This is a genomic window from Paenibacillus sp. FSL H3-0469, from assembly GCF_038051945.1.
Lineage (GTDB): Bacteria > Bacillota > Bacilli > Paenibacillales > Paenibacillaceae > Paenibacillus_AQ.
Window position 1 is genome coordinate 1,382,941 of record NZ_CP150302.1, and the last position, 461,373, is coordinate 1,844,313.

At 52.3% G+C, this 461,373-nt stretch carries 429 protein-coding genes, 1 pseudogene, 3 riboswitches and 1 other annotated feature (1 of these 434 only partly in view); of the genes and pseudogenes, 85 read left to right on the plus strand and 345 right to left on the minus strand.

Annotation, left to right across the window (positions count from 1 at the left end):
* From NSS83_RS06055 to NSS83_RS06070, 4 genes are all read right to left on the minus strand, one after another.
* Positions 1-272, minus strand: the beginning of a protein-coding gene (locus tag NSS83_RS06055; protein ID WP_341347851.1) for a reverse transcriptase family protein. It extends 757 nt beyond the left edge of the window; the window shows 272 of its 1,029 coding nt (coding positions 1-272); the start codon lies at positions 270-272; its stop codon lies beyond the left edge, outside the window.
* A gap of 218 nt (positions 273-490) precedes the next feature.
* On the minus strand, positions 491-2,467 hold the full coding sequence (locus NSS83_RS06060; RefSeq protein WP_341347852.1) for a retron Eco8 family effector endonuclease: 1,977 nt from the start codon (positions 2,465-2,467) through the stop codon (positions 491-493).
* Between the two features lie 455 nt (positions 2,468-2,922).
* Entirely contained in the window at positions 2,923-3,843 is a 921-nt protein-coding gene (locus NSS83_RS06065; protein WP_341347853.1) for a hypothetical protein, read from the minus strand.
* A 545-nt stretch (positions 3,844-4,388) separates the two neighbouring features.
* The gene (locus NSS83_RS06070; RefSeq protein WP_341347854.1) at positions 4,389-4,655 is read right to left on the minus strand and encodes a DUF6809 family protein; all 267 of its coding nucleotides are present in this window, start codon (positions 4,653-4,655) and stop codon (positions 4,389-4,391) included.
* 106 nt (positions 4,656-4,761) lie between these two features.
* Here NSS83_RS06070 and NSS83_RS06075 point away from each other — a divergent pair, with 106 nt between their 5' ends.
* Positions 4,762-4,980, plus strand: a complete 219-nt coding sequence (locus NSS83_RS06075; protein ID WP_341347855.1) for a helix-turn-helix transcriptional regulator — start codon at positions 4,762-4,764, stop codon at positions 4,978-4,980.
* A 71-nt stretch (positions 4,981-5,051) separates the two neighbouring features.
* On the plus strand, positions 5,052-5,372 hold the full coding sequence (locus NSS83_RS06080) for a hypothetical protein (protein ID WP_341347856.1): 321 nt from the start codon (positions 5,052-5,054) through the stop codon (positions 5,370-5,372).
* On the opposite strand, the gene NSS83_RS06085 is transcribed toward NSS83_RS06080, so the two are convergent.
* From NSS83_RS06085 to NSS83_RS06110, 6 genes are all read right to left on the minus strand, one after another.
* Positions 5,369-6,319: a prolyl oligopeptidase family serine peptidase gene (locus NSS83_RS06085; RefSeq protein ID WP_341347857.1), complete on the minus strand. Its 951-nt coding sequence runs from the start codon at positions 6,317-6,319 to the stop codon at positions 5,369-5,371. The genes NSS83_RS06080 and NSS83_RS06085 overlap by 4 nt on opposite strands.
* On the minus strand, positions 6,316-7,692 hold the full coding sequence (locus NSS83_RS06090; RefSeq protein ID WP_341347858.1) for an ADP-ribosylglycohydrolase family protein: 1,377 nt from the start codon (positions 7,690-7,692) through the stop codon (positions 6,316-6,318). Before NSS83_RS06090 ends, NSS83_RS06085 begins: the two co-directional genes overlap by 4 nt.
* Positions 7,677-8,273 carry a hypothetical protein gene (locus NSS83_RS06095; protein WP_341347859.1) on the minus strand — a complete coding sequence of 199 codons (597 nt, stop codon included), beginning with the start codon at positions 8,271-8,273 and terminating at the stop codon, positions 7,677-7,679. Before NSS83_RS06095 ends, NSS83_RS06090 begins: the two co-directional genes overlap by 16 nt.
* A 291-nt stretch (positions 8,274-8,564) precedes the next feature.
* Positions 8,565-8,978, minus strand: coding sequence for a hypothetical protein (locus tag NSS83_RS06100; RefSeq protein WP_341347860.1), 414 nt, complete (start codon positions 8,976-8,978; stop codon positions 8,565-8,567).
* A gap of 15 nt (positions 8,979-8,993) precedes the next feature.
* On the minus strand, positions 8,994-9,335 hold the full coding sequence (locus NSS83_RS06105; RefSeq protein ID WP_341347861.1) for a hypothetical protein: 342 nt from the start codon (positions 9,333-9,335) through the stop codon (positions 8,994-8,996).
* The gene (locus tag NSS83_RS06110) at positions 9,328-10,281 is read right to left on the minus strand and encodes a YafY family protein (protein ID WP_341347862.1); all 954 of its coding nucleotides are present in this window, start codon (positions 10,279-10,281) and stop codon (positions 9,328-9,330) included. The genes NSS83_RS06105 and NSS83_RS06110 overlap by 8 nt, the downstream gene beginning before the upstream one ends.
* 99 nt (positions 10,282-10,380) lie before the next feature.
* Between NSS83_RS06110 and NSS83_RS06115 the strand changes: the two genes are divergently transcribed.
* Positions 10,381-10,872 (plus strand): GyrI-like domain-containing protein, encoded by a 492-nt coding sequence (locus tag NSS83_RS06115; RefSeq protein ID WP_341347863.1) that lies wholly within the window; start codon positions 10,381-10,383, stop codon positions 10,870-10,872.
* A gap of 129 nt (positions 10,873-11,001) precedes the next feature.
* On the opposite strand, the gene NSS83_RS06120 is transcribed toward NSS83_RS06115, so the two are convergent.
* The 5 genes from NSS83_RS06120 to NSS83_RS06140 form a co-directional block, all read right to left on the minus strand.
* The gene (locus NSS83_RS06120; RefSeq protein WP_341347864.1) at positions 11,002-11,856 is read right to left on the minus strand and encodes a DUF1648 domain-containing protein; all 855 of its coding nucleotides are present in this window, start codon (positions 11,854-11,856) and stop codon (positions 11,002-11,004) included.
* 26 nt (positions 11,857-11,882) lie between these two features.
* On the minus strand, positions 11,883-12,626 hold the full coding sequence (locus NSS83_RS06125) for a hypothetical protein (RefSeq protein ID WP_341347865.1): 744 nt from the start codon (positions 12,624-12,626) through the stop codon (positions 11,883-11,885).
* Positions 12,627-12,710: 84 nt separating this feature from the next.
* Positions 12,711-13,637 carry a hypothetical protein gene (locus NSS83_RS06130; protein WP_341347866.1) on the minus strand — a complete coding sequence of 309 codons (927 nt, stop codon included), beginning with the start codon at positions 13,635-13,637 and terminating at the stop codon, positions 12,711-12,713.
* Between the two features lie 171 nt (positions 13,638-13,808).
* Complete coding sequence (locus NSS83_RS06135) at positions 13,809-14,501, minus strand: methyltransferase domain-containing protein (protein ID WP_341347867.1); 693 nt, start codon at positions 14,499-14,501, stop codon at positions 13,809-13,811.
* Positions 14,502-14,629: 128 nt separating this feature from the next.
* Positions 14,630-15,073, minus strand: a complete 444-nt coding sequence (locus NSS83_RS06140; protein ID WP_341347868.1) for a DUF4275 family protein — start codon at positions 15,071-15,073, stop codon at positions 14,630-14,632.
* A gap of 283 nt (positions 15,074-15,356) precedes the next feature.
* Between NSS83_RS06140 and NSS83_RS06145 the strand changes: the two genes are divergently transcribed.
* Both NSS83_RS06145 and NSS83_RS06150 read left to right on the plus strand, forming a co-directional pair.
* Positions 15,357-15,707, plus strand: a complete 351-nt coding sequence (locus NSS83_RS06145) for a hypothetical protein (RefSeq protein ID WP_341347869.1) — start codon at positions 15,357-15,359, stop codon at positions 15,705-15,707.
* Positions 15,708-15,739: 32 nt separating this feature from the next.
* The gene (locus NSS83_RS06150) at positions 15,740-16,300 is read left to right on the plus strand and encodes a helix-turn-helix domain-containing protein (RefSeq protein ID WP_341347870.1); all 561 of its coding nucleotides are present in this window, start codon (positions 15,740-15,742) and stop codon (positions 16,298-16,300) included.
* 5 nt (positions 16,301-16,305) lie between these two features.
* Here the strand turns inward: NSS83_RS06150 and NSS83_RS06155 are convergent, their stop codons facing one another.
* Both NSS83_RS06155 and NSS83_RS06160 read right to left on the minus strand, forming a co-directional pair.
* The gene (locus NSS83_RS06155) at positions 16,306-16,998 is read right to left on the minus strand and encodes a metallophosphoesterase family protein (protein WP_341185316.1); all 693 of its coding nucleotides are present in this window, start codon (positions 16,996-16,998) and stop codon (positions 16,306-16,308) included.
* Between the two features lie 170 nt (positions 16,999-17,168).
* On the minus strand, positions 17,169-18,647 hold the full coding sequence (locus NSS83_RS06160; protein ID WP_341347871.1) for a serine hydrolase domain-containing protein: 1,479 nt from the start codon (positions 18,645-18,647) through the stop codon (positions 17,169-17,171).
* Positions 18,648-18,891: 244 nt separating this feature from the next.
* Between NSS83_RS06160 and NSS83_RS06165 the strand changes: the two genes are divergently transcribed.
* Positions 18,892-20,742 carry a PA domain-containing protein gene (locus NSS83_RS06165; protein ID WP_341347872.1) on the plus strand — a complete coding sequence of 617 codons (1,851 nt, stop codon included), beginning with the start codon at positions 18,892-18,894 and terminating at the stop codon, positions 20,740-20,742.
* Positions 20,743-20,853: 111 nt separating this feature from the next.
* On the opposite strand, the gene NSS83_RS06170 is transcribed toward NSS83_RS06165, so the two are convergent.
* The 6 genes from NSS83_RS06170 to NSS83_RS06195 form a co-directional block, all read right to left on the minus strand.
* Positions 20,854-21,492: an ABC transporter ATP-binding protein gene (locus tag NSS83_RS06170; RefSeq protein WP_341185313.1), complete on the minus strand. Its 639-nt coding sequence runs from the start codon at positions 21,490-21,492 to the stop codon at positions 20,854-20,856.
* A gap of 1 nt (position 21,493) precedes the next feature.
* Positions 21,494-22,372 carry a hypothetical protein gene (locus NSS83_RS06175; protein WP_341347873.1) on the minus strand — a complete coding sequence of 293 codons (879 nt, stop codon included), beginning with the start codon at positions 22,370-22,372 and terminating at the stop codon, positions 21,494-21,496.
* Positions 22,365-23,129 carry a hypothetical protein gene (locus tag NSS83_RS06180; RefSeq protein ID WP_341347874.1) on the minus strand — a complete coding sequence of 255 codons (765 nt, stop codon included), beginning with the start codon at positions 23,127-23,129 and terminating at the stop codon, positions 22,365-22,367. The genes NSS83_RS06175 and NSS83_RS06180 overlap by 8 nt, the downstream gene beginning before the upstream one ends.
* A gap of 9 nt (positions 23,130-23,138) precedes the next feature.
* Complete coding sequence (locus tag NSS83_RS06185; RefSeq protein WP_341185310.1) at positions 23,139-24,335, minus strand: hypothetical protein; 1,197 nt, start codon at positions 24,333-24,335, stop codon at positions 23,139-23,141.
* Positions 24,336-24,431: 96 nt separating this feature from the next.
* Positions 24,432-24,818, minus strand: a complete 387-nt coding sequence (locus NSS83_RS06190) for a hypothetical protein (protein WP_341185309.1) — start codon at positions 24,816-24,818, stop codon at positions 24,432-24,434.
* 227 nt (positions 24,819-25,045) lie between these two features.
* Positions 25,046-25,609, minus strand: coding sequence for a sigma-70 family RNA polymerase sigma factor (locus NSS83_RS06195; RefSeq protein WP_341185308.1), 564 nt, complete (start codon positions 25,607-25,609; stop codon positions 25,046-25,048).
* Positions 25,610-25,884: 275 nt separating this feature from the next.
* On the opposite strand from NSS83_RS06195, the gene NSS83_RS06200 reads away from it, so the two are divergent.
* Entirely contained in the window at positions 25,885-26,226 is a 342-nt protein-coding gene (locus tag NSS83_RS06200) for a VOC family protein (protein WP_341347875.1), read from the plus strand.
* 14 nt (positions 26,227-26,240) lie between these two features.
* On the opposite strand, the gene NSS83_RS06205 is transcribed toward NSS83_RS06200, so the two are convergent.
* The 3 genes from NSS83_RS06205 to NSS83_RS06215 form a co-directional block, all read right to left on the minus strand.
* The gene (locus NSS83_RS06205; protein WP_341347876.1) at positions 26,241-26,405 is read right to left on the minus strand and encodes a hypothetical protein; all 165 of its coding nucleotides are present in this window, start codon (positions 26,403-26,405) and stop codon (positions 26,241-26,243) included.
* Between the two features lie 757 nt (positions 26,406-27,162).
* Positions 27,163-27,873, minus strand: a complete 711-nt coding sequence (locus NSS83_RS06210; protein ID WP_341347877.1) for a hypothetical protein — start codon at positions 27,871-27,873, stop codon at positions 27,163-27,165.
* Between the two features lie 382 nt (positions 27,874-28,255).
* Positions 28,256-28,528 (minus strand): DUF6809 family protein, encoded by a 273-nt coding sequence (locus tag NSS83_RS06215; RefSeq protein ID WP_341347878.1) that lies wholly within the window; start codon positions 28,526-28,528, stop codon positions 28,256-28,258.
* Positions 28,529-28,640: 112 nt separating this feature from the next.
* On the opposite strand from NSS83_RS06215, the gene NSS83_RS06220 reads away from it, so the two are divergent.
* On the plus strand, positions 28,641-28,865 hold the full coding sequence (locus NSS83_RS06220) for a helix-turn-helix transcriptional regulator (RefSeq protein WP_341347879.1): 225 nt from the start codon (positions 28,641-28,643) through the stop codon (positions 28,863-28,865).
* 151 nt (positions 28,866-29,016) lie between these two features.
* The gene (locus tag NSS83_RS06225) at positions 29,017-29,238 is read left to right on the plus strand and encodes a helix-turn-helix transcriptional regulator (protein ID WP_341347880.1); all 222 of its coding nucleotides are present in this window, start codon (positions 29,017-29,019) and stop codon (positions 29,236-29,238) included.
* 278 nt (positions 29,239-29,516) lie between these two features.
* Here NSS83_RS06225 and NSS83_RS06230 read toward each other — a convergent pair whose 3' ends face one another.
* Positions 29,517-30,803: an amidohydrolase gene (locus NSS83_RS06230; protein ID WP_341347881.1), complete on the minus strand. Its 1,287-nt coding sequence runs from the start codon at positions 30,801-30,803 to the stop codon at positions 29,517-29,519.
* Between the two features lie 78 nt (positions 30,804-30,881).
* Here NSS83_RS06230 and NSS83_RS06235 point away from each other — a divergent pair, with 78 nt between their 5' ends.
* Positions 30,882-31,877 (plus strand): MerR family transcriptional regulator, encoded by a 996-nt coding sequence (locus NSS83_RS06235; protein ID WP_341347882.1) that lies wholly within the window; start codon positions 30,882-30,884, stop codon positions 31,875-31,877.
* 24 nt (positions 31,878-31,901) lie between these two features.
* On the opposite strand, the gene NSS83_RS06240 is transcribed toward NSS83_RS06235, so the two are convergent.
* The gene (locus tag NSS83_RS06240; RefSeq protein WP_341347883.1) at positions 31,902-32,099 is read right to left on the minus strand and encodes a serine hydrolase domain-containing protein; all 198 of its coding nucleotides are present in this window, start codon (positions 32,097-32,099) and stop codon (positions 31,902-31,904) included.
* Here NSS83_RS06240 and NSS83_RS06245 point away from each other — a divergent pair.
* The 3 genes from NSS83_RS06245 to NSS83_RS06255 all read left to right on the plus strand — a co-directional run bounded on the left by NSS83_RS06245 (position 32,085) and on the right by NSS83_RS06255 (position 33,944).
* Positions 32,085-32,633, plus strand: coding sequence for a hypothetical protein (locus NSS83_RS06245; RefSeq protein WP_341347884.1), 549 nt, complete (start codon positions 32,085-32,087; stop codon positions 32,631-32,633). The two genes, NSS83_RS06240 and NSS83_RS06245, sit on opposite strands and share 15 nt — an antisense overlap.
* A gap of 35 nt (positions 32,634-32,668) precedes the next feature.
* Complete coding sequence (locus tag NSS83_RS06250) at positions 32,669-33,481, plus strand: inositol monophosphatase family protein (RefSeq protein WP_341347885.1); 813 nt, start codon at positions 32,669-32,671, stop codon at positions 33,479-33,481.
* Positions 33,482-33,590: 109 nt separating this feature from the next.
* On the plus strand, positions 33,591-33,944 hold the full coding sequence (locus NSS83_RS06255) for a hypothetical protein (RefSeq protein WP_341347886.1): 354 nt from the start codon (positions 33,591-33,593) through the stop codon (positions 33,942-33,944).
* Positions 33,945-34,015: 71 nt separating this feature from the next.
* Here the strand turns inward: NSS83_RS06255 and NSS83_RS06260 are convergent, their stop codons facing one another.
* From NSS83_RS06260 to NSS83_RS06270, 3 genes are all read right to left on the minus strand, one after another.
* Positions 34,016-35,338, minus strand: a complete 1,323-nt coding sequence (locus NSS83_RS06260) for a HAMP domain-containing sensor histidine kinase (protein WP_341347887.1) — start codon at positions 35,336-35,338, stop codon at positions 34,016-34,018.
* Positions 35,339-35,340: 2 nt separating this feature from the next.
* Positions 35,341-36,054, minus strand: a complete 714-nt coding sequence (locus NSS83_RS06265; RefSeq protein ID WP_341347888.1) for a response regulator transcription factor — start codon at positions 36,052-36,054, stop codon at positions 35,341-35,343.
* 139 nt (positions 36,055-36,193) lie between these two features.
* The gene (locus NSS83_RS06270; RefSeq protein ID WP_341347889.1) at positions 36,194-36,577 is read right to left on the minus strand and encodes a hypothetical protein; all 384 of its coding nucleotides are present in this window, start codon (positions 36,575-36,577) and stop codon (positions 36,194-36,196) included.
* A gap of 265 nt (positions 36,578-36,842) precedes the next feature.
* On the opposite strand from NSS83_RS06270, the gene NSS83_RS06275 reads away from it, so the two are divergent.
* The 3 genes from NSS83_RS06275 (at position 36,843) to NSS83_RS06285 (ending at position 39,961) form a co-directional block, all read left to right on the plus strand.
* The gene (locus NSS83_RS06275) at positions 36,843-37,904 is read left to right on the plus strand and encodes a trifunctional transcriptional activator/DNA repair protein Ada/methylated-DNA--[protein]-cysteine S-methyltransferase (protein ID WP_341347890.1); all 1,062 of its coding nucleotides are present in this window, start codon (positions 36,843-36,845) and stop codon (positions 37,902-37,904) included.
* Entirely contained in the window at positions 37,897-38,676 is a 780-nt protein-coding gene (locus tag NSS83_RS06280) for an isocitrate lyase/phosphoenolpyruvate mutase family protein (protein ID WP_341347891.1), read from the plus strand. The genes NSS83_RS06275 and NSS83_RS06280 overlap by 8 nt, the downstream gene beginning before the upstream one ends.
* Positions 38,677-39,055: 379 nt before the next feature.
* A complete protein-coding gene (locus tag NSS83_RS06285; RefSeq protein ID WP_341347892.1) occupies positions 39,056-39,961 on the plus strand; it encodes a serine protease in 906 nt (301 codons plus the stop codon).
* A gap of 89 nt (positions 39,962-40,050) precedes the next feature.
* Here NSS83_RS06285 and NSS83_RS06290 read toward each other — a convergent pair whose 3' ends face one another.
* From NSS83_RS06290 to NSS83_RS06300, 3 genes are all read right to left on the minus strand, one after another.
* Positions 40,051-40,446, minus strand: coding sequence for a hypothetical protein (locus NSS83_RS06290; RefSeq protein WP_341347893.1), 396 nt, complete (start codon positions 40,444-40,446; stop codon positions 40,051-40,053).
* A 259-nt stretch (positions 40,447-40,705) separates the two neighbouring features.
* Entirely contained in the window at positions 40,706-41,314 is a 609-nt protein-coding gene (locus tag NSS83_RS06295) for an ankyrin repeat domain-containing protein (RefSeq protein ID WP_341347894.1), read from the minus strand.
* 8 nt (positions 41,315-41,322) lie between these two features.
* Positions 41,323-41,907: a TetR/AcrR family transcriptional regulator gene (locus tag NSS83_RS06300; protein ID WP_341347895.1), complete on the minus strand. Its 585-nt coding sequence runs from the start codon at positions 41,905-41,907 to the stop codon at positions 41,323-41,325.
* Between the two features lie 169 nt (positions 41,908-42,076).
* On the opposite strand from NSS83_RS06300, the gene NSS83_RS06305 reads away from it, so the two are divergent.
* The gene (locus NSS83_RS06305) at positions 42,077-43,063 is read left to right on the plus strand and encodes an NADP-dependent oxidoreductase (RefSeq protein WP_341185294.1); all 987 of its coding nucleotides are present in this window, start codon (positions 42,077-42,079) and stop codon (positions 43,061-43,063) included.
* 151 nt (positions 43,064-43,214) lie between these two features.
* Here the strand turns inward: NSS83_RS06305 and NSS83_RS06310 are convergent, their stop codons facing one another.
* Genes NSS83_RS06310 through NSS83_RS06320 form a run of 3 tightly spaced genes read right to left on the minus strand, consistent with a single transcriptional unit; the run spans position 43,215 to position 45,103 of the window.
* Positions 43,215-43,691, minus strand: coding sequence for a DUF6756 family protein (locus tag NSS83_RS06310; RefSeq protein ID WP_341185293.1), 477 nt, complete (start codon positions 43,689-43,691; stop codon positions 43,215-43,217).
* Between the two features lie 56 nt (positions 43,692-43,747).
* On the minus strand, positions 43,748-44,365 hold the full coding sequence (locus NSS83_RS06315; protein ID WP_341185292.1) for a CPBP family intramembrane glutamic endopeptidase: 618 nt from the start codon (positions 44,363-44,365) through the stop codon (positions 43,748-43,750).
* Positions 44,366-44,368: 3 nt separating this feature from the next.
* Positions 44,369-45,103, minus strand: a complete 735-nt coding sequence (locus tag NSS83_RS06320; RefSeq protein WP_341185291.1) for a MerR family DNA-binding transcriptional regulator — start codon at positions 45,101-45,103, stop codon at positions 44,369-44,371.
* Between the two features lie 150 nt (positions 45,104-45,253).
* Here NSS83_RS06320 and NSS83_RS06325 point away from each other — a divergent pair, with 150 nt between their 5' ends.
* Positions 45,254-46,138: an alpha/beta hydrolase gene (locus NSS83_RS06325; protein WP_341347896.1), complete on the plus strand. Its 885-nt coding sequence runs from the start codon at positions 45,254-45,256 to the stop codon at positions 46,136-46,138.
* 115 nt (positions 46,139-46,253) lie between these two features.
* Here the strand turns inward: NSS83_RS06325 and NSS83_RS06330 are convergent, their stop codons facing one another.
* The 5 genes from NSS83_RS06330 to NSS83_RS06350 all read right to left on the minus strand — a co-directional run bounded on the left by NSS83_RS06330 (position 46,254) and on the right by NSS83_RS06350 (position 54,263).
* Positions 46,254-47,480, minus strand: coding sequence for a glycoside hydrolase family 5 protein (locus NSS83_RS06330; protein ID WP_341347897.1), 1,227 nt, complete (start codon positions 47,478-47,480; stop codon positions 46,254-46,256).
* Between the two features lie 577 nt (positions 47,481-48,057).
* Positions 48,058-50,358, minus strand: a complete 2,301-nt coding sequence (locus NSS83_RS06335; RefSeq protein WP_341347898.1) for a glycosyl hydrolase — start codon at positions 50,356-50,358, stop codon at positions 48,058-48,060.
* 419 nt (positions 50,359-50,777) lie between these two features.
* Positions 50,778-52,061, minus strand: a complete 1,284-nt coding sequence (locus tag NSS83_RS06340; protein WP_341186521.1) for an IS4 family transposase — start codon at positions 52,059-52,061, stop codon at positions 50,778-50,780.
* Between the two features lie 299 nt (positions 52,062-52,360).
* On the minus strand, positions 52,361-52,954 hold the full coding sequence (locus tag NSS83_RS06345) for a hypothetical protein (RefSeq protein WP_341185287.1): 594 nt from the start codon (positions 52,952-52,954) through the stop codon (positions 52,361-52,363).
* A 127-nt stretch (positions 52,955-53,081) separates the two neighbouring features.
* Positions 53,082-54,263, minus strand: coding sequence for an MFS transporter (locus NSS83_RS06350; protein ID WP_341347899.1), 1,182 nt, complete (start codon positions 54,261-54,263; stop codon positions 53,082-53,084).
* A gap of 115 nt (positions 54,264-54,378) precedes the next feature.
* On the opposite strand from NSS83_RS06350, the gene NSS83_RS06355 reads away from it, so the two are divergent.
* Positions 54,379-55,293: a LysR family transcriptional regulator gene (locus NSS83_RS06355; protein WP_341347900.1), complete on the plus strand. Its 915-nt coding sequence runs from the start codon at positions 54,379-54,381 to the stop codon at positions 55,291-55,293.
* Here the strand turns inward: NSS83_RS06355 and NSS83_RS06360 are convergent.
* On the minus strand, positions 55,263-55,757 hold the full coding sequence (locus tag NSS83_RS06360) for a copper amine oxidase N-terminal domain-containing protein (protein WP_341347901.1): 495 nt from the start codon (positions 55,755-55,757) through the stop codon (positions 55,263-55,265). The genes NSS83_RS06355 and NSS83_RS06360 overlap by 31 nt on opposite strands.
* A 200-nt stretch (positions 55,758-55,957) precedes the next feature.
* Here NSS83_RS06360 and NSS83_RS06365 point away from each other — a divergent pair, with 200 nt between their 5' ends.
* On the plus strand, positions 55,958-56,929 hold the full coding sequence (locus NSS83_RS06365) for a YafY family protein (protein ID WP_341347902.1): 972 nt from the start codon (positions 55,958-55,960) through the stop codon (positions 56,927-56,929).
* Positions 56,930-57,103: 174 nt separating this feature from the next.
* Here NSS83_RS06365 and NSS83_RS06370 read toward each other — a convergent pair whose 3' ends face one another.
* The 34 genes from NSS83_RS06370 to NSS83_RS06535 all read right to left on the minus strand — a co-directional run bounded on the left by NSS83_RS06370 (position 57,104) and on the right by NSS83_RS06535 (position 103,198).
* Entirely contained in the window at positions 57,104-62,884 is a 5,781-nt protein-coding gene (locus NSS83_RS06370) for a tail fiber domain-containing protein (RefSeq protein WP_341347903.1), read from the minus strand.
* Between the two features lie 38 nt (positions 62,885-62,922).
* Complete coding sequence (locus tag NSS83_RS06375; protein WP_036701070.1) at positions 62,923-63,105, minus strand: hypothetical protein; 183 nt, start codon at positions 63,103-63,105, stop codon at positions 62,923-62,925.
* A gap of 19 nt (positions 63,106-63,124) precedes the next feature.
* Positions 63,125-65,965 carry a tail fiber domain-containing protein gene (locus NSS83_RS06380; protein ID WP_341347904.1) on the minus strand — a complete coding sequence of 947 codons (2,841 nt, stop codon included), beginning with the start codon at positions 65,963-65,965 and terminating at the stop codon, positions 63,125-63,127.
* Positions 65,966-65,993: 28 nt separating this feature from the next.
* Positions 65,994-66,743 carry a phage tail protein gene (locus NSS83_RS06385; protein ID WP_341347905.1) on the minus strand — a complete coding sequence of 250 codons (750 nt, stop codon included), beginning with the start codon at positions 66,741-66,743 and terminating at the stop codon, positions 65,994-65,996.
* Complete coding sequence (locus NSS83_RS06390; protein WP_341347906.1) at positions 66,740-67,612, minus strand: hypothetical protein; 873 nt, start codon at positions 67,610-67,612, stop codon at positions 66,740-66,742. Before NSS83_RS06390 ends, NSS83_RS06385 begins: the two co-directional genes overlap by 4 nt.
* 22 nt (positions 67,613-67,634) lie before the next feature.
* Positions 67,635-71,288: a putative baseplate assembly protein gene (locus tag NSS83_RS06395; protein ID WP_341347907.1), complete on the minus strand. Its 3,654-nt coding sequence runs from the start codon at positions 71,286-71,288 to the stop codon at positions 67,635-67,637.
* A complete protein-coding gene (locus NSS83_RS06400) occupies positions 71,288-71,683 on the minus strand; it encodes a GPW/gp25 family protein (RefSeq protein ID WP_036701060.1) in 396 nt (131 codons plus the stop codon). The genes NSS83_RS06395 and NSS83_RS06400 overlap by 1 nt, the downstream gene beginning before the upstream one ends.
* A gap of 3 nt (positions 71,684-71,686) precedes the next feature.
* Entirely contained in the window at positions 71,687-72,082 is a 396-nt protein-coding gene (locus NSS83_RS06405) for a PAAR domain-containing protein (RefSeq protein WP_341185277.1), read from the minus strand.
* Positions 72,083-72,098: 16 nt separating this feature from the next.
* Positions 72,099-72,818, minus strand: coding sequence for a phage baseplate assembly protein V (locus tag NSS83_RS06410; RefSeq protein WP_341185276.1), 720 nt, complete (start codon positions 72,816-72,818; stop codon positions 72,099-72,101).
* On the minus strand, positions 72,815-73,858 hold the full coding sequence (locus tag NSS83_RS06415) for a hypothetical protein (protein ID WP_341185275.1): 1,044 nt from the start codon (positions 73,856-73,858) through the stop codon (positions 72,815-72,817). The genes NSS83_RS06410 and NSS83_RS06415 overlap by 4 nt, the downstream gene beginning before the upstream one ends.
* A 12-nt stretch (positions 73,859-73,870) precedes the next feature.
* Complete coding sequence (locus NSS83_RS06420; RefSeq protein ID WP_036701053.1) at positions 73,871-74,482, minus strand: LysM peptidoglycan-binding domain-containing protein; 612 nt, start codon at positions 74,480-74,482, stop codon at positions 73,871-73,873.
* Positions 74,482-76,035, minus strand: a complete 1,554-nt coding sequence (locus NSS83_RS06425) for a hypothetical protein (RefSeq protein ID WP_341347908.1) — start codon at positions 76,033-76,035, stop codon at positions 74,482-74,484. The genes NSS83_RS06420 and NSS83_RS06425 overlap by 1 nt, the downstream gene beginning before the upstream one ends.
* Positions 76,035-76,511, minus strand: a complete 477-nt coding sequence (locus NSS83_RS06430) for a phage tail protein (protein WP_341185273.1) — start codon at positions 76,509-76,511, stop codon at positions 76,035-76,037. Before NSS83_RS06430 ends, NSS83_RS06425 begins: the two co-directional genes overlap by 1 nt.
* Positions 76,512-76,522: 11 nt before the next feature.
* Complete coding sequence (locus tag NSS83_RS06435; RefSeq protein WP_076083189.1) at positions 76,523-76,708, minus strand: DUF6760 family protein; 186 nt, start codon at positions 76,706-76,708, stop codon at positions 76,523-76,525.
* Positions 76,705-77,073 carry a hypothetical protein gene (locus NSS83_RS06440; RefSeq protein ID WP_340753075.1) on the minus strand — a complete coding sequence of 123 codons (369 nt, stop codon included), beginning with the start codon at positions 77,071-77,073 and terminating at the stop codon, positions 76,705-76,707. Before NSS83_RS06440 ends, NSS83_RS06435 begins: the two co-directional genes overlap by 4 nt.
* Before the next feature lie 147 nt (positions 77,074-77,220).
* Positions 77,221-77,664 carry a phage tail protein gene (locus tag NSS83_RS06445; RefSeq protein WP_019910188.1) on the minus strand — a complete coding sequence of 148 codons (444 nt, stop codon included), beginning with the start codon at positions 77,662-77,664 and terminating at the stop codon, positions 77,221-77,223.
* 23 nt (positions 77,665-77,687) lie between these two features.
* Positions 77,688-79,226, minus strand: a complete 1,539-nt coding sequence (locus tag NSS83_RS06450; RefSeq protein WP_341185272.1) for a phage tail sheath C-terminal domain-containing protein — start codon at positions 79,224-79,226, stop codon at positions 77,688-77,690.
* Positions 79,227-79,440: 214 nt separating this feature from the next.
* Complete coding sequence (locus NSS83_RS06455; protein WP_341185271.1) at positions 79,441-80,013, minus strand: DUF4255 domain-containing protein; 573 nt, start codon at positions 80,011-80,013, stop codon at positions 79,441-79,443.
* A gap of 2 nt (positions 80,014-80,015) precedes the next feature.
* On the minus strand, positions 80,016-82,466 hold the full coding sequence (locus NSS83_RS06460; protein ID WP_341347909.1) for an ATP-binding protein: 2,451 nt from the start codon (positions 82,464-82,466) through the stop codon (positions 80,016-80,018).
* A gap of 353 nt (positions 82,467-82,819) precedes the next feature.
* On the minus strand, positions 82,820-83,509 hold the full coding sequence (locus tag NSS83_RS06465; RefSeq protein WP_341185269.1) for an SMI1/KNR4 family protein: 690 nt from the start codon (positions 83,507-83,509) through the stop codon (positions 82,820-82,822).
* Between the two features lie 69 nt (positions 83,510-83,578).
* Positions 83,579-83,893 carry an HNH endonuclease gene (locus NSS83_RS06470; RefSeq protein WP_341185268.1) on the minus strand — a complete coding sequence of 105 codons (315 nt, stop codon included), beginning with the start codon at positions 83,891-83,893 and terminating at the stop codon, positions 83,579-83,581.
* Entirely contained in the window at positions 83,890-84,789 is a 900-nt protein-coding gene (locus NSS83_RS06475; protein ID WP_341347910.1) for a hypothetical protein, read from the minus strand. Before NSS83_RS06475 ends, NSS83_RS06470 begins: the two co-directional genes overlap by 4 nt.
* A 173-nt stretch (positions 84,790-84,962) precedes the next feature.
* Entirely contained in the window at positions 84,963-85,430 is a 468-nt protein-coding gene (locus tag NSS83_RS06480) for a DUF2004 domain-containing protein (protein WP_341188205.1), read from the minus strand.
* 15 nt (positions 85,431-85,445) lie between these two features.
* Positions 85,446-86,372, minus strand: coding sequence for an HNH endonuclease (locus NSS83_RS06485; protein WP_341347911.1), 927 nt, complete (start codon positions 86,370-86,372; stop codon positions 85,446-85,448).
* Positions 86,359-86,604 carry a hypothetical protein gene (locus NSS83_RS06490; RefSeq protein ID WP_341347912.1) on the minus strand — a complete coding sequence of 82 codons (246 nt, stop codon included), beginning with the start codon at positions 86,602-86,604 and terminating at the stop codon, positions 86,359-86,361. Before NSS83_RS06490 ends, NSS83_RS06485 begins: the two co-directional genes overlap by 14 nt.
* Positions 86,605-87,076: 472 nt before the next feature.
* The gene (locus NSS83_RS06495) at positions 87,077-88,111 is read right to left on the minus strand and encodes a transposase (protein WP_341347913.1); all 1,035 of its coding nucleotides are present in this window, start codon (positions 88,109-88,111) and stop codon (positions 87,077-87,079) included.
* 386 nt (positions 88,112-88,497) lie between these two features.
* Positions 88,498-88,965, minus strand: coding sequence for a hypothetical protein (locus NSS83_RS06500; protein ID WP_341188206.1), 468 nt, complete (start codon positions 88,963-88,965; stop codon positions 88,498-88,500).
* Positions 88,966-88,986: 21 nt separating this feature from the next.
* Positions 88,987-89,964 carry a hypothetical protein gene (locus NSS83_RS06505; RefSeq protein WP_341188207.1) on the minus strand — a complete coding sequence of 326 codons (978 nt, stop codon included), beginning with the start codon at positions 89,962-89,964 and terminating at the stop codon, positions 88,987-88,989.
* 11 nt (positions 89,965-89,975) lie between these two features.
* Entirely contained in the window at positions 89,976-91,883 is a 1,908-nt protein-coding gene (locus NSS83_RS06510; RefSeq protein WP_341347914.1) for a hypothetical protein, read from the minus strand.
* Complete coding sequence (locus NSS83_RS06515) at positions 91,883-94,078, minus strand: hypothetical protein (RefSeq protein ID WP_341347915.1); 2,196 nt, start codon at positions 94,076-94,078, stop codon at positions 91,883-91,885. Before NSS83_RS06515 ends, NSS83_RS06510 begins: the two co-directional genes overlap by 1 nt.
* 158 nt (positions 94,079-94,236) lie before the next feature.
* Positions 94,237-95,034, minus strand: coding sequence for a DUF1906 domain-containing protein (locus NSS83_RS06520; RefSeq protein ID WP_341188211.1), 798 nt, complete (start codon positions 95,032-95,034; stop codon positions 94,237-94,239).
* Between the two features lie 25 nt (positions 95,035-95,059).
* Positions 95,060-95,326: a hypothetical protein gene (locus tag NSS83_RS06525; protein ID WP_341188212.1), complete on the minus strand. Its 267-nt coding sequence runs from the start codon at positions 95,324-95,326 to the stop codon at positions 95,060-95,062.
* A gap of 110 nt (positions 95,327-95,436) precedes the next feature.
* Positions 95,437-102,672: an HYR domain-containing protein gene (locus NSS83_RS06530; protein ID WP_341347916.1), complete on the minus strand. Its 7,236-nt coding sequence runs from the start codon at positions 102,670-102,672 to the stop codon at positions 95,437-95,439.
* A 121-nt stretch (positions 102,673-102,793) separates the two neighbouring features.
* Complete coding sequence (locus NSS83_RS06535; protein ID WP_341185143.1) at positions 102,794-103,198, minus strand: hypothetical protein; 405 nt, start codon at positions 103,196-103,198, stop codon at positions 102,794-102,796.
* A 258-nt stretch (positions 103,199-103,456) separates the two neighbouring features.
* On the opposite strand from NSS83_RS06535, the gene NSS83_RS06540 reads away from it, so the two are divergent.
* From NSS83_RS06540 to cysC, 4 genes are all read left to right on the plus strand, one after another.
* Positions 103,457-103,816, plus strand: coding sequence for a sigma-70 family RNA polymerase sigma factor (locus NSS83_RS06540; protein WP_341022931.1), 360 nt, complete (start codon positions 103,457-103,459; stop codon positions 103,814-103,816).
* Positions 103,817-103,845: 29 nt separating this feature from the next.
* Complete coding sequence (locus NSS83_RS06545; protein WP_341348714.1) at positions 103,846-103,974, plus strand: hypothetical protein; 129 nt, start codon at positions 103,846-103,848, stop codon at positions 103,972-103,974.
* A gap of 141 nt (positions 103,975-104,115) precedes the next feature.
* Complete coding sequence (locus NSS83_RS06550; RefSeq protein WP_341185141.1) at positions 104,116-104,880, plus strand: hypothetical protein; 765 nt, start codon at positions 104,116-104,118, stop codon at positions 104,878-104,880.
* On the plus strand, positions 104,858-105,442 hold the full coding sequence (gene cysC / locus NSS83_RS06555; protein ID WP_341185140.1) for an adenylyl-sulfate kinase: 585 nt from the start codon (positions 104,858-104,860) through the stop codon (positions 105,440-105,442). The genes NSS83_RS06550 and cysC overlap by 23 nt, the downstream gene beginning before the upstream one ends.
* Before the next feature lie 71 nt (positions 105,443-105,513).
* On the opposite strand, the gene NSS83_RS06560 is transcribed toward cysC, so the two are convergent.
* Positions 105,514-105,873, minus strand: a complete 360-nt coding sequence (locus tag NSS83_RS06560; protein ID WP_341185139.1) for a hypothetical protein — start codon at positions 105,871-105,873, stop codon at positions 105,514-105,516.
* A 215-nt stretch (positions 105,874-106,088) separates the two neighbouring features.
* On the minus strand, positions 106,089-107,003 hold the full coding sequence (locus NSS83_RS06565) for a hypothetical protein (RefSeq protein WP_341185138.1): 915 nt from the start codon (positions 107,001-107,003) through the stop codon (positions 106,089-106,091).
* A gap of 137 nt (positions 107,004-107,140) precedes the next feature.
* Between NSS83_RS06565 and NSS83_RS06570 the strand changes: the two genes are divergently transcribed.
* The gene (locus NSS83_RS06570) at positions 107,141-107,671 is read left to right on the plus strand and encodes a GNAT family N-acetyltransferase (protein WP_341347917.1); all 531 of its coding nucleotides are present in this window, start codon (positions 107,141-107,143) and stop codon (positions 107,669-107,671) included.
* 44 nt (positions 107,672-107,715) lie between these two features.
* Here NSS83_RS06570 and NSS83_RS06575 read toward each other — a convergent pair whose 3' ends face one another.
* The gene (locus NSS83_RS06575) at positions 107,716-109,302 is read right to left on the minus strand and encodes a helix-turn-helix domain-containing protein (protein WP_341347918.1); all 1,587 of its coding nucleotides are present in this window, start codon (positions 109,300-109,302) and stop codon (positions 107,716-107,718) included.
* A gap of 132 nt (positions 109,303-109,434) precedes the next feature.
* Here NSS83_RS06575 and NSS83_RS06580 point away from each other — a divergent pair, with 132 nt between their 5' ends.
* Positions 109,435-110,220: an acetoacetate decarboxylase family protein gene (locus tag NSS83_RS06580; protein WP_341185135.1), complete on the plus strand. Its 786-nt coding sequence runs from the start codon at positions 109,435-109,437 to the stop codon at positions 110,218-110,220.
* A 13-nt stretch (positions 110,221-110,233) separates the two neighbouring features.
* Positions 110,234-110,998, plus strand: coding sequence for a 3-oxoacyl-ACP reductase family protein (locus NSS83_RS06585; RefSeq protein ID WP_341185134.1), 765 nt, complete (start codon positions 110,234-110,236; stop codon positions 110,996-110,998).
* Positions 110,999-111,464: 466 nt separating this feature from the next.
* Here the strand turns inward: NSS83_RS06585 and NSS83_RS06590 are convergent, their stop codons facing one another.
* The 6 genes from NSS83_RS06590 to NSS83_RS06615 form a co-directional block, all read right to left on the minus strand.
* A complete protein-coding gene (locus tag NSS83_RS06590; protein ID WP_341185133.1) occupies positions 111,465-111,845 on the minus strand; it encodes a hypothetical protein in 381 nt (126 codons plus the stop codon).
* Between the two features lie 64 nt (positions 111,846-111,909).
* Complete coding sequence (locus tag NSS83_RS06595) at positions 111,910-112,524, minus strand: class I SAM-dependent methyltransferase (RefSeq protein ID WP_341185132.1); 615 nt, start codon at positions 112,522-112,524, stop codon at positions 111,910-111,912.
* 21 nt (positions 112,525-112,545) lie between these two features.
* A complete protein-coding gene (locus NSS83_RS06600) occupies positions 112,546-113,178 on the minus strand; it encodes a pyridoxamine 5'-phosphate oxidase family protein (RefSeq protein ID WP_341185131.1) in 633 nt (210 codons plus the stop codon).
* Between the two features lie 43 nt (positions 113,179-113,221).
* Positions 113,222-113,614, minus strand: a complete 393-nt coding sequence (locus tag NSS83_RS06605) for a VOC family protein (RefSeq protein ID WP_341185130.1) — start codon at positions 113,612-113,614, stop codon at positions 113,222-113,224.
* A 37-nt stretch (positions 113,615-113,651) separates the two neighbouring features.
* On the minus strand, positions 113,652-114,116 hold the full coding sequence (locus tag NSS83_RS06610) for a hypothetical protein (RefSeq protein WP_341185129.1): 465 nt from the start codon (positions 114,114-114,116) through the stop codon (positions 113,652-113,654).
* Positions 114,117-114,258: 142 nt separating this feature from the next.
* Complete coding sequence (locus tag NSS83_RS06615) at positions 114,259-114,816, minus strand: Rpn family recombination-promoting nuclease/putative transposase (protein ID WP_341348715.1); 558 nt, start codon at positions 114,814-114,816, stop codon at positions 114,259-114,261.
* Positions 114,817-114,886: 70 nt separating this feature from the next.
* On the opposite strand from NSS83_RS06615, the gene NSS83_RS06620 reads away from it, so the two are divergent.
* Positions 114,887-115,258, plus strand: coding sequence for an iron chaperone (locus tag NSS83_RS06620; protein WP_341347919.1), 372 nt, complete (start codon positions 114,887-114,889; stop codon positions 115,256-115,258).
* 68 nt (positions 115,259-115,326) lie between these two features.
* On the opposite strand, the gene NSS83_RS06625 is transcribed toward NSS83_RS06620, so the two are convergent.
* The 5 genes from NSS83_RS06625 to NSS83_RS06645 all read right to left on the minus strand — a co-directional run bounded on the left by NSS83_RS06625 (position 115,327) and on the right by NSS83_RS06645 (position 119,981).
* Positions 115,327-115,824 (minus strand): YcxB family protein, encoded by a 498-nt coding sequence (locus tag NSS83_RS06625; protein ID WP_341347920.1) that lies wholly within the window; start codon positions 115,822-115,824, stop codon positions 115,327-115,329.
* Positions 115,825-115,856: 32 nt separating this feature from the next.
* The gene (locus NSS83_RS06630; protein WP_341185126.1) at positions 115,857-116,780 is read right to left on the minus strand and encodes a hypothetical protein; all 924 of its coding nucleotides are present in this window, start codon (positions 116,778-116,780) and stop codon (positions 115,857-115,859) included.
* Between the two features lie 18 nt (positions 116,781-116,798).
* Positions 116,799-117,977 (minus strand): PTS transporter subunit EIIC, encoded by a 1,179-nt coding sequence (locus NSS83_RS06635; protein ID WP_341185264.1) that lies wholly within the window; start codon positions 117,975-117,977, stop codon positions 116,799-116,801.
* A gap of 63 nt (positions 117,978-118,040) precedes the next feature.
* Positions 118,041-119,597 carry an ABC-F family ATP-binding cassette domain-containing protein gene (locus tag NSS83_RS06640; protein WP_036733209.1) on the minus strand — a complete coding sequence of 519 codons (1,557 nt, stop codon included), beginning with the start codon at positions 119,595-119,597 and terminating at the stop codon, positions 118,041-118,043.
* Between the two features lie 195 nt (positions 119,598-119,792).
* Positions 119,793-119,981 carry a hypothetical protein gene (locus NSS83_RS06645; protein ID WP_341347921.1) on the minus strand — a complete coding sequence of 63 codons (189 nt, stop codon included), beginning with the start codon at positions 119,979-119,981 and terminating at the stop codon, positions 119,793-119,795.
* 274 nt (positions 119,982-120,255) lie between these two features.
* On the opposite strand from NSS83_RS06645, the gene NSS83_RS06650 reads away from it, so the two are divergent.
* Positions 120,256-120,639, plus strand: a complete 384-nt coding sequence (locus NSS83_RS06650; protein WP_341347922.1) for a hypothetical protein — start codon at positions 120,256-120,258, stop codon at positions 120,637-120,639.
* A gap of 79 nt (positions 120,640-120,718) precedes the next feature.
* Positions 120,719-121,249, plus strand: a complete 531-nt coding sequence (locus NSS83_RS06655) for a GNAT family protein (protein WP_341347923.1) — start codon at positions 120,719-120,721, stop codon at positions 121,247-121,249.
* Positions 121,250-121,525: 276 nt separating this feature from the next.
* On the opposite strand, the gene NSS83_RS06660 is transcribed toward NSS83_RS06655, so the two are convergent.
* From NSS83_RS06660 to NSS83_RS06715, 12 genes are all read right to left on the minus strand, one after another.
* On the minus strand, positions 121,526-122,338 hold the full coding sequence (locus NSS83_RS06660) for an ABC transporter permease (RefSeq protein ID WP_036700910.1): 813 nt from the start codon (positions 122,336-122,338) through the stop codon (positions 121,526-121,528).
* A complete protein-coding gene (locus NSS83_RS06665) occupies positions 122,335-123,354 on the minus strand; it encodes an ATP-binding cassette domain-containing protein (RefSeq protein ID WP_341347924.1) in 1,020 nt (339 codons plus the stop codon). The genes NSS83_RS06660 and NSS83_RS06665 overlap by 4 nt, the downstream gene beginning before the upstream one ends.
* Positions 123,355-123,536: 182 nt before the next feature.
* Entirely contained in the window at positions 123,537-124,073 is a 537-nt protein-coding gene (locus NSS83_RS06670) for a hypothetical protein (protein ID WP_341347925.1), read from the minus strand.
* Between the two features lie 16 nt (positions 124,074-124,089).
* A complete protein-coding gene (locus tag NSS83_RS06675; RefSeq protein ID WP_341347926.1) occupies positions 124,090-125,004 on the minus strand; it encodes a phosphotransferase in 915 nt (304 codons plus the stop codon).
* A 22-nt stretch (positions 125,005-125,026) separates the two neighbouring features.
* A complete protein-coding gene (locus tag NSS83_RS06680) occupies positions 125,027-125,869 on the minus strand; it encodes a GNAT family N-acetyltransferase (protein ID WP_341347927.1) in 843 nt (280 codons plus the stop codon).
* A gap of 113 nt (positions 125,870-125,982) precedes the next feature.
* A complete protein-coding gene (locus NSS83_RS06685; protein ID WP_341347928.1) occupies positions 125,983-126,603 on the minus strand; it encodes a DUF2185 domain-containing protein in 621 nt (206 codons plus the stop codon).
* A gap of 107 nt (positions 126,604-126,710) precedes the next feature.
* Positions 126,711-127,592 carry an AraC family transcriptional regulator gene (locus NSS83_RS06690; RefSeq protein ID WP_341347929.1) on the minus strand — a complete coding sequence of 294 codons (882 nt, stop codon included), beginning with the start codon at positions 127,590-127,592 and terminating at the stop codon, positions 126,711-126,713.
* 149 nt (positions 127,593-127,741) lie between these two features.
* The gene (locus tag NSS83_RS06695) at positions 127,742-128,044 is read right to left on the minus strand and encodes an N-acetylmuramoyl-L-alanine amidase (protein ID WP_341347930.1); all 303 of its coding nucleotides are present in this window, start codon (positions 128,042-128,044) and stop codon (positions 127,742-127,744) included.
* Positions 128,041-128,409 (minus strand): multidrug efflux SMR transporter, encoded by a 369-nt coding sequence (locus NSS83_RS06700; RefSeq protein ID WP_341185114.1) that lies wholly within the window; start codon positions 128,407-128,409, stop codon positions 128,041-128,043. Before NSS83_RS06700 ends, NSS83_RS06695 begins: the two co-directional genes overlap by 4 nt.
* Positions 128,410-128,411: 2 nt before the next feature.
* The gene (locus NSS83_RS06705; RefSeq protein WP_341185113.1) at positions 128,412-128,735 is read right to left on the minus strand and encodes a multidrug efflux SMR transporter; all 324 of its coding nucleotides are present in this window, start codon (positions 128,733-128,735) and stop codon (positions 128,412-128,414) included.
* 16 nt (positions 128,736-128,751) lie between these two features.
* Complete coding sequence (locus NSS83_RS06710) at positions 128,752-129,888, minus strand: SGNH/GDSL hydrolase family protein (protein ID WP_341185112.1); 1,137 nt, start codon at positions 129,886-129,888, stop codon at positions 128,752-128,754.
* Positions 129,885-130,142, minus strand: coding sequence for a hypothetical protein (locus NSS83_RS06715; protein ID WP_341347931.1), 258 nt, complete (start codon positions 130,140-130,142; stop codon positions 129,885-129,887). Before NSS83_RS06715 ends, NSS83_RS06710 begins: the two co-directional genes overlap by 4 nt.
* A gap of 178 nt (positions 130,143-130,320) precedes the next feature.
* Between NSS83_RS06715 and NSS83_RS06720 the strand changes: the two genes are divergently transcribed.
* Complete coding sequence (locus tag NSS83_RS06720) at positions 130,321-132,201, plus strand: LTA synthase family protein (protein WP_341347932.1); 1,881 nt, start codon at positions 130,321-130,323, stop codon at positions 132,199-132,201.
* Positions 132,202-132,263: 62 nt separating this feature from the next.
* Here the strand turns inward: NSS83_RS06720 and NSS83_RS06725 are convergent, their stop codons facing one another.
* Both NSS83_RS06725 and NSS83_RS06730 read right to left on the minus strand, forming a co-directional pair.
* Entirely contained in the window at positions 132,264-133,139 is an 876-nt protein-coding gene (locus NSS83_RS06725) for an alpha/beta fold hydrolase (RefSeq protein ID WP_341347933.1), read from the minus strand.
* A 100-nt stretch (positions 133,140-133,239) separates the two neighbouring features.
* Positions 133,240-133,614 (minus strand): MerR family transcriptional regulator, encoded by a 375-nt coding sequence (locus NSS83_RS06730; RefSeq protein WP_341185108.1) that lies wholly within the window; start codon positions 133,612-133,614, stop codon positions 133,240-133,242.
* Positions 133,615-133,750: 136 nt separating this feature from the next.
* Here NSS83_RS06730 and NSS83_RS06735 point away from each other — a divergent pair, with 136 nt between their 5' ends.
* Complete coding sequence (locus NSS83_RS06735) at positions 133,751-134,692, plus strand: SDR family oxidoreductase (RefSeq protein ID WP_341185107.1); 942 nt, start codon at positions 133,751-133,753, stop codon at positions 134,690-134,692.
* Positions 134,693-134,828: 136 nt separating this feature from the next.
* Positions 134,829-135,626 carry a lipase family protein gene (locus NSS83_RS06740; protein WP_341185106.1) on the plus strand — a complete coding sequence of 266 codons (798 nt, stop codon included), beginning with the start codon at positions 134,829-134,831 and terminating at the stop codon, positions 135,624-135,626.
* Here NSS83_RS06740 and NSS83_RS06745 read toward each other — a convergent pair.
* From NSS83_RS06745 to NSS83_RS06825, 17 genes are all read right to left on the minus strand, one after another.
* On the minus strand, positions 135,623-136,945 hold the full coding sequence (locus NSS83_RS06745; protein ID WP_341347934.1) for an ABC transporter substrate-binding protein: 1,323 nt from the start codon (positions 136,943-136,945) through the stop codon (positions 135,623-135,625). The genes NSS83_RS06740 and NSS83_RS06745 overlap by 4 nt on opposite strands.
* A gap of 556 nt (positions 136,946-137,501) precedes the next feature.
* Complete coding sequence (locus NSS83_RS06750; protein ID WP_341185104.1) at positions 137,502-139,553, minus strand: iron ABC transporter permease; 2,052 nt, start codon at positions 139,551-139,553, stop codon at positions 137,502-137,504.
* Entirely contained in the window at positions 139,550-140,551 is a 1,002-nt protein-coding gene (locus NSS83_RS06755; RefSeq protein WP_341185103.1) for an iron-siderophore ABC transporter substrate-binding protein, read from the minus strand. The genes NSS83_RS06750 and NSS83_RS06755 overlap by 4 nt, the downstream gene beginning before the upstream one ends.
* Before the next feature lie 203 nt (positions 140,552-140,754).
* Entirely contained in the window at positions 140,755-142,458 is a 1,704-nt protein-coding gene (locus NSS83_RS06760; protein ID WP_341347935.1) for a response regulator, read from the minus strand.
* A gap of 1 nt (position 142,459) precedes the next feature.
* Positions 142,460-144,259: a sensor histidine kinase gene (locus tag NSS83_RS06765; protein WP_341185101.1), complete on the minus strand. Its 1,800-nt coding sequence runs from the start codon at positions 144,257-144,259 to the stop codon at positions 142,460-142,462.
* 106 nt (positions 144,260-144,365) lie between these two features.
* A complete protein-coding gene (locus tag NSS83_RS06770) occupies positions 144,366-145,178 on the minus strand; it encodes a carbohydrate ABC transporter permease (protein WP_341185100.1) in 813 nt (270 codons plus the stop codon).
* Positions 145,179-145,193: 15 nt separating this feature from the next.
* A complete protein-coding gene (locus NSS83_RS06775; protein ID WP_341185099.1) occupies positions 145,194-146,117 on the minus strand; it encodes a sugar ABC transporter permease in 924 nt (307 codons plus the stop codon).
* Positions 146,118-146,211: 94 nt separating this feature from the next.
* Entirely contained in the window at positions 146,212-147,522 is a 1,311-nt protein-coding gene (locus NSS83_RS06780; protein ID WP_341185098.1) for an ABC transporter substrate-binding protein, read from the minus strand.
* 266 nt (positions 147,523-147,788) lie between these two features.
* The gene (locus NSS83_RS06785; RefSeq protein ID WP_341185097.1) at positions 147,789-149,432 is read right to left on the minus strand and encodes a family 16 glycoside hydrolase; all 1,644 of its coding nucleotides are present in this window, start codon (positions 149,430-149,432) and stop codon (positions 147,789-147,791) included.
* Positions 149,433-149,574: 142 nt separating this feature from the next.
* Complete coding sequence (locus NSS83_RS06790) at positions 149,575-151,344, minus strand: sugar-binding domain-containing protein (protein WP_341347936.1); 1,770 nt, start codon at positions 151,342-151,344, stop codon at positions 149,575-149,577.
* Positions 151,345-151,546: 202 nt separating this feature from the next.
* Positions 151,547-152,494 (minus strand): helix-turn-helix domain-containing protein, encoded by a 948-nt coding sequence (locus tag NSS83_RS06795; protein ID WP_341347937.1) that lies wholly within the window; start codon positions 152,492-152,494, stop codon positions 151,547-151,549.
* 277 nt (positions 152,495-152,771) lie between these two features.
* Positions 152,772-153,497, minus strand: a complete 726-nt coding sequence (locus tag NSS83_RS06800; protein ID WP_341185094.1) for an MOSC domain-containing protein — start codon at positions 153,495-153,497, stop codon at positions 152,772-152,774.
* Positions 153,498-153,540: 43 nt separating this feature from the next.
* On the minus strand, positions 153,541-153,849 hold the full coding sequence (locus NSS83_RS06805) for a hypothetical protein (RefSeq protein WP_341347938.1): 309 nt from the start codon (positions 153,847-153,849) through the stop codon (positions 153,541-153,543).
* Between the two features lie 184 nt (positions 153,850-154,033).
* Positions 154,034-155,977 (minus strand): ABC transporter permease, encoded by a 1,944-nt coding sequence (locus NSS83_RS06810; protein WP_341347939.1) that lies wholly within the window; start codon positions 155,975-155,977, stop codon positions 154,034-154,036.
* On the minus strand, positions 155,974-156,729 hold the full coding sequence (locus NSS83_RS06815) for an ABC transporter ATP-binding protein (protein ID WP_341185090.1): 756 nt from the start codon (positions 156,727-156,729) through the stop codon (positions 155,974-155,976). Before NSS83_RS06815 ends, NSS83_RS06810 begins: the two co-directional genes overlap by 4 nt.
* Positions 156,730-156,827: 98 nt before the next feature.
* Positions 156,828-157,832: a sensor histidine kinase gene (locus NSS83_RS06820; protein ID WP_341347940.1), complete on the minus strand. Its 1,005-nt coding sequence runs from the start codon at positions 157,830-157,832 to the stop codon at positions 156,828-156,830.
* Positions 157,829-158,518 (minus strand): response regulator transcription factor, encoded by a 690-nt coding sequence (locus tag NSS83_RS06825; protein WP_341185088.1) that lies wholly within the window; start codon positions 158,516-158,518, stop codon positions 157,829-157,831. The genes NSS83_RS06820 and NSS83_RS06825 overlap by 4 nt, the downstream gene beginning before the upstream one ends.
* Positions 158,519-158,592: 74 nt before the next feature.
* Here NSS83_RS06825 and NSS83_RS06830 point away from each other — a divergent pair, with 74 nt between their 5' ends.
* From NSS83_RS06830 to NSS83_RS06855, 6 genes are all read left to right on the plus strand, one after another.
* Positions 158,593-158,898, plus strand: a complete 306-nt coding sequence (locus NSS83_RS06830; RefSeq protein WP_341347941.1) for a DUF6199 family natural product biosynthesis protein — start codon at positions 158,593-158,595, stop codon at positions 158,896-158,898.
* Positions 158,899-158,981: 83 nt separating this feature from the next.
* Positions 158,982-159,563 carry a LysE family transporter gene (locus tag NSS83_RS06835; RefSeq protein WP_341185086.1) on the plus strand — a complete coding sequence of 194 codons (582 nt, stop codon included), beginning with the start codon at positions 158,982-158,984 and terminating at the stop codon, positions 159,561-159,563.
* Positions 159,564-159,579: 16 nt separating this feature from the next.
* The gene (locus NSS83_RS06840; protein ID WP_341347942.1) at positions 159,580-160,353 is read left to right on the plus strand and encodes an AraC family transcriptional regulator; all 774 of its coding nucleotides are present in this window, start codon (positions 159,580-159,582) and stop codon (positions 160,351-160,353) included.
* A gap of 255 nt (positions 160,354-160,608) precedes the next feature.
* Positions 160,609-161,715: an ArsR family transcriptional regulator gene (locus NSS83_RS06845; protein ID WP_341347943.1), complete on the plus strand. Its 1,107-nt coding sequence runs from the start codon at positions 160,609-160,611 to the stop codon at positions 161,713-161,715.
* A gap of 29 nt (positions 161,716-161,744) precedes the next feature.
* The gene (locus tag NSS83_RS06850; RefSeq protein WP_341185083.1) at positions 161,745-163,592 is read left to right on the plus strand and encodes an ABC transporter ATP-binding protein; all 1,848 of its coding nucleotides are present in this window, start codon (positions 161,745-161,747) and stop codon (positions 163,590-163,592) included.
* Entirely contained in the window at positions 163,582-165,417 is a 1,836-nt protein-coding gene (locus tag NSS83_RS06855; RefSeq protein ID WP_341185082.1) for an ABC transporter ATP-binding protein, read from the plus strand. The genes NSS83_RS06850 and NSS83_RS06855 overlap by 11 nt, the downstream gene beginning before the upstream one ends.
* 41 nt (positions 165,418-165,458) lie before the next feature.
* On the opposite strand, the gene NSS83_RS06860 is transcribed toward NSS83_RS06855, so the two are convergent.
* The 3 genes from NSS83_RS06860 to NSS83_RS06870 form a co-directional block, all read right to left on the minus strand.
* Positions 165,459-166,139 (minus strand): hypothetical protein, encoded by a 681-nt coding sequence (locus tag NSS83_RS06860; RefSeq protein ID WP_341347944.1) that lies wholly within the window; start codon positions 166,137-166,139, stop codon positions 165,459-165,461.
* Between the two features lie 300 nt (positions 166,140-166,439).
* Entirely contained in the window at positions 166,440-166,994 is a 555-nt protein-coding gene (locus NSS83_RS06865) for a hypothetical protein (protein ID WP_341185080.1), read from the minus strand.
* A 107-nt stretch (positions 166,995-167,101) separates the two neighbouring features.
* Positions 167,102-167,644, minus strand: a complete 543-nt coding sequence (locus NSS83_RS06870; RefSeq protein WP_341185079.1) for a GNAT family protein — start codon at positions 167,642-167,644, stop codon at positions 167,102-167,104.
* A gap of 502 nt (positions 167,645-168,146) precedes the next feature.
* Here NSS83_RS06870 and NSS83_RS06875 point away from each other — a divergent pair.
* Positions 168,147-169,094, plus strand: coding sequence for a serine hydrolase (locus NSS83_RS06875; protein WP_341185078.1), 948 nt, complete (start codon positions 168,147-168,149; stop codon positions 169,092-169,094).
* Here the strand turns inward: NSS83_RS06875 and NSS83_RS06880 are convergent.
* From NSS83_RS06880 to NSS83_RS06900, 5 genes are all read right to left on the minus strand, one after another.
* A complete protein-coding gene (locus NSS83_RS06880) occupies positions 169,087-170,160 on the minus strand; it encodes an endospore germination permease (protein WP_341185077.1) in 1,074 nt (357 codons plus the stop codon). The genes NSS83_RS06875 and NSS83_RS06880 overlap by 8 nt on opposite strands.
* 35 nt (positions 170,161-170,195) lie before the next feature.
* Positions 170,196-170,420 (minus strand): hypothetical protein, encoded by a 225-nt coding sequence (locus NSS83_RS06885; protein ID WP_341185076.1) that lies wholly within the window; start codon positions 170,418-170,420, stop codon positions 170,196-170,198.
* Complete coding sequence (locus tag NSS83_RS06890) at positions 170,417-171,619, minus strand: Ger(x)C family spore germination protein (protein WP_341185075.1); 1,203 nt, start codon at positions 171,617-171,619, stop codon at positions 170,417-170,419. Before NSS83_RS06890 ends, NSS83_RS06885 begins: the two co-directional genes overlap by 4 nt.
* A 2-nt stretch (positions 171,620-171,621) precedes the next feature.
* A complete protein-coding gene (locus NSS83_RS06895) occupies positions 171,622-173,121 on the minus strand; it encodes a spore germination protein (RefSeq protein WP_341185074.1) in 1,500 nt (499 codons plus the stop codon).
* A gap of 963 nt (positions 173,122-174,084) precedes the next feature.
* A complete protein-coding gene (locus NSS83_RS06900; protein ID WP_341185072.1) occupies positions 174,085-174,843 on the minus strand; it encodes a CPBP family intramembrane glutamic endopeptidase in 759 nt (252 codons plus the stop codon).
* A gap of 167 nt (positions 174,844-175,010) precedes the next feature.
* Between NSS83_RS06900 and NSS83_RS06905 the strand changes: the two genes are divergently transcribed.
* On the plus strand, positions 175,011-175,379 hold the full coding sequence (locus NSS83_RS06905; RefSeq protein WP_341347945.1) for a hypothetical protein: 369 nt from the start codon (positions 175,011-175,013) through the stop codon (positions 175,377-175,379).
* A gap of 81 nt (positions 175,380-175,460) precedes the next feature.
* Here NSS83_RS06905 and NSS83_RS06910 read toward each other — a convergent pair whose 3' ends face one another.
* Genes NSS83_RS06910 through NSS83_RS06925 form a run of 4 tightly spaced genes read right to left on the minus strand, consistent with a single transcriptional unit; the run spans position 175,461 to position 179,765 of the window.
* The gene (locus NSS83_RS06910) at positions 175,461-175,685 is read right to left on the minus strand and encodes a hypothetical protein (RefSeq protein WP_341347946.1); all 225 of its coding nucleotides are present in this window, start codon (positions 175,683-175,685) and stop codon (positions 175,461-175,463) included.
* Between the two features lie 31 nt (positions 175,686-175,716).
* Positions 175,717-177,711, minus strand: coding sequence for a chemotaxis protein CheA (locus NSS83_RS06915; protein WP_341185069.1), 1,995 nt, complete (start codon positions 177,709-177,711; stop codon positions 175,717-175,719).
* Between the two features lie 15 nt (positions 177,712-177,726).
* Positions 177,727-178,152, minus strand: coding sequence for a chemotaxis protein CheW (locus NSS83_RS06920; protein WP_341185068.1), 426 nt, complete (start codon positions 178,150-178,152; stop codon positions 177,727-177,729).
* 23 nt (positions 178,153-178,175) lie between these two features.
* On the minus strand, positions 178,176-179,765 hold the full coding sequence (locus NSS83_RS06925; protein ID WP_341347947.1) for a methyl-accepting chemotaxis protein: 1,590 nt from the start codon (positions 179,763-179,765) through the stop codon (positions 178,176-178,178).
* Between the two features lie 309 nt (positions 179,766-180,074).
* Here NSS83_RS06925 and NSS83_RS06930 point away from each other — a divergent pair, with 309 nt between their 5' ends.
* Positions 180,075-181,412 carry a glycoside-pentoside-hexuronide (GPH):cation symporter gene (locus NSS83_RS06930; protein ID WP_341347948.1) on the plus strand — a complete coding sequence of 446 codons (1,338 nt, stop codon included), beginning with the start codon at positions 180,075-180,077 and terminating at the stop codon, positions 181,410-181,412.
* A 364-nt stretch (positions 181,413-181,776) separates the two neighbouring features.
* Positions 181,777-182,532, plus strand: a complete 756-nt coding sequence (locus NSS83_RS06935; protein WP_341185065.1) for a PIG-L deacetylase family protein — start codon at positions 181,777-181,779, stop codon at positions 182,530-182,532.
* 571 nt (positions 182,533-183,103) lie between these two features.
* Here the strand turns inward: NSS83_RS06935 and NSS83_RS06940 are convergent.
* Together NSS83_RS06940 and NSS83_RS06945 are read right to left on the minus strand one after the other, a co-directional pair.
* Entirely contained in the window at positions 183,104-183,934 is an 831-nt protein-coding gene (locus NSS83_RS06940; protein WP_341347949.1) for a GNAT family N-acetyltransferase, read from the minus strand.
* An 18-nt stretch (positions 183,935-183,952) separates the two neighbouring features.
* Positions 183,953-184,876, minus strand: a complete 924-nt coding sequence (locus NSS83_RS06945; protein WP_341347950.1) for an MBL fold metallo-hydrolase — start codon at positions 184,874-184,876, stop codon at positions 183,953-183,955.
* A 131-nt stretch (positions 184,877-185,007) separates the two neighbouring features.
* On the opposite strand from NSS83_RS06945, the gene NSS83_RS06950 reads away from it, so the two are divergent.
* Positions 185,008-186,045 (plus strand): asparaginase, encoded by a 1,038-nt coding sequence (locus NSS83_RS06950; protein ID WP_341185063.1) that lies wholly within the window; start codon positions 185,008-185,010, stop codon positions 186,043-186,045.
* Here NSS83_RS06950 and NSS83_RS06955 read toward each other — a convergent pair.
* Both NSS83_RS06955 and NSS83_RS06960 read right to left on the minus strand, forming a co-directional pair.
* On the minus strand, positions 186,042-187,445 hold the full coding sequence (locus NSS83_RS06955; protein WP_341347951.1) for a HAMP domain-containing sensor histidine kinase: 1,404 nt from the start codon (positions 187,443-187,445) through the stop codon (positions 186,042-186,044). The genes NSS83_RS06950 and NSS83_RS06955 overlap by 4 nt on opposite strands.
* A 5-nt stretch (positions 187,446-187,450) precedes the next feature.
* Positions 187,451-188,158, minus strand: a complete 708-nt coding sequence (locus tag NSS83_RS06960; protein ID WP_341185061.1) for a response regulator transcription factor — start codon at positions 188,156-188,158, stop codon at positions 187,451-187,453.
* 157 nt (positions 188,159-188,315) lie between these two features.
* On the opposite strand from NSS83_RS06960, the gene NSS83_RS06965 reads away from it, so the two are divergent.
* Positions 188,316-188,987: a hypothetical protein gene (locus NSS83_RS06965; RefSeq protein ID WP_341185060.1), complete on the plus strand. Its 672-nt coding sequence runs from the start codon at positions 188,316-188,318 to the stop codon at positions 188,985-188,987.
* Positions 188,988-189,084: 97 nt separating this feature from the next.
* Here NSS83_RS06965 and NSS83_RS06970 read toward each other — a convergent pair whose 3' ends face one another.
* From NSS83_RS06970 to NSS83_RS06985, 4 genes are all read right to left on the minus strand, one after another.
* On the minus strand, positions 189,085-189,726 hold the full coding sequence (locus NSS83_RS06970) for a cupin domain-containing protein (RefSeq protein ID WP_341185059.1): 642 nt from the start codon (positions 189,724-189,726) through the stop codon (positions 189,085-189,087).
* A 105-nt stretch (positions 189,727-189,831) separates the two neighbouring features.
* The gene (locus NSS83_RS06975; RefSeq protein ID WP_341185058.1) at positions 189,832-190,698 is read right to left on the minus strand and encodes a methyl-accepting chemotaxis protein; all 867 of its coding nucleotides are present in this window, start codon (positions 190,696-190,698) and stop codon (positions 189,832-189,834) included.
* 56 nt (positions 190,699-190,754) lie between these two features.
* The gene (locus NSS83_RS06980) at positions 190,755-196,178 is read right to left on the minus strand and encodes a diguanylate cyclase (RefSeq protein ID WP_341347952.1); all 5,424 of its coding nucleotides are present in this window, start codon (positions 196,176-196,178) and stop codon (positions 190,755-190,757) included.
* A 12-nt stretch (positions 196,179-196,190) separates the two neighbouring features.
* Positions 196,191-197,357, minus strand: coding sequence for a small-conductance mechanosensitive channel (locus tag NSS83_RS06985; RefSeq protein ID WP_341347953.1), 1,167 nt, complete (start codon positions 197,355-197,357; stop codon positions 196,191-196,193).
* A 516-nt stretch (positions 197,358-197,873) separates the two neighbouring features.
* Here NSS83_RS06985 and NSS83_RS06990 point away from each other — a divergent pair.
* From NSS83_RS06990 to NSS83_RS07005, 4 genes are all read left to right on the plus strand, one after another.
* A complete protein-coding gene (locus NSS83_RS06990; RefSeq protein ID WP_341347954.1) occupies positions 197,874-199,325 on the plus strand; it encodes a collagen-like protein in 1,452 nt (483 codons plus the stop codon).
* A 308-nt stretch (positions 199,326-199,633) separates the two neighbouring features.
* Entirely contained in the window at positions 199,634-201,112 is a 1,479-nt protein-coding gene (locus tag NSS83_RS06995) for a hypothetical protein (protein WP_341347955.1), read from the plus strand.
* Positions 201,113-201,432: 320 nt separating this feature from the next.
* Positions 201,433-201,858, plus strand: coding sequence for a VOC family protein (locus NSS83_RS07000; protein WP_341185052.1), 426 nt, complete (start codon positions 201,433-201,435; stop codon positions 201,856-201,858).
* A 215-nt stretch (positions 201,859-202,073) separates the two neighbouring features.
* A complete protein-coding gene (locus tag NSS83_RS07005; RefSeq protein ID WP_036700824.1) occupies positions 202,074-202,478 on the plus strand; it encodes a CBS domain-containing protein in 405 nt (134 codons plus the stop codon).
* A gap of 90 nt (positions 202,479-202,568) precedes the next feature.
* Here the strand turns inward: NSS83_RS07005 and map are convergent, their stop codons facing one another.
* The 8 genes from map to NSS83_RS07045 form a co-directional block, all read right to left on the minus strand.
* Complete coding sequence (gene map, locus NSS83_RS07010; RefSeq protein WP_036733023.1) at positions 202,569-203,315, minus strand: type I methionyl aminopeptidase; 747 nt, start codon at positions 203,313-203,315, stop codon at positions 202,569-202,571.
* 238 nt (positions 203,316-203,553) lie between these two features.
* Positions 203,554-205,269: an assimilatory sulfite reductase (NADPH) hemoprotein subunit gene (gene cysI / locus NSS83_RS07015; protein WP_341347956.1), complete on the minus strand. Its 1,716-nt coding sequence runs from the start codon at positions 205,267-205,269 to the stop codon at positions 203,554-203,556.
* Between the two features lie 33 nt (positions 205,270-205,302).
* The gene (locus NSS83_RS07020) at positions 205,303-207,153 is read right to left on the minus strand and encodes an assimilatory sulfite reductase (NADPH) flavoprotein subunit (protein WP_341185263.1); all 1,851 of its coding nucleotides are present in this window, start codon (positions 207,151-207,153) and stop codon (positions 205,303-205,305) included.
* Positions 207,154-207,403: 250 nt separating this feature from the next.
* Complete coding sequence (gene lspA / locus NSS83_RS07025) at positions 207,404-207,868, minus strand: signal peptidase II (protein WP_341185050.1); 465 nt, start codon at positions 207,866-207,868, stop codon at positions 207,404-207,406.
* Between the two features lie 210 nt (positions 207,869-208,078).
* On the minus strand, positions 208,079-209,053 hold the full coding sequence (locus NSS83_RS07030) for an aldo/keto reductase (RefSeq protein ID WP_341347957.1): 975 nt from the start codon (positions 209,051-209,053) through the stop codon (positions 208,079-208,081).
* A gap of 603 nt (positions 209,054-209,656) precedes the next feature.
* Complete coding sequence (locus tag NSS83_RS07035; RefSeq protein ID WP_341347958.1) at positions 209,657-212,944, minus strand: ATP-binding protein; 3,288 nt, start codon at positions 212,942-212,944, stop codon at positions 209,657-209,659.
* Positions 212,931-213,302: a response regulator gene (locus tag NSS83_RS07040; protein ID WP_341185262.1), complete on the minus strand. Its 372-nt coding sequence runs from the start codon at positions 213,300-213,302 to the stop codon at positions 212,931-212,933. Before NSS83_RS07040 ends, NSS83_RS07035 begins: the two co-directional genes overlap by 14 nt.
* Before the next feature lie 49 nt (positions 213,303-213,351).
* A complete protein-coding gene (locus NSS83_RS07045) occupies positions 213,352-214,986 on the minus strand; it encodes a diguanylate cyclase (RefSeq protein ID WP_341185045.1) in 1,635 nt (544 codons plus the stop codon).
* A 233-nt stretch (positions 214,987-215,219) separates the two neighbouring features.
* On the opposite strand from NSS83_RS07045, the gene NSS83_RS07050 reads away from it, so the two are divergent.
* Together NSS83_RS07050 and NSS83_RS07055 are read left to right on the plus strand one after the other, a co-directional pair.
* Entirely contained in the window at positions 215,220-215,489 is a 270-nt protein-coding gene (locus tag NSS83_RS07050) for an ACT domain-containing protein (RefSeq protein WP_341185044.1), read from the plus strand.
* Positions 215,490-215,517: 28 nt separating this feature from the next.
* Positions 215,518-216,873, plus strand: a complete 1,356-nt coding sequence (locus NSS83_RS07055; RefSeq protein WP_235218574.1) for a PFL family protein — start codon at positions 215,518-215,520, stop codon at positions 216,871-216,873.
* 196 nt (positions 216,874-217,069) lie between these two features.
* On the opposite strand, the gene NSS83_RS07060 is transcribed toward NSS83_RS07055, so the two are convergent.
* From NSS83_RS07060 to NSS83_RS07070, 3 genes are all read right to left on the minus strand, one after another.
* Complete coding sequence (locus tag NSS83_RS07060; protein WP_341185261.1) at positions 217,070-217,969, minus strand: sigma-70 family RNA polymerase sigma factor; 900 nt, start codon at positions 217,967-217,969, stop codon at positions 217,070-217,072.
* A 96-nt stretch (positions 217,970-218,065) separates the two neighbouring features.
* Positions 218,066-218,512 carry a carboxymuconolactone decarboxylase family protein gene (locus tag NSS83_RS07065; protein WP_341185043.1) on the minus strand — a complete coding sequence of 149 codons (447 nt, stop codon included), beginning with the start codon at positions 218,510-218,512 and terminating at the stop codon, positions 218,066-218,068.
* A 197-nt stretch (positions 218,513-218,709) separates the two neighbouring features.
* Complete coding sequence (locus tag NSS83_RS07070; RefSeq protein WP_341185042.1) at positions 218,710-220,164, minus strand: MFS transporter; 1,455 nt, start codon at positions 220,162-220,164, stop codon at positions 218,710-218,712.
* 168 nt (positions 220,165-220,332) lie between these two features.
* On the opposite strand from NSS83_RS07070, the gene NSS83_RS07075 reads away from it, so the two are divergent.
* Positions 220,333-220,776, plus strand: a complete 444-nt coding sequence (locus NSS83_RS07075; protein WP_341347959.1) for a MarR family transcriptional regulator — start codon at positions 220,333-220,335, stop codon at positions 220,774-220,776.
* A gap of 60 nt (positions 220,777-220,836) precedes the next feature.
* On the opposite strand, the gene NSS83_RS07080 is transcribed toward NSS83_RS07075, so the two are convergent.
* Positions 220,837-222,300 (minus strand): response regulator, encoded by a 1,464-nt coding sequence (locus NSS83_RS07080; protein WP_341185040.1) that lies wholly within the window; start codon positions 222,298-222,300, stop codon positions 220,837-220,839.
* A 700-nt stretch (positions 222,301-223,000) separates the two neighbouring features.
* Here NSS83_RS07080 and NSS83_RS07085 point away from each other — a divergent pair.
* Positions 223,001-223,627 (plus strand): GyrI-like domain-containing protein, encoded by a 627-nt coding sequence (locus tag NSS83_RS07085; RefSeq protein ID WP_341185039.1) that lies wholly within the window; start codon positions 223,001-223,003, stop codon positions 223,625-223,627.
* 2 nt (positions 223,628-223,629) lie between these two features.
* Here the strand turns inward: NSS83_RS07085 and NSS83_RS07090 are convergent, their stop codons facing one another.
* From NSS83_RS07090 to NSS83_RS07110, 5 genes are all read right to left on the minus strand, one after another.
* Positions 223,630-224,295 carry a hypothetical protein gene (locus NSS83_RS07090; protein WP_341185038.1) on the minus strand — a complete coding sequence of 222 codons (666 nt, stop codon included), beginning with the start codon at positions 224,293-224,295 and terminating at the stop codon, positions 223,630-223,632.
* The gene (locus NSS83_RS07095) at positions 224,288-224,974 is read right to left on the minus strand and encodes a hypothetical protein (RefSeq protein WP_341185037.1); all 687 of its coding nucleotides are present in this window, start codon (positions 224,972-224,974) and stop codon (positions 224,288-224,290) included. Before NSS83_RS07095 ends, NSS83_RS07090 begins: the two co-directional genes overlap by 8 nt.
* Positions 224,975-225,002: 28 nt before the next feature.
* Positions 225,003-225,650 carry a DUF4004 family protein gene (locus NSS83_RS07100; protein ID WP_341185036.1) on the minus strand — a complete coding sequence of 216 codons (648 nt, stop codon included), beginning with the start codon at positions 225,648-225,650 and terminating at the stop codon, positions 225,003-225,005.
* 270 nt (positions 225,651-225,920) lie between these two features.
* Positions 225,921-227,252 carry a VWA domain-containing protein gene (locus NSS83_RS07105; RefSeq protein WP_341185035.1) on the minus strand — a complete coding sequence of 444 codons (1,332 nt, stop codon included), beginning with the start codon at positions 227,250-227,252 and terminating at the stop codon, positions 225,921-225,923.
* A gap of 201 nt (positions 227,253-227,453) precedes the next feature.
* On the minus strand, positions 227,454-228,065 hold the full coding sequence (locus NSS83_RS07110) for a 50S ribosomal protein L25 (RefSeq protein WP_341185034.1): 612 nt from the start codon (positions 228,063-228,065) through the stop codon (positions 227,454-227,456).
* A gap of 359 nt (positions 228,066-228,424) precedes the next feature.
* Between NSS83_RS07110 and NSS83_RS07115 the strand changes: the two genes are divergently transcribed.
* Together NSS83_RS07115 and NSS83_RS07120 are read left to right on the plus strand one after the other, a co-directional pair.
* On the plus strand, positions 228,425-228,700 hold the full coding sequence (locus tag NSS83_RS07115) for a GNAT family N-acetyltransferase (RefSeq protein ID WP_341347960.1): 276 nt from the start codon (positions 228,425-228,427) through the stop codon (positions 228,698-228,700).
* Positions 228,701-228,712: 12 nt separating this feature from the next.
* Positions 228,713-229,570, plus strand: a complete 858-nt coding sequence (locus NSS83_RS07120) for a GNAT family N-acetyltransferase (protein WP_341185032.1) — start codon at positions 228,713-228,715, stop codon at positions 229,568-229,570.
* Positions 229,571-229,893: 323 nt separating this feature from the next.
* On the opposite strand, the gene NSS83_RS07125 is transcribed toward NSS83_RS07120, so the two are convergent.
* From NSS83_RS07125 to NSS83_RS07140, 4 genes are all read right to left on the minus strand, one after another.
* The gene (locus NSS83_RS07125) at positions 229,894-230,727 is read right to left on the minus strand and encodes a hypothetical protein (protein ID WP_341185031.1); all 834 of its coding nucleotides are present in this window, start codon (positions 230,725-230,727) and stop codon (positions 229,894-229,896) included.
* Positions 230,676-231,128 (minus strand): flavodoxin, encoded by a 453-nt coding sequence (locus tag NSS83_RS07130; protein WP_341185030.1) that lies wholly within the window; start codon positions 231,126-231,128, stop codon positions 230,676-230,678. The genes NSS83_RS07125 and NSS83_RS07130 overlap by 52 nt, the downstream gene beginning before the upstream one ends.
* 236 nt (positions 231,129-231,364) lie before the next feature.
* Positions 231,365-231,730 carry a VOC family protein gene (locus tag NSS83_RS07135; protein WP_341185029.1) on the minus strand — a complete coding sequence of 122 codons (366 nt, stop codon included), beginning with the start codon at positions 231,728-231,730 and terminating at the stop codon, positions 231,365-231,367.
* 105 nt (positions 231,731-231,835) lie between these two features.
* Positions 231,836-232,654 carry a helix-turn-helix domain-containing protein gene (locus NSS83_RS07140; protein WP_341185028.1) on the minus strand — a complete coding sequence of 273 codons (819 nt, stop codon included), beginning with the start codon at positions 232,652-232,654 and terminating at the stop codon, positions 231,836-231,838.
* A gap of 280 nt (positions 232,655-232,934) precedes the next feature.
* Here NSS83_RS07140 and NSS83_RS07145 point away from each other — a divergent pair, with 280 nt between their 5' ends.
* Together NSS83_RS07145 and NSS83_RS07150 are read left to right on the plus strand one after the other, a co-directional pair.
* Positions 232,935-233,798: a class I SAM-dependent methyltransferase gene (locus NSS83_RS07145; RefSeq protein WP_209869861.1), complete on the plus strand. Its 864-nt coding sequence runs from the start codon at positions 232,935-232,937 to the stop codon at positions 233,796-233,798.
* Positions 233,799-233,801: 3 nt separating this feature from the next.
* Positions 233,802-234,548 carry an RluA family pseudouridine synthase gene (locus tag NSS83_RS07150; protein WP_341185027.1) on the plus strand — a complete coding sequence of 249 codons (747 nt, stop codon included), beginning with the start codon at positions 233,802-233,804 and terminating at the stop codon, positions 234,546-234,548.
* A gap of 49 nt (positions 234,549-234,597) precedes the next feature.
* Here the strand turns inward: NSS83_RS07150 and NSS83_RS07155 are convergent, their stop codons facing one another.
* The 7 genes from NSS83_RS07155 to NSS83_RS07185 all read right to left on the minus strand — a co-directional run bounded on the left by NSS83_RS07155 (position 234,598) and on the right by NSS83_RS07185 (position 244,036).
* Positions 234,598-235,041, minus strand: coding sequence for a MarR family transcriptional regulator (locus tag NSS83_RS07155; RefSeq protein ID WP_036732955.1), 444 nt, complete (start codon positions 235,039-235,041; stop codon positions 234,598-234,600).
* 374 nt (positions 235,042-235,415) lie between these two features.
* Positions 235,416-235,568: a hypothetical protein gene (locus NSS83_RS07160; protein WP_341185026.1), complete on the minus strand. Its 153-nt coding sequence runs from the start codon at positions 235,566-235,568 to the stop codon at positions 235,416-235,418.
* A gap of 641 nt (positions 235,569-236,209) precedes the next feature.
* Entirely contained in the window at positions 236,210-238,651 is a 2,442-nt protein-coding gene (gene gyrA / locus NSS83_RS07165) for a DNA gyrase subunit A (protein ID WP_341185025.1), read from the minus strand.
* A gap of 383 nt (positions 238,652-239,034) precedes the next feature.
* Entirely contained in the window at positions 239,035-241,017 is a 1,983-nt protein-coding gene (gene parE, locus NSS83_RS07170; protein WP_341185024.1) for a DNA topoisomerase IV subunit B, read from the minus strand.
* A gap of 84 nt (positions 241,018-241,101) precedes the next feature.
* Positions 241,102-242,091 carry an ABC transporter permease gene (locus NSS83_RS07175; RefSeq protein ID WP_341185260.1) on the minus strand — a complete coding sequence of 330 codons (990 nt, stop codon included), beginning with the start codon at positions 242,089-242,091 and terminating at the stop codon, positions 241,102-241,104.
* Entirely contained in the window at positions 242,084-243,067 is a 984-nt protein-coding gene (locus tag NSS83_RS07180; RefSeq protein ID WP_341185023.1) for an ABC transporter ATP-binding protein, read from the minus strand. The genes NSS83_RS07175 and NSS83_RS07180 overlap by 8 nt, the downstream gene beginning before the upstream one ends.
* 48 nt (positions 243,068-243,115) lie before the next feature.
* Positions 243,116-244,036, minus strand: coding sequence for a GDSL-type esterase/lipase family protein (locus NSS83_RS07185; protein ID WP_341185022.1), 921 nt, complete (start codon positions 244,034-244,036; stop codon positions 243,116-243,118).
* 683 nt (positions 244,037-244,719) lie between these two features.
* Here NSS83_RS07185 and NSS83_RS07190 point away from each other — a divergent pair.
* Positions 244,720-246,126: a transposase gene (locus NSS83_RS07190; protein WP_341182742.1), complete on the plus strand. Its 1,407-nt coding sequence runs from the start codon at positions 244,720-244,722 to the stop codon at positions 246,124-246,126.
* Between the two features lie 70 nt (positions 246,127-246,196).
* Here NSS83_RS07190 and NSS83_RS07195 read toward each other — a convergent pair whose 3' ends face one another.
* Together NSS83_RS07195 and NSS83_RS07200 are read right to left on the minus strand one after the other, a co-directional pair.
* Positions 246,197-246,970: a CAP domain-containing protein gene (locus tag NSS83_RS07195; protein WP_341347961.1), complete on the minus strand. Its 774-nt coding sequence runs from the start codon at positions 246,968-246,970 to the stop codon at positions 246,197-246,199.
* Between the two features lie 250 nt (positions 246,971-247,220).
* Complete coding sequence (locus NSS83_RS07200) at positions 247,221-249,182, minus strand: WG repeat-containing protein (RefSeq protein ID WP_341185020.1); 1,962 nt, start codon at positions 249,180-249,182, stop codon at positions 247,221-247,223.
* 790 nt (positions 249,183-249,972) lie between these two features.
* Here NSS83_RS07200 and NSS83_RS07205 point away from each other — a divergent pair.
* On the plus strand, positions 249,973-251,256 hold the full coding sequence (locus NSS83_RS07205; RefSeq protein WP_341186521.1) for an IS4 family transposase: 1,284 nt from the start codon (positions 249,973-249,975) through the stop codon (positions 251,254-251,256).
* Between the two features lie 654 nt (positions 251,257-251,910).
* On the opposite strand, the gene mglC is transcribed toward NSS83_RS07205, so the two are convergent.
* From mglC to leuC, 17 genes are all read right to left on the minus strand, one after another.
* The gene (mglC, locus tag NSS83_RS07210; RefSeq protein WP_341347962.1) at positions 251,911-252,918 is read right to left on the minus strand and encodes a galactose/methyl galactoside ABC transporter permease MglC; all 1,008 of its coding nucleotides are present in this window, start codon (positions 252,916-252,918) and stop codon (positions 251,911-251,913) included.
* Between the two features lie 110 nt (positions 252,919-253,028).
* Complete coding sequence (locus NSS83_RS07215) at positions 253,029-254,540, minus strand: sugar ABC transporter ATP-binding protein (protein WP_341185018.1); 1,512 nt, start codon at positions 254,538-254,540, stop codon at positions 253,029-253,031.
* Positions 254,541-254,695: 155 nt separating this feature from the next.
* Positions 254,696-255,766 carry a galactose ABC transporter substrate-binding protein gene (locus NSS83_RS07220; protein WP_036732933.1) on the minus strand — a complete coding sequence of 357 codons (1,071 nt, stop codon included), beginning with the start codon at positions 255,764-255,766 and terminating at the stop codon, positions 254,696-254,698.
* 128 nt (positions 255,767-255,894) lie between these two features.
* On the minus strand, positions 255,895-256,917 hold the full coding sequence (locus NSS83_RS07225) for a substrate-binding domain-containing protein (protein WP_341185017.1): 1,023 nt from the start codon (positions 256,915-256,917) through the stop codon (positions 255,895-255,897).
* Entirely contained in the window at positions 256,914-258,740 is a 1,827-nt protein-coding gene (locus tag NSS83_RS07230; RefSeq protein ID WP_341185016.1) for a sensor histidine kinase, read from the minus strand. Before NSS83_RS07230 ends, NSS83_RS07225 begins: the two co-directional genes overlap by 4 nt.
* A 2-nt stretch (positions 258,741-258,742) precedes the next feature.
* A complete protein-coding gene (locus NSS83_RS07235; protein ID WP_341347963.1) occupies positions 258,743-260,392 on the minus strand; it encodes a response regulator in 1,650 nt (549 codons plus the stop codon).
* Positions 260,393-260,878: 486 nt separating this feature from the next.
* Positions 260,879-261,343, minus strand: a complete 465-nt coding sequence (locus NSS83_RS07240; protein WP_209993071.1) for a GNAT family N-acetyltransferase — start codon at positions 261,341-261,343, stop codon at positions 260,879-260,881.
* The gene (gene purT / locus NSS83_RS07245; RefSeq protein WP_341185014.1) at positions 261,333-262,523 is read right to left on the minus strand and encodes a formate-dependent phosphoribosylglycinamide formyltransferase; all 1,191 of its coding nucleotides are present in this window, start codon (positions 262,521-262,523) and stop codon (positions 261,333-261,335) included. The genes NSS83_RS07240 and purT overlap by 11 nt, the downstream gene beginning before the upstream one ends.
* A 209-nt stretch (positions 262,524-262,732) precedes the next feature.
* On the minus strand, positions 262,733-266,395 hold the full coding sequence (locus NSS83_RS07250; protein ID WP_341347964.1) for a dynamin family protein: 3,663 nt from the start codon (positions 266,393-266,395) through the stop codon (positions 262,733-262,735).
* A gap of 629 nt (positions 266,396-267,024) precedes the next feature.
* Positions 267,025-267,291: a hypothetical protein gene (locus NSS83_RS07255; RefSeq protein WP_036697991.1), complete on the minus strand. Its 267-nt coding sequence runs from the start codon at positions 267,289-267,291 to the stop codon at positions 267,025-267,027.
* Positions 267,292-267,293: 2 nt separating this feature from the next.
* Positions 267,294-268,001 (minus strand): endonuclease III, encoded by a 708-nt coding sequence (gene nth, locus NSS83_RS07260; protein WP_341347965.1) that lies wholly within the window; start codon positions 267,999-268,001, stop codon positions 267,294-267,296.
* A 213-nt stretch (positions 268,002-268,214) separates the two neighbouring features.
* Positions 268,215-271,031, minus strand: coding sequence for an S-layer homology domain-containing protein (locus tag NSS83_RS07265; RefSeq protein WP_341347966.1), 2,817 nt, complete (start codon positions 271,029-271,031; stop codon positions 268,215-268,217).
* 22 nt (positions 271,032-271,053) lie between these two features.
* Positions 271,054-271,713 carry a GerMN domain-containing protein gene (locus tag NSS83_RS07270; RefSeq protein WP_341185010.1) on the minus strand — a complete coding sequence of 220 codons (660 nt, stop codon included), beginning with the start codon at positions 271,711-271,713 and terminating at the stop codon, positions 271,054-271,056.
* 105 nt (positions 271,714-271,818) lie between these two features.
* Positions 271,819-273,258, minus strand: coding sequence for an N-acetylmuramoyl-L-alanine amidase family protein (locus tag NSS83_RS07275; protein ID WP_341185009.1), 1,440 nt, complete (start codon positions 273,256-273,258; stop codon positions 271,819-271,821).
* Positions 273,259-273,457: 199 nt separating this feature from the next.
* Positions 273,458-275,035, minus strand: coding sequence for an N-acetylmuramoyl-L-alanine amidase (locus NSS83_RS07280; RefSeq protein WP_341185008.1), 1,578 nt, complete (start codon positions 275,033-275,035; stop codon positions 273,458-273,460).
* 191 nt (positions 275,036-275,226) lie between these two features.
* Positions 275,227-275,829, minus strand: coding sequence for a 3-isopropylmalate dehydratase small subunit (gene leuD / locus NSS83_RS07285; RefSeq protein ID WP_076079215.1), 603 nt, complete (start codon positions 275,827-275,829; stop codon positions 275,227-275,229).
* Positions 275,830-275,858: 29 nt separating this feature from the next.
* Positions 275,859-277,283, minus strand: coding sequence for a 3-isopropylmalate dehydratase large subunit (leuC, locus tag NSS83_RS07290; RefSeq protein ID WP_036727197.1), 1,425 nt, complete (start codon positions 277,281-277,283; stop codon positions 275,859-275,861).
* A 168-nt stretch (positions 277,284-277,451) separates the two neighbouring features.
* Here leuC and NSS83_RS07295 point away from each other — a divergent pair, with 168 nt between their 5' ends.
* The 4 genes from NSS83_RS07295 to proC all read left to right on the plus strand — a co-directional run bounded on the left by NSS83_RS07295 (position 277,452) and on the right by proC (position 282,110).
* Positions 277,452-278,363: a LysR family transcriptional regulator gene (locus NSS83_RS07295; RefSeq protein ID WP_341185007.1), complete on the plus strand. Its 912-nt coding sequence runs from the start codon at positions 277,452-277,454 to the stop codon at positions 278,361-278,363.
* 440 nt (positions 278,364-278,803) lie between these two features.
* On the plus strand, positions 278,804-279,907 hold the full coding sequence (gene proB, locus NSS83_RS07300) for a glutamate 5-kinase (protein ID WP_341185006.1): 1,104 nt from the start codon (positions 278,804-278,806) through the stop codon (positions 279,905-279,907).
* A gap of 58 nt (positions 279,908-279,965) precedes the next feature.
* Entirely contained in the window at positions 279,966-281,213 is a 1,248-nt protein-coding gene (locus NSS83_RS07305; RefSeq protein WP_341185005.1) for a glutamate-5-semialdehyde dehydrogenase, read from the plus strand.
* A 30-nt stretch (positions 281,214-281,243) separates the two neighbouring features.
* The gene (gene proC / locus NSS83_RS07310) at positions 281,244-282,110 is read left to right on the plus strand and encodes a pyrroline-5-carboxylate reductase (RefSeq protein ID WP_341347967.1); all 867 of its coding nucleotides are present in this window, start codon (positions 281,244-281,246) and stop codon (positions 282,108-282,110) included.
* Between the two features lie 362 nt (positions 282,111-282,472).
* Here the strand turns inward: proC and NSS83_RS07315 are convergent, their stop codons facing one another.
* The 24 genes from NSS83_RS07315 to NSS83_RS07430 all read right to left on the minus strand — a co-directional run bounded on the left by NSS83_RS07315 (position 282,473) and on the right by NSS83_RS07430 (position 307,287).
* Positions 282,473-283,666, minus strand: a complete 1,194-nt coding sequence (locus NSS83_RS07315) for an IS256 family transposase (protein WP_341347968.1) — start codon at positions 283,664-283,666, stop codon at positions 282,473-282,475.
* 338 nt (positions 283,667-284,004) lie between these two features.
* Positions 284,005-284,772: a DnaD domain-containing protein gene (locus NSS83_RS07320; RefSeq protein ID WP_341185003.1), complete on the minus strand. Its 768-nt coding sequence runs from the start codon at positions 284,770-284,772 to the stop codon at positions 284,005-284,007.
* A gap of 24 nt (positions 284,773-284,796) precedes the next feature.
* Positions 284,797-286,092 carry an asparagine--tRNA ligase gene (asnS, locus tag NSS83_RS07325; RefSeq protein WP_341185002.1) on the minus strand — a complete coding sequence of 432 codons (1,296 nt, stop codon included), beginning with the start codon at positions 286,090-286,092 and terminating at the stop codon, positions 284,797-284,799.
* A 21-nt stretch (positions 286,093-286,113) separates the two neighbouring features.
* Positions 286,114-287,322: an acetate kinase gene (locus NSS83_RS07330; RefSeq protein WP_341185001.1), complete on the minus strand. Its 1,209-nt coding sequence runs from the start codon at positions 287,320-287,322 to the stop codon at positions 286,114-286,116.
* Complete coding sequence (locus tag NSS83_RS07335) at positions 287,319-288,191, minus strand: 3-hydroxyacyl-CoA dehydrogenase NAD-binding domain-containing protein (protein WP_036698052.1); 873 nt, start codon at positions 288,189-288,191, stop codon at positions 287,319-287,321. The genes NSS83_RS07330 and NSS83_RS07335 overlap by 4 nt, the downstream gene beginning before the upstream one ends.
* A gap of 132 nt (positions 288,192-288,323) precedes the next feature.
* Complete coding sequence (locus NSS83_RS07340; RefSeq protein WP_341185000.1) at positions 288,324-289,826, minus strand: AAA family ATPase; 1,503 nt, start codon at positions 289,824-289,826, stop codon at positions 288,324-288,326.
* Positions 289,819-290,361 (minus strand): hypothetical protein, encoded by a 543-nt coding sequence (locus NSS83_RS07345; RefSeq protein ID WP_341018397.1) that lies wholly within the window; start codon positions 290,359-290,361, stop codon positions 289,819-289,821. The genes NSS83_RS07340 and NSS83_RS07345 overlap by 8 nt, the downstream gene beginning before the upstream one ends.
* Before the next feature lie 268 nt (positions 290,362-290,629).
* Positions 290,630-291,391, minus strand: coding sequence for an aminoglycoside adenylyltransferase domain-containing protein (locus NSS83_RS07350; RefSeq protein ID WP_341347969.1), 762 nt, complete (start codon positions 291,389-291,391; stop codon positions 290,630-290,632).
* A 246-nt stretch (positions 291,392-291,637) separates the two neighbouring features.
* Entirely contained in the window at positions 291,638-292,159 is a 522-nt protein-coding gene (locus NSS83_RS07355; RefSeq protein ID WP_341184998.1) for a DUF5590 domain-containing protein, read from the minus strand.
* A gap of 29 nt (positions 292,160-292,188) precedes the next feature.
* The gene (locus NSS83_RS07360; protein ID WP_341184997.1) at positions 292,189-293,490 is read right to left on the minus strand and encodes an amidohydrolase; all 1,302 of its coding nucleotides are present in this window, start codon (positions 293,488-293,490) and stop codon (positions 292,189-292,191) included.
* On the minus strand, positions 293,480-294,130 hold the full coding sequence (locus NSS83_RS07365; RefSeq protein WP_341184996.1) for a redox-sensing transcriptional repressor Rex: 651 nt from the start codon (positions 294,128-294,130) through the stop codon (positions 293,480-293,482). The genes NSS83_RS07360 and NSS83_RS07365 overlap by 11 nt, the downstream gene beginning before the upstream one ends.
* Before the next feature lie 138 nt (positions 294,131-294,268).
* Positions 294,269-297,130: an ATP-dependent DNA helicase DinG gene (gene dinG / locus NSS83_RS07370; protein ID WP_341184995.1), complete on the minus strand. Its 2,862-nt coding sequence runs from the start codon at positions 297,128-297,130 to the stop codon at positions 294,269-294,271.
* Positions 297,131-297,246: 116 nt separating this feature from the next.
* Entirely contained in the window at positions 297,247-297,885 is a 639-nt protein-coding gene (locus NSS83_RS07375; RefSeq protein WP_341184994.1) for a hypothetical protein, read from the minus strand.
* Between the two features lie 114 nt (positions 297,886-297,999).
* Positions 298,000-298,383 (minus strand): aspartate 1-decarboxylase, encoded by a 384-nt coding sequence (gene panD / locus NSS83_RS07380; RefSeq protein WP_036727238.1) that lies wholly within the window; start codon positions 298,381-298,383, stop codon positions 298,000-298,002.
* Positions 298,376-299,266: a pantoate--beta-alanine ligase gene (gene panC / locus NSS83_RS07385; protein ID WP_341184993.1), complete on the minus strand. Its 891-nt coding sequence runs from the start codon at positions 299,264-299,266 to the stop codon at positions 298,376-298,378. Before panC ends, panD begins: the two co-directional genes overlap by 8 nt.
* 1 nt (position 299,267) lies before the next feature.
* Positions 299,268-300,134 (minus strand): 3-methyl-2-oxobutanoate hydroxymethyltransferase, encoded by an 867-nt coding sequence (gene panB / locus NSS83_RS07390; protein ID WP_341347970.1) that lies wholly within the window; start codon positions 300,132-300,134, stop codon positions 299,268-299,270.
* Positions 300,135-300,907: 773 nt separating this feature from the next.
* Complete coding sequence (locus NSS83_RS07395; protein WP_341347971.1) at positions 300,908-301,708, minus strand: biotin--[acetyl-CoA-carboxylase] ligase; 801 nt, start codon at positions 301,706-301,708, stop codon at positions 300,908-300,910.
* Entirely contained in the window at positions 301,701-303,137 is a 1,437-nt protein-coding gene (locus NSS83_RS07400) for a CCA tRNA nucleotidyltransferase (protein ID WP_341347972.1), read from the minus strand. Before NSS83_RS07400 ends, NSS83_RS07395 begins: the two co-directional genes overlap by 8 nt.
* Positions 303,138-303,147: 10 nt before the next feature.
* A complete protein-coding gene (gene bshA, locus NSS83_RS07405; protein ID WP_341184989.1) occupies positions 303,148-304,305 on the minus strand; it encodes an N-acetyl-alpha-D-glucosaminyl L-malate synthase BshA in 1,158 nt (385 codons plus the stop codon).
* Positions 304,306-304,396: 91 nt separating this feature from the next.
* A complete protein-coding gene (gene bshB1, locus NSS83_RS07410; RefSeq protein ID WP_341184988.1) occupies positions 304,397-305,101 on the minus strand; it encodes a bacillithiol biosynthesis deacetylase BshB1 in 705 nt (234 codons plus the stop codon).
* On the minus strand, positions 305,098-305,523 hold the full coding sequence (gene mgsA / locus NSS83_RS07415) for a methylglyoxal synthase (protein WP_076079195.1): 426 nt from the start codon (positions 305,521-305,523) through the stop codon (positions 305,098-305,100). Before mgsA ends, bshB1 begins: the two co-directional genes overlap by 4 nt.
* A gap of 17 nt (positions 305,524-305,540) precedes the next feature.
* Complete coding sequence (gene dapB / locus NSS83_RS07420; RefSeq protein WP_341184987.1) at positions 305,541-306,344, minus strand: 4-hydroxy-tetrahydrodipicolinate reductase; 804 nt, start codon at positions 306,342-306,344, stop codon at positions 305,541-305,543.
* A 32-nt stretch (positions 306,345-306,376) separates the two neighbouring features.
* Entirely contained in the window at positions 306,377-306,898 is a 522-nt protein-coding gene (locus tag NSS83_RS07425) for a tetratricopeptide repeat protein (protein ID WP_341184986.1), read from the minus strand.
* 59 nt (positions 306,899-306,957) lie between these two features.
* Positions 306,958-307,287 (minus strand): nucleotide pyrophosphohydrolase, encoded by a 330-nt coding sequence (locus NSS83_RS07430; RefSeq protein ID WP_036698080.1) that lies wholly within the window; start codon positions 307,285-307,287, stop codon positions 306,958-306,960.
* 167 nt (positions 307,288-307,454) lie between these two features.
* Here NSS83_RS07430 and NSS83_RS07435 point away from each other — a divergent pair, with 167 nt between their 5' ends.
* Positions 307,455-308,327 carry a YitT family protein gene (locus NSS83_RS07435; RefSeq protein WP_341184985.1) on the plus strand — a complete coding sequence of 291 codons (873 nt, stop codon included), beginning with the start codon at positions 307,455-307,457 and terminating at the stop codon, positions 308,325-308,327.
* 84 nt (positions 308,328-308,411) lie between these two features.
* Here the strand turns inward: NSS83_RS07435 and NSS83_RS07440 are convergent, their stop codons facing one another.
* The 53 genes from NSS83_RS07440 to NSS83_RS07700 all read right to left on the minus strand — a co-directional run bounded on the left by NSS83_RS07440 (position 308,412) and on the right by NSS83_RS07700 (position 352,621).
* Positions 308,412-309,311, minus strand: a complete 900-nt coding sequence (locus NSS83_RS07440) for a sporulation protein YpjB (RefSeq protein WP_341184984.1) — start codon at positions 309,309-309,311, stop codon at positions 308,412-308,414.
* A 55-nt stretch (positions 309,312-309,366) separates the two neighbouring features.
* On the minus strand, positions 309,367-310,014 hold the full coding sequence (locus tag NSS83_RS07445; protein ID WP_341184983.1) for a DUF1405 domain-containing protein: 648 nt from the start codon (positions 310,012-310,014) through the stop codon (positions 309,367-309,369).
* A gap of 104 nt (positions 310,015-310,118) precedes the next feature.
* A complete protein-coding gene (locus tag NSS83_RS07450) occupies positions 310,119-310,994 on the minus strand; it encodes a c-type cytochrome (protein ID WP_341347973.1) in 876 nt (291 codons plus the stop codon).
* A gap of 23 nt (positions 310,995-311,017) precedes the next feature.
* Positions 311,018-311,689, minus strand: coding sequence for a cytochrome b6 (locus tag NSS83_RS07455; protein ID WP_036727267.1), 672 nt, complete (start codon positions 311,687-311,689; stop codon positions 311,018-311,020).
* A 5-nt stretch (positions 311,690-311,694) separates the two neighbouring features.
* A complete protein-coding gene (locus NSS83_RS07460) occupies positions 311,695-312,249 on the minus strand; it encodes a ubiquinol-cytochrome c reductase iron-sulfur subunit (RefSeq protein WP_340752899.1) in 555 nt (184 codons plus the stop codon).
* A gap of 220 nt (positions 312,250-312,469) precedes the next feature.
* Positions 312,470-312,895 carry a DUF2487 family protein gene (locus NSS83_RS07465; protein WP_341184981.1) on the minus strand — a complete coding sequence of 142 codons (426 nt, stop codon included), beginning with the start codon at positions 312,893-312,895 and terminating at the stop codon, positions 312,470-312,472.
* Positions 312,896-313,016: 121 nt separating this feature from the next.
* Entirely contained in the window at positions 313,017-313,196 is a 180-nt protein-coding gene (locus tag NSS83_RS07470) for an IDEAL domain-containing protein (protein ID WP_341018363.1), read from the minus strand.
* Between the two features lie 18 nt (positions 313,197-313,214).
* A complete protein-coding gene (locus tag NSS83_RS07475) occupies positions 313,215-313,721 on the minus strand; it encodes a gamma carbonic anhydrase family protein (protein ID WP_341184980.1) in 507 nt (168 codons plus the stop codon).
* Between the two features lie 11 nt (positions 313,722-313,732).
* On the minus strand, positions 313,733-314,821 hold the full coding sequence (locus tag NSS83_RS07480; RefSeq protein WP_341184979.1) for a hypothetical protein: 1,089 nt from the start codon (positions 314,819-314,821) through the stop codon (positions 313,733-313,735).
* Between the two features lie 90 nt (positions 314,822-314,911).
* A complete protein-coding gene (locus NSS83_RS07485) occupies positions 314,912-315,499 on the minus strand; it encodes a histidine phosphatase family protein (RefSeq protein ID WP_341184978.1) in 588 nt (195 codons plus the stop codon).
* Positions 315,500-315,646: 147 nt separating this feature from the next.
* Entirely contained in the window at positions 315,647-316,090 is a 444-nt protein-coding gene (locus NSS83_RS07490) for a hypothetical protein (RefSeq protein WP_051478164.1), read from the minus strand.
* A 151-nt stretch (positions 316,091-316,241) separates the two neighbouring features.
* Complete coding sequence (locus NSS83_RS07495) at positions 316,242-316,829, minus strand: sigma-70 family RNA polymerase sigma factor (protein WP_341184977.1); 588 nt, start codon at positions 316,827-316,829, stop codon at positions 316,242-316,244.
* Between the two features lie 665 nt (positions 316,830-317,494).
* On the minus strand, positions 317,495-318,589 hold the full coding sequence (locus NSS83_RS07500; protein ID WP_341347974.1) for a prephenate dehydrogenase: 1,095 nt from the start codon (positions 318,587-318,589) through the stop codon (positions 317,495-317,497).
* 59 nt (positions 318,590-318,648) lie between these two features.
* Positions 318,649-319,746 (minus strand): histidinol-phosphate transaminase, encoded by a 1,098-nt coding sequence (hisC, locus tag NSS83_RS07505; RefSeq protein ID WP_341347975.1) that lies wholly within the window; start codon positions 319,744-319,746, stop codon positions 318,649-318,651.
* Positions 319,747-319,769: 23 nt separating this feature from the next.
* Positions 319,770-320,594 carry a tryptophan synthase subunit alpha gene (trpA, locus tag NSS83_RS07510; protein WP_341184974.1) on the minus strand — a complete coding sequence of 275 codons (825 nt, stop codon included), beginning with the start codon at positions 320,592-320,594 and terminating at the stop codon, positions 319,770-319,772.
* Positions 320,591-321,790 carry a tryptophan synthase subunit beta gene (gene trpB / locus NSS83_RS07515; RefSeq protein ID WP_341184973.1) on the minus strand — a complete coding sequence of 400 codons (1,200 nt, stop codon included), beginning with the start codon at positions 321,788-321,790 and terminating at the stop codon, positions 320,591-320,593. The genes trpA and trpB overlap by 4 nt, the downstream gene beginning before the upstream one ends.
* Positions 321,787-322,467 carry a phosphoribosylanthranilate isomerase gene (locus NSS83_RS07520; protein ID WP_341347976.1) on the minus strand — a complete coding sequence of 227 codons (681 nt, stop codon included), beginning with the start codon at positions 322,465-322,467 and terminating at the stop codon, positions 321,787-321,789. The genes trpB and NSS83_RS07520 overlap by 4 nt, the downstream gene beginning before the upstream one ends.
* Positions 322,460-323,290 carry an indole-3-glycerol phosphate synthase TrpC gene (gene trpC, locus NSS83_RS07525; protein ID WP_341347977.1) on the minus strand — a complete coding sequence of 277 codons (831 nt, stop codon included), beginning with the start codon at positions 323,288-323,290 and terminating at the stop codon, positions 322,460-322,462. Before trpC ends, NSS83_RS07520 begins: the two co-directional genes overlap by 8 nt.
* Positions 323,280-324,320 (minus strand): anthranilate phosphoribosyltransferase, encoded by a 1,041-nt coding sequence (trpD, locus tag NSS83_RS07530; protein WP_341184970.1) that lies wholly within the window; start codon positions 324,318-324,320, stop codon positions 323,280-323,282. The genes trpC and trpD overlap by 11 nt, the downstream gene beginning before the upstream one ends.
* A gap of 78 nt (positions 324,321-324,398) precedes the next feature.
* Positions 324,399-325,952, minus strand: coding sequence for an anthranilate synthase component I (trpE, locus tag NSS83_RS07535; protein ID WP_341018336.1), 1,554 nt, complete (start codon positions 325,950-325,952; stop codon positions 324,399-324,401).
* Positions 325,953-326,305: 353 nt separating this feature from the next.
* Entirely contained in the window at positions 326,306-326,677 is a 372-nt protein-coding gene (gene aroH / locus NSS83_RS07540; protein ID WP_036698124.1) for a chorismate mutase, read from the minus strand.
* Positions 326,671-327,774: a 3-dehydroquinate synthase gene (aroB, locus tag NSS83_RS07545; RefSeq protein WP_341184969.1), complete on the minus strand. Its 1,104-nt coding sequence runs from the start codon at positions 327,772-327,774 to the stop codon at positions 326,671-326,673. Before aroB ends, aroH begins: the two co-directional genes overlap by 7 nt.
* A gap of 1 nt (position 327,775) precedes the next feature.
* Positions 327,776-328,945 carry a chorismate synthase gene (gene aroC, locus NSS83_RS07550; protein ID WP_340752883.1) on the minus strand — a complete coding sequence of 390 codons (1,170 nt, stop codon included), beginning with the start codon at positions 328,943-328,945 and terminating at the stop codon, positions 327,776-327,778.
* A gap of 182 nt (positions 328,946-329,127) precedes the next feature.
* Entirely contained in the window at positions 329,128-329,304 is a 177-nt protein-coding gene (locus tag NSS83_RS07555) for a hypothetical protein (RefSeq protein WP_341150924.1), read from the minus strand.
* 108 nt (positions 329,305-329,412) lie between these two features.
* Entirely contained in the window at positions 329,413-330,216 is an 804-nt protein-coding gene (locus NSS83_RS07560; RefSeq protein WP_341347978.1) for a protein-glutamate O-methyltransferase CheR, read from the minus strand.
* Between the two features lie 28 nt (positions 330,217-330,244).
* Complete coding sequence (gene ndk / locus NSS83_RS07565; protein WP_036727303.1) at positions 330,245-330,688, minus strand: nucleoside-diphosphate kinase; 444 nt, start codon at positions 330,686-330,688, stop codon at positions 330,245-330,247.
* Positions 330,689-330,799: 111 nt separating this feature from the next.
* Positions 330,800-331,768, minus strand: a complete 969-nt coding sequence (locus NSS83_RS07570) for a polyprenyl synthetase family protein (protein WP_341347979.1) — start codon at positions 331,766-331,768, stop codon at positions 330,800-330,802.
* Positions 331,765-332,625: a menaquinone biosynthesis protein gene (locus NSS83_RS07575; RefSeq protein WP_341347980.1), complete on the minus strand. Its 861-nt coding sequence runs from the start codon at positions 332,623-332,625 to the stop codon at positions 331,765-331,767. The genes NSS83_RS07570 and NSS83_RS07575 overlap by 4 nt, the downstream gene beginning before the upstream one ends.
* Positions 332,622-333,230 (minus strand): flavin prenyltransferase UbiX, encoded by a 609-nt coding sequence (locus NSS83_RS07580; RefSeq protein WP_341347981.1) that lies wholly within the window; start codon positions 333,228-333,230, stop codon positions 332,622-332,624. Before NSS83_RS07580 ends, NSS83_RS07575 begins: the two co-directional genes overlap by 4 nt.
* A complete protein-coding gene (locus NSS83_RS07585; protein ID WP_341184965.1) occupies positions 333,227-334,102 on the minus strand; it encodes a UbiA-like polyprenyltransferase in 876 nt (291 codons plus the stop codon). Before NSS83_RS07585 ends, NSS83_RS07580 begins: the two co-directional genes overlap by 4 nt.
* Positions 334,095-334,847, minus strand: a complete 753-nt coding sequence (locus NSS83_RS07590; RefSeq protein ID WP_341347982.1) for a demethylmenaquinone methyltransferase — start codon at positions 334,845-334,847, stop codon at positions 334,095-334,097. The genes NSS83_RS07585 and NSS83_RS07590 overlap by 8 nt, the downstream gene beginning before the upstream one ends.
* Before the next feature lie 3 nt (positions 334,848-334,850).
* A complete protein-coding gene (locus NSS83_RS07595; protein WP_341184963.1) occupies positions 334,851-335,720 on the minus strand; it encodes a heptaprenyl diphosphate synthase component 1 in 870 nt (289 codons plus the stop codon).
* Positions 335,721-335,835: 115 nt separating this feature from the next.
* Positions 335,836-336,375, minus strand: coding sequence for a hypothetical protein (locus NSS83_RS07600; RefSeq protein WP_341347983.1), 540 nt, complete (start codon positions 336,373-336,375; stop codon positions 335,836-335,838).
* A 107-nt stretch (positions 336,376-336,482) separates the two neighbouring features.
* Entirely contained in the window at positions 336,483-336,731 is a 249-nt protein-coding gene (gene mtrB, locus NSS83_RS07605) for a trp RNA-binding attenuation protein MtrB (protein WP_051478165.1), read from the minus strand.
* A gap of 102 nt (positions 336,732-336,833) precedes the next feature.
* Positions 336,834-337,106 (minus strand): HU family DNA-binding protein, encoded by a 273-nt coding sequence (locus NSS83_RS07610; RefSeq protein WP_019909963.1) that lies wholly within the window; start codon positions 337,104-337,106, stop codon positions 336,834-336,836.
* Positions 337,107-337,460: 354 nt separating this feature from the next.
* Positions 337,461-338,939, minus strand: coding sequence for a stage IV sporulation protein A (gene spoIVA, locus NSS83_RS07615; protein WP_036727319.1), 1,479 nt, complete (start codon positions 338,937-338,939; stop codon positions 337,461-337,463).
* Positions 338,940-339,377: 438 nt separating this feature from the next.
* Positions 339,378-340,136, minus strand: coding sequence for a DUF3939 domain-containing protein (locus NSS83_RS07620; protein ID WP_341347984.1), 759 nt, complete (start codon positions 340,134-340,136; stop codon positions 339,378-339,380).
* A gap of 53 nt (positions 340,137-340,189) precedes the next feature.
* Positions 340,190-340,558 (minus strand): 2Fe-2S iron-sulfur cluster-binding protein, encoded by a 369-nt coding sequence (locus NSS83_RS07625; RefSeq protein WP_341347985.1) that lies wholly within the window; start codon positions 340,556-340,558, stop codon positions 340,190-340,192.
* Between the two features lie 27 nt (positions 340,559-340,585).
* Positions 340,586-341,206, minus strand: a complete 621-nt coding sequence (locus tag NSS83_RS07630) for a hypothetical protein (RefSeq protein ID WP_341347986.1) — start codon at positions 341,204-341,206, stop codon at positions 340,586-340,588.
* Between the two features lie 80 nt (positions 341,207-341,286).
* Positions 341,287-341,466, minus strand: a complete 180-nt coding sequence (locus tag NSS83_RS07635; protein ID WP_036698144.1) for a DUF2768 family protein — start codon at positions 341,464-341,466, stop codon at positions 341,287-341,289.
* A gap of 201 nt (positions 341,467-341,667) precedes the next feature.
* Positions 341,668-341,943 carry a stage VI sporulation protein F gene (locus NSS83_RS07640; protein ID WP_036698146.1) on the minus strand — a complete coding sequence of 92 codons (276 nt, stop codon included), beginning with the start codon at positions 341,941-341,943 and terminating at the stop codon, positions 341,668-341,670.
* 67 nt (positions 341,944-342,010) lie between these two features.
* Positions 342,011-343,051 (minus strand): NAD(P)H-dependent glycerol-3-phosphate dehydrogenase, encoded by a 1,041-nt coding sequence (locus NSS83_RS07645; protein ID WP_341347987.1) that lies wholly within the window; start codon positions 343,049-343,051, stop codon positions 342,011-342,013.
* The gene (gene plsY, locus NSS83_RS07650) at positions 343,044-343,661 is read right to left on the minus strand and encodes a glycerol-3-phosphate 1-O-acyltransferase PlsY (RefSeq protein WP_341347988.1); all 618 of its coding nucleotides are present in this window, start codon (positions 343,659-343,661) and stop codon (positions 343,044-343,046) included. The genes NSS83_RS07645 and plsY overlap by 8 nt, the downstream gene beginning before the upstream one ends.
* Positions 343,662-343,673: 12 nt before the next feature.
* Positions 343,674-344,999: a ribosome biogenesis GTPase Der gene (gene der / locus NSS83_RS07655; RefSeq protein WP_340752867.1), complete on the minus strand. Its 1,326-nt coding sequence runs from the start codon at positions 344,997-344,999 to the stop codon at positions 343,674-343,676.
* Positions 345,000-345,139: 140 nt separating this feature from the next.
* Positions 345,140-346,468: a 30S ribosomal protein S1 gene (rpsA, locus tag NSS83_RS07660; protein ID WP_341184956.1), complete on the minus strand. Its 1,329-nt coding sequence runs from the start codon at positions 346,466-346,468 to the stop codon at positions 345,140-345,142.
* A gap of 175 nt (positions 346,469-346,643) precedes the next feature.
* Complete coding sequence (locus NSS83_RS07665) at positions 346,644-347,231, minus strand: lysophospholipid acyltransferase family protein (protein WP_341184955.1); 588 nt, start codon at positions 347,229-347,231, stop codon at positions 346,644-346,646.
* Positions 347,228-347,938, minus strand: a complete 711-nt coding sequence (gene cmk / locus NSS83_RS07670) for a (d)CMP kinase (RefSeq protein WP_341184954.1) — start codon at positions 347,936-347,938, stop codon at positions 347,228-347,230. Before cmk ends, NSS83_RS07665 begins: the two co-directional genes overlap by 4 nt.
* A gap of 210 nt (positions 347,939-348,148) precedes the next feature.
* Positions 348,149-348,802 carry a flagellar brake domain-containing protein gene (locus NSS83_RS07675; RefSeq protein ID WP_341184953.1) on the minus strand — a complete coding sequence of 218 codons (654 nt, stop codon included), beginning with the start codon at positions 348,800-348,802 and terminating at the stop codon, positions 348,149-348,151.
* 161 nt (positions 348,803-348,963) lie between these two features.
* Positions 348,964-350,322: a germination protein YpeB gene (ypeB, locus tag NSS83_RS07680; RefSeq protein WP_341184952.1), complete on the minus strand. Its 1,359-nt coding sequence runs from the start codon at positions 350,320-350,322 to the stop codon at positions 348,964-348,966.
* An 87-nt stretch (positions 350,323-350,409) separates the two neighbouring features.
* A complete protein-coding gene (locus NSS83_RS07685) occupies positions 350,410-350,556 on the minus strand; it encodes a hypothetical protein (RefSeq protein ID WP_179090427.1) in 147 nt (48 codons plus the stop codon).
* 78 nt (positions 350,557-350,634) lie between these two features.
* On the minus strand, positions 350,635-351,330 hold the full coding sequence (gene prsW, locus NSS83_RS07690; protein WP_340752861.1) for a glutamic-type intramembrane protease PrsW: 696 nt from the start codon (positions 351,328-351,330) through the stop codon (positions 350,635-350,637).
* Positions 351,331-351,406: 76 nt separating this feature from the next.
* Positions 351,407-352,021 (minus strand): genetic competence negative regulator, encoded by a 615-nt coding sequence (locus NSS83_RS07695; protein WP_036698160.1) that lies wholly within the window; start codon positions 352,019-352,021, stop codon positions 351,407-351,409.
* Between the two features lie 231 nt (positions 352,022-352,252).
* Positions 352,253-352,621: a hypothetical protein gene (locus NSS83_RS07700; protein WP_341347989.1), complete on the minus strand. Its 369-nt coding sequence runs from the start codon at positions 352,619-352,621 to the stop codon at positions 352,253-352,255.
* 85 nt (positions 352,622-352,706) lie between these two features.
* Here NSS83_RS07700 and NSS83_RS07705 point away from each other — a divergent pair, with 85 nt between their 5' ends.
* Positions 352,707-353,588, plus strand: coding sequence for a polysaccharide deacetylase family protein (locus NSS83_RS07705; RefSeq protein WP_341184950.1), 882 nt, complete (start codon positions 352,707-352,709; stop codon positions 353,586-353,588).
* Positions 353,589-353,751: 163 nt separating this feature from the next.
* Here NSS83_RS07705 and NSS83_RS07710 read toward each other — a convergent pair whose 3' ends face one another.
* From NSS83_RS07710 to NSS83_RS07720, 3 genes are read right to left on the minus strand one after another with little or no spacing between them, the layout of a single operon-like run.
* The gene (locus NSS83_RS07710; RefSeq protein WP_341347990.1) at positions 353,752-354,561 is read right to left on the minus strand and encodes a metallophosphoesterase family protein; all 810 of its coding nucleotides are present in this window, start codon (positions 354,559-354,561) and stop codon (positions 353,752-353,754) included.
* A gap of 50 nt (positions 354,562-354,611) precedes the next feature.
* The gene (locus tag NSS83_RS07715; RefSeq protein ID WP_341184948.1) at positions 354,612-354,989 is read right to left on the minus strand and encodes a hypothetical protein; all 378 of its coding nucleotides are present in this window, start codon (positions 354,987-354,989) and stop codon (positions 354,612-354,614) included.
* Positions 354,986-355,579, minus strand: coding sequence for a type II CAAX endopeptidase family protein (locus NSS83_RS07720; RefSeq protein WP_036698166.1), 594 nt, complete (start codon positions 355,577-355,579; stop codon positions 354,986-354,988). The genes NSS83_RS07715 and NSS83_RS07720 overlap by 4 nt, the downstream gene beginning before the upstream one ends.
* Positions 355,580-355,646: 67 nt before the next feature.
* Between NSS83_RS07720 and NSS83_RS07725 the strand changes: the two genes are divergently transcribed.
* On the plus strand, positions 355,647-356,552 hold the full coding sequence (locus NSS83_RS07725) for a hypothetical protein (protein ID WP_341184947.1): 906 nt from the start codon (positions 355,647-355,649) through the stop codon (positions 356,550-356,552).
* A 113-nt stretch (positions 356,553-356,665) separates the two neighbouring features.
* Positions 356,666-356,893 (plus strand) — a binding site (T-box leader).
* Positions 356,894-357,102: 209 nt separating this feature from the next.
* Entirely contained in the window at positions 357,103-358,695 is a 1,593-nt protein-coding gene (gene serA / locus NSS83_RS07730; protein ID WP_341184946.1) for a phosphoglycerate dehydrogenase, read from the plus strand.
* Between the two features lie 82 nt (positions 358,696-358,777).
* On the opposite strand, the gene NSS83_RS07735 is transcribed toward serA, so the two are convergent.
* A complete protein-coding gene (locus NSS83_RS07735; RefSeq protein WP_341184945.1) occupies positions 358,778-359,617 on the minus strand; it encodes an SDR family NAD(P)-dependent oxidoreductase in 840 nt (279 codons plus the stop codon).
* Between the two features lie 134 nt (positions 359,618-359,751).
* Here NSS83_RS07735 and NSS83_RS07740 point away from each other — a divergent pair, with 134 nt between their 5' ends.
* The 6 genes from NSS83_RS07740 to NSS83_RS07765 all read left to right on the plus strand — a co-directional run bounded on the left by NSS83_RS07740 (position 359,752) and on the right by NSS83_RS07765 (position 366,454).
* The gene (locus NSS83_RS07740; RefSeq protein WP_341184944.1) at positions 359,752-360,705 is read left to right on the plus strand and encodes a YafY family protein; all 954 of its coding nucleotides are present in this window, start codon (positions 359,752-359,754) and stop codon (positions 360,703-360,705) included.
* 73 nt (positions 360,706-360,778) lie between these two features.
* Positions 360,779-362,029: a methyl-accepting chemotaxis protein gene (locus NSS83_RS07745; RefSeq protein WP_341184943.1), complete on the plus strand. Its 1,251-nt coding sequence runs from the start codon at positions 360,779-360,781 to the stop codon at positions 362,027-362,029.
* 502 nt (positions 362,030-362,531) lie between these two features.
* Positions 362,532-362,628: riboswitch (cyclic di-GMP riboswitch) on the plus strand.
* Between the two features lie 116 nt (positions 362,629-362,744).
* Entirely contained in the window at positions 362,745-364,388 is a 1,644-nt protein-coding gene (locus NSS83_RS07750; protein WP_341184942.1) for a thiamine pyrophosphate-binding protein, read from the plus strand.
* Between the two features lie 51 nt (positions 364,389-364,439).
* Positions 364,440-364,820: a carboxymuconolactone decarboxylase family protein gene (locus NSS83_RS07755; protein ID WP_341184941.1), complete on the plus strand. Its 381-nt coding sequence runs from the start codon at positions 364,440-364,442 to the stop codon at positions 364,818-364,820.
* A gap of 151 nt (positions 364,821-364,971) precedes the next feature.
* Positions 364,972-365,322, plus strand: a complete 351-nt coding sequence (locus NSS83_RS07760) for a hypothetical protein (RefSeq protein ID WP_036727352.1) — start codon at positions 364,972-364,974, stop codon at positions 365,320-365,322.
* A gap of 139 nt (positions 365,323-365,461) precedes the next feature.
* A complete protein-coding gene (locus tag NSS83_RS07765; RefSeq protein WP_341184940.1) occupies positions 365,462-366,454 on the plus strand; it encodes a 3-oxoacyl-[acyl-carrier-protein] synthase III C-terminal domain-containing protein in 993 nt (330 codons plus the stop codon).
* A gap of 81 nt (positions 366,455-366,535) precedes the next feature.
* Here NSS83_RS07765 and glpK read toward each other — a convergent pair whose 3' ends face one another.
* The 8 genes from glpK to NSS83_RS07805 form a co-directional block, all read right to left on the minus strand.
* The gene (glpK, locus tag NSS83_RS07770; protein WP_341347991.1) at positions 366,536-368,041 is read right to left on the minus strand and encodes a glycerol kinase GlpK; all 1,506 of its coding nucleotides are present in this window, start codon (positions 368,039-368,041) and stop codon (positions 366,536-366,538) included.
* A gap of 121 nt (positions 368,042-368,162) precedes the next feature.
* Positions 368,163-369,602: an ATP-binding protein gene (locus tag NSS83_RS07775; protein WP_341347992.1), complete on the minus strand. Its 1,440-nt coding sequence runs from the start codon at positions 369,600-369,602 to the stop codon at positions 368,163-368,165.
* Positions 369,603-370,319 (minus strand): response regulator transcription factor, encoded by a 717-nt coding sequence (locus NSS83_RS07780; RefSeq protein WP_036727360.1) that lies wholly within the window; start codon positions 370,317-370,319, stop codon positions 369,603-369,605. It abuts the gene before it with no gap.
* A 78-nt stretch (positions 370,320-370,397) separates the two neighbouring features.
* On the minus strand, positions 370,398-371,660 hold the full coding sequence (gene ccsA, locus NSS83_RS07785; protein ID WP_341184937.1) for a cytochrome c biogenesis protein CcsA: 1,263 nt from the start codon (positions 371,658-371,660) through the stop codon (positions 370,398-370,400).
* Positions 371,657-373,345 (minus strand): cytochrome c biogenesis protein ResB, encoded by a 1,689-nt coding sequence (locus tag NSS83_RS07790; RefSeq protein ID WP_341347993.1) that lies wholly within the window; start codon positions 373,343-373,345, stop codon positions 371,657-371,659. The genes ccsA and NSS83_RS07790 overlap by 4 nt, the downstream gene beginning before the upstream one ends.
* Positions 373,342-373,866: a thiol-disulfide oxidoreductase ResA gene (gene resA / locus NSS83_RS07795; RefSeq protein WP_341184935.1), complete on the minus strand. Its 525-nt coding sequence runs from the start codon at positions 373,864-373,866 to the stop codon at positions 373,342-373,344. The genes NSS83_RS07790 and resA overlap by 4 nt, the downstream gene beginning before the upstream one ends.
* 112 nt (positions 373,867-373,978) lie before the next feature.
* Complete coding sequence (locus NSS83_RS07800; protein WP_036727368.1) at positions 373,979-374,737, minus strand: pseudouridine synthase; 759 nt, start codon at positions 374,735-374,737, stop codon at positions 373,979-373,981.
* A gap of 20 nt (positions 374,738-374,757) precedes the next feature.
* Complete coding sequence (locus tag NSS83_RS07805) at positions 374,758-375,102, minus strand: N-acetylmuramoyl-L-alanine amidase (RefSeq protein WP_341184934.1); 345 nt, start codon at positions 375,100-375,102, stop codon at positions 374,758-374,760.
* An 825-nt stretch (positions 375,103-375,927) separates the two neighbouring features.
* On the opposite strand from NSS83_RS07805, the gene NSS83_RS07810 reads away from it, so the two are divergent.
* Positions 375,928-376,224 (plus strand): transposase, encoded by a 297-nt coding sequence (locus NSS83_RS07810; RefSeq protein ID WP_341346726.1) that lies wholly within the window; start codon positions 375,928-375,930, stop codon positions 376,222-376,224.
* An 11-nt stretch (positions 376,225-376,235) separates the two neighbouring features.
* A complete protein-coding gene (locus tag NSS83_RS07815) occupies positions 376,236-377,093 on the plus strand; it encodes an IS3 family transposase (RefSeq protein WP_341348716.1) in 858 nt (285 codons plus the stop codon).
* Between the two features lie 154 nt (positions 377,094-377,247).
* Here NSS83_RS07815 and NSS83_RS07820 read toward each other — a convergent pair whose 3' ends face one another.
* From NSS83_RS07820 to NSS83_RS07880, 13 genes are all read right to left on the minus strand, one after another.
* Positions 377,248-377,781, minus strand: coding sequence for a spore maturation protein (locus tag NSS83_RS07820; protein WP_341184933.1), 534 nt, complete (start codon positions 377,779-377,781; stop codon positions 377,248-377,250).
* A 6-nt stretch (positions 377,782-377,787) separates the two neighbouring features.
* On the minus strand, positions 377,788-378,459 hold the full coding sequence (locus NSS83_RS07825; protein WP_076162260.1) for a nucleoside recognition domain-containing protein: 672 nt from the start codon (positions 378,457-378,459) through the stop codon (positions 377,788-377,790).
* 54 nt (positions 378,460-378,513) lie between these two features.
* A complete protein-coding gene (locus NSS83_RS07830) occupies positions 378,514-379,797 on the minus strand; it encodes a D-alanyl-D-alanine carboxypeptidase family protein (protein WP_341347994.1) in 1,284 nt (427 codons plus the stop codon).
* 175 nt (positions 379,798-379,972) lie between these two features.
* A complete protein-coding gene (gene ytfJ, locus NSS83_RS07835) occupies positions 379,973-380,467 on the minus strand; it encodes a GerW family sporulation protein (RefSeq protein ID WP_076079149.1) in 495 nt (164 codons plus the stop codon).
* Positions 380,468-380,547: 80 nt separating this feature from the next.
* Complete coding sequence (locus tag NSS83_RS07840) at positions 380,548-381,246, minus strand: DUF2953 domain-containing protein (protein ID WP_341184931.1); 699 nt, start codon at positions 381,244-381,246, stop codon at positions 380,548-380,550.
* 176 nt (positions 381,247-381,422) lie between these two features.
* On the minus strand, positions 381,423-382,019 hold the full coding sequence (gene scpB, locus NSS83_RS07845; RefSeq protein WP_036698207.1) for an SMC-Scp complex subunit ScpB: 597 nt from the start codon (positions 382,017-382,019) through the stop codon (positions 381,423-381,425).
* Positions 381,988-382,779 (minus strand): segregation/condensation protein A, encoded by a 792-nt coding sequence (locus tag NSS83_RS07850; protein WP_341347995.1) that lies wholly within the window; start codon positions 382,777-382,779, stop codon positions 381,988-381,990. Before NSS83_RS07850 ends, scpB begins: the two co-directional genes overlap by 32 nt.
* Before the next feature lie 133 nt (positions 382,780-382,912).
* Positions 382,913-383,380 carry a 6,7-dimethyl-8-ribityllumazine synthase gene (gene ribE, locus NSS83_RS07855; RefSeq protein ID WP_036727378.1) on the minus strand — a complete coding sequence of 156 codons (468 nt, stop codon included), beginning with the start codon at positions 383,378-383,380 and terminating at the stop codon, positions 382,913-382,915.
* 42 nt (positions 383,381-383,422) lie between these two features.
* A complete protein-coding gene (locus NSS83_RS07860; protein ID WP_341184929.1) occupies positions 383,423-384,676 on the minus strand; it encodes a bifunctional 3,4-dihydroxy-2-butanone-4-phosphate synthase/GTP cyclohydrolase II in 1,254 nt (417 codons plus the stop codon).
* Between the two features lie 62 nt (positions 384,677-384,738).
* Entirely contained in the window at positions 384,739-385,407 is a 669-nt protein-coding gene (ribE, locus tag NSS83_RS07865; protein ID WP_340939598.1) for a riboflavin synthase, read from the minus strand.
* 26 nt (positions 385,408-385,433) lie between these two features.
* Positions 385,434-386,540 (minus strand): bifunctional diaminohydroxyphosphoribosylaminopyrimidine deaminase/5-amino-6-(5-phosphoribosylamino)uracil reductase RibD, encoded by a 1,107-nt coding sequence (gene ribD / locus NSS83_RS07870; RefSeq protein ID WP_341184928.1) that lies wholly within the window; start codon positions 386,538-386,540, stop codon positions 385,434-385,436.
* A gap of 223 nt (positions 386,541-386,763) precedes the next feature.
* Positions 386,764-386,937, minus strand: a riboswitch (FMN riboswitch).
* 117 nt (positions 386,938-387,054) lie between these two features.
* Positions 387,055-387,456: a large conductance mechanosensitive channel protein MscL gene (gene mscL, locus NSS83_RS07875; protein WP_341184927.1), complete on the minus strand. Its 402-nt coding sequence runs from the start codon at positions 387,454-387,456 to the stop codon at positions 387,055-387,057.
* Between the two features lie 706 nt (positions 387,457-388,162).
* Positions 388,163-391,690 (minus strand): collagen binding domain-containing protein, encoded by a 3,528-nt coding sequence (locus NSS83_RS07880; RefSeq protein ID WP_341347996.1) that lies wholly within the window; start codon positions 391,688-391,690, stop codon positions 388,163-388,165.
* A gap of 281 nt (positions 391,691-391,971) precedes the next feature.
* Here NSS83_RS07880 and NSS83_RS07885 point away from each other — a divergent pair, with 281 nt between their 5' ends.
* A complete protein-coding gene (locus NSS83_RS07885; protein ID WP_341184925.1) occupies positions 391,972-392,733 on the plus strand; it encodes a TIGR02206 family membrane protein in 762 nt (253 codons plus the stop codon).
* Between the two features lie 301 nt (positions 392,734-393,034).
* Here NSS83_RS07885 and NSS83_RS07890 read toward each other — a convergent pair whose 3' ends face one another.
* From NSS83_RS07890 to NSS83_RS07910, 5 genes and pseudogenes are all read right to left on the minus strand, one after another.
* Positions 393,035-393,466, minus strand: coding sequence for a peptidylprolyl isomerase (locus NSS83_RS07890; RefSeq protein ID WP_036727386.1), 432 nt, complete (start codon positions 393,464-393,466; stop codon positions 393,035-393,037).
* A gap of 125 nt (positions 393,467-393,591) precedes the next feature.
* Positions 393,592-394,926 (minus strand): diaminopimelate decarboxylase, encoded by a 1,335-nt coding sequence (gene lysA / locus NSS83_RS07895; protein ID WP_341184924.1) that lies wholly within the window; start codon positions 394,924-394,926, stop codon positions 393,592-393,594.
* A gap of 192 nt (positions 394,927-395,118) precedes the next feature.
* Positions 395,119-396,663: pseudogene (locus NSS83_RS07900) on the minus strand (spore germination protein); the annotation flags it as partial.
* Positions 396,664-397,864: 1,201 nt separating this feature from the next.
* On the minus strand, positions 397,865-398,290 hold the full coding sequence (locus tag NSS83_RS07905; RefSeq protein WP_339249408.1) for a stage V sporulation protein AB: 426 nt from the start codon (positions 398,288-398,290) through the stop codon (positions 397,865-397,867).
* Positions 398,287-398,952: a stage V sporulation protein AA gene (locus tag NSS83_RS07910; RefSeq protein WP_341184923.1), complete on the minus strand. Its 666-nt coding sequence runs from the start codon at positions 398,950-398,952 to the stop codon at positions 398,287-398,289. The genes NSS83_RS07905 and NSS83_RS07910 overlap by 4 nt, the downstream gene beginning before the upstream one ends.
* Positions 398,953-399,140: 188 nt before the next feature.
* On the opposite strand from NSS83_RS07910, the gene NSS83_RS07915 reads away from it, so the two are divergent.
* A complete protein-coding gene (locus tag NSS83_RS07915) occupies positions 399,141-400,298 on the plus strand; it encodes a hypothetical protein (RefSeq protein ID WP_341184922.1) in 1,158 nt (385 codons plus the stop codon).
* A 147-nt stretch (positions 400,299-400,445) separates the two neighbouring features.
* Here NSS83_RS07915 and NSS83_RS07920 read toward each other — a convergent pair whose 3' ends face one another.
* Positions 400,446-401,408: a DMT family transporter gene (locus NSS83_RS07920; protein WP_341184921.1), complete on the minus strand. Its 963-nt coding sequence runs from the start codon at positions 401,406-401,408 to the stop codon at positions 400,446-400,448.
* A 127-nt stretch (positions 401,409-401,535) separates the two neighbouring features.
* A riboswitch (FMN riboswitch) is annotated at positions 401,536-401,684 on the minus strand.
* A 236-nt stretch (positions 401,685-401,920) separates the two neighbouring features.
* Here NSS83_RS07920 and NSS83_RS07925 point away from each other — a divergent pair.
* Positions 401,921-403,099: a substrate-binding domain-containing protein gene (locus NSS83_RS07925; RefSeq protein WP_341347997.1), complete on the plus strand. Its 1,179-nt coding sequence runs from the start codon at positions 401,921-401,923 to the stop codon at positions 403,097-403,099.
* 892 nt (positions 403,100-403,991) lie between these two features.
* Here NSS83_RS07925 and NSS83_RS07930 read toward each other — a convergent pair.
* The 4 genes from NSS83_RS07930 to NSS83_RS07945 all read right to left on the minus strand — a co-directional run bounded on the left by NSS83_RS07930 (position 403,992) and on the right by NSS83_RS07945 (position 408,049).
* Positions 403,992-405,473 (minus strand): carboxylesterase/lipase family protein, encoded by a 1,482-nt coding sequence (locus NSS83_RS07930; protein WP_341347998.1) that lies wholly within the window; start codon positions 405,471-405,473, stop codon positions 403,992-403,994.
* Between the two features lie 20 nt (positions 405,474-405,493).
* Positions 405,494-406,651 (minus strand): AI-2E family transporter, encoded by a 1,158-nt coding sequence (locus NSS83_RS07935; RefSeq protein ID WP_341184919.1) that lies wholly within the window; start codon positions 406,649-406,651, stop codon positions 405,494-405,496.
* Between the two features lie 118 nt (positions 406,652-406,769).
* On the minus strand, positions 406,770-407,579 hold the full coding sequence (locus NSS83_RS07940) for a GNAT family N-acetyltransferase (RefSeq protein ID WP_341347999.1): 810 nt from the start codon (positions 407,577-407,579) through the stop codon (positions 406,770-406,772).
* Positions 407,580-407,689: 110 nt separating this feature from the next.
* Entirely contained in the window at positions 407,690-408,049 is a 360-nt protein-coding gene (locus tag NSS83_RS07945; protein WP_341184916.1) for a (2Fe-2S) ferredoxin domain-containing protein, read from the minus strand.
* Between the two features lie 145 nt (positions 408,050-408,194).
* On the opposite strand from NSS83_RS07945, the gene NSS83_RS07950 reads away from it, so the two are divergent.
* The 4 genes from NSS83_RS07950 to NSS83_RS07965 all read left to right on the plus strand — a co-directional run bounded on the left by NSS83_RS07950 (position 408,195) and on the right by NSS83_RS07965 (position 411,291).
* A complete protein-coding gene (locus NSS83_RS07950) occupies positions 408,195-408,572 on the plus strand; it encodes a hypothetical protein (protein ID WP_341348000.1) in 378 nt (125 codons plus the stop codon).
* A gap of 37 nt (positions 408,573-408,609) precedes the next feature.
* On the plus strand, positions 408,610-409,785 hold the full coding sequence (locus tag NSS83_RS07955; protein ID WP_341348001.1) for an AraC family transcriptional regulator: 1,176 nt from the start codon (positions 408,610-408,612) through the stop codon (positions 409,783-409,785).
* A 103-nt stretch (positions 409,786-409,888) separates the two neighbouring features.
* Positions 409,889-410,914 (plus strand): ABC transporter substrate-binding protein, encoded by a 1,026-nt coding sequence (locus NSS83_RS07960; protein ID WP_341184914.1) that lies wholly within the window; start codon positions 409,889-409,891, stop codon positions 410,912-410,914.
* 143 nt (positions 410,915-411,057) lie between these two features.
* The gene (locus tag NSS83_RS07965; RefSeq protein ID WP_341184913.1) at positions 411,058-411,291 is read left to right on the plus strand and encodes a hypothetical protein; all 234 of its coding nucleotides are present in this window, start codon (positions 411,058-411,060) and stop codon (positions 411,289-411,291) included.
* A gap of 5 nt (positions 411,292-411,296) precedes the next feature.
* Here NSS83_RS07965 and NSS83_RS07970 read toward each other — a convergent pair whose 3' ends face one another.
* The 29 genes from NSS83_RS07970 to NSS83_RS08110 form a co-directional block, all read right to left on the minus strand.
* Positions 411,297-412,394 carry a GerAB/ArcD/ProY family transporter gene (locus NSS83_RS07970; RefSeq protein WP_341184912.1) on the minus strand — a complete coding sequence of 366 codons (1,098 nt, stop codon included), beginning with the start codon at positions 412,392-412,394 and terminating at the stop codon, positions 411,297-411,299.
* 34 nt (positions 412,395-412,428) lie between these two features.
* Positions 412,429-413,634, minus strand: coding sequence for a Ger(x)C family spore germination protein (locus tag NSS83_RS07975; protein WP_341184911.1), 1,206 nt, complete (start codon positions 413,632-413,634; stop codon positions 412,429-412,431).
* Positions 413,624-415,156: a spore germination protein gene (locus NSS83_RS07980; protein ID WP_341348002.1), complete on the minus strand. Its 1,533-nt coding sequence runs from the start codon at positions 415,154-415,156 to the stop codon at positions 413,624-413,626. The genes NSS83_RS07975 and NSS83_RS07980 overlap by 11 nt, the downstream gene beginning before the upstream one ends.
* A 278-nt stretch (positions 415,157-415,434) precedes the next feature.
* Positions 415,435-416,475 (minus strand): NAD(P)/FAD-dependent oxidoreductase, encoded by a 1,041-nt coding sequence (locus NSS83_RS07985; protein WP_341184909.1) that lies wholly within the window; start codon positions 416,473-416,475, stop codon positions 415,435-415,437.
* A gap of 27 nt (positions 416,476-416,502) precedes the next feature.
* On the minus strand, positions 416,503-417,537 hold the full coding sequence (locus tag NSS83_RS07990; RefSeq protein WP_341184908.1) for an iron ABC transporter permease: 1,035 nt from the start codon (positions 417,535-417,537) through the stop codon (positions 416,503-416,505).
* 2 nt (positions 417,538-417,539) lie between these two features.
* Positions 417,540-418,598: an iron ABC transporter permease gene (locus NSS83_RS07995; protein WP_341184907.1), complete on the minus strand. Its 1,059-nt coding sequence runs from the start codon at positions 418,596-418,598 to the stop codon at positions 417,540-417,542.
* A gap of 174 nt (positions 418,599-418,772) precedes the next feature.
* Positions 418,773-419,084 (minus strand): hypothetical protein, encoded by a 312-nt coding sequence (locus NSS83_RS08000; RefSeq protein ID WP_341018224.1) that lies wholly within the window; start codon positions 419,082-419,084, stop codon positions 418,773-418,775.
* A gap of 95 nt (positions 419,085-419,179) precedes the next feature.
* Positions 419,180-419,401: a hypothetical protein gene (locus NSS83_RS08005; RefSeq protein WP_341184905.1), complete on the minus strand. Its 222-nt coding sequence runs from the start codon at positions 419,399-419,401 to the stop codon at positions 419,180-419,182.
* A gap of 70 nt (positions 419,402-419,471) precedes the next feature.
* The gene (locus NSS83_RS08010) at positions 419,472-421,166 is read right to left on the minus strand and encodes an oleate hydratase (RefSeq protein ID WP_341184904.1); all 1,695 of its coding nucleotides are present in this window, start codon (positions 421,164-421,166) and stop codon (positions 419,472-419,474) included.
* Positions 421,167-421,299: 133 nt separating this feature from the next.
* Entirely contained in the window at positions 421,300-421,905 is a 606-nt protein-coding gene (locus NSS83_RS08015) for a TetR/AcrR family transcriptional regulator C-terminal domain-containing protein (RefSeq protein ID WP_341184903.1), read from the minus strand.
* An 85-nt stretch (positions 421,906-421,990) separates the two neighbouring features.
* Positions 421,991-422,752: a metallophosphoesterase family protein gene (locus NSS83_RS08020; RefSeq protein WP_341348717.1), complete on the minus strand. Its 762-nt coding sequence runs from the start codon at positions 422,750-422,752 to the stop codon at positions 421,991-421,993.
* 141 nt (positions 422,753-422,893) lie between these two features.
* A complete protein-coding gene (locus NSS83_RS08025) occupies positions 422,894-424,489 on the minus strand; it encodes a sigma-70 family RNA polymerase sigma factor (protein WP_341184901.1) in 1,596 nt (531 codons plus the stop codon).
* 167 nt (positions 424,490-424,656) lie between these two features.
* Positions 424,657-425,190: an RNA 2'-phosphotransferase gene (locus NSS83_RS08030; RefSeq protein WP_341348003.1), complete on the minus strand. Its 534-nt coding sequence runs from the start codon at positions 425,188-425,190 to the stop codon at positions 424,657-424,659.
* A gap of 812 nt (positions 425,191-426,002) precedes the next feature.
* Complete coding sequence (sigF, locus tag NSS83_RS08035) at positions 426,003-426,758, minus strand: RNA polymerase sporulation sigma factor SigF (RefSeq protein WP_209984211.1); 756 nt, start codon at positions 426,756-426,758, stop codon at positions 426,003-426,005.
* Positions 426,759-426,769: 11 nt separating this feature from the next.
* Entirely contained in the window at positions 426,770-427,225 is a 456-nt protein-coding gene (spoIIAB, locus tag NSS83_RS08040) for an anti-sigma F factor (protein ID WP_036698265.1), read from the minus strand.
* On the minus strand, positions 427,222-427,575 hold the full coding sequence (gene spoIIAA, locus NSS83_RS08045; RefSeq protein WP_042138682.1) for an anti-sigma F factor antagonist: 354 nt from the start codon (positions 427,573-427,575) through the stop codon (positions 427,222-427,224). Before spoIIAA ends, spoIIAB begins: the two co-directional genes overlap by 4 nt.
* 193 nt (positions 427,576-427,768) lie before the next feature.
* Positions 427,769-428,977 (minus strand): D-alanyl-D-alanine carboxypeptidase family protein, encoded by a 1,209-nt coding sequence (locus NSS83_RS08050; RefSeq protein WP_341184899.1) that lies wholly within the window; start codon positions 428,975-428,977, stop codon positions 427,769-427,771.
* A gap of 165 nt (positions 428,978-429,142) precedes the next feature.
* A complete protein-coding gene (locus NSS83_RS08055; RefSeq protein ID WP_341184898.1) occupies positions 429,143-430,147 on the minus strand; it encodes an acyltransferase family protein in 1,005 nt (334 codons plus the stop codon).
* An 833-nt stretch (positions 430,148-430,980) separates the two neighbouring features.
* Positions 430,981-431,943 carry a dipeptide ABC transporter ATP-binding protein gene (locus tag NSS83_RS08060; RefSeq protein WP_341184897.1) on the minus strand — a complete coding sequence of 321 codons (963 nt, stop codon included), beginning with the start codon at positions 431,941-431,943 and terminating at the stop codon, positions 430,981-430,983.
* Positions 431,940-432,917, minus strand: coding sequence for an ABC transporter ATP-binding protein (locus tag NSS83_RS08065; protein WP_341184896.1), 978 nt, complete (start codon positions 432,915-432,917; stop codon positions 431,940-431,942). The genes NSS83_RS08060 and NSS83_RS08065 overlap by 4 nt, the downstream gene beginning before the upstream one ends.
* A 161-nt stretch (positions 432,918-433,078) precedes the next feature.
* Entirely contained in the window at positions 433,079-434,359 is a 1,281-nt protein-coding gene (locus NSS83_RS08070) for an ArgE/DapE family deacylase (RefSeq protein ID WP_341184895.1), read from the minus strand.
* Between the two features lie 119 nt (positions 434,360-434,478).
* The gene (locus tag NSS83_RS08075) at positions 434,479-436,080 is read right to left on the minus strand and encodes an ABC transporter substrate-binding protein (protein WP_341184894.1); all 1,602 of its coding nucleotides are present in this window, start codon (positions 436,078-436,080) and stop codon (positions 434,479-434,481) included.
* 146 nt (positions 436,081-436,226) lie between these two features.
* Entirely contained in the window at positions 436,227-437,048 is an 822-nt protein-coding gene (locus NSS83_RS08080; RefSeq protein ID WP_341185258.1) for an ABC transporter permease, read from the minus strand.
* 105 nt (positions 437,049-437,153) lie between these two features.
* Positions 437,154-438,164, minus strand: coding sequence for an ABC transporter permease (locus tag NSS83_RS08085; protein WP_341184893.1), 1,011 nt, complete (start codon positions 438,162-438,164; stop codon positions 437,154-437,156).
* A gap of 241 nt (positions 438,165-438,405) precedes the next feature.
* A complete protein-coding gene (locus NSS83_RS08090; RefSeq protein ID WP_341348004.1) occupies positions 438,406-439,932 on the minus strand; it encodes a PucR family transcriptional regulator ligand-binding domain-containing protein in 1,527 nt (508 codons plus the stop codon).
* 1,033 nt (positions 439,933-440,965) lie between these two features.
* Positions 440,966-441,637 (minus strand): aspartate/glutamate racemase family protein, encoded by a 672-nt coding sequence (locus NSS83_RS08095; protein WP_341348005.1) that lies wholly within the window; start codon positions 441,635-441,637, stop codon positions 440,966-440,968.
* Between the two features lie 180 nt (positions 441,638-441,817).
* Entirely contained in the window at positions 441,818-442,762 is a 945-nt protein-coding gene (locus NSS83_RS08100) for an aminopeptidase (protein WP_341348006.1), read from the minus strand.
* 17 nt (positions 442,763-442,779) lie between these two features.
* Positions 442,780-443,448, minus strand: a complete 669-nt coding sequence (locus tag NSS83_RS08105) for an AroM family protein (RefSeq protein ID WP_341348007.1) — start codon at positions 443,446-443,448, stop codon at positions 442,780-442,782.
* 102 nt (positions 443,449-443,550) lie between these two features.
* Positions 443,551-444,501: a DUF1177 domain-containing protein gene (locus NSS83_RS08110; RefSeq protein ID WP_341348008.1), complete on the minus strand. Its 951-nt coding sequence runs from the start codon at positions 444,499-444,501 to the stop codon at positions 443,551-443,553.
* Positions 444,502-444,747: 246 nt separating this feature from the next.
* On the opposite strand from NSS83_RS08110, the gene NSS83_RS08115 reads away from it, so the two are divergent.
* Positions 444,748-445,797: a serine hydrolase domain-containing protein gene (locus NSS83_RS08115; RefSeq protein ID WP_341348009.1), complete on the plus strand. Its 1,050-nt coding sequence runs from the start codon at positions 444,748-444,750 to the stop codon at positions 445,795-445,797.
* 118 nt (positions 445,798-445,915) lie between these two features.
* Here the strand turns inward: NSS83_RS08115 and NSS83_RS08120 are convergent, their stop codons facing one another.
* The 13 genes from NSS83_RS08120 to NSS83_RS08180 all read right to left on the minus strand — a co-directional run bounded on the left by NSS83_RS08120 (position 445,916) and on the right by NSS83_RS08180 (position 458,750).
* Positions 445,916-448,375, minus strand: coding sequence for a hypothetical protein (locus NSS83_RS08120; protein ID WP_341348010.1), 2,460 nt, complete (start codon positions 448,373-448,375; stop codon positions 445,916-445,918).
* A 165-nt stretch (positions 448,376-448,540) separates the two neighbouring features.
* Positions 448,541-448,927, minus strand: coding sequence for a hypothetical protein (locus tag NSS83_RS08125; RefSeq protein ID WP_341348011.1), 387 nt, complete (start codon positions 448,925-448,927; stop codon positions 448,541-448,543).
* Positions 448,928-449,090: 163 nt separating this feature from the next.
* The gene (locus tag NSS83_RS08130; protein ID WP_341348012.1) at positions 449,091-450,422 is read right to left on the minus strand and encodes a pyrimidine-nucleoside phosphorylase; all 1,332 of its coding nucleotides are present in this window, start codon (positions 450,420-450,422) and stop codon (positions 449,091-449,093) included.
* Positions 450,422-451,285 carry a purine-nucleoside phosphorylase gene (locus NSS83_RS08135; RefSeq protein WP_341348013.1) on the minus strand — a complete coding sequence of 288 codons (864 nt, stop codon included), beginning with the start codon at positions 451,283-451,285 and terminating at the stop codon, positions 450,422-450,424. Before NSS83_RS08135 ends, NSS83_RS08130 begins: the two co-directional genes overlap by 1 nt.
* A 61-nt stretch (positions 451,286-451,346) precedes the next feature.
* Positions 451,347-452,171: a purine-nucleoside phosphorylase gene (locus tag NSS83_RS08140; protein WP_341184884.1), complete on the minus strand. Its 825-nt coding sequence runs from the start codon at positions 452,169-452,171 to the stop codon at positions 451,347-451,349.
* 19 nt (positions 452,172-452,190) lie between these two features.
* The gene (gene deoB, locus NSS83_RS08145) at positions 452,191-453,369 is read right to left on the minus strand and encodes a phosphopentomutase (RefSeq protein ID WP_341348014.1); all 1,179 of its coding nucleotides are present in this window, start codon (positions 453,367-453,369) and stop codon (positions 452,191-452,193) included.
* A 199-nt stretch (positions 453,370-453,568) separates the two neighbouring features.
* A complete protein-coding gene (gene xerD, locus NSS83_RS08150; protein WP_341348015.1) occupies positions 453,569-454,462 on the minus strand; it encodes a site-specific tyrosine recombinase XerD in 894 nt (297 codons plus the stop codon).
* Between the two features lie 140 nt (positions 454,463-454,602).
* Positions 454,603-454,836 (minus strand): DUF4227 family protein, encoded by a 234-nt coding sequence (locus tag NSS83_RS08155; RefSeq protein WP_341348016.1) that lies wholly within the window; start codon positions 454,834-454,836, stop codon positions 454,603-454,605.
* A gap of 452 nt (positions 454,837-455,288) precedes the next feature.
* Entirely contained in the window at positions 455,289-455,414 is a 126-nt protein-coding gene (locus NSS83_RS08160; protein WP_341348017.1) for a hypothetical protein, read from the minus strand.
* A gap of 204 nt (positions 455,415-455,618) precedes the next feature.
* A complete protein-coding gene (locus NSS83_RS08165) occupies positions 455,619-456,086 on the minus strand; it encodes a Fur family transcriptional regulator (protein WP_036698309.1) in 468 nt (155 codons plus the stop codon).
* A gap of 204 nt (positions 456,087-456,290) precedes the next feature.
* On the minus strand, positions 456,291-456,926 hold the full coding sequence (gene spoIIM / locus NSS83_RS08170; RefSeq protein ID WP_341184881.1) for a stage II sporulation protein M: 636 nt from the start codon (positions 456,924-456,926) through the stop codon (positions 456,291-456,293).
* 67 nt (positions 456,927-456,993) lie between these two features.
* The gene (locus tag NSS83_RS08175) at positions 456,994-458,187 is read right to left on the minus strand and encodes an endonuclease Q family protein (RefSeq protein WP_341348018.1); all 1,194 of its coding nucleotides are present in this window, start codon (positions 458,185-458,187) and stop codon (positions 456,994-456,996) included.
* Entirely contained in the window at positions 458,178-458,750 is a 573-nt protein-coding gene (locus NSS83_RS08180; RefSeq protein WP_051493868.1) for an NUDIX hydrolase, read from the minus strand. Before NSS83_RS08180 ends, NSS83_RS08175 begins: the two co-directional genes overlap by 10 nt.
* Positions 458,751-458,827: 77 nt before the next feature.
* Between NSS83_RS08180 and NSS83_RS08185 the strand changes: the two genes are divergently transcribed.
* Positions 458,828-459,001 carry a hypothetical protein gene (locus tag NSS83_RS08185; protein WP_156949694.1) on the plus strand — a complete coding sequence of 58 codons (174 nt, stop codon included), beginning with the start codon at positions 458,828-458,830 and terminating at the stop codon, positions 458,999-459,001.
* Between the two features lie 265 nt (positions 459,002-459,266).
* Here the strand turns inward: NSS83_RS08185 and NSS83_RS08190 are convergent, their stop codons facing one another.
* Positions 459,267-460,394, minus strand: a complete 1,128-nt coding sequence (locus tag NSS83_RS08190; RefSeq protein ID WP_341184879.1) for a M20/M25/M40 family metallo-hydrolase — start codon at positions 460,392-460,394, stop codon at positions 459,267-459,269.
* Between the two features lie 99 nt (positions 460,395-460,493).
* Between NSS83_RS08190 and prli42 the strand changes: the two genes are divergently transcribed.
* Positions 460,494-460,595 (plus strand): stressosome-associated protein Prli42, encoded by a 102-nt coding sequence (prli42, locus tag NSS83_RS08195; protein WP_143803916.1) that lies wholly within the window; start codon positions 460,494-460,496, stop codon positions 460,593-460,595.
* Here the strand turns inward: prli42 and lipB are convergent.
* Complete coding sequence (lipB, locus tag NSS83_RS08200; protein ID WP_341348019.1) at positions 460,592-461,323, minus strand: lipoyl(octanoyl) transferase LipB; 732 nt, start codon at positions 461,321-461,323, stop codon at positions 460,592-460,594. The genes prli42 and lipB overlap by 4 nt on opposite strands.
* Between the last annotated feature and the right edge of the window lie 50 nt (positions 461,324-461,373).

A 461,373-nucleotide genomic window follows, 5' to 3' on the forward strand; every position in this document is an offset into this window, starting at 1 on the left:
AAATCCCTATATGAGGCTCCCTTTACAAATCCATAAATCCCATCAGGTATTGGAATGTTTTGAAAAAAATATTTTGATAGTCTTGATTGAAGTCTATATAATTCACTTTCTTTAGCAAGACAATTTAAAATTCTTATTCCACTCTTTTTAGGAATAGAGCGTTGAGTATAAAATTTTGATTTTTCTTCTATGATTTCAGCTAATAGATCTTTTTCTGCATGAAGAATTACATCATAAAAAAAAGATTCTTTATAAATGTTAATAACAGTCACCTCGTAAAATGATGTGGAGTGAGTACTATCCCAAAACTTCGCCTTGGCGTTATAACAGAGCGAGGGAGACAACTATATGCCGAGACAACAGCGCGCAAATTGTAGCACTATTTCCTTGGTTTTTGAGATTTCTATGTAACTTTTTCAAGGCTACTTAGCTCAATATCAACAAGGAGGCAGTTTTGTATACAAAACTGACCATTTCTACTCACTCCACATTATTTTTGAAACATTTTCTGTACAAATTTTATTATATCGTATAATTCAGGAAAATGGGACTTGAATTTGTTGATTTTTTCATCTTCCGACATGTCATTGATATAAATATAATTATTGAAATAATATTCTAGAAATTCTGATACCCAACCATCGGTTTTTTTGGTTTTATTTTCGGCAATTGTATTATATATTTTTTGAACTGAGACATCTTTAATTTCATTCACTTTACTTTCTTCCGGGACATTTAGTGTGTCATATTTGCCACTATGAAGAAGTCTCAAAGTTGTGGTTCTATAATTATCGTCCACTTTAAATTTATATATCTCTTTGATTTTCTTATTTCCTTTGACATCAACTAACCATTTATATACTAAAGAATAATTTTTAGAATTAATCAATGTACCTTCAATGGTTGTTTGGACAGGATATACATTATTGTAGCAGCAATAGGATTTAATTAAGCTCTTTAACAATGAGAAATAGTCATCTGAAATGAAACTCCAATGCGCATCTGGATTGAAAGTAGTGTTTTTTGTAAGGCCCTTAATTCTGGATCGCAAATTCTTCGTTGCCATTCTTTTATGTCCGTAATAAAATTGTTCTTTTCTTTCTAATTCCTCATTTTTCAAAGGATTATAACTATCACCTTTGAGTGAGAACTTTTGAGTTTTTTCATCATATCTTATTATCTTATCGAGATCTAATAAGAGCAAATAAGGAATACTTGTGTTTTTTTCAATAGGATTAGTCAATTTTAACTTTACATTATCAGAATCATATGAATAAGTATCAATTTCAGTTAGCACTGGGAATAGGCTTCTAAGGTGTTTATTAGTAAAAAGTTCAAGTTCTGTTGGCCCTTCGACAAATAATATACCTCTTGAAAAATAAAAACTCGCTTCCTTCTCAGACATAATATTATTTTCTCTTAGATTAGTAAATCCTTTCATTTTTTTCACAAGTGTATACTTTTGTTTTAATGAAAAATGATATAAAGAGGCATCCGAAGAACTCATTACCCCTTTTATCATTCTTGGCGAGTGTGTTGCAATAAGCACCTTAACCGCTTTCGAATGTCTAATAAAACTATGTACTAATTCGTCTGTATACTTAGGATGCAATCCAATTTCTGGCTCATCTACTATTATCAATGGCTCCTTAAGTTTAGCTTGCGTCATCTTTCCTACTATGTTAACCAAAAGTTTCAGATAATTGTATGCATTCATTCCATCTGAAAAATAGTCAAGATGCTCTTCTCTATGTTTAAACTGTTTCCCTCCCAACTGCATTTGATAAATTTGAGTAAATTTTTGATTAGGATTAAACGGAATTAATTCCACCTCGGATTTTATAAATTCAGTCTGAATATACCCTAAATCTTTTAAAAATTTGTCTCCATACGTTTTCTTAAGTAAACCTTTTATTTCTTCTTCAAAATGAACATCATCAATAGCCTTAAATTTACTCATATCTCCTATTATATCCCACAAATTTTCCCAATCATTCAACTTGATTTGGCGTGAATCTATTAAATAAATCGGAAAGTTGTTTTTCAAGAAGTTTCTCACTTCGTATGGAACATTCCACTGCACTATATTATTTCTGTATTGTCTTAGTTCAACTCTTAAATGATTATCATTAGAAACATAATGAAAAATCAGATCTAATACCCTTCTAAAAAATGGATGAATTTCCTCAAGTAATTGTCTGTCTACATTATTTTGAGTTATCTTTATTAGCCTATTTAAATTATAAGTAACTTTAATTTCTATAAAATCGTTAAAAGGATTGTTTTTATCAAATAAACTGAAATTGAGATTATTTTCTGTTAAGTTATTATAAAAATAAGCCAATGCCTTTAGAACATTAGATTTTCCAGAACCATTTTCACCTATTAAACAATTAAAATCAGTTAGTGATAAATCTATATTTTTTAAAGATTTTAAATTTCTAAATTGGATTTTAGAAATAGACATCGTATTACCTCTATTCTTCAATATTTACCGCTTCTAAAATAGAAAACCAGTTTTCCAGCCTTTCTATATCTTCAGAAGCATAAGTTTTGTAAAATAATACGTTCTGGTTTGTTACAGCAGGATCTGAAGCTTTATTCTGCGAATACTCCAATTCTCAAATATGAAAAGAGTTGTTTTACCTGAGTAGTAACAAATATTCACCTTCAGACAGAAATCAACGTCCCTTCTGGTACTTCTGTAGCATACACTTAACTGGCTACTTTGACACAGGATATGTTCTATTATATCTCGTGTTCCTCATATCTCTTTAGAATTTGATTCATATATCTTAGCTGAGAAAATTTAAGTCATGTGAAGATAAAGCAAAAAACAAAGTGAAGAAAGCGGATGAAGCTACGAACGGCAAGGAGTTAGTGCATTACCATAGGCTCTAAAATGGTTCGTATAATATAATGTTATGAGATGTCAGATGACATCCTTGAATACTCGCTAAGTAAAAATTCTTCTAGAGCATGTTCTAATTGTGTGTTTTTAGTTATTCCTGTTATTTTTATAATTTCAATTGTTTCTTTTCCGTTTGTATTGTTCAAATCCTGTAATATTTTACTTCTATTTATTTTTTGAATATCAGTCGTGGCACCTAAATTACTCAAATTTTGTTTACGCTTCAGTATTGATAACAACGAATTAATTTTGTTAGTATTGAGACGCTCACCTTTATGGATTAACACTGGAGAATCATCGTTAATATCTGTAATATTCTGCTTCATTTCGTTTAGCTTTTCCCACAATCCATCATTCAAAGAAATCCACTTGTAGGCCAATCTATCTTTTCGTAGGTTATTGATTCTTTTTTTATCCAAATCAACGTCTGACCAGTTGAGCTTTATTAAGTGATCTTGTTCAAATATCAAATGGTAGGACATCATTAAAATTAGGTGAAGGATGGTCTTGTCTTCTTCAGAGTCCTTGTCACCATAATGTATCTTGTCACTTAATAGAAAAGATAATTCTTCATTAGAGAAAAACTTCATCTGTTTCTCTACTATTGTCAGTTTTAGAGATCTAAGATAATCATTCAGCTCAATATACTTTAAAGTACTAAGATGTCCATACTCTTTAAGAAAGTTCATAAAATTAACTACTGTAGCTCGGGCTGTAGAACTTCTTCTATAACTAAGAAATGATGCTATATCTCTTGGTACGAAAAACTTATCCAATCCATCAATGATATTTGAATTGTTTATGTAGTTTTCTATATAATAATTAATGTCACTCAAGTATCTTTGTTTAGTACGTAAAGAAATTTGATTTTCCTTTCGATTTAGATACTTAAGAAAATCAAGTTGTACAACGTTTTCTACTGAAGGTATCATTTTGTTATTCCTTTCATCTGATTTCTGGTAAACGTCATATCCACGAAATTTGTCAATCTAAAGAATATAATTAAATAAACAACTGCCGAGACTCAAATTTCACCTATAGACTATACTTATTATACAATGAAATGGAAAAATATTACGAACGGTAATCTTACGATTTCAAATCAAAAAGCTTCCTCCAATACTATCAGTCCAAACCCTAACAAAATAAAAAGAGGCCAATGCATACCGTTAGACGCATTGGCCTCTTTTACCACAACCTATTTCGAATAAATTCCCGCTCCGCTTTTTTCAATTGCTTCAATGAATTCTCAAAAGAATACGGAAACCTACCTCTAAGCTCAATCAGCTTTTCTACCTCTACCAAGGCAATAGCTTCCTTAATAGCAGGAATCCACTTTTCTTGAACAGTGCCCCAACTTTCTGCCTGAAGAAGCTCGTCGATCAGCATAGGCAATTTAGAATTAGAAGTCTCATAACTCTCTCCTATCCAACTTTATTTGTTCAAAGACCAACTTCTCCTTGGTGTGTATAGGTTTTTATTTATGTTCCAACACTTCTATGAGCATCGCAGCTCCCGTTCTGAATCCAAGAGTATAGGCAGAAGCGGATGAGATAGAGATCAGTAAGCTGTTCAGATCCATTATTTCTTCCAGCATGGTGAAGTCTTCTTGAGACAGTTTGGTTTGCAGGATGTGTAAACACTCCGAGATTAGCTTAGAGTTATGTACATACTCGGGATCATTCAAACAGATTTGTTCATTTGGGCAGATTTTTCCGTAATATAGATCCTCTAAAAGACTCACTTATAACCCCTCCCAAATCATCTTCTTGATTATCTTAGCGAATTTTTCGCTAAAAATCAATAGCGAATAATTCGCTAAGATATGCTTGCGTTGGAGGTGTTCAAATATGTATCAACGTATCCGGGATTTACGCGAAGATAAGGATTTGACGCAAACTCAAATGGCGGAGTATTTGCAATGCAGCCAGCGAATCTATAGTAATTATGAACGCGGTGATGTCGATATCCCCACGGCGATTCTTATCAAGCTGGCAGACTTTCATATGACGAGTACTGACTATTTGCTTAATCGAACGAACCAAAAGAAACCTTACTCCAACAGTTAAACTAAGCTTTGTAAGCGCCATAAACTAAGCTTATAGTGGCGCTTACGAAAAACTCCGGAGGACTTAATTAAATGAAAAAACTTCTGTTTATTATATCTGTTTTCTTTCTTTTAATAGGATGTTCCAATAGCAAAGTCACAGGCAGCAATAATAATATGTCTAATAGCGATCCGGTAACTTGGCTCACAATTGACGGAAGTAAATACTACTATACAACTACTTATGACAGTATGGATGAGACCACTCTAATAGATACAGGAGACGTAACTGATAGTGAAGATGGAATTCAACTTGGCCTTAAAATCTATAAAAGCAATGTCTTCGAAGACCGTTATTTCATAAAAAGCCAAGACTATGAAAACGTATGGCGGGAATATAAATTACGCGATTAACAATGTTCCCCATTTGAGTTAAGCCAGCCAATAATATAGTTGAATCTTTCTTCGGTCAACCCATGACTGCCTTGAAATCTCATATGTTGCAGGTTATGTAGAGCTTTCTGTTCTAGATAGGCTGGACTGGCTTTTTCAACAATATATGCAGCATCTCTTGAATATTTATCATCATCCGCAGATACAATAAGCAGTCGTCTTGGTGCAATACAAGATACTAAATCATATATATCGTATTTACTGTGGAAGTTCGGAATTACACTCGCCATCTCGATTCCAACATTGTTACTGATTCGATTTGCATACGTACACGCACTGCCGCTTGCACAGCTAAAAGCTATTCGTTCATCTAACGCAGATAGAAATAGAACAGTATTACCACCATATGAATGTCCAAGTGTACCAATACACTCATTGTCAACAAACGAGAGATTAGAAAGCAATGTTATACCATTCATAGCGTCATCTATCACTTTTTTCATCAAACAATCACCTTGTATTATACGGTAGCACATTTCATTATAATGTTGCCAAAAGTCACTGTCGCCTGGGAGAGGTTCAATTCCGTGTGCATTTTTACGTCTGTCCTCAAAGCATATGGAGTCAGGAGCTAACACAACAAATCCCTTTTTGACCAATTCCAGTCCGAAAGCTTGCAACGGATTTCCTGCTAATCCACACACTTCGCTCTTTCCAAAATGATGCTCCCTATTATGCTGGTGATGGATGAGAATCGCTGGGTTTTTATCAAGTACTTCCGGAAGCAAAAGATAGGCAATAACTCTGTCCCCGTAAGAATCATATTCAATTAATTGCCTTGTATATCCATCTTCCTCCGTTGAATCCAGTATTCTATACTCAATATTAGTTATGGGATTAGCAGATGTTATTCCAATGGCTTCTGTTATTTCATTTCTTAAATTCGCTATGTTACTCACCTCTTTCATACATACAGCTCGCTAGGTTGAATCCGGTGCTGACCAGTATGCAACAGCTCTGGCAAACGTCCTACGCGCTCAGCCAAGCGGGAGAGTTGTTGCTCATGAAAATAAGATAAGCCCGTATGAATCCGGTCCTGGAAAGGTTCCAGCCATCTCGCATCCAAGCTATCCGGGCCGAAATACACCCCGAGCAGCGAGCCGACTGTTGCTCCGAAGCTGTCCGTATCGTTGCCTTGCATAACCTGCTTGCATATTCCGTCTCCGGCATTCTCAGCAAATCGAAAGGTATTGATCAAGGTGCCGATTTCCTGATACACCTGACAGTGGGAATGATTCGCGTACTTCTGATGAATACCCTGATAAGCATCCAACCAGTTATCTGCATTCGCTACGATCTGCAGGCAATCCGCGGTAATCTCATAGAATCGGCTCCTTCTAGGGATGAATTGCAGTGCAGTCCTTATTATTTCAAGCGGATCGCGCAGCACATGTGCGGCAGCAATGGCAGCAGCAATGAACATCGTGGCATAGATTCCCGTCCGCCGATGTGTAAAACTGGCATCACGCCAAGCCAGCTCAGCCGCAAGAGCAGGTTGACCAGGGCTGGCATAGCCGTAAGCATCTGCACGAATCGCCGCGCCGCATAATTCTGTATCTTGCACAAGGAAGTCGGACCAAGCTTCTATTTCTGAATGATTGAATAGTTCCCTATCATGCTCGAGATAGCTAATCCCCGATCGAACCAGGATGGCCCTCTCCGGCCCCCATGTTGTACTGATCGGAAGATGATTGATCCATAAGTCTCTTAGATTTCTTTTCGTAAAACCCTTACCGAATTGCTCTAACGCCATCATTCCCATTAAGGTGTAGTTGATATCATCGTCAGGTGCCACATAGCGAATCCGCCCCCGCGCCGTCTCGAACCAGGACCAATGGCGACGACCCAACGCATGGAGAGCTTTTTCAGAAATATAATCATTCAACGGCCATTCCCCTACAACGGTTAACGCTTGACGTAACACCGACAAAGTGGGATTGACCTCAATCGGTTTGCCCAGCATTGAACCACAGACTGAAGCGAGGAAGCCTGCCTCTACACGCTTGGCACTGTCCTTCAGATTCAAGACTCCTATCTGGCCTAGAGGTCTATCCGGGTCACATTCCCGCCATATCTCCTGCAAATCGTCCGGCTCATAGTAAGGCCAATTGTCCCGCATTGGAAGATCAGCCAAGCTATGGGCGAATTCCAGATAAGCATCATAGCTTGCGGGAAGCTGTTTCAATCGGGCTAAATAACCGGAGGTTTGGTGCCCCTGTGCAAATTTATTACGCAGAATCCCCTCTAATTGATGTCTCAGGAACGTTAGTGATGGCAGCATGTTGTATCTCCTTTATTCTGATTATCACAAAACCCCAACAACTTAGAAAAATAAACAGATTTCAATAGTCCACTGTTTATCGCTTGAATCTCCTTAATAAATTCCATAATTTTGGTTTTTATCTCATTTATAAATTCACTTTTGCGTACTCTAATATTCGAGAATGACCCATATGGGACATCTATTAATAGGAACTTATCTGTTTGAATTAAATATCTATAGGGTATTTCACGACTTAACTCGCTTAAGATTAGAACCTCATCGTCAACTTGTATTTCTAACCAGGTCCAGCAATTTTCAACATACTTCAAGGCTAAGTATTTATGCGAATTTAAGTAGTTGCAGGCATCAACAAGCAGATCTAAATTGGTTAGAATGAGTTCAGAATAAATGTGCTTAGCGGATAAAGGCATATTGGGAGTAGGGTAAGGGATGAACTCATGTCCGTCAACAACCAGAGTAAATGCCCCATAGATCTGATGCCACTCTTTATCAAATGTCACTGTATCCACCGTTCTCAGTTCCTCTACCTGATCTTCAAACAACTCATACTTAATCTCAAATGTTGGACGCTTAGACACTATTTCTTTCCCCCTTCTCTAGGAATTCTCCCAATACTCTATCGTCACATGTGAATATTCATCTTCGATTAGAACAAATGTTTTAATACGCTCATACACTTTTCTGCGGACTTCCTCAGACCGTTGATGATAAACGAAGTCCTTTTCTGCAAGTTCGATGTCATGACACTTTTTCAAGTCACGCACAAGTTGCACCTTCGCTTGCTTTATCTTATTGTCTTTAAGCAACTGTTCTAGTCTTCTTCTATCATCAGTGATGCTGTCCCCTCTCCTTTCTTCGAAACTCAAACATCATAACATCAGCTCATTGTTATATTTCAATTTGATAGGATCAGGCAACTGATTATAAATATGCATTGGTAATCCGCAATCTTTTTTCAACACTTTTTCCTCACCCGCCAGATACTCACTAAGGAACTCCCAGTACGCAATAAATAGACCATCCTCGTCTATAAACTCCATCCACCCATCAGCAACTAATTCATCAATAGCATCAAAAACCATGATATTAGAGAAGTTTTCTACTGCACCATCTAAGTACTTGGTTCGATGTCCTTCTATACAACAATCAGACCAATCAAATCTATACTCATCCTGGATGAGTCCATACCACTTCAAATCCTCAATTAACTGCCTCTCTACTTCCGCTTTTAATTGAATACCCATACAGTCAGCAAAGCTGAAGTGGGAATGCTCTGATGCCATCTGAGTTCCTCCCAACTATAAAATCTGATCTACACGCCCCTCTTCACACCTGCTAAATATCATTTCAAAGTCACCGCTACTTACAAAATGTGCAATTACCTCTTCAATCTGCTTACGACTACACTCGTCCACAAGCACCATGTCACTTCCCCGAAAATACTTGCCGTGCAAGCACTCTCCTGTTTGTTTATTCTTGTCAGCCAGTGTCTGAATGTTCTGGTATGTAAAAAATGAAGCCACCCACCTTGAGCCATCTTCAAAGGTCACTATAGCATCCGTGTTACCATCAACTATGTTCCATTCCCCTTCAGCCCATTCTTCAGCTTCAATCCAAATAGAATACTTCACTTCATTCATCGGCTCCCTCCCTCCCTCGCGAATCCCCCTCATACTTCCTCATAATCCCCCGCACATATTCCTTGAACCCGCGCCGGATCTCGGGCGGTCCCAGCACTTCACATTTATCGCCAAAAGCAAGCAGCCGGTCGTAGCCATAGTCATTTGCAATAATGGGATACTTGGCCCAGCAGTGGTGTTCATCCACCCGCAGGATATGGTCGGCACCGAACCGTTCGATCACCCGATCCATGACAGCGCGTTCCAGCCGGATTGTAACGTCCACCCAGCCCTGGTTCAGCCAATCGCCGCCATCCATCGGGAGAGGGGTGAATGCTTTTGGAGCAAACTGCTCCTTCGTTACCTGGAGACCGTTCATTCTGGCCAGCTTGAATATCCGGTAGTCCTGCTTATCCATACAATAACCTTGCAAGTACCAACTGCTCTCCTTGTAAACCACCTGATACGGCTCCACCCGCCGCTCACTAATCTGCCCCCGCGCATCCGTATACGCAAAAGCCAACACAGCGTGCTCATTCATCGCCGTCTCGATCAGCCCAAACAGGCTGCGCAGCGATTCGTTCCCCTTATTTAAAGACAGATCCATCACGAACGGCGCAACCGGTCTGCCCTCTGCATTGTCAGGATAGAGCGCCTGCAGCTTCTCCGCCGCGTAGACCGTCTCCCGCCGCCCGAACAGTTGCTTGTAGCTGAGCAGTCCATTCTGCAGGTTCTGGATTTCTTGCGGAGTGAACAGGGTTTTGCCCACTTTGTAGGATTTCATCAGACCGACACCGCCTGAAGCGCCAAAAAGGGTATAGATCGGCAGCCCGGCCCGGTTCAGCGTATCAATATCCCGGTAAATCGTTCTCCGGCTGACTTCGAGCCGCTCCGCTAACTCGCGTGCACTAATCTGATCCTGCTCCAGCAGGATCATAATAAGCGCAATCAAGCGATCCATTTTCATCCAAATCACCTCCATTCAAGTATGCCATACAGGTGTCACAGTTGGTAGGTTATGCTTGCCATGAATACACCAAAACCACAATTCAGGAGGTACATTGTCATGATTTCAACCAGAATTGAAATGAAAGCAGCATTCCGCATCATCGGGTACAAGACGGCTATAAGCGAAGGCGGGGCGGTGCACGATCCGGCGTATTCTCCGCTCAAAACGGCTTTTTTCAAAAGCATGCTGGAGAACGGCTCCATGGCCTCCCTGCGTCCGCTGTCCGAGAGCCCCTACGGCTTCGCCGCCATTGCTCAGGAGGATGGAAAGATTCTGTATATTGCAGGTGTTCAGTCGTCGGGGTCTCAGCCAGAGACTGCGGTTGAAGTGATTTTTCCGGGAGGAGAGTATCTGGTGTTGTCAGGTCAGGGCGGGTTATCGCGTCTTGCGTTTGACCAGCTGGAGGATGAGGCGTTCGGGGCGATTCTGAAGGATGACTACGAGTACGTATACACTGGAGATCCAATCGTAGAGGTACTAACAAATGGCAACCCAATGGATGCCGAAGTCGAAGTATGGGTGCCGGTGAAAAAGCGGAAGGCAGAATGAGGACTCCACTAAGAGGAAATAACGTTACGCTATAGGTAGAAGCAGCTTCGTTGCGTTGTAGCGCGTTGGATCAGCGGCACTCCAAATTTGAGGCGTGGCTGATCCAGCGCGTAGGCTATCTGCTCATGTCTAGCGGCTTTCGCGCTGACCCGCCCAGTACGTTAAAGTGCAGGCGTATAGGATGATAAAAGCAATTATGCTTAGGACAACGGGGATAACAAAATTAATGTTAAGCAGAGAGATCATACTTAGCTGCACGACGGATAACAGGATAACGAACAAGAAGCTTGCTGTAATCATAAAATTCGACCAGGCACGCCGGTAAGATACGTCTTCTCTAACCTGCTTCTTCCCTCTGCGGATACTCCAATACTCAAATATGAACAGAAGAGTTCCTAACACCTGCATGATCGTAGGTATAAACACGATACTATAAGATTTATCTACATAGCGGTCTACGGTCCAACTGCTGTCGAAATGGATTGGAAGCTGGTCAGGAATCAGATCGTAGTTGCGCAGCACTGTTACAATACTAACCACAATAATAACAGCATGAATGAGGAACCAATGACTGGGCAGGCCAACATTTCCTTTCCGGGGTCCTGGTTCCATGACCGATGATTCGGGAGCAGCAGGCAGCAAAGGCAGTACGCTTTTCATTTTCAAGTGATACTTAAAGTTAATAACCAGGGAGGTTACGAGCATGGCGAGTGAATAGGAAATAATGCTCCAACTGATTTGCCTCGAATGTTCATCACTGTAGATTAGGCATAGGATGCCAACACTGAATAACATGGTATGTAAAATAGCACTAATCCTGGCATATGATCTCCGCATCTGGCGCAGCGGCTCACTGTGGAATTGTTCAGTGCTGGCGGTGACTCCGAAACTAATCGTCTCTTTTGTTAAATAAGGCATACTCACTATGATTATAATGGTAGGTACAAACACTAAGATAAATACGATAACAGGCAGCATCGTCATATCACTCACCTCATTCTACATGAATATTATTTAACATAATCCTCGAAAACGATCTTATACTCAGCATATTTTTCAGGATTACTTTTTTCAAATATTCTCAAAGTAGCGGGTTCCCGAAAATCTATATCATTTACTGAAAAGTTCACACTCTTCATCTTTCCATCCTCATTATTATCAGTCTTATAAGGTTCTATTATTCTACCCTCCTGTTCCAGTTCAATGGCTAACATCTTAGCCCATCCACGCATCACATAAGCAGAAAATGATATATGATCATAGCTGATAAATCTCCACACTTCTTCTATAGATGACGTCCTATCATATTTCGCGTATTGATTACTTGAATGTATTGCCACATATCTGTAAGGTGTATTAATAAATATGTCCATGTATTCAAATGTACTGTCATTGCTGGTCGATGATAATAAGGGTAATTTGAAATCTTCACCAAAATAAGCACCATCTTGTTTTCCTTCATTGATCGCCTTCATGATTTGATCATCAGTTAAGCTATAGATATATCCATAACCAGATTTTACTTTTGCTTCTATTATATCTTTATCTATTATTGTCAATGAATCTTCTGTCCTACTTGTTTTAGGGATACTTGTATTAGGGATATCAATAGAAGTTGAAACAGAAGCTGACTTAGTGGTACTAGAGATTGTACTTCCTTTCTCAACCAAATCAAACTTCGATAATCCATAAAATATCACTACATTTACTGTTAATGAAACTGTCAATAAAATAAATAAAATCTTAACCTTCATTATGTATGCCACCCTCAATTTCCGCGTAGTGCAATAACCCTACCATATTATGGGGTACGTGTCACTTCCCCGCACCCCGCATCATCAGAGCAATTCACTAACCGAAACCTGATACAACATATCATCTGCACAGAACAGCACGCGGTCTTCCCGAAAATCTTGCGTCACGGGTACAAGAGGCTCGGATTTTTCATTCAGGAACTTTACCTTATGCCCTTTGGTCAAGCTTGATTGTTCATGTTTCTTGATAACATATTCTCCGTGTTTACCGTAACCGCCGTCGAACAAGAAGTGGCAACCATCCGTGCAGAACCCGGACGAACCGGAAATCTCAGGATTCATAAACGTAACCTTGGGCTGACCGGGTCCTCCTGAGATGCAGCCGAGCAGAAAGTCTGTATAATAATAAAACCAGACCTCCTCTTCACGGACCACATTCAAAGCGTAACAATCAGCAATATCCGACACATGATCTTCGTACAATTTGTTTCCATGCTCATCCCAGGCCACAAGGCCGTGTTCACCGACAGGCTGATCCCACCCGTTGTTCCCGAACACGCCTTCGTCAAAATAACTGGTCCAGATGGTTCCTTTCTCCGTCACTTGAACATTCTGAATCCCGTCTCCAAGCAGGAACTCACGAACGGTACGTCCTGTATAATCACATACTTTGGCGTTCAGATCATATTTGCCTGCACCGTAATACGAGCAGCGTGCTCCAACCAGCAGCAGATGTCTGCGGAGCGGCTGAACATAATGATAATTGAAATGCTGATCCGGAAATGTAATTTCATCGATATAATGTTGACTTTCTACCATCAGAACTTTGTAGGTATGCGGTTGCTCCAAAGCCGGCTGGACAAACATTCCACGTTTCCGTTCCGGGATCTGGTTAATCAGCAGGACATATACGCAGCCATCTCCACCTAATTGAGCTGAGACGATCTTGAACCCTTCAGTATACATTGAAATATCTGCAAAAGGCTGCAGCGTCACTGTTTTATGAAACATGCCAATTCCTCCTTAAGAGCTGATGTAAACCATCCTGTGTTCTATTACCGTATTATGGCAGAGTAGCTGGAACCGGAACATGGCGGAAGTATGGCGAAGCTTAGGGAAATACGAAAAGACACTAACATGGAGTTAGCGCCTTTATCGAGTCAACTCTGTTTAAACCGTAATCTACAGCGTAATCTTCAACATGCTGTTGGCTCCCTTTTGAAACTCGTATCCGACTATTATTTCTTCAGTTGAACAGCCCTGTTGATGTAAAAAGGTGCGCAGCACATCCAAATGACGATATCTCTCTCCTGAAAGGCTGACTAAAGGGAAGATCCGGATCTCCTGTTTGGTTACCCGAAGTAGCTCTTGGATCGCTTGCCTATGGAAATCAAAGTCCAGCCGGTCTGAATACATAAACAAAAAGTGTGCAGACAGTGTCAGATCAAATTGCTTATCCTTGAATGGGAGCGAAGGCAGTGCCGATGCAATATAACGCCCGGGATGGTTTCTCATATCCTCTGCACAATCAGTTAATGCGCGGTAGCGATGTTGTTTTAGTTCTTCAACGGATTTGAAGTATTCCCATACGTAGTTTGTTTGGGCACTTTCCATTTTGGTCATGGCGTGTTCCAAGTCTTTCAGGCCTTTTGCGTGAAGATCCTCATAGTCATGGTAATAAGCGATATCCGTTGCCGTTACATCGGCACCCCGTTTATTCGCATGCGCTGTGAACGAACATGCTCCAGCGGGGCAATCCAGAATGGACCGTCCCTTCAATTCCGTCTCTGTTAAATTAAACATGGACATATATTCTTCAAAGGTACGTCCAATAAACACGATACGGCTTAAATCCAATTTAACCTCTCTGCTCATCTCAGCTCACCTTTCCTCTACTCGTCTAGTCTCAGCTCAATCTTAAGCATAGCTACAAATCGTTTTTTAGTAAAGCTGTTGTAGTAGTCTTATAATGAAATCATGATGAACGGAAGCTGATCCAGTGCTTAGCCGTTGGTTATGTGAAGATTCTTGTTTTTATAATAAAAATAAGGTCCGCACTCGGATTCATGTGTGTTCACATACGTCCACTCAAATTCCGTGTCTACGATATAAATATCATCTTCATAATTAAAATCTTCAGCCACAATGTTCTTCGCATTCTCTATAGTTAATGCATAATCAGAATGTTGGTAAAACACATATACACGATTCTTCGATTCATTGTTAAATGCATTTTTGGCATGTTCCTTCTCGAATACCTCTACTTTTTTGTAGCTGAATAGATGCCATAAAAAGCCATGCAAATATATTTTCCTTTTCTCATCGATGCTAATGGCCTCGGCAAACTCCTTCTCCCACACGCCTCTAAGGTACTTCCCCCATTTACCAACCTCAGTATATTGAATACTTCGTTTTTGGACTATTTCTGTAAGCTTTGTTTTCTTCATTCGTTCTCATCCCCTTTCGTTATATTCCCATACTCCTTTAAATCAACGTTTTCCAGCAAGAAATTAAGTTTATAATATTTTAGCCTAGATGGAACTATTTCTTTTACTTCCCCGTCCTTTTATCATAAAAGGAGATGAAATAAAGATGAACAGAACCGGACTCACAAAATTAACATTGTAATTTTTGTTTGCATTTTTGATTAGTTCATGTACATCCTCAACCAAACCTAGTACTGAAAACAATCTCAATAGCGGGGATTGGCCTTCGTACACTTTTGAGGAATTGGTCGCTAATTCAGACTTGGTTGTATATGGGGAAATCAATGGTACTAAAAATCTTGACGGTGACCCTCCTTCACAAGAATCAAATCTAAATGTCTTGAAAGTGTTACAAGGTGACGAAACGAATAAAACAATATCTATAAAACTAACAGACCCTTCTTATTATGTTAGTTCAAATTCTAAGTATGTTATGTTCTTAGATTACACAGGCTCTTACTATACACAAAAAACGTATAACTCCCTTTTAATCGAAAATAATGGAGTTATTTCATCTAGACTCCAAGGATTAAGCGGCGACTTTACAATAGATGAGGTTCAAAATCATATTTCTAGTGTTATGGCAAAAAAATGATTCTTCCCCTCACGAATAGGAGCAGTGTATGTATGAACGAAATCAATCTTAATGATGAAACCATCCTGACATTATCTGAAGCAGCACATAAATGGGATTTAAGCGCCTCTAGAGTACGGCAAAAAATCAAGGACTTCCCAGCGGGTACCGCCCGAAAGTTTGGAACGCACTGGGTCGTCCTTGAGGTTGGGATGTTGCAGGTATTTGGTCCCATTATGATTGAAGAGGAAACAGATAAGAATAAATTAAGAACTGTTTACAGGACAGTTAAGAGTATGGCTGATGAAGCAGGGCTTTCAGTGGAGCGCACCTTTTCTTCCCACGCGGTTTTGGTAGGCGGGCTATTGCTTGTCTGGCTGGATAATATGCACTGGAAAGAGCTTAAGTTAGGCGCTTCTGATTACAAAAGCCGTGACTACGGCGGCAAAGAATCATTACGAGCTAAAATGCTAGATTTAAAAAGAGAGATTGATGAGCACCACGAAAACGTTAAATGCGGGCGGCCTGTAATGGATAAATTTAATGTTAGCGATAAAATTATTAATTATATGATCGATAATAGTATCAAAGTCAGAAAGTCACCAGCCACATAGAAACGTCATACAATCCTCACCCTGTCCTCATATAGCAGCACCTGCTCATCCGGCAGCTCCGCATTATGATGAAAATGCCCAAAGAACCATTTTCCATATTCCAGTCTAAACTTAATTTGGTTGAAATACGTATGCATAAGATCAACTTCCACATTCGTATTATAGCGCTCTTTGATCCACTGAAGCGCATCATAGGAGCACGTGTGGGTCAATACATAGTCAACCTTCCACTGGTTCATCTCCAGATTGCGGATGCCTTCCTGGTACTCTTCAGGGCTTGGCATTTCGCGTTCCCACCAGGAGACGCCAGCCTTCCTGTACTCCTTGTCATGAGAAGCCGCTCCGCCAAAGGTGAAAAAGCTCTTCCCTTCGATCTCAAAAACTTGCCCGCGCATTAGATGAATGATACTGGGAGTAATGTGATGTACCTGACCCCCATTCCATTCGGAGACTGGATAGGACTCCAGCAAATCAAAGTTCTCATGGTTCCCGTCAATGAACAGGGTGGTCCATGGTTTCTCTGTAAGCCATTTTAGCCAAAAACGATCCTCTTTGTCATCTGCCCACAGCAAGCCGAAATCGCCAACGATAATGACGTAATCCTGCTTCGTCAGCGTCCTGCCCTCAGGAAAGTTCCTGGAGTTAAAGCGGCTGGCCACACTGATGGAACCGTGAATGTCGCCTGTTATGTAGATCATGGGATCTCCTCCTATCAGAGGGCGTTTGATTGGACCGCAAAAGCATATTTCTTCTCCTGCTTCTCCCAGGTTGCATTTATGATAAACCTTCTAAATTCTTTTTTATCTTGTTCATAGTGAGAGCTTAAGTAAGAAGCGATGTGCGTTTCTAAATTGAAGCTATACACACCTTAACGCCAATGTCTGCCTGCCAGGACCATAGACAACACGCAGCTAAGCGAAGCCAGCCCCATCCACAGCAAGACCGAATAGGACATCCATACACTAATCATAGTGTAATTGTAATTTACCAATAAAGGCCAGCCCAGCACAACTAGCAGCAACAGTGCTCTTATAATCAGCGTAACACGCGCCTTGATTTTTTGACGGCTGATTCCCTTCTCCGTGGCAAAATCGCTTCTCCCTGCCGCCAGCCGGATGAGCTTAAACGTAATCCCGATCACAGTTAACACAACTAACAACGAAGCTATCCCGTCCATTAGGATATAGGTATCATCATACTTAAAGGTCTTCATCGGCTGCCCTTGCATCCGGTCATAGATATTCTGGGCAATGAGCGTGGGTGCGGTAGAGTTCAGGTTAGCCAGTACGAACACCCCCTCCTTCCGCTGCGGATCGATGATTACCTGGGAGGAATAATTCGGGTTGCTGCCGCTATGACGGATTACATGCGTCTCCGAGTTTTGGCTCCAGCCGAAGGCATAGCGCAGGTCTTCACTTTCATGCCTCGCTGTACGGAGGTCAAGCTCATGAGATTGCTGAATGGCCTTGTTCAGTTCATCTGGAATATCGCTGCTTCCCAGCTGGGCATTGACCCAGTGCTGCAAATCGTTCAGATTGGTGACCAGATACCCTGCGGCTATATTTCCGTAGTATCTGGGAGCATCGTAAGCCATGCTTTTGCCAAAAAACACCCGGTACCCCTGAGCAAGCTGCTCCGGCTTCCGTTCCCGCCCTGTAGAGAAATAGCTGTCGTTCATCCCCAGCGGCTTCAGAATGTACTCCGTCACATATTCCTGATAACTCATCCCTGTAACTTGTTCAATAATCCCTGCCAGAATATCGTAGTTCACTGTTGCGTACTGATACGCACTGCCCGGCTGGGTATCCAGCGCTAGGCTGGACATCTTATGTATGGTCGCTGTAAGCTGCTCCCTCCCTGAACCTTCAGGGATCAGGCGAATGCTCCACGATGGTATTCCGCTAGTATGTGCAAGTAGCTGGTTAATTGAGATCTTGGCCTTCTCCCCTTTATAGGTTGGAGCAAACTCTGGCAGATATTGCGAGACATCATCGGTAAAAGCCAATTCCCCTTGATCCTGTTGCATAATCACAGCCAGCGCTGTAAAGGCCTTGGTCGTTGAGCCTAGTTCAAAAAGCGACTCCGCTGTAACTGGCCTTCGCTTCTCCTTATCGGCATAGCCGTAGGTTTGGAAATCGGTCTTACCACCTCTGGCGGACAAGATCGCTACACCTGGGGTCGCTGTCTTGTCCATGATGCTCTGCACCATGCCGGACTCACTGTCAATCTTCCCTGCGGCCAAAAGAGTTCCAATCTCATGCCAGCATGCAGCCGTAGCAATGACTACAATCAGCAGCATCGCAATGCCTTTTAGCAGTATTTCTGTTCTACGCGTTGATCTCTTCATGGTTATGCTCCTTCAAGTAGGGTCATCTGGATCAATTTACACTTATCTAGTATGACGGCTTGCAGCAGCCTTTCCCTGCACTATACGTGATTAGTACTTTACCCCGACAAAAAGAAGTCCATTTACGGAGTATAAAGAAAAGTTTTTTTAGTTTGACCTTGCAGTATAGTTCAACCCTTATAGTGAAATATAGTTAAGGATGCTTTTAAACTAAATTTATAAAAGATTGTGAGAGAGGTATATTATGAGAAGTAAATGTAATGGAGAATTGTCGGGGATTGTATTCCTGCTTCTGGCACTTGGTGCCTCTGTATTTATCGGGAAAGAAATGTTGTTCGCTGTACTAGCAATAATCGTTCTATTGGCACAATTAGGGATATATACTTTCCAACGCAATAAAAGAGGTAATAGGTTCTGGGTCTATGCAGTTGCCCTGCTAACCGAGATTTTATTCTTAGTCACTAATGAACCTTGGATGTTTATACTCGCTATTTTACTGCTTATCGTCGCAGGGGTATGGAATGTGTTTTTTGCGGGTGAAGTGCGTAAGAGCGGGAAGGTTTTGCTAGTAGTTCGGAGAGTATTGTACGGTATTGTGGCTGTGATTGCCAGTGTTTTTTGGATCGTTAATATCTATGCTCAGCCGATTACCCGGTCCGTTACTCTGCCAGCTGATTTAAATGTTGAAGTCAACAATGACAAGCTTGATTCTCCAACCACCATGTTGAAAAATATAGAAATTATGAATTCCTTCGGCAGCCGTACAACGGGCTCAGAAGGTCACAATCAGTTCATTGCCTGGTTACAGCAGCAGGTGACGGATATGGGCCTTACGGTATACCGTGACGAGTACACTTTTGACCGCTGGGAAGAGAAGACAAGCTCTGTGATCATAGATAACCAGGAAATCCATGTATCCTCTGCGTTTCCATACTCCGGGGAGACCGATAGCAATGGAGTAACTGGAGAACTTGTCTACACCAAACCTGGTGAGTATGAGGATGCCAAGGGTAAAATAGCTGTCGTTGAAATCAAGAACCTAAAGAATTTCCCCATCGCACTGGTTATGAACCTACGTAATACCTTTAAAGCGCCGGACAGTATTCCTTCAGATGAAGGCGATCTAGTCCTTACCACAGGTTTGAAGCACGCTAAGTTGGATGAAGCAAAGGAACAGGGCGTGAAAGCAGTCATCATCGTCTGGGATGGCGTTTCAGATGAAAAGGCTGAAAAGCAATACCTCCCCTTCACCGAGCATTATTTCGGAATCCCGGCAGTTTGGGTCAATAAAACAGAAGGGAAAAAAGTGGTCAATGCAGCTAAGGAACATAAGGCGGGCACAGTGATTTTAGAGGCAGAGAAACAGGAACATGCGCCGACTGAATCTTTTTATGTGAAAATTGAAGGAAAGAACAAAAAGGAATCGATCATCGTTAATACGCATACTGACGGTGTAAATGTGGTAGAAGAAGACGGTGCGATTGGAATGCTCTCCATGATTCGTTACCTGCAGCAGCAGGAGCAACCCGAACGGACTATGATCTTCACCTTCGTAACAGGACATTTCCGATTGCCTGAATTCAAAGGTACCTCGCAGGCAACCTCAACCTGGATGCAGGCACATCCTGAGCTGTGGGATGGTACAGATGGGCACCTGAAAGCCGTGGCAGGACTCACTGTAGAACATCTAGGCAGCTTGGAATGGAAGGACAATGCTTACGGACAATATGGACCCACTGGAGAAATAAGCACTGAATTTGCCTATGCAGGAAATGAAATCATGGAAGCCATTTGGAAGAAAGCCGTTGAAGATAGAAGTAACACCAGGACCGTTATCCTGCGCGGACATAATAAGTTTCAATTCGGTGAGAGTCAGCCCCTGTTCAATGCCGGGATTCCAATGATTGGACTCATCCCCATGCCAGATTATCTGCTGGTAGATAGTGCAGACAGAGAAATGGATAAATTCGATGTGAACCTGATGCACGAACAAGTCGGGTCTCTATTGAAAGCATTACAGCTTATGGATCGTACAGAGACTACGGAGTTGGGGACGGCGGACCGGTATTCGTTTTTCTTGGGGCGGACGAAGTAGTTGCATGATAAATTTTGCTCTGAACCTGCCGCATTACCCCATTCATTGGCTTTTGCCCTTGATGGCGCAATGCTGGCAGGTGCCGTATATAGTGGCGGCAGGTAGACCTCACTATCTTATGGGCGTTAAGATACCCCCGTCCATTTCAGAAACAGTATCGCATAACACTTCAATATCCTCAGCATAATGCGAAGATAAAATGATGGTAGTCCCTTCTTTGTTCAGTTCTTTGAACACCTCGCGTATTTGCAAAACGCCCTGCTTGTCCAATCCATTCATTGGCTCATCCAGAATGAGCAACGGTGGCTTTTCCATAATGGCTTGAGCAATCCCTAGACGGTGGCGCATACCTAACGAGTATTTTCTCACATGTTTTTTACTGTCCGGGTCGAGTCCCACACGCCTCAAAGTATCATGAATTTCTTCTTCTGTTATCAGCCCACGAATCGAGGCAAGCAACTTTAAGTTTTTAAAACCGCTGAGAGAACCGATGAACCCAGGGTCTTCTATAATTAGACCAATGTTCTGCGCCACAGCAGGCTTGACCGGCTGTCCGTCAATATGTATACTTCCAGAGCTAAGTTGCATGAAACCACAGATACATTTGAACAGAACTGTCTTCCCCGAGCCATTCCGTCCAATAATTCCATGAATCCGGCCGGTCTCGAATTTGACTGTCACCTGATTTAGCGCTGTTGTCTCCTTGAATTGCTTGCTGGCCTCCAATACTTCAACCTTATATGGATTCACATCAACTTCTCCCTTCCTGTATATTCATATCGCGTCTGCAAAAAACAATAACTGAGACAACACTCATGAACAGAATCGCGATTACAAGAACGCTCACTGCATAGACCGGAGAGGGTAACTGGCCCGTACCGCCCCAATCCAGATAAAACATACTGCTCCAGTTAAGTGGTGATACATAATAGATGATACGACCATAAGCCATCTTCCCTACATAAACAGAAAAGTAGGAAATGAAAGTGAATATGCCTGCGGCGATTAATCCACTTAGTCTGCCTATAACAACCTGAAAACAGAAGATGAGGACACCGATGAATATGGATACGAGCCAAAACATCCCAAAACTAATCAGCATAGCCGAACTCGCAGAAAAAAGGGTAATCACAGGGGCGCCAATTTCCACAAATGGTGTAATTCCATATTTATTCAGGCTATTGCGATTGAATGCAATTGTCTTTAAAACCGCTCCCCAATCGGAACTAAATTGAACGTGGGGAATAAGCACGAGCATAGACATTACCATAAAAAAAGCAGTATAAACAAATGCGGCTAACACGATATAAAGAAGTTGTCCAATCGCCCAATCTCTTTTGCTCATGCGGATCATCAGGTAAGGTGTATGACTATCCATAAACGGAGCATCGCAAAATAGCAATGTAGTCAGACAGCCAAAAATGGGGAATAAGACAGGGACACTCATTAAATAGGGAAATACCCAGGGAGATACGGACGTATTCACAGCAGCAGCATAATCCGAAATCCAGGAAAACATCCACAAGGAGAAGGAGAAAACTACAATGGCAAGTGAATAGATTCGTGGGGTGACTATCCATTTTTTGAAGTTGAGCTGCGCACAGAGCCATATAGTTTTGACCTCAATCATGCTGCACTCTCCTCCCGATTTGTCCGATGGTTCCATACCCCATCAACCAAATTAAACACATGACCATTCCGAACTTAAAAAGTAATGAAGCCATCGGAGACCCCGCATGGTAAGTGCCTTCCACCAGCATCCCTGGGTTCAAGAAAGGCGGAATATCCCAATATCTTGTTAGCCTTAGCCAAACAAAATAGAGAACAACTGGGGCTGTTAAAGCCGTCCATTTATTCGGGATATATGCCGAAATCCATAGGGCTATCACCGCAAACAATGCAGAGGACAAGGACAAATGAGCTGCTGCACTTAGCAAGTAGGTCCATGGCTTCCCGGCATCTAACAAAACAGCGTAGGCATCACCGGTCTGAAAGGTTGTATACAAAGGTAACTGAATCCGCAATAGCAACACATGCAGCAAAATCCCAGTAAAAGTAGTCAAAAAACCTGACGCTGCACTCACCATTAGTTTACTAATGGCGTATGCCCTTACACCCGAGCGTATAATCCAGAAGCTAACCGCACGCTCCTCCCATTCCGAAGCAAAGGTAATGGCAAAAGGAAGTAAAGGTAAGATCCCGACAATTAAAGGGATGTTTCCACTACCGCTTATGATTGCAACGGATAGCACATCCGATTGGGGATTGATCATTCCTATCGAGGTCATCAGTAGTACAACTGTCACCATACTGACGCTGAGCAGAAAATTCCAAGAAAAAAGCGCTCGGCTAAATCCGACCCTTAATAAAGAAGAAATTGGTTTCATTAGGAAGAGTCACCTCATCCCTGAAATTTTGTCACCAGTTATCGCATTGACTACAAATTTGCTATAGTCCTCGAAAGGTAACGTTGTTTGGTTATTGGGATCAGACCATACAACGGGCTTGGCAATCTGGAAAACCCACGCTGGTATTAGCTGATAAGTCTGGTCGTCTGGCATAGACACGTAATTAAGCTCAGCAGACACTATCTTCGTCCCTTCATCTAGCAGCAGCTCCTTGTAGTCACTGAACAGCACCTCCAGAGCAGCGGCAGCACCAATAAGCGGCTTCTCTTCGGCTTCCTTTGTACCTTCAATGTCAAATAAATTCTGAGCAATTAAACTTATTATTCCGTTTTTGGTGAAGGTTACGCTGATTATAGAATTCTTCATTATATTTCCGTCAGGGCCATTTGCTGTTCCCTTCTTCCATTCCCAAGGTACAGGAACGAAAGGAATGTCATCTATCTGTTGTAAAAAGTGAAATTCGTACGCCTCGTCCTCTTTCGAAAAGCTCACTTGTTCCAGATTGTCCTGATTCTTATTCTCCTCTAAATAAAGTGCGTAATGCTTGCGCATCGTGTCTAAATCAAGCGAATAGGTTTCAGCCAGTATAAGCGGCGGGAAACCGATTGATTCCAGTTTCTTTTTGACTGTTGTTAACGCATCCGTATAACTCATGAAGGACAAATCGGCCGTGGAAGCGTAATCACTCCGTAATTTGCTTTTTAATAGCTGTTCGCTCATGTCTGGAGGACCCACTGTTTTGGCGATCACATAGGGATACTTCTCTTTTTGATTGTTGAGCTGTACTGTATAGGATAGTCCCCCGTTGACATCCACTTTTTTACCGAATGCTTTTCCTCCGTCATATACGGTAAGGTATTCTGCAAAAGAGTTGTCTCCGGTTTGGACCCACTGTCCGACTGCCTGTAACTCCGATGCGACGACTTCTTTGAGTAAAAGACCTCTTTTAACCATGTCAGGATCTAATTCCAACATACCGGTTTTAAATGTTTTAGCACTGGACCTATCTTTAACGCTTGCCACATCAAATGCAATCGTAAGATTGTTGGGTAAGGTTGCAGTTTGCAAAAAGGTGCTCAGGTCTACTCCTTCCGATAGCTTATTAGAGTCAGAGGAATCTTTACAAGCAGTAATAGAAAGTAAAAGAATTATACTTATTATAAGTGATGAAAGCTGTTTTCTCATCGTAAGGAAGACCCTCCTTAGACAAAGATTATGTTAGAAATGCAGGTAGCGAGTACACCTGCATTTAGAACGCCAAAACATTCGTATTTGTGCTACTTACGGGGACCACGTACCGGCAACTAAGTAGTCGATGAAATCAAAATTAGAAGGATATGCTGACAAAGCATAATAGGTGCCTTGTCCACCATAACCGGAGTTGTAAGATAGTCCTCTATATCCAGCCGTAGATACATTCGTCACTATGTTGGTTGCATTAATAGAACTATAAGGCTGTGGCGATAAAAAATAATTAGTCGGTGTTGCTGAATAACTTGGATTCACATAAGCTGAATTCGTTGTATCCACTCTGTGTAAGTCAGTAGAAACCAAACTGCCGACAAAAGGAGGCTGTAAATAGAAGGCGTAAGAAAGGGCAAATGCAGAAGTAGGTACACCAACACCAAGAAGCAAAGCAAGAACGGAACTGACAATGCGCTTTTTCATGAGTACATTCCCTCCGTACTATAGTATTTGTCATATAATAAATTAACTTGTACTTAACTCGCATTCATCCAAGTTAACTATGACCACCTTAATTGGAACTATTCTCCTTAAATATATAGACAATCCTAATCTGTTTCTGCAACACTTTTCGCTAAAAAAAACATATATTGGACGATATTCTCATCTGTTTATTCTCATGTAAATCTCTTTAGGTGTTATTCGGTATATTATAGCCCCTCATTTTTCAGTATATTTAAAGCTCTCCGCCGGGCACGGGTTAAATATCCTCTAATATTATTTACCGGGATGTCCATAACTTGAGAGATCTCTTTATCACTCATTTCTAGGTTGTATTTATGATAGAGTAGGTATCTGTCACGTTCGGATAACTGCTCCAATAATTTAGCAATTTCTTCGTTTGTTTCTTTAGCAGTACTAATCTCTTCTACTGTAGCATTGACATCGGAAATAGATTCTATCATTTCATCTGACAACCCCAGAAACATATATTTATGTTTTTTAGCTCGCCTCTTAATATAATTAATAGAAATGTTTCTTATGGTGTAGGCAATGTATGTAGTCCTTTTGGAACCCTCAAGTAGCGATAAAGTTTCAATTCTTTCAATCAATTTTATAAAAGCATCATTAATCAGATCATCGACCACATTGTAATCGTATGTAACCTCATAGGCCTTTTTCTTCATTAAAGGGTAATATTGTAGATATAATTCGCTTATGAATTTTTTATCCTCTTCTGTCTCTAAAGTTGAGATGACATGTAAAGGAAGCATTTTTTCCTCCTTATGCAAATGAATTTTAAAATTAAATATTATTATACCTCTTAATCTTTAAATAATCTTCCTTTAATGGAATAAAAATACCAATCACTAATAAATATGATACACTGCCTCCCCCGTTCGCCTAGGATCGACAAAGAACCGAAGCAATTTGCGCCCCGGTTATTCGCTGTAAGTATGTTATTAGCATGAGTAACTTGTGATCCTAAACAAGATTTGTGATAATGAGCGTAACCTGTATCCCCCAAAATAAGGAAGAAGGTATACGTATGAAGCTTTGTGGAGTCTGTATCCTCACTGACAATGCGCCGCGTCTGGCTGAATTTTATGAAATCGTGCTTAAGGAGTCTCCGGTTGTGGAAGGAACGCATTACGGATTTGACTGCGCCCAGCTTGCGGTCTACAATCCGGGCCAAGTGAACGTGGTCAATGACAAAAATATGTCTCTAATGTTCTATGTCCATGATGTCTTGGCTGAATATAACCGTCTAATGCAAGCCATCCCCGGCATCGGGATCACCTCTCCACCTGAGCGCAGACCGTGGGGCGCCTACTCGTTCTGGTTCCTTGATCCCGACGGGAATACCGTAAGCTTCATTGAGCAGAGGTAGCTTGAAGGCTAGATCTATACAGCGATATACCAGTACACACCGAACTTATCGACGACTTCTGCACAGCAGGAGCTCCATGGAAGGGCGCCTAACGGAAATAGAACCGTGCCGCCCTTCGCCAGCATTTCGTATGCCCCTTTCACTTCTGCTTCACTCTCAAAGTTGATCCCATAACTCATCGTTGGGCGTGATTCCTCTAGTGATGATGCGAGCAATTTAAGCATCAGCAAGGAATAACAAATTCAATGATTTTTTTATTTCTGGAATGCTTAAATAGTTAGGAAGGTCGAAAGTGGAGTTGAACGGCATTGATACAGTGGTGGAGTGAACTGTAATAGTCTACCAATATCCACTGTCGTAATTCAGTTTTGCTTGATGCATTTGCATTAAAATGTAAAAATCCCGTCTTCCTCGTAAGGAAAAAATTCAGGCAATATAACCTGCACTCCGCCAGGCAGCAGGTTTAAATCTTCGATAATTTTTATTTCTGGTGGTTCCTTTTGACGTTCCCCTTTTAATTTCGATAAGTTCATAAGAAATTTGAGATGGGGTTTAAAAGCTCAATCTACAGTAGATGAAAACGAATTATTACTTTCATCGCAGATTAATGAACCTGTTTTATTTTTGCCTGTCCAACTTGAGTTGAAAATATGCTCTTTTCCTTTGCTGGGTAATTTCTCACCACATTGGTAACATTTCATGTTACCAATGTTCCCTCTGATCCCCTCCAAATAATCCATACCTCTATTGTTTAATAATTGCACAGATATTAGCTGACCAACGCCATAGAATCCAAAGACCTGTCTACAACTTTTTCTTACTTTAAAATGGGTAATACTGGGCTTGTCCATCGTATAGCAATCATTTTATGTTCAGCTTCTTTAGCTATACTCTCTTTGTGTTAATAGCTCAATCTATAATTCTAAATACCTTAAATTAATCTTCCAGCAATTCTGCTAGAATTTGATAATCATTGGCAGTTTTTAAAAACACACGATCAATGTTAAAACGATTATAGACCGTAAAGAGTACAATAATTATTGATAGCAAGCTATAAACAAAGGTTGCACTTATAATACCGATAAGAGTTGTTTCGAGGCCAATTGCGCCTTGTAGAAATGCACCCCAAAGAGCAAATAAAAAAAGTCCTGTAACAGCAATCGTGAAAGTTACTTTCTTTTTCGACCTTTCCGAATATCTCAGAAAGTCTTCCGACAATTTCTTTCTCTCTTGAACTGTCATGGTTAGCAAAGTCGGATTTAGTTCTTTAGCCAGATAAGCAACTAAAATCGGATGCCTATCTATTTCAAAGTATAATCTTAGCGGATTATCAGGTAGTAATTTATTAAAGGAAGGATCTTTTGCAACATTATGATATATCAAGAAGGTCGCATATCTCTGCAGAAAAAGACCAAGTAACAACAAAACAGAAACAACCACAGCCCATGTAATTGAATCCCATTGAGAAGCCATTGCCCATACTTCCAGAGCGACACCACTGATGATACTTCCCCACACCACCCATTCTATTATTGTTGTTTTCTTAGTTTTATATCTATGCCTTAGATTTCTTGCTGCCTTCCGATATTCACTTACGACCTTATTTACTCGTTGTAGCGCCAAATATTTCCTTGTGAACGGATCCATTAGCATTCTCCCATTAATACAGTTTTATATTTTTTATACGCATGTTAACTGATTTGGGTTTCATGTAATTCCTTCTCCGGTTCTTTCGGATTCTCGAATAAATAGTTGGCCAGCTGTTCATTATTCGGATAGCATAAAGGTTACACCTTAAATTAGAAAGTCTTCGTTTTAAATATGGTTTGATCGATGAAATTATCTTCAACCCACTGCTTCATAAAATAAATACAGTATTGCCTACCTCGTAAGGGCATGGTTTCACATTCATCCTCGATTTAATCGAAGTTATCCACTTTTTTTCATTGTATAATTCCATAACAACAAAAAAACCGAAGCGCATTGCACTCCGGTCCCTTTCCACCTTATTTCTGCCTTCTTTTAATAACTACTTCTCCCCCCTAAACACCTCAATCATCATTAACGCACCTATTTTATATCCTTGAATAAAAGACAAAGCCGACTGTAAAGAATTTGCGTCACTCTGCAAATCATACAGCTGCTCCACTTGGTTGAAATCTTCTTCGGGTAGTCTTTCTTTGAGCACCTGCAATAAATCAATGATATTTTGATCAATCTTCTGTACCTCAGGATTGCATGTATTGTTGAGTTCATTCGGACGCATTTTGCCGTAATAAAAATCCTCCAAAATAATGATCATCAGACCTCCTTCTGTGGACTTTCCCCCTAACATGAATTAATTTTATGCGAAAACCGCATAAATTACAATATGCAATTTTCGCATAAAGTACACTTGGCTTGGGTGAAGAGCATTGTATACAAAAATCCGCGACTTACGCGAAGATAAAGATCTAACACAGCAACAAATGGCTGATCTATTACATATTACACAAACTACCTATTCTCGCTATGAAAATGGGATTTTAGATCTTCCTAGTGCCGTTCTGATTAAGCTAGCTAATTTCCATAACGTTAGTGTTGATTATATTCTGGGGCAGACTACTATTCCTAAGCGTTATCCTCCTACAAATGATTAATCTGGATCAGAAATGAACTTCATGTGAGCAATCACTCCAAAACAGCACTTTCGTATACTAAAACTCAGTCAGGCATAATTTTTATGCGAAAACCGCATAAATAACAATATGCATTTTACGTATACCGTAAACTTGGCTTGGGTGATGAGCAATGTATACAAGAATCCGCGACTTACGCGAAGATAAGGATCTGACACAGCAACAAATGGCTGAGCTTTTAAACATTACGCAAGCCACCTATTCCCGCTACGAGAATGGAAATTTAGATGTTCCAAGTGCCGTTCTAATTACGTTGGCTACTTTTCATAATGTTAGTATCGATTATATCTTGGGGCAGACTGATAGCCCTAAGCGTTATCCTTCAAGAAAATAATAATCCGCAACCTAAACAAGTTCATGCTAAGAAGCACATGAACTTGTTTTTTATTTTTGCATTACCCCTTCCATTTAAAAGGAAATAGACTTTCATGAAAAGAAGCTATTACCTATATAAATTGAACTTGAAAAAACAGACAGGGAACAGTGGCGAAGGGGAATTTCGGAACTGTAGGAGCGGTAGCGTCCTCCTCACCTGATTTCTCTACCGCTACAAGCGGTTTAATCACAGTCCATCCCGAAATATAAAAATCATTAGTTCAATCTATAAAGGAATTAGATGCCTTCAACGATACGCTTAGAGCGCAGCGACACTTGCTCCAATAACTCGTCTTCATCAATGGTGAGCAGTTGACGGCCTTGCATTAACACTTTTCCGTTAACGATGGTGGTGTCCACATCCGCTCCGTTAGCGCTGTATGCGAGCAGTGAATGGATGTTGTGTATAGGCTGCAAGTGCGGTTTTCTCATATCAATCAAGATGATATCTGCCTTCTTCCCGATTTCCAATGTGCCCACCTCATGGGCAATGCGGAGCAATTCCGCACTTCCAGCCGTCGCCATGCGAAGAGTATCCATAGCGGGAAGCTTCGTGGGGTCCCCGTAATCCAACTTTTGCAGCCATGTTGCAGCCCGGATTTCCTCGAACATATCTAACGTGGTGGCGCTGCCCGCCCCATCCGTGCCTAAACCAATGGTAATCCCTTGGTCAGCCATATCCTTGATCGGCGCTATGCCGCAGCCAAGCTTGAGATTGCTTACTGGATTATGGGACACGCCACCCCGCATACTTTTCAAATACACAATATCACGGCGATTTAGATGCACGCTATGTGCGAGGAGCACATGTGCCCGTTCAAACAGACCGAGGTGATACAAATATTCGGTTGGGGTCTGATTATACTTTTCCCGTATCTGAATGACTTCTTCTTTCGTTTCGGCCAAATGAGTATGTATCGGAATGTTCTCCTGCTCCGCCCAGTCGATAATCTCTCTAAAGGGCTGCGGAGGAACTGTGTAAGGGGAATGCGGCCCCAGCATGGTCGTGATTCTGCCTTCTGCTGCACCGCTCCAGTGACGAACAAGATCGAGCGCCTCCGACATTCGCCGCCCTCCGTCATTTTCGAGGAAGGTGAGCCCCCGCGTTAAAGAAGCCCGCATACCGACCTCTTCTACTGCTGCCGCGATTTCATTCATATGGATGTACATGTCGGCGAAGGCAGTCGTACCCGATTTAATCATTTCCGCCATCGCGAGCTTCGCTCCCCAATAGATATCCTCTGGAGTCATTCGCGCTTCAGCAGGGAGCATTTTCTGGTTCAACCAATCCATAAGCTTCAAATCGTCGGAAAATCCCCGCAACAAGCTCATAGGTGTGTGTTGGTGAGCGTTGATTAGCCCAGGCATTGCTGCCATACCCTCGCCATGAATGACCACATCTGCCCCGGTGGAGATGATGGACTGAATGTCCGCTATGCGGTCCCCGTCGATGAGAATATCCCCGATATATGGTTCCTCGTTTCCCATGGTTAAGATGGTCGCGCCTTTGATTAACGTCTTCATCGTGACAGCCTCCTTTTCTAGGGTTTATACTAAACCTTGACGTTGAGTGAGGGTCAAGAACATAAAGGGGTCTGTCTCATGAAAATAAAAGAAGTCGCTGATATGCTGAAAATATCGCAGCGCGCGATTCGGTTTTACGAAGAAAAAGGTCTTATTGCTCCTTCCAAACAAGATGACAATCAGTATCGGAGGTTTGACGAAGAAGACATTTGGCGCTTGCAGACGATCATTGCACTCAGGGAATCAGGAATGCCGGTTAGTGAGATTCGGACAGCACTACTGGATATCGAAGACCAAGGAAACAGTCAATTACGATATTTATTGGAACTCCAGCGATCCGTCATGTTCACCAAGTGGGTCGAAATGCAGCAGATTATCGAGACAACAGACCAAATGATTGAAACCCTTAAGAAAGATCATACCCTTCCGCTTGACGACATTTACATTCTGGCGGAGGGTTCGAGAAGACTGAGAGAACAACGGACATGGAAGGATAAGTGGGGGTATGACCGTTTGGCCGGCGTTCACGATCAGTTGGTTCAAGAGGACACACGGAAATATGGGGACTATGATGAGGCGCTGCGCCTCGTCGTGAAATGGGTTTCGCCCATCCATGGAGAACGGGGCTTGGATATTGGAACGGGTACGGGAAATTTAGCCGGCCGACTGATCCATGAAGGCGTGGTGATGGCTGGGGTGGATCAGTCCAACGAAATGCTAAAGGAGTGCCAGCGTAAATTTCCAGAGATGGAGACCAAGCTTGGCAATTTCCTGGCATTGCCGTACCTTGACGGGAAATTTGATTTTATTGTTTCGAGCTTTGCCCTGCATCATCTGACGAGCGAACAAATGCTGCTCTCTATTCAGGAGATGCGCAGGGTCTTAAAACCTCACGGACGGATCTGCATCGCCGATTTGATGATTGACGGGGAAGGAAGCACAACGCATGAAGGTGATGAGGATTCTATTCTACTCCCCAAGCTCATTGATTTATTAGAGGATAGCGGATGCATCACGAAACACCTTAAAGTAAATCGATTGTTGCATGTTGTTTTAGCAGTACCAATCCGGTAAAAAACCTTACCCCTGCGTCAATGTTCACCATACTGCTAGGTCCGAGGTTGAAGCAAACCCTGGTAGATATTTCAGGACATCATCGGTATAAGCCAAAGTTCCCTGGTTCTGTAGCAAAAACTCTGCCAGAGCCGTAACGGCCTTGGTCGTTGAACCGAGTTCAAAGAGCGACTCTGCAGTGACAGGCCTAAAATGGAGGGTAGCAAAATGAATAAACCCCATGGAATAATTGTATTCGGGGCAAATGGAAGCGGAAAGACTACACTTGGATGTGAACTGGCGCACCTATTGAACTTTAAGCATATGGATCACGAGGATTACCACTTTAAAAAATCAGAAATTCCATATACCGCAGTACGTCCTTATGAGAACTGTTTGAGTTTAATGCTTTCCGATATTGAGAAATATCGTTCGTTTATCCTCACTGCTGTCACGGGTGATTTTGGCGACACAATTCCTAAGTTTTATGACCTCGCCGTATTTATCTCAGCACCAATTGAAATACGTATGAAACGTATAGAGCAACGTGCGTTTATCCAACATGGAGAACGCATACGCAAAGGTGGTGATATGTACGAGCAGCATTTGAAATTTATCGATTTCGTGGCTTCGCGTTCGCTGTCAAAAATTGAACGATGGGCGGAAACCCTAACGTGTCCTGTAATACATGTTGACGGTACCATTGATTGCCAGACGAATGCAACGAATATTGCGAAACGTTTTTATGAGATCGAATGGAATATGATCTATGTCTGAAAAAATTACGCACCATAAGGAGGAATGGGAACGAAATGAAGTTCGACCTTCGAGAATTAGCGTTGTTTGCAGAACAGACCGTAACCAAAGCAGGTGACAGAATTTCCGATTTGCGTAACCGTGAAAAAATTGAAGTGAATTACAAGGATGCAGGGGAACTCGTAACATCAGCTGATTTGCTGTCGGAAAGAATCATTCAAGAGGCCATAAAGGGGACATTTCAAGGTCATCGAATTCTTTCGGAAGAAGATGGAGTACATAACTGGGATAAGTTCAATTTTGACGGTCCGGTTTGGGTGGTTGACCCTTTAGATGGAACAGTTAATTTTGCCCGGAACCTGCCGCATTACGGCATATCATTGGCTTTTGCCCTTGATGGCGTAGTACTGGCAGGAGCCGTGTATGCACCCGATTTGAATAGTACCTATATAGGAATTAAAGGAGAAGGCTCCTATTACAATGGTGAGCTTTTAAGAATTCGTGAATGCACTTCACTACTAGATGCTGTCATTGGTACAGGTTTCCCGCATGATCCAGCTCAAGTTCAGCCAGCAATTGAAAGAGTGAACCGGCTCAGAAAAAACTGTCGTGACATTAGGCGTTTCGCCGCACCAACAGTAGACATTTGTTATGTGGCTTCCGGAAAGTTAGATGCTCATACAGAAAGTCTATCACCGTGGGACGTAGCCGCTGCTGGTTTGATTGCACGGGAGGCGGGAGCATTGACTTGCCATGTACAAGCGGTGCCAGATAACATCCCTGTAGAACTTTATGGTGAAGAGGTTGTATTCACGACACCTGGAATCTGCGAGGATCTCTTGACGTTATTGCGAATGGAATCTACTTGATAGAGTGGGCTATTAATGCAATGAGAATTTACTTGTATTGGATTAATATGGCATAATAAAGAGGATATAAGTTCTTGAGTGATTATTTTTTATAATGGAGGAATACAGCATGGGGATTTCTATTTATTACACATGTACGAGAAATCATAACCTTACGGGCAGTGAGAAGCAAGAGATTACGGCCATTATTGATAAATACAATGTGGATTTTGAGATGAAGGATATTGGAGAAACATTTCATGTGTATGACTATGACCAGGATGAACCAACAGTAATCTTTGCAGGTGCAACAAAGCTGCCCCTATCAGACAATTTTGAAGATACATTGCATGCGCTGTTTTATTGGTTGACCTGTTTGACGGATATTAGAAGAAGAATTTCTAACGGGGATTGGCATGTGCATCTAGATGATACGGATGTTATTTGGGATGAGGGCACGGGTTGGCACATGCCCGGCGATTAGTACTTGTTACAGGATACTATTCAAAATCTTGAAGATAATTGGTATGAAGAGTGCCGGTGAAAATAATGCTGTTACCCAATCTTCTTCCTAAAACTAAACCGCGCCCCGCCCAGCTCTGAGCGGGAATAGGTCAGCTCCCCGTTCAGCCGTGCCGCAATCTGGCGGCAGATGGCTAGCCCGAGGCCAGTTACTCCATTAGCTCCGGTATAGAAACGCCCGAAAACGGCTTCCCGCTCCTCCTCGGCCAGACCCGGGCCGTTATCTTCAATATGGATCGCCCACGCAGCTCCCGGAACCTCCGGCTCTACCCGGATAACCACCCGATCCTTTGTATGCCTAACCGCATTCTGCAATAGATTGACCAGGATACGGAACAGTTGTTCACCGGGAATCGTAACCTGCAGGCTCTCCCCTTCCACGGTGAGCTTCAGGTCCCGCTGGCTGGCCTCCGGCATGAGCAGCATAGCGGCTTCTTCGGCCATAGTCCGCAGGTCAACGGCGGTTGCAGGCCAATGCTCGTCTACGGCTTCCAGCCGGGAGAGCTGGAGCAGCTTGTCTACCATATCAATCAAGCGCTGCGACTGGGTGGTGATTACCTCCAGGCCTTCCTCCTGCGTGACCACCTGATCCTGAATGGCGAACACGAAGCCGTGGATGGACATCAGGGGGGTTTTGAGCTCATGTGAGATATTCTGCAGGAATTCAAGCTGGTTCCGCTGATGCTGCTGGATACGCCCCGACATGGATTGGAAGGTGGTCATCAGCTCCCCGATCTCGGTCCGGTCCCCCTGCGGAAAAGGATTGCCCTGCGCATAGGAAGGCTCATATCGTCCAACGGCTTCCTTCAGCCGGTTTAGCGGCCGCACCACCCGCGAGACGGCGAATAACCCGATGGCAAGAATCACCACAAAGCTGGCTCCGATAGACAGCAAGGTGGTCCGCATTAGAGAGCCGTACAGGGCTCGAAGCGAGGACAGCGGCGAATAGATGAAGATTTCATCGGACAACCCCCTCAGCTTTTCCTGCGCATATAGGACCTTTCTGCCGTGCAGGAGAGCGATTCCCTTTTTCCCTGTAGGCGTGTAGTGCAGTTGCTTGCCTTCCTCCTTCTCATTGCTAGCGTCAATAATCTTCTGATCTGCATCCAGTATCATATAGTCCGCGTTCATCATCAGTCCCTTGACGACATACTTGAACTGCGTGCTGCTCAGATTGTTGAGGTCACCGTCGCTGAGCAGCTTCTGCGCCTTCCCCACCTGTCCGTGCAGTTCAGCCTTCACCTGATTCATCAGGATGTCGTCGATTAGACGCACGAACAGCATCACCGTAATTGCTACAGTGACGAGCATGGCAATGCAGACCGAGAACAGCATTTTACCTCGAATGGTCCGCATGGCTACACCTTCCGCACGGCTGCACGGTATCCGAAGCCCCACACTGTATCAATTAGAAGCGTGGAGTGGTGCTCGGCGAGCTTTTTACGGATTCTTTTGACCACATCATCTACAACCCGGACATCCCCGAAAAAATCATATTCCCACACCTGCTGGATCAGATGCTCACGCCCAAAGGGCCTTTCCAGATGGGAGGCCAGAAAGAGCAGCAGATCAAACTCCCGTGAGGTCAAGCTCACTTCCTCTGCATTCACCTTCACTTTCCGGTAATCCGCATCAATCTCCACATTCCCGGACTTGCAGACTTGCTTCGCAGTCACCAACTGGGAGGTCTCCTCGGCAGTAGTATTACTCGCTCTAGCCAGACGCAGCATCGACTTCACCCGGCCCACCAGCTCACGCGGATTGAACGGCTTACTCAGAAAATCACTACATCCCAGCTCCAGCCCTTGAATCCGGTCATTCTCTTCCCCCCGCGCAGAGATCATAATAATAGGCAACTCGGTAAAAGTCCGCAGTTCGGTAAGCAGAGACAGCCCGTCGATGCCGGGCATCATAATATCAAGGATCAGGCAATCCGGATGCTCGGAACGGACATGGTTCACCAGTGTGCGGCCATTCGAGAACGAAGTTACCTCGTACTCTTCCTTACGCAAATATTCCGAGAGCAGCTGTAAAATGAAAAGATCGTCGTCTACGACTACTATTTTCGCCATCGTGTGTACCCCTTTACCGTCCTAATTCTAGCTTATATCCTACAGGGTAACATATATAGTGAAAAGACGGGACTGTTAATTAGCCCCGCCTTTCAAGGTGTTTATTCTGTTATTCCCTTAAAAATGTAATGAGGTTTTCTTATTTCTTTTTTGGTGCCACAGTAGTCTTGTTCACGACTTTAGCTGCGGCATGGTGTTTAACATGGGATACTTTTTTGGCTACAGCTTTGTGTTTGGCAGTTGTTGTTGCTTTTTTAGCTACGGTTTTGTGTTTGGCAGTTGTTGCTGTTTTAACTGCTACTTTGCTAGGCGTCTTAACGGTTGCTGTGCTCTTTTCTGATGTTTTCGCTGGAGTCGAAGTCGCTGTTTGGGCTGGTATTGCAGCCTTCACGGCTGGCGTTGTCACCTTAATTTCTTTAACTGATTTCACTACGGGTGCCGATGCTGCGAAGGCGCTCGTAGAGCCACCCACCACACTTACTACCGCCAACACTGACAATGCTTTCTTTGTCCAATTCATCATCTCAGGTCACCTCTTCCTTGAAAGTATCTTCATCTTAGCAGGCGATTGTGGGAATTTTGTGGAACAAATATGTGGAAAGTATATGAATACATCGGAACGTACTTGGGAGGTAGCTTATGATACGGTTCACCGCGCTGACTGAAACGCAAGTTTTCACTGAATGAATAAAGACGGTTAGAATGTGCAAAATAGATGCCTGATTTTCGGCTACGCGGGCTGTTAGCAAAGGTTATACTAAACTCATCCCAAAAATGTAGGTGTGATCATGATCCATAATGAAGAACGCAAAGCCGAATATTATAAAGCCCTTATCGAGAAAAGGTCCGACTACGAAGGTGTCTTCTATGTGGGCGTCACCTCCACCGGCGTATTTTGCCGTCCGACTTGTCCAGCCAGGAAACCAAAGTACGATAACTGCGAGTTCTACGAGACCGCGCAGCAGGCGCTTCTGGCTTCCTTCCGCCCATGTCAGCGCTGCCGGCCCTTGTCCCATCCGAATCAAGTCTCCGATATCGTCAGGCTACTTGTCGAGGCCGTTGAGCAAAACCCGGAAAAGCGCTGGAAGGGACAAGATTTCAGGGAGCTGTCCATTGATGAATCGACTGCCCGCCGTCAATTTAAAAAGCGCTTTGGCATGACATTCGTCGAATACGCAAGATCCCGTCGAATGGGATTGGCATTGAAGAGTATCCGATCAGGGGGCAAGATTATCGATACACAACTAGCTTCTGGCTACGATTCAAGCAGCGGTTTCCGGGACGCCTTCTCCCGCATTATGGGCGCGGCGCCTACGCGGTTAGAGGATAGCCGTATTCTTAAAGCATCGTGGCTGGACACGCAACTTGGCCCCATGATGGCCATAGCGGACGATAATGAGTTGTATCTTCTGGAATTCGTAGATCGCCGGGGTTTGGAACGCGAGGTTGAACGGTTACGGAGAAAATTGAAGGCGGCGATTATACCAGGACAAACACCCCCCATTCAGTCTATTGAGAGTGAACTGCGCCGATTTTTTGAGGGAACGTTAACTGAATTTTTGACGCCTCTCCACCTAATGGGATCACCTTTTCAGACAAGCGTGTGGGAACAGTTGAGGAAGATTCCTCCGGGCAAAACTTGTTCTTACGCCGATATCGCACTAGCACTCGGCAAACCCGCTGCATACCGTGCGGTAGCACAAGCGAATGGTGCCAATCAACTGGCGATCATCATTCCTTGTCATCGCGTTATTAACAGCAGTGGCGAACTCGGAGGGTATGGCGGAGGAGTCGCCCGCAAAGAATGGCTACTAAATCACGAGAAAAACGGAGGTCAACTAAATGAATAATCAACTTGAACAGGCACGGAAGTTACACGAATTGCACAGAGGCGGCAGCCCGCTGGTCCTCGTCAACGCCTGGGATGCCGGAAGCGCGCAAATGATACAAGAAGCGGGGGGCCAAGCTATTGCTACAGGCAGTTGGTCTGTAGCTGCTGCGCATGGATACGAAGATGGAGAGAAGCTTCCTTTCGACCTTGTTCTAGCCAATCTTCAGCGGATTAGCAATAGCGTAGACCTGCCCGTTACGATTGATATAGAAGGCGGTTATGGAGCATCTCCCGGGGATATCAAGAACCATGTGTTACAGATCATCGAGTGCGGAGCCGCAGGAATCAATCTTGAAGATCAGAAGATCCATGAACCGGGATTATACGCCGTAGATGAGCAAGCTTTGCGTATCACAGCCGTACGGGAAGCTGCTGAGCATACGTCGATTCCCCTTTTTATTAATGCGCGAACCGATATCTTCTTAGAGACCGCAGCACATGACCACGAAGAAACTCACTTGGAGGCTGCCCTGCAAAGGGCACACGCCTATGCCGAAGCTGGTGCTCACGGAATTTTCGTGCCGGGTTTGTGTAACGAGATACTAATCGAGAAATTATGCCAGCAGTCTTCAATACCTGTTAATGTTATGATTTCCCCAGATTCACCTTCGCTCCAAAAACTGGCATCCTTAGGCGTCGCCCGCATCAGCTACGGTCCTCATCCCTATTTATTATTGATGGATGTATTAAGACAAGCTACTATGAGAGCCCTAGCCTTACAGAAATTGTGAACAAAGCTTAGAACGTTACTTTGAAGCATTTAACTATACTTTGACATTACCTAAATATCTCATGCGGGGGGATCATTATGGGCCATATCATAATCGAACCAACGTCAATAAAGCCATATGTGTAATCCAATTGAGGGTCGTTAACTCTACTCTGGATCGCCCCCTCGCTTGTTGAGGCCCCACCGAATAGCTGCTCGCCGACATCCTGATGAATCAGGTGAAGGCTGAGCTGCACGGAATCAGGCAATCGGACATGCTCCACCAGTGTGCGGCCATTCGAGAACGAAGTTACCTCGTACCCTTCCTCTTACATATCCGCAGACTGACCGTCACAACATGTCTCACTCCTCAATAGTATAGAACTAAAGGGGGAGTGAATATGACTCGCAGGGTTAGCCGATTCCTCTCATGCCTACTGGCTGTTGCGGTTCTAACATTGGGCATCCATACCGCCGCAGCTTCTACTGTCAGCAAAGTATCCATTACATCCACGACGGTCACCAAATCTGGTATCAAAGTCCGGCCTTACACCAGCAACCCCGCATTATCCAAAGAAAAGCAAGCCGAAGCCTATCGTGATTATAAGAATCTGACACGTATCGTTATGATAGAGAAGTATGTACTATCTGGTCAAGGGACCAAGACAAAGATTGGCATTGGCGCAGGCTTCATGTTACCCGGCGGATACATTGTCACTAATAACCACGTGGCCCCCGCCAGCTATAATGGAAAGAAATTGCGATTCCAAATCACCTTTTATGCGCAAAAATCGGACGGGTACCTGCTTGGCACATTAGTGGCAACAGATCTTAAGGAAGACCTCTCACTGCTGAAGATTGATGTTAACAAAATCCCTAAAGCCTATCAGGACAGCTATTTCAAGGAGTTTAATCTTAAGCCCTTGGCCAACGAAAAGGTGACGGTCATCGGACATCCTACCAAGCCCATAGATAATTCAGATACTGGGAATACCAAGAGGTACGCCTGGACACCGCTCTACGGAACATTCACCGCCGATGATGTGGCCGTTATCCGCAAATCGAAAAATGCGTCAGCACCTGATGTGTACACCCACTCCATGGAATTCAATGTGCAGACCTGGCCCGGAAATAGCGGCAGTGCTGTCATAGATTCGAGCGATAAAATAGTCGGCGTAATCTCCTCCACGATCCTTGGTGAACCCCGGTCCTTTGCCACCAGTTCGAAGCTTATCTTACAGTTCATAGAGAACAATCATTTGTCAGAAGCTATTTTCGGACACGCCGCTGGCGGAGGTCAGAGTTAGTGAGGTGAACAGATCAAAAGCGGGACTCTTCACGAGCCCCGCCTTCTGTGGTTAAAAGTATGCTGCTGCGGAAGACTGCAATGACTGCATTATTTCTTCTTTGGTGTCACGATGATCTTGCTTGCCGATTTGGAAGGTGTTACAGCTTTGGATGCTGTTTTGTGTTTGGCGGCTCTGACTGTTTTTGCAGCAACTTTGTGCTTAACGGTTACGGCTGTCTTTACGGCCGCTTTGTGCTTGGCTGGAGTTGTTGCCTTGACCGGACTCTTAGTAGCTGCTGTACTCTTCACAGAGGTTACTGCTTTAGCAGGAGTGGAAGTTTTCACTGGAGTTACCTTGACTGGGGTGGAAGATTTCACCGCTGGTGCAGTTACCTTCACCTCTTTCACGGATTTCACAACAGGCGCCGTTGCTGCGAATGCGCTCGTGGAGCCGCCCACTACACTTACTACTGTGCTAATACTGCGATTACTCTTCTTGTCCATTTGATCATTTCAATCACCTCTTCTTTGAAAGTATCTTCATCTTAGCAGGCGATTGCGGGAATTCTGTGGAACAAGTATGAGTAAAGTATATGAAAATAGCGTTATAGAATGTGAACGGTGGCAACGTCCTTGCCTGCCCACAGATTGAAGCTGTAGCCCGGTACCCACAAATGCCACGGTGCGGCATCCACAATAAAAGCCACATCCGCATACGTATCCCAGGTTATTAGAGCTTTAGAATGTCTTATATACGAAGCATTCAACCGCTCTTCCCTGCTCTTGTCGTCAACATTTCCAGGATTTCCAGATAACCGCTTCTTCGGGCATGCTCAATCGGACTAGCGCCTTCGGAATCGGCCAGGTTCACATCTGCCCCATGATCCATCAGCAGTTGTACGATAGCCTGATGCGCCTCTCCCCCATCACCCAGCAGAACCGCTTCCAGCAGTGCCGTCCAGCCAAGATTGTTGATATGATTCACATTGACGTCAGAAGTGGTCAGCAGCTCTTCCACAACGTCCACATGACCGCGTTCAGCAGCCGGAATCAGTGCCGTTCCCCCAAACCGGTTCAGGATGGATGTATCCGCACCTGCGGCAATAGCCACCTTAACGAAATCAAGCATCCCTTCTGCGCCCGCATACAGAAGCGGATTGTCTAAGCGGTTATCGCGAATATCGATGTCCGCCCCTTGTTCAACCAACAATTTGAAAGCTTCCAATTGATTCGTGTGTACAGCGATCATTGCAGGTGTTCTGCCTGAGGAATCTGTAGCGTCAATATCAGCCCCCTCTGCCAGTAAACGGGTCACACGATCCCTATCGCCTTGCTGAACCGCAGCCCATAGCTGTTGATTTAACTGATCCATTTCCTGGTTCACCTCCTGAGTATTTCCCTGCCCAGACCGTTCATTACATAGGGACGAGCAATGTCTGTAAGCGCACGGGTCCCGCTCTTCTCCCCGGCATTTAACCAATAATGCGCAGCGCCATAAATGGCTGAACCTGTCATGGCCGCCATGATTTTTATACGATGAATGTCTATCCCATGGAGGGTATCCCCCTTCACAAATATGCTTTCTATGGTTTGCTGCAGCAGTTTCTTGATTTTGTCATCGACCAGCTTAGCCATCGGATTGGAATCTATTCTACAGATCCGGTAAAAATCCGTGATGTATTGGTGCGTCATTATGATCAACTGGTCACATATATCATCTGTGAACTCCTGTGCATCCGCCACTTGCTCAGGAATTCTCTCATGAAAAGCCTGTTCTGTGACTTCGTCCAGCAAAGCATATTTATCTTCAAAATGGGCATAAAAGGTGGCGCGGTTAATGGTTGCTTCCTGAGCGATATCTTTGATGGTGATTGCATCAAATCCTTTTCTCTGCAGCAAGTCTCTGAACGCGGTTCTAATTAACTGTCGTGTGCGCAATACCCTCGGATCTTCCTGATTTACCATCCCTATATCTCCTTGTTAAACATCAATATTCACAATGTGTTGCCTATGCAACTTTCCGCTAACTCTGCCGGTTGAACTCTCAAGTCCAGAATATTATTATCATATCAAACAGGTGTTGCTTAAACAATCTGTGAATCATTATTATGTTTAATTTAAGAGGAGGATTATCATGAAAGCTATTGCTTTGACAAGCTTTGGAATTCCCGAAGCGCTAGAAGAACTGGAAGTACCCATTCCCGAAATCACCGATACACAGGCTCTCGTCGAAATGCACGCCTCATCCATCAATCCCGCAGATGCTCTATTTCGCAGCGGCGCAATTCTTGAGGGTTCGTTGGCCGATAAATTTGCGGATCAAATCCAATTGCCGCTTGTTCTTGGTAATGAAGTAGCTGGTATTGTTAAAGAGGTTGGTAGAAAAGTCCGGCATTTCAAGCCGGGGGATCGTGTCATGGGTATGATTCCGCGAGGTTCCTACATGGACTATGTTGCCGTGGAGGAAGATCTCCTGGCCGTTATTCCTGAGAGTCTCTCCTTCGAAGAGGCCGGCGCCGCGCCTGCCGTTGCCCTGCCAGCCTGGCAAGCGCTGTTTGAGCATGGCCATCTTCAACCGGGACAACGCATCCTTATTCAAGCTGGCGCTGGAGGAGTCGGACACGCTGCAGTACAGTTAGCCAAACAGCATGGAGCATACGTTATCGCAACCGCCAGGGACTATAATCACGATTTCGTCAAAGGACTAGGTGCTGACGAGGTGATCGATTATACGAAAACCGACTTCGCCACCCAAATCACAGAGCCTGTTGACTTCGTGTTGGATACCGCTATGGACCCCGCCACTTTCGGTACCGGGTTACCGGGAGACATCGGAAGGAAGAACTACTCGGTCATCAAGGATGGCGGGACCTATATTTCAGTGGTGGCATTCGCGCTCAATGAATACCCCAAGGTCCGCGGCATTAACGCCTATTTCTTCCAGGCAAGAGCTAACCGTGCCGATTTTGAATCCATTGTCCGCCAGATGCAAGAGAATAAATTGAATATCCATATCCATGAGGCCTATCCCTTCACTGCCCAAGGCTTGCTTCAGGCGTATCGCAAAAGTGAAGAGTCCACCAAACGGGGGAAAATAATAATAACGAAAAATCTTGGATAAATGCCATGCCTGCCGGGATGGGAATTAGTAATCAGCACAAGTGGAAACGATACCGTCCTTTTTAAGGACGGTATCGTTTCAGCGAGAAATATAAGGATAAGTTATCGTGTGCAACATATAAATTCTTATATTTTGAAGAAAGCTCTATCCTCTAAGGGTTAGAGCTTTCTTCACGCATCCATCGTTCAATGATCGGCTGGCCGCTCAGATGGAGCATATCATGGTGATCTTCGCAGAGGAGCCATTGGACCTTTTTGGAGATCAGGTAGTATTCATTGAGGCGGCAACACTCAGGGATCACCTGGAGAATCGTCGCCGTCTTCCCCTCATACAGCCACAGCTTATCATAACAGTCCTCAGCAATGAACCAGATGGATTCATCTTGGATGATGTCTCTTAGTTTGGCATAGTCCTTGTCTGCAAAGCTTACACTATAATGGGGTTCTTTCAGCCGGTTCCAGCCCCAGTGTAGTCCGTGCGTATGGTGGGCCTTCTCCAGAAACCGTTCCTCGATTTCACTCAAAATGCGCCTCCACTGGTCTTTGCGGACTTCAAATAGCCTGCTCCGGTCCAGCTTCAGCGACTTGATTAGTTCTTCAATCTCTGTTCGGACAGATAGGGGATCCACAGCTTCACCTCATTTTCGGTTACATGGATTGACTTAGGCAGTCATATTGGCTTCTATTATCGTTTCTCCCCTCTCATCTGAATTACTTTATACTTGAACAACAGCGTAATCCCCAGATTCATGAAAAAATGGACCAGGATCGGAACCAGTAAATTATCCGTCTGCACATACACCCACCCGAAGACCAGACTTGGGATGGTAATATTCAGCAGCATCAGCGGCTTGCTATAGTACTGGACATGCATTCCCGCGAACAGCACCGTGGTGATTGCGATAGCGATCCAGGGGCTGGGCAGGTAAAGGGTGAGCACATTTTGTATAATTCCCCGGAACAGCAGCTCCTCGAATAAAGCTCCGGCGAACGTGAAGGATAGAATCGCTGCGGGCGAGTAATTCTGATAGCTCTTGTTCGTCTCGTCAATGTGACTGGCGGGCGTAAGCAGGGTCAGGATGATTCCGAACAACAGCAGGCTGATGGATGGAAGAACAACGTACATTGCCAGTTGCAGCGGATTTTCAAAGGATAACAGGTCCTGCAGCGTCAGGACCTCGTAAATAACAAGGGCAAAGAGAACGGTTGCGCTGATCAGGGCAAAAGCGGAGAAAACCAGCACGGCGTCTCTGGGATTGAATTTTTTTTTGGCTAGTTGCGGGGTCTCGGTTGGACGATTCATAACTTAGCTTCTCTCCTTGTCTTCCGGGTTCTCCTTCTCTAAGGACAACAGATTCATATATTTCACCACTTCTGCAATGCCCTTGCATTGAAGCATTAGCCGGGTGTTCAGCTTCTCCAGCGCAACCTGGAAGGAGCGTTCGATCTCCTGATGATCCCGGGTATCCAGAGTACTTAACAGATTCCTCATATTGTCTATGTAATAGACCGTCTTCCGTAAGCTGCTGATCACGAGGATCTTGCGCAGTTCAGCGAGGGAGAACATCCGGAAGCCATTCTCCGGGTTGCGCTCGGAACGGATCAGTCCTTCGGCCTCCCAGTGGCGGATCGCTGAAGTCTTCACGCCTGCTATAGCAGCGGCTTCTCCTATATTCATGGGCGTTTTCCATTCCGCATTCAGGGTACTTGGGATATCCGTATGTCTAATCATGGCCAGAATGTCCTGGACCCGCTTTTTCTCTAGGTGGATCTGGTATTGCTGCTCATTAATCATCCATAACGCCTGTTCCGCCTGCCCTTGCTTCATCCTTCTCATTACCTCATAGGCGACAGGAATATCATAACCTTGTAATAGAACCCGGATCGTCGTAAAAGCCTGAACATGCACCTCTTTATAATAACGGTGATTGCTTGGCGTTCTGGGCACAGTGGGAATCAGATCCTGATCCTCGTATCTTCTCAGGGTTGTGGTGCTCACCTGGAGCATACCGGCAATCTGGTTAGGGGTATATCTCTTCATATGATGAGCCCCTCCTTCAAGTCTAACCTTCAAGTGCTACGATAACATATCTTAGCTGCATTTCATATTCCATATAGGTCAGTAACACTCAAACCGAAAGATTGCATGAATGTTATATGCTTACTATATAAACATTCAAGGAGTGAACATATGGATAAAATGATTAGACTGCTAGACGGATCACAGCTTAAAGCTGGCCTGACCGGTCCTTCCGGCGCTCCAGTGCTGATGCTTCCGGTAGCCAAAGAATCTGTATACGGCCAGGAAGCGGATCACCTGCGGCAATGGGGTGTTGATCCTGAGCTGGGAGAACATTTCATCGCTGGTCTGCGAGACAAATTCCAGGTGCTCTATTTCGATTATGAGGGCCACCGGCTGCGCCAGCCTAATCCGCTTGATCTGACCGCTTCAAGTATCGCACAAGACCTGCTGACCATTGCGGGTGAAATGAATGTTAGCAAGTTCAGCTACTATGGCTATTCCTGGCTGGCGCTGGCCGGACTGCAATTGGCGATCCGCACGGATCGGCTGGAGAGCTTGCTGATGGGCGGTTTCCCGCCATTGGACGGCCCCTATGCAGAGATGCTGATCGTCACCAACCATACGTACATGATGGCTCTAAGCCAACCTGCTCCCGCTGATCCCGCAGAGACAGAGCAGAAGACCGCTGCTCCCGAGGCGACCGATTGGGACAATATCCAGATTCAAATGGACCCGGAGCAAACCAGGCAGTTCGTTACGCTGTACGATAGTCTGGCCGATTTCAGGGATCGTGACATTCAGCATTTACTGCGGATGCCAAGGCTGGCTTTTGCCGGGGAGCAGGACAAAATTGTATACGGGGACAACTTCGGGGGTGTAACGGTGGATATTGCCGGTAAGCTTGTCGAGCATCTGCCTCTTCTGGAACAGTTGGGCTGGGATGTAGCCATACTGAAGGGCAGCGGCATGGACCACACGAAAGCGATGCAGCCCGAGACCGTTCTGCCGGTGCTGAGGCCTTGGCTGATCCGAAATGTATTACGAGAGAGCTAAGCCATCCGCGTGAACATACTTTGGCGCAAAAAAGCTCCTGTGATCGCCAATCGCCACAGGAGCTTTCCTTCTTTTTTTGCAGCAGAATGTGATCCTCCGCTTCATGCTTAATAGATCATTGCATACCCTGCATGATGGCATTGATAATGCCTTGCTGGGTGACGGTGTTGTTGTAGCGGTTGAACAGGGCGAAGCCATGCTGGCCGTTATAGCCATTGTCCCAATAGACCGGCACGGCCTTGTACTTCTTAGCGGTTGCGGTTACGGCTTTGGCGTAGGCGGCGCGGTAGATATTATTGCTTGAATCGTAGGATGATTTGTCAATCGAACCGAATTCTCCGATCACCACCGGGTAACCTTGAGTCGTGAATTTATTGTACATGGATTGGAGCTGCGAGTTCAGGTAATCCTCCTGTCCCCAGGTGGATTTCTTGGCAGGGTTCGTCGCTGACGCTCCCCACTGTGTGATATTCCCCGACTCCTCGCCGGCAAAATCCCAGGGGGAATAGTAGTGGGCGGAGATCATGATTCTTTTTTCCGAGCCAGGTATGGTGGATGATCTGTAATTGTCGGTTGGAAGTACGAACCCGTAATTGCCGGCCGTGTAGTCGATATTCGTGTTCCAGCCCGGAATCAGCAGCCATCTGGCACTATTGTTGCCGCCCGTCTGTCTGACCGTGTCTACGAAGATCTGATTGTAAGCGTTCAGATTGGCGTAGTACGCCGGATTCGGATTGTTGTAGCTGCCGTCAAACACCTCGTTCATCGACTCCAAAATCAGCCGCTCGCCATAATTAGCGAACTTATTCGCGATCTGCTGCCACACCTTCTGGTACTTCTGCTTAATGGCCGTCTGGTTGCCGCTGTTGACCAGGAGCCAGCTGCCCTGAACGGAATTGAAGCCGTCCCCGTGAATATTAATGACCACATACAGGCCTTCATTGTAGGCATAATCCACAACTGCTTTCACACGGTCCAGCCATGCCGAGTTAATCGTATAATTGGGAGCGCTGCCGATATAATTCAGATAAGAGACTGGGATGCGGATCGTTTTGAAGCCTGCTGCTTTGACCTTTTGGATCAACTGCGGCGTAATGGCGGGGTTGTTCCACGCGGTCTCGCTGGGAATCCCGTTCACCGAAGCTTCGAGCGAGTTGCCCAGATTCCATCCGGCTCCCATCTCGCTGACGATCTGTGAAGCCTGCAACGATCTGAAGTCTGAAGTCAGCGCAGCTGACGCTTCTTCCGCAGATGCGCGGGAACCCGAGCTGCCAAGCACAACCGAGGCCAGTAATACTAAGGCTAGACTATAGACTCCATATTTTTTGAATTTGGCTAACATATTAGAACCTCCGTCCCTTCGATTGAATTCTAACTATCAGACAAGACACAAGCATCGCTATGGAAATTCCGAACATCAAAATGTAACCATTATAAAATAGAGTATTTGTGTACTGGTTAATCCAGCCGAAACGAAAGACTACGGAATCTTTATCATTTGTGAAGCCGTTTAAGTTCTGTTCTAACGCACTAATTGTGTGTAGTTCACCAAATATCATGAGCACTAAAGTGACAAGTGATAGAGCTGGAATGACTATTGATGTGATTGTGGGGGGCAGCTTTCTTAGAGATTCAATCGATTTCAACACCAAGTGTATGAGGAAAATCGTAAGCAATATCAGACTAAGGATCAACACTACTATTCCGGGATTCCCGTTACCTGATGTCCCTTTTCCAAGTTTATACTTAATAGTACTAATATCGACCGCAAAAATACAAAGTACATTTAGCGCCAGCAGGATTATTGTTGACCTATACCTTCTTTTCAAAATAACACCTCCGGTATAATGAAATCCCCCGCCCATCATATCATTTTATTATTTAGCGGAGAATGGGTCAACAACTACGGTTAAGGGCGGTTAAGGCTCAATCCCCCACACCAGTTGCCCGTTTACATATCCCGTAACCTGCTCGTGATCGGCGAACTGGGTGCTGACAGCATTAAAGGAATAGTCGTTCGCCTGATTGTAGCCCGACCAGTCTTGTTTGGAGAAGCGGGTCTGAATCTCGGCGCTCTGGCCGGGGTTCAGGGTTCCGGCAGCACTGGTGAAGCCAATCACCAGCGCATAATCGGCACCGGCGGCCGGGGTATCCAGCTTCACGAAGGTCCCGGTGACGTTGGCATTTCCGATGCTGGCCCAATCGGTCCAGAAGCTCTGCTGCTGCTCGCCGTCAATCGTGTAGTAATACCGGAGCTTCACATCGCTGAGCTGGACGGGTGCATTCCCGGTGTTGATTACTTTGAATTTGGGTGCGATTCCATTGGTCGAAGCACCGGTGCTGCCGTTGTAGGCCTGAATGGTCAAGTCGCCTGAAGGCAGCGGAACGCTGCTATCCTCTACGTTCACAGTAAGCACAACCTCTGGTCCGCCGCTGAAATGAAAGGAGATCGTATTCTGGCCGAGCGGCAGCGTGGAGAGGTATGCTTTTCTCAGAACAACCGCAGTGTTAGTCGCCGTATAATCCTGATTCTCGGTCAACACGGTGGTACCCGAACGAAGGGCCGTTAACGTGTTGCCGTTCAGATTCATAGTGACGGTCTGGTCAGTCTGATGCGCCGGAGCTTTGTCAAATTCGACCATGGATGGTGTAATAGTGGCGCCCGGATGAGGGTTATTCCCCTTCAGATCAGGCAGCTCGTCGAGCGTAATGACATAATCACTCTGGTACAGAGTGGTCAGCGTAGCCGGATAATTGAACGCCGTGCTCATCAGATGCTCACCGTACCATGGCAGGAAGTAGAGCCAACCCGCCTTTTCATCGGTCAGATTCTGCACACTGGGAACGGTGTCGTTCTCGGTCATGGCGACCATCTTCTTGCCCCCGGTCAGATCCACCAGCTGATAAAAGGTCGAGCTAATCGCGTCCTCATTCGGCACGCCGGACAAGCCGTCATAACGGTTGTAGATGGTGTTGTATTTATCGTAGCCGACAATATCCACCTGATTATCCCCTGGATACCAGGCTGGAGAAGTGCTGTACACATAGCTGTTATAGGTCCAGATCAGGTTGTGCAGGCCGTAAGTCTCTGTAAGCTCGGTATAGAGCTGATCCCAGAGCTGCTTGTACACCTCTGCCCCTGCTGAAGCCCACCAGAACCACGCCCCTTCCCCATTCAGCCCGCCGTTGCCTTCTGCCTCATGGTAAGGACGGAAGATCACGGGCACGTTATTGTCCTGCAGAATCTGTAATTGTTCCGCCAGATCCTGGATAGCGAGCTGCAGATACTGGTACTCTTTGGTCCCTGGAATCACAGCATTCGCGGTATTGAAATTGGTCTCGGTTGGTTTATAGGTCGCCTGCTTCCAATCCACAAATTCCCCTAGCTGATAGGCGGTGAAGTCACGGGGAACGGTAAGGTGCCAGCTATTCGTCGCAATCCCGCCCTTATTATTCACCCAGTCGATCATGCGGGCAGTAGTGCCATCCTCCCAGCCATACAGCGGATTGTAATTCATGAGGTCGAACCCGCGGACTGCCGGATATTTCCCGGTCAGATTGTGAATCCAGTCGAATTCCAGCTCGGAGTTGCCGTCATTCCCTCCGCCGTAAATCTCCTGCTGGCCCGAGAGCATGTGCTTCCCGTACACCTCCGTCAAATAATTCATCAGGAGCTGGGTTTCGGGAGTAGCCTGGGCGTCAGAGAGAACGGGCTGCACAATCAGCGGGTCCAGGTTCGCATGATCCACCGTGAAGGTGTCGAAATAAGCGAAGCCCCAACCTGCTTTTACCTGAATAGTATTGCTGCCTTGATTCAGCTTGTGATAGCCGAAGTTGAAATCCTTCCATGTAGTGGTGTAGGGCAGCATATACGAACCCTTCGCAGCACCGTTAACGATTAACGCCTGCTGTCTGCCGTCCGGGCTCAGCTCCTGCATATAACGGGTCGAGATCGTATACATGCCGGTTGCCGGGACAGTTACAGTGTAGGTTAGCGTACCGGAGTTCTGCATCCAGACAAAAGCGCTTCCCGAATAGCCGGGCTTCGGCGTTCCGTAAATCTGGGTCGTCACTTGCAAATCCGGGGTGAGCTGGGCATCCTCGCTTTCGATGGTAATCAGTGCAGGGTCAGCGCGGGCCGCAGGCGGTGCAGTAAACCCTCCAAGCAGCAGCGTACACGCCAGCAGCATTGTTCCTGTTCTTTTGAGCCATTTCTTCATTTTCTTCCTTCCTCCCCATGAACAAAATGGTAAAACCTTGGTTAACCTATCAGATCATGGTTGCGCTTTCATAGCAAAGATAGCATGTATTCCATAATTTGTAAATACAATTTAGCAAGTATGCCCAGTGGTATGAAATGCAGGAGAGAGAGAAGGTGAAGTTCATCTTGCGGGGAGGGAAGCTAGTGGAAAAAGTACAACTATTCGAGCGCTAACGGGGTAGTTGCGCAGTAATTTTGCAAAAAACATAACACGGTATATCAACAGGGGGCTGGTTACCTAAAAAGGATATCTTTCCACCTTCGTCTGAGGGAGATTTTGCTGGGGGAGCGCTCAAAAGACAAAAAAAGCCTTCTTCCAATTTAACGTTAACAACACCCGTTTTTTTGGATTGGTCTAGCTTCAGTTGTTTGTCTTTGTTAGTAAAAGAGAATGCGCTCTTTTGTCAGCCGTTTGGGATGGATCCTTGGCCTGCCACCCTTTTTCCTTCGCCCCTTGCTGGTTCGCGTCTTGACCCAGTTAAGATGGTTTAGAAAATCCGTGTATTCTCCAGTCAAATACAACCGGAATACTGCTAATACTCGCCCGATTCGCTGGTGGGGGGCATGGCGCAAACGAAGGTGCTCACATAGCACATAAGCAATCAGATTTAAATAAATCTGGTTCCATACCGCGGCCGGTGTACAACTGCTGTACAGTTTTTTGAGGTGGAGGCTCGACTTCATGAACTTAAAAAAGAGTTCCACCTTCCAACGATACCGGTACAACTCCGCCACCTCTGCCGCCGTCACATCCCAGCGATTCGTCAGGACACGAGCCGGGTGAGATTTTCCTTTCTTGTCCACATAGGTGTACTCCACGAGTCGAAACCTACCTGTTTCCCCGGTTTCCGGCGAAGTGATTTCCACCGTGGCATCCTGTTTCAGAAAAGGCTTCGTGACTTTCCGCGTCCGGAGAACCTTCGCCTTGCTATTGTTCTTCAGACGGGCAACAAACTTGATTCCACTGCGCTCCCAGGCTATAAATTGCGCATAATGGATGTAGCCCCGGTCCAGCAAATAAGTGAATGCTTTCTGGAGCACCAGGTGCTTCAGGACTTCCGAATCCAAGTCCGCCACCGTTCCAGTGGACAGCACCGAAGCAGTAGGAATGGCGCTAGATTCGCCGGTTAACTGCACGCAGGTGTGCAGTTTCACCGCATTCGTCCCGGCTTGCTGAAACGCCCACTCCCCGCGAAGCTTTCCCACGGTTATGGTGGAGGAATCGACGGCTGCTAAAGGACCGAGTTTCTGTAAGTGCTTGGGCAGAGGAGGTCCTTCTCTTTCCAGTAACTGCTGGAGGCGGGAGTGATAGAGGTCTCGCAGCTGTTCAGGTGGTAATTGGCTGAGCCTCCGGTTCAGAGACGATTGGTGGATGGAGGTCACCCCGGTCCACTCTTGATAGCACGGCGTCCGCACCAGAGTGTCTACTATATTTTGTACTCCGGGACGACGACTCAATAGGGCTTCTAAAAAAAGAAAGACAGTACTGCCCCAGTTCAGTTTTTTGGCGTATCGGTCACCGAACAACAAGCGACTCTTCGTTTCTAACCATGAAGTGACTTGACACAACAACCCTTTTTCCGCTAACTTATAAAGCAAGAGATCTCCTTTCGTGGGTGTCGTAACAACTTCTACGATAAAGGAATCTCTTTTTTTGTGCAATTTTTTGGACTTCCATTACATGGTAGGTTGTTTGCAAAATTACTGGTAGTTGCGGGTAGCAGTTGGATAAATAACACTTATTTTGTGCAAATCCAGCCGATTTCATAGAATCGGCTGAAAGAAGTGCCTTTTTTCCAACTGCTGCTTGAAAGGGGTATGATTTGGCGGGAACAAGTGCTCTTTATCCAACTGCTATGTTCTCTAGTGGGTAGGCTGCAGGAGGGTAGACCCCACTGTCCAGCAGCACACCGCGATTCTAGCGGAAACTTGTCTCTCTATCAGAGTCAGCCCTACCCTTCTCAGGGTGCAAACACCTCCGGGTTGTCGCTCGTCCAAGCGCCGACGCAGCCGATTAGGCAGGCGATATAGGTTCGTAGCACTCTACCTTCCCTGCCATACTCGTATTCTAATGCGATGTTTATGCCCTCGCCCCGCCAGGCGATAATGCGGCCGGAAAATCCGGGCCATTCACATTCTTCATCGAGCTGCGGAGGGCCATAGGCCGCGATCGCTTCCTCAGGCGAAGAGTTCATCGTAATGTCCTCAGGTAAAATAACGGGATAAGGCACTTCGATCTTGCCGCCCGAACCAGGGGGAAGGAAGTGGATAGCGCCGATGATCCAATCATTGGGATCCGTATACTGTAGTCCGGTCAGCTCATTGATTTTGGGGATACGGTAGAGATCCATCCTCAGAGAGGCTTTTGCGCACGGGATCATGGTGTCGTTAAAATAGCTCTTTGCCGCAGGCATGCGCTTAACGCCATAGGGCTTAAGCACGGCTTGGACCCTCTTGGGATCATACGGCTGGCCCAGCATGCCGATAAGCTGAACGGCCGGCTCTTCCACCCTATCCACATTCATATCCATATTCATATTCATATTCATATCCATATTCATGTCCTCCTCTTCACCTGGCTTGTACTCTGGTAACCCGTTCCCATTATAACAAATAACGCACTCCCCTACATATCTCAGGGAGCGCGTTAAGGTGTACCTGTATCGAAACTCAGGTCCGAAATTATGGACGTACCATAGACACTGTACCTTCACGGGAGCTTCTGCCTATCATCAGCTGCACCGCGATCATGAGCACAGTGACTACAGCTAAGCCGGTTAAGGCAAGCTGGAATGAGCCCGAAGCATCCAGGATGCGGCCCACTGCGAGGGGACCCAAGGCTCCGAGAATATAGCCGCCGCCCTGGCTCAGTGAGGACCAGGCGCTGGCCTCTTCCGCCCGCTGAGTCATGAGCAGCGGCAGCATGAGCGCCAGCGGGAACAAGCCTCCGGCTCCGATCCCAAGCAGGACTGCGCTCAGGAACGGTGAACCTGAGCCGAGCAGGAGCAGCAGCCCGCTTAGCTCGAACAGGCTGCACAGCACCAGCCATAAGGTTCGCCGCTGGAACCTGGCGACCAGGACAGGCACCAGAATACTCACCGGAATCTGAATCAAAGTGAAGAGTGTGAGCAGGTTGCCCGCATCATGGCGGCTATAGCCCATAGACATGGCTATCGGGGCCAGCCAAGCTGTCAGCGAATAGAAAACACTGGCCATTAGGCCGAAGAATACGGTCAGCAGCCAGGCCCGCTTGTTCGCCACGGGCAGCTTGGCGTGCACACTCTGAGCCTCCGGCTGCAGCGACTTTGCTGTAATTCTCCACCAAGCCGGAAGAGCTGCCAGGGAGAGTACCGCCCATACGGCCAACGACAGCTGCCAGGAACTGTCCAACCAGGTGAACAAGGGAACAGACAGCCCTGCTGCCAGGGAAGCACCCAGCACTAAGGAGGCAGAATACACACTTACCATAGCCGAACGCCCTGGGAAATAACGCTTAATGAAGCCTGACAACAGCGGACCGGCGATTCCGATTCCCACACCTGCTGCGAGTGCGGTCAGAATGAGCCCAGAGGCCGAGGATAACACGCCCCGCGCGGCAGTTGCCGCCCCGATGAGCACCATGGATGCAAAGATTGTACGTTCCATTCCGAAACGGCGGCTGATGCTCACTGCAACCGGTGCGAACAGGCCCATACACAGAACAGGCAGCGTAGTCAGCAGACTCGCTTGCAGGCTGCTCATAGCCAGGTCCCCCTGAATATTGCTAAGCAGCGGAGAGACGGACGTAATAACCGGACGCATATTTAATGAGGCAGCCAGTAGGGCGATGAATAATAACAGGAAAGGCAACGATATCAACTCCAAGCCATAATTTGTGTGTTTCTTGTCTAGCTCGAGTATATATGCGCGCCTTTCATTGTTCAATACTATTATTTCTATTATTATAATAGTATGTAACTATGATTATTCTCTGAACGGAGTGATTCATTTGGAAACCCGCCATTTGCATTATTTTCTGGCTGTGTGTCAAGAACTGCATTTCACACGGGCTGCCGAGAAGCTGGGAATCAGCCAGCCCACGTTAAGCCAGCAGATCAAGGTGCTGGAAGGTGAGCTGGGGCTCCCCCTCTTCGACCGGATCGGCAAAAGAATTGCTCTTACCGAGGCCGGAGTACTGTTGAAGGAGTATGCAGTCCAGATGGTGCAGAATGAACACAGCGCCAAGGCGGCCATGGACGAGCTGCGCCTGGACAACCGCGGCACCATCCGGCTCGGGCTGCTGCCTTCCGACCTCGATTACCAGTTAACACCGCTGCTGGTTAAATTCCACGAGGATTATCCAAATATACGGCTTCAGGTGTTCGCCTCGACGGTCATTCAGCAGGAGGTGCTGGATAACAAGCTGGACATCGGGATCTGTCTCCAGGGGCCACGCGATGAACTGCTAACCAAGGTGGATCTAGGCTGGGAGCCGTATCATCTGATTGTCCGGGAGGATCATCCTTACGCTGCCAAGAGCCATATCGAGCTGTCCGAGCTTCAGCACATCCAGCTTGTGATGTACCCGCGGACTTTTATCGGCAGAGAGCTGGTGGAGAACAGCTGCCGGGAAGCCGGCTTCGCGCTGGAACCGATCATGGAGACCGGATCGGCCACCTCGCTGATCCAATTGGTCCAGGCCGGAATCGGCGGTACCGTACAGCCGGGAAGCATCATGGACGCCATGAAGAACAGCGGACTGTGCTCCATTCCCATCCTGAATTCGCCGCCGATCCGCAGGCTCAACTTAATCTACCGGGCAGACCGTTACATTAGCAGGGCAACCCATACTTTTATCAGCTACCTGAAGGAGTTCTGGATGGATCATTTGGACAACCCGGCGGGTTCAGGATAGCTGATGAACGCTTCACGATGAACAGCATCCCACTCCAGTGAGCCGCCAATCGCATCATTCACGAAGCGCAGAGGGATATAGAGCTGCTTGTTCACCTGCTGGAAGGCAGCGGAATAAGTGATCTGCTTCCCGTTCACAGAGGCGTTAGTGCTGCCGATCTTCATGCTGCCCTGTGTGAGCAGATTCTGAATGGTGAGCATTCTGGAATGCTCGTCGTATGTAATGGCCGCCCCTCGCACATACAGCTTATCCAGCGAGAGCATGACTGTATTGTTGATGAGCGTAGCGCCCCCTGCGGTTGAAGTAATCCGCTCATTGTTCAGATAGACCTGAATCGCGGATGCCCCGGCTGTGGCGGACCGGGTTGTAGCGGAGGCAGCAACAGCCGGGGCAGGAGAATGAGTCACGCTCGTGACAAGAACACTAAGTCCGATGATCTGCATGAGTTTTTTGAATGTAATCATAACGTACCCCCTCTATTTCTCAGAAAATACCATATTTCCTATCATAGCATATTACAGATGGAACAGCCGAATACTAAATGGTAGACTAAGCAGAAACGGCTTTGCTGTCCTTTTAGGGACGGCACCGTTTCAGCGGGAAATATAAGGAAAATACACTACTCAACCGTTAACGAATTGAGAACTTAGGAGAGAATAACCCGATGGCCAAATGGGATAATATGCTCGCAATGCTGTGGATGCTGAGGTCCGGTAAGAAGCTTACTGCCGCACAAATCGCAGACCAGCTGGAGATCAGCGTCCGCACGGTATACCGGTATATCGATGCCTTATGTGCCAGCGGGGTACCGGTGGTCGCCGAATCAGGACATGACGGCGGGGTACATATTCTGGAGAGCTTCAGTGAGACGCCCCTGTTCTTCAGCTCCATGGAGCTGAGAGCGCTGCTCGATGCCTATAAATTCGCGCAAAGCGCTGGCTATCCCTACGCCCTGGAGCTGGAAAACGCACTCAAAAAGGTAGAGAACGGGCTGCATGATGAACAGCGCCAAGACCTGTCGCTGCACACAGGCAGTCTCGATGTGATCGCTCCGTCCCGTCCCCCGTCTGTGGTCCCTTTGCTGCGGGAGCTGGAGCAGGCTGTGAAGGCAGGCCAGACGGTCCACCTCACCTACCGGAAAGTGAATGCCGTACAGGACGAGGAGCGCGAAGTCGATCCGTATGGTCTGGCTTACGACCGTTCCGAATGGTATATGGTTGGGTTCTGTCACCGTTCACAGGCCATGCGGACCTATCGCGTGGACCGCATTGTCAAGCTTGCGTTAACGGAAGCCAGCTTCCCTAGGCCGGAGCCCTTCTCGGTATCTGACTATTTCCGCAGCCAGCTGGAGCCGGAGCCCGAAGAAAATGCCCCTCTGCTCGTGATCCGTATCGAAGGAGAGCCGGATGCGCTGAACAAGCTATGCGGCAACTGGCATCTGCGGCACTACCTTACAGAGCGGACCGACCGGGAGGCGAGGTTCCTGCTGGATGCCCCCTCTATGAATAAATACCTTCCCAAATATCTGCTCAGCTTCGGCACTTCCATACGTATTCATGAGCCTCTGGAGCTGAAGGAGCAGATTCAGGAATTGGCCTGTGCGATTAGCAGACATTACAGGAACGATGGTGAATGAACTTCACTTACAGCCTCTTCCAGATTTCCCCGCGAACTGCAGAATCGAAGGACATTCCGGTGGATGGAATGCAACAAGAAATGACTAGGGTATTCTGCCAAAAGAAGCAGCTCCTGCGGCATAATTGCGGCAGGAGCTGCTTCGTTCACCTTATGTGCTGAGGGGTTGTTGCCATTAAGCGCCGGCCAAGGCCGTAACCTGAACCTTGAGCTCATTTACCTGCTTGCGCATGTCTTGAGCTTCCTTCTGCTGCTTCTGAACTACCGTGGTCAGTACGCCGATAATGTCCATCAGTACTACAGACTTGTGATCTGCAGTGGAGAAAATCTGTGGCACATCCTCGGCGATGAAGCCGATATTCTGCTGCTTGCCGTTCTCCGTCTTGTAGTTGAAGGTCACCGGCTTCAGCTTGTTCAGCAGCTCCAGCGCCTTCTTCACCGGCAGACTGGCAATGTTCTCCTTGTAGGTCCGGGAGGAGGTCTGTGCGAAGTTCGTTGCCCGCAGGTTGCCGTTCACATCCAGCTTATAGTTATCTGCGGGCGCTTTGCCAATCCCGACATTGCTGCTGGAATCTAGCGTTAATGCTCCCGCCACCTGGACCAGTTCATCATAGACGGCATCCTGGCAGACCAGCTTCTGCATACTTCCCTCAATGCCCGCCTGCCATGCATTTGCCGTAGTATCCCAGAGAATCTGTGCCTTCTTATCCTTGCCCCGGTCAAGCTCGATCCCCCGGCTAACCGTCAGGCTGCCGCTGATCTTGGCATCCTTCACGTTCAATGTATCACTGAGGGTTAGTTCCTTCGCTGACAATGTACCTGTGAAGGCGGCGTCCTTCGCGTTGAACGTTCCTGTAAATTCGGCATCCGCTGCCTTTAGTAACGTGTTGATCACTGCGTTCTTCACGGTTAAGGCCCCGTTCACAACAGCGTCAGTGACGGTTAATTTCCCGGATACCGCCGCATTACCGTTCACATCCAGCTTGGCGGCTGGTGCGGCGGTGCCAATCCCGATGTTGCCTGAAGCCACCTTCAGCACAGCACTCAGATCCGTAAGCTCCTCATGCGAATGATCGCTGTACGAGAGCTGCTTCAAGCTGCCCGCAAGTCCCAGCTGCCATTCAGCCATCGCTTCGTTCCATACAATCTGTGCATTGGCACCTGTGCCTCTGCCCACATCAATCCCCCGGCTAAGCTTGAGGCTGCCGGTAACTTCAGCATCCTTCGCGCGGAGCATTCCGCTACATTCGGCATCCGCAGCCGTTAGCTTGCCGCTGACTGCCGCGTCTGTAACGGTCATACGTCCGGATACCACCGCATTGCCGTTCACCTCAAGCTTGGCGGTTGGTGCTGCGGTGCCTATTCCAAGATTCCCGGAAGCAATCTTCAGCACTCCCGTCAGTTCTGACAGCTCTTGGTGCGTATGGCCATTGTAGGATAGCTGCTTCATGCTTCCAGCCGTACCAGCCGTCCAGGCATCCAGTGATTCATCCCAGAGCAGCTGTGCCTTCTGCTCCGTTCCTCTGTCCACTGCAATTCCCTTATTGACCGTAAGATCGCCGGTGATGGCGGCATCCTGAGCTGTGAAACCTCCGCTGACGGTGACCTCCTTCAGTGCAGCCAAGCCGCTGATCTTTACACTTGCTGCTGCCAAGCCGCCGCTTAGCGAAGCCTCTGTAACCGTCAATGATCCGCTGACAACGGCATTCCCCTTCACCTCCAGATTAGCGGCCCGGGCATCCGTACCAATCCCGATATTGCCTTCGTCAACAGTGATCGCTCCTGACAGAGAAGCATACTCGGGGTGGGTATGTCCCTTGAACTCTATGGCCTTCAGGTTATCTGAGACTCCGGCCAGCCACACATCGGCAGTCTCATCCCACAGCAGCTGGGCTGGAAGCGCAGTGCCGCCGCGGAATACCTCCAGACCGGCATTTTGAACAAGCGGAGTCTTCTGAGGGGTATACTTGTTGACTCTTATGATGTTGTCTTCAACCTCAAGTGTAGCCGCATTGATCGTCACAATGTCGCCATTCACCGTCAGATTCCCGTTCACGGTCAGATCCTTGGATATGGCGGCGCTGACTGCGTTAAGTTCCCCATTGATTGCCGCATTGCCTTGTACATCGAGCTTGAATTTAGGGTTGAAGGTCCCTATACCGACCTCTCCGCTGCTGGTAACGCTGAAAGCACTGCTTCCTCCCGGTACCTGCACATCCAGCAGGGCCAGCGGATTCGTTGTTCCGATGCCGACATACCCCTTCGCATCCGAGAACAGGGCAACCGTATTGCCGAGTGAATTGAACAGCTTGTTCTGGCCGCCCTTCCCGGTGCCGAATTCAGAGAAGGTGACCCCATCGCCATAGAACCAGGCATTCTGCTCATTGTTCCAATAGATCCGGGCATTCGGCTGAAGAATTCCGTCTTTGTTCAAGCCGCGCGGAGCTTCAAACCCTCCGGCAGTAACATTCCCGGAGATAACCGCATGCTTGCTAATCACAGCGCTAGCTGCATCAATCCCTTTGTTAAAAGAAGCTGTCCCTTCAAATACAGCATCACTATGAGCCGTCAGCTTGCCTGAGAAGGAAGCCGCTCCAGAGACCTCTGTCTCTGTCCGGAAGACCGCCTTGCCTGCCACATCCAGCACTTCAGTGGGATTATCTGTGCCCACCCCCATCTTGCCGCTGCGGGTCAGGCTGAGAACCGTTCTGCCGGCAGTACCCAGCTTCCAGCGGTCCTTAGCCCACTTGATCTGCGCATTAGTCTCGGTGCCTTGCAGCACCTCAATGCCGTCTCCGACCGTCACTGTTCCTGCAATTGCCGCGCTGGCAGCAGTGACTGCTCCTGTAATCGCAACACCTGCAGCCTTCACTGCACCGGACGCCTGAACATTGCCTGATGAATCCACTGCCAGCGCAGCACTATCCGTAGGTGTAGCAAGCAGCCACTGGGCCTTGACCTCATCCCAAGTAAGCTTGGCGGCAGGCTGATCCGGGCCGCGATAGATCTCAAGTCCGCCGCCCGCAAGCGACTTGGCTGTTCCAGCATCCTTATTAAGGGTAATCCAGGGGCTGCCGATATCCAGCTCATCTGTGGCAATTTTGGCCGAGGTCCCCCGGATCTCCAGCTCTCCGGCTACCGTCAGATTACTGCCCACAGTCAAATCATGGTGAATATCCACATTCCCTTCGGCGCTGGCGCTGAGAGCCAGGATGTCACTCTTCGGATTGTACAGCTGGCTGTGAAGATGCAGAGCATCCGCACTCGCCATCTGTGTGAGCTTGTCCCAGGAGCTGCCGCTGGCAACATTCTCCAGTGAATTTCCGATACCCACCTTCCACTTCCGCTCGCTTTCGTTCCAGAACATCCGGGCAGGCGGCTGCGATTCCCCCCGGAACACTTCGATGCCGCTCTCGGCGGCTGGCGGGGTATCCCCTGCGAATTTGTTGATCTCAATGATGTTATTGGTGACAACCAGATCTTCACGGTTCAGCGTGGTCGTGGTGCCTTTGACGATCAGGTTGCCGTCTACCTTAACCAGGCCCTGAACCGCCAGACCTCCGCTGACCTCCGCCCCGTTATTGACGGTCAGGGAGCCCTGCACCTCAGCATCATTAATCATTTCAAAATCACCGTCTGCTGTAATCTGGACAGCCGTGTTGCCCGTGCTATCGCTCAGGGAATTGTGCCGGTGCAGGCCATCTGCATCCGAGCTGACCCCTCCGGTCAACGCGTCCCAATTACTCCCGTAGGCAATATTGGACAGTTCATCGCCGAGTCCCAGCTTCCATCTGCCATCCGTCTCGTCCCAGAGCAGCTTGGCGCTCGGGTTCAGCTTGCCCCGGTAGACCTCAATGCTGCTCTGCTTCAGGGAGGAACTGTTCCCCTCGAATTTATTGAGCTCAATCCGGTTGCTGACCACCACCAGATCTTCCTTTTTGACGAAGGTAGTGGTGCCCTTGACCGTCAGATTGCCTTCAATCGTAGCCGATCCTCCGACACTCAGGTCGGACTTCAGCGTGGTACTGCCCTTGGCCAGCAGCGTACCGCCGAGCTCCATATTCCCGGATGCGGACAGCCGTCCCTGGGCGTCTGCCGACAGAATCGTTCCGCCGGACGGCGTACTCAGTGTGCTGTGCTTGTGGGAAGCATCCGCCACAGACCCGCTGGTCAGTGTGTCCCATTTGTTCCCGTAAGGAATGTCGGACATGCTGCCTTCAAGCCCGATTCTCCACTTGCGGTCTGCTTCATTCCACTCCATGCGTGCTGCCGGAAGCTGGCTGCCCCGGTAGACATCCAGCCCTCCCTTGTTACCCAGAGCTGTGTGGTCTTCCGCCTTATTGACCGTAAGGAAGCTATCTGCCACCTCCTGCTCAACCTTCCGGATGACCACCTCTTCTTCCCGGACAATCAGCTTATTCACGGTCAGGGTCTCGCCGACCATCAGCTCATGGGGGATATTCACATTACCGTCCGCACCGATCTCCAGCGCAAGCAGGCTCTTGTCTTCGTTATGGAACTGCCTGTGGGTATGCAGAGCATCTGCATTCCGGTTGCCGCCGGTCAGCTCCTCCCACTGCTTCCCGTCAGGAATATTGGTCATATCCCCGCTCACGGTGCCGGTCTGCCAGGATTTCGCAGCTTCATTCCAGGCTATCTTGGCATTGGGCAGCGTGGCTCCCCGGAAGACCTCCAGGCCATCCTTCTGGGATACCAGTGTACCGGATACGCTCATTCCCCGGTCAACCAGGACCGTCCCCTCGTTGTCCGTGCGAAGTGACGGCTTGCCATCCGCAGCCATCAGCTGGCTATGGCTATGCAGACTATCCGCATTCGCACCGTGATGCAGCTGCTCCCAGTCTGCTCCATAAGCCACCTCGAACAATCCGCTGGCCTCGTCACCCGCCTGCACTTCGGTTCCAATCATCCAGCTCTTATTCTTCTCATCCCATTGCAGCTTGGCGCTGGAATGATCCTTGCGCAGGATCTCGATCCCCATCCGGTCATCTTCAGCCGCATTCTGATTCAGGGTGACCTTGCTTCCGCCGATGATAACCTGGGGAACATCCAGCATCGCCATCCCCCCGCTGACTTCAATCCCTTGCTTCGCGGAGAAAGGCCCCTCCATGGTTGACGCGCCGGAGACCTCCAGATCGCCGGACTCATTCACCTTGAACACCGCTGCGCTGCCCGAGGTTACAGATAACGTGCCGTCTATATCCACTGATCCATAAGTGCTGATAGCTCCTGCCTTGATGTCGCCAGTGAACTCTGTCAGCACAGCGTGAACGTTAAGCCGGCTCCCTTCCTCGCCATCAAGGTCCTCCGAGTTGCTGAGGAAGGGCGTTTCAGGCTTCTTCTCTTTGCCGATAATGATCTGATCCGCCTTAAGCACCGTCCCGCCTGCGGCCCTCGTCACCAGCTGAGACCCGTCCACATCCGTCTCGTAGATCCCGCCGATCGTTAAAGTGCCATCCTGGGAATGCTTCAGATTCACCCGGGCCAGCAGGATATTCTGGTGTACATCTGCGGGCTTCCGGGAGCTTACTTCTATTTTGGCCTGCTCCAGCACATGGATGGGATTATCTCCTCCCTTGAGCACTTCGGCGTCAGTTAGCTTCTCCTGATAGCTGATGGAAATATAGATCTGATCCGAAGTGCTGTACCCCGAGAGGTTAATCACCCGATCCGGCTGAGTATCACTGACCATAATTTCCTGGCTGATCTCCTCATTGTGCTCCGGGTCGGTGACACGGTTGAGAGCAAAGCCCGGAGCGATCTCAACGGTTATCCCGTCCCGCATGGTGACCTTAAGCCCATCCACGACTCCCCAATCATGGAAATGACGGTTATGCAGCTGCCGCACACGCTTATGGTAATTCTGATCCAGCGTCAGATCCTCTTCCTTCAGCAGCAGCCCGTTGAAATAATTCATGCGTTTCATATCCTTTGGCACAATCCCACTCCTCCCGGCTCTTCATAGTTACAGCTTGATTAGGCCTGAACGGACTCCTCTTCTGCGGCAGCCAGCTCCTCCAGCACCTGAATAGCCCCGCTGATGCGTGTCAGGGTATATCCCAGATTGGTACGCTTCTCGTCCAGCTCCTGGATCATTTGCCGCCCGGATTCCAGCTCTGCCTTCAGTTCGTTCATACGTGCTTCCAATTGTTCTTTCATAAGTTCATCCTCCTAAGGTTTAGGCACCCTGCAGGGTGTCGATTTGTTTTTGCATTCTTGTAATTGCCTTCTGCTGATCCTTCATCACGCTGGTCAGAACGGCAATGATATCCATCCCGCTGATCGCCCGCTGCTCCGGATCGGCCAGAACAGCCGGTACTTCCTCCGCAATGAAGCCGAGGGTCTTTGGCTTGGTGCCTCCTTTGTATTTAAAAGAGACCGGATTTAGCCCATCCAGCAGCAGCTTCGCTTCCTTGACCGGAATATCCGCAATATTGTCCTTCAGCTCGCGCGAGGACCACCAGTACATGCTGCCGTTGGCATAGACCCCGCCGCTGGCATGAAGATAGATGCGGTCGCCGGCATCATTAGAGACTCCGATGTCCAGCACGCAGTTCTCCCCGCTGGTTGGATAGTACTTAATCCAGGCCGAGTCGCCGCTGCCGCCGCCGGGATCGGACGGGAAGATAATCCCGTTGTTGCCGCTGCCCGCGCTCGGGATCAGGGCATTTCTCACTTCCAGGCTGCTGTGGACAGAAGCGTAGGACCAGTCGTTGCCGTAATTGAGCACCAGATGGCTGCCATTGTCGACTAGCGCCCGGCCGGGAGCCCCGCGGCGTCCGGGATAACCGATGTAGAAATCAGCGCAGCGTACAGTGGCGGCGAATTCCTCAGCCACATCCAGCTTTTTGAATTTGCCGGCGAAGTTGAATACCTCAGTCTTGATGCTGCCTTTGATCTCAAGATCACCGCCAATATAGGCGCCCCCCTTCACCTGCAGGGAGCCATTAACATCGAGATTATCCCAGATGGAGACTCTGCGGACTCCCGACATCCCGTTACCCGCGATCATCAAAGAATTGTAGTTCGTGGTATCGTTACTGATCTCGGCATTCTTGGGGGATTGACCCGTGAAGCCTGTCCATCCAGCGGTGAAGCGGACCGGATTCTGCCCGCTCAGGATACGCATTTCCCCTGCCACGTCCAGCTTGTCCGCAGGCTCCAGTGTGCCGATGCCCACGTTGCCGGAAGCTATCAAAGAGATATGGTCACTCCTGTCATTGGAGGTACCAATCTCCAGCGTGCAATCCTCGCCTGTACGGGGATAGTACTTGATCCAAGCCTGATCATACCCGCCTCCGCCCGGATTGGCCGGGAATATAATGCCGCTGTGCTCCCCGTTACCCGCGCTAGGAATAATCTCCTGGGAGGCCTGCATTGTCCCGTTCACATACAGAAATCCGTTCACATCCAGCCGGTCCCAGATGGCGACCTTTCTCTTCTGCCCGGCAGAGTTATTGCCGACTATCATCAGGGCCTTGTAGTCTGTAGTATCGTTACAGATCTCCGCACCGTTCGTCTGTTTGTCGGGAAAGCCCGTCCAAGCGGAGGTGAAGCGAAGCGGGTTCCGGCCGCTGAGCAGGCGTACGCTGCCCTCGACATCCAGCGAATCCTCCAGCAGCTTCTGCGAACCGATACCGACATAGCCGTTCTTGTTCCAGGAGAGCGCCTGCTTATCTGTGCGGGAGCCGTCGGCGTTAACCGTCCGGGTACCCAGTGCCCCGCCGCTGCCGCCGAATAACACCGGACCCTCTACCTCTGCCGCAGCGAAGGGCTTCCCGGCTCCGAACCAGCCCAGGCCATGCGAATGGTCAACCGTGTCCGGGTTCGTCCCCTTCAGCAGCAGGATTCTGTCATCCTGAAGGGCAAGATCGGCATCACTGTACAGCTTACCCGCCCCGGTGAAGCCGAAGCTTAGGCCTGATGGCGAAGACAGCTTACTGTGCCGGTGCAGCAGATCAGCGAATTCAGACTTGATCAGGCTGTCCCACTCGTTGCCGTAGGCAATGGTCTTAAGATCGTTGCCGAGCCCGGCCTTGAAGCATTTATCCTCCTCCACCCAGACAATCCGCGCATCATGCTTGCCCCCGTCGCCCCGGTATACCTCCAGTCCGCCATCACGCGCACCGGGAAATACATAGTTCGGATCATCCGTGTTGGGGCTGTTCACCTCAACGAAGCTGTTCATAATCCGCATCTCGCTTTGGGCCTTGTCCTTGCTCTTCAGAATCAGCTCGCCCTCAATCGTTAACGCTCCGGCTACGCTCATAGCCCCGGTGAAGCGGGTCTCGGGAGCTCTGATCTCCAGCACTTTGCCAGCCTGCAGTGTAGACATGGACGGCATCGCTGCCAGAACGGCTTCACTCAGCCCCGCACTGTCCATGCTGTCTTCACTCTGAACCGGGATCACCAGCTTCTCCGTGACCAGCTTCTTGCCGGCGGCACCGGCATAGGTTCTTAAGGGCGTCCGGGCCGCATCGCTGTCGTAATCGTATATACATGTACTGTCGATGGTCACTCCCGCCCCATCGGTACGGGGAACCACCCGGGCCAGAAGGATCGTGTCCGTGCCCTCAGGCTTTGTGGTCCCATAACTGATTTTCCCGCGCTCCCAGATATGGATCTGTTCCCCTTGTCCACGCTCGATGCTGTAGTCGGCCTTCACCTCTTCATAGCTGACCCAGATGTAGATATTCTCATTGGCGTTATACTCGGAGAGGTTGACCGGATTATCCGGATGCCCCTCATAGATCAGGATTTCCTGGCTGATGCTCTCATACTTGTCACCATTCTTGACCAGCACCAGATTCAGGGCCAGCCCCTCCGCAATGCTCACCTTCATGGATTCCCCCGGCTTCGCAGAGGGCAGTACCTTGAGCCCGCAGACAATCCCCCAGGTATGCAGATAGCGGTTATGCAGCCGCTGCAGGCGCAGGTGAAACTCCTGATCGAGCATGTAATCCTCAGCGTTCAGGAAGAGCCCGTCAAAGTAGCGCATTCTTCTTAATTCTTTTCCCATGATTCGCTTGCCTCCCGGTCTATAATCTCTATTGCTCTGTCATACCCCCGACTAAGGTCTCCATTCCCACACGCCCATAGACCCCCAGACGCATAGACGGGACTTCAATATTCAAGCTGGAATTGGTGTAAAAGGGCCGCTCCTTCCGGATCACCTCCTGCAGATTGCGCACCTTCTGCTCCAGCAGGCTCCGGCTGTACGCCGGGAGGATGATATGGACGGAGAAGTAGCTCGGCTCGGCCGCCCCGACCATCGTATTAATGCCTATACGCCGGGCATTACCGAGACGGACAGGCTCCTCGTAGCTATAGATATGGATGGCCGCCTCTTCACCGGCGTGAACCTGCAAATATTCGGCCAGACCGCCCAGAGTTCCGCGTTTCTTATAGAGCTGGACGATGCTGCTGATCAGCTTGCGGTTAACGGTGCTGCGGGTGTCCGCAAGCGGAAGAATCTGCGTAGGGGCAAGTGTGCGCTTCTGATTATCCTCCTCACCGTCATACTCCACGCCTTCGGCCAACTGCAGGCCTACCCAGCCTGCAAGCCAGGGCAGAAACTGTGAGGGAGCAGTCTGCGGATCGAAGTATTGATGCAATCCGTCCAGCAAAGCCTCCATGCCCACAGATTCCGCGCCTGCTGTCCCCGTATTGCCCGAGAGCATGGCTTCGAAGGCCTTCAGGAACCGTCCCAGAAAAAACTGTTCATCCGTCTCCCCCGCTTTCTGCTGGAACACCCGGGGGAGATACTCCACATAACTGTACCCGTCTGTCTTGCTCATGCTTCCACCTCAATCTTCAGGTCCTTCAGCTTAAATAACTGGAACGGCAGCAGGTCAGGCGAGTCCAGGTTCACGCTGGTTACATGATCAATACCCGCGATTCCCTCTACCAGATGATACAAATCCGAGGCGTACAGCTTCCTCCCCGGAAGCCAGCCCTGTCCGTGCTCCCCCCCGTTAACCGGGTCCAGGAACTGTACAATGCTGTCATGAACGATGCTCCCGATGCTCTGATTCCTGGCGGCAACCGTCATCTCAATCACAACATCCCGATAATCCGGCTCAACAACATGGACTCGGGTCGTCAGCAGCTTGCTCTGCTCCAGGATGGCTTTAACCTGCTGCTTGATCTCCGCCATGTCTCTGCGCAGATCCTGCTGATTCGCGGTCTGGAGCACCAGAATTACGGACACATGCCCGAAAGCTTCTTTATCCCGCCCGGTGCCGTTCTCCATATCCGTATTAATCAGACAGAGCGTACGGACCGCAAGATCAGGATACGTGGTCCGAAGCCCCGGGATATCCAGCAGGCTCTGCCTCGCCAGCAGCTGGTAATCTTCTGCCGTCACAGCCCTGTAGCATTCGGAGAACTGCTTCGCCCCGCGGGATATTCCGCTGGCCAGCTCCTCCCCGTCCTCCAGGGTGATACCCAGCAGCTTGAGGAACTGCTGCCTGCTCTCATCGGTCACCTGGTCAAGTCTGTAGAGAACCATCTCCGTGAAATAGGCGAACAGCTCCACCAGGGTAATGCCGGGATCGGAGGGATTATAGTTCGTCCAATCCGGATCGTAAAGCGGAATCAGCGCAGTGGCATCGGCCACAAGCTGGTCAAAGCTAAGATCATCCAGCTTCAATACTGGAAGCGGCATAGGTTCTTCCTCCTTTCTGTATTTACGGCTCCAAAGTATTACAATGCGGACACCGCACCACTGTGTCCGGAATACCGGACAGCCCCTTCAGATACCTCCGCTCTTCCCTGCGGATTGTCTCCAGCCCGCACGCTGCCGTGGTTGCGGTCAAATCATGCAGCAGGCCCGCCCGCTTATCCATAAGATACGGAAAGGGATGTTCCTCCGGCTTGTTCACCAGATGCAGCCCGCCGCAGATCAGCTCATCCTCTTCCAGATGAATATTGCCGCTGGCGAGGGTACGGATCTTGAGCGGTGTGGTGTTGATGTATTCATCCGTCCGGCTCAGGAAGACAATATCCTTCTCCTCGAATACAGCGGTCTTCACAACAAAGGTTACCGCCCCCGAATCCAGCCTACTCAGGATATACGTCCGGACCGTCAGATCATCCGTCAGATCAAATTCCAGATCGCTGCCCTCGGGATAGCTCTCTGCAAGCGGTTCTTCGTCAAGGGTCTGGCATTCGAGCATGTCACCGTCGATGGTGAGGACAATCAGCTCTACCGGCTTACGGGATCTGTAGCGGAGCCTGATGATTCCGTTCTCCTTGAACCCTCTGAGCACAAGCGATTTCACTTCATCCCCGGCATCCACCGGCTCGGCAAGAGCAAATTGAAGCGCGTTGTCCTCAGAACGGACCAGACTGTATTTCGGATAAGCGGCCTGTGGTTTATACGGTCCGTTCTCAAGCGGCTCCAGCTTCAGCGTGAAGCATTGCACTGAAGCTTTGACGATCACATCCGATACATAGTCAACACCCGGCGTATTCTTAATCACGGCATAGACCTCGGAGACATACAGGTTCTGTCCCAGCTCCCAGCCCTTGTTCCCGTCTGCGCCCTTCAGCGGATGAAAAAACTGCTTCAGGTTGTCGATGATCCGTCCCTCAGCTACCTTCCGCTGGTCCAGAGAGGTAAAGACTACGGTTGCCTCCACAGCCGTGCGGACATAATCCGGGCCAATAACTTCAATCCCCGGCTCTGCGGTGTTCAAAGGGGCCGATATGCGTTCACACAGATAGGCTTCAATCTCACTGCGCAATTCCTGGCTCGGGAACGGCCTCGGATCATCCGTCTCCGGCACCACGATCAGGGTAGCTCTACCCGGGGTGAACTCCAGCTCCCGGTTCATAGCACTTAGACATTTCACCTTGGCGATCTGAGGCATCGCCTCACGCACCAGCCATTCCATGTCCTCAGCGGTTACGCCCCTGTTCCAGCTCTTCAGCGTATGCGGTCCGCGAAGCTCAGCCTGCTCTGCTTCCTCCTGATCGAAGCCGCCGTCCGCCGCCACCGGATTCGTTACGGAATCCAGCCAGCTGTAGCTGTCCCATATCCGGGATACCGAGCCTGCGGCAACATTCCCGGACGCTCCGCCGCCATGCTTGTAGTCACACACGATGTTGTCTATGCCCATAGGCGGAATCATGCCGCTGCGCCCATCCCCGAACATGATCATTCCGGTGCTTCTGTCCAGCATATAGTGCCTTGAATCTGAACCGGATACGGAGAACGTATTGACTTCCTCCCACGGTATCCATATCCCCTGACCGGTGGCTTCCCAGACCTTGAGAAGCTGGCCTGGCAGCACGGGTATTTTGGACAACTGAACGGTCTGATTCTCCTCACCATTGCTGGAGCCCAGAAGCTCTGCCGAAACCGTATTGGAATTGCGGGCCCAGACCGCGTTAGCAAGAATGGCATTCACCTGCGGGACTATCTCGAACCGGCCTTCATCCAGCCGGGCACGTATCCAGTACTGCTCCGTGCCGAACAACGGCCGTCTCGCAATATCTCCCGGCACGGCAAACTGCAGAATCTCCCTGCGGGTGAAGCCTCTGATCTCATCATTCACGCTGAGCGTCAGCCATCTTCTGCCGTCCCAATACTCCCACGCCACTACCGGACGTCCCAGCTGTTCACCCGTTAGCGGAAAGAAGAGCGACACGGGCAGATCGCTAATATCACGGTCAAAGCCCAGGTAGAAGGTCGGCTCCGTCTCGGTGCACGGATAGAAGGGCTTGAAATATTCACCTTCGTTGCGGCAGGCCGCCGACTTATCAGCGAAGCTGAAGTTATTCTCTTTAAGCACGGTCTGCGGGTGCGCCTCCAGTGTGTAGCTGTAGGCTAAACTGAGTTTACGGATGGAAGGCGGCGCGTATGTCGCCTGGGTCACCTTGAGCTTGGCTACATTGATGCTTCCTTCTCCCAGCTTGACCTCTTCATCCTGATATTCGTATTTCGCATCCTCGCCGTAATTCCCGCCGGTGATGCGGGCCCGGACCCAGTACTGCTCTTCACCGCCCAGCGTCAGCTTCTGGATACCCGGACAGACGAAGCTCAGCGTTCCGCTGGCAGTAAGGCTGCTCACCGCACGGAGGGCAGCACCGCCATAAGCTGCACCGCCTTCGTCCGTTCTCTCCTCAAGACCGGTGATCGCAAGCCATTCCTGCCCGTTCCAATATTCCCAGCCGAGTCTCACATACGGTGTGTCCGGCAGCTTGCTGATCTCCGGCTCTGACAGCTCCACCCTGAGCGTAATCCGGGCACCTGGCTTCGAGAAGGCCTCTTTGCAGGCGATGTAGAACGTATCATTGATTCTGGGCTTGTCCCCAAGCGGATAATAATCCTTGCCCATATCCAGCAGGTTCCCGTTATTCACCGTCACATCCGGCGGGAGCGGCTGCGGACTCACCACGTTAAGCTCCAGGCGGATATCTTCAATATCCGGCATTCGCGTACCGGCGGTTATAGGCTTCTTCAACTCGGCGAAAATCCACTTACCAGGCCATTCCCGCAGCGCCCCGGACGGCTCGTACCCGGCCAGCGTCTTCGTATGCACGCCAGTCAGCCGGTCGAACCGGACCACTGCCCTCCACAGAGCATCTTCGTCCTCTCCCGCTTCGGCTATCGAAGAAGGATACAGCTGCATAGAATTCCCTTCTTCATCGAAACAAAACCAGTCGATATGGTTCAGCAGATCCCCGGTTCTGTCCTGCTCCGGCGCGGCCTTGCTCAGCGCGGCTGCATCCGGCTTGTTGAAATAGACGGATAAGCTGCTGCCCGCTTCCTGGAATCCGAGCAGCTCTGTGTGTCCCAGATACAATCTGTGGACAACTGTCGAATCCCCTCTGAACAGCCTGGCAGGTCTGCCGGCAGCTCCCCCAGCTAGCAGATGATCCTGATTGCTCCACTGGTCCTCCTGCGGATCGAGACTTACCGCCCGGACAGGCTGCGCCATAATGACGGTCAAATCCTTGTCCGTCTCAAAAACCACCTCCGCCCCCTGCTCCGGCTGGGCGGATACCCGGGTTCCGGCCGGAACCGTGTTATAGCTGCCCGAATCCGGCTTCAGCCGGAAGAGCAGCGGAACTTTGGCAGCACGGGGCGGAGTAGGATGAATGCCGATCAGATTCAGGAAGGAGGTGAAATTCTTCGCAGGCGCCTGATTCAGCCGGCTGATCACTTTGCCCATCATCCCGGTGAAGATATGGACCAGGGCATCTGCCTTCTTGTCTGCCTCAAGCTCCGGCACATCCGTCCATTCCCGGCTGCAATATTGGTAGATTAAGCGTCGTAGCTCGGGAACCAGCTGTTCCTGTTCCCGTTTATCAATAATAGGCATTTGGTTTGGCATTATTTCCCCACGCTTTCAAGGAAGAATGGATAGACCAGATTATATTTGCTGTTGCTGGCCCTGATCGAATAGTCAATGGACACCTCAAGCTCAGAGCGGTCTGAGCGCGGGGTGACCGTAATGTCGTCCACTTCAATGCGCGGCTCCCAGTTCTGCAAGGCTTCTTCAATGAAGCTTCGCAGCAAGGTTGCAGTGCTCATGGTATTGGGTGAGAACACCAGCTCGTTCAGTCTGCAGCCGAAATCCGGCCGCATGACCCGCTCGCCGCGGGCCGTTGACAGAATCAGAATAATGGATTCCCGGATGGAGTCTTCTCCACCGGAGGATCGGACGCTGCCCCGCTGGACAGCAAGCGGATACGTCCAGCCCCGTCCCAAAAAATCTACAACTTCCATCTCTCAGCCTCCTAGTAAGACCGTCCCCGCAGCAGACACTTTCCCTGCCGGAAGGTCGGCCGGATCATTGCATGTCACCGCCGGATCCCCGTTTCTGGCAGCCTTTTTCCCGTTGATGAATACCGTTGCGCTTCCGGCGCTGATGGTCCCCTTATTGGTCGGCGGCTTCTGAAACGGGCCTCCCTGCGGAACATGGGCCGGCGTATTCGTAGCCGTAGAATCCATAGTGGCGGCTGGCTGCCCCATAATCTTGACATTCGCGCTTAGCGCACCGTCCAGAATCCCCGTGAAGGGATGAGGCAGCGGGGTGGGAACCAGTCCCCCTCCGGCCGGAAGCATGACGATATGTGTATCGGTATTCAGAATCCGGTCCCCTTGCTTTGCTGCTGGCTGGCCCATAGAGGGCACCCCCTCTCTAATTAATGTTGACCACAGATCCTTTGATCGTCATACTGGCGGCGGCTTTGACCTCCATCCCGGCCGAAGCTTCGATAGTGGTGCCCGCCGATGATTTCATTGCAATGGATTTGGCGGACAGGGACAGCTTGCCTCCCGCCGAGATTTCAATATCTGCACCAGCGGATACCGATACCTTATTTGCCTTGCTGTCCAGAATGATCCGGTTCTTGCCTGATTTGTCGCTAATATGGATCTGCTCCGCGCCGCCCTTGTCATCCAGCTTGATTACGTGACCCTTGGCGGAGGTAAGCGTAATGCTTTCTTCCCCCTTGGTATCGGCGAACTGCAGAACATGCCCGCTGCGGGATTTGAACAGGCGGATATTATTCTTGCCGTCCTTGTTGGTCTCCGGCGGTATGTCTTTGCCATTCCACAAGGAGCCAATGATATACGGGCGGTTGACATCCCCGTTCTCAAAAGCTACCAGCACCTCATCCTCCACCTCCGGCAGGCAAAAAGCTCCCCGCTCCTTCCCGGCCATCCAGGACGCCATACGCGCCCAGTTGGATTCCGGCATTCCCATCAGCGGGATCTTCACCTTCACCCGTCCGGGGCCGGGCTTGTCCGCATGGTTCGCAGAGTCATTATTGATGACAATCCCCACCATTACGCCGAAGATCCGTCCCTCATTCATGATGCTGTCCATAAAATTGCTAATTCCGGGTCCTTCACTCATAGGCCAGTCCTCTTAACCTTGAACGTCGTGGTATAGCCCTTGCTGTCGATCTTGTGAACCGTGGCTACAATGTAATAAATTCCGCTGAAGCGCTCGCCCAGCCCCATCAGCTTCACCGTCTGTCCTGCCCGGAGCTTCGGGTTCCCCCAGCACATGCCTTCCCCGGCAATGAACTCGCGCAGGCGGCTGTTGTAAGCGGCGGCGGCCAGCACCTTGGCTTCGTTCATATCCAGCAGATTCTCGGCCATAATGACAATCGGTGATTCCCCGACCGCTGCTGTGCTGATGGTGAAGCCGCCTTCCTTCCCGCCCATTTTGGTCGTCTCTTCCCCGCTCTTAGCGATAGCCTCAAGCTCCTTCTTCTCCTTCACATCCCAGCCCTTAAGCGTCACCTTACTCCCCCGGGTAAGGGCCCTCAGCTCCAGGTTCAGCCGTTCGAAATCCTTCTTGAAGCTCATCTCCGGCAGCACCGGGGCCTTCACGGACCGCGACTTGACGAAATGCAGCTTCTTATCTGCCGCGAACAGCTCATAATCAAGCAGGGCTGCCCGCTCCAGCAGAAATTCATAGTTGCTCTGATTATTCTGGAAGAGGTAGGGATACACCGTTCCGGTATCCTCCACCACAGGGGTCAAACCATGCTCCTTGGCGATTTCCCCCGCAATATCACTATCCTTCTTCTTCAGAAAAGCTTTGCTCCTCGTCCCCATACGCAGCCTGTGCAGCAGATCATATCCGCGGATATCCAGCACCGAGTGCTCCGCAAAGTTCAGATCCAGCGAGGTAATCTCCCCGCTGATCATCGGCTCCGGCTGATCGAGTCCAAGGGAGAGCTTCAGCTGGTCGCCCGGCTTCAGGCTCGTCAGATCTGTTCCCCGCCACATCCCGCTTCCGGCATTCACCATATTCATCTGGATGGAAAACACCGCCGGCAGATTAAGCTCATCCTCCAGCGTGACGCCTTCCACCGCCGCTGTCAGTTCAGCGGACAGCTTGCTGCCGTTTAGCTCAATTTTGTAATTTGCTACACTGGTGCCCATGCAATCCCCGCCTTAATCCGGGATAACCAGAGTTCTCCCGATGTCATTTTTGCCAGGAAAGCCAACCGGATTGGCGATCCTGTTCAGCTCGGCAATTCTGCGCCAGGCCAGCGGCTCCTTCAGCGCCTCATTCGCAATGAGGTCGAGCCGGTCCCCGCTTTTGACCACCCACAGCTTCCGGCAGGCATTCAAGCCCTGGCTGTCCTCCACCGACTTATCCGGCTCATCTGTAATGAAGGTCACATCCAGCAGCGAGCGGACAGGCGTGCCGTTATCCATGAACATCGTGAACTTCTGCTCGATCTTGCTCAGCAAGCCGCGGTAGGTGAAGCCGCCCCAGACGAACATGCACACCGGCGGTTTTTTCGTGCTTTTGCCGCTGACCTTGGGATCAAGCAGCGACGTCAGCTGCCGGGTCTTCTTGCGGACATCCTTGCGCTGTTCATAGGTATCGTAGAACAAGGAGACCTTGAACTCCGGTGTCTCTGTGATCTGGAATTGCTTGTTGTTCTTCTCCCCGGTATATTTGCCTTCAAAAGAAACGGTGTACTCATTGGGGTTGAACATCACCTCAATGGCTCCGACGGGCATATCCAGAGGAATGATCTTCGCTTTTTCCGCCATTATCTTAGCCCCCTCCGATCCTTGCGTATAGCCATTCTCTTCTCCAGCACCTGATAGACGCGCTCAGCCAGCTGATCCAGCTCTGCTGCATTCATGACCGGCGGCGGAGCGGCCTTGGTGAAGGTCTGCGCCGGAGGCTGGGCCGCTTGTTTCTGCAGCACCCGCTCCAGCTGCTGCTGCATCGGCTCCGGCAGAGTCGCGCGCGGCGCTTCAGGCTTCCGCAGCACCAGGCGGCTATGACTGGCGGAAGGCTGGAGATCCGGTTCATAAGTCGGGCTATCCGCCCTAAGCGGACTGCCCGGCCTTCTTCGCTGCGAAGCGGACGGAAGCTCTGTCCGGTCCGCAGCGTAGATCAGGCTGGCCTCCACCGGCGCCGCAGGCCCCGGCCCTCTTGGAGTAGCCCGTCCTGCGGCTGCGGCCATTTGAGCGGAAGCCGCCTGCCCGGCCAGGGCTGGTGCACCTGACGCAACCCCAAGCGGTTGAAGGATATGCGGCAGCGTAAGCTGTAATGACTTCATCGCCTGCCTCTGATGAACCGTACCAACGGCAGCGGGCAGCGGGCTCAGAAGCTCCTGCCTGCTCTCCAGCTGCTCAAGCGTTGCCGTAAGCTGCTCACCTAAGCCGAGCTGAAGACTGGAACTTACGCTTGTATGCGGAATCAGCAGACTACCGGGCTTGAAGCTTAGGTTAGGAGTCTTAAGCTGTGCTTCCACAGCGGTCCCGGCTGAGCCTGGGACGGTCTCCCGTTCATGCTTCAATGCCTGCGCGCGTACCGGATGCCCTAGCTGCTGCCTCAAGCGCTGCTCTTCCGCTCCGGTATCCCATTCTTGCTTAACGCCATAGGTCCGCAGCAGCTGCATCACCTGCACCAGCTGCTGCTGGTGATGGACTGCATGTGCTTGTCTGCCAGTCATCCTGTCTCGCTGCCCTGGAAGGACAGAAGCAGCCGGCAGATCGCCTCTGTTCTGCCTGTCTCCCTGGCTTCTTTCACCTGTAGCGCCTGAAGGCAGCGGCTTCAGAACAGACAACCCGGACGGTGCAGAGACTTGCGCCGGTCTTGATCCGACAGGCTGAACAGCTACAGGTTCAGCCGGATGAAGTGCTGTATTTTGTATGCGATACTCCGTTGTTACCTGATGTTTATTGCTTCTATGCTGCCAGACTCTCTCTTGCAGCACCTGTACCGAATTCAGTCGTCCGGCTGCTGAATGAAGCCCGCTCCGCAGATCCTCAGCTTGACCGGGAGAAGCAGATGGAGCGCTTAGTCCAGGCCTGATGCCGCTTTGAGTCACCAGCAGGATGCGGCTTGCCGGTCCCGGCTGTACCTTCTCTGGTACTGCCAGTCCATAGAATGACTGGTGGATATGATTGACCACCAGGTCCGTACGCTGCAATGTCTCCGGCTGCGCACCATATAACGGATTGTGCCGCAGGATCAGACTCTTCGGCTTGCTCCGCCAGCGGGTCAAGCCGTATTTTGCCAGAATCGATTGAATGAACCCGGTCTGCTTCTGATTCGCAGGAGCCGCCGTGCTCCGGATCCCCCGGCTCATTACCGGTACCTGTACAGCCCGTTATGCGTCAGAACCAGGCTCTCGACGGCTACCGCGCTGCTGCTGGCGTTGAACGCAGGCCCTTCCCATTTGATGGGACAGGCTTCGATGAAGTTCCACCACACCTTGGGGGTGCCGGAATGATCCAATAGACAGATGGATCCGCTGCGCCGTCTGACGACCCCGTTCACCACATTCTGATACCAATTCCACAGATACTCATCATTCGTGACCCCGTTTTTCAGCGTCAGATCCGAGTACTTGGTCGGTCCCAGGAACACAAATTCCTTATGATTCTCACCACCGAAGGTTTTGCGCTCCACCTGTGTCTCCACGCTAAGACCTGAGACCTCAGAGAATCCGGCGACGGAGATCCCGTCAATTTCCACGATAAAGTTATAAGCAAGAAAGGGATCTTCCCGGTACCCGGGGACCCAGCTTCTTTTGGCGCCGATATTTAGCATATTTGCCTTCATGTTATCCTCTCCTAAGCCTCAAAGAAGTTCTTCTTCTCTTCCCCGCCACTCAGCTTCTGGTTGATCCGGCTGACTTCACTGCACCAGCGATCCCGTTCAGCATGCTCCAGGTTCAGCACTGCCGTATAGTCCCAGTGCAGATAGTAGGTCAGAAAGGCTACCTCCTCGTAGAGGCGGTCAAGGGGGTAGCCGACTATTCCCCCGGCGGTTCCAGTTCAAGCTCGAAGCGCTGCTCGCACTTGGGACACTGCGCATGAACCGCATTGCTGCCGTTCTGGTTAATCCGGTTGTACAGATCCTGCAGATAGGCAAAATCCGAGGTATACAATTCTTCGATGACTCTCGGCGTAATCATGCCCAGTCCACCTAGTGCGGTGACTACTCTGGAGAGCAGAATGACTGTCAGATACGCAGGGTTCTGCTGAACCCGGGAATCCCGGAGCGGTGTAATCTCATCGGCTGCGGTAGCCAGACGCATGGTGCCTTGTTTATGCAGCGTGCCCGCTTCATCCACGTACCCCTTGGGCAAGGTGAAGCTGAATTCAGTTTGTAATAGTTCCATATTCTCCCTCACTTCCTCATCAAAACCATCCTAATACCTTCGCTTCCTTCCGGCGTCCCCGGCCGTGAATATGATGTCCATACCGTCCAGCTTATGTTTTGGCGTATTGCATCACATCCACAGTGACGATGACGATAAGCGGGAAGGCTATTTCACTCTGCGAACCCCTTCATGCACCAGCTCCATCGACTCGACAGAGACCTCGTTGCCTTTAGCGCTAAGGGCGCTGACATCATACTTGATTGGCCAGGCTTCCAGGATATCCCACTGCGCCTTGTCATTGCCTTCTTCATCCACCAGGATGATGGACAAGCTCTTGCGGTTTTTCAGCGCGCCTTTGTCCTCAATCGACTTGCGCCAGTTGTAGAGCTCCAGGGAGTCGGTCAGTCCCTTTTTCAAGGTAATGTTCCCGAATTTGGTCAAGCCCGACAGCTTGCGCGCATGCGGGGCGTCGATACCCTCCCGGTAATCAACAGCCTCTGTGGATGTATCCGGAATCGTTGCGTCCGCAAAGGCTGCGGTCTGAATGCCGTCAATTACAACGCGGAAACGGTAATTGCGGTAGGGGTCCAATCTTTTGCCGGTTGCCATAGCATAAATCTCCTCTCAGTCTCTTATTTGGATAAGGTCTTCTGGCTGACCCGGATGACTACAAATTCAGCAGGTTTGACCGGGGCTACGCCCACTTCGATAATCAGCTGGCCGGCATCCCGCACAGCAGGCGGATTGTTCTCCTCGTCCACTTTGACGAAAAAGGCCTCTTCCTGCGTGGTTCCGTAGAGTGCACCGTCTCTCCATACGCGGGTCAGGAAGGCGGTGAGATTGCGCTTGACCTTACCCCACAGGCTCGGATCATTCGGTTCAAACACGACCCACTGGCTGCCCTCATCCAGCGACTCTTCAATATACATCATCAGCCGCCGGACGTTGACGTAACTCCATTCCGAATCGGCGGACAGCGTTCTGGCTCCCCAGACACAGATGCCTTCCGGCAAAGAGCGGATCACGTTGATACCGCCGGGATTCAGCAGCTCCTGCTCCGCCTTCGTGATGATCTTCTCAATCCCGACTACGGAATCCAGATAGCCGTCGGTGGTGCCTGCCGGTGCTTTGTGGACACCGCGAACGGCATCGACATAAGCATACGTACCAGCAATTGCCCCGGACGGTGGCACAAGCTTCTGCTTCCCGGTCAGCGGATCATTAATGTAGACCCAAGGATAGTACAAGGCGCCATAGGACGTATTGAATGAATTGCCCGAATAATCGCCCGCCCCCTCCTTGAAATCCTTGACCTCCATCGGACTTAAGCCATGCGGAGGATCTACGATGAAGATGCAGTCTTTTCTCAGCTTGCAGTAATTCAGCATATCCAGGATGGTGCCCCGGCTGTACGCCATATCAGCAAGGTCTGGAGCTGCTACAATGTTGATGCCGTCAATCGTATCGAATGCGTGGATACCGGCCCGCTTGACCGCATCCCCCAGGAAGTCAATCGGGGACATCCCGTTCACACCGCCGCTGAGGGACAGGGCTGCTTCATTGAACGCCGGCGTTTTCTCCATATTCTCCAGAATGGTCAGGTCGACCAGCGGCTTCACACTGACAAAGGCAGATACCTGATTCACCTTTTCTTCAAAATTGATCAGCAGCATGTTGTCGAAGATTTCGACGATCTTACCCTCTTCATCTTCTCCGCTGTATTCATCATTGAAATCACTGTCCAGCAAATACTGCACAATCATCTTGAAGCCGAATTGCTGCTTGTTGGAGGACGGACCGATCTTGACCGAAATGCGGTTGCCCCACTCCCCTTCCGAACGTGCAACTACCTTGAACAAATCCAGATTATCGGTATCGCGAACCGCAAGCGAAGCCGGCCGGATATCGGTGGATGCGGCTCTCACTACATAGCAGGAGGTGCCTCCTTCCGCAAAAAAGTTATACACGGCATAAGCGAGATAGCCATTGGGGATAAACTGGCCGAACTCATTGACGAACTGGCTCCAGTTGGTGACCAGTACCGCTTTGCCGATAACCCCTTTCTCTGCGATTCCGACGAAGGCCCCGACTGAGGTGCCCACACCGGCAATCGGCTTGACCCCGCTTGAGACTTCCTCAACATACACACCTGGCGATAAATAATTTGCCATCTCTTACCCTCCTAAAAAAGTTAAATTAGCTGCTGCTTCTGAAAGAAACCTTCGGCACATCTGGCTAAGGAAGCATAAACTTAGGTTGATCAGCTTACACAATCCGCTTAGGCGCAGCTGCCATTGTCTGCGGAATATCCGCTGGTACGGGTGCCTTGCATGTCATTCCTCCATGAATCACTCCCTTCACAGAAGCCCTCTCTGCCAGCTGTGTCTACAGAGGATGAACGCCCAGCTCTTTCACCTCAACCCGCGGGATCTGGATCGTCTTATCCGCAGGCAGCCGCACCGGCGAAACCAGATAGGACAGGCTCACCTTAGCTGGCTTCCCGGGGAACACCTCCCACAGCTGCTTGATATCCTGAATCGTCAGGTTGTTATAGGAGATCCGGATCTTCTCATTGCCGCATTCGGCCAGGTTGCCCCGCAGATCGCTGCCGCTAAGCACCGGATGCTCATGGAACAGCTGAAAAATCCGGCCCAGAATCAGCTGCTCGGTCTCCCTGTCCTTGGCATACGGTGTAAGCAGATAGTACAAATCCAGATAAGCCGGCGGATACATGAACTCATTCTTGCCGCCGGTCGCTTCCTTCTCACTGTTGCGCATACTCGGGCTATGGCTCAAATAGTACAAACACATGGACAGCTTCATCGTTGAGCTGTCAATGTCACTTGGAGAGCCGAAGCTGATGAAGCTGTCATCGTTCAGTTCAGGCACATGTGCTTTCAATAACGCCTTCAGGCTGGTGCTGACATCTCTTATTACCGTACCTGTATCCACAGCCATGCTTATTTCACCTCGATCAGTGTGTGATAGGGCGCATAATCCGATTGCAAAAAGGTTCTGCCCAGCTTCAGATACTCCCGCTTGGCTGCCAGCATGATCTGCTTCATCCCGATGGAACAGCCCTCATGCGCCGCATAAAAGGCTGCATTCAAGGCAATGTTCTTGATATTGCCTCCGGCCAGAATGAACTTCTCCGCCATGAAGCCGTAATCCAGGCCAGGATCAAGCGGCGCTCCCGCCGGGAACATTCCCCGCCAGATCCGGCCGCGCTGCTGCTGCTCCGGGAACGGGAATTCCAGCTTGAAGTGCAGCCTGCGGGCAAAGGCATCGTCCAGGTTCTGATTCAGGTTGGTCGCCAGAATCACTATTCCCGTATACTCCTCCATCTTCTGCAGCAGGTAGCTGATCTCCACATTCGCATACCGGTCATGCGCATCCTTGACCTCAGAGCGCTTACCGAACAAGGCATCCGCTTCGTCGAAGAAGAGAATGGCGTTCGAGGTCTCCGCCTCATCAAAAATCCGCGACAGATTCTTCTCGGTCTCCCCGATGTACTTGCTCACAATCTGCGAGACATCGATCTTGTAGAGTTCCAAACTCAGCTCAGTTGCAATCACCTCAGCGGCCATCGTCTTCCCGGAGCCAGGCGGCCCCGAGAACAGGATGTTCAGCCCTCTGCCGAGCGACAGCCGTCCTGCAAAGCCCCACTCTCCATAGACGAGTGCGCGGTATTTCACCTGACGGCAGATTTCCTCCAGCTGATTCAGCTGCTCTTCGGGAAGCACCAGCATGTCCCAGGTATACATGGCCTGGACCTTCGAGGCCAGTGCCTGGATTCTGCGGCTGGACTGGAAGTAACAGGCTTCGTAGAGATCCTTCGTGCTGATCCCGTTCTCCCTGAAGCCGTTCCAGACGGCGATGTTCTCACCGCCGTTCAGCGCGGCCCGAATCTGGCTTGCCGTGAAGCGGAAGCTGCCGCTGACTTCATCCAGTTCCATCTGCGGAGACAGCTTATACTCCTCACCCAAGGCAGTCCACACAGCCTTACGGGCCGCCGCATCCGGAAAGGGCAAGTCGATCTGCATGAAGTTCAGCGGAATTCCGGTGAAGCTGATTCCCCACTGCGCTTCTCCAAGGATGAACGTCAGGGGTGCATAGTCTGCCAGCATCTCCATGAGGAGCCGGATCTGCAGACTGTAGCGGTCATCCTCTGTCACCAGGCTGTCGAAGCCAGTGAAGCAGAGGGCCGCCTTCATCAGCAGCGCATGCCGTCCAAGCAGTCTCAGCATTTCGCTGAAGTCAGCCTCAGGGCGCAGCAGCTTCTCCAGATCGGCAACCAGGACAGAGAGTCCCAGGGTGCCGCAGACCTCGCGGATACCGCCCAGCTTCAGAGCCTCATCCGGGCCGCTGATGTATAGCAGGCTGCTGGAGCTACGGGGGCTGCCGGCTCCGCAGCAGCTGTAATGCTTCACGAACCGCAGCAGCTTCTGCTCCAGCTCAGCCGGAAAATGGATCTGCTGCGGAAGAGGCACCGTGCTAAGCTTCGCCGCCTTCGTCAGACGCTCATCCAGCACCTCATAGCCGAGCAGCAGGTTCACCGCCCAATCCTCCAGCTTCAGCGGCCGGGCGATTAACGGAATGCGGCTGTCGCCGTACTCCCCTCTTCGTTCCAGCAGCAGCTTCATCAGCGGCGCACGGACATCGAACAGCAGGCGGGCCGCCTGCCGCTCCTCCTCTGCCCCGGCGAATACCTCCAGGATCCACCCCACCGAAGGGCGCTTGTCCGACATATCATTCTGCAGGTAGGCATAGATTCGCCCGTACTTGCCGTCCAGCTCAGGCGCCAGACAAGCGACCAGGATGCTTACCTCCAGCCCTGACAGGTTAAGTGCAGAAGCCACCTCCGGGAGCATGAGCCTGGGCGCGGGACTGCTTACCTCCAGCCCCGGCAGGCTAAGTGCAGAAGCCATTTCTGTGCACGTAAGGCGGAGAGCTGGACTGGGTGACTGCCCTGTTGATGGGTGGAAATTAGTCCTCAGTCTGGCAGCGATCTTCCGTTCCAGATGAGCTATTTCCGCTGTTAAGAGATTGATGTAACGCTCGTCTTCAGGCTGGACATCCAGCAGACTGCGGATCTCCTCGTCCACAAGCTCCAGCTCTGCGTGCGGCTGCGGTCCTTCAAGGTACCTGAGCTTAAGCCGGAGCTCCAGCAGTTGCAGCTCTTCTGCAAGATGCTCTTGGTTCGAGCTGTAGGGCGGAGCGGTTTCGCCGCTCTCCTCTCGGGGAGCTGCTGCTTCGGAAATTGCTTCAGAAGCAGCTGGTTCATGAGCGGAAGCAAGAGCAGCAACATAAGCAGCACCTGTGCCAAGCTCGGCTGCTTCGACCCGTTCCACATCATCAGCAGCCTCCGCTGTTTCCTTTCGATAGCTTCTGGCCAATTTTTTGAATTTCATCGGCAGTTCTGTCCTCACTCTATATTTTCTTGTTCATATATAAAGTAAGTTTTGGGAGAGAGATTACAACTGGGGGGTGGGGGAAATTAAATAAAACCTTATCAACTGAATTGAATTATGATGAACTATATAAAAAAAGAAGCTTATTAACCCCTTACTTTAAAGGGAATAAGCTTCAATAATTGATATTGTCATTCTTTTAGAATTCCTAAATCTTTTTCATTCGCTTCCCATTAGCTCTTGATGAACTTGACTCCAATGCTGCTGAGAGCGCGATTGCCGCAGGTGTCTGAAAAGAGATTTACTGATTTTGGTGATTTAATTAGTAAAGAGTCTCCCTACAGCTTCCATATTCAGCCCTTGCCCTTTTTCTTGTCTTTTCTTTCTTTTTCTTTTGCCTCCAATTCTGCTCTAGCGGCTAACATATTAGCAATAAAGTCACTATTCATTCTTTCTCTTACAATTTTCAATTCAACTTTTTGTTCTTCTGGCTGTTCAATTTCAAGACTACTAATAAAATCAGTAAAAGTATTTGAAATTAAAAATATATTATCCCAATAATCATCTAAACCAATATTTCTATATTTTTTTTCATTAAGCATTAAATTTGCACTCAATTCATCTTCGTGATGCCAAAAATAAATTTTCTCATTGTAATTACCCTTTACACCGATACATATAAGATTTCCGTTCCCATCGTCCGCAATAGGCATTAAGGAGCTGGGAATTCTTTCATAATACTGATTAATTTTATTTTCCAGGTCATCCACGCCACCATCAAAACCAAAAAAAGAATCAAAAGTACTAAGGCCATTCTTATCTGCACAAGGAGATAATTCTATTGATTTATAGGTAACACTTTCATTGAATATAGAATTTCCGTATTTAAGTACAAAAAGCCTATACAATTCAGGAAATGAAATATTGTATTTATTCTCAATATTAGAAACACGAACCATGGGATCAACTATATCTCTACTTGGTAATCCTATAGCATCTAAATGTTCTTCCATACGATTAAAGGTTTTGTTTATCTCTTTCATTCGTTATCTGAGCTCCTTTAAGTTTATATTTGCTATTACTTTCTTCTCTTTAGATCTTTTTGATGTGGTTTAATCCATTGCGTTTCTCATTTCAGATGCCGAACCCTTATGTGGTATATTTCCATGAAGTTTTGACGGAATCATTTGTATTTCTGTATTACTTAAATGGTGAGGCGTCAATCCTTGAGACTTTAATAGTGCCTTGGCTTGAGTTTTATTTTTAGCTAATCCCAGTTCTACGAGCCTATTATAAACAAGTTTAAAATCAGCATCAGTTCCATTTAATTGTCCCAATTCAAATTCTAATTCATAATTTGACCATCTTGAAAAATCAGGCTTACCATCTTTGAATATTATAGGCTCGTCTCCTATTACTTGCTTCACTTCTGAATGATCAGAATACCATTTCCCGTTCCCAGGTTCTCCTTCCCATTTACCACCTGTTCTAGGAAGTCTTTCTTTCGGCTTATTTCTAGATTTTTTTCAGGAGTCGGTTCTTTAATACTATCAAAATCAATCTTACTTTTATCTCCGTCAGCATTCTTTGAGATTTCGATTCGCTTATCGCTATCTAATTTATTTAGTTTGCTATGTTCTGCAGCATTAAGCTTAACCGGTAGCTTACCCTCTTGCTTTAATCGCTTAAACTCCTGTTCGAAGTCTTTCTTTGGGATGTCCTGCATAGTCCCGTCAATCAGCAACACCCAAGGATTAACCTCGCCATACAGACGAATATGCTTGCCCTTGCGCACCAGCTTAAACTTCTTGAACTTGAACTTCTGCAGAATCCGGTCCAGCAGGCCCCGGAGATTTTTGGCCCCCTTCATGAGCCCCTTTTGCAGGCTCTTGATCACGATTTTACCATTACGTATGATCATGCTGCCGCTCTTGGAGGCAAGCTTGGCCCCGGATTTCAGCAGGCTCTTGATGCCTTTGCCTCCTGCGACTACAACGTTCTTCACCCCGCTGGCTGCCGCTCCGACGCCCTTCTTGACAGCTTGTCCGGCTTTCTTGAGGTCGGCTCCGACAGCTTTGAAGCCGCCCGCCATCGCCAGCTCAACCTGTCCCATCGCCAGTGCAGTAGCGAGCGCAATCGCGGCAGGTTCGATCATCTTCTGCCAGCCCTGGCTCAGGTAGGTGCCAATATAGCCGGAGGCTTGGACAATGGTCTGTGCTACGGATTTTTTGGCATCTGCTTGCAGGTATACGGTGATGATGTTGATAATCATCGGAAATGCGGCGGTTATAGCCCCACCGGTCACAATCTCTGCGACAACCAAACCGGCCAATATCACAATGACTGGCGAGGAATTTTCAAATTTCGAGATAAAGCAGAAGAATTTAATAGAAAAAAGAGTGCATTATGGATTATCCATTAATGCACCATTTTACATATTACGAGATATTTACTTCAGCTTATTATTTATTTCTTATGAAACAGAAAAAAGGGTAGTTAAATTGCCACATCCTGATAACCGACTTTTAAAACTTGTTCATTAACTAGACGAAGACCTAAACCATTCTCGTTATCCCAAGTGCAGTCAAACGTAATCCCTATATCTCTGCCTTCATTAATATCTGGAAACGGAATAGTTATTCCTGACAATGATATATGGTTTAATAATTGATCTGTCGTTGTAATTAACGGATAACTTTCATTAACTTCCACATCATAACCAAGCTCATGTCTCTTCTGAATATAATATTTCAAAATTGCATCTATGAAACTATGCTGCAACTCTCCCCAATGTTGCAGCAATGAAGTATATGATTCATGTTGCTCTTCATCAATTTCTTCATCTTCTTCACCATCAATCATTATTGATATCTCATATTCCTTTCCAAAAAAATTAATAGTGGTATCCTTTGTCCAACCAAATTCATAGTTTAGTTCTCCAAAAACCTCATCGTTTATAATCATTTCACAGCCTCCTCTTTATTTATGAGCAAATCCACCAAACTCAAACGCTCCTGCATTTATTTCTCCTACTCCACCTAGGTGTCCAAATGTATCATTGATCTCAGTAGGAACGAGCTGTAGAGTTTTTACATCATTTAGCTCATGCCAAGTTAAACCGTTTCTATTTCGATATTTTGCTACATCTGCTCTTTTAATTGATCCCGCTTTCATTCCAAACTGACGTGCCAATTCAGGGGAGGCATTAAGCTGATCAACTAATTTCAAATCTGCTTGGGCAAAATTAATTCGTCGAGCTTTTTTCCCCATATCCCCTAATCCCCCTAGCATATGATCGACTTCCACCTGAGCTTTAGCAACAGGAGAGAAGTCAGGAACTGAGTTCTTGTATTTGATTCCCTTAACTCCAGCATCATCTAGTATTTGTTTTAATTTTGGATCTGCGGGTTGCTTGAGAGTAGCCAATGATTCACCTCTAGTTGCCTCAAAACTAACCTTTACATTCTTTTTACCAGGTGTTTGATGTAATCTATCTTGATAAGAACTAGCAAAATCTGTCTGTTTGAATGCTGTAGGAACATTAGTATCAGGCAACTTAATACTATCAAAATCAATCTTACCGTCAGGTTTGGTAACCGCATTATTATAAACATCAATTCTCTCAGATGGTTTCAGGCTCTTTATCTTATCGAGTTCTGCCTGAGTATTAATCCCTGCTTTTCTTCCATCCAGACTATCAACTTCTTGAATCGTTCCATCAGCCAGCAATACCCAAGGATTAACCTCGCCATACAGACGGATATGCTTGCCCTTGCGCACCAGCTTAAACTTCTTGAACTTGAACTTCTGCAGAATCCGGTCTAGCAGGCCCCGGAGATTTTTAGCCCCCTTCATGAGCCCCTTTTGCAGGCTCTTAATCACGATTTTACCATTACGTAAAATCATGCTGCCTCTTGGATGCAAGCTTGGCTCCGGATTTCAACAGGCTCTTGATGCCTTTGGCTCCTGCGCCTACAACGTTCTTCACCCCGCTGGCTGCCGCTCCGACGCCCTTCTTGACAGCTTGTCCGGCTTTCTTGAGGTCGGCTCCGACAGCTTTGAAGCCGCCCGCCATCGCCAGCTCAACCAGTCCCATCGCCAGTGCAGTAGCGAGCGCAATCGCGGCAGGTTCGATCATCTTCTGCCAGCCCTGGCTCAGGTAGGTGCCGATGTAAACGGAGGCCTGGATAATGGTCTGCGACCACGATCCCTGCCAAGATCCCGATGACTGCCCTGAAAGTTTTAAATATTTTCATTTAATCTGTTTTATTACATATCTGGACAGTCAAAAGTTCTACAGAGCTAAGAAACCAGCGAATCGCGCTCCACTTCAGCGTTTCCTTGCTTGGATTTAATTATTTGGGTTATAGATACATGCGGATTTTGAGTAAACATGCGAAAAATAGACTTGCGTAAATAAGCAGCGACCGTAGCCTCGGACTGGACGGCGTGGGAAGGTGTACGCAGATAGCGAAAAAGATGCTTTGGAGTTCGGTCCGAAAAGCGTAAAGCCACCAGTTGTAGCAGTCCCATCGCAATGCATTGGCACATCACAAATCCCTCGATGGCTTCAACCGTTTTTTGGATGCATTGTCGATCGGGTTCGTTCGTTACGGCTTCGAGAGGATGGGCTTCCTCTTTTTCAAAAACCGGTTCAGTTTCGGCATGGACTTACTCCAAAAATGGTAGCCGAAGGCGTGAGTAACCTGCTTCATTTCCCGAAACATACTTTCGATCTTGAAGCGGTAACCGTACAACATAATGATGTCCGTGGCAGGTAAAGTCAGATCGGTACTCACCAAAATCGAATACCGGCCCTCATAAACCACCAGCACAAAGCGCAATTCCAGATATAAACCTTGGCCCCAAAGCAGGTCCAGACAGAGAAATTGAACTGTCTTTTCCTCTCCGTACAGCCGAACGGTTGCGGTTTGAAAATCAGCCGCGCGAGTCGTGAACAACTCCTTGAGTTTGACCGTTTGGCCTTTTTTCGGCGGTCGACCACGTCCTGGCTTCTTCGCGGAGGGACGTTCGTAGGCGACCGCATTGGATTTCGCTTGGGTCACCAGGTGCATACGGGCTTCGGAAGCCAGGTGGCACGCCTGTAAGCGCTCCAAGGCCGGAACGGACAAGAAGTACCGATCCAAGAGCAGCAGTGCCTGACCGAAACCTTTCGCAGCCTCGAATCCTTGTTCAATCATTTGAACAACATGGGAAGGCGTCTCCCCTTCACTCGCGGATGTCTTCCAGCCCAGAACAGTCTTAACACCGTCTTGTAGATTCATGAACAAAGGCAGGCAAAACCACTTTCGGGAGTCGCCGACCAGAAGGCCAATGGCTCCGAACAAATGCCCAAAGATATAGGCACCCTTGGACACATTTTCAGATTCCTGATAGAGCTTCTTGATTCCGGGCATTCGTCGACCTTCCTTAGCCTGCTTCATCCCGTCGCCAATGAGAACAACATAGCCATGGACTACCAGAAGAGGTGCAGACCGGCGAACGATCTGAAGCCAGGCCTGCCGTAAGGATTCCGTCGACCAAGCCGAGGAACGGAAGAAGTGAATCAGCGTTTCGTAACAGCGATGATTCAAAGAGAGATCGCGAATAATGGAAGTTACCCCGAGATGATCCGAGCGCAGCATGAAGCCGATGGTAATAACGACAAACTACTCAAAGGTGGCTTGCCTAGAGAAGCAAGAACGGAAGGGAAGTAAAAGGTCATTCAGGTATTTTAGCATCGGTATGGTGAATCGCTCACGAATGGGGTAAACTACTACTTGTAACCCATTTGGCGATTATTCCTTTCGTGTGAGAACTAAAGGATACCATAATTCGCTCAATTGGGTTATTTTTCTATGCATCTATTTTCGACAAGAACTTTTGACTGACCAGTACATATGATTTTAGTGAGTTTTAGTCGGGGGAGTACAACTAGGGGAGGAAAAAAGGTTAATCACCGGATACTAAATCCTTTAGATTAACCTTTCCCCATTATGTTATCCTAATATTCTTGGAAGCGGAGTATCAGCTATACCTCCGTCCCCGTGTAGTATTGGATATATCTTTCTCTTGGAGGAACCAACTCATCATCTAGCAGTTCTGCACTGGTTAATACCGCTTTATTCTCTAATCGGAAGATGAACAATACATAATAATCTCCCAGGGATGGTAAGGCAAATAGAGCGTAGTTGCTATTTTTTAATAGGCTGTTCGTTTCCCGGATCTTATCAGGCAAGTATTCATACTCCATTTCACCGAGCGCTTCCAGTTCATCTTGTGTTGCAAGCTCAATTCCACGCTCAAACTCATAATCCAAAATGTAATTTACAATTTCATTGTCTTCCTCTCCTTTATAATCCAGAAAAAGAAAGGCTCCGCTCGACAAGCCATATTTTAAGACTCTTTCATAATGGCTTGTACGATCCTCCCCTTCCAGAATCGCTACTGCATCCTCCTGGCCCGGAAATAGGACTTCCAGTATTCCTTTATCCAACATCTGCTTATCCTCCGTTATGCATTATTGGAAAAGCTCTTCCCCATATTGATTCAAGAAATAATCCGGATAATTTTTACGATAAAATCTATCAATTTGCACCAGTAGAGGATCTTGCTCCGGGTATGGCTCTGGCTCCTGAAACACCATTTGCGCCTCAGGTGTATTCATCAACAGCTCTTCAAAATGTTGTGGAACCGGTAACCCCTTCTTCTTCCTAACATGGAGCAGAAACAAGATTTCATATGGATAGAATCCATACCGGTAGTCACCAAATTCAATAGATTTCCCCAGTTCAGAGGCCAGCTCGGAATGATAATTGATCATTTGTCCTATCAAAGCGGTTATTTCTTCTTCTATAGGAGTTGACCAAGATTCCAAAACTCCCGAATAGATGTCTAGATTTTCTGGAATTAAAGCATACTTCATTTCAGATTCTTTCATTTTTTCCTTAACGCTAATATTTACATGTTGATCAATTTCAAAAATGGTTTTTTTTCTGTATTGTAGGTAGAGTTCCAGCAAGAACCATGTATGCTTGTTCCAATCATTTGCAGACATAGAATTCTCACCAAGATGTTTAACAATAAAATCAAACAAAATTGTCTCTTCTTTCTCCCACCCATACATCGTGAAATGAATTAAGGCAGCGACTACCTCCTTAAATGTATAGATAACCATCATTCGCGGGTAACGAATTTTATATAAGTCTTGAGCTATACATTGATAAAACAAGGAGATTTGCATCATTTTTAATCCTTCAATTTGCTTGTTCTCTAAAGAAAATACATCCTCCTTCCACACTGAATTGTAATACGTAAAAATGGTTCCAATACTTATTAATAAGATATGGTCTCTTTTTGTGTCATTTAAATCTATTATTTCAGATAATATACTTTTGATATCTTCGTATTGTTCTTTGCTATCCTCATAAAAGCTGCTTTTTTGAAAGTTCTTAGTATACTTTTTAAGTGCGATCTCTAGTTTTTTTTGGTTAAGCATTTTATCCTCCTCTATAGTTCGCTCCAAACTTTTATTTTCAAGTAATCTATCCCAAATCCTGTTCCGGTTTTCTTTACGGCTGTCTCTACTCTAATGTAATCAAACTCAAGTCCAGGATTCTCAAAATTTAGTTTTTTGTAAGCTTTAATGAAGCCTGCATATCTCGGATCATTACTATTTATCATTTGTTGGAAATATGCTTCCCCACCCATTTTTTGAGCATCAGAGTATGAAAAACTTCCTATACTCGAAGCTTTCGATTCTATAATCGTTAGCTTAGGTGGCGAACCTTGCGAAAGAAATGTTCTATCAATGCCATTCCTACCCTTTTGAAACATAGATGAAATGTCTTTCCCTAAGTTGTTCTCTTTAGCCACAAGCTCAACTACCTCTTCTCCAAAATCTCCCATATCATGATTAAACACTTTATTTTTACCGATTTTTCTTTCATACTCTTTTGTTAGTTTTAGAGTAAACTTCTCGCTTATCTCCCCTTTAGTATCTAATTTGTGTGCTGTTATATTTCTTTCGTTTGTTAGTCTTTTAAGTTCTGCTTTATTTCCATTCGCTTTTCTTACTATCGTTTCCAGTTCTGCACCTTTTAGCTTACTAAGTTCTCTGCGTTGTGACTTAGTAAGTTCAACCGGCTTCATTCCATCTTTCTTTAATTTCTTAAATTCTTTATTGAAGTGCTGGTCATCGATCTCCTGCATAGTCCCGTCGATCAGCAATACCCAAGGATTAACCTCGCCATACAGACGAATATGCTTGCCCTTGCGCACCAGCTTAAACTTCTTGAACTTGAACTTCTGCAGAATCCGGTCCAGCAGGCCCCGGAGATTTTTGGCCCCCTTCATGAGCCCCTTTTGCAGGCTCTTAATCACGATTTTACCATTACGTAAAATCATGCTGCCGCTCTTGGATGCAAGCTTGGCTCCGGATTTCAGCAGGCTCTTGATGCCTTTGGCTCCTGCGCCTACAACGTTCTTCACCCCGCTGGCTGCCGCTCCGACGCCCTTCTTGACAGCTTGTCCGGCTTTCTTGAGGTCGGCTCCGACAGCTTTGAAGCCACCCGCCATCGCCAGCTCAACCAGTCCCATCGCCAGTGCAGTAGCGAGCGCAATCGCGGCAGGTTCGATCATCTTCTGCCAGCCCTGGCTCAGGTAGGTACCGATATAACCGGCAGCTTGCGCTAAGGTCTGCGCAATAGACACAATTGCCTGAGCCTGCATCACAACTGTGATAATATTAATGATCGGGGGAATCAGCACCGTAATAGCCCCGCCCGTGACGACAAAAGCTGCGCCAACAGCCACTAATGCTCCCGCTATGCCCGCAAGCAGCTGTAATCCATGGGCCTTCATCCATTTTATTACAAATGATTTAATTTGGTCAAACAACATTTTCGCATTATTCGCACGTAGCTTGACACCATCAGCTATTTTGCCGCCAAGGCTCTGGTTGGCTGTTCCGGTGTCGAATTCCGCCATAATGCTGTCCATTGTAGCCGGGTCGCGGCTGCCGGACATCTCCTTCGTTTCCCCGTCCTTGAGATTGGCTTCCTGTATCAGCGCCGGGTCCATTTCACCCTGCTCCACCGATTCCATCTCGATATCTTCAGCGCTCAGCTTCTCGCCCGCTGCCGCACCAGCGCCAGCTCCCTCAGCCTGCTCTACAGCTCCCCCTTCAGCTGCTCCAGCCCCCATTGGCTTGGAGATATCTACTCCGAGCAGATACTCCCACATCTTGCCTTCCAGATGGCTGAATGAACGTTTTGCCGCCTGGCCGAGCGCTCCAATCCGGGACATCACATCCAGGAACGTGGCAATCAGCAGACTGCCTAGGGTGGAGATCAGCTTGGAATAGAAGTTCTGTACTGCTGCCAGCGCCTGATCCACCTTAGCAGCCAGGAAGTCCATCACCTGAGTAACCTTGGTCTTGAGCTTCTGGGCCAGCTGGTTGACCGCTTTAATGGCCTTATTGACAACTCCGTCAATCTTGCTGCATATCTTGGCCGCAATGCCGGGGAACTTAGCAAATACAACGGAAACCAGCTTTTTAGCAGCACACCCAGTCCCTTGATCAGGGTTGTGATCAGCTTGCGGCCCAGTTCAATGATGCCCAGTACAGCCTGCTTCGCTTTGTCAAAAATAAATTTAACCGCTTTGCGGAGACCCTCAAAAATGAAGTTAACTGCTTTCTTAACGAGTTCGACGACAGCTTCCAGCTTACCCTTCACCCAGCCGAGGAAGCCGCCCTTCTTCTCTTCCTTGGCCTTCTCCTGTTCATGCTTGCCGTCTGCTTCCTTCTTAGCTTTACTGTAGGCCTGCGTCGCTTCCCGCTCCGCTTCAGACTGCTTCTTCTGAGCTTCCCGCTCTTTGTCTGTGCGGACGCTGTTGATCTCCTGCTTCTTCTGCTGGGCGGCTGACCCGGCCTGTTTGGTATAGTCCGTCTCGGCAGCATCCAGCTCCTTTTTCCACTCGCCCTGCAATTGGGTGACTTCTGCTTTGGCTCCAGTCTGCTGGCTAATCTGCTTGTTCTTCGCCTCGGTCTCGGCCTGCCGGATTTGCGCCTGGCTGTCGGCTTTGGAGCTCAGCACTTTACTGTCGAATTTGGCTTGTTCCTTCTTATATTCCGCCTGCTTGGTACCAAGCTGCTTCTTCATCTCTGGAGCCAGACTACGGTTCAGTCCGGCAGTCATATCTGCAGACAGTGCCAGCGCAGGCAATTTTTTGGCCCCGGGTGCCTGCCCGCCTTTCAGCCCTGCAGCAGCCTTCACCACGGTGCCATCCGGCTCGGGATAGATCTCATTCTCCCCGAACGGCTGCTTGATCTGCCCCATCTCCGCCTGCTTGGCTGCGCTCACCTGCTGGGAGGCCTCCTGATGAAAACCCTCCAGCTGGGAGGGATCTGCCTCCCCGGTCATGCTGATTCCCGGCGGCTGGGCGGCTGCGGAGCGGATCTCGCTTAACATCGCCTCCGGATTGCCCCCGGAACCGGATGAACTAATGTTCATTTTATCCAGCTTGCCTGCAGGAACAGCCCCGCCGGTACGCTCGCTATTGAAGCCTTCCTTCACAGTGTGCTTCAGCGCTGCCGGTTTCTTCCGGGCCTGCAGGACCCTCCCTTTCAAGCCGGTCGGTACAGGAACAGCAGGCAGCCCTTGTTTGGTCTTCTGCGCCTGCTTCGCGAAAGCACCGGAGGATACATTCACCGCCTGGGCATAGGCATCCCCCAGCTCTGTAGGCTGAACCTGTGTCAGCTGATCCAGAATCTGCCCCGGATCTTCACCGCTGATCTTCACCGTCTTGCCCTTCGCCGGCTTCTCCTTCCCCTCTCCCGCTAACGCACCGAGTGCTGCTCCAAGCGATGGCTCCTTGGACGCTTTCTTCGGTTCATCTGCTCCTTTGGAGGCGGCGGACTTCTTGGCTGGCTCCGGCGCATCCTCTCCCTGAGCTGCTGCGGACTCCTCCGCCTTCCCGGGTTTCAACGGTTCCGCAGACGGCTCTTCGCCGGCTTCTTCTGCAGACCGAGCGACGTCCTCTCGTTCTGCCGCTTCAGCTTGCCCCTCTGCAGCGGCCTCAGCCCTCCCCTTTGCCCGGGCAGGCGCTGGAGTCTTTTTGACGGCTACGGGACCTGAAGAACTGCCGCCACTAGCAGGCTTAGTTTGTGTGACAGACGCAGTAGCGCCTCCTGCCTGCCCCAACGGCTCCTGCTTACTCTGCATCTTGGCTTCAGCCGGAGCGCTGGCTTGCTCTGCTTCTGCTTGCACCGGTTCCGGTGAATCCGTATGCTCTTCCACTTGAGCTTCTGCGGCCAAGCTCTTACTTGGTCCATCCGCCTGTGTTCCATTGTCTGCCTGCTCTTTCTTCTTCCCGTCCTCCTTCAGACTCGATAACAACTGAACCACGGCCCGGTTGCCGAGTGTGCGCTGGAGCGCCAGCTTGTCTTCACGGCTTAAGGAAGCCGGATTCTGGCGGACACGCCGGATAATCTCTACCGGGTCTGGTTGTTTCGCGGCTGCCGGACGAATGAATACCTGCGGATTGCTGAATGGTTTATGGCCGCCGAATGCTTTATCTTTCTCCTTACTTACGGTTGCTTGGGTCTGCAATGGATTCCCCCTCTGTAAAAAATCGATCCTATAGATAAAGTAAAATCCATAGCGCTTTTTACAGCCGGAGTTATAAATAAATCCATTTATTCTAATTTTTACTTATAATCACATGTCAAAAAGGCCGCCCTTAGGCAGCCTGTAACCCTTCCTCCTGATTAACGATTATTCGGGTCTGCCGCTTGGCCCGAGGCTTTGCGCAGCTCATTCGCCAGACGGTGAAATTCTTTTCCAGACTCTGCACTACCTGCTGCCATATAAGCCGCTTGAAGAAAAGCAATGATCTTGCCCGTATCCTCTTTCTTCATCATATAGTCTTTCCCCTCTCCGTTTGCATTGCCTGGTACAGGAACCGCGGCAGACTGCGTGCTCCACCAGCCGGCTTCTCCGCTGGACTGGTTGAGGTCTACATTCACTCCGTGAACCGGTTGACCTAATCCCTTGGGACCGTTGTCATATTGATACAGGTGGATCCCCTCCGCTTTCCGGCCTTTACTCCAGGCATACGTCTGCCAAAAACCGGTGCAGGCCTTAGCGGCCATTGCAGCTTCAATAACCGTAACGCTCCCGTAGACACCCGACTGGTAATTCCGGGCGGCTTCTCCCGCTGCCGTAATATACTGGATCACCGTGTCCAGCTGCTTCGCAGAAGCGTCGAAATCAACGGCAAAGTAGATCCGGCTCCCGGCAGGTTGTCCAACCGCAAGGGCTGTCTGTGCGGCAATCGCCCCGTCTGTCAGGCCGGCTGCACGGCCTCCCAGCGCACGGCTGGCGGTCGTTTCATACACAGAGACAATTTGCAGCCCGGCAGCGCTGATAGCAACCGCCTCCGCCTGGGTTAACCTTTTCCAGCCGGAGGGCACAAGGTAACGGCATACGAATTCGTAACCATCCTCCTTGAATTTCTTTGCCAGTGTGCGTGTTAGCGGTGCTGCGCAATCAAAGCCTTTGGCCATTCCCCCATCTCCTTCTTCCTGTCTGCTACCCGATTAATATTTTCATCAAAAGTCCCGCTGCGGCAATACACATCCCCACGCTGCTAATGATCGTTCCCACCAGCCAGCGCTGATTCTCACCTTGCCTGAGCTTCAATCTGGACAGCTCATCCCGCATCTCATCCACCCGCAAATGCGCTGACTTGCTGCTCTGCATAGCCTCAAGCGCAATATCCCTTGCACTGTTCATGATGTCGAGCTTGGTTTCCACCCGAGTCAACCGTTGAAGGATTTCATTCATGTCGTCTGGCATATCGTACCCCCGCTAATGGAGCTGGTTGATCTCCCGTTAATGAATAGCTCCAAGCTGCAACCACTGATCCGGCAGCAGCCTGGAAGCTGTGCAATGCTGTACTTAGCCGCTTACGGTTCCATGCCTGCAATCAGATTGCCGTAGGAGTAGGCCGTAATTTTGCTGGTATCTGTGAAGCCCGTTGCGAGTCCATTGAAGGAATAATCATTAGTCTGATAGTAATTAGAGAAATCCGATTTCCAGAATCTGCATTGAATTTCTACACTTTCTCCAGGCTTAAGACTTCCGGCACCACTGGTGAAGCCGATTTCCAGGTAATAATCACTGCCGGTTTTGCCTGTTGTCTTCTGGAAGCTTCCTGTGACATACGATTGAATCACCCTGGTATTCGAACCTGCTACTCTGGCATAATCCGTATAGAAGCTCTGGAATTTCTCACCATCGATAGTGTAGTAATATCTAAGCTTGATGCTGGAGAGCTGCAAGGTCGACTTGCTGGTATTCTCAAAGGATATTCTCGGGAAAATCGTATTCGTCACGCTGCTTCGGCTCGCATTAAACGATTGAACCTTGAACGTCTGAGTGACAGTTACATTCTGCACCGCCGTCGATACATTACCGTTCACATCCGTAGCCGTCCAGGTAACCACTGTTTTCCCTAACGGGAAGCCGTCAGCCGGAGCATCATTCTTCAGCACAACTCCGAAGATGTCGCTCGCTGTAGCTTGGCCCAGGGTCACAAGCGTTTTTGTTCCAGTTGCCGGAACAGCAACATCTGCTGGAGCTTTCAACACAGGCTTCGTGGTATCCACCACCGTGATCTTCTGCACACCCGTGCTGACATTGCCGTTCGCATCCGTAGCAGTCCAGACCACTTCGGTCACTCCCAACCCATAGCTCTCAGGAGCATTACTGGTTACTGTTACCTTGAAAATGTCAGTTCCTGTTGCCACGCCGATCTCCACTGGAGTTTTCAGCGCCGTTGCCTCGACCGTCTTGTCAGCCGGTAGCTTCAACACAGGCTTCGTGGTATCCACCACCGTGATCTTCTGCACACCCGTGCTGATATTGCCGTTCGCATCCGTAGCGGTCCAGACCACTTCGGTCACTCCCAACCCATAGCTCTCAGGAGCATTACTGGTTACTGTTACCTTGAAAATGTCAGTTCCTGTTGCCACGCCGATCTCCACTGGAGTTTTCAGCGCCGTTGCCTCCACCGTCTTGTCAGCCGGAAGCTTCAACACAGGCTTCGTGGTATCCACCACCGTGATCTTCTGCACGCCTGTGCTGACATTGCCGTTCGCATCCGTAGCGGTCCAAGTGACCTCAGTCGTTCCTAGCGCATAGCTCTCAGGGGCATTACTGGTTACTGTTACCTTGAAAATGTCCGTCCCTGTTGCCACGCCAATCTCCGCCGGAGTTTTCAGCGCCGTTGCTTCTACCGTCTTGTCAGCCGGAAGCTTTAACACAGGCTTCGTGGTATCCACCACCGTGATCTTCTGCACACCTGTGCTAACATTGCCGTTCGCATCCGTAGCGGTCCAGGTAACCTCAGTGGTTCCTAGCGCATAGCTCTCAGGGGCATTACTTGTTACTGTTACCTTGAAAATGTCAGTTCCCGTTGCCACGCCGATCTCCACCGGAGTTTTCAGCGCCGATGCCTCCACCGTCTTGTCAGCCGGAAGCTTTAACACAGGCTTCGTGGTATCCACCACCGTGATCTTCTGCACACCTGTGCTAACATTGCCGTTCGCATCCGTAGCGGTCCAGGTAACCTCAGTGGTTCCTAGCGCATAGCTCTCAGGGGCATTACTTGTTACTGTTACCTTGAAAATGTCAGTTCCCGTTGCCACGCCGATCTCCACCGGAGTTTTCAGCGCCGTTGCTTCTAGCGTCTTGTCAGCCGGTAGCTTCAACACCGGCTTCGTGGTGTCCACCACCGTAATCTTCTGAACGCCTGTGCTGACATTGCCGTTCGCATCCGTAGCGGTCCAGGTAACCTCAGTGGTTCCTAGTGCATAGCTCTCAGGCGCATTACTGGTTACTGTTACCTTGAAAATGTCAGTCCCTGTTGCCACGCCGATCTCCACCGGCGTCTTTAGGGCTGCTGCTTCTAGAGTAATGTCAGCCGGAAGCTTAAGAGCAGGCTTTACAGTATCTACAATAGTGACCTTCACGATGCCCACTGCGGAATTTCCGCTGCTATCTGTAGCAGTCCATTTTACAATCGTAGTACCGATAGGGAAATTCGCGGTTAAGATCTCTTCTGAAGTGATCGCGCCATGCTCTCCTGGAGCATCTGTTGTTAGAGTGACCGGGAAGAAATCCTGCACCGCTGGCACTTCCAGTTCTACCGGGGTTGCCAGAGCCGTTGCTTCCTTGGTCAGCTGCAGTGGTCCTTCGAATTTCAGCACGGGCTGTGTTGTATCCACTACGGTAATCCGCTGTACCCCGGTTACCTCGTTACCATTGATATCTTTGGCCTTCCAGGTAACTGTCGTTGTTCCCAGCGGATAAGCAGCCGGAGCATCCGATGTCACCGTCACCTTGAAAATATCCGTAGCCGTTGCTTGACCGGTCTCCACCGGAGTCTTCACTGCCGTTGCTTCTACGGACAGATCCTCTGGCACAGTCAGCGTCGGCTTCGTCGTGTCCACTACCTTAATCTTCTGTACCTTCGTAGTCATGTTGCCGTTCGCATCGGTTGCCGTCCACACTACTTCTGTTACGCCCAGCGGATATGCTTCAGGGGCATTGTTCTTCACCGTCACCTTAAAGATATCCGCAGCTGACGCTTGACCAATCTCCACCGGAGTCTCTACAGCTGTTGCTTCCACGGTCTGATCTTCTGGCACCGTGAGTGCCGGCTTCGTGGTGTCCACTACCTTAATCTTCTGTACCTTCGTAGTCACATTGCCGTTCGCATCCGTTGCTGTCCATACTACTTCTGTTACGCCCAGCGGATACGCTTCAAGGGCATTGTTCTTCACCGTCACCTTGAAAATATCCGTAGCCGTGGCCTCGCCGATCTCCACCGGAGTCTCTACCGCCGCCGCTTCTACAGTAATATCTTCCGGTGCAGCAAGCACAGGCTTCGTCGTGTCTACGACCTTAATCTTCTGTACCTTCGTAGTCACATTCCCGTTCGCATCCGTTGCCGTCCACACTACTTCTGTTACGCCCAGCGGATACGCTTCAGGGGCATTATTCTTCACCGTCACCTTGAAAATATCCGTGGCTGTTGCCACGCCGATCTCCACCGGAGTCTCAACCGCAGCCGCTTCTACAGCTATATCTTCCGGTACTGCAAGCACAGGCTTCGTCGTGTCCACGACCTTAATCTTCTGTACCTTTGTAGTCACATTCCCGTTCGCATCCGTTGCCGTCCACAAAACTTCTGTTACGCCCAGCGGATACGCTTCCGGGGCATTATTCTTCACCGTCACCTTGAAAATATCCGTAGCCGTGGCCTCGCCGATCTCCACCGGAGTCTCTACCGCCGCCGCTTCTACAGTAATATCTTCCGGTACAGTAAGCACAGGCTTCGTGGTATCCAAGATAGTAACCTTTTGCTTACGTGTGGATACGTTGCCGTTCACATCCTTCGCTGTCCAGGTGACTTCAGTCACGCCCAGGGGATAGGAAGCCGGAGCGTTGCTGCTCACCGCAGCAATTCCGAAGATATCGGTGACCGCAGGCACCGGCAACTTAATCTGCATCGTCTGCCCGGTAGCTTCTGCAATGTAGTCCGGAATGTCAGCGATTACCGGGGCCGTTGTGTCTTTTACCGTAATCGTCTGCGTGCCGGTGCTGAAGTTGCCGTTCGCATCTGTCGCCTTCCAGGTAACAATGGTCTTGCCGAGCGGGTAGCTGGCCGGAGCATTGCTGACCACCGTGACCGGGAACAGATCCGTAGCCGTAGCCTTGCCGATTTGCACCGGAGTATTTACTGCGGTAGCCTCCACACTGATATCCTGCGGAACCGTCAGGATCGGCAAGGTGGTATCCACTACAGTAACCTTTTGTTTGCCGGTAGTTACCAGACCGTTGGCATCCTTCGCTGTCCAGATGACCTCGGTAACGCCCACGGCATAATTCTCGGGAGCATTGCTCGTTACAGTAACCGGAAAAATATCCGTAGCCGTGGCCTCACCAATCACAACCGGAGTTCTGATAGCTGTAGCCTCTGCCTTGACGTCTGCCGGGATAGACAGCTTAGGCGCAGTAGTATCTTCAACCTTCACCTTCTGCTTCGCGATTGCCACATTGCCGCTTGGATCACTGGCCATCCAGGTAACCAGTGTGGTACCAACCGGGAAATCAACCGGAGCATCGTTAATGATCTCAGTCTCGAACAGATCGAAGACCACCGGCTCACCCAGAGCGACCTTGGATCTGACCTCCGTAGCCTCTACCGTTAGATCCTCCGGTGCTGTAATGACCGGTTTGGTCGTATCTACGATCTTGACCTCTTGCGTACCTTTAGTTGCATTGCCATGCTCGTCCGTAATCGTCCATGTTACTTTGGTAGTTCCGAGCGGGAATTCCGCCGGAGCATCATTCTTGACTGTCACAGCAAAAATTTCTGTAACCACCGGCTGGCCGATGTCTACCTTCGTTTGTGCTCCAGTGGCTTCTGCCGTTATACCGCCTGGCAGTGTAACCAGCGGCTTCGTCGTATCTACGATCTTCACGGTCTGCGTTGTCTTGGTGGTATTGCCATTCTCATCTGTAGCCGTCCAGGTAACGGCTGTTGTCCCGAAGATGAAGCGTTCCGGGGCGTTATTGGTTACAGTAACACTGAAAATATCCTTGGCAGACGCTTCCCCCAGCTCCACTGGAGTCTTAATGCCGGTTGCCTCGGTGGAGATGTCTCCAGGCACAGTTAACTGTGGAGCCGTTGTATCTGTAACTGTAATCTTCTGCACTTTCTCGGTGACGTTGCCATGCTCATCTGTGGCGGTCCAGGTAACCATGGTTACACCCACCGGATAATCCGCAGGGGCATTCTTGGTTAACAGCACATCGAACAGATCGCTGGCTTCGGCTTGCCCAATATTCACCTTCGTCCGTCTAGCCGTAGCTTCTACGGTAATATCCTTCGGTATGGTCAGTACAGGCTTGGTGGTATCGGTAATGCGGATCAGCTGATCTGCTGTAGAGATATTTCCATTCTCATCCTTAGCCGTCCAGCTTACCTTGGTTACGCCCACCGGATAATCCTCAGGCGCATTATTCGTAATATTTACCTTGAAAATATCTGTGGCGGCGGCCTTCCCCGGATCTGCCACAGTTCTTCGGCCTACAGCTTCTTTGGTAATATCGGCTGGAACCGTCAGTAACGGCTTAGTTCTGTCTACTACAGTGACCTTCTGGGTTGCTGTAGTCACATTGCTGTTGGCATCGGTCGCCGTCCAGGTGACGGTAGTCGGACCAATGGGGAATTCCTTCGGCGCGTCATTCACCACAATAACCGGGAAAATATCCGTAGCAGACGCTCCAGTGACCACAAGCGGCGTTTTAACCGCTGTAGCTTCCACAACCATATCTCCCTGCACGGTTAGTACCGGCTTTGTCGTATCTTTTACAGTAATTCTCTGCACCTGTGAGGAGGTCAGTCCTACCGGGTCCACCGCTGTCCATTTTACGGTAGTTGTCCCGATCGGATAGTCCGCAGGGGCATCATTTGTCAGGAGAACATCCGGGACCGAGATATCCTGAACGGAGGCTTGTCCAATATCGGCAGGGGTACGAACCGCCTTCGCTTCCATCGTAATATTCGCCGGAACAGTAATAACCGGGACCGTCTTATCAATCTTCACTTCGGTCTTCTGTACAGCGGTCACATTGCCTGCATGGTCAACGGCCCAGAACTCAAGAGGGATAATTCCCTCCACCGGGACGTCAAAAGCAGCCGTGCTGCCTGCCACACTCTGTTCTTCGCCATCCGCTCCAAGTCTATAATGGATCTCCTTCACTCCGGAATGGGCATCTGAAGCGGTAAGAGAGACCGTAACATCTGAGCTGTTCCAGCCCTTCTCATTCGCTTCAGGACTGAGAATACTGGCGATCAGCGGACCGCTCTTGTCAATTTGCACTACTACCGTCCGGGGAGCTTCTGCATTCCCGGTTCTGTCCGCAGCCCAGTAGCTGACGGTAGTCGCTCCTTCCTGTTCCAGCTCCAGCGCCGCGCTGGAGCCGGATGTTCTCACTGCTGCATTCTCACCCAGCTTATAATACACAGCGTCCACACCAGAATATGGATCTTCAGCGGTAAAATGCAGCGCAACCTTCCCCCGGCTCCAGCTGCCGGATTCAGCGCCTGTTACAGCTGCTTCTGTAACCGGAGCGCTTTTATCAATATGGATGGGACCGAAGGTTGCGATGGAATAATGGTTCTTATCCTCATCACTGGTAGCCGCACTGTCAACAGCCTTGCCCGTTGCCGTCTGACCTGCTCCTTCAGCGGTGAATTTCTGATCCGGGGTCAGTGATTTGATCGCTGACAACGTATCCTCTGCCGTATAATGTACAGTCACGGATTGACTGGTCCAGGTCCCGGCAATGTAAGGCGCACCGTTATCCGTCACCGCCGTGGCCTTAATGGAAGGCGGGGTTGTGTCGATCAGGTTAGAGCCTACGGCACCGACCTCTACCTTGAAGGTAACCGGCTGAAGACCGGGAACGGTAGCTTTTACCTCCATGGTCTTAATGACCCCGGTTCCCTTCGAATAGACCTGATAGCCTTCACCGATATAACCTGTATAGTTGTTAGCCGCAGATGCATATCCGTTTGCATCCGACACCACTGTAATTCCAGTACTGTTAAGCCCGCGCATGACCGCAGTGATTGTACTGTCCTCCGAGACGGTGAAGGTGACGGGAATACCCGGCAGCGGATTACCCGCCAGATCCTTGACCGCTACCACCTGTGGAAGCATGAAGCCGCGCCCCCCTGGAACCACACCCGAGGCCTGCGACAACCGGATCTGCTGCAGCAGCGGCGATACCGGGCTCATCGCCCCCTCGACATTACTGAGCGCCATCAGACTCATCTGATAGGCTCCATGATTTAGGATGACTCCCAAGGTAGGATCTAGCTCATACACCGATTGATACACGGAGCGATAGACCGAATCCTTAACTGTTGCCCCCCGTTGAAGCTGCGGCTCCGGTACTGGCGGCTCTGCCTCATACACTGCTGCAGAGGCAGTGTCCGCTTCAGGCCCCTGAACAATGTTGCGGGCTATTATTCCTGACCCGAACACAGCGCCTGGCGCCAGCATCAGAATTAGAAGCGAGAGACACAGCCATCTGCTGATTATGCCCAACCGTCCTTGCTGCACATGCTTGCATTTCCTTTTTGAATGTTTCATCATACATCCCCTAACTTTTTAGTAATGAGCACAGTGATCATGGTGAAGCCTGGACCTCCTTTACTAATCAAAGGGAAACCTGGACGGGTTTTTACAACTGTTTATTCCGGTTCACACAAACTTCGATTTTCGTTTCGAGCCAGGCTTCGAGGTCGCCGATCACAAGACTCAGCTCCTGTCGGGCGGACTCCCCCAGGATCGCTATCGCCTTCTCTTTGGCCAGCAGAAAAGATTTCTTCATCGCTTCCGTGTCGAAATCACCTTGTTGCTTGAGCGTCTCCACGAACGTCTGATTGACGGCAATCACGGCGGATTCAACAGCATCCCCCGCCCGCTGAAGCAGGCTGTTCAATGCCTCACTCTCGATTCTCTGCTCAAGCCCGGCAATTTCCCGCTTAATATAAGCAATTACAGACCTCGCCAGCAGCCCCAGCAATGGAATAATCAGCACGGTCATCAGGGTGCTCATCATCTGAGGTGTTACATAGTCACTCATCGTCATCGCCTCCTAAATGGATAATTCGACAATCTATTATTCTTTATTCTCGTAATACTAGGTAACCGGGAATTAATTTTTACAACTTTCGCTAGAAATATAGTAATCATGTAAATTTTTGTTTTTGTCAGTTGTGGAATCTATGGAATATTTTACTTGTTATATGAGAGGACTAGCGATGGGTTAGGCCCGGCCTGGGGGAACAGGCTCCGCTCCTTTCGGGAAAGAAGGCATAACTGAACATGGGGAGGGAAATTCATGGTTACCTGTGATGACGAATTAGTTGAAACCTGCAGGAAATTATTAAAACGCTCAGCATGGAGAATTCAGTACAAGACTCGCATTCAACTGATACGTGAAAGTAATCCGCTCTACGATAATGAAATCTACGACAACAGCTTTGAAAGTATGGTCGTATCTGAGTTGTTCGTCGATGAGCTTCTGGATATGCTGCCTTGGGAGAAATGCAGATATATCATCAAAAAAACAGTCATAGAAGGAATGCCCGAACAAGAAGTAGCAGCCGAGCTGCAAATGACTCAACAGGGGGTTAGCAAATGGAAACGCAAGGGACTGGAAGTCCTGAAGGAAAATCTTACCCATTCATCGAGACCGTAAAAAAGGCGCAAAACGGCGATAAGGCTTCTATGGAGGATATCCTTAGCCTGTTCTCAGTGGACATCGAATATTTATCCCGGTTTATTATGCTGCCGCGGGAAGAAGCGATTCAGACCTTAAAGATTGAACTCATAAATATAGTTTATCAGCACTTGTAAATTTAGCAGGAGCACCGCTTGGACATACATATTTTTCCTAACTTTTTATATACAATGTCTAATCAGCAATAGTCGGGCTTTCATATGATAAACAGAGGAGTATGACTAGCAGCTATTTAAGAGAGAGGAATGCAGGAGAGTATGAATACATTCGATCCTACGAGTGAATATCCTATAGTATTTTTGAACTCGGTCCCCAAGAGCGGTACCCATCTGATGAAGCAGATTTTAGAAGGCATTCCGGGAATGACGCAGAACCCTCATGAATTCTATGAAGGCTACCCGGAAGACTCCAGCCTCCACTACCAACGGCTCCAGCTCGTCCACAGCGGACATTTCACAGCAGGGCATGTGTACTATTCCCCCCGGTGGTCAGGCATGCTTCGGGAGCTGAAGATTAAGCCGTTATTTCTAAACCGTGACCTAAGAGATATTGTAGTCTCGTATACGTATTTCATAACAGACAAATATCCTAATCATCCGCTGCGACCCTATCTGCTCTCTCTACCGGACCGGAATCAGCAATTTCTGGCTTTAATCCAGGGAATACCAGAGCTTCAATACCCTAGTATCGCCGCGTGGTATGGGCAGTTCGCCGGATGGAGCGGAGAAGCGGACTGTTTACAGATCGCCTTTGAACATTTGGTAGACAGCCACAGCTCACGCCGCCGGACGATGGAGCAATTGATTCATTATCTCTGGGCTGACAAGCCGCTGCCATTGCCGATGGATACGATCCTGGACGCTATGGAGCAGAACATTAACCCTAAGGCCTCCTATACCTTCCGCACCGGCACAACCGGGAACTGGCGGACCGAGTTCAATGAAGAGGTGAAGACTTGCTTCAAAGAGGTGGCAGGCCATCTGCTCTTCCCGATGGGCTATGAGACAGATTACAACTGGTAACCTAATCGTTCGACATGGAAGGTGGGGCTGCACATTGCATACCGGAGTAACACTATGGTTCACCGGCCTGTCCGGCTCTGGAAAAACCACGCTCTGCCGCTGCCTGAATCAGAGATTGCAGCAAATGAACGTGAGGACAGAACTGCTCGACGGTGATGTCTTGAGGAATCAGCTGTTCCGGGGGTTAGGCTTCTCCAAAGAAGACCGGTCGCTGAATGTAAGGACCGCAGCCTATATGGCGCAGCTCCTGACCCGCAACGATATCATCGTCCTGGCCTCCTTCATCTCCCCTTACCGGGACATGAGGGCCCAAATCCGGCAGAGCATCCAGCCTTTCGTGGAAATCTACGTCAAATGCTCCTTCGGGGAATGTGCAAGACGGGATGTCAAAGGCTTATACCGCAAAGCGCTTTCCGGCGAGATTCCGCATTTTACCGGCCTGACTGCCCCCTATGAGGCACCGCTCCAGCCCGAGCTTATTGTGGATACCGAGCAGCATAGCGAGGATCAATCCACAGAGCTGATTCTCGCCTACTTGAAGAAGCATCGTTATATCTATTAATTCCATCCGTTGTTACATGAAGAAGCCCCTATCCTGGGTGAAGGATAGGGGCTTCTTCATGTACAGCTGGCTTACACCTTGAACAGAATAACAATCTCAGTAAGCAGAATCAGCCCAGCCGCTGACACGCCCAGTGAATTAATAATAGTCAGCGCATCCGGGTAGTTCTCCTTACGGAACTGGGAGCAGAGTGACACTGTCCATAACACGCTGAAAAAAAGTCCGGTGCTTCCACAGCCCCTCTCGCTCAGAGCCCGCCTTCTGCGCCGAAAGAATCTGCCAAGCCCGGCAAAGGTAAGCAGCATATAAATGATAAGCTCAGCGGATGAAATCACAATCACCTCACCTGCAGACAAGAGATGCATCAATGCATACTGAAGGCTAAAACCCATAAAGACTAGCATGTTAAAGGAAACCTTCGGGACACTCAAGCCGTCTTCCTCCTTTTACATCTAAATGTACACCGTTAATAGATAACGCTTACATTATAAGCTTAATTGCTCACATGTTCTGTGACATATGACGCTTTTGGCCTATTGGATACGATCCCAAGCAGGTCCTCCCGACTATACGGGAATGCCAAAAAACCGGACTGCTCTAACGAACAGTCCGGCTACTCTAATACAATTATAATGGCTCCTTAAATTTACAAGGCTTTCAGATAATCAATAACAGCCTGTGTGCGCTTATCGCCATTGTCCATTACAAGCAGCAGGAAATCATCCAGCTGAGTCAGCAGCTTGCTGCCCTCAATTCTCTCCGGGCCAGCCTCCGACAGTGTATTCTCATAAGCGATGGCTGCCTTTTCAAGAATGACCTGTGTCTTCTTGTCGAACAGCGGGGTCTTGGGTGTGCCATTAAACACAATCTGCTTGGTACGTTTCAGCACTTCTGTCATCGCCGCAGCACGGTTAGAGGTCTTATACGTCTGCACAAAAGCCTCATATTGCACGGCCCGCTCAATGACCTGGTACCAGTCCACCATCAATCTTTCGCCAGCTACCATCGGCTGTTCCGACTCTGTCGCCATCAGGTCAATATAGACCTGAAGATCCTTACTGACATAAGGTTTGAAGACTTTGAAACTCTTATAAGGAATGGCAGGCGCGAATCCTCCATCCTCTACCAGCTTGTAGCCCATGCCCTCCAGATCCTGGAGAACTATTCGGACCTCAGCCTGTCTCACCTTGGAGCGTGCCAGCGCCATAGACATGCCAGTCGTATATATATTTTTGATATTCAGTTGAACGACAGGCGCATTCATACGTTTGCTTGCCACAGGCAGGTAAGCTTTCAGTGCATTCTCCAGATGCAGCACTGCCAGATTCGCCTCTTTCTGCGTCATCTGGCCGATCCGGTTAACCAGCGTAGCCTGGGCCAGGCCAAGGGAAGACGGCTTTTGCAATCTCTGTTCGAATAAAGTAAACGCTGCTGTAGGCTTCACCGCCGCCGCCTCAATCTTCTGCGGGAAAGCGCCAAGAACGGTAATCCCGGTACTTGTCAATAACAGTGTGGAGGCAAGCGCGGCTGCCAGGCTTTTTGTCCATCTGGTTGGCCTCATAGGTACACCCCTTTCAATAAGTTGACGTAGTGCTTATTTTACCATACATTAACAGCCGGTTCATGATCATAGACAGCCCGATTATAGGATCGCATAATGATAATATGAAATATTGCCCATGAATAGGAGAATCATCAATGAATCTATCCGAACCCATTAACACGACACGTCTCCACTTCCGCCTACTGAATCAGTCTGACATCGACGCAGTCTACCGGCAATTCTCGGACCCGGATATGTGCAGATACTTCAGTGAGCCGCCCTGCGATTACAACGAAGCTATGGAGATCATTGAGCATTACGCCCAGCCTGAGGGCAAAGGCCATCACCGCTATGGAATGTTTGACCGGGAGACCCATGCCTTGATTGGCACCTGCGGATATCATTATTGGGACGCTGAGCGGAAGCAGGTAGAGATCGGTTATGACATCTGGAAGGACTATTGGGGGCAAGGTAATATGTCGGAGGCCCTGCCCGTACTTCTCGACACGTGCTTCACACAGCTTGATGTGGATTGTATCTATATCCTGACTCATCCGCATAACGCTGCTTCGATGGCAACTGTGCGAAAGTTTGGGTTTGAGGTGTGTGCGCCTTGCAGGGAAGTGGAGGAAGAGTCTCAGGTGTGTATGAAGCTAATGCGGGAGAACGCAGCTGCTGCCAAATAACAAGTGGAAACGGATTTGCCGTCCTTTTAAAGGACGGTACCGTTTCAACGAGAAGGGCTCCCTCCCCCATGGAGCTTTTCCAGATAATCTGTCATTTGATAGGACATATATAGCCTCAATACCTGATCGATCTGGCGCAAATCAAGCTGAATCAGTTCGTCGATCTGGCGTAAGCGGTACCGCAGGGTGTTGCGGTGGACGAATAGTGCGTCGGCGGTTTTTTGCAGCTGCTGGTTGTTCTTCAAATAGCAATAGAGGGTATGATACAAGTCGGCATGATGCTTCTCATCGAATACACGCAGGACCGTAAGCGCCGGATGGGTGACATCCCGGGAATCATGCTGCGCATGCGGGGACAACAGATCATACAGCTGCACATCAGCATACAAGATGCGCGGTTCCGCAGGCCAGACGATCCGCCCGATCTCCAGTGCCTTGAGCGCCTGCAGATAATATTTGCGGCAGTCTGTAAGGTCGGTGAATTCCCGGCTGATCCCCAGACGGAGCTGATGGCTGACGAGAAATTCCCGCAAGCTTGGATCATACTCTCTTGACCTGGACGATGCAATATCACCCTCACTGACCCCCACCATATATTCATGGTAAAAAATCAGGCGCTCTTCCCCGAAATACAGGTGCAGCTGATCCCTTAAATAACCAGTGTGTTTGCCGGAAGCGGAAGCCTCATACCCCGTAAGCTCCAGCACCAGAATAGACAATCTGCCCTTAGGCAGACGCACTCCGCTCCGCAGGCTCTCCTGAATAAGTACCGGTCCGTTCTCCTCATTCTCCAGTAATCCATAGATCAGCTCTTCATATTCCGCCTGGCTCGAATTCCGGTAAAAGCTGTTCTTCGCCAGCTCCGCTGCCACCAGCCCGGCCGTAAAACCCGCCAGTTCATGATCCTTCTGTTCAATCGGGCGTGTATCGCCCAGCACAATCACATTCCCGACAGGCTTGCTGCCGATCCTAATCCTGGCGACCAGCTTGGTCACCTGGCTTCCGCTACATTCCACTTCGTAAGCCTCCAGCGACTCTATGCCGGTCTGCACACTCTTCAGTTGGTGGACGGCAGCTATGAAATCATAGGAACAGTAGCCTTTGTGCAGATTATCGCTCCAGATGGGATCGCTAACCCCGCTACAATCCGAAGAAGCCAGAACCTTATAGCTTACATCGATGATAATTACCGGATTGCCCATCAGCTCTGCCGCCGCACAGACGATTGCATCCAGTCCTTTGCCGGCGACACAGGCCTCAAGCATTCGGCCCTTAGCCTGCTCCCGTTCAGCCTCTTCCAGGAACAGCCCCCGGATTTGATTATAGAGCTCGAATACATCTTCCCCTGCCCCGAATTCCATACGGTTCTGTCTGCTATATATCTGCTGATGCTGGCCTGAAGCTGGCTCCACAGTATCATTAATTAGCATCAGGCTGGCTTGCTCCAACCCTTCTGCGTAGCCCGGCAATCCGGACTGGTAGCCCACATAGATATATTCAGGTGAAAAATGCGTCAGACTCTTCGTAATCAGCATCGTATCTGCATAGGCTGTCGTTAATGCTTTGTTCCACTGGATATGTACGGCATGCTTACTAAAATGTCTGCTAATCTGTTCAAAGGTAACACTCATTGCTCTCACCCCCTGCTTATTATAGTGCGCCGCGCACAAGATTCCCATTTATTTTTATATTTTCCATATATATAATCACTGGAATAGTCATGTTACATTATTCGTGACCCTATAACACAGGAGGAGATTCAGATGAGCAGCTTCGTAAAAGATGTGAATGAAATTACCAAAAGAATCAATACACCTACGACCTTCTATAATGCCGAGACCCTAACCGTCTATTGGGAGACTTCGCCCGAAGTGATCCGCAGCATTCTGCCCGCCCCGCTTACGCCGGGACCAAGGCCGCTTGTGCACGCGTTTGTAGCTAACTATCCCCGCACCAGCTTCTGCGAGCCTTACCGGGAAGCCGCGGTCTTCGTCCTGGCAGCCTACAACGGACAACCGGGCACCTACTGCCTGTCCATGCCAATCAGCGATGATATCGCGATGGGCCTGGGGCGTGAGATTTACGGCTTCCCCAAGAAGATGGCCGACATCAGTCTCCAGAAGGAGGATCAGCATGTGGCAGGCAGCGTCTCCCGGCGGGGCACTGAATTCTTCCACGTAGAGGCTGCGCTTAGCGGTAAAATGAATGCCGCAGACGGACAGCGCATCATCTCCGGGCATTACGGCGAGGGTCTGCCTGTCTTCAACATGAAGTATTCCAAATCTCCGGATGGCCGCGGCTTCGATCTTGGACCGCTGCTGATCCGGCAGACTGCCTCTATGGATGTCAGCGTGCGCACAGCGGCAGAAGTAGAGATTCACCTGCATGACTCTCCACATGACCCCTGGGCCGAGCTGGAAGTCGTCCGTATGCTGGGCGGCATCTACACGGTCAGCAATACCGTTCTTGAACGCGGTGAGGTCCTGACTGCTGTAGACCCTGTGCAGTTCCTTCCTTACTCCAACTTACGTTGGGACTGGTGGAATTGATGGAGGTGTGCCAGTGAGAAATCCATTTGATTTGAGCGGAAAAGTAGCGGTGGTGACCGGAGCAGCCGGGGGGATAGGCACAGAATTGGCCCAAGCTCTGGCCGGACAAGGGGCGGATGTTGCCCTGCTGGATGTAAGAGCGGACGGGCTGGAACCGGCGCGGCAACAGATTGAAGCCCAGGGCCGCCGGGTGCTTCCGCTTCAATGCGATGTAACCTGCGAAGCAGAGATTGAACCGGCGGTAGCAAGCATTCTGGAGCATTTCGGAAGGCTGGATATCCTGGTGAATAATGCCGGAGTCGCCTCCGCAGGCTCTGTCGAGGAACTGGACGAAGCGGAATGGGACCGGGTGATGGGTACCAATGTAAAAAGTATTTTCCTCATGTCCAAAGCGGTGATCCCGGCCATGAAAGAACGCCAGCAAGGCCGCATTATCAACCTTGCTTCCATCTGTGGTGTAAAGGGCAGCAAGCTGGCCGCTCTGCATGCCTATAATGCCTCCAAAGGCGCAGTCGTGAATCTGACCCGCGGCATGGGCGCGACCCTTGCTCCTTACGGAATCACGGTGAATGCAGTCGGACCCAGCCTGTTCCCCAGCGGAATGACCCGCGCGCTCTATCAGGACCACTTCCTGGAGCAGTATAATACGCTATGCCCCATGGGACGTCCCGGCAACCCCGATGAATTGAACGGCGCTGTCCTCTACTTCGCCTCGGATGGTTCCAGCTACACGACAGGCCAGACGCTATATGTGGACGGGGGCTGGACAGCCGTCTGATTCTAGCCTAAAGAGCTGTCTTCCTAGCCTGGAATGGCTGGAGGACAGCTCTAGTACAGCATCAGATTTAAACTAGTGGAGCAGACGCAATCCCCCTTCAAATTACATCTTTTTTCCAAGCGGCCATTGTTCTTCAGGGGCGTTTGGTTTAACGTAACGGACTAAGGTGCACTTACTTGGGAAGAAAGTCGCCTATTGGGCGAGTAACGGACTCCACAGGCCTTATCCTTTGCACGTTAGCTCCGAAAGGTCTCATTGAGAGACTGTAAGGTCGCCTGAGTCCGTTACGCTGCAAAAAGTGGCGTTTTCGCGGGCATAAGATCTCTCCGGTCCGTTAGATTTTGGGTGGATAGGGTTTAACAAGCTTATCCATCCTTTCTAATCTGATGCTCTGCTAGTAACACTGGTAACTAAGCACAACGTAAAACAACGCACCCTTTACAAAGTAGGGGCGTTGTTTTCTCATCTAGTCCTCAAGGTTCGCAATTCCAGCATTCAAACTATATATAATATAAAAATGATTCCATTGCTGCGTAGTGACTATTTCTTCCCTACCGTCTTTCTTAAAAAAATAACCCGATCCCTCCTGTTGGGTATATTCCCACCCTTCTCGTTCCATGCGTGACTTCAACCGTTCCTGTGGATCACCCTCTTCTTTCGTGAGGTAGCGCTCTCGGTCAGGCATATCGCTATCTATCCTAATAACAGATTTACCGGTTGATTCTAAACGATACATGTGTTTCACATTATTATATCCAACATTATTGACGTATAATGCTCCTAACACGACTAAAAGAACCATAGCCCCAATAAAGCTAAATAAAATGATCTTCCATTTCTTCTTCATCCGTTCTCCGTCCACGTTCTCATACAACTCCGTCAAATAGTACGTGACCTCCTTTCCCTTCAGATCATAGTTGTTGTTCCTCAGGTCCCGCCCAGATTAAATGCACCATATTCAGCGAATAGCTCTCCACTCTAGTGATTTGCATCCCCGACTTCCGGACCAGGCCGAGAATATCCCGGGTCTGATGGCAGCCATATATACGATAGAGCAGCGGATTCAGCGCCCGTTGCAGCGTAGTGACCAAGAGGTTAGAACCAATTCCATGCTCCAGGAGCAGGATGGTGCCGTCCGGCTTACACCAGCGGTTAAGCTTCTCCAGCAGGTTCAGCGGGTTCTTATAGCTGCATAAGGACAGCGTGGACACAATCGTATCGAACGAATGCGCAGCAAAGCTCATGTCTTCGATATCTGCACATATACAATCCGCGTCCAGCCGGTACTGTCCGGCGGCCCGTCTGGCCTTCTCAACCATGGCTCCGCTGAAATCCGCAGCCGTGATCTTGACGCCTTGAGGATAGAACGGGAAGTTCGCACCGGCTCCTACGGCAAGCTCCAGCACCTCACCCTTCGCAGAACCGATTAGCTTCTGGCGCCAGCGCCGCTGCTTCGGATCTTCTCTTTTGCGGTCATAGTCCGTGGCCTGCCTGTCAAAAATCCGTATCAGCCGCTCTGTATCCATCCCCGCTATTCACTCCCCTTCTTAATACAGCCGCTTCTCGTAGCTCTCCTCTATACCGCGCCGCACCACTTCCTCTGTGAACTCCGCTGTATTCACATGTGCTGCGATGATGGCCGGAGCAGACGGTAGTAAGGCTTCAGCAGGCCAAGTGCCGGGGTCCCAGACCTGCGATCTTTTGAAGGCCTTGGCACAGTGCATATAGCATTCCTCCACCTTCACTCCAATTCCCAGCGCAGGCCGCTTGCCTCTGGCACGCATCCGGTCCAGGATAGGCTCATCCTTAATGATATAGGCTTGCCCGTTAACCCGCAGGGTCTCTTCAAGTCCCGGGATAATAAAAATCAGACCAATCTGCGGATTAGCCAGGATATTCAGCAAAGAGTCCAATCTGCGGTTCCCCGGCCGCTCCGGAATGACCAGATGTCCTTCATCCAGCACCAGCACCGAACCAGGCGCATCCCCGCGCGGAGAGACATCGCAAGACCCATGTTCATCTGCTGTGGACAAGAATAACAGAGGGGACATCGCTATATAATCTCGGCAGTGATGATCCAGCTGATGGATCGATTTGCGCTTCACCACTTCACTCGGATAGCCCAGAAGCTCTCTTAGCTCATTTTCCGATGTCAGCATGTCATGAAAAGGTTTATTCATCCCGCATCCCCGATTCTTATTATTTATGGTGACTGTACTCCGCCTAACGCCAGACCTTCATCCGTTCATCCAGAGTGGAAGTATGCAGCTCCAGCTGAATCCCATCCGGGTCCAGGAAATTCACCGACCAGCCGGTTCCCCGCTGAACAGGTCCTCTGACGATCTCAACGTGATGCGTGTTTAAAATAGCTACAGCTTCCTTGAAATCATCCTCTGCAATATAAAAAGCTACGTGATCCATCCCGGCGAATCCGCCTAAAGGCTCCTTGGTAACCGTTCGTTCAAGCAGACAGACCCAAGCGCTGCCCCATTCCAAATAGGCATCTATTCGGCCATGATGTCTAACGTTCATCCCCAGAATACCATGATAAAACTCTAATGAAGCCTGAAGATCCCTTACCAGAAGTGTGATGTGACTGAATCCGGTGACTCTCATATGAGCAGCTCCTCCTATCTTGTATTACCTCGGTTAACTACAACCATCTAACAAATTTCTTATGTACTACTTCGATCTGGTGCCGCTCTGCCCATTCCGTTAGCGCCCGTATCCCCTGATCTTCCTGCTCGGGAAAACGAAAACAATATTTATAACTAACCAGCAGATAGGCTCTGGGCTTTACTGCGATCACGGGCATGAAGTAGCCTTTGATGAAAATACGCTTGATAGCAGAGGCTTCGATCTCTATATTCTTGATCTGCAGGGCTTCCGGCCTTATCTCTATGTTGAACGCCCGGTTGAAGGTCAGTAAGCGATAGATCATAATTCCTATATTAACAATAGCGATCCCGATGACGAGATAGACCAAAAAATGCTCCAGTGGAGTAGTTCGGTCAAACCGAAGGATATACCATATCCAATATACCATCAGAACAATCACGCTTATAGTTACCGGCAATTCAGCAGTACGCTTGCCTTTGAACCCGGTCCTCTCCTCCATCCCATAACCCCCTTCTAATTATCTTGAATTACAACAAGCTTCTTCTATCATACAGGGAAATGCTGGAATGAGGAAGGGAATGGTCGAGGGGCTGCTGGAATAATAAAAGGGAGCATCCGCTCATTGGACACTCCCAAAATTTCTATTTTTGCAAATCATTGATTTCCTGTTTCGTTAATCCTGTGGCTTTTACAATTGTTGCTATATCAATATCCATGTCAAGCATATTTTTAGCCACTTTTTTAATTCCAGCCAACTCTGCACTACCAAGCATGGAGGCTTCATCGTGTAAATATTTCTGTCTGGCTTCATACAATCGTCTGGCCTCTGAATCCTGACTTAGATATTGCAGAGTGTCCATCGCTTTTTCCAAACCCGGCTCATTCATCTTCAGCACCTCCCATTGTGATGTATCAGTACCCCTTAGAAATAACAGCCAATTAATTAATCCACCTTCCGAGGAAACGCCATGTTCATCCAGCTTCAGCAATTCCAAGAAATGAAATTCAATATCATCATTCAAGGATAATCCCGTTCGATCCTCCCGCAGATGAAATACATTATGATACTGATCGTTTTTCAAAAACGAATAGTTCAATATATTGATTGTCACGCATTTCTTCAACTCATTATACTTCTCGCCCTCATTGAGTTGACTGGCATAACGCTTACTCCAATAAATAAATTTATTCTTTAAAATTTTTGACTATCCTGCAGCTACAAGATATTATGGATGGCATAAGCGCGGCTACTGATCTGGAGGGATAACCATGGATGTGTTTGCAGAGTATCTGACGAAGATCGATAATCCGGTTCACAGGGGAACGGTGGAGGAAGTGCTCGCCTGGGTATTGCAGGAGTTCCCGCAGCTCGAACCGAGAATTGCCTGGAACCAGCCGATGTTCACCGATCACGGAACGTACATTATCGGCTTCAGTGTTGCCAAAGGGCATATGGCTGTCGCCCCGGAAAAAGCAGGCATGGATCATTTCGAAGAGGTCCTGAAGCAAGGCGGAGTAGATCACACCAAGCTGCTGATCCGTATGAAATGGACGAATCCGGTGGATTACGGCCTGCTGAAACAGTTGATCGAGTACAATATTGCCGACAAGGCGGATTGCACAAGCTTTTGGCGGGTATAGCTGCGGCTAAGTACCTGCTCCCCAGGTACAGAAAAGGACATGCCATATAGCATGTCCTTCTTTTTTTGTCACCAAATCACGCCACTGCTAATCTTGCGGTGATCTGACACATACGCTCTGAATTTATGCTCCTGTGCGGCATCCTCGAACGATTGCTTCGCAACGAACCAATACTCCTGCGGCCCATGGAACAGCAGATAATAGCTCTGGTTCTCCCATACCCGGGTGAAGGAGTCCCATGTCATTACGGATGCGTCCTTTTCCGGACTGAAATTGATTCCCTCTGCATCGAAAAGATATTCAAATTCCTTATTGTACCTTGTATCTGCCGACAATATCTTCGGTAAAAGCAAGGTTCGCATCACGATTGACATTCCCATGGTCAGAACCAGCGTAATCGATATGCCGAGCAGAATGACCGATTGGTTCTGAGTATACAAAATCATGCACACCACTATAAATACCGCTTGAACTCCAATGGACAATATAGATTTCCACGAGTGGAAATATAATGCCCGCGCCACCTTGGAAATATGCCGTCCATAATGAAAGCTGATTGTTTCCATCCTGCCACCTCTATCTCTTTACTTTAATCCGTTCACACTTCCCGTGTCTCTTCAGGATGATACAGAATCCGCTGGTAATCCCAATCCTTCGTATCCATATCGCCCAGATACATCCGTTCATGCTCCGGCACCAGCTCATATTTGATTCTAAGCTGCTCCCGGTAGTATTCACTCGGATTCTCCAGATAAGCATAATAGGCAGCCCGGCACGCTTCATGCGCCGTTTGTTCGCCATTAAGCTGCTTGTGGAGGTTATGCAGCTCTTTCAGCTTCTCCTGTGCATCGGCCGAATACAGCGAAGCGCCAAGCGTCACCTCACCCAATTGCAGAATTCGCACCGGAGTAGGGGCATCAATGGCCGTGAAGAGCGTCCCATCCGCAAAAAGCCCGTCCAGCTCTTCCAGCCGATACTCGGCCTCCGCAGGCAGATTATATAAGACTACCCGGCCATCCTTATACACGACAGCAGCGGCTAAGTAATTCTGACCGCCGTACTTCATGAACAGGTGAATGCTTTTGCCCTCAACAGTCTGGTAAAAGATTTCGCTGGATACATAGAACTCTGTAGCTGTCGGAGAATGGGCAATGCGGCGCGCTTCATTCCGCTCCTGCTCCCGGACCGAAATCTCATAGATATTCGTAAGCTCAGGGTTCAGACAGGCCACCGTATCCTTCACATGCTGATAATAACTCGCTTCATTATAAGTCCACTTCGCTGACTCTACGGTGTACGCCCCCAGACCGTGAATGGACAGCTGCTCCCCGGCGGGGACAGCCGGCGTTAGCCAGCCCGATTGTATTTTGCCGGATAAACCCTTAAGATCTGTAAGCTCCCAGCAGTTGACCATGCCGTCTTCGTACACATCTACATTAATATAGAAGTAACTTCCTCCGTTATGGATGATTCCGGGAATGGATGTCCCTTCAACGGTCTTCGTTCTTCTAATGGCTCTCATGCGAAATCCCCTCCTATACTATGACTTGGCAGGTTCCCCCACCACCGGCTCCGGTCCCAGCTTCACCGCCAGCGTAGCAATGAGCGCAATCAGGAACCCGGTAGCACATGCGATCAGGAATCCTCCGAACCCGTCTCCCAGATAAGCAGGCAGCGTAGCCAGCCCCGGAAAAGCGAACGAAATCGCAGACGAGCCGAACATCCCGACCATCCCGCCGCCAATCGAGCCTGCACAGCAGACAATAATCATCGGCTTACGCAGCGGCAGATTAACCCCGAACATGGCAGGCTCCGTTACACCGAACAAGGCCGATATGGATGCCGACAGGCTTAGGGTACGGAACTGCTTGTCTTTGGCTTTGATAAATACCGCCAGCGCGGCTCCCGCCTGGGCGAAGGCAGCAGGACCCATCAGAGCCAGAATCGTATCTGAACCGCCCGTACTGATGTTGTTGATCGCCAGCGGCACCAGACTCCAGTGCAGTCCGAAGATCACCATCGGCTGAATGACCGCCCCCAGCACCATTCCGGCGCCGACTGAACTGAAATTGTACACTGTACGGTACCCGTCTGCCAGGGCATCTCCGGCCAGCGCCCCCATTGGTCCGAATACCAGCAGCGTCACCGACGAGACGACGACCACAGAGATCAGCGGAGTGAAGAAGCTGCGGATGACCTCCGGTAATATTTTGACACAGAACCGCTCGACATAGACCAGCAGGCCTACCGCCAGAATGATGGGAATAGCGCTTGCAGGATAATTCACCGGCCTGATGCTCATGCCCATAAACTCAATGATTTCGTTGTTCGCAAATAATGTAGTCAGACTGGGATATAGCATAACCCCGCCTATAACGACCGCAGTAAAAGGATTGGCCCCGAATTTACGGGCTGCCGTAAACGCCAGCAGCAGCGGAAGGTAATGGAACAAGCTGTCCGCCATCGCATTCAGCACCGTGTAGGTGCCCTCCGTCTTGCTGACGAGCTCCAGTGCAACCGCACCTGCAAGCAGCCCCTTCATGATGCCTGCCGCGCTCAATATATTAACTATGGGAAGAAAAATACCTGATATACCGTCAATAATGATATTGACCAGACTGCGTTTGGATGGCTTCACGACTGTCTCCTCATTCACTACGTTCATATGATCCCCCTGCATTCTTACTCCACTGTAATACGAATGACCCGTATGAGTCACTTTTTGCAAAGTGTCCCTCCTACGGGTCAAGCTCAACACCGGCGTTATTGCCGGTTCGGTTCTCTAGAAGACTTTAGTCGTCCATGATTCGCAGTTCCAGGTATCGGTCACGATATCACGGTAGAATTCAGGCTCATGGGAGATCAGCAGAATGCTGCCTTTATAGGCTTTGAGCGCGCGCTGCAATTCTTCCTTCGCATCGACATCGAGATGGTTGGTAGGCTCATCAAGTACCAGCAGATTGCTCTCCCGGTTAATCAGCTTGCACAGACGTACCTTGGCCTTCTCGCCGCCGCTCAGCACAGCAATTTTACTCTCAATATGCTTGGTGGTCAGGCCGCATTTCGCCAGCGCTGCACGAATCTCGAATTGGGAGTAGGACGGGAATTCGTTCCAGATCTCCTCGATACAGGTGTTGTAATTCGATTCCTTCATTTCCTGTTCGAAATACCCGATCTCCAGCAGATCGCCAAGGCGGGCTGTGCCTGAGATAGGCTGAATCTGGCCAAGAATGCTGCGCAGCAGCGTGGTTTTACCGATACCGTTCGCACCGACGAGGGCGATCTTCTGCCCCCGCTCCATGCTGAGGTCCAGCGGACGGGATAATGGGGAATCATACCCGATGACCAGATCCTTGGTCTCAAAAACCATTTTGCCGGAGGTCCGCCCCTGCTTGAAGTTGAACTGCGGCTTCGGCTTCTCCTTGGCAATCTCGATGACCTCCATCTTATCCAGCTTCTTCTGCCGGGACATGGCCATATTGCGGGTAGCTACACTGGCCTTGTTGCGGGCCACGAAATCCTTCAGATCGGCAATCTCCTGCTGCTGGCGCTTGAACGCGGATTCCAGCTGCGACTTCTTCGCTTCATACACCTGCTGGAAATACTCATAGTCGCCCACATAACGCGACAACGACTGGTTCTCCATATGGTAGATCAGGTTGATCACGCTATTCAGGAACGGAATGTCATGGGAGATCAGGATGAAGGCATTCTCATAATCCAGCAGGTAGCGCTTCAGCCAGTTGATATGCTGTTCATCCAGATAGTTCGTAGGCTCATCGAGCAACAGAATGTCCGGCTTCTCCAGCAGCAGCTTCGCCAGCAGCACTTTGGTCCGCTGACCGCCGCTGAGGTCGTTGACATCCTTGTCCAGACCGATATCGGTCAGACCGAGGCCGCGTGCGGTTTCATCGATTTTGGCATCGATCATATAGAAGTCCTGACTGGTCAGCATGTCCTGAATTGTTCCGACATCCTCCAGCAGCTGCTCCAGCTCCTCAGGGGTCACATCCCCCATCTTGCCGTACATGTCGTTCATCTCTTGTTCCATATCGAACAGATATTGGAAGGCCCCGCGCAGCACATCCCGGATGGATTGCCCCTGCTGAAGCACCGCATGCTGATCCAGATAACCGGCGCGCATCCGCTTCGCCCATTCCACCTTGCCTTCGTCCGGCTGCAGCTTACCGGTAATGATGTTCATGAAGGTCGATTTCCCCTCACCGTTGGCGCCGATCAGACCGATATGCTCGCCCTTCAGCAGACGGAAGGAGACATCCGTGAAGATGGCCCGGTCGCCGAAGCCGTGACTAAGCTTTTCTACATTTAATATGCTCATGAAGTTACACCTTTTCCTTTATTCTATATTCTCGTCATATTATAAAGGCTAACGCGCCACAACTCCAGAAGGTTTCTGAAAAAAGTGCCTTCATTTACTCTTTCTCCACATATCCAGGTAATTTGGAGGGAATTTGTAGCGCTCGGGTCCCTTTAGGTGTTTGCATTCGATAAGCTTAACTTGTGATGATGAGATTCACTGTTCATTCATATAGGGAAGCAATTGCAGCACAAGCATGTCTTGCAGCTGTAGCTCCCTGGAATCTGCCTGCGGATTCTGTAGCTGTGATGGCGGTTCTGCTGCGGTACTTGGAGCCGGTGCAAGCCCGTTGATGATTAGCGCGATAATTAGCAGTATGGTCATAACTTGAAGTTTTCTTTTCACCAGATTCTCCCCTTGGTCAATAGGTATAATATTAATATTAATTTGCCTAAAGGGGGAGGAAGTATGTGAGTTCATGTATTATATTAATTATAAGTGACAATGAACTACGGGAGAATCAGCCAAGTTAGCGGAGGTAAAAATGCTAGAACTTAAGGAAATAGGAATCAGTACCGTTAAATACGCACTCCTGAATTTGGTTCTGGTCATAGCAAACTTACTATTATATGCTTCAGGACCGGATGGAGGCGGGACCGGGGACCGGGAGGAAGGGCTAATGTTCTATCAGATGTACTTCATCTGCCTGCTTGCGGGATTTGTCCTCTATGGAGTATGGTCCGTTACAGCAGGTAGATTCGTCAAAAAGACAAGAGGTCTAACTGCTATTCCTGTGTTATTATCCTCGGTTTGTATCACCGGTGTATTAATTTATGCTAACCGAAGGTATAAGAATCTGTATGATGGCGAGTTTGTGAATGACGCAGGGTCCAAGGTCTTGGCACTCTACGCCGACACTTCCCTGTACCTGGTATCCTTCCTTCTGCTGTTTGCTGTTCACATCAGTGTGCTTGGAATTGTTAAGCGGAACAAATTATCTATACTGGGGCTGTTGCTGAATCTGTCGCTGCTAGTGCTCATAACCCTGGTGCAATTTGTATAAAACAATGCTCTCCATTCTCGTGTAAATCATGGCATGTTACGATGAAGCTATGATGATCCGGAGTCAAGGAGTGTACAAAATGTATATGGAACAAGGAAACTTGGTCATACGGGATGCAACTATCGCCGATACAGAGCTGTTATGCAACTGGTGGAACGACGGAGAAGTCATGGCGCATGCCGGATTTCTTGAGGGCTTAGGAATCACTGAACAAGAGGTGTTAACCGGATTGCTGACCGGGACAGATTCTGAACGTAAAGGACGTCTGATTCTGGAAATCGATGGTGTTCCCGCTGGAGAAATGAGCTACAGTGCTGTTTCAGAACATGTGGCGGAGATGGGTATCAAAATCTGTGATTCTAGCCAACAAAACAGAGGGATAGGCACACGCTGTTTAGGAATGCTGATCCGCTATTTGTTTGAAGCACAGGGGTTTCACAAGATCATACTGGATACGAATCTTAAGAACACCAGAGCACAGCATGTGTATGAGAAACTAGGCTTCCGGAAAATAGCGGTGCGCAAGAATGCGTGGGCAGATCAGCACGGGGAATTACAGACTTTTATAGACTATGAGCTAACCTTAGCAGAATGGACTCAAAGTCCCTGACCGTGACTGGCCACAATGTGTTCAGCTTTTCGCATGAGCAAAATCATCCTAACGGATGAATAAGATTACCTTCGCGCGATCTGAATGTATGCTGTTTTTCACATACATTCAGGCCGTGTGCCTGCTTTTTAGCACAATGTATACTGTTTTCCACATACATTTGGTCCATATTCCACTGTAACCCTCAGCCTTCAGTCATATTCAGCATCTTAGTTACAGCAAAAAAAACGCCAACCGATGCATCCCTGCATTCGTTGACGTTTTACTAAACGAGACCTATGTCCGGCGCATATATGCACGCACGGTAATCGGAGCGAAGACCGCCACAATCACAGCGGCTCCGATCAGGGAGTAGACCAGATCACTGCCTACCGTTCCATGGTTGACCAGTTCACGGACAGCAGTGACCAGATGCGAGATCGGATTGTTATTCACGAACCACTGAAGCCATTTCGGCATCGTTTCAACCGGCACGAAGGCATTCGAGAGGAAGGTTAGCGGGAATAACACGATCATTGAAATCCCCTGTACACTGGAAGCCGTGCGGGCGATCACACCGAAAAAGGCAAAGATCCAGCTGATGGCCCAGGAGCAGCCGATGACCAGAACCGCCGCCAGGGCAACCCCGCCGATGCCGCCTTCCGGCCGCAAGCCCATGATGTAGCCCATTACGAAGGTGAGTACCGTAGCAATCGTGTAGCGTATAGTATCTGCTAACAGTGCTCCTGCGAGAGGGGCAATCCGGGCAATCGGCAGCGATTTGAAGCGGTCGAACACCCCTTTCTCCATGTCCTCCCGCAGCTGGACACCGGTGACGACAGAGGTCGTGATTACGGTCTGCACCAAGATTCCCGGAATGATTACCGGCAGATAACTTGCCACATCACCGGCAATCGCCCCGCCGAAGATATATGTGAACATCAAGGTGAATATAATCGGCTGAAACGTGACGTCAAACAATTGCTCCGGTGTACGCCGGATCTTGAGCAATCCTCTGTAGGCCATCGTTAAGGAATTACGTACCACTTGGCCGAAGCTGGTATGGTTTTTTAAATTACGGTCTACACCCGGCTTGATTAAAGTACTCATGCTAGTACCCCCTTCTTCTGTGCGCTATCCGTGACAAGCCCCGCATCTTCCTTGACGCCATGACCGGTTAAGGTCAAGAATACTTCATCCAGCGTTGGCTTCTGCACACTCATCTCAAGCAGCGGTATGTCTGCCTCGCGAAGGGCAATCAGCAGATCGGTTACCCGGTCCACGTTCCCCATCGGTGCGATAATTTTGGCTGCTTCTGCGGACAGGTTAGAGCGTACCTGAAGCACCTGCTCCACAATCTGCCGCGCCTTCAGCAACTGCTGCGGTTGGACCACCTTCAGGTGAAGCGAGGAGTTGCCAACCGAGCTCTTGAGTTCATCAACGGTTCCCTCTGCAACCACCTTACCGGTATCAATCACGGCAATCCGGTCCGCCAGTTGATCCGCTTCTTCAAGATATTGGGTCGTCAAGAGGACCGTTGATCCCGTATTCACCAGCCTGCGGATCGTCTCCCACATCTGATTGCGCGTCCGGGGATCAAGCCCTGTTGTCGGCTCATCCAGGAAGATAAGCGGCGGCTGCGCAATCAGACTGGCCGCCAGATCCAGCCGCCGGCGCATCCCTCCGGAGAAATTCTTCAGCGGGCGCTTCGCTGCTTCCGTCAAGCCGAATTCCTCCAGCAGGTCAGCGGCCTTGCTGCGCGACTCCGCACGTCCCAGACCATGCAGCCTGGAGAAGATCACCAGGTTCTCCGTTGCGCTAAGTGATTCATCCACCGATGCATATTGACCCGTCACTCCGATTAACTGACGCACGATCTGCGGTTCTTTTGCCACATCATGTCCGAAGATACGCGCCGAACCTGCGTCAGGCCGAAGGAGGGTAGCCAGCATGCGAATTACGGTTGTCTTCCCGGCGCCATTGGGACCCAGCACCCCATAGATCATTCCTGTGCCTACCTTGAGATCCACACCATCCACGGCCCGGTTGCTCCCGTAGATTTTGACCAATCCCTGCGCTTCAATGGCATAGCTGCCGCCCTGCCCTGCTGCTTGTGTCTGCTTCATGTTTTATTCCTCCTTGATTGCTTAATCTATAAGGATAGTAACCGGCATATGTAAACTGAATTTAAACCTCCTTCTACTCTATCCGGTTGCTGTTTCCACTATCCCATTAAAGCAAAAATCCGATCCCTTGGGATCGGACTTGCGGAGTACGCTTGCAGGCGTACCTCTATATGCAGTTCTCCTTAGTCATAGCCGCCGTCAGCCTCGGGCAATGCCTGGTACTCTTCTTTAACGGCTACGATCTCCGCGATGAAGGTCCGCAGCTCCAGCAGCTGCTCTGCATCTTCCGTAAGCTCACAGTTCTCGCCGGACCAGGACCAATTTCGCGTGAACCCGTTCACTGTGATCCTCCAGCTGTCTTCCTCATAAGGGACTACCGCGCAGCTCTGCTTAAGGGGCACAAGCTCCAGCTTCCCCATGATACGGATGTCTCTCATCCGCTCATAGATGCTGCGCATTTCATCTTCGGTCAGCGTAATATCCGCTGTGGCTGTTCCGTTCATGATCAGATCTTTTACCACGGTATTGTGATACGTATTGATCTCATTCTTAGTGACCTCCCCATACCCGTACCGGACGAGAAAATCGAAATCCGCAGGCATCTCTTCAGGCATCTCTCCCAATAGCTCCGGCTGCTCAGGGTTAGGTTGAGTATCCTTATTCGTGTTACAGCCAGCTAGGAGCAGTACGGCCAGCAGCAAGTAATATATGGGCCTCAAGTTGGTCACCTCCACCCTAATCCGACAGTGCCCGCATGATGTTGGATTTCGCCTCTGCCGCAATCGCTTCATTCCCGTCATCGACCGCTTGCATGAAGATCAGCATGGGGATGTATACCGCGATCAGCCGCGCCAGCAGCTTCGTGTCCTCGTCCGCACCTCCGTACGTTTCGAAAAACACGCCGCGGGCGTAAGGTGGTAAAAAGCTATACGCAACGCTCAAATCGCAAGCCGGATGGCCTACGCTCAGATCACCCCAATCAATGATGCCGGAGACGATCCCGTTCTCATTCACAAGCATATTTTTGAAATGAAGATCGCCATGCAGCAGTACATTTACCTCCTCCACACGGTCCTGTTGCAGCCTGCTGATATACGCTTCGATCATACCCGACTCCGCCGGCGATAAGTGTTCAACCAACTTCGATAGAAAACCTTCCATTTTCACTTTGCGCGATGCGATGTCCGTCAGGCTTCGATGATCTTGCTGAACTCCGCACTTCAGCGCCGTCTCCACCGGAAACTCATGCAATCTCCGCAGAAATTCCGCCAGCGTCTCTGCCGATAACGCCCGGCGTTCGTCCGTCAACCCAATTGGGAAATCTCCTGGCACGTGGGCATAGCCAAGAAATGGCGCCGGGTATTCGTCACTTGCTTCCCCATAAAACAACGGTTTCGGATAAGGGATGGTCAAATAAGCCTCCAGCTTCGGCAGCAGCTTCCCTTCCATACGAATCGCGCCAACGGCAAACGTCCTTCTTGGAAACCGGAACACGTACTCCTCACCGATGAGAAAAACCGTATTGTCCCAGCCCCACCCTAGTCGCTTCACTTGCTTTGAGGACAGCTGCGGGAATTGTCTGCCGATCAGCGTCCGCGCCTGCTCTTCGCTAACCTCCCACTCCGCATCCCATACATTCGTTCCTCCCATGAATTGTCTGCCTCCTTGTTCCTTAGGTAGTATAGTTGTAGGTGGCTAAATATTTCGCAATGACTTCTTTACTCTCATGCCACCACAGAATAGGAACTTCGCCTACCTTCACCAGCCCTAACTTAGCGGCCAGATGATTGGAGCCAGTATTGCCGGTATCGCAATCCCAATACGTTGTCAGCTGCCGCTGACGGCCAAGCGCTATGAATTCTTGACACAAGCTGAACGCCAACCCTTGATTCCGGTATTCCTTGTGCGTGATGATATCCGGTTCAATATAGCCGCCGCCTACATAAAAAGTGTTACAAGCGCTTACAAACCCGTTCTCGTTCAAATAACAATAACCAAAGGCCTTGTCCAGATACGTCTCAGCAGAAGTCCACAGTAACCGGTAACTATCGTCCATCTCCCGAATGTAGCGTTCAAACAATTGCTCATCGATTCTAGTTAAAACAAATTCTCCAGCGTCTTCCTGGATATCAGCAGGAGCTTTAGCGTTGCTGTTCATCTTATAATGTGTTCTACTGAGCTCTACTGTGTTGTCTTTCAACGGTTCTTTCAGCAGCGCAAGCCATTGATTCGAGGAGAAGTACAAATCATAGAAATTCGCGTGATTGGCCGGATTAGCTAAGAAATCAAGCAGGCTTCGATTGAACTGCTCATCATCTTCCTGCCCGAACAGATAATATTTTCCGCCTCGGCTTGTGACAAGCCCGGCAGTCGGCTGTTCTAGCTTATTCACATATATTTTGCCTGGCTGATTAAGATCTAGAACCCCATGAACAAATACAAAGATGAATTCTCCTTCTCTATGCGCTAGAAGATGCTTGATTCTACTATACTCACTAGATTGTAATTCAATCATTCTAATCCTTCCTCTCAGCTAATTACCTGTTATGTATATCTGCCCTCCTGCCCTTTTCCGGAAAAAAAGCCGGGGCCACAGTCACCTGTGTCCGCCAGCCCAGTATATCATGCTTACCGCCAGTTCTTCACCTCTACCCAAGCGGCGTCCGGCCCGCTCCGTTCAAACGCTGTACCCACAGCACCTTTAAAAGGCTCCAGCAGGCTCGGGTCCCGGTCAATTAGATCATATACATTCATGATGGCCGTATTCTTCGGGTCGCTCAGATAAGCGTTATCTTCTTCTCCGGTGAACAGCCGCCAGCCGCTGTCTTCTTCACGGGTAGCGGCCTCCCGGTACATCCAGCGCACACTGCTGCCTGGCGTCAAGCATTGCCTGGTGACCATAGCCGCCTTCTCACCGGCTTCAACCCAGGCGGGGTCCCCTTTTCGAAGGATCGTCTGCGCAATATGTCTTGGCTCGAATTCCACCGAATCTCCCACCCGCAACGACTGGATAACCCCGGGTACATTAGTCAAAAGGCCGGTGTACCGTCCGGTAACCGGATCTTGCCCGGTAATCTCCACCCACATCCGTTCAGCCCGCGGCTGCCCTTCGGCCGGGTTCGTCAGCATGAAATGCAGCCGCACCATTCTCCCCGTACCCTGTGACTCCCGCTCCTGTCTGGAGGGAACATAAAACGATTCCGGATGCAACCTGCTCGTCTCTTCCACATCTTCCAAAGTCCATTCCATGAAGTACGCCTCCTAGTCAGTTATGCTAGACAACCATTACCCGATTATTGGAGGCACTATTCATTCTGACAGGAAGACCCATCCGCTCCGGTTAGATACGTGCACCATTAAGGTCGCTTAACTTCCCGCACCGGAATCCATATTTCACTTTTAAAAGTTGGCGAGCCGGTATCCTTGCCTTCATTCCACAGAAGCTCCGGCCCCTCGACCTGCTCGTAATTGGAAGAAGGGAACCATTCGGAGTAGATCCGGCCCCAGATATTCTGAAGTGTGTCCGGGAATGGCCCCACTGCTTCAAATACAGCCCACGTAGACACAGGAACCTCAAGCTTGGCGTAGGATGGCGGAGCTTCCAGAGTGGTGGCAACACCAATATAATGATCCAGCTCCCCGCGTTCCTCCATCCGTCCTTCCGAGAAATTCACCGATGCGCTGATCATTCCCGCCGGAATGATATTCGACAGCCCCTTCAGCTCATCGATCATCTCCATATTCAAACTCTGCCACATGGCGGCGATCTCCGGGTTCACTCCACTGAACTGGATAGCTACACGTTTCTTGAGTCCAACGATCCGAAAAGCCTCTTTCTCCTCAATGCGGTAATTCATTTCACTGCCTCCTCTGATAGTTAACTGAAAAGTCATTCGAGGAAAGGCCTTCAGGGGTGTCCCTGCCGTTCTTGCTTCTGAAGGCGTTACGCCGTGAAGCTGCTGAAAGGCTTTTGTGAATGCATCCGGCGAAGTGTATCCATACTCCAGGGCAACATCAATAATCCGGTGCTGGCTCCCCTGCAGCTTGAAGGCAGCCAGTGTAAGACGTCTGCGGCGGATATATTCGGAGAGCGGGATACCGGCCAGGAAGGAGAACATCCGTGTAAAATGATACTCCGAGCATAACGCGTAGCCAGCAGCCACTTTTACATCGATCTCGTCATCCAGGTGCTCTTCAATGTAGAAGAGTGCAGCATTCATATCTTCCAGCAGGTTCATCGTGTACCTCCCTTTCCTCCCCCTCAGATTAACAGCTGTGCCGGGGCAGCATCCGACAGTTCCTGCACCATATTAACGGCCTCCTGATCCGAGAATTAAAATCCGGTTCATAGGCTTCTCCTTGTGCATTTTGACATCGTAGTGATCCATCAATCCAGGCCCAGATTGAAATCCTTCTCCATACGTCCGCTGACAGAGACTGCCCCTGGATCTTCCCCGCCGTGCCCCGGATCTACGACAACCTTATAGACCTTGCCCAGGTAGGGCTGGCTGCTGCTCTGCGGCTGATCCGATCTGGCAGCAGGTGCAGGGAGAGCAGCCCCCTCAGCCGGACCCGCACTGAGACTGGTATCGGCAATGTTCCCGCCTGATCCGCTGTCTGCCCCATTACTGCATGCTGCCAGTACCAGCAGGTTGAGCCATGCGGCAGCTATCAGGTACATTTTCCTCATTCGGGTAACTCCTTCCCGCTCACTTCAGAGGTGCTCTCCCGTCCGGCCTTATCCGGTGAATTCAGCAGCACCAGCCCCCCGATGATAATCAGCAGACTGATGCCGGTGAGCAGATTGAACGGATCATTCCAGATGAGGATGCCGATCAGCGCCGTCAGTGCTGTCCCCACGCCAGACCAGATGGCATAAGCCAGGCTCAGAGGGATGGTGCGAAGACTAATCGATAAGCAGTAAAAAGCCAGGCCCATTCCAAGCACTACTCCGATCGACGGCAGCACACTGCTGAATCCATCGGAGAGCTTAAGCATAGTCGTACCGAAGATTTCCGAAATAATAGCGATGCTTAGCGTGAAATAACCTCTCATTTCTACACCCCCGTTGACAGCTTCAGCAGAACCACACCGCCGATGATGAGGATTAAGCCTGCTATTTTCCGCACATTCAGACGCTCCTTATAGACCAGCACGCCAACCAATGCGGTTAACGCCGTTCCAACGCCGGACCAGATGGCATAAGCTGTCCCGAGAGGGATCTCCTTCAGCGCCAGCGACAGATTGAAGAACGCCAGGCCCATACCGGCGGCCACCGCAATGGAGGGAAGCAGCTTTTTGAACCCGTTCGATGCCTTCAGCATAGAGCTGCCGAAGACCTCGCTCACAATGGCTAACGCTAATAACACATAAGCATTCAATGGTTTGCCTCCTAATTCATGACCCTGATAAAAGTCCCCGGATATAGCCGCTTAACTCCCCTGCTGTCTGCTGATGGGCAGGCAGCCCCGGATGGGTCCGCGCTCCTGCTGTCTCGCTGGTCGTATTCGGCAGCTGGAACACCGACACGTTCTTGTCGCCCGTTGACCTCATGTATCCATCCACCGCACGGTAGATCGACGGCATCAGGGAGAGGCCGAGCATCCCATACACCCAGAGAAGATGCGCTCCGGGGTTATAGCTTCTCAGCTTCGCCAGGAACCTCGTGACTGCGGCCTCGAAGGCGGCCAGATCCTCCTCATGATAGCTTCCGTCTTCATTCAGCCGCTGCTTATAGATGCGCCCGGTGTCCTCCTCCAGCCACTCCGGGGAGTTGAACGCGCCGTCATCATTGGTGCCCAGGTTGACTACCACCACATCCGGCTGCCAGGCAGCAAAATCATTCATCTTATGAGCCCCAAGCGCTTCATTACGGGGACCGGTCAGCAGACCACAGACCTGCTCGTAGATGTCAGGGATATTGCCCTTCGGATTATTATCCCAGCTGGAGAGCACGCCCCATCCGCTCTGTGAGATCACCCGGAATTCGGCCTGCACGGCCTCAGCAGTTAGCGCTGTATAGTTATGAACGCCGCTGAACCAGGCGGGAATCCAGTCCTCTTCACTTTTGGCACCAATGACACCCTCACCTGATGTGATACTGTCACCGATGAACTCCAGCCGGTACGGCTTCGCTTCAACAGGCAGGAAGCTGCCGTCTGTGCGGACCGCATGGAACTGGAGATAGGCGCCTGGGTCGCCGCTCATCGCCTGAACCTCTTTTACAATCCGGATATTCTTCACCCGCTCAGGGTTCATTCCTCTGAATATGCAGACCCATTGCCTTCCGGCATTCACCATCTGTCTGCTGACGGGAACGGAGTTGATCAATATACTGATCCAGGACTCGTGATGATCGTAACCAGACTCCACTTCAAGCCACAGCTCGGAGGCCCGGAGGTTCACCTCTATCGCACTGCCCGTCCAGAATAACGTCAGCGGGTTAAGCTCCCCGGTCGTTCTGCCGTGAATCTTCAGATGCTCTATCTCTGTCAAAGGTTGTACCTGTAACTGCAAATGAGAATTGCTGCTCATTCTAATCCCTCCTGTTTGCTGGCAATCGAGAAGCTGCGGACCTTCATCCACTTCCCGCCTACCCATTCGTCAACGGTGCCCTTCCGCGTTCTGACACAAAATTTATGCGAGGTGCCGCGGTCAAAGCCCGTTGCTTCATATAACAGGTCCTCGCCCTGCTGTCCCTTGAAGTACACCTGCTTCAGGCCGAGTCTGTTCAATAGCTCCTGCTTCACACTGTCTGTATATTGGCGCGAGAATTCTTTTGTCATCATTGTTCCTCCTGCTTCGTTTATCAACGGTTCAACTTCCCGGATGCTTCTTAGAGAATAACGTATATGCGGCGAACTTTCACCTTTATTTTTCACTAAACTGCCCTTAAATACCGGTTGATTTTGAACTCGGCCCTGTAATAGAATTAATGGATTATATAGAAAAGGATGCGCATACGCAATGCCTTATAAGGAATCACGTTCGCTTCGAAAAAGGTCGATTCTGTTCTTCTCGCTGATCATGCTCGTGAAGAGTTATTTCGCCTGGTATTACTTATTCGAGGACGGCCCGACCTGGACCACCTGGCTGAAGGAAATCCCGTTCGTGCTGCTGCTGTTCTGCCTCATCGAATGGTTCGCCACGAAGCACAAGGTCGCCATCTATCTGCTCGTCAATCTGCTCATTACCATACTGTTCTTCTCTCTCATCGTCTATCATAATCATTTTGGAATGATTGCTACGTCCCAAGTTTTCGGTCAGGTCAAGCAGGTAGGCGCCGTCAAAAAAAGTATATTCGCCGTCGTGCATCCGCAATATATGCTTATCTTCGTAGATATCATTATCATCAGCCTGATCATGCTCAGACGCAAAAAAGCGCTCGCCTGGAAGCATTCCATGTCCCGCCCCAGCAACCGCAAGGCGGTGGCTATCCTGTTCTGCATCTCGCTTATGCTGTGTATGATGAATATCTTTCCCAACAAAGCCAGTATGAATGAGAACGTCAAGGCAGAGCAAATGGGCATTCTCAATTATGAAGCCTACGCCCTGCTGCGTGAACCCGCTGAAGAGCCTATGGACCCTGCGCAGATCTCCCAGGCCGGCATCGATATGACGAAGGGCATCCAGCAGAAGGCTGATCCAGTCCTGTTCGGGGCTGCCAAAGGCAAGAATCTGATCATCCTGCAGATGGAGTCGCTCCAGAATTTCCTGATCAACCTGTCGGTGGACGGAACCGAAATCACGCCTAACCTGAATAAGCTTGCCGGCGAGAGCTACTATTTCCCCCGGTTCTTTCAGCAGGTAGGCCAGGGCAATACTTCAGATGCCGAATTCATCGTCAACACTTCCTTTTATGTGCCGCCGGACGGTCCGGCCACAGATAAGTATGCTCCGAAGGAGCTCCCGAGTCTGCCGAAGCTGCTGGAGGCACAAGGCTACGATACCGCGACTTTCCATACCAATAATGTGGAATTCTGGAACCGCGGGGAGCTGTACAAGGCACTGGGCTTCAATCAATATTACGACAAAACCTACTTCGGCGAAGAGGATGCAGTCTTCTATGGCTCCTCGGATGAAGTCCTGTACAGCAAGACCTCTGCCGAGCTTGCGCGGATGGATCAGCGTGAACAGCCCTTCTATGCCCATGTCATCTCGATGTCGTCGCATAATCCGTTCTCGATCCCGGAGAGCAAATACAAGATGACCTTGCCGGAACGTTACGAGGGAACGCTGGTCGGCGACTATATCCGGGCTGAGAACTATGCGGATTATGCGCTGGGTCAGTTCATAGAAGAGCTTAAAAGCAGCGGTGTGTGGGATAACAGCGTGGTGGTCCTTTACGGCGATCACCGGGGGCTCCCGATCTTCTCACTGAAGGATGGGGATAAAGTCCTGCTGCAGGAAATTCTGGAGCATGATTATAATGAGCGTGATCTGATTAATGTTCCGCTCATCATCTCAGCTACTGGTGTTACGACCCCGGCACTGAAGGAGCAATTAGGCGGCCAGGTAGACATTCTGCCGACCGTTGCAAATCTGCTCGGGGTCCCGCTGGACTATCATATACACTTCGGACAGGATTTGCTTAACCAGACAGCATACAACCTGCTGCCGCAGCGCTATTATCTCCCTACGGGCTCCTTCGTTAATAATGAAGAGCTGTTTCTGTCAGGCAGCGGGTTCGAGGACGGCCAGCATTACACCCTGTCCGGTAACGGAACAGATCTGACTCAATCGACGGAGGATGAATTCACCCGGGCGCTGGAGCTGCTCCGCATGTCCGACAGCTATGTGACGCAATTGACTGACCGCCCGGTGGAAGATGAGCCTGTGAGCGAGTAACGGCAAGAAGCCCGGTTTGGGGGATCTCCCTTAACCGGGCTTCTTTTGTGTATAGCTAGGGGTTAGCGCTGCTTGCCGAGGAAATTCCGCACAGCCTCACCCGCCTGAAGCGGAAGCTGCATCCAGACATACGCATGAAGCGAATCCGGGATCAGCGCAATTTCATAGCTGTCCAGCAGCGCTGTGAAGGCATTCAGACTGCTGCGGACCCGTTCATCGTTCCATTCCGCCTCACTGGGCAGGAACAGCACCGGGCACTGTATTTTCTGATAATAGTGTTCAAAAGTCAGCTCCCAATACTTCTCTATGTATTCGATTCTGATACAGTTCGGATAACAATAGATATACTTACCGTCTGGATGCTGCTCCAGGCTATGCGTATAGAACGCACAGAAATATTCATTCCACAGGCCCTCCGCAGTCAGCTCATCCCTCTGCTGGGCTACATATGATTCAACGCTGTCATAGCACGGTTCCTTCCATTCCTCCAGTTCTGCCCGGAGCTGCACTTTCCTCTGCTCCACCTCTTCCGCCGTGCCGTCAAATAGACCATATGCGCCGAATTCGTTATTCAGCGCACCTTCGCACACCAGGGACGCTACAAGCTCGGGATGGGATGCCGCCAGACTGACCGCTACCTGTGCCCCCATCGAGCTTCCTGCTACGTGGCACTTGTCCACCTGCAAATGCCTTAGTAACTGATACATATCCTCTGCCATCTCGTCAATGTGATAGCCAGTCTCCGGCTTGTCCGACCGGCCGTGTCCCCGGAGATCCGGTGCAAGGATGCTGTAATCCTGTTCCAGTTGCGGGAGAACTCCATCCCACATATGCAGGTTTCCGCCGCTGAAATGAAGCAACAGGAGGACAGGCTTGTCTTTTAAAGAATACTTAGCGTTAATGCTTATCTCCCCAAGCAGGATACGTTCCTCGACCATTTCGATTGCTCCTTTGATACCAACACACACTTTCGTTGCGCCTTATTCTGAGTTACATTCACTTGTCGATCAGTTAGAGATTACTCTAACTGTCCAGCCCCTAAATCTCCCGCAGCAAGTCCATATTATGGGTCTCGTACATGGCCACCTTCAGATCAATAATGTTCAGACTTTTCTTCAGTTCCTCCATCTGCCGCAGCACTTCCTTCCGGTGTGCAATCATCATCCCGCGACGCGTTTCCCGGGTGCTGTCGCCTTCCATCACCAGTTCAATATACCTTTTGATCTCTTTAATAGGCATACCGCTGTTTTTCAGGCAGCAGATGACTTTAACCAGAAGCAGATCCCCCTCCGAGAAGCTCCGGTTCCCCGCCTCATTGCGTCCGACAAACGGCATCAGCCCTTCCTTATCATAAAAGCGGAGTGTATGCGCCGTTACCTCACAAATCGCCGCTACCTCATTGATACTGTACATCAGCTCTCACCTCACCCTGGGTTTTCAAAGACGGCTTGACTTCGATAAATCTCTAAGTATTAGCATGGAGTATAACAAACGGCGGGTCAACTATGTATTGAAGCACCTGGCGGAAAACCAAAGGAGAGAACATAAAATGGACAAATTCCCTACATGGACGGCTGCCCAGATTCCATCCCAGCAGGGGCGTTCGGCCGTTGTTACCGGTACAGGTGGACTCGGCTACGAAACTGCACTTGAGCTGGCACGGCACGGGGCAGAGGTTATCCTGGCGGGCCGGAATGCTGCGAAGGGAGCCGAAGCGGTTAAAAGGATCTCCGGCAGTGTGCCTTCAGCCAACATCCGTTTCGAGCTGCTGGATCTTGCCAGTCTGGCTTCAGTGCAGGCATTCGGCACAAGAATGCATGCTCAGCGGCACAGTCTTGATCTTCTGATTAACAATGCGGGAGTCATGACTCCGCCTGTACGCCAGGTCACCGCAGACGGGTTCGAGCTGCAATTCGGTACGAATTACCTTGGACATTTCGCGCTCACTGCGTACCTGATGCCCTTGCTGCGCAAAGCAAAGCAGCCGCGGGTAGTCAGTCTAAGCAGTATTGCCCACCGGAGTGGCTCCATTCATTTTGACGACCTGCAATTTGAACGCCGTTATCAGGCCGGGCAGTCTTACGCCCAATCCAAAATTGCGATGATTATGTTCGCTCTGGAGCTGCAGCGCCGCAGTGACCTGGCCGGATGGAACCTGCTCAGCATACCGGTTCACCCGGGTATCTCACGTACGGATCTGCTGCTGAATGGCGCAGGCCCGAACAGTGCTCCCGGCATTCTCCGCAGGCTGCTTGGGCCAATCCTGTTCCAGCCGGCGGCCCAGGGAGCACTGCCTGCACTGTTTGCCGCCACATCACCGGATGCCAAGGCCGGAGTCTATTACGGTCCCGGCCGACTCTCAGAAACCAGAGGCCTGCCGAAGCCCGGCAAGATGGCTCCGCAAGCGCTGGACCGGGCTGCCGCATCCAGACTGTGGGAGGTCTCCCGGCAGTTGACACAGGTGGATTTCGAGACCATTGCGAGTGGCTGACGTTCTCTTGAGCCGGATCCCGCTGCCCGCTAGGCACCAATCCCGCCTTCCGATCATACACAGATATAAAGTGGAAACAGCTATGCCGTCCTTTTTTAAGGACGGTATCGTTTCAAAAGAAAGGCGGGATGCGAAAATGAGTACCGTGACAGGTGAGGCGGAATGGGCGGTTTTTCTGGCGGCGGTCTGCGGGCAGACCTACACTCAATTCGACAATGCAGAAGGGGCATTCGTGGTACCGGAGGGCTTCTCGGCCGTGCACAGCTTCCAGGCGAAATCGATGGGGAATGTCTGGGAGCTGTTCGGCTTCATTCTGGAATCTTCGCAGGAGATCGTTGTGGCCTGGCGCGGCAGCATCTCCACCAATGACTGGCTCTCCAACATCAATGCCGCGCAAAAAAAATTCAAATACATCAAAGAACCCTGCCTGACTCACAGAGGGTTCACCGATATCTATGCTTCCGCCCGGGATGCCATTCTCTCCGTGCTTGGCACCTTGTCCCCGGAGAAGACGCTATATGTAACAGGCCATAGCCTGGGCGGGGCGCTCGCCACCCTGTGTGCACTGGATATCGCTGCGAATTCCGCCTTCAACGTCCCGCGGCTATATACTTACGGTTCTCCGCGCGTCGGCGACCCGGATTTTGCCAGAGCGTTCAGTAAGTATGTCCGCAGCAGCTACCGCTATGCCAATCTGTTTGACGTCACTACGTATGTCCCGCCAACCGTGTTCAAGGTGCCCAAGTCGAACACCAAATACTATTACGCACATGTTAAGACTCTTAAATCCTTGTCCTTCCAGAATGGAAGCCCTGAGCTAAACCATGTGATCCGCAGTTATTTCGCTGTGCTGAGGCAGACACGGCCGGAATTCACCAAAGCGATGTGTGCCGCGAATCCCCGCTTCTGCCCGGTCCCGGAGCTGATCTCCTAGTTCGCCAGAATCTCGTTCAGACGCTCCTCCAGCTGCTGAAGTCCTGCTTCCGGCTGAATCCGGCTGTGGATGATATGCTGCAGCTCCTCGGACACGGCCGTGAACAGCGCCGCATATTTATCTGTCTGCGGTGCCGGTTTCACCTGGTCTCTGGCCTGAATGAACAGCTCCCGGTAGGGCAGGGCGCGGTATGTCCTGCTCTGTTCTATCATAAGATTCGCCGGGACATGTCCTGCTTCGCCCCAGATCATACTCCCCACCTCTGAGAAGTATTTCATGAAGTCCATGGCAGCCTCGCGCTGCTCTCCGTTCACATAGGCTGGGATTACAAGCGTGTGGGAGCTTCCCCACTGACCGTTGCTGCCGAAGACAGGCGGAAGCGGCATCATACCGATATCCTGTGCCTTATTGTCCAGATGATGGCCCGCCTCCCATACCCCGCCGAACCACAAGCCCGCCTGCCCTTTGTCAAAAGAATCCCAGGGCGTATTATCGCCCAGGTCGCTTAATCCCTCGTCAAACAGCCGCTGATAGAAGCTCAGCACCTGCACGGATTTCTCATTATAGATGGCGGCCCGCTTCCCGTCCCGGCTAAGCAGTTCCCCGCCCGCCTGATAATACAGATCAAGGAAGGATTCCTGGAAATAGGGCGTATTGACCGCCATAGGCTGCACACCCGGCACCCGTTCCGCGATCTGCCGCAGCAGGCGGATGAATCCCTCTGGCGTGTCCGCTTCAAGCAGCGGCTGCCCGTCAGGAGATAAGACGCCAGCCTTCGCCAGGATTGTTTTGTTGTAATAGAGCATATGGAAGTGGGTATCCAGAGGCACTGCATAGTATTGCCCTTCATAGCTGACACTCCGGAGATTCTGTTCCCTGATGCCGCTAAACTGGAATCCGGCTTGTACAGCGAGATTATCCAGCGGAGTGATCTGCTTCGCCTTGATGAACGGCGACAGCCGGTCGGCATGGATGACCGCCACATCCGGCCCCTTGCCGAAGGACAGAGCGGTGCGGAGCCGCGCATAATATTCGTTCGATTCCAGCCTGAGCTGCTTGACGAATACTTCAGGCTGCGAAGCGTTGTAATCGCGGATGATCCGCTCCACGAACTCGCCTTCCCCTCCGCCAAACGGATTCCAGAAGGACACCGTGACCGGCGCTCTGGGCTCCGGGGGCTCCGGGTCCCCGGAAGAGAGGTCTGTGCAGCCTGTGATCAGGAGCAGGCTTAACAGCAGAGCAGCAGGCAGGAAAGCAGGCCGGAGGGCGGGCCGTTGAGCGCGTGGATGGGCCGGCAACATTGATTTTATTTTGTTCATCCTCTCCTCCTTAATTCCTCTGATTTCACCATATAGCCCACTTTCAGCTCCACTAGTTCCTTCAACTGATCTAGTGGAGCACCTGAATTAAATAAGTAATTTTATTCCATAAATGAGATTAAGATACCCACTAAAGCATCAGCTTTAAACCTGTAAGATTGAAGCTCAGGGATGTTAAAGGCTGGAGCCTGAACATAGAGCTGATATTGGACTGATCCTGCACCCGTTACCGATTTCTGCTCTTACATTCCAATAGGTGATTGTATTTCCTACAATAGAAAACGCATAGCTGACCATAAAATGAGATTCTATTGTAGTTCATACAGTAGAATGTTGGGTTTTGGGTGAAAAATAGCCCTTTTTCAACATTCAATTGTACGGAATACAATAGATTCTATTTCGACGCCTTTTTTACAGCATTCTATTGTATAAACTGCAGTTACTATCGTTCCTGCGCCTACAGCATCTGAATGACTGCTCTGCGAATGAGACGCTGGCATGTTAAAGTCCGGTAATGGTCATATTCACAATGCTACAGTAGGGTTTTGTGCTTTTTTTATTTGACCGCTTTGCGCCAATTCGAACGGTACATCAGGTACAGGAAGTAGGGTGTGCCTATGATTGCAATCAGAATACCTGACGGTATTTCGGTTGGAGCCATTACCGTTCTGCCTATCGTATCGGCGAGCACCAGCAGAACGGCCCCGGCCAGTGCCGACAGGAACATGGACTGTCTCAGCTTGTGGCCTGTTAACAGCCGGACCATATGCGGTGCAATCAGACCGATAAATCCGACCGTACCTACACAAGCGACGGCGCCAGCCGCAAGCAAAACACCCGTTGCCATCGCGAGCAGGCGGGTACGCCGTACGTTCATGCCAAGCCCGGAAGCGCTGTTGTCATCAAACACCAGCAGCTCGAATCTGCGGGCAAGCCACCAGGCGACCGGAATCAGAATCAGCAGGAAGAGGCCAATGACCTTGACCTGTTCCCATGTACGGGCATACGTACTGCCTGTAAGCCAGATGTAACCGCTGCTGCCGTAGACGGCTCCGCGTACAATCAGAATTTGAATGCCCGCACCAGCTATAGCTGACATGGCAATCCCCAGCAGTACAACTGCGGATGGATTCAAGCCTTTGGTCCATGAGAGCGAAAATACAACGGCTGCCGCAAGGGCTGCGCCCGCGATAGCCGCAGCAGGCAGCATATACATCGGCAGACCAGGCCAGAGGATGAACACCATCATTGCTCCCAGCCCTGCACCCGAAGATACTCCGACAATGGAAGCATCAGCCAGCGGATTACGCACTGCCATCTGGATCAGTACACCGCTGACGGCGAGAGCAGCCCCTGACCCTGCAGCCACCAGCGTTCGCGGGATGCGAAGCTGCACAAGTGTAGAGAACATGCCATCGGACTGGAACAGGCTTGGCAGCAGCTCTGCTAGAGGAATACGCATTCCGCCAAACATCGTACTAAGCAACAGCAACAGAATCGTAATCGCTGAGAAAAGAATAGCCAGCGGCATGAAGGCGAAGCGGCGCACACGTCCGCCAGTGCTCATAGATGTGGTCATGCCCCCGCCATTCCCGGCTTTCATGCGGGTAAGCACCAGCCAAATCAGCCAAGGCGCACCAATGATGGCCATAACCGCACCTGTTGGCAGCTCCATGCTGGAGTTGTGTATCATTTTGGCAAGCACATCCGCCCCAACCAGCAGCGCTGCCCCCCAGATGAATACACCAGGGATCAACAGCCGATTGGAGCGCACACCACTCAGACGGACCAAATGTGGAGCCACCAGACCGACAAAGCCGATGGGGCCAATGACACTGACAATCACAGCAGCCAGAATAACCGCAATGATGAGTCCGCCCGCCCGGGCAAGTCCAACTCTCTGGCCGAGCGAGGAAGCAGTAGATTCATCCAGCTCCAGCATATCCCATTGCTTGGACAAAAGCAGCGCGAGCAGCGTTACTCCCGTAACCCACGGCCAGGCATATTGAACACCCGTCCAGTCATTTTGAACAAGTGTCCCTGAACCCCACAGAAATAACCCCTGTGTCTCCATGGAGTAAAAAATATGTAATGCGCTCGTAAATGAACCCAGTATCATCGACACAATCATACCGGACAATGCCAGTCTTACCGGAGTGGATTTCCGTCCGCCACCCATAAAATAAGCGGCAAACGCAGCGAACAGGCCACCCATGGCAGCAAAAAGAAATGGCGACTGACTGAGTACCCCCGGAAAAAGAATAGCGCCGAGCACAACGACAAAGTAAGCCCCGGCATTGATACCAAGCGTGTCTGAAGCAGACAGCGGGTTTCGCGTAATCGTCTGCAGCAATGCTCCAGCAACAGCAAGCGCTCCACCGGCAAGAATGCCAATAACGGTACGCGGCATACGCAAATCCCAGATCATATTATGCTCAAGCGTCCCTTGTCTGTTCGTAAGCGCACCCCAGACGTCCTGCAAAGAAATGGCGGCCTCACCATAACATAAACTTACAAAAAAAAGCACGATAAGGGCGGTCAGACCGCCCCCATAGATGCTTAACATACGCCAGCTCACTGCTGGCTTGGCTCCTTGAAGCGAGCTCATTTGGTAATCGCCTCAACTACACCGTCAACCAGCACTTTGGAAGAAACCGGTCCGCCAAAGGTCCATGTGGTACTCCCCAACTGGTACGTCCGTTTTTCCTTCACAAAGTTCAAACCGTTCCATACTGAATTATTCTTCATCGCCGTTCCAAACACGTCATCATCCGGTTGTGTAATATAGATAAAACTACTGTCCTGTACAGCGGATAAGGATTCGATGCCCACAGTAGAGAAACCGTAATTTTCAAGCTTGTCCGGCTGCCAATCATTGACCATGCCGATCTTGTTCAGGGTACCTGCTACGACCGAATTATCCGAGAACATCCGCAAGGAAGCCGCGTTTTGATAGGTGAATGCCTGTGTCAAAACATAGTGGAAATTTTCTTTACCGGCTGCAGCCAGCTTTGCTTTGGCATCCGCATAGTGCTGATCCAGACCGCTCAGAACTTCCTTCGCTTGATCTTCTTTGCCCAGAACGGCTGCAATGGTATTAAAAATGGTCGTCATCTTATCATAGTTATAGCCTTCACCATCGTATGGATCAAATTCGAGCGTTGGAGCAATCGCGTTCAGCTGATCATACACATTCTTATTGTTGTCCGCATTAGCAATAATCAGATCCGGCTTGAGTGCAGCAATAGCCTCCATATTCGGTTCACTGCGTGTTCCGATATCGGTTACGCTGTCATCCAGAGCAGCTTCATCGGTTACATACACTTTATAGTTTGCATTATCGGCATTGCCGACAGGCTGAACCCCCAGGGCAACAACATCCTCTGTATACGTCCATTCCAACGTGACAACACGTATAGCAGGCTTGTCCAGTGTAAACTCTCCACGCTTATGCTGCACCGTAATCGGACCAGCAGTCTCTTCAGCAGGCGCACCGCCGGAAACAGTCTCTTTGCTCGGTTCCGGTGCAGTAGCTGCCTTACCGCAACCTGCCAGCACCAGGATAAAAGTCATCATAATCAATAGTACGTGAATCCCTTTTCTCATATCTCTTGTCTCCCCAGTATGTATGTATTTAATTGATAACAATTATCATTATCACTAACGAGTGCTATTTTGTCAATACTCTTGCCTCTGTCTTTCCACTGTTTCACCACAGCAAAAAAGGAGAGGCATGGTTTGCAGTACATCCTCTCCCAGCCCCTCCTAAAATATGCAATCGCTTTCAGTTAGTTCCGCCGGCCCCCGCCTCACTGCTCTTTCCGGGCCAGTGCGCGAAATTCCGAGGGAGACAGGCCGGTAATTTTTTTGAACACCTTGGAGAAATATTTCGGGTCCTGGATACCGACCAGGCTGCCTACGTCCCCGGCCTTCAGCTCTCCTGTCAGCAGCGTCATGGCCTTCTCGATGCGGATGCGGGTGAGATATTCGAGGAAGCTCTCCCCCACTTCCTTGCGGAACAAATTGGCGAAATAGTTCTTACTGAGATGGACCAAACGGCTGATCGACTGCAGCGTGATCTCCTGGTGATAATACTGCTGAATATACTGGGTCGCCTTAATAATGCTGTTACGGTCGCTATTATACATCTCTTTCATATGCGAAATAAGCGCCTGAAAAGCCTGCAGGAACCATAAACGGTTCTCTTCCAGCGTCTCCAGCTTCGACAGCTCGTCGAAATACTGCTTCTTCAGCTCCAGCACCTGCTCGGCGTCTCTTGACACATCCGGCCACAGAGTGGTTAGAATCATCAGCAGCTCCAGCGTAATAATCTGCACCAGCTCAGCATCCCGGCGCATGGCAAGCTGTCCGAATAGCTGCTCCAGGTATGCTTCCAGCTCCCTGGACTGGAATGCATAGACCATCGACTGAATCTGCAGACTGCTGATTTGAAGCGATTGAGCCTGCGGCTGAAGCTGCGTTGCGTCAGGGTGCGATCTATGGATATGAGTCTGTTGCGCTTGAGGCTGTGCCATTTGGAGCTGTGTCCCCTGCGCCCCAGGCCCCTCCTGCGCCAGCAGCTCCGGACTCCCGTGAACCAGCACACGCCCGGTCCCCAAGAACAGCTTCATCCCGGCAGCTCCGGCGGCCTCTTTATAAGCGTCCTTGAGCGCTCCCCACTGCTCTATAGGCCCGCTAATACCGATGGTCACTGTCCAGCCGTATTGTTCGCACAAGCGCTGAATGAGCTCTTCCCCCAAGCTCCGCAAGCGCCCGAGAACAGCCGGGCCGTCCGCCTGCCCGTTCATCCCGGCAGTCACGATCAATTGAACGGCGCCCTGCCTGTCAGGGATCAACTCGTACCCAAAGGCAGCATCCTGCCAGAGCTCTGCCAGAACGCTACGGATAGCGGCCGCACCCCGGGCGTACCTTAGCTCAGAGCCACTGCCCGGCACCACATGCAGCAGATAGAGCGGCGGCACCCCGGCCAGCCCCGCCTTCACAAGCGCCTCACGGCTGGCCTCCAGCCCATGGACTGCCCCACGCTCCAGCAGCTCCAGCAGCAGACTCTCCTTGTGCACAGCTACGGCCTCCGCCTGTACAGGTGCGGCATGAACCAGCACAGGCTTCAGCGCTTCATCCAGTCCTTGCTTCAGCTTCAGCAGTACCTGCTCGAAGTCACGCGGCATCATATCCGATTTGATAATATAATCGGATACGCTGTGCCTGATCGCTTCCTTGGCATACTGGAAATCCTCCAGGTTACTGAGGATAAGAATCTTCAGGTCCGGGGACAGCTTACGCACCTCGGCAATCAGCTCAATGCCGTCCATGACAGGCATTTTGATATCCGTAATCAGGATGTCGGGCAGTCCGGCGGCCATCAGCTCCAGCGCCTCCCGGCCATTCCCGGCCTCTCCGGTGACCTCCATCCCGATGGCTTCCCATTCAATCATCGACCGGATGCCATATCTCACGATAAATTCATCTTCTACGATAATGACCCGGTACATATCAGAGGTTCCCCCTTATATCATCTGTCATGAGCGGCAGCTTGACCCGTATCGTCGTACCTGTGCCCGGCTCACTGTGAATTTCGATCCCGTACATTTTGCCACAAATCAGCTTGACCCGTTCATCCACATTCGCCAGCCCGATGCCCCCCGGCTTCTCCTCTTCCCCTGCTTCCCCGTCTAGCAGACTGCTGGCCAGCGCCGGGTCCATGCCTTTGCCGTTGTCCGTGACCTCGAACCACAGCAGATTGCCCGCCGCCTTGGTGCAAGTGATGCGGATGATCCCGCCGGACTCCATCTCTCCAAAAGCATGGATGATCGCATTCTCCACAATCGGCTGAAGAATCAGCTTCGGTGTCCGCAGGTTGCGCACATCTTCATCTATCTCAACCACGGTGTCAATATTGAAGTTGAAGCGGAATTTCTGAATCCCCAGATAACACTGGACATGCTCGATCTCTTCCTCCACCGTCACCGTCTCTTCCCCCCGGCCCAGGCTGATCCTGAGCAGACGCGACAACAAGCTGACCATCTCTGCCGCGTTGTGAGCCTTCTGAATGAGTGCCGTCCATTTAATAATATCCAGCGTGTTGTATAGAAAATGGGGGTTAATCTGCGCCTGCAGCGCCTTCAGCTCTGCCATCCGTTTTTGCTCCTGCTCCAGATATACCGCCTTAAGCAGTCCGTCGATCTGTATCACCATCGTGTTGAAATTATCGCCGAGGATATCAATCTCGTCATGTCTGCTTTTCGCTTTGTAGCGCACGCTGAGCTCACCGGACATGACTTGGCGCATCAGCCGGATCATTTTTAGAATCGGGTTCGTAATTGAATTCGCCAGCACTAGTGCAGCAATAACGGAGAACACAATGCAGAGCAGCCCGACGAAGATGAAAATCTGCAGAAGACGGTTGGAATCCTGAAACAGCGCAGCCTTGGAGATCACATTCACAACCACCCAGTCATTCGTATGCAGCTTCTTGGCATTCACGATTAGACTGTCTCCCTTGTAAGCGAGCGGGAATCTCGTTTCCTCCTGTCCGGTACGCACGAGCTGCTCATATCCGGTCTGACCCAGCACCTCGCTCACGCTCCGGCCGATCAGCCCGCTGTCCGGGTACGAGACGAGCCTGCCTCCGCCATCGATCACGAAGCTTTGCAGATCACGGTTGTTGCTGACCGCCTTGGAGACCAGCTCCTTAATCACATCCTCACGGATATCCAGCACCGCTACAATCTTCAGGGGACTGTCATCGGATATTTTATAGAGCTGCTTGGCGACGGAGAAGACATGGGTGCTCTGCGAATTGAGACTATCCACATAAGTACCGTATCGGGTCGGATACCAGCGGAAATTGCTGCCGCCTGTAAGGGTCTCAAGGAACGGCTCCACCTCGGCGGGCGTACGCGTGCTCCAGCGGTAGATGCCTTTGATATAATGCTTATCCGATACGAAGGAGATGGACTGCACATCCTGATTAATCGCCACAATCGTGGACAGCTTCGTCGTCAGCGACAGACTATCCACATCATAGCTGGCCGGACCGGCCCCATCGAGGGCCCGCAGCATCCCCACAATCTCATGATTGTTCAGCACCTGCATCAGCATATCCTTGTAGATGCCCAAGCGCGTATCGAGATTATCAGCGGTTTGATCCAGCAGATGCTCCGAATACTCGGTGGCCTTGTCATTAATGGTAGATTTCGAGATGGAAAAAGAAATAATCCCCATGACCACCAGCGGTGTCAAGGAGAAGAGAACAAGCAGCAGCATCCACTTATAGCGCATGCTGCTCTTCATTTGAATGATCCAGGATATCAAGCGGAGCCGCAGGGACCTGGCAGAACTCTCAGGAGATGTACGCATGCTCTATATCCTTTCCCGTTATATAATCTGGTGGTTCAGGCTAACCCTTAACCCCTGACATGGCAACGCCCTGAACAATCTGACGCTGGAGCAGGATAAAGACAACAATCGTCGGAATCGCCGCAATGGCACTGGCTGTCATAATGAGATTGAGCGACATATTATTATTCGACAAAAAGGTGGGCAGCCCTGCCGACAGAATCATATTCTCCTCCGAGGTAATCGCCAGATAAGGCCACAGGAAGTTGTTCCACGAGAGGATGAAAAAGAAGATCCCCACCGACACCATCGCGGAGCGGGTCAGCGGCAGGCAGATACTCCACCAGAGCCGGAAGCTGCGGCTGCCGTCGATTTGAGCGGCTTCAATATAATCCTTAGGCACGCCGTCCATGAACTGCTTCAGCAGCAGAATACCGATCGGGTTGGTCAATCCCGGGAGAATAATGGCCCAGATATTATCGATCAGCTCCAGATGCAGGGCAGTTTCATAGAGCGGAATCAGAATGGCTTCTGTCGGAATCAGCAGGCCCGAGACAATCAGCACATAGAAGATGCCCCGTGTGCGGAATGGCAGCTTGGAGAACGAGAAGGCCGCCAGCGAGCTCAGCAGAATGGAGATCAGGGTAGTAAGCACGCCGATCACCAGACTGTTCCAGGTCCAGAGCAGAATCTGCGAATCCCTTATGACTTTTACATAATTACCGGTATTCAGATCCGACCAATCCACCCAATCGGCCAGCGTATAGACATTCACGCCATCGGGCTTCAGGGAGGTGAGAAACATCCAGATCAGCGGAAAAACAAACAGCAGGGCAAGCACCGTCGCCGCAGCATTTAAACCAAGCTTCTTCATGAATCTTCTCCTCTCCTATCCGTCCTTGCGGTCTGTAATTTTGAATTGAATCACGGCGATCAGCAGCATGATGAGGCAGAACACCATGGACTGCGCTGCAGCCATGCCGAACATATCCTTTTTGAACCCCGTGACATAAATGTATCGGATCATCGTATTCGTGGAATCGCCCGGACCTCCGCCGGTCATAATCTGTACCTGACCGAACAGCTTGAGACAGTTGATAATCTGATAAAAGATCTGGATCTTCATCACACTGGACAGTCCCGGCAGGGTAACGCTCCAGAATCGCTGCCAGGCATTCGCGCCGTCGATCTTCGCCGCTTCATAATGATCGGTCGGGATCTCCTGCAGCCCGGCCAGAAAGAGGACCATGACAAATCCCACGCTCCACCAGTCGGTCGCCAGCGTAATCGCCCACCAGACAAACCGGTGATCCGTAAGCCAGTTAATGTCTGCATGAATGCCAAGCATATGTAAGGCTGCATTGACCGGGCCGTTCTTCGCATCCAGCAGCCGCAGCCAGATGAAGCTGACCACGGAGACTGACAGCACATACGGCAGAAAGAACACCGAGCGGATCAGGGTCCGCAGCCAGATTCGCTGATTAATAATAAGGGCCAGCAGCAGCCCCAGGATAATGACTGTAGGCGCGCACAGCAGCACGAAATAGAACGAGTTCCACAGGTACGCATAGAAATCTGAATTCGTCAGAATTTTTGCATAGTTCGTTAGAGCCACGTACTTCTGCATCCCTTGAATGCCCCACACATGCAGGCTCATCCAGGCTCCGCGGATCACCGGCCACAGATAGAACACCGTGAACGGAATCAGGAACGGGATCAGATAAAGAATCGCCTTCAGTTCAGTCAGCAGATGTACAGGCTCTGCTCTGCGAAGAGCCGCAGCCGACCTTTTCTCACTCAAGCTCCGCTCCATTGTTATCTCTCTCCTTCAGGTGAAATGAATCATGAGCCGGATCGGGGCTGACCTGCCTCCCGGCAGGAGTTCCTCCCAATCCGGCCGGATAAGGCTAGTTCTCCAACACCTCGTTAATCTGTTTCTCCAGCTTAGCCAGGCCATCCTCCGGCGTCTCGCTGCCGAAGATAATGTTCTGCAGTCCTTCCGACACAGTGGTGATAATCGTCGTATATTTATCGGTTGGCGGCGCGAACTTCACCGTCTTCTGCGCCTCGATGAATTCACTGCGGTAAGGTAAGCTCTTGTAGGCTTCGCTCTCCGTAATCTTGCTGTTCGCCGGCACATGGCCCGCCTGACCCCAGATCTCCCCGCCCACTTCAGAGAAATACTTCATGAACTTGGCTGCGGCCTCTTGCTTCTCGGGAGTGACATATGACGGGATGACCAGCGTATGGGAGCTGCCCCAATGCGTCTGGCTGCCGAAGAACGGAGGCAATGGCATCGCGCCGATATGGAGTGATTCGTCTCCCAGCAGCAGCCCTGCTTCCCAGACCCCGCCGAACCAGAAGGCGGCTTTGCCGTTATGGAAGGTATCCCATGGCGTCTTGTCATTGAGATCGGCATATTTTTTATTGAAGACATCCATATAGAAGTTCAGCACATCCAGCGCCTGCGGGTTGTTGATGCTCGCCTTGGTCATCTCCGGGTTCAGCAGCTCGCCGCCGGCTTCATAATACAGATTAAGGAACGGCTCCTGGAAATAAGGCGTGTTCACCGCCATCGCCTGGACATCCGGCACCTTGGCTTGAATCTCAGAGAGCGTCTTCTCAAAGCCTGCCGGGTTTATATCGCCCAGCTTCGGCGTACCGTCCTCTTTCAGCAGATTGGCCTGTTTCAGAATATCTTTATTGTAGTAGAACATATGGAAGTGAGTATCCAGCGGAACTGCGTAAGGCTTGCCTTCATAAGATACGCTTTTAATATTGGAATCCGAAATCTGCTTCAGGTCGAATCCTACCTTGGAGGCCAGCTCATCCACCGGTACAATCTGCTGGGCTTTCACGAACGGCGAGATCCGCTCCACGTGAGCGACCGCGACATCCGGGCCTTTGGAAGACGATAGTGCTGTACCAAGCTTCGCGTAATACTCATTGGATTCCAGCCGGAGCGGCTTAACGGTCACCTCTTGCTGCGAGTCGTTGAAGTCCTTAATAATCTGGTCCACGAACTCCCCTTCTCCGCCGCCGAACATATTCCAGAAGGAGATTTCCACCGGACTGCTGCTTGTGCTCCCTGTTGCCGCCGGTTCATCCGATGCCTTGGCCCCTCCGTTCTCTGTATTTCCGGAAGAGCATCCCTGCAGGACCAGAGCCAGCGCCAGCCCGGCCGTAGCCACACTTGTTAAGCTTTTGTTCATCCTCATCTGTACAACCCTCTTCTCCGTAAAGTTTATGCAAGGAAAGCCGTCACCGCTTGATGTAAGGGCTTTCTTACCTCTAACTTTACAGCGAACACTGCTGTGCTTGAACCGACAAACCGCCGCTCCTTGGTGAACAAACGACAGATGTTAACCGGGCTAAATCCGCGGACAGGTAGACGATCTTACTGAGGGTGGAGAATCGACCGGTAGAGAACGCTCGTGTTCGCATGCAAAGAGGGACCTCTTGAGAGGTCCCCCTGAATTTCCAGTTAATTCACTGTAAAATTGTCGAAGCTGACGCTGTTGCCGAAGCCGCCGCGTACCCCAACCGTGCCTGAAGCGTATACCGCTTCATTGCGTTCAATCTTAGGCACCGTCATATCTCCGACATATACCTTGATGTTACCGTTATTGACCACAACCTTCATGTGGTACCAGGTATTGACGGCAATAGGGGTATTTACGGTCTGGAGAGAGGTCCAGTTATTATTGAACCGTCCAAGCCAGACCTCACCGGCAGAGTCAATCCCTGCTGCGTAACCCTTTTGCAGATCGGCCCCGGTTCCCGGACCGGTTACATTGAACAGAAGACTGCCCTGGCCTGCATTATTCAGCCGGATGTCGCCCTCCAGCGTATAATTCATTTTGGAAGGATACGGGGTGAGCAGCGATTTGTCGGCATTCACTGAATTCAGGTTATAGGTGCCGCCGCTCACCGCCCATGATCCGCCATAACGGGCCCATCCGTTGTCATTCGCCGAGAAATCATTGCTGTACGCGCCGCTGAGCGTCCCGAACCGCACCTGGACATTATGCCCGCCGACACTCCGGTCGACCGAATCCACGAAAGCGATCTCATTCGCGCCCGTCTGATACATCGCGGTCCACCATGAATTGCCAAAGGCCGGAATATCATTGTCCACCCAAGTATTCCCGTAATCGTTGCTAAGGGACAGCACGTTGGAGTTGGAGCTGAGCAGGAGACGCCCGTCCGCCAAGGACAAGATGTAAGGACCGCCCTGCTGGTTAGTGGAGACCTGGGTGCCGATGCCGCTGGACCAGGTCTTGCCGTCCGCACTTTTTTTGGTGAAAATTCTGCAGTTCTGCGTCCCGCACACCTCAAAAGCTACAATATACTGCCCATTCGCCATCTTGGTCCAGACCGGCATCCCCGGGCGTGCCCCGGAATTGGACGGGTCCCAGGCCACATAGATTTCATTCCCCCAGCTCGCACCCCCATTGGTGGAGATTTTCTGGGAGATGATCTGGCTGTACGACGGATTCTCCGTCACATGCTTCTCGCTTGCATACATCACGGCGACCGAGCCGTCATTCAGGAGCTGCATATGCGGCTCGTACACGCCTTTGTCGGGATTCCCCAGCGCGCCGGGAGCGCCGTTGTTCTCGTCGATGGTGCTGAGGAAGCTCCAATTCGCCCCTCCATTCGTGCTTTTATACACTCTTAGCTTGTACGATTCCTGCCAGCGGACAGAACGCATCGCCAGCAAAATATCGCCGCTCGGGAGCTGCACGAACTGCCCGTTGTCCAGGTCACGGCCGTCCTCCCACAGTGTGGACATCAGCGACCAGGTGCGGCAGTTGTCGGTGCTGCGGAAGACCTGGAGCCGGGTGCCGCCCCAGGACACCTTGGTATATCCGTTGTTGTCGTAGATGGCGGCGACCGCCAGCCAGTCCCCGTTGGCCAGCTTGATCATCCGCGCATATTCGGAACCGAAGGTTCCGGGCCTGATTCCGCGGGCATCGGGACCCGCATCGGTGAACGTGTTAATGTTGGTGATGGTGGACGAAGTCCCCCACACCACGGGACCATTCGCGGCCAAGGCCGGAACGGCGGCAAAAACCAGCAGCAGACACAGGGAAGCGGACAGCGAGATGAACCATTTTTTGAACACGTAAGCCCTCCTCTTAATCTTCATTGGTGAAGCCTGTTGAACAGCACCAGAATGAATGTAAGTGCTTTCACCAAAGATTCTAAAGGGCATCCCGTTGTCATTGAACCGATAATTCACCGCTATTTAGGCCACAATGTTACGATTATCTGCCCGCCTGCCGGTTAATCTTACGAATCTCTTCCAGTGGAATCTTCGGTGTCCGGTCCGCCGTCAATAGTCCGTTCACTTCCTGCTGCACATCCGTAACTTGGGTATAGCAATAACCGCAGATGTATGGGGTATCCTTGATCGCTTGTGTGATGCTGCGGAACCGCTCGATGAACGCCTCTGTACTGCCCACCTGCTCTCCATAGCCCCACCCTTCGCCGGTGTCGAAGGCAATACCCCCGAATTCACTGACTATGACAGGCTGACCTCTGTATTCGTAGCCCTGGGCCATCGCGTATTTCCAATTGTTGAACGAGGAACTGCCGCCAAGCAGACTGCCAGAGTCTGCATAACGTTCTAGTAACGCAGCACCGCTCTCCTCATAGTCATGTAAGGTTATAATATCGCTGATCGTATGCTCCCAGCCGTCATTGACGATCACCGGACGATCCGGGTCCATCGCCTTAGTCAGATGATAGATGCCCTCAGTGAATTGCTGCTGCCGCTTATTCGTGTAGACCTGCGGAATCCCCCAGGATTCGTTAAAAGGCACCCAGGTAATCACCGAGGGATGATTATACTGCTGCCGGACAATCTCTGTCCACTCCTTCGTGAACTGCTCCACTGCCTCATCGCCAAACTCATAGGTGGCCGCCATCTCTGACCAGACCAGCAGTCCCTTCACATCACACCAGTATAGGAAGCGCGCATCCTCAATCTTCATATGCTTGCGGACCCCATTGTAGCCCATCGCCAGAATCGCGTCGATATCAGCAATCAGCGCCTCCTCCGAAGGCGGGGTCAGATGGCTGTCCGGCCAATAGCCCTGGTCCAGAATCAGCTTCTGATACACTGGCGTATTGTTGAGCAGCACCTTGCCCTGTTCGATGGAGATTTTGCGGAGTCCGAAGTAGGAGTAGACCCGGTCTATTACCTGCTCTGCCTGGTACAGAACGAACTCCACCTCGTACAGCACCGGTGCCGCAGGCGACCAGGATTGGAGCTTCCACGGCCCGTTTGCTTCATGCGTCAGCTCTATATCCAGTTGCAGCGAGGCCCGGTCTGCCTGCAGCGAGACCTGCTTGAAGGTCTTCTCCCCGGTGCTGATCCGGGTCTCCAGCCGGAGATCAGTGCTTGCCCCATGGGTGTTGTATTCAAAATGGACCGAGCGGTTATCGAGATCCGGGGTGATTTTGACAGACCTCAGGTACGAAGGGGATACATACTCCAGCCACACACTCTGCCAGATTCCCGTGGTCTGCACATAGAAGCACTCGAAATTCTCATCCACCCAGCGCTGCTTGCCCCGTGGTTGTGTACAGCTCTGGCTATCCTCAGCCTTGACCGTCAGACGGTTCACTGCTCCGGCTCCCGTGTTGAGATAATCGGTAATATCCAGTGTAAAAGCCGCATACCCGCCTTGGTGCCCCCCGGCATAGCTGCCGTTCACCCACACCTTCGCGATGTAATCCACCGCCTGAAAATTCAGCAGCACCCGCTTGTTGCCCAAGCTGTCAGGTAGTTGCACCTCCCGCTCATACCATACATATGGATGGAACGCGGTCTCACCGATTCCGCTCGCCTCCGTCTCATACGTGAATGGAACCTGAATCTTCAGATCGCCGTGCAGCTCCTCATGCCATCTCTCCCGTTCCCCCGTGTTGTCATCGTCATAGCGAAAATCCCATTCTCCGTTCAGGCTCTGCCAGGCGTCACGGACGAACTGCGGCCGCGGATAATCCTTGATATAATGCCGGGTTGTCATGGAACAATGCACGCTCCTTATAAACAATAATTTTGTTTTAATACAATAAATATGTATTAATTATTGCAGAATCCGCTGAAATGTCAATGCACAATGCTTATCAGAACAAAATGCCTGCGCCATCGCCAATTTCTAATCAACAACGAAAAAGAACCCGCCGGAAGCAGCAGGTTCTTCACAATAAGCCCAATTCGTATTCCTGTTAGGCCTTCACACTATAAAAAATCTTCATCACCAGGTCCTGCTCATGGTCGCCGAACTTCTTGCCGAACAAGTTCATTCCGCCCTTGTACCTGGCATCCTCCTTCACGCCCAGCCGCAGATCCACATGGCTCCGCCGGGGGAGGTTAAGCTGCTTCAGAGTCACAGCGGATAGCTCCTGATGGTCAATGGCGCTGCGGGTATGGTCTACGCTCCAGGTCTTGAGTGCACCGAACTGGGTGCCCGAATCGATCCACCAGGCAGGGTTCAGCTTTCCGCGCCTGCCGCCGAAGTCGCCCGGTGAGGTCCAGGTGCCCACCTCAACCCCGTTGATCCAGAGCGTAATATCCGAAGGCCAGTCATTGGCATAATTCGGCGCTTCCGAACAGATCTCCATTGAGAACTGGATCTCGCGGATCTCTGCCCCTGACGGAATCTCCAGCGGGTAGCGGTATTCGAGATAACCCTTGCGCAGCCAGAGTAGCTGGGCCTGTACCCGGTCCGGGTGAAAGAACCCCGCCGGCGAGTCCTCCGTAATAATCGGCCCCGTCTCACTGACCATGCCGCAGGTCGGCGCCACCTCGCAGGCGGTGAAATTGCCGATCGGCATGGCAATCTCGTAGCAATACTCGCCCTGGCCGGCCTCAGCCAGGGGCTGCGGGGCATTGATGATGATCTTGATATCATCATAGATCCGGCTGCAGACCTTCATCGCACCGCGTGAAGCAGGCAGCAGCTCAGTCACGATTAGCCCGGCCTGCTCCAGCACCTTCACATTGGAGGCCGCTGTCGATACCGGGATCTCCAGCGCCTCCGCCAGCTCCGCCACATTCATTCTCCGGGTGTTGAGCAGCGCAAGCATTCTTAACCTAAGTTCCGTAGACAACGCATGTGTCACCTTCACCAGCTCATCCGCATGTTCCATGGATAGTTCCAGTATCTCGCTCACCCCCTTTAACTGTCCATAATTACATATCCTGCAATCCTGCACTAATTGCAACATTCCCCGGATCGAACACCCGCTAACCCGAGAATATTGCATAAAATGCAGCAATTCCTTCGCATAAGGCAGCTATTCCGGACAGTTCCTGCAATCTGTGCAACAATTCTCCCAACGGTGCCGCTGCTGAGATATCAAAGTTGTAAAACTTACAACATTATAGTCGCAAGAGTCATTATGTAGGTGACCGCTCACCTTTGACAGGAACGTAGGACGTCTGTCCAGCTTAGCTATCCAGCATCACAACCTGATCACCGAGCCGAACCTCTCCTGGAGTGATGACTGAAGCATAGACGCCGAACTGCTGCTTCAGCTCTTTGTAGACTTGCTTCAGCAGGGAGCTGTCCCGTTCGAGGGTATCCGGGTTCGTGGTAATCATCACACAGCGTTCACAATAGCTATCCACTTGCAGTACTGTACTGCCTATCGACAGACGGCGGCCGAGCCACTCTTCCTCCCCGAACGAGTCCTCACTTACTTCCACGAGGAAGTTGCCCCGGAAGCGGCGCTGATCGACCGGCTTGCCCCACAACGCCTCCAGCTTCTTCAGGCTCTTATCGGTCACCAGCAGAATACTCGCCCCATCTACCGATAACAGCTCCGGGTGCTTCTCCTCCGGGTGTGGTGCCATGAACTCAGACATGGTAATTTCCGTGGAAGTCAGGCTTTGAATTTCATCCAGCAGCTCCTGATCCCAGCCGAACACGCGGCCGTCCGCAGCCGTCACCCGGATATCTTCACCCGTATATTCCGCCTTATAGGACATCATCTTGGGAATCTTCCGGGCAGTGACATACTGCGACCAGTCTTTTTTGGTCATATCATAAAAGGAACAATACCGGTCCCCCTCCACTCCGTAAGATACAACCTTACAAGACTCCAGCGCCTCCCCCGCAAAGGATTTCACCGGATAACGGTTAATTGATTTAATCTCCCCAACTGTAACTGACACGCCCCCACCTCTTCTGTCTATAATCTACAGTCCCTGGCTACTTTTACTGTATCGTCCTTAACTTCTGAATCTCTTCTATGGAAAGGCCCGTTACCCCGGCGATTACAGATAGCTCTATACCTAGAACAAGCAGTTTATGAGCTGTTTCTTTTTGAGCGTCTGCTTTGCCTTCTGCTATTCCCTTAGCCATTCCCTCGGCCTTACCCTTAGCCTCGGCTACCTTAGCCGCTTCATACATCGACGCTTCGTCATGCAGATAGCGTTGACGCGCTTCGTATTGTCTGCGCGCCTCCTCCTTCTGACTCAGAAACTCCAGCGTGTTCATGGCTTTTTTCAGCACAGGTTCGTTCATCGTAAGCACCTCCCATTGGGATGGGTCTGCTACGTTTCAGTCTTATTATACCATTATCGCTGCCTGTTTTGCGTAAGACAAGAGGAGGACACTTATGGATAGCAACTTTATGATTGCACACACGCAAAAAGAAAAGGACAGCCCGAAGGCCATCCTCTTTAATTCATTTTTTCACTTCATCTCTTTACAGCGACTCCCGGATCACCCGCTTGTAATACAGGACCGACAGGAGGCCGAAAATCGAATACAGCACGGTATATAGCCCCATAACTACGAACATCGGGGTCAGCATCTCGGTTCCAAACAGGAACCAGCCGGATTTTACCGCAAAATAACTGTGACATAAGCCGACAATCAGCGGAATACCGAAATTGAACAGCTGCTTGAACTGGATACCTCGCAGAAGGTCCCCTTGGGTGAAGCCCAGCTTGCGCAGGATCGTATATCCCTCCCGCTCCTCCTCGCTCTCGTCCATCTGCTTGAAGTAGAGAATACAGCCGGAGGTAATCAGGAACGTCAGGCCCAGGAAGCCGACAATGAACATAATCAGGCCCATACTGGTCCGCTGGTTGAACTCAAACTCATATTGCGAGAAGCTTTGCAGCTCTGGCTTTTGCTGCTTATAAATCTCGTACGCCTGCTTGGCCTGCGAAGATTCCCTAAGGTTTAGACCGTAATAAATCCCTCCGCCTTTCACTCTTTTTTGCTCATCCGGGTCTTTATGCTGGAGTAACTCCTGGAAGACAGAATCATCCACCACGAACACCCCCAAGACTCCCCCGCCAAAATAGAACGGCAGCACAGTCTCCTCTGATAAACCCGCCAGCTGCTGCTTAATCACACCATCCATAGTGGAGAATTCGAGTTCTCCCTTGTTCTTGAGCTGATGCATGGTTTGCTTCGTAGTTGTATATCCCATAATTTTTACCTCACCTGGCTGCAAATCCATGTCCTTCAGACTGCTGTCACTGATCACAGTTGCAGAAAGATTGGTGTCATTGTTGGGGTAATTTTTAGTCTCCAAAACTTCCTTAAGATCCACTTCTACCTGAACCGTTGGAATCTCCAGTGTGGTATAACCTATGCCGGCCTTGTCGAGCGCCCCCCGGAATCCGGCCTCATCCGCCTTCTGAAGGAAGCCGTAATCATCCGGTGAACTCTCTCTGGCAGAGGCTCCCACCGAATAATAAGAGATATAGCTTAGAGAGAGCAGGCCGATCGCCAGCGCAGATACCGTGGTGATGACCGTCAGCAGCAGGGCGTTCGATTTCATCCGGAACATAATGGAAGAGAGCGATAATACCTCCCGAATGGACAAGTAGCCCTTTTTGCTGCGGCGGATGAGATTGAAAAGAAAGCTGACCGAGCCTTTGTAGAACAGATAGGTTCCGATAATTACCAGTGTGAGTATGGCAATCATTGCATACATCAATCCGTTCATGCCCGTGAATTTGCCGCTGAACAGCTCCCCGGAGATATAATATCCCCCGAATATACTGCCGATCCCAAGGACGCCGATCACAACCTCCCACAGCGACATTCGCTGAATACGCGTCTGGGAAGTGGCCCTAGCCTTGAACAGCGACAGAATGCTCTGGGCCCGGATGAAGGTGTAATTCATGATCATAATCAGCACGTACACGGCGGCAAAAACCAGCACCGTCCGCTGCAAAGCCTCGGGGGAGAAGCGCAAGGCCGCCAGCCGGTCGACCTCCAGAATTTTGAACAGAATCATCAGGATCAGCCTTGACATCACAAACCCTGCACCGATTCCCGCGAACATCGATCCGAAATACAGAATCAGATTCTCGGCGCTCAGCAGCATGAAGATTCTGCTCTTGGTCAGCCCGATTAGCTGGAACAGCCCGATCTCCTTACTGCGGCGCTTGATGAAGATGGTGTTCGCATACAGCAGAAAGATAGCCACAATCGCAACCAGCAGGACGGAGGATGCGCCGATGGCAGCCCCGCCTTTGACGGAACCCTTGACCTCATCCATGGAAGGATCGAACTGAAGAGTCACGAAGGAGAAGTACAGGGCCACACTGAAAATAAGCGCGAACACGTAGAGATAATAGTTTTTAATATTCTTTTTGAGATTCCGCAGGATAATATAATTCAGACTCATTGCGTGACACCACCAAGTACGCCCTGCGTGCTGATAATATCACCCAAGAAGGATTGCCGCGATTCCTCCCCCTTGTTCAGCTGGGTGTAGATTTGCCCGTCCCGGATGAACACCACGCGGCTGCAGTAGCTTGCGGCAACGGCATCATGCGTAACCATAACAATGGTAGCTTCGCGCTTGCTGTTCATGGCAGCCAGCTTGTTCAGCAGATCGGACGCAGATTTGGAATCCAAGGCTCCCGTAGGCTCATCGGCAAAAATAATGCTCGGATCATGCACGAACGCCCGCGCCGCCGACGTACGCTGCTTCTGCCCGCCGGAGATTTCCGCCGGATATTTGTCCTTCAGCTCATGGATTCCCAGCTCACCCGCTACCTGGTCGAATTTCTGATGCGCCTCCTTCTTGGACATGCCTGTAATCGACAGCGGCAGCATGATATTCTCCTTGACCGTCAAGGTGTCGAGCAGATTATAATCCTGGAAAATAAACCCGAGATGATGCTTGCGGAACTCGGCCAGCTGCTTCTCCTTCATCCCCGTGAATTCCTTGCCCTCAATTTCGATCGTGCCTTTGCTCACCCGGTCAATTGAGGAGAGTACGTTCAGCAGCGTCGTTTTACCTGAACCGGAGGGTCCCATAATTCCTACGAACTCGCCCTTGTCGACCTGAAGATCAATGCCCTTGAGAACTTCCTGTTTATTGAATTTGTTGCCATAGGTTTTATAGATTTTGTTAGCCTGCATGATAAGCATCTGTTCCCCACTCCTTTTCTATAGCTCTATCATAAGCGGGTGGATGATCATTTTCCTGCGCTTCGCCGAACAAATGGAACAGGCATGTGACAATAGTGTCACATGCCGGTCAACCGCTGAAAGTCATTCTCCCTTGGAAAAGTCAGCGTAAATACACTTCCCTGCCCAAGTATGGAAGCAGCGTGAAGTCTGATCATCAGCGGCTCCGCAACCTGCCGGGTCAGGTACAGTCCCATGCCGGTAGCTGCCCCCTCCTGGCGGAAGCGCGATGAGGTGAAGCCCTTATCGTAGATCCGCGGCAGATCCCTGGGATCAATCCCCTGTCCGCTGTCTTCAATGACGAGCACAACATGGCCGCCCTCTTCACGACACCTGATCACAATATCGGAAGCTTCGCTGTATTTCACAGCATTGGTCAGGAGCTGCCGCAGCATGAAGGCCAGCCATTTGCCGTCTGTCAGTACAGTCTCGGCTTCAAGCTCCACGTCGAACCCGATGCGTTTGGAGATGCACCAGGATTTCAGTGCCCGGATCTCCTTATTAAGAATAGGAGCAAGACCGACCTTCTCAATGAACAGATCATTGCGGATGAAGGGGATCCGCTTCTGATGCAGCTGCTGGTCAAGCAGATGGTGGATGCGCAGCCATTCGTACATCATCTGTCTTTGCAGAGTCTCATCCGGCAGACGCTCTATCATGAGCTGCATAGCAGTCAGCGGAGTCTTGACCTCATGTATCCAGGCCAGCAGCTCGTCCTTCTCCGATTCCAGCAGCTGGACATTCATGGAGGATTCACGCTTGTAGCGGTCCGTCTGGGCGCTCACCGCCTCATGGACCAGCCGCTCCATCGGACTACCCGGCTCGAGGACCGCCTGCAGCTCATAGATCTGATCCCAGGAGGCAAGGCTCTTATAGAAACGGGTCTCCCGGGAATAGCGCAAGAAAACGAAAGCCAGGCAGAGCAGCGTATTGAGGAGTACAATGTACAGGACCGGCAGCAGCGGAATGGCAGAGTCAATATAGGCCACGAATAGAATAATCAGCTGGAAGACTGCCAGCAGGAGCAGCCAGCTCCGCTTCTCTGTGATGTATTTCCTTATCATTGCTCCGCCTCTTCTGTCGCCATATACCCTTGCCCGACCTTGGTCTCAATGTAAGTATCCAGGCCGAGCGGCTCCAGCTTCTTGCGCAGCCGGTTCACATTCACAGTCAGCGTATTATCGCTGACAAAATGCTCGTTGTCCCACAGACTGGTGATGATCTCCTCACGCTCTACAATGGTGTTTTTGCGCTCCAGCAGGATTTTGAGAATCAGCATCTCATTCTTCGTGAGCAGCGCCGCTCCCCCGCTCCCCGTAACCGTATTCTTCACGAACTCAATCGCCGCTCCGCGCCAGGTCTTCAGCTCCGTGCCTTCCATGCTATAATTATAGACCCGGCGGAGGATAGCCTGAATCTTGGCAATCAGCACCTCGAAATGGAACGGCTTCTGTATGAAATCATCGGCCCCCAGCTGCATCGACATCACCATATCGCTCGGATGGTCCCGGGAGGAGAGGAAGATGATCGGCACCTTGGAGTGGCTGCGCAGAATCCGGCACCAGTGGAAGCCGTCGAACTGCGGCAGCTGGATATCAATCACCACCAGATCCGGCTTCACCTCCGTGAATTCCTGCAGGACCTTGCCAAAATTCGTAATCCCGTACACCTCGTAGGACCACTGGGCGAGCCTTTCTTTAATCTCCCCGAACAGGGTGATGTCGTCTTCGATCAGCATAATTTTGAACAAACCGGACTCTCCTTCAGAAGAATTACTATCGGACTATTATACTTCACATGTATTACTTTTGTGAAACCTGCCCTATGCCAAGTAACGTATTAGATACTGACATCCAAAAATTTAAACATATCAGGGAGCTGATTATCATCGGAACGTTTAGCGCAATCTTCTTCTTGTTATTCGGAATTGCCATCAACTTATTTAGCTTATATGTACGCCGAAATCCCACTTTCACCTGGCAGTCGAGTGAAAGCTGGAAAATGAAAGGCGACGGAGAACCCAGTGACGCCTACATCAGCTCCATGCGTTTCAGAGGGGCCGTGGGCTTATGGATCGGATCATTCGTGATGGTGATGGGGATATTGACACTGTGGAGTTCTCTTAGCTAAAGGAATAGCAGACTGCAATAATGTACTATAGCGATTCGCAGACCCGGTGTATATTCATAGAACTACTTTCACCGGAGGTCATCATGAATATCCTTTCCTTTATTATCTATTGTATTGTGGTTACCTTCACACCGGGCCCGACCAATATTGTGATCCTCTCCTCTGTGCAGCACCATGGGGCCAGAAAAACAATGGGATACGTCGGCGGAGCCACACTCGCGTTCGGACTGCTCCTTGCCGCATCCGCTCTGCTGAACCGCCTGCTTACGGGCATTCTCCCGCATATTCTCGGTGTCATGCAGATCATCGGCAGCTTGTACATGCTCTACCTCGCTTATCAGGTGTACAGAATGGGCCGTTCTGACGCGGCAGGCCGGCAGGCCTCCGGTTTCCGCTCCGGGCTGCTGATGCAATTCGCCAATCCGAAGGTGCTGCTGTTCACGCTGACCGTGATCCCAACTTATGTTATGCCCTATTATAGCTCACCCGCAGCAGCCTTCATCTTCGTCATCGTCATTACTGTGATTGGTTTCCTGGCCTTTATGGCCTGGGTTGTATTCGGCTCCGTATTTAAGAGCTTTCTGCAGCGGCATCAGCGGGTGATGAATAGTATAATGGCTCTGTTTCTTGTATACTCTGCTGTAATGGTATCCGGTATTTTATAGAACGGCGGTGATTCAGGTGGAGCAATTCAATTATAAAAAGTCAGCAGAGATCCTCGCCTTATCGGCCAGCATGACGGATTTCACCTACAAAAAGCATTGCCACGAAGAATACGCCGTCGGCGTTACCCTGCGCGGCATTCAGCAATATACACTGGACGGCAGCCGGCAGGCTTCGCACAGGAATGGGGTCATGCTGTTTAACCCCGAGCAGATTCACGACGGAAGCTCCTATGACCGTGCAGGCATTGACTATGTCATGCTGTATCTTAAGCCTGACCTGATGGCAGAGCTTCTGGGCAAACAGGAACTGCGCTTTACCACTCCCATCGTCTATGACAGAGAGCTGGCGCAATGCATCTGCAACCTCAGTCACGCTGTCCAGAGCGGGGCCGATGAGTCACTGGGCAGCGAGCTGCTTGTTCAGCTATCCAACCTCTTGTCCCATACGGAAATTCAGACCCCGCGGCGGATGAACAATGCTTTTGTCACCAAAGCCAAAGAAATGATGTACTGCAGCCTGGGCCAGATACTGCGGCTCGATGACCTGGCGCGGGAGTTCAATTTATCCAAATATCAATTCATCCGCGAATTCAAAGTCCATACCGGAACCTCCCCATACCAATTCTTCCTGAACTGCAAGGTCGAACATGCCAGGCGGTCCATTGAGAAGAATAAGGATATCTATTCTGCAGTAGCTGCATTCGGCTTCACAGACCTGACCCATCTGAACCGTCATTTTAAAAGTGTCTTCGGCATTACGGCTTATGAATATATGTCGCAGTTGACATAACTGTTCCCTGTCTCCTCCATTAAAACTCTTCATAATCCGCAACTCAGCGGTCGAACTGGCTCATCCAAGTCCTACGTAGGGCTTACGGTGAGGCAGTTTTTTGGCGTTCCACCCGTTTGCTGAATGAAACACACCTAATATCCACTTTACAAACTTCTTTTTTTAGCTTATTTTAACATTAAGTCATAACTGAATGTTGACGATGAATAATTAATATTCAATATTTTTATTACAGAGTACAAAAGGGAGGAACAAATGAACGATTCTTTGCAAGAGACACTACTGAAAAATATCCGTTTTGCGTACAACGAGGCTATTGAGTTTATTCTTTCCATGGGAATGTTGGCCTGTGAGGATCAGCTGGCAGATCTGGCAGCGGAATATAAAATCGAAATTGATGAGCTGCTGGGAACCTATTTTGAAGATGCCCGCAAGTTATTGTCACCTCATTTCACTCGTGAGCTGATGTTTTTTTTCCGTCACAACTTTTTTCACAATGCACTGGATTTCCCGTTATATGAATCCGCCTGTTCCTATCCAGAAGCGCAGACTGCCGAAGAATGGATCAACAGACTGGAGAAAAGCCCTGCTGAGCATATCGTTTCAGAGATGGTCTATGGCGTCTACCACGATAATTTGGAGGCATTGTTGAAGGGCAACGATTGGGAGGTGGTCAAAAAGGATCTCAATAAGCTCTTAGAACTTGCTTCCGACACGCATCCTCAGCCTGAGGTGGTAGAAGCCCATGGTCCCCTGCTTGAATGCCTTGCACGTCCGCAAGAAACCAAGCTGCGTTACATACAACTCCTGCGTCAATTCCATCAGGATGTTTTCATTCACTGGAAAGACCGGATTCAAGCAATTTCTGAACAGGCCTCATTCCGTTATGAGGCCCAGTTCCGTAGTAATCCGGAGGTTTTTATTCGTGAACTTCATAAGAATGAGCCTGCAATCTTTGACTTCCCTGCCACCTTCCATGTCAGCTTTGTTTCACAGGTGAACAACAGCTTCTACAATTTCCATACAGAAACCGGGCAGATAGGCTGGGTCATCTTCGGCGTACACAATGACCGCGTATACGGACCCGTTGCCGACCGGGAGAAGACCGAACTGTTCCTCAAAGCCTTCTCAGATAAACGGCGCCTGGATCTCCTGCTTCTGCTCAAACAGCGGCCGCACTATGGTAAGGAAATTGCGACTGCGCTCGGTATCACACCTGCTGCTGTGAATTATCATGCCAACTTCCTGTTTTTCCTGGATCTTCTGGACATCGAACGGGTGGATCACCGCCTGTATTATGTGCTCAGAACCGATACTTTGCGCAATCTGCTTGCCTTAACAACAAAAGTCATGCTGGACTAAGACCCAATTATTAACTGGAGGGGTTCCCCTTGATTCGGACCACTAATACCGGAGCAGTACCACTAGATAAACAGCCCGCCGCTGCCCAGAATATCTTTATCCGTATGCTGAAGCTAGGCAAACCTTATACTGGCTGGTATATCATCCTTTGTTTTTTTGCAGCCATCACCTCACTTACAAGCGTAGGTATTGCTGAAATTCTACGGCGTATTATTAATGCGGCTACACACCATGACACTTCCGGTCTTGCAGCCGCGATGACTTTGGCCGTTGTCATTATAGTTATCGATGCTGGAGTCCACTTTCTGAATACCTATCTCTCAGGACTGCTGGAGATCAAATCCACCTCCAGGCTCCAGGTCTCCCTGCTGACAAGATTAATGAACATTCAGATGAAAGAGCTGGACCGTTATCATTCCGCCGATCTGATCAGCCGGATGAACGATTCTGCGCCAGCCGCCCAGCAAGGAATTAACAGGAAGACCATCGAACTAATCAGCAATCTATTGCAAATCGCATTTCTGCTGACTTATCTTCTGTCTCTGCAGTTTGTTCTAACCCTAGGTACTATACTCATCTGTTCGCTAGTCCCGCTGGTCATGCTCCCCTTTACCTCCAGGCTTCGCAGGATGAATGAGCAGCGCCAGAGTATCGAGAGTGAACAACAGGCATTCGTTCAAGATTCGATACAGGGCGCTGAGGTCGTGCGTGCTTTCTCCCTTGCTTCCCGCCTGCTAGGGCAGTTCAACTATAGAGTCCGTCAATTTAACACTGTTCATTCGTCAGTCTCACGGGTTGAAGCCGTAGGATACAATATGCCTCTGGCTGTTACCCTCGGCGGATTACTCTATGTTCTCTCTTATGGTGGCTATTTGGTAGTCGGAGGCCGGCTTGATGTAGGGGCCGTTGCCGCTTTTCTTATCTGTTTTGAGCAAATTTCTAACCCGATATCCAAGCTTGCCAATCTATGGACTGAATTACAAGCTTCACTGGCACAAGGTAAACGTTTATTTGAGATTATGGATCTGCCCTTGGAAGGCGAGAGCCCGGCTAATACAGACGCTGCAGAACAGCACTCTGAAGCATGGACTGAAGATAATCAGCCTGTAGCCGGTCAGCTGCCCCTTGTATTCCGTAATGTCACCTTCGGGTACGGACAACACAAAGTATTAACCGGCATCCATCTGCGGATTGAGCCCGGAAAAGTAACTGCCTTTGCAGGTGCGAGCGGCAGCGGCAAAAGTACCATTCTTCAGCTAATGCTTGCAGCTTATGTGCCTGATGGAGGGAGCATTCATCATGGCGGCATGCCTTTACATACGATTCCACCGCATAGCTGGTGCAGACATATCGCCTACGTATCTCAGGAGCCTTATCTATTCTCCGGTACGCTATACGAGAATATTGCTTGGGGACGACCCGGGGCGTCCCGTGAAGAAGTTATATCCGCTGCCAATAATGCGGGTATTCACGAGTTCATTATGGGAACTCCCCTGCAATATGAGACGATTATCGGTGAAAGGGGGCTTACTTTATCAGGAGGTGAACGTCAGCGGCTATCCATTGCCCGGGCCTTCGTCCGCGAACCGGGGCTGTTGCTGCTTGATGAGCCTACTGCTGCCCTTGACAGCCATAATGAGGAGGTTGTTCAGCAGGCTTTGCAGGTGCTGATGATGAACCGGACCACGGTGGTGATTGCTCATCGGCTGTCAACCATCAGGCATGCGGATCATATTTACTTCATGGAAGCAGGAGCGATTGCTGAACAAGGGACACATGAAGAACTGATGGCCATGCAGGGCAAGTACCACGCTATGGCCCAGGCAGGTGTCCAGACAAAGGCAATTGCCGGAGGAGGATTACAAAATGAATGCTAATTTATCTTCAACTGGGCGAATCCGGCTTCGGGAAGCGCTCAAGCGGCTACTCCCTTATATCAAGCCATACCGGCTCGGATTTCTGACAGCTGTAGTATTGCTCACAGCCAAGCTTGCTCTGGATGTAGGGTTTGCAACGATTCAGCAGGTTTTCATTGATACTATTAACAATACCGATATGCAGTCCTTGACAAGGATAACCGTCATTTGTTCTCTGGCTTGTCTAGTGACTATCATCTGTCTTATGCTGCAGCATTACCTCCGCTTCACCATTCACAGCCGTATGTCCTGGGATTTCCGGGCAAAGCTCTTTGACACCAGTCACCGGCTGCCCTATAGCCAGCTGCAAGCTATGCACTCCGGCGATCTGACCTCGCGTAATACTAAGGATGCGGGAACAGCCATGGGAATGATCAGTAGTCTGGTTTACGATCTGGGTTATAATCTATTGCTCTGCCTGGTAGCATTTCTGTATTTAGCCAGTATGGATGTATGGCTCGCACTGCTTGCCCTTGGCACGGGACCCGTGGTCTTTCTGTCAGGACGTTTCTTTGACCACAGACTACGCAAGCTGTTCACGCAGATCTATGCCCAGGAAGCTCTGTTACGGGGAATTCTGCAGGAGACTACCCAAGGGATGAAGGTCGTCCGTTCATTTTCACTGGAGAATATGCTGCTGAGCAGGTATGCCACTGAGCGCAGAAAGCTGAACCAGCTTCAAAAGCAAAGAACCTTGCTGAATGCCCTGCTCTGGCATTCTTCCGCTTTCATCAACAACGCTATAATGATTGGCTGTGCTGTACTTATTGCAAGATCAGCGATGCGGGGAGAGACCACGGCAGGTGAAGTGCTTGCCTTCATCCTCCTGATGGGACGAGTTCAATGGCCTTTCGTCGAAATGTCGCAGACCTGGGGCGGGGTACAGGAATCACTCGGTGCAGCTGATCGTGTATTTGAAGTTCTTGATGCTGCTTTGGAAGGAGAAGCATACAGCGACCGCTTCTCTTCCCCTGGAGAAGTTGCCACTACTGAGGGGAGTGCATTAAGAATACAAGGGCTGTGCTATAGCTTCGCTGGGCCTCAGTCCAAGGAGAAGACCGGCTTATCAGAGATTAATCTCCAGCTACAGCATGGCGAGACCGTCGCTGTTGTCGGACCCAGCGGCTCGGGTAAAACAACGCTGGTGCGCTTATGCTGCGGACTGTATGAACCGCAAGCCGGCAGTATTAGTGTGTGCGGTTATGCCGTAAACGGTCAGTTAGAAGAGGCCCGCCGAATGATTTCCTATGTGCCGCAGAACCCCTATCTATTCTCTGGCAGTATCCGGGAGAATATTGCATTCAGCGTAGCTGAGACAAGTGACGTGGAGATACGAGAAGCTGCCCGTTTGGCAGGTGCAGATGAATTTATCATGCGCCTGCCGAAAGGCTATGACACAATGATTGGTGAACATGGCTCCTCGTTATCCGGTGGTCAAAGGCAACGCCTGGCTATCGCCAGAGCATTCCTGCGTAATGCACCGCTCCTGCTGCTGGATGAAGCTACATCAGCACTTGATAATGAGTCCGAGCGGCTGGTGCAGCAATCACTTGAACGGCTAATGACAGACAGAACAACCCTCGTGATAGCCCATAGACTGTCAACGATACGGGATGCCTCACGGATTATAGTTCTTGACCAGGGAACAATCGCCGAGGAAGGGACACATGATGAACTTCTGGAGCAAAACGGACTCTACGCTGGCCTCTACCATAAACAATTCAGCCCTACAGAGGCTGGAACCATAGGTTCGGGACTACTAACGGAATCTCTTACTACAGGATGACTCGGAGTCTATCAACATTCCTCATTCGGAAATTGATTCATTCACCGGCTTGAGTCAATCGACCCGCTGCCCTGGACATCTGTAATAACCTTGGCAGCAATTATTTTCCCGGTCTGGTCCAGTCCTTCGATCTCGAACGGAACACCCGCCGTCGCCGCTTGAAAAGCAAACCAGATCGTCCGGCCGGATACCGTCCTAATTAGCTTAGCTTCGGATTTGTCAGTCCCGGCTTCCTTCTGCTGAACAATGATTTGCTGAATGGCCGGGTCCGGCACCTCTCCGAATACCATGGGAAACGGCGTGGACACCTGCTCAACTTCAGGCACCCTCATATAATTCATGGCCGCTGGGGAAGGAGCTTCGCCCTGTCCATACCCTGCTCCCCAGACCCATTTCCATCCAAGCCAAGTTTTGCGGACATACTCTACCTGAAGGTCGCCGCCTTCCTGCTGGCCTGACCGGGTAAGGAACACAAGCTCTCCCCTGCCGACAGTCTCCTTATGTACCACCGTCATGGAATCCGACTCACGGAACAACCGCACCGCTTCCTCCGGAGTGCCGCCAAGTGGAATCTGGAGGGTCTGCGCAAGTCCTAAGGCTTGCGACATCCGCCGGTCAGACCAGCCGCCTGGTTTTTCATACATATATAATAAGATATAGAGTACCGCTACCGAAGCAAGAATCACTCCGGCTGCTATCCCCCATCTGCGGGTAGTTTTCATCTCTTTATACATCCCCAATCCCAAGTGATTGCGCTTACAATGGCTTCCATCTAACTATAGAATATTTCCGGACAGATTACAAAAGTACCCCTGCAGCAAGCTGTAAACATTTATTTATTCATCAAGTGGAAACGGATTTGCCGTCCTTTTAAAGGACGGTACCGTTTCGGCGAGAAATAGAAGGATAATGTATAGGGTGAAACATATACATTCTTATATTTGCAAAAAGCCAGCAGACCAGGCTCCAAGTGGGCCTTCATCTGCTGGCTTATGTCATTCACATCTATGCTGTGTATTATATTATTTAACTTCAGTAGCTCCGGTTACTTTACCTTCAAGTACAGCCGTTGCCTTCACATCTTCGCTGGAGAAGTACAGGTTGCCGTCGATAGTAGCATCCTTGTACACGTTGAAGCCGTTAGCTTCTACATATACATCACCCTTGATCGTACCGCCTTGAACGCGGAAGTTCTCGCTCTGTACAGTTACTTTCGGTGCTGTAAGGGTGTAAGTAGCTGTAACTTTGTGGTCTGCATCCTGTGCGTACAGGGCCAGCTTACGGTAGATTGGCTTAGCTGTATCGTTCTTGTCGTGGAACTCGCCTGCTACCACTACATCCTTGTCCACAGTCAGATCATTGAGGATAGCAACGATCCAGGTTCCCTTATCGCTTACTGCACTGATGAAAGCATCTGCCTGGTTCACGATTGAAGCGGTGGTAACTGCATCTGTCTGTTCTGTTGCTGGTGCAGCTGTCGCTGCTGTCCCTTTGTCTGCATTGTTTTTATCCGATCCACAACCCGACAACAAAGCTACCGATACGCCTGCTACTACTAATACTTTAAATAATTTCATTTTAATTCCCCCTGTTTCTTTAAGTTAACTTTATTATATATTAAAATTTTATGAATACAACGTGATAATTTTCACGAATTTGTGTCTTTTTTCACAAACATTCATATTTACTCTTTCAAAGTATCCTCCCACTCCTCTCTAAGCAGCCCCATCCGGATAGAATCATAGAATATTCCGTTATAATATCGGCATTTTCTCAGCCTGCCCTCCATGGTCATGCCCAGCTTCATTCCTGCCTTCATCATGCGCTCATTCCCGGACCAGGTGGTGTAGCCGACACGGACTAGCGGAAGGGCAGTGAATAAATGACCGATCCACAGCTTCAGAGCTCTAGTCCCGTAACCGCTGCCCCAAAAGGCAGGATCATAGATGACAATCCCCATTTCCAGCCAGTATGACGGCTTATGCTCCCAATAGTAGCTGACATCACCTATAATAGCGCCCTCTACTTCTATTACCCAATTGTTCCCACATCCAATAATTTCGGCTCGCTTCTCGTAATACGTCTCCCATGTAATGCGTTTGTGTTCATAATAAGGCGCATCCCATTTCTTCCATTCCGGGGTCTCCTCTTTATAAGCGAGCTCCCATAGCCTGGGCAAATCCCCTTCAGCTATTGGACGTATCCGTAATTGGTGATCCTGAACCATAAATCTCCTCCGCTCCTGTAGGCCTGTCGTTAACTTCTTGGCGCTTATTATATATTCTTATAATAACTGATTATGGCAAGCCGTGACTGGTAATAAATGTGTATAAACAAATTGGACTTCCCGGTGTCAGATTGAGATAATACAGTACAACTAAATCTTCCCTAAATGGGTTCGAACTAGTAGCTCATCAGATTAAAAAGGATGGATAAGCTTGTTAATCCCTATCCACCCTAAATCTAACGGACCGAAGAGACCTTATCCCCGCGAAAACGCCACTTTTTGCAGCGTAACGGACTCAGGCGACCTTATAGTCTCTCTATGAGACGTTTCGGAGCTGCCGTGCAAAGGATAAGGCCTGTGGAGTCCGTTACTCGCCCCATTGGCGGCTTTCTTCCCGGATAAGAGCACCTCAGTCCGTTAAGCTAAGCCAAACGCCCCTGAAGAACTACGCCAGTTTGGTAAAAACGTACCAACATATGTATATATAGAAAGGATAATCCCAATGAACCTGTCCACCCTATCAGCCTCGCTTGCGCCGCTGAATCTGCGGAGCTGTCTGATTCAGCAGCAAGGCAAGCTGATCTTCGAACATTATAGAGATCAGCGCACGGCCTCCGAGCTGGCGAAGATCAACTCCTGCACCAAGAGTATCCTCTCCGCGCTGATCTGCATCGCCATGGACCAGGGGCTGCTGCCCGGCCCTTCAGCACCGCTGAGCGGCTTTTTCCCGCAGGTCCTACGCGATAAGGACGCACGGAAGCCAAACATTACGCTTGAGCAGCTGCTGACCATGTCTGCAGGCTTTCGCTGGACGGAGTTCGGCGGGGCTAACTCCTTCCCGAAGATGACCCGCACCCCGCACTGGGTGAATTATGTGCTGGAGCAGCCGCTCGCGGATGAGCCGGGTACCCGGATGGAATATAATTCAGGAATCTCGCAATTGCTGTCTTCGATTCTGGTACAAGCCACAGGACAGAGCACAGCCAGCTATGCCGAACAAGTTCTCTTCGGGCCGCTCGGCATCAGGGACTATGACTGGGAATCCGACCCCCAGGGCATCCATACCGGCGGCTTCGGGCTGAAGCTGCGGCCGGCAGACCTGCTGAATTTCGGACAGCTCTATTTGCAGCAGGGGGTATGGAAGGATTCGCAGATCATCTCCGGCAGTTGGGCTGTACGTTCGGTTCAGCCAGTCATGCACACGGAGCCCCCCCGCCATGGAGGGTATGGCTGGCACTGGTGGACAGATGCCCTGTCCCGCAGCACAGCAAGCGGAGAATTCAGTCTGGTAGACTACTATTACGCCCGCGGATACGCCGGACAATTCGTGTATGTAGTGCCGGAGCTTCAGCTCGTCGCTGTGCTGACCCAGGATAACAAGCGCGGGAAGAATAATCCTCCGCCGGATGTGTTCCGTGACTATATCGTGCCTCTGCTTGGATCTATTTAGGCTTGCTTCTGAGCTTGCTGGCTGCATACCATATTAACGGGCACAGCAGGTTGAAGAAGAATACATTGAGATACCAGATTTCATTCAGCTCGGCAATCACCGAGGGATTATCCCAGACATTCATCGCCAAGGGAATGCTGGCCAGGGCCAGAGGAATCAGCAGTTCCTTGTATTGCTTAATTCCGAATAGATCAGCACAGCCATAGGCAACGATGAAGAGGGTAAGAATCAGCCGGTAAAAAATAACGATGAACCAGATGATTGTGACGATAGTCTCAATCCGCTCATAGAATCCGCCTATCGTTACTGTTTTGGCCGCAAACTGGCTGACATAAGGCATGTTCGGCGGCAGGCTTTCGCCCAGCACCGCAATAATCAGCACCGTCAGCAGAAGCAGGGCGATACTGGTAATCCAGGTGCTGTGGACGAGCGCTTTTCGATAAGAAGCTTTGTCCTTGAGGAAGGGAACCAGGAACAGGCTTAAGGCTACTTCGCTGCTCGGATAACCAAGGAACATAACCGTGCCCTGAAATACGGGCTGCCCCCCCTTCTCAAAGACGGGCAGGAAGTTCGTCCATTCCGTACCGTGCAGCAGGGACAGTAAGAACAGCAATAGCAGAGCCATTGCAACCGGGAAAGTAATCTCAGCAGACCGGCCGACCGCAATAATCCCTTTATACAGGCAATAGACCAAGGCGAACAGGATCAGGACATAGATCGCTGATGGCGGAGTCTCAACAAAGAGGTCGTTGCTGGTAAAGTCGCCGAGGCTGCGGAGCGTCAGAATAAAGATGAGAAAAGGCACACAGAATATATATAGGGCCAGCATGATTTTACCGCCCGCATTCCCCAGTACACGGCTTAGAAATTGCCCCAGGGTATCGCCGTTCATCTGGGAATACAGCGCCACGAATAACCGGATGACCAGCAGCTGAATCAGCATGCCCAGCAGGATCGGCGCCCAGGAATCTTTACCGGACAATCCGATGACCATGGAAGGCAGCCCCAGTAAGGCACTTCCCCAATAATGCAGAGTCAGCAGCATCATTAACTGCCGGGAGCTCATCTGTACATCCCCTCCTTTGTTGAATCTACTCCCAGTTAGCCTAGAATGTCGCCCGGCTTCAAGAATTGCAGCAGGTTAATGAACGGCCGCAGCAGATCAGGGGTGAACCCGTCTTTGGCCGACACAATATTTAAGCCCAGTGCCAGTGCGTACAGAGCATACACAAGCGTTTTCTCCCGGAGTCTGCCCCGTCTCTTGCGGTAACGGCTGAATTGCCACATCCATAGCAGCACATTGATTGAGATTAGAAAAGCATTCATGCGTCCGGTTCCTTTAATGGCGGATTTACGATTCTTCCCCGGCCCTTAATGATGTACTCCACAACCACCTTCACATCCATCCTGCTGAATTTCTCATTCCACTGATCCTTCCATTTACTCCAGTACCGGGGATGCTTCTGATGAAATTTATTTCCGAACCCAAAGATATCGACGCCGAAATTACTCTGCACATCCCGGATTCCAGTGGCAATCAGGGCCTCCGTACGTGCAATGGCCATCTCTTTCATCTTCTCAAGCGTCTCCCTGCTATTCAAATCAAGGTTACACTCCACCTCTCCCACATTAGCCTCAATTCTCACCTTGACAGTGGCTGATGGCTCCCCGTTTCGCAATTCAGGCTTAATCGAGGTCTTGGCATCCAGTACCTCCATCACAAAATCTCCATCCAGGTCCGGACAATCCACCTTGCCTACAGTCGATTTAACCTTGCCGGTCACATAGTTGTAAGCCTTACTGTCCGATTCATTCAGCCAGCCGAGCAGAACATCATCCTTCATCACTCCGATGCCCCGGTACTCAAATTTGAGCGGGCTGTTAATGGAATCGACGTTTTCCTTCGTCTTTCCCTTCTCCAGATCCCCCACCAGATGCAGACCGGTCAATACGGCCTCCTGGCCGTCCAGATCGAACCATTTCATCAGATCAAGCAGACGTACCGCCGAGGTTGGTGCCCAGTTCCGCTGAGACCCGTTAAGTGAATCATATAGATCTCTGGCCGGCAGCCGCTCCAGCGGGGTCATGATGGATAAGGCATCGTAAGCCGTCCCTTCCCGTACGATGGCCACATCGAAATCCGGCCGGACCTCGTGATCCCTGAACAGGAAATCCAGCGGCTTGCGGATGCCCTCCCTGGCCATGCTCTCGTCCAGCAGCAGCATGCTCAGATGGGATAGATATACCTTACGCGGCAGCATGGTGGTCAATTTGCGCAGAGCTTCCATAATGGTTGCCGACTCCGTGGCAACTACAAGAGCCGGAGGCCCGCCCGCGCCTCCGCTGCTGGCAGCCGCCAGACTGGGCGCGACAATCTGCACGGTTACCCGGTAGCCCTTGTCCGTACGGTCAATGCCAAGACCGATGGCGACCGCCAAATCACTAAGTTCTTTGCGGCTCCAGCAGCCCGTTAACGGTATACTTATCAGAACCAGCACACAGATTAGGATTACCATCCTTCTCATGGCTAAGCCCCGTTCCTGGTGCGTTTATTCCGCGAGCCGGACCAATAAGGACTACGGAAGACACCATCTCCCTGCTCGCTCTTCAGATAAGGTGCATAAGGCCGCATGTAAGGAACGCCAGCAGACTCCAGGCTGCAGATATGCACGGTCAGAATGACGAATCCTACAGTAATCCCGTATATGCCGAAGGAAGCTGCCGCCCCCATGAACAGAAACCGGATGAGCCGGATGGGAATCGACATATTATAGGCCGGAATAACAAAGCTTGAAATTCCGGTAATCGCCACCACGATCACCATCCCTGCCGATACAATTCCGGCGTCTACCGCCGCCTGTCCGACAATCAGCGTCCCCACAATGGATACCGCCTGGCCGATGTTGCGGGGCATACGGATTCCGGCTTCACGTATGATCTCGAAGGTGATCTCCATGAGCGTGGCTTCAACAAATGCCGGGAACGGCACGCCCTCACGCTGAAACATAATACTTAGCAGCAGCCGGGTGGGCAGCAGATCCTGGTGGAAGGTTGTAATGGCAATGTATAGTCCGGGAGCAAAGATGCTGATAATTACAGCGGTGAGCCGCAAGATCCGAATCAGACTGGAGAACAAATAAGGCTGATAGCTATCCTCCGCCGACTGGATGAAATCCAGGAACAGGGAGGGAATAATCATGACAAAGGGTGTCCCATCCACTATAATGGCAACCCTGCCTTCAGCCAGGCCTGCCGTGATGCTATCCGGCCGCTCCGTGTTCAGCACTGTCGGAAACACCGTGTATTTGTTGCTCTGCAGATACTCCTCGATGAATTCGCCTTCCAGGACAGTTTTCAGCCCGATCTGATCGAACATCTCCGTTATCCGGTTCAGCACCTGCTGATCAGCCACCCCCTCGACATAGAGGATAGAAATATCCGTCTGTGTCACCTGCCCCACCGAGCGGGTTACAATTCTCAGACGCTCGTCCTTCATTTTCCTGCGGATCATTGTAATATTAGTGCGCAGATCATCGGTGAACCCTTCTTGAGGCCCCCGGATGACTGTTTCCGTCTTGGTTTCATCAATACTCTTCTTCTCATAGCCCTGGATCGCAAGCGCAAGCGCCTTATCGCAGCCATCAATCAACACCAGGACACAGCCGGATAAAATATCCTTGACCGCTCCGCTCACGGTCTCAGTCGTTTGAACCTGTCCCGCACTCAGGATCTGGTTGCTGAAATAGTCCAGCAGACTGTGCCCTTCCGGGGCAGGCGGTGCAGACTGAATCGCTGGAATGAACGACTCCTCCAAGACCTGATTGTTCACCATTCCGTCCAGGAAAATTAATTGAATAACGCATTCCCGCTGTGGATGGCCCCAATCCAGACGAAGCGAGCGGACGCTTACATCCGAGCTGTTCCCCAGTCTGCGGCAGATCAGCTCCGTATTGATGTGAGACTCCCGGCTCAGGCGCTGTGGATGCTCATTATGCAGATGACCGGGTTGCTGTTCATGAAATTTCATGTGTAGACTCTCCCTGCTGTGTCGTCGCGTAGTTATGTATCCAGTGTTGCCTAAATTGGTTTATTTCTAAACCATGTAGCAGCGGGTGCAACTTGTATATCAAAAAAAGCCCCTTCCCCCGGCAAGGAGAGAAGGAGCTTATATGTACATACGCACGAATCCCCGCTGCCTGATTGCTTAAGGCCCGGGGATTCATGTGTTGATTACGCTATTCAATTCAATCATTTCCTCCAAGTAACAAAAGCCATATCCCTGACATGGTGATTGTTCTCAATTTCATGTTCACTTCATACTTCCGTGTTGCCCGTTCGCTCCATTTCGGAGTGTTGCTCCATGTCATGCATATGGGGTGGATTCCCGCGTACACGATTTCACGAAAAACGTTTTCACGGACGTTTTCCCTACTGTGATGAATCGCAGTTGTACGCTTCGCTAACCTTTTTCATTGGAATCACGCTCTTTCTTCCGCAAGAACCTTCTCTTGCTTGAATAATTAGCTTCGTTCTTCTTCCAATAAAGATTTGCTCCTTGGGTTCCCGCATACCCACGATCTGCCAGAAGATGTTATCATCCACCTTCTCCATCAGCAGCCGATTCCGGCATGCTTCGCTAACGCTAGTACATCGGGGCTCTCTCCTTTCCTTCATTCATTGCTAAATTTAGGAATGAGACTATCACCTGCAGTACCACTTATAATGCTTAGTGCTCTTGTAGCTTGTGGTTCCTGTGGTGATGTCTACATTATACCTGAGAAACACCCAAATTTAAACTTTCAAAAACCTGCATATCCCCGCTTAATCTGCGATATTAGAGGAGGACTGTAAATAAAATGCCTATCCCTAATAATTGCTTGGTTTACGGAATATTTGCTCCCGTTAGCTGCTTTTTCTCATGTATGCGCTATCATTCCTTCAGAAAAATACCGGCCAGACTGAAGATTTGTCTACAGGCTGGCCGCGTAACTCACCGGGCGAGACTATGGCCTTTATATTTGCGGATTAATACCACTAACAGATAAATTCCGTATAGAAGATATAGAATATTAAGAATAGCGACGATAAATACCTCATGCTCCAGATTCTCATTGCTGACCATGGCCAGGGCATCGTAGATGAAGTGGAACGCGATCAGCGGAACAATATTCCTGCCGGTCTCGATCAGCAAGGCGAGCACACAGCCCAGCAGCAGGGCATTGATCACCTGGAGAAGCGTATGTATAAGATCATTTCCGCCAAACGCGTTAGCCATATGTAGAACCCCAAAAACAATAGACGAGAACACAATATAGAACAGCGGGCCTTTGGATTTCAGAGCATTCCAAATCACTCCTCTAAAAATGGCTTCCTCAGTATAGCCCACCAGCAGTGTCATAATGACGATACTGATTACTTCAGGCGCTCCCAGCTCTACGTTGATTCCATTCATCAGCGGCTGGGCCACCGCAATAATGAGCAGCGGGATATAGAACAGCACCGCCCGGGACGGACCAGCCTCCAGCTTGCGGAAGCCGAAGCTTACGAGCGAAGAATCCTTTCTTTTCATATATACCGTTACAATAATGCCCATAACCAGGTAAGCGCAGGCTTGAGCATTCCGTATCCCCATGTCGCCAAATTCCATAATCGTGGCTACAGCGGAGGCAACGGATACAACCAGGGTCAGGACCACTCCCCATACCAGCGAATAAACGATAGGACGTCCTTGTGCAGCAGTGTTTTTCATTTAAGATCTCCTTTATAGTAGGCTAACGTATTGCCGCTTCAGGACAATAATGGATTAATTGTATGCTATGATGCCAAATTATACGATTTCTATATAAACTTCCAGTGGGCATTGCAGTCTGTACATGCTATAATCTCTGAATCCTGCAATGAGAATGGAACAACAACATGAACAGTCCTATCAAAATCTTCAAAGTGACCGTGCAGCTGGAAAAGGATGAATATGGCCTTGAGGTAAGCCATTGGCGTCTGCTGGTGGAAACCAACCGCTATTACGAAATTAAGCCGGAGAGCGGACCGGTAAAACGCATCTACAAAGAAAAACTGAATACGGTGATGGATGATACCAAATTCTATACGGACGGCTATCTGGCTTGTTCAGCGTTCTGCATAGAGGACCGTATTAATGATATGCATACAGAAATGCTGCATACGCTCCAAGTTAAGATCAAGGCATATATGGCGGAGCTTCATTTGAACCAGCAGGCCATTGAGCTGCAGTTCAAGAACCCCGGGCCTATGAGCGGCCTGAAGTAACCTGTTCCCCCTTGTGCTCTAACACCAAAAAACCGGGAAGGCCGCAGCGGCCCTTCCGGTTTTTTGGTGTTGTATATTCTGTTACAGCAGTCCAGCATTCTTCACGGCGTGTTCCCAGCTTGGAAAATAATACAGCGCACTTCTCATCAGCTCGGGCTCCTGCTGCTTGATCTGCTTCTTATTCATGTTGCCCCCACCAGATTGAAGCTGCTTGATCCTACTGATAACTTCATCGGAAGCCATTGTAATATCCAACTCTTCACCCCTTTCCGGTGTTTCTTTCCATATTTTTACCAATTCATTCAATTCTATACCCGCACCCGGCCATGGAATGCCTTTAATGGCTGACCAGATAAGAGGCATCCAGAATCAGAGCGACCCGCCCGTTGCCCAGGATGGTTGCTCCGGAGAGATGGTTCATCGTCCCGAGATACGCACCCAGAGATTTAATGACCACCTCCTGGTTGCCGATGATCTCATCGACCGCGAAGGCGGCGATCCGGTCAACAGATCTTACAATCACGAGCGGAATCGTCTTGGAATGGCGCTCTGTGCGCGGATAATGCAGCTTGTCTCTGAGCCAGGAGAGCGGAACAATCCGCCCGTGGTTAATAATCGCCTGCTCCCCTTGAACGACCTGAATCTCTTCGGGAGCGATCCGTACAATCTCGGCCACATTATACATCGGGACAACCAGCACACGCCCGGAGACCTTGACCAGCAGCCCCTTGATGATAGCCAGTGTAAGCGGCAGACGGATCGTAAACAGAGTACCTGCTCCCGGCTCGGTCTGAATATCTATGATTCCGTTGAGACGTCCAATCTGACTGCGGACAATATCCATCCCCACGCCCCGCCCTGACACTTCGCTGACTTCGGAGGCTGTGGAGAAGCCCGGCTCGAAGATCAGGCTAACGGCTTCCTGCGCGGTTAAGTACCCTGCCTGCTCTTCCGTAATGATCCCTTTACTGAGCGCAGAGGCTGTAATTCGGGCGGCATCGATGCCTTGTCCATCATCCTCCAGACGAATAACGACCTGATTCTCCTCATGAAAAGAAGTAAGCGTAATTCTGCCCTTCGGAGCCTTGCCCTGCTGTACACGCACCTCTGGACTCTCGATTCCGTGATCGGCGCTGTTACGGATCAAGTGGATTAGCGGATCACTTAGCTCTTCAATGATCATCCGGTCCAGCTCGGTCTCGCCTCCCTGAATCTGCAGCTCAATATCCTTGCCCAGCTTCTGGGCCAAATCCCTGACCAGCCGCGGAAAACGGTTAAACAGCTGATCCATCGGCAGCATCCGGGTCTTCATGACCCCTTCCTGTAGCTCTTTAATAATCCCGCCCATATGATCCGAGATCGAGCCAATATCCGGCAGGACCTTGGCGGGATCATTACGTTGTCCATTAGCGCTCAGATCGGCCAGAGAGGTCTGCTCGATCAGCAGCTCTCCCACCAGATTCATCAGGTGGTCCAGCCGTTCCACACTCACCCGGACCGTTGACTGTACCTCGTGGGATGTACCTTTGCCCGTAGCTGAGGTCGAAGATTCAGCTGGTGCCGGTTCAGCCGTAGTCTGGATGTCAGTCCCGGCAGCAGGTGCAGGCACGAACGGTGTAATGACAATGCTCTCGACATCTGTCTCCCCTGCCAACTGATCCGACACCTGCCGGATCTCGCGCGGGGAAGCAGCGACTACAGCAAATTGGCTGTAGCGGGCGTCTTCATCGGATCCAGGCGCCGCCGGGGGCGCTAAGGCAGCAGCAATCACCGGTCCGCAGACCTCTTCCATACGCTGCAAGAGGATATAATGCCGGGCCGCCTTCATCTGGCAATCCTCTCTTAAAGTAACTACCAGAGCCAGCAGTGTGTAGCCCGCTGCGACAGCCTCTTCCGCCTGAAGCAGCTCCGCTGCATTGAGGACCGGGAGCCGGACCGGCTGAAGTTCAGCCGGCTTATTAATCAGCGCCTTGATCTCCGCAACCACAGCGGAGCAGTCTGTGAAGCCCTCTCCGCGGACATACTGCGTGCGCAGCAGCTTCATCGCATCCAGCGCCCGGAAGAGTGTGTCAATCAGATTGCCGGTAATTTCCGGCTTCTTCGCACGCACCCACTCCAGCGCATACTCCACCTCGTGCGTGAGATCGCTCATCTCGCGAAAGCCCATAGTGGAAGCGGAGCCCTTGATCGTATGGGCTGCGCGGAAAATCGTCTGAATCAGCTCAGCGGTTGGAGCATGCTCCAGCGCAAGCAGGGACTGGTCGATCCGCTCTAATTGCTCGTTCAGCTCTTCTATGAATATATCGCGGTAAGCCGACAGTTCCATCATCATTGCTTGTTCCCCTTTTTACCCGCCCAATATTTCTTCGAGCTTCAGAATACCGATCAGCTGGTCATCCCGCTGCCCCACTCCGTGGAACACTGCATCGCGGCTGCGGTTTTGTCCGCCTGCCGGTGGATGAATCTCGGCGTACGTAGTCACCTTGTTCACCTTATCTACAATCAGTCCGACGAATTCCCCGCGGTAGTTGACCACAATAATTCTTGTGCTCCGGGTATAAGGCTCATCGGCCATTCCCAGCAGATTGCGCAGGCTCATGACACAGACCACCTTGCCGCGCAGATTGACTACACCTTTGACTTCATTCCGGCTGAAGGGGATATCTGTAATACTGAGCATTTTGATAATCTCATGAATCTCTTCAATACGGATGGCGCAGGTCTCGGCTCCTACCGCAAGCTCGATATATTGTTCCTTCTGTAAGGATGACATGACTTCACCTTCCGTCTGTTGAATTAATGGGTCTTGAACGCCGCTGCCGATTGGGCTAGATCCTCGGACAGCAGTGCTAAAGCCTGGCAGGTTGTCGCCGTCTCCTCAGAAGCCGCTGCCGATTCCTCACTGGAGGCCGCAATGGATTGAACCGAGTCCATCACTTCCGCAGCCTGGGCGGATTCCTCTTCACAGGCGGCAGCAATCTCGTTCACCTTGAGTGAGGAGGTATTGACCATCTTAATAATTTGCTCGAAGGCCTGGCTGGTCATCGAGGCCTGATCTACACTCTCAGCCACCGCGCGGACGCTCTGCTTGGTATTCTCCTGAATGACCTTGATAATCTTTGTAATCTCCTTCGTGGCATCGCTGCTGCGTTCAGCAAGCTTGCGGACCTCGTCCGCCACCACGGCGAAGCCGCGTCCCTGTTCTCCGGCGCGCGCCGCTTCAATCGCTGCGTTCAGGGCGAGGAGATTGGTCTGCTCAGCGATATCGTCGATCACTTCGATGATATCCCCGATTTTGCTGGAGTCATCTTCAAGCTGCTTCATCTGGTGATTGACGCTCTGCATCCCCTGCAGCGAAGTCTCCACCACATATCCGCCTTCCCGGGCGGTCCGCACGGTATCATTGGACAGCTCTGCCGCTTCCTCGGCGCTGGAGGCTACAGAATCAATCGCCAGCGACAGCTCCTTGAACAGCTCGGTGATATTGCCTGCCGCCGCCGACTGGTTCGTGCTGGTACTGGCAATCTCCTGGGTGCTCGCTGAGATCTGTTCGGAAGAGGCCGCAACGCTCTGCGAATTCATCACAATTCCGTTGATTAGTTCCTTCAGGTTATGAACCATCCGGTTCAGGGCTGTAGCTAACTGTCCGACTTCATCCTTAGTTGATATATCCGCTTGCTGCGTCAGATTGCCATTAGCCACTTCAGTAGCCACATGCAGCATCTGCATCAGAGGTCTGGAGATTGATCTTGCGATCAGATAGCCGATCATAATACTAAGGATAACTGCCGCGATGACCACTGAAATCGTAAGGGTGAACGCCGAGGAATAAGCGGACTGTGAATGGTTGTTCGTCGCCTCTGCCAGCTCCACATTCACCTTGATCAGACCATCAAGACTCTTCAGCACGTTCTGCCCCTGGACGGTCAACTGAGTAGTCAGAAATGTATTGAAAGCAGCAACATCGTCTTGCTCCGCCAGAACCAGCGCCTGCTCGAACAGCTTCTCATAGCCCGCATACTCCTGGTCAAAAGAGGCCAGCAGCTCAACTTCGCGGGGAGTCGTCGCCAGTGGACGGTAGTTATCCACCTTGCGGGTGATTTCCTCGCGGCCAGCAGCAATTTTTTGTTTAAAATCAGCAATCTTCACCGTATCTGTTGTATTGCTCATATCACGGATATACACCCGGTTAAGCTGATAGCTTATCTGGGCGGCAGACAGATCCCTGACCGAGATCAGGTTATTGCTGTACATTTCCTTCATATTCTGATTGCTGGTGCGCAGGGATAAGACCGAATAGACTCCAAGTCCTGCCAGGATTAAAGAGACGATCAAAAAAGCGGAGATAATCTTTGTAGCTGTTTTCAAATTCCCGAACCATTTCATGTGGCTTCCCCCTGTGGTTAACATCATCGTGTCCATCGTGCCCGGCGTTATTTTCACACTCCCCTATCAGCCGGCGGGACATCATTAGCTATATTTCGACATTTTATATCAAAAAAATTATATTCTACTTTTAGTTTTTTCATATTTTTTTCGTTAAAGCCGGTGCAATCCGCTCTTTACAAATGGAAATGTTCACTATTCCGTAGTTTGATGCAGAATCCGCTTGACAGAACATAGAAATAAGTTATAAATAAACATAATTAGCAATCGATTCAATCCTATTTTATCCACCGCGAAAAGAGGCTTGTCATGTCAGCAAAAGTACCTGTGGCCGAAAAACTGGTGTTCTCAGGCGGTCTGCTGGGCCAGAATATGCTCTACAGCTTCATGTCGATGTACATCCTGTTCTTCTATACGGATCTGCTGGGAATTCCGGCAACCACCGCCAGTGTCATTCTGGTAGCCGCAAGCATTATCGATGCTTGTCTTGATCCGCTCATGGGCATGATTACCGATAAAACACGCTCCAGATGGGGGAAATTCCGGCCTTATCTGCTGTTTGCCCCTTGCCTGATCGCGCTGGCGACCATCCTCTGTTTCTGGGACTTCGGCGGCTCCCGGACGGTGACTGTTGTAATCGCTACCGTCTCTTACCTGTTATGGGGAATGCTGTACACGGTCTGTGACACACCGCTCTGGGCCTTGTCGTCCGTAGTCTCCACCGATCCGGGGGAACGCACCTTATTCGTCACACTGGGCAAAATCGGCGGAACGCTCGGCGCGGTCGTCATCACCATCGGCGGTATCCAGCTTCTGCTCGCCTTCGGCGGTGAACGGAATACGCAGGCTTATCTGTACTCGGCAATCATTATCGGGGTCATCGCGGCGCTGTCGATTGTTCTGACCGGGATACTCACCAAGGAACGCGTCATCCCTTCCGCTGAGAAGATATCCTTCCGCCAGAACCTGCAAACGGTGTACAAGAACAAGCCGCTGCTCACCCTGCTCGCCTCTCTCTTGATTATCAACCTGGTGAACGGCATCCGGCAGAGCATTCAGCTCTATTATGTGGTCTATGTCTGGGGAGATGCGGGGTATGCCACACAGGTCGGGATCGCTCTGGTGGCCGGTATGCTGCTGGGGATGATCGCTACGCCGCCGCTGCTGCGACGCTTCGCCAAGAAGAAGGTATTCATTGTCTCCTGCATTCTGGGGAGCGCAGCCTGCATCCTGCCTTATCTGCTGGGTGACCATAACGTATTGAACACCCTAGTGTTCTTTGGGGTCAGCTTCTTCTTCTCCGGCATGACGACGATTGTCAGTACCTCGATGCTGCTCGATACGATTGATTATTCGGAATGGAAGCTTGGCTTCCGGGGCGAGGGCATTGTGTTCTCGACGAACACCTTCATTACCAAGTTCAGCGGGGCGGTGTCACGGATGATTATCGGAGCCAGTCTCGGCCTGCTCAGCTACGTGGAGAATCAGCCGGCTACTCCGCAGCTACAGCACGGCCTTAGCTTCGTGATGTTCCTGCTGCCTGCCCTCTGCTTCCTGGCCGCTATTCTGCCAATCCTGTTCTACAATATAACGGAGAAGCAGCGGGTGCAGATCCTGAGCGATCTGAATCACAGCCGGTCCTTATAGTGGGGCTTGTGGGGGGATGAGCGGATGGAGGAGAGATACTTTTCCCTGATCGAATCGTTCATGCTCATGCTTTGGGGTGCGGCTAGGTGTAACGGACTCAGCTGCGCTTATTTCTGCCAAAAGACACGATTGGAGCAAGTTACGGACTCCATGGCCCTTATTGCCGGATTTTCCGCGCCGTAACATTGATTATGGAGCAATTAAGGGCGCCTTAGTCCGCAAGGCAACCAAATAAGTCTGTTTCTTGTAAATAACGGCTCCCTGGTCCGTAAGGAGCAGGCCCGGTTGAGTAATTTCTCTTCATCCAACCTTGAGAGGGACTAACTGTACCCTTACCCTAGATTAATAAGGAGGTATTTGGAATATGGATGCATCCACAATAGCCACACTGCTGTCCCCTCCCGACCTGTCTCAATGCCGGAGGATTTTATGTATACAACCGCACCCTGATGATAATGAGGTTGGCATCGGCGGCACCATTGCCTCCTTCGCGGAGCGAGGCTGCGAGATTCATTATCTTACCGTCACGAACGGAGATCTCGGCGCGGTGGACGAGCAGTTGTCTTCCGCCGGGATCGCCGCAATCCGTGCAAACGAGCTCGAAGCAGCAGGAAGGTCGCTGGGAGCTACGGTGTTCCACCAACTGGACCATGGCGACGGAACACTGGAGCATATCCCTGCCCTCGCGGGGGAGATAGCCGAGGTGATCCGGAGGGTTCAGCCGGATCTGGTTCTATGTCCTGATCCGTGGCTGAGCTATGAAGCGCATTATGACCATATCGTTACCGGCAGAGCCGCAGCCCAGGCTGTCTTGTCCTCCGGGCTGCCCCTGTATCCGCGAGGTACCCTTACCCGGCCATGGCAGCCGAAGGCCATAGGCTTCTACTTCACCGCTGAGCCTAATACGGTCGTCGACATCACGGACCACTTCGAGCGCAAGTTCGCGGCCATGGCCCTGCACATCAGCCAGTTCAATGAAGAGCAGCTCGCCATGTACCGGTTCTATTTCGGCGAGCAAGGCCGCCAGCTGGCCGAAGGCAGAGGCTTCGGACTGGGCGAAGGGCTGAAGGTGCTGTCGCCGCTGCACCTGCACTGCTTCGTGGATGCCCGGCGGATTTAAGCCGGGAGCTAGGCGTTGTGGCTGGGGCATTGCAGCTTATGGCGTTGTGGCATACGGCGGTGAGGCATTGCAGCTTATGGTGTTGTGGCGTACGGCGGTGAGGCATTGCAGCTTATGGTGTTGTGGCGTACGGCACTGAGGCATTGCAGCTTATGGTGTTGTGGCGTACGGCGCTGAGGCATTGCAGCTTATGGTGTTGTGGCGTACGGCGCTGAGGCATTACAGCTTATGGCGTTGTGGCGTACGGCACTGAGGCATTGCAGCGCCGGGGCATGTGCTGCAGGATTCGCAGGAACGTCGGCCCTCCTTTTAACTAACAAGTGGAAAAACGTATCCTAATTCAGCTATTCCCGGCACTTTCAGGCAGATAAGTGGAAAAACAACATCTACTATTGTCTATTTTTCCATTTCAGCGTAATTGTGATTTATTAAGTGCCGTTTTTCCAACTATCATCCTAGCACCCCTCATTCGTTCATCAGCAAGTGTAGAAAACCCACCTATCGTACCGCACACTTAACGAAAAAGAGCAGCAATCCCCATCCATAGGAGGGAGATTTGCTGCTCTCTTTCTTAAGCAGGAAGCTCGGACAAACGGTAATAAGGTATGTTCAATACCGGCTTGAAGCCCAGCTTCTGCGCCAGTCTGTAAGAGCCCGCATTCTCTTGGCGGCAGCCCCAGACCGGCTCCAGTCCCTGCTCCAGACAGTAGTCGATTAACTTGCAGCACACTGAGAAGGCGAAATGCTTCCCCCGGTGACCCGGTGCCGATTCAATCCCAATCTCCAGCTGATCCGATGTCCGGTAAGCCGAGAATGCGCTGGAGGCCTGCTCGCCCTCCCATAGTAACGTGTATCCTCGGCCTGAAGCCAGGAAGCGCTCCGCGTCAAGCCAGAAATACCGGGGAATAACCGCACCCGCCTGCTCGCCGAATCCCTCTCCGTCCATCTGAACAATCTCAGCATCCTGCCGGAACCATTGCGCCTTCGCACGGTAGTAGGCCTCTGGATCAAACGTAAAATTCACCCGGGTCTGTATGTACATTCTGCGTGAATCCGCCGCATCAAGCCGTGCATTATGCTCAGTAAGCATTGCTTCAATCAGCGGGTCCCAGCCCCCTGCCGGATCAGCCTGCAGCCATTCCGCTGAATGCCGGTGCCCCGTCTTGTTCGTAATATAGTCCGATAAGCTCCGGTTAAACTCCTCATTGCCCGAATCCCCATAGACCAGCGACATCCCATATTCATGAGCCACATAGAAGGTGCGCGGGTTATGTAGAGAGTCCACATACACACTGCCTGTTGTCTGCCCGCTCAGAACTCCTTCAGCGAACAGGGTATTGATCTTCACATCCTTTAACAGCGGCAAGGCAAGAGCGTAATCCCGGCTATCCAGCTTCAGCATGCTTATCTCCCTCTTTTCTTAGAAATTAGTATAGGTACTGAACAACCAGCGAAAATTCCACTCGAAGATATGAGAGCCCTCCCATGTATCAAAAGGCTCGGGGATTCCCTTGGCCATCCAATGCTCTGCACTTTCCCCGCTTCGGGCTGCCGCTACAGCGTACTCTTGAATCTCTGTGAGATAGCGCAGCATTTCAGGGATACTCTCCCGTCCGGCAACCTCCCCATGACCGGGAATCAGCCTTGTGAAATCACTCTCCCTGCCAATCCGCTCTACAATAGTTATCCAAGCTTCCGGGAACCCATGGAGCATCGCCGGATGGAATCTGTTCAGAACCAGATCTCCTGCGATCAGCACCTGAACATCTGCAACGTACACCATAGCATCGCTGAGGGTATGACCGCCGCCATACGTGAACAGATGCAGGGAACGCTCTGAACCGTGAATATCCATACTATCCTTGAAGGTCATCGCTGCTGTCACTCTGCGGATTGTAGGCGTGGCCTCCAGCAATGCCTGTTTGTCCGATATTTCATAAGCGATTGCTTGTTGTAGGCGGGAATCTGTAGCAGCATTGCTTATCTCCTTCAGTCCTGTGATCTGCTGCTGCAGACCTTTCTGCCATTCCTCCAGGTCAGGTGCCGCATGGGCTGTCAGCACCTCACGGGTGCGCTCTGTCGATAGAATGATGCTGCCCTGAAACTCCTGATTACCGTAATGATGATCCCCGTGATAGTGAGTATTAATTATGTATTTGACCGGCTTCTCTGTCAGATTCTCTGCCGTCTCCCGCAGAAGCCTGGCTGCTGCCGGCAGGTTGAACGTATCCACAAGGACTGTACAATCCCCTAGATCAATGATCGACGCATTGCCTACCGCGCCCCGGCCTGGAATAACAACCGCAGCCCACACTCCCTGCGCTACTTTCTCTATCCTGAACATACAGATCTTCCCATCTATATTTTTCTACTTATTATACCTCACTATGTCGCGCATAGAGGAATGAATGTTATAATACACTCAATGTCATGCGAATGACTTGAATCCTGGCTCAACCTGAAAGGAAACGACCTATGATTAATACTATTCCTGAAGTGAATTTCACGGCTTCCCCTTACTATAATCCCGGCCTCAAAAATGTAGTCATTCTCGCCACCGGCGGCACCATTGCCGGCAGCGGCGAAGCCCATAAAACCTTGAATTACGAGCCCGGCGCCCTGCCCGTGCAGGATCTGCTGGATAGTGTACCGCACCTGGAACGGCTGGCGAACTGTGCCGGGGTACAGGTCAGTAATCTGTGCAGCGCCGATATTACCAGCGAACATTGGCTTACCCTGGCAACCTACATTAACACGCTTGCTCTCCGTGAGGATGTGCACGGATTCGTCATTACCCACGGCACCGACACTCTCGATGAGACGTCCTACTTCCTGAACCTGGTGATCAAGACCGACAAGCCGGTAATCATTACCGGATCTATGCGCCCGGCTACCGCAATCAGCGCCGATGGGCCTCTGAATCTGTATCAGTCCGTAGCACTTGCAGCGAATCCCGAGGCTTTCGGCCAAGGCGTGATGGTTGTCTTTGCTGAGGGAATTTACAGCGGACGGGATGTACAAAAGGTAAACACCTTCAAGGCCAACGCCTTCGACGAGCGCGATTTCGGCTGCCTGGGATATATGCGTGACAGCCATGCCTTCTTCTATACGCGCACCCTGAAGCGGCATACTACCGCAACCCAGTTCGACGTATCTGTAATCCAGGAGCTGCCGGAAGTGTCCGTAGCTTATTTTCATGTGGATGCCAATCCCGGGATTCTGGATTATCTGGCTACGATCTCTAAGGGGATTGTCATTGCCGGAGCAGGCGGAGGGATCTACAGCAAGCCTTGGATTGACAAGGTGGGGGAGCTGAAGAACAATAACATCCCGGTAGTCCGCTGCTCGCGGATTTCCAGCGGAATCACACTCAAGGATTCCTACATTGATTTGTCTGCCAATTCTATTCCATGCAACAGCCTGGTCCCGCAAAAAGCCAGAATCCTGCTCTCCCTCGCCCTTACGCAAACTACCGGCTACGATGAAATTGCCGCAATGTTCAACGAGTACTAAACGCTGCCCGCAGATGGCGGGAACTCAAAGGTGAAGACTGCGCCGCCCTCCGGGCGGTTCCGGGCACTAAGCTCTCCGCCGCAGCGTTCCACAATAGCACGTGCGATGGCGAGTCCCAGCCCGGATTCGCCATTTTTCCCTTTGACGAACCTGTGAAACAGGTTGGGCAGCAGCTCCTCTGCGATGCCCGGACCATCATCAGCAACCGTTAATGTAATCCTCTCTCTGTTTGTATGCACCTCTACATCAATACGCTTCCCGGCATAACGGGCCGCATTGGATAACACGTTCAGCAGAGCTTGCAGCAGCTTATCCCGGTCTGCTCTTACCATCCCCCCACGGTCCCCGGAGACTGCCGGATGCAGCGACAGCTTCCTTGCCGCCAGCAGCGGATTGACCCGCTCCACCGCCTCGCTCAGCAGCTCCTCCAGATCCGTATCCTCCGCCTGGTAAATATCCTCTTCACTGTCCAGCTTCGCCAGAAGGGTCATTTCGCTGACCAGATCACGTAAGCGTCCGCTTTCACTCAGAATAATATCCAGTCCTTTACGGACGCTCTCTCCTTCAAATACTCCATCCCTAATGCCCTCCGCATAACCGGCTATCGACATCAGCGGAGACTTCAGCTCATGCGAAGCATTCTGAAAAAACTGCTTCTGCACCCGGTTGAACCGGTGCAGCTCACCGGCCATCTCGTATACCGCCCTGGCGACAGACCCGATTTCACCGCCTGCCCGGACCAGATTCACTTCGGCAAACCGGCGGTTTTTCACTTTCCCCAGCTCCTGACGCAGGCTGATCAGCGGATCAATCAGCTTCCGCGTAATGAACAGGCTGAACAGGAGCATTGCTGCCGCTCCCGCAGCAAAGACAAGGATCAGCCGTTTCAAGAGCGACTGCTCAATGACCTTGATTCTGCTGACAGGAGTCAGCAGGGTGAGCTTACCTTGAGGAAGCGTGTTGACCTGCACCAGATAACGCGGATCATTCCCATCCCATAAGCTCTGCAGGCTCCCCTGCTCCATAGCTGTGACATCCACCGTTACCCCGGACTGCGCGGGCAGAGCCGGGAGATTTCCCGAGACGACATTCCCCTGCTGGTCGCTCACGATGGCCTGTACTCCGCTGGAGAGCGTAGGATATGGAGGCGTAAGCGGCTCGCTTTTCCCCAATGTAAATGCCCCTCCTTCCGCGGATGGAGCCCTCTCCAGACTCGCGCTAAGGGAAGCGCCCAGCGTCCTTAATCCCTCTTGCTCCGTGCCAATGAAATGGTCCATCAGCACATAATGGATCATCACTCCCGTGATGGACAGGACCAGCAGCAGAGACAGCCCAAAAGCAACGTTGATCTGATGCACCAGCTTCAGCTTTTTCATCCGCAGGTTTAGCCTTTCCGCCATTCCCTTCATTCCTGCACCTCTCTCATACGGTAGCCGTGACCCCAGACCGATTCCAGCGGCAGGCCGTCCATTTTTTTGCGGATGCGCTTGATCAGATGGTCGACAGCACGGTCGCTGCCGAAATAATCCTCCCCCCAGACATGGCCCAGCAGCTCTTCGCGCGTAAAGGCCCGGTTCGGACTTCCCGCAAAGACCATCAGCATCAGGAACTCCTTACTGGTCAGCTCCACTTCATCTCCCCGCCAGAAGGATCTTCTCTCCTCGGGATGCAGCAGCAGACTGCCCAGCTCTATCCCTGTATGCACAGCAGGCAGAACAGCCGCAGACTGGGACTTCTGAAGACGTTCCCACCGTCTCAACTGGCGGTTGATCCGGGCTACCAGCTCACGGGGACTGAAGGGCTTGACCAGATAATCGTCGCTGCCAAGCTCCAGACCCAGGATTTTATCCACTTCATTATCCTTGGCAGAGATCATAATAATCGGCACCTCCGCCTCATCGCGGATACGCCTGCACAGCTCATAGCCGTCCATTCCCGGAAGCATAATATCGAGCACCCACATGCCGGGAGGGTCATTCCTCCATAAATCCCACGCCTCCTCGGCACTTCCAAGGCCAATCGTCCGGTAATTCTCCTTATGTAAATAAGCTTCCACCAGATTGCGTATATTCTCGTCATCGTCCACAATGGCAATGACCGTTTGATTGTTCATTCAGCTAACCTCCGTAATTTGTGTCTTCACCATTATAGCAAGCGGCTGAGCGGGATAGGGCCCTGCCATTGTTTTTCCACATTACTGACCCTCTCCTGCCACAGAAGCCCGCTATAGTGAGAGCTGTAAGACAAACCACCTGAAGGAGTGTTCGTACATGAATCGTCTAATCGTGAAAAGAATGGCTCTATCCACCCTGCTGCTGTCCAGCATCGCCACCCCGGTCTTCGCGGATACGGGAATCGCTCCGCCTCCAGTACAGGGACCCACTGCCACCATAAGCACGGCCGCTGCAGCCACAAATGGCAGTAAGCTGCTCCCCTTGCTAGAACCGCACGTTCTGGAGCTGGTGAACAGCTATGCACCGGAAACAGCCCAGGACTGGCGGGATACGCTCAGCCGCTACCATGCATTAACAAGCACCAAAGCGCTTAGCGTGGATATCACCACGTCAATGTCTGCCACTCCATGGACAGAAAAAACCGGCATGATGGAGGTGCAATTAGCCACGCCTGGAACGTTAACAGACGAGGAATCGGTTGCGCTTGCCACTGTGTCGGAATACGGGTCAACCGGGGGCCACGTTGAGGCAGTCCTATCTGCCTCAGAAGTTGCAAACCTCACACTAACGAAACCTGACTCTCTGGAATCCGGGAAGCTTGCCAATGTGGTAACCTTACATGCGGCGTATATCAATGGCTTATTCAAAGCACAGGCTGACCTGGCAGAGGCTGCACAAGCCACAGATGCCGCAGCCATTAAGCAGGCACTCTCCGAACTGCTGAGTCAATATAAGGACCTTAACCACAAGCTGGAAGAAGCAAAATAAACCGCGCAGACCCTGTATCCATTAGAAAAGCAGGCCAAGGAATTCCTCCCTGGCCTGCTTTTTCTGTTCAGATCAATTCGTATAGCTTAGCCGCCGCCTAACGGCGCGGATACATTTGATAGGGGTAGAATGCCGCCGCAGGCTGCTGGGCAGCGTAGGCGGGCATACTTTTGGCAGACGGGTCCATGTTGGTTCCCCCGGCAGTCCCTGCTACGGCGCAGCCCGGAGGCGGTCCAAGAATAATCGATTCCTTCAGCGGGGCGACAGCCTTAGCGTATTCTTCTTCATTGATGCAATAGGCGCGCTGGATGACCTCTGCGGGAACGGCCCGCAGGAAGTCTGAACCATACACAATATCCGGTGTCGGCGCATCAAAGATCGCCAGGAAATGGGCTTGTTCGCTCTCGGCCAGAATCCAGTGGAACCAGCCCTTCGGGAAGACAGCAATTTGTCCGGCCTTCAGGTGATAGGTCATCAGCTTCTGAGTGAACGGATCGAACACAGAGGCAATCAGCTCCCCGCTGATCACGAAGATCATCTCCGTCACATTCGTATGCCAGTGCGGCTGGACGATGAAGCCTTTGCTCATATGGGCATTGAAGAAACCGTTACGTATCGCCGGAAGCTGTTCACCAAATAGCTGGGTAATATAATTGTTCGCATCCCGCTTATAATTAAGCACCTGGTTAGAATCGGCGGCTAGCTTCAGGTCCGGCGCCTGCAATACTGGATCTAGCATGATTAGTTCCTCCTCAGACTGGATTGTGGCCTTAATGTACACTGGGCATTCGTCCAGATACTGTATGCAGAGGAGGAACACTTTGACACTAGAGACGGGTGCAGACTAGATCAGACGGGCGATACTCTCAATCTCCACGGCGGAAGCTGCGAGCTGCTGCATCGAGGCGGTAATCTCCTCTGTGGCTGCGGCCTGACGTTCACTTTGCGCCAGACAATCCGTAAGCACGGCATCCATCTGGTTAATCTTCTGCTTAATCATCTGCAGAATACCGGCAATATCCTTGGCCGATGAAGCACTGGACACGGACATTTTGCGGATCTCCTGGGCTACGATGCCGAAGCCCCGTCCATGCTCAGCGGCATGCGCCGCTTCAATGGCTGCATTCAGCCCCAGCAGGTTGGAATTATCTGCCACCTTGCGGATGAAATCGAGAATCTCGTCCGTCTGCTGCAGATCCTCAACCACCTTTTGTCCCAGCTCTTTCAGATCCCCTACTGTATTCGCCAGATCCGAGGCCGTGCCTGCAATCTCTACCGAAGTCGAGCTGATCTCGTCAGAGGTCACCGCCAGCGCATTCGCCGCATCGCTAAGCGTTACCTGATTGCTGAGGCTGATTCCGATCGTGAATACTCCTGTCACAACCCCGTTCCGGTCCCGGATAGGCATGGATGACGATTTAAAAGGGACTCCGTAGATTTCTCTTGGAATCGTAGCGCTGACTTCTTCCCCGCTCTCCAGCGCAGCCCGGATTCCCCCGCTGGGCGGTACCGGAGAACCCAGTTCAATCTTGGCTTTCAGTTCCTTCCCTTGCAGATAATAAATGAACTTGTCCCGATCTGCCAAAGCAAACATTACATCCAGCGGGAAAAGCCGCTGCACCAGCGGCAAAGATAGTTCTAGCGCCTTCCGCAGCTGGTCCATTTCTGATTCCTGTCCTGTTTCCTGTCCTGATTCCTGTTCGGTATTCATTGCTTCAACAGCTCCCTAATCTTATTTATTTATGTACATCTCTTATCGCTCTAATCCTATCGCCCGAACAATGTAACACAGTTGCGGCCTTCTGCCTTGGACTGGTACAGTGCATCGTCACCCAGCTTGTAGATATCCTCCTCGCGCAGACCATCCACAAGGACGGCGGCTACGCCAATCGAGACGGTAATTCTTCCGTATTCCGGACTTAGATCATGCTGTATCCCCAGCTCCGCAATGCTTCGTCTGATCAATTCAGCAAACACGCGGGACTCTGGCGGAGTCAGCCCGGCAGCCACAATCCCAAATTCCTCCCCGCCCAGCCGGAACGCGGTTCCATCTGCCTGTTCAGCCAGTTCCTTTAGAACCCCGCCTATTCTGCGCAGTACCGTATCGCCTTCATAGTGCCCGTAGGTATCATTGTATTTTTTAAAATAATCAATATCCAGCATCAGGTAGGTTAAATACCGTTTGCCGGCAGCAGCCTTGTCCACCTCTTCCAGGAACAGCTTATTGAAGTATCTGCGGTTGTACAGCCCGGTTAATTCATCGGTGATGGAGATCCGTTCAATTAGCCCGATATACTTGCTGAGCTCCCCGTTGTTAAACTCCAGCTCCTTCGTCCGCTCCGCCACCAGTTCCTCCAGATGCTCCTTGTGCCGCCGCAGCTCCTCCTCCGCCTTCTTACGCTCAGTGATATCCTTAATCGTTCCCTGAATGGCCGGCTTATCCTGATACATGATTCTGACGACCTTGTGAATGGCGATGACTTCAAGGGACTTATCCTTATGCAAAAGCCTTGTCTCGTACTCTTCCGGTGCCTGCTTGCCCTCGACCCGTCTGGCATAATAATGCATCACCTTCTCCCGCTCCGGGGGGGTAATGAAATTCCCGAAGGGCTGCTCCAGCATCTCGCCCGGCTGGTAGCCGAGCATCTGCTCCAGAGCCTCATTAACATAGACACAGCGCATATCCTGGACCACGAACACCCCGTCCTGCAGGTTGTTGACCAGTTGGCGGTACTTCTCCTCAGAACGCTCAAGCTCATTATACAGAGTGGCATTCTCAAGCGAGAAGACCATCTCTCTGGACAGCAGATTGATAATCTTCATCCGTTCCTCAGTGAATACGCCGGTCACCAGATTATTCTCCAGATAGATGATGGCAATCGTCTTATTCTGGTTAATCAGCGGCATGCAGACCATCGATTTCGGCTGCTGCCTCACAATATAAGGATCATTCACGAATGGAGTCTCGGAATAGGCATCATTGTAGATCAGGCTCTCCCGGCTCTCCTCCACCGCTCTGATGATCGAAGCAGGCAGATTATCCAGCTGATGCGACTCATGAATGGCCACTGAGATCCGGTCCGTATCCGCTTTATATTCCCCTTCGACCAGAAGATTGGCCTTGGAGGTCATCAGGATGCAGCCCCGCTGCGCCCCGGCATTCTTGATCACGATCTGCATCAGCGCTTCCAGCAGGTGGTTCAGTTCAATTTCTTTGGAGATGGCCTGCGAAGCCAGAATAATGGAATTGAGGTCGATGCTCGCCGTATAGTCCGTCACCGTCCTGCCGTGCATGAACTCCTTGGTGCTGATTTTTTGAGCCAGGGCGGGGTAACGCTCCTTGATGAACGCGATCTTCTCCTTGGCGCCCCAGACCGAATAATAATATTCGGATTGTCTGAGCAGATAGGCGGCGAACTCATTGAAGCCTTTGTCCATATAGTACCGGGCCGCCAGCTCGTTGCAGAGTGCCTTATAGCGGATGAAGCTGCCCTGCTCGCTGGCCTCAATGGCCAGATCATAATAATAGCCTGCGCGGGTGCTGTTCCCGGAGATCCTAGCCCATTCGGCCCTCATCAGATATTCATGCTGGCGGAAGGTTCCCGGTGCATTGCTGGCCCATTTGCGTACCCGGCCAAGCTCCTTGCGCATTCTGGATCTGGCCTTCCGCTTGCCGCCTACCCCCAAACCCTTGTAAGCATAAGCCAGATTCAGGAACGTGTACAGTGCGAACTCCTCCATAAAAGCCGATCCGGCCAGCGTCCCGATAATCGGATACGCCCGCTCAATGTACTCCAGCGCTTCATCATGCTTTTCGTAGAGAAACAGCAGCTTCATTTTGTAGATATAATAGATGGCAATTCCCGAGTAATACCTTGCCCCCTGCAATTCGTGCAGATAAACCTCTTCACTAAAGACTTCATTATTGAATGAGGTACGCTCCGGAAGCTCACCGGCAAGACTGAGATAATACTGGCGGGCCAGCTGTGCGGTGGCAAGCGACTCCTTATATTTCGTATTCTCGATCATAGAGATCGTACGGGCACTTTCCTGAATCAAGGCCGGGATGTCCATCGACGGATTCCAGAGATTCACATAGAAGGCAGAATGGGCGAGGTAGAGCAGATCCCCTGTCCGCAGACTGGCTTCAATCGAGGTGCCGAACCAGTCCTGGAGCGTATCCCAGGGCTCAGTCCAGGCGTGGCTGAATAGCGTATACAGAACATGCGCGGCACCTTTCCACTGCAAATCATTGAATTTGTCGTTAATTCTGATCCCGAGTCGTCCATAAGCGAAGGCCCCCGGGGTATCCCCGAAGCCTGACAAGAGCATGGCATAGCCGATAAAAGCAAGCGCCGACTCCGGCGAGTTGCCGTATTTCAGTGTCAGACCCACCTTCTTCAGCACCACCAGCCCGAACAGTGAGGTCTCCCCCGAGATAAACGCCGGCGGTATAAAGTTAACCAGCAGCCGCATCACCAGCTTCATCTCCGGGTCCTGCATCTCCGGCAGTGCAAAAATCGTCTCCGGCGTTCTCCCCCGCAACGCGGCCTTAACGGCCAGCAGTTCCTTAAGGACTGCGGGCATTCCAACCTTGGCCGGAATCTTAATTCCGAGCGCCTTCAGTCCCTGTCTCCCCGAAGCAATCGACTCGGGCATCATACCGAGGTACATATAATGATTGGTCTGCATCTCGTAGATTTCCGCAATAGCCATCCGCTCCGTAGTCTGCTCAAGCAGCAGACGGCAAGCCTGATCCCCCTGACCGATATGATGGGTGAGATAGCTGCATTCCGCATACAGCCTGTAGATCTCCGCTGCCTGCCCCGGATCTGTGCTCCAGATCTGCTCCGGGAGCAACTCCATTGCCGCTTCCAGCAGCAGGAAGGCAGAATCATACCCGTATCCTGCTTTGGCCTTATGGGCTGCCCGCAAATTCAGAGCGACCACCTCACGTGCCTCCGAGCTGTCGGTGATTAACCCCAGTCCTTGATTGATGTGGGTGGCGATATCGACCAGCTTGTCCTCCACTTCGTCCTCTGCCAGATTCCGCAGCAGGAGCCGGCCGATACTAAGATGAAGCCTCTTCCCCCGTTCAGGATCAAGCAGCTGATAGAAGGCCTGCTGAATCCGGTCATGGGCGAATTTCAGCCGGATCCCCATCTGGGCAGCCTCGCGGCCGGATTCGGCAAGTGTAGCCGAGAATATGGCGTACTTATGGTCGGCAGGAACGATATATTCTTCCTGGACAGCCCGGGTAATCGCCGCAGCAATCACCTCCGGCGCTTCTTCTCCGATTAGCGTCAGCATCCCGTAATCGAACACACTGCCGGCCGCCGAGCTTAGCATCAGGATATGACGGACCTCCTCAGGCAGATGCTGCAGCTGTCCTACCAGGAAATCCACCACACTGTCATGGACCGGCAGTGCCTCCAGCTGCTCCAGGCTCCAGCTCCATTCCCCGTTCTGCTTATCGAAAAAGATAATCCCGCGCCGGTGAAGATCCTTCAGCATTTCCGTCAGGAAAAAGGAATTCCCCTTCGACCGCTTGTATAAATGTCCGGTTATCCCTTCGACCCGTTCCATGCTGCTGTATAGCGTGTCAGCCACAAGGCTTTGCACATCCGTCTCTTGCAGCGGCTGAAGGTGAATACGTCCAACTTCACGATTTTTGCCGATCTTAACCATCGCGGAGAACAGCGGATGACCTTCGTGGATCTCATTCTGCCGGAAGGAGCAGATCACAAGCATCCGCTGCAGATGATTATCCAGCACCAGCTTCTCCACCAGCTGCAGGCTGGAATAATCCGCCCACTGGACATCATCCAGGAAGAGGACCAGCGGCCGGTCCGGATGTATCACCCCCTGCACGAACTTGGCAAAGGTCAGGAAGAACCGGTTCGTCTCCTCGGCCGGACTCAGCAGCTCCGGCTCCGGCTGGGCTCCTATCCAGTCGGCCAGCTCAGGAATCAATCCCGTAATCACACCGCCATTCCCGCCAAGCAACCGGGTCAGCGAACGGGTGATCTCACGCTTATACGCCTCATCGGGGCTCTCCAGAAGCTGGCTGACCAGCCTGCGGAAGGCCTGAATGAGCGCACTGTACGGAATGTTCTTATTGTACTGGTCGAACTTCCCTTCCGCGAACAGCCCCTTCTCCCGGCTGATCGTCCGGTGCAGCTCATGGACCAGTGCCGTTTTGCCTGCACCTGCGTCACCGGAGACCAGCATGACCTGTGAACTCCCGCTCACGCTGCTGCGGAAGGCTGACTCCAGGGTGGACAGCTCCTGCTGTCTGCCCACTATCTTTTGCGGAATGCGGAAGGTGTTCAGGAGGTCCTCCGTTCCAATCACGAAATCCTCCTGACCGGCCAGGCATTTCTTCAGATCGGCCTTGATGCCGTGAGCGCTTCGGTACCGGTCCTCCGAAGACTTCTCCATCAGCTTCATAATAACGGCCGATAAGCCCCTGCTAACCTTGCCTCCGGTTGCATGGTAAGGGGAGACGGCTTCTTTCGCAATAATGGAATAGATCTGATCCAGCATCTCGGACGATGGATACGGCATAAGGCCGGTCATCATCTCATACAGGACCACACCCAGTGAATAGTAGTCGCTCCGGTAATCAATATTCCGGTTCATCCGGCCGGTCTGTTCCGGTGAGATGTACGGCAGACTGCCCTCCAGCACGCCGCTGTTCTGGAAATCCCGCCTCTCCTTGGACAGCTTCACTGCAAGGTCGAAATCAATCACCTGGACAATATCCCGTTCCCGGTTCCAGATGATATTCGACGGCTTGATATCCTTATGGATAACGTTCTGCTCATGAATGGAGCCCAGAATATCCGTAACCTTAACCGCCAGCTTCAGCAAGGCCTTCTCCCCCGGCTGTTCTTCCGACAGAATCCGCTTCAGCGAACGTCCGGCTATATCCTCAAGGACCATGACATACAGGCCGTTCTGCTCCTCAAGCCTCAGGGGACGGATAACCCCGTCTGTGCTAGTACTGAGCTCTGTAAGCAGCTTATATTCCTGCTTCAAGCGCATCACCGCTTCAGTGCCGGCATACTCCGATTTTAACACCTTGAGAATGACCGTTTCTGCAGAGGCAGCCTCGGTGCACCGGTACACTGCTTTTATGGGATTATCTGAAATGGTCTCCAGGACCTGATAATGGTCATTAGCAATCATTGTACTCCACCTTTAGCCTTGTTCTCCCGTAATCTCAATATCGGCATCGAATTTAAATACATAGGCAGCGATCAGCCAGATAATCCAGCAGTTTAGCCCAAAGAACAGATAACCGAAATAGCCCAGAACCGGCATCTCGGAGAAAATATGGAATTTGTCCAGATACGGCACCGAGTATTTCCAGTAATTCGGATTGGTAGGGGCATCGTCATGGAACCACTCACTGCCAAAGTTCCAGAACTCCCAGAAGAAGCCGTTGAACACCGTAGCCAGTCCCACCAGAATGACCTTGGACCAGTCTCCGTTCTTCACCGGGGTGAAGGGAGTCCAGTAACCGGCAAGCGCCATCGCTGCGGACAGCATCGGAACCAGCGCAACCCACAGCACCCAGAACAGCAGGTACGGATAATAGCCCATGCCGAAGGCCAGGATCAGCCCGAGAATATAATAGATGATCAGCCACATGCGTGATACGTTCAGCTTAGGCCCATGACTATAACGGTTGCGGAACAGACGGAAGGTCTTGAGGAGTAAGTACCATTCGAAGATGGCCGGAAGAACGGTGGTGTAGGATAAGGAGAACCAGAACACATTGCCGAAGTTAGAGAAGACTTCATTATTAGGATAATACCAATTCTCCAGCACGAAGAAATTCAGGTATTCAAAAGCAAACCAGCTGAAGCAGGACACCACTGCGAGCAGCTGCATTACATGGGGCTTGCGCGAGATGATTGAAGCTCCGTGATTTCTCCGGTAGACCAGCCCGTCCAGAATCAGAATAAAGGACCACCAGAGGGGAACAAACGTGTAATGCTCCAGAGAGATAAACAGCTTAACCCGTGCCCACATCAGGAACCAGCTAAGCGCAAGGACCGGCAGGCTCCACCAGAACCAGACCGGGAAAGGGGTGGCTTGCCCCGCCTTCCTGGGTGCCTCTTCCGTCTTCTTGAAGCCGAACCAGCGGGGGAATACCAGCACCAGTGTGATAACCAGGGCCACGACGCAGGCAAGCGAGAAATAGAGCAGGCTGAATCCGGGGTCTGCTTCAACCTTCTGGGCCGGGAAGTCCCCGTAACCCAGGGGCAGCCCCTTCCATTTTGCCAGACTGCCGAGTAACGGGAGCAGAAAGATCAGTCCGAAGGTAACGATCAAGAATACTGTCTTTTTCCATGTTTTCATTGCGCAAACCCCCGCGTATGTATGTAGTTGAAAGTCGAATTTTGTTGATAATCGCTAATATTCGATAACACTCCAGTTTATTCCTGCTGACTGCACACAAAAAAATGCCCCACCGTCCATTTCCATGACGTATGGAGCAACTGTGCGGGGCATAATGCAGGTGAAAACGGGCTTCTGGCGAATTCTATTACACCAATTATTAAATCCATAAAGTCTACTTAAATGAATGATATGCCTAACACTGCAACTAATACACCTGAATAGAGTGATGTATCTTATATAAAAGGAGGGGTTATATTGTCACAGCCTAATCTGCCCAATATCACGCCAACGATCACTTTATCTCGAGATGATGTGCTTAACCTATTATTTTCTTCCATTGCAATGGAAGAGTTGGGCTTAGCGCATGTTATTAATGCCCAAGGGGAAAACATCCAATTTGCCTTGGGCACACTTCCGGGGAGCACACCTGCTACGTTGGGTGAGGTTCTTCAGATAAACAGCAGTGCTCAATCGATGCTCGATTCCGTATTCCGCACCGAAATGATGTTGGATTCAAAACTCACCTCCGCTTCCGATATTCCATCATTAGTCGGACCCACAGGAGCCACGGGGGTAACCGGCGCTGCCGGTGCAGTAAACAGCGTCAATGGATTGACGGGCAATGTTGTGTTGAGTACAGAGGCTGGTGTCTTTCCAATCAGTAACGATGAACCATCAACCCAAGATTTGAACGGATTAATCAATGCCGGGGTGTATAGCTCGGGAAATCCAATTGGTGTAGGTCCGGAACATGGTCCACTGGGAGTTGACAATCCTCCGTCATGGACGATTTACGTCTCCCAGGTAGGGCCTTATATCCAGCAGTTGTATATTTCCAACCTAGCATTATATTACCGCAGTAGTCCAGACAGTGGCCAGAGCTGGTCAGATTGGCAAGAAATCGGTGCTCGCGGGCCAACCGGAACCACCGGTGAGACTGGGGCCACCGGCGTCACCGGAGCCACCAGTGAGACCGGAGCTACCGGGGGGACGGGGGCTACTGGTGTGACGGGGGCTACTGGCGTCACCGGGGCTGCTGGATTGACAGGAGCTACCGGCGTTACCGGGGCTACCGGCGTTACCGGGGCTACCGGCGTTACCGGAGCCACGGGCGTCACCGGAGCCACCGGACTCACTGGAGCGACCGGTGACACCGGGGCTACTGGTTTAACCGGGGCTACCGGCGTCACTGGGGAGACCGGGGTGACGGGGGCTACCGGACTCACCGGAGCCACTGGACTCACCGGGGCTACCGGCGTCACTGGGGAGACCGGGCTCACTGGCGCTACTGGTTTGACAGGGGCTACCGGACTCACCGGGGAGACCGGGGGGACGGGGGCTACCGGACTCACCGGAGCCACTGGCGTCACCGGGGCTACTGGCATCACTGGGGAGACCGGGCTCACTGGCGCTACTGGTTTGACAGGGGCCACTGGACTCACCGGAGCTACCGGTGTTACGGGAGCTACCGGCGTCACCGGGCCTATTATTGTAACTAACAATGCGATGTTTGAGCCCGCAACGGCTGCAGTACCTTCGACCTTAACACCTATTGTATTTCAAGAAATTTTTATTAATGGCAGCGGAATTGAACTTGGAACGCCCCCAAGCAATATCACGGTGCTCCCAAACAGCTTATATTATGTTTCGTTTACCATAACTATTGAGCTCTCTGCTGAAACAAACAATGTAACCAGTTCTGAAATGATAGTTAGATTGAACGGTAATGTCCAGCCTATAACGGTTACCGGACAAAAAAATGGCGGGATTGGAGCTACCGTGTATTTCTCTCTAGAAGGAAATGGTTTTCTTCAGACCGGCGCCACTGACAATACCATGACTCTCGATGCTACTTATAACCTAAGCGCCGGTACGGGAACTTATGTTACGGATCGGTCTAACCTGAGTATTATCCGGTTCCGTTAAACGAACAGATTCCGCTTTTTGAGGAGGATTAAGGGATGAGCAAGGGGGCAAGAGCCCCCTGCCCATTTTGTAGATAAGGAGGGAATCACTTGTCAAAACCGAACCTGCCCAATATCACCCCAACGATATCCATATCGCAGGACGATGTAATTAATCTATTATTTTCCTCTATTGCCATGGAGGAATTAGGACTGGCGCATATCCTCAATGCTGAAGGAGAGAAGATTCAGTATGCGGTCGGCACCCTTCCAGGAACCACTCCCGTTACACTTGCCGAATTAGGTCAGGTCAGTAGCAGTACTCAAGCTATGTTAAAAAAAATTATCCGCCATGAAATGATGCTGCAATCCAAGCTCCAGACAGCTGCAGATATTCGACCGGTTGTTGGTCCTGCTGGACCTATCGGAGCTCCGGGAGCAGAGGGTGGAGCACTTAGTGTCAATGGGTTAACCGGAGATGTGGCGCTCGGTGTAACAGCCGGTGTCTTTCCAATCAGCAATGATGAAGCTTCAACCAACGACTTGAATGAATTTAGAACTGCTGGTGTATACAGCAGCTCGGGAATCCCCGCTGATCCGGCTGGCCCAGTGAATGGTCCTACGGGAGTCGCAGACCCGTCGGTATGGACGATTTATGTATCACGTGTTGGAGATTATGTACAACAGCTTTATTTTTCCGATTCGGCTTTATACTATCGCAGCAGTCAGAATGGCGGGGTGACTTATCCCGACGGGTGGCTCCCGGTTGGAGTGCAAGGTGCTACCGGGGTGACTGGGCCTGGTGTAACCGGAGCAACCGGCGTTACTGGCATGACCGGAGCGACGGGTGCCACGGGCATAACGGGCGCAACCTTGGACACAGGTGCCACGGGGATCACCGGCGCCACAGGCGTGACCGGTGCTACCGGAGTGACGGGTGCCACAGGAATCACTGGCGCTACCGGCGTCACTGGCGCTACCGGCGTAACCGGCGCTACCGGACTTACCGGTGACGTTACTGGCATGACGGGCTTGACGGGCTTGACGGGTGCCACAGGTCTAACGGGTGCTACCGGGGGTACCGGTGAGGTCACGGGCATGACAGGCGCGACCGGGCTTACCGGTGAGGTGACAGGCATGACGGGCTTGACGGGGGTGACGGGTGCCACGGGTCTAACGGGCGCAACCGGGCTTACCGGTGAGGTCACGGGCATGACTGGCTTAACCGGGGTAACAGGTGCGACAGGGGTTACCGGCGCGACAGGTTCAACCGGTGATGTAACGGGTATGACTGGCTTAACCGGGGTTACCGGCGCATCGGGCGTTACCGGCGCGACGGGCGTAACTGGTGAGACGGGCCCGACCGGCCCCGTAGCCAACAATGCCAATTTTCACCCAACGGGTTCAGTAGCAAGTGCGGCAACGAATATCACATTTATAACAAATTTTATTAATGGCTCAGGTATCTCTCTTGTGAACGGCGGCCAAGGTATTCAATTGCAACCCAATAGCTTCTACTTTGTTTCTTTTAATTTTAGAATTCGAATATCAAATGGGAGTATTCCCGTCGTTGCTTCACAAATATTGGTTTTCCTCGACGGCGTTCAACAAAATATAAGCACTGGCACGCAGAGAAATGCAGCTGGTTCTGGTTTAGCCGCCTTCACCCAGGAATCCAGCGGTTTAATCCAGACTGGTGCCGGCCCTAATCCAACGTTAACCTTGACGGCTTCTATCACTCTTGCTTCGGGCACTGCCGAGTTTAATCCCCCTACTTGGTCGAATTTGAGCATTTATCAGGTCCTGTAATTCAAAGGTAATAAGGCAAGAGCTATAAAAGCTGATGTCCTTAGGTAACTCTCCTTTTCAAAAGCGGCTTAGGATATGTCGTTTCTTCCCCTGGAAGGACGGCGTATCCTTTTTTGCATGGCCTCGTAACCGCAGCATAAAAGCAACATCTCAAAGTTGTAACCTGATTTTTAATGCGCTTTCAAGCTGTTCTAGCATCCACCGGCTTCTCCAAGGTGATGATGGCACAGCCTGCCCCGAATATTTGTGAATGCACAGGCGCATGATACAATGGGACCGTAACGTCCTTGCCTTAATTTAACACTAGAGGAGTGACAGATGTGGCAATCAATGTGTATTTGAATTTCAATGGCAATACCCGCAAGGCTGTAGAATATTACGCTGAAGTGTTCGGGACCGAGCCTCCGCATATCATGACCTTCGGCGAGGCTCCGCCCGATCCGTCCCATCCTGTACCGGAAGAAGCCAAACATCTTGTCATGCACGCCAATCTGATGATTGCCGGCAGCCCGGTCATGTTCTCTGATGTATTCCCCGGCATGCCGTTCACGGAAGGGAATAATATCAGCCTAACGGTGAGCGATACCGATGAAGAGAAGATTCGTCTCTGGTTCAACAAGCTGAAAGAAGGCGGAACTGTACACATGGAGCTGCAGGAGACCTTCTGGAGCCAGGCCTACGGGAACCTGAAGGACAAGTTCGGCATTCACTGGCAGCTTAGCCATGATAACGGCCAGAACGCCTGACTCCCTTAGGTAGTTTACTTTTCACAAAAGCAGCTCAGGATATGACGGTTCTTCCCCTGGAAGGACAGCATATCCTTTTTTCTGTGGCCTCATCTCCGCAGCGTAAACGCAACATTTCAAAGTTGTAACCTGATTTTTAATGCGCTTACATCCTGTTCTATGTTTTAATTGTAATAACGTTATGTATTTCATCCTACTGTAAAGGAGACTAACTTATGGAAATATCCTCATTTTTGCTGCCCAAGGATCAGGTTGCATTCATCACCTCCTCGATCTCTATGCGGGAAGCGCTGGATCAGCTGGAGAATCATTATTATTCGGCCATTCCGATTATTGACGATGCCGGGAAATATGTTGGGACCTTGTCGGAGGGCGATCTGCTATGGAAGCTGAAGAATACCGATGGTCTGAGCTTCGCGAATATGAACGAGGTGACCGTTGGCTCCATTCAGCGTCATGTGCATAACGAGAGCGTAGAAATCCACGCGCAGATGGAGGATATGCTGACCCTGGCAGCAGACCAGAACTTCGTCCCGGTAGTGGACGACAGCGGAATCTTCCTCGGCATCATCCGCCGCAAGGATATCATCGAGTATTACACACGGAATATTACCGATTAACTCAGCTGCAGCTGCAGCAAAGGCAGGACTGTCCTCCATGGACGGCCCTGCCTTTGCTGCGTGATGCGGGTCTTTAACCCCTTAATTCTTCTATAGCTCTGTCAAAATAATCGTGCCCTGCGGGGTGACCGCCAGCGTATGCTCATACTGGGCCGACAAACCTCCGTCAATGGTGCGCGCAGTCCACCCGTCTGCATCCACCTTGGTCCGGTAGCTGCCGGTATTGAGCATAGGCTCGATGGTGAACACCATGCCTTCCTTAATCCGCGGGCCTTTGCCGGCCGGGCCGTAATGAGGCACTTCAGGTGCTTCGTGCATCTCGGAACCAATCCCGTGACCAATGAAGTCCCGGACGACGGAATAACCGTTAGATTCGGCATATACCTGAATAGCATGCGCTACGTCGCCTATGCGGTTGCCGGCTACCGCCTGCTCTATGCCTTTGAACAGGGATTCCTTGGTTGTCGCCAGCAGCTTCTCCGCCTGCTCACTAATTGTACCCACCCCGTAGGACCAGGCTGAATCCGCCAGCCAGCCGTTCAGGTTGACTACCATATCAATCGTTACAATATCTCCATCCTTCAGCTCCTCATGCTTAGGGAAGCCATGGCAGATGACATCATTCACAGATGCGCAGGTGGCATATGGATAACCGTGATAACCTTTTTGCTCCGGGGTTGCTCCTTGGGAGAGGATGAACTTCTCGGCAAACTGGTCGATCTCCCAGGTCGTAATTCCCGGCTTGATCAACCCGGCAATCTGCCGGTGGCATTCCGCCAGGATTTTGCCGGCTGCCCGCATCTTCTCAATCTCTTCCATCGATTTCATAATGATCATTCAATTCGCCTCTTCTGTACAGAATCCATTACTCACTATATAATGGCTCTTGATTATAATGGGGTATTGCTACTCTATATTATGTAAGAAAACTTCCGAAAATCCAAATAAACAAACAAAATAAACCTGTCTTCCGCAAAAACACCAGAAAACAGGCTCATAACTAACCTTCCTATGATGGCTATTCCGTACAAGTTACTGGTAGCTATGGCATATGCAGACCGCCAGGCATCAGCCGTTAGTCGTGAAAATTGAGCCCCGAAGTAACTGCCTTGACATATCCGCTGCGGATCACAAAATCCCCGAAGTGTTCACCGGTGCTGCGTTCCTTGGCATAGCGGTGAATGATTGGCCCAAGGGTCGCCAGAATCTCCTGCTCGTCAATGTTCTCCTTGTACAGCTTGTTCAGCCGGTCTCCGGTAAAGCCTGCACCCAGGTACATATTATATCTGCCCGGACCTTTTCCGATAAAAGCAATCTCGCCCAGCGCCGGTCTGGCACAGCCGTTAGGGCAGCCAGTCATACGGATGATAATCTCTTCATTCCGCAGCCCGGCTTCATCGATGATAACCTCAAGCTTATCCAGCAGGTGCGGCAAATAACGCTCCGCCTCCGCCATAGCCAGCCCGCAGGTCGGCAGGGCTACACAGGATAACGCGCTTCTGCGCAGTGCAGAATGATGGGCACCGTCGGTCAGCCCGTATTGCTTGGCAAGCTCTGTAATCTTGCGCTTCTTCGCCTGGGTCACACCGCCGATAATCAGATTCTGGTTCGGGGTCAGCCGGAAGTCTCCGCTGTGAATCTTGGCGATCTCGCGCAGGCCGGTCATCAGCGGGTAGCCCTCCTGATCCTGAATCCGTCCGCTCTGGATATAGAGCGTCAGGTTCCATTTGCCGTCCATCCCCTTCACCCAGCCATATCGGTCGCCATTATGATCAAAGTGATAGTCGCGCGCCGGCTCCAGCGTCCAGCCCAACCGTTCGTGCAGCTCTCCCTTGAACCACTCCAGCCCGTGCCGGTCGATCGTGTACTTGAAGCGGGCGTTCTTGCGCACCGAACGGTTGCCGTAATCACGCTGGATCGTAACCGTCTTCTCGGCGAGATCAATCATCTGCTCCGGACGGCAGAAGCCGATAATCCGTCCCAATTGGGGATACGTATTCGTATCGCCATGCGTCATTCCCATACCGCCGCCGACTGATACGTTGAAGCCGGCCAGCTTGCCGTCCTCCAGAATGGCGATGAAGCCCAGATCCTGGGAGAATACATCCACATCATTGGACGGAGGCACCGCCAACCCAATCTTGAATTTGCGGGGCAGGTAGACCGGGCCGTAGATCGGCTCAACCACCTTACTGTCCACAACCTTTTCGCCGTCCAGCCAAATCTCATGATACGCACGGGTACGCGGGGCAAGATGATCGCTGATTTTGTTGGCCCACTCTTGAACCTCAGCATGAACCTCCGACTGATACGGGTTCGGGCCGCTCATCACATTACGGTTAACGTCTCCGCAGGCCGCAAGCGTGGTCATCAGGGTATCGTTGATCGTTCTAATCGTCTTCTTGAGGTTCCACTTCAGCACCCCATGCATCTGAAAAGCCTGCCGCGTCGTCAGGCGCAGTGTCCCATTGCCGTACTTGTGAGCCAGTTCATCCATGACCAGCCACTGTGCAGCAGACGCCACACCGCCGGGCGCTACTACCCGCAGCATGAACTGGAAAGCCGGCTCCAGCTTGGAGCGTTCCCGCTCACTTCGCAGATCGCGGTCATCCTGCATGTAGCTGCCGTGGAATTTCAGCAGCCGGTTGTCATCCTCCGGCAGCCCTCCTGTAATCGGATTGCTGAGGGTCTCGACAAGCGCTCCGCGCAGATAATTGCTCTCCAGCTTAATATGTTCAACATCACTCGGCGGACCGCCAATCGGCTTCACCACTGGTTCATTGTTTGCCATTGCTGATTCTCTCCTCTTCCGCTTAAGTCCCGCTTAATAGACATCCCGCTGATAACGCTGCTCCTGTTGAAGCTTCTCCAGATAGGCGGCAGCCGCTTCCGGGCTTAGTCCGCCTTCCTCCTGGATCACTGTAAGCAGTGCAGAATGCACATCGTGGGCCATATGCTTCTCATCGCCGCATACGTAGACATGCGCCCCTTCCTGCAGCCAGCGGTACAGCTCCTTGCTCTGCTCCAGAATACGGTGCTGTACATACACTTTCTCCTCAGTGTCGCGTGAGAAGGCCACATCCAGCCTGCTGAGGACACCGTCTTTCAGCATCCGCTGCCAATCCGTCTGGTAGAGGAAGTCTGTAACGAAATGACGGTCTCCATAGAACAGCCAGCTTGGACCCTCAGCGCCCTGCTCCTCGCGCTCCTCCAGGAAGGAACGGAACGGGGCAACGCCTGTGCCCGGACCGATCATAATTACCGGTACACTGGAATCAGCGGGCAGCTTGAAGTTCGGATTGTTCTGGATATATACCGGCAGGGTGGCACCCGGCTGTACACGCTCAGCACAGTGTACCGAGCAAACGCCATAACGCTCACGGCCATGTGACTCATACCGTACAGCCCGCACCGTGAAGTGTACTTCGTCCGGGTTGGCATTATAGCTGCTGGCAATGGAATACAACCGGGCCGGAAGCTTGCGCAGGATGGTCACGAAGATGCCGGCCGGAGCATTCCAGGGTCCAAAGTCTTGAATAAGATCCAGCAGATCACGGCCCTGTATATACTCCTTCAGCTCCTGCTGCCGCCCGGGGGTCAGAAGTTCCTTAAGGGCAGGTGCGGAGGTAAGCCCAGCAGCTTGTTCCAGGAGGGGCTTGGTCAGCACCGTAATTTCGTAATGCCGCAGCAACGCCTCCTGTAGCGTGCCTTCTTCCCCCTTCTTATTCAGCGGAACACGTTCATCCGCATCCCAGCCCATAGCGGCAATGATCTCTTCTACCAGCTGCGGGTGGTTCTCGGGATAGACGCCAAGCGAATCCCCCGGCTCAAAGGTAATATTCGATCCGGCAAGCGACAGCTCCAGATGGCGGGTCTCACGGTCTGAGCCACGGCCGTTCAGATTCAGATTCTCCAGTACTTCGGCATGGAAAGGATGATTTCGGGAATATTCGGATTCCAGCGACTCTGCGCTCTCAGCAGCCTGAACCGCTGCATCCGCAATTCCTGAAGCATTCTGTGCGCCGTTAAGTGCGCTGATGACCTGACCGAACCACTCGGCCACCGGTTCATCGTAATCGAGGTCGCAATCTACACGCGGGCTTAACCGCTGTGCACCCAGCTCCTCCAGCTTCTGATCGAAGTCTTTGCCCGTCTGGCAAAAGAATTCATAGGAGGTATCGCCTAACGCGAGTACTGAGAAGCGCAAGCCTGGAAGCTGCGGTGCTCTTTTGCTGTAGAGGAATTCATGGAAGGCACGGGCATTATCCGGCGGTTCCCCCTCGCCATGGGTGCTGACCAGCAGCAGCAGGTTCTCTGTCTTCTTCAGTCCATTCGGCTTGAAGCTGTTCATTGCCGACACTGTGACCTTAAATCCCTGCTCCTCCAGCTTGCGGGAGAGGCTCACCGCGAGCCGCTGGCAGTTGCCGGTCTGGGAGCCGAACAATACCGTCACTTCACGCGAGGCTTGCTGCGGAGCGGCTGTTGCCGACTCTGCTATTACTGCTGGAGCAGCGGATACTGCTTGGATGCTTGATCCCTGATTGCCCTGCAGCGACACGGCAGATAAATACCCGCTCAACCATACCTGCTGCGAAGGGGTCAGCGTGGGCAGCAGCTGGTTCAGCAGCTCTGCCTGGTTCTCATTAAAAGGACTGTTCGTAACTTGTAGTTGCAACAATATCGACCTCTCCTTAGCATGCAATCTTCTTTCCTCTTAATATCATGAACTCAGGCTAACACAATACCGGCAAACGATCAACGAATCTTATAACAGCCATCTTGTTCTTAAAAAGGTAAATAGTTGCATAAAATGCACAAAACCCGGCTAAATCACAGTAAAACGCTCTGATTTAGCCGGGTTCATTACTAATTATGATAAGTTGCATTAGATAAAATGATAGAACGGAGTGCTATGGAGCTGGAATTTATAACGGTCTGCGGGCTGCTGGTTGCCGGAAATGGTCTACAAGCAGGTACACCAGGATCAGAAGGCCTCCGGCATTGATCGCCAGATCGGCCAGATTCATAATCCCGCCCCTGTCCCCGAAGACCAGGAAATCTGTCACCTGGTGATAGAGTACCCGGTCGATGGCATTACCGATGGCCCCGCCTACCAGGAAACCGCTGGCGGCTTCGAGCAAAGGTCCGCGGATTTTGCCCTGGCGCCGGTAATAGAAGATGGCTGCTACAAAAATCACGGCAACAATCGCAAAATACTTGCCAAACCCCTGAAATGAGCTAAAGGCAGCGCCGCTGTTCTCATAGTATTCAAACCGCAAATGCGGCGTCCAGGAAGGAAGGATCTCCCCAAGCTCCATATGGGTACGCACTATCCATTTCGTTGCCTGATCAAGCATCAGCACGAGGACAGCTATCAGATAAAAAAGCATCGGCAGTTCCCCTATCTTCTCTAGTTGTTCAACTCACAGGATCAGTCTACCACATTTATCTGGATACTTACAAAAATATAGCCGGACCATCCCATCAGGGACAGTCCGGCCGTTATTGGTTAGATGATTCCGTATCATACAGCTGCTGCGGGATATGCCGGGTTCCAAACCCTGCTTACCATAGGTATGGTTAACAGTCGTTGACTTTGCTTACCAGGCATACGCTTCCGGTGCCGGCTTGCCCGGTCCAGGGAAGATCTCGTCCAGCTTCTTCAGCGTGGACTCATCCAGCGTGATCTCGGTCACCCGCAGGGAGTCCTCGAACTGCTCCATCGTACGCGGCCCGATAATTGGTGCGGTCACAGCCGGATTCGCCAGTACCCAGGCCAGAGCGACCTGATCTTCATGCTCACCCAGCTCTTTGCAGAGCGCGGAGAACTGCTCCAGCTGGCTGCGGTGCTGCTCCAGCTTGGCTGAACGGGCGCTGCGCACCCCGGTCTTGGCGAGTGCATTGCGGCCCAACAGGCCTCCGGCCAGCGGACTCCATGGAATGACACCCAGGCCCAGCTCCTGTGAGGCCGGCAGCACTTCCAGCTCCGGCGTCCGTTCCAGCAGGTTGTAGAGATGCTGTTCAGAGACAAGGCCGAGGAAATGGCGCTCCTTCGCCTTTGCCTGGGCAGCAGCAATATGCCAGCCCGCGAAGTTGCTGGAGCCGATATAGTCGGCTTTACCTTGAGACACGAGGATCTCGAATGCTCCCCACAGCTCGTCCCACGATACGTTCCGGTCGATATGATGCATCTGATATAGTTCAATATGATCGGTCTGCAGGCGCCGCAGCGAGCCTTCGAAATGCCGTCTGATCTTGTAGGCAGACAAGCCTGAGCCGGAATTGGGACCATCCTGCTCGTCGAACATGTCATTGTAGACTTTGGTGGCCAGCACAACCTTCTCGCGCCGTCCGCCGCCCTGCTGAAACCAGCGGCCGATGATTTCCTCTGTCCAGCCGCGGCGGTCCTGACCGCCGTACACATTCGCCGTATCGAAGAAGTTAATGCCCGCATCGAGGGCTGCATCCATAATCCTGAAGGCTTCCTTCTCCTCCGTCTCCGGCCCGAAATTCATCGTCCCCAGACACAACTGGCTCACCTTCAGCCCCGATTTACCCAAATAACTGTACTTCACCGCAATTCCTCCCTTTCACTCCTGCTAGATTGGCTGCTTCATATTCACTATAACCCTTAGAGCCTACTCTAAAGCAAGTTTTGCCGGGATACTTAAGATTAGAACTCAAAGCTTGGTCGTCACTGCGGTGAACATTTGGCTCTCCGGCCGCTGCCCGGTTTGGATTTCCTGATTAAAACCGCTCTTCGCGGTAGAAATCCAAACACAGCTTTTGCTTACGATGCGAGCTTTCCTGCGGAAAGCTTTCAGGCGGACGCTATCGCTCCTACAGTTCCAAATTTCCCCTCCGCTTCTTTTTGCTTTTTGGTAAATGCTTTAATACGGTCTTATATGATTAAAATATTTTTTTACTTAGCGTCAGCACCGAATGTATGTTGTTTTCCACATACATTTGGTCATGCGCCTTCTATCTGGCAAATTGTGTTCGGTTTTTCGATTACATTTAGCCCGTCCCCACATTCGCTTCTCCGCTCCCCATTATCCCCTTCCCCACCTTAGAGCCCCCCAAAATACAAAAAAACAAGCCCCCCGAAAGAGACTTGTTCCGCACTAACTATAATCCATCATATTATTGCACTATTCAGCACTCACTCAATACCCACTCTAGCTCTGGCCAAGCGCCGCTCCATGCCCGGCCTCACCGTTATCCGGGAACAGCACCTCGCCGGTCTTCAGCTGAATGTCCACAATCTCCTGCAGCGTACCCGACAGCTCGCCTGGCGGATAGGGCTTGGTCAGATATTTCTGCACGTTATCCATCATGCTCTTATCGTCCTTATCCAGCGCCGAGGAGATTACAATCGGCACTTTCTCGGTCCGGGGATCGTCCTTGAGCATGCGGATCAGATCCCAGCCGTCAAGCTCATCGCCCAGCATCAGATCCACAACGATCGCTACGAAGGGCGTTTTGACGGCCTGGTCAAAAGCTTTTTGCGGATGATAGTGATGGGTGACCCGGAAGCCCTTGCCCTTCAGCTCCTCCGAGAGCAGCAGCGACAGGCTGTAATCATCCTCCACAATCATCACATCCGGCTTCTGCTCCTTGCCAGCGCCCCATCTAAGCGACGGCTCCTCCTCAAGGTGGCCGGTCTCGGCCTGCATCACCGGAAGACGGAACCATACCGTCGAACCTTCGCCTTCAACCGATTCAATCCCGATTGTTCCCTTCAGCTTCTCAATAATTTCCTTGCAGATCGCCAGGCCGAGCCCCGTACCGCCAATCCGCTTAGATGCACTATTGTCCACTCTGCGGAATTTCTGGAACAGCTGCCCGATCTGATTCTTCGGAATCCCGAGTCCATGGTCCTGAATCCGTACCATAATGCTGCCCGGTTCGTTATGAAGCATGACCTTCACTTCACTGGCACCCGGCGAGAACTTGATCGCATTGCTCAGCAGGTTGGTCAGCACCTGGATAATTTTATCCTTGTCTACCTCAACCCCGGGATTCAGCGCCTCATCCTCCAGCAGAATATGGTGGGTACCGCTCAGCTTGTACTGATCTATGACACTCAGGACGGTCTCGCTAAGGTTGACCTTTTCCACATTGTACAACTGTGTGCCGGACTCCATCCGCTGCAGGTCCAGGAAGTCGTTAATCAGGTCCGTCAGACGCTTGGCTTCCTTATGAATCGTCTCCAGATATTTCAGCTGCTTCTCCGGCTTCATCGTTTTGGACAGCAGCAGCTCCGTGAAGCCCAGTACACTCGACAGCGGCGTCCGCAGCTCATGGCTGACGGTGCTGACCAGCTCCGACTTCATCAGATCCAGCTCATACTCGCGGGTGATATCCCGGTGAACGAACAGCGTCCCCACCCGGACCTCCCGGCGGAAGACCGGTATGGCATAGGCATCCACATGCTTCATGTCTTCCTTACCGATGGAGTACTTCATCGCACTGGAGTCAACGTTATGCTCGGACATCGCTTTCAGGTAAAAGCGACCCAGCTCCTCCGATTCATTCACCCGGCGGGTGAAATGCTCCATCCAGCGCTCCTTGGGAATCAGCATGCCTTCCGTCCAGTCCTCATAGCTGAACAATTGGCTCAGCGCCTTGTTGATATGCTGAATGACGCCCTCCGTGTTGACGAATTGGATGCCTTCATTGACGTTGTTCACAATATCCCGGTTCAGCTCACGGCCATTCTCGATCTCCTCGTACATGAACAGCCGTTCAATGGCCAGGGCGACCCGGTTCATTATCCCCTGAATTTCACTGGTCTCTTCCTCTGTGAACGGATGCCCGATGCGGGTTCCGCAGAAGACCGCCAGAATCTCATCCTCCGCATTCACTACAGTCGTATAGTAATCGTAACAATACACCTCATTGGCGGAAATCCCCTGCTCTCTGACTGAGCCTACCCGCTTCACCACATACGACTTTTCCACGCTCAGGCGGTACAGAATCTCCTTGCTGCCCTCACCGATGTACCGCTCCACATTCTCCGGCGGAACCCCTTTGACCACCGCTATCTTATCCTTGACCAGCAGGAAAAGACTGGAGTCGAACGAGAACAGGCGGTTCATGAATTTGTTGAACTTGTCGGCGAATTCATGCTTGTCGAGCGTATAGGTAATTTCATGATTCAGCTGATTGTTAAGCTCCAGCATCATGGACGTCTGCTCCGTGCTTTTCAGCGTCTCCGCCAGCTCCTGCTGCACATTCTTCATTGAAGTAATATTATTGGCAATCAGGATATACTGGTAAATCTGGCCTTCATCGTTCAAGTAAGGCATGATTGTCAGCTGCAGCCAGAGCGGCGAACCTTCCTTCGCCGTAAGCTCTGCCTCCCCGCTCCACACGCCGCCGGTCGACAGCTTGCGGACCATTTGCTCTACCTGTGGTTCTGAAATATTATGCAGCTCAAACAGCCGGTAAGTGTATCCGATAATCTCGGAGCTCTTGTATCCCGTGTAGACGCTCAGATTATCGTTCACGTAGGTGAACACGCCTTTGTTCGACAGAATGCCGACGGCAGAGGTCTGATTCAGCGCCTTCATCATGCTCTCGATCTCACTGAGCGACCGCTCCAGCCTGAACTGCTGATCCTGAAGCTCGTCCTGCTGGGCATGCAGCTCTTCATTCTGCATCATCAGCTCTTCCTCTTTGTCCTGGATGCTATGGGCCATATTCAGGAAGGCGTCATAGAGCCGCCCGATCTCATCCTGCTTATGCAGCTTACCGAGCAGAACTGCATCCCCGGCAGCCAGCGAATTCGTTGCTTCCTCCAGCTTCACAATCGGATCGATGATAATTTTGAGCATCCGCCAGATCAGCAGGGTGAAGAACAGCAGCAGCAAGGTACTAAGCAGAAAAGCAATGAAGGTGAACGTATCCGCCTGCCTGATGGAGCGGGAGTTCAGCTCATTCAGCAGCGCATCCGAATTGGTTTCGAATTGCTTGGTATAGCCCAGGTATTCGTTCACAGCCTTGGTGCTGCCGCTCTGGGACAAGCTCCGGATTCCCACATAATCATTATTTTTCACCAGCCGCATCACTTCGGGCAAGGTCTGGCTTTTGTACTGTTCAAAGAACACCTTAAGGTCATCTCTGTACCGGATTTCTTCGGCTGACAGCTTCAGGGAAGAGTACTGCTCCAGAATACCGTCAAGCCTCTTAACCGCAGCGTTCAGCAGCGCAAGCTCATTGTCACTCTGGGTAGCCACATAACCTCTCGCCCGGAAAAAGACCTCGCTGAGCGTCACCGCCAGCTCGTTGATCGTTGCCGTCTTATGTTGCAGCACTTCACGCTTGTGATCCAGCTGTTCCTGCTGGACATTGATATAGAAGACCAGACCGATTCCTCCGGCCATGATGGCAACGAACAGGAGAAGAAGAATCCGGTAATATTTCGTTTTGATGCTCCGGTCAGCAAGCTTAAGATTTCTCACTCAGAATGTCCTCCACGAGCTGCAGCAGCTCCATCGGGCTGAACGGCTTCGGCATAAAATACCGGGCTCCCGCCTCTCTAGCCCGGTTACGGTCCATCTCCTGTGCCTTGGCGGTCAGCATCATAATCGGCGTCCGGTTCTTCAGCTCCCCGTCCAGCTCGTTCAACACTTCAATGCCGGTCATTACGGGCATCATGTAATCCAGAATCACCAGATCGTATGGTTCTGCCGCCAGCCTGGCGAGCGCCTCGCCCCCATTCTCAGCGGTATGGGTCTCCACATTATCAAGATCCTCCAGCGTATCCTCAATCAGCATGCGCAGAACCTCTTCATCATCTACAATCAATACCTTTTGCACCATAGCTCACTCTCACCTTTCAGTCATCCCTGCTTGGGATGCATTGCATTTAGAACAGAAACCGGTGGGCCAGACGCTCAATCCGGGTCAGCAGCTCCGGCAGATGGAACGGCTTAATGACATAATCATCCGCTCCCATCTGCAGCGCATGGATAATATCCCGCTGGTTATTGCGCCCGGTCAGCATAATCACGAGAATGTTCAGTTCAGGATAGCTGCTGCGGATCTTCTCCAATACCTCCAGCCCGTCAAGCCCCGGCATGACGCCGTCCAGCAGAATAATATACTTCTCTTCAGGAGCATACCAGTCCGACTCCAATAGAAGCGCGCCGTCCGCATAACTCGCAACCTTCACTCTGGCGTTCGTCCCAGGCTGCCAGGCAGCGAAATGGGTCGTCACAATTCTGCGGATCAGCGGATCATCGTCCACAATAATGACATTCAGCAGCGTCTCACGCTGGCTCAACAGCAGATCCTGGCTGTACAGGGTACTCTGGTTCCGGCCGTTATGCTTGCTGGCATATAGCGCCAGATCGGCTTCCTCAACTAATGTATCGGCATCCGGCACCTCTTCGGTGACCCCGGTCACCCCGCAGGAGAAGGTAACATGGAAGCTCTCGCGTTTGGCCTGAAATTCCCGGGCCGCAAAGGCCGCCTGAATCCGCTCCATCACCAGCAGCGCCTGCTCCGCAGGCGTATTGGGCATGAACAAGGCGAACTCCTCTCCGCCATAGCGGCAGAAGGTGTCCTCCGTACGGATCGACTGCTTCACCAGCTCCGAGAAGCTCTGCAATACCTCGTCCCCCATTAGATGCCCGTACGTATCGTTCACCTGCTTGAACAGATCCAGATCCAAGAGCGCGAGAGAGAAGGTCCGCCCGGTCCGCCTGAAATCGGAGATTAGCTGCTTCATCGTCTGGTTGAAGTACTTGCGGTTGAACGCCCCGGTCAGCTCGTCGACAATGATGGATTCCTGCCACTCCTTTTTCAGCTCGAAGCGGTTCTTGATCAGGACCAGGAACAAATCAATGTCCACCGGCTTCTGGATATAATCCATAACCCCCAGCGAATAGGCATACTTCTGAACTTCAATGGAATGCTCGCCGCTGATAATAATGATCGGAATCCGCTCTTTCTTGGCTTTGCCGATAATCTGCTTCAGCACATCAATCCCGCTGCGGTCCGGCAGCAGAATATCAAGGAGAATTAAATCAGGCTTGGTCTCATAAAAAAGCTTCAGTCCGCGTCCGGCCGACAGCGCAATGCTGACATAATAGGACTTACGCTCCAGCGATTCCCGCAAAAAAGCGACCAGCTCGACATCATCGTCGATGATCAGAATCTCGTACTGCTGGTGGACATTGCCGTGGGACAATGCAATACCCGGAGTCAGCGGGGGCACCGCGCCCTTACTGTCCGGCTCCCCGAACAGCTCCAGCAGCGGGTAGATATAATCGCCCCACTCGGCTTCCGTCCAGCTTCTATAGTTATCATCCGAGAAATAGAGCAGCGCATTGCCGGAGAAAGCCTCCACGGCATCGAGACCCACAGTGCCTGAGGTGCCCTTCAGATTATGCAGGAAACGGTAAATATCCTTTTCCTCGACTGCTGACTGTTCCGACCATTTCTGCAGAGTTTCTCTCGTGCGCTCTTCCACCAGCTCTTTATATTTTCTCGTTGTCATAATAGCTCCTTCAGTCCAGCTTATCCTACAAAACTCCAATAAATCATATTTCACATCAAGTGTCAATGTTATTATAACCTCAGGAAAATGCAAGCTCAAATCTCTGATCAGCCCGACACAAAAGCTTTGGTTGATAACCTATCCTTGATTTGACATAATAATTAAAATCGTTCATTCCGTTAATGCGGCAATGAGCGAAGATTATAGATTATGGATAACGGGAGGCTTTTCAATTGAAGGGGATTATTACTGTACTCGGGAAAGACAAGGTAGGCATTATCGCCAAAGTATGTACATACCTCGCAGAGCACAATCTGAACATTCTGGACATCTCCCAGACGATTGTGCAGGATTATTTCAACATGATGATGATCGTGGACATCTCTGCCCCCAGCAAGTCGTTCGAGGCGATTGTGGAGGAGCTTCAGCAGGTAGGGGAAGACATCGGTGTGGAAATCAAGCTGCAGCATGAGGATATCTTCAATATTATGCACCGGATTTAACCGGCGAGGAGAGGAGTGAGCACTAGTGATCTCGATTGTAGAAGTTCAGGAGACGAATAAAATGATCCGGGAAATGAACCTGGATGTCCGCACCATTACGATGGGTATCAGCCTGATGGACTGCGCCCATACCGACATGAAGGTGTTCAACCAGAAGGTGTACGACAAAATTACCCGCTCCGCTGAGAAGCTCGTGAAGACCGGGGAGGATCTGGAGCGCCAATTCGGAGTACCGATTGTCAACAAACGGATCTCTGTAACGCCGATTTCGATTGCTGCCGGCGCTGTACATACCGATACCTACGTGCCTGTCGCCCAGATTCTGGACAAGGCCGCCAAGGAGGTAGGCGTCAACTTCATCGGCGGGTATTCCGCGCTGGTGCAGAAGGGCTGCACCAAGGGCGACCGGATTCTGATTGACAGTATCCCGGAAGCGCTGGCGGTAACCGAGAGAGTCTGCTCCTCCGTCAACGTCGGCTCCTCGCGAAGCGGCATCAATATGGACGCCGTGAAGCTGATGGGCGACATCATTCTCCAGACGGCTGAGCGCACGAAGGACCGCGATTCCATCGGCTGTGCCAAGCTGGTCGTATTCTGTAATGCGGTCGAGGATAACCCGTTCATGGCCGGCGCCTTCCACGGGGTGGGCGAACGGGAGTGTGTGATTAACGTGGGCGTAAGCGGCCCGGGTGTGATCAAGCGGGCGCTGGAAGAGGTGAAGGGACAGGACTTCGAGACCCTGTGCGAGACGATCAAGCGCACAGCCTTCAAGGTCACCCGTGTCGGCCAGCTGGTCGCCCAGGAAGCCTCCAAGCGCCTGAACGTGCCCTTTGGCATCATCGACCTGTCGCTGGCCCCTACGCCCGAGATCGGCGATTCTATCGCAGAGATTTTCCAAGTCATGGGCTTGGAGGAAGCCGGTGCTCCCGGCACCACTGCTGCACTGGCCATCCTTAATGATAATGTCAAAAAAGGCGGAGTCATGGCCTCCTCCTATGTCGGCGGCTTAAGCGGCGCCTTCATCCCGGTTAGTGAAGACCATGGCATGATCCAGGCGGTCCAGCGCGGGGCGCTGACTCTGGAGAAGCTCGAAGCCATGACTTGTGTCTGCTCGGTAGGCCTTGACATGATTGCCATTCCCGGCAGCACCAGCAAGGAGACCCTCGCAGGCATCATTGCCGATGAAGCCGCCATCGGTATGGTCAACAACAAGACCACAGCGGTCCGCGTCATTCCGGTCATCGGCAAGGACGTCGGTGAGATGGTCGAATTCGGCGGCTTGCTCGGATACGCTCCAGTCATGGCCGTCAATCCGTTCAGTTGTGCGGGCTTCGTCAACCGCGGCGGACGGATTCCCGCGCCAATCCATAGCTTCAAGAACTAAGTGGGCGTGCAGGCTTAATTGCATTCTGTACATCTAAACCTTCTGATTTACTATCCCTGAATTTCGCTGGGAGCTGAAGACTTACATCGCGGATGATGTGATTTGTATTATTCTTCATATCACCCCTAACAACTAATAAGACACGTTGCCTTCCCGCTTAGGGAGAGTAACGTGTCTTATTAGTTGTTGCAGGACATCAGTGCTGCTGCGGCGGCTCAGGAGGTACGGTAATATGGGACAGCTTCGCAGGGTCCATCAGAAGATACAGATTCTGAATCCGTTCCCCGCTGGAATCCGTGCTCAGGCAGAGCACGCACTTCACGACTCCCTGATCGGTGAAGATCAGACCCGGTTCGCCGTTCAGCAGCCCGAAGGAATGCCTCCACTCCCGCAAATAGTGCATAACCCGCTTCGAGGTCAGCAGTGCAGTAACTCCCCGGCGGCCGGTCATCGGCCGGAGAATCGTATGCACTTCGCGGCCCCCGCCGTCGGCAACCAGGACCGGATGCTCGCCCAGCAGCTCCAGCATACCGCTCACATCATAAGAGGTGAACGCGGCAGTGAAGCGCACCAGCAGATTCTCGGTGACGGCTCCATATCGGAGCGAGGGTAACCGGGAAGCCGGCTCTGCCATCAGGATACGCTTGGCCCGGCTGAAGATCTGACGGCAGTTGCTGCCCGATTTGCCTACCATTCCGGCAATGGCTTCATAGTCGTATTCGAAGGCTTCCCGCAGTACGAATACCGCACGCTCCGTGGGAGACAGACGCTCCAGCAGCACCAGAAAAGCATACGACAGATTATCCTTGCGTTCTGCCACCGCTTCCGGGCCATCGTATCCCTCGCTTACCGGCTCAGGCAGCCACTCCCCGATATATGTCTCTCTGCGGCTGCGTGCCGAGTTCAGCATATTGAGGCAGCGGTTGGTCATGCCTTTGGCGACATAAGCTTTGATATTCTGAATGCTGCTCCGGTCCCGGTGCTGCAGCTCGGCGAACAGATCCTGCACCGCATCCTCCGCATCGGCAACCACGCCTAGCATCCGGTACGCAATGGAAAAGGCATAGCTTTTATAATTCTGGTACAGCTCCTCCATACCCGGATTCTCAGCTGCAGGTGTCTCGGCCTGTGCCGTTATTTTACCCCTGTCCACTTCACGCAGCTCTCCTTCCTTACATTCCTGTCCTTATCCTTAGCTGAAGCAGCCCGGGAACATCCCGGTCGTAATGGCAATCCGGTTCCAGCTGTTGATCGTATTGACCGCCATAATCCAGTCTACCAGTTCCTCTTCGCTAAAATGCGTAAGCATCTTATTGTACAGCTCCAGCGGAACGCCCGCTTCGCTGATCAGCGTGACCTGCTCGGCAAATTCCAGCAGCACACGTTCCTTCGCACTGAACAACGGCGCTTCGCGCCACACACTCAGCAGCAGAATATGATCGGCATAGTCGCCCAGCTTCATCAGATCCTTGCCATGCATATCCAGACAGAACGCACAGCCGTTGATCTGGGAGACCCGTATTTTAACCAGTTCATACAGCACTTTATCCTTGCTGCGGCTTCCTGCATGCTGCTCCAGCGCCATCATTGCCCGGAACGCCGGGCTGTTAACCTCACGATAATTCATTCGTAGACTCAAGTTAAGTCGCCTCCATTATGGTTGTATTGCTCTACATAACTGTAGACAAGATGGAGCCGGATGTTGTGACATAACATCCCTACAAAGTGAAGCTTTAGCTCGATGATGAATCAGGTACTTTGCGGGGACCCCAAAACTCTGATTTTTTCAAAAAAAGCAGAACAGCGAAATTCCGCAGCCCTGCTCTTGTGTACACTCTATATGCTCAGGCTCTTAGCCCTTCTCGAAGAGAATAGCCGCCAGCCGGTAAGCAGCGCCGATAACAGGCAGATCCCGGACGAAGTCAGGAAGACTACATGCATCCCCGAGAGGAACAGCTCCGGACGTCCTTCCACCAGCCCGGTTACCCGGTAGCCGGCCTTGCTGCTCATTACATTGAACAGGATCGAAGTCGCTACGGTAATGCCGACGACCATCCCCACATTACGGACCAGCGAATTCACGCTGCCTGCCGAGCCTAGCTGTGTTCGCGGCACCGTGGACATAATCAGCGAATTGTTCGGTGAGCCGAACATCCCGCTGCCGATACCGAGCATGGCGATCCAGACGCCGACCAGCATCACCGGACTGCCTTCATGCAGCCGGGCCAGCCCGAACTGGGCAATCACCATCACGATCAGCCCTGCAAAGGTGAGCAGCTCCGAACCGATCTTGTCAGACAACGCCCCGCTGAGCGGAGCGACAATCACCATACAGATCGGGTAGAGCATGAGCAGAAAGCCTGCGTCAAAGGGGGACATGTTCAGCATATTCTGCGCATAGAACGGTGCGATAATATTGAAGCAGAAGTTCGATACGAACACCAGAAAGGCGCAGAATATACTCAGTGAGAACAAGGGATTCTTGAACAGGCCCAGTTGAAGCAACGGCCCGGCGCTGCGCAGCTCCACGATCAGGAAGACGATGAAGGTAATAAACGCAGCAGTGAGGGCGGCAAGAATCCGCGTATCCCCGTAACCAAGCTGCTGGCCGAGCAGAAGTCCGGCGAACAGAGAAACAATGAAGACAGCAAACAGCAGGCTGCCGGGGACATCAATCGCTGACTTGATGCGTACCAGATCTTTCGGGAGCACCTTCCAGCCCAGCGCAATCGCCAGCATTCCAATCGGCACATTCACCCAGAAAATATATTCCCAGCCCATCGACGATACGATAATTCCGCCGAGACTGGGCCCCGCTATACTGCCGAGGGACACGAAGGTTCCGATCAAGCCAAGAGCCTTGCCGCGTTCCGTTGACGGGAAAATATCCGTAACAATACCCTGGCTGTTCGCCATGGTCATCGAAGCACCGACCGCCTGCACGACACGCGAAGCGATGAGCAGCGGCAGGCTGTGGCTTAATCCGCAGAGCAGAGAGCCGATAGTGAAGACGACCATGCCCAGCTTGAACATCTTGATTTTGCCGGCAATGTCACCCAGCTTCCCGAAGAACAGAATCACTGAACAGATTGCCATCAGATATCCGGTTGTCACCCACTCTACCTGGGCTACCGGCAGCCCCAGCTCCTTCACCAGCACCGGCAGCGCAATATTCACAATACTTCCATCCAGTGTAGACATAAAAGTAAACAAATTAAGAACGATCAGAATCAGCCAGCGCTTCTTCTGTATCCCGGCATCCTCCTGATAGGTCGCCTCTAAGCTGCTCATCCGCTAACACCCTCTTGTATCCAATGTAATCTAGTTGCATGCGCAACAAACTAATCCTTCACAGTGTACTGCAAATTAGTTGCGTGCGCAACAAAATTACGGTAAGATCTGAGGCAGACGGCATTCCTAAGGCAGGCTGCCGTTATAATCCTCAGCGAGGTGTCCATTGTGACTTCAAATAGAGAACCCATCGGGAAGCTGATCTCCCATCTTCACCGTCAGAACCAAAAAATACTGGCCAAGGAGCTGCTTCCCTACGGCATCGGCAGCGGCGGCCAGCATAGCTTTTTAAAGCTGGTGCTGAGTCATCCGGGGATCACCCAGGATCAGATGACCAGCCGGATTAAATGTGACAAAGCGACAACCACCCGCTCCGTCAAGCTGTTGGAGGCTTCGGGATACATCGAACGCCGGACGGACCCGAACGACCGCCGCTCCTTCCTGCTGTATCCAACTTCCAAAGCGCTCGACTTCGCCCCTGTCTTCCAGACGCTGCTGGACGATTTCAACCGCGAGCTGTCCATGGATCTCACCGGGAGTGAGCTGGATACGCTGATAGATCTGCTCCACAAGGTCACCCGCAACTCAGACCGGCTGAACGGGCAGGGTTGAGTGCATCGAATGGGGATACCCGATGGCCTCGTATGACAGGTGACGGCACCCTATAAATCATTAAGTGGTCGACAACATCCAACTGTCCTTGCTGTCCCCGGGTTCAGCTGCGAAGCGTGCATCTTGCAGCCAGCCCTCTGCGCGGTATTCACTCGGCAGCTTGCCGACATGCTCCCGGAACAGCTTGCTGAAATAACGCTCATCCCCGAAGCCGGACCGGCAGGCAATTTCACACACCGGGACAGGGGTCTCCAGCAGCAGCGCTTTCGCCAGCTCCAGGCGCATGCGCCGCAGGCACTCCCCGAACGTCTCACCCGCAAAGCGGGCGAAGCACCGGCTGAAATAGCCGCGGCTCATATGGATAGCTGCGGCAACATCGCCCTGATTGATTTTATCGCCGGCATGGCTCCTCATATAACGCACAGCGGTGATCAGGCAGAGCATCACCTCTTGGCTCAGCCCCAGCTCAATCATCCGGCGCTGGACATGCCCCGTGAACTGATGCAGCCAGACCAGCCAATGCCGCCAGTGCCGGTTGCACTCTGCCGCCAGCGCGAGCTGCTGCGCTTCCTCCGCCGTAAGCAGCAGGCCGCTCCAGTTCCGCAGCAGCTCCCGGCCAAAATCCCCCACCGCCTCAGGGTCCGGCTGCTGCATCGCAACCCCGCTGTGGAACAGGTCCCAATCTCTGCGCTCCAGCGTCCAGCGGAGATTCTGCGCCTGCAGCAGCGCGGAAGGGACACCCGCCTCCGGCCGTTGCCGCACGGCCAGCGCCTGCAGTTCACCATAGTGCAGACTCGGGACCGCCTGGCCGCCCGCAGCATAGAACAGCGCCTGCCGGGCCGACTGTTCCAGCACCGCAGCGATTGTCTTCAGCGGCTGACCACGCACCCCCTCCAGCAGCGCCGCTGTCCAGCTTGTCCCAAGCACTGCTCCCAGCTCTCCTGCGATCCGCGCTGCATCCACAGGATACGGCAGCGGAGACAACCACATCCCCCGCACAGCAAGTAGTGTGGAATTTCTCACCAGAGACAGCGCATACAGCTGCTCTTCCTTCAGTTCCGGCGTAAGCGGCACAAAGAGCAGCGCCTTGTCCTCAGCGATCACCCTCTGCTCTGCCTTTGCAGCAGTGCTTTTGTTCCCGTCTTCCCACCTGATCCGCTCCACCAGTCTGCGGATGATCACATCGGCATTCTCCGGCTCCAGCAGCGTCTTGACAATGTAATCTACCGCTCCCAGCCGCAGCGCCTCCTGCACCTCATCGAATTCATGATGGCAGGTCAGCACTACGCAGCGGACCGCGGGATACCGCAGCCTCACTTCCCGGATCAGCTCGAACCCGGTCATCCCCGGCATTGACAGATCCACGAACAGCAGATCCGTCTCCTGCTCGCGCAGCAGCTCCAGTGCCGCCTGCCCGTCTCTGGCCTCTCCGGTAATCACCACCCCGAAGGACGGCCAATCCAGCAGTGAGATGAAACCTTTGCGCACCAGACGCTCATCATCTACGACAACAGCCTTAATCATCGAAATCCTCCTTGCTTTTGATAGGAATAATGATTGATACTGGATTCCGCCTTTCTCACTGCTCTACGTGGAAGCGTTTCAATATATAGATACAATACCATATTTTGTTTATTCTGAAAATAAAAAGGCCGCACTTAAGGCTTGAACCCGATGCTGGGCCGTCCCTGCGGTGAACATTTGGACTTCCGGCCGCTGTTGTCCCCGGATCACATGATTTATACAACATAAAAAGAGCTGCTCACAGGCAGAATATCCGCCGTATAAACAACTCCACTTCTGCTATTAGATACTAGTAGTGCATCGGATTTAAAATGGTGGAGCAGACGCAATTCCCCTTCGAATTACATCTTTTTTTCAAGCGGGCCTTGTTCATCAGGGGCGTTTAGTTTAGCGTAACGGACTGTGGTACTCTTCTTTGGGAAGAAAGTCGCCAATTGGGCGAGTTACGGACTCCACAACCCTTATCCTTTGCACTTCGGCTCCGAAACGTCTCATAAAGAGACTGTAAGGTCGCCTGAGTCCGTTACGCTGCAAAAAATGGCGTTTTCACGGGGATAAGATCTCCCCGGTCCCTTAGATTTTGGGTGGATAGGGTTTAACAAGCTTATCCATCCATCGCCAGAATCCAACCTGACATATACCTGTCCAGTTCGCATGATATGCTGAATGCAGCACAATCCTATGAACTGAGGTGACCCAAATGAAATTTGAATGGAGAAAACAAGACAAGGCCCTATATCTGCCCCCCGCCGAACCCGGGCTGATTCAGGTACCCGCCTTCCCTTATTTCACCCTGCGGGGTGAAGGTAATCCGAACGATAGCGCATTCGCAGAAGCGGTCGCTGTGCTGTATTCCTTGTCCTATGCAGTCAAGATGCTGCCGAGAAAAGGCTCCGCACCCGAAAACTACTACGACTACACCGTCTTCCCGCTGGAAGGGGTATGGGATCTCAGCGAAGCCGGACGCCGCTTAGCCGTTCTTGATAAGAACGAGCTGGTATACACCTTAATGATCCGCCAGCCGGATTTTCTGACCCCTCTGCTTGCCGCAGAAGTGCTGGAGCAGGTCAAGCGCAGCAAGCCGCACCCGCTGCTGGACAAGGCTGTCTTCGCCCGCTGCGAAGACGGCCTCAGCGTACAAATGCTGCATATCGGCCCCTATGATGATGAGCCGCACAGCTTTGCAAGAATGGAGCAGTTTTGCATCGCTCAAGGACTGCTGCGGGAGTCTCTCCTGCACCGCGAAATCTATATCTCGGATGCCCGGCGTGCCCGCCCGGAGAAGCTGCGGACCGTGCTGCGGTTCAAGGCCGCCCGGCAGGATTAACGCTACATTTTCACTGTGTGCCGTACGATTGAGCTCTTATGAACCTCCAGCAGCTCCCGGTACTCCACCGTATCAATCTCACAGCCGGGCCCGATCACAACGCTTCCGCCCCGCACGGTCTGCGCCTGCGTATGCTGAAGCTCAATCTGATCCCCTTCGATCAGGCGGGCCGTGAAGCTCATCTTCTTCCCTGGTCTGAGCAACGCGCCGGAACGGCTGCGCTTGATCGAGATCCCTCCGCCGCCGACCGTATCCGCTCTACAAGGGCCGAATAAGGTCAGGTCGAGCTTCTCCGCATTCAACAGGCCGCTGACCTCCAGGATTCCGGTAAGCTGCACCTGCTCTGCTTCACAATCGCCCGTAACTATAATCCCGCCGGTCAGCCTGATATCCTCAATCCGCAGCCCGCCGCCTGCCTTAAGCTCTCCTTGTCCGCGCAGGCTGGCTGAGTCTACCCGTCCCTTGACCTCACACTCACCGGTGATTCTGATATCCTGCGCCCGAAGATTCCCCTTGATGGCAACCTCTCCGGTCTGCGCCAGCTTATAGCAATCTACATCCCCGCCAAAGGTACACTCTCCCGTCACCTTCACATCCTTAAAAACTCCGCCGACAGAGCTCGACGTCCCGAGTATCTTCAGGTCATGACGTTCTACCGCTTCATTCACCGATCTTCTCCTCCTTTCCCACCTGGGCACCGGGATGTACAGTCAGTCCCGCTCTATACTCCACCCGGCCAATCGAGCAGCCCTGCCCGATAATGACCGTACCGCCTCTAACTACATCTGCATTCGTGTATTCCAGATCTAGCGTATCGCCCTCGATGAGCTTGGCCCGCAGCCCGATTTTGAGCTTGGGAATCATCCCGCCTAGCAGTTTGCCCCAAGCAGCGTTGCCTTTTTTACGGATCACCAGGCTCTCTACGCCAATCTCCCCTGCTTCCGAGTGACCCTGTAGCCCGAACTCAATCCGGCCCGCACTAAGCAGGCCACCCACTGTGAATACCCCTTCACCGGTCAGCTCCTCCAGCTCACAATCGCCCTTCAGCTTCAGCATCCCGTCCATTACACAGCGCTCTCCCCGCAGACTGCCTTCACCGTTCACTACTCCATTCAGCTTCATTTCACCAACCTGCAGATTGCCCTTCAGATTGAGAGTTCCGTTCATCTCCAGCTCATCGGCTGTGAGGTCGCCCTTCTGCTTCATCACGCCGTCGCAACTATAGGTATGTGCGTGGAGCGCTCCGTTAATTTTACTGACGCCGTTGATATTCACGCTGTGATATCTGCCTCCGGCAGCCGTATTGACCCCATCCATCACCAGATCCGGCAGTTCATTCTTCTCCATGGTTCAGCCTCCTGTGGTGTACTGTTCCTTACTCTTGACTGTTGCCTTCACTTAAGCGCCCATTCAGATGTTCCGCCAGATCGGCAGAGCGAAGCCTGCTCACCAGCCGTACCCCCTCATCGAAGGCCAGCCCCGCATCCGGCAGCGCCATAATGAAGAAGCTAACCCCCATTTTCCGCACAAAAAACAGCTCCCACCCCTTCTCCCCATACCCCGGCGCATGACTCTCCAGCGTCTGATAGAGCCGGTCTGCTTCCTCCCAGCTGAGCTCCCCCTTGCTGAGCAGCCAATCGGCCGCAAATACATTCAGAATCTGCTCGAAGGTCAGCGGTAGATCCTCAGCCTCCGGTTTTCCGAACCGCTCCAGACTGCTTACCGAAACAATGTTACGTTCTTTTAACTGGGATAAGGTTAACCTTATTCTGTACGGGGATGCCGGCTCTGACAGCTTATCTGCCAATTCATCCAGAGAGAGATCATCCTTCTTCTGTAAAATATGCTGCACCCGCCCCAAAATCCGCTCCCGCGGAAAAAAGGTCTCCTGTCCCGTGAAGGTAGATTTGCGGATGAACCACTCTTCAGGAATCAGCTGCTTCCGCTTCCAGCGGTATAACTGCCCGTAAGAGATTCCTGTCTCATCGAGCAGCTCCTTTTTGGAGATTAAATCCTCTTCCATATCACCACTCCTCGCACTCATCGTAACATAACACTGTTACGTTGTAAACTGACAAGCATCCTGAAACTCCCCCTCCTGTTCAACAGCGGCTTCTCCTCTCCACTCATGCACAAGTGGAAACGGCATAGCCGTCCTTTTAAAGGACGGTACCGTTTCAGCAAGAAATAGAAGGATAAGTTATCGTGTGAAACCTATAACTTCTTATATTTTCAAAAAACAGAGCAGATTCCAGCCCTTCCCCGGCTTCGGATCTGCCCTCTATACTCCATTCTATGAACGCACAACGCCCTTCTGCCGGGCTTCACGCAGCCATTTCGGGTACTCGTTAAACAGCCGGTCATACAGGTCCTCATCGCTAACCTCGTCCAGATCATCCAGCGCGAAGAAGTCGGCATTATCCACATAACGGCCCTGCAGATCGTCCAGCTCACGGAGTACGCCATAATCCGCATTCCCCAGCCCTACAAATTGCCAGAAGATATTATGCTTTGAGCTCTGGATCAGCAGCTTCGATATTTTGGGCGTCTCATAGATGCCCCCGTCGCTGAAGAACACCACATAGACCGGCAGATCGCCCGGCTCCTCCTTCGTATACTTCTTGATCAGATCCGCCATAACCACCGGCTCGTTGTTCCCGATGCCCAGTCCCCCGAACATCTTCGGTCCCGGATAGGTCCGCTTCACATAATCCTCATAGCCGTGTTCATTCACGCTTGGCATTCTTTTGCTCTTAGTGGCGAAGAACCAGACATCCAGCATCCCGTCATCATCCATCTTAGCCGCCACAGCCAGCACCCGTTCAAAAGCCCGCTGCACGACTCCCTTCGCATATAATTGCGCCATAGAGCCAGAGGCATCGAACACCACGGCCACCCTTGCCTTCTCCTGTTCGAGATTCTTCTTGCGCAGTGAAATTCCTACCTGCTGCTTCAGAAGGTCAATCTTCGTCAAATTCAGTGCCGGCCGGGGAGCCTCCTCCTGGACTGTATCCCTAGGCGGTCCGCTGTAGGTAGCCGCTGCTTCGGTATGGCCTGACACCGATTGAGCCTGTGCTCCGCTGCCGTTCTCCGGCGCTTCGTCTTCCACCTCGACCCCATGCGCTTCCGCCAGCGGCTTCAGTCCGCCATGGAAGCCCCGTCCGACCGCGCGCAGCTTGAAGCCCCCGCCATGGCGGTACAGCTCTGCCAGCACGAGCGAGGTCTCGGCGTTGCCTTCCACAATCTCATACACCAGCTCCGTATCCTTCCCTGCCGCGCTGATTCTGCAGCCTCTGACATCGGCGAAGGTTCCGGGGCCGTCCAGCGTAGCCGCGAAGACACACTTATCGATGCCCGAGGCGCTAAGCGCACGCAAATCTATAGCGAACTCCCCGCTGTATTTATCAATAGAATTGAATACGACCGTGTGCTTGGGGTCAGCCGGCTGATTATAAAAGATAAAGAAATCATCGGATGGTACCTTCCCGTTCTCGCCCACCATGAAGCAGCTGATATCCAGAATAGCCGGAGAACTGCTGCAGGATATCTTCACGGTTGCCTGGGTGGAAGCCTCGTCCAGCTTCGCATTGGAGCCGCTTACCAGCTTAATTATATTAGGATTCATGAATGCACTCTCCTACTCTCTCATATGTAAGTCCACGATGTTCGGGATTCCCGCTTCTGCAAAAAGGAGCAGACCATTCCCTGCTAAGGATATGTCTGCTCCTGGGTGATCAAAGACTATGACTCTCCATACAGCCGTTATCTCAGGCTATCTGCGGAGTGCTCTGCTTATAACGATTCGATGGCTGCAGCCAGAAAAGTCTTATTCTTCAGACTTCTCAGCTTCGGCTGCTTCCTCGGCTGGTGCGGCAGCAGCTTCATCAGCCGGCTCTTCCATCACGAGCGGAGGCGAGATCCGTACAATCAGCGTATCTTCAGGGGTAAGAATCTCCCAGCCTTCATGCTTCGGCAGGTCGGATACCAGCAATTGATCACCGATCTCCAGGCCGCTGATATCTACATCAAAGGTAGCTTCCAGCTTATCCGGCAGAGTGCGGATGTCCAGCTCGTACAGCTCAATCTGCTGCACGCCGCCGCTCTTGACGCCGGCAGGGTCGCCGGTGAAGTTGAAGGCCACCTTGGTATCCAGTTCCGCCTTCATATCAATCTGCTGCAAATCTACATGAAGCAATGTACGGGATAACGGCTGGCGCTGCACTTCCTGAATAACCGCATTCTTCGAGCCGGAGCCCGGGAATTCCACCTTCAGGATGGCACGCGGGTTTTTGCCGAGAATATCATTAAGGGTTTTGGCATCTGCTGAGAAGGACTGGGTATCTGAACCTGCACCGTATACTACAACCGGTACAAAACCTTTACTGCGCTGGGAAGAATTCGATCCGGATCTTTCAGTCAAGCGTACTGTGGTATTCATGATATTTCCTCCTAATAGTTTTTTGAGCGATACGCCCTTCGTTCGTAAAGCCGGGTAAGACGCCCGGGGCGGCGTACGCCAAGTAGTGTCAGCATAGCTGCATTAAAAAACAAGACCAATTAGCTCTTATGTCTAATCAGTCTCTTATTAACCATATTTGCCTGCTATGGAATCAGTATAGCACCGGGAAATAAACAAGTCAAAATAGGGTAATTTTCAAGCGAGATCCATATTTATAAATAATTACGCTAAATAACCTGCTGTAAACGAACTCCGGTACCTCTCTTCCCCTTTCTCGCTTTTTGCCGCACAGGGTAGTAAAATAAAGGCACTATACCGGAATGGAGTGAGGTTATAAGATGGATAAAATCGCAAAGGGAGAAGGACGTTTCTATATCGCTGGTGACGGAAAAGACCTGGCCGAGATTACATACAGAACCGAAGAGAACACAGGGAATCTGGTGATTGACCATACCTTTGTTTCCGAAGATCTGCGCGGCCAGGGCGCGGGAGAGAAGCTTGTTCGGGCGGTCGTTGACCTGGCCCGTGAGCAGAGTGTCAAGATTGTACCGGTGTGCCCGTATGCGGCCCATCAATTCGAGAAGCACACGGAATACAAGGATGTGCTCAAATAGGAGGAAGATCGTTTGACGAATACAGATACACTGAAACAGATTGAAGAGCTGCAGCAGCGCTGCGAGCAATATGAAGGAATCTCGCTGAAGCTGAACTGGGACATGCTGCGTCATCCGGGAGAAGCCGGCGGTGCGGAGTGGGTGTTATCCTACGAAGGGGAGCTGCTGACCGGATTCATCGGCTTGTACGGCATCGGCGGTGATATGGAGGTATGCGGCATGGTCCGGCCGGGCTACCGCCGCCGGGGGATCTTCAGCTCCCTCTGGGAGCAGGCTCAGGCCGTCATCCGCCGGGGGAAGACGAAGTCACTGCTGCTGAACACCCCTGCAGCTTCGGCTTCAGGGAATGCCTATCTGAAGACCTTGCCGGTTGCCTTCAGCCATTCTGAGTTTCAGATGAAATGGGATGGCGCAGGGAGCAAGGTTAGAGCCTCAGAGGCCAGCTCAGCCTCCGGCAATGTGCTGCTCCGGCCTGCACGCCCTGAGGAGACGCCTCTGCTCATCGCCTTCGACTGCGACGGGTTCCAGATGACCGAAGAGGACGCCGCTGAAATGTATGAGCTGCACGAACAGGAAGGCTCACAGGAGCATATCATCATTGAGCTAAGCGGCCAGCCCGCCGGGAAAATGCGCCTGTGGTCGGAGAACAACGAAACCTGGATCTACGGATTTACGGTGGACAAGAAGCTGCGCGGTCTCGGCATCGGCCGGAGTGCCCTCCAGCAGACTATCGAGCGGGAGCAGCGGAATTATAACGGAGTAAATCTGGAGGTGGCGCTGGATAACCCGAATGCGCTGAAGCTCTATGAGAGCTGCGGATTCGTCGTGCTTAACCAGCAGGATTATTACACCTATCCTTTGAACAGCTAGCCTGGACGAGTATTTTAAGAGGCACCATTGGGGCCAAGCGGCTGCGTGTAGGCTGAATGTATGCTGTTTTTCACATACATTCGGCCCACACACCTGCGCACCAACATAATGTATACTGTTTTTCACATACATTCGGCCCAGACGTCCGCGCACCAGCGCAATGTATGCTGTTTTTCGCATACATTCGGCCCATACGCCTGCGCACCAGCACAATGTATGCTGTTTTTCACATACAATTTCTAAACAATCAAAAAGCATCCCCTCATGGTCAAATGACTCTGAAGGAGATGCTTTCTTTATCTTGTCACACTCTTCGTCTGCTTTTACATCAGTCCGTAGCCCCGCACCTGGGCTTCATCACGGTCACTGCGGCGGTTGCTGCATTTCACGCATCCTGCTGCCTGCTCTTCCCGCTCCAGGAAGACAGACAGCAGGCGCACATAATCCAGCGACTCCTGCAGCGGCATGTCTGCCCCATCGAACAGCTGCCTGCGGCCATCCAGCAGCGAGTAGATGGCGATCGTCTCCGCCGGCTTCCCGTAAGCCTTATGGCAGAACAGATTCGCCATATGCAGAAATCCGGTAATGACCTGCTGATCGGCGTGTACCATGAATTTCTGGATATTCAGACTGCGCTCCGTAAGCTCCGAATTCCAGGCCAGCTGAAAAATCACCGCCAGCTCAATCTCAAGCTCCCGGACAGGAACATGCCACTGCTCGAAGCGCATCACCGGAATCTCCCGGGCGAAACTGCCCGCGACAATCCGCATCAGCTCATCGGCCACCGCCTGCTTCACATCCCAGTAATGCATCAGCGAAGGAAAAGCGTTGCCCTTCGGCGGCCAGCGGCGCTCCAGCAGAAACTGGACCGGCGTCTCCCGGCGCACCTCGGGCCGGAGACCGTAGAAGTCATTAAGCGTATGTCCGACTGCATATTGAACCTGCTGTCTCCAGCGGGGAAGTCCGGTAGCGGGAGCTCCGCTGCCGTCCGCCTCGGCCCCGCCCAGCATGATGTGCTCCATGCGGTAATCATTCAGGCGTCTATACCGGCCTGCTTCCGCATCCGGCTTCGTTCCTGTGAAGTCTCCTGCCGCTGCGCCCATCCTTAAGAGACCGCCGCGCAGGTCTCGATGAACTGGCGTCCGTAGGTGCGGCATGCCTCTTTCTCCGCTGCATTCGGACCGTATTCAATCTTCAGGCTGGGCTGCACAATCTCGGCCCCGCGCTCCTTCAGCTTCTCTTCAATCTGATCCACCGCACCGCAGTAGATCTCATACCCGGTGTCTCCGCTTCCGAAGGCCGCCGCCTTACAGGCGCTGAGATCCAGCTCATCCAGCTCTTCATAGAAATCCAGGAATTCATCCGGCAGTTCGCCGTCTCCCCAGGTGTACGCACCCAGCAGTACAGCCTCATAAGCTTTTATCTCATCCGCATTGCAGTCGGTGACCGGTTTCAGAACCGCCTCTCCGCCTGCCGCGCGTATTCCTTCCACGATCAGTTCAGCGATTTCCTCCGTATTGCCAGTCAAGCTGGCATATGCCACTAGCACTTTAGCCATGACTTTAATCCTCCCAGGGTACAAATGTAATGTATTATCGACCGCACTCGCTTACTTCATGCTGTATTACCCTCATTCTATTTGATAATGATTATCATTGTCAATATAAAAGTCCACCTGCTCCTTGCCTGGACACACTTGCCTGGATAACACAAGCAGCGCCAGTCCAGGACATAACTTCTGCCCGGAACTGACGCCGCTCAATAATACTATTGTTAATATTCTGTGTGGAACGATTAATATCCGCCTTCAAGCAACGTAATACCATTGCCGTCGGGATCACGGAAATTCATTTCTTTACCGCCGTACTCCATGGTTGCCGGGGGATGGCAATCCAGTCCTTTCGCCTTCAGCTGCTCATATGTTTCGTCGAGACTGCCGCAGGAGAACACCAGATTAACAGTGCCTGTCGTCAGATTCTCCCATTTGGCTGCGTTCCAGATAATGATGCCGGGCTGGCTGCGTTCGAAAGCAATTTTGGCACCGTCAGACTCTCCATAGCCCTCGAATGGAACCGGAATGCCCAGTACCTCTGAGTAGAATGCCGCCAGCGCCGCCGGATCTTTGCTGTACAGATTAATGCCGTCAAATGTTGTGATCATAATGATATCCTTCCCTTCATTGCCTGTGATGTGATCGGGCTGCTGTCAGCCGTTCTATGCTCATTGTACTTCTGCATGAATAGCTTGTATTGCAAAAAAACGACATCAGCGCCGGGCATGGCTCAACGCATCCATCGGAGTTCTGCCCGCGAATTTCTTGAAGTTGTTGATCAAATGCGACTGATGGCTATACCCGTAGGTGAACACAATATCCTGCATTACTCCCTTGGTCTGCGGAGAACGGTAAAGGTCCCGCCAGACATTCTGGAAGCGGATTAAATCGGCTACCTTTTTGGGCGGAAGACCGATATGCTGCCGGAACAGCCGTTCAAGCTGGCGGCTGCTTAGGCCCGAGCTGCTCTCCAGCGCCCCTGCCGTCATGATTCCGCGTGATGTAAGCAGCCTGTGGACCGCATTCATCATCCCGTCACTGGTGCGGTTTCCCCGTTCCAATCTCCGCAGAAGGAAGTCTTCAGCAGCAGCGATGCGCTCATTCATTGTACGGATATGCTGGAGCCTGTCTCCCAGCTCCTTACGGAAGGTCCGGAAATAATGCTCTACCGGAACATGCACATTCAGTACCTCTGTCAGCGGCTCGTCTGCGAACAGATGAACGGCCCAAAAATGAAACCGGATGGCGAACCGCTGCGTAGGCACAGGCTGTGCTGCTTGTCCTGTCTCGAACGGACTGTCATTAATCCCGCAAAATATACCACCGGACTCCCCTGTCCGCTCATCCCATTCCCATATAATATCCATACAGCTGTCAGGTATGATGGTCTCCGTCCGCTGCGGCGGCGGGGGCTGTGCTCCTGATCCCCAGAAGCAGCGGATATACGGCTGAAGCAGCCTGCCCGGCAGATACTCGCCGCCCCCGGCCGGATTGGCTGTAATCGGATGATACAGCGCTGAAAGATTATACATCTGAGTGCAGTCTCCTTCCTTTGCTGTAACCTTGTATTCAGATCATACACAATCCCTGTACGAAGCGCCAGAACGCCTGCTTTTCGATGGACCAAGCACTCTGCTTACCGAATGATTATGTTTCAAACGGATCTGCCCTGCGTTTCCTGGTAATATTATACGCCTGCTGCTTGTTGGCTACACTGGGAATAGTCGCAGCTTTGCAACCATTTTGTTTGTAGCTGCGGGCTTAAATGTTGTACAATGAAGGCTAAATGACTTTTTGAAGGATGGATTAATAATGTATATAGCCAGTGATTGGAAAGACTATGAAGTGATCGATACCGGGGGCGGAGAGAAGCTCGAACGCTGGGGCGATATTATCCTGCGCCGGCCGGACCCGCAGATCATCTGGCCGCTGGCCAGCGAGAGTGCCAAGTGGCGGGATGTACACGGGCATTATCACCGCAGCTCAGCCGGAGGCGGGCAGTGGGAGATGAAGAAGACGATACCGGAGGACTGGAAAATCAGTTACGGCAAGCTGAAGTTTCACCTCCGCCCGACGAACTTCAAGCACACCGGGCTGTTCCCGGAGCAGGCGGCCAACTGGCGCTGGATGATGGACAAGATCGCTGCGGCTAACCGGCCGATCTCCGTCCTCAACCTGTTCGCATATACCGGCGGAGCCACTGTTGCGGCAGCAAGCGCCGGAGCCTCCGTCGTGCATGTCGATGCGGCCAAAGGGATGGTCCAATGGGCCAAGGAGAATGTTGCGTTGTCCGGTCTTGCCGACAAGCCGCTCCGCTTCATTACCGATGATGTATTCAAATTCGTCCAGCGCGAACAGCGCCGCGGCAGCAAATATGATGCCATTATTATGGACCCGCCGTCCTATGGAAGAGGGCCGGGCGGTGAAATGTGGAAGCTCGAATCCAGTCTCTATCCGTTCCTGGAGAGCTGCATGGAGATTATGAGCGACCGTCCGTTATTCATGCTGATTAACTCCTACACGACCGGCATCTCGCCAACCGTACTGCGCAACATGCTGTCGATGACCATGGGCAAGCGCTATGGCGGCAAGCTGAATTCCGGTGAGATCGGCTTGCCGATTACAGCCTCCGGCATGAATTTGCCTTGCGGGATTCTTGGCCGCTGGGAGGCGTAAGCCATGACCGGAGTGAATAACGGCGCAGCAGGAGCATCCGGCAGCAGCCCCTCCCGGTTCGAAATTTTATATGAGGACAACCATCTGCTCGGCATTGTGAAGCCTGTGAATATTCCCGTTCAGGAGGATGCTACAGGCGACCCGGATCTGCTGACCCTGCTGAAGGAAGATGTGAAGGAACGCTACGCGAAGCCGGGCAACGTCTTCATGGGACTGGTTCACCGGCTGGACCGGCCTGTAGGCGGTGCGATGATCTTCGCTAAGACCTCGAAGGCAGCCTCCCGGCTGTCCGAGAGTGTCCGCACCCATGCCTTCCAGAAGGTCTATCTGACGGTGGTGCATGGTCAGCTTCCGGGCTCAGAAGCCCGGCTGGAGCATACTCTGCTGAAGGACCCTAAAAGCAATACCGTCCAGACCGTCCGGGAGGGAACGCCGGGCGGCAAGCAAGCTATCCTTGATTATACTGTGATTGGCACCGCAGAAGGCTATTCGCTGGTGAGGATTGACCTGCTGACCGGCCGCTCCCACCAGATCCGCGTTCAGCTCAGCGACATTGGCTGTCCGCTCTATGGAGATCAGAAGTACGGTGCGGCCGTTAATAGACCGGGACAGCAGATTGCCTTATGGTCTGCACTCACCCGGTTCCCGCATCCGGTGACCAAAGAGGAAGTCGAGCTGCTCTCCCTGCCTCCCCGTTCCTATCCCTGGAATCTATGGACTCCGCAAATTCAAAAGCAGGCTCTCCTTTAACGGACAGCCTGCTTTTTTGCGTTATCCTATATAAATTCTCAGTTGGTGCTTATACGGACTGTACCGAAGCTGCGTCATCCACTGCCGGGGCAACCGCCATCTTCCCCATGAGGTAGAGCAGCAGCTGCTGGTTATGGGAGGAAATGGGGTCCAGCGCTTCAGCAAAAAAGTCACTGCGGACCTTCAGACCGCGCAGCGTCTCCCGCTGGCCTGTCTCGGTAATACTCACCCAGACAATTCTGCGGTCCGAGGCATCACGTTCACGGACAATCAGATTATGCTTCTCCATCCGGTCAAGCAGCATCGTCACGGCCGCCGGGCTGGTCGCCAGATGAGGGGCCAAATCAGAAGGCTTCATCGCATCACGCTCCTGCAGCAATTCCAGTACGGTTAGCTGGGCATCAGTCAGTGTAGGGGCAAGCTTGCTGTCCATATGTAGCTTATAGTCCTTTAATATCTTATGCCAGATTTTACTGAATTCAGTGGAGTGCACACTTATTCCTTCCTTTCCTGCGGATCTCTATCCGGTATATTTACTTTTTCGCCAGAAAAATTCCAAATCCTTCAAGGCAGAAAAATAAAATCTGATCTGAACCTGTTCCAGACTCCCACCTGCGTAAGAAAACCGATGAATTCCTCCGCTTACAGCCATGTCCGGCCTGCTTGGTAAAGATATTTAGTATTTAGGGAAAAAAGGTGGCGGCAAACTAAGAGAGCGTCAGGGGAACCGGTTATTTTCACATCTTCTAGGTATGAAGTGGAAACGGCTTTGCCGTCCTTTTAAAGGACGGTAGCTCATTCTTCCCATTAACAAGCAGAATCATGCTCTGCAACGCATCCTATTTGGAAAACCCTGAGATAGCCTCATCAGGCTGGAAACTTCCATCTTGGCCATTCGCTCATTTGCGGCTCCGCCCAATGGCCGCTAATATCGTTCACAGCAGAGGCTGTCCCGTTCACAGCCGCAGTTTTAACCACTCGCGTAGGTGCATCTGCTTCTGTAGATGTAACTGTATCCATAGGCGCACCTGCTTGCCCCAGACAATCTATGAGATTTTTCCCATAGACAGATTCATATCTTTTATATACGAGTCTATAGGAAGGCAATAAAAGAATATTGAAAGTATCCGACTGCGAACACCCAAAAACCACAGCAGCAAGGCTTCGCGGTTTTTGGGTGCATGAATTAAATAATTTGGGTGATTGCCGGACTGGGAGTCTCTTATATTGCCAAAAAGACACCTATTCTGCTGATTGCGGACTGAGTGGCCGTTATTGGGTCTGGAGGAGCCGAAAACAAGAGCAAATAAGTTAGTTAAGAGCACCTCAGTCCGCCGAGCGTGCAGAATAGCCTAAACGTCTGAAATAACGGCCTCCCAGTCCGCATGGATTGCTGTAGCAATGTTGCATTATTTGCACAAAATTCGGTGTTTAGGGCAAGTTAGCGCTGAATTTGTTGCATTTGTTGCAGGTTTTCACCATAGACCGCTTCTGTGGGGCAGGATTGTTGCACTTCTTGCAGGATTTCTCTATAAATGTCACTGGCTGTGGAGCATGGAGCCCATCCCTCAGCGCAGCAGCCCCCAGTTCCTAAGAAACTAAAAACGCGGGCAGCCCGTTACTCCTGAGCTGCCCGCGCCATTCCATGCGGTATTATATTTTTACCTGACGGCCTGAAAAAGAATTGCGATCTCGTCCTTCTTCTCAACGGCAACCAGCTGCTTGCCTGTAGAACGGCGCTCAGCAATCGGTGCCGACTCGGAAGAGAAGGAATGTACCGCACCGCTCTGGGTGATGGCGGTCAGCTCCAGCGGCTCCTTGCAATAGAATGCGCCAGCCAGCCTGCTGCCGTTCGGGCGGACACGCTTGCCTTCCTTGAACTCGAAGGTTGGCATCCCTTTGCCTCCCCGGCTCTGGGAAGGATAATCCACCAGCAGAGAGCGCTTGGCATAACCGATGTCGGATATAGCCAGAATCTCGCCTTCATCCTCACTGACCCAGAAGCAGGAGACGACCTCATCTCCTTCACGGAGCTGAATTCCCCTTACACCTGTGGCTACCCGGCCCATAGGATTCACTTCATTCTCACGGAAACGGATGCTCATCCCCTCACGTGTAATCAGCACGATGTCCTTGTCACCCCTGCTCTGCGCCACTGTAATGATCTCATCACCTTCAGCCACCTTACAGGCGGCAACGGCTCCAGAACGGCTTGTAGAGTACTCCTTGAGCTCGGTACGCTTCACCTGGCCCTTGCGGGTGATGAAGACCAGACTGGCCAGCGGGTCCTCCAGATTGGTGACCGGCAGCACACTGACGACACTGTCTCCCTTATTCAGTCCGATGACGTTGACGATGGCCGTCCCCGGCTCTTTCCATTTGAACTCTGGAATCTGATGCACGGGAAGCAGGAAGTATTGGCCCTTGCGGGTGAAGACGAGCAGGCTCTCCCGGGTATTCAGATCCAGCAGCTTGACGATATGATCGCCATCCTTAACCCCTGAAGAGTGGCGCTCCCCGCCCGAGCGGGTGAAGGACAGCATGCCGGTCCGCTTGATATAGCCGTCCGCAGAGAGTGCAACCAGTACATCCTCCGCATTGACCAGAACCTCCATGTTGACCTTAAGCTCCTCCACCTCGCCCTGAATCAGGGAACGGCGGTCCATCCCGTATTTATCACGAATCTCCAGCAGCTCCTTGCGGATGACTGCGATCAGCTTCTTGTCGCTGTCCAGAATCCCCTGGAGCACAGCAATCCGGGCCAGCATCTCATCCAGCTCCTTCTGAAGGGAGTGAATCTCCAGATTAGTGAGCCGGTAGAGCTGCAAGGTAAGGATGGAATCCGCCTGCCGTTCGCTGAAGCCGAACATCCAGACCAGATTATTCTGGGCATCCTGACGGTTCTTCGAAGCCTTGATGGCGGCGATCACTTCATCCAGAATGTTCAGCGCCTTGACCAGTCCCTCCAGGACATGGGCACGGTCCTCCGCCCGTTCCAGGTCGAACCGGGTACGATGGGTGACCACTTCACGCTGGTGGGCAATGTAAGCTTCAAGGATCGCTTTAAGCCCGAGCTGCTGCGGAGCCTTATTAACAATGGCAACCATGTTGAAGTTGTAGGTGACTTGCAGGTCGGTTTTTTTGAGCAGGTAGGCTAAGACGCCTTGTGCATCTGCCTCCTTCTTCAGCTCCACCACGATGCGCAGGCCCTCACGGCCGCTCTCATCGCGGACCTCGGCGATCCCTTCAATTTTTTTCTCCAGACGGATGTTCTCCATGGAGGTTACCAGACGTGATTTCACGATCTGGAAAGGCACCTCGGTAATCACGATCTGCTGCTTCCCGCCGCGCAGGTTCTCAATCTCCGTCTTGGAACGCAGATAGATACGGCCTTTACCGCTGCGGTAAGCATCCATAATGCCGTCTCCGCCCATAATGGTTCCACCGGTCGGGAAATCCGGCCCCTTGATGAAGGTCATAATATCCTCGAGGGCAATGTCCGGCTTCTGCATAACAGCGATACAGGCATCGATTACTTCCCGCAGGTTATGCGGCGGTATCTCTGTGGCGAATCCGGCCGAGATCCCGCTCGTCCCGTTCACCAGCAGGTTCGGATAACGGGAGGGAACCACCACCGGCTCCTTGGCCGTATTATCGAAGTTGTCCTTGAACAGAACGGTGCGCTTCTCAATATCGCGCATCATCTCCATGGCAATCGGAGACAGACGTGCTTCTGTATAACGCATTGCCGCTGCCGGGTCATCATCCATGGAACCCCAGTTGCCATGTCCGTCGACCAGTACATGCCCCATCTTCCACGGCTGTGCCATCCGCACCATCCCGTCGTAGATCGAAGAGTCCCCGTGAGGATGGTAGTTCCCCATAACATCACCGACGGTTTTAGCTGACTTGCGGTATGGCTTATCCGGCGTATTGCCAGAATCGTACATGGCATACAGAATCCGGCGCTGCACGGGCTTCAGCCCGTCGCGTACATCGGGGATCGCCCGGTCCTGAATGATATATTTGGAATACCGGCCAAACCGGTCACCGACGACCTCTTCCAGAAAAGCCGGCAAAAACTGCTCTGATAAACTGCTCATATCCTCTTCACCTTCTGTTCCTCATTCTGTCCGCTTTTTTAAAGATTGATGATCTGACCGCTGCACGCCTGAACTTCTCAATTCATTTGAACAAAATCGTAATCCGTATAGAAGGGATGACCGTAACTGCGGTGAGTTTTGGACTTTCGGCCGCTGTTGTCTCCAGATTTCTTGATTTCAAACCGCTGATCGCGGTAGAAATCCGGAGACAAAGGCGGTCGCTATCGCTCCTGCAGTTCCAAAATCCCCTCCGTTACTTCCCCTTCTATAATTTCACAATTTCAGTTCCAAACCCATTGAGAAAACCGCCGCTATCGCGTAAACCGATCATCAAAAAATTAAAAACGCGGAAGGTATCGTCACTTCCCACTACTCTCTTACTCCTACTCCACGATCTCCGTGAAGTCGACGTTCTCGACAATCCAGCGCTTACGCGGATCGACTTTATCACCCATCAGCGTGGAGACGCGGCGTTCCGCCTTGGCGGCATCCTCGATCTGCACCTGAAGCAGCGTACGCGAATCGGGATTCATCGTAGTCTCCCACAGCTGGTCCGGGTTCATCTCACCCAGTCCCTTGTACCGCTGCAGCTCGAAATTCTTCCCGAATTCCTTCAGATAATTCTGCAATTCCTCATCGCTCCAGGCATAACGGACCGTCTCCAGCTTGCCCGATTTGCGTGTCAGCTTATACAGCGGCGGCTGGGCGATATAGACCTTGCCGGCATCGATTAGAGGCTTCATGTAGCGGTAGAAGAAGGTCAGCAGCAGCACCTGAATATGTGCTCCGTCCGTATCGGCATCGGTCATAATGATGATTTTGGAATAATTGCTGTCCTCTACGGCAAAATCAGGCCCGATTCCCGCACCGATTGCCGAAATGATCGCCTTGTATTCGTCATTCTTCAGGATATCCAGCAGCTTGGCCTTCTCGGGGTTCATCGGCTTGCCCTTCAGCGGCAGAATGGCCTGAATCTTGGAATCCCGGCCCTGCTTCGCGGAGCCTCCGGCCGAATCGCCCTCTACGATGAAGATCTCGGTACGTGTAACGTCCTTGGACTGTGCAGGCGACAGCTTGCCGCCCAGGTTCGAGCTCTCACTGCGCTTCTTGCCGCTGCGGATCTCATCCCGGGCTTTGCGGGCCGCTTCACGGGCCTTGGAGGCCTGAATCGACTTCTTCAGCAGACTCTGTGCGACTTGAGGGTTCTCTTCCAGGAACCGCGCCATCCGCTCGGAGACAATGAAGTCCACCGCACTGCGGGCAGATGCGCTTCCGAGCTGATCCTTCGTCTGTCCGACAAATTCCACATCCGACATCTTGATGCTAATGACCGCCATCATGCCCTCGCGCAGATCGTTTCCTTCCAGATTCTTGTCCTTCTCCTTAAGCAGCTGCGTCCGGCGGGCATAATCATTGAGCACACGGGTATAGGCCGTCTTAAAGCCTGTCTCGTGTGTTCCCCCGCTGCGGGTAGGAATGGAGTTGACAAAAGAAGCGATCGTCTCCGTATACCCCGCATTATACTGCAGCGCGATTTCCACCTCGATCTCGTCCTTCTCGGAGCTGAAATGGATCACATCGTGCAGGACGTCCTTGCCTTCGTTCAGGAATTGCACGAACTGGCTGGCGCCGCCTTCGTAGAAGAATTCGTCCTGACGCCCGCTGCGCTCATCGCTCAGGACGATCCGCAGGCCGGAGTTCAGGAAGGCAATCTCCTGTACCCGTTCAGCCAGCGTATCATAACTCAGCGCAATGCCTGCGGAGAAGACGCGAATATCCGGCTTGAAGGTAATCTTCGAACCGGTTTTATTCGTATTTCCCAGTATCTCAAGACCGGTTACAGGCTCACCGACATGCTCTTTGCCGTTCTTGTCGACCCAGTATTCAAAGCGCTGGCGGTGAATTTTGCCTTCCCGGTAGATCTCTACTTCCAGCCACTCGGACAACGCATTGGTTACCGAAGCCCCGACACCGTGCAGTCCGCCTGATTTCTTGTAGCCGGAACCGCCGAATTTACCGCCCGCGTGCAGAATGGTGAATACCACCTGCGGTGTTGGGACGCCTGTCTTGTGCATTCCGGTTGGTATTCCGCGTCCGTTGTCAATCACGGTCACCGATCCGTCTTTGCGGAGGGTGATATCAATTTTCGAGCAAAACTTCGCCAAATGCTCATCTACGGCATTATCCACTATTTCCCATACTAAATGGTGCAGACCCGAGGAACTCGTACTGCCAATATACATGCCGGGCCGTTTGCGGACCGCAACCAGACCTTCGAGCACCTGAATGTCGTCAGCATCGTATCCAGTCCGGCCTGCTTCGCCGTTCTTAGAGACTTTTGCAAACATATCGATCTGTTCGAGCATTCATGCTCCTCCTTCACTTGTCTTCCTGTCTCTCTAAAATTCTCTCTAAAATGCAAACAAACGTTTTCGTTCACTTTGTACATTCTAATTCAAAATATCCCGTTTCGTAAAGACGGCGAATGAAATGATTACGGCCGCAAGCCCCCAAATGCCCAGAACCGCCATCGAAAAGCCCAGTGTCATGCCCTCAATCGGCGCAGGAGTGCCCGCTAAATAAGTCGTCAGCTCCATGTTGACCATAAATAAATATTTGGCCGCCGTCCAGGCTGAAGCCATATTCGTCAGGATCGTTCCGGCAATCAGTGCCGCCATCATCACGACAATGCTCGCAGCCGTACTCCGGACCAGCACCGACACCATGAAGGCCAGCAGGGCCACTACGATGCTGACATACCAGATCAGCCCGCCCTGCATCAGCAGATACTTCCACTGCTCCACCGCATGAACCTTCGACATATCCACAGTGTCGCCGCTGAGCTGGAAGCCTGTGAAGACGGGAACATTGAACCCCTTATAGCCAAAAGCCAGCCCCGAGACCAGATAGCTGATCACGAATACCGACAGCACAATCAGCGAGACGAACATCAGCAGCGCTGCCATTTTGCTGAACAGCACCTTCCAGCGCCGGACCGGGCGGGTCAGCAGCATCTTGATCGTTCCTGTCGTCCGCTCACCGGAGACCAGGTCGGAAGCAACCGCCATGATCAGCAGCGGAATGAACAGGGAGACGGAATTATTGACAAACTCCCGGGTGAACGTTACTCCGCTCGGCTCCTTCGGATTCACATCATGATCCAGATAATACTGCAATTGCTGGAGAAAAATCCGCCGGTACGACTTCCATTCCTCCGGAATCCGGTCGCTGCCGAGCGAGTTCTGATTGTCGGTAATCTGCTGCTGGATCTCCAGCCTCCAGTCAGAGTTAAATTTGTCACGGCTGCGCTCCGCTATGCGCATTTGCGCATAGGTAAACATTGGCACCAGCACAAGCAGGATAAGCAGGATGATATAGAATCGCTTCTTTTTAATTATCTTCAGGCACTCATTTCGGATGAGCGGCAGCAGGTTAATCAATGGCTTCACCTTCCGTTAGCTTCAAGAATAGCTGTTCCAGTGTAGGGTTAATTTTATGCACAGCCCGGACTTCCACCTCTTGTGCAACCAGAACGGCAACAATCTCCGGGATCAGCTCCTCATCCATTGCCGTAACCAGGGAATTCACACCCATGCCTGCGATGACCGAGTCATCCAGGGTAACCTCGTCCAGATGAAGCAGCGCGATATCCGGCCGCCCGGCCATGATGTCTCTTGCCCGCTGAAGCGGCTCCAGCTCCCACAGGACATACGGTGAGTTACGGGCAACCAATTCGTCTACAGCACCTACAGCGAGTACGCGCCCTTTGCTGATAATGGCTACCCGGTCGCACAGCAGCTGAATTTCGCTCAGCAGATGACTGGACACAAAGACCGCCAGCCCTTCGTCTGCCAGCTTACGGATGAATTCACGCAGCTCCTTGATCCCTTTGGGGTCCAGGCCGTTGGTAGGCTCATCAAGAATTAGCAGCCGGGGTCGGCCGAGCAGAGCTTGGGCAATACCGAGCCGCTGGCGCATCCCGAGCGAATACGTGCTGACTTTATCTTGAATGCGCTGATCGAGCCGCACGATTTCAACAACCTCGGTAATCCGCTGCGCGTCTACTCCGGGCTGCATGCGGGCAAAGTGCTGCAGGTTCTCCCAACCGGTCAGATACGTGTAGACCTCGGGATTCTCGACGATGGAACCGACGTATTGCAGCGCTTTTTCCGGATTCCGGTTCACATTGTAGCCGCAGACAGTAATCGTCCCTTCGCTCGGGCGGATCAAGTCCACCAGCATGCGGATAGTTGTGGTTTTGCCGGCTCCGTTCGGACCCAGAAAGCCGAAGATCTCGCCTTTTTTCACATCAAACGTGACATCATCTATAATCCATTTGCGGCCGATTTTTTTGCGGACTCCCCGGGCGGACAGGACAACTTCTTCCCCCGGTGCCTCATGAATAGTTCTCGCCATCTTATACAGCTCCTTGCCACAGTCATTTCTGTTCCAAAAATCCTCTGATCAACGAACGGCTTGTACAATCCGCTCGCTCATCCGCTGATAACCGTCCCCGTTCGGGTGAAAATGATCGTTCGACAGATATTTCGCCAAATGGCGGTCAAACAGATCAAAGGTCGGGACCAGCGTCATGTTCTGATGTCTGTTGATCATATCCATCGCCGCATTATTCCACGCCGTTACCGCCTGATTACCCGGAATTAGCAGCCCCTCGATATCTCCGAAGGGATTATAAAGACCGATGTAATAGACCTGAGCCTGCGGATTCACTTCTGCAACGGTATCCAGTATGCTGCCCAGCCGTTTAGCGGCCCCTGGCAGAGCAGAGAGGAGCGATTCCGGAGTCAGATCGCCGGCAGATGCGGTTGGAACCGGCGCCGTGCCTTCTACCTTGTTATTCGCAGGGGCTTCTGTGCTCTGAGGTGCCGCTTGCTCCGAAGGCTTCACAGTGGCGGCTGCTTGTCCGCTGCTCCCGCCTGTGCCCATAATATCCGAGCCCCGGAACAGATCGTTCCCGCCGATGGAGATCAGGATCACATTCGCCTGACGCAGCGCGTACTGCACGCCTTCCTCCTGAAGCTTGCTCTGCAAGGCAGCTGTGGTCAGGCCGTTAATGCCCATATTGCCCAGCAGCTCTGCCTTTCCCCCATTGGCCGACAAGGCATCCACGGTCCGCTTAACAAAGCCCTGCCCGGAGTTGTCGCCAGTCCCTTTGGCCAGAGAATCGCCAAGCGCCAGGATCTTGTATTCGTCACTTGCCGCGGCTGTCGGTGCCGCCGTCTCCTGCGGAAGGGAGGAGAGGAATTGCTCCCCCTTCGGGTTCATGATATCGCCCACTGCATACACAAATCCTGTAATCAAAAGTAAAGTTGCCAGGATGGACACCAGGCTCACTGTCCTCCAGGTCCATTTGGAATCCTTCAATGCTATCCCTCCATCTGCCGTACTCTTCTGCTTAGCCCATTATTCACAGCATTATTAACTATGTAGATAAACATAATTCTTCTTTGGAGAATTTGCAAACGAAGGAGTGAGTTTAGGTGGCGGCGCGGCTGCGGTGATTTTGGACTTACGGCCGCTGTTGTCTTTGGATTTCCTGATTCAAACCGCTCCTCGCGGTAGAAATCCAAAGACAAAGGCGGACGCATTCGCTCCTACAGTTCCAAAATCCCCTCCGCCGCTTCACACCTAAACGGTGAAAGCAGTAGGGCGGCACGATAGCGCTGCGCTGATCGTGCAAGACCGCGTACTGCGTGCGGCACGATGGCGCTACGCTGATCGTGCAAGAGCAATATTACTTTTAGCCACTTGGGCTGAACTTCATTGGCAGCATAAGATTCATCCTTTGTGCTAAACCATAAAAACGCCCCCCGGCAATGCCGGAGGGCGGAGTTAAAGTTACTTTAAGTTAAAATACTTGACTTATTGAGACAATTTCATAATTCAAAACCCTTGCTATATCTGGTTTTTTTGAGCATAGAAAAAGGAGTACCTCCCCAAATTCTCGAAGTTATAGGCGACGAAACCAACACCCGAGAAGAAAAGAGGTAATCCCTATCTATTCTATTCGACAAGAAGAACTGTTTTCCTTTGAGGAATTGCTCCAGATGGCTCCGGAAGATAAATACAGCCAAATCTTTGAACACTTACATTTAGCTCCAGTTCTATTCGCACTGGGGAAAAAGAGCCATCGCGGACGGCCTGAAAAATTAAACGTACCTGCCATGATCTACTCGCTGCTGATTGCTAAAATGGAGAACATCGAGTTTGTCTCTGCCTTGGTCCGGCGATTGAATCATAGCAACGAATTTCGAGTCCAGTGCCGGTTTACGGGCTCGGACAACATTCCCAGCCAGGCCTCCTATTCTCGTTTGATTCATGCGCTGGAGCAAACGGGAATGCTGGAACAACTGCAGGATCGCCTAGTCACATCTGCCCTAGAAGAAGGGTTTGTGAGCGGCACCCATCTTGCTGTGGATTCCTCCATGGTCGAGGCGTGGGATTGCCAATTTAGCGAATCGGCCTCCAAGCGTCGTGCGGCTCGCCGGGAGCAAAAGAAAGGTGAAGCTCCGGTGGCTGAACAACTTCAGCTCGAACATTCCGAGCCTGAGCCGAAGACGGTGAACAAGCCGCTGAAGAAACCCAGGTATAGCAAGCCTGGTCGTCCGTCCCCGGCGGAAAAGGAACGTCGGCGCGAGGAAATGGAAGCTTATGAACAAAGTCTCGGACCGTTCCAGAAAACCATTGAAGCGATGTTGCCCTACACGTACGATGAACTGCTGACCGCGTTGCCCCGGCATGCTGCGCGTTGTGACAAGAAAAATACGAAGGGCCGAATGACCAGCTATTACGGGTTCAAGGCGAATCTGCTGGTCGACACGGACAGCCAGTATATCCTAAGCGGCCTCTGGAGTTCAGCCCATCCGAATGACCAGCGTATGGCGGTCGTCCTTCTCAAAGGCCTGCTCCTGAAGTTTCCCATGCTAAAGGTCAAGCATATCTTGGGCGACAAGGGCTACGACTGCGCGGCAATCTACCAGTTGATTCATTCGCTCGGCGCCTATCCTGCGATTTCTCTGATTCACCACAAAGACCCGCCTGCGGGAATGAATCTGGATTACACGCCGGTGTGCGCTCAAGGGCATGCGTACCGTTACGACAGTTTTGAGGCCAAATATGAGACCCTGAAGTACACCCGGCCTAGTGAATGCCAAGGCTGTGCGCTGTCCGGTACCTCTTGCCAAAAAGTGTTTAAAATTCGCATCCAAACGGATTTGCGTTTGCATACCTATCCCGCCAGAGGCAGCGAAAGTTTTACCACGCTATACAACAAGCGGACGGCCGTGGAGCGTGTATTTGCCTATCTCAAAGAGTATTTCGGGTTGAAACGCACACGCCACCGCGGTGTCCGGGCAAGTGTCGATTTCCAGCTCAGTACGCTCGCGTACAATTTGAGCAAGTTTGCGTTAGACAAGTTGAACCAACAGTTGAAAGACTCCCAGCAAGTAGCCTGATTTTTTAAAAATTGATTTTAGATTTTGGCCAAATCTTGCTATTTAGCAAACTGAATTATGAAATTGACTCTTATTTACCGATGAATTCCTGGACCCAGTAGTTATTATCGAAGCCAACACCAATATAGTTGAAATTCGCGCTCAGGATGTTAGCCTTATGACCCGGGCTATTCATCCACGCGGTCATAACTTCCTGAGGGGTCTTCTGGCCCATAGCGATATTCTCGCCGGCTGCCTTATAGGTAATACCAAAGGCCGACATCATATCGAAAGGTGATCCGTAGGTCGGAGATGTGTGTGAGAAATAGTTGTTCGAACGCATGTCCGCAGCCTTCGCCGCTGCCACTTTGTTCAGGCTGTCCAGTGCGGAGACAGGGGCTAGTCCAGCTGCAGCGCGCTCTTTGTTCACCAGTGCAACTACTTGCTGTGTGTAGCTGGAGGCGTTAGTACCCACCGCAGGAACTGCAGATGGTGCCGGAGCCGGGGTTACCACAGGTTTTGCAGTGGCAACGGGTGCCGGTGCTGGCTTAGCAGTGGCTGCCGGTGCTGCTGTAGCCACTGGTGCTGCTGTGGCAATCGGCTTAACCGGAGCTGCCGGCTGTGCTGCTGCTGGCGTTGTGTATACAAAGGTTTTAGTGACAGTGTACGTATTGCCACCCAGTACGAAAGTCTTCGAATTGTTCTGTGTGAAATATTCCATGAGCTGTGCGAAATTCATATCTGATCCGGCTGCCGCAGGGGCTCCGGCTGCTGCTGCTTTTGCTTGTAATGGAAGAGAAATGCCAAGCGCCATAACAGCGGCTATGCTTCCACCTATCACTTTTCTCAAAGTCTTGCTTTTCATTCTGCCATCTCCTTAATCTTCGTTGTGGTATATCGTGCTGCCAGGGGTGTCGGTCTACAAATGTTACAAAGTTGTAATCTGTTCCTACGTCATTGTAACACAAAACTATCAGCTGTGCGCTTCTAAATTCTGTAATTTTATAGATAGAGAGGCTTGTCCCCACCAGCAGCGGCAAATGAAACAGCATTGCCGTCCTTTTCAGGACGGCTGTTGGTTCTACTCTTTTATATCGGCGCTTCTATCGCTTATTTTAATGAAAAGACTGCCAGAACTCCCCTTCGGTTGAGATCAGGCCCATAATCTCTGCATAGGGAATGCGGAAGGTTGGAAATCCTGCCGAATAAGGAGCAATCTCATAAGGGGCAAAATACAGGTATAGTGCCTCCGCATCCACATAAAAGGGCTGATCCGCTGTAATGCCTTTATACGTGTCAGGGAAAACATAGGAATACTGCGGATCATTCTTAATCTGCTTGCCGACAATCTCACTGAGCTTCTGCACATATTTGCTTCCGGGCTTGAACAGGTCACTGAGCGTGTAGAATTTACCGGTGCGCAGATTGATATGCTCATAGATCCGGGTGGGCATGCCGTGCGCAGCGCCGAACGGAAAATGATAACCGCTAAGCTCCAGCACCAGCAGATTCTTGCGGAAGAAGGAGACGGCGAAATCCCCCGTATAGCTGAAATCCTGCGTGCCTCCCCCCGTCCCCGCCCCGTATGGGAGCGACAGAATGCGCAGCTTGTCATTTACCGCCCTCGAGACCTCTGCAACCGCGATCCCTTCCACTACCGGATAATAGACCAGATAATCCCGGTTCGGCTTATATTTCTTCTCCAGCACAGAGTATGGCGGTCTGAGCGGTATGACCCCGTTTTGACGCCAGACCTGCTTGCCTTTACGGTCATAATAGGAGGTGCGCAGATCAATATCCGCACGGATCAGGCTGCCGCTGAAGGACAGTGACCCTGAGCCAGGAATGACCGGGGGCTGGGCAGCTTTTTTCCCGCTGGTATCAATAAAATACGTATCCTTGGCATCGTACACCGACGCGAGTCCCTGCTGATAATTGTTCACACCCAGCAGCGGATGGGTGCTGAGAATTCTTCCGGTCAGCGCATCGGCTATAACATAGCTGGAGCCTCTGTAGGGCTGATCCGCATACAGCGGGGTCCCCAGCGCCACACGGTTCTCTCCCAGCTGCTGCACCTCATAATAGACGGCGGGAATAATCATTTTACCCTGCTTATCGATTAGACCGTAGGCGTTGCCGTAATCCGCAGCTGTGTTAATCACCGCCCGGCCCTCCGAGAACGGCAGAGCTGCCGTATACTGCGGCTGGATGGCAATCGTGCCGTCCGTGTGGAGATAACCGTATTTTCCATCCTCCGTCGCCTGAAAGGCCAGCAGTCCATCCCCCGGATACCCGACAAAAGGATGTTTGTACGTATGCAGCACCCCGCCATGAACATCAATCAGCGCATATTCCCCTTCGGCTACTTTGACCAGTGCAGTCCCGTTCGAGAAATCCCCGGCGTCCAGATAGACAGCTGGCAATACCTCTTTGCCTTGGGCATCCAGGTAGCCATAGAGTGAGATCCCCCCGGTAGTATTCTGCTTGGAGAACAGCGCCCGGCCTTCGTGCAGCGAATTCAGATAGTCATAGCGCGCGGACGTCACTTCTTTGCCTTTTTCATCAATGAAAGTGTAGCCCTTCGCATCCGACACCACGGCCCGCCCCTCGGAAAAAGGACCAATAAAAGAATAGACCGGTTTGACCCGCTCCCGCCCGGAGCTGTCAATCAGCCCGCTGACATTCCCCCGCTGCACCACCGCCAGGCCATTCTCCTGAAACTCCTCCGCATAGTCATATCTCGGCTCAATCCCAATCCGTCCCTCGTTGTTGATATATCCCCACAGCGTCCCGTCCTTGAGTTTAAAAGGAGCCGGATGCAGCAGCTCTGCCCGCAGGCCTCCGCCGTCATCCGGGAGCACAATGAGCGCTTCCAGCGGCTTTTTGGAGTAGTCTACACGGTATAAGCCCGCCTCTGCCGGGATCGTCACGAACAGCTCCTCTTCCGCCCGGATGAAATCCTCCTCCTGCTGCGGAATACACTCATTCCAGCCGATGCCGTCCCACCGCCATACCTCTGTGTGAATCAGACCGTTGTCATTCCCTTTTCCCAGCTCGTTCAGCTTAATCCTCAGCATGCTGTCGTTCTCCTTTACAAAGGCTTTTGCCTATAGAATATGAACGTGAGGGGGAAAGGGTGTGTCTGTGCTTGGGCGATAATAGAGCGTTTATAAAACGTTAATGAAACAGAAAGGCGATGTCGTAACTGCGGTGAGTTTTGGACTTCCGGCCGCTGTTAGGTTTGGATTTCCTGATTTGGACCGCTGTTCGCGGTAGAAATCCAAACCTAAAGGCGGACGCTGCCGCTCCTCCAGTTCCAAAATCCCCTCCGTTACTGCTGCCTTTCTGTTGGTAAACCTTAAGGGCAACACAAACACACCCTTTCGGAGGGTGTGTACCGGGGATACAAGGGCTGCTTCGCCTGCCCTTGAAGAATGAGAATAATCCTTCTGCCGGGCGGGCAAAGGTTTAATAACAATCTATAAATGATAAAAGCATAAAACTCTATTCAGCGGACCGGATAAATAAGTTAGTTTGCATACGTGCCGTACCTAACCGTTGCCTGCTACCTCACTGCTACCTCACTGCTACCTCACTGCTAACTGCTTTCCTTCTGCAGCCTACCGCTTATTCCCTGCTACCTTACTCTAACTACCTGCCAACTACAGCCTACCCTCCACCCTCTACGCCTATGGAACAGAATAAAAACCATTAATTAATTACTGTTAGCTGCGAAATCCTGCCTAAAATGCAACATTCGGCTCCCTACATCGACTTTAAACTAACATTGTTGTATAAAATGCAGCATTTGCCCGCCCACACCAGTAATTTTGCAAACAACCTACCATGTAATGGAAGTCCAAAAAATTGCACAAAAAAAGAGATTCCTTTATCGTAGAAGTTGTTACGACACCCACGAAAGGAGATCTCTTGCTTTATAAGTTAGCGGAAAAAGGGTTGTTGTGTCAAGTCACTTCATGGTTAGAAACGAAGAGTCGCTTGTTGTTCGGTGACCGATACGCCAAAAAACTGAACTGGGGCAGTACTGTCTTTCTTTTTTTAGAAGCCCTATTGAGTCGTCGTCCCGGAGTACAAAATATAGTAGACACTCTGGTGCGGACGCCGTGCTATCAAGAGTGGACCGGGGTGACCTCCATCCACCAATCGTCTCTGAACCGGAGGCTCAGCCAATTACCACCTGAACAGCTGCGAGACCTCTATCACTCCCGCCTCCAGCAGTTACTGGAAAGAGAAGGACCTCCTCTGCCCAAGCACTTACAGAAACTCGGTCCTTTAGCAGCCGTCGATTCCTCCACCATAACCGTGGGAAAGCTTCGCGGGGAGTGGGCGTTTCAGCAAGCCGGGACGAATGCGGTGAAACTGCACACCTGCGTGCAGTTAACCGGCGAATCTAGCGCCATTCCTACTGCTTCGGTGCTGTCCACTGGAACGGTGGCGGACTTGGATTCGGAAGTCCTGAAGCACCTGGTGCTCCAGAAAGCATTCACTTATTTGCTGGACCGGGGCTACATCCATTATGCGCAATTTATAGCCTGGGAGCGCAGTGGAATCAAGTTTGTTGCCCGTCTGAAGAACAATAGCAAGGCGAAGGTTCTCCGGACGCGGAAAGTCACGAAGCCTTTTCTGAAACAGGATGCCACGGTGGAAATCACTTCGCCGGAAACCGGGGAAACAGGTAGGTTTCGACTCGTGGAGTACACCTATGTGGACAAGAAAGGAAAATCTCACCCGGCTCGTGTCCTGACGAATCGCTGGGATGTGACGGCGGCAGAGGTGGCGGAGTTGTACCGGTATCGTTGGAAGGTGGAACTCTTTTTTAAGTTCATGAAGTCGAGCCTCCACCTCAAAAAACTGTACAGCAGTTGTACACCGGCCGCGGTATGGAACCAGATTTATTTAAATCTGATTGCTTATGTGCTATGTGAGCACCTTCGTTTGCGCCATGCCCCCCACCAGCGAATCGGGCGAGTATTAGCAGTATTCCGGTTGTATTTGACTGGAGAATACACGGATTTTCTAAACCATCTTAACTGGGTCAAGACGCGAACCAGCAAGGGGCGAAGGAAAAAGGGTGGCAGGCCAAGGATCCATCCCAAACGGCTGACAAAAGAGCGCATTCTCTTTTACTAACAAAGACAAACAACTGAAGCTAGACCAATCCAAAAAAACGGGTGTTGTTAACGTTAAATTGGAAGAAGGCTTTTTTTTGTCTTTTGAGCGCTCCCCCAGCAAAATCTCCCTCAGACGAAGGTGGAAAGATATCCTTTTTAGGTAACCAGCCCCCTGTTGATATACCGTGTTATGTTTTTTGCAAAATTACTGCGCCCACACCCCACTTAAAAGAAAAAATGTTGTAATTCGTGCAGCAATCCCCCCGAGTCCCCCTGTTCCAGCCCGCCGGAGTTGCATTTATTACAACAATTCACATTGGGTTGAGATGTAGTAGCGGGAGGGAGTTTGGAACTGAAGGAGCAGTAGCATCTTGAGGTCCAATACTCACCACCGCAGGCACATGTATTCTCATGATTTGGAGCAACGCTGTGACAAATCCGGGTAAGCCAAAAAACGTTTGCGTGGGTACCGCAAACGCTCTTTGGCCTGCCTACTCCACCCTTGGTGAGGTGATAGGAGTACCGGAGGGGATTTTGGAACTGGAGGAGCGATAGCGTCCGCCTTTGTCTCCCGATTTCTACCGCGATTCGCGGTTTAAATCAGGAAATTGGGAGACAACAGCGGCCGGAAGTCCAAAATCCCCGCAGGTACGGATCATTACCGAACCGAACGCTACTTTTTCGACGAATATTTCCGCATATCAAACGACACCGCAGCGATGATAATCAGGCCTTTGATGATCAGCTGGTAGTACGGGCTGATGCCGATGAAGGTCAGGCCGTAGTTGATCAGGGTGAAGATGATAACGCCGACCAGGACGCCGGGCACGGTACCGATCCCGCCGGTGGTGGATACGCCGCCGACGACGCAGGCTGCGATGGCGTCAAGCTCGTACATGTTCCCGTAGTTGTTGGTAGCGCCGCCTGTTCTTGCAGCTTCAAGCACACCGGCCAGACCGTAGAGGGCACCAGCGATGGCGTAGATGTAGATCAGGTTCTTGGAGACGTTGATCCCGGATACCTTGGCTGCCTGCATGTTGCCGCCGATGGCGTACATGTTTTTGCCCAGCTTGGTTTTGTTGAACAGTACCCAGACGATCGCCGCGACTCCGAGGGCTATGAGTACGATGTACGGGATGGAATATTGGCCGCTGCCGATGAAGCCGGAGCCGATGTTGGTGAAGTCCTGGCGCAGACCGCCGATGGGCTGGGATTGGTTAGGGTCCATGTCAAAGTACAGGGAGTTCAGGCCATATACGATCAGCATCGTACCCAGAGTGGCAATAAACGGCGGAACGTTCAGCTTGGAGACGATAATCCCGTTGATGAGACCGCAGAGCAGACCAGCCACAATGGCGATCAGAATCGGCAGCCAGACCTGCACCTGCGGCAGATCAGGGAAGAAGCGGCGGGAGTAGTCGGGTATCTGCAGCATGGAAGCTGAGATCACCGCAGTGAAGCCGACCACCCGGCCTGCCGACAAGTCGGTCCCGGCGGTGATCAGGATAAAGGCTACCCCGAGCGCAATAATAACGCGTGTGGAGGACTGGATCAGTACATCCCGCAAGGTGTTAATGGACATGAAGCTTGGCTCGTATATGATAATCCCCATAATCAGCAGTACCAGCACGATGTAGATTGCGTTTTGAGTCACGAAGGACTGCGCTCTTTTAATAGTCATAATTGTGTTCCCCCTTAATTGTTACGCGAAGTTTAAGCATTCGTTGCTGAGCTTCTTCAGCCTTGCAGCAACTCTATTGCCTTCGCCGTCCTGTGAGCTGTAGCTCCTGATTAATGCTGTGCGGCGAGACGCATCACTTCGGTTTCCGTAGCCTGCACACCTTCTAATATTCCTGTCAGCCGTCCTTCCGACATCACCATGACTCGGTCAGACATCCCCAGCAGCTCGGGCATTTCCGAGGAGATCATGATGATGCTCTTCCCCTGCTTCGCCAGGTCGGCAATGATGGTGTAGATCTCGAACTTCGCACCGACGTCAATCCCGCGTGTCGGCTCATCGAGCAGCAGCACCTCAGGCTCAGTGAGCAGCCATCTGGCCAGCAGCACCTTCTGCTGATTCCCGCCGGAGAGATTCATAATCTGCGTCTTGGTCGTTGGCGTCTTGGTGCGCAGCTTTTCAATCATTTTATCGACTTCAACCTTCTTCTTGCGGCCGTTCAGCAGCAGATAAGGCGTCTTGTAGCGGTCGAGGTTGGCGATGGCGCCATTCTCATGCACAGACAGCACCGGGAAAATCCCTGTCACGCGGCGCTCCTCGGTCAACAAGGCCAGCCCGTGCTTCTTCGCATCCTGCGGAGAGTTGATCTTCACCTTCTTGCCGTCAATCGAGATGGAGCCGGATTTCACCGCGCGCAGTCCGAACAACGCTTCAATAACCTCGGTTCGCTGCGCGCCGACCAGACCGCCGACCCCCAGAATCTCCCCGCGTCTTAGCTCGAAGGAGACATCCTTGAAGGATCTGGGCTCCGGTGAGGTCAGGCCGTCTACCTTCATGAACACCTTGCCTGGAACATTGGTGCGCTCCGGGAAACGGTTCGTCAGATCACGCCCGACCATCTTGGAGATAATCAGATCCGTAGTCAGCTCGGCCGAGGGCCAGGTGCCGATCTTTTTACCGTCACGCATAATCGTCACTTCATCGGAGATCTCCAGGATTTCTTCCATTTTGTGAGAGATATAGATAATGGCTACGCCTCTTTTTTGCAGGTCCCGGATGATCCGGAACAGATGCTCCACTTCCACGCTCGTTAAGGACGAGGTTGGTTCATCCATGACAATAACGCGCGAGTGAAAAGAGACCGCCTTCGCGATTTCGATGGATTGGATCTTGGATACAGACAGCTTGCCCACCAGCGTTTCGGGATTCAGGTCGATATCCAGATCTTTAAATAAATTTTCGGTGTCGGTGAACATTTTTTTGTGGTCAATGAACTGAAGAGGCCCGATGCCCTTGGTTGGAAAACGACCCAGCCAGATGTTCTCCATCACGCTGCGGAAAGGTACAGGGTGCAGCTCCTGATGGATCATCGAGATGCCGTGCTTCAGTGCTTCGCTCGAACTTGTGATGGAGGCCTTCTGGCCATCCAGGAAGATCTCACCGGCATCCGGTGAATAGATTCCAAAGAGACATTTCATCAGAGTAGACTTGCCTGCCCCGTTCTCGCCCATAAGCGCATGAACCGAGCCCGGACGAACCTTAATACTAACGCCATCCAGCGCCTTCACGCCGGGAAATTCTTTGGTAATACCGTTCATTTCCAGCAAAAATTCCGTATTTGCCATGTTGTTACGCCCCCTACGCTTTTTGTCTTTTTCCATGAGAGGCACAGCGGTTCCATCCTGCTCCCTACCCGTAAGGAATTCCGGAGTGCGCATTGCAGCGCCCTCCGGGACTGGTATCTATGATACGTATCTGTAGCCTTGCACCTGTTAACGGATTATTGCGCGTCTGCTACGTTATCTTTGGTAATCTTTTTATAGGAGATCCATACGAACTGGTTGTCTGTGATGTCGAAGCCTACGTTCTCTTTGGTTGGTGTTTCGCCTTTGGCCAGCAGAGCGGCCAGGGTGATCGCTGCTTTACCTTGGTTGTTGGCATCGTTCAGTACGGTACCGAGCATCGTTCCGTCCTGCAAAGCCTGAACCGCAGGAGCTGTCGCATCCACGCCTACAACCGGCATGTATTTGTCGCCGCTGAAGTAGCCTTGAGCCTTCAGAGCTTCGATGGCGCCGAGTGCCATGTCATCGTTGTTGGCGAGTACGGCTTCAATCTTGTCACCGTGGGAGCCGAGGAAGGCTGCCATTTTCTCTTGGCCTTTTACACGGTCCCACATCGCGGTATCTTCAGCTAGCTTCTCTACCTTAATGCCCGCATCTTCAATCGCCTGGATGGAGTACGTGGTGCGCAGCTCGGCATCCTGGTGTCCCGGTTCGCCCTTCAGCATGACATATTGCAGCACACCGTCGCCGTTCTTGTCCGCTTCAGGGTGTGCCTTCCAGTAATCCACGATCAGCTGGCCGGACATGGTGCCGGACTCTTCAGCCTTAGCGCCTACATAGTAGACCTTATCCCATTTCTTCATATCTTCTGGCAGCGGCTCACGGTTCAGGAAGACCACCGGAATGTTCGCTGTCTTGGCCTTATCGATGATGACGCCAGCAGCTGTGCGGTCTACCGGGTTGATCAGCATGCCGTTATATTTCTTGGTGATGAACAGATCCACCTTATCATTCTGTGTGGGCTGGGAATTCTGGCTGTCTACGATATCAACTGTGGCAATGCCCTTGGCAGCAGCATCGATGGCGTTGCGGACACCCGTCATGAATGTATCGTCGAATTTGTAGATCGCTACGCCGACCTTTGGTGTCTCAGCTGAACCGGAATTCGCCGTGTTAGCCGCAGTTCCTGTGTTAGCAGCGTCAGCCGCCTTGTTATTGTTGCCGCCGCAGCCTGCGAGAGCCGCGCCCAGCAATGCACTGGCAAGTAAAACGGAAGTGATTTTTTTCATGTCTAATTGACCTCCTGAGGATATTTCTTTATTTGGATGAACCCGGTGTGTCCCGGGTACATCCTTATTATGCCCTACGTGAAAACGGTTGCGAATATAAAATCCTACTCAGTTTCATGAAAATTCTGCTATCTTACAAACGGGAACAGCAGCTTCTGATTCTCCGGCCACAGCATATTCTCCAGATCGATAAGCTTGGTGCCGGTGTCCACGCGTTCGGGAATATCCATGCCTTCGAGTGCCTCCACCGCATATTTCACTGCCAGATACCCGTTGCTGAACGGATTCTGGATTACGGTCGCCTGCACAGTGCCATCCTGAAGCGATTCCATCATGGAGGGCGAGCTGTCAAAAGCAATCATTTTCACACTATCCCTCTTCAGGCCCTGAATCACCCTGGCCGCGCCCTGTGAAGCAATCTCATTCAGGGTGGCAATACCGCGGAGCTCGGGATACTTGTTCAGCATCTCCCGGGTCAGATTCTCGGCATCGGAGGTACTGGAGGAGGTGTAGGCAATCGGTACGACCTTAACGTTAGGGAAGCGGGCGGCGTAGTTCAGAAAACCCTTTTCCCGCTCATCGGCATCCCGTGCACCATAGTCGATACTGCCAGTCTTGCCGGAGTCCGGGGTAAGCGACGAATTGGTGAAGTTAATGATCCCGATCTCGCCGTAGCCCCCCAGCAGCTCAATCAGCCGCTCGGCGGACTTCTGTCCGGCCTCGTAGCCGTTTGAACCCACGTAAGCCCGAACCTTGGCCGAGCCGACCTCCGCATCGACTGAGATCACCGGAATCCTGGAGTATGCCGCCTGGTCCACAACCTGAGCCAGTCCCATATAGCTGCTGGCCGCGAGAATAATTACATCTGCCTTCTCCTTAATGGACTCCTCCACCATGACGACCTGTTCCTCAATATCACTCTCTGAAGCCGGCGCCTTAAAGGTCAGATTGACATTGAATTCTTTTGCCGCAGCCTCTGCTCCGAGCTTCAGGGTGTTCCAGTAATCCCCTTTGTTCATCTTGACAATCAGGTGGATATTCCGCGTCTTGCTGGTGTTGATGTAAGCTGGAGAGGCATTGAAGCAAGAGGAAACAGAGATCCACAGCACTCCGCACAGCAGCACGGTGAGCCATACACGCAGGCTTTTCACAGGTTCGTCTCCTCCTTCTGCTCATCCATAGCCTCTCCCGCCGGTAGGGCCGGGAACACAATCGTAACAACCGTCCCCTCTTCCAGCTCACTCTCAAAAGCAAGCCCGTACTCCCGCCCGTAATACAGGCCAATCCGTTCATGCACATTCCTGACGCCGACCCCTGATCCGCTGGTGCTTTTGACGCTTCCGCTTAGAATGCCGTTCACCGTCTCCTTGGACATCCCAAGGCCGTTGTCGCTGACCCTGATGATGATTAGCCCGTCCTGAAGCCCGGCGGTGATCGAGATCAGCCCCTCGTCCGGCAGCATTTCGATCCCGTGATAGAGCGCGTTCTCCACGATTGGCTGCAGAATCAGCTTGATGGTCTGGCACTCCAGGACCTCCTCCTGCGCAGTAATCTCATAGCGGAATTTATTCTTGAAGCGGAAGCTCTGAATCACCAGGTAATGGCGGATATGGTCCAGCTCTTCCTGGATGGTGATAATATTCTTGCCTTTGCTGAGGCTGATGCGGAAGAATCTCGAGAGCGACTGGATCATGGTGACGACCTCATCCGTTTTGCCGCGTTCGGCCAGCCGGATCACCGAATTCAGCGTATTGTACAGAAAATGCGGGTTGATCTGCGATTGCAGCACCTCAAGCTCGCCCTTGCGCTTCGTCTCCTGCTCATAAATGATCTGCTCCATCAGCTGGCGGATACGCTGGAGCATCATGTTGAAGCGCCTCGACAGCTGCTCTACCTCATAGGCTCCGCTGACATTAATAGGCGTATTCAGATCCCCCTCCGCCACCTGCTTCACGGTACGCTCCAGCTTGCGGATGGGGCTGGCAATCAGCCAGGACAGGAAGACCGACACCGCAATAACACAGACGAGCACAACACCGAGAAACCACGCCAGGAACTGATTGAGATCCCGCTTGGTGGTGACAATCTCATCGTAATAGGCCACCCCGACAATCTTCCAGCCGGTCTGCGCCAGCGTGCGTACGGTAATAAACCGCTTCTCCCCGGTTGATTCGTCCAGGTAGCTGCGGTAGGCGTATTCCAGCACCGGCTCCACATTCTCATACTTCAGCCCGGCGTAGATGAGCTGCTGCTGCGGGTGGTAGACGATATTGCCGAGCGGATCCAGGATGTAGGCGTAGCCTCTTTTGCCCAGCTTGACCTGCTTGCTGAGTTCGTCAATCGTTCTAAAGTTGAAGTCCAGCAGAAGTACACCGGTTCTCAGCTCCCCGTTCTCTCTGTACTGAATCAGCTTCGAGATGGAGACCACCCAGGTATACCTGCCCTTGAACAGATTCTGGATATGCGGGGCGGAATAGGAGATCTCCGAGGTACGCTTGGCTGTAGTGAACCAACTCTGGCTCTCCAGCCCCGTGTTCATGCGCATCGTCTGCCCCGGCGTCCCAACAACATACTGCCCCTGCGGGGTAAAAACAGCCACAGACACCAGATCCTCGCGGCTGCTCATCAGTGTATCCATCCGTTCATAGAGCAGCGGGGAATCGATGGAGGGGGTAGAGGTAATCTGCTTCTCGGCCGTCGCAAAAATACTGCCCATCCCCTTCACGTACAGCTCCAGGTTATAGTTCACCTGTTCAATAATTTGCTGCATGTTGAGATTGGCATTCTCCTCCGCCGTGTTGGCGAACTTGCCGTACAGCATCACACTGACGATTACCGCCACCGCCGCAGTCACCGCCATGAATGTCAGCGTAATAATCAGCTGAATGCTCCGCAGCTTCGAGGACAGGCGCAGCCTGCCGCTCTTGCCAGGCCCCGGCCGCAGCGGGAAGAAATAACCCTTCGGCTTGTTCATGGCTATTCTCCCCGCGCGCTGTTCTTATACTCTTTGGGGGATTGTCCGTATTTCTTGCGGAAGCAGAAGCTGAAATAATTCGGGTCGGCAAAGCCGATCCGCTCGGCGATCTCGAACGCCTTCAGCTCGGTGGAACGAAGCAGCTCCTTCGCGGCTTCCAGCCGGATCTGCAAGAGATAGCTGACGAAGGTCATCTTCATTTCTTTTTTGAAAATGCTGCTGAAATAGCCCGTGCTGATATGCAGATGCTGGCACACCCTGCCGATGGACATATCGGATTCTTCATAGTGGCTGCGGATATAATCCTTAGCCTGGTCGATGAGCTGCTTGTAGCTCGACTGGCGCCCCGATGCAATGGAATCCATCAGCCGGGTACATACGGTAATAATCCACTGCCGGGCTTCTTCCAGGTTGTTAAATTTGTTCATATCACTTAGCGAGGTCAGGCCGGGGCCGATAAAATCATTCGTTCCGCTCCCGGATTCCTTCGCCACCCGCAGAATGGAGGTGATGATCTCCAGCAGGAAGATCTGATAATCCTGCGCCGAGACCTGCTCCGTATCCAATCCCCGGAACAGCTCGTCCACGACCTCTCGCAGCTCCTGGACGGTGCCCAGCTTGATCGTGCGGATCAGCGACTGCTGAGTCAGCTCATCAAAGTCCGGCATCCGGCTGGAGCGGGACTCCACATCCTCAATCCAGATGACCCGGTTGTTGCCGAGGATCAGCCGGTAATCAAGCGCTTGCAGCGCATCCCCGAAGGAATGGAACAGCACAGACGGTGCCTTGCAGACGGTTCCTGCCCCCGCGGTTACGGTCAGCTTCAGGAAGCGCTGGACATTCTGGCAGATCTCTTCGAGAATGGCGAAGGTTCTGGCGGTGATGTCACTCTCCTCCGGGCTCTGGCTGACCGAGAGCAGCACAACATCATCCCGGTGGATGAATACCTTGCCGAAGCCATGCTTCTGGCAGATCTCTTCCGCGATGTTCAGCACAGCATAGAGCTGGAGATTACGGTCTCCGGTATCCCGCAGAGATACGGGCCGCCCTTCCTGAAGTCCGGGGGAACGGTCCGGACGGATATAATCGATGCTGATCACCGAGGACTGGAACAATGCTCCGGTGAGGGGGATGCCGTACTCTGTGCTTTTCTCAGCGATCTCTGCGGAACGCAGACGGCGGGACACCAGCGTAGAGAGGAACTGCTCGCGCAGAAGCGGCAGGCTCTTGCGGTAATGCTCGCTCAGCACGAACACATTCTCCTTCTCGGCGATCTCGGTCTCGATCGTCGCGCGAACCTTAAGCAGAACATCAATCAGCTCCCGGGACGAGAAGGGCTTCAGGATATATTCATCAATCTGCAGCTTGATCGCCTTCTGGGCGTATTCGAATTCATCATAGCCGGTCAGAATGATAATCTTCGTATTCGGATGGCGGCTGCGTATCCATTCTGCGAGCTGCAACCCGTTCATAAAAGGCATCTGGATATCGGTAACGACCACATCCGGCAGCAGCCGGTCGATCGCATCCGCCGCCTCCCGCCCGTTCTCGGCCTGCTCAACGACCTCGAAGCCGTACTGCTCCCAGTCAATCTGGGCAATAATGCCTTCTCTTACATCTTCCTCGTCTTCGGCGAGTATTAATTTGTACATGCTTCATCCCTCTTCGGCATAGGATATGGAGGTTCACAGAACTATAATAGCTGATTCAAATGGTCCAATCTATGTTTAAATAGAAGGAGCAATTTACTCAAGACTAGAACTCAAAGCTTGGTCGTCGCTGCGGTGAACATTTGGCCCTCCGGCCGCTGCCCAATCAACAAGTGGATTTCGTACACTTAATCTGATTATTTTAACCAATTAGGCTATTTTAAGTGGATAAATGACATTTATTTCTGCGGATTTGCTCATAACGCTGGGGTTACCGACGAATAGATGTACTTTTTCCAACTGCTGTTCTAGATAGGGGGATTTCGGGCGAAATAGATGCTCTTTTCCCACTAAATTCCTGGGGCGACCTCGGGGAAAAGGCGGAGCGGGGAGCATTCCAGACCAGCAGTGGCGGGGTTGTCACGCTATCTCCAAAAAAAAACCATCCCGATTACGCCGGGATGGGGATGTTCGGTTACACGTATAGGATTATAGCAGGGCTTTATTGAAGCGGTAGCCTGTTGTCTTTTCAAAGCCGATATGGCGGTAAAACGCATGTGCAGGTGCACGTTCCACACGGTTGCCGCTCCGCAGGAACAGCTGGCAGCAGCCCTGATGGCGTGCCCATTCTTCCGCTGCAGCTACGAGTCTTTTGCCAAGGCCTTGTCCTCTAAGCTCCTCTGATACAATCAGCGCGGTAATCTCCGTAATACAATCGGCATGCTTGTAGTAGGACTTCACCTGCCGTAAACCGATCATTCCCACAACTTCGTTATTGAGCTCTGCGACCAGTGTGCAGTGGAACGGATCATGCTCCATGCCTTCCATTCTCTCTTTCATCACGCTAAGCGTTGTCGGATAGCCGAATTCACGCAAAAGGGCTGTCACTCTTTCCAGATCATTCATGCCGCATTTGCGAATTTGCAGTACCTGCTCCTGAGTACTACTGTTCATCCTTGTATACCTCCACTTGTAGCTTAGACGCAGCCTGCTTGGCCGTCATCCGCGCGATTTCAATATCTTCCGCTGAACTGAGTGTTACTGCCATCCGCCGTCCTGGGCGGATCTCCGGCTTGCCGAATACCCGGACCTGCGTGCGGGGAAGGGCCAGCGCCTCTTCAATCCCAGTCACCGCAAAAGCTTGTCCGGCTCCATCCGTCTTCAGGGTGGCCGAAGCTCCCGGTGTCAACAAACGTACCGCTTCCAGCGGAAATCCAAGAATGGCTCTGACATGCAGAGCAAATTCCGACAAGTCCTGCGTAATCATTGTAACCATACCTGTGTCATGCGGCCGGGGGGAAACTTCACTGAACAGAACCCCATCCGCGGTGAGAAACAGCTCCACACCAAAAATTCCATAACCGCCAAGCTGATCGGTAACCTTCCGTGCGATAGCCTCAGCCTCTTCCAGCTGCGCCCCGCTCATCTGATGCGGCTGCCAGGACTCTACATAATCGCCATCCTGCTGAATGTGGCCGATCGGCGGACAAAACACGGTTCCGCTAACCGAACGGACGGTAAGCAGTGTAATCTCGCTCTCAAAGGTAACAAAAGCCTCCACGATGACGCGTGTCCCCTTCGCACGTGCGCCTTCAAGCGCCGTATTCCAGCAGCCTTCCGCATCCTCTGGTGTTCTGCACACGCTCTGGCCTTTGCCTGATGAGCTCATGATCGGCTTAATCACACAAGGCGTTCCCAGCTCTGACACGGCCTGGCGAAGTTCATCCAGGCTGTCAGCGAACCGGTAGGCCGCTGTAGGCAGGCCCAGCTCTTCTGCCGCCAGACGGCGGATGCCTTCGCGGTCCATGGTCAGCCGAGCAGCACGGGCGGTAGGAACAACGAGGAATCCTTCTTCCTCCAGCTCCACCAGCGCCCCTGTAGCAATGGCTTCAATCTCCGGTACAATCAAATCCGGCTTCTCAGTACGGATAAGCTGCTTGAGTGCCTCTGCATCCAGCATGTCCAGTACATAAGAGCGGTGGGCCACGCCCATCGCGGGTGCCGCTTCATAACGATCCACAGCTACGGTCTCTACGCCAAGGCGCTGAGCTTCGATAATGACTTCCTTACCCAGTTCACCGCTGCCGAGCAGCAGCAGCTTTTTACTCCGGGCTGATAAAGGAGCTCCCCACATTGTCGACTCCAACCTCTTTTCGCAAATTTGTCTGCTGACTTCTCTGTTTCTGTAAAATGTCGCAGTTTGATTGTAAATTTTCAGTCTTCTTTATTTTCATCCATCATCCACCAGATTGCAAGTGTTCTTCGACATTTTCCTACAAACTTCACAGATGGCTGTTCAACAGACAAGTGAAAACGGTTTTATCACGTGAACCCTATAAAAACTTATATTTCGGCGAAAGCCTGCTCCTGGAGCCGTAATTCTTGGGCGATCCGGCCCCAATGCTCCGCACCATCACCCCCTTTCAGCAGCGCTGACATGGCTGCCTCCTGTTCGGACAGGCCTTCACGCAGCTGGTCTGCGGCCTGGGATAAGGCCGCTGCCGCTGCATCGGTGTAGAATGTCAACAGAGAGTCCTCTTGTCCTTGCGCTGCCGCAGCCACCGCTTCTTTGAACCACGGCTCGGCAGCCGCGCGGATCTCTGCCCGGCCCGGTCCCTCGAAAAAGTGGCGCGGAGATTTGAAGCGGCTCCACAGTCCAGCCCAGTCCAGCGGAGCCAGAACGCAGTTCAGCTTCGCAGGTGCGGGCCAGCGCTCATCCGGATTCTCCAGCAGCTTAAGCTCCTGATCCGGGATGGACAGCTCGGCAGCAGCCGCTGTGGCCGCCTGGGTCACGAATCTGCGCCCTGCCGACTCCAGCCGCAGGGTCGTTGCCCACAGCTCCTGCTCCAGTTCACGCAGAAGACTGCGCTCCAGCTCCCGCCCGCAGGCGATGAAGATGTCCTTCAGGTTCCCTCCGTCTTCCCGGAGAATGGATGGATGGAAGGACTCCTGGAAGGAACGCCCGAACGAAAAGGCAATCCGCTGCCGGACATGATAGAGAAGCTCTGCACCTTCACGGCGCAGGTCCCGGAGCGGCCGGTCTTCCTGCGCAAGCGCAGCCAGCCGCAGATTCGCCGCTTCCAGGCGCTGCCGGAACTGCTTCATTCCTTCCGCCTGCTGGTCCGCCTCCATCAGCGCAAGGCGTTGCCATTCTTCGGCGCGCCCGCGCACCGAGCTTAGGCTGTCCTTGGCTGCTGCCAAAGACAGTCCCGGCAGTTCATCACCAGCGAACGCGGAGAGTGCGGCTTCAAAGCTGCCGAACCCGGAGGCCTCGTAAGCCTCCCCCGCTCCGCTTGTCTTGCCCTCCAGCGCAAGCAGGCTGGACACGCTGTAGATCCGCGGCGAGGTCAGGCCTCCGGCCCGCAGATTTTGCGCCACATGCTGCTTCACCTCTTCAAGCTCGGTCTCGTCCGCTGCGAGGTCTGCGGCGTTGATGATGAAGAACATTTTGTCGAGTGCGAAGCTGTCTTTGATTCTCCCCAGCTGGGCAAGCAGGCTGCGGTCAGCCTTGGAGAAGGCGTGGTTATAGTAGGTCACGAAGCAGATAGCATCGGCGTTCTTCATGTAGCCGAAGGTTACACCGGTGTGCCGGGCATGTAAGGAATCTGCACCTGGCGTGTCCACCAATACGATGCCGCTACGTGTCAGCGGACTGTCATAATACAGATCCGTGCTCTGCACGAAGCAGGCGCGCTTCTCGTCAGCGACCAGGCTGCGGTATTCCGCCAGGCTGACCGTCCGCTCTGTTCCGAGCAGCGGACGGGATTCTTCCCATCCGGCGGCAGCTGCCCGCAGGAAGCCGGCATGCGGCAGCGCGGACGGATGGAGCCCGCCGGTCTGCAGCCGGGACACGGCTGCGGTCCACGAGTCGTGCTGCGGCGGCGTCAGCTGCAGCACACTGAAGGAATGGAGGATGTCCTCCCAGACCTCCTCCGCCCGCTTCATGGTGATGGCTGCCGTCCCGTGGGCGAAGCCGCCCTCCGGCGCCAGAATCCGCCCGACGGCCGCCGTGGCCGGATGCGGCGACACGGGCAGCACCTCTTCGCCCAGCAGGGCGTTGGCGAAGGAGGATTTGCCGGCGCTGAACGCTCCGAACAGCGCCATCGTGAAGCGGCCGCCGGCGAGGTCCTCCGCCCGCGCCGCCAGGCTGCGCGCCGCCGAGGCCATGGCCGGCTCGCTCCGCAGCACCCCGGCCGCCGCGTGCAGCGCCGCTGCGGCCTGCGTCAGCCGGCGGCGCCCGCCCGCCGGCTGTGCCGTGTCCGCCGCCCAAGCCGGGGCGGCGCTAGGGCTTGCCGCCGCTGCCGCGCGCGGCGGCGGTTCCGGGCTGGCGGCGCTAGGCGCGCCAGCCGCCAGGGGCGGCACCCCCGGCAGCGCGCCGGGGGTGAGGCTGCGGCGCGGCGGCAGCAGCGCCGCCAGGTCGTCCGCGCGGGCGGCAGCCGCGCGGTCCAGGGCGGCCAGCGCGGCGAGCGCCTGCGCCTGCCGCTGCAGGGCCGCCCGGCGGCGCGTAAGCTCCGCGCGCCGCTCCTCCACCAGCGGCGGCAGCTGCGCCAGCAGCGGCTCGCCGAAGGCCAGGACCGCGCGGCGGAACTGCGCCTTAATCTCTGCCGCAAGCGTGCGGCAGAAATTAAGCAACGCCTCGCCCGAAGCCCCGGTTCCCGGCTTCACCTGATCCGCCAGCCACTGCTGGCTCACCGCCGGGAAGGCCTGCTTCAGCAGCGGCTCCGCCTCCTCCTGCCACAGCTCCAGGCCTTCCGCCCATTCGCGCACGAGCTGGAGAGTGTGCCACTCCAGCTGGGCAGTGATCTCTCTCTGCTGAAGACCGTGCCAGTGCTGCAGCCGCGCTCCTTGCTCCTTCTCCCGCTTCGCAGCGGTGAAGAGCAGGCCGCGCCGGAAGCCCGGCTGGAGACTCTCGATGTACGCTCCAGCCGCATCCCGCAGATCGGCCGGCATCAGATTCGTGTTGCCGAGCAGAGCGTCCAGCCTGCTGCGAAGATCCGTCCGCGCCTCTTCTGGCAACTCCTCCAGCGATGCTTCCTCCTGCATCGTTGCCCGGATCTGTGCTTCCACAGCTTCCGCCGCTGCACCGCCAGTCTCTTCCAGCAGCGCAGCCCGCTCCTCCTCCTGCTGCTCACGATAATCGGCCAGGACAGCATCCGCAGTATGATGGATGGAACGGGACAAGCTGTATTCGAGCAACTCCTGCCGCTGCTCCAGCAGACCGGAGATCAATGCCAGCAGATCCTTCCACTGATTCAGCGGATGTCCCTCCACTTTAAGCGAAGTGAACAACAGCCCCGCAGAATGAATTCCCCATTCCCGGAAAGCGCTTTCTACTTGCTGCCGGTATTCCTCCAGCGGGATTTCCTGCTCTCTGTGCTTGTCGATCTGATTGATGATCAGATACAGCGGCTTGCCCCAGTCGCTAAGGCTTTTGGCAAACGCCAGATTATTCTCCGATTGCACATGATTGTAATCCATCACATAGAACACGGCATCGGCCAGATGCAGAGCCGAACGGGTCGCCGCCTGATGGCCTTCATCTGTCGAATCTACGCCGGGCGTATCCATCAGCACCCCGTGATCCCCCAGTACCGGGACATCCTCCCACACCTCTATCGCTGAATATTCAGTCCCCTGGCGGCAGTAATCCTGAAGCCGGTCAGGCGTAGTCTTGATCACCCCGTTATTTCCTCCGGTGCTTACGTCCACCGGATGCAGCAGCACCTGCGGTGCTCCGCTACGGATCGATACAATATTCGCACTGGTTGGAACCGGACCCGAAGGCAGTACGGCCTTACCGCAGAGCTTATTAATCATGCTTGACTTCCCTGCCGAGAAATGTCCGCAGAATGCCAGCGTCAGCTCATCTGCCTGCTCCTTGACCCTTAGATCCGCCACGATCTGCGCACTCTTCTGTTCTCCCCATTGCTTCAACCGTTCCTCCAGCAGCCTAAGCGCTGATGACCCCGCTGTAACCTGCTCCACTCTTTCCCGTTCTGCTCCCACAACATCCCGCCTCCGCTGCAATCTATAGCTTCTTTCATTATTATTACATTTGTATGATTTATCTCACTGCAAGAATAGAATAATTATATTTTATCATCAGATCGTCACAAATCAAATATCCACATTTACAAAATCAGCTATAAACCTTCACGAAAAACAAGATTTCGCAGATGCCATTCCAGCCTCGCCCGCAAACCCTGCTTCGATGGGTCGGAACAACATCATCCTAACGGATCAATAAAATTAACTTCGTGCGAACACCATGTATGCTGTTTTTCACATACATTTGCTCCGCCCACCCCGTAGTTGCACAATGTACACTGTTATTCACATACATTTGCCCCGCTCACCCCCGTAGTTGTACAATATATGTTATTTTCCACATACATTCGGCACACACGCCCGCACATCAGTAAATGTATGCTGTTTTCCACATACATTTGGTCATAAGCCGCTGTACCAGCCAAATTATATTCGCTTTTAAGCATACCTTCAGCCTTCAATCATATTCAGCATCAAAGTCATTCTACGAATCAATTAAAGAATATTTCCTATTCAACAAAAAAAGAGGCTGCCCCGTCAGCCACTTCATGGCTATGGGACAACCTCTCTAATGAACTCCAATCAAATTAAGCTGTTTCCAGCACTGGAAGCAGGATTTCAAAGACTTTGCCGTGCTGCAGAATGGTCAGGCCACGGGATTTGTCTTTCATTACGACAACCTCTGGCTTCGCGGACATACGCTCCAGATAGAACTCAGGCACATCGCCGGAATGGCTGATGGTGATGCCTTCCACTTCCTGCTCTTCGTTCTCTTCCATCGGGCTGTCCACTACGCGGTCAAAAATATCGGAAAATGCTTCAAAATTATCGGTATATACAGAAATGCACTTCATCTCTATCCCATCCTCTTCTTCTCTAATTCTTGTTTAGCTTTCGTATGATCCTTAGCTTTCCTGATTACAGCAGTTTTCATACGTTTTTTGCCCTCCCGGCATACATCCAGCAGCGGGCAGATCTGGCATGCAGGATTCTGAGCCTTACAGTGATATCGCCCGAAAAAGATCAGCCGGTGGTGCGTCAGCGTCCATTCATCACGCGGCACCGCCTTCATCAGCTTCTTCTCCACTTCCAGCACGGAATCTTTCCAGCCCGCAAGCGCGAGCCGTTTGGCTACCCGTTCCACATGAGTATCCACGGCAATCGCCGGCACTCCGAACGCATTCGATACGACCACATTCGCAGTCTTGCGTCCGACACCTGGCAGAGTTACCAGCAAATCATGGGCCTGCGGCACTTCACCCCCGTACTGCTCAATCAGGATGGTGCAGAGGTTCTGAATATGCTTGGCCTTGTTGCGGAATAGACCAATCCGCCGGATATCCAGCTCCAGCTCTTCCAGCGGTACTGAGATATAGTCGATCGGAGCCTTGTACTTCTGAAACAGGTCCTCGGTCACCTTGTTCACTGTTGCATCCGTACATTGGGCTGAGAGCAGCACGGCTATGGTAAGCTCAAAAGCGTTGCTGTGATTCAGCTCACAATGTGCATCAGGGAACATGCCTCCGATAGTGTCCAGGATGTGGCGGACCTCTGCAGCTTTCATAGCGTCCCCTCCACGGAGCAGGTATAACTGCAAATTCTCTTGCAGCATATCTTCTCAATTTCTTACGAAATATAAGCAAAGATACATTATATCGTATACTTTCGTAGCGTTCAAGCGAACACCGTGCTGCCCTTATATTTCAAAAAAAACGCCTTGATCCAAGGCAAACCCAAGGATCAAGACGGTGTTTCACACGGAAAATCACCAAAACGATTATTGTTTCACAATTTCTACAACCTTACCATTGTTGAAATACATTATAATATTATCATTTTCTTTGAGAGATTGCACGGGTAAAGTCGTGTCACCTTGATGAATATATACATTTGGGGCAAGCCCAAACGTATTATTCTCATTCAGCGTGGCGCGTTTGGTGTAAATTTCATTCGTTGCGCTCTCATAACGGGCGAATGTCCGGTTCAACTGACTGAACACGGAGATGATCACTACACCAGCCGCATCCTTACGCACCAATACCCGGTCTGCTGTGGTAAGTCCGCTCAGAGCGTTCGTTGCAACACCATCCCGGAGGATTCTTACTCCGCTGCCCGCAGTATAAGGCTGAGAGGCTCCCGTATAATCTTTCACGGTGAACGTACCTGCTGCGGCATCCACTGCCGTTACCTGTCCGGCAACCTGTTTCACCGACTGCAGCGCCAGCGGTGTGGAACCGTCAAAGCTGAGATTCACGAAATCTCCGGCTTTCAGCTCAGTCAGGGCGATCTTCTGGCCTGCTTCGTTGGTAAGCGGTACATTCGCCAGGTTCAGCTCGCTGCTGTTGCTGCCACCCTCAAGCTTCACGGTCATTTTGCCCGCGCCCGCATTAATGGTAGCAATCTCGAACTGGGACGACCCGTTCACCCGCAGCACAGAGATGAGCTCCTGATTGCTGGCAAGCACTGCCGTTACCGGCACATTGAGCGGAACATCGGTGATGACTGCCCCGCTTTTGCCAAACATTTCAATGGCCTGCGGATAAGACATCGTCAGCAATTGTCCGTTACCCAGCTTGAACACAATCGTCCTGGCCGAAGTATTGATTGCCGTCAGGGTGCCGGAATATTTGGTTGTCAAATCAACAGACATTGCACGCTCATTAATGGAGGTCACATCAATCTTGCGGTTCTCAACCAGTCTGAACCCCATGGTGGTCAGCGAAGTGGTAATCAGCCCGCCGTAAGACATCTTTGTTTTCTCATCCATTTTGACCACATGAGCCTTGCCGTTATTGTCCGTGAAGGTCAGGTACTGGGTCTTAGCGTTATAATCCACAACGGTAGCAGCCGCGTACTGTTCGATCTGACGGCTCAGCACCTCAATCTTGGTCACCTGGTCATTGCTGTTCAGCGTAAGCTGCACATTGTCTCCGCCTGTTTTGTCAGCAATCAGGTCAGCCATCACCGGACTTACAGCGTTCGGAATCACAATGGCCGGATTAGCAGCAAGCAGATTGACCTCACGGGTGCCATCACTCTTCTGATAGACAATCGTTGAATCTGTCAACTCATAGATGAAGCCCTTCATTATGCGCTCCACTCCTGAGGTCACTTCCACGGAACGGATCGTATTATCCTTGATGGTATAAGAGACAGCAGCACCGGCTTTCAGCTCCGCGGGCTGAATAATAGAATTCTGGGAGCTGAACAGCGTGGTCCCTTCTTCCCATTTGAACATTTCTACTGTGCCGTCGGCGTTCTTGAACGTAATGCTCTTGGCAGCAGTGTCAACGCTTTGAACCGTGCCTTTAGCCGTCTTGTTCACAATACCGGAGGTGACCTGCACCTTCACAACCTTGCGGAAACCCGTGAAAGTTTCACGCAGCAGCGTAAGCTTGCTGCCGGCAGTGATCGAAGCAGGCTGAATAACCGCACCGTTCACATCCAAGAAGGCTGTGCCCGAATCGTAAGGATACTGATCGTATCCATTCGCGGAATCGACCCAGATGATACCCGGTGTATGCTTGGTGAACACACCCTCCGCCTGCTCAACCTGAACTGCCGGATCTGTCAGCTCTACATAAGCTGCGCTATAGGTAGCTCCAATGACAGTCACCTTCGTATAAGGCTGGATCTCGTTCATAGAAATGCGATTCTCGGATGTACTGGTGTAGTAGGCGGTATTGGCATTCAGAGTGAACTCCAGCGTGCTGCCGTTAGTGTACAATCCCAGCTTGCCATCCTTAAGAGAACTGATTGTTCCTTTGAACGTATTGTCATACTCCAGGTTATTATGCGCTTCAGCACGGCTGAAGAAGGTAGCGAGCTGCGCACGGGTCACAGCGCCTTGCGGATCGAAGCGGTTGCCGGTTAGCCCGTTCGCCAGTCCCAGTTCCACTGCTGTGTTAATGTAGCCGCGTTTGTTGGCAGACACTTTGGCGTCATCGGCAAAGCCTGTCGGCCGGCTTGCGGCCGCAGAAGCTGATGCACTCTGGCCAAGCGCACGGATCAGCAGCTCCGCGACCCATTCACGGCTGGCCTTGCGCTCGCCCCACGAGCTTTTAAGATTATCTGCAGCCATCTCAGTGGTCTTGTCCAGCAGACCTTGCTGGAAGGCTAAGATTACATATGGCTTGTAATAGTTCGTAACCGCAAAATCATTAGGCAGCGCAACTTCGGTACTGGTGTTCACATTCCCCTGCAGCTTCATGAAGCGCAGTGCCATCAGCACCGCTTCCTGCTGGGTCACAGAATCGCCAGGACGGAACAGGCCGTTATTGCCGACCACAATCCCCTGAGTTGCCAGCTTATAGATATGCTTTTCGGCCCAGAAGCCCGTCTTGACATCACTGAAGATCCCTGAACCAGTTACAGCCGTCTGCGGAGCTCCAGCAGCAGCGGTTGCTCCGGTTGAAGCGTTGTCGGCAAAGGCAGCCCCTGCCCCGCCAAGCACCATCGCACCGGCCAGAACGGCAGAGACCGCTTTTACAGAATAAGATTGAACCGTACGCTTTAATCGTTTTGGACCGGACAATTCGATATTCCCCTCTCTATGGCATATCTGGATTTCTATGTTGTTAATTTCGTTAGCCATCCGGCTTATTCCTGCCTAATGCCTATAATCCGTTGTTCTCGCGGGTGATGGGATGCACAAGATCCACATGCCCCATCAAGCTCTCCACCTGTTCTCCGTCTACCAGCACATCGATATTCTTCACTTCATCGAACTGGAAGAACATCTGTGACAATGCGCCGATCGCCAGAGCCTCGCCGCCTGCGCCAAGCTGCGCCTCATCCGGCTTATGAATATCCATCACAATCTGTCCATTGGAGAATTCCAGTGATTTCAGTTCAATCTTGTTCCACAGCGGAATCTGCTCAGCATTATCGCTCTTCTGAAGTGTTTTGAAGGCTTCCGTATATTTCTCCTTGGCATCCTTGAAGGTGATTGAGACTTCAGCCGGAACCAAGTCGTTCTGTTGCAGGTCTGTATAATACGTCTTGATCTTAAGACTCTGCTTCTCAGGCACTGCCGGTGCCTCCGTAGCCGCCGGAGTTACAGTTGCTGTAGGCTCAGGCGTGCTTGTAGCTGCCGGTGTGGCAGTGGGAGTAGCGGGAGTGTCATTCCCGGCATTGTTTCCTTCAGCGCCGCTGGATACCGAGGTTGAATCCTGACCGGACGCATTGCCCGGTGCTGCAGTAGGTTTATCTCCGCAGCCCGAAATTACGAGAAGCAGCATCGCAGCGATCCCTGCATATGTTAATTTCTTGTTCATTTGATTAACCCCCTCAGATGAATATGGGCAGGAGGGACCGCAAAGTCCTTTTGACCGCAATATAGGGTCTTCATCCGACTCTGCGGCCCCTGCTGCCGCCCGTTGTTATTGAATCCCGAGATACTCTTTAATTCCGCTGACCATTGATGCGGCTACATTGTTCTGCAGTGCTTCAGTGAACAGCAGAGCCTCGTCCTTTTTATTGCTGAGATAGCCAACCTCAAGCAGCACCGCAGGCATCTTCGTTTCGCGTATCACATGGAAGTTGCCGTAACGTACTCCCCTGTCGCTAAGTCCGGTAGCCTGCACAAGATACTTATGCATCACATTGGCCAGAGCCTTGCTGGCGTCCCGCTGATAGTAGGTCTCCGTTCCGCTAGAAGCCGCTGATCCGCTGCTGTTGGCATGGACGGATATGAATAAATCTGCGCCGAGATTATTGGCAATTGCCGCCCTTTCCTTCAATTCAAGGAAAGTATCATCGCTGCGCGTCAGCACCACATCAATCTTGTTCTCCTGTCTCAGCAGAGCAGCCGCCTTCAGAATTACGGCCAGGTTAAAGTTCTTCTCGTACTTTCCGGTAATGCCTACAGCCCCTGAATCCTTCGCACCATGTCCGGCATCGAGCACAACCAGCTTGCGCCCGCTGTTCCCGGGCTGCGTTGAAGTGTCGCCTGAAGCCGGTGCGTTCAAATCAATGACAATGAGCTTTGAGGAATCTCCCGACACCTCTACGCTATAATTTTTGGGGGTATTAAGATCAATTACAAATCGGACTGTATAAGGATTAGTGCTATACAGCGAATAGCGGATACCGGAGACATCCGGATAATCCGTAACTGTCAGGCTCCCGTTCAGGTCAGGGTCAAGGATTTGTCCTGTTCCGAAAATGTCCGAGAACGTGGCATTCGGCAGATCAACGATGATTCGGTCCGGTCCGCTGATCTTGGAGACCTTCGGCTCCGCATTGCCGTCTATGGCAATCGAGAACCTGTTCTCATTGAAGCTGATGCCGTTGATCATGCTCAGGCTGCTTGAGGGTTCTCCCGGCGGCACTACAACCGTTCCTCCGTCCCCATTGCTTTGTCCCGGGTCAATGTTAGGCTCGGGAATGGACGGGGTAATAAGATCTACAATCTTCTTCGTGTTATCCCATTTGACCGTAAGTCCGAACTGCTCACCAATGAACCGGATCGGTACGAGCGTCGTGCCGTTCCGCAGGAGAGGGGCCGTAGTCAAGACCGCTGTCTTGCCGTCAACGGAAGCTGCCGTCTGACCTACGATCAGTTGAATGGCCTTTCCCTGCTGTTCAATCTTGATGGTCTTGCTTGTCTGATTCCAATCCACCTTGTATCCAAGGTTCTCAGCAATCATTCTTAGCGGCACCATGATGGAGTTATTTACATTTTCCACCGGAACGTCTTGTCCTGCATTCAGTTCCTGGCCATCCAGGAAGATCTTGTTCTGGCCAGCAGCGGCTTGTCCATGCCCCGGCAGCACCACAACAAAGAGCAGCAGCAACAGCATAAAAGCAAATTTCTTCATTGTTCACCTCTAAGACTCTAGTATTCCGCCCCCAATCGAGCGTTCTTGATGGCATGCCAACTGACAACCTTCGACATAGTGTAGACGTTCGTAGAACTTAAAAGTTGCGAATAAATCCCAACTAACGTGGAAATGTCTGTGTATTCCCTATTACTAAAAGGTATGTAGTGCTGTTACAGACAACTCCGCTTATCCAGCGTTACAAGCCAAGATATTCCTTAATTCCTGCTACAATCTCCCGCGCGAGGTTATCCTGCATCTGTTCGCTGTACAAGGTTGCTTCATCTACCGGATTGGTCAGATACCCCGCCTCCAGCAAAATAGCAGGCATCCGGGTCTCCCGGGTCACATGCAGGCTCTTAGAGCGGACTCCGTTGTCTTTGAGGCCGGTTCCCGCTACCAGATGCTTTTGCATAATCTCGGCAAGCGGCAGGCTCTCACTGCGGCTGTAGTACGTCTCACTGCCATTCACTTTGCTCCGGTTCGGATAGGATACGTCGAGTGAATTGGCATGAAGGGATACGAACAACGTAGCGTTCGCTGCTTGGGCAATCTTCACACGATCCTGGAGACCCAAAGTAATATCCGATGTACGGGTGTAGATGACATCAGCCCAGCCTTCCTGCGTCAGAATAGCTCCGGCTTTCAGGATGACCGCGAGATTGAAGGTCTTTTCCAGTTTGCCGGTAAGACTGACCGCACCCGATTGCTTGCCCCCGTGTCCGGCATCCAGCGCAATAACCGGTCTTCCGGTGAATCCCGGATTCACAGGTGCCCCCGTATCACTGCCTGTTACATTCAGATCGATTGTGACTAGCCCTGTACTCTCATCCGTACTTACTTGATAATTCTGGTAGCCCGTAGTCTGGATTACGAACCTGACCGTCGGGGGATTCGTACTGAACAACGCATAACGTATTTCAGTTACCAGCGGGTAGCCGCTCACGTCCAGCTTGCCCTGGGGACTTCCTCCCGTGGATACGCCAGGGAAGCTCCCGCTGAAATCAGGAGCAAATGCCGCTCCGGCAAAATCCACTACAATCCGGTCGGGTCCGGTAACTCTTGTAACCGTAGCCTTGGCTCCTCCGGCAGCGGCTACAATCAGCCGGTTCTCGCTGAATACCGCCCCTTTCACCACCGGTGATGTAGCTGGCGGAGTCGGAGTAACTATAACACTTCCGTCCAATTCCTCGAGAATCTCTGTGCCGCTCTGGGGCGGAGTGGTCGGTGCAGGAGACTCAACAGCCACTGGAGCGGCTCCGGTTGACACGGAGGGAGCTGCGGTGGCTGACGGCAGCGGATCTGAAGTGGCAGGGGCCGTCTCTGTTACCCCTCCGCTCAAATACACCGTCTTATCCGTATTGTCCCAGCCGACGCTAAGACCGAACTGCTCGCTGACAAAGCGGACAGGCACCAGTACCGTGCCGCCGTTCTGCTTGGGTGCAGCATTAAGTGTCAGGTTAACACCATCAGCTTGAGCGGTGGTGCTGCCGACTGCAAGCTGTACAGACTTGCCGTCCTGCTGGAGAGTTACCTTGCGGCTGCTTTGTTCCCACAGCACTTTGAAGCCCAGATTCTCCACCACTACACGGATCGGAATCATAACGCTTCCATTCACATTCTCGAGGATTACCCCCTTGGGCAATGCAAGCTCCTTGCTGTCCATCACGATCTTACCGGGGTTTGTTCCGGCTGCCGCAGCTTTGTGGCCGGCGAATGACAGGAGGAGCAGTGGCAGCAGCAGTAGAAGCAACACCCGTTGTCCGGCTTTCTTCATCCTTTCCTCTCCTTTGGTCCATTGATAGATTTGCAGATAAGATTAAGACGACATGAATCCCCAAAAGTTGCCTTCACAGGCAATAATATCTCGATTATAGCAAAAAAACTTCTATTTCCGACACCCGGAAATAGAAGTTTTGTGTAAATACTAAGAATAAATATGCTTCAGCCGTTTACTTATCTTAGCTCTTAGGCAAAAAGCTTAGCTGCATGACGCTCTTCGTATGCGGCAATCTCATCAGCATGCTGAAGTGTCAGGCCGATATCATCCAGCCCCTGCAGCAGAAACTGGCGGCGGTGCTCATCCAGCTCAAAGGTGATGGCAAGGCCATACTCATCACTCAGCTTGTTGTTCTCCAGATCCACTGTAAGTGTGTAGCCCTCATGCTCTGCCGTACGGCTGAACAGATCATCTACCTGAGCTTCCGAGAGCTTAATCGGCAGAATGCCGTTCTTGAAGCAGTTGTTATAGAAGATGTCAGCATAGGATGGTGCGATGACCACTCTGAACCCGTAATCCATGATGGCCCAGGGCGCATGCTCCCGGGAGGAGCCGCAGCCGAAATTCGCGCGGGAGATTAGCACTGAGGCTCCCTCATAACGCGGTTTGTTCATTTCGAATGCCGGATTGTCATTCCCTGCTTCATCAAAACGCCATTCGTAGAAAAGAAATTGACCAAAGCCTGTGCGCTCGATCCGTTTCAGAAACTGCTTAGGGATAATCGCATCCGTATCTACATTAACCCGGTCTACCGGGGCTACAATTCCTGTTAACTTCTTGAATTCTTCCATTGCTGTATCCTCCTGCTCTCTCAATTATTCTATGAGTTGACGGCTTCCGTCTTGTAGTTCCAGTCACGCACATCCGTGAAGCGTCCCTTGATGGCTGCCGCAGCCGCCATGGCAGGGGAGACCAGATGCGTGCGTCCGCCGCGTCCCTGGCGTCCTTCGAAGTTACGGTTGGAAGTAGAGGCGCAGCGCTGTCCCGGCTGCAGAACATCCGGATTCATCGCCAGGCACATACTGCAGCCGGCTTCACGCCATTCAAAGCCTGCTTCGGTGAACACTTTGTCCAGACCTTCCTTCTCGGCCTGCATCTTCACGCGCCCGGAGCCAGGCACAACAATAGCTGTAACTTTGTCAGATACCTTATAACCCTTGGCTACTTCAGCCGCGGCCCGCAGATCCTCAATCCGGCCGTTGGTGCAGGAGCCGATGAAGACATAATCAATTCCAATCTCGGAGATCGGTGTACCTGGAGCCAGATCCATATATTCAAGCGCCTTCTCGGCTGCTTTGCGTTCATTCTCGGTAGTGAAATCAGCAGGGTTAGGTACGGTGGAGTTGATATCCGTTCCCATACCAGGGCTAGTTCCCCAGGTAACCTGCGGGATAAGTGTCTCTACATCGAATTCGACCACAGTATCGTACTGGGCACCTTCATCACTAACAAGGCCCTTCCAGGTCTCAACAGCGGCATCATACGCTTCACCCTGCGGCACATATTGACGTCCGCGCAGATAGTTGAAGGTGGTCTCGTCCGGTGCGATCAGGCCTGCTCTTGCTCCGCCTTCAATCGACATATTGCAGACGGTCATGCGCTCTTCCATCGACAGTTCACGGATAGCCTCACCGGTATATTCGATAACATAGCCAGTTGCAAAGTCCGTTCCGTATTTGGCAATTACACCGAGAATCATATCCTTGGCGGTCACTCCCGGATTACGTTTGCCGGTGAAGCGCACTTCCATGGTCTTGGCCTTGGACTGCTGCAGACACTGGGTGGCAAGCACATGCTCAACTTCGCTGGTGCCGATCCCGAAGGCCAGCGCACCGAAGGCTCCGTGAGTGGAGGTATGGCTGTCCCCGCAGACAATTGTCTTGCCGGGATGGGTCAGGCCAATCTCAGGACCCATGACGTGAACAACACCTTGGTCAATATCATTCAGGTCAAACAATCTCACGCCGAAATCACGGCAGTTCTGCGAAAGTGTATCAATCTGCTGCTTGGAGATCGGATCGGTAATATTGTAACGGTCCTTGGTAGGCACGTTATGATCCATTGTCGCAAAGGTAAGTCCCGGACGGCGGACCTTGCGGCCGCTCAGGCGCAGTCCTTCAAACGCCTGCGGGGAAGTCACTTCATGAACCAGATGAAGATCGATATAAATAATGCTCGGCTTGCCTTCTTCCTGATGAATAACGTGATTGTCCCAAATCTTCTCAAACATTGTCTTGTTGCCCATGAATTTCACCTCATAATAGTAGAATCGTTCCTAATGAAGAGAGCGTGGAGTCTCTCTTGAATGTTCTAAATATAACATCGGTGTGTTTATAATTCCAAGATATGATTTCTATAGGGTTTATAGGTTATACTTATAAACAGATGATCTACTCATTAAAGGAGCTTATGTATGGAACTTAGACAATTGCAATACACGCTGCAGATTGCTGCAGAACGGAATTTCTCCCGCGCGGCGGAGAAGCTTCACATCGCCCAGCCCTCGCTCAGCCAGCAGCTGTCGAAGCTGGAGAAGGAGCTTGGCGTGCTGCTCTTCCAGCGTAATACCAGCTCGGTGGAGCTGACCTATGCCGGTGAGAAATTCGTTGAACAGGCTCAGGGGATCATCGATGCCGTGGAACTGCTGCGGCAGGAGATGTCCGATATCTCCCAGCTGCGCACAGGACGCGTAATGGTCGGCAGCATGCCGATTACCGGAGCACATCTGCTCCCGCATGTGCTGCCTGTATTCAAGAGCAAATATGCCGAGGTTGAGATCACCCTGCTGGAGGACTCATCCATGAATCTGGAGAAGCTGACAGCCAGCGGCCAGACCGATCTCAGCCTGCTCTCCCTGCCGCTCGAAATTCCGACCCTGGCCTACGAGGTGCTCGGTGAGGAGCGGATCGATCTTGCCGTTCCGCCGGGACATCTGTTAGCCGGACGGGAACCGCAGGGCATCCGTACCAGCCTGGCCGAGCTTAAGGATGAACCATTTATCGTTCTCAAGGAAGGCCAAGGCTTCCGTAAAATGACTGTAGAATTATGCCGCCAGGCCGGATTTGAGCCGCGGATTGTTTTCGAGAGCAATAATATGGAGACAGTCCAGTCGCTGGTTGCAGCCGGGATGGGCGTTACCCTTGTGCCCCACTTTATTGCACGCGCTGCCAGGAGTGAATTCGTACCGGTCTACCTTCCGCTGGCTGAGCCGGTGCCGGGCCGGACGCTGGTCATTGCCTACCGGCGCGGACGTTATTTGTCCCGTGCAGCCGAAGCTTTTATCGAGACCTTCAAGGCAACCGTGGCCGGTCTAACCGATAGCTAGCCCTAACAAGCGAGCGGCGGCGCTCTCATCCACAGGTCCTCTGCCCCATAGGATAAACATAAATCGTGCTGCCTGCGCTGCATGAAAAAATTTGTCTGCGGCTCTTTGCAAACCCTGCTGCCCCATGGTATCCTAAGTGACAAATAGTGAAACGTGCTGACGGGACCAGTAAGAATTGGCGTATATTCGTGTGCAGAGAGTAGATTCCTGAAGGCTGGGAGAATCTACCGCGGATGACCATTCTGAATCCTACCCCTGAGCGGCCTGCCATGCAGGACGGAGACTCCCGTTATGAGAATGAAGTCGGATGAACCCTCATCAATGAAGGTGGTACCGCGGAAGTTAATCAAGCTTTCGTCCTTTGCTAAGTCTAAGGATGGGGGCTTTTTGTCATTTTCGGGCGTTACAGGCATTTCAATTTGAGAGGAAAGTGAAAGACAATGACGTCAAGAATTGTGGTCAAAATCGGCAGCAGCTCGCTCACGGGTCCCGAAGGCGGCCTCAATCGTGAGGCAGTCTCCTTCTTCGCAGCCGAGATTGCTGCGCTCCGCGAGGACGGCTGTGAAGTGCTGCTGGTCACCTCCGGGGCGGTCGCAGCGGGATTCCGGGGCATCGGCTATGCTACCCGGCCAAGGCTGCTGCATGAGAAACAGGCGGCGGCGGCAGTAGGACAGGTTATGCTGATGCAGGCTTATCAGGAGGCCTTCGCAGGCCACGGTATACCCACTGCTCAGATTCTTCTGACCCGTACAGACTTCTGCAGCCGCCGGGCCATGAACAACGCTTTGATGACGGTGGAAGAATTGCTCCGCCAAGGCGCCGTGCCCGTGTTCAACGAGAACGATACCGTATCGGTGGATGAGCTGAAGTTCGGTGACAACGATACCTTATCGGCGCTGGTTGCCAATCTGCTAAAGGCCTCGCACCTGCTGGTATTGACGGATATGGACGGCGTCTACAGCGGCGATCCCCGCAAGCATCCGGAAGCTGTACGGTATGAGCACATCGAAGAAATTACGCCTGAGATCTACGCCATTGCAGGCGGTGCAGGCTCAAGCGTAGGAACTGGCGGCATGCGCTCCAAGATCGATGCGGCCAAGATTGCCACGCGGGGCGGCGTTCCGGTCTTCGTGGGCCAGGTTAAGGAGCCGGGGGATTTATCACAGGCCGCAGCCGGAACGGGCAAAGGTACTTATTTTGCCACCACCCTCTCTTCTCTGCCGGTCAAAAAGCAATGGCTGGGCTTCATGTCCACCCCGCTCGGATCACTGTATGTCGATGACGGTGCTGTTGAAGCGCTGCTTCACGGAGGCCATAGCCTGCTGCCAGTCGGGGTTAGACGTATTGAAGGAAGCTTTCATTCAGGGGATGTCGTCGAAGTACTCGGCCCGGATGGGCAGCTGCTTGGACGGGGTATCGTCAATTACGATGACACCCAGCTCCGCAGCATTCAGGGGCTTCCCAGCCGCGAGATTGTGCCCAAGCTTGGTGAAGTACACCGGCTGGAGGTTATCCACCGGGACGAATGGATCACGCTTCGTTAATTTACGAAACCTATTGTGTCTCCCTATGCCAACATAACTTTTATTAGGAGGAATTGCCATGAGTGAAGTGGTTAACAAGACGACGCTGGCCAAAGCAACCACAGGGGTACTCGCTAGCTTGACTACCGCCCAGAAGAATGAAGCCCTGCTGGTGATGGCTGCTGCTCTGCGCGCCGAAGCTGATTACATTATTGCCGCCAACGCCGAAGACCTGGAGCGCGGCCGGCTGAACGGGACACCGGAGTCGATGCTCGACCGGCTGGCCCTGGATGCGGGCAGGATTGACAGCATAGCCGAAGGCTTGCAGCAGATTGCCGAACTGCCCGATCCGGTTGGAGACAATCTGGAGACGATAGAACGGCCGAACGGCCTGCACATCGAGAAGGTTCGGGTTCCCCTTGGGGTGATTGGCATTATCTATGAAGCACGCCCCAACGTCACCGTTGACGCTGCCGGACTGTGCCTCAAGACCGGCAATGCTGTGGTGCTGCGCGGCGGTTCCTCCGCTCTATCCTCCAACCGTGCCATCACCGAGGTGCTGCACCGCGCACTTGCGGGTACCGCCCTTCCGCCGGATGCCTTGCAGCTGATCGAAGATCCTAACCGCTCCTCCGTGGATGAAATGCTGAAGCTGAACGGACTGCTGGATGTCATCATCCCGCGCGGAGGAAGCTCTCTGATTCAGAATGTGGTTCTGAATGCCACCGTACCGGTTATTGAAACAGGGGCAGGCATATGCCATACTTATCTGGATGCGAGTGCCAGTCCGGAAATGGCCCGGCGCATTAGCGTGAATGCGAAGGCCCAGCGGCCTTCGGTCTGCAATTCAATGGAGACACTGCTGGTGCACCGTGCTTACGCTGAAGAACATCTCGCCGCACTTGCTGAAGCCTTCCGCGAGGCTCGTGTGGAGCTGCGCGGGTGCCAGGATACCGTTGCTCTTATTCCTTGGGCTGTGCCTGCCACGCCGGAGGACTTCGCTACAGAATACAACGATTACATTCTCAATATTCGTATCGTGGACACGCTGGAACAGGCTCTTGGGCATATCGCAGAGTTTGGAACCAAGCATTCCGAATGTATTGTGACTGAAGACACGGCGAATGCTGAACGCTTCCTGCAGGAGGTTGACGCTGCGGCGGTGTACCACAACGCTTCTACCCGGTTCACGGACGGCTTTGAATTCGGCTTTGGCGCCGAGATCGGGATCAGCACCCAGAAGCTCCATGCCCGCGGGCCTATGGGACTGCCTGCACTCACTTCAAGCAAATATATGATTCACGGCTCCGGCCAAATCAGAGGTTAACTCACTCAACTTATAGGGGGACTGCCAGCCATGTGCCAGCAACCAGCAATTCCGCTCATCAATCATAATATTGTTTTTTATGGCGCAGGCTCGATGGCCGAGGCCATTGTTCGGGGATTAATCGCCCGGAATGTAGTGGAATCGGGCCGGATTATCATGCTGAACCGCAGCAGCAGCGAGCGCCTCGCTGAACTCCGCAGCCGTTACGGCGTGCTCGGCTATAACGCTCCCGAGTCCAAGCTCGAGGCTCTGCGCTCTGCGCCGGTCATTGTTCTAGCCATGAAGCCCAAAGACGCTGCTGAAGCGCTCCGTTCACTCGGGCCGCTGCTGTCGCCGGATCAGCTCGTCATCTCCGTGATTGCCGGGCTGACCATCCGTACGATGCAAGGCTTACTGGGTAATCCGCAGCCTGTGGTCCGCACCATGCCGAATACCTCCAGCTCCATCGGCCTCGGGGCTACCGGGATTGCCTTCTCCAAGGAGGTTGGCGAAGAGAGCCGCCGTACAGCGCTTAATATCTTCGAAGCGGTTGGCCTGACGGCGGTCATTGACGAAGAACGGATGGAGACCTTAACCGGGATCTCCGGCAGCGGACCGGCTTATATCTACTACATGATGGAAGCAATGATCGCTGCAGGTATACGCGGAGGGCTGCCGCTTGAGCAGAGCCGTGAGCTGACTGTCCAGACCGTGCTCGGCGCAGCCCGTATGGTGCAGCAGACCGGTGAAGAGCCTGCCGCCCTGCGCAAGAAGGTCACCTCGCCGAATGGCTCTACCCAGGCGGCCATTGAAGTGCTGGAGCGAGGCGATTTCTTCGAGACCGTCATTTCCGCCGTCAACCGCTGTGCGGAACGTTCACGCGAGATGGGCTCAGCTTTGGAGCAGGAGCTGCACTAATTATTGATTACTTTTCACAACTTCTTAATGCAGAACATAACAGCCCGCAGTTCCTTCCATGTGAAGGGACTGCGGGCTGTATGCTGCCAGTGGCGAAATCAAGTGCATTTATACCCTTCATTTTGCTCATCAAGCCACTTTTACGGAAATCAGGTGCATTTATCCCCTTCATTTTCCTCATTAAGCCACTTTTACGGAAATCAGGTGCATTTATGCCCTTCATTTTGCCCATTAAGCCACTTTTGCGGTAGCGTCAAGAAGTTTGTGTAAATGAGTAGAAGTACCTCCCCGGGGTTACGGGTTGGGGGTGTAGTGTTTCTGGGGGAGGGGGAACCCCGACCCCCAGAAATTGGATTCATTGGCTACTCTTCTTCGACTGTGGGCAACGAAGGGTAGCGGGCTTCATAGAGCTGGCTGAGCTTCTTTTTCACCGTGTCCACCCCAAAGCCAGGGGTGACTCGCTGCCCAAACCTTTCGTTGTAGCCTAACATCTCCAGATACACGATTTTTTCTGCCGCATCCATGTTGGTCAGGCTGTTCATCGGCTTCAGACGTTTGCGGATTTCCTTGTTCATTCGCTCAATGGGATTGGACGTGTAAATCGCTTTACGCATCGGTTCCGGGTACTTGTAGAACGTCAGTAACGTCGAAAGCTGCTCCTCCCAAGACCGCATTTCCTTCGGGTATAACGCATTCCACTTCGCTTTCACCGTGTCAAAGTTCGCCCGGGCCACGACCTCATCTGGTGCATCATACACGGTCTTCAGGGCCTTAATCACATCGGTTTTGTGCTCCACACGGATTTTGGGTAACGTGGCTCGTACTTTGTGCACCACACAATGCTGCACATCCGCCTGCGGGTAGGTTTCTTTAAAGGCCGCATCGAGCCCCGGCAGTCCGTCAAATACACCGAGCAGCACTTCCTGGGCCCCGCGTGCGTACAGATCTTTGAGCACCTCCCGCCAGCCATTCGAGCTCTCTTGACCCCCTACGTAGAACCCCAGGATTTGACGCTGACCTTCTTCGTCGATTCCCATGGCAAAATAGACGACTTCGCCCCGGACCGTGCCCCGTTTAAGCTTCACGTACAGCCCATCCAGGTAGATCACAGAGTAGCGTTTGCTCAGCGGACGTTTCTGCCACTGGTGGATATCCTCCAGCACCGTAGCGGTGATGTTACTGATGGTGGTGGGCGAGTAATGGCTGCCGAACATGCTTTCAATAAATCGGGCCACGTCCCGGGTTCCCATGCCGGATTTATACATCTGGATCACCGCTTCTTCCAGCCAGCCCTCCCGCCGTTGGTAGGGTTCAAACATCTGAGTTTGAAAGAGACCCTGGCGGTCCCGGGGAACCTGAAGATCCTCGATATGGCCGTATCTCGTATGCAGATCCCGTGTATAGTATCCGTTACGGCTATTGCTGGCACCGGCTTCTTCACTCGACATAAACCCTTGGATTTCGGCACGCAGGAGCGATTCCATATTCTCTTTCATGAAGTCTTTAACAAGTTTTTCAAATAGATTATTTAGCATATGTTCGGGTACAATAGTCATCGAGTAGGGCTCCTTCTTGGTGTTGTGGTAAACCCGAGGATACCCTACTTTTTTGGTGCCTGGCTAGGCTCCAAATTGTGGTACACAACTTACTTTACGCCATCACTTTTGCTGAAATCAGGTGCATTTATACACCCTTTATCTTCTTATTTAACACGCTTTTCTTGGTTTCAGGAGCACTTCTGCTCCTCACCCCCGCTCCCCGCCCACTTTCAGCTAACTCCCAATCCTAAGTAACAAAAGAAAAAAAAGTGCCCCTTAAGCCACATACATGACTTAAGGGACACCTTTACCGGCCGGGCCTTGCCCTGGACCGGTATATATCTACCCCGCTCCGCTCATCTGCCGCCGCCCCGGAATTTCTGGGAATAGGCTTTGACATCCTGGGCATTCTTCACCCGGTTGCGGGCCCACTCCAGCAGAATGCGGTCAATGTAACGGAAATGAACCTTTCCTGCAAAGACCGACTCCTTCAGTGCGAGCAGAATCAGCTCTTCGGGATAGCGGTCTTCATCCACCCAGCCGGAAATAGATTCACATTCCATGGGGGATAGCGGACGCCCGAATTCCTTCTCGAAAATGCTGAACAGACTACGTCCGTCCTCTGACTCCTTGGCACCCGGCACAGCCGGGCGGCCATAGCCGCCGTCCGGTGCGGTAGCCCCGGAGTGATGAGCTACTGCCCGGGCCCCCGGCTCCCGCCCGCTCCGGCTGGGCTTCTCCTGGGCAGTCTCCCGTGAGAGTTCTGCCAGATAAGCTCCCAGCTTGGCGTATAGGCCGGAGAAGTTATAGCGCTCATAATGAATGTCTCTCAGCTCGTCGTTTTCTCCGTCGATACTGATGAAACCTTCCTTCATAAGCTTCTGCAGCTCTCCGGCAATCACCGGAATACTGCGCCCGGTTACTGCCTGCAGCTCCTCCAGGGAAGGGAAGTCTATTCCCTCCACCTGTCTGAAGGAGAGCAGATGAATCAGCAGCATGGACTCGCTGCCGCTCAGATTCAGCTTCCGGTAATATTTCAGGAGTGCATAAGGAATGACGGCCATTCCGTTCTCCAGGCCGAAGGCTACGCCCTCGCCCCAGGTATTCCAACCTTTTCCGTCCATACTTAAGCCCCCTTTCCCTATTCTTTAAGGGTAAAGACGGTACAGTGTACGAGGGAAGGCAATGGTCTCACGGACATGGTCCAGACCGCAGATCCAGGCTACTGTACGCTCCAGCCCCAGACCGAAGCCGGAGTGTGGAACTGTGCCATAGGTGCGCAGATCCATATACCATTTGTAGGTATCCATCGACAGGTTATGTTCCTTAAAGCGGGCCTCCAGCAGTGCCGGATCGTCAATACGTTGTGATCCGCCAATGATCTCCCCGTAGCCTTCAGGAGCGATCATATCCGCGCACAGCACCACTTCAGGACGATCAGGATGCGGCTTCATATAGAAAGCCTTGAAGGAAGCCGGATAGTGGGTAATAAAGACGGGTCTGTCGCTCATCTCCGCAATCGCCGTTTCATGAGGAGCCCCGAAATCATCGCCCCAAGCAATTTCATAGCCCTTTTCATTTAGGAACTTAATCGCATCGTCATAGCTGATACGCGGGAATGGTGCTTTGATGTTCTCAAGCTTCGAGACATCACGGCCCACCGCTTCCAGCTCGGCGCGGCAATTCGTCAGCACGGACTGCACGACGAAGCTGATGAAATCCTCCTGCACGCACAGGCTCTCTTCATGATCTGTGAAGGCCATTTCCGGCTCAATCATCCAGAACTCGATCAAGTGGCGGCGGGTCTTGGATTTCTCTGCACGGAAGGTAGGCCCAAACGAATAGACGCGTCCCAGAGCCATGGCTGCTGCTTCCATATACAGCTGTCCGCTTTGGGTAAGATAGGCGTCCTCTTCGAAGTACTTGGTGTGGAACAGGTTGGTCGTGCCTTCTGCTGACGTAGGTGTCAGGATCGGCGGGTCCACCTTCGTGAAGCCGCGCTCATTGAAGAACTGTTGAACCGCGCGGATAATCTCCGCACGAATAACCATTACCGCCCGCTGCTTGGAGGAACGCAGCCAGAGGTGACGGTGATCCATCAGGAAGTCGACGCCATGCTCCTTAGGTGTGATTGGATAATTCTCGGTAAGATGCAGAACTTCAATGCCTGTAACCGTCAGCTCGTAGCCAGATTGGCTGCGGGGCTCCTCACGGATGATTCCGGTAACATACAGTGAGCTCTCCTGGGTGAGGCTCTTGGCATCATCCCAGACCTGCTCAGGGACTTCTGATTTCACCACAACGCCCTGGATATAACCGGTACCGTCGCGAAGCTGCAGGAACTGAATTTTACCGCTGGAGCGCTTGTTGTTGACCCAACATCCGATGACAACACTCTCTCCGACATGCTCATTCACGTTCTTGATTACACTTTTGTTAGCCATGCCTACTATCTCTCCTCTAATTTAGCCGTTAACTCCTTGCACAATACGATAAGTATCGCGCGCGATCACAAGCTCTTCGTTCGTTGGAACCACAAGCACCTGTACCTTGGAATTGGCTGTAGAGATACGCCGCGGATCACCCGAACGGACCTTGTTGGCTTCTGTATCCAGTTCAATTCCGAGGAACGTAAGATTGTTCAGTACTTTTTCACGCAGCAGGGAAGCATTCTCGCCTACACCAGCGGTGAATACAATTACGTCTACCCCATTCATGGCTGCTGCATAAGAACCGATATATTTACGCAGACGATACTCGTACATTTCAAAAGCAAGCGTCGAATTAGGCTCGCCTTTCTCCGCACCGTCAATAATATCACGCATGTCACTGCTCACGCCAGAGATGGCCAGAAGTCCGCTGTGCTTGTTCAGCATGGAGTTCACTTCACCGACGGACAGCTCTTCCTTGTTCATCACATAAGGGACAATTGCCGGGTCAAGGTCTCCACTGCGGGTACCCATCATCAGGCCTTCCAGCGGAGTCATCCCCATCGAAGTGTCAACTGATATTCCTCCGTCCACTGCAGTTACACTGGCACCGTTGCCGATGTGGCAGGTGATAATCTTGAGGTCCTGAAGCGGACGGTCCAGATACTCTGCAGCAGCCTTGCTGACGAAATCATGGGAGGTTCCGTGCGCGCCATAACGGCGTACTTTGTATTTGTTGTAAAGCACTCTCGGAATGGCATACATATAAGCCTTCTCAGGCATAGTCTGGTGGAAGGCGGTGTCGAATACAACGACCTGCGGCACACCGGGCATATTATTCTCGGATGCGGTAATCCCCATCATCGCAGCCGGGTTATGCAGCGGCGCAAGGTCGAACAGCTGGCGGATCTTGGTCTTCGCATCGGCATCGACCAGCGCGGAGGATTTGAAGAATTCCCCCCCGTGCACTACACGGTGGCCCACAGCGTTAATCTCATCGGTGGATGCGATAACGCCATGCTCTTTGTCTGTCAGACAGGCAAGCACTTTGCGGATGGCCGTATTGTGCTCCAGAATTTCGCTGACTTCAGTAACTTCCTGTTTGCCGGTCGGCTTGTGATTCAGAATGGAGGAATCCATACCGATACGTTCTACCAGGCCTTTGGCGAGTACAGATTCATCTGTCATATTGTACAACTGGTATTTCAATGAGGAACTGCCGGAGTTAATTACTAAGATATTCATATACGGTCACCATCCTTGTCATACTTGAAGAAGCCTTCGCCCGATTTCGCACCCAGTTGTCCTGCACGTACCATCTTCTTGAGGATTGTCGAAGGACGGTACTTGAGCTCGCCGTATTCACGGAACATGTTCTCAAGTGCGGCAAGAACGGAATCCAGACCGAAACGGTCTGCCATTTCAAGCGGCCCGTTCTGGAACTGGTAGCCGATGCGCATAGCGTCATCAATATCTTCAGGAGATGCAACCCCTTCCTGGAGCACATGCATAGCCTCGTTAATGAACAGGCAAATGAGGCGTGAAGATACAAATCCGGGGGATTCGTAGATCATAACGCCTTTTTTCTCTACAATCTCATCGACAAAGGCTTTGGTATCTTCAAATGTGCTGTCCGAGGTTTTCAGACCGCGCACGATTTCAACCAGATCCACCTTACCTACAGGGTGTATGAAGTGCATGCCGATAACGCGTTCCGGATACATTGTAGAGCTTGCAAGCTCAGTCAAGCTAAGCGTTGACGTATTGCTGGCAAGAATAATGTGGCTCGGACACACCTGATCGAGCTGATTGAATACCTTTTGCTTCGCTTCCAGATCTTCAACGATAGTCTCAATGACCATATCGCATGAGCTCAGTTCAGCGAAGTGTGTAACCTTCTGGATGCGGGCCAGGATCAGCTTTTTCTCCGCCTGGGTAATCGCCCATTTCTCCAGTTGCTTGTCGAGACTGGTCTCGATCATTTCGTAGGAGTAGTTCAGCCGTTCTGCAGTTTTTTCCACCAGCATGACATCCAGGCCTTTGGCTGCCAGCATTTCAGCAATCCCTTGTCCCATTGTGCCTCCGCCGATGACACCGATCTTCTTAAAATTCATGTAAAAGTCTCCATCCTTTCAGGTATCTATACTTCTGTATTGTACCTTGTCTGTCGAAAAAAATAAGTAGCCCGACATATAATGATATCTTAGCATGTCTGAAAAGTAAAAAAAAATAACCGGCATAAAGAATTATGCCGGTAAAAGGACACTGTCACGAAATTGACAACGAAATTGCTCTCCGGAGAGAACTTCTTCCTTCATTAAAATGTCAAGAGAGTAATCAAATATATTTCTCTGCTGCTCCAGCAGGTCCTTCGTACGAATCATCAGATCATCCAGTATTTTACTGTTTTCCTTCATTAGCTCTTCGGTGGTAACCATTTGCAGATTCGCAATGCCGAGCGAGGTGAGCCCGGACTTCATCATGGTCTCAACAATATTAAGCGCCTGGTCGAAATCACCGCGGGAACCGGTACTGCGTCCGCCGTAATACATCTCTTCCGCAGCCGCTCCGCCCAGGGCAATCATAATCTGATGCTCCAGATAGTCCTTCGTATACAGATATTGTTCGGTCTGCGGATTATGCCGAACATAACCGAGTGCTTGTCCGCGCGGGGTCAGTGTGACCTGACTAACGCTTCCGGGACGCAGCAGCTCAGCCATAATAGCATGTCCAAGCTCATGGATCGCTACCCGCTTCTTCTCTTCATGGTTGGTCTCACGGTCGGTCTTCTCGCCCATCATGACCTTGTCGATCGCCATCGACAGATGACGCTGCTCTACCAGGGTCAGATTCTCGCGCATCATGTAGATCGCGGCTTCGTTCATGACGCTCTCCAGCTGCGCACCCGAGAAGCCGTAAGCTTCTTCGGCGATTTTATCCAGATCAACGGTGTCATGCAGCGGCTTGTTCTTGGCATGCAGGTCGAGAATCGACTTGCGGCCCTTCTTGTCAGGCATATCGACCTGAATGTGTCGGTCAAAACGGCCCGGACGCAGCAGCGCAGAATCAAGCATCTCCTTGCGGTTCGTTGCGGCTACCAGCAGAATGCGCGGGGTATCATTGTTATAAATCCCGTCCATCTCCGTCAGCAGCTGATTGAGCGTCTGATCATATTCTCGCTGCTGTCCGCCTTCGCGCTTCCCGCCGATAACGTCAATTTCATCGATGAAAATAATGGCGCTTTGCTTATTCTCCTTGAGCGCGCGCGTACGGGCATCCTTGAACAAATCGCGTACGCGTCCCGCACCCACACCGACATACATCTCAACGAATTCACTGCCTGAGGCAGCTACGAATACAGAGTTAGTATAATGTGCCGCAGCCTTGGCCATCAGCGTCTTCCCGGTTCCCGGAGGGCCTGTAAGCAGAATTCCCTTGAGCGGGCGAATCCCGAACTTGCTGATTTCTTCATGCCGGATCAGGAAGTCCAGCGCTTCACGCAGCTCCTGCTTGGCATTGTCCTGTCCGCCGATCTCTTCAAAGGTAAGCTTGGACGGGCCGTTCTTCTTGCGCTTCTTATCTGCACCTGCATTGACGGCCAGACCGCCGCGCGCATGGGCAATGAACAGGAGAGCGGCAACCATACCAAGTGCTATGATTACAGGGAAGATATTAATCCCCACAAAAGCCATAAAAATCAGCATGACCGGAACGAATCCGGCTACAACCTCTTTCCAGTACTTAGGCATTGTTCCACACTCCCATCTTGGCTGCTGCACGCGGCAGTATGATAAATTTGCTCTCAGTGCCGTTGCTCAGGCTCACGTACACATTATTGTCGTCAATCTCTGTGGCGGCTGTAACCCCGCTGTACTTGCTGTCCTGCTCCTTCAGCCCATCCAACTTCGCTGGTATCAATGTATACTTCCGGCTCTCCATCGCTTCCGCTACAGAGAACATTGCTTTATCCCAATACTCATCCAGCAGCTCACTCGGCTTCTGTTCCACATCCAGCTTCAGGGTCCTGCCGTCAATAGCAGTGCTGCCTTCTCTCGATACGTACTGCACCAGCTCACGTAATTTCGTGCCCGGCTGCAAATCCAGTTTCAAAGTGACCTCATTGCGTTTAATAGTAATATGGGAATCCTTCACTCCCTCGTAGGATGATACCAGCTTCTGCAGCGGCTCCTGCACCGCGAATTGACGGTAAGAATACCAGCCACCAAACAATAATGCAGCAGACAGCAGAGACGTTAGCAGCACAGGCATAAGACGCAGTTTCAAGAAACGTCCTCCTCTCAATAATGACCGAGCATAACTCTATAATAAAGACCATCCAGCGTGTCTAGCGCCCATCCGAGACTGACATGCTCTTAAGCATGTCTTAATACAAGTAGTAGTATATCACAGGTGTATATACGATTTTACATAAAGTTGTGAATATATTTAAAATTTTTGATTCTAATTTCTGGATGTTTCATTCGGCATGAAAAAACGGCAGCTCAGATTCATAGCCTGAAATGCCGCTGCTACATTCATATTCCGGTGTCCCCTACATCCGGCTAACGCCAATTTCAGCCATCATATATTCCGCAAAATCAGTTAAAAGCTCCAGTTCATAGCCTTCGGCAACGGCCGCACCGCTATATTCCATCAGACAACGTCTCAGCAGCCCGTGATAGCGTTCCGGCAAATGCTGCAGTCCCCACTCCCCGCCTTCCTTCCTGGAAGAGACATGACCTTCCTGCACATAGTAGAGCACCCTGCATAGATTTAGTGTGTAATAGAGTGGAGCATTCCCAATATTCTCCTGCGCATCATCGATATCCCTGATAATGGAATCCAGATAGTACCTCTGGTCTACCGGCGCAAAGGCCTCGCGGATCGGCTCCCCGTACAAGATAAACCCGCGATGGTAGACTACTGCAAAATGTGCCGCCAGATCAGCATCCTCAAAGCCGGCGCACAGATAATTCTCATTGGTTCTATACCGCTCTAAATGAGCTTCTGAAAAGTGAAATTCAAATGGCGTAGGATACACAAAGTTGTGCAGGTATGTCTTCAGGACGATAGACAGTTCAATTCCGCGCTTATTCGGCAGACTGTCATGAAAGGTTACGATACGACCGGCAAGTCTATGACTGACCTCTGCTGGCAGCTTGTCCTCTACGACAATCAGCAAATCAATATCGCTTGAATCCGGTTGAAAACAACCCATGGCCAGGGAGCCGTGCAGATAAATCCCCGACAGATTATCCCCCAGCTCTTCCTTAAATAAATCCACCGCCTGATCCAAATATGCTAAAACTTCCAATTTATTCTTCCTCCTTGAGAGACATATATGCATGTTGGCGATAGCATTCGAAGTACACACTTCGTATATCAATTTGAGTATAATCATCGATGTATCTCAAACCATACATCTCCATTAAGCCACAGTTCCGCGTCTGCCACTAGTCCAAGAACGGTTCCAGAATATTTTCGACATGATGGATACAAAAAAACGGAAGAACAGATAATCTGTTCCCCCGCAATTTAGTTCTGCCGCTGAGTCCTTAGCTTAGCGGTTCGGCAGACTGTACCCCTCACCGATGGCGCTGCCATCCTTGAAGCGGTAGAAGTTGTAATAGAATCGCCCGTCTTTTTTGTAAAATAGCTGCCAGGCATATTCCCCGTTGTATACACCGGGCAGCAGCCGTTCGATCTTCACGTCAGGCAGCTGATCGGCTATGATTCCGCGCATTTTCTCCTCTGAGGTGCCTTTGCTCAGCTCTTCAGCATACAGGCCGTTGTCGCCACCGGCAGGCTTGCCCTCCAAGGTGAAACGGACCCACACCATCAGATCGGTCCCGGCTTCGTTTTTGCCGGTTAGCACCCAGTAGATCTCATTCTCATTCCAGACGGATTTCTGAGCCTTGGTTACCTCCGTTAGTCCGGCACGCGCCCGGGCCAGCTCCTTGGCCTCACTCCGCTCGTTCCACTGGTCCTTCATAATGTAGGCATAGAACTGGCTTAGTCCGAACAGAAGGAGCAGCACCACGGTAATCCCCAGCCAGATCCATTTTCTCCTCTTCTTCTTCACCACGCTGCTTCCTTTCCCGTTCCCCTGAATTACCGTTTAAGCAGGCTCTCGAACGTCTCCTGTGCTTTGCGGCGGATGGCTTCTTCATCAAGTGTCAGGCATTGTCCATGCTTCACAACCTGCTGGCCGTTCACCCATACATGCTCTACATCCTTGGCGCTGGCCGAATAGACGGCATGGGAGAGCAGATCGGTATGCGGGAGCATATGCGGCTGGTCAATATCAAGTGCGATGAAGTCGGCCTTCATCCCTGCTGCAAGCCGTCCTACCCCGCTCAGGAAAATAGACTGTGCCCCGTACTCCGTGGCCATCAGAAGCGCCTCAGGAGCCGGTACGGCTGTAGGATCACCGCTTACGCCCTTATGGATCAGAGCCGCCAGCCTCATCTCTTCAAACATATCCAGATTGTTGTTGCTTGCTGCACTGTCTGTACCCAAAGAGACCTTAACCCCGGCTCGCAGCAGCTCAGGAACACGCGCAACACCGCTCGCCAGCTTCAGGTTACTGCCTGGGTTATGCGACACACCAACGTTATGGCGGGCCAGAATTCCAATCTCCTCATCGTTCAGATGAACGCCGTGGGCAATGAGCGAAGGACGGGTGAACATGCCGAGCTTCTCCAGATGCGCGACCGGACGAAGACCGTAGTCGGCCACGTTCTGCTCCACTTCATGGCGCGTCTCGGACATATGGGTATGCATCGGCAGATCCAGATCATGCGCAGCCTGCACAAACTTCATGAAAAACTCTGGAGGACAGGTATACGGGGCATGCGGCGAGAGCATGGTCGTAATTCTGCCGTCAGCCTTGCCATGCCAGTTACGGGCAAAAGCAACGGCCTCAGCGAGCTTCGCTTGCTGTACCTCTGCCGGACACAGCCCAATCACGCCGCGCATCAGCACCGCCCGAATACCGGATTGCTCCGTCACTTCCGCTACCCGGTCCATATGATCATACATATCGAGGAAGGTGGTTGTGCCGCCCTTCAGCATTTCCAGTACGGACAATGAGGTTCCCCAATATACATCATCACCAGTGAATTTCTCTTCCATCGGCCACATCTTTTCCTGCAGCCACGTCTGAAGCACCATATCGTCGCCGTATCCGCGCAGCAGTGACATGGCAGTATGTCCATGGGTGTTGACCAGACCAGGCATAAACAGCAGACGGCTGCCGTCTACGACCTGAGCGCCATCGTCCACTACCGGCTCAGCTTCACCTATGTAAGTAATCAGATCATTCTCAAGGGTCATATACCCGCTTAGAACCGGCTTATCGCTGCCCGGAACCAGAAAGTGCCCGTTCTTGATTATCGTGATCTTACTGCTCATCTTCAGTTTCATCCTTTCCATCATGCAAATAATAGGCCAGGCTCTGCAGATCTGTGGTGAAATCTGCGGCATGAATCCGGATATTGGCAGGCGTCTTGAGAATAACCGGTGCGAAGTTCAGAATCGCCTCGATGCCGGAGTCCACAAGAATATCAGCTACATTCTGGGCTTCGCTGTCAGGTACGGTAATAATCCCGATCCGGATGCCCTGCGAGCGGATGGTGCTGCTTAGCTCCTCCATCGGCTGCACAACCAGCGAGTTGATCTGCTGGCCCACCTTTGGCGGGTAAGCATCGAAGATCGCAGTAATCTTCATCGTATCCTTCAAGTAAGCGTTGTAGTTAGATAAGGCATGACCGAGATTACCGGCTCCAACCAGTGCAACATTAATTTGCTGGTCAAGCTTCAGGATATGGCGGATCTTCTCAATCAGATAGGATACATCATAGCCGATGCCCTTCCGGCCGAAGTCACCGAAATAAGCCAAATCCTTACGGATCTGGGCGGGATTCAGATCAAGCTTCTGGCCCAGCTCCTGAGAAGAGACTGTGGAGATTTCACGTTTTTGGAGATCGTTCAGGAAACGCAGGTACACTGGGAGCCTGCGCACGACGGCCTCCGATATTTTATCCGATTTCATGTATTCTCCTCCTTAAAAGTTGTGTTAGACCCGTACAATTATAGCAACCGTGCCCCCCGCCTGCCGGACCGGCAGGACAGGGCGGGAACGGCTCTTCAGGTGAATCATGACTTATTAATAATAGCAATAGCAGATGAATTAGGAAACCCCGCCGTCATCCAGCCATTCGGCAATTCTCGGGACCATCTGCTCAGTGAGCATATGCTCCATCTTGGGACCGGGGAGTGAATACAGGAAGTACTTTCCGTAATACGATTCAATGACTCTGGTATCATACACAATTACGATGCCCCGGTCCTGCGCCGTGCGGACCAGCCGCCCGAAGCCCTGCTTGAAGCGGATGACAGCCTGCGGCACGGACAGCTTCATGAACGGGTTCTTCTTCTGTGCCTGAAGCAGCTCCGACTTCGCTTCTGCCAGCGGGTGATTCGGCGGCTGGAACGGCAGTCTGACAATCGCCAGGCAGGTCAATGCTTCTCCCGGAATATCCACCCCTTCCCAGAAACTGCTGGTACCCAGCAGGACCGAAGCGGGGCTGTCCTGGAAGCGGCGGATCAGCTTGCTTCGGCTGCCGCCCTCCACACCCTGTCCGAGCACCGCGATATCCTGAGAGGCAAGTGCTTCCTTCAGGGGGTCATACACCTGCCGCAGCATCTTGTAGGAGGTGAACAGCACCAGCATCCGGCCCCTTGTAGTTACAGCAGTCTCGGCAAGGGAATGTACAAGCGTGTCCACAAACCGGGCATCCCCTATACTTCCCTTGACGCTCGGGAAGTCGCGGGGAATGACCAGGAGCGCCTGCTCACGGTACTTGAACGGCGAAGGAAGCAGCGCAGTCATCAGACGCCCCTGCTCCGCAGCTTCACCAAGGCCCAGATTATCGATCATGAACTGGAAGGACTTATCCACGGATAAGGTGGCCGAGGTCAGGACAATACTTTTCTTCTTGTCGAAGAACAGCTCCCTGAGCTGGGTACTGACATCTACAGGAACGGCATACATTTGCAGCGACTTACCTTTATAATTACCGCTTCCCTCCAGCCAATACACGATATTCTCATCGTTCAGGCTCATGAAGAAGCGGATTTGCTCTCTGATGGATGCCAGATCCTTGAATAAGCCGCCGATATCAGTCACAAGACTGTCCGAGGAGGATTGGCTGTCCGTGTCCCGCATCTCACTGAGCATTTTGTCACCCTTACGGATGATGTCGCTTAGACTGAGGTTCAGTGTATTCTCAAGGGCAGCCAACTCCTCCCAATCCTTCGGCTTCTTGCCCGGCTGCAGGCGCGCCACCAGCTGGCCTGCTTCACCGGCCCCGGCATCGCTGCGCTCGGGCAGCAGGCTGAAGAGCCGGTCGCTGAGCGCATCCCAGGATTCCTTCACCGTCAGCAGATCGGGATAGATCCGGTCGATCACGCCGCTCCATTCGGAAGCCTGCTCACTGCCCGAAGACTGCAGACTCTGCCGGAGAGCAGGCAGCTGCCCGCTCCGGCTATCCTTGTAGAGACGGGTGAGGGTATGGGCAAATGTGAAATATTTCATCTGCATGCCAAGATGCTTGCCGGCAATATCCTCCAAATGATGGGCTTCATCAATAACAAGATGGTCGTAAGCCGGAAGAAGCTGATGTCCGGCTTTGACATCTGCGAACAGCTTGGAGTGATTGGTGACCACCACATCGGAGATCCCGGCTTCATGCTTAGCACGGTGGTAATAGCATTTGCGGAACCAGGGACAGGCGCGTCCCAGGCAGGAGTCGGTATCGCTGGCTACAGTCTCCCAGAAATCCCCGCCCCGTCCGCTTAAGTTAAGCTCCTCATCATCGCCGGTCGTCGTCTGGGTCAGCCAGACAAGCATCTGTGCAGCGGTGAGTGCTTCTTCCCTTGGACTCGTAAAATCCTTTTTGTTCATTCTATGCTCGAACTTGCGCAGACACAAATAGTGCCCTCTTCCCTTAAAGATGGAGGCCTTGAACGGGAACGGCACAACGCTGGTTAAGAGCGGGATATCCCGCTCACGCAGCTGGTCCTGAAGGTTGATGGTATGGGTGCTGACCATCACCTTCTGGTCACTTTTCACACTATGGTAGATGGCCGGAAGCAGGTAGCCCAGCGACTTGCCGGTGCCAGTTCCCGCTTCAATCAGCAGATGCTTGTCCTGCTCAAGCGCTGTAATGACCTCATGGATCATCAGCTCCTGGGCTTCACGGCTCTCATATTGGGGAAGAGCGGCCTTCAGCCGCAGCGTCACCTCATCCATATACTCTTCAAAGGTAATATTCTCCAGCGGGTTGACGCTTCCTTCCTCCCGCGGCGAAGCCAGCTCCGCCCAGTCCCCCACCGCCAGCGCAAGCTGGCGGTAGAAGCTAAGCTCCCCTTCCGGCTGAAAGGTCTCCATCTCCCGTTCCCGCAGCAGACCGTCGAAGTACCAGGCCAAATCACTGTCTTCGTCCGCGAACAGCTCATTCAGCCGCTGAATGGTCAGCAGCGGCAGACTGTGCAGCTCTTCCAGACATTTGAGCAGCACAATAGCCGTGGCAAGTGCATCACTGTCCGCCTGATGCGGACGGTCATGCGTAATGCCGAAGTGGCTGCTTACCGCGCCTAACTGATACGTGCTCAGCGAGGGAAAGCATATTTTGAGAAAATCAATCGTATCCAGAATCCGCCCCTGAAACGGCAGATAGCCGCAGCGGTCCAGCGCATTCTGCAAAAAATGAAAATCAAACGCTACATTGTGTCCGACAAGAACGACATCATCCAGCAGCGGCACCAGCTCCATCATCATCTCATCAAGCTCCGGCGCATCCTGTACATCACTGTCTGTAATTCCGGTCAGGCCCGTAATAAAAGGAGGAATTGGCGCTCCGGGCTTGACGTAGGAACCATACACCCGGGAGATCGTCCCGTCTTCTTCTATAATGGCAAGGCCAACCTGGATGATCTCTCCCACAGATTGGGTTCCCGTAGTTTCAAAATCAAGCACGGCAAATTTCATTATAAGTTCTATTCCCTTTCACTTGAGACTCTTTATCAGCATAACAGAAGTTACGAAAAAAGGCGATGCACACCCCGGGAAACGGGGCACATCGCCTAAAGAAACCGAGGATAAAGTTATAAAAGCGAAACCAGCTGATGGCCAAACTCCAGCTTCCCGCCCCGTCTGCGGCATACCTCCAGATTCACATTCGGCTCCGGCAGATCCGGGTCATGCAGCAGCGACAGGCTGAACAGCTCGCTGGCTTCATTGAAGCGTTCCTGGGAAGCCCGGATACAGCCCAGCGCATTATAGATCATCGCCTTCAGCTTCACCTCACGGATCAGGCCCAGCATGTGGTTCAGATGTCCCCAGGCGGTGTCGCCTTCACCTTCCTGGAGGTAAGCCATGGCCAGATACAGGCGGGCAGCGAGGCTGTCCGGATACTTAGCCGTAACCTCCCTGAACTGTTCAATGCACTTGCGGTACATCAGCAGCTTGTAATAGCCCTGGCCCCTGACAAAAGCATCCATCCCAAGCTCGGGCGCTTCCTCTTCCGGCAATTCCTCTGGCGGAGTCTGGAAATCGGCCTGTTCCCGGAACTCGCTCAGCTTCTCGGCGAAGAGCAGCCACTCATCCATTACATTATCACTGATTCGGTGGAGCATATTATACTTGGATAAAAGATCGCTTCGGCGGGCACCCTCCGCAGTAGGATAGTCGGCTTTGATCTCCTGGAGCATCTTGTTCATCTCAGCAAATAAATGTTGAAACACCGGACATCCCACCCTTACTGATAATGAAGTCAGCTTAAGCTTGCCTAAGTTCATTATCAGCAAGTACAGGGGTCTTCATCCCTGCCATTGATTACATGGCTCAAAGCGCGGACTTCAGGCAATTGTAGCGTGAATCTCGTGATCCGCCAGCTTCACCGGCTTGTTGCCAGCATCAACGAACACTACAGTCGGCTTGTGGGCCGCCAGCTCCTCGGAGGACATGACAGCGTAGGAAATTATAATCACGGTATCGCCAGGCTGAACCAGACGCGCCGCCGCCCCGTTCAGACAAATGACGCCGCTGCCGCGCGGACCTGGAATGACATAAGTCTCCAGACGGGAACCGTTATTATTATCCACGATCTGCACCTTCTCATTCTCCAGCAGATCAGCGGCTTCCATCAGATCCTCATCAATGGTAATGCTGCCCACATAATTAAGATTGGCTTCAGTAACCGTTGCCCGGTGGATCTTGGATTTCATCATATGTCTAAACAAGAGCGTGTGCCTCCTTAGGAATAAATACATTATTATCAATCAGGCGGGTTCTGCCGAACTTCACAGCCAGAGCCATTATAACCTCTCCGCCCGCATCCGTCAGCCTGTTGCCGCCTTCCAGCTCTTCCAGATCAGGGAAGGTTAGAATTTCCGCATAATCAATCACTGCGAGCGGGGATTCAGAAATGACCGAGACCAGCAGGGCCCGCGCTTCATCTACCGTACAAATGCTGCCCTCTTCCATAGCCTGACGCACTTCGCGCAGGGAACGCGATAATACCAGTGCCTGTCTGCGCTCCTCGCTGCTCAGATAGACATTACGGGAGCTAAGCGCCAGCCCGTCTTCCTCGCGCACAATAGGACAGGCGATGATGTCCACGTTCATGTTAAGATCAGACACCATCCGGCGGAGAACAGCTACCTGCTGGGCATCCTTCAGTCCGAAGAAGGCGTAATCCGGCTGCACGATATGGAACAGCTTGCTGACCACAGTAGTCACTCCGTCAAAATGTCCCGGACGCGAAGCGCCGCAGAGCTGCGACGTAAGCGAGGAGACCGATACGCCTGTACGGATCGGCTGCGGATACATCTCTTCAACACTGGGGATGAACACCAGGTCCGCGCCTTCACGTTCAGCCAGCTCCAGATCGCGCTGTTCATCCCGCGGATAGGAAGCAAAATCCTCATTCGGGCCAAACTGCAGCGGATTGACGAAAATACTCATCACCACCGTGCCGCTCTTCTCCCCTGCCTTACGCAACAGGCTGGCATGTCCTTCGTGCAGATATCCCATGGTGGGCACAAAACCAACCGGGCCATGGCCCCCTTGACGCATATATTCAAGCGCTTCGCGCAGTTCAGCAATCGTTCGGATGACTCTCATGTTATTTCGCTCCTTTGCCGGCATTGCCGTATAAAGATTCCAGAACCGTCTCGTCCGCGCTGAACACATGCTCTTCCGCAGGGAACGAGCGGTCCTTCACTTCCTGAACATAGCTGGTGATGCCTTCACGGATCAGGGAGCCGACATCGGCGTAGGTTTTGACGAATTTTTTCTCCCGGTAAGGGGAGGCATACCGCAGTACGTCATGGAACACCAGAACCTGTCCGTCACAGTAGCGTCCTGCACCGATACCGATGGTCGGTATACTGACCGCCTTGGAGATCGCCTCCGCCACCTCTTCTGTCATCAGCTCCAGCACAATGCCGAAGGCCCCAGCGGCTTCCAGCGCCTTCGCTTCGTCCATCAGCCGCTGTGCATCCTTGGCATCCTTACCCTGAATCCGGTAGCCGCCGATCATATTAACCGACTGCGGGGTCAGGCCGATATGGCCGAGCACCGGAACTCCGGCAGCGACAACAGCGGATACTGCGGAGCAGATTTCGAGGCCGCCTTCCATTTTGATCGCATGGGCCTGGCCTTCCTGCATCAGTCTGCGCACACCGCGCAAGGTCTCATCCACGCTTCCGTGATAGGTCATGAACGGCATATCTGCCACTATAAAAGTATTAGGCGCCCCGCGCTTCACCGACCGGGTATGGTAGACCATATCCTCTATGGTAACCGGCAGCGTGGTGTCATAACCAAGCACAACATTTCCCAGAGAATCACCGACCAGAATCAGATCAATGCCGGCTTCTTCCGCCAGCAGGGCTGAAGGGTAGTCATAAGCGGTCAGCATGCTCAGGGGCACACCGTCCGTTTTCATTTTTTTCATCTTGATAATATTCAGTGCGTGTTTGTCTGCCATGTCGCTCTCATTCCCCTTTTCCATAAAATACGCGGGTATCCGCGCAAACAAAAAAACCTTTTAGCATGGTCCGCTAAAAAGGTCCGAAGGGCAAAAAAGAGTCACTCGCGATCGTCCCTTCTGTCTCGGTCCTTACGGCTCAGAGCAGAATCCAACGTAACCGTTACATCCAGTTATGAAGGTACATCCGGTAAAACAAAGAAAACAATTACGTGAGTACAGCTCGCCATGCGATGCCGCCTCATGAGCACAGTATACCAAAAAAACACAAAAATAAACACCTTAAAATATGACATGGCCGCCCTCGTGGTCGTGAGGAGCGGCCTTGATGGCATTCTAACAAGGTAAAGTACAAAGCTGCGTTCATAGCTAAAAAGAGAGATAAGTGTATTATGTACAAATAACAACAGTGAAGCGGAAGACTTTCCTCTCAGGAGTTCGTGTAACGAAACCCTATCATTCCCAAAAATCTAACGGACCGAAGAGACCTTATTCCCGCGATAACGCCCCCTTTTGCAGCGTAACGGACTCAGGAGCTCTTATCATCTTTCTGAAAGACGTTTTGGGGCTGAATTGCAGGGGATAAGGTCCTTGCGGTCCGTTAATCGCCCAAGTGACGGCTTTCTTTATGCATAAGAGCACCTCAGTCCGTTGTGCTAAGCCAAACGCCCTTAAAGAACACCCGTCGCTTGGAAAAAATGTAAATTGAAGGGGAATTGTGTCTGCTCCACTAACTTTAATCTGATGAGATACTAGTTAAATCTGATGCTCTTCTAAATCATTTCAATTTCGCCGGACAGTACGCTCACTACCTCACCGGATTCGTTACGCAGCAGCAGCCCGCCGTTGTCGTTCAGACCTACAGCAGTAGCCTCGGTGCGGCCTTGGGGAGTATTCACGCATACCTGACGCCCCAGTGTTACCGACATCGACTCCCACAGCTCCTTCACGGGCTGAAAGCCGTGTTCCAGATAGACAAGATACAAATATTCGAGTTCCTCCAGCACAGCTTCCGCAAGCCTCGTACGGTCTACAGGAATGCCGCCGCCTTCGATCAGCAGCGATGTACCAATCCCGCGCAGCTCCTCCGGGTAGTCTTCCCCGGTCAGATTGGCAGCGATGCCTATACCGGCGATGCAGTAATGCAGCCTGCCTTCGCGAAGCGAGGATTCCAGCAGGATTCCGCAGATTTTGCGGCCGCCGGCCAGCAGGTCATTCGGCCACTTGATGCCGGCAGGCACCCCGGTAACCTCACGGATTGCTGTGCAGACAGCCACTCCGGCCAGCAGCGTCAGCTGCGGAGTCAAGGCCAGCGGCAGATCCGGACGCAGCACCAGGCTCATCCAGATTCCTTTGCCGTGAGGGGAGTGCCATTTGCGGCCCATCCGCCCGCGCCCGCCGGTCTGCGCCTCGGCCATGACTGTTGTTCCTTCCGGTGCGCCGCCCTCGGCAAGTATTTTGGCTTCCTCCTGTGTGGAACCGACTGTATCCAGCCGCTGAATTCCCTTGGACCAGCCGGGAACGAATGCCTCCCGCTTCAACACGCCGGAATGCTGCGTATGACCGCTATTCATCTCTATCCATCCTTTGCGCTGCTTGCAGCAGTAATTGGGTGTCATTGGCAAGGTCACCTGCCGCGACAGCCAGAAGAAGCTGGTTCAGCAATACGCCCAGCCACGGGCCGGGACGCTTCTCCAGCGCCGCTGTCACCTCATGGCCGCTCACCGCCAGCTCAGGGAGCGTGCGGACCGGCATCTCTGCAGTCCAGGACCGCAGGAGGCTGGTGGAGACCGTTGGGATGGTGCTTGCGTCCGCAGCTGTGGCGGGGACATCTGACGACGTGGCGGATACGCCGTCTCTGCCAGGGACGTCTGACGATGTGGCGGATACGCCGTCTCTGCCAGGGACGTCTGACGACAGGTCGGCTGCACCTGCGTCAGAAGCGGACGCGGCGTTAGCCCCCGCCGCCGCCTCAAGCAGCGTCAGCCACCCTTCGGCGGCTGAATGGCCATAGCCCAGCACGGCGGCGATCCACCGCCGCCGCAGCAGCTCCCCGGCGCCGGAAGCCTCCGGCCGCGCCGAGGACAACGCCGCGTCCCAGGCTTCGCGGACGCGGAGCACGGCGACGACGCCAGTGCGCGTCGCCCCCGGGAACGTCCATGCCCGCAGGAGCTCATCGGCGCACTGCGCCGACGATCCCAGGGCATGCAGCAGGAGCGCCCAGCGCAGGCGGGCGCTCTCCAGGTTCCCGAGACCGGCGAGGCGGGCGGCGGCAGCCGCCAGGTCCCGGCCGGTCCAAGGGAACGGCGCTTTGCCGCGCGGCAGCAGGCCGCTGCGCAGCAGGAGCCCCAGCCCGCGCTGCGGGTGCGGGCCTTCCAGGATGCGCTCCACCTCGGCGCGCACCCGCTCCACAGCAATATGCGCCAGCTTGTCACGCTGGCGCAGCAGACCGCGCCAGGTATTCTTCGCAATCGCGAAATCCAGCACAGAAGCAAAACGTACGCAGCGCAGCATCCGCAGCGCATCCTCCTCGAAGCGTTCCTCTGCTTCGCCTACACAACGGATCACGCGGAGCTTGAGATCACGCTCCCCTCCGAAAGGATCAATCCACCCGCCGTCCAGGCCGCAGCAGATGGCGTTGATCGTGAAATCACGTCGGCGCAGATCCTCCCGTACATCCCTGACGAATACGACATGCTCCGGACGCCGGTGATCGGCATAGCCGCTCTCCGTCCGGTAGGTCGTAACCTCTAAGCTGTAGCCCTCCTGCAGCACAGTGATCGTGCCATGCGCCAGTCCGGTAGGGACGCAGCGCGGAAACAGGGCCATCACCTCCTCCGGCAGTGCGGAGGTAGTAATGTCTATGTCATGCACCGGACGGCACAGCAGCTCATCGCGCAGGCAGCCGCCGACGAAATAAGCTTCATGGCCGCCTGCCAGCAGGCCGGCAACAACAGCTCCGGCGGCTTCCGCCATGCCGGGTGGTGCCATTCTCCATTCCATAACGGACTCCTTACCCCCGGATCGGGTCTAATCCGGATACCTTGCGCCCAAGCACACGGTAGTAGATATCTTCATATTGATTGGTAATCATATCTCTGCTGAAATCATGGCACGACCGATCCAGACAAGCGCGCCGGAAGCTCTCAGCCATTGCTGCATCCGAGAGCAGCCGGACGGCATACTCTGCCATCGCTTCTGTGTCGCCGACTGGCGCGAGGAATCCGGTCTTGCCATGCTGAATCAGCTCCGGAATGCCCCCGGCCTGTGAGCCGATAGTGGGAACACCGCAGGCCATCGCTTCCAGAGCGACAAGCCCGAAGCTCTCTTTCTCAGAAGGAAGCAGCAGCAGGTCCGCCAGGGAGATCACCTGGGCAATCTCGTCCTGCTTACCCAGGAAGCGGACATGATCGTCCAGCCCCATCTCGCTGATCTTGGCTTGAATCTTAGGCAGGTCAGGCCCTTCGCCGACCAGCAGCAGCTTGGAAGGCACCTGCCGGTTCACCTTGGCGAACACATCCACCACATCACTTACCCGCTTGACCGGGCGGAAATTGCTGATATGCATCAGAATTTTCTCATCCGGTGCCGCGAAGTCGCCCCGCAGATCCGTGACATCCCGTGGATAATAGACACGCTTATCCACGAAATTATAAGTCAGATCAATTTCACGCGTAATATCAAGCGCCTTACGGGTCTCCTTGATCAGATCACGGGAGACTGCGGTTACCGCATCGCTCTCGTTAATGCCCAGCCGGATCAGATCTTTCAGGGACTCATCCTGGCCCAGTACTGTAATATCCGTGCCGTGCAGCGTGGTTACCACTTTGATATCATTGCCAAGAATCTGCTTGGCCAGATAAGCACATACTGCATGCGGAACCGCATAATGGACATGGAACAGATCCAGATTCTGCATTTTGGCTACCTGCGCCATCTTGGTCGCCAGCGCCAGATCATATGGCGGATAGCGGAATACATAATAATCGTTAACCTCTACCTCATGGTAGAAAATATTCTTCTGAAACGTTCCCAGCCGAAACGGGATGCTGTGGGTAATAAAATGAACCTCATGGCCTTTTTCAGCCAATAGCTTGCCCAGTTCAGTTGCCACCACACCCGAGCCGCCAAGAGAAGGATAACAAGTGATGCCTATCTTTAGCCGCTCCATAGCTCCGCCCCTTCATTTAACTTAGCTCTATTACTTCAAGTAACGTTATGAATTAATTATAGTTGTTTTCCGGGCTTTGTCGAGTTCAGCCTTATCCGCGTGCAGCGCGGAACAGATCTACAGTATACGGAACCTTACCGGCGAACCCTTCGGCATAAGGAATGAGCCTGCGCTGGCCGAGCAGCATGTCTCTTGAACGGACGCGCTCGATATACCCTTCCGTCAATGGCGTTGCAACGGTATCTTCACCCGGAGCGAGTCCGAATTGGGAACGGTAGCAGGACAATGCCTGCTCCTTCAGCGGATACTGCGCAGTCACATCGACAATCAGATCTGTCCGTCCGAGATCATTAATGAAGTAGAAATATAACTCAGGCTCCGGGATAGCAGGCTTGTCCGGCATATATTTGCGCAGCTTGGCATTAAATACTGCTTCCTCCACCAGCTTACTGCAGGCAATATGGTCGGGATGGCGGTCTTCCCAGTAAGGGGCAAATACCATCGACGGGGCATTGCGGCGGATTTCCGCAGTAACAGCCGCCAAATGTCCTTCTGTCATATACAGGCCACGGTCAGGCAGCCCCAGGTTCGTCCGCACCGCCGCGCCCAGCACTGCGGCAGCCTGCTGTGCTTCCTGTTCCCGTAGCTCCACCGTTCCGTTCGAGGACATCTCTGCCCGGGTCAGATCGCACATTCCCACCTTGAAACCGGCGGCAGTATGCTTGGCAATCGTTCCTGCCATGCCGATCTCAGCATCATCCGCATGCGCGCCGAATACCAGAATGTCAAGCTTCATAACTCGTCCACACCCGGCTTGTATTTATGTACCAGCTCACGCCAGCCGAAATCTCCCCGGTCAATAGCCTTCACCAGGATTTCTGCTGTAGCAATATTCGTGGCAACCGGAATCCCGTACACATCACACAGACGCAGCAGCGCCGTAATATCCGGTTCATGCGGCTGGGCCATCAGCGGATCACGCAGGAAAATAATCAAATCCAGCTCATCTGTAGCGACCATCGAGCCGATCTGCTGGTCGCCGCCAAGCGGCCCGGACATGTAACGGTGAATGGAGAGCTTGGTCACTTCCATGATACGCTGGCCCGTAGTTCCGGTGGAGAATAACTTATGCCCTTCGAAGACATGCTCATAAGCAGTTACGAAATTAACTATTTCATCTTTTTTGCGGTCATGTGCGATAAAAGCAATTTTCAACATTCTGTTTCTCTCCCCGTCTATTCTATAAAATGCTCAAAACCGTAAATCAAGCCGGTATAGCCCATCACCTTTTGAATCCCGAGCTTGACTCCAGGCATATAACCCGCGCGCTCATAGGAGTCATGACGGATCTTCAGCGACTGCCCGAACCCGCCGAAAACAACCTCCTCCTGGGCAAAAACGCCCGGAAGACGCACACTGTGAATACGGAAGCCGTTATAATACCCGCCGCGCGAGCCTTCAATAATCTCTTCTTCCTCGGGATGTCCCTGGCGGAGCTCCTGCCGCGCCTCAGAGATCATCTCTGCCGTCTTAATCGCTGTTCCTGACGGAGCATCCAGCTTCTGGTCTCCGTGATATTCGATAATTTCGAGATGAGGGAAATACTTGGCGGCCTGGGCAGCGAATTTCATCAGCAGGATGGCGCCGATGGAGAAGTTAGGCGCAATCAGTCCGCCGATTCCCCGCTCCTGGCATTGCTTGTCCAGCCCGGCGATCTGCTCCGGCGTGAAGCCGGTGGTGCCGATAACCGGACGGACGCCGTACTTGACCGCCAGTGCAGTATTGCTATATGCCGACTGTGGAATCGTAAAATCTACCATTACATCGGCCTCTGTATCTGCAAGCGCAGTCTCCAGATCCGAAGTCACAAGTACACCGCATTCCTCAAGACCAACCAGCCGGCCGGCATCACTGCCATGTGCAGAGCGGTCAACCGCTGCTGCCAGCTCGAGTTCATCATCCTGCAATACCAGCTTCACAACCTCTTTGCCCATTCTGCCTCCGGCTCCGGAAACAACAATTCTGATCTTGTCACTCAAATGAATTCTCCCCGCTTTCCCTGGCTCTGTTATTATTGTATATAGTGTTGCAGCGATTTCTGCAGATCCTTCATCAGCAGACGCAGTCCGCTGTCATCCGGGTGCAGCGACATGACTTCTTTTAATACCGCAATCGCCTGCAGATGTTCGTTCATCCGGCTGTGCGCAATCGCCAGCCATACATAAGCATCTCCGTAGAGTGGGTCAAGCGATACAGCTTCCTTCAGCAGCGTAATCGGATGGTACGGATTCACACTGTCCGCTGCTTCATCCTCCAGCAGCCGCTTCGCTTCCTGCACAAGCTGTAGGGCCTGCAGATGCTGAAGATGCAGCTGATACTCCGGTTTGGTCCCATCCAGGCGGCGTGCGGCTATAGCATGTTCAAGTGCTTTATCCAGCATGCCGCTGCGGGCATAGGTAATAGAGCAGCGGTATCTGACTTCCGCATCATCAGGACTAGCAGCAATGGCCGCCTCGAACAAGATGATGGCCTCAGCAAAGTCACTGCGGAGTATCGAGCGGTAGGCCGCTTTTACATAATCATTATGATCCATATCCTCACCATCCTTACGGCTAAATCCCGTTCGTTTGGTACAGCATATGTAGCATAGGCCTAATCGGTGTTTTTGGGTGTCCAGCGCCCGGCATCACGCGTATTGAATTTGTGCATAACCTTATTATGTGCCTCAGTTAAGTCTATACCGAGTGAATTGGCGAAACAAACGGTAATGAAGAGAATGTCGCCCAGCTCCAGCTCAATCGAATTATCGGCTTCATCCGCTTTTTTCGGCTTCTCACCGAATTGATGGTTCACTTCGCGTGCCAGCTCTCCGACTTCCTCGGACATCCGGGCCAGCATCGACAGCGGACTGAAGTAGCCTTCTTTAAACTGTGAGATATAGGCATCCACCTCACGCTGAATGTCACCAAGACTTTTATCCATAAATTGTCGTTTCACCCCCGTGTGTTCTTGCCTTCTGTTTGCCCCTATGTTATCGTAAAGACGTTTTGAAGACAAATCTTTTTTGCAATGACGCCTGGAGCTTACGTGCTCTCCGGGGGGATCATTACATATAAATTGCCCATTTAGAGGCGTAGGCGAGGGATTATATGAGTTCAACCGTTAAAATCAGCACAGTCAGCAAAACAGTGGCCCCCATCATGCTGGGCACAGCCATCTACGCATTCGGACTACTGTATTTCATCATTCCCAACCAGCTGATGGAGGGCGGAGTTACCGGGATTACCATCCTGCTCAATTACGCCTTTAACATCCCGATCTTCTTAACGACACTGCTGCTGAACCTCCCGCTCTTTCTGCTCGGCTGGAAGGTGCTCGGGGCGAATCAGATCGTCTATACCGGACTCGGCATCGGCTCCCTGTCTTTTTTCCTCTGGTTATTTGAGCGGATGATCAAGGCGGGCTGGATTGTAACGTTCAGTACAGAGCATGATTTTATTCTTGCTTCATTATATGCAGGGGTCACTCTGGGTCTGGGTCTGGGGATTGTCTTCCGCTTCGGGGGGACTACCGGTGGTGTAGATATTGTAGCACGGATACTCAGCCGCAAGTTCGGCTGGAGTATGGGACAGATTATTCTGGCCGTGGATATCATCATAATTGGGGCTTCCCTGCTCTATATTCCCCGTGAGAAAATACTGTATACCCTCGTGGCGGTCTTCATCGCCTCACGCGTCATTGATTTCATCCAGGAAGGGGCTTACGCCGCCAAGGCCTTCACCATCATCAGCGATGAGGCTCCGCAGATTGCCGAGCTGATCACCGCAGAGATGGACCGCGGTGTAACCTTGATCCCGGCGATCGGCGCCTATTCCAAGCAGGCCAAGCACATGGTCTACTGTGTGGTCTCCAGACAGGAGATCCGCCGGCTTAGCCTGCTTGTGAAGTCGGTGGACCCTAAGGCCTTCGTCATTATCAGTGACGTTCATGATGTTCACGGCGAAGGCTTCCGGGAGACCTGATCTAATACACACATAAGGGCGGACCCCACAAGCAGCTATTGCTGGCTTGCGGGGTCCGCCCTCTTTATATCCTCTGTTACTACGCTACACAGTCTTCAAATCCCGCTTCTGGCCGCGGTACTTGCGGTAAGCCGTATACGCCAGCACCGTAAGGATGAATGTGCCAGCCAGCAGGGCCCAGAACCCGTATTGCTGCGGAGCCAGCGGCAGCGACAAGACCGGCTCGCTGCGGTCCTTGCCGAACATCACTCTTGCTGCATCTTGCCCATAGGATACAATCTCCAGCAGGCGGGCCCGTTCCACGGGCTGCTCCGAGCTTGCCATCCCTCCTGCGTAAGAGAGCCAGGAATCAAAGGTGTTCACCGCCTCAGCAGGCCGGGAGATAATCACCGCAGGCCGGATATTCGCGTACCGGCTCTGAAGTCTTGCCAGCGCCGCTGTCCAGCTCTTCAGATCATTCGCGGCGGCGCTTTGCTCCATATCGTTCAGATCCTCACGGACCAGCTTATAATACTGCATCCACATAGGCTGGCGGGGGTGATTGAGGCTGTTAGCGGCAAGCCGCAGCTTCGCCGCAGCCGCTTCCCATCTCTCCGGGGACGGCTGGGCCGCAGCCAGTGCGGACTTCATATCCAGGATCACGGACGAGAGTGCATTGATCCCCTCCACTGAGGTCATCCCTTCGAAGGAGGACGAGATGAAGATCTGCGAGATCTTCTCCGCTTCCTGGCGGGCCTTCAGCACATCACCTTCAAGCACATAGCCGTACAGAGCTTCCGCAGCCTGCTCCAGCCGCTGTGCTCCGCTTCTGGCCGTGAGCGCAGCGGGATCACTGGGTACACTTCCGGCTGCTTCTATGTAAGCTGTACTTCCCTGGTCTGCAGCAGCATCCCCTGCTTCAGCCTGAACACGGCCTCCGCTGATACCGGCGAGCAGCCAGCACAGCAGGATTCCTGACAGTATGAATACTTTTCTGCGCGGCATAAGACATCCCTCCCACCTTATTGTATGGCGGAAGGACAAGAGTTAGAACGGAGGCTCAGCGCTTCATCACAGTTCTGTCCGGAAGTGCCGGACGCCTTGTCCGGCCACAGAACAGCCAGGCAGCGGCCGTACTGAACAGCGTAAGCCCCATGGTGGAATACTGAACAGTGATAAGATCATCATCAAGCACCGAAGGCAGCCATGGATACACGCCTTGTGAATAATCCACTATATCATTAGCGAACGTCCACGCAAGCGCCACAGGCAGCATTCTCCGGAAGGTGAAGAACCGGGCATAGATCAGGACTTCCACAGCCATTCCGGTATGGGAGATCATCAGCATCCAGTCCTTCCAGGTGATGGAATCCCCCTGATAACCGCCGGCCACAATGATGCTGACCGCCCATATCCCGTACTTCACCGATGTTAACACAGCCAGCGCTTCAATCAGCTCACGCACCAGCGTTCCTGTAAGCCCTCTTGGCGGATAGAGCAACAGTAGTAGTGCAGCCGTGAAGAACAGACTGGCCGTAGGGCTGTCGGGAACGAACGGCAGTAGCCAGAGCGGTTCAGTCTGCGCTGTGAACGTGAGCTGATTGCCATACCACATATATCCGTAGACCGTCCCCAGCAGATTCACGATAAACAGCAGCCATATTATTCTGCGGTCCCTAAATAACTTCTCAAACCAATGACCCGGCATATGTACAACTTCCCCCCGACTGTAGCAGCTTCTTTTCATTACAACACTCATGACATAACAAAAACCTGAGCGCATATACGATCAGGTTTTGCGTTACTGTTATTTTACTGTCCGCTTTTTTGTTTGGCAAGCCAGCCGGCCAGCTCATCGATATCCTGGTCTGTCAGCCCTGCCCCCATAGCTGTCTCGTACATTGGCGGCATCTGACCCTTACCTTCTTTTATAATAGTAAGAATCGCCGCCTGATCATGCTTGTCGCCTACACCGCGAAGCGCAGGAATATTGCCTGAGCCCTTCATGTCTACCGCATGGCAGGTTATACAGGTTGCTTGCTTATAGAGAGCCATCGCCGGATCATCCTTGTCCACAATGGCAATATCCTTCGGCTTGACGGCGCTTGTGGTTGGCAAGCCCGCCGCCCTGTTCTCGGCCGCCTTCTCCTCGCGCTGAACATCCTCTGGTATCTGGCCGGTTTCAGCCATCTCATGCTTGTATTCTGTCCAGGCTGTGTTGGTCAAATAGACGATTGCAGCGAGGGACAGGAACATCAGTGAGGATGCAATCGGTCTGCGGTAGAACCGCCGCTCCGGGCCGGTATCCAGGAAAGGTGCCAGCAGCAGTGCCCCGAAGGCCACGCCTGTCACGCCCAGCGTTCCCAGCACAATATAGTCACCGGATGCGTAAGGAAGCTTCAAATACTGATAGAGGAACAGGAAATACCAGTCGGGAATTGGAATAACCGATGCTGCCGGATTGGCAGGGAACCCGAGCGGAGCCGGCTCTGAGATGGTCAGAACCAGAATTCCCACCAGCACCACTACGCCAACCATCCATTCCTTGAGCAGAAAGTTAGGGATAAAGGCTTCCGATTTGCCCGGATACGCCGTATAATCCGGCGGGGTAATGAATCCGTTCCCTCTGCGGACCCGGGAATCCCCGACGAATACCACCTTCTCTTTGGAGTCGTCTCCGTGTGCCATGACCGTGCCTCCTATACGTTATTTTACAGCGGACCGGATATGCCTTGTCTGCGGATCATAATGAAGTGCCCGACAAGCAGAATAAGCAGAACCGCCGGGAGGAAGAATACATGTAAGGCGAAGAACCGGGTCAGCGTCTCGGCGCCGGCAATACTGCCGCCCTGCATCAGCTCCTTGAGCACCGGCCCCATGAACGGAACCGAATTGGCGATCTCCAGCGTAACCTTGGTGGCGAAATACGCCTTGTTGTCCCACGGAAGCAGGTAACCGGTTAGTCCCAGTCCCAGCATGACGAAGAAAATCAGCATCCCCACCACCCAGTTCATCTCGCGCGGAGCCTTATACGAACCGGTGAAGAACACACGCATCGTATGAAGGAACATCATGACAATGACGAGACTCGCGCCCCAGTGATGCATGCCGCGGACGATTTTACCGAAGGCGACCTTGGTCTGCAGATATTCCACACTGGCGTAGGCATTAATGATATCCGGGACATAGTACATGGTCAGGAACATTCCTGAAAGGATCTGTATGACTGTGATGAAGAACGTTAGTCCGCCGAAGCAGTAGACAAAGGCTGAAAAGTGGTGTGCAGGATTGACATGCTCGGGGACCTCGTGGTCGGCAACATCTCTCCAGATCGGTGTAATATCCAGACGTTCGTCAATCCAGTTATATACGTTTTTGAACACGCCGTTCACGCCTCCTTCGCCGAAACAGTATTAGGGACGATTTCACCGAGATATACCCAGCCTCCGTCGATCTTGGTGGTGTACTGGTCCAACGGCTTGGCAGCTACGGCCAGTTGCCGGCCCTGCTTCGTATAGCGGGCGCCATGGCAAGGGCAATGATATTCATCGGGATACGCCTTGTTATTATTCCAGCCTACGGTGCAGCCCAGATGCTTGCAGATGGGTGAAAGCGCATAAATATCTCCGTTCGCGTCTTTACGAATCCACGCCGTAAGCATTGCTGTACTGGCATACCATCCGTCCTGCTGCGGAAGCTCGAAGGTGAACTCCTGAGGCTCCTCTGTAATTTTGGACGCTTCGGCTACCTTGATGAATTCCCCCTCGCCTTTTTTCTGCAGAATCGGATCTACAGCAAACCGGACCATCGGCAAAATAACGCCGGCCCCCATAAAGGCGGTAGCCCCACCTAACGTATAGGTCAAAAACTGTCTGCGTGACATCTCGTTTCGGCTGGGCGGTTCTTGCGGAAGTGACTCTTCTTCTTCATTAAGGCTGCTCATACTGTATGTAACCCCCTTTTCAAAATGTGAGAAGGCACCTGCAGAGTTGTTGCATAGTATTTTAGGTAAAAAATCCGTTTTCAATGAAAAATATCACAGTTCATATAAGTTCATCCTAATCATAGCTTAGGGTCCAAAACCCGTCAAGAATATTGTCTAAATTGTGACAGGCGTTTTAGGTGCTTTTTTTATAAATTGTTGATTTTCCGTCACATTTAACTCATTTTTCATTCTGCCATAAGGCCTGGATTTCACTGCGTACATACGCGCTTACCTCAGCCCTGGAATCAGCCACTATCTCAGGCAGGCAAAGGAGTAAATCGCTTTCAATAAGTTTCTCCCCGCGCAACCCTTCATTAGCAGACATTACGATTACATACTGGAAGCCGCTGGATTTGACTTTTCGGCAAAGCTCATTCACATGAGCTTCCATTCCGGGCCCGGCATACTGTACCGCCGGATAAGTCACAACCCTCCCCTTATACGGCTGTTCGGCCAATTCCAGGAAATCACGCTGCCGTTCAAGTAACGAGGCGGTCTCAGGCGGAGTTTCCGTACCTTGAAGTCCGCTATACGGAATGATGCACGTATCATAATAATGTCCGTCGGTCTCCCAGGCTCTACTGTCAAAATCACTGAATTTCATAGATTCGCCCCTCTAGCCGCATCCCGCAGCATGCATTTTTACTTTAAAAGCATCATAAACAAGTGTATTCAGCTTGGCAATCCTTAAATTAAAAAAAAAAGAAATGCGCCAGGCGCATTTCCTATGCCAAACTTTTCAGTTCTTCAGTCAGATTCCGGAAAGCCGCCTCATCACCGGCAGCCAGCGCCGTGTCGATCTCCAGGTACAACATGTCGGTACGACGCTTTCTTAACGCTTCATCCCACACCATTTCCGCAGCCAGCCCCAGCATCACTTCATAAGTAGCCTTCATTTTGTCCATTCGATACACCTCCGCTGTTTAAGAAATTCCGTATTCCAATGCCTTCTTCACATAGCTTTCACTTGTGCGTGCCATCCTCAGCAAATCCTGCTCAGTCAGTTCACGGACCACTTTGGCCGGTGTGCCCAAGGAGAGTGTGTACGGAGGAATGATTTTGTTCTCGGTTACAATGGAGCCGGCTCCTACTAAAGCATATTCACCAATCTCTGCTCCGTTCAGTACAATTGCACCCATTCCGATTAATGTGCCCTTGCCTATCCGGCAGCCGTGGATGATTGCTGAATGCCCGACCGAGATGTCATCCGCAAGCACCAGCGGCAATCCTTCCGCCACATGGCCGACCACACCGTCCTGGATATTGCATCGCTCCCCGATGATCACCGGCGCCAGGTCACCGCGAAGTACGGCGTTGAACCAGACACTGGATTGTTTGCTTATCCTTACATCGCCAACTAGCTTAGCGCCTTCCGCCACATAGACTGATTCGTCAAGCTGCGGTATGTAACTCCCATAGGCAATCCGCATCTCTCTCCCCCTTACCTGAGCAGATGCTTCGGCACAGCCGCCTCACATCCCCAGGGTGTCATCATGACCATTGTTCCTGCGGGTTCCTCACCAAGCTTAAGCATGCCCAGATGCAGCATCATCCGCAAGATGCGCTGTTCGAGAATGGAAGCGGCATCATCGTAATAAAAGGGCTTGATCAGCCAGCCGATTCCTTCTGACAGCGAGGCTGTGGTCACCCATCTGCCGGCACTTAGACTGATCCAGTAGACCAGCGAAGGCAAATTGGGAATAGCCCCTTTATACAGTCTTAACCAAAAGGAGAATAACTGCATCAGCTTTTCCGATTTCCCCTCCGCCAGAAAATGCTCGCCTGCAGCTGTAAGCTGCAGCCTGTAGCCTTCCTCGGAGATCCAGCGGCGGTGGCGGGCATAATCATACAGCAGGGCAAATCTGGGCGGATAATGCTCACAAGCCCTGCCGTAGCCGAACCTCCAGCCGCCCTTGCCGAGCAAAGGCTCCGCAATCTGCAGCGCATTCATCACTCCCTGCTGATTGCGCTTATATAGCGCGCCTTCCTGGTTCAGCTCAGGCTCATTCTCCTTCACATACCGCAGGAACAGCAGCAGATCTCCGGCCAGCAAATCCCCCTCCCCCCTGTACACTGCCGGCTCCGGAACAGGAATAATCCGCTGCTGCAAATACTGGCCCATCTGCTCACGGAAGCGCTTCTTCAGATCCAGCGGAACCTGGAACAGATACCGGCTCTGCTGGGAAGCTCCGCTGAACAGCCAGCCGCTGTTCTTAAGCCGGCTGACCAGCTCGCGGTAGTCCCCGCTTTTGCCGGGCGGGGCATCGAAGGAGGCCTGCCTGGCGGCAGCCAGCAGATCCTCCAGGCTGAAGTGGCTGCGTTCATCGAAGAGCAGGCTGTTCAGCAAACGCAGCTCTCCCGGAGAACTCCCCTTAATATGGGACTCCATGAACTCCCGGCTGCCCAAGGTGATCAATATACTCTGAATCAAATCATGTTTGGAATTCCGTTTGCACTCACACTGATAGCGTCCCGCAATGGCGGTTAGCTGACCAATGTCTGCATAAGTGAGCATATCCGCCAGATTCATCTCTCATCGCCTCACTGTTTTACTACCATTATGGGAAATACAGCCCTTTTTATTCCTTTTGCCGCAAAAAAAATAACCCGAAGGGTCGGGTTAATGCTGTTTTTGTAAAATATGGCGGGAACAGTTGTATAATAAAGGATTCCATTCCTGCTCGTTCTTCTCCAAAATCGTGAGAGAGAGATTGCCGAGCCGTTCGGAATATTTGTCTTTGTAAAGTGCGGTGTAGAGCTGTGCCAGGAATCCTCCATGGGAGATGACCAGGACATTCTTACCCGGGAAGCGGGCCGTAATATCCTCCAGGAATGCAAGACCCCGGACCTGAAGCGCCTCATCACTCTCCTGCCCCAGAGACAGCAGCTTCCAATCCTTGCCCCATTTGGTTTCACGGGCTTCAGCCGTCATGCCTTCCACCTGGCCGTAGGCACGCTCACGGATACGGTCATCCGGCTCAAGTAGAGGAATACCCAGCTTGGCCGCTACGATCTTGCCGGTCTCTGCTGCACGCGACAGGCTGCTGGTAATACAATAGTCCCAGTGGTAAGGCTCCTGCAGCAGCCGGTCGCCCAGCATCTCAGCCTGCCGTCTGCCTTCATCATTCAGCGGAATATCACTTTGTCCCTGAATTTTACCTACCGCATTCCAATCCGTCAGCCCATGGCGTATTAAGCCGATCAGCATCGCCTATCACCGTTCCCTTCCCTTTTATGTTTGCTTACTAATGTAACACGAATGAAAACAAATGTCTTCTTTTTTAGAACAAGCGGAAACATATAAATCCTATAGTCAAATCAAAAACCCTCTTCTCCATATTCGGGAAGGGGGTTCTCATTGTCTGCGGTACCGGTTCAGACGGACCAGCAGGAATATGGATAATCCGACGCCCAGCGTCGACAATACCATCCAGTACTGCGGATGTGCAGGGCCCATATTGGCCACCAGCGGCTCAATGATCCCGCCCTCAGACTCCACCGGATAGGAAGAAGACCAGTCCAGGGTTAAACCTGCCACACCTGTCTCGACGATTCCGCTCTGTGCCGCCGTCGTATTCGAGGGGGTCTTGAACACGGTGAAGTATAAGAAGCTGGAGATAAACACCGCTAAGAAACAGGCAATCCAGAGGCTTAAGCGATGCCGGAATACTGTAGAACTCCCCGCAGACTTCCCGTCACCGGGCATAAGCCAGGGGCTCTCCAGATAGATCCGCTCCATAACCTTACTGTTAATCGCTTCTGCCCGCTCATCGCTGACATCGAATCTTGTATCCTGCATAAGCTCACTGGTCTCCTGCCACAGCGCCCATTCGGCACTGCAGTAGGAGCAGGTTGCGATATGTCTCTCAAGTCTAATCCGCCTGGGATCTGTGGGGGGAGCGTCCCACAAGTGTGGAATGGAATCCTGCGCTTCCCTGCAATTCATAGGCTTACACCCTCTCAGCCTGCTCTTCAACTTCAGGCTCATAGAAATAGGATTCGAGCTGCAGCTTCACACTGCTCCTAGCCCGGAACAGCAGTGACTTCACAGAGCTGACGCTCTGCTCCAGAATCACGGCAATTTCCTGGTAATCCATCTGATCATATTCACGCAGAATCAGCGCAGAACGCTGCTTCTCCGGGAGTTTGTTAATCGCTTCGCGGACGAGCTCCATCCGTTCCTTACGCAATGCTGCCTGTTCCGGGGCAACATCAAGCGGTGCCACAGGCGTATACCCGCTCTCTTCGAGCGACACATTCCCGGCACGGTTCTTACGAAGTTCACTCAGCACTGTATTGCGGGCAATCGTGTACAGCCATGTGGAGAAAGAAGCATCCACTTCCCGGAAGGAATGAAGACTCCGGAAGGCTTTGTAGAAGGTCTCTGAACAGAGGTCTTCGGCAATCAGCTCCATATGGGAGTTCTTCAGCATGTGGTACACAAACGCCAATATCTTGCGTTGATATCGCCGCATGAGTTCCGAGTATAATTCTGTATCGCCTTGCTTGATTAGCTGGATCAACTGGGAATCCGTCATGGTGAGTCGGCCCTCCTCGCCCTTGCACGTGTAATCCCGTCCGGTCCGTATCTACTTATACCGGGCAGGTAACAAAAAGTTGCGGCATTACTTCAAATTTGCAGCACAAAAATCCAATCTTCCTATGTATATTCAACTTACCGTTATTTAAGGCTTGGTGTATGTAAATACTGAAAAAAATTCGCATATTTACAACTTTCATTCTTTTCAAGTCAGAAGAAAGGCAGCATTCTGCTTACAGGACAACACAGCCCGTCTCCACTTGTTCAGCAAGCGGTTACCTATACTTGGAAGGAATCTATAAACATACTTAACCCAGTATAGCACAGTTTCTAACAGGAGGAAATTAATAGACTTTGAGAGAAGCACAGACAGGCCGGTGAAAGCGGTGTTATTTTCTTTGAATAAAGTGTTGACAAAATGTAAACGGATACATATAATAAAAGTACAGTATGGTTTCTCTCCACTCCTATCCAAACACTACACGGTTCCAAGAAATTGTGAACTGTAACCGCTTATTATGTAAGCGGTCTTTTTTTTGTCCATTTTTGCGAACATTTGGGTGTTTACTGAGCGCTTGTTTACTGCTGGAGCGTGGGCATCACCCTAGAGAAAGCTGTTAGTGTTCAAAAAAAGAGCCTGGGCTTCTGGCCCCGGCTCTTTTTTTACATATATACGGTATAATCATTCTCCTGCAGCAGAACTCTGGCCCGCTCCATGTCATTCTCCTGGCGGAAAGATAAGCGCATGATCCCGGGAACATCCTCACGGCTCTCAATAATCTGCACGTTGCTAAGGTTGATACCCTGGTCGCCCAGCTCCGTAGCAATACGGCCGATAATGCCGGGGTGATCGGGAACATCAATATGCAGATCGAACAGCGGAGTGATCATTCCCTTGCGCCGCTCAGGCAGCTGGCTGCGGAATTGATTCGCCTCCTGGAAGGCTGACTCGATCCCTGCACCATCCCCGCTCTCCAGCAGATGGATGAACGAAGACACCTCATCGTTCCAATCCTTCAGCAGCCGCAGCATCACAGAGCGGTTATTCAGCAGAATATCGCGCCAGATGATCGGATCGCTCGAAGCAATGCGGGTAATATCACGGAAGCCCCCTGCAGCCAGCGTGCTGTACAAGGAGTCCGAATGGTCATATGCATGAATCTGATTCACCAGGGCTACCGCAATAATATGCGGCAGATGGCTGATCGCTCCAACAATCTCATCGTGGCGCTCCGGATCAAGCCGGACAATCTGCGCTCTAGTATGTAGCAGGAGCGACTCCAGAGCCTGGTATGCCGCTTCAGGTACGCCTGGAGGGGGCGTAAGCACGTAGTACGCATTCTCAAACAGTAAGGAGGAGGCTGCCTCTACGCCTGAACGCTCCGATCCGGCCATGGGATGGCCTCCGATGAAATGTACACCGGGAATATCCAGTGCAAGGGCACATGCGGCGATGCTAGCCTTGGTACTGCCGACATCTGTAATGATGCAGCCCGGCTTCAGCGGCAGCCTGCTTAACCGCTGAAGATAGTCCTCAAGCATGCCAACCGGCACACACAGAAAAATATAATCCGCATCCAGTGCAGCTTCCTCTAGTGATAATGTAGCCTGATCAACCACACCTCTGCTCACATATTTGGCAGCAGATTCAGGGCGGTGGGCATGGCCAACAACGGTCAACCCCTCCTTGCCTTTGAAGCAAAGGGCTAGTGAGCCGCCGATCAGGCCGACACCGAAAATTGCTATTTTTGTCGTCATGTTCTTAGTACTACCTGCCTTCTGTGGTATCGTCAATCCAGCTTCTGAGCCTTTTGCGGTTATGCGCGAATTTCCTGCTCCTTCAGCGCTTGCTCCAGAGCAGCTACGAAGGCTGTGTTCTGCTCGGTGGAGCCGATGGTCACCCGCAGATAGGTCGGATACCGGTGGAAGCCTGTTCTGACGATGATTCCTTGGCGCAGCAGCGTATCAAAGACTTCAGCGGCCGGTTTGCGTACATCCACCATAATGAAGTTGCCGTGGGCCGGGAACGACGTCAGCCCGAGACGCGTGAATTCCGCCTGGAGCTGCACAATCCCTGCACTGTTAAGCGTACGGCACTGCTGCACATATTCCTGATCGGAAAGTGCCGCCACTGCAGCCACCTGAGCCAGGCGGGTCGTATTGAACGGCTCACGCACCTGATTAATCAGGGAAATGACCTGCTGGCTGGCTACACCATAGCCGATACGGAGCGCAGCAAGACCATAGATCTTGGAAAAGGTACGAAGGACTACCAGATTAGGATATTTGTCAATCAGCTGAATACCGTCAGTGTAGCTGAGATCGGTCACATATTCGTAGTAGGCCTCATCCAGGACTACCATCACGCCGGCAGGTACTGCATCCAGGAACGAAATCAGAGCATCCTCAGGCACAATGGTACCGGTCGGATTGTTCGGATTACAGATCCAGACGATCTTGGTCCGGTCAGTAATCTTCGCCAGCATCGCATCCAGATCATGCGTTCCGTCCTTAAGCGGGACTTCTATGGTTACTGCCCCTTCTATATCGGCATTGCTCTTATATACAGAGAAGGTCTGATCGGCCATAATCGTCTCGTCCCCGGGCAGGAAGAAGGCACGGGCAATCAGAGCAATAATCTCATCCGATCCGCATCCGAAAATAATACGGTCGCCCGCCACGCCCAGGTGCTTAGCCAGCGCTGCCGTCAGCTCCGCGGCAGAGCCGTCCGGGTATAAAAAGAGGTTATCCAGCTCCGCTACAATAGCGGCCTTTGCACTTGGTGCAGCCCCGTAAGGGTTCTCGTTGGATGCCAGCTTAATGACTTCGCTTAAGCCCAGCTCCTTCTTGACTTCTTCAATGGGTTTCCCGGGCTTGTAGACAGGAAGGTCAACAATATTCGGTTTTGGATTCATGGGTGATCCTCGCTCTCCAAAAGTTAATTAGGTCTTAATTGTGCCACAAATTCACGAATTTGCAACAGTCCGGCGCTTCTCGTCTGCGGCTGGGACAGCAGGGGAATAACCTCCTCCACCTTGCGGACAATGGCGCTGCCCACTACTACCCCATCACAGATCTTGGCAAAACGGGATACCTGTTCTCCAGTGGAGATTCCGAATCCTACAGCAATCGGCAGGTCCGTAGACCGGCGGACGGACGCAATGAACTCATCTACTCCGCTGTGGAAGCTAGAGCGTTCCCCGGTTACACCGAGCGAGGATACGCAATAGACAAAGCCGCTGGCGCCGGATACAATCCGGGCAATCCGTTCGCTGGAGGTCGGGGCTACGAGCGGAATGAGATTCACTCCGGCGGCATGGCTGCGTGCACGCATGTCTTCTGATTCCTCAATCGGCAGGTCGGGTATAATCAGCCCGCTGATCTCATGGGTATTCAGCTCCGCAAAAAACGTATCCAGCCCCATCTGCAGCACCGGATTATAATACGTGAACAGGATGAACGGCAGCCCGCTGCCTGCCTGCCTTGCTTTCAGCGCCGTCTCCATACAGGTGCGCAGATGAACCTTGCTGCGAAGCGCTCTAGCGGACGCCCGCTGGATAACCGGACCGTCGGCAAGCGGATCGGAGTATGGAACGCCAAGCTCCAGGATATCCGCTCCTGCTGCCTCCAGCTCGGCAATAATATCCAGCGTAGTCTCAAGATCAGGATCGCCTACGGTAAGGAACGGAATAAGGGCAGTACGGCCTTCCGCCTTGAGCCGGTTAAACGCCAGGTCCATCCGGTTCGTCGTTTCAGTTGTCATTGCTGCTCCGCCCCTTCCGTATAAGCCATAATGGATTCGACATCTTTGTCGCCGCGTCCCGACAGGCAAATCACCACAATATCATCCTTGGTCAGCGTCTTGCCAAGCTTCACCACATGGGCAATGGCATGAGCCGATTCCAGGGCGGGAATGATGCCCTCCGTCACGCAGAGCAGCTTCAGCGCATCCAGCGCTTCCGCATCGGTCACCGGCACGTACTGGGCACGGTGAATGTCCTTGAGATAGGAATGCTCTGGCCCAACGCCCGGATAATCGAGTCCGGCCGATATGGAATGGGCCTCAATGACCTGTCCATGCTCATCCTGCAGCAGATAGCTCATTGAGCCCTGGAACACGCCATGGCTTCCTTTGCTCATGGTTGCTGCATGGAAGGGTGTGTCTACGCCTTTACCGGCAGCTTCAACACCGATCATCCCCACCTGCTCATCCTCCATGAACGGATAGAACATGCCGATAGCATTGCTGCCTCCGCCTACAGCGGCAACCAGCAGATCCGGCAGACGCCCTTCGGCCTCAAGGATCTGGCGGCGGGTCTCATCCCCGATAATCCGCTGGAAGTTACGGACCATCATCGGATACGGATGGGGACCTACCGCAGACCCAAGCACGTAGAACGTATCTTCTACGTTACTCACCCAGTAGCGGAGTGCCTCATTCCCGGCATCCTTCAGCGTTCTGGAGCCGGAGGTCACCGGAATAACCTCTGCCCCGAGCAGCTTCATCCGGAAGACATTGAGCGCCTGGCGGCGGGTATCCTCTTCACCCATGAACACCTTGCATTCCATACCGAGCAAGGCGGCTACCGTAGCTGTAGCTACTCCGTGCTGGCCTGCGCCGGTTTCGGCAATCACCTTGGTTTTACCCATCATTTTGGCCAGAATGCCTTGTCCGATCGCGTTGTTGATTTTGTGGGCGCCTGTATGATTGAGGTCCTCCCGCTTCAGATAGATCTTGGCTTCGCCAAGCTGCTTACTTAGCCGCTCTGCATAATACAGCGGGGTCTCGCGGCCCGAATACTGCTTGAGCAGATAATCTATTTCCTCCTGAAAGGCCGGGTCTGCCGAGAATTTATTATAAGCCTCTTCCAGCTCAATCAGTGCAGTCATCAAGGTCTCAGGAACGAAGCGGCCTCCAAAAGAACCAAAACGTCCATTTTTGTCCGGTACTTGTATCATGATTGCTTCACCCTTTCTACGAAAGCTGTCATTTTAGCAATGTCCTTACTGCCGTTACTCTCTACTCCGCTGGAGACATCCACGCCATAAGGGGCGTAGCCATCCAGCAGCTCGTTCACATTGTCCGGATGCAAGCCTCCGGCTATAAATAAAGGCAGCGCATGCTTCGCCGCCGCTTGCTGGTATAAGGGGATCTGCTCCCAATCAAAGGTACGGCCCGTTCCGCCGCTGTCCTGCGGATCATAGGTATCCAGCAGCAGCGCATCAATAGTGCCTGCATAGCTGTCCAGCAGAGCCTGAACCTCATCCCCCGCATCAGAACTGCGTCCGGCAACCGAAAGGGCCTTCCAGACCTTAACCTGGGGAAAAGCAGCCTTGACCTCCGCACAGAACTGCGGACTCTCTTGTCCATGAAGCTGCACAACATCCAGCGGTACCGTTCTCAGCAGCTCTGCCAGCTCAGAAAGTTCGGGGTTAACGAATACGCCTACCGGGCGGGGCGCAGGCTCAGACTTCCAGTTTCCCAGCTCCGCAATCAACTCCGCAGCCACACCCGCGGTAACTCTCCGGCGGCTGGGTGCAAACACCAGGCCCACATAATCGAGCGGCAAACTATTCATAGATTTTAGCACTTCAACGCCCTGAAGTCCACAGATTTTTACGAGAGGTTCAGTCACGCTGCACACGATCCTTCCCGGCTGGAAGCGGACCGAGCAGCTGATGGATTGCCTGCTCTACATCCGGCTGGCGCATCAGGTATTCTCCGACCAGCACACCGGTTGCCCGTGTCTTGCGGAGATACGCAATATCCTCCGGCCCGGTAATCCCGCTCTCGCTGATTACGGGAAGACCGGCTGGCAGCAAGGCTGCCAGCTCCTCCGTAGCGGAGAGCGATGTTTCGAACGTTTTGAGATTCCGGTTATTGATGCCCAGCAGAACCCCGGGATGTTCAGCCTTACCAGTAGACAATACCGTCTCCAGTTCAGTGCGGTCATGGACCTCAATCAGGATATCGAGCCCAAGCGCGGCAGCGGTGTCCGTGAACGCGGCGAGCTGCTGCGGGGTCAGAATGGCCGCAATCAGCAGAATGGCATCTGCACCAAGCAGCCGGGCCTCATAGATCTGCTTCTCATCGATAATGAAGTCCTTGCGCAGCAGCGGAAGCTGCACAGCCTCTCTTACCTGCTGGAGATACACGCCGCTGCCCTGAAAATAATCCTTGTCCGTCAGCACGGACAGGCAATCCGCGCCTCCCGCTTCGTAACCCCGGGCAATCGTCACCGGATCAAAATCGGCCCGGATCAGCCCCTTGGACGGTGAGGCCTTCTTCACTTCAGCGATCAGCCCCATCTCCCGGTTCCGGCGTTCAGTCAGGGCACTGCGGAAGCCTCTTGTAGCAGGCAAACCTGCAATGGAGCGCTCCGCCGCAGCGAGCGAGAATTGCACGCTTAACGCTTCTACCTCTTTCACTTTCGTGGCAACAATCCGGTCAAGATACATAATCAAGCTCCTTTGTCATCGCTTTTAACTGTTCCAGCTTGCGTAGAGCCGCTCCTGAATCCACAACCTCTCTGGCACGGTCCACGCCTTCCTTAAGTGTATCGGCAAGACCGGCGACATAGATGCAAGCTCCGGCATTCGCCAGTACGATATCACGGTACGGATTGATATTACCCTCCAGCACGGTAGTGATAATCGCCGCATTCTCTGCGGCATCCCCGCCCATTACATCCTCCAGCGGATGCTGGCTGAGGCCAAGCTCCTGCGGTGTAATTACGTAGGTGGTGACGACGCCCTGCTTCAGCTCGGAGACCTGCGTCGGTGCCGAGATGCTGATCTCATCCAGGCCGTCCAGGCTGCTGACAATCATCGCCCGCTTGGAGCCCAGCTCACCCAGGACCTTGGCCACCGTCTCTGTCTTGTTACGGTCGTAGATGCCCATCAGCTGCCGGTCTGCTCCGGCCGGATTGGTCAGCGGACCCAGCATATTGAAGACCGTCCGCACACCCAGCTCACGGCGGGGAGCAGCGGCATGCTTCATGGACGGATGATAGATTTGAGCGAACAAGAAGCAGATGCCGATACTATCCAGACATTGCCGCGCCTGCTCTGCATTCAGATGAATATTGACGCCAAGCGCCTCCAGCACATCTGCACTGCCCGCTCTGCCGGACGCCGAACGGTTGCCGTGCTTCGCCACTCTTACAGAAGCAGCAGAAGAGATGATCGCCGAAGCTGTGGAGATATTGAATTTATGAATGCCGGAGCCGCCCGTGCCGCAGGTATCCAGCAGCTGGCTCCGCTCAGTAAGCACCTGTGTGCCGAAACCGCGCATTGCCTCTGCGAAGCCGGTGATTTCTTCAACGGTCTCCCCTTTGATCCGCAGTGCGGTCAGCAGCGCACCGATCTGCGCCGGTGAAGCTGCACCTTCCATAATCGTGCCCATAATCTCGCGGGCCTGCGTACGGGTAAGATCCTTTCCCTCGATTAAACCGGCAATTCCTGATTGTAGTAACTGGCTTGCGTCCATGGTGGATGTCCTCCTAAAAGTTTTAAGTTTTATGGAGCATTCTCTGCTCTTCTGATCTCGTCTCTGCTAATTCCCGGCTCACGGGGTATATTCGTACATATAATCCTGGTTAATGACCTGTTTTTCCTTCACCTCGGCGGGGAACATTGCTTCCGCCATACGGATGGCCTTCAGCATTCCTTTGGCCTTGTTCACCGTCTCCTCATATTCCTTCTCCGGCACCGAATCCCAGACGATTCCTGCTCCGGCCTGCACGTAAGCACGGCCCTTGCGGAAAATAATCGTGCGGATGGTGATGCAGGAATCCATGTTCCCGGAGAAGCCGAGATAGCCGATCGCTCCGGCATAAGCCCCGCGGGCTTCCCGCTCCAGCTCGGCAATAATCTCCATTGCCCGCAGCTTCGGCGCTCCCGATACCGTACCTGCCGGAAGGCAGGAGAGGAACGCATCGAAGAAATCCTTATCCTCAGCCAGCGTTCCGGTCACATTCGAGACTAGATGCATAACATGCGAGTATTTCTCGATCTCCATGAACGTATTGCATTTCACGCTGCCGAATTTCGAGACCCGGCCCAGATCATTGCGGCCCAGGTCGACCAGCATCAGATGCTCCGCACGTTCCTTCTCGTCCTCAAGCAGCTCTGCGGCGAGCTGATGATCCTCAGCCGCGCTCGCTCCGCGCGGCCGGGTTCCGGCAATCGGCCGGGTCTCCACCCGTCCGCCATCCACCTTGACCAGCGCTTCCGGCGAGGTGCCGACGATGATCTCCTCATCCATTTTCAGATAATACATGTAAGGAGAAGGATTCAGAATGCGCAGCATCCGGTACACATGCAGCGGAGAGACCTCGGTCTCGATATGCATCCGCTGTGACAGCACCACCTGGAAGATATCTCCGGCACGGATGTATTCTTTGGCCTGCTCTACGTTGCTTATATACTGCTCCTTCGTGAGATTCGAGTGAATCTCTCCCAGCTCGATATCCTGCGGAATGCTGCGGCGGTTGACGTTCTCCTTCGGGCCTTCCTTTTGCAGCTCCTCTGCCAGATTCACTAAGCGGTTGCTCAGTTCCTCGTAATTGGCCCGGATATCCGAATCCGTATCGCCATCCTTAATATGAAGATTACCCACCAGCAGGATCTGCTGCTTCACATGATCGAAGACGATAATGCGGTCACAGAACATAAAGCGGATATCATCCATATTCAGGTCATCTACCGCATGTGCGGACAGCTTCTCGTAATACTGCAGAAGATCGTAGCCGAAGAATCCGATGGCTCCGCCTGTGAACGGCGGCATGCCGTCCAGCTTGGGACTGCGGTAGGAACGGAGCAGCGCTTTCAGCTCCTCGACAGGTTTGCCGGACAGCTGTTTTTTCTCGCCGCCGACCTCCACCTGGATCTGCCCCTTTTTGCCGGAGATCATCAGGAACGGATCACTGCCGATAAAAGAATAACGCGCCCACTGAATGCCGCCCTCTACACTCTCCAGCAAAAATGCGCGGTCCTGCTCGGCAAACCGCTGGAACAGCCGGATCGGCGTTTCCATATCAGCCAGCAATCTTGTTACAACAGGGATCAGATTATATTCGCGCGACAGCGACACCACTTCTTCAATGCTCGGATTCGTCACTTGGGTAACCTCCTAGGGGGATAACGGATAGGGTCCGAAATACAGAAAAACCTCTACCGGAGTAGAGGTTTGTTGATAGTCAGTATGTGAATAAGCACCTGGGACCGGCATGAACAAAGCCGAATGCAAGAGATTCCTCCATGGATACAGGGATAGCGCAGATGCAACTTATCATAAGTTACGGCTATACAGGTATGCCAAAAAAGAACACTGACAATCAAGGGTCTGCTCTGCTATAGGTCCTACACTCAGCTCAACTATACTCTACTCAACTCATTCTAAACTCTGCTTTACTCGGCTAACTTCACTATACATGATGACGGTAGTCATTGACAACCCCGTAACTATAATTATTACTTGCTCTGTGAGAGATCCGGGCGAAGCCGCTGGGCTTCATTCAGATACACATGCCGGATATCGCGCTGGGATTTGTCGGTATTCACCTGCACCATCAGGCGGATGCAATTCGGCAGGCTGCCCTTCACAGGGATCTCCACGGAACACATCAGCGGAACCATCTCCCAGCCTTCAATCTCACGGATCGCCCGTGCCGGGAAGGTTGCATCCAGATCGGTGGTCATCGTAATCCACACACTGCAGATATCCTCTGCGATCACATCATTGCGCTCCACAATCTCCCTCAGCAGGATCACCGTTTCACGTAAAATTTCCGTCTCTTCATTCTGGGTTACGGTTGTTGCACCGCGTATGCCCCGGTTCACCATGGGCTCCCCTCCTTCTTAAGCTGGGCTATGACCTCTGATACATCGCTTGCCTGCACATCACTGATGATGCTAACTTCACCAATGGCCTCCGGCACGATAAAAGTCATTCGGCCTTCCTTGAATTTCTTGTCATGCATCATCGCATCCATCAGCTCTTCCCCGCTATACTGCGAAGGAAGCCGGGTGGGCAGTGACAGGGCGGTAAGCATGGATACAGTATCCTCGTAGATCTGTCTGTCCCGGCCCAGCTTCGCTGCGAGCAGAGCAGATCCGGCCATCCCGATGGCAATCGCCTCTCCATGCAGGAAGGTTCCATAGCCGCCGACAGCTTCGATAGCATGTCCGATGGTATGGCCCAGATTCAGAATCGCACGCTGCCCGTGCTCGCGCTCATCACCGCCGATTACGTCCGCCTTGATGGCACAACCGCGTTCCAGCGCATATCCCAGCGCCTCTGGATTCAATGCCAGCAGCTCATCCGCATGCTCACGGCACCAGTAAGCGAACTCACGGTCCAGGATCAGCCCGTGCTTGACCACCTCAGCCAGGCCTGAAGCGACCTGCCGGGGTGGAAGCGTAGTTAAGGTATCCAGATCATATACCACCATAGAAGGCTGATAAAAGGCGCCCAGCATATTCTTGGCCAGCGGATGGTTAACGGCCACTTTGCCGCCTACGCTGCTGTCATGGGCGAGAATGGTCGTTGGAATCTGCATGAACCCGATTCCCCGCATATAAGATGCGGCAACGAAGCCAGCCAGATCCCCAACGACTCCCCCGCCAAGCGCCAGCACGGCTGAGCTGCGGTCCAGACCGCCTTGAATGGCGGTGGTAATAACTTCTTCATAGACAGCTAGAGACTTCGAAGCTTCACCTGCCTGAATGACATGGCTGATTACCGTATATCCGCTGCTGCGGAGGGAGGCCTCCACCTGCTCCAGATACAGCGGCGCTACTTCCGTATCACTCACCACCAGCAGCGGGCTGCGCTGCGCGAACCCCGCTTCGGTACAGCGTTCACCGATACTCTGCAGCAGACCGCTGCCGATATAAATCGGATAAGAACGTTCGCCTAAGTCAACAGTAATGCTGCGCATCCTAGTAGCTCTCCAGCTGGGCCAGGTAATTATTATAGTTCGCGCGGATCTCTTCCAGAGAGTCCCCGCCGAATTTGTCCAGGAACGCCTTGGCAATCTCCCAGGCTACTACACTCTCCAGTACGACACAAGCTGCCGGAACGGCACAGGCATCTGAACGCTCCACCTGGGCTGTGAACGGCTCCTTCGTATCGATATCCACACTCTGCAGCGGCTTGTACAGCGTCGGGATCGGCTTCATTACCCCTCTGACGACCACTGGCATTCCATTGGTCATTCCGCCTTCGAACCCGCCCAGCCGGTTGCTCGCCCGGTAGTAACCCTTCGAGGCTTCATACATAATCTCGTCATGGACCTGTGAGCCGCGCAGCTTCCCGGCTTCGAAGCCGATTCCGATCTCCACGCCCTTGAAGGCATTGATCGACATCACGGCTCCGGCGATGGCACCATCCAGCTTGCGGTCGGACTGTACATAACTGCCAAGGCCAATAGGCAGACCTTCGACAATACATTCCACAATCCCGCCGATGGAGTCGCCTTCTTCCTTGATCTTGTCTATGTAAGCCTCCATCTTCTGCTCTGTCTCCTTGTCCACTACCCGCACAGAGGATTCTTCAGTCCGGGCAATCAACTCATCGATAGGCAGATCATTAGCAGGTGCTTCAATCTCTCCGATCCGGATGACTTGTCCGGCAATCTTCACCCCGAAGGCTGCAAGCAGCTGACGGGCTACTCCGCCTACGGCTACTCTTGCGGCCGTCTCACGGGCGCTGGAGCGCTCCAGCACGTTACGCAGATCGGTATGATTATACTTAAGTCCGCCGTTCAGGTCCGCATGACCGGGACGCGGACGGTTCACCCGGCGCTTCTCTTCGTCACTGCCCGGAATCGGCTCAATGTTCATAATGTTCTTCCAGTGTGTCCAGTCCTTGTTCTCCACAATGAGCGCTACAGGAGCTCCGGTAGTATAGCCGTGGCGTACACCGCCGGCAATCTGGGCAGTATCCTTCTCAATCTGCATCCGGCGTCCGCGGCCGTAGCCCTTCTGTCTCCGGTGCAGCTGGAAATTAAGTTCTTCAAAGTCAAGTGTTAAATTACTGGGCAATCCCTCAATAATGGCAGTAAGCTGGGGGCCGTGCGTTTCCCCCGCTGTTAAATAGCGCAAACTCATGCTGCGTTCCCCCTTCACACTTTTGGACTGTAAACCGCTAAAATGTTAAATGTCTTTGCTTATTATAGTATAGGCTCTCCGCTTTGACAAGAAAGCAATAGCCCGGCCCGCTGCTTCCCGCTGAACAAAACAAGCGCCGCTCCTGCTCTTTCGAGTAGAAGCGGCGCTGCTGTGCTCCCCGTTCAGGAGCCTGTCTCCAGAGCGTCGCTGCCGGGTGCCGGAAGACGGCTGCCGGTTCTGCCCTCTTCCGCAGTAAGCAGGCTCTGGAGCTGCAGCTCCTCGATGCCGAGAATCTGCCCGCATTCGCGGACGGTGAGGAACCCCCGCCGGTACGCGGTGATGACCTTGCTTTTGTCCATCTGGGTTAACGACCTTTCACTTGGCGTTAGGTTTCTTCCTACTTCCCAGTATCACTGAAAAGCGCCTAAAGTATACCTTGCACCAAGCGAGCCCCCATTAGACTAAAGCTATTTCTTGCGGTAAAAGAAGGTTTCGGTCGACTCGAAGCCATACTGCGCCGGTGTAAAGATCTGCTCCGTGCTGCCCACGAACAGATAGCCCCCCGGACGCAGACTGGCCGAGAATTTATGATACAGCTTATTCTTGGCTTCTTCGGTGAAGTAGATCATGACATTGCGGCAGATAATCAAATCGAAGCCTTCGTCGAATTTATCCAGCAGCAAATTCTGCTTGCGGAAATCAATATTCTTCTTCAGTCCTTCGCTGACCTTGAAGACCGGTCCTTCCGGTGTGAAATACCGGTCTGCCACATCTTTGGGCACATCCTTCAGGGAGCGCTCCAGATAGATTCCCTGCTTGGCTTTGGCCAGCGCCCCGTCATCAATATCTGTAGCCAGAATCCCGGTCTGGGCCAGAATATTCTTGTCTGAAAGAATCATCGCCAGCGTATAAGGCTCTTCCCCCGTTGAACAGGCGGCACTCCATAGCTTCAGTCTGCGGCCGGAACGCTGAAGATCCGGCAGAACCACATCCCGCAGCACTTCCCAGCGGTTCGGATTCCGCCAGAATTCGGAGACATTGATCGTCATGCGGTCCAAAAACTCATAGAACAGAGCCTTGTCCTTCATCATGGCCGCATAGAATTCGTTAAAGGTATTGTAGCCGTTCTTCATACGGAGCGTAGTCAGCCGCCGCTTCATCTGTGCTTCCTTATACTGCGCAAGGTCAATGCCTGTGCTTTGTTTGATATTATGAATAAATCCGGTGTAATCAGGGTCCGGGGTTAATGAGGATTCTTCACGTTCAGCCATAATAATTCTCCTGTCTCCTGCCCGGATCTTACATCCAGGCTGCGATGTCTTTATGATACTGTGCCAGCTCATCCGGAGCGAAGAAATTGGCGATCTCACGTGCTGCACTGTCCGGTGAATCCGATCCGTGAATCAGATTAAGCGGAGTATGGCTGGCATAATCCCCGCGGATGGTGCCCGGCAGAGCCTCACCGACCTTGGTTTTGCCGATCAGCAGACGCGATAACGCGATGACATCATCGCCTTCCCATACCATGGCGAACACAGGGCCGGAAGTGATGAAGCTTACCAGCTCCGGGAAAAAATCCTTGCCGTCGTGCTCCGCATAATGCTTCTTGGCCTGCTCCTCAGTCACGGTAATCAGCTTGGCAGCGACCAGCTTGAATCCCTTGTCTTCCAGACGGGCGACGATGCGCCCGATCAGTCCGCGCTGTACACCATCCGGTTTGATCATCAGATACGTTTGTTCCATAGAGTCACTCTCCAATTTCCCTTATTCTAAATGAATGGGCTGTTTATGGTCTGATATTATCAGAAACCCCGGCATCTGTGAACGTAAATTTGCAGTTGAGTTCTTATATTTTCAATAAGCCCGGCCGGTCACGAAAAAGGCGATATCGCGCAAATTGCGCTTCGTCCGGTTGCTGGGCAGCTGCTCCAGTGCATCCAGTGCCTTGGCGATATAGCGCGAAGCTAACTCCTCCGCACGGGAAATTCCGTCGCCGGAGAGAATCAGGTCGATCGCGCGGCCCCCCCCGCTATTCCCTTCACGAATCGCTTCAAGCTCTTCAAGCAGGCGGCTGCGGAGCCGCTCATCCTGCAGACTATAGATGACAGGCAGAGTAATATTCCCCTGCCGCATATCGCTTCCGGGCGGCTTGCCAATTTGCTTCTCCGTTCCGGAGAGATCGAGCAGATCATCACGGATTTGAAACGCCATCCCAACGTTATATCCGTAATTATAGAGGAGCCTGGCTGTTCCCGGCTCCGCATCTGCAGCCAGAGCGCCAAGCTGACAGCTGACGGCAATCAGCAGCGCTGTCTTCCGGCGGATTCTCCGCAGGTAATGGCGCACGCTCTGTCCGCTGTTGAAGAAGTCGCGGATCTGCTCCATCTCTCCGATGGACATCTCTACCATCGCTTTGGAGAGAATCTGATGAATCAGGGGATTCTTCAGCCCTGAAGTCATCACAAGTGCCTTGGCATAAATATAGTCACCGGTATACATGGCGATCTTGTCGCCCCATTTCGCCTTGACGGTTGGCTCTCCCCGCCGGAGCTCCGCATCGTCAATGACATCATCGTGGACCAGCGAGGCGCTGTGAATCAGCTCCAGCGGAATAGCGACGCGCTTCAGCTTTTCGAGATCATAGGTCCCGAATTTGCCGCCCATCAGCACGAATACCGGCCGGAGCCGCTTGCCCCCTGCTCTCAGCAGATGCAGCGAGGTCTCGCTCAGCAGTTCATCATCCCCCTGGACACTGCGGTACAGCTCTTTCTCAATCTGATCCATATCTTTGTTCAGCAAGCCGAATATTTGCAGTCGCTTCATTCTTTCACCCGTGTCAGCAGATTGTGGCTCCAAAGCTCCATCTTCACTTCCTGCGGCAGCAGGCCCATTTCATAGGCATAGCGGAAATAGAGGTTCAGACCTTCCTGCTGCCTTTCCCCAAAGTCATAACATAAATTACGGAAGTAATCTCTCCAATAGGCGGCCGTGCCCCCGATCGTGCAGCAGGCTTCGTGAATTACCGGTCCCAGATCATTCAGGCCGCGTCTCTTGCTCCGCTCGAAGGCTTCGGCAATCTCGGCAATAGCCTCAGGATTCCGGGCCGCAGCCTTGCGGTTAACCGCCCATACAGCAAAGGTCATACTATGGCCGGTCCATTCCTTCCACAGCCCGCCCAGATCCGTCACTTCATAGCCCTGATCCTGCCAGGAGGCACGAATGGCATGGTCACCAATCAGGAGTCCGGCATCCGCCTGCTGCATCATGATGTTCAGATCGGGATCGCTGCTAATATACTCCGGGCTGGCCCCTAAGGCCTTATGCATCAGAATCTTCAGCAGATTGACCGAGGTAGCTGAGGTGTTCGTCACGGCTATCGTTCCGCTGCCAAGCTGCTGAAGCGGCTTTTTGGAGAAGAGAAATATCGACCGCACCGGACCGTCCGCGCTGACGGACAGACCGGGCAGCAGCAGCAGCCGGTCGCTGGACGTAGCGTAAGCAAAGGAGGATAAAGCCCCAACATGAATATCGCCTGCTGCCATGCCCCGGTTAAGCACGGCAGGCACCTCACTCACCATTTCAGCAGGAAAGCTTAAAGCAGAGGGGTCGAAATAATGATAGACCGGCCATGAATTGGTGTAGCTGATTTTGCCGATGACGGTGTGTTCCAGATCTGTCATCCTTCATCCCCCCATCTGCGAAATAAAGCATGCTCTATCCCGAAGCTGTCAAGCACCTTACCGACCATGAAATTAATCAGATCATCCATAGTGGCAGGACCGTAATAGAACGCTGGCATTGCCGGAATCAGCTTGACGCCCATCCGCGACAGCTTCAGCATATTCTCCAGGTGAATCGCATGCAGCGGTGTCTCCCGGGGCACCAGAACGAGCGGACGCCCTTCCTTCAGCATGACATCTGCAGCCCGCGTCATCAGATTATCCGAGCTGCCATGCGCTACAGCAGACAGTGTTCCCATCGAGCAGGGCATAATAATCATCCCCTCTGTCCGGAAGGAACCGCTGGCAATCGAAGCACCGATATCCTGTACCGGGTGATACAGAAGAGAACCGGGATAGCTGCCGAACTGCTCGTTCAGCAGGCCTTCCCGGTCAGTTACAGCATAACCCAGCTCCTCCTTGAAGACACGCCAGCCCGCATTACTGACAACCAGATGTACTGTATAACCGAGGGACAGGAGTGTCTCTGTCAGCCGGATGCCGTAGATCGCACCGCTCGCACCAGTAATGCCAACCACGAAGTTCTTTGGCTTATGTTCGGTCATTTGTAGAACTGCACCACCAGGTCAATCAGAGTAAAGGAAAAGACCACAATGCTAAGTACACCATTCATGGTGAAGAAGGCGGTCTGCAGCTTGCTTAGATCACCCGGAGACACGATGTAGTGCTCATAGAACAGTATAATGTAAGCAATCACCATGCCGGCCACATACCACCAGCTCAAATCGGTGATGAACAAGAGAGAGATGAAGCCCAGTGCTGTCAGCAGGTGAAAGACTTTGGCAATCCCCAGCGCACGCGCCACCCCGAAGCGCACCGGAATCGAATACAGCCCTTCCTTGCGGTCGAAATCAACATCCTGGCAGGAGTAGATGATATCAAAGCCTGCTGTCCAGAATACGATCGTGAAATAGAAGATCATAGCGGTCAAATCTACCGTTCCTGTAACCGCAACCCACCCGCCGAGAGGTGCAAGGGCAATCGTAAGCCCGAGAATCAGGTGACAGGCCCAGGTAAAGCGTTTGGTGAAGGAATAGAGGACCAGCAGAAAAACAGCAATCGGCAGCAGCTTGGCTGACAGAGGATTGAGCTTGAAGGCTGCCCAGAACAGCAAAAAGAACGAGAACGCAATGAACAACGATACCTCTCCAACCTTCAGTAATCCTGCCGGAATCGCTCTTCCCGCTGTCCGGGGATTCTTCGCGTCACTGATCCGGTCGATCAGCCGGTTAAGCCCCATGGCCGCGCTGCGCGCGCCGAACATGGCAACAACTACCCATCCGATCTGGCTCCAGGAGGGCAGTTCTCCAAACATGACTACCGAACCAAGCAAAGCCCCCATAAAAGCAAAGGGTAAAGCAAAAACCGTGTGCTCAAATTTAATCATTTGTAGAAAAATACCGATTTTCTTAAACATTACAGTTCTCCTTGAGTCCAAGATGTAACGCCGCGATGCCACCGTTCAAGGGGAACGATTCCACTTTTGTAAGTCCGGTATCCCGGAAGATCTCCTCTAATTGCTTCCTGTCCGGGAAGAGTGCCAGTGATTCAGGAAGCCATTTATATTGCTCATACCGCTTGGCGAACAGTCTGCCGAGCAGTGGAAGCACACGCTGGAAATAAAAATAATAAATACCTTTGAACGGCTGCTTCATCGGCTTCGACAGCTCCAGGCATACTACCATACCGCCGGGCTTCACCACGCGCTTCATCTCGCTGAGCACCTGAACGGGATCAGGCACATTACGGAGTCCAAAGCCGATCGTCGCGTAATCGAAGGAGTTATCACCGAACGGCAGCTCCATGGCATTCCCCTGAATCAGGGAGATCCGGTCCTGCAGTCCGCGCGCTTCCACCTTGCGCCGTCCTACCTCCAGCATGCCTGCGCTGAAGTCCAGCCCCATAACATTTCCGGTCTCGCTCGCATCCGCGAGGGCAATGCTCCAGTCGCAGGTACCGCAGCACAGGTCCACTGCCGAGTCCCCGCGCTTCATGCCCATCTTGCGCATGGTGAACTTCCGCCAGGCCTTATGGCGCCGGAAGCTCAGAATATCATTCATCAGATCATATTTGCCGGCAATGCTCTCAAATACCGAATGGACAAATTGCTCCTTCGGCTTCTCGCCTTGCGCGCCTGTTACGGTAGCTTTATCTACTGTCATTCTCTAACCCTCCACGGCAGCTTGTCCGGAAATTTTCATTTGCAGAAGCAGGCGGTCCAGTGCTGATCTAAGCTGACCCGCCAGTTCCTCGTCCCTGATGCTCTGCAATAACGACTGAATGGACGCAAGCGAACTATGCAGCTTGTCCGTCAGCAGTGTATCACATTTGCACCTCAGCTTCAGCTTCTGCCAGTCCTTGGGGTCCAGAGTCTGCCCCTTAAGCTGCTGACGCTCCTCTTCGGTCGCCGACTCCATCACCTTCCAGTAAGCATAGCCCGTAAGCGCACTTGCCGGAGCTGCCCCCCGGCGCAATTCCTGGGCTGCCGTCTCACACTGGCTGAATTCGGCGAGCAGCTTCTGCCAGATGTCTCTCAGGGACGCTTCAATCATTGGTGTAAAAGAAAGAAACAGCCTCATATTGAGCTGTACCGTGTGCTTCAAGTATTGTTCAGCCGGGACAAGCGTTCCGCTCATCTTGCCGTAAAGATTGGCCTTCATCACATTGAAATCAGCGATAGCCGTGCTGAGCGTGCCCACCATTTCAATCTGACCGTGCTTCGCAAGCAGATGGTAGAACCAGCTGCTGAAATAATCACCGGCCAGTACCTTCAGCTGGCGGGTGCGCATCATATCACCGCCGGGCTCTTCATGATTCCGGTCAATGCTCTCATGGGTATCCAGTCCAAGCTGGACGAGTCCGGTCACCAGGGTGAACAGCTCTCCCTGCTGGAAGTCTGCCCCCCGGCCTCTGCCGAGAAAAATATATAACAAATGACCCCGCCCGTCTGAGAACGGCGGCAGTTCCGTATGCCGCTGAATCATATCGTAGTCGGTGTAGGGTTTAGCCAGTTGCGGTATGCGGTACGGTTTCATTTTAGCCTCCGAAGCCATTGACGTTTGTCAAAATGATTTGTTCACAATCTTGTCTATTATATCACATGTTTTTTTGTCACGCACGAGTGAAGCCTTCTAGTTTCAATTACCCGGTTCAGGGATAAATGAACTGTTTTTTCCACAGCTCGCTTTCGCTAATGCGGAAGCCGTTCTTCAGGTAATCGGGAAGAGGCGAATTGCCTGCGTTCTCCAGCGCCTCCTGCAGCAGAGGGGTCCACTCGCTGCGGCGGATATCCCCCGCAAGAAGCAGGCGGCGGGTATCCAGCCACTGATCCTCTGCCACCACACGCAGCAGCAGCTGGTCCACGTTCGAGGTCTCCTGAATCGCGAACCCGATTGCCAGAGCCATGTTGCGGTACAGTTCCTGAGGTTCGTGGACATCACCGTTCACCTTGAGATCCAGCGACAATACCCCGTTCTCCCAGCCAGCCTTATCAATCATCAGACTCAGCGGAATCTCACTGAGCGCATCTACCAGATTGTCATTCTCCAGCACCAGGCCCTTCGGGCCTATAGTCTCTACTGCGCTATACTTGCTCTGGGCAGTTAGAACGTTGCCGGCCAGTTGCGGCAGCAGCAGGGTAGTAGCTGCACTAAGCAGCAACGCCGTTCCGATCAGCCAGCTCCGGTTCATAACATGCCCCCTTCTCAATAGTTTCCGCTGCTATGCAGGATTATACGGCACCGCAGAGCGGCCCATATCTAGTTATATTTTGAAAAAAAGCAGGCTATGCCTGCTTTTCAGCTTTCACTCTCTAATTGTCCGTGTTTGCTCCAGATTTCAGCCTTGCCGCGGATTTTCATTGCTGAGGTGTGATCGGTGAATTGGGCAATGAGCACCTCGCCTTTGTCCAGCTTCTCCGTATGGTGAAACCGTGTGTCCAGCCCTCTGGTCAGCCCGATGACCTGAACACCGTTCTCCTTAGCCTTGACTACGATATAGTCGCTGCCGGACGGTGCAGGATTCACTTCATTCTTCTTCTCAGTCATTGTAATCCTCCTCAACGTTTATGAGCCTCTCAAAAACAAATGCCGCCTTGGAAGGCGGCATCGTTGGTATTCAAGGACTATGGGGCAGATATGTAGAAATCTTTATTTGATTCCGTCTTTCAGCGCTTTACCGGGTTTGAACGCCGGTACTTTGCTTGAAGGAATTTCGATTTCTTCACCAGTCTGCGGGTTGCGGCCTTTACGTGCGGAACGTTCACGCACTTCAAAGTTTCCGAAGCCAACCAGCTGAACCTTATCGCCGCTTTGCAGTGCACCTGTGATTGCTTCAAAAACGGCATCTACCGCTTTCGTAGCGTCTTTTTTGGGAAGTTCAGTTGCTTCTGTAACTACGTTGATCAAATCTGATTTATTCATGTCTTCTCACCTCCCTGGTTAAAAGTTCCGGTATCATACACTCTTTCCGTTTCAACGTAAAATATACGTGATAATCCCGTTTATTACTAGGGTACTGGCACCTCTCTTCTAGAAGCGCAACAAACTTATAGTAATACAGCCCAACCATAATATCAAGGCGTTCCTCAAAAAAGGAGCAGAAAGTAGCAATTTTCCTTTCATTCCGCTGCAATTGCGCAGTCTATTACTACCAGTTATGCCGTAAAAACGGAAGCTTTCCAGGGAGAATTCCCCTTTTCCACTCTAGCAGCATTGGACCCGGAAATAGCAAAAGAGCGGGAAATGCTCCCGCTCCAAAGGACAAGCTTATTTCATTTAGAGGATGATGGCAATCAGGCCGCCCGAGCCCTCGTTGATAATCCGGCCCAGCGTTTCCTGCAGCTTGTAGCGGGCATTGTCCGGCATCATCGCGATCTTGCCCTGAATGCCCTCGCGGACTATGGAATGCAGGGACCGGCCGAAGATGTCGGATTCCCAGATTTTGATCGGGTCATTCTCAAAGTCCTGCATCAGGTAACGGACCAGCTCTTCACTCTGTTTCTCTGTACCGATGATCGGCGAGAACTCTGACTCGACATCCACCCGGATCATATGGATCGACGGTGCCGTAGCCTTCAGCCGGACTCCGAAGCGGGAGCCTTGACGGATCAGCTCAGGTTCATCCAGCGCCATTTCGGCCAGCGAAGGTGCAGCGATGCCATACCCCGTGGTCTTAACCATTTCCAGCGCTTCCGAGAAGCGGTCATATTCACGCTTGGCGTGTGAGAAGTCCTGCATCAGCTGGAGCAGGTGATCCTTGCCGCGAATCTCGACCCCGACTACCTCCATCAGCACCTGATCATACAGCTCTTCGGGAGCATAGAGGTCGATCTCGGCTACCCCTTGGCCCATGTTCATGCCGCTGAGGCCTGCCCGGTCGATGAAATCATATTCGGTGAACTGGGAGACCAGGCGGTCCACATCACGCAGACGGCGGATATCCTTCACGGTATCGCGGACAGAATTCTCATAGCTGCTGCGCAGCCAGTGATTCTCGCCCAGCACCATCACCCAGCTCGGCAGATTAACATTAACTTCATGTACCGGGAATTCATACAGCACTTCACGCAGCACGCCGGTTACATCGTCCTCGGTCATATTCGCAGCGCTAAGCGTCATCACCGGAATATCATATTTGAGGGCAAGCTCACTGCGGAGCTGCTGGACTTCCTCACTGCGCGGCCGGGTGGAGTTGATGACCAGCACGAACGGCTTGCCGACCTCCTTCAGCTCTGCGATCACGCGCTCTTCGGAATCGACATACGAGCTCCGCGGAATCTCGGCAATCGTACCATCCGTAGTGACTACCACACCTAGAGTCGAGTGTTCCTGAATGACCTTGCGTGTCCCGATTTCAGCCGCTTCCTGGAAAGGAATCGGTTCCTCGAACCAAGGCGTCGAGATCATGCGCGGACCATTCTCATCCTCATACCCTTTTGCGCCTTCCACTGCATAGCCTACACAATCGACCAGCCGGACGTTAACCTCCAGGCCTTCGGCCACCTTAATCTGCACCGCATTGTTGGGTACGAATTTAGGCTCGGTAGTCATAATAGTTTTGCCTGCCGCACTTTGCGGCAGCTCGTCGACCGCTCTTACGCGGTCTGCTTCACTGGTGATGTTCGGCAGAACAATCGTTTCCATGAAGCGCTTAATGAATGTCGATTTCCCCGTGCGAACCGCGCCGACGACGCCAAGATAAATGTCTCCGCCGGTACGCTCGGCAATGTCCTTGAAAATATCCACTTTTTCCAAAAGAGATCCCCTCCTCATATTACTCCGAAGAAAAAATGCCTGAAGAGCATCGACTTCGCGTTCCGCCGGCAAACTGACCCTTGCAGGACAACCACCGGACTAAGCTTTGCCCGCCCGAAGCCTAGCTTACTTGCCTGAGGCGAAGCAAGGTTGCCCCGCGCTAAACTCCGAATGCTCGGACATGCATTTGGACTAGTATCATCATATGTATCCGTAACGGATTTATGACCAGCGTCCGCGCATTTTTGCATCTGAAATTTCGTGTACCCCATCTAGCTCGCCACTGCGTCAAGACACCCGGAAGTCTTCTCATCAAGTCTATGAGGGCGGCCTGCGGCCTAGAACTACTATCCTTCTGAGACTCCCCATAGCAAAATAGCAAAAAAACAGCAATCCCCTACTCGGAGAACTGCTGCCATAATTCATAACAGTGTATTGCTATTCCTGCGGAGCCTGCGGGACCGGACGGCCGTCAACCCACAGATAAGGGAGTGACTTGACGGGAACATAATAAGAAGCCTGTGTAAGCTCCAGCCTCAGGTCACGCTCTGCCGCAGGCGCACTTCCGTTCTTATCGATGGCCGAGGAGATATCCGCGCCGTAATCCACATAGACCGTCCCGCTGCTATCCATCAGGAATTCTAGCGGCTGCCCCGAATATACGCTGCTTAGCTTGATCGTCCCGGTTCCCGCCCGCTTGGCATCAATGGACACAAGGCCCGGATACAGCTCCTCTCCTGCCGGAAGCTTCCCGCCGTGCGCAGACTTATAGAGGTTCACCTTACGCTGAATATCGTTGACCTTCTGCACGGTCACCAGGTCCATCAGCTTGACCTGAGGGTCCGTCTCCTCATCCAGCACCAGAAAATGGGCGCTGCCGCCCTTCTCAAACGCTGCCGCCGGAATCTCATCCAGGTATCCTTCCTTCTGCAGCTTATTCAGGTCAATTACGAATTTCTCGTATCTGGGCGTGGCCTGATCGCTGGTCAAGATCGGCAGCAGCCCCTTCTGCTCCTGATAATCATCGACCGCCGCCTGCACCCGCTTCACGCTCTCGCGGTAACTGCTGCCGGGCTGCTGCTGCTCCCGGGGATACATGCAGCCGCTTAGAGACAAGAGCAGCAGAACAAGCAAAGGCAGCAGAATAGCAGACCTGTTCCGCCTCTGCCGGAGCTTCACCAGATGCATCGAGTCCATTTGCAGGTCTCCTCTCTGTTCGCTTACGGTTGCAGATGTGCCGGGAGTAGCCTTCACCATAATTCCTCCGTTTCGCCACGGCGCGCCGCTTCCAGCCTGCGGCGTACAGCCGCCTTCAGCGGGTCCTCGGGAATATACACCCTGACATCGCCCCATATGGCGGCCTGACAGGCCAGGCGGACGCCTTCATCCAGCAGGCTGCCAAGCTTGCGCTTCTCCGCCTCCGCAGGAGGTCTGAGTGCCCCGGCTTCCGCACGCTCCACGGATACTTTGCACATCATGCACCCCGCCTTCCCCCCGCAGCGGGTAGCCAGGACAATTCCGGCTTTGCGCACAGCCTCCAGCAGCGATGTACCGTGCTTGACAGAAGCTGTGCGTTGTTCCGGAAGGAAAGTGACCGTTATTTGTGATTTCGCATTCATCTTACAGCCTCCTTCCCTGCATTCAGGTTATATTCGCATAGATTCAGTGATCCCCAGCAGCTCGTCCAGCCTAGGCTGCAGGCCGGCGGCTTCCAGATGATTCTCCTCAAAGAGCTGCTCCAATAGCGGCAGATGACCGGTTATATCCCGCTTAACCAGCTCAGCAATAGCCCGGCAGCGTTCTTCCCTGCCGCGCAGCAGATTGAAGATCAGCTCGTGGACAAGCGGCATCAGGGCCAGCTGTCCGCTCCCTTCGAGCGCATATATCGGAGCATAGGGCTGCAGCTTGCTGATATCCACTGAATATTGCCCGGAGCCGCCGCCGATCCTGAATCCCCCCACCAGCTCAACCTTCACCTCCCCGATGAAGTAGAGTCCGCGCAGAGAGTAACAGCCTCCGCTATAATCCTCTTCCGGCGCACAGACCGTGTATCTCAGCAGTGCCTGATGAAGCTGTGCGGCATCCTCCAGATCACAATAGAGGTCAATATCGCGCGGTGCAGCACTCAGCTGAACCCCGTGCAGCAGCAGACCACAGCTTCCCCCCAGCAACCACACCGGCGGCTTACCCGGCCCGATACAATCCAACTCCTCCGCAATACTGCCCAGTGCCGTCTCCAGCGCATAGGGAACTCCTGAACCGGCCATCAATCTACACACGCCCCATTCCTGTAAAATCAACTAACGATTCTGTCAGAAATACGTCTGCCTGATTATAATGTAAATGCTTACATAATTGAAGCGGCCCCGCCCAAAACTCCGATCAGCAGGATGACAAAAGCAATGACCGATAAAACAGCTCTAAGCAGTCCCTTCGTCTTGCTGCGTGCAAAAGTAATCAAAAAAACGGATAAGCCCATAATCAGTACCGCAATCAGAGACAGCCACATTTTTGTCATCGGGTCCATAGGTCATGCGCCTCCATTTCACTTTTCCCGGATTGCGACTATTATAGCGTGAAATCCGTCATTTTTTAAGTATTAATTTACAGATCAGCCCCTGCCGATGGAAAAAAAGAGCATCAACCGCGGAATCAGCTTACCTTCCGGAGTTATGCCCAATCTGAAAAAGAGCCATCCCGGCAGGAATGGCCTTACTTCACGGATATGCTATTTTTTCAGCATCATTTTCATTAAAGACTCCATCGTACCGGAACCGGCGCCGCCTTTTTTAACAGCATTGACGATCTCCTGTACGGTAGCCTCGCTGACCGGCACTTTAGCCATAGCGGATACCTGTTTAATTAACTGGCGGAGCTGGGCTTCATTCTGTGTGGTGCCCGGCTTAACCGTACCGGCCAGCTTTTTGATGGCACCTTCCGAAATGTTTTTGCCCGTCTTCTTGTTGATGGCGTTCAAAGCATCCTTGGAAAAATCTCTGCTCACTGTTCATCCCTCCTCCGTCAATCCCCATTAACAACATATGAGATATTCCGGCAAAAGGTGAACGTGATCAGGAATGCCACTGCTCCCAGGTCTCCTGGGAAATAGCCTCCATCTCCGTCTTGCGGTCACGGCCCATCAGAGCTTCCACGGCATTACGCGGTGTTCTGCCCTTGAACAGCACATGATAAATCTGATCGGTAATCGGCATCTGTACGCCCAGCTTCAGCGAGATTGCATAAGCCACCTCCGTCGTCCGGATGCCTTCGACAACCATCCCCATCGAGTCCAGCACATCATTCAGCGGCTGGCCCTGGCCCAGCATAGAGCCCGCACGCCAGTTCCGGCTGTGCTGGCTCGTTGCTGTTACGACCAGGTCACCGAGTCCGGCAAGGCCGGAGAAGGTTAAGGGATTCGCTCCCATCTCCACACCGACCCGGGAGATCTCAGCCAGGCCGCGGGTAAGCAGCGCCGCCTTCGCGTTGTCCCCGAAGCCCAGCCCGTCGGACAGCCCTGCACCCAGCGCGATAATATTCTTCAGTGCACCAGCCAGCTCTACTCCCAGCTGATCCCTGTTGGTATACACACGGAAGTCATTGTTAATGAACAGCCCCTGTGCCGCCTTGGCACGGCCCTCATCCGGCGAAGCCACTACAACCGTGGTCGGACAGAGCCGCACCACTTCTTCCGCATGGCTCGGCCCGGAGAGCACAACAATGTCACCTTCGCCGCAGCCCAGCTCTTCCGAGATCACTGTGGACATCCGCTTCATGGTCTCGGTCTCGAAGCCCTTCGTGGCGTGAATGCAGAGCATATCGTCCTTCCAGAACGGCTTAAGGCTATGCGCCACCTGACGCATTCCGGAAGAAGGCGCGACAATGACTACCGCCTTTGAACCGGAGACAGCAGTCTCCATGTCCTTGGTGGCAATAATATTCCCGGGGAGCTTGATTCCCGGCAGGAAATGATGATTCGTATGTGTCTCGTTAATCTCGGCAGCCTGCTCAGGCTTTCGCGTCCACAGATAAACCTCCGAGTGGTTAGCCGCCAGCACAGTAGCCAGCGCAGTTCCCCAACTGCCCGCGACCAGCACGGTTACTTTATCAGACAACGCGATTCCCCTCCTTGGCTTTGGAGCCTATTTTGTTCTCACGGCCCTGCGAGATCTTCACGATATTGCTGCGGTGACGCCAGAAGGCGAACACCACGATGATCAGACTTCCCCATAGCTCCGGGGTTGTACGCTCGGTGAACAGCAGACACACCGGTGTAAGAGCCACAAAAATCAGCGAGCCCAGTGAGACGTATCGTGTAAGTACAATAGCGAGAATAGCAATCACACCGGCAATCAGCGCAGGCCAGAATACCAGCGTAGCCATCACGCCAATCGTTGTTGCAATCCCTTTTCCTCCGCGAAAGTGAAAATAGACCGGCCAGTTATGTCCGATGATGGCAGCGAGACCGCAGACCACTGCGACCCAGCTTCCCCATCCGCCGGCCCATGTGCCAAGCCAAACTGCGGCAATTCCCTTCAGTACGTCCAGAAACAGCACCAGTATGGCCGGTCCCTTCCCCATCACACGCAGCGTATTGGTCGCTCCCGCATTGCCGCTTCCATATTGGCGGATATCAATGCCCTTAAGCAGCCGGGCGAGCAATACACTGAAGCTGACGGAGCCAAGCAGATAGCTTATAACGATTACCAGAAGTTCAAACGCCACTACTCTTCTCCCCTAACCTTCGTTCTCGGATTTGCGCCGTGTAAAGAGGCGGATCGGTGTACCCTCGAAATTGAATGCTGCGCGGATCTTGTTCTCCAGATAACGCTCATAGGAGAAGTGCATCAGCGAAGGATCATTGACGAATACCACGATGGTGGGCGGCTTTACAGCAACCTGAGTTACATAGTTAATGCGCAGACGGCGGCCTTTGTCCGTAGGCGGAGGATTGATCGCCACGGCATCCGACACCACATCATTCACCAGATGGGTAGTAATCCGCAGGGCGTGCTGTTGGGCCACATGCTGTACGACAGGCAGCAGCTTCTGCAGACGCTGTTTGGTAAGCGCAGACAGGAATACCACCGGAGCATAGCTCATGAACAGGAAGTGATCGCGGATGGTGCGTTCGAAATTCTGCATCGTCTTGTCGTCTTTCTCAATGGCATCCCATTTGTTAACGACAAAGACGGAAGCCTTACCTGCATCATGGGCATACCCGGCAATGTGCTTGTCCTGGTCGATGATGCCTTCTTCACCGTTGATTACAACGAGTACAACATCAGCGCGCTCAATCGCCTTCATCGCTCTCATGACACTGTATTTCTCCGTGTTCTCATAGACCTTGCCGCGTTTGCGCATGCCCGCTGTATCGATCAGCACATAACGCTGGCCATCCCGTTCGAACGGCGTATCAATCGCATCGCGTGTAGTCCCTGCAACATCACTGACAATAACGCGTTCTTCACCCAGAATCGCATTAACCAGTGAAGATTTACCCACATTCGGACGTCCGATCAAGGCCACACGGATGACATCTTCATCATATTCCTCATCTACCTTATCGGGCAGGCGTTCGACAACCGCATCCAGCAGATCGCCGATGCCGGTTCCATGGCTTCCTGAAATGCCGATCGGATCACCAATTCCAAGGGTGTAAAATTCATAAATATCTTCGGTGCGCTTCATGTTATCGACTTTATTGATAGCCAGAACGATCGGCTTGCCGGAACGGAACAGAATCTGCGCCACTTCCTCATCCGAACTCGTGAGTCCGCTCTTCGCCTCGCACATGAAGACGATCACATCTGCTTCCTCAATCGCCAGCTCCGCCTGAACGCGGATGGATTTCAGAATAGCGTCTTCTCCGTCAATCTCAATCCCGCCAGTATCAATGACACTGAAGGATTTGCCGTTCCAGTCGGAGACTCCATATATCCGGTCACGTGTAATCCCCGGTTTATCTTCTACGATGGCCAGTCTATCGCCAATCAGCCGGTTAAAGATCGTCGACTTTCCGACGTTAGGCCTGCCGACAATGGCCACTACGGGTCTTGCCATATTCATTCCTCCTGTCTTCCTTACGTTACTCATCATAGCAAAAAACCTTACAATTGGCTAACCGTGAAAAGACAATCGGCGAACCCTCTGATCGAGGGCTCGCCGATTACTTTACCCGTTATGATGAGATAACAAAGGGATTAGTTGTTACCCTTGAATTTGTCCAGCTTGTCGCCGAAACGTTCAGCCAGTGTGAAGCTGAGGCCTTCGTTGCTGAGCGATACGTTAGGATTGTTCAGCACTTCTTTAGGCGCTCTGTCTCTGCTGTTGCTGCGTTCTGGTCTGGCCGAAGGAGCCGGAGCTTCTTCAGTTTCCTTGATGCTCAGGCTGACGCGCTTCTCGGATGGGTTGAAGTCAAGTACTTTCACTTGTACTTCCTGTCCTTCCTTGAGCACTTCGTGCGGAGTACCAATGTGCTTGTGAGAGATCTGGGAGATATGCACAAGGCCTTCAACGCCTGGCAGCAGTTCAACGAATGCGCCGAAGTTTACAAGGCGTTTAACTTCGCCTGTAACTACATCGCCGATGTTGATCTGACCAGCTGCGGAATCCCAAGGACCCGGAGCAGCTGCTTTGATGCTGAGGCTGATTTTGCCCTTTTCAGGATCAACCTTAAGTACTTTAACACGAACCTTGTCGCCTTCGGATACTACATCGGATGGCTTCTCTACATGGTTCCAAGCGATCTCGGATACGTGAACCAGTCCGTCTACGCCGCCAACATCGACGAATGCGCCGAATTGAGTCAGGCGTTGAACCGTACCTTCGATGATTTGGCCTTCGGACAGCTCAGCCATAATCTTCTGCTTGTTCGCTTCGAATTCTTCCTCCAGAACTTCTTTGGCGGAGAGAATTACCTTGCTGTTCTCACGGTCAAGTTCTTTCACTTTGACACGCAGTGTGCGGCCCTTGTAGTCGCTGAAATCTTCAACGAAGTGACGCTCAACCATGGAAGCCGGGATGAAGCCGCGTGCGCCAACGTCAGCCACAAGGCCGCCTTTGACAACATCAGCTACAGTAACTTCGAAGGATTCCTGGGAAGCGAAATACTTCTCCAGATCTTCCCATGATTTCTCACTGTCGATGGCACGCTTGGACAGCACCAGGCTCTCCTTGTTGTCGTTGATGCTGACAACCTTGCATTCCACTTCCTGGCCAACTTCTACCGCTGCTGCAGCATTGTCCAGCTGAACGGAAGACAATTCGCGAATAGGAATAACGCCGTCGTATTTATATCCAATGCTTACATAAGCTTGGTTATCTTCGATTTTGACGATTGTTCCTTTCACGGTATCGCCTTTTTTCAGAGAAATGATTTCCAGACCTTCCTGGCTTGTCACTTCTTCTTCATTGCTGGCAACAACTTCTGCAGATTCCGTTACAGCGGATTCTACAGCTTCTGTCCCTTCTACGGTCTCGTTATTCTCAACGTTATCCGCAGCTTCTTGATTCTTGATTTCTTCAGACATGTGATTACCCTCCTCGATTCAAAACCCCATTTATTTAAACCCGCGTAGAGCAGAGTTCAAAACAATCATTGCTTCGTTAAACCATTTCACTTTGTTGATTAGTATGTTCCAAAAAATAGCGGTTATGCTGTAATTTATAAGCTATTCACGGAAGCAGGAGATTTGGCTCCCGGACTTACCGCGAACTGGGCTTACCGGTACTGATCATTTCATGGATGCGTCCCATAATAACATCGGTTACAGCTTCCAGAGAATCACTTCCCGCACCTTCAAATGCGCTGAGATCAATGGGTGCCCCATATACAACAGTCATCCGGCGGAACGGCTTGTAGGACCCGATAATAGCTGCCGGTACAACGGCTGCGCCGCTGCGGAGCGCGAAGCTTGCCGCACCCTTCTTGGCTGAACCGGAATCGGAGTTCCGCGTTCCTTCCGGGAAGATGCCCATCACATGTCCGCTGCGAAGCGTATTGAGGGACGTCTTAATGGATTCTTTGCTTACGCCGCCACGTTTGACAGGAAAAGCGCCCAATTGCTTAATGAGCCAGCCCAGCACCGGAACATTAAATAATTCCGCCTTGGCCATATATCTTACTTGTCGCTTCAGCTTAATGCCGATCGTCATGGGATCAAGCAGGCTGATGTGGTTCGCGCAGAGCAGGACTCCACCCTCCTTCGGCACATTCTCTCTTCCCACAATCTTAAGCGGGAACAGTATGGCATAAATCATACGAAGCAAGGCCACGCAAATTGCATAAATCATAGATGATTTCTCTCCCCGTCAACATAGGTTCTGCAGTGGGAGACGATGGCTTCCACGGCCTGAAGGATATCCATATCCGTTGTATCGAGAAGTATAGCATCCTCGGCACGGCGCAGCGGTGAAATCTCCCGGCCTTCATCAAGCCGGTCCCGCGCTGCAATATCATGTTCAAGCTGCTGGAGAGTCACTGTTTCCGTATCCTTCAGTTCCTTGTAACGACGGAGAGCACGCTCCTCCACACTTGCCGTCATGAAAATCTTCACTTCGGCATCCGGCAGTACGGTTGTACCGATATCCCGGCCATCCATTACAACCCCCTTGCGGAGCGCCATCTGACGCTGCAAGTGACTGAGTCTGGATCTTACACCCTCAATCTTCGAATACTGCGACACCTGGCCGCTGACCTGAAGACTGCGGATATGCGGGGTCATGTCTTCCCCATTAATCAGCACTTTCTGCACATCTTTCTCCGGCAGAAGCTCAATCGCCATATTCTGGACCTTCCGGTCCACCAGCTCATGATTCTCTGCAGCTATGCCTTCACGAAGCATATACCAGGTGATTGCCCGGTACATGGCACCCGTGTCCACATAAATGTAAGACAGCTCCCGTGCTACCAATCGGGCTACAGTGCTCTTGCCTGCCCCGGCAGGTCCGTCGATGGCGACGTTAATTCGGTCGTTAGTATGTGTATCCTGCCTGTCCAACGGGGCATTCCTCCTCAAACACTCTTCCGCAGAAATACGCCTATCGACATATCTCTCTAGGAACTTGCTGATATTCTCAAGAAAAAAGCAGGCATTGCCTGCGACTTATAAAATTATACCACAGTTTGAACCCCAGTGCAAAATGACATTGAGGTTTTTTAGGGAGAAAAAAGCTGATTTAGGGCCCGTTTGAAGATTCCTGACAGGGAATCAGCGGTTGCGGAAATCGAATTGGCGTTCAAAGCAGTACCGGATAATTTTTTGCCGCTCCGTATCGGAAATGGCCGAGAATTTAACCATGACCAGATTCCGCCCGGTCTCCAGCGGTTTGATCCGTACAATCTCACCTTCGAAATTAACATGCTCAGTGCTTCCGTTCCGGTAGGAGACGAGCAGCCAGCAGGACAGCTTGTCTGCCACCCCTAATGTAATCTTGGCATCGCTTAAGAATGACGTTCCGCCGCCGCCGATATCCTCGGTGCGCACCAGAAACCGGCTGCCCAGAGCATCCTTAACGGCAAGCTCCAGCTCGGCATTGACGCGGAAGAAGCTGCGGCGCTGAATTTTGAAGATGGATTCTGCCTCGGGCTTGCGCAGCCGGACCATCCGGATGACATCTTCCTTGAATCCGAGCACATGAGTATTGAAGTAATTCTTGATGCCGCCCTCTGTGAGAAAATAGACCGACAGCTCGTCACCGACGAACAGCTTTTTAAGCCGGCCGTTGCTCTCCTGCATGGGAATTTCTATCAGGATGCTCTCGTCCTCCATATCAGCAATCCTTGCCCGGTACTGGATCTCAGACTCTGCCGCATCGCTGGATGCGACCTGGAGGAATAGATATTCATTGATTTTGGGATACAAACCTGTCACCGCCGCTTGAGTTAGTAATAAATGCTAAACCGATTATAGCACGCCCCTTCATAGCCGGTCAGAATTATTATTAGGTATAAAAAAAAGACGCCCTCCGTTTCCGGAAATGCGTCTTCTGTATTATAGCGGGTATAGCGGAGCTTAGCCGTCCTCTATCTGTCCTGTGCCCCCGAGGAGGTGCGGATCTGTTCCACCGCTTCCTCATTGCCGTCAGCGGCATTCAGATAAATTCTGAACTGTGAGCCGTTTATTTTGCCGCCAAATTCATAGGTCAACAGCTCCACCGCATCCTCATTCTCGATCCAGGCCAGCCGGTTATACAGCTCCTTGAACTCCGGGTTAAGCATCGCTCTGGCTTCAGCCAGGGACAGCTTCGGCTTAGGCAGCACGCGCTTCTCCTTATGCTCATTCACATAGTCGCTTGCCTGAAACCCTACCGCTTCCCCTGTATCCAACCCGACACGAACCGTCATTTTCTCAGGATAGATCAGCACGCCGTCCTGGCTGCTGACGAAGGTCAGATTGCCCAGATTGTCATACCGGTCCGCACTGACTGCGGTCATGCCGTGATATCCCTTCTTCTCCAGGAACTTGCCCGCCTTCTCCACAGCTTGCTTCATGGATACTTTGGCCGGTCCAACCTCGCGGTTGTCATTGTAAGAGATCAGCAGTCCGCCTTCCGCTGTGAAGTCCATCGAAACCGGCTCTTTATGCTCTGCGGAAGTCACAGTAGCTGTATAAGAGGCCCACTCGGTTCCCTTCCCGTTCTCCTGAATCTTCACCTGTGCCTTCCCGCCGAGCCCGGCGAACTTCATCGCCTTGCCCTTGATTTGGTCAGCGGTAACCGGCTTGCCGCCCAGCTTTTTCACCGACCGCTTATCATAGATGCTTGCAACTGAAGGGCCGTAGTCCAGCTCCGGGTATGCCGCTACGCGTTTATCCACGGTTTTGAACCCGTCGATAATCGTATTGTCTTCAGCCTTCTGCTCTGTAGCCAGTGCAGTCTCTACATCCATCCAGCGCAGCTTTTTGCCGATGACCTTGTCCTGAACCTTCTGCAGGTCCCTGGAGATTTCAGACGAATTCTGGTAGAGCGTCTTCAGATTCGCCATCTCCCCCTCAGTCAGCGGCTTCTTGGTGAAGTCACGCACCGCAGCCTTGTAGGAGAAGTTAGCGATTTTGGAGAGAAACTCCTCTGTCTCACTGAACGGCAGCAGCGTCAGCGGCAGCTGGTTAATCTCGTTCTGCGCCTCGCTGGTGATCCGCCATACATTGACCAGTCCCTTGCGGTGCATTCCGTTAGAGGTAGTATTCACCGCAAGCGTATTGCCCAGCTCACCATGAAGCCGCTCCACATGGAAGGAGAGATCATGGAACGCGCGCTGATACTGATTCTCCGCCTTGATCAGAATCGAATTCTTCTCCTGATTCTCCTGATACCCCCAGACGAGCGCTCCAAGCAGCAAGAGTGCGGTAAGCGGGAACATTATGGCACTTAATCTTTTGTACATAGGTCCGCATAGCTCCTTTCAGTAGCTTATTGCCGTTAGTTTGACAATAACTGAGAAGTCTTATGCACTATTTCAAGAATCCGGTCTTCAGGCCCGTTCCTCAATCTCAAAGCCGCTTACACAGCTGCACAGACATTGCTTGAAGCCGGTCTGGACAACCCCTTGCTCCTTGTTCCCTCTTAATATGTAGGTTTCACCGCACTGCTTGCAGACAATCCGAACTTTTACTCGCAAAAAAAGACACCTCTCTCTCCTTTCTGGAATTCCTTGCCTTAAGGAACTGCCCTGTAGGATTAAGTGTGTCCATCTCGATTATAGGTTAACCTCTTCCTCGCGCTTCAAAAAGCGAAACGGAGAACGGCTGTTGGCCCGCGCTACCTTCCCCATGCCTCTATACCATAAAACCGCCATCAGGGGCACGATAAACCAGATCCAGTAGTTAGCTGTCGTGGCGATCAGAAAATCATAGATCCCATGCCACAGCCAGGGCAGGAGCAGTGAAATCAGCAGAATCTTCCGGGTCTTAACCCCGCCGGAGAACTTGGCTCTGCCCATATGGTAGCCCATAATTACGCCGAACATGGCATGTCCGGAGACTGGAAGCAGCGCCCTTAGAATCATGGTGCCGAATGAAGCATTGCTGTACCACGCATACATTACATTCTCTATTGTTGCGAAGCCGAGCGAAATCGCTACGGCATATAGTATTCCATCATAGGGCTCGTCAAATTCGGTATGATTGTAAATCATATGGTACAGCACAAACCACTTCAGGGCCTCTTCCACCCCGGCTGAGATCAGAAAGGAATCCACATAAGGACCACCGCCCAGCCCCAGCACAAGCCCCCTCTGGATAATCATCACCGGCAGCACGATCAACAGGCCAAGCAGGAACACCTTAAGCACCATATGGAGCGGTTCCTGATCATACTTGTCTTTCAGATAGAAAAAAGTCAGCAGCGCAAGTCCCGGTGCAACTGCTGACGAAATGACCGATAACAAAAGCACCGAATAGCCTCCCTTGCGCTTAAACCTAATCCCTGCTGAAGATGTTATGGAAGGAACCGTACCTTACCATACTCTCTTATTCCTGGCGTTTAAAATGATTGCACAGCGTCTGAATCGCGTTCTCCGCCATAACAGTCTTGCCGTATTCAGCCAGAACAGCCTGAGTGACCGGAGAGGAATCTCCGAATTCAGCGAGCACACCTACCAGCCCTGACAGTGCAGCCTCTTCAAACTCCTTCGGATCGAAGTAGAGGTACCATTTATCATTATAAGAATACAGTTGTCCTTGAGAAGTAATATTGCCGATTAGCACATGAGCCGCTTCCACCAGAACCTCGAAGTCGCGGAACGCATATACAATGGAGTCGCTTTGTTCAAGAGTAACTTCCATTTCGTAAATCTCTTCAGGCAATTCATCTTCCCCGGCCCCACCGTACTGATGGTGATCATATTTCCCCCGGGTCACAATAACGACCATGCCTTGCGCGGGCAATGCGAACACTTCCACGGCAAGCGGACCCGTAGCGTCAAAACCAAGCTCGCTGTATGCCTGATCCATCATTTCCGTAAAAAGGTCGTGCACCTTGGGAACCTCCTGCCACATATCTTCCTTCTGGATGCCCCGCTCGCTCAGGTCGTCAAAAGTGAGGAAAATCCGTATCTTATCTTGACTTAATCGCTCTATTCTCATGACAGGATCCTCCTTTTGCAAGCTCATTTAATATTAATGTATGATGAGTCCCGAGTAATGAGCCAAAAATGGTTACTATATATGTATGTTATCATTTTGAAGCTACAAATGCACGTAAATAAATATAGATTCAGCCCAATTTGCTGCCCATTATATGTAAAGCCATATTAAAAAAGAATCACTTTAGCGATGCCGGCATCGCCAAAATGATTCTGCAGCGGTTAAATCCGGTTACAAACCCGGTATGGCGGTATGAGTATCTTTGAGAATCTGCTCGACTTCATGCTTCACATCAGGGTTGCTGCGGATGAAATCCTTCAGCATGTTCAGATTTGATTCTTTGGACTTTAACGGGGAGTCCTCTTTATGATCGCCGCCGGATGCATGAGAGCCTGAATGTTCATGGCTGCTGCCTGCTGCTGTGCTGCCGAAGCCGGTCATAGCCATCCCCATAATTTTGTCGTTCGCCTTGTCACCCGCATTGTAGGAAGAACCATTCGAGTGCAGTAAGGCAGACATCATGGCGCTGCGTTTTTTGGACATAATCATACTGGCGGCTGCACCAATCAGCACCCCGCACAGAAATGACGAAGTATTCATATCTCCAACCTCCTTGTATGGTAAAATCATGCTTAGTGTTCGCGGAAAGGTAGCCGCTCATACAGCCAAACAACAAGAAAGCGAGATGAAAAAAGTGGGTAAAGCAACAATAACGCTGCTCCTGGCGGCTTGTCTGCTGTCAGCTTGCAGCAACAGCGGAAATAAAGGCAGTCAGGCAGCGGAAAAGACGCCGCAGCCTGCGGCAGCAACAGCCGCCGCGGAGACAGCCGCATCTCCTGCACCTGAGGTAACAGCCTCAGCTGCACCTGAGGCCACTGCATCACCGGAGGCCACGCCTGCGGCAGCCAGCGATGCGCAGGTGCCGCTGCTGTATCATATGAACAAGAATTATGACATTGTCCCGAATGATCCGGCAACGAACAAGAAGGTAGTCCTGCTGACCTTCGACGACGGGCCGAAGGAAGCGGAATTAATCAATCCGCTGATGGATACGCTGGACAAGCACAAGGCCAAGGCGATCTTCTTCGTCAACGGCTACCGGGTGAAGGAGCATCCCGAGCTGCTGGAGCTGATCCACAAACGGGGCGGCGTACTCGGCAATCATAGCTGGGATCACATTGTGCTGAAGGACAAGCCGGAAGCCGAAGTGAAGAAGCAGATTGAAGATGTTCAGAAGATCGTTAAGGAAATTACCGGTGAGACCCCTCACTTCTTCCGTCCGCCGCACGGTGCCGGAGGTGACGTAGGCAAAAAAATCGCTGCTGCAAACGGCATGCTCTATATGACCTGGTCCAATGGCTCCCTGGACTGGGAGATGAAAGCCAAGGATGCGGATAAGACCGGCAAGCTGGTCAGCAATGTTACCGGTCAGCTGCATTCCGGCAGCAATATCCTGATGCATGAGCTGCCTTGGACGGTAGAGGCGCTTGACACTCTGTTGACTACGCTGGAGGGCAAGGGCTACAGCTTTGTAGACCCGCGCAGCATTGAGCTGAAGATGCGCTAAGCACTGAATTCGTCAAGTGGAAACGGTGCCGTCCTTTTAAGGACGGTACCGTTTCAGCAAGAAATAGAAGGATAAGTTATCGTGTGAAACATATAAATTCTTATATTTCAAAAAAAACGGTTGTCCCGCAAAATGTGGGCAGCCGTTTTTTTGTGTTAAGTATCTATCTGATTACTCCCTGAGATCCTGAATGCCGCCCTCCGCAGCGCAGGGTCAGCACATGCATCTCAGCCGGACTGCGCCAGCGCAGCGGCAGGTGCGCGGTACCGAATCCCCGGCTGATCAGCATCTTCAGCGGCGGGAGAGCCGTATTATAGCTCCGGGGGATCTCATACATCCCCGCATTATACTGGCGGTAGAACTCATCGGTATGCCGGTGCCCGATCAAGGGCAGCACAACCTGGCCTCCATGGGTATGCCCGGCCAGAATCAGGTCAGCCGGAACCTCCTGCTGCCGGGACAGCCAGAGCGGATCATGCACGAGGATGATCCGGAAGGCATCCGCATCCGCTTCAGCTACGGCGGGCAGAGGCCCGTAGGCCTTTTTGCCGCCTTGCCTCGGGAAGTCCACCCCAGTAAGAATAAACTGCTCACCGTCCCGCTCAATGACGCAGTTCTCATCCACCAGCAGCCTGGCTCCGCTTCCCCGGATGATGTTATCCACCAGTGTAATGTTCGCCCGATAATCATGATTGCCGTGAACGGCATACACAGGCGCAATGGAGGCGGCCAGTGTCATATTCTCCAGCAGACGTTCTATGGATGCGCCCTTCTCCGTCATATCACCGCCCAGGAAAACTGCGTCCACCTTCCCCCGCATCGGGCTCAGCATTGCCTCCGGCAGACGGCGGCGGTGAATATCCGTAATGAGCAGTATCCGGTAGCCGTCGAACACGGCAGGAAGCCGTTCCAGTACAATATCCTGATGATTCAACCGTTTCTTGAAGGCAGCAGCAACCATCAGGAGGCCCATACCCCCTGCTCCCACAAGACACACACCAAGCAGAATCAGGAGCACCGCAGTCAACTCCATAGGCTATCCAGATCCGGTGCCCCGTTAATTCCCCACCACAGGAGGAAGCCGAGCAGCATCAGAAATACGACAATCAGCGAATTGATGAACATTTTGCTGAAGCGGATTCGTTCTGACGGATAGCTCTCTGCACGTGATGGAGTCTGCTCCCCTTCCTGCTGTGCCGCCTCACGCTCCGGCCTTCCGGCGGCCCTGCGTCCGGATAAGCGTTCCTTTCTGGACAGTGTCCCTGCCACCGGTACCGGACTTCCCGCACGCTCTTCTGCTGCCACGGAAGCCGGCTGACGCTTGCCTGCTCTGGCCGGAGGCTGTTGTTCTCTCTTCTGCTGTTTCTGGCGGGACCTTACCCGGCTTAATTGTTCTGTCATGATACCCTCCTGTAACGAATAACCATACCGGAGAACAAATCTATAAGGAAATGGCACAATATAGGTGCCCACAGACTGCCCGAATGGATGTAAATAAGCCCAAGACCATAGCTGCTGAGGAAGACCCAGCCCGTTGGAATCCAGTGCCGCAGATAACGGACATGAATAACGGCAAACAGTATACTTGTCCAGTACGGCCCAAGGGAATGCTGGATCGCTCCGCGGAAGAGCAGCTCCTCACACACCGCAACCACCGCAGAAATGACCACAATATGCCACAGCGGCCGTTTGCCGAATAACAGCTCGTTGATTCCCCCGTCATCCATGCTGTCTTCAGGAACAATATGGGTTAGCAGGAAATCCACAGCGAGCATAATAACTGCCAGGCCAAGTCCCCAGTACACGAAATGTACACTATCCGGAAAATTTAATATGTGAATAGGATTTCTTTTCTGTAATAATATCCATATCAAACCGATAAATAAGGTAAGGCCCTGAGTAATGTACAGATTAATGAGTAACAGCTTGTCTGTTAACTGCTGTGGATCGGCCTTTTTAATTTTGATGTCACCCAATTTGAATTTTTTCATTATAACCTGCCTGTTCTATAAATGTTTTTACATAAGTTAATTTACCTATACGAAGGAGCACCTAATCATGAACAGCCGTACCTCCCGCACTCAAATGATGTACACACTAGGTTTTTTGTTTTTTCTAATATCCGCATTCGCTTCATTTTTCACGGGAGTCAAGGTTGGAGCTGACAAGACAGAAGCCAAGTATTCACAGCTGAAGGACCACCCAAGCGCCCAGGAATTCTCCGGCTCCTACCAGCAGCAGGATCTTGTCACCTTTTATCATAACGTATTTTTGCCCTACCGGGAATTCAAGCGCAATTGGAACGAACAGCTGGACGGTCTTGCCCGCAGCACGGATGCCCGCCAGAACGCGGCAACGCTGAAGAATCTGAGTATTCTGGCGGACAAGCAGTATGATAAGGTTACCCAGGATTCGCTCTTCACTAATTCACCGATGCTCTATGAATCTCAGCTCAATATTCTTAAGAGTCTCACACTCTTCTCCCAAGCCTCCGGCAAGGTGACGGCGGGTGCTTCCGGCGCAGAAGCCGCCAAAATGCTGAGAAGCGACAACTTCACAACCAGTGCCGTGAGATTCGGGCTGCTGGCCCAGAAGAACTTCTATGATTCCATGCTGAAATGGGGGTCGAAGACCCATTCGTCCATTCCGCAGCAGTCCGGCGAGCTGAAGACAATCTCTTTCATTCAGTGGAAAAAAATGCCGCTCTTGCTCAAGAACGCTTCCATCGCCGATATGATGCTGAACCGCGGCATCTATGCCGGATATGATCCGCAGGATATCACTGCCAAGATTGATGATATGATCTACTCCGGGACCGCCAGCTCGCTGAAGCTGAATAATGTTCAGTCCTCCGTCACTCTGCTCATCTCCACCGGTGCGGTGCAGGAGCAGGACTTCATCAAGTGGCGGGAACAATATTACGGCAAGGAGATCATGCCGCAGCTCCCTTTCTTCTACGAGTAAGACCAGTTATTGCATCATAACGAAAATTACGGCCCACTTCAAGGCGGACCCGCTCAGAAGAATCCTATTGACACACTTGGCATCACCATGTTACATTATGACAAATTAATCAAGCAAAACCGATGATGGAACAAAGATTACTTGCAGTCTTCAGAGAGCCGGTGGGTGGTGAGAACCGGTGACGGACATTAATCTTTAGCGCTCCTGAGATATTGTATTGAACACAAGAGTAGATACAATCGGATCACTCCGTTACCAGTGTGGCCTTTGCAGGCCAATGAGGCTGCCTCTTAACCGTCGCAGTGAATTAGGGTGGTACCACGACAACTCTCGTCCCTTACTACGGCAGTAGTATGGGGTTGGGAGTTTTTTTATTGCCATATCCCTAAGAATCTGGTACCTCTGCATGCTGTTTCTTTTATGCGACAGCGCGTTACCCTGGTGTCAATATGCTCTTTAGGCTCTCGTAAGTTCTGGTACTGCGGATTGCCTTACCCGGTGATCCTTGGCATATACAATAGCTTTCCCATTTGAAGGAGGACAAGAGACCATGTTTAAAGTATTAGTATCGGACCCGATCAGCGATCTGGGCATTCAGCAATTGATGGACGCAAGCGATGTGACTGTAGACAAGAAAACAGGACTAAGTGAAGATGAGCTAGTTGCAATCATTGGCGAATATGACGGCTTACTCGTTCGCAGCCAGACTACTGTAACGGACAAAATTATCGCAGCCGGTACTAATCTCAAGGTTATCGGCCGGGCCGGAGTCGGCGTGGACAACATCAAGCTGGAGTCCGCCACGCAGCGCGGTGTAGTTGTTATCAACGCTCCGGACGGCAACACCATTACGACCTGTGAACATGCTTTTGCCATGATGATGGCCTTGGCCCGTCATATTCCTCAAGCCTATGCGAAGACCATTTCCGGTGTATGGGACAGAAAGACCTTCCTCGGCGTCGAGCTGCGCGGCAAGACACTGGGCGTACTCGGCATGGGCCGGATCGGCAGCGAGGTGGCCAAGCGCGCCAAAGCCTTCGGCATGAGCATCCTGGCCTATGACCCGTTCCTGACGGCTGACCGTGCAGAGAAAATGGAAGTGAAGCTGGCTTCGGTAGACGACATTGTGCGCGGGGCAGACTTCATCACGGTTCACACACCGCTCACACCGGAGACCCGCCACATGATCTCCCGTCCGCAATTTGAAGTCATGAAAAAAGGCATGCGTATCATCAACTGTGCCCGCGGCGGTGTTATCGATGAAATGGCGCTCGTAGAAGCGATTGACAGCGGCATTGTGGCCGGCGCTGCATTCGACGTGTTCGAGAAGGAGCCGCCTGAAGCAGACCACCCGTTCCTTACAAATCCGAAGATTATCGTGACCCCGCATCTGGGTGCTTCGACGATTGAAGCCCAGGAGAACGTGGCGATCGATGTATCGGAGCAGGTCCTCCATATCCTGCGCAACGAACCGTTCATCAACGCGGTGAACATTCCGCCGGTTGCACCTAGCGTGATGAACAAGCTGCAGCCGTACTTCACCCTCGGCGAGAAGCTGGGCAGCTTCGCTACTCAGATTACAGACGGGGCGATCCGCGAGATCCATGTGGAGTATGCCGGTGATCTCTCGGATGTGGATACCCAGCCGCTTACCCGTTATGTCGTCAAAGGTGTGCTCACCCGCCACTTCGCCGGAGATGTGAACATCGTCAACTCGATGCATCTGGCGAAGACCCGTGACGTGAACGTAGTGGTGACCAAGGCTTCCAAAACCAAAGGCTTCACCAATCTCATCACGGTAACACTCAAGGCTGAGCATGATGAAGAGCGTCTGGTTGCCGGTACCCTGCTGCAGGGCTACGGCGAACGTATCGTTAAGGTCAACAAGTTCCCGGTCGATATTGCTCCTGAAGGCCATCAGCTGGTCATCTCGCATAACGATAAGCCGGGTATCATCGGACTCGTCGGTACTCTGCTTGGCGAGAACGGCGTCAATATCGCATCCATGCAGGTTGGCCGTACCATCATCGGCGGAGCCGCCATCATGCTCCTGACCGTTGATAAGGGTGTGCCGAAGGAGGTCCTGGTGAAGCTGGCCGGACTGCCGGAGATCAACACCGCTGAGGAGATCATTCTGCTCTAATTCTTATTTCTTCACAATAAAACACTCTTCGGGAGTGCAGGCCCCAGGCTGCGCACTTCCAAAGAGTGTTTTTGCATTCTGACTATGAAATTTGGTAGGCCGGCACCTGCCGGCCGTCGGTGTCCGTAAAGCCATATTTCCGTGCCAGGTCCCCAACCTTCTGTGGAACACCCGTCATGGATATCACTTCAGGATCAGCAGCAAGCGCTGCAACTGCCCGTCCGATATAGGCTGTTGATTCGGTGGTCCTCAGCCCCTCCTCCTCCTGCCAGTGTTCTTCATCTGTACCGAAGCTGTCCAGGACCAGCTCGGTCCGCATCCAGCCGGGAGAGACGGGGATCACTGCGATGCCGTCCGCAGCCACTTCTAGGGATAATCCGTAGGCCATGCGCACCAGCGCATTTTTGGACAGATCATAATAGAAGTTTCCGGTGTATTTATACTCATCCCAGAAGGTCGTATGAACGATTAATTTACCCGCCCCCGTTCCTTCGCTGCGCATTAGAGGTATAGCATAATAATTGGTCATTAACTGTGCCCGGACCCCGGCAGTGAACATATGATCCCAATGCTGCACCGGCTGCTCCCAGAACGGTTCATTCCCGATAGCGAGACTATTGCCGCCCCAGACGTTATTGACCAGAATATCCAGTCTGCCCTGCTCTGTGCTAATCTGCCGGATTACAGCTTCTGTCTCGCTATCATTCGTATGATCACAGCGGATCACGGCTCCGTCCCCGCCTAACCGGCGGATCTCAGCCAGCACCCCTTCAAGCGTTCTTGCGTGTGCCTGCGGCATACCGGCATTCCTGCCTGTAGTGTATACATAGGCGCCAGCCTTCGCCAGCTCCAGCGCAATGCCTCTGCCTGCCCCCCTGCTCCCTCCTGTTACCAATGCCACTTTCCCTTGCAAATTAGTCATTTGATCCGCTCCCTTTCGTCTATCATGCCCGGATTAGAAGATCATTTGCGTTAATCCGTACTCTTGTCTAATATATACCTTATACATGACAACCATTGACATATATAAATAATACATTTTAGGGAGGCAGCTGAATGAGAGCGGATCGCCTGATCACTATTGTTCAACTTTTACAGAGCCGCGGGAAAATCAGCTCCAAAGAGCTGGCACAAACGCTGGAGGTATCCGAACGCACGATCTTCCGGGATATGGAGGCGCTCAGCTTCTCCGGCATTCCTGTGCTGGCGGAGCGCGGCCGGGAAGGCGGCTGGAAGCTGGCGGAAGGCTACCGGAATTCGCTGAGCGGAATGAACACCAAGGAGATTGCCGCGCTGCTGGTGCCCGCTGATCCGGCGATTCTGCGCGCTCTGGGCATTCAGGAGGAATTCTCCTCGGCCGCCCGCAAGCTGCAGGCCGCTGCTACCAGGCAGCCCCTAACCCCCTTCAGCTTCCTCAGCCAGCGGATTCACATCGACGGAGCCGGGTGGCATTCCTCCGGGGAGACCTATCCCTGCCTACCCGCTTTGCAGGAAGCCTTATGGGAGAACCTCAGGGTGAGCATCACCTATCTGCGCGGGGAGGACGCTGCCGAGCGGCTGGTTGCACCGCTGGGACTGGTAGTCAAGCGCGGCGTCTGGTACTTGGTCGCGGGGCATGACAGCGAGCTGCGGACCTACCGGGTCTCCAGAATCACTGAGGCCAAAGTCACAAATGAGTCTTTTGAGCAGCCTGAGGATTTCGTCCTGTCTGAGTACTGGGAGACCTCCACCGCCGCGTTCAAGTCTGCCTTGCCCCGGTATCCCGCCAGCCTGCTTGTCAGGGACCACACGATGAAGGAGCTGCAGCGGGAACGATACGTCGCCCTGTTGCACCAGGAGCCTTCTGAGGCCCCTGGCTGGATCAGGGCCGAGGCCGAGTTCAACACGCCGGAGTCTGCGTGCCGGATCATCTTGTCCTTGGGTCAAGGCATCAAAGTGACCGCACCGCCTGAGCTTGCAGATACGGTTGCTTCGGCTCTGCGGGAAGCGGCAGCATTATACGATTTTTAATAATAGACCAAATGCACTAGTATCCCCTATAATATTACAATACACATTATTCTTTATAGGGGGACTTTACATTATGGACTGGATGAACAAGCTGCCGTTGAAACAAAAAATCGTCACCGGATGTTACTTGGTGGCCGCTTTATTCGCTGTCCCTGTCTTAATCACGCTAATCCTGATGGACAGGCTGCTCGTCGGCATTATTCTTGTCGCCGTCCTGGCAGCGCTGACATACCCGCTCGCGCGCTTCATTGAGAGAACGCTTACATCTTCATTTGAGGATATCTCCAATGTGACGCACACGATTGCCAAAGGCGACTTCACCAGCCGTGCCGACGAGAATGGCTCCATGGGCGACATTAGCCGCTCCTTCAACACCATGATTGACAAGCTCAAAAAAATCCTCACCGATGCCTCACAGATTACCCGTCAGGTTATGGACGCCAGCCGCGGGATTGAAGACAAGAATCAGAACCTGAAGTTTGTAATGGCTCAGGTGGCCTCCTCCTCCAATGAACTGGCTCTAGGTGCTAACGAAATCTCGGTGGATATCGCTGATATGACCGAATCGATCAAGGATATCGAAATCAAGGTCTCCAATTATACGAATTCCACCAAGGAAATGAATAGAAGGTCTGTACATACGCTGGAATTGGTAGAACAGGGACGGCAATCGGTGGATACCCAAGCCGAAGGCATGCGCAAGAACATCCAGGCTACCCAGAAGGTGGCGGATACGATTGAAGCCCTATCGCAGAACGCACGCGGCATTACGATGATAACCAAGACGATTACCGAAATTGCCGAACAGACTAATCTGCTGTCGCTCAATGCCTCTATTGAAGCTGCCCGCGCAGGCGAGCATGGCCGGGGATTCGCAGTTGTTGCCCAGGAGGTCCGTAAGCTGGCCGAGGAATCCACCGCTTCCACCAAAGAGGTGTTCGGACTGGTCCGCAGCATTGAAGCGGATATCAAGCAGGCCATCGATAATATCGCCATTAACGAAGAGGTAGTTCAGGTACAGAATGAGATGATAACAGAAACGGCTAACATCTTTGCTCAAATTGTGCATAGTGTCCAATACATAACCGAGCAGATCGCTTCCTTCTCCGCAGAGAGTGACCTTATGCTGGAGAGCGCACTCAAGATCTCCGGGGCAATCGAGAATATCTCAGCCATTACCCAGGAGACCGCCGCAGGGACCGAAGAGGTATCCGCAGCGATGAACGAACAGATTCACGCGCTGCAATCCGTGGCTGAGGAGACAGAGAAGATGACCTCCGCAGTCTTCAACCTGCAAAAAACAATTCATATTTTCAAATTCTAGCTCCGGCACAATGAGACACGCGCCTGCGGAAATACTGCGGGTGGTGTCTCTTTTTCTATGCAAAAATCAGATTGTTATGTAATATTCACAAATTGTTGAAATTGTGCATAAGGGTAAAAAATGTGTTTTGCACTTCTTTACTATAGTCGTTCTATTGTCATAGCTTGTCTATAAGTCAACAGCTCACATATCCGTTACTTAAGTCCTATCATTTAATTTTGCAATGCTGTATATCTAGCGAATTCTTAACATTTTGCAGTACCTCAGGATTGTAATGAGTCTTTATGCTTACTCTCCATAATAAGGGCCCGAAATTTTCATTTGCATTTTAAGACTTTAGTCTTCCAGGGACAACCATTTTCAAAAGTTTGAAATTCCAAATATTTAGCCATTTCAACTCCTGAATATTCGCCAAATTCCGAGTTTCTTCTCACTGGGGTTATTGACAAAAGAGGAGCTAGGAATATATTGTAAAGGAAAATTCTCCAAAGATTGATTTATAACCGCATACCGGCAAAATTCACCGAAAGGGAATGACGCAAAGCCATGGATCTACAGTCTCATTTCTGAAGTGGGATCATGACAGCCAGGTTGCTGAAAAACTGTGAACGCCTTAGGTTTCGCGTTTGATTATGGTGATTCGTGCAACAGACCTGTGCTCCAATATTGAGTACAGGTTTTCTATTGCTGACTTATACAAATAACAACATGCGGGGTGGATGTTCTGAAGACAGTTGCAGATTATATGGCGGAAGCATTGCACAATCTGGGAGTCACTCATTCTTTTGGAATCATAGGCAAATCTATTTGCCCCATCGCTTTGAAAATGGTTGACTACGGCATAGAGTTCATCCCCGGCCGGCACGAATCCAGCTCCGGCTTCGCCGCTGGCGGTTATGCTCTGAAGACCGGCAGCCTCGGGGTAGCCTTCGGCACTTCCGGTCCGGGCGGAACGAATCTTCTCACCGCTGCAGCGCATGCCAAGGCCAATAATCTTCCCGTCCTCTTCATCACCGGCCATCAGTCCATCAAGGAGCTGGGCATTCCCCAATGCCAGGATTCCACTTCTTATCTGGCTGATTTGGCGGATATGTTCCGGCCGGCCACCCTCTTCAGCAAGCTTGTTGAACGCGGCGATCACTTCAGCACGATTTTCAACCATGCCCTATCCATCGCCCTCGGTGACCGGAAAGGTCCGGTCCATCTCTGCATTCCGTTTGATGTGCAGACAGAGCGGCTCGCGGAATGCCGGATTGTTCTGCCGGAGCGCGAGGGACTAGTCAGTTATCAGAACTATGACCGGGTCATCTCGGCGATTAATCAATCCGTCAGCCCTCTGATCATTGCCGGTAAAGGCGTCAACCGCTCCGGGGCCCATCAGGAACTGGTGCAGCTGGCCGAAACCTTCAACATTCCTGTAGTCACCTCTCCAGGCGGCAAAGGCGCCATAGCTTATGATCACCCGCTCTACCACGGTCCTGTCGGCGTCGGCGGCTCCCCGCACGGCGATGAATTGCTGAACAACAGCGACCTGTTCATTGTTCTGGGCTCCCGTCTCAGCGATATGACTATCTGTAACCTGAAGCCGGAGAATCATCCGCAGCAGCTGATCCAGTTCGATGTAGATCCAACCTTTGTCGGCAAAATACTCACCTCATCCACCATCGCTGTCGGCGGAGACTTAAGGGACAACCTGGCACTGTATCTTCAGAAGCTGGACCCCTCTGCGGTCACCAAGCATGAAATTAATATTTCCAATGATTACAATGACGAGCTGCCCGTGCTGGCGGGACTATCTCTGGCTTCGGTAATGAGCACGATGAGCGAACAAATCCCCTACAACAGCAGCGTGTTCGTAGATGACGGCAGCCATGGGTTCAATGCTGTGAAATGGTTCAATGTCCGCAGGCCCGGCAGCTTCATATTTGATGCCTACTTTGCCTGCATGGGCAATTCAATTGGCATGGCCATCGGCGCCAAGACTGCCTCTCCCGGAGAGACCGTCTTCTGTATAACCGGTGACGGCTGTTTTATGATGCTCGGTGCTGAAATAAACACGGCCGTTTGCAAGGATATTCCGGTGATTTTCATCGTGGTGAACAATATGCAGCTGGATATGGCGCTCAAGGGCATGGAGAAAACGACCGGCCGGATTGACGGTACGATCTTCGAGGTTCCGATGGATGCTGTGAAATTCGCCGAATCATTGGGAGCAGCCGGCTTCCGCTGTGAGACGCAGGAGGAGTTCGCCGCCGCAATCCGCGAGGCTATCGCGCTTAACAAGACCTCTGTCATTGAGCTGCTGACTGACCGTGATGAGATGCCTCCCACGGCTCACCGCACGCTGGATCTTACGTAAGGAAGCCGTATTCGCACACATTTTCTAACCTACTGTCAGGAGGTCAAAAGCATGAAGCAGAACATGAACAGCGGACTCGATCATTTCACTGATCTCTCAGGAGATTACGGGGCCAAAGCCCTGGCTCCGATCAAAGAGCATTTCCCGGAATTAGCCGAGTATATCATGGGCAACGCCTATGGTGATATTTTTCAGCGGACCACAATTGGCTCTGACTGGAAAGAGATCGCGGTGATCTCGTCTCTGATTACGATGGGGCAATATGAGCAGTTAGGGGTTCATTATGTAATGGCGCTCCGCGTTGGCATGACCATCGAGCAGATCAAGGGGGTGCTGCTGCATCTAACTCCTTGCGTCGGTGCCCCCCGGGTGATTTCAGCCTTTAATGTGCTGCTGGATACCCTGGAGGAGATCAAAGAAAAATCTTCATAAATCTACAATTTTCGACTTTTGATTGCACATTTCAGTATGATCTGGTTATAATGAAGGCAAAATATCCCAAATCCAATTGCGATTTTGTCGAATAGAGTCGCAGAAATGAGGTTTTGGAGGTATTACAAATTACACTTAGGGAGAGATCAACATGGGACAATTTATTTTGAAGACAGACACTGCGAAGAAAGTAATCAATATTGAGCTGGAGGGAACTTTTTCTAACGAGGACGGGCTCAAATCTATACAGGCTTACCAGCAGACCATTAACCCGATCAGCCCTGCTGAATATGCATTAGAGATCGACTGCCGCAAGTTGAATGTAACGGCTCCTGATGTTGTACCGCTGCTTGAAGGCTGCTTCATCATGTTCAAGGCTGACGGCTTCCAGAAAGTGAGTCTTACCCTTGAAAATAACCCGATCCTCAAAATGCAGCTGGCACGTCTGGGCCGCAAAGCCGGACTTGAGAACCTGGAGATCACTTCAACCGTACAAGCTTAACAATTACAATTTAAACTAAAATCCGCAGCATGAAACGCACATATTCATTCATTGTTCTGGCTGCTAACGCCGGAAGAGAGTTTTGTAAGAAGCAGATTCGTGAGAAGTATAGCTAACAAAACTTTAGGAGGTCTGTACTATGGCGGGGATTCGCATTAAGGACATTGATATCTACCATCCAGACAAAAGAATCGGCAATGAGTTTTTCATTCAGCATTTTGATGACAAAGGTATTGATATCCGCGGACTGCTGGCTACTCTGGGCCGTGAAAACCGCTACAGCATCGACAGCCCGGATGAGAACTCCCTGACAATGGCTTTTGAAGCCGCAAGTAATGTTCTGGAGAAGACCGGTCTTACCGGCCCTGACATTGACCTGATCGCTTATGCAAGCCAGACCCCTGAATATATATTTCCTACGAACTCATTGATGATTCACCGCCTGATTAACGGGGCTTCGCATACCATCTGTATTGACAGCAATGCCAACTGTGCCGGAATGACCGCCTCCGTTGAGCAGGTCAGCCGCCAGATGATGGCGAACCCGAGAATCCGCCGCGCTCTGGTCATCGGCTCTGATTACGTGGCGCCTCATGCGGACAAGAATGATCCGGTATATTACGCGAACTTCGGTGATGCCGCTGCGGCGGTCATTCTGGAGCGCGATGAGCATTCGGTCGGCTTCATTGACTCTATCTACCAGACAGACACCTGTGTGTACGGCAACTCTCTGTTCCCGGCAGAAGGCCTGGCTAAGCTCGGACGCACCGGTGTTGCCGCAGGAGAGTTCAATGTGAAGTTCATTCCGTTCGATGATTCCATCTGCGTGGACGCTGCTTCCGAATCGATTAACATTCTGCTGAGCAACAACGGGATTGCCCCTGAATCGGTTAAGGCCGCCTGCTTCTCACAGCTGTCTCTTCCGAACATCCAGGCTGTCTCCGGCAAAACCGGCATTAACCCTGAGGCCGCAGTCTACATAGGCGATGAGTTCGGCTATACCTCGACCAGCAGCCCGTTCATCGCCCTTCACAAAGCCGTCACTACCGGGCAGCTTGAACGCGGAGACAAGGTCCTGTTCTGGACCGTTGGCGCCGGATGGCAGAATGTCGCATTTGTAATGGAGTACTAATCATACTGTTCATATTGTTCCAGCGTTAAAAAAACGGCCCGCAGCAGAGTCTCTGCCTGCGGGCCGTTTTTGTTCTTATATTTAAAGTCTGCCTTCGTGCTTGCTCTCATGCTTCTCCCAGCCCATCGTACGCGACACAGCATCCTGCCAGGCGCGGTATCTGCGTTCCCGCTCTTCAGGCTCCATCTGCGGCGAGAATACCTTCTCAGCGGTGTTGAAGCTCTCCAGCTGCTCACGGGTCCATACCCCGGAGGTGAGTCCGGCGAGCAGCGCAGCACCAAGTGCCGTAGTCTCGGCATAGGTTGTACGTGTCACCTCGCTGCCCAGAATATCGGCCTGGAACTGCATTAGCAGATTGTTGCGCACCGCCCCCCCGTCCACTCTCAGGCCGGTGAGCGGCATGCCGGCGTCCTTCTGCATGGCATCGATGACATCACGGGACTGGAAGGCCAGGGATTCCAGCGTCGCCCTTACCAGGTGGGCAGAGGTGGTGCCCCGCGTCAAGCCGAATATGGCGCCACGCGCATACATATCCCAGTAAGGCGCACCCAGTCCGGTAAAGGCCGGTACCACCACAACCCCTTCACTCTCATCCACTTCGCTGGCCTTCTCTTCCGAGTCAGCGGGCGCAACAATCAGCCCCAGCCCCTCTTGCAGCCACTGTACAGCCGCTCCAGCTACGAACACACTGCCCTCCAGAGCATAATAGAGATCATCGCCCATGCCCCAGGCTACCGTGGTCAACAGGCCGTGACTGGATGCCACAGCTTCAGTGCCAGTATTCATGAGGATGAAGCAGCCTGTTCCATAGGTATTCTTGGCACTGCCGGCTTCCAGGCAGGTATGGCCAAAGAGTGCTGCCTGCTGATCTCCCAGCACCGACCGGATAGGAATCTCCAGACCGAACCACTGCTGGTTACAGAACCCGAAATCTCCGCCCGACATCCTCACCTCCGGCAGAATGGACGGCGGAATACGCAGCATGTCCATCAGCTCTTCATCCCACTGACGCTCATGCAGGTTATACATCATCGTTCTTGAAGCATTAGTAACGTCTGTAGCGTGAACAGCGCCTCCGGTCAGCTTCCAGATCAGCCAGGTGTCTATTGTCCCTGCCAAGAGCTCTCCCTTGGCTGCCCGGTCTCTTGCTCCCGGTACATGATCCAGAATCCACGCCAGCTTAGTCGCCGAGAAATACGCGTCAATGACCAGCCCCGTCTTGTCCGCAATGACTCCGGCCATCCCGCGTGACTTCAGCTCCTCACATTGATCTGCTGTCCGCCGGTCCTGCCAGACAATTGCCGGATAGATCGGCTCGCCTGTAATTTTATCCCAGATGAGTGCCGTCTCCCGCTGGTTGGTAATGCCGATAGCCGTTATGTGATCAGCCGGTTCGGAGCTTGCTGCAATGGCATCTCTGGCTGCTGCAAGCTGACTCTCCCAGATCTGCTCCGGGTCATGCTCAACCCAGCCCGGGCGGGGAAAGGATTGCTTGATCTCATATTGCCCCTGCGAGATCACTTCCGCCTCTGCATCAAAGAGAATTGCCCGTGAGCTGGTAGTACCTTGGTCCAAGGATAAGATCATAATGCCCAGCCTCCTGCAAGCCTTAGCTTGAAATATATGTTTCACGATGAACAATATTAATGTGGTGATTTCAACAAAAAGCACCTCTGCTCTCAGAGGCGCTGTCATGCATGGTCTTGGTTTACTGTTTTTCGACAGGAAGCCGCAGGGTAAATGTGGTGCCTTCTCCTAGCTTGCTGGAGGCATAAATACTGCCGTGATGCGATTCGACGATATTCTTCACGATCGCCAGCCCCAGCCCCGTACCGCCCGATTCTCCGCGCAGGCGGGCTTTATCGGCTTTGTAGAAGCGTTCGAAGATGAACGGCAGATCCTCGGGATTGATTCCGGCCCCCTGGTCTCTGATCGCGATCTCCACCAGACTTCTGCCTTCCAGTACTACTGTGCCTGCCAGAATGGAGATTCTCCGGTCAGCCGGAGTATGGCGGAAGGCATTATCCAGCAGATTGGTCAGCACCTGCTCCAGCTTGTCTTCATCGGCAGCCCCCAGCAGCAGCTTCTGCTCCGGCCGCTTCAGTTCAAGCATAATATCCCGCTCCTTGGCTCTGACGGAGAATTTGCGGTACACCCGCTCCAACAATTCTCCCACATCGACCTGAGCTTTAAGCATATCCGTATGCCCTGCTTCCATTCGTGCCAAGTCCAGCAGATCCTTCACCAGACGGCCCATACGCAAGGATTCATCATGAATAACCTGAACCAGCTCACTGCTCTCCTCCGGTGAGGAGGCCATTCCGTCCAGCAGCGCTTCACTATAGCCCTGCATCATCGAGAGCGGGGTGCGGATCTCATGGGATACATTCGCCACGAAATCACGCCGCATCTTCTCCAGTCGCACCTCTTCCGTCACATCACGCAGAACAGCAACGGCGCCGCGCAGATGATCTTCGGAATAGAGCGGTGCCATGTGCACCGACCATACCCCCTGCCGGACATGGACATTGGAGCGCTGATCGCCCCCGTTCTCAAGGGTGCTGAGGAATAATGGACGCAGCGGCGGCGGGACCTCGCTGGAAGCAGAGGCCTTCGGAACAGGTCCGTTATCCTCTTCCTCCTCCCAGGCAAGATCACTCCACGTTTCGAGGAGGGTCTGGCCATGCGGATTGGTGAGGATGATCCGGCCTTCGATATCGAAGGTAATCACCGCATCGCTCATACTGCGCAGGACACTGGATAAATGCCCTTTTTCATTATTCAGACTGCGTATATTCTCTTCCAGCTCTTCTGCCATGTGGTTAAACGATGTGGCGAGCTGGCCGATCTCATCGCTCGTGACCAGGGTCAGTCTTGTTCCATATTCGCCGCGGCGGATGTCATTCGCTGCCTCAATAACCTGCTGCATCGGCTGAGTGATCTTCGTGAACAGGAACAGGGCAAAGAAGGTGGTCAGCGAGAACCCAATCATGCACGTATACATGAACAAGCGCTTGATTGCCCCGGAATTGGTGAAATTACTGTCGATGTAAGGCAGCAGGAACAGCCCGAGTGTAATGAGCACGACAGCAACCAGAAAGATAATCGTGATCCACAGCTTACCGACTAGGCTTCTCCAGAAGTTCACTTATTTAGGCACCTCAAGCTTATAGCCTACTCCCCACACCGTTGTAATCATCGCTGCCGATTCCGGGGATACCTTATTCAGTTTTTCACGGAGACGCTTGACATGGGTGTCCACGGTGCGCAGATCTCCGAAGAACTCGTAATTCCATACATCCTTCAGCAGCTCCTCACGCGAGAATACCTTGTCCGGTGAGATCGCCAGATAATGCAGCAGCTCGTATTCCTTGGGCGTCAGACTTACCTCTTGGCCCCCTGCGCTTACGCGGTGTGCATCATGCTCAATAATCAGGAACGGGAACACGATATTGTTGCTTGAATTACTCTCTTTGGACAAAAATGCTGTTGCGGAAGAACGGCGCATAATCGCCTTGACCCGGTAGATCACCTCGCGCGGGCTAAATGGCTTGACGACATAATCGTCTGCCCCCATCTCAAAGCCCTGAACCCGGTTGATCTCCTCGCCCTTAGCGGTAAGCATCAGGACCGGTGTGGATTTCACGCCTCTCAGCCTGGTCAGCACTTCTATCCCGTCAATACCCGGCAGCATCACATCCAGCAGAATCAGACCGTAGTCATTGGCGGTTGCTTTGCGCAGGGCGATTTCACCGTCCTCTGCCTCATCAATCTCATAGCCTTCTTTTTCAAGATACATTTTGAGCAGGCGGCGGATGCGTTCTTCGTCATCCACTACCAGAATTCTATTCAAGTGCTCAGCCATTTACACAACAACCCCTTCATCAATTACAGTAGAACGTCACCTTGGATCATACGCATGCCCGAAAGAAGCCTGAGCTTATCAGTCCGTTCCCGCATATGAATGAAGTCCGGCGATAACCAGGTTAACACCGACCAGGGTAAACATTACGATTAGAAAGCCGAGTACAGCGAGCCAAGCGGATTTGCGTCCCTGCCATCCGCGGGCCAGCCGCAAATGGAGATACGCACTGTAGAACAGCCAAGTGACGAGTGCCCAGACTTCCTTGGGGTCCCATCCCCAGAATCTGCCCCAAGCCACCTCAGCCCATATCATTGCAAAAATCAAAGCCCCCAGTGTGAAAATCGGGAACCCGATGGCGATTGCCCTGTAGGTAATCTCATCCAGGTCATTCTCGTCGATTCCATCAAGCACCGGATGAAGGGCCTTCCCAAGCGGCTTACGCACGGCCAGCCGAAGAATGCCATACAGTATCAGTCCGGATAGCAGTGACCAGATCACAGTGTTGAACTTGCGCCCTGCATTGACACCATTCATCCAGGAAGGCGCTTGAAACAAAGGCTTCTGAAGCCCAAGAAACGGCTGGAAGCTCTCAATTTCGCTATGGTACGGTGCCACAATCGGCGGCATTTTATAACTCACTTTCTCTATTGTACTATCTTCCTGCCCGGGGCTGTCAATCGTAACGTTCGAACGGACAAAAACAGATTCATAGCCCGCGCCGCGAAAGGCAAATACCGATCCAAGAAATCCAATTATAACAATGATCGAGAACAGAGTAAATTCGACCAGCCGCTGCTGCTTACGGTCACTGCGTTCCTTGCTGTCAAATTTCACTGTCCGCAGCAGATACATAAGTCCGGCAGCAAAGCCCACCGCGAAGAAGGACTCCCCGAGGGCTGCCAGCGTGACATGAATATTCAGATAGATCGATTTGAGTGAAGGAATAAGCGGCTGCACTTCCTGCGGAAATACCGCTGCATAGGCCATCACAACTATGGAGATCGGAACCGCGAATACCCCGAGAATTATCTTGCGGTAGATGGCAAAGATCACCGTAAAGGCAACCATCACCATCATCGATAGGAAGGTCATGAACTCATACATATTGCTGACCGGAATATGACCGGCCCCCATCCAGCGGGTAACGAAGTAGGCCAGATGGCAGATCAGCCCGAGTGAAGAGGTGATAAAAGCAATCCGCCCCCACCGTGCCGTATGCTCCTCCGGCTTCCTGCCCGACCATTTGCGGCCCATAATGGCAATGGTGAACAACATGAAGGCACCGCTGTATAAAAGAAATGCGGCTATAAAGACGTCACTGCTGAAATCGAGCAAGCTCATGCCATGCCTCCTCCGTTGTCCAATGATTTGTCATCGACTGTCATGTCTATCTGCTCCAGAATAGAAACGAGCTCACGGCGGAAGCCGAACCAGTTCTTGTTGGTATGGCCTCCAAGCACCAGCTGTCCGCCCTCAACGATCAGCCAAATGCGTCTGTGCTGCCAATAGAAGCCGAGAATCAGCCCCAGCATGACAATACCCGCACCAATCCAGACAAACGGCATTGCCCGGTCTACACGGATATTGAGATAGGTGGTGGATTCCGAGAAATCCACATCCGTCATACTGCCCACCTCAAGCTCCAGAAACCGTGTGCCGCCTCCAAGCTTGTCATTGATGGCCGACTGCTGGAAGCGCTCCTTGTCGACCTGCTTCGGGAAATAGAAATATTGCTGCCCCTCTGCCGGCAGATCCGGACCACGGATCAGGAAGAGAAACGCCGGAGCGTTCGGATAAGGGGAGGTAGAGACCGGACGGCCTTCCTCATTCAATCCGAAATCCATATACTTCTCCTTCAGCTCAAGGGTGTAGGGTCCCGTCTTGAAGCTGCGCTGCGGATTCTTCATATCCAGTCTGAACTTGCCGTAGCTCTCACCGGTTGAAGCATTGACGAGATCAGGCTGCACGGAACGCAGCACAGGCGTAAGATCATAGTCGAACTGATACGCTTTCATTCCTTGGTAGCTCAGCGGAGAATTCACCTGAATGTCGTGCCGGGCAACTTCCGCAAGCTGAGGCTCCTTGGAGGGATCGCTGCAATCCGCCGTACATTCATATAGAACCGCCTTAGTCTCGTAAAGCTTAGGGAGAACCTTCTTGCCCCGGAATTCCTCGGGCATCTCTTCTCCACTATAGAATTCTACTGTGAACTTCTCATTCTTCAGGTACATGCTGGTGTCCGGTATCCGTACTGCCTCTCCCTGCGGGAAGGCAAGATGCTGATCCATATTGAGACCCGGCAATCCTCTGGCGAGCACAGCAAGCAAAAATATAATCAGGCCAATATGTATTACATAAGGTCCCCAGCGGCTGAAACGGTGTTTCTCGGCCAGTAATGCCCCTCCCTCCGTCCGCACGCGGTATCCTTTCTTCTTAAGCGGCTGAACGATCCGTGCCACCCATTCCTCCGGCTCCCCCTCCACCTCTGTAATCAGCGTAAGCTTTTGACGGGTAAGGAACTGGCGGTGCTTGCGGACCTTCTGCCGGGTTAGCGCCTTGTAGAGCGGAAGCACGCGGTCCAGGCTGCAGATGACCAGAGAAGCTCCGATCATGACCAGCAGTGTCACGAACCACCAGGATTCATAGGTATGCGAAAGGCCGAGTCTATAATATATATTCCCGGCTGTTCCATACGTTTGTTCATAATAGGTTGAAGCGTCAATATTCAGAAAGGTGCTTTCTTGCGGAAAAATCGTACCGAGCATCGCACCGAGCAGTGTCAGCACAATCAGGTAGATGGCAATTTTGACTGAGGAAAAAAAGTTCCAGACCTTATCGATCACTCCCGGACTTACCCGTTGTGAACGGCGGGCTACCCCATCGTAGCGCATCTCCAGGTTCCCCGAGGCGTTCTCTTCCTTCTCATCCAGCGGCTTGCCGCAGGCTTCACAGAGAACCGTTCCTACCGGATTCTGGTGACCGCATTCACATTTGGTGTTGCTGATCAGCGGCTCACGCTTATTCATGGTTCCACCAGCTTCCCGATTTGCTCGTCAAGCGAGCTCAGATCCAGCTGGCCGATATGAATGCTGTCCACCCTGCCCTTTGTATTAATGAAGAAGGTGGTGGGCAGCGGGGAGACCCCGTAGCTGCGGACCGCGTCGCGTCCCTTATCCATCACAACCGGAAAATCAATATCCACGAGCTTCACGAAATTGTCCACCGTCATCTGATCCTCGCCCACATTCACGCCCAAGACTACAACACCCTGGTCCTTCCATTTCTCCCACTGTGCCTGGAGTGCAGGCATTTCCTTCACGCATGGTGCGCACCAGGAGCCCCAGAAGTTCAGCACAACCGACTTCCCTCTGAATTCCTCCAGCGTATGGGTCGCACCGTCCAGCCCAAGCAATTCAAAATTAGGCGCTTTCCCGCCTTCTTGCGGCTTGCCGTCCCCCCCGAACACAGAGGAGCTGATAGCATAACCCCCAAGCAGAACGATTAGAAATAGTATCACGATTTGGATTGGCTTCCTGGCTTTGCCCATACAGGGGTACCCCCTTCTGTGACGCAACTCATTACTTTAGTTGTAAGGTGTGAACATCCTATGAACATTATAACGAATATTGTCACAGTTTTAGGAGGGGAAATTGTGAACTTTATGTGTCTTTACGTGTCTGATTATCCCGAAGCATTCCCGCTTTGGCAATTTGCTGCAGATGATTGATCTCATCCTTGGTCAAATGGCGGTAGGAGCCGCGTTTGAGATTCTGGAGCAGGATATCCCCGAAGGAAATCCGCTTCAGCCGGATAACCGGATGTGATACGGCCTCGAACATCCGCCGGACCTGGCGGTTGCGGCCTTCATGGATGGTGATGCTGATTACCGCTTCCTTATTGGCTTCATCGATATCCTTGTATTCAACTTCCGCCGGAGCGGTCATGCCGTCCTCCAGCTTAATGCCGGCCTTCAGCTTGTCCAGCGCTGTGCCGTGCGGCACACCCTTGACCGTGGCCAGATACGTCTTCGGCACATGATGCTTCGGATGCGTGAGCAGGTTGGCAAACTCACCGTCATTCGTCAGCAGCAGCAGCCCTTCGGTATCGTAGTCCAAGCGGCCTACAGGGTATACGCGCTCTGTGATTCCTTTCAGGTAATCCGTTACTACCTTGCGGCCCTTGTCATCCGAGGCGCTTGTAATTACACCTTTGGGCTTGTTGAACATAATATAGATTTTATTCTCGCCCCGGATCAGTCTGCCCGAGACTTTAATAATATCGGTTGCGGGGTCCGCCTTCGTGCCAAGCGTAGTTACGAGTTCCCCGTTGACTTCCACTTTACCGGCCAAAATCATTTCTTCACATTTGCGTCTGGACGCAACACCTGCTTGCGCCAAAATTTTCTGTAATCTTTCCATTTTCGACTACTCACCTCAGGTTAATGATAACCATCAGAGGCATAAATCACAAGGTCATTCCACGGAAAAAATGCGCCGGGGCAAGTTTCGCTATGCGGCTCCACCGTAAGCGGCGACATTTGATAGCGCCCGGACAGCTCCAGTATAAGCTTCCCTGCCGCGAACAGCTGCTGCTGGCGCTCCGCCAGCTGGGGCAATTGCTCCGCCTCCCCATAGTTGCCCTCAAGGCATATATGAATATGCTCCGGGTCTGTCAGCAGCGGAGCCGCATAGACCGAGCCGTTCAGTCCGACCCAGAAGTCAAAGCCTTTGCCGTTAATAGACGGACAGCGGGAATGATGCAGAATAAAGCCTTTGTATTCCACCCTTGTCGTCCTCCCTCCGTATTGCTGAAATAGCATATGAAGTGGGGGGGCGGGCGGTGAGAAATGTTTGTTAAAATGTTTGGGGAGCGGGGTGGGAGCGGGGCCAAAGAGAATAAAAGCGTTGACTAATCGTAACCCCGAGGAATGTTTGGACTTCCGGCCACTGTTAAAGTTGGATTTCCTTGATTAGACTGCCCTGCGGCAGTAGAAATCCAACTTTAAAGGCGGACGCTAGCGCTCCTCCAGTTCCAAAATTCCTCTCCGTTACTCCGTCTACGCACGGGCAAACCTAATAACAATCAGTCCTCACCTCCCGGAAGGGGGGGAGGACTGTAGGGAAGACGCGGGACGAGCAAGCGGTTGCGGGGCAGCGCTTGGGAATCACAACCACTGGCGGCAGGTTGCCAGGGAAGTGATCAGGTGCATTTATACCCTTCATTTGCTCATCCGGCTAACTTTTGCTGAAATCAAGTGCATTAATACCCTTCATTCGCTCATCCAGCCAACTTTTCCAGTAATTAGGTGTATTAATACCCTTCATTTGCTCTCCTGAAGGCAAACAATTGGATAAACCGACTTTTGCTGAAATCAAGTGCATTAATACCCTTCATTCGCTCATCCGGCCAACTTTTGCTGAAATCAGGTGTACTTATACTCTTCATTCGCTCTCTCCTGAAGGCAACAATTGGATAAACGTATCGTAATTTATGAGTTTCGGGGATATTGGCTGAAACAGGTGGAAAAAGGGCATTTAATGCTGTTAGTGTTAACCGTGGACACCCGTTAAGAGAATAGAGATAATTAGTTTAACGAGGAGGTGTCCCCATGAGTGGAACACGGAGAAGCTACAATGAAGAATACAAAAGACAGACCGTCAAGTACATCCAGGAGCAGACGAAAACGGTAGCGGAATTGGCCCTGGAGCTGGACATCCCCGCCAAAACGTTGCATAAATGGCTAGGACAGTATCGGCAGTTTGAGAATGAGCCCATCATTACTCCAGACAAATACAGAGAGCTGGAACGTCAACTGAAGGAGAGGGAGCGAGAGCTCGCAGACCTGACCGAAGAGATGGCCATCCTAAAAAAAGCAGTGCACATCTTCAGCAACCCAAAGAACTGAGATTTCAGCTTATTGAAGATCATCGCTCCGAGTTCCCTGTGGAGAAGATGTGCCGTGTCTTTCAGGTGTCCCGGAGCGGTTATTACAAATGGAGAACAGCAGAACCTAGCCCCCAAGCCACCCGCAAAGCGTTGCTATTAAAGCGGATAGCCTATCATTTCCATGACTCTAAGGGTCGCTATGGCAGTCCCAAAATCAAGGTTCTCCTCGAACGTGAAGGGCACCGGGTCAGTGAACGCACCGTAGGAAAGTATATGAAGGAACTCGGTCTGCGCTCTTGTGTCGCGAAACGATTTCGGGTATGCACCACCGACTCCAACCATCCGTTACCCATTGCCCCCAACCTGTTGAACCAGCAATTTCACACGGAAAAGCCGAACCAGACGTGGGTGGCGGATATCACCTACATTCCCTGCCGGGAAGGACGGATGTACTTGGCGAGCGTACTGGACCTGTGTACCCGGGAGATTGTCGGCTGGCGGCTTAGCGACCGGATGACCACTGACCTCGTACAAGGCGCTCTGGACGCTGCTTATCAGGCCAAACGCCCCGGGAAGGGCTTGATTCATCATTCGGATCGGGGCTCCCAGTACGCCTCTGCAGACTACCGGGAACGCCTAAAGTCGTACCAGATGACTGCAAGCATGAGCCGCAAAGGAAACTGTTATGATAACGCCTGTATCGAATCGTTTCACAGCCTCTTAAAAAAAGAGTTGGTGTACTGGAATCGATTTAAAACGAAGCAACAGGCGTATGATGCCATCTTCCAGTACATTGAATTTTTCTACAACCGCAAACGAATCCATGGGGCGCTGGGTTACGTTTCTCCGGTTCAGTTTGCAGCCACATTTAAGCGAAAAACGATGTAGTTGTTGTCTACTTTCTTGACAGGAGTCCATAATTTGTTTAATTTCAACACTTTGGCGAGAATGCGTATAATTAAGCGGCATTTTTCCAACTGTTGTCTTCACAGCGCTCATTCGTCTAGCAGCAGGTGGAGGAAATCCATCTATCAATCTACTGCTACCCGAACACCAGCAGACAAACGGCAATGGCAGCTATAAAGCCGACAACGTCCGAGAACAGGCCCACCTTCAGGGCATAGCGGCCGTTGCGGATGCCTACGGCGCCGAAATACACAGTAAGCACATACAGGGTGGTGTCTGTGCTGCCCTGTATAGTAGAAGCAATCATACCGATGAGAGAGTCCGGGCCGTGGACGCGGATCAGGTCTGTGGTATAGGCAAGTGATCCAGTGCCCGTCAGCGGGCGCAGGAGACCGAGCGGAAGCACCTCTGACGGAATGCCCAGCCCCTGCAGCAGAGGGCTTACAAAGCCCATGAGGAAGTCCAGCGCGCCGGACGCGCGGAACACACTGATCGCCACCAGCATACCGACCAGATGGGGGATAATTGCAATGGCGGTGCCGAACCCGTCCTTCGCACCCTCCACGAAAGATTCATAGACCGGAACCTTACGCGTGAAGGCATACAGCGGAATAAAGGTAACCATCACCGGAATCGCCCAGGCAGAGATCAGACTGATCAGTTGTAACACGGACGGTCACCCTTTCACCGAAGATTGTGGGAGTGCCCCGCTCCCGTTCGCCGGGCCTGTCCCGGTGTTGAGGACCGGCGGCGGTCCGGGCGGCCTGCGGAGCAGAGTCAGGCGGCGGAACAGCCTGTCCGCAGCAATCGCCGCCAGGGTCGCCACCGCCGTCGCGGCCAGAGTGGTTCCGACTATGGCCGCCGGGTCCGCCGATCCGTAATTCAGCCGGATCGCAATCAGGGTCGCCGGAATCAGGGTGATGCTGGCGGTATTCAGCGCAAGCAGGGTACACATGGCCGGCGTTGCGGTCTCCTTATCCGGGTTCAGTGTCTGCAGCTCCTGCATCGCCTTAATGCCCATCGGAGTGGCCGCATTCCCCAGACCCAGCAGGTTGGCGCTCATATTGGAGAGAATGTAGCCGATGGCGGGGTGCCCTTTGGGCACATCCGGGAACAGAAAGGAGACTACCGGACCCAGCACTCTGGAGATTTTCTTCAGCAGGTCGGCATCCTCCGCAATCCGCATAATGCCCAGCCAGAACACCAGCACACTGATCAGCCCGAAGCTGACAGTCACCCCGCTCTTCGCACCATCGAATACAGCGGCGGTGAATTCATTCATCCTTCCGTTAACTGCCGCAAAGCCAAACCCGATCAGAATCATCCCCAGCCAGATTCCATTTAACATGGGTATCCCCTCCCCCGCTTCATTTTTTATACTCTATCTTACCGAATGCTTTCGCTATTCCCCCGTGTGAAACAGCGCCCGCAGCGCACTGCCGAAGGCCTGCAGCCAGTTGCCCGCCGGGTAGGCGGAGGCACTCGCAGCGTTATATTTTTTCACATACGGCGAGGTCTCCGGCGGGAGCTGACCAGGCGTGTACACCGGAACCCGCCCGATCTCCTGATCCCCCAGCCGTAAAATAATCACTCCTCTGAGCCCGAAGTTAACATCGCCCTCACTCCCGCTGGCATTTACACCTGCCCTGCCCGCACCCGCACTTACACTGGAACCAGCACCTGCACTCCCCGTACCCGCAGCATTGCCATTCGCAGAAGTCTGCGGATCTGCACTAAGCACCAGCTTGTTGACGAGCCTTGCTTCCTCCCCCTGACCCAGCGGATAGGCGAAGGCCTTGCCGGTCACCAGACTGTAGCCTTTGACGGCCTCGCCCCGCTCAACCAGCGTCTTCAGCGGATAGTGGTTGAAGCCGAAGTCCAGCAGCGAGGCATGGTCGTTCCAGTCATTGCCGTCGTTCAGCGTAACGGCCACGAGCTGCTGCCCGTCCCTTGTAGCGGAGCTTACCAGGCAGCGCAGCGCTTTTTTGGTATACCCCGTCTTGACCCCGTCCGCTCCTTCGTAGAGGCGCAGCATCTTATTCTTGTTGCTCCATTTATAGTCCCACTTCTCATAGGGATTGTCCGCTGTCTTCTCTTTGGTGGCTACGATCTCCTTGAACACCGGATTATGCATTGCATAGGCAGTCAATATGGCCAGATCATTTGCACTGGAAAAGTGGCCTTCTGCATCTAATCCGTGCGGATTGGCAAAATGCGTATTTTTCAAATTCAGCTCCTGCGCCTTGGCGTTCATCAGGTAGACGAACCCCTGCTCCGAACCGCCGACATGCTCGGCGATTGCCGTTGCCGCATCATTGCCGGAGCGCAGCATCAGTCCGTACAGCATATCCTTCAGCGTCATTTCCTCGCCCAGCTTCAGGTACAGGGAGGAGCCCTCCTTGGCAAAAGCATTTTTGCCGACCTTGACCTTCGACGTAATATCGCCGTTCTCTATCGCCACAAGGGCGGTCATAATTTTGGTCAGACTGGCAATCAGCATCGGTTCATCCCCGCGGCTGCTGTACAGAATTCTTCCGGATGTCACATCAATTAGCGCAGCCGCCCTCGCGTGCGTGGAAATCGAAAGGTTCTCCGCCCGGATGGCAGACACCGGCACCAGCGCAAGCAGCAGCGCACATAACAGTAAGGACAGCATAGATTTTCGGGTTAATGTCTTCATGTTCATCCTCCGGCTTCTTATCCGTTCCTTACGCAACGGTTCATCAGTCTTGCCTGGTTGTACAAGTGTATGCGGGGCATGGGGCAGGTATGTCCTATCCTCTATCATCCGGCAAAAAAGGGATACCACCTTCTAAGGTGATATCCCTGACCATCCATACTTTTCTTGAGTTCGCTGTACCCTAATGTGTTGACGAATGGTCAGACGAGCCGGACCCGGTCTCTACAACGGTTTTGGTTACCTTGGAGCCGGGAATGTCCGAAGCTTCGGGAACCATGCCGGGCTGGAACATATTCTGAATTTTGTCGAGCAGGTTAGGCGTGGCATCAATAATTTTCTCGAACAGATGAGTCTGATTATCCAGCGGCACAATATGTACCCCTTCCCTGCCAACGACTAGAAAAGCAATCGGACGAATAGACACACCGCCCCCGCTGCCGCCCCCGAAGGGAAGCATTTTGACGCCGGACCCGCTGCTGTTCACGCCCGGACCATCATCCTCCACCCTGAAGTCACTGCCGCCTGCTGCGAAACCGAACGTCACCTTGCTAATTGGCAGAATGACGGTGCCATCGGGCGTTTCAACCGGATCTCCGACAATTGTATTTACATCAACCATGCCTTTAATATTCTCCATTGCGGTCTGCATGAGACCTTGAATCGGATGATCTGACATTGTTTGTCTCCTCCTCGAGTGTATATAAATGTACCTGCAGTATTTATCTTGCCCACTATAGATTGGAGTATGTAGATTATTTAGGAGCGTTCACGTCTGAGCAATTTCTTCCACCGGCCCAGACCGCCTTCCACCTTCGACACTCGGCGCAGCAGCAGAAGCCCTGCATAGAGCGCATATCCGGCGGACAGCTTGCCGCTGCAGACGGCTTCCGTTGCAAAAGAAGGCTGATCCCGGAAGACAGGAGCCACAAATATTCCCGGCTTATGCACCAGTCTGACCATGCGGGAGAGCACGCCGATCATCGTCCACTTCAGTCCCCATAAGGCCCCTACCGCCGTGGCGGTCGTTGCAGCCTCCCCCAGAGAGAAGTCCGTGGACCAGTCCAGCTTGGTGATCTGAATATGGGACAGGGTGTCTTTCAGCCATTTTTTCAATCCGCGGGTGGCATGTAACGCAGTACGTACATTCTTTAGCCATTGCGTCACAGATTCCTTATCGACCTGCCCTTCCTTCTCGCTATCCAGCTTCACCGGTGCGATTCCGCTTTTCTCCACCTTGAGCTTAATTCCCTGTTCGAGGCTCTGGAAGACCAGCGCAGGCACCTCATAATGAATTTTAACGAGGCCATATACAGCTTTGATGTCGAATTCGATGCGGTCATCCTTCCCCAGTCTTCGTACACGAAAGTGAAAATGAATCGATGACGCCAGAACCAGCAGGAACAGCAGAACAACGAGCAGCAGCAGGATTAAAGGTATTGCCAGCCATAACGTCACACGGTTAACCTCCAAGCAGACTTTAGAATAATAAACATGGAGCCTCTGGATTAGTATGGCAATTACGGCTGGATAACATTCGGTGATTTCGCTAACATCTCTATTATTTGCGAAAAAAATGCCGCTGCCCCGGCAGGGACAACGGCATCACTATGAACAGCGGCAATATGCTGCGGTTATTCGACCTCATCGAAGGTCATCTGGCTGTCCAGCTTGCTGAACAGCAGTTGGGTCTCCTCTTCCAGTCCCTCCGAAGTGTCGAAGCTCGACGGCTCCGGCAGCTCCTTCAGGCTGGCCAGCCCGAAGCTGTCCAGGAAGGACTTGGTGGTGCCATACAGAATCGGACGCCCGACAGCCTCCGCCCGGCCCACCTCGTGGATCAGATCCTTGTTGCCCAGCGTGTGGATGGCCCGCTCGGATTTGACGCCCCGGATCTCCTCGATCTCCACTCTCGTGATCGGCTGGCGGTAAGCCACAATCGCGAGTGTCTCCAGCGCCGCCTGGGACAGGGAGGATCTGGAGGGCGAATAAGCCAATCGCTCGAAATACTGCGCATGCTCCGGGAGTGTCGCCAGCCGGTAATTCCCGGCAATCTGGACCACCTGAAGACCCCGGCTCTGCGAGTGGTAGTCTTCTTTTAAATCATCCAGCGCTCTTGTCGCCAGATCGGGCCGCTGCTCGGTAATCTCGGCAATCTGCCGGACCGACAGGCCTTCATCCCCTGAGAGAAACAGCAGGCCTTCAATAATCGATTTCAGCGTGTTGTAGTCCACTGACATCCTCTCCTCCTCTCCACTCCATAACAATATCCTCAAATAATTTCTCCTGGTAGCAATAAATGGCCTTCATCTTCATCAGCTCCAGAATCGCCAGGAAGGTGGTGACAATCTCATGCCGGTCCATCTCCTCATGCAGCAGGGACGAGAACCGCATTCTGCCGCCGATCCCTTTGCGCTGGAGCGCTTCGGATACATCACGAATCCGGTCTTTGACCGAGATCTCATCCCTGGTAATCCGCTGGTATGAGGTGCGCCGGGCAGCCTTGCTTAGCGCCTTGCGGAACGCAGCGATCAGATCGGCGGTATGCAGACCCTTCAGTGTATTGTCCGCCTGCGCAGGGACGAAGGGGCCAAGATCCTCCGGCTCCTTCGTAAAAATCAGGCTGCGCTCGCTCTCCATATCCAGCAGCTGCACCGCGATGCTCTTGAACTTACGGTATTCAATCAGTCGCTGCACCAGCTCCGCGCGCGGATCATAGCCGTCATCCTCATAATAATCGAAGTCCTCGATTTCAATGACGGGCGGCTTCGGCAGCAGCATTTTGCTCTTAATCGACAGGAGAGTGGCAGCCATCACCAGAAATTCACTCGTGATATCCAGCTCCAGCTCCTTCATTCCCTGTAGGAATTCCATATACTGCTCGGTGATCTCGCTGACCGGAATGTCCTGGATGTCGATTTCCGCCTTGTCAATCAGATGCAAGAGCAGATCGAGCGGACCTTCGAACGTCTCCAGCTTGTACAATACAGTCACGCGGTTTCCTCCAGCCCAAAAAAAGTAAAGTGCAGCGCCGCAAGGACGCTACACAAGTAGAAAGATCTATATTCATGCTTTCTTCTCATACCTATAAATAAGCACGATTTACGCTCTTTCGTCAAGAGGTGGTTTATTTGAACAGCTTATTCAGGTTAGCCATCTCAATCGCGGCAGTCGCTGCATCCCAGCCTTTATTGCCGGCTTTAGTCCCGGAACGCTCAATGGCCTGTTCAATATTCTCCGTTGTAACCACACCGAAAATAGTAGGAACACCGGTCTTAAGATTAATCGCTGCTACACCCTTAGCCACCTCGTTGCACACATAATCATAGTGCGTTGTAGATCCGCGAATGACTGTGCCCAGCGTGATGACGGCGTCGTATTTGCCGCTTTCGGCCATTTTCTGGGCGATCAGCGGAATTTCGAATACGCCCGGTACCCAGGCCACATCCACTTCATCATCGGCAACGCCATGGCGCTTGAAGGCATCAAGTGCCCCGGAGAGCAGCTTGCTGGTAATGAACTCATTGAAACGTCCTACAACCACCCCATATTTCAAGCCCTCAGATACTAAATGTCCTTCAAAATAATTCGGCATGCTACTCATCAACCCTTCGTGTATAGGATAGGTAATCTATGATTAAATTTTGGTATTCTCATTCTGTTCGATCTTGTCAAAATTCAGCAGATGCCCAAGCTTCGCCTGCTTGGTATGAAGATAATTGGTATTGTCCTTATTCTCCGGCATCTGGATCGCTACGCGCTCCACCACCTCAAGTCCGTAGCCTTCCAGCCCCTTGATCTTGCGCGGATTGTTGGTCAGCAGCCGGATCTGGCGGATGCCGAGATCCTTAAGTATCTGTGCCCCGATACCATAATCCCGCAGATCCGCCGCGAAGCCCAGCTTCAGGTTGGCATCCACAGTATCCAGCCCTTCTTCCTGCAGCTTATAGGCGCGCAGCTTGTTAATCAAGCCAATGCCCCGGCCCTCCTGACGCATATAGAGGAGAACGCCCCGGCCGGCTTCTTCAATCTGGCGCAGCGCCGCTTCGAACTGCGGACCGCAGTCGCAGCGGTGCGAATGGAACACATCGCCGGTCAGGCACTCGGAATGCACACGCACGAGCACCGGCTCATCCCCGGAGATATCGCCTTTAACCAGGGCAACATGCTCCTTGTCGTCTACCTCATTCGTATAAGCGATGGTCTGAAAATCACCGAAATCCGTCGGCAGATTCACCGCTACCTCACGGGTAACCAGATGCTCCTTCTCATTACGGTAGTGAATAAGGTCCTTGATGCTGATCAGCTTAAGATCATGCTTCTTCGAGATTTCAATCAAATCAGGCAGGCGGGCCATAGTACCATCCACCTTCACCACTTCACAGATGACGCCTGCCGGGTAAGCCCCGCACATGCGGGCCAGATCGACAGCAGCCTCCGTATGCCCGGAACGCCGCAGGACTCCGCCCTTCTTGGCGATCAGCGGGAACATATGCCCCGGTCTGCGGAAGTCGGCCGGCTTGGCCTTGGGGTCCAGCATGGCCTTTATCGTCTGGGAGCGTTCACCGGCCGAGATGCCGGTCGTCGTATCCGCGTGGTCAATGGATACCGTGAACGCCGTACCATGGTTATCGGTATTCTGGGATACCATCGGGTGCAGGTCCAGCTCCTCTGCACGCTCCGCTGTGATCGGTACGCAGACCAGGCCGCGTCCTTCGGTAATCATGAAGTTAATGACTTCCGGAGTAGCCCGTTCCGCCAGAGCAACGAAGTCTCCCTCATTCTCGCGGTCCTCATCATCTACAACGATAACGACCTTACCGCGCATTAAGTCATAAATCGCATCTTCAATCGGGTCTAGAACACTGTCTTTATCAGCTTGCTGGCTCATACTACTGTCCTCCTAATGGCTATGCGCTTGCCTGACGGCCTGCCGCATGCCTGATCTATAGATTATACGAACCCGTTGGCCGCCAAAAAATCATGGCTGATCTTCGAGCTTCCTCCATCCTCTTCATTGCCCGCGCGCGAACCGTAATGGAGCAGATGGTCCACGTATTTACCGAGCACATCACATTCGATATTCACCCGGTCTCCCGCCCGCTTGTGGGCCAGCACCGTCTCTCCCAGCGTGTGCGGGATAATCGATACGGTGAAGGTTGCGGCTTCCGTCTTCACAACCGTAAGGCTGATGCCGTCTATCGTAATGGAGCCTTTGGGAATGATGAATTTGAACAGAGATTTGCGGTCCGGGGCAATCTCGAACACTACTGCATTCTGATCGCGCCTGACGCTGCGAATCTCACCGGTTCCATCCACATGTCCTTGGACAATATGCCCTCCGAAGCGTCCTCCGGCAGCCATGGCGCGTTCCAGATTCATTTTGGACCCGGTGCGCAGCTCCTTGAGCGTACTGTTGCGGTAGGTCTCGGGCATCACGTCAACGGTGAAATGATGGTCCCCGAGCGAGGTTGCCGTGAGACAGACTCCATTGACCGCCACACTGTCGCCGATCTTGAGATCTCCCATGATGAGCGAGGCGCCGATGTTCAGCACCATCATTTCCCCGCCGCTGGTAACGCTGCGCAGAACTCCTACCTCTTCAATCAAACCGGTAAACATACCATCCCTCCTCCCTGAATGTTCGGTTAATGCTGAGGAACCGGGGTGCCGCTGATACACACATTATCCCCGAGCACTTCCACTTCCAATCCTTCAAGCTGGATGGCATCACGCATCAGCTCCACACCCCCGAAGTCGAAGGTCCCCGCTGCTTCCGCGCCGCCGCCGACAATCTTGGGCGCGAAGAAGAGGACCACCCGGTCAACCAATCCTTCCGCAAGCATCGCTCCATTCAGCGTCCCGCCGCCTTCCAGCAGAATAGACCCAATCTCCATTTCACCGAGCGCAGCCATAGCGGCCTTCAGATCCACACGGGGACCAGTCCCGGCAGCAATTACCTGTACCCCTGCAGCCAGCAGCGCCGCTCTGCGGTCAGGATCGGCTGCTTCTGTCGTTACGACCACCGTAGGCGCGAGTCCATCCTTGACCACCGCGCTCTCCAGCGGAAGACGCAGCGAGGAGTCAATGATAATCCGCAGCGGATTCCGCCCGGGCACATTCAGTCTGGTCGTCAGCGAAGGGTTATCGGCAATCACCGTATTCACCCCGACCATAATCCCCTGATGGCGATGACGCAGGGTATGTACAATCTCCCGTGCCTCAGCATTCGAGATCCACTTACTGTCTCCGGTCCGGGTGGCGATTTTGCCGTCCAATGTGCTGGCGCTCTTGAGAGTTACGAACGGCTGCTTCGTCAAAATATACTTGATGAACTTCTCGTTCAGCCGCAGCGCCCGGCCCCGCAGCAGACCTACTTCAACATCAATTCCCTGCTCGCGCAGCATCGCAATCCCCCGGCCTGCCACCTGAGGATTGGGGTCCTCACAGGCGACAACTACTCTGGCCACCCCTTCGTCGATCAGACGCTGGCTGCATGGAGGCGTAATGCCGTAATGACTGCAAGGCTCCAGCGTAACGTAGGCTGTACTGCCTTGCGCTTTACCGGCTGCCATATTGAGCGCATGCACCTCGGCGTGTCCGGTCCCGCGCTGCAGATGCGTTCCAATCCCAATCATAGCGCCGTCCTTCACGACTACGCAGCCGACCACAGGATTAATTCCGGTCTGTCCCTGTGCCCGCTCCGCCATATCCAGCGCAAGGGACATGTAAAACTCATCATTCATCTTATCCATGTCTTGCCTCCTATCCCAAGGCTGTATTCTTCATGTGTACCAAACCATAAACAGAAAAACCCGTCTCAATCTCCAGGAGGAGTTCAAGACGGGATATACGAGAGGTGATCGCAGCAAAGAATATATGCGTAAATAAACGCCGGACCTCCATCATTGTGAAAGTTCGCACATAATATCCGAAAACACTGCTGCTCGGCCGCCTGTTGTAAGCACGGCGCGTGAATCTCTCCTTCTTCCATCCAGACTATACTGTCGGTCCCGGAATTACACCGGGTCCACCGTCCGTAGCAATATCATACGAAGCGGGTAGCGGACTAAGCATCAGAAGCGGCAATTATAAGCCAGTTCCAACAGCATCACCGCCGGTAGGGAATCACACCCTGCCCTGAAGGATTGATCTATTCAGTTCAATACCAAGTTACGCCTACAACAAAATTATCACTTCACTGCCGGAAATGCAAGTGTGCTTCGGAAATTTACTATATTTATGTAACCTAATTCCCTATCATACCTGTCAAATGCCTGTCTCACGCTGCTTGTCCGCTCTCAGCAGATCACGGATTTCCGTCAGCAGGACCACATCCGGTGCCGGAGCAGGTGTCTCCACAACCTCAACCTTGACGGTCTCCTTACGTCTGAACCGGGTACTCAGCTTCACCACCATGAAGATGGAGAAGGAAATAATGAAAAAGTCGACTACGGTCTGGAGGAACATACCATATTTCACCGCAACATCTCCTATGCCAAAGCTAAGTTCCTTCAGATCAATACCACCGCTGATCAGACCGATAAGCGGCATAATGATATCTCCCACCAGCGAGGTAACAATTTTGCCGAATGCCGCTCCAATGATTACGGCCACCGCCAGATCTAGTACATTGCCTTTCATAGCGAAGCTTTTGAATTCCTTCCACATGACGAACCATCCCTCCGAAACTTTGAATTTGAAATTATTATAGCATTTATAGCAACACGTATAGCAACAGGCAGGCAGAAAAATATATAAGTGGAGTAAGATTAACGTATGCACTTGGATGGACGCTCCGCAAACGGACCGTTGTTCCAATCGCTGTGGTCTCCAGATTTTTTTCATTCCCCTGAGCGGTGAAAATCCGGAGACCAAGGCGACCGCTGCCGCTTTTACACAATCGGTCCGTCCGCTCCACTGTTTAAGCGGGATGCAAAATACTTAATATTCTAAAAAGCTCAAAGCCCATTAACCTCAAAAGAGCGATCTTAGTACGCTCAAATTTAGCATGGTCCAACTGACTCTGAATTAACGGAATGCAGCCCACATGAGCGAATGAGGTGCGAAAGTACACCTGAATTCATCAGAAGTGAGCAAAACGAGCGAATGAAGTGCATAAGTACCCCTGAATTCCCACGAATTGAGCAAAACGAGCGAATGAGGTGCATAAGTACACCTGAATTCATCAGAAGTGAGCAAAACGAGCAAATGTAGTTTATAACCAGAAGCACAAAGGAGCGTTTCTCCAATAAGGGAGAAACGCTCCTTTTTTCATATTCAGCTTCGAAGAAGATATAGGTTTTGTTGCCACTTATGGAATATTTACTTTTGGCACAGCTCCTGCTGTGACCCTATCCTGCTGCTCTAATTCAGCCTAATCCTGCTTGCGTGTTCTGCGGAATACCCGGCTGAGGATAAAGCCGCCCAGAATGAGGCCTGCACCCGTCAGGTAGATCGGCAGCGGGCTGTTCTCTCCGGTCTGCGGCAGTCTGCCGCTGCCGTCATTCGTACCCGAGACCGTCCCCTGCGGAACCGCATTGTCTTCAATATCCACTTCCGGATTGCCCAGCGGGATATTATCGTCGATTGGCGTCACCACTTCAGGCGCTGCCGGTCCTGGAGTCACAGTTGGTACCGGTGCAGATGGCTGCGGCGTTCCCGGCAAGCCTGGTCCTGCAGGAATCTGCGAATCATCGATAATAACTCCCGGTTCGAATGTGCCGGCTGGTGTTGGTGCCGGAGTAAATACCGGTCCTCCACCAGGCGATGTCGGAACAGGTGTAGCCTCTGGCCCCGTAGAATCTGTAGGCGCTGGCGATGGCACTGTAGTCGGAACTGTAGTCTCTACAGGTGTCTCGGTTGGCACCGGAGTTACAGTCGGCGTTGGTGTTACTGTCGGCGTTGGTGTTACTGTCGGCGTTGGTGTCACTGTCGGCGTTGGCTGCTCCTCCAGCTTATTATACAGGGTAAGATTCAGTACGGCCGATGAGCCGATCGTCACCGGATGCTCCGTGGAATCAAGCACATAGCCTTGCGGTGCAACCGTTTCAATCAGGACATAGCTGCCCAGCCACAGATTGTTGAACGCGGCGATGCCTGCTGCATCTGTGGTGCGGGTATTCACCAGCACCCGGTCGCTTCCGTTCAGGCGGTATAGCTCATAGGTAGCTCCCGCAAGCGGTTTGGCAACATTACCTGCTTCCAGCTTGAAGACATTAAGCGTCCCTCTGACGCCGCTGCCTGTTCCCGAACCGCTGGATACTCCCACGATAATCTCCTTGGTTGTTTCCTTGGTGATAAGCTTAACGTTATTACCGCTGAAGCTTACAGAGTTGACCAGCTTATCACCAGTGTTCGCAACGATCAGCGACTGATATTCCAGCACATAAGCGGAATGGATATCACCAGGGAAGCTTAAGACGAAGGACTGCCTGCCCTGTGCATCGGCGCTGATCGTTAAGGTGTAATCCGTATCCTTCTGAAGTGCAGGTCCGCTCTTCGTCACTTCGCCGTTCACGGCCGTAACCGTACGATAGAGCTGGAAGCTGTCCGGCAGCAGGATCTGATTCGTGCTTGGCACATCGGTGATTACGGCATCTTTTACATGGGACTGGGTACGGTTGATCGCAATGGTCCAGTTCAGCTTATCTCCATTCTGCGCACCGTCTTTGAACACATATTCGTCCCCATGCGGGATATCTACCGTAGCCTTCAAATCCTTGGAGACCTTCTTAGTGCCATCCAGCAGATTCGCTGTATTGGCTACCTTAGTTCCAATTAGCTGTCCGGCCAGGCTGGTCTTGAACACGATATAATAAGGCGAATTAATCGCTTTGCCAAAATCAACCCTCAGCTCATTGCCGCTTCCCACGCTATAGCTGAACTCATTGCCGTCCACCTCAGCGCCAGGACTATGGTCCCCATTCTTGGCAATATTCATTTTGTATACCTTAAGTGAGCCAGGCACCAGGGACTGTCCGTCACCCAGTACATCCGTCACAACAGGATCGGCAATGGATTTGCTGTTGTAATTAACGCCTACGGTCCAGGTCAGCTCTTTGGCAGAAGCATCATAGGCTCCCGATTTGAACCCGTTGTTCTTCACCTCGGAATTGGGAATGAACTTCCCGCTGGCTTCGGTCCACTGTGGCTTGTTCTGGCTGTCCTTCCAGTCAATCCGGGCCACGTTGATGAAATCATTCGTATTGCCGGTAAGCCAGTCATTGCTGAATTCCGTCTGATAACTAATGGTATAAGTACCTGTAACCGGTGCATTAAACTTCACCTGGAAGCCTTTATTAGGCTGAGCCGGTGAATCCACAAGCAGGGTATAAGCCGATGAAGGGATCACTGTGCCGGATAGAGTACGGACCACCAGAGAACCTGAGATGTATTTCTGTCCTCCCTGCGGGAAGCTGTCTGTAACTACCACTTCGTTCATTGGGTAATTGTCACCATTGAACGTGATTTTCCAGTCGGTCGTATGCTTGTTGTAATCCACCCCGGACAGATTCTTATAGATAATAATGGGCCGGATCAGTTGAGTAGCGTTGCTGCTATAGGTACTGTCAGAGACAGTGTTCGTGATCTTCGTATCTTTGAACACGCGGTCTGCAGCTTTGGTCGTATATTCGATCAGATAAGCCGATTTCACTGTATGCTTGAACTCCAGTCTGAATCCGTTGCCGGATTCGCTGCTGACTGGCGTTACTGTGTAATCACTGCCTGCATTAAGAGCCGTACCCTTAGTAGCTTCTCCGGCTGCATTCAGAGTAACCGGATAGATCCGCACCGAGTTCTCCAGGAGCACCTGGGAGCTGTTGAACACATCCGTCAACACCGCGTTCTCCGGGGAGACCGTCCGGTTATTGTAGTTGTATTCGATGGCCCAGTTGATGGTCTGGGTGCCCCAGTCATAACGGACGGCTTTTTTGTTAAGGCTGCCTCCGCGTTCAATGTCCACGGTATCCGAAGCGCTTACCGGGTCACGTCCATCTCCTGTGAAGGTTGCCGTGTTGGTGAAGCTGGACAAGTTGTCGCTTACTACCTGCGTGGTATAAGTGATACGATATGCCCCTGTTATCACAGGGTCTGTGAACTGAAGCTTCAGCGTCCCGCCGGAGACGCCGGCAGTATATTTGCTGCTGTCTATCAGCTGCCCTTGCGTAACTGTGCCGTCTAGCTGAACATTCAGCTGATAGACGGCAAGCGTAACCGTACTGTCCAGTGCCAGCCCGGCAGGAATCGGGTCGGTCACAGCCGCGCCGCTTACCGGCTCCAGTCTTTTGTTCACATCAACAGTCCAATCAATATGATCCGCGTTGAAGCCGCTGGAGATTCCCTTCTTGGTAATTGTCGAGCCTACAGTAGGCTTGAATGATACCGTAACCGTCTGGACACCCCCGTTCACCGGGAACAGAATCTGCTGGACGGTGCTGCCGCTGATCACTTTTTTGTCAAATTGGGTATTAATACGTAAGGTTCCCTGCACATTGGCATGACTCTCGATATAATCGTTGAACGTCATCACTACCTGATGCGTAGCCTGGCTCACTGTGAAGGTGCCTACCGCCCCGTCGTCCGATTCCAGTCCGCCCTGAATGTCATTGAAGAGCTGGAACTGCTCGGGAAGCTGGAAGGTGAAGCTGTCTCCCTGGCTATAGCCGTGGCCGTTAGGAAGCGACCAGGTATAGTCCAGCTTAACGGTCGAATCCACATCATACACACTGCCTGTCACCGTCTGTCCATCCGGACCATATACCGCCATGGATACACTGGTAATAATGTCCCGGTCCTGCTCAATAGCCGCCGCTGTTGCCTGTTTGGTGAAGCCCAGCCCTGAGACCAATTGCACAACCAACATGACCAGGACCACTGCCAGGCTTGTTCTTTTTTTCACCATTTCCCATAAGCCCCCGTTCTTTCAATTGAATGATTTGAAACATACCTGCTAAAAAGATGGCTGCTGAACGCACCGGTAAGGACACACTCCACCTGAAGTTTCGTTATGTATACGGGCTAAGAGTCCATCTTATGTAAATAAACTAGTAAACCTGACTTTTCTGCCCACAACAGACGATATATACTTATATCACCTAAGAGTAGAACTTTAGAATCAGAAATGGTTAAAATTAAAGAAAATATTATGCAACTCTTAATTCCGGACTCAAGGAGAGATTCCAAGTGAACCGAACTTTATTCTGGGACCGTGCCCGTGACAGCGATTTCGTCATGCTATCCGTCTCCCATCTCGTTGCCCTGGCTATTATTTCCTTATGCTGCTTGGCGCTCTTTGGTTCCCGCTTCGCCCTGCGCAGCCGGTCCGGCTTGCGGTTAGGTATACGCCTGCTGCTGATCCTGCTGCTGGCTGCTTCCGAGGGCGGCCTGCATGTCTGGTATCTGTCCCATCACAGCTGGAGCCGCAGTACATCCCTGCCGCTGGAACTATGCGGAATTACCCTGCTCCTGTCGATCGTGATGCTGCTAACGAGCAGCAGACTGCTGTACAGCTTTCTGTATTTTGCCGGAATCGGAGGTGCATTCATCGCCCTGCTTACGCCTAATCTGGTCTATCCGTTTCCTCATTTCCGCTTCCTGCTCTTCTTCATCGCCCACGGGTCGATCATACTTGCGTCTCTGTACATGACCTGGGTCGAAGGATATAAGCCCACCTGGCGCTCGCTGTTCTTCACCATGCTCTGCCTGAACCTTGTCGCTGCTTGTGTATACGCCGCCAATGTACTGCTGGACTCCAACTATATGTTCCTGATGCACAAGCCCAGCACGTTCTCGGTACTGGACTATTTCGGCCCTTATCCCTACTATCTGCTGGTTGAAGAAGGCTTTGCCTTCGTCATCTTCCTCCTGATGTTCCTGCTCTTCTTCAAGCTGCCGGAGCTGTACATGGCCCGCCGCGCCGCAGCCAGCCGGAAACTTGGCCGGTAAATGCAGAGGGGGAGATTCAGGGGCATTAGTGCCCTTCATTTCTGCCTCGCGCCGATTTTCTGCGGATTCAGGGGCACTTGTGTCCCTCATTTCTGCCTCGAGCCGATTTTCTGCAAGTTCAGGAGCATGTTAGTTAGACAAACGTATTTTGTTTCGGATGTTTTGAAGCTTTCTAGGAAATCCAACTGCTATGTTCAATTCCCCGCACGGCAAAAAGCACCCGGCTGGATAACCCAGCCGGGTGCTTCGGCGATGCCATAAAGAGGAGATCCTCCCCTATAGCATCTATGGAGTGCTTGTATTAAGCTTCTACAATTTCAACGGTCGTCATCTTGTCGCGGCCTTTGAAAGCGTCAACCAGATCCATGCCTTCAACCACTTTGCCGAATACTGTGTGTACTCCGTCCAGGTGCGGCTGTGGAGCATAAGCGATATAGAACTGGCTTCCGCCTGTGTTCTTGCCGGCATGGGCCATAGCCAGGGAGCCGCGCTCGTGCTTGTTCGGGTTGATCTCGCAGTTGATGGTGTATCCAGGACCGCCGGTGCCTGTACCGTTAGGGCAGCCGCCTTGTGCTACGAAGCCTGGAATCACGCGGTGGAACAACAATCCGTTGTAGAAGCCGTCTTTAGCCAGCTTCTCAAAGTTTGCTACTGTATTAGGCGCATCCTGATCGAACAAGTCGATCAGCACAACACCGCCGTTTTCGAGTGTAATTTTCGCTTGCTTAGCCATATGTAAATGACCCCTTTCGAAATGACAAATGTAGAACACGTTTATTAGTTTACTATGAAACGGGGCACAAAGCAAAGCAAGCGGGAAGTCTTCCCGCCTGCCGCTATAGCACAACCCGTATAGTCTTATTTCGTAACGGCCTGTTTGGCAATCCGTGCAGGCACGATATCATTGGCAACAATGTCCTGATGGGACTCACGGCGTACTACCAGATCGCTCTGCCCGTTCTGCACGAATACCACCGCCGGACGGCGGATACGGTTGTAGTTGCTGGCCATGGAGTAATTGTAAGCACCAGTGCAGGCCACAGCCAGCAGATCGCCGCTCTCCACCTTAGGCAGCTCAACGTCCCAGATCAGCATATCGCCGCTCTCGCAGCATTTGCCGGCGATGGATACCTTCTCCACGTTAGGCTCAGTCGCACGGCTTGCCAGCAGCGCTTCGTACTTGGATTCATACAGGGCCGGACGCGGATTATCGGTCATGCCGCCGTCAACGGCTACGTATTTGCGCACACCCGGAATCTCCTTGCTGGTTCCAACTGTGTACAGGGTCGTACCGGCATCCCCTACGATGCTGCGGCCCGGCTCCACCCAGATCTGCGGCAGTGAATCGTTAATGCCGGTGAAGTGGGTCTTCACAGCATCTGTGATGGCTGCGACATATTCGGATACCTGCAGCGGCGTATCGCCGTCCACATAACGGATTCCGAAGCCTCCGCCCAGGTTGACTACAGGGAAGCTGATTCCCAGCTCTTCCTTGACGGCACGGGTGAACTCAGCGATACGTTCAACAGCAAGCTGGAAGCCTTCGGTCTCAAAAATCTGCGACCCGATATGCGAATGCACCCCGAGCAGATTCAGATTAGTTAGGCTGTCAGCCAGGCTAACCGCTTCACGGGCCGAACCGTTGCCGATATCGAAGCCGAATTTGGAGTCGGTCTGTCCTGTGGAAGCGTAGGCATGATGGGCATGGGCTTCCACCCCGGGCGTCACGCGCAGCAGAATATTAACCGTCACTTCTCTGCGGGCGGCAATGGACTGAAGCAGGCGGAGCTCCACCAGATTATCGGCGACAAAGCAGCCAATCCCAGCATCGATCGCCATCTCAATCTCATCCGGTGTCTTATTATTGCCGTGGAAATGAATGCGTTCCGCCGGGAAACCGGCTTGCAGCGCAGTATACAGCTCTCCATCGGAGACCACATCCAGCGACAATCCTTCCTCATCCGCAAGCCGGCACATCGCCATCGTCGAGAACGCCTTGCTGGCATAAGCCACCTGGAACCCGAGACCGGAAGCTGTGAATGCCTCCATGTACTCGCGGCAGCGGCGGCGGACCAATTGCTCGTCCACTATATATAGCGGTGTTCCATATTCCGCCTTCAATTCGGTTACATCACATCCGCCGATCTCCAAATGCCCTGCATCATTGATTCGGCTCGTCCCGTGTAAAAACATTGCGCAGTCCTCCAATTTCTGTGGAATCATCCGATCCACCCTGTCTAGTATATGATTTGGGGCCCCGATGCGTTCCTGTAAAAGATGCTCAGAATACAAATCCGGCTTATTGCGGGGCTATTCAGTATACTCAGTATAACAGACAGAGGGAACACCGTTGAATGGACTTTTTTGCAGTTGATTTGTATTTTCCTACGACTTGCGCGGGGCGTCCTTATTCTCAGGCATCCTGGTGTTATCTCTTGTTTTGTTGAAGGATGGCCTTGTTTTGGAGCTGAGCACCGGCTGACGCAGAAGGATCTCCGCCATAGCTTTTGCATTAAATGGTATAAACGGCCACATGTATGGAGAGTTATACGAACGGTGTGTGGTTAGCAGCACCACCAGCAGTGTCGTCCCGATCATGAAGCCGGGGATGCCATAAGCAGCTACCGCCAGCAGCAGTGCAAGCCGGACAATCCGGTTAGCCAGCCCCAGCTCGTAGCTCGGCGTTGCAAACATCCCGATAGAGGCCACCGCCATATAGAGCACCACTTCATTGACAAAAAGCCCGGTCTGTACGGCGATATCACCGACCAGAATGGCAGCGATCAGCCCCATCGCGGAGCCGAGCGGGGTCGGTGTATGCACCGCAGCCATCCGCAGCAGGTCCACCCCCAGCTCAACGATCAGAAACTGGGCAATAAGCGGGAGATTGGCTGATTTTTGCGGACCGATGAAATCCAGCATGCCGGGCTTCAGCTCCGGATGAAGCACCATCAGCATCCACAGCGGGAGCAGGAACATCGACGCAAAGATCCCGATGAAGCGGACCCAGCGCAGATAGCTCCCCATAAAAGGGGTCTGGCGGTTCTCTTCCGCATGCTGGCAAAGATCAAAAAACGTCGTCGGCAGCACCATGACACTCGGTGAGGTATCGACAAAAACAACGACCCGGCCCTCCAGCAGATGAGAGGCAACAATATCCGGCCGTTCCGAATAACGGACCAGCGGATAGGGGTTCCAACCGCCGCCGACAATAGCCTCCTCCAGCTGCTTGTCTGCCAGGGGAATGCCGTCGAGATTGACGCTTTTCAGCTTGTCGGTAACAGCCTGCACCTGGGTCTTATCCACGATGTCATCAATGTAGGCCAGACAGACATCCGTCCGGGTCCGCCGTCCGATCTGGTGCATCTCCAGCTTCAGCCCCGGGTCGCGGATACGCCTTCTCACCAGGGCCACATTGCTCAGCAGCGTCTCTGTGAAGCCGTCGCGCGCTCCGCGGACCACCCGCTCAATCGACGGTTCATCCGGGCTTCGGGAAGGGTACGAACGGGTATCCATGATGATAGCCTGTGATTCCCCTTCAATGAAGAACGCACTCATGCCGGATAACACTTTGTTGATGCTCTCGCTGAACAGCTCGCCTTTCTCCACCTGAACATGGGGAATATATTCACTCATGAAGCTGGCGACGACATCGGTCGATACATTTTCAGGGGTCAGATAGGTCAGGCGCTTCAGAATTTCATCGATAATCGTATCCTTGGCGAAGCCGCTGATGCAGAGCAGTGCTGCGCGTTTTCCGCCGAAGGACATTTCCCTGAACACAATATCGAAGGATGAGCCCAGCCCAAGCACCTCGGTCAGTGTATTCTTGGCATCCGCAAGTGATTGCGGGATCTTGTCATTGCCTTGCCAATACGTAATCGACTGCTCCAGGGAGTCAGAGCGTTCATTGTCCCTTTTTTGCTGCATGGGGTCCTTGGGCTTGCTTGCAGAATCCGCTCCCTGACCGGCTTTGGCCTTCTTGGGGGCGGACTGCTTAGGTGCGGACTGCTTCGGCTGCTGTGGCTGACCAGCTTCCTGACTGTCCTCCTGATCCTCAGACTCTTCATCATCTCCAAATAATCTGGCAAAAAAGCCTTTATGGCTCTTATCCGGCGTCTGCGCCCCCAGTTCGTCCGAGGTTTCCATGTCCTGTGACTTGTCTCTGCCGTCCTCATGGGCTCCATCTTCCAGGCCGGAATCCGCACCTGAATGTTCCGTCACTGAATGTTCCGTCCCTGCCTGCGCAGCTTCTGACTGCTCGGTTGTACCGGCTCCTTCAGCATCCGCTGATTCCGGGCCTGCAAAACCGGCGGAGGCAGAATCTCCGGCAAAATGCGCGTCCTGCTGCGAATGGTCATTTGTTTGGTCAGTTGCCTGGTCTCCCTTCCCGGATTCCGCAGACGCTTCCTCCGGCTGACCGGACTTACCCAGTTCATCCGCAGCTTCCATCTCCTGATTCGGTCCATCCGTATTGCCGGAGCCGTCCCCGGCCTGCTCCTCCGGCCCGGCATCGTCGCCGAACAGACTGCTGAAGAACCCTTTGATCCCTCCGCCGGACGATTCCTGATCGTCTCCGTCCCCGGATGCGGGATCGTCCTCGGTGCGGGACTCATCATCTGTAGCCGCAGCACTCTGAGCGCCCTCAGCCACACTTTCTCCAGACGCAGCATCTTTCCCGCTAACAGCCCCAGTGTCTCCAGGTGCAGCATTCTTATCACCGCTTGCTTCATTATCCCCAGACACAGCACTCTGACCGCCGTCATCCTCACCTTCTCCAGCTGCTGCGTTCTTACCGCCGCTATCCTCCCCGCCGGTATTGGACGGAGCATCCAGGCCCGAAGGGCTCTCCTTCCCGCCCTCAATCGGGCGTGTCACCGCGCCCAGCTCCGCTGACGCCTCCAGCTCCTGCCCCTTGCTACTCTGGGACGCAGGCGCTTGCTCTTCCTGCTCTGGCGACTGCTGCCCCGTCACCGCGCCCAGCTCCTGACCCTTGCTACTCTGGGACGCTGCCGGTTGCTCTGCTTGCTCCGGTGACTTCTGCTCCGTGCTCTGCTCCGCAGAACGGTCTTTCTTTTTATCCGTCTCTACCGGATCACCGCTGTGAATATATCTCACTCCCTAGCCCCCTTTACTGTTGATAGACAAACCAGTCGAACAACGAGCCCGCCACCTTGCCGCATACCATCGCCATTAAGAGACCAAGCAGCAGATGGGTCATATGCAGACGTTTGGCCAGGATCGGCAGGACATTGAGCACCTCAGTCAGTGCCGCGGCCAGCATGCCGATGAATATGCCGTTGAACAGGCCGACCCCCAGCTCAATTAGCGGACCGGCCGCCATTTTCCAGTTCCAGAAGTCACTCACCGTCCCCAGCAGGGAACCGCCGACCATCGCTCCCTCATACCAGTGAACCTTGTCATAGGAGGAGGTGAGCTGTGCCAGCCGGGGAATGATATCCAGCACTACGAATAGCGCAATCACCCCGCCTCCCACCGCGATTCCCCCGGCAATCCCGAGCAGCAGATGAAGTCCGAGCGACAACGGTGCCGTCATGCGCCCCCCTCCCGGCTGCCGGGTGCCTCGTCACTGCGGCGTTTCATTTTGCGGTACTCCTCGTTGATTACATATTGATCGATATTCTTCTGATACAGGAACATTTCCACCTCAAGGGGAGTCGGCTCCTCATTCCATTTCTTTTTGAACAAATGATTGAAAAAAATGACCATCCCAAGCCCGATGCCCAGCGAATAGGCAATCTGAAACAGATAAGGATGCTCGTCCCTGCGGCCGGTCAGCATCTCCACAATCCGGATCTGTACCTCCAGCATGCTGACATCGGCATGGAAATTCATAATCGTCAGCGCCGAGCCGAAGAACAGCAGCAGCCAGACCAGCACGAACAGGGCTATAGAAGGTTTAGCAGCCGTAGAGGGACCTTCAATCTGTACAATGGTGCGGCCTTCGCCAATCGGTTGGATCTCCGCATCAGGGTACACTTCCTGAATCCGGGGAATGACGGTCAGCAGATCAACCAGAATCAGATTGCCGTCACTCTCCTTCGGCTGAAGCACAAGCAGTGTATACAGCGGCTCCCGCCACTCTTGATCAGTGATCAGATAAGCGACATCGCGCAGCAGCACCCCCTTGCCCTTGGGCACCGTCACCCGGTTCTTAAGCTGGATATAGACGGCTGGAGCCGGGGAATCAGTGTTCATCTGCGGGGCCTCCTTAAGCTCAGGTGTGAAGCTGTCCTACGGCAAGAATAAGGGTAGTATGGGAAAAAAGGCTTATTTTTACTCTTCCCCTCTGTAATTCATCGTGATTAAGCAGGACCAGCGAAACTTTTCCTGCCTCAGGGCCGTCTATAGTTACAGTTATTTACACAGAAGGGATGGAAGTTCATATGAGAAAAGCACTGCACCACTCCTTACGGATGGTTCTCTCTGCATCAATGCTTCTGGCATTCGCAGCACCGCTCACAGCACATGCAGCCGAGAAGATCGAGGTATACGATTCCTATACCAGCAAAAGCTCCAACGTACAGCTATATTCTGTGAGCCAATTGGACGGGAACCAGTTCATCAATGCCGTCATTGCCCGGCAGCCGGACGGAACGTATGCCAAATGGCCGGAGGCCTTTCAACATTTCTGGAAGTATGACAGCGGGAACTTACAGTTGACGGGGATGGATGATCCGGAGCAAGCCTATGTATACGATACGCAGAGCCAGTCCATTGTACGCAAAAGTGAATACTCCTTCTCCCCTGACGGCCGCTGGGGTGTTCTTGAGCGTTCCCGTTATGAACGGCAGCCGGAGGGCTATGTCGCCAAATTTGGTGATCAGTATCTGAGAAACTCGGCGACCGGCAAGGTCTCCGTCTATTATTCTACTCAGTGGTACTACAGTGCACGGTGGATCAACCAGCATACGCTGCTTGAGAGCGGATATAATGAGACTGCCAAACAGAATGTGATCAGTACGTACGATCCGTCCACCGGGAAGCGGCAGGAGCTGCTGAAAGGGACCTTGAACAACTTGAACCTGTCGAAGGGACTGCTGCAATATGTCAAAAACGAGCCTAAGCGCCTCCCATGGATCTATAATCTGAAGGACGGATCGTCACGGCTGGTCAAGGACACCCGCGAGCTTGAAGCCTTGTTCCCTGCTCCTCCTTCCTCCAGACCCGAAGTTGCTTTTCCTAAAGATATGCTGCTGAAAGACTTGCCTGTCACGGACATGCCGATCACCTTAGCCTATGAACACAACCTGAATCTGGACGGAAAAAGTGTCGATGTATCCACCGTATTCACTAAGGGCGGACAAGAGTGGATACCGGTGAAGCCGCTTGCTGCGGCACTCGGCTGGAAGGTCGAAGTCATGAACCTTAGCGCAACCGGCGACCCTTCTGCGGCTTATATCTATAAAATCACAAACGGCAGCAATCACACGGTTCTTACACCTGTTAACAGCTTCAATTCGGCAAGCCGGCTGTATATCGCACCAGCGCAGCTTAAGGAGCTTGGGTACAAGAGCATCAAGATCACTCCATATCTGAAATAAAATCACTCCAGCGGCGGCACTCTTGCCTTGCGTCTGCAATACAACAAAGAGGATGTTCCCGGACGGCGCGGCCGTGTAGGAACATCCTCTTTGACTATGATGCGCTGGGTCCTGGGGTATGTCCCCTCAGACTGTAGCGCTATGAAGTTAATTCTGTTTGGCCGGCTGCAGCTGATCCCGCTGCTGACTGGAGATGAAGAAGAGTGCCGTCCAGATCAGCGCGAAGCCGACAATCTGCGGCAGGGTTACAAGCTGCTGATAGACCACCCAGTTAATCAAAATCCCTGTCATCGGGAAGCTGAGTTCGGCCAGTGTCGCTACCGAAGCTTTGGTCGTATTCAGTCCCTTGTAATAGAGCAGCATGCTGAGCAGTCCGGGGAGCAACGCCTGCAGCAGCAGGTTAACGGCAACTGCCGCCGAGCCGCTGACTCCGCCGCTCATCTGCCACGGGGCGCCTTCCATGCTTGTAATTACGAACAGCAGCGGGAGCGCCAGAATGAAGCGCAGTGAGGTTACGGTCTCATATTTCATCGAGCCCAGCAGATAGCGGCCCATAACTGTAGATCCGCCCCACAAAGCTGCAGCACCCAGCGCCATCAGGCTTCCTACACCCATGAAGCTGTTCACATGGCCGAAGGGAATCGTCCAGCCGAAGGTCAGCAGGTACGTTCCGGCCAGGGCAACGATAAGCAGCGGTGCGAAATGGCGCGGCAGGCGTTCTTTTAGAATAACAGCAGCAAGACCAATGGCGAACAAAGGCTGAAGCTTCTGGAGCAGCAGCACGGCATTGAAGTCTCCGCTGGATAGAGCTTTGGTGAACAGAATGGTCGCTACGGCTGAGCCGCCCCACGATACCACTAGCAGCGCTGCGGCCTGACGCAGACGTACACCCTTCAGCTCTGCGCGGTTACGCCACATTACCGGAGCGGCCACCAGGAAGAGCACAACATGCTCAAGCAGTACAATCTGGGAGGAAGTCAGGGATTTCAGCAGGATAATGCGGAACAGCGGGTCAACTCCCCATAAGGCCGCCCCCAGAACCACCAGCCAGAATCCGCTGCGCACCGGTGCGGTACGCACGCCTTGGGATGAAGCAGTTACATTACTCATCTTTCATTCTCCTTGTCGATACAAACCCTCGATAGAGACCAAAAACCCCCGAGTCTCCTGTGAACAGGACAAACATCGGGGGTTGTTATCAATAAAGACATACGGAATAGACCCGCCGCCTTTATCTTATGATCCTCTCCCATCCGGACTTTACCGTCGGCTCTGGATTGTCACCAGATCAGTCGCTTCCTCTTGTGAAAAGAGTAACGAGTCGCGGGCTTAGTTCTCACGAACATCACCGCCGGTCAGGAATTTCACCTTACCCCGAGAATCTTGTATTCTGTTATTATTTTCACAATCCCAGAATACCTCTGATTTTTGATTTCGTCCAGCTTTTTATGAAAATAATCATTATATTTCATTCAATAATCATTCAACCTAACATTACATTCTGCTAATTCAATTTGCGGGCCGCATCCAGGTTCTGGTTCGTTTGGCAGAAACGGCAGTGTGCGCTACACTATAGTATGAACATTGATCATCCCTAATATAGAGATTTTATGGAGGTTATCATGAAAAGAAGTATTCCGACCAATCTGCTGTATTCCATCCTAGCTCTGGCCGGCCTTGCCATCCTCGGCTTCATAGCTTATGTTATCGCCGCTTTTACAGGAGGAATGCTCTTCTATGGTCCGCTGGCCCTCGTGGTCGCTTCAGGGCTGTCTGTATTCTCCGTGCTCAGCATCTTTGGCCTGTTCAGCAGCAAGGTACGGCGGATGCTCCTGGCCGTTTTTGCCGGAATCTGTGTGCTGGCAGCCGCAGGCCATGAGATCAGACAAGCGTATGTGAACAGCCTGGCAGAAGTCAGAGAACCAGAGGTGAACCTGTACCAATACGCCCCCTTTGAGGCCAATACCAAAGCTGCTTCTCTAGATCATAAGGCATCCTATCAGCTTACGGAGCAAATGCCCCGTCTGGATGGCGCAACGGCACTGTATCCGCTATATTCCGCTTTTGTCCAGGCCGTGTATCCGCAGGATACCTATAACTCCAGCATTGAGCTGACCGGAAATGATCTCGTCCTGTGCACCAGCACTTCCGAGGCTTACAAGCGTCTGATCGCCGGGAATGCTGACATTATATTTGCCGCAGCCCCTTCGCTGGCCCAGACGAAGCAGGCGAAGCTGGCGGGCCGGGAGCTGAAGCTCACTCCGATCGGGCGCGAAGCGTTCGTCTTCTTCGTCAACAAGCGCAATCCGGTGGACAGCTTAACGGTAGATCAGATTAAGGATATCTATTCCGGCACGGTTACGAACTGGAAGGAGGTCGGCGGCAAGAAGGCGTCCATCCGGGCTTTTCAGCGGGAAGAGAACAGCGGCAGCCAGACCAAGCTGCAAAAAATCATGGAGGACCGCCAGCTGATGGCTCCCCCCAAGGAGAATGTGGCAGACGTCATGAGCGGCATTATCAGCCTGACCGCCAGCTACCGCAACTTCAATAACGCACTTGGATTCAGCTTCCTGTTCTACGCCTCACAGATGAATGCCAGCGATGAGATCAAGCTGCTGGCCATCGATCAGGTACCGCCTTCCAAGGAGACCATCCGCAGCGGCGATTACCCGCTCGCCGTCGAATTCTACGCCGTAACGGCCGGCAGCACCAACCCGAACATCGATCCGTTCCTGGACTGGATTCTGTCCGCCGAGGGCCAGGAGCTGGTTGAGAAGACCGGCTACACGCCGGTGAAATAAGCAGAACACCAGCATCCTAGCGGGGTAAGGGGATGCTGGTGCCTCATCGCTTTCTGATGGCATAATATACAGCCCGCACACCACCGCGTCCGTCCATTGTAATCGGTTTTTCGATTACATTCCCCCAACACACCCCGCGCCTGCCCATTGTAATCGGTTTTCCGATTACATTTGGCCACACACCGCCGCGCCTGCCCATTGTAATCGGTTTTCCGATTACATTTGGCCACACACCGCCGCGCCTGCCCATTGTAATCGGTTTTCCGATTACATTTGGCCAACACACCCTGCGCTCGCCCATTGTAATCGGTTTTCCGATTACATTTGGCCCACACATCCTGCGCTCGCCCATTGTAATCGGTTTTCCGATTACATTCCCCCAACACACCCCGCGCCTGCCCATTGTATTCGCTTTTTCGCGTACATTCTAAAGTGTTCTCCCACTCATTCTGGCGCTCAGCCCAACTCTGGCCAATCTGAGAGTTTTATCTCTCACCGAACGCTTGTATAGAGCAGCATAGTTGCACTTTTTGCAGGATTTCTCTATGACTGTTACTGGCTGAGGGCTCATTGTTGCATCATTTGCAGGAATTATAGTGTATAGAGTAAGTCAGCGCTGGATTTGTTGCAATTCGTGCAAGATTGCAGCATAAGCCATTTCTATGGAGCAGGATTGCTGCAATTCGTGCAGGATTTCTCAATAGATGTTATTGGCTATGGAGCAATGGGCCCTTCCCTTATCGCAGCACCTGTTGCATTCGCTTTTACGCATACATCCGCCCGCACACCACTGCGCTCATCCATTCCATTCGGTTTCCCGCCTACATCCGGCCCACACACAGCAGCAGCCCTCCCGGAGGTCTTCCTCCGGCGAGGGCTGCTGCCTGTAAACTTATCCCAAGTAATGCTCAAAAATCCGTCTGCGCTTCTCCCCGTCCGGGTCATTCACCACAAGCGAGGATTGGTCAAATATCATCGTTGCCCGCGTCTTCGGCGTGTACTGCGGCCAATCCAGTCCCGGCGCTGCCGGATCTCCACTATGGGCGAAGGCAGTCCAGGCGGTCTGCATCGCCTCGGCCACTGCCTCCATCTCCGGCGTCACGCTCAGGCCGTACTGCTTGAGCAGCGGGAGGTTGTTGAAGACATACAGAATCTCCGCGCCGTGAATGGCCTTCTCCAGCAGCGGATGCCCAGCCACCGTCCAGTCAAAGCGGTACATCCAGACGGGGGCATGCCCTTGCTGCTTCTCCGCGAACGAAATCGAGCTGGCCCAGAAGAAGAGGTCAGTCAGCACCTCCGCCTGTCCTTCCCAGGTCTGGCTGTAATCGGAGGTCAGCTCGGAGAGGTCGTCCACTCCCATCAATTGCTCCAGCGCTTTGAGTGATTGCTCGAAGTTATCCGCCTTCTGCCCCTCGCGGAAGAACAGATTGCCTTCATGCAGATTCGTTCCGATCAGCACGGGAATGCCGCTGGCAGCTCCCGCTGCGATGGCCTGTACCGGCTCAACCGGCAAGGTGCCCGGCTCAACAACCGGCTGGAAAAACATATTCATCGAGTCTCCGGACAGCTTGTACGCCATCCGGCCTGCGGCTTCCATGATCTCTCCGGCCGTCAGCGTATGCAGAAGCTGCGTATCGCCGCCGGGCTGAAGGCCCAGCTCTGCCAGGAAAGCGGCGGCAATCTGCCCGCCCAGCTCCCCATTCAGCGTCTGCGCCGCGCCGCTCTCCATAATAGCCCTGGCGAACAGTCCCTTCGCCGCAGGCATCGCCAGCAGCGCGGCAATACTCATGCTCCCTGCCGACTCCCCGAAGACCGTGACTCGCGCCGGATCACCGCCGAAGGCAGCGATATTCTGCTGCACCCATTCCAGGGCAGCAATCTGATCCAGGAGGCCCAGGTTGCTGCCCAGTCCTCCGCCCAGCGGAGACAGATGCAGGAACCCGAGCGGACCCAGCCGGTAATTCACGGTAACCACCACGACGTTCCCGGAGACGGCCAGATTACTGCCTTCGAACATCGGCTGGCTGCCTGCGCCGGTAACGAAGGTGCCGCCGTGAATCCACACCATCACCGGCAGCGCTTCGCTCTCCTCCGCCACCGCCGGGGACCAGACATTCAGATATAGACAATCTTCATCATAGATAGGGGTAGTGCCGCCGAACCGCGTCCCGCTGGTGCTGACCGGCTGCAGGCTGACCGGTCCGAACTTGACGGCCTCCCGCACGCCGCTCCAGGACTCCGGCGGCTGCGGTGCCCGGAAGCGCAGCTCTCCAAGCGGCGGGGCAGCGAATGGGATGCCGCGCCACACATTCACGCCGTTTCCCGCTTCTCCCTTCAGTTGCCCATAAGCTGTATTCACCAGTTGTCCTGTCATTGCACTCATTCCTTTTCGCTTTATTCCTCAGTCTTTTCTTCGATGACTCTGTAGAGCCCGGAGCGGAAGCGGAACCACTGGAAGATATGGGTCATTACCACCTTAAGCACGGCGTAGCCCGGCACCGCAAGTATGATACCGAGTACACCGAACATTTTCCCGGCAAAAATAATCACAAAAATAATCGTAATCGGGTGGATCTTCAGCGACTTCCCCATAATCTGCGGCGAGATGAACTTCCCTTCAATCAGCTGGACGGCGGTCCAGACAATGACCATCTTCAGCAGCATAAACGGTGAGGTCACCATCGCCACAATCAGCGCAGGGGTAATTGCAATGGCCGGCCCCAGATAAGGAACTACAGCCGTACAAGCGGCAACGATCGCCAGAACCAGCGAATACTCCAGCCCAATAATCAGATACCCGATATAGAGCAGTGCACCGATGCAGCAGCTGACAATAATCTGGCCGCGGATATACGATGCGATCTGATTGTTCATTTCCTGCATCACCATCCGGGACTGCGGCCGCAGCGCGGTAGGGATGAGTCTCATGAGATAGTCGGGCAATCTTTTGCCGTCGCGCAGGAGATAGAAAAGAATGAACGGTGTAGTCACTACAGCCAATACAATTTCGGTCAGTGTTCCCACGAAGCTGCCCACGCCGCTGACGGCATTATTCAGGAAAGTGGAAGCCCAGGTCGTCACCTTGCTGGTGATATCACTAAGGTCCGTGCCCACGCTCGACTGAATCTTATTGAACAATTCACTGCCCGTAAGCTGGAGGAATTCCTCCTGGATCTGCTCACTGTAGACGGGGAAGTTGTCAATCAGGCCCATGAGCTGGGTGCGGATGATCGGGATGACCATAAGCAGCACCAGAGTAATGATCCCCATAATAATCAGATACAGAATGACAATGCCATAGGCCCGCTTCACCCGGCTTCTCTTCTCCAGACGGTCCACCAGCGGATTCAGCAGATAATAGGCGATTCCTGAGAGCAGCAGCGGCGCTGCCACCGTATGCAGAAGCACAGACAGCGGCTTGAACACAAATGGAATCTTTGAGAATACGAGTATCGTTAAGCCCACCAGCAACGCAATCAGCAGACCTACCACAAACTTGTTGTTCAGAAAAAACTTCTTGAATTTATCCGGCCATACCTGCCGTCTATCCATATCCTGCCGCCCCCTAGCTGCAACTCTTGCCTGTTAAGTGTGATTATTTGCACTATGTATAAGCATAGTAACCCTGTAGCTGCAAGTCAAATCAGGGATAGGCTTAATAAATCATAGCTTACTGAAAGCGCAAATCAGCAATACTCCCGGTCCGCTTGAAGCCCACCGACTGATAAACCTTGTTAGAATCAGGGTTCGCCGCATCGGCGTAGAGCATTGGCGTCACACCCTTGCTGAGCAGTTCGTCACATAGGGCAGCTACAGCCGCACTCGCATACCCATACTTGCGGAACTCACGCGGAGTGTAGACCTCATTGATTCGTGCATGTCTGGCAGACTGATGGGCCAGATTAACCATGGACACCGGCTGGTCCTTGTCGATCCACAGACGGAGCTTGCCGGACTCCATGACCGTCCCGGCATAGTCCAGATGATCCTCCGGCGCACTCTCCGTTCCGAAGCATTCCTGCACGAATCCAGCTAAATACCTGGCGATGAGCGGAATATCGCCTGGCTCCGCCTGCTGCAGCTTGCCGCTGACACCATGCGGCAGCTGCACCTGCGGGCAGTGATAGGCCTCCATCATCATCCGTACGTGGTGAGACTTGCCGATAAGCTTGCTGTACGCATCAGCGAACAGCCTCCCCGTCCCCGGCGTTCCGGTAACCCCCGGCAACTCGCGGTCCGCCAGCATTTCCGTCAGCTCCCGGACAAGGGAACGGCGCCTCTCTTCTTCCAGCTCCGGCGATAACCACAACCACGAGTTACGCCCTGGGGCATGGGCGAAAATCAGGTCATTCTCCTCCGTCTTCAGCCGCATGGACTCCTGATTCCCCGCGATCAGATGAATCAGGTTATATTCTACCTCCTCCTGCATGAACAGCCTGCTGTGCAGCACATCATCCTCCGGCCCAAAGCCTACAAACATTCCGCTTCCCCCTCTTAGACTTTTCTATCTATTGTAAAGCCCCCATTGGAAAAAATAAACAACCCGCAGCCGGAATTATTCCGTCAACGGGCTGTACTACGGCTCTTATGTTATTTCTTCTTCTTCCCTTTGGCACCCTTCGGGATCGCGGCCTTGAGGCCATCTTCGTAAGTGTAGAGCAAATTCTCTTCGAGCTTTTCTCCCTTCAGCACCTTGCGCACCAGACTTTTGGCCGTCTTAGGGGTAACATCCCTGTACCATACGCCTTCCGGGTAAGAGATCACGACACAGGCATCCGAGCATCTTCCGTTGCAGCGGGTTACTGTTGTATGTATCAGCGCGTCTGCCCCTTGCTTCGTAATCTCATCCTCGATCGCTTCCGCTACCTCTTCGCCCTTGTGCTTCTTGCAGTCACTTCCGTTACAGATCAGCAGATGGCTGACCGTTCCTTGCAGATTCCAGGTTGTCATGGCAGTTCCGCCCCCTTCAATACAACAATACCCAGCTTGTCTATAACCCTAAACTACCTTCCTTTTCGGGGATCGTCAATAGAAGGAAAGACTGTTATACTAACATTGAGAATGATTATCATCTAAGAAAAGAGTGACTTGAAACATGCAGACGCGAAATACCGGCAGTTCATGGCCTAATCCTCACAGCTTTTATATTCCGGTACGTGTAATGGCACTGGATCAAGCCTCCTTTAACGGGGACAATCCCACTCAGCCCTTCACCTCATTCCTGGTGGTGATCACCAGAGGAAGCGAAGTCATCGAGCTGGATGGCGAACGCATCCGTCTATCCGGCGGTCATATTCTGTGCAGTGACAGTTCGGTGGATATCAGGCTGCCCCGCAGCCATAAGCTGCAGGGTGTATGGATCGAATATGCGGCGATCTCCGGCAACATCCGGACGTTCAGCCCGCTGAACCATCGTCAGCCGGTCCGAAGCTGTCCGCCCCACGTAAGCACAATGGCTGTGCAGGCTTCTTAGCGGCTGGAACCAGCCGGAGCAGCGGAAGCCGTTTGCCTTGCAAGCTCTGTTCACGGAGCTGCTCAGTGAGCTATATGACAGTTCAGCGGAGGACGCAGAGCCGCCCTCTCAGTGGATTGACCGTGTCCTGCAATATATAGAATCCCATTATAATGAAGATTTGACGAGAGAACAGGCTGCCGGGCTTGCCGGAATCACCCCGGAGCATTTCTCCCGGAGCTTCCGCAAGTTCACCGGACAGACCTTCAACCAATACATAACGCTGCTGCGCATCCGCAAGGCCCAGCAGCGTATCCTTACAGGAGCCCCGAATCTGAGTACGCTGGCGCTTGAGATCGGGTATAGCGAAGGAACTTATTTAAGCCGCAAATTCAAGCAGGTCGTAGGAATTTCGCCATCAGCCTATCACCGTAAGAGCAAATCCGTAGTCTCGCTGAACTTCAATCATACGGCCAGTCTCCATGCGCTCGAAGTCGTTCCCAGGCTGGGAGTCTATTCGGCCTGGATGGAGAGCCTGCAGCCCGTTCCTTCCAGGAAGAAGCTGCTGGATGAAGGAATCAGCTCCTCAGGTCTTTACGAACGTCTATCGTCCGCCCGGCCGGATGTTATTATCAGCTACTCCTTGCCTGACAAGAGCAAGCAGCTCCTGTCCGTCGCACCGGTGATCGAGATTCCCTTCATGCAAATGGACTGGCGGGAGCAATTCCGGCTGATTGCCGAGGTGACCGGGCGTCAGCCGCAGGCAGAGGCCTGGCTAAGCCTCTATGACTGGCATTGTTATCAAGCTAATCAGTTGCTTGACCGGCGGATCGGTGACCGGGGAACCGCCCTAGTCCTGGAGCTTGGCGCAGAGGCGGCCTACTGCTTCAGCAGCAGCTACGGCCGCGGGACGCAGATTCTGTATCATGATCTTGGCTTCCGCCCGCCGCTTGGCCTCATTGCAGAGGGACTGCTGGATAAGGGCTACCTGGAGATCGCCTTCCATAACATTGCCCGCTACCCCGCTGACCATATCTTCATTACCTCAAGCAGGGAGGCTGCTGAAGCGCTGGAGCCGCTGCAGAGCTTACTTCACCCTGTACACCAACATCATACCGATGATTCTCCAGGCGGAAGAATCTATTTCCTGAATCAGCCCTGCATGTTCTACGGCTTCGACCCCCTCTCCTCCGAAGCGCAATTGAAGGTCCTGGTGCAGGCGCTGACATCATAAATTTACATAGCCGGACATCACATTCAGCCATAGTCTAATCCGAGCAAACTCTGTAAAGTGTTACCTGAGAATGATAATCGTTCTACATTAAGGAGGCAACCTCTTGAAGATCCCGTATTTACGTTCACGCAACATCCACCTGAAGCATTGGATCATAGTAACTCTGCTTCTGGCATTGACTCTTATGGCCTCAGCTTGTGGAAACAACACCTCTACTACCAGCAGTGGTGCTGCTTCAGCTAATGCCACTGGAACACCCGATTCCACTCCTCAGCCGGAGAAGGCTGCTGCCACCACAGCTCCGGCTTTCCATACTGTGACAACTGTGAATGGAGATATTGAGGTGCCGGCAGCACCGCAGCGGATTGTGGCCGAGGAATATCTGGGCAGCTTGATTGCACTGGATACGATTCCGGTCGGTGCTCCGGGGCTTACACTGGAGAATGTGTACTTCAAGGAATTCCTGACAGGAGTCGCCGATACCGGCACATACGGTAAAATGTCACCGGAGAATATACTCGCGCTGAATCCCGACTTGATTATCTCAGGCAATGCAGACAGCTATGCCGCGCTCAGCCAGATTGCCCCAACGGTCATTGTGCCGTACGGTGATTTGAAGAATGCGCATGATGAGCTGACCTTTTTCGGCGAGCTGCTGGGCAAGGAGCAGGAGGCAGCAGCATGGCTGGCTGATTACGATAAACGGATTGCTGACGCCAAGGCCCGTGTGGATGCAGCCATTCCTGCCGGGGCCACCTTCAGCATTCTCGAGCATGCAGACAAATCCACCTGGGTCTATGGGGACAACTTCGGACGCGGAGGCCAGCCCATCTATCAGGCGCTGGGGCGCAAGCCTCCGGCTGGAGTGGCTGCTGAAATTATGGAGAAGCAGTGGGCTGAATTATCCGCCGAGACCCTGGGCAAGTATGCGGGTGATTATCTGGTCATCACCGACAATACCTGGACTGCTCAAGACTTCCAGGCAGACCCGATCTGGGGCAGCCTGCCGGCGGTCAAGAACGGGAAGATCTATGTATGGAAAGAAGAGCGCTCCTGGTATTATGATCCGATTGCCGTCCTGGCCCAGACGGAGGAGCTGGCCGATTGGCTGACCTCGATACCACAATAATAGAGTAATGATCAAGCTGCCTGAAGCCTTGAATGGCTTCAGGCAGCTTTTGGCGTTTACCCCATTCATTACTCGGAGATAATATCTGTAGCCCGCCTCGCCGGACACGGCAAAACATCCTGCGGTGCATAAGGAGACCCGCCATGAAGATTATCAGTATCTATGTCCTGTTCGCTGTTCTTACGCTTACGTTAATAGTCATCATTGATGTGATGACCGGTATCAGTCTGTCTGCCTCCATTCATTCGCTCGGGACCATCTTTGCCACAACTACACTGCAGGAAGGGATATGTATCACGATCTTCCTGCTCCTCCCCTTCATCCAGGTAGCCGTTCATGCTTCTAAGAAGCGTCAATCCCGCCGGAAACACTCATAATTCCTCTAACGGTACAAGCCGAACCTCCGCCGGACACGATGAATCAGCAGCAGCAGGATGGGAATCACCGCACAGAATACTGGCAGAATCGTCATCAGAAAGGTCTTCCCGTCATTCATATGCTCGGGATAATTCTGCGCGCTGACAAAAGAGCTGAACAGCATAATCACGCCTGCCGGAATAACCAGCCTGCTTGTATCGTTCACCTTGAACAGATCATTTGCTATCGCGACAGCAGCATAACAGTAGACGGTCAGCTTGAAGAATGCCCCGATAATCAGTGTAAGGACGACAAGGGCATCCAGCCGCTGGATGAAATTGGCCAAATTCACAAGCGTAATGGTCGTAAACATGGGAAAGGCGGTCCGGCTGTAGAGATTCTCTCCCAGCACCGCCATCTCAATGGCATGGGTGAAGCTCAGCAGGCAGGCGCTGACAATAATCGCTGCGATACCTGCTTTCTTGATTTTCCGGGATTTGTTGAAGTGGGGCAGAATGGTGGTGAAGCACATCAGCTCGCCGAACGGAAAGATCAGGATGCTGGGATAGGCTGATTTCAAGGCTTGCTTATAATCGCCCATATGAAGCGGAAACAGATTTCTGTACTCCACCAGCCCGGCTGAGATTACAGCGGCAATACAGATGCACCCCATAATGATCACGATCCACAGGACAATTTCGGCGGTTCTGGCGAACACTTCTATCCCTTTTCTCAGAATATACATCACAGCAATAATCATGATGGAATTAATAATCAGAATCGGGGTTTTGTCATAGGAGGCCGAGATCAGCAGATCCCCCGCCTCCCGCAGGTTTCTCGATCCGTTATAGAGAATTACCGGCAGAAACAGCAAACTTACCGGCCAGCCCAGCCATGGCCCTAGAATAGAACGCGTATAACCGCTTATAATCTGGTTCGGGAACTGAAGATAGAGATGTGCGAACACCAGATACAGCAGAATGCCTCCGGGGAGGGCAAACAGAATTGCGAGCCAGACCGCATGTCCGCTCTCCAGGCCAATAGGGACAAGCACGGCGGTTCCCAGCTCAAACAGAATGATCAATGCAAGCAGCTGGCTCGGGCCGATCACTTCTTTTTTCATAACAACAATCACCTGATTTCTGCGGTTAAGCCGATTATTTACCTTCGGGGATATAGGGTTTCAGACTCATGCCAGTGCTGCGGATGTAAGCCTTGATCTTAAGGTCCAGCCTTCCCTTCGCAAAGATTGGGCCCCAGTCCCCGTCCAGTGCCGCCCACTCCTGCGGATTCGTCCGTTTCAGCTCATTGCCGAAATTGAAAATATCACTCTCCAGCTGTTGCCCCTTCTGAAAAGCCTGCATGACGTCGATCCTCGTCTTCTTCTCCAGCCCCCGTTCAAGCTTCATGATTTCTTCCCGTTTGCTAAGATCCACGTAGCTATCCGTTTCATTGATGCCTCCCTCCTCCGCAATTGTCACATGAAAGACCGGAAGCCCGTCCTCCATCGTAGTCTTTACCTCCGTTCTGGAATAGATGATATTGACGGCAACGGACTCTTTTTTATCATCCGCATCAATATTAAGTACTGTTTCTTCTATCTGGTTAAGCAGCCACTCAGTTCCCCGTGCCTCGGAGTCCTTCATCCAATAGATCAGCTTCCCCTGCCTGAAGACCCCAAGCCCGTTCATCACTGTCTCAGTCAGGGTCTCCGACCCCTCCAGATTGCTTTTCTTCTTCCCTTCCTCAGCATTCCCCTTGATTTTCACAGCATTAATTGTCAGATCACCTTCTCCTGTAATAGCGTGAATGACATCGAATACGCTGATTGGCCGATTCTCCCCCCATACGCTGGAGGTATTCTGCGCTTTTTTGACCAGCCCCAGTGCCGGTAGACTCTCTACAGGAGTCAGCAGCTTCATGACAGAGGCGGCATCGCTGCCGCAGGCGACCAGTATTTCTGAATTGAGCCGCAGCTCATGGGACCGCTCGAAGATGTCGAAGATATCGTTAATCCCGTCCCGCGCCAAGGACTCTCCAAGCACAATAAGCTGGGTATGGGCAAAAAAAAGCTGGCGGGTCGCATGCTTTGACGCCCGCCGTAACGCACCGAACATGGTTTTATCGGTGGCAGATACCACTACTACAGCAGGCTTGCCGCTTCCTGGAGAGGTACTTGTCGATGTGGAAGACGGATTGACCAATTGAAAGGTTACCCGGTATTCATCGGTCTCCGGAACGAGATCCATCCCTATGCCGCTGACAACGGCCAGCTCGTTCAATTCCCGGCTGTTCCAGCAGCCGCCAAGCGGCAGGACCAGCACCGCTATAGCGATCAGGCGCAGCAGCCCCTTACCGTTCATCGGATTTCCTCCCGACGGCCCTTTTCCCTGCGGGAGAGGCTGAAGAGCGCTTGCTGTTGTTGACCAGCCGCTTTCTGAGCCTCGTGAAGCTCTGCGGGGAGCGGATGAAGGTATCCTTCAGATTCCCCGGTACAAAGGGACCGATAGGAGTCATGTAAGGAACCCCGAGCGAACGCAGGCTGCATAGATGAGCAATCAGCATAATAGTGAATATGGCGATGCCATACAGCCCCATAAATGCGGCGATTGCCATGATGATAAACCGCAGCATGCGGATGGAGAGCGCCATGTTGAAGGCCGGTGTAGCAAAGCTCGAGATTCCTGTCAGCGAGACTACGATTACCATCGCCGGCGAGACGATCCCTGCCTGAACTGCTGCTGTCCCGAGCACCAGACCGCCGATGATGGAGACCGTCTGGCCGATGGGCGAAGGCATACGTACCCCTGCTTCCCGGATAATCTCGAAGGTAACCTCCATCAGAACCGCTTCAACAAAGGCAGGAAACGGCACCCCCTCCCGCTGTGACGCCAGATTGATCAGCAGCGGGGTTGGAATCATCTCCTGATGGAAGTTCAGCGCAGCGACGAAGATCGCCGGGCCATACATCGAAATGACCAGGCACACGAACCGGAGCATCCGGATCAGCGAGGAGATATCATACCGCTGGTAGTAATCCTCCACCGTATGAAAAAACATGAAGAAGGTGGTAGGGGCAATAAGGACAAACGGGGTACCGTCCACGAAGATCGCTATCCGTCCATCCAGCAGATTGGCTGCCACACTATCCGGGCGCTCCGTATTGAATATGGTGGGGAACGGGGAATATTTATTGTCCTCTATGATCTGTTCGATATATCCCGACTCCAGAATCATATCAACCTTAATCTCCTGAAGCTTGTCCTTGAACGCCTGAATCGTCTCTTCATCAGCAATGCCGCGGATATACATAATCGTGATATCCGTGTGGGTGACATCACCCAGCTTCATCGTTTCAGTCCAGAGGTCCGGGTTCTTGATGATTTTGCGGACCAGGGCAATATTCGTGCTGATGGTCTCCGTGAAGCTTTCTTTGGAGCCGCGGATGGCGACCTGGGTACCTGCCTCGGTAACAGCTCTGGCCTCTCCGCCGCAGGTGCTTCCACTGACGCCTCCCCCCACTCCGTTCACCAGAATAACCGTATCGCCCGAGAGCAGCGCCTCCAGCAGCCCGTTGATATCTGTAACCAGCTTCTCCTTGCCGATACTAAGGGCATTCTCTTTAATATAGCTGTACACTTCCTCCGGGGTTACCGCAAGCCGCGCACGGTCATTCAGAGCCTGAAAGGACATCACATGCGAGATATAGTCATCGACCATCACTCTGTCTGTTATGCCAGCGATATATACTGCAGCCACACGGGCTGTTCTATTAATTAATTCATAGGTGCGTATAACCAGATCGGGGCTGTTCCCGAGCCTTGCTTGAATGGTACTGATGTTGTCTTCCAGCTTAGGGGAGACCGGCGAATTTATATTCTCCATATCCGCACCTCCTGGCTCTTACTATTCGCCCGATATCCTATTTTTATACAGCATATGGAATGGGAACCAAGTGGAAACGGCTTTGCCGTCCTTTTAAAGGACGGTACCGTTTCAGCGAGAAATAGAAGGATAATTTAGCATGTGCAACATATAAATTCTTATATTTAAGCAGAAACAAGCTGTCCCGGTACGGAATAATCCGTGTAAGGGACAGCTTGTGCAGATATAGCTTATGACATACCGCAGGTACACTTGCTGGCATCACTGAAGTAGGAATGCTAGTGGTTATCTACTACGCCAAGCGCCTTGTTCTTCTCCTTGAACCGGTCATTATGAGAGGAGACGTAGGCTACCTTCTCAGCGGTAGGGTCCATGTACAGCTTCGCACTGTTCAAGGCAAGCACTGCGTCGGTGAATGTTCCGGCGATGAGCCTCACCTTGCTCTCATAATCCACGAAGTCCCCGGCAGCGAAAATACCCGGGAGATTGGTCTCCAGCTTCCCGCTGACGTTCGCACACCATTCTCCCATATCCAGCCCCCAGTCCTTCAGCGGACCGAAGTCGCTTCTCAGCCCGTGGTTGACAATGACGGCATCGACCTCAAGCTGCTCATGCTCTCCGGTCTGAATATGGCAGACGGTCACCTGATCGATCTGCTCTCCGTCACTGCTGTGCAGCTGGCTTACCGCACAAGGCACTCGCACATCCACCGAGGAGGCCTTCATCCGGGCAATATTCTTCTCATGCCCGCCGAACTGCTCCCGGCGGTGTACCACGGTTACACTGGCGGCAATCCCCTCCAGCTCATTCGCCCAGTCTACTGCCGAATCGCCGCCGCCCGAGATCAGCACCCGCTTGCCGCGGAAGGGCTCCAGCTCCTGTACCGTGTAGTGCAGGTTCGTAACCTCATAGCGGTCCGCTCCTTCAATCTCAAGCTTCGCCATCTGCAGAATACCGTATCCGATGGTGAGAATAACGGTACGGGTCCAGTGCTGCTCGCCTGTGGCTGAGGTCAGAATATACGTTCCGTCCTCTTGGCGGGCCTGGTGAACAATCTGCTGTCCGAATACAAGTGTAGGATCGAAGGTGCGTGCCTGCTCTGCCAGCTGGTCAATTAACTGGCGGCAGAGAATAGGTGTCACTCCTCCGACATCCCAGATCATTTTCTCAGGATAAATCAGCATTCTGCCGCCCAGCTCATCTTTCGCTTCAATCAGCTTGGTCTTCAGATCCCTCATTCCGCTATAGAACGCTGTATACATGCCTGCGGGCCCGCCGCCAATAATGGTCACATCGTATAATTCCATTGATTCATTCATTGATATCCCTCCAAGGTCTGGTTGTATTTAAGATTTGGTACGGGCCAGAAGATACAGAAAGTATGGAGCGCCGATGACAGCTACCACTATGCCGGTAGGAATCTCGGACGGCTGCAGAATCCGCCGCCCGATCGTATCCGCCGCAATGACAAGCAGCGCGCCGATCAGCGCGGAGGCGGGCAGCATCAGCTGATGCTTCGGTCCAACCAGCCGCCGTGCCAGATGCGGGCCGACCAGCCCGACGAAACCGATGCCGCCGCTGACCGCTACGCTGGAGGCCGCAAGGCCCACCGCTGCTGCCAGCAGGCGGAACTGCTCTCTGCTCACATTAGCTCCGAGTCCTGTCGCTGTCTGCTCGCCCAGATTAAGTACATTCATCACCCGTGCCTTGTAGATGACATAAGGCAGGAGAATCACGATCCAAGGCAGCAGGGACAAGACAAACTTCCAGCTTGTGCCCCAGATGCTGCCCGCCAGCCAGGTAGCCACGAACTGATACTTATCAGGGTCTAGGCGAAGCGTCAGCACGATCATCGCCGCGCTCATGCCTGCCGCCACTGCGACCCCGGTAAGCAGCAGCCGGATCGGGGAAATGCCCTGATGCCGCTTGTAGGCAAGACTGTAGATCAGAGCGGCAGTGCAGGCTGCCCCGGCAAAGGCTACCACAGGCAACAGATAGACCGGTGCCGCCGAGGTCGTAGGATAGAAGGAGATCAGCAGCATGACCATCAGTCCGGCTCCGGCATTAATGCCGAGAATACCCGGATCGGCCAGATCATTGCGGAAAACCCCCTGCATCACTGCGCCGGATACGGCAAGTGCGGTACCAATTAACAGAGAAATGACAATCCGCGGCAGGCGGAACTGGAACAGAATCAGCTCCTGCTTGTCCGTCCCCTTACCGAACAACGTATCCAGCAGCTCAAGCGGGGTAAGTCTTATGTATCCTGTATTTACACTTATAATGAACATGATCACAATCAGAACAGCCAGCACGGCGATCACCCTCAGGCCATGCTTACGCCTTGCATCTTCTGAAGAGATTATCTTATGGCTCTGCATCTTTACAGCTCCCTTCTTTCTTTTCGGGCCAGATACAGGAAGAACGGCACGCCAATCAGCGCTATAATCGCACCTACCGGCGTTTCATGCGGCGGATTGATCATCCGGGCCGTCAGATCGCCCCCGACCACCAGCAGCGCACCCAGCACCGCAGAGCAGGGAATAATCCAGCGGTAATCCACACCGACCAGATAGCGGGTCAGATGGGGAATGATCAGGCCGACAAACCCTACAGCTCCCACTACAGCTACCGAGGCTCCGGCCAGAATCAGAACAATTAGCGTACCCGCTAATTTCACCAGCCCTGTACGCTGTCCAAGCCCCTTGGCAATATCCTCACCCAGGCTGAGCATCGTAATCGAACGGGACAGCACAATGGCTCCGAGGATAGCCGCTATCACCCATGGAGACATGATCTGCAGCTGGAACCACTTCGTTCCGGCCAGACCGCCGGCATACCAGAAGGCGAGATCTTGTCCGATCCGGAAATACAGGGCGATGCCTTCACTTAGCGCCGAGAGCAGCGCACTGAGGGCAGCACCTGCCAATACAAGCCTGGCCGGGGTTAGCCCGCCCTTCGCCAGTGAGCCTACTCCATAGACAATTCCCGCTCCCGCTCCGGCGCCAACGAAGGAATAGAGAATAAGATACATGAACGGCAATCCCGGAAAAAAGGCAAAGCAGACCGCCAGCGCAAAGCCTGCGCCGGAGTTAATGCCCATCAGTCCCGAATCCGCCAGCGGATTGCGGGTCATCCCTTGCATAATAGCCCCTGCCACAGCGAGGCTGGCTCCCACCATTACACCGCCCAGCACACGCGGCAGTCTAAGCTCGCGGATGATCTGATGGTCGGTAATCTCGGGATTGAAATGAAAGACTGCGGTCCATACGACCGACAGCTTAATATCTGCGGCCCCGAACGATACGGATATAGCGATACCAAGCGCCAGCACAATAAGACCGCCTATAAGAATTAGTGTTGCCGCCCAAGGACGGGACCGCAGCTTGAGCCGCTTGGCCTTCTCATCCAGCCCGCTCCCGGACACTGCCTGTTGATTCATGAATGTCACCTGTTTCTTTGAAATTGATTCTCATTATCATTATAATATTGTAATGGAACAGGTCAAGGTTTGGCAATGGACAAAAAAATAAAATAAAACAGCCTATCCTCCCGGTTCCATCCTGTTAGAGATGTAGCTGGAGCATAGGCTGTCAGATTAGCTGGTAGTTGAGTTCTATACATTCTGAAGCGTACCGCCGAATATTTTGCGGATGTACCCTTGCAGCTTGCCGATATGCGGCACGAAGAGGCTTTTGTCATAGACGTAATTCGATTGGGTTACCAGCTGTGAATAGAGCAGGAAGAGGATGGCCGCAAGCTCCCGGTCAATCTGCCGCTCATGCTCCATCAGAGCATACGTCTCATCCAGTGCCTCATAGAGCTGAAGCATAGCTGCCTCATTAATGATCTTGCGCCGCAGAGGTACAAGAATATCTGTAGCAATAGCATCAATCCGCAGAATAACAGCTGCCAGTCTCTCGTTCACTCGATTCTCCTCCTGCAGTGGCTGAATGGTAGAGCGCTTGCTTATTACCATCCTATGTCTGCCGGACTCCTGGCATGCCTGGGCTGCGGAATCAGCTACCTCGTGTAATCCTCGTACTCGTCTCTCCTGTTCAGCTTGGAGTACATATATTCATCATTCTTCAGCTTATAGAGCTGGCCCATGGCACCAAAGATCAACAGCAGCACTACAATCAGACCATAGGCATAGCTAAACTGGTTGAAATAGAAGCACAATACAATGGCTGCAAAGGTCATAAGCAGCAGTGCAAGTGCGATCCGGCTCAAAATTCTCTTCATCAGGTTCCTCCGCAGAAATTTTAGCTAAATATATCATAATCTGCGGACGAATCCTGTCGAAAGCTGGCAGCTAGATCAATTTCGAAAGTACCGTTCCCGCCAGCAGCTCACCGAGCGTCTTATCGAGCGGCAGCGGCTTGTTACCCAGACAGGTGCGGAGCGCGGTCAGCAGCACACGGACATCATATTTGCTCGGATGGACGGGAATCACCTCTTTGTCCAGCGCGAGCAGATTGTAGACAGCCATCATTGCGGAGCGGACCGAATACTCCACGGTGAACACGCAGTCGTCCGGCACTTCGGCGAACTGGCCGAGGAAGGCCAGATTCACGCTGCCCTGCGGCACGACCTGCGGACGGTCACCAAGCACGCGCGGCATGAACTGTGCAGTGATATAAGGCATCATACAAGGGATGACGTTGGTGGTATGCTCCAGAATCTCGGGAATGCGGTCCGCAAGCCCCATATGGTAGCACAGTTCCTCCAGCAGCTCGCGTCCGGTGCAGTCGCTCATTTTTTTCTTAATATAGTCGCCTTCGGCATCCGGGAACAGGCCATACGCCCACAGCACCTTCACATTGTCCGGCTGGTTGATGAAATGCGGCTGCTTCGGTGCGGTCCAGGACATCATCCAGCTGGAATCTTTGATCGTCACCACGCCGCCCATGCCGGGAGCATCTCCCGTCAGCTCCAGCAGATAAGGGAATACAATCTCATCATCGGTAAAAGTCATCGTGAACGACAGCCATTTGGACTTGTCGATATCCCCGCAGAACACCTCGGGACGGCCGAAATCCGGAGATTTAGCAGCAAGCTTCTCCCATAGGCTCCAGCAGCCGCGCTCAGTCAGAGAGCGGTTCAGCACCGCCGGATGGTCCAGATCGCCAAGCGTAGAATTCTCTGTCATTGAGCCGTTCGTGACCATGACCAAATCCCCGCGCGTCACCGGAATGATCTTCGGCGAACCGTTCACAAGCACCTGAATCGCGGTTACAACCTTCTCATCCCCGTTGATATCAAGCTCCAGATCCGTGACCTGGTGCCCTTTGTCAAAATGAACGCCCTCACGCTCCAGCCACTTCATCAGCGGCAGGATCAGCGAGTCGAACTGGTTGTATTCAGTGTGCAGAATCCCCTTCAGCTGGTTCATCCCGGAGATCAGGTGCATGAACCGTTCCATGTAACGCTTGACTTCAACCACACTATGCCAGTTCTCGAAGGCGAACATGGAGCGCCAGAAATACCAGAAATTCGTCTCCAGGAAGCTCGGATCAAAAAACTGCTCAATTGTCACCGCGCCCAGTCTCTCTTCGGTAGCCAGCGTCAGCTTGCCTAATTGCAGGGCGTGTGCGGTTGAGAGTCCAAGTGAGGAGAAGTCGGCGGGGGTGCCTTGCTTTTCGACCAGACGGCAATGCGATTCAATCGGTTCTGCCAGGTTCAGCTCCCGGAATTCATCCAGTACCGTCCGGTCCGGATTGGTCAGGGAAGGGATGAAGCCGAACAGCTCCATGAAGCATTCGAAGTGCTCTTCAATCTCGCGTCCGCCCCGGGCGCTGTAGCCGTCCTTGGCATTACCCGCCCCGTCCATTGAACCGCCGTATATCGATGATTGCTCCAGAATATGAATATTCCGGCCGGGCATGTGCCCGTCACGGATCAGGAATGCCGCCGCCGACAGGGAGCCGATTCCTCCTCCGACGAGATATGCCTTGCGTGAAGCGATGCCTTCTTGTACCTGCGGATGAATTCTTTGATATGTACCCATGTGTCCTCTTCCTTCCTTGATCAGGGGATAAGTGCCTGCTAACTGCCTTCACTATACCCACCGTGAACCAGGGATTCTATGGACAGCCGGACGCAACTGTCTAGGGATTACACATCCGCAGGATATTGTGTCATTACTTCGCCGGATGCACCGCAGTCTGATAATGTTCTAGTCCCCGGGCAATGCATCCGTCCATAATCCTTGATACCTTATCCACCACTCCAGCCGGATCTGTATTTGCGCCTGCTCTGAGCCAGTGGATCACCTGTTCAAGGATGGCCAGTGTGTAGAAATCGGCTATATCCAGTCTGGCCTGCATTCTCACTGGCTCTGGGATCTGCTCCTGTCCAGGCCACGCCTGCCCGTCCAGCTCCTCCACTACGCTGATCATGACGCGGTAAATCACCCCGTACAGGAACTCTTCCAGATGCTCGCGCCCCAGCGAATGGAAGGTGTTCAGACAGATGGTTTTGTTATTTACGGTGTAACGCAGGACGCTTAAGAACCCTTGCTTCCAGCCCGCCCAGCAGCAGTATTGGTCCAGTCCTTCAATCACTTCTGACTTGTAGATCCAGCCGAGCAGCTGATAGATATCCTGAAAATGATTATAAAACGTATGGCGGGTCACCCCGCAATCCGCCGTAAGCTGCTGGATCGTTATTTTATTCAGCGGCCTTGTGAGCATTAGCTTCTTCAGGGACCGGGCTAACGCGTTCTTCGTTAAAAGGGAATTGGACATCTCTTCCTCCTGAGCATTCAGATTTGATATTCCAATTATAACCAATTGCGGGTTTGTTTTCACCCCGTCTGACTCAGAGCTCTTATTACTCCCGCTCGCCAAGCCGAACGGCATAGGTCTTATATCCGGCTTCGCTAATCTCCAGGCAATTCAATTGCTCCCCGTATACACAGCCGCCGTCGATGCCTATTTTGTCACCCAGCGGACTGAACCAGACGCCTGCCCCGTCCTGCAGATCTACCGTAGAGGTATGGCCGAATACAACCGTCTTCACCGTAGAAGTAACAGGATGATTGTAGAAAGGCTCCCGAATCCAGATAAAATCATACTCCCGCTGGGTCCGCCAGTCGGCAAGGGATGGATCAATGCCCGCATGAACGAACAGATGGGTCTCCGTCTCATAGTAATAGGGCAGCGAATTCAGGAAATCCAGGTGCTCCTTATACTCGGTGCGCATGAACTGCTTCATCTCCGTATAATCCCTCCAGCCTGAATCCGGGTGCAGCAGCACCGAATCCCTGCCTCCGCAATAGCTCAGCAGGGTGTGGAAGCCCCCGTTCGTAATCCAGTGGGTATCCCGCTTGTCATCCTCTCCCGCCAGCGCATCGCAGGCCATCTGATCATGGTTGCCCCGCAGCACAATAACCCCCTCCGCCTCGGCAAGCCGCTTCACCCGTTCCACGACCGCTCTGCTGTCCGGCCCCCTGTCCACATAATCGCCCAGCAGGATCAATTGATCCCTGGAGGGGTTATACTCCGCCCGGCGGAGCAGCAGGTTGAATTCCTCTATGCAGCCGTGGATGTCACTGACCACTAATGTTCTGATGCCGCTCTCCTCCTTCTTCACTTGCAACTGTGTTTATCTGGAGTATTTATTATACTATATAGGCATGAGGCGCACTCATAAGGCATAAAGCGTACTCAATAACACAAAAAGAGGTTCACCCGCCAAGCATTCAGCTTAGCAGGGAAACCTCTTAGTTACATTCTATTCCTTCAGCGCGGATGAAGGGTGCTGTACAGGCCGTCCCGCAGTACGATCCCAGCGCCAAGGGAAGTCACGCCCCTTCAGATGCAGGCCGCCGTACCATTCATCGATACTTTGCAGCTGTAGCCGGTCGGATGCTCCGTTCAACACCTGCTCTCCCCATCCAGTCAGCGTAACGCTGCGGTGCAGGAATTCCGGTAACTCCCTGTAATCTGTCAGCTCTGTTGCACCATCGATCTCAAGCAGAGGCCTCTCCCCGGCTGTAAGTGTGCGCAGGACCTTCCAGTATTCCGTATCGCCCATGCCAAGCCGGTGCAACTCATCCGTAACCTGACGGAACAGCTTAAGCGGCGTATCCATACCGCCAGCTACAGCTTGGAGAGTGGTCTGTTCGACAATACCAAGTCCATTTTCTACGGAAGGCAGGCGGGAGAGATGGGCCATGAAGGCATCATAGGCAAAAGCAAGCGCGCCCCCCGCCAGCTCCTCCCGCTTCCCCGCAAGCAGATCCGCCAGCTCGCGGGGATCGGCAGCCGCGTATGCCTCCCACAGCAGGCTCCCCAGCTCCAGCTCCTTGCGGCCAATGTTCCGCCAGGTTCCCTGCAGGGTGCTAAGCTGGGCTTCCGTCAGCTGTCCCAGACCATGGAACCGCTGAATCCCGGGGAATTCTCCGATGCAGAGCAGGCTCAATTTCGTGTTGCCCAGCTTTTGCCCATTGAACCAGTGTAATAGATAGGCCAGCATACTCTGGTCAAACAGATCATGCTCGAACCACAGCACCACCTCATCATACTGGCGGAATCCGCTAATTCTGCGCTCCTGCTCCTCGCAGCCTGCCCGATATTCATCCGCCGGAATGCCCATCGTGGCCTGTAGCACCTCAGCCCGCAGCAGCCGATTCTGCTCTGCCGCCGGATCGGTGAAGACCGGCCCCGCCGAATAGATCTCTCTCCACACCAGCACCTCCCCCTGGACAATTCCCCGTTTCAGCTTATCTCCCACCGTATCACCATTCACAATATGCAGCATACGTGCTCCCCCTTCATGTAACAGATGAAATGCAGCAGCCAGATCGGCAACAGGTAAAGCGCCCTTCAGCTTGCGTCTGCCGTCATATAGCCTTTTCTTCAGCGTAGCGGCGGGAAGACCCAGATACACGGAAATCTCCTGAAGCGAATACCCGTAGAAGTAGAACAATTGCAGCGGTACCCGCAGCTTAGCGGACAATTCCGCCACTGACTTGTGCAGCACCTGTGTCCATTCCCGGTATTCAACAATCTCCTCCGCGCCGGGGGATGACCCGGCAACCTGCTCCGCTGCTTCCAGAGGCAATATTGTCTCTGTCTTGCGCCGCAGCAGCCGGTGGCATTGCCTGACCACGATCGTTTTGAACCATCCCGGGAACGCGGCCGGCTCTTGAAGGCTGCCAAGATTCATATATGCCTCCAGCAAGGCTTCCTGCACCGCGTCTTCCGCGAGCTGTACATCCCGGAGCATATCGTAGGCCACTACGTAAGCCATCCCCCGCACATGCCCGCTAAGCTCCCGGAAGGCTTCGGCATCGCCCTTCTGCGCTTGTTCAATCCACTGTTGCATCCGTCTACCGAACCTCATTTCTGTAAGTGTTTATCACGTTACATTACTAAGTGCCATCAAGGGAGAAAAAGGTTACAAATAAGGCTTAAGAAGAGATTTGTGAACACTCGTTATTAATAAAAGCGTCCCGCAAGCCGTGAACTGGCTGGCTGGAGCGCTTTTGTTAATTAAGCAATGAATTCGGGCGGAATATAGTCCGCGAGCCAAATATTATGATTTCCGTGGTAGAACTTGATTCCTTCCTGTGCGGCCCGCCCGGCATCGATGGTTAAGATTACAGGACTTGAATCCTTGCGCCCTCCCACCAGCTTGGCTGTAGCCGTATCCACCGAGAAATGAACATACTGCCTCTTCATTGGTTTCAGTCCTTCGTGCAGAATCGTCTCTACCCACTCCCTGGCTGTTCCGTGGTACAAAATAGGGGGCGGCGTTTCAGCCTGCTTGATTATTTTTTGCGGGACCGAGTGACCATACAGTGCCCTTATTCTGCCCTCCGCAAGCTCATGCCGCTGCTTATCCGATGCTGCGATCATTTTGTCCAGATCCTCTGCACCGACTGTTTCCCACTTCTTGTCCTGATGCAGCGCGTGGAGCAGCTGTTCAATATCCACCCACCCCTGTTCATCCAATTCCAGTTCATATTCCCACGGCGCATGACGCAGGGCGTAGGAGACCTCTTTGCTGAGCTTTGCATAATCCATCGGGTTTAGTCCTCCATAGTCATTTGGGATCATTAGTTAGTTGCCGCAATCATCGATTGTTACAAGTTTAGCCTAGTTTAGCATATGTGAAGCTTCAGGTATAACCATGCGCAAGAGCATCCGGGGTTCCATCGGCGGGTTCCCTCGGGGTGGGGCTCCATCTGAGGCTCCATCGGCTACGAAAGCGGACTGACATTCCGCTATTTCCGCTAATCCGGCGGACGGACTGACATTCCGCTATTTCCGCTAATCCGGCGGATATATGAAATACGCGGACTCAGAAGCCGTTATTGGGCTGGATTCCGCTTATTAGGTGCCGTACAGGCAGGATAACGGAATCTGTGTCCGGTTCAGCTCTAAAAAGAGACATTTGGGCCGAATAACGGAATCTGAGTCCACCACACACTTCTCAGCTATGCATTATAGAGCATTCTAGCTAAGCAGCTATCTCAGCACTGACCTTAAACTAATCCGGTCTCTGTATAGCTCAGGCAAGGGAGCCGTCGCGGTACAAAGATCGTGGCGGATGGGGCTGTGAGCGCACGCAAAAAGCCGCCCCTCTAGGGGCGGCCCCTTGCACCCGTCACTGTACATTACTTACCTAACCATGCTCCACACGGACCCTGCCGCTGGGCGGCCGGGCTTCCTGCCTGCTGCAATGCTCCTTGCTGTACCGGAGCACGCTGAGTTGTTACCGCAACCTACATGTTGCAACATACCCGCTGCAACCGATGCCACTCCGCAGTATACGCCACCCGCTGCTGCTTATCAGCGACGGCTGCACGAGGCGGGCTGCGCACCAGCCTTAACCCTTACTGCGCAATCTGCTCGCGGATGTTCGCGAGGATCTTCTTCTCCAGCCTCGACACCTGCACCTGCGAGATGCCGAGGCGGCTGGCGACTTCGGACTGGGTCTGATCGCGGTAATAGCGCAGATACACGATCAGACGCTCGCGCTCGGTTAGCGCACCGATGGCCTCATTCAAGGCCAGCTTATCGAACCAGCGCTCCTGCGACTCGTCGGCGATCTGGTCGATCAGCGTGATCGGATCGCCGTCGTTCTCGAAGACGGTCTCGTGGATCGAAGTCGGCGGCTTGTTGGCCTCCTGGGCGAAGACGATTTCTTCGGGCGTGACGCCCAGCGCTTCGGCCACTTCACCGATGGTCGGGAGGCGGTCGAGCGTTTTGGACATCTCATCCTTCATCTTGCGCACCTTGTTGGCCATCTCCTTCAGCGAGCGGCTGACCTTAAGCGTGCCGTCATCGCGGAGGAACCGCTGGATCTCACCGATAATCATCGGCACCGCATAGGTGGAGAACTTGACCTCATAGCTGAGGTCGAATTTATCAACGGACTTCAGCAGTCCGATACAGCCGATCTGGAACAAATCATCCGGTTCGTATCCGCGGTTCATAAACCGCTGCACCACCGACCAGACGAGGCGGATATTGCAGTTGACCAGCGTGTCGCGGGCCGTATGGTCCCCTGCTTGACTGAGCGCGATTAGACGTTTGACCTCCGCATCGTCCAAATAGGTCGGCGGAGCTTTTTTTGATTCTGCTTCCATGGCTCCAACCCCTAATTGTATAAAGCTTTTTTCGAGACGATGGTTTTCTTCATGGAGATTGAGGTTCCGCGTCCCGGTTCGCTGATAACCTCGAATTCATCCATGAAATTCTCCATAATGGTGAAGCCCATACCTGACCGCTCCAGCTCCGGCTTCGAGGTATACAGCGGCTGCTGGGCCAGCTCCAGATCCTCAATGCCCCGGCCCTTATCCTCAATCGTCAGGTGCACGGTCTCATTATCGAGTGAAGCGGATATACTGACAACGCCTGCGGGATCACTGTCATAACCGTGAATAATACAATTGGTGACGGCCTCCGAGACTACCGTCTTCAGGTCATTCAGCTCCTCCATCGTCGGATCGAGCCGGGAGACAAAGGCAGCCACTACCACACGCGCGAACGATTCATTCTCCGACAGCGCAGCAAACTGGACACTCATGAAGTTACGGGCTTCGCTACTAGTCATAACGCGACCTCCAAATCCGAGAGTGCAGCGCTCTCGTTGTCATATAGGGGCATGATTTTGAACAGGCCCGACATTTCCAGCAGGCGCTTCACTGGCGCTGTGGCATCGCAGACTGCCATTTTGCCGCCCTTACTGCGGATCAGCTTGTACCGCCCCAGAATCACTCCGAGACCCGAGCTGTCCATGAACTGCAGCTCCTTCAGACTCAGGATCAGATGCTCCACCTGGCCCCGCATAATTGCTTCATCCATATCCATACGTACATAATCGGCTGCGTGATGGTCCAGTTCTCCGGACAACCGGACAATCAGCACACCCCGGTGATGCTCCATCTCCACATGAGAATTCATGCTTGCCACTCTCCTCTTCGTTGCTTGGACAACCGCCCTGTAACAATTCTTTCCCCTACAAGGACAAGGTTTCTACACCGCAATTGAGGATTCCTGCCTCACGACAAAACTAGAAGAAAACCCCTAAGAACTTACACAAAGCCCCTAGTTCAATCTACAAAAAGGAACAAACAAGCTTGAACCGGCTGCGGCCTTAATCCTTCGTGAACATAGCGCCTGTTGCCCGCTTAAACAGCTTCCACCAGCCCGCCTTAGCGATTGGCTCGCCTGCCTTCAGCTCATATTCCTTCAGGACAGCGGTTCCCTGGTAAACCACCAGCTTGCCGACCGTCTGGCCTTCGGCCACCGGAGCCTTCACCTGCTCATTCAGCACAAGCTCGTGGCGGATGCCCTCCTGGGTCACTCCTTTGCGGAGCAGGACACTATAGTCTTCCTTCGCTACCAGCGGCAGCTGTGACTTCACGCCCTTCTCAATCCTTACCGTGCCGATGGTGTCGCCTTCCTTGTGAATCGTATGCAATTTATATTGGGAAAAGAGGTAGTCAAACATCGCCGAGACCTCGCTGTTGCGGGTCTTGGTATTCGGCTCGCCCAGCACAACCGCTACAGCGCGCAGACCGTCTCTGGCCGCCGTCGCGGACAGGCAGAATTTCGCCTCGGACGTATATCCCGTCTTCAGTCCATCCGCCCCCGTGTAGAACCGCACCAGCTTATTGGTGTTGACCAGCCAGAACGGCTTGGTGGAATCCTTGCGCAGGTAATCCTGATAAGAGCCGGTGTATTTGATAATCTGCTCATGCTTCAGCAGCTCCCGGCTAATGACGGCAATATCATGCGCGGAGGAATAATGATTCGCAGCCGGCAGGCCGTTACAGTTGGCAAAATGAGTATCCTTCAGGCCCAGGTCCTGCGCCTTCTGGTTCATGAGATCAACGAAGGCACTCTCCGAGCCGGCGATTTTCTCCGCCATCGCTACGGAAGCATCATTGCCGGAGGCCATCGCGATGCCCTTCAGCATATCGTCCACCGTCATTTCCTCACCCGGCTCTAAGAATATCTGCGAACCGCCCATCGATGCCGCATACTCGCTGGTCCGCACCTTGTCGGTCAGCTGCAGTCTGCCCTCGTCCAGCGCCTCCACGGTCAGCAGCATGGTCATAATCTTGGTGATACTGGCCGGCGGAAGTTTATCATGGCTGTTCTTCTCATAGATGACCGTGCCCGTGCTGGCATCCATAAGAATGGCAGAACGCGCCCCCGGTGCCAGCTCCGCAGCCGCCCCTCCGGCATTGCCGGAATTTGCGGTGCCTTTGGCTTTTTCCTCGGCCCAGGCTCCTGTAGCGCCTCCCAGAACCGACACAGCAATGCACAGCACAAGCGTTACATAACGAATTTTCCTCACAATGGTTCCCCTCCTGAACTTAACCTTCATTTCACAGGTACTGTGTTCCAGTTTCGTCAGAATGGCAGGAAATTATTCCATTTCAGCGCAGAAAAAAAGAAGCCTCCCAAGGTTCGTCACCGATCCTTAAGAGAACTTCTGCTCAGGTTAGATTGGATTAAATGGTCAGCTGACGCTTCTGGACACCGGACGGCTCCCGCCCTTATGCCCGAGATAGAGTCTGGAGAGTACCGGAGAGCGCACAGCCCACATGGCTACGAGCAGCGGCACGCCCACCCCGATCAGTGTAAAGGGGATCAGCCCGTAATCCGCGCCAAGCAGATATTTCAGGCTGTAATTCAGCGGCAGATGCAGGTACATGATCGCAATAGAGTTGCGGCCCAGGCTGCCCATCCAATCAAGCGGAACAAGCTGTACCAGCCGGTACACCCCGGCGCAAATGGTCAACGAGACCAGCAGCGGAACCGCGAGATCCAGCACCAGCGAGGTATACTCCTTGTATTTCATATTCAGGCTGTATTGAATGACACCCGTCCGCTCCAGCAGCAGTACAAGGCCGCATAACGGGAGCAGCACCAGGAGCGCCGAATAGCGGCGGATCAGCGCAGGGATCACCTGTTTGCCGTAGAAGCCAATGGCATAATAAGTGATGGCGAGCAGCGACACATCTATATTCCAGGGGAGGTTGAAGTTCTTGAGCGTGGTAAGAGAGATCACATGAGAGAGGAGGTAAGCAGAGGCAATAAGGAGAAATTGGATGCTGCGGGAATAACGGACGATATATCCGAACAGCAGCTGGGTGAACAGCAGGCAGGTGATGAACCAGAACACCCCGTAAGGACCCGTAAGCGACAATCCCCCGTAGAGCAGCCTCGCCACATTCTCTGCGAACCCCTTAAGATTCAGGTTGAACACTAGCAGCACTGCCGCAATCAGGAGTCCGTAGGCAAAATAAGGAGTCATCAGCCCCCGTGTCCGCTTCACCGCCCAGCGCAGATAACGTCCGGGTTCGACCGGCTTAAACAGCAGCCCGCTTAACATGAAGAACAAAGGCATCCGGAACCAGGACAAATAATGGTTCGCTGCCGCATCGCCCGAGTGGCCCATAACGACAAAAATAATACTGAATCCCTTGGCGGCATCAATCCATAATTCGCGTGGTTTATTCACTGTCTCCTCCCATCTCCTCCCATATCAGTTGTAATTTAAAGTAATTATAAAAGGGTTTGCTTTTATTTTCAAACTTCGATGAAACATTTCAGTGGTATTTCTGAAAGAATATTCCCTTAACAACGGAGCAGACTCTGTAAAAATAAGTCATTCTGCCTAGATGGGGGACGCTGTCCTATCCGGCCTACAAATAGGGCTAAAGTCCGGCGATGTTGCCGGTGACGTAGCGGGCAGGAAAAGCGGCAGGTAGGGTGCAGAAAGCAGGAGGCGGGAGGCCGAATGTAATCGGTTTTTCGATTACATTTAGACCACGCGCTTTCGCAGCGCCGAATGTGATCGGTTTTTCGATTACATTTGGACCACGCGCCTCCGTAGTGGCCGAATGTAATCGGTTTTTCGATTACATTTGGACCACGCGCCTCCGTAGCCCCGAATGTGATCGGTTTTTCGATTACATTTGGACCATGCGCCTCCGTAGCCCCGAATGTGATCGGTTTTTCGATTACATTTGGACCACGCGCCTCCGTAGCGCCGAATGTAATCGGTTTTTCGATTACATTTGGATCACGCGCCTCCACAGCGCCGAATGTGATCGGTTGTTCGATTTGGTACTGGAGGCGCTGATTAATGAGTACCAGGAGTGTTGATTGGAAGGTGGGGAGCGCTGAGCACTTAGTGCCGGAGGAAGCGTTAAGCTGGCGGAGTGTGGTTAGTCCGGAATTGAATTGCGTGGTTCGTGCGTTAGAATGGCGTAGCATCAGTAGCCTGGCATCAGTAGCCTGGCATCCAGCAAAAGCAAGGGCCACCCGCTGCCGGATGGCCCATAATATAGCTTAATACAGATGACAGGCCACCTGATGGCCTGAATCCAGCTCCCGCAGCAGCGGCGCTTCCGACTTGCAGCGGTCCATCGCATGTGGACAACGGGGGTGGAAGGCACAGCCCGTGGGCGGTGTCTCCGGGTTCGGAACATCCCCGGTCAGGACGATGCGCTGCTTTTTCAGTCCCGGATTCGGTACCGGAACGGCAGACATCAGCGCCTGCGTATAAGGATGCAGCGGCTTTGCAAAGAGCGCCTTCGTCGGCGCAAGCTCGACAATCCGCCCCAGGTACATGACCGCCACCCGGTCGCTGATGAACTTGACAACCGACAGGTCATGCGAAATGAACATATAAGTAAGGCCGTATTGCTCCTGCAGATCCTGCATCAGATTCAATACCTGAGCCTGGATGGAGACATCCAGTGCCGATACCGGCTCATCGCAGACAATGAACTTCGGATTCAGCGCAAGCGCACGGGCAATCCCGATCCGCTGCCGCTGGCCGCCGGAGAATTCATGGGGAAAACGGTGAGCCTGATAGGGGGACAGGCCCACCACCTCCATCAGCTGCTCGACCCTGCTTCGCAGCTCGCCGGCGGGAGCCGATCCGTGGGTACGGAGCGGTTCCTCCAGAATGCGCTGGACAGTCCAGCGGGGGTCGAGCGAAGCATAAGGGTCCTGGAACACCATTTGCATATCGGTACGAAACTTGCGGAGCTGCTCGGTATTCAGGCTGCGCACATCGGTTCCGGCGAACATAATCTCGCCTTCTGTCGGCTCAATCAGCCGCAGAATAGCCCGTCCGGTGGTCGACTTCCCGCAGCCGGATTCTCCGACCACCGCCAGCGTCTCTCCTTGCTCAACGGATAGGGTAATGCCGTCAACGGCTTTGACTGCACCGACCTGCTTAGAGAAGAAGCCTTTGCGGATCGGATAATGCTTTTTCAGATTACGGACTTCCAGTAATGTGGTCATAGAATCCCCTCCTGCTGCAGGATACAGCGGCATGTATGGCCCGGCTGCACTTCAAGCAGCTCCGGGAGCTGCTCCCGGCAGCGGTCCACCGCTACAGGACAACGCGGCGCGAACCGGCAGCCGGGCGGCAGACTGGCCGGATTCGGCACCTGCCCCGGAATCGAGCTGAGGCGTTCCTCATCCCCCGCCAGCTGGGGCAGGGAAGCCAGCAGCCCTTGCGTATACGGATGCAGCGGCTGGCTGTACAGAGTAGCCACATCTGTCTCCTCAACAATCTGACCCGCGTACATAATAACAACCCGGTCACACATCTCGGCAACGACTCCCAGATCATGTGTGATCATCAGGATCGACATGCCCTCATTCTTTTGCAGATCCCGCATCAGATCAAGGATCTGCGCCTGAATCGTCACATCCAGCGCTGTCGTCGGTTCATCGGCAATGAGCAACTGGGGACTACAGACCATCGCCATCGCAATCATTACCCGCTGCCGCATCCCGCCGGAGAGCTGATGGGCATACTGCTGGGCAATCTTCTCCGGGCGGGGAATTCCTACCTTGCGCAGCATCTCCACCGCCCGGGCGTCGGCTTCCTTCTTGCTCAGCTTCAGATGATAACGGGCGGATTCGGAGATCTGGCGCCCGATCTTGAACACCGGATTCAGCGAGGTCATCGGCTCCTGAAAAATCATTGCAATCCGGTTCCCCCGGATGCTCCGTACCTCTTTTACCGACATCTCCAGCATATCCTTGCCCTCAAAGCGGATTTGGCCGGAAGCAATCCGGCTGATCCGCTTAGGCAGCAGCTGCATGATGGAGAGTGAGGTGATGCTTTTGCCGCAGCCGGATTCACCGACAATGCCCAGCGTCTCTCCCTTGCGCACTGACAGACTGATGCCGTCCACCGCACGGATCGTACCCGCCGCTGTCTGGAACTCGGTGCATAGCCCTGATACCTCCAGCAGTTCTGTCATGATTGCATCTCCCCCAATAAAAACTCCCCACAAAGTGATGTTTTGCTTCGATGATTACTCAGGTACTTTGCGGGGGCCCCAAAAAAATCCCCACAAAGTGATGTTTTACTTCGATGATTACTCAGGTACTTTGCGGGGGCCCCAACTAATTATTCCTCTTCTTATTGCTCTTCTTCCACGCCCAGATATTTAAGCGCCGTCAAAGCATAGACCTTCGCACACTGGATAATCTGCCAGACGGGAGCCTTCTCGTTAAAATTATGAATCGTTGACAGCTCGGCCGGGCCATATTGCAGCACCGGAATGTTATGCTTGCGGAAATGGCGCGCATCGCTGGAGGCCCATTGCAGCACACCGTAGGCTTCTTCGCCGCTTACCTCACAGATACTCTCCACCAGATCCTTGACCACCGGCTCCTCATTAGAGGTCCAGTTGGCATTGCCCTGGAAGCCAAAGCCCTTGACCTCGGATTCAATGCCGGCTTCAAGCAGCAGGGAGCGGGCACGGTCCAGCACATCCCGGTAGTCTACCCCGAAGGGTACACGGGAATCGACCTGAATCGTGCAGCGGTCCGCCACTACGTTCACCTTGGTTCCGCCCTGGATCGTTCCGATGTTCACTGTCACATGGTCGAATACCTGATAGGCAAGGGAATCTCTTTCTTCGCTGCCTTTCACATACTCCTGCGAGATGCGGATAATCTCCCGGACTTCCTCGGGAATGTCCACTTTGATATCCCATAGCCGCTGTAAGGCTTCAATCCCTTTGGCTGCCTTCACAATCGCACTGTCTCCAACCACTGGCGACAGGCTGCCGTGACCCGGTGTGCCTTCGACGGTGAATTCGAACCAGCAGCTGCCCTTTTGCCCGATGGTCGGGTTCAGCGGGCCGGAAGGCTCGGCAATCACCGCAGCGGTTCCGGTAATCAGGCCGCGCTCCAGCACCCAGGGAACTCCAAGATGACCTCCGGTCTCTTCATCAGGCACGATCAGCAGGGACAGATCCCCTTGCAGCGGAACGCCCAGCTTCGACAGCAGTGCAGTGACGTAGATTAACCCGGCCAGCCCCGCTTTCATATCCGAAGCGCCTCTGCCCAGCAGATAGCCGTCCACAATATCGCCGCAGAACGGATCGAAATCCCAGCGCGAGCGGTCTCCCGCCGGAACGACATCGGTGTGTCCGCAGTAGATCAGTTTTTTACCGGTGCGCTCTTCTGCTCCTGCGCCCAGTGTGGACACCAGATTGAACATGGTTTCAGTCGCCGGATAGATCGAAGTATCGATCCCGGCTTCCTTCAGATAACTAATAATATAAGCGCTGATCTCCCGCGAATCTCCCGGCGGATTCTCCGAAGGGAATCGGATCAGCTCAGAGCACAGCGCAAGCAGCTCCTCCTGCCCGGCATCAATGGCCTCCAGTACCTTGCTTTTCCAGTCCGTCATGGGTTACGAATTCTCCTTTGTGACCCCGCTTCCCTGCATGCAGCAGGCACAGGGTCCTGTGAATTTGTGCAAAGAGGGACAAGCCTGGGGCCTGTCCGCTCTCTTTTAGCCAAACCTGCTTATTCTGTAATCGACAGCGGATAGAAACGGATCACTTCATCCGGGTAAAAGGCGTAGCCGCTGATCTTGTTGCTCATACCGACAATGCGGTTATATTCGTAGAGATACGCCCAAGGTGCTTCTGTCGTGATGATCTCCTGTGCCTGCTTGTAGAGCTCTGTGCGCTTCGCCGTATCTGTCTCCAGGTTCGCCTGCTCCCACAGCTTGTCTACTTCAGCGTTCTGGTAGTTGATATAGTTGGAAGAGCCCTTGCCGTACAGCAGGAAGCCGAGGTGGTAGCCGGGATCATTGACGAATGAAGTCCATTTAGAGATATAAGAGGTCAGATTATTGGTCTTCTGCTGCTCCAGGAACTGGGCACGGGCCAGCTTGTTGATCTTCATGTTGACTCCGATTTTGGCCAGCTCAGCCTGGATCAGGACCGCATCATCTTCCCAGTCATCGAAGCCGGAGCCCAGCGTGAAGTCGAAGTCAAAGCCTTTCTCGTAGCCTGCTTCCTTCAGCAGCGCCTTGGCCTTGTCCAGGTTGTACTCATACACATAGCCTGCATCGGTGAAGCCTGGTGTGTTGCTCGCTACCGCACTCTTCATCTGCTTGGCCTGGCCGTACATGACCCCGCTCAGCAGCTGATCGTAAGGAATTGCATAGTTGATCGCTTGACGGACTTTTACATTATCGAACGGCTTGACCTTGTTGTTCATGGCGAAGAACAGAATCCGGTTACTCGCATTGGAAGCGACCGTCAGCGCCGAATTGCTCTCCAGCGTGGATACATCCTTCGGAGGAATCTCAATCGCCATGTCTACATCGCCCTTACCCAGCAGCAGCACGCGGTTCGAGGCTTCCTTGGTGAACTTCAGAGTTACCTTGCCGAGGCTTGGCGCACCCTGCCAGTAGCTATCATTAGCGGTGAAAACAGCTTCAGTAGCCGGGTCCCACTTCGTAAGCTTGAACGGGCCGGAGCCGGCTGCATTCGTCTTCAGGTAGTCTGCACCCTGTGCTTCCACCGTCTTCTGGTCCACGATAGAGAAGGTGTACATCGCCAGAATCTGCAGGAAATTATGATTGGCATTCGTCAAGGTCACTTCAACAGTCGAAGGGTCTTTTACCGCAACCGATTTAATGGAAGCCATGCCGTAGAGGAAGCTGCCGGAGCTGGACTTCGCCACACGTTCAAAAGAATACGCCACCGCCTCGGCATCCACCGGATTGCCGCTCTGGAAGCTCACGCCGGATTTCAGCTTGAACGTATACACCGTGTTGTCAGCATTCACTTCCCAGCTCTCTGCGAGCATGGGCTTGATATCTTCGGTATTGGCGATGCTGGCGCCATTCTCGGTCTTGATGCCGTAGGTGACCAGCTGATCATAAGCGGCCAGCACAAGCGTATCGGAGGTCAGATCATTGGCTTCCGCCGGGTCGAGCGTGGTGCCGCCCTCGGAATAGGCCACCGTCAGGTTCTTTTTGACCGGGGCTGCGGTTGCTGCCGTATCTGTTCCCGCCGAAGTGGCAGCAGGGGTCTGCGGATTGGCGCTGCTGGCGCATCCGGCAAGCATGATTGAAAAAGCGACGAGTGTGGACAACAGTTTAACTTTTTTCATCGGTAATTCCTCCCTTTTCTATATCCTGCCTGCATAACAACTACTTGTGCTGCTGATGATTGTCTGCCGCCCTGCGTTCCAGCTGACATTAATCTATCTATCTTTATCAGGGATGGGGCAGCCTTGGGGGATTCCCCTGCTACGCCTCATTTCCCCGAACGCAACCGCGGGTCAAGCACATCCCGGAAGCCGTCTCCGAGTAAGTTGAAGCCTAAGATAGAGGTGGCAATGCCGAGGCCTGGAAAAGTAACCAGCCACCATTGCCCGGAAATGATATATTCCCGGCCTTCAGAGATCATCGCGCCCCATTCGGCAATCGGGGGTCTGACCCCCAGCCCCAGGAAGCTGAGACTGGACGCGGTCAGGATGGCGAAGCCCATCCCGAGCGTAGCCTGCACCATTAGCGGAGCCAGGGCATTCGGCAGAATGTGGCGGTACAGAATGACTCTATCCTTCACTCCAATGGCGCGGCTGGCCTCGATATACTCCTTCTCCCGCAGCGAGACCGTCTGGCCGAACATCAGCCGGGCGAATTCGGGAATGCCGACAATGCCGACGGCGATCATTGCGCTGCTGAGTCCGGCGCCTATCGAGGCCGCAATCGCCATCGACAATACCAGTGAAGGGAAGGAGAGCAATACATCCATGACCCGCATGATGATGGTTCCGGTCCGGCCGCCGTAGTAAGCGGCAATCCCGCCCAGCGGCATCCCGATCAGAAAGGAGATCGAGACCGCGATCAGGCCGGTCCAGATGCTGATCCGTGCGCCGTACAGCACCCGGCTGAGAATATCCCGGCCGAAGTTGTCGGTTCCGAACCAGTGGCTGCCGGAGGGCGGCTGCAGCTTGCTCGCCATATCCGTGACGAACGGATCATGCGGAGCCAGCCAAGGGGCGAAGATGGCTACCATAGTCCAGATCAGGATGAAGGTCAGCCCGATGGCCGCCAGGCGGTTGTGCAGCAGCAGAGATAATAGGGTCCGGGGCTTAGCCTGTGCGGGCTTCGCCGGGCTGCCCTGTGCTGAATGTGCTGCAGTGCTCACAAGCAATCTCCTCCTTTCACACAAGCTGTTCTATTCATAACGGATTCTCGGGTCGATGAACCCGTAGATCAGGTCGACCGCCAGGTTAATTCCGCAGTAGAGCACGGCACTGACCAGGGTGAACGCCTGGATCGGCGCGTAATCCGCCGCCAGTATGGAGTCGGTGACATAGCCGCCGATTCCCGGCCAGGAGAAGATGGTCTCCGTGATGACCGCACCGCCCATCAGGAAGCCGAACTGGAGTCCGAGCACCGTTAATGTAGGAATCAGCGCATTGACCAGCGCGTGCTTGTAGATGACAGCCGATTCCCGCAGCCCCTTGGCCCGGGCGGTGCGGACGAAGTCCTGATCGACCACCTCCAGCATGCTGGAGCGGGTCATCCGGGCGATGATCGCCATCGTGCCGGTACTGAGGCAGATCGCCGGAAGCAGCAGATGCGCGAGACTGCTTTTGAGTGCGGCGGTATCTGCGGAGAGCAGACTGTCCAGTACGTACAGCCCGGTGATATGCACCGGCGGGTTAAGATCCCCGCTGATCCGTCCCATTGGTGCCGGTGCCCAGCCCAGAATGGAGTAGAAGATATAGATGAACATCAGTCCGAGCCAGAAGATCGGCACACAAGCACCTATCAGGGAGAACACACGCGAGATGTGATCCAGCAGGGATTCCTTACGGGTAGCGGCCACAATGCCTACCGGAATGGCGATTAGAACGGCAATCAGGATGCTGGCCAGGGTCAGCTCAATCGTAGCCGGGAAGCGTGAGGCCAGATCGCTGGCGACCGAATGTCCCGTGTGATAGGCATAGCCGATATCGCCTTGCAGCAGCTGCCCGATGTAAGCGAAGAACTGGATATACAGCGGCTTGTCCAGCCCCATATCCTGGCGGATCTTGTTCACAATCTCCTCTGGAGCCTGCTCTCCGGCCAGCATAATCGCAGGATCGCCCGGCAGCACTCTCGACAGAATGAAGGTGATGACGATAATGCCGAGCAAGGCTGGAATCATCTGCAGAAGTCTTTTTAATGTATAAGCAAACAATGAATCAACCCCCTTACGACTTCGACTGCTGTGCCTCTGTGACGGAATTACGCTCTCATGTCAGGTAATGCGTGTATGCTTTGTCTTATTAAAGTGTTGAGCTAATTCTACATAGAATTTCACAGTCACTCTACGTCCCGTTCAGCTAAAAAAATGCACAACCGTTTGTCGATTGTGCACTATCAAGGACTATGAATGTTAGATTTACTCACACGACATTCCAGAAATCTTCCAAAGCGCCCTATTTTTCCTGGAGGTAGTAATAAATCAGGCACAAATGACAGACGAACTGCTCGCGCGGATCATTCAGATCGAAGCCGGTGATATCCCGAATCCGCTCCAGCCGGTATTTGACGGAGTTGCGGTGGATATAGAGGCTGTTCGCTGTCTCAATCAGACTGCCCCGGCATTCCAGATAATGATAGAAGGTCAGCAGCATATTGCTGTCATGCTCCTGGTCGTATTGCAGCAGCTTGCCCAGCTTACGCTCGAACAGCCGCTCGAATCCGGGACCGCCAAGCCCCTCCAGCAGATGATAGACCTCCATCTCTTCATAGCGGGTGATCCCGCCGGGACCTTGTCCCAGCCTTCTGGAGATGGACAGCGCTTTGCGCGCCTCGTTATAGCTGGTGTGGATGTCCCACAAATATTCCGAGGTGCCGATACCGCAGCGGTAGCTGCTTAAGCCTTCGTTCTTGTCCTGCAGCCAGCCGTCCAGCGTCTTGTCCCACGGCTCCTCTGCGTCACCGCCCGGCGTGAACCTGCGCCCCTCCTGCGTAGGCAGGAACAGCACCGCCCGGCTCGAACGGTACTCTGCGTGCGGTGTGACCCCGCGCTTCTTCGCCTCCCGCTCCAGCAGCCGGTTCACCGTCTCCTCGCTCGGTGCCGTCTCCCCTTCGATGACGGCCACCTCCCACTTGTGCTCCGGGTTCATCCCGAGCTGGCGGGCCCGCCGCTGGACCTCATGTCTCGACGGCAGCGGCGGAGTCAGCAGCTCATCGATGAAGTTGCCGCGCAGCCGGAATTCCGTATCTTCGGCTACCTTACGCCGCATCAGTTCAAGGGCAAAAACAAGCCGGGCCTGCTCTATGCCCACCTCTTCCATATCATCGAGCCGCTCCTTGTGGACGAGCAGCCGGGCAACCGTCCGGCGGTCCACATGGATGTTCCAGCTCAGCGGTGCGGCGCTCTGCGCCCAGTCATAGTCTGCCGGTGAGGATACAATAATCTTCCGCTCCGTATCCACGAGTGCCACCGGGGCCTTAAGGAACTCCGCCACACTATCGCTGACCGCCTGAATGCCGCTGTTCTCCAGCACCATGGTGGTCAGCGTGCGGTAGACCTCCTCCGCCCGGCGCAGCAGCATAGCCTGCCGTCCCAGCAGCAGCTCCATCACCGGCTGGGTGATATCCGTGTACGGAATCTCGGGCGGGATCTCCACAATCGGCAGACCGCAGGCATTGCTGGCCTCGATGGCCCCCTGGGGGATCTCCTTCAGAAAGCGGGCCGGCTTGATCGCCAGCGCCGCTGCCCCCAGGTTGTCGAGCGTGTAGATCACCTCGGTCAGCAGTGAAGGATCATGCCGGATTGAATAGGCTGTCGTCAGCAGCATCACCCCTTCGCTGATCCAGCCCTTCAGATCCGGAACCTCCATAATATCGACGAACCGCACCACCCGGTCCAGCCCCTGCTCCCCGCTGATGACCTTCGCTTTCCCAAGAACCGAGAGCTCCATTAGCTCCCGTAGCGTAATTCCTCGTGTATTCACCCTTCCGCCTCCCTTTGCTGTCTTCAGTATTTCATGATTTTTCCTGAAATATGCTATATCTCTGCCGCCAGCCACTTTTTGCGTTCCCGCTAGTTTATCAGAGATTCCTGCCGAGCCACAGGAAATTCGTATCCAGTTGGTGATATTTTCGGTGTGAAAACGCATTAGGAAGAAATTGGATGGTGGTGGATGCGACGGGAGCGGTTGCTGGGGGAAGGGGTTAGTAGCACTAGGGACAGAGATAGGGGCGGCAAATTGGAAAATGGTGAGAGAGGGAGGTAGGGAGGCGGGTCAGAGGGATTTATCCCTTTAATTATGCGCAGCGGGCGCGTTTCTCCGCATTCAGAGGGATTTATCCCTTTGATTTCGAGCTGCGGGCGCGTTTCGCCGGATTCGGAGGGATTTATCCCTTTGATTACCAGCGGCGAGCGCGTTTCGCCGAATTCAGAGGGATTTATCCCTTTGATTACGCGCGGCAGATGTATGCAGATATGTTACCTATGGCTAAGTGCTCTAACCAATTTAGTACTCTACACCTTCTGGCTATTTCCCATTCTATAGCGCTGCATCATACTCCCTATGTACCTGACCAACTATAATTCACCTGGTTACTCTCCTCACTAACTGTTCTATTCAGCACAGCTAACCACAACGATTCAACAGATCTTTAACTAACTGTTCCCTAATTTGTCTCCCCTCCCATTCACTGAACACATGAAATGCCAAATGTTACTCAAAAGATACTCATCCACGCCGCCCCACTCTCCTGCTTCCCCAAAGCTCTCCCCGCCAATACTCCCCTCATAGTCAATCTGCCGAATTCAGGGCACTTGTGCTCCTCCAATCCCTAAACAACAAATAAGCGTCCCCCGGCCTGAGCCAGGAGGAACGCTTTGAAAAGACCAGCTATTAGTTTGCCACACATTGATTTTCACGCATTATTTGCCACACATTGCCTACACACGTAGTCTGCCCCACACTTAGAGCAACAGCGAGTTTCAACAAATTGCAAAACCGTCCAACACAAGGCTAACTACGAGCGATGCACCTCTCCCGCAGCAGAAGCTCCCGTACCAGAGGCTGACGCAGCGGCAGCGGCCCCGAGGCAGAGAATCGGATCGAACGCGCGGATGCCCAGCCGCTCTTCCAGCTCCGCCGCCAGTCCGATGGTCGCGAAGCCGGTGCAGGCCAGCACCAAGACTTCAGCACCGCGTTCCACCAGCCGGGCGGCCCCCGCCAGCGCGCCTGCCCGTCCGGCAGGCGTGCCCAGATCCAGCGTGGTCGTCACGCCATCGGGGCGGTCCATGCCAATGTAGGCCCCGCCGAGAATACCGCGGATGAGCGGCGGCACCTCTTCCAGGATCGTCAGCACGCCCACCCGGTTGCTGTAAGCCATAGCCATATGGGCCGCGCAGGAGCCCGCTCCCAGCACAGGAACATTCACCACTGCCCTGGCTTCCAAGAGTGCCGGATCGGCAGCACAGCTGATGCCGATAGCCGTGCATCCCTGCTGCTCCAGTTCCCCGGCAAGCCTTATAATCTTCGGAATGGATTCCGCCTCAGTCTGCGCATCATACACACCCCGGGGCTGATCCGGGATGCAGCGGCTCATCACCGGCAGACCATACCGCCGCTCAATTAAATCTCCATGTAACTGGATTGCAGAGTTCTCCTGCAATGTAATGACACGTATGATTCCAAGCATCCTATCTCCTCCTGACCGCCTTGATTTAGATGCTGCAAAAGCATAACCAGCCACCCTATTTCAGCCGTAAACAGCAATAGCAGCCGGAAATCCAAAGGTTCACTACAGTGGCGATTGCACCCACCGTCCAAATCTGTGGTGCGGCTTATTTAACCTTGCAATCAGCAGCTTTCATTCTGCTTACAGCAGCTCCCCAGCCTGCATAATCAGCTTGTCGTCGATATACACATCCGGCTTCATGACCACAGCATCAATATGCACGCCAGCCGCAACGACCCCGCCAAACGTATTATTGCTGCCAAAAGCAACATGGATCGTCCCGTACACCTTCTCATCTTCCAGCACCACGCCTGTAATCCGGGCCTTGTTATTGGTCCCGATGCCGAATTCGCCCAGCAGCCGGCCATCGCCATCGCCAAGCATGTCCAGCAGCTTGCCGCCATGCTCCCCGCCGGCATGGATCAGCCGTCCATCTTCCACGGTCAGCACCATCGGGCCATCCAGTGCGCCAATCCCTGCTACCGAGCCATCCACCTTAATCTGGCCGGTAGCTGTACCTTCCAGCGGTGCAATATAAGCTTCACCTGAGGGCAGATTGCCTGATTCGCCCGGATTGAGGTATAGCCCGGTGCTGAGAATGCCATCCCGGCCGTCAATAGAGAAACTAAGAACCATCCCTTCCTTCTCCACACGCACCCGGCTGCCCGCAGACAACAGCGCAGCGACCTGCTCGGTCAGCGCCTTCACCTGCCCATAATCCGCAGTGATCGCGCCGTGGCTGAACATATCATCGGTGATCCCCGGCATGGTAGCTACCCGGGTTCCTGCCGCGGCTGCCTGCTTGCGCGCCGCCGTATGTGTCATCGAATGTGTCGTGATGCATACGGCCACATCCGCCTTAGCCATAGCTTCGGCAACTGGAGCCGGAGGCTCTTCCCCCGATCTGCTCCGCGGCTGCATGACCAGCAGCATCGATTCCGCTCCCAGCCGCTTGCCTGCCTCATAGACCGACTCAGCCAGATCACGCTTATCATCATCAGCTACTACGGCCAGCAGTTCTCCGCTGGCAACCCCGAGACAATCCTTAAGAACGTTCATACTAATTGCTATTCTTGCTTCACTCATCTTCATTTCCTCCCGAATTACACCATTTCTGCTACCAGCTTGCCCATCAGGGCATTGGACAGCACGGCGGGCACTCCTGCGGAGGCCGCCCACTGTCTATGCTGCTCCACATATCCCATACAGTCAAGCACTATCACGTCCGCATGATCCCGCAGACGCTCTGCTGCGGCGCGAAAATCCGCTTCCGTACCGGTATAAGGTGAAGCCGCTGCAAACGGCAGCCGCACTCCGGCTCCTGCGAATTTTTCAATCATTGCGTCCTCCTGCTCGGGCAAAGGTCCGATCAATCCCAGACGGCGCCCGTCCAGCATCGCCTGCACGACCGGTGGAATAATCCGGTCCGGCTCAATCAGATGGGCAGCAGATGTATGCAGCCCCGGAAAAACTCCCGTGCAAGCTAGCAGGATCGTCCGAATCCCAGCGGCTTCCATAGCATCAATCTTCCCTTGCAGAACGGTCTGTATCCGCTCGCGGGAGATTACCGCAGCAGACCCGTCTGTCATACGGGTGGTCAGCACATACTCCCCCGGGGCCGGACTGTAATATTCCTTAACCTGTTCAGCCGTGAAACCGTCCAAGACCCCGGATTGTACCAGTCCCGCCTTGCCTTCAAGATATTTCTCAATGATAGGCGCGACATCTTGCCTGGGCGCTTGCCCAATTGTAATCAGCCCGATATTCTTCATCCTTATCCCTCCAGACGCTATGGGTTACAGCCAAGCTGTGCTAACAGAGCAGGCGCTGAAGAAAGCTCAGCGCCTGACTGTACATGTACATCTGTTATCTTGTTAGTGAGAAGTGACTGCCGGTTTACCAAGCGTTTGCAGCACGCTCATGGAGCCGTAAAGCTCAGTAATTTTGGCAAACTCTGCTTCGTTGTAGAAAGCACATGTGCCCTGCGTTACTTCCTTGGCCGTCTCGATAGCAAAACGCACCGCTTGAGCAATATCCACCTCATGACTGGCACCAGTACCGCAGCCCGGAACCATAGACTGGGCAGTAATCGCAAGGCCCACTACCGGAGCAGAGGTAGCTACCGCAGGCTGAAGTATGGAATTAATGTGATACAGCCCGTTGCCGTAAGGGGTAATATCCTGAGTCGTCACCGGAAAAGTAACCGGATACTGCCCTGTTGTCATTTCTTTGATCCGCAGCAAATCCTCGCTGACCCGCAGAATATAGCCTTCCTTGACCGTCGGCGAGATGGCAATCCCTTTGTGATTAACCACACGGTTGCCTTTGGTCGTATCAATCGATAGAACCGCTTCCATCTCCGGCAGCACTTCATGCTCATTCATCTGCAGAATATCCACAGGAGAATCCATGAAATCCACCGGCTCGTGCGGCAGGGTCGGAGCATCCGGGCAAATATGAGTGGTCACCAGCACATCCCCCAGCAGCACATCCCCTTTGGTCTGCATGTCTGCCAGCTTCAGCGCAGAAGCAATCGCTGCTACCGCTCCATCTGCATCAGAGACCAGACCAATCCGGCTCGGGCGTGCCCCGATACCACCCAGTCTGCCGACAATGCCGAACGTTGGAGCAGATCCGCCGCCAAGCTTGCCTTCGCTGCCCGGGATCGTGATTTTGACGAATTCTGTGCTGCCCTTCTCCCCGTCCACCTTCTGAATCTCAACCTTAACTGCAGGATATTCTGCAAATAACTGCTTGACCTGCTTACCGTTAACATAAGCGCTGTCCAGTGCGTTCAAGACTGTAATCGTTTGATGAAGTGCCATTCTAATTCCTCCCCGGATGCATGCTCATGTTTGTCATGTTTGCATTTATACTATCCCATCTCCCAAAATGTCCACAATGTACCGCCCTGCCAAACTGGAACAGCATTTCTTGTCCTTTGCAGATAAACCTTACGCGCAGCGTACACTCTTGCGGCTTACCGCCAATGAATAAAGGGTAATTCTCCCAAGCAGCGAAATATATCAGGGTAATGATGCTTTATTTTCAGACAGGAGGTGCTTCATACGATGAAGTCTGCACATCAGATTAACAAGGACAAGCTGGTCCAGATTATCAGTGAAGAGGCCCGGCGGACGGGGTTCTCAGGGGTCGCACAAGTGGCGGAACGGGAGCAAGTCCTTGCAGCGGCAGCTTTTGGACTGGCTAATATCGGGGACGTACGGCTCAATCAGGTCCACACCCGCTTCGCCATCGCTTCCGGCAGCAAGCTATTTACCGCCATTGCCGTCTGCCAGCTCGCGGAGCAGGGGTTGTTTTCTTTTGACTCCAAAATACTGGACATCCTGCCGAAGCAGGAATTCCCATTGTTCGACCCGGCAGTCACGGTGCATCAGCTATTGACTCACAGCTCAGGCATACCGGATTACTTCGATGAAGAGGAGATGGAGGATTTCGCGGCATTGTGGAACGAGACCCCGATGTACACACTGAGGCGGCCCGGAGATTTTCTCCCGCTGTTCGCCGGACTTCCTATGAAATTCGCCCCAGGCGGGCGTTTTCACTATAACAATGCAGGATATATCATGCTTGCTCTGCTCGTAGAAGCTGTCAGCGGACAGGAGTTCACGGAATATGTAGAACAGCATATTTTTCGCGCTTGCGGGATGAAGGATTCCGGTTATTTCGCGCTCGATATGCTTCCTTCCCACACCGCGCAAGGGTATATCGACAGCAGCAACGGGCAAAAGATTAGCAACATCTACTCCATTCCGGTAGTCGGAGGCGGGGACGGAGGGGCATTTGTGACGGCGGCGGATATGAATAAGCTGTGGAGCGGCTTGCTTGAACACAAGCTGCTGACGCCAGCGGTAACGGACCTGCTGCTGACTCCGCATATTCATGAGCGTGAGGATAGCTTTTACGGCTATGGAGTCTGGATACAAGCCGGCCCCAGCGAAAAAGTCCTGAAGTACCATATCATGGGCTACGATCCCGGGATCAGCTTCCACTCCGCATACTATCCCGAACGTGGCCTAACGATGACTGCTCTCTGTAACAAGAGTAACGGGGCTTACACGATAATGTCTGCTATGGAGGGCTATCTGCCGGTGGGGTAGCGGTATGTTCCGTTTAGCAGTTACGAGTATGATTCAATTGTCCTCAGATGCATTTATAGCCTTAGCTCAGTTTCTGGGCTAAGGCTCTTTTAGTTTTAATCTGCTGGGTGGCGTGGGATTAGGGCGTGAAAGTAATAATATTGAGATTTCGATTGATAACTGTTGCTGAGGTTATATTGGTATCCGTGGTAACAATTGCACGAACTTGGTAGGATACAGAAGCAGTAGCCGGAGCTGTATCAACATAAGTGTCCGCAATCGGAAAACGTTGCGTTCCCGACGCATTTCCGCTACGGTTAAGTGTTCTGGTAGAGATCAAAGTAGCAGAACGGTAGATACGAAGGTCAGCAACAATTGACCAGTTAGAAGATGTAACAGCTTCTAATGATATAGCGTAATCTATTTTCAGCTGCTGAGAGATCGCTTCGTTCTGAGTCACCGAAACAACAACGACTTCTGTATTCAAAGGAGGATAGATAGCTATTGATCCTGTAGTGTTGGTAAATGCCAGAGTAGGTGTACCCGTAGCTCCGGTAGCTCCTGTTGTCCCTGTGACGCCTGTTGTCCCCGTTGCGCCTGTCGTTCCTGTAACCCCGGTTGCTCCTGTGGTTCCGGTTGTTCCTGTTACACCTGTGGTCCCGGTTGCTCCCGTAGTCCCCGTTGCTCCCGTTGCTCCTGTCGCTCCTGTTACCCCAGTTGTTCCCGTTGCACCTGTAACCCCAGTTGCACCGGTTGCTCCTGTAACTCCTGTTGCCCCGGTTGCTCCAGCGGTCCCTGTCGTACCCGTAATCCCTGTCTCGCCCGCCGCTCCAGTGACCCCGGTTGTTCCCGTTGCCCCGGTCCCTCCTGTTATTCCTGTCGTACCCGTAATCCCTGTCTCGCCTGTCGCTCCAGTGACCCCGGTTGCTCCTGTTGTTCCTGTGACCCCTGTTGCTCCTGTAGCTCCTGTTGCCCCGGTTGCTCCCGTTATTCCTGTCGTACCCGTGGTTCCAGTCTCGCCTGTTGCTCCCGTAACTCCTGTTGCCCCGGTTGCTCCAGTTGTCCCTGTCGCACCCGTGGTCCCGGTCTCGCCCGTTGCTCCTGTAACTCCTGTTGCCCCGGTTGCTCCTGTAACTCCTGTTGCCCCGCTTGCTCCCGTTGCTCCGGTCGCTCCAGTTGTCCCTATCGCACCCATGGTCCCGGTCTCGCCCGTTACCCCCGTAACTCCTGTTGCCCCCGTTGTTCCCGTTGCTCCAGTTGTCCCTGTCGTACCCGTAATCCCTGTCTCGCCTGTCGCTCCTGTGACCCCGGTTGCTCCTGTTGTTCCTGTGACCCCTGTTGCTCCTGTAGCTCCTGTAGCTCCTGTTGTCCCTGTTGTCCCTGTCGCACCCATGGTCCCGGTCTCGCCCGTCGCTCCCGTAACTCCTGTTGCCCCGGTTGCTCCCGTTGCTCCGGTCGCTCCTGTTATTCCTGTCGTACCCGTGGTTCCGGTCTCGCCTGTCGCTCCAGTGACCCCTGTTGCCCCGGTTGCTCCCGTTATTCCTGTCGTACCCGTGGTCCCAGTCTCGCCTGTCGCTCCAGTGACCCCTGTTGCCCCGGTTGCTCCCGTTATTCCTGACGTACCCGTGGTCCCAGTCTCGCCTGTTGCTCCCGTAACTCCTGTTGCCCCGGTTGCTCCCGTTGCTCCGGTCGCTCCAGTTGTCCCTATCGCACCCGTGGTCCCGGTCTCGCCCGTTGCCCCTGTAACTCCTGTTGCCCCCGTTGTTCCCGTTGCTCCTGTCGTTCCTGTGACCCCTGTTGCCCCGGTTGCTCCTGTAGCTCCTGTAGCTCCTGTAGCTCCTGTTGTCCCTGTGACCCCTGTAGCCCCGGTTGCTCCTGTAGCTCCTGCTGTCCCTGTCATACCCGTAATCCCTATCTCGCCCGCCGCTCCAGTGACCCCGGTTGCTCCCGTTGTTCCGGTTGCTCCTGTCGTTCCTGTGATTCCTGTTGTTCCGGTTGCTCCTGCTGCACCCGTGGTTCCCGTAACTCCAGTTAGCCCAGAGGCTCCGGTTGTTCCAGTGTTCCCCGTTGCTCCGGTAACTCCCGTTATCCCGGTGGCTCCTGTGACTCCCATTGTACCTGTCGCTCCTGTAACCCCAGTTGCTCCGGTGACCCCTGTAACTCCTGTTGACCCGGTTCCTCCTGCTACACCCGCAACTCCAGTTACACCAGTCGCTCCCGTTGCCCCTGTCACACCACTCCCTCCAGAATAACCTAGTAATTCTGCTGAGACTAGGCGATGAGGCGTAGTTAGCTGTCCTGAACTTCCTTTTCCCCATACAGATATTTCTGTGTTGTCTACTGCTCCGCCAGTGACTGTAAATACAAACTCAAAGGAATTAAGATTACTATAATAATTCTTTGAAAACACCGTATTAGGTAGAATCTCATCCTGGCTCAAGATAAATAATGTTCTGATCCCACTGAGATTGTAACCCTGAGTTAAGACTACTGCGTTTTGAGTTGCACTTTCATTGACGATGATTACAGTCGTTGATACCGTGGGTCTTGAGCCGTTAACGGCATTATTCTCAATAGGTCCCGTATTCCATACCGCCATTCCCCGGCCTCCTTCTCCAGAATTCAGCTACTTCATTGCTTAAAGTGTCAATCTCTATTAAATGAACTACAGATTCATCCAGAACCTATCGGCTCCTACCATATGAATCCTGTAGTCTATCATATTCAAGCCAATTTCAACTGCGTATGCTGTTGACCCTAGACCCTAGTAATCAGTTCTTTGGTTCGATTCGTTCCGAATTAGCCGGATGTCTTCAGAACAAAATGCCTGCGGCATCCCCCCTGTGATCGGTTTTTCGACCATATCCCGCCCACACGCCTCTGCCACACCGAATGTAGTCGGTTTTTCGGCCATATCCCGCCCACGCGTCTCTGCCACACTGAATGTGGTCGGTTTTTCGACCATATCCCGCCCACGCGTCTCTGCCACACTGAATGTGGTCGGTTTTTCGACCATATCCCGCCCACACGCCTCCGCTGCACTGAATGTGGTCGGTTTTTCGACCACATCCGGCCCAGATGACCACGCGCTGTCCATGTGTTCGGTGAAATCAGCGAAGTCATTCCTATTAATGATCCAGAATATAGTCATCCTGCCGAGGCTCCAAGCCCCCCCAACTTTATGCAAGACTTATCCCCATCGGACGTAAATCATAATTTCCTAATCAAAAATAAAACAAGCCGTACGCCAGCAACATGCTGATTCGTACGGCTTGTTTGTATAAACGTAGATTCCAAAGTATATTCCGTTCCGGCTAGTACCGCGTTACCCCATCCTTAGTCACCAGCGCAAAAACCAGCGGCTGCGGCGGAACCGGCTGGGCGGAGATGCGGTAAGCCTCCAGCACTTTGGCTTCGGCCTCCTTCACCTTGCCTTCGCTGGCATCGTTCACATGCAACACTGCCAGAATATCGCCTGCGGCCACGGCGTCGCCTACCTTCAGCGAGAGCTGAATGCCGACCGCCAGATCGATCACGGACTCCTTCGTCTCACGTCCGGCACCGAGCAGCATCGCAGCCACACCGATCTCTTCAGCCTGGATGCTCTCCACATAGCCTGCGGCCTCCGCCTTGACTTCGATGAATCGGCGGGCAGCGGGCAAGGTGTCAGGAGAATCAATCTGCGAAGCATCGCCGCCCTGAGCCGACACCATCTGCTTGAACTTATTCAGCGCACTGCCGTCCTTGATATGGGACAGCAGCATGGAACGTGCTTCTTGTTCGTCCTTTGCCTTGCCGCCAAGAACGAGCATCTGGCTGCCCAGGATCAGGCAGACTTCCTGCAGATCCTTCGGCCCGTGGCCGTTCAAGGTCTCGATGCCCTCTTTGATCTCCAGGGCATTCCCGATGCCGAAGCCCAGCGGCTGGTCCATGTCGCTGATGACCGCTACCGTGTTGCGGCCAAGGTGAGTGCCGATATCTACCATCGCCTGGGCCAGCGCAATGGAATCGTCAAGCGTCTTCATGAACGCACCGCTGCCGGTCTTCACATCCAGCACGATGGCGTCCGCGCCTGCGGCAATCTTCTTGCTCATGACGGAGCTGGCAATGAGCGGAATGGATTCTACCGTGGCCGTCACATCACGCAGGGCATACAGCTTTTTGTCTGCTGGCGTGATATTGCCGGACTGGCCGATTACGGCTGCACCGATCTCGCCCACCTGGGCGAAGAACCGTTCCCGGTCCATCTCCACCGAGAAGCCTGTGATCGACTCCAGCTTATCCAGTGTGCCTCCGGTGTGGCCCAGGCCTCGCCCGGACATTTTGGCTACAGGTACTCCGGCCGCTGCGACCAGCGGTGCAAGCACAACAGTTGTCTTATCGCCCACGCCTCCTGTAGAATGCTTGTCCACCTTGATGCCCGCAATCGGGCTAAGGTCCACCTGGTCGCCGGACATCGCCATCTCCAGGGTCAGGTCGCCGGTCTCACGCGCGTTCATACCGCGGAAATACACAGCCATGGCCCAAGCGGAGATCTGATAATCCGGGATCTCCCCCTTGCTGTAGCCTTGAATCAGAAAAGCAATTTCTTCACGGCTCAGCTCACCGCCATCTCTTTTTTTCTGAATGAGATCAACAGCACGCATCAGACCTGTACCTCACGGACGAAGGCACGTACCAGTCCGATGAATTTAGGTTTGGTCAGGTTCGCCACTTTTACCACCTGCTCATGGGTGAGCGGCTCCAGCTCGTCGCCAATCGCCATGTCGGTGATACAGGTGATGCCGAGCACGCGCAGCTTACTGTGGCTGGCTACGATAACCTCCGGCACGGTGGACATTCCCACGGCATCGCCGCCGAGATAAGCCAGCATTTTCAGCTCAGCCGGGGTCTCATAAGTCGGGCCGCTGATGCCGGCATATACGCCTTCCTGCAGGACAAGCGCTTCACCGTCGACACCTGTAACTCCGCTTGCAAGCTTTTTCGCAAGTTCAATATATTCAGGGTCATACGCACTGGACATATCAGGGAATCTTACGCCAAGCTCCGGATCATTCGGTCCGATCAACGGGTTGTCGCCAGTCATATTGAGGTGGTCAGTAATCAGCATCAGGTCGCCTGCCTTGAACGCTCTGTTCATTCCGCCGCCAGCGTTGGTAATGACAAGGGTGCCGATGCCCAGCTTAGCCATTACATAGACCGGAAGAACTACCTTGCGCATCTCATAACCTTCATAATAGTGAAAACGGCCCTGCATAATCATTACATCCTTGCCTTCCAGCTTACCGATTACGAACCGTCCGGCATGACCTTCTACCGTTGAATGGGGAAAATGCGGAATTTCTTCATATGGCAGGTAGACGGCATCTTCAATCTGATCGCCCAGGTCGCCAAGACCTGAACCCAGAATAAGGCCGATAGCCGGTGTATAACCGCCGAATTTGGACTGAATATAAGCAGCGGCTTCCTTCACTTGAGTGCCGTATGGGACTGTTGTTGGTGTTGTCATAGGTTGATCCTCCCGGATATGAATTGTGTATTATAGGATGCGCTATAGCGTGAAGCAGAAACTACATTTTCGGTATAAAAGCCAGCACCAGCTTGAGGAACTGCTCGCGCACACGCTCGGCTGTCTCCATCACTTCTGCATGGTTCAGCGGCTGCGGCAGAATACCGGCAGCCATGTTGGTGATACAGGAAATGCCCAGCACTTCAATTCCGGCATGACGGGCAACGATGGTCTCGGATACGGTGGACATGCCTACGGCATCTGCTCCCTGGCGGCGCAGCATTACGATCTCAGCAGGGGTCTCATAGTTCGGTCCGAGCAGACCGGCGTATACACCTTCTTTGAACTCGAAATTCAGTCCCGCAGCAGCTTCCTTGGCGGCTGCAATCAGACGCGGGCTGTACGCCGAGGACATATCCGGGAACCGTACGCCCAGCGCATTGTCATTCGGTCCGCTCAGCGGGTTGCGTCCGGTCAGGTTCAGATGATCCGTGATCAGCATGAGATCGCCCGGTGTGTATTCAGTGTTGACGCCACCGGCAGCGTTGGTGACCAGCAGGCTGGTTACGCCCAGCTCCTTCATCACCCGTACCGGGAAGGCTGTAACCTCCGGGCCGTAGCCCTCATACATGTGGAAGCGTCCCTTCATCATGACCACGCGGCGGCCTTCGATCATGCCGATCAGCAGCTCACCTTCATGTCCTTCTACCGTGGACACCGGAAAATGAGGAATCTCATGATAAGGAATAACAACTTCATCTGTGATCAGATCCGCCAGAATGCCGAGCCCGGAGCCCAGGATCAGCCCGATTTCGGGGGCGACGGTGCATTTATCTTTGATATATACGGCGGCTTCTTGAATATGGTTAAGAGTCACACTGGTCATGGTTTGGTTTCCTCCAGAATTAGATTAGTTGAGCCAAAAAGCTTGTCCCGTACTTCGGAGCCTTCGCCCCGAAGTTATCGGCGATTGTCGCGGCCACATCCGAGAAGGTCTGGCGGATGCCCAGGCTGCCGGGAGTCTTGAATCTCGGACTGTAGACCAAGAGCGGCACATACTCACGCGTATGGTCCGTTCCGGCATGGATCGGGTCATTGCCATGGTCTGCGGAGATGATCAGCAGATCATCCTCACCGAGCGTACTGAGCAGCTCAGGCAGCGCCTGATCGAATACCTCCAGCGCACGGCCGTAGCCTTCCGGATCACGGCGGTGGCCGTAGAGGGAATCAAAGTCCACCAGATTAGTGAACAGGAATCCGTCAAACGGCTTGCGCAGCTCGTCGATGGTAATCTGGATGCCGTGTTCATTGCTTTTGGTCGGATAGGTTGCGGTTACCCCTTCTCCGGTAAAAATATCATTGATCTTGCCGACAGCAATCACATCCTTGCCGATATCCTCCAGCGCATTCATCACCGTTGGCTCCGGCGGCTTCACTGCATAATCATGGCGGTTAGGTGTACGCACGAAATTTCCCGGCTCGCCGACATAAGGGCGGGCAATCACGCGGCCTACGGAGAACTCGGGAGCCATCGTCAGCTCACGGGCGATTTTACAGGCGCTGTACAGCTCCTCCAGAGGGATAATATCTTCATGCGCCGCAAGCTGGAACACGCTGTCCGCCGAGGTATAGACAATCCATGCCCCCGTCTTCATCTGCTCCTCGCCGTATTCCACGAGAATCTCGGTACCGGAAGCTGGCTTGTTGCCGAGGACCTTGCGTCCGGTAGCCGCTTCGAATTTCTCAATCAGCTCCGCCGGGAAGCCGTCAAAGTAGGTGTTAAAAGGAACCTCGATCTTCAGCCCCATCAGCTCCCAGTGGCCGGTCATCGTGTCCTTGCCTACAGATACCTCCTGCATTTTGCCGTAATAGCCTGTAGGGGCTGTTACCGGTTCAAGCGGCGGCAGCGGCGCAATATTCGCCAGCCCGAGCTGCTGCAGATTCGGAAGCTTAAGACCCGGAACCCGTTCCAGAATATGTCCGAGCGTATGGGAGCCTGTATCTCCGAAATTAGCGGCATCCGGCGCTTCACCGATTCCTACACTGTCCAGAACAATAAATCCGATGCGTTTAAATGAGGACATTGCCGTCTTCACTCCTTTTATAGTTTGCATAATTCTGCCCTGTGCTCTAAGCATGAAGAAACTCCGGGAGAACCTCTCCCGGGAGCGATTTCTTCAGTATGATTCCATCATAACTTTCTTACTCACAAAAAGCATCTTTTCGGCCCAATCCAATCCGCCTGCCCGTTATTCCTAAGGTCCCTCATCCCTGTACAACCGGCTATTTCGCCCGGGGATGATGATTCTCGTAGACCTCCTTCATATTCTTGCGGGCAATTCCGCTGTAAATCTGAGTGGTCGAACTATCGGAATGGCCCAGCATCTGCTGCACGGAGCGCAGGTCCGCCCCGCCTTCCAGCAGATGCGCAGCGAAGGAGTGGCGCAGGGTGTGCGGTGTGATGTCCTGCTCAATCTGAGCTTCACGCGCGTATTTTTTGATGATTTTCCAAAAGCCCTGACGGGTCAGCCGTCCGCCCAGACTGTTCAGAAACAGCGCAGGCTCGTCCTGATTGACGCGCAGCAGCTTGTCCCGCATCCCCGAGGTGTAACGGGCTACGCAGTCCGCAGCGATGACGCCAATCGGCACCACCCGCTCCTTGCCGGAGGCACCGCTGCAGCGCGCGAACCGCAAGGAGGTATTCACATCCTCCACATTCAGCGAGATCAGCTCGGTTACACGGATACCCGTAGCATAGAGCAGCTCCAGCATGGCCTTATCGCGCATCCCCTGGGGAGCGGCTTCATCAGGAGCAGCCAGCAGACGCTCGATCTCCTCAATACTAAGTATGATCGGCGGCTTCTGGCTCGGCTTGATGGCTTCCATATCCAGCGTAGGATCTTGGACAATCAGCCGTTCCTTCAGTAAAAAATGAAAATAAGCGCGCAGCGATACCGTATTCCGGTTCACCGTGGCCGCTGCCTTCCCGGCTCCGCGCAGGGCGCCCAAATACAGCATAATATGTGTTCTTCTAATCTCTTCTGCCGCGTCCAGGCCGCGCTCTTCCGCAAACTCCAGAAACTGCGATATATCCCGTCCATAGGATTCCAGCGTACTAGGAGACAATCCTTTGTCCCCGGACAAATACTGCATAAACGGCTGTAAGTATGACTTCATCAATTCACGCTCCTGTCAGACTCAGGCTGCTTCATGCGGCTTCGCAGCGGGTTTAGGTCCAGCAGCCGGAACAGCGTTGTTCCATGACATGCTATAGATTGATTCGACATACTTCTCCCTTAATCCTGCAATCCGTGCCGTTACTCCCCGTACCAGTAAAAAAGGCGCAGGCGATCCCCCGCACTAATCCCCTGTTCCCCGTACTGGACATCCTGAAACGCCCGGACGGCGGTGCCTTCCGGAATCTCAGCATTGCGGGCCGGACTGATCCAAGCGCTAACCCAGCTCAAAACATAATACAGCACACAGCTTACCGCCACAAGCATCGTTAAGAAATACAGCCGGCGCACCGTGCGGGGCAGAGAAATAATCATCCAGGCAGCCTCCTCAAAATGATATCAGCGTCTGCGTCAGCAGCCTGCACATGCTCCCCTTCTGCTGCGCCTGAGTAAGCGCGCGGCCGGACGGCGAATAGAAGGATAGCGGGCAAAAGGGTTGCGGGCAGAACTCGTCCTTCACTTTATGCGCCGGAGGGCCTTGTTATGTACGTTAAGTAATTTTTTGATCTTTGCGCATCCAGCCCAGTCCGGCCAAAGCAGCTCAGCCGAAATAGGTGCGCTAATGCACCCTATTTGCTGGCTTAGCCGACTTTGGCTGGGATCAGGTGCACTTGTGCACCCCATTTACTCATTTAGCCGACTTTGGCTGAATTTAGGGGCACTTGTGCTCTTCATTTGCCCGTTTAGCCGACTTTGGCTGAATTCAGGGGCACTTGTGCTCTTCATTACTCACCTTCAACTGCCCGTCCAGCACACTTTTAGCCAATTCAAAGGGGATTTATCCCCTTCATTTCCTCGTCCTGCCCACTTTCAGCGAATTCAAAGGGATTAATCCCCTTCATTTCCACTTCCAGCACGCTTTTAGCCAATTCAAAGGGATTTATCCCCTTCATTCCCTCGTCCTGCCCACTTTAGCCGAGTTCAAAGGGATTTATCCCTTTCATCCCCCGCCGCAGCCCGCTTCCCTACTCTCCAGGCAATCAAAAAGCTCCCCTCCAGCCATTCAGCCGGGGAGAGCTTGCGCGGTTCTTTTTCATCTGAAGATGAACTTAGGAAATTCGCAATGAAGCATTCATAAGTCCACATTCTATATACGCTTATTCGGGAGTATTGTCCTCTGCCGGATTCTTGTCCTTGCAGCGGTGGCATATCCCGTGAAAATCAAGTCTATGATCAACCACCGTGAAGTTGTATTCCTGCTCCAGCCGCTCTTCCAGCGGTCCAAGCCAATCCTCACGAATCTCATCCATCGTTCCGCACTGCACACAAATCAAATGATGGTGATGATGCTTCGCCGTATCCGTACGCAGATCATAGCGGGCCACACCGTCTCCGAAATTGATCTTCTCCACGACATGAAGCTCGCTAAGCAGTTCCAGGGTACGATATACGGTGGCAAGACCGATCTCGGGCGCCTTTTCTTTCACAAGCATGAATACATCTTCCGCACTTAAATGATCATCCTCGTTCTCCAGGAGAACTCTTAAGGTCGCTTCCCGTTGAGGTGTAAGCTTGTATCCTTGGGATTGTAGTTGTTGCTTAATCTTGTCTATTCGGGCTTCCATTGTCTGCCTCCCCCTTGGAAAATTACCACACCGGGCTTCAAGCCACTTCTTCCATTATAGGGGGATTTCCTTTGAGAAGTCAAACGGTTTTAGCATCTGGAGGGAGCTGACCCGCACGTTCACAAATACTCCATATTAGTAAAATATTCCACTCTCTCTCCGCAGCACCGGCGCCGATTCCCTGCTCCTGTCTGCTTCTCACTTTCACCCGGCTGACACCAGCAGCGGCGTCACCCAGCGCATCATCACCGGAGTCACGTAAGCCTCGAAGCCCGAGATTCCCATCACCAGCAGCGCCATCCCCAGGGAGAGCAGCGTGTACATCATGAACGGATGGGTGATCTGCGTGCGGCGCTGCTGTCCGAGCACACGGCTGCGGATCATCAGCAGGGAGAACCCGAGCGCAGCCGCACTGCATACCAGCAGCACCGGAATCAGCACCAGATTATGCGGAGCAACGGAGACCAGGGCGAACAGCATGCCGTGCCAGGAATATTGGCTGACCAGCGTGCCGACGGTGAAGCCGATCAGCACACCTTTGAGGAAATCCAGAATCAGAATGCCCGGGAGCCCGATTACAGACAAGCCAAGCACCCAGATCAGGCCGACCCACTTCAGATGAAAAGCGGCGATGCTCCAATATGAATCCTGCGCGTCAGGCAGTCCCTGCTGATCGACCGTCACGAAGAAGTTGCTTAAGTAATCGCCCAGCTCCTGCTGCTGATCCAGTGTTAGCGCACTGACGATAAGCGCTCCGAATACCACCCCGACCAGAAATAATACCGCGACAAAAATATAAAGAGGCGTCTGTTCCTTCACCATCAGCTTTAGACTGCGCACCCTGACATTCCCCTTTCCGGTCACATGTTACACCATATGAGGGAATGCCCTGATCTATGACTTGTCCTTAGCTCTTGACCACCTTGCCGTAGGTCCCGCCGCCTCCCGAGGAGAGGACGAGCTGCCCGCTGCGGGCCAGCACGATCAGCCCCGCCAGCTCTGCCCCCGCTACAGCGGCAAGCTCGGCTTCCGCAGCACGGTGCAGAATGTTCATCTCTGTGCCAAAAGCCTCCAGCAGCAGATTCAGCTTACGCTTGCCGAGGCCGGGAATGAACTCCAGCGGCACCTGGTAGTGGTACGGGGGCCGGTAATCCGGAACCTGCGGCTGCGAACGGTCGGCAATGTGCAGAATCCGGTCCAGTACCCCCTGGACCAGCTTAGGACTGCCGCAATACGGGCAGCGTTCTGAGGTGCTGTAGGCTTCGTCAATGATGCTGCCGCAGCCGCCGCAGTAGGTCCGGTGATATTTGCCCAGCCGGGGATTCAGCCCGAAGTTGGCGCTGACCCTGCGTCCTTCCGAGCGCTGGAGCGCAAGCTTCAGCTCCTCGAAGGAGGGCTTCCGCATCTCGATGACATTGTACTCGCGGCCGATTTTGCCAAGGGAATGAGCATCGGAATTGGTCAGGAAGCTGTAACGGTCAAGCTCCGAGATATACCCTGCCATCTCTGAATCCGCACTGAGGCCAAGCTCCACCGCCGCGATGCGGTCCAGATCGAATAACTCAGCCATCCGCTCGGCCGCACAGCCATAGAGTCCCTTGTGGGGCGTGAAAATATGGGCCGGAATCAGCAGCCCGCCCCGCCCGGTAATCTCGTCCTGAAGCACCCTGGAAGGGGCGTACAGACGCTGGGAGCTGAGATTCACATTACGCATATGGGCGCTCATCCAGGTGCTGAAATCCTCCATCGTCCCAAGGTCCGGCATGAAGGCCAGGACATGGCACTCTTTTCGCCCGGGCTCGCGGATCTCAATCTCGGTTCCCAGCAGGATCGTCGTCCCCCGGTAAGCAATTCCGCCGCCTGCGGCTATCGTCATCTCACCGGAATCCAGCGCCGCAGCAATATCCCGCAGCACACCCGGAGAGTGGCTGTCGATAATGCCGATCAGGCCAATCCCCTTGCGCTCCGCTGCCTCCCTGGCAATCCCGGCGAAGGTCAGATCACGGCTGCCGCTGATTTTGACCGCCTGGCCCTCCGAAGTCCGTCCGATATGCACATGCAGATCACAGTAGACACTGCTGAGCTCCGCCGCTAGTGCCATTGGCCTGTCAGCGTATAGAGATGCCAGGCATAGACCGCCATCATCGTCTTGGCATCGGCAATACGTCCGTCCGCAATGTACTGGTAGGCTTCCTCCAGCGTCAGCTCGGAGACCTCCAGGAACTCATCCTCATCCAGCGCCATCTCGCCCGGCTGGGCATCCTCGGTCACATAGAGGTGAATGATCTCGTCGGCGAAGCCGGGAGAGGTATAGAAAGACTTCAGCAGCTTCAGCCCCCCGCTATGAAATCCGGTCTCCTCCTGAAGCTCACGGCCCGCAGCCGCCAGCGGATCTTCACCCGGGTCCAGCTTCCCTGCCGGAATCTCCACCTCGGTACGGTGCATCGGCTGACGGTACTGCTCCACGACCAGCATTTTACCTTGATTCAAAGCGAGCACAGCTACAGCTCCAGGATGCTTCACAACCTCACGGGTTGCGGTATTGCCGTCCGGCAGTCTCACAGTATCCACCTGAAGCGAAATAATGTGGCCTGCAAAAATCGGCTTCGTCGACAATGTTTCTTCATCCAATGCGGGGTTGCGGTTTATTTCATCTTTTTTCATAGATTTGTGGTCTCCTTTGGCATCGTTATGCATAGGGTGTATTATAGCAAACTTATGAAGAAAGAAGGAATGCAGGCATGAATGACATCCTTGTCCAAGCAAGCTCATCCGCAGTAACAATGGTAGGTAAACCGGAACAGATTATGGCCGTAATGGCCGGGTGGATGAAGCAATACGGGCGCGATATGCCCCTCTCTTACATCCTGCTGCTCCAGGCAGATTCGCGGATCAAAGCTTCCAAGGCTGGATAATGCCGCTTCGTTCTTCCGGTCAGCGTCTATGATATTCCAGGGTATAAGAAGGAGCTGTCTCCCGGATCATCCCGGAAGCAGCTCCTTTATTGTTATTCATAAGCGGCAGGTGACCGCCTAAGTGGAAACGGCTTTGCCGTCTTTTTAAGGACGGTACCGTTTCAGCGAGAAATAGAAGGATAAGTTATCGTGTGCAACATATAACTTCTTATATTTTTAGCAAAAACCTTGCCCTGGCCGGGTCCCTGCACAGCCTCTTATCGGCTTAGCCCTTCTGGCTCTCGGCCACAATGGCTACAACCAGACTGGCCACCTTGACGATGTCTGCAGCCTTGATCCGCTCCTTCGTGGTATGGATATCCTCGTAACCAACTGCCAGGTTCACAACCGGAACGTTCAGGCCGTTGAACACATTGGCATCACTGCCGCCGCCGGAAGCGAACAGGCGGGGGGTCAGGCCCTGCGCAGTGACCGCACGGGCCGCCAGTTGAACGACCGGATCACCCGCACCAAAGCTGAATGCCGGATAGATTGTCTCGCTGCGGAATTCACTCTGCGCCCCGTGTTCGCGGGCTGTTGTCTCCAGTGCCTCCCGCATGGAGGCCACCTGAAGGTCAACCTTCTCCTGCACAATACTGCGGGCCTCCGCATCCAGCTGCACATGGTCGCAGACCACATTCGTCGGCCCGCCGCCGGCGAACTTGCCGATATTCGCTGTCGTTTCGTTGTCGATCCGTCCCAGCTTCATGGCCGAAATAGCTTTGCTTGCTACCTGGATGGCGCTGATGCCGTCCTCCGGGTTCACGCCTGCATGGGCGGATTTGCCGAAGATCTGCATCGAGATCCGGGCCACGCCTGGTGCGGCGGTAGCAATAGCTCCCACTTCTCCGTTGGAATCCAGCGCGAAGCCCATATCTGCATCCAGATTCGCCGGGTCCATGGCTCGTGCGCCCATCAGCCCCGACTCTTCGCCTGCCGTGATGACGAACTGAATCTGGCCGTGCGGCAGCTTCTGCTCCTGAATCACCCGGATGGCCTCGAACAGGGCAGCCAGTCCTGCTTTGTCATCCGCCCCAAGAATGGTGCTGCCATCGCTTCGAATCCAGCCGTCTTCCCCAAGGGTTGGCTTGATCTTCTGGCCGGGCACCACGGTATCCATATGGCAGGTGAACAGCAGCTTCGGCGCGCTCACTCCGCTGTCCGCAGGCCAGGTCACGAACAGATTGCCGGCTCCGTGTCCCGTTCTCTCCTGCGAATCGTCTTCCACTGCGCTCAGCCCCAGGCTGCTGAACTTCTCCTTAAGCACATCGGCAATCTGCCGTTCATTCCGGGTCTCACTGTCAATCTGGACAAGCTCCATGAACTCATGGATCAATCGGTCTTCTGATATCATACGGACTTCCCTCTCTTTCTCAGATACGTTACAATGGTTGTACTGCGTTCAATTGTGGGCTCATGCTCATAACTTAAACTAATCTCAAAGGAGTCACTCATGCAACGACAAAAATGGTTCCGCATTATCATCTACATCATGCTGTTCGCTATGATCGCCTCTACGGTGCTGTTCGTCATCGAGCCGTTTTTGGCCGGTTAATCACGCTTAGCACTTAAGTAACAGCGTCCGGGTTCCCCGGGCGCTGTTTGGCTATACGGAAACTGCTCCAGGAAATAAGGCACCAATTCTTCAGCAACCGTCCCGATGTCAATAGCGCGCCCCGTGCATTCCTCCAGCGAGGTCACTCCATATTCCGCAATACCGCAGGGGATAATGCCGGTGAAGCCGCTTTGCCCGATCCCGGCCGATACGTTGAAGGCGAAGCCATGACTGGTGACAAACCCCCGGCGGAATTTACACTTGTTGAACTTGACGCCGATTGCACAGATTTTCTCATCACCGACCCATACCCCGGTATACCCCTGCTTGCGGGTTCCCGTAATTCCATTGGCCTCCAGATACGCAATAATCACCGACTCCAGCTTGCGCAGATAACCGTGCAGATCAACCTTGCCGTGCTCGCCCAGCTTCAAAAGCGGGTAACCGACCAGCTGGCCGGGCCCATGATATGTAATATCTCCCCCGCGGTCAATCTCAAACAGCGCAATGCCCTGCTGTCTGAGCTGTTCCCCGCTGAGGAGCAAATGCTCCGGATGATTCTGCGAACCGATGGTGTACGTGGGCGGATGCTGCAAAAGAATCAGCTGCTCGGAAGCGGTGCCCGCGTCAATCGCATGCACCGCTTCCTTTTGCAGCTCCCAGGCCGCCCCGTACTCCATCAGCGGAAGAATGGTAACTGTAAGTTTGCTTAGGTTCAGGTTCTCCATGATCGTAAGTTCCCCTTTGCTTCTCATTCTCCCTGTTCCAGGGGTCCGCA

Excerpts from the sequence above, each read along its gene's own strand:
- NSS83_RS06855 (WP_341185082.1), top strand. The coding sequence starts at position 163,582 with ATGAATGCTAATTTATCTTCAACTGGGCGAATCCGGCTTCGGGAAGCG.
- NSS83_RS07125 (WP_341185031.1), bottom strand. The coding sequence starts at position 230,727 with ATGCCGCACCTACGGACGCCAGTTCATCGAGACCTGCGCGGCGGTCTC.
- bshA (WP_341184989.1), bottom strand. The coding sequence starts at position 304,305 with ATGGAGCGGCTAAAGATAGGCATCACTTGTTATCCTTCTCTTGGCGGC.
- NSS83_RS06390 (WP_341347906.1), bottom strand. The coding sequence starts at position 67,612 with ATGCCGCTTCCAGTATTGAAGCTGGATGATCTTAGCTTTGACCAGCTT.
- NSS83_RS06230 (WP_341347881.1), bottom strand. The coding sequence starts at position 30,803 with ATGAAGACGTTAATCAAAGGCGCGACCATCTTAACCATGGGAAACGAG.
- NSS83_RS06090 (WP_341347858.1), bottom strand. The coding sequence starts at position 7,692 with ATGCTGCCATCACTAACGTTCCTGAGACATCAATTAGAGGGGATTCTG.
- NSS83_RS07480 (WP_341184979.1), bottom strand. The coding sequence starts at position 314,821 with ATGAATCTGGCGGATATGCTCACTTATGCAGACATTGGTCAGCTAACC.
- trpD (WP_341184970.1), bottom strand. The coding sequence starts at position 324,320 with ATGGACGCAAGCCAGTTACTACAATCAGGAATTGCCGGTTTAATCGAG.
- NSS83_RS06210 (WP_341347877.1), bottom strand. The coding sequence starts at position 27,873 with ATGGATCCGTTCACAAGGAAATATTTGGCGCTACAACGAGTAAATAAG.
- NSS83_RS06550 (WP_341185141.1), top strand. The coding sequence starts at position 104,116 with ATGAATACATTCGATCCTACGAGTGAATATCCTATAGTATTTTTGAAC.
- NSS83_RS06905 (WP_341347945.1), top strand. The coding sequence starts at position 175,011 with ATGAACAGTCCTATCAAAATCTTCAAAGTGACCGTGCAGCTGGAAAAG.
- NSS83_RS07740 (WP_341184944.1), top strand. The coding sequence starts at position 359,752 with ATGAGAGCGGATCGCCTGATCACTATTGTTCAACTTTTACAGAGCCGC.
- mscL (WP_341184927.1), bottom strand. The coding sequence starts at position 387,456 with ATGTGGAAGGAATTCAAAAGCTTCGCTATGAAAGGCAATGTACTAGAT.
- NSS83_RS06430 (WP_341185273.1), bottom strand. The coding sequence starts at position 76,511 with ATGAAGGCAAATATGCTAAATATCGGCGCCAAAAGAAGCTGGGTCCCC.
- NSS83_RS06255 (WP_341347886.1), top strand. The coding sequence starts at position 33,591 with ATGGGGATTTCTATTTATTACACATGTACGAGAAATCATAACCTTACG.
- NSS83_RS06205 (WP_341347876.1), bottom strand. The coding sequence starts at position 26,405 with ATGAGTTATGGGATCAACTTTGAGAGTGAAGCAGAAGTGAAAGGGGCA.
- NSS83_RS08190 (WP_341184879.1), bottom strand. The coding sequence starts at position 460,394 with ATGATATCAGAAGACCGATTGATCCATGAGTTCATGGAGCTTGTCCAG.
- NSS83_RS07925 (WP_341347997.1), top strand. The coding sequence starts at position 401,921 with ATGAAAAGAAGTATTCCGACCAATCTGCTGTATTCCATCCTAGCTCTG.
- NSS83_RS07085 (WP_341185039.1), top strand. The coding sequence starts at position 223,001 with ATGAAATTTGAATGGAGAAAACAAGACAAGGCCCTATATCTGCCCCCC.
- NSS83_RS07115 (WP_341347960.1), top strand. The coding sequence starts at position 228,425 with ATGGATAAAATCGCAAAGGGAGAAGGACGTTTCTATATCGCTGGTGAC.
- NSS83_RS06620 (WP_341347919.1), top strand. The coding sequence starts at position 114,887 with ATGGATGTGTTTGCAGAGTATCTGACGAAGATCGATAATCCGGTTCAC.
- NSS83_RS06755 (WP_341185103.1), bottom strand. The coding sequence starts at position 140,551 with ATGAGAAAAGGGATTCACGTACTATTGATTATGATGACTTTTATCCTG.
- NSS83_RS06150 (WP_341347870.1), top strand. The coding sequence starts at position 15,740 with ATGAACGAAATCAATCTTAATGATGAAACCATCCTGACATTATCTGAA.
- NSS83_RS06630 (WP_341185126.1), bottom strand. The coding sequence starts at position 116,780 with ATGAGAGCCATTAGAAGAACGAAGACCGTTGAAGGGACATCCATTCCC.
- NSS83_RS07490 (WP_051478164.1), bottom strand. The coding sequence starts at position 316,090 with ATGCAGGATACAAGATTCGATGTCAGCGATGAGCGGGCAGAAGCGATT.
- NSS83_RS06725 (WP_341347933.1), bottom strand. The coding sequence starts at position 133,139 with ATGGTCGAGGAACGTATCCTGCTTGGGGAGATAAGCATTAACGCTAAG.
- NSS83_RS08110 (WP_341348008.1), bottom strand. The coding sequence starts at position 444,501 with ATGGCACTTCATCAAACGATTACAGTCTTGAACGCACTGGACAGCGCT.
- NSS83_RS06545 (WP_341348714.1), top strand. The coding sequence starts at position 103,846 with ATGGAGGATATCCTTAGCCTGTTCTCAGTGGACATCGAATATTTATCC.
- NSS83_RS06235 (WP_341347882.1), top strand. The coding sequence starts at position 30,882 with ATGAAAATAAAAGAAGTCGCTGATATGCTGAAAATATCGCAGCGCGCG.
- bshB1 (WP_341184988.1), bottom strand. The coding sequence starts at position 305,101 with ATGAAGCTTGACATTCTGGTATTCGGCGCGCATGCGGATGATGCTGAG.
- NSS83_RS06675 (WP_341347926.1), bottom strand. The coding sequence starts at position 125,004 with ATGGGAGGAACGAATGTATGGGATGCGGAGTGGGAGGTTAGCGAAGAG.
- NSS83_RS06935 (WP_341185065.1), top strand. The coding sequence starts at position 181,777 with ATGGATGCATCCACAATAGCCACACTGCTGTCCCCTCCCGACCTGTCT.
- NSS83_RS07580 (WP_341347981.1), bottom strand. The coding sequence starts at position 333,230 with ATGACCGAACATAAGCCAAAGAACTTCGTGGTTGGCATTACTGGTGCG.
- NSS83_RS06625 (WP_341347920.1), bottom strand. The coding sequence starts at position 115,824 with ATGGAAACAATCAGCTTTCATTATGGACGGCATATTTCCAAGGTGGCG.
- NSS83_RS06185 (WP_341185310.1), bottom strand. The coding sequence starts at position 24,335 with ATGAGAAAACAGCTTTCATCACTTATAATAAGTATAATTCTTTTACTT.
- NSS83_RS06535 (WP_341185143.1), bottom strand. The coding sequence starts at position 103,198 with ATGAGTGACTATGTAACACCTCAGATGATGAGCACCCTGATGACCGTG.
- spoIIAB (WP_036698265.1), bottom strand. The coding sequence starts at position 427,225 with ATGACTAGTAGCGAAGCCCGTAACTTCATGAGTGTCCAGTTTGCTGCG.
- NSS83_RS07330 (WP_341185001.1), bottom strand. The coding sequence starts at position 287,322 with ATGAATATCTTAGTAATTAACTCCGGCAGTTCCTCATTGAAATACCAG.
- NSS83_RS07460 (WP_340752899.1), bottom strand. The coding sequence starts at position 312,249 with ATGAGCAGCCTTAATGAAGAAGAAGAGTCACTTCCGCAAGAACCGCCC.
- NSS83_RS08010 (WP_341184904.1), bottom strand. The coding sequence starts at position 421,166 with ATGGGTACATATCAAAGAATTCATCCGCAGGTACAAGAAGGCATCGCT.
- NSS83_RS06455 (WP_341185271.1), bottom strand. The coding sequence starts at position 80,013 with ATGGCTGTGGATACAGGTACGGTAATAAGAGATGTCAGCACCAGCCTG.
- NSS83_RS06100 (WP_341347860.1), bottom strand. The coding sequence starts at position 8,978 with ATGGCATCAGAGCATTCCCACTTCAGCTTTGCTGACTGTATGGGTATT.
- NSS83_RS06835 (WP_341185086.1), top strand. The coding sequence starts at position 158,982 with ATGAATATCCTTTCCTTTATTATCTATTGTATTGTGGTTACCTTCACA.
- NSS83_RS07220 (WP_036732933.1), bottom strand. The coding sequence starts at position 255,766 with ATGAAAAAAATCACTTCCGTTTTACTTGCCAGTGCATTGCTGGGCGCG.
- NSS83_RS07270 (WP_341185010.1), bottom strand. The coding sequence starts at position 271,713 with ATGAACAAGAAATTAACATATGCAGGGATCGCTGCGATGCTGCTTCTC.
- NSS83_RS07635 (WP_036698144.1), bottom strand. The coding sequence starts at position 341,466 with ATGGACCCGATGACAAAAATGTGGCTGTCTCTGATTGCGGTACTGATT.
- NSS83_RS06060 (WP_341347852.1), bottom strand. The coding sequence starts at position 2,467 with ATGTCTATTTCTAAAATCCAATTTAGAAATTTAAAATCTTTAAAAAAT.
- NSS83_RS07195 (WP_341347961.1), bottom strand. The coding sequence starts at position 246,970 with ATGAAAAGCAAGACTTTGAGAAAAGTGATAGGTGGAAGCATAGCCGCT.
- NSS83_RS07910 (WP_341184923.1), bottom strand. The coding sequence starts at position 398,952 with ATGAACACTGATTCCCCGGCTCCAGCCGTCTATATCCAGCTTAAGAAC.
- proC (WP_341347967.1), top strand. The coding sequence starts at position 281,244 with ATGTGCCAGCAACCAGCAATTCCGCTCATCAATCATAATATTGTTTTT.
- NSS83_RS07495 (WP_341184977.1), bottom strand. The coding sequence starts at position 316,829 with ATGACGGATTCCCAGTTGATCCAGCTAATCAAGCAAGGCGATACAGAA.
- NSS83_RS08115 (WP_341348009.1), top strand. The coding sequence starts at position 444,748 with ATGAAGTCTGCACATCAGATTAACAAGGACAAGCTGGTCCAGATTATC.
- NSS83_RS06880 (WP_341185077.1), bottom strand. The coding sequence starts at position 170,160 with ATGAGCTCCCGGCAGTTAATGATGCTGCTGACTCTGCATTATTGGGGA.
- NSS83_RS06065 (WP_341347853.1), bottom strand. The coding sequence starts at position 3,843 with ATGATACCTTCAGTAGAAAACGTTGTACAACTTGATTTTCTTAAGTAT.
- NSS83_RS06480 (WP_341188205.1), bottom strand. The coding sequence starts at position 85,430 with ATGATTATAAACGATGAGGTTTTTGGAGAACTAAACTATGAATTTGGT.
- NSS83_RS07760 (WP_036727352.1), top strand. The coding sequence starts at position 364,972 with ATGGGACAATTTATTTTGAAGACAGACACTGCGAAGAAAGTAATCAAT.
- NSS83_RS06155 (WP_341185316.1), bottom strand. The coding sequence starts at position 16,998 with ATGATCTACATAACAGGCGACATTCACGGTTCCATCAGTGTGGCCAGC.
- NSS83_RS07970 (WP_341184912.1), bottom strand. The coding sequence starts at position 412,394 with ATGAAAAAAGAAGTGATCGGCCCGAGCCAGCTGCTTGCATTGATCATT.
- NSS83_RS06510 (WP_341347914.1), bottom strand. The coding sequence starts at position 91,883 with ATGGACTTCCTGGCTGCTAAGGTGGATCAGGCGCTGGCAGCAGTACAG.
- NSS83_RS07830 (WP_341347994.1), bottom strand. The coding sequence starts at position 379,797 with ATGAACATGAAGACATTAACCCGAAAATCTATGCTGTCCTTACTGTTA.
- NSS83_RS08155 (WP_341348016.1), bottom strand. The coding sequence starts at position 454,836 with ATGATTATTTCTCTGCCCCGCACGGTGCGCCGGCTGTATTTCTTAACG.
- NSS83_RS06415 (WP_341185275.1), bottom strand. The coding sequence starts at position 73,858 with ATGGGCACCAGTGTAGCAAATTACAAAATTGAGCTAAACGGCAGCAAG.
- NSS83_RS07945 (WP_341184916.1), bottom strand. The coding sequence starts at position 408,049 with ATGACAACCTGGAATCTGCAAGGAACGGTCAGCCATCTGCTGATCTGT.
- resA (WP_341184935.1), bottom strand. The coding sequence starts at position 373,866 with ATGGGCAAAGCCAGGAAGCCAATCCAAATCGTGATACTATTTCTAATC.
- NSS83_RS06885 (WP_341185076.1), bottom strand. The coding sequence starts at position 170,420 with ATGAATGCTTTTCTAATCTCAATCAATGTGCTGCTATGGATGTGGCAA.
- NSS83_RS07965 (WP_341184913.1), top strand. The coding sequence starts at position 411,058 with ATGAAGATTATCAGTATCTATGTCCTGTTCGCTGTTCTTACGCTTACG.
- NSS83_RS07705 (WP_341184950.1), top strand. The coding sequence starts at position 352,707 with ATGAAAAAAGTGGGTAAAGCAACAATAACGCTGCTCCTGGCGGCTTGT.
- NSS83_RS06115 (WP_341347863.1), top strand. The coding sequence starts at position 10,381 with ATGATTTCAACCAGAATTGAAATGAAAGCAGCATTCCGCATCATCGGG.
- NSS83_RS07070 (WP_341185042.1), bottom strand. The coding sequence starts at position 220,164 with ATGAGCAGCTTAGAGGCGACCTATCAGGAGGATGCCGGGATACAGAAG.
- NSS83_RS08165 (WP_036698309.1), bottom strand. The coding sequence starts at position 456,086 with ATGGAAGCCCGAATAGACAAGATTAAGCAACAACTACAATCCCAAGGA.
- NSS83_RS06765 (WP_341185101.1), bottom strand. The coding sequence starts at position 144,259 with ATGAAGAGCAGCATGCGCTATAAGTGGATGCTGCTGCTTGTTCTCTTC.
- NSS83_RS07280 (WP_341185008.1), bottom strand. The coding sequence starts at position 275,035 with ATGAAGAAAGCCGGACAACGGGTGTTGCTTCTACTGCTGCTGCCACTG.
- NSS83_RS07720 (WP_036698166.1), bottom strand. The coding sequence starts at position 355,579 with ATGAAAAAATTCAAATTGGGTGACATCAAAATTAAAAAGGCCGATCCA.
- NSS83_RS07575 (WP_341347980.1), bottom strand. The coding sequence starts at position 332,625 with ATGACAGATCTGGAACACACCGTCATCGGCAAAATCAGCTACACCAAT.
- NSS83_RS07915 (WP_341184922.1), top strand. The coding sequence starts at position 399,141 with ATGAGAAAAGCACTGCACCACTCCTTACGGATGGTTCTCTCTGCATCA.
- NSS83_RS06320 (WP_341185291.1), bottom strand. The coding sequence starts at position 45,103 with ATGAAGAGATATACCCCTAACCAGATTGCCGGTATGCTCCAGGTGAGC.
- NSS83_RS06610 (WP_341185129.1), bottom strand. The coding sequence starts at position 114,116 with ATGGAGGAGAGGACCGGGTTCAAAGGCAAGCGTACTGCTGAATTGCCG.
- NSS83_RS06130 (WP_341347866.1), bottom strand. The coding sequence starts at position 13,637 with ATGTTTCATAAAACAGTGACGCTGCAGCCTTTTGCAGATATTTCAATG.
- NSS83_RS07335 (WP_036698052.1), bottom strand. The coding sequence starts at position 288,191 with ATGAATTTTAAGAAGATCGGTGTCATCGGCGGAGGCACAATGGGACAA.
- NSS83_RS06710 (WP_341185112.1), bottom strand. The coding sequence starts at position 129,888 with ATGAGCAGCAATTCTCATTTGCAGTTACAGGTACAACCTTTGACAGAG.
- NSS83_RS06780 (WP_341185098.1), bottom strand. The coding sequence starts at position 147,522 with ATGAGGATGAACAAAAGCTTAACAAGTGTGGCTACGGCCGGGCTGGCG.
- nth (WP_341347965.1), bottom strand. The coding sequence starts at position 268,001 with ATGAAAGCTGCAGAGGTCCGCCACATCCTGGACACTATCGGAGGCATG.
- NSS83_RS07315 (WP_341347968.1), bottom strand. The coding sequence starts at position 283,666 with ATGACTATTGTACCCGAACATATGCTAAATAATCTATTTGAAAAACTT.
- NSS83_RS07430 (WP_036698080.1), bottom strand. The coding sequence starts at position 307,287 with ATGGATAAAAGTCTTGGTGACATTCAGCGTGAGGTGGATGCCTATATC.
- leuD (WP_076079215.1), bottom strand. The coding sequence starts at position 275,829 with ATGGAAGAATTCAAGAAGTTAACAGGAATTGTAGCCCCGGTAGACCGG.
- NSS83_RS08130 (WP_341348012.1), bottom strand. The coding sequence starts at position 450,422 with ATGCGTGCTGTTGATCTCATTCAGAAAAAAAGAGATGGCGGTGAGCTG.
- NSS83_RS06410 (WP_341185276.1), bottom strand. The coding sequence starts at position 72,818 with ATGAGTGAAGGACCCGGAATTAGCAATTTTATGGACAGCATCATGAAT.
- NSS83_RS07360 (WP_341184997.1), bottom strand. The coding sequence starts at position 293,490 with ATGAGCAGTAAGATCACGATAATCAAGAACGGGCACTTTCTGGTTCCG.
- NSS83_RS07470 (WP_341018363.1), bottom strand. The coding sequence starts at position 313,196 with ATGGACAAAATGAAGGCTACTTATGAAGTGATGCTGGGGCTGGCTGCG.
- NSS83_RS07570 (WP_341347979.1), bottom strand. The coding sequence starts at position 331,768 with ATGAAGCGACTGCAAATATTCGGCTTGCTGAACAAAGATATGGATCAG.
- NSS83_RS07620 (WP_341347984.1), bottom strand. The coding sequence starts at position 340,136 with ATGGACTCGATGCATCTGGTGAAGCTCCGGCAGAGGCGGAACAGGTCT.
- NSS83_RS08120 (WP_341348010.1), bottom strand. The coding sequence starts at position 448,375 with ATGGCGGTATGGAATACGGGACCTATTGAGAATAATGCCGTTAACGGC.
- NSS83_RS07755 (WP_341184941.1), top strand. The coding sequence starts at position 364,440 with ATGAAGCAGAACATGAACAGCGGACTCGATCATTTCACTGATCTCTCA.
- NSS83_RS06655 (WP_341347923.1), top strand. The coding sequence starts at position 120,719 with ATGTATATGGAACAAGGAAACTTGGTCATACGGGATGCAACTATCGCC.
- NSS83_RS07860 (WP_341184929.1), bottom strand. The coding sequence starts at position 384,676 with ATGAGCCAGCAAGCTGATAAAGACAGTGTTCTAGACCCGATTGAAGAT.
- NSS83_RS06105 (WP_341347861.1), bottom strand. The coding sequence starts at position 9,335 with ATGAATGAAGTGAAGTATTCTATTTGGATTGAAGCTGAAGAATGGGCT.
- NSS83_RS06995 (WP_341347955.1), top strand. The coding sequence starts at position 199,634 with ATGTTAAAAAAAATTATCCGCCATGAAATGATGCTGCAATCCAAGCTC.
- trpC (WP_341347977.1), bottom strand. The coding sequence starts at position 323,290 with ATGTATCTTGACCGGATTGTTGCCACGAAAGTGAAAGAGGTAGAAGCG.
- NSS83_RS07665 (WP_341184955.1), bottom strand. The coding sequence starts at position 347,231 with ATGATTTATGCAATTTGCGTGGCCTTGCTTCGTATGATTTATGCCATA.
- NSS83_RS07950 (WP_341348000.1), top strand. The coding sequence starts at position 408,195 with ATGCAGACGCGAAATACCGGCAGTTCATGGCCTAATCCTCACAGCTTT.
- NSS83_RS06790 (WP_341347936.1), bottom strand. The coding sequence starts at position 151,344 with ATGACAACCCGGCATTATATCAAGGATTATCCGCGGCCGCAGTTCGTC.
- NSS83_RS06695 (WP_341347930.1), bottom strand. The coding sequence starts at position 128,044 with ATGAGGAAAATGTACCTGATAGCTGCCGCATGGCTCAACCTGCTGGTA.
- NSS83_RS06940 (WP_341347949.1), bottom strand. The coding sequence starts at position 183,934 with ATGCTGAAGCTGGATAGCCGGGATTACGCTCTTGCCTTGCCGCTGTTA.
- NSS83_RS07320 (WP_341185003.1), bottom strand. The coding sequence starts at position 284,772 with ATGGACGGAAAAGGTTGGAATACCTGGGGCGAGGGCGTAGCCTTCGGC.
- NSS83_RS07780 (WP_036727360.1), bottom strand. The coding sequence starts at position 370,319 with ATGGCTGAGCACTTGAATAGAATTCTGGTAGTGGATGACGAAGAACGC.
- NSS83_RS06120 (WP_341347864.1), bottom strand. The coding sequence starts at position 11,856 with ATGACGATGCTGCCTGTTATCGTATTTATCTTAGTGTTTGTACCTACC.
- NSS83_RS06700 (WP_341185114.1), bottom strand. The coding sequence starts at position 128,409 with ATGAGAGGTTATTTCACGCTAAGCATCGCTATTATTTCGGAAATCTTC.
- mglC (WP_341347962.1), bottom strand. The coding sequence starts at position 252,918 with ATGACTATTAAAAGAGCGCAGTCCTTCGTGACTCAAAACGCAATCTAC.
- NSS83_RS07765 (WP_341184940.1), top strand. The coding sequence starts at position 365,462 with ATGGCGGGGATTCGCATTAAGGACATTGATATCTACCATCCAGACAAA.
- NSS83_RS06080 (WP_341347856.1), top strand. The coding sequence starts at position 5,052 with ATGAAAAAACTTCTGTTTATTATATCTGTTTTCTTTCTTTTAATAGGA.
- NSS83_RS07600 (WP_341347983.1), bottom strand. The coding sequence starts at position 336,375 with ATGAACCGGAGCTGGCTGATCGGAACGGCGTTGCTGCTTAGTGCAGCT.
- NSS83_RS07240 (WP_209993071.1), bottom strand. The coding sequence starts at position 261,343 with ATGAACAGTAGTACTCAGGAGCAGGTACTGCAAATTCGCAAATGCGGC.
- NSS83_RS07450 (WP_341347973.1), bottom strand. The coding sequence starts at position 310,994 with ATGGCACACGGAGACGACTCCAAAGAGAAGGTGGTATTCGTCGGGGAT.
- NSS83_RS06125 (WP_341347865.1), bottom strand. The coding sequence starts at position 12,626 with ATGAAGGTTAAGATTTTATTTATTTTATTGACAGTTTCATTAACAGTA.
- glpK (WP_341347991.1), bottom strand. The coding sequence starts at position 368,041 with ATGATCTTATCCTTGGACCAAGGTACTACCAGCTCACGGGCAATTCTC.
- NSS83_RS06830 (WP_341347941.1), top strand. The coding sequence starts at position 158,593 with ATGCCAAGTAACGTATTAGATACTGACATCCAAAAATTTAAACATATC.
- NSS83_RS06285 (WP_341347892.1), top strand. The coding sequence starts at position 39,056 with ATGACTCGCAGGGTTAGCCGATTCCTCTCATGCCTACTGGCTGTTGCG.
- deoB (WP_341348014.1), bottom strand. The coding sequence starts at position 453,369 with ATGTCCTCATTTAAACGCATCGGATTTATTGTTCTGGACAGTGTAGGA.
- NSS83_RS06540 (WP_341022931.1), top strand. The coding sequence starts at position 103,457 with ATGGTTACCTGTGATGACGAATTAGTTGAAACCTGCAGGAAATTATTA.
- NSS83_RS07745 (WP_341184943.1), top strand. The coding sequence starts at position 360,779 with ATGGACTGGATGAACAAGCTGCCGTTGAAACAAAAAATCGTCACCGGA.
- NSS83_RS07710 (WP_341347990.1), bottom strand. The coding sequence starts at position 354,561 with ATGGGCCTCCTGATGGTTGCTGCTGCCTTCAAGAAACGGTTGAATCAT.
- panC (WP_341184993.1), bottom strand. The coding sequence starts at position 299,266 with ATGAGAGTCATCCGAACGATTGCTGAACTGCGCGAAGCGCTTGAATAT.
- NSS83_RS07105 (WP_341185035.1), bottom strand. The coding sequence starts at position 227,252 with ATGAATCCTAATATAATTAAGCTGGTAAGCGGCTCCAATGCGAAGCTG.
- NSS83_RS07180 (WP_341185023.1), bottom strand. The coding sequence starts at position 243,067 with ATGGCGAGAACTATTCATGAGGCACCGGGGGAAGAAGTTGTCCTGTCC.
- asnS (WP_341185002.1), bottom strand. The coding sequence starts at position 286,092 with ATGGCTAACAAAAGTGTAATCAAGAACGTGAATGAGCATGTCGGAGAG.
- NSS83_RS06305 (WP_341185294.1), top strand. The coding sequence starts at position 42,077 with ATGAAAGCTATTGCTTTGACAAGCTTTGGAATTCCCGAAGCGCTAGAA.
- cysC (WP_341185140.1), top strand. The coding sequence starts at position 104,858 with ATGAGACAGATTACAACTGGTAACCTAATCGTTCGACATGGAAGGTGG.
- NSS83_RS06495 (WP_341347913.1), bottom strand. The coding sequence starts at position 88,111 with ATGCTGCGCTCGGATCATCTCGGGGTAACTTCCATTATTCGCGATCTC.
- NSS83_RS07810 (WP_341346726.1), top strand. The coding sequence starts at position 375,928 with ATGAGTGGAACACGGAGAAGCTACAATGAAGAATACAAAAGACAGACC.
- NSS83_RS07825 (WP_076162260.1), bottom strand. The coding sequence starts at position 378,459 with ATGTTAAATGGAATCTGGCTGGGGATGATTCTGATCGGGTTTGGCTTT.
- NSS83_RS06385 (WP_341347905.1), bottom strand. The coding sequence starts at position 66,743 with ATGAGCAAGACAGACGGGTACAGTTATGTGGAGTATCTCCCCCGGGTG.
- ytfJ (WP_076079149.1), bottom strand. The coding sequence starts at position 380,467 with ATGTCAGATCATCCGATTCAAGGTCTCATGCAGACCGCAATGGAGAAT.
- hisC (WP_341347975.1), bottom strand. The coding sequence starts at position 319,746 with ATGAATCCAAAACCGAATATTGTTGACCTTCCTGTCTACAAGCCCGGG.
- NSS83_RS06180 (WP_341347874.1), bottom strand. The coding sequence starts at position 23,129 with ATGAAACCAATTTCTTCTTTATTAAGGGTCGGATTTAGCCGAGCGCTT.
- NSS83_RS06395 (WP_341347907.1), bottom strand. The coding sequence starts at position 71,288 with ATGCCAAACCAAATGCCTATTATTGATAAACGGGAACAGGAACAGCTG.
- NSS83_RS06200 (WP_341347875.1), top strand. The coding sequence starts at position 25,885 with ATGAAGCTTTGTGGAGTCTGTATCCTCACTGACAATGCGCCGCGTCTG.
- NSS83_RS07980 (WP_341348002.1), bottom strand. The coding sequence starts at position 415,156 with ATGGAGAATATAAATTCGCCGGTCTCCCCTAAGCTGGAAGACAACATC.
- panB (WP_341347970.1), bottom strand. The coding sequence starts at position 300,134 with ATGGCAGACAAACACGCACTGAATATTATCAAGATGAAAAAAATGAAA.
- ccsA (WP_341184937.1), bottom strand. The coding sequence starts at position 371,660 with ATGAGCTTGCTCGATTTCAGCAGTGACGTCTTTATAGCCGCATTTCTT.
- NSS83_RS06500 (WP_341188206.1), bottom strand. The coding sequence starts at position 88,965 with ATGTTGGATAAAGGAATACTGGAAGTCCTATTTCCGGGCCAGGAGGAT.
- NSS83_RS07625 (WP_341347985.1), bottom strand. The coding sequence starts at position 340,558 with ATGAATGCGAAATCACAAATAACGGTCACTTTCCTTCCGGAACAACGC.
- NSS83_RS06690 (WP_341347929.1), bottom strand. The coding sequence starts at position 127,592 with ATGAACCTGCTGGAAGATATGAATGCTGCACTCTTCTACATTGAAGAG.
- NSS83_RS07255 (WP_036697991.1), bottom strand. The coding sequence starts at position 267,291 with ATGAAGTGCATTTCTGTATATACCGATAATTTTGAAGCATTTTCCGAT.
- NSS83_RS06930 (WP_341347948.1), top strand. The coding sequence starts at position 180,075 with ATGTCAGCAAAAGTACCTGTGGCCGAAAAACTGGTGTTCTCAGGCGGT.
- NSS83_RS07935 (WP_341184919.1), bottom strand. The coding sequence starts at position 406,651 with ATGGATAGACGGCAGGTATGGCCGGATAAATTCAAGAAGTTTTTTCTG.
- NSS83_RS07585 (WP_341184965.1), bottom strand. The coding sequence starts at position 334,102 with ATGTTTAAGAAAATCGGTATTTTTCTACAAATGATTAAATTTGAGCAC.
- NSS83_RS06805 (WP_341347938.1), bottom strand. The coding sequence starts at position 153,849 with ATGAACGAACCTGTGCTGAAAAAAGCCATGAACACGCTGGAGTTTCTG.
- NSS83_RS07160 (WP_341185026.1), bottom strand. The coding sequence starts at position 235,568 with ATGGATACAGTTACATCTACAGAAGCAGATGCACCTACGCGAGTGGTT.
- NSS83_RS06275 (WP_341347890.1), top strand. The coding sequence starts at position 36,843 with ATGATCCATAATGAAGAACGCAAAGCCGAATATTATAAAGCCCTTATC.
- aroC (WP_340752883.1), bottom strand. The coding sequence starts at position 328,945 with ATGAGTTTGCGCTATTTAACAGCGGGGGAAACGCACGGCCCCCAGCTT.
- NSS83_RS07425 (WP_341184986.1), bottom strand. The coding sequence starts at position 306,898 with ATGGATCATAATGATTATGTAAAAGCGGCCTACCGCTCGATACTCCGC.
- ribD (WP_341184928.1), bottom strand. The coding sequence starts at position 386,540 with ATGGATAAGATGAATGATGAGTTTTACATGTCCCTTGCGCTGGATATG.
- NSS83_RS07940 (WP_341347999.1), bottom strand. The coding sequence starts at position 407,579 with ATGTTTGTAGGCTTTGGGCCGGAGGATGATGTGCTGCACAGCAGGCTG.
- NSS83_RS08025 (WP_341184901.1), bottom strand. The coding sequence starts at position 424,489 with ATGCAACAGTGGATTGAACAAGCGCAGAAGGGCGATGCCGAAGCCTTC.
- NSS83_RS06730 (WP_341185108.1), bottom strand. The coding sequence starts at position 133,614 with ATGTACAGTATCAATGAGGTAGCGGCGATTTGTGAGGTAACGGCGCAT.
- NSS83_RS06380 (WP_341347904.1), bottom strand. The coding sequence starts at position 65,965 with ATGGGAAAAGAATTAAGAAGAATGCGCTACTTTGACGGGCTCTTCCTG.
- NSS83_RS07735 (WP_341184945.1), bottom strand. The coding sequence starts at position 359,617 with ATGACTAATTTGCAAGGGAAAGTGGCATTGGTAACAGGAGGGAGCAGG.
- NSS83_RS07715 (WP_341184948.1), bottom strand. The coding sequence starts at position 354,989 with ATGACAGAACAATTAAGCCGGGTAAGGTCCCGCCAGAAACAGCAGAAG.
- dinG (WP_341184995.1), bottom strand. The coding sequence starts at position 297,130 with ATGAAATTTGCCGTGCTTGATTTTGAAACTACGGGAACCCAATCTGTG.
- NSS83_RS06425 (WP_341347908.1), bottom strand. The coding sequence starts at position 76,035 with ATGAGCCGGGGGATCCGGAGCACGGCGGCTCCTGCGAATCAGAAGCAG.
- NSS83_RS06485 (WP_341347911.1), bottom strand. The coding sequence starts at position 86,372 with ATGATTTTACGTAATGGTAAAATCGTGATTAAGAGCCTGCAAAAGGGG.
- NSS83_RS06260 (WP_341347887.1), bottom strand. The coding sequence starts at position 35,338 with ATGCGGACCATTCGAGGTAAAATGCTGTTCTCGGTCTGCATTGCCATG.
- NSS83_RS06895 (WP_341185074.1), bottom strand. The coding sequence starts at position 173,121 with ATGAAATTTCATGAACAGCAACCCGGTCATCTGCATAATGAGCATCCA.
- NSS83_RS08015 (WP_341184903.1), bottom strand. The coding sequence starts at position 421,905 with ATGTCCAATTCCCTTTTAACGAAGAACGCGTTAGCCCGGTCCCTGAAG.
- NSS83_RS06845 (WP_341347943.1), top strand. The coding sequence starts at position 160,609 with ATGAACGATTCTTTGCAAGAGACACTACTGAAAAATATCCGTTTTGCG.
- NSS83_RS08075 (WP_341184894.1), bottom strand. The coding sequence starts at position 436,080 with ATGAAAAAAGTTAAACTGTTGTCCACACTCGTCGCTTTTTCAATCATG.
- NSS83_RS06375 (WP_036701070.1), bottom strand. The coding sequence starts at position 63,105 with ATGAAAGAACAATTGGAAGCACGTATGAACGAACTGAAGGCAGAGCTG.
- NSS83_RS07215 (WP_341185018.1), bottom strand. The coding sequence starts at position 254,540 with ATGGCAAATACGGAATTTTTGCTGGAAATGAACGGTATTACCAAAGAA.
- NSS83_RS07295 (WP_341185007.1), top strand. The coding sequence starts at position 277,452 with ATGGAACTTAGACAATTGCAATACACGCTGCAGATTGCTGCAGAACGG.
- NSS83_RS06650 (WP_341347922.1), top strand. The coding sequence starts at position 120,256 with ATGTTCTATCAGATGTACTTCATCTGCCTGCTTGCGGGATTTGTCCTC.
- NSS83_RS06595 (WP_341185132.1), bottom strand. The coding sequence starts at position 112,524 with ATGGATACAGAGCGGCTGATACGGATTTTTGACAGGCAGGCCACGGAC.
- NSS83_RS07200 (WP_341185020.1), bottom strand. The coding sequence starts at position 249,182 with ATGCTGAGGATTAAGCTGAACGAGCTGGGAAAAGGGAATGACAACGGT.
- NSS83_RS06985 (WP_341347953.1), bottom strand. The coding sequence starts at position 197,357 with ATGAAAACATGGAAAAAGACAGTATTCTTGATCGTTACCTTCGGACTG.
- NSS83_RS06265 (WP_341347888.1), bottom strand. The coding sequence starts at position 36,054 with ATGGCGAAAATAGTAGTCGTAGACGACGATCTTTTCATTTTACAGCTG.
- ribE (WP_340939598.1), bottom strand. The coding sequence starts at position 385,407 with ATGTTTACCGGTTTGATTGAAGAGGTAGGAGTTCTGCGCAGCGTTACC.
- lspA (WP_341185050.1), bottom strand. The coding sequence starts at position 207,868 with ATGCTTTTTTATCTGATAGCTGTCCTCGTGCTGATGCTTGATCAGGCA.
- NSS83_RS07920 (WP_341184921.1), bottom strand. The coding sequence starts at position 401,408 with ATGAGTAATGTAACTGCTTCATCCCAAGGCGTGCGTACCGCACCGGTG.
- NSS83_RS06970 (WP_341185059.1), bottom strand. The coding sequence starts at position 189,726 with ATGCTAGATCCAGTATTGCAGGCGCCGGACCTGAAGCTAGCCGCCGAT.
- NSS83_RS06175 (WP_341347873.1), bottom strand. The coding sequence starts at position 22,372 with ATGATTGAGGTCAAAACTATATGGCTCTGTGCGCAGCTCAACTTCAAA.
- NSS83_RS07130 (WP_341185030.1), bottom strand. The coding sequence starts at position 231,128 with ATGGCTAAAGTGCTAGTGGCATATGCCAGCTTGACTGGCAATACGGAG.
- NSS83_RS06270 (WP_341347889.1), bottom strand. The coding sequence starts at position 36,577 with ATGATGAATTGGACAAAGAAAGCATTGTCAGTGTTGGCGGTAGTAAGT.
- NSS83_RS06870 (WP_341185079.1), bottom strand. The coding sequence starts at position 167,644 with ATGGTTCAGGATCACCAATTACGGATACGTCCAATAGCTGAAGGGGAT.
- NSS83_RS08070 (WP_341184895.1), bottom strand. The coding sequence starts at position 434,359 with ATGACGGACTGGAAAAGCAAGGTACTGGAGGCCATTGATGCCGGGCAG.
- NSS83_RS06945 (WP_341347950.1), bottom strand. The coding sequence starts at position 184,876 with ATGTTCAGGATAGAGAAAGTAGCGCAGGGAGTGTGGGCTGCGGTTGTT.
- NSS83_RS06580 (WP_341185135.1), top strand. The coding sequence starts at position 109,435 with ATGAGCAGCTTCGTAAAAGATGTGAATGAAATTACCAAAAGAATCAAT.
- NSS83_RS06075 (WP_341347855.1), top strand. The coding sequence starts at position 4,762 with ATGTATCAACGTATCCGGGATTTACGCGAAGATAAGGATTTGACGCAA.
- NSS83_RS06685 (WP_341347928.1), bottom strand. The coding sequence starts at position 126,603 with ATGGAATGGACTTTGGAAGATGTGGAAGAGACGAGCAGGTTGCATCCG.
- NSS83_RS06900 (WP_341185072.1), bottom strand. The coding sequence starts at position 174,843 with ATGAAAAACACTGCTGCACAAGGACGTCCTATCGTTTATTCGCTGGTA.
- NSS83_RS07365 (WP_341184996.1), bottom strand. The coding sequence starts at position 294,130 with ATGAAATCGGATAAAATATCGGAGGCCGTCGTGCGCAGGCTCCCAGTG.
- NSS83_RS06740 (WP_341185106.1), top strand. The coding sequence starts at position 134,829 with ATGAGTACCGTGACAGGTGAGGCGGAATGGGCGGTTTTTCTGGCGGCG.
- NSS83_RS06820 (WP_341347940.1), bottom strand. The coding sequence starts at position 157,832 with ATGATAAGGAAATACATCACAGAGAAGCGGAGCTGGCTGCTCCTGCTG.
- NSS83_RS07145 (WP_209869861.1), top strand. The coding sequence starts at position 232,935 with ATGTATATAGCCAGTGATTGGAAAGACTATGAAGTGATCGATACCGGG.
- sigF (WP_209984211.1), bottom strand. The coding sequence starts at position 426,758 with ATGGAAGCAGAATCAAAAAAAGCTCCGCCGACCTATTTGGACGATGCG.
- NSS83_RS07150 (WP_341185027.1), top strand. The coding sequence starts at position 233,802 with ATGACCGGAGTGAATAACGGCGCAGCAGGAGCATCCGGCAGCAGCCCC.
- purT (WP_341185014.1), bottom strand. The coding sequence starts at position 262,523 with ATGTGGGGAGCTCCTTTATCAGCCCGGAGTAAAAAGCTGCTGCTGCTC.
- lipB (WP_341348019.1), bottom strand. The coding sequence starts at position 461,323 with ATGGAGAACCTGAACCTAAGCAAACTTACAGTTACCATTCTTCCGCTG.
- NSS83_RS07060 (WP_341185261.1), bottom strand. The coding sequence starts at position 217,969 with ATGGAGGAGCTGTACCAGAATTATAAAAGCTATGCCTTTTCCATTGCG.
- NSS83_RS06420 (WP_036701053.1), bottom strand. The coding sequence starts at position 74,482 with ATGGCGGAAAAAGCGAAGATCATTCCTCTGGATATGCCCGTCGGAGCC.
- NSS83_RS06405 (WP_341185277.1), bottom strand. The coding sequence starts at position 72,082 with ATGGGCCAGCCAGCAGCAAAGCAAGGGGACCGGATTCTGAATACCGAT.
- NSS83_RS07100 (WP_341185036.1), bottom strand. The coding sequence starts at position 225,650 with ATGGAAGAGGATTTAATCTCCAAAAAGGAGCTGCTCGATGAGACAGGA.
- NSS83_RS07045 (WP_341185045.1), bottom strand. The coding sequence starts at position 214,986 with ATGACAACGAGAAAATATAAAGAGCTGGTGGAAGAGCGCACGAGAGAA.
- ribE (WP_036727378.1), bottom strand. The coding sequence starts at position 383,380 with ATGCCGAATTATTTTGAAGGACATTTAGTATCTGAGGGCTTGAAATAT.
- NSS83_RS08175 (WP_341348018.1), bottom strand. The coding sequence starts at position 458,187 with ATGGCACTAGCGGCGGAGCTCAGCAGTGTCTACTGTGATCTGCATGTG.
- NSS83_RS07275 (WP_341185009.1), bottom strand. The coding sequence starts at position 273,258 with ATGAAGAAATTTGCTTTTATGCTGTTGCTGCTGCTCTTTGTTGTGGTG.
- NSS83_RS08100 (WP_341348006.1), bottom strand. The coding sequence starts at position 442,762 with ATGAGTGAAGCAAGAATAGCAATTAGTATGAACGTTCTTAAGGATTGT.
- NSS83_RS06980 (WP_341347952.1), bottom strand. The coding sequence starts at position 196,178 with ATGATTGCTAATGACCATTATCAGGTCCTGGAGACCATTTCAGATAAT.
- NSS83_RS06815 (WP_341185090.1), bottom strand. The coding sequence starts at position 156,729 with ATGCTTATCATGCAGGCTAACAAAATCTATAAAACCTATGGCAACAAA.
- spoIIAA (WP_042138682.1), bottom strand. The coding sequence starts at position 427,575 with ATGAATTCTCATGTGGAGATGGAGCATCACCGGGGTGTGCTGATTGTC.
- NSS83_RS07190 (WP_341182742.1), top strand. The coding sequence starts at position 244,720 with ATGGCTCCGGAAGATAAATACAGCCAAATCTTTGAACACTTACATTTA.
- NSS83_RS08185 (WP_156949694.1), top strand. The coding sequence starts at position 458,828 with ATGAATGACATCCTTGTCCAAGCAAGCTCATCCGCAGTAACAATGGTA.
- NSS83_RS07340 (WP_341185000.1), bottom strand. The coding sequence starts at position 289,826 with ATGCCTAAGTACTGGAAAGAGGTTGTAGCCGGATTCGTTCCGGTCATG.
- NSS83_RS06215 (WP_341347878.1), bottom strand. The coding sequence starts at position 28,528 with ATGATCATTATTTTGGAGGATTTTTATTACGGCAAAATGCGTCCGAAT.
- NSS83_RS06990 (WP_341347954.1), top strand. The coding sequence starts at position 197,874 with ATGCTCGATTCCGTATTCCGCACCGAAATGATGTTGGATTCAAAACTC.
- proB (WP_341185006.1), top strand. The coding sequence starts at position 278,804 with ATGACGTCAAGAATTGTGGTCAAAATCGGCAGCAGCTCGCTCACGGGT.
- NSS83_RS06525 (WP_341188212.1), bottom strand. The coding sequence starts at position 95,326 with ATGCCAGACGACATGAATGAAATCCTTCAACGGTTGACTCGGGTGGAA.
- NSS83_RS06245 (WP_341347884.1), top strand. The coding sequence starts at position 32,085 with ATGAATAAACCCCATGGAATAATTGTATTCGGGGCAAATGGAAGCGGA.
- NSS83_RS07985 (WP_341184909.1), bottom strand. The coding sequence starts at position 416,475 with ATGAATGAATCAATGGAATTATACGATGTGACCATTATTGGCGGCGGG.
- NSS83_RS08140 (WP_341184884.1), bottom strand. The coding sequence starts at position 452,171 with ATGACCAGTGTGACTCTTAACCATATTCAAGAAGCCGCCGTATATATC.
- NSS83_RS07725 (WP_341184947.1), top strand. The coding sequence starts at position 355,647 with ATGAACAGCCGTACCTCCCGCACTCAAATGATGTACACACTAGGTTTT.
- NSS83_RS06195 (WP_341185308.1), bottom strand. The coding sequence starts at position 25,609 with ATGCTTCCTTTACATGTCATCTCAACTTTAGAGACAGAAGAGGATAAA.
- NSS83_RS06465 (WP_341185269.1), bottom strand. The coding sequence starts at position 83,509 with ATGAAAGAGATAAACAAAACCTTTAATCGTATGGAAGAACATTTAGAT.
- NSS83_RS06445 (WP_019910188.1), bottom strand. The coding sequence starts at position 77,664 with ATGGCAACCGGCAAAAGATTGGACCCCTACCGCAATTACCGTTTCCGC.
- NSS83_RS07590 (WP_341347982.1), bottom strand. The coding sequence starts at position 334,847 with ATGACAGTAGATAAAGCTACCGTAACAGGCGCGCAAGGCGAGAAGCCG.
- trpA (WP_341184974.1), bottom strand. The coding sequence starts at position 320,594 with ATGACAACTGAAACGACGAACCGGATGGACCTGGCGTTTAACCGGCTC.
- NSS83_RS06360 (WP_341347901.1), bottom strand. The coding sequence starts at position 55,757 with ATGATTACATTCAAAAAACTCATGCAGATCATCGGACTTAGTGTTCTT.
- parE (WP_341185024.1), bottom strand. The coding sequence starts at position 241,017 with ATGCTCGAACAGATCGATATGTTTGCAAAAGTCTCTAAGAACGGCGAA.
- NSS83_RS06865 (WP_341185080.1), bottom strand. The coding sequence starts at position 166,994 with ATGAAATTATTTAAAGTATTAGTAGTAGCAGGCGTATCGGTAGCTTTG.
- NSS83_RS07800 (WP_036727368.1), bottom strand. The coding sequence starts at position 374,737 with ATGGAAAGATTACAGAAAATTTTGGCGCAAGCAGGTGTTGCGTCCAGA.
- rpsA (WP_341184956.1), bottom strand. The coding sequence starts at position 346,468 with ATGTCTGAAGAAATCAAGAATCAAGAAGCTGCGGATAACGTTGAGAAT.
- NSS83_RS07595 (WP_341184963.1), bottom strand. The coding sequence starts at position 335,720 with ATGAAACCGTACCGCATACCGCAACTGGCTAAACCCTACACCGACTAC.
- NSS83_RS06330 (WP_341347897.1), bottom strand. The coding sequence starts at position 47,480 with ATGTTAGCCAAATTCAAAAAATATGGAGTCTATAGTCTAGCCTTAGTA.
- NSS83_RS06505 (WP_341188207.1), bottom strand. The coding sequence starts at position 89,964 with ATGCTTAACCAAAAAAAACTAGAGATCGCACTTAAAAAGTATACTAAG.
- NSS83_RS07500 (WP_341347974.1), bottom strand. The coding sequence starts at position 318,589 with ATGACGACAAAAATAGCAATTTTCGGTGTCGGCCTGATCGGCGGCTCA.
- NSS83_RS06520 (WP_341188211.1), bottom strand. The coding sequence starts at position 95,034 with ATGGCCAAAGGCTTTGATTGCGCAGCACCGCTAACACGCACACTGGCA.
- NSS83_RS08125 (WP_341348011.1), bottom strand. The coding sequence starts at position 448,927 with ATGACTATATTCTGGATCATTAATAGGAATGACTTCGCTGATTTCACC.
- NSS83_RS06250 (WP_341347885.1), top strand. The coding sequence starts at position 32,669 with ATGAAGTTCGACCTTCGAGAATTAGCGTTGTTTGCAGAACAGACCGTA.
- NSS83_RS06860 (WP_341347944.1), bottom strand. The coding sequence starts at position 166,139 with ATGAAAACTACCCGCAGATGGGGGATAGCAGCCGGAGTGATTCTTGCT.
- NSS83_RS07555 (WP_341150924.1), bottom strand. The coding sequence starts at position 329,304 with ATGGACAAAAGCAAGGTCATCACCGCGTACCGGCGGGGGTTCCTCACC.
- NSS83_RS06925 (WP_341347947.1), bottom strand. The coding sequence starts at position 179,765 with ATGAAATGGTTCGGGAATTTGAAAACAGCTACAAAGATTATCTCCGCT.
- NSS83_RS06750 (WP_341185104.1), bottom strand. The coding sequence starts at position 139,553 with ATGAGCTCGCTTCAAGGAGCCAAGCCAGCAGTGAGCTGGCGTATGTTA.
- NSS83_RS07400 (WP_341347972.1), bottom strand. The coding sequence starts at position 303,137 with ATGGAATGGAGAATGGCACCACCCGGCATGGCGGAAGCCGCCGGAGCT.
- NSS83_RS06600 (WP_341185131.1), bottom strand. The coding sequence starts at position 113,178 with ATGAATAAACCTTTTCATGACATGCTGACATCGGAAAATGAGCTAAGA.
- NSS83_RS07700 (WP_341347989.1), bottom strand. The coding sequence starts at position 352,621 with ATGAATACTTCGTCATTTCTGTGCGGGGTGCTGATTGGTGCAGCCGCC.
- aroB (WP_341184969.1), bottom strand. The coding sequence starts at position 327,774 with ATGCGCAGCATTACTGTTGACTTAGGCGAACGTTCTTATCCGATTTAT.
- NSS83_RS06715 (WP_341347931.1), bottom strand. The coding sequence starts at position 130,142 with ATGATGACAAAAGAATTCTCGCGCCAATATACAGACAGTGTGAAGCAG.
- NSS83_RS06775 (WP_341185099.1), bottom strand. The coding sequence starts at position 146,117 with ATGGAGCGGAGCTTGAGTGAGAAAAGGTCGGCTGCGGCTCTTCGCAGA.
- NSS83_RS08105 (WP_341348007.1), bottom strand. The coding sequence starts at position 443,448 with ATGAAGAATATCGGGCTGATTACAATTGGGCAAGCGCCCAGGCAAGAT.
- NSS83_RS07230 (WP_341185016.1), bottom strand. The coding sequence starts at position 258,740 with ATGAACAAGCCGAAGGGTTATTTCTTCCCGCTGCGGCCGGGGCCTGGC.
- NSS83_RS07305 (WP_341185005.1), top strand. The coding sequence starts at position 279,966 with ATGAGTGAAGTGGTTAACAAGACGACGCTGGCCAAAGCAACCACAGGG.
- NSS83_RS06165 (WP_341347872.1), top strand. The coding sequence starts at position 18,892 with ATGAGAAGTAAATGTAATGGAGAATTGTCGGGGATTGTATTCCTGCTT.
- NSS83_RS06875 (WP_341185078.1), top strand. The coding sequence starts at position 168,147 with ATGAACCTGTCCACCCTATCAGCCTCGCTTGCGCCGCTGAATCTGCGG.
- NSS83_RS07880 (WP_341347996.1), bottom strand. The coding sequence starts at position 391,690 with ATGGTGAAAAAAAGAACAAGCCTGGCAGTGGTCCTGGTCATGTTGGTT.
- NSS83_RS06770 (WP_341185100.1), bottom strand. The coding sequence starts at position 145,178 with ATGAAGAAGCTTGGTTTAAATGCTGCGGCGACGGTGCTTGCCCTGCTG.
- NSS83_RS06240 (WP_341347883.1), bottom strand. The coding sequence starts at position 32,099 with ATGGGGTTTATTCATTTTGCTACCCTCCATTTTAGGCCTGTCACTGCA.
- xerD (WP_341348015.1), bottom strand. The coding sequence starts at position 454,462 with ATGAAGTCATACTTACAGCCGTTTATGCAGTATTTGTCCGGGGACAAA.
- NSS83_RS06565 (WP_341185138.1), bottom strand. The coding sequence starts at position 107,003 with ATGAGGCCAACCAGATGGACAAAAAGCCTGGCAGCCGCGCTTGCCTCC.
- der (WP_340752867.1), bottom strand. The coding sequence starts at position 344,999 with ATGGCAAGACCCGTAGTGGCCATTGTCGGCAGGCCTAACGTCGGAAAG.
- NSS83_RS06300 (WP_341347895.1), bottom strand. The coding sequence starts at position 41,907 with ATGGTAAATCAGGAAGATCCGAGGGTATTGCGCACACGACAGTTAATT.
- NSS83_RS07265 (WP_341347966.1), bottom strand. The coding sequence starts at position 271,031 with ATGGCTAACGAAATTAACAACATAGAAATCCAGATATGCCATAGAGAG.
- NSS83_RS07140 (WP_341185028.1), bottom strand. The coding sequence starts at position 232,654 with ATGTATAATCTTTCAGCGCTGTATCATCCGATTACAGCCAATCCGGCC.
- serA (WP_341184946.1), top strand. The coding sequence starts at position 357,103 with ATGTTTAAAGTATTAGTATCGGACCCGATCAGCGATCTGGGCATTCAG.
- prli42 (WP_143803916.1), top strand. The coding sequence starts at position 460,494 with ATGCAACGACAAAAATGGTTCCGCATTATCATCTACATCATGCTGTTC.
- NSS83_RS06490 (WP_341347912.1), bottom strand. The coding sequence starts at position 86,604 with ATGATCGAACCTGCCGCGATTGCGCTCGCTACTGCACTGGCGATGGGA.
- NSS83_RS07695 (WP_036698160.1), bottom strand. The coding sequence starts at position 352,021 with ATGAGAATAGAGCGATTAAGTCAAGATAAGATACGGATTTTCCTCACT.
- NSS83_RS06810 (WP_341347939.1), bottom strand. The coding sequence starts at position 155,977 with ATGAGTCTGAATTATATTATCCTGCGGAATCTCAAAAAGAATATTAAA.
- ypeB (WP_341184952.1), bottom strand. The coding sequence starts at position 350,322 with ATGTACAAAAGATTAAGTGCCATAATGTTCCCGCTTACCGCACTCTTG.
- NSS83_RS07995 (WP_341184907.1), bottom strand. The coding sequence starts at position 418,598 with ATGAATCAACAGGCAGTGTCCGGGAGCGGGCTGGATGAGAAGGCCAAG.
- NSS83_RS06295 (WP_341347894.1), bottom strand. The coding sequence starts at position 41,314 with ATGGATCAGTTAAATCAACAGCTATGGGCTGCGGTTCAGCAAGGCGAT.
- NSS83_RS06280 (WP_341347891.1), top strand. The coding sequence starts at position 37,897 with ATGAATAATCAACTTGAACAGGCACGGAAGTTACACGAATTGCACAGA.
- NSS83_RS08060 (WP_341184897.1), bottom strand. The coding sequence starts at position 431,943 with ATGACCACATTACTGGAAGTCCGTAATCTGAAAAAGCATTATCCGATC.
- NSS83_RS06955 (WP_341347951.1), bottom strand. The coding sequence starts at position 187,445 with ATGGCGGAAAGGCTAAACCTGCGGATGAAAAAGCTGAAGCTGGTGCAT.
- trpB (WP_341184973.1), bottom strand. The coding sequence starts at position 321,790 with ATGATACAAGTACCGGACAAAAATGGACGTTTTGGTTCTTTTGGAGGC.
- NSS83_RS07435 (WP_341184985.1), top strand. The coding sequence starts at position 307,455 with ATGAGTTCAACCGTTAAAATCAGCACAGTCAGCAAAACAGTGGCCCCC.
- leuC (WP_036727197.1), bottom strand. The coding sequence starts at position 277,283 with ATGGGCAACAAGACAATGTTTGAGAAGATTTGGGACAATCACGTTATT.
- lysA (WP_341184924.1), bottom strand. The coding sequence starts at position 394,926 with ATGTTTTTACACGGGACGAGCCGAATCAATGATGCAGGGCATTTGGAG.
- NSS83_RS06450 (WP_341185272.1), bottom strand. The coding sequence starts at position 79,226 with ATGGCAAATTATTTATCGCCAGGTGTGTATGTTGAGGAAGTCTCAAGC.
- NSS83_RS06890 (WP_341185075.1), bottom strand. The coding sequence starts at position 171,619 with ATGAGAAGGATGGTAATCCTAATCTGTGTGCTGGTTCTGATAAGTATA.
- NSS83_RS06460 (WP_341347909.1), bottom strand. The coding sequence starts at position 82,466 with ATGAAATTCAAAAAATTGGCCAGAAGCTATCGAAAGGAAACAGCGGAG.
- NSS83_RS06315 (WP_341185292.1), bottom strand. The coding sequence starts at position 44,365 with ATGAATCGTCCAACCGAGACCCCGCAACTAGCCAAAAAAAAATTCAAT.
- NSS83_RS07630 (WP_341347986.1), bottom strand. The coding sequence starts at position 341,206 with ATGGCCGGTTCAGGAGTTCCCTATGCGCTGGAGACGGCACTGGGCAGT.
- ndk (WP_036727303.1), bottom strand. The coding sequence starts at position 330,688 with ATGGAACAAACGTATCTGATGATCAAACCGGATGGTGTACAGCGCGGA.
- NSS83_RS06365 (WP_341347902.1), top strand. The coding sequence starts at position 55,958 with ATGGCCAAATGGGATAATATGCTCGCAATGCTGTGGATGCTGAGGTCC.
- aroH (WP_036698124.1), bottom strand. The coding sequence starts at position 326,677 with ATGGTGAACCGGGGCATACGCGGTGCAACAACCGTAACCCAGAATGAA.
- NSS83_RS06950 (WP_341185063.1), top strand. The coding sequence starts at position 185,008 with ATGATTAATACTATTCCTGAAGTGAATTTCACGGCTTCCCCTTACTAT.
- NSS83_RS06345 (WP_341185287.1), bottom strand. The coding sequence starts at position 52,954 with ATGGATATGAATATGAATATGAATATGGATATGAATGTGGATAGGGTG.
- NSS83_RS07005 (WP_036700824.1), top strand. The coding sequence starts at position 202,074 with ATGGAAATATCCTCATTTTTGCTGCCCAAGGATCAGGTTGCATTCATC.
- NSS83_RS06975 (WP_341185058.1), bottom strand. The coding sequence starts at position 190,698 with ATGAATACCGAACAGGAATCAGGACAGGAAACAGGACAGGAATCAGAA.
- NSS83_RS06575 (WP_341347918.1), bottom strand. The coding sequence starts at position 109,302 with ATGAGTGTTACCTTTGAACAGATTAGCAGACATTTTAGTAAGCATGCC.
- NSS83_RS07790 (WP_341347993.1), bottom strand. The coding sequence starts at position 373,345 with ATGAATAAGCGTGAGCCGCTGATCAGCAACACCAAATGTGAATGCGGT.
- NSS83_RS06190 (WP_341185309.1), bottom strand. The coding sequence starts at position 24,818 with ATGAAAAAGCGCATTGTCAGTTCCGTTCTTGCTTTGCTTCTTGGTGTT.
- NSS83_RS07465 (WP_341184981.1), bottom strand. The coding sequence starts at position 312,895 with ATGAAATTCAGTGATTTTGACAGTAGAGCCTGGGAGACCGACGGACAT.
- NSS83_RS07475 (WP_341184980.1), bottom strand. The coding sequence starts at position 313,721 with ATGCGGATTGCCTATGGGAGTTACATACCGCAGCTTGACGAATCAGTC.
- NSS83_RS06960 (WP_341185061.1), bottom strand. The coding sequence starts at position 188,158 with ATGAACAATCAAACGGTCATTGCCATTGTGGACGATGACGAGAATATA.
- NSS83_RS06110 (WP_341347862.1), bottom strand. The coding sequence starts at position 10,281 with ATGAAAATGGATCGCTTGATTGCGCTTATTATGATCCTGCTGGAGCAG.
- NSS83_RS07135 (WP_341185029.1), bottom strand. The coding sequence starts at position 231,730 with ATGATCACAACATTTGACGGCATTAATCTGTACAGCAAAGATCCGGCG.
- NSS83_RS06400 (WP_036701060.1), bottom strand. The coding sequence starts at position 71,683 with ATGGAAGTTGTAGATTTTTTGGGACGGGGCTGGACGTATCCGCTTGCT.
- NSS83_RS07110 (WP_341185034.1), bottom strand. The coding sequence starts at position 228,065 with ATGAATACCACAGTACGCTTGACTGAAAGATCCGGATCGAATTCTTCC.
- NSS83_RS07485 (WP_341184978.1), bottom strand. The coding sequence starts at position 315,499 with ATGCTGATCGGCTTAATACGCCATGGGCTGACGGATTGGAATGCGGTA.
- NSS83_RS06920 (WP_341185068.1), bottom strand. The coding sequence starts at position 178,152 with ATGTCATCCTTACAGAAGGAACAATATATCGAGCTTGCGGTAGGAGCC.
- NSS83_RS06135 (WP_341347867.1), bottom strand. The coding sequence starts at position 14,501 with ATGAGCAGAGAGGTTAAATTGGATTTAAGCCGTATCGTGTTTATTGGA.
- NSS83_RS08095 (WP_341348005.1), bottom strand. The coding sequence starts at position 441,637 with ATGCTTGGAATCATACGTGTCATTACATTGCAGGAGAACTCTGCAATC.
- NSS83_RS06440 (WP_340753075.1), bottom strand. The coding sequence starts at position 77,073 with ATGGAACTATTACAAACTGAATTCAGCTTCACCTTGCCCAAGGGGTAC.
- NSS83_RS06745 (WP_341347934.1), bottom strand. The coding sequence starts at position 136,945 with ATGAACAAAATAAAATCAATGTTGCCGGCCCATCCACGCGCTCAACGG.
- NSS83_RS08160 (WP_341348017.1), bottom strand. The coding sequence starts at position 455,414 with ATGAAGGGGATAAATCCCTTTGAATTGGCTAAAAGCGTGCTGGAAGTG.
- NSS83_RS06325 (WP_341347896.1), top strand. The coding sequence starts at position 45,254 with ATGGATAAAATGATTAGACTGCTAGACGGATCACAGCTTAAAGCTGGC.
- NSS83_RS07235 (WP_341347963.1), bottom strand. The coding sequence starts at position 260,392 with ATGTACAAATTAATACTCGCCGAAGACGAGGAAGATGTAAGAGAAGGC.
- NSS83_RS06290 (WP_341347893.1), bottom strand. The coding sequence starts at position 40,446 with ATGGACAAGAAGAGTAATCGCAGTATTAGCACAGTAGTAAGTGTAGTG.
- gyrA (WP_341185025.1), bottom strand. The coding sequence starts at position 238,651 with ATGAGCAGTTTATCAGAGCAGTTTTTGCCGGCTTTTCTGGAAGAGGTC.
- mtrB (WP_051478165.1), bottom strand. The coding sequence starts at position 336,731 with ATGACTGAGAAGAAGAATGAAGTGAATCCTGCACCGTCCGGCAGCGAC.
- NSS83_RS06680 (WP_341347927.1), bottom strand. The coding sequence starts at position 125,869 with ATGATTGAATTACAATCTAGTGAGTATAGTAGAATCAAGCATCTTCTA.
- NSS83_RS07905 (WP_339249408.1), bottom strand. The coding sequence starts at position 398,290 with ATGACGGCACCGTTGTCGCTCGGACTTCATCTGCTGCTCGGGATTGCC.
- NSS83_RS07560 (WP_341347978.1), bottom strand. The coding sequence starts at position 330,216 with ATGGCTGAACGTGAAGAATCCTCATTAACCCCGGACCCTGATTACACC.
- NSS83_RS06660 (WP_036700910.1), bottom strand. The coding sequence starts at position 122,338 with ATGAGTACTTTAATCAAGCCGGGTGTAGACCGTAATTTAAAAAACCAT.
- NSS83_RS07990 (WP_341184908.1), bottom strand. The coding sequence starts at position 417,537 with ATGCAGAGCCATAAGATAATCTCTTCAGAAGATGCAAGGCGTAAGCAT.
- NSS83_RS06590 (WP_341185133.1), bottom strand. The coding sequence starts at position 111,845 with ATGAAGAAGAAATGGAAGATCATTTTATTTAGCTTTATTGGGGCTATG.
- NSS83_RS06160 (WP_341347871.1), bottom strand. The coding sequence starts at position 18,647 with ATGAAGAGATCAACGCGTAGAACAGAAATACTGCTAAAAGGCATTGCG.
- NSS83_RS06085 (WP_341347857.1), bottom strand. The coding sequence starts at position 6,319 with ATGAAAGAGGTGAGTAACATAGCGAATTTAAGAAATGAAATAACAGAA.
- NSS83_RS06640 (WP_036733209.1), bottom strand. The coding sequence starts at position 119,597 with ATGAGCATATTAAATGTAGAAAAGCTTAGTCACGGCTTCGGCGACCGG.
- NSS83_RS07080 (WP_341185040.1), bottom strand. The coding sequence starts at position 222,300 with ATGATTAAGGCTGTTGTCGTAGATGATGAGCGTCTGGTGCGCAAAGGT.
- NSS83_RS06335 (WP_341347898.1), bottom strand. The coding sequence starts at position 50,358 with ATGAAGAAATGGCTCAAAAGAACAGGAACAATGCTGCTGGCGTGTACG.
- NSS83_RS07890 (WP_036727386.1), bottom strand. The coding sequence starts at position 393,466 with ATGGCTAAGCAAGCGAAAATTACACTCGAAAACGGCGGTGTTGTGCTG.
- NSS83_RS07445 (WP_341184983.1), bottom strand. The coding sequence starts at position 310,014 with ATGCCGGGTCATTGGTTTGAGAAGTTATTTAGGGACCGCAGAATAATA.
- mgsA (WP_076079195.1), bottom strand. The coding sequence starts at position 305,523 with ATGTTGAAAATTGCTTTTATCGCACATGACCGCAAAAAAGATGAAATA.
- NSS83_RS08135 (WP_341348013.1), bottom strand. The coding sequence starts at position 451,285 with ATGACAACACCAACAACAGTCCCATACGGCACTCAAGTGAAGGAAGCC.
- NSS83_RS06570 (WP_341347917.1), top strand. The coding sequence starts at position 107,141 with ATGAATCTATCCGAACCCATTAACACGACACGTCTCCACTTCCGCCTA.
- NSS83_RS07095 (WP_341185037.1), bottom strand. The coding sequence starts at position 224,974 with ATGGAGAAGAATGAACTGCCGGATCTGGTGATGGATGGGGTCAATACG.
- NSS83_RS06720 (WP_341347932.1), top strand. The coding sequence starts at position 130,321 with ATGCCTTATAAGGAATCACGTTCGCTTCGAAAAAGGTCGATTCTGTTC.
- NSS83_RS07395 (WP_341347971.1), bottom strand. The coding sequence starts at position 301,708 with ATGAATAGCGGTCATACGCAGCATTCCGGCGTGTTGAAGCGGGAGGCA.
- NSS83_RS08030 (WP_341348003.1), bottom strand. The coding sequence starts at position 425,190 with ATGGATTATGCAAAGCTCAGCAAAGAGGTCTCCTACGCCCTGCGTCAT.
- NSS83_RS07975 (WP_341184911.1), bottom strand. The coding sequence starts at position 413,634 with ATGAACGGTAAGGGGCTGCTGCGCCTGATCGCTATAGCGGTGCTGGTC.
- cysI (WP_341347956.1), bottom strand. The coding sequence starts at position 205,269 with ATGGCAAACAATGAACCAGTGGTGAAGCCGATTGGCGGTCCGCCGAGT.
- NSS83_RS06915 (WP_341185069.1), bottom strand. The coding sequence starts at position 177,711 with ATGATGATGGAACTGTCGGCTTACCGCGATATATTCATAGAAGAGCTG.
- NSS83_RS08180 (WP_051493868.1), bottom strand. The coding sequence starts at position 458,750 with ATGAAAAAAGATGAAATAAACCGCAACCCCGCATTGGATGAAGAAACA.
- NSS83_RS06225 (WP_341347880.1), top strand. The coding sequence starts at position 29,017 with ATGTATACAAGAATCCGCGACTTACGCGAAGATAAGGATCTGACACAG.
- NSS83_RS06605 (WP_341185130.1), bottom strand. The coding sequence starts at position 113,614 with ATGAGAGTCACCGGATTCAGTCACATCACACTTCTGGTAAGGGATCTT.
- NSS83_RS06735 (WP_341185107.1), top strand. The coding sequence starts at position 133,751 with ATGGACAAATTCCCTACATGGACGGCTGCCCAGATTCCATCCCAGCAG.
- NSS83_RS07610 (WP_019909963.1), bottom strand. The coding sequence starts at position 337,106 with ATGAATAAATCAGATTTGATCAACGTAGTTACAGAAGCAACTGAACTT.
- map (WP_036733023.1), bottom strand. The coding sequence starts at position 203,315 with ATGATCATTATGAAATCGATGGAAGAGATTGAGAAGATGCGGGCAGCC.
- NSS83_RS08065 (WP_341184896.1), bottom strand. The coding sequence starts at position 432,917 with ATGACAGAACTGCTGGAGGTATCAGGGCTATGCACCGAGTTCCAGACA.
- NSS83_RS06965 (WP_341185060.1), top strand. The coding sequence starts at position 188,316 with ATGAATCGTCTAATCGTGAAAAGAATGGCTCTATCCACCCTGCTGCTG.
- NSS83_RS07930 (WP_341347998.1), bottom strand. The coding sequence starts at position 405,473 with ATGACAGGACAACTGGTGAATACAGCTTATGGGCAACTGAAGGGAGAA.
- NSS83_RS06665 (WP_341347924.1), bottom strand. The coding sequence starts at position 123,354 with ATGAAGCAGACACAAGCAGCAGGGCAGGGCGGCAGCTATGCCATTGAA.
- NSS83_RS07440 (WP_341184984.1), bottom strand. The coding sequence starts at position 309,311 with ATGCCGCGCAGAAAAGTATTCATACTGTCAGGAATCCTGCTGTGCTGG.
- NSS83_RS08005 (WP_341184905.1), bottom strand. The coding sequence starts at position 419,401 with ATGAAGAGAATTTTGAGCCGGATCGCACTTGCACTGCTGCTTATGACC.
- NSS83_RS06760 (WP_341347935.1), bottom strand. The coding sequence starts at position 142,458 with ATGTACCGGGTCATTATCGTAGAAGATGAATTTATCGTGAGATATGGC.
- NSS83_RS06140 (WP_341347868.1), bottom strand. The coding sequence starts at position 15,073 with ATGAAGAAAACAAAGCTTACAGAAATAGTCCAAAAACGAAGTATTCAA.